Annotated in this window: 397 protein-coding genes, 9 tRNA genes, 13 rRNA genes, 1 other RNA gene, 3 pseudogenes and 2 riboswitches (2 of these 425 cut by a window edge); of the genes and pseudogenes, 228 read left to right on the forward strand and 195 right to left on the reverse strand. The window is 65.4% G+C overall.

Annotation, left to right across the window (positions count from 1 at the left end; all coding sequences use genetic code 11):
* The 4 genes from ptsP to N2K95_RS00870 form a co-directional block, all read left to right on the forward strand.
* Positions 1-314, forward strand: the 3' portion of a protein-coding gene (gene ptsP, locus N2K95_RS00855; RefSeq protein ID WP_260653683.1) for a phosphoenolpyruvate--protein phosphotransferase. 1,339 nt of this gene lie to the left of the window's left edge; only the last 314 of its 1,653 coding nucleotides appear in the window; its start codon lies beyond the left edge, outside the window; its stop codon occupies positions 312-314.
* A gap of 28 nt (positions 315-342) precedes the next feature.
* On the forward strand, positions 343-621 hold the full coding sequence (locus tag N2K95_RS00860) for an HPr family phosphocarrier protein (RefSeq protein WP_255791463.1): 279 nt from the start codon (positions 343-345) through the stop codon (positions 619-621).
* 65 nt (positions 622-686) lie between these two features.
* Positions 687-1,256, forward strand: a complete 570-nt coding sequence (pyrE, locus tag N2K95_RS00865; protein ID WP_260652505.1) for an orotate phosphoribosyltransferase — start codon at positions 687-689, stop codon at positions 1,254-1,256.
* A 67-nt stretch (positions 1,257-1,323) separates the two neighbouring features.
* On the forward strand, positions 1,324-2,292 hold the full coding sequence (locus N2K95_RS00870) for an alpha/beta fold hydrolase (protein WP_260652506.1): 969 nt from the start codon (positions 1,324-1,326) through the stop codon (positions 2,290-2,292).
* 27 nt (positions 2,293-2,319) lie between these two features.
* Here N2K95_RS00870 and N2K95_RS00875 read toward each other — a convergent pair whose 3' ends face one another.
* Positions 2,320-3,072 carry an HAD-IIA family hydrolase gene (locus N2K95_RS00875; RefSeq protein ID WP_260653684.1) on the reverse strand — a complete coding sequence of 251 codons (753 nt, stop codon included), beginning with the start codon at positions 3,070-3,072 and terminating at the stop codon, positions 2,320-2,322.
* Positions 3,073-3,231: 159 nt separating this feature from the next.
* On the opposite strand from N2K95_RS00875, the gene N2K95_RS00880 reads away from it, so the two are divergent.
* From N2K95_RS00880 to N2K95_RS00895, 4 genes are all read left to right on the forward strand, one after another.
* On the forward strand, positions 3,232-3,900 hold the full coding sequence (locus N2K95_RS00880) for a TrmH family RNA methyltransferase (RefSeq protein ID WP_260653685.1): 669 nt from the start codon (positions 3,232-3,234) through the stop codon (positions 3,898-3,900).
* A gap of 126 nt (positions 3,901-4,026) precedes the next feature.
* A complete protein-coding gene (gene fbaA, locus N2K95_RS00885; protein ID WP_260652507.1) occupies positions 4,027-5,046 on the forward strand; it encodes a class II fructose-bisphosphate aldolase in 1,020 nt (339 codons plus the stop codon).
* Entirely contained in the window at positions 5,046-5,468 is a 423-nt protein-coding gene (locus N2K95_RS00890; protein WP_146359337.1) for a DUF3151 domain-containing protein, read from the forward strand. Before fbaA ends, N2K95_RS00890 begins: the two co-directional genes overlap by 1 nt.
* Positions 5,469-5,637: 169 nt before the next feature.
* Positions 5,638-6,261: a GyrI-like domain-containing protein gene (locus N2K95_RS00895; RefSeq protein WP_260652508.1), complete on the forward strand. Its 624-nt coding sequence runs from the start codon at positions 5,638-5,640 to the stop codon at positions 6,259-6,261.
* A 36-nt stretch (positions 6,262-6,297) separates the two neighbouring features.
* Here the strand turns inward: N2K95_RS00895 and N2K95_RS00900 are convergent, their stop codons facing one another.
* The 3 genes from N2K95_RS00900 to N2K95_RS00910 form a co-directional block, all read right to left on the reverse strand.
* Positions 6,298-7,014 (reverse strand): class F sortase, encoded by a 717-nt coding sequence (locus tag N2K95_RS00900; protein WP_260652509.1) that lies wholly within the window; start codon positions 7,012-7,014, stop codon positions 6,298-6,300.
* A gap of 24 nt (positions 7,015-7,038) precedes the next feature.
* Positions 7,039-7,509 carry an excalibur calcium-binding domain-containing protein gene (locus tag N2K95_RS00905; RefSeq protein ID WP_260652510.1) on the reverse strand — a complete coding sequence of 157 codons (471 nt, stop codon included), beginning with the start codon at positions 7,507-7,509 and terminating at the stop codon, positions 7,039-7,041.
* A 159-nt stretch (positions 7,510-7,668) separates the two neighbouring features.
* Positions 7,669-8,262 (reverse strand): hypothetical protein, encoded by a 594-nt coding sequence (locus N2K95_RS00910; protein WP_260652511.1) that lies wholly within the window; start codon positions 8,260-8,262, stop codon positions 7,669-7,671.
* 217 nt (positions 8,263-8,479) lie between these two features.
* Here N2K95_RS00910 and N2K95_RS00915 point away from each other — a divergent pair, with 217 nt between their 5' ends.
* Positions 8,480-9,769 (forward strand): adenylosuccinate synthase, encoded by a 1,290-nt coding sequence (locus N2K95_RS00915; protein WP_227920787.1) that lies wholly within the window; start codon positions 8,480-8,482, stop codon positions 9,767-9,769.
* Between the two features lie 55 nt (positions 9,770-9,824).
* On the opposite strand, the gene N2K95_RS00920 is transcribed toward N2K95_RS00915, so the two are convergent.
* Positions 9,825-10,220: a VOC family protein gene (locus N2K95_RS00920; protein WP_260652512.1), complete on the reverse strand. Its 396-nt coding sequence runs from the start codon at positions 10,218-10,220 to the stop codon at positions 9,825-9,827.
* Between the two features lie 107 nt (positions 10,221-10,327).
* Positions 10,328-11,323 (reverse strand): DUF2804 domain-containing protein, encoded by a 996-nt coding sequence (locus N2K95_RS00925; protein WP_260652513.1) that lies wholly within the window; start codon positions 11,321-11,323, stop codon positions 10,328-10,330.
* A 97-nt stretch (positions 11,324-11,420) separates the two neighbouring features.
* Here N2K95_RS00925 and N2K95_RS00930 point away from each other — a divergent pair, with 97 nt between their 5' ends.
* The 5 genes from N2K95_RS00930 to N2K95_RS00950 all read left to right on the forward strand — a co-directional run bounded on the left by N2K95_RS00930 (position 11,421) and on the right by N2K95_RS00950 (position 15,292).
* Positions 11,421-12,539: an NAD(P)-dependent alcohol dehydrogenase gene (locus tag N2K95_RS00930; protein WP_260652514.1), complete on the forward strand. Its 1,119-nt coding sequence runs from the start codon at positions 11,421-11,423 to the stop codon at positions 12,537-12,539.
* A gap of 38 nt (positions 12,540-12,577) precedes the next feature.
* Entirely contained in the window at positions 12,578-13,384 is an 807-nt protein-coding gene (locus N2K95_RS00935) for a carbon-nitrogen hydrolase family protein (protein ID WP_260652515.1), read from the forward strand.
* Positions 13,385-13,579: 195 nt separating this feature from the next.
* On the forward strand, positions 13,580-14,140 hold the full coding sequence (locus N2K95_RS00940) for an RNA polymerase sigma factor (protein ID WP_260652516.1): 561 nt from the start codon (positions 13,580-13,582) through the stop codon (positions 14,138-14,140).
* Positions 14,124-14,897, forward strand: a complete 774-nt coding sequence (locus N2K95_RS00945; protein WP_260652517.1) for a hypothetical protein — start codon at positions 14,124-14,126, stop codon at positions 14,895-14,897. The genes N2K95_RS00940 and N2K95_RS00945 overlap by 17 nt, the downstream gene beginning before the upstream one ends.
* Positions 14,898-15,031: 134 nt before the next feature.
* Complete coding sequence (locus tag N2K95_RS00950) at positions 15,032-15,292, forward strand: hypothetical protein (protein WP_255791479.1); 261 nt, start codon at positions 15,032-15,034, stop codon at positions 15,290-15,292.
* Positions 15,293-15,328: 36 nt separating this feature from the next.
* On the opposite strand, the gene N2K95_RS00955 is transcribed toward N2K95_RS00950, so the two are convergent.
* The 4 genes from N2K95_RS00955 to N2K95_RS00970 form a co-directional block, all read right to left on the reverse strand.
* A complete protein-coding gene (locus tag N2K95_RS00955; protein ID WP_260652518.1) occupies positions 15,329-16,159 on the reverse strand; it encodes an ABC transporter permease in 831 nt (276 codons plus the stop codon).
* Positions 16,156-17,205, reverse strand: a complete 1,050-nt coding sequence (locus N2K95_RS00960; RefSeq protein WP_260652519.1) for an aliphatic sulfonate ABC transporter substrate-binding protein — start codon at positions 17,203-17,205, stop codon at positions 16,156-16,158. The genes N2K95_RS00955 and N2K95_RS00960 overlap by 4 nt, the downstream gene beginning before the upstream one ends.
* A 110-nt stretch (positions 17,206-17,315) precedes the next feature.
* Positions 17,316-18,140, reverse strand: coding sequence for an ABC transporter ATP-binding protein (locus N2K95_RS00965; protein WP_260652520.1), 825 nt, complete (start codon positions 18,138-18,140; stop codon positions 17,316-17,318).
* Positions 18,141-18,390: 250 nt separating this feature from the next.
* A complete protein-coding gene (locus N2K95_RS00970; RefSeq protein WP_260652521.1) occupies positions 18,391-19,215 on the reverse strand; it encodes a hypothetical protein in 825 nt (274 codons plus the stop codon).
* A gap of 198 nt (positions 19,216-19,413) precedes the next feature.
* Here N2K95_RS00970 and N2K95_RS00975 point away from each other — a divergent pair, with 198 nt between their 5' ends.
* Both N2K95_RS00975 and N2K95_RS00980 read left to right on the forward strand, forming a co-directional pair.
* Entirely contained in the window at positions 19,414-20,028 is a 615-nt protein-coding gene (locus N2K95_RS00975) for an alpha/beta fold hydrolase (protein WP_260652522.1), read from the forward strand.
* Between the two features lie 96 nt (positions 20,029-20,124).
* Entirely contained in the window at positions 20,125-20,544 is a 420-nt protein-coding gene (locus N2K95_RS00980; RefSeq protein ID WP_260652523.1) for a CoA-binding protein, read from the forward strand.
* Here N2K95_RS00980 and N2K95_RS00985 read toward each other — a convergent pair.
* Positions 20,541-21,374 (reverse strand): DUF1206 domain-containing protein, encoded by an 834-nt coding sequence (locus N2K95_RS00985; RefSeq protein WP_260652524.1) that lies wholly within the window; start codon positions 21,372-21,374, stop codon positions 20,541-20,543. The two genes, N2K95_RS00980 and N2K95_RS00985, sit on opposite strands and share 4 nt — an antisense overlap.
* A 120-nt stretch (positions 21,375-21,494) precedes the next feature.
* On the opposite strand from N2K95_RS00985, the gene N2K95_RS00990 reads away from it, so the two are divergent.
* Complete coding sequence (locus N2K95_RS00990) at positions 21,495-21,881, forward strand: MmcQ/YjbR family DNA-binding protein (protein ID WP_260652525.1); 387 nt, start codon at positions 21,495-21,497, stop codon at positions 21,879-21,881.
* Positions 21,878-22,453, forward strand: coding sequence for a DUF1990 family protein (locus tag N2K95_RS00995; RefSeq protein WP_260652526.1), 576 nt, complete (start codon positions 21,878-21,880; stop codon positions 22,451-22,453). Before N2K95_RS00990 ends, N2K95_RS00995 begins: the two co-directional genes overlap by 4 nt.
* Here N2K95_RS00995 and N2K95_RS01000 read toward each other — a convergent pair.
* From N2K95_RS01000 to N2K95_RS01020, 5 genes are all read right to left on the reverse strand, one after another.
* On the reverse strand, positions 22,429-22,965 hold the full coding sequence (locus N2K95_RS01000; protein ID WP_260652527.1) for a GNAT family N-acetyltransferase: 537 nt from the start codon (positions 22,963-22,965) through the stop codon (positions 22,429-22,431). The genes N2K95_RS00995 and N2K95_RS01000 overlap by 25 nt on opposite strands.
* A gap of 141 nt (positions 22,966-23,106) precedes the next feature.
* Positions 23,107-25,410: a phosphoribosylformylglycinamidine synthase subunit PurL gene (purL, locus tag N2K95_RS01005; protein WP_260652528.1), complete on the reverse strand. Its 2,304-nt coding sequence runs from the start codon at positions 25,408-25,410 to the stop codon at positions 23,107-23,109.
* Entirely contained in the window at positions 25,407-26,186 is a 780-nt protein-coding gene (purQ, locus tag N2K95_RS01010) for a phosphoribosylformylglycinamidine synthase subunit PurQ (protein ID WP_407080128.1), read from the reverse strand. The genes purL and purQ overlap by 4 nt, the downstream gene beginning before the upstream one ends.
* Entirely contained in the window at positions 26,186-26,440 is a 255-nt protein-coding gene (gene purS / locus N2K95_RS01015) for a phosphoribosylformylglycinamidine synthase subunit PurS (protein WP_260652529.1), read from the reverse strand. The genes purQ and purS overlap by 1 nt, the downstream gene beginning before the upstream one ends.
* 124 nt (positions 26,441-26,564) lie before the next feature.
* Entirely contained in the window at positions 26,565-26,798 is a 234-nt protein-coding gene (locus N2K95_RS01020) for a hypothetical protein (protein WP_260652530.1), read from the reverse strand.
* Positions 26,799-26,927: 129 nt separating this feature from the next.
* Between N2K95_RS01020 and N2K95_RS01025 the strand changes: the two genes are divergently transcribed.
* Positions 26,928-27,434 carry a DUF4442 domain-containing protein gene (locus N2K95_RS01025; RefSeq protein WP_260652531.1) on the forward strand — a complete coding sequence of 169 codons (507 nt, stop codon included), beginning with the start codon at positions 26,928-26,930 and terminating at the stop codon, positions 27,432-27,434.
* A 34-nt stretch (positions 27,435-27,468) separates the two neighbouring features.
* On the opposite strand, the gene N2K95_RS01030 is transcribed toward N2K95_RS01025, so the two are convergent.
* The 4 genes from N2K95_RS01030 to N2K95_RS01045 all read right to left on the reverse strand — a co-directional run bounded on the left by N2K95_RS01030 (position 27,469) and on the right by N2K95_RS01045 (position 30,157).
* Positions 27,469-28,008, reverse strand: coding sequence for a hypothetical protein (locus N2K95_RS01030; protein ID WP_260652532.1), 540 nt, complete (start codon positions 28,006-28,008; stop codon positions 27,469-27,471).
* A gap of 46 nt (positions 28,009-28,054) precedes the next feature.
* Entirely contained in the window at positions 28,055-28,579 is a 525-nt protein-coding gene (locus N2K95_RS01035) for an SRPBCC domain-containing protein (RefSeq protein ID WP_260652533.1), read from the reverse strand.
* Positions 28,522-29,499, reverse strand: a complete 978-nt coding sequence (locus N2K95_RS01040; protein ID WP_260653687.1) for a 3-methyladenine DNA glycosylase — start codon at positions 29,497-29,499, stop codon at positions 28,522-28,524. The genes N2K95_RS01035 and N2K95_RS01040 overlap by 58 nt, the downstream gene beginning before the upstream one ends.
* Before the next feature lie 103 nt (positions 29,500-29,602).
* A complete protein-coding gene (locus N2K95_RS01045; RefSeq protein WP_260652534.1) occupies positions 29,603-30,157 on the reverse strand; it encodes a TetR/AcrR family transcriptional regulator in 555 nt (184 codons plus the stop codon).
* Between the two features lie 75 nt (positions 30,158-30,232).
* Here N2K95_RS01045 and N2K95_RS01050 point away from each other — a divergent pair, with 75 nt between their 5' ends.
* Together N2K95_RS01050 and N2K95_RS01055 are read left to right on the forward strand one after the other, a co-directional pair.
* Positions 30,233-31,105: an alpha/beta fold hydrolase gene (locus N2K95_RS01050; RefSeq protein WP_260652535.1), complete on the forward strand. Its 873-nt coding sequence runs from the start codon at positions 30,233-30,235 to the stop codon at positions 31,103-31,105.
* 157 nt (positions 31,106-31,262) lie between these two features.
* Positions 31,263-31,478, forward strand: coding sequence for a hypothetical protein (locus N2K95_RS01055; RefSeq protein WP_260652536.1), 216 nt, complete (start codon positions 31,263-31,265; stop codon positions 31,476-31,478).
* 76 nt (positions 31,479-31,554) lie between these two features.
* Here N2K95_RS01055 and N2K95_RS01060 read toward each other — a convergent pair whose 3' ends face one another.
* On the reverse strand, positions 31,555-32,841 hold the full coding sequence (locus N2K95_RS01060) for an aspartate kinase (RefSeq protein ID WP_260652537.1): 1,287 nt from the start codon (positions 32,839-32,841) through the stop codon (positions 31,555-31,557).
* Positions 32,842-33,058: 217 nt separating this feature from the next.
* Between N2K95_RS01060 and N2K95_RS01065 the strand changes: the two genes are divergently transcribed.
* Both N2K95_RS01065 and N2K95_RS01070 read left to right on the forward strand, forming a co-directional pair.
* On the forward strand, positions 33,059-33,994 hold the full coding sequence (locus tag N2K95_RS01065; RefSeq protein ID WP_260652538.1) for an ABC transporter ATP-binding protein: 936 nt from the start codon (positions 33,059-33,061) through the stop codon (positions 33,992-33,994).
* Complete coding sequence (locus N2K95_RS01070) at positions 33,991-35,046, forward strand: ABC transporter permease (RefSeq protein WP_260652539.1); 1,056 nt, start codon at positions 33,991-33,993, stop codon at positions 35,044-35,046. Before N2K95_RS01065 ends, N2K95_RS01070 begins: the two co-directional genes overlap by 4 nt.
* Positions 35,047-35,092: 46 nt before the next feature.
* Here the strand turns inward: N2K95_RS01070 and recR are convergent, their stop codons facing one another.
* The 3 genes from recR to ffs form a co-directional block, all read right to left on the reverse strand.
* Positions 35,093-35,689 (reverse strand): recombination mediator RecR, encoded by a 597-nt coding sequence (recR, locus tag N2K95_RS01075; RefSeq protein WP_255791499.1) that lies wholly within the window; start codon positions 35,687-35,689, stop codon positions 35,093-35,095.
* A 94-nt stretch (positions 35,690-35,783) separates the two neighbouring features.
* Positions 35,784-38,864 (reverse strand): DNA polymerase III subunit gamma and tau, encoded by a 3,081-nt coding sequence (locus N2K95_RS01080; protein ID WP_260652540.1) that lies wholly within the window; start codon positions 38,862-38,864, stop codon positions 35,784-35,786.
* A gap of 78 nt (positions 38,865-38,942) precedes the next feature.
* An RNA gene (ffs, locus tag N2K95_RS01085) (signal recognition particle sRNA small type) lies at positions 38,943-39,038 on the reverse strand.
* 247 nt (positions 39,039-39,285) lie between these two features.
* Between ffs and N2K95_RS01090 the strand changes: the two genes are divergently transcribed.
* The 12 genes from N2K95_RS01090 (at position 39,286) to N2K95_RS01145 (ending at position 57,892) form a co-directional block, all read left to right on the forward strand.
* On the forward strand, positions 39,286-40,077 hold the full coding sequence (locus N2K95_RS01090; RefSeq protein ID WP_260652541.1) for a glucosamine-6-phosphate deaminase: 792 nt from the start codon (positions 39,286-39,288) through the stop codon (positions 40,075-40,077).
* 629 nt (positions 40,078-40,706) lie between these two features.
* Positions 40,707-42,234, forward strand: a 16S ribosomal RNA gene (locus tag N2K95_RS01095).
* A 528-nt stretch (positions 42,235-42,762) separates the two neighbouring features.
* A 23S ribosomal RNA gene (locus N2K95_RS01100) occupies positions 42,763-45,896 on the forward strand.
* A 275-nt stretch (positions 45,897-46,171) separates the two neighbouring features.
* Positions 46,172-46,288: ribosomal RNA gene (gene rrf / locus N2K95_RS01105) — 5S ribosomal RNA — on the forward strand.
* Together the 16S, 23S and 5S rRNA genes form the textbook arrangement of a ribosomal RNA operon.
* A 479-nt stretch (positions 46,289-46,767) precedes the next feature.
* Complete coding sequence (locus N2K95_RS01110) at positions 46,768-48,369, forward strand: thioester domain-containing protein (RefSeq protein WP_260652542.1); 1,602 nt, start codon at positions 46,768-46,770, stop codon at positions 48,367-48,369.
* A gap of 317 nt (positions 48,370-48,686) precedes the next feature.
* A complete protein-coding gene (locus N2K95_RS01115) occupies positions 48,687-50,381 on the forward strand; it encodes a thioester domain-containing protein (protein ID WP_260652543.1) in 1,695 nt (564 codons plus the stop codon).
* Between the two features lie 588 nt (positions 50,382-50,969).
* Positions 50,970-52,497: ribosomal RNA gene (locus N2K95_RS01120) — 16S ribosomal RNA — on the forward strand.
* A 528-nt stretch (positions 52,498-53,025) separates the two neighbouring features.
* Positions 53,026-56,159: ribosomal RNA gene (locus N2K95_RS01125) — 23S ribosomal RNA — on the forward strand.
* A 275-nt stretch (positions 56,160-56,434) separates the two neighbouring features.
* Positions 56,435-56,551, forward strand: a 5S ribosomal RNA gene (gene rrf / locus N2K95_RS01130).
* A gap of 279 nt (positions 56,552-56,830) precedes the next feature.
* Positions 56,831-56,947 (forward strand): 5S ribosomal RNA (rrf, locus tag N2K95_RS01135).
* 122 nt (positions 56,948-57,069) lie between these two features.
* A complete protein-coding gene (locus N2K95_RS01140; protein ID WP_260652544.1) occupies positions 57,070-57,717 on the forward strand; it encodes a TMEM175 family protein in 648 nt (215 codons plus the stop codon).
* Positions 57,718-57,804: 87 nt separating this feature from the next.
* Positions 57,805-57,892: transfer RNA gene (locus N2K95_RS01145), tRNA-Ser, on the forward strand.
* A 59-nt stretch (positions 57,893-57,951) separates the two neighbouring features.
* Here the strand turns inward: N2K95_RS01145 and N2K95_RS01150 are convergent.
* Positions 57,952-60,420, reverse strand: a complete 2,469-nt coding sequence (locus N2K95_RS01150) for an FtsX-like permease family protein (protein ID WP_260652545.1) — start codon at positions 60,418-60,420, stop codon at positions 57,952-57,954.
* 1 nt (position 60,421) lies between these two features.
* Entirely contained in the window at positions 60,422-61,177 is a 756-nt protein-coding gene (locus tag N2K95_RS01155) for an ABC transporter ATP-binding protein (RefSeq protein WP_260652546.1), read from the reverse strand.
* 174 nt (positions 61,178-61,351) lie between these two features.
* Here N2K95_RS01155 and N2K95_RS01160 point away from each other — a divergent pair, with 174 nt between their 5' ends.
* From N2K95_RS01160 to N2K95_RS01180, 5 genes are all read left to right on the forward strand, one after another.
* Positions 61,352-62,614: a sensor histidine kinase gene (locus tag N2K95_RS01160; RefSeq protein ID WP_260652547.1), complete on the forward strand. Its 1,263-nt coding sequence runs from the start codon at positions 61,352-61,354 to the stop codon at positions 62,612-62,614.
* The gene (locus tag N2K95_RS01165) at positions 62,602-63,246 is read left to right on the forward strand and encodes a response regulator (protein WP_260652548.1); all 645 of its coding nucleotides are present in this window, start codon (positions 62,602-62,604) and stop codon (positions 63,244-63,246) included. The genes N2K95_RS01160 and N2K95_RS01165 overlap by 13 nt, the downstream gene beginning before the upstream one ends.
* A 105-nt stretch (positions 63,247-63,351) precedes the next feature.
* Positions 63,352-64,182, forward strand: coding sequence for an SDR family oxidoreductase (locus tag N2K95_RS01170; protein ID WP_260652549.1), 831 nt, complete (start codon positions 63,352-63,354; stop codon positions 64,180-64,182).
* A gap of 30 nt (positions 64,183-64,212) precedes the next feature.
* Positions 64,213-65,892, forward strand: coding sequence for a class I adenylate-forming enzyme family protein (locus N2K95_RS01175; RefSeq protein WP_260652550.1), 1,680 nt, complete (start codon positions 64,213-64,215; stop codon positions 65,890-65,892).
* Complete coding sequence (locus N2K95_RS01180; RefSeq protein ID WP_260652551.1) at positions 65,893-67,125, forward strand: beta-ketoacyl-[acyl-carrier-protein] synthase family protein; 1,233 nt, start codon at positions 65,893-65,895, stop codon at positions 67,123-67,125.
* A 25-nt stretch (positions 67,126-67,150) separates the two neighbouring features.
* Here N2K95_RS01180 and N2K95_RS01185 read toward each other — a convergent pair whose 3' ends face one another.
* The 3 genes from N2K95_RS01185 to N2K95_RS01195 form a co-directional block, all read right to left on the reverse strand.
* Positions 67,151-68,464: a hypothetical protein gene (locus N2K95_RS01185; protein ID WP_260652552.1), complete on the reverse strand. Its 1,314-nt coding sequence runs from the start codon at positions 68,462-68,464 to the stop codon at positions 67,151-67,153.
* 40 nt (positions 68,465-68,504) lie between these two features.
* Positions 68,505-69,569, reverse strand: a complete 1,065-nt coding sequence (locus N2K95_RS01190) for a phosphatase PAP2 family protein (protein ID WP_260652553.1) — start codon at positions 69,567-69,569, stop codon at positions 68,505-68,507.
* A gap of 128 nt (positions 69,570-69,697) precedes the next feature.
* On the reverse strand, positions 69,698-70,393 hold the full coding sequence (locus tag N2K95_RS01195) for a DsbA family protein (RefSeq protein ID WP_260652554.1): 696 nt from the start codon (positions 70,391-70,393) through the stop codon (positions 69,698-69,700).
* 183 nt (positions 70,394-70,576) lie between these two features.
* Here N2K95_RS01195 and N2K95_RS01200 point away from each other — a divergent pair, with 183 nt between their 5' ends.
* Positions 70,577-71,470: a LysR family transcriptional regulator gene (locus tag N2K95_RS01200; protein WP_260652555.1), complete on the forward strand. Its 894-nt coding sequence runs from the start codon at positions 70,577-70,579 to the stop codon at positions 71,468-71,470.
* A 28-nt stretch (positions 71,471-71,498) separates the two neighbouring features.
* On the opposite strand, the gene N2K95_RS01205 is transcribed toward N2K95_RS01200, so the two are convergent.
* Entirely contained in the window at positions 71,499-72,266 is a 768-nt protein-coding gene (locus N2K95_RS01205; RefSeq protein WP_260652556.1) for a VOC family protein, read from the reverse strand.
* Positions 72,267-72,452: 186 nt separating this feature from the next.
* Positions 72,453-74,078, reverse strand: coding sequence for an HNH endonuclease signature motif containing protein (locus N2K95_RS01210; protein WP_260652557.1), 1,626 nt, complete (start codon positions 74,076-74,078; stop codon positions 72,453-72,455).
* A gap of 426 nt (positions 74,079-74,504) precedes the next feature.
* Between N2K95_RS01210 and N2K95_RS01215 the strand changes: the two genes are divergently transcribed.
* A complete protein-coding gene (locus N2K95_RS01215; RefSeq protein WP_260652558.1) occupies positions 74,505-74,984 on the forward strand; it encodes an antitoxin VbhA family protein in 480 nt (159 codons plus the stop codon).
* A 109-nt stretch (positions 74,985-75,093) separates the two neighbouring features.
* Here N2K95_RS01215 and N2K95_RS01220 read toward each other — a convergent pair whose 3' ends face one another.
* The 5 genes from N2K95_RS01220 to N2K95_RS01240 all read right to left on the reverse strand — a co-directional run bounded on the left by N2K95_RS01220 (position 75,094) and on the right by N2K95_RS01240 (position 81,884).
* Positions 75,094-76,014: an oxygenase MpaB family protein gene (locus N2K95_RS01220; protein WP_260652559.1), complete on the reverse strand. Its 921-nt coding sequence runs from the start codon at positions 76,012-76,014 to the stop codon at positions 75,094-75,096.
* A 103-nt stretch (positions 76,015-76,117) separates the two neighbouring features.
* Positions 76,118-76,312, reverse strand: a complete 195-nt coding sequence (locus tag N2K95_RS01225) for a hypothetical protein (protein WP_260652560.1) — start codon at positions 76,310-76,312, stop codon at positions 76,118-76,120.
* 21 nt (positions 76,313-76,333) lie between these two features.
* Complete coding sequence (locus N2K95_RS01230) at positions 76,334-79,645, reverse strand: ATP-binding protein (protein ID WP_260652561.1); 3,312 nt, start codon at positions 79,643-79,645, stop codon at positions 76,334-76,336.
* Complete coding sequence (locus tag N2K95_RS01235; RefSeq protein WP_260652562.1) at positions 79,642-80,430, reverse strand: DUF4194 domain-containing protein; 789 nt, start codon at positions 80,428-80,430, stop codon at positions 79,642-79,644. Before N2K95_RS01235 ends, N2K95_RS01230 begins: the two co-directional genes overlap by 4 nt.
* Positions 80,427-81,884: a DUF3375 domain-containing protein gene (locus N2K95_RS01240; RefSeq protein WP_260652563.1), complete on the reverse strand. Its 1,458-nt coding sequence runs from the start codon at positions 81,882-81,884 to the stop codon at positions 80,427-80,429. The genes N2K95_RS01235 and N2K95_RS01240 overlap by 4 nt, the downstream gene beginning before the upstream one ends.
* Positions 81,885-82,451: 567 nt before the next feature.
* On the opposite strand from N2K95_RS01240, the gene N2K95_RS01245 reads away from it, so the two are divergent.
* The 3 genes from N2K95_RS01245 (at position 82,452) to N2K95_RS01255 (ending at position 85,620) form a co-directional block, all read left to right on the forward strand.
* Positions 82,452-83,963 (forward strand): DUF5677 domain-containing protein, encoded by a 1,512-nt coding sequence (locus N2K95_RS01245; RefSeq protein WP_260652564.1) that lies wholly within the window; start codon positions 82,452-82,454, stop codon positions 83,961-83,963.
* A 98-nt stretch (positions 83,964-84,061) separates the two neighbouring features.
* Positions 84,062-84,220 carry a hypothetical protein gene (locus N2K95_RS01250; RefSeq protein WP_260652565.1) on the forward strand — a complete coding sequence of 53 codons (159 nt, stop codon included), beginning with the start codon at positions 84,062-84,064 and terminating at the stop codon, positions 84,218-84,220.
* A 167-nt stretch (positions 84,221-84,387) separates the two neighbouring features.
* Entirely contained in the window at positions 84,388-85,620 is a 1,233-nt protein-coding gene (locus N2K95_RS01255) for a hypothetical protein (RefSeq protein WP_260652566.1), read from the forward strand.
* 201 nt (positions 85,621-85,821) lie between these two features.
* Here the strand turns inward: N2K95_RS01255 and N2K95_RS01260 are convergent, their stop codons facing one another.
* Together N2K95_RS01260 and N2K95_RS16305 are read right to left on the reverse strand one after the other, a co-directional pair.
* Entirely contained in the window at positions 85,822-86,094 is a 273-nt protein-coding gene (locus N2K95_RS01260) for a hypothetical protein (protein ID WP_260652567.1), read from the reverse strand.
* An 879-nt stretch (positions 86,095-86,973) separates the two neighbouring features.
* A complete protein-coding gene (locus N2K95_RS16305) occupies positions 86,974-87,111 on the reverse strand; it encodes a hypothetical protein (protein WP_407080106.1) in 138 nt (45 codons plus the stop codon).
* A 100-nt stretch (positions 87,112-87,211) separates the two neighbouring features.
* Here N2K95_RS16305 and poxB point away from each other — a divergent pair, with 100 nt between their 5' ends.
* A complete protein-coding gene (gene poxB, locus N2K95_RS01270) occupies positions 87,212-88,930 on the forward strand; it encodes a ubiquinone-dependent pyruvate dehydrogenase (RefSeq protein ID WP_260652568.1) in 1,719 nt (572 codons plus the stop codon).
* Positions 88,931-88,964: 34 nt separating this feature from the next.
* Here poxB and N2K95_RS01275 read toward each other — a convergent pair whose 3' ends face one another.
* From N2K95_RS01275 to N2K95_RS01305, 7 genes are all read right to left on the reverse strand, one after another.
* On the reverse strand, positions 88,965-89,855 hold the full coding sequence (locus tag N2K95_RS01275; RefSeq protein WP_260652569.1) for an NAD(P)-dependent oxidoreductase: 891 nt from the start codon (positions 89,853-89,855) through the stop codon (positions 88,965-88,967).
* Complete coding sequence (locus N2K95_RS01280) at positions 89,852-90,502, reverse strand: DAK2 domain-containing protein (protein WP_260652570.1); 651 nt, start codon at positions 90,500-90,502, stop codon at positions 89,852-89,854. Before N2K95_RS01280 ends, N2K95_RS01275 begins: the two co-directional genes overlap by 4 nt.
* A 2-nt stretch (positions 90,503-90,504) precedes the next feature.
* Positions 90,505-91,506, reverse strand: a complete 1,002-nt coding sequence (locus tag N2K95_RS01285) for a dihydroxyacetone kinase subunit DhaK (RefSeq protein WP_260652571.1) — start codon at positions 91,504-91,506, stop codon at positions 90,505-90,507.
* Between the two features lie 5 nt (positions 91,507-91,511).
* Positions 91,512-92,660, reverse strand: coding sequence for an ABC transporter permease (locus N2K95_RS01290; RefSeq protein WP_260652572.1), 1,149 nt, complete (start codon positions 92,658-92,660; stop codon positions 91,512-91,514).
* The gene (locus N2K95_RS01295; RefSeq protein ID WP_260652573.1) at positions 92,657-93,694 is read right to left on the reverse strand and encodes an ABC transporter permease; all 1,038 of its coding nucleotides are present in this window, start codon (positions 93,692-93,694) and stop codon (positions 92,657-92,659) included. The genes N2K95_RS01290 and N2K95_RS01295 overlap by 4 nt, the downstream gene beginning before the upstream one ends.
* Entirely contained in the window at positions 93,694-95,208 is a 1,515-nt protein-coding gene (locus tag N2K95_RS01300) for a sugar ABC transporter ATP-binding protein (protein WP_260652574.1), read from the reverse strand. Before N2K95_RS01300 ends, N2K95_RS01295 begins: the two co-directional genes overlap by 1 nt.
* A gap of 70 nt (positions 95,209-95,278) precedes the next feature.
* The gene (locus N2K95_RS01305; protein WP_260652575.1) at positions 95,279-96,325 is read right to left on the reverse strand and encodes an autoinducer 2 ABC transporter substrate-binding protein; all 1,047 of its coding nucleotides are present in this window, start codon (positions 96,323-96,325) and stop codon (positions 95,279-95,281) included.
* A gap of 360 nt (positions 96,326-96,685) precedes the next feature.
* On the opposite strand from N2K95_RS01305, the gene N2K95_RS01310 reads away from it, so the two are divergent.
* Positions 96,686-97,423 (forward strand): DeoR/GlpR family DNA-binding transcription regulator, encoded by a 738-nt coding sequence (locus N2K95_RS01310; RefSeq protein ID WP_260652576.1) that lies wholly within the window; start codon positions 96,686-96,688, stop codon positions 97,421-97,423.
* A gap of 28 nt (positions 97,424-97,451) precedes the next feature.
* Here the strand turns inward: N2K95_RS01310 and N2K95_RS01315 are convergent.
* Both N2K95_RS01315 and N2K95_RS01320 read right to left on the reverse strand, forming a co-directional pair.
* A pseudogene (locus N2K95_RS01315) lies at positions 97,452-97,553 on the reverse strand (SCO1664 family protein); the annotation flags it as partial.
* A gap of 114 nt (positions 97,554-97,667) precedes the next feature.
* Positions 97,668-97,823 (reverse strand): annotated as a pseudogene (locus N2K95_RS01320) (IS110 family transposase); the annotation flags it as partial.
* A gap of 118 nt (positions 97,824-97,941) precedes the next feature.
* Here N2K95_RS01320 and N2K95_RS01325 point away from each other — a divergent pair.
* Positions 97,942-98,433 (forward strand): SDR family NAD(P)-dependent oxidoreductase, encoded by a 492-nt coding sequence (locus N2K95_RS01325; RefSeq protein WP_260652577.1) that lies wholly within the window; start codon positions 97,942-97,944, stop codon positions 98,431-98,433.
* Between the two features lie 110 nt (positions 98,434-98,543).
* Here the strand turns inward: N2K95_RS01325 and N2K95_RS01330 are convergent, their stop codons facing one another.
* On the reverse strand, positions 98,544-98,999 hold the full coding sequence (locus tag N2K95_RS01330; protein ID WP_313771164.1) for a universal stress protein: 456 nt from the start codon (positions 98,997-98,999) through the stop codon (positions 98,544-98,546).
* A 348-nt stretch (positions 99,000-99,347) separates the two neighbouring features.
* On the opposite strand from N2K95_RS01330, the gene N2K95_RS01335 reads away from it, so the two are divergent.
* The 3 genes from N2K95_RS01335 to N2K95_RS01345 are packed head-to-tail and all read left to right on the forward strand — an operon-like array spanning position 99,348 to position 102,242.
* Complete coding sequence (locus tag N2K95_RS01335) at positions 99,348-100,160, forward strand: tripartite tricarboxylate transporter substrate binding protein (protein ID WP_313771165.1); 813 nt, start codon at positions 99,348-99,350, stop codon at positions 100,158-100,160.
* Positions 100,160-100,735 carry a tripartite tricarboxylate transporter TctB family protein gene (locus N2K95_RS01340; RefSeq protein WP_260652579.1) on the forward strand — a complete coding sequence of 192 codons (576 nt, stop codon included), beginning with the start codon at positions 100,160-100,162 and terminating at the stop codon, positions 100,733-100,735. The genes N2K95_RS01335 and N2K95_RS01340 overlap by 1 nt, the downstream gene beginning before the upstream one ends.
* Position 100,736: 1 nt before the next feature.
* Complete coding sequence (locus tag N2K95_RS01345; RefSeq protein WP_255798698.1) at positions 100,737-102,242, forward strand: tripartite tricarboxylate transporter permease; 1,506 nt, start codon at positions 100,737-100,739, stop codon at positions 102,240-102,242.
* 77 nt (positions 102,243-102,319) lie between these two features.
* Here N2K95_RS01345 and N2K95_RS01350 read toward each other — a convergent pair whose 3' ends face one another.
* The 5 genes from N2K95_RS01350 to argE all read right to left on the reverse strand — a co-directional run bounded on the left by N2K95_RS01350 (position 102,320) and on the right by argE (position 107,062).
* Positions 102,320-103,087 (reverse strand): SCO1664 family protein, encoded by a 768-nt coding sequence (locus N2K95_RS01350; RefSeq protein WP_260652580.1) that lies wholly within the window; start codon positions 103,085-103,087, stop codon positions 102,320-102,322.
* Positions 103,087-103,647 carry a DUF3090 family protein gene (locus N2K95_RS01355; RefSeq protein WP_260652581.1) on the reverse strand — a complete coding sequence of 187 codons (561 nt, stop codon included), beginning with the start codon at positions 103,645-103,647 and terminating at the stop codon, positions 103,087-103,089. Before N2K95_RS01355 ends, N2K95_RS01350 begins: the two co-directional genes overlap by 1 nt.
* 15 nt (positions 103,648-103,662) lie before the next feature.
* Positions 103,663-104,364 carry a histidine phosphatase family protein gene (locus N2K95_RS01360; RefSeq protein WP_260652583.1) on the reverse strand — a complete coding sequence of 234 codons (702 nt, stop codon included), beginning with the start codon at positions 104,362-104,364 and terminating at the stop codon, positions 103,663-103,665.
* Between the two features lie 217 nt (positions 104,365-104,581).
* Positions 104,582-105,856, reverse strand: a complete 1,275-nt coding sequence (locus N2K95_RS01365; protein ID WP_260652584.1) for an MFS transporter — start codon at positions 105,854-105,856, stop codon at positions 104,582-104,584.
* Between the two features lie 33 nt (positions 105,857-105,889).
* Positions 105,890-107,062: an acetylornithine deacetylase gene (argE, locus tag N2K95_RS01370; protein WP_260652585.1), complete on the reverse strand. Its 1,173-nt coding sequence runs from the start codon at positions 107,060-107,062 to the stop codon at positions 105,890-105,892.
* A 448-nt stretch (positions 107,063-107,510) separates the two neighbouring features.
* Between argE and N2K95_RS01375 the strand changes: the two genes are divergently transcribed.
* Genes N2K95_RS01375 through N2K95_RS01385 form a run of 3 tightly spaced genes read left to right on the forward strand, consistent with a single transcriptional unit; the run spans position 107,511 to position 109,284 of the window.
* The gene (locus N2K95_RS01375; RefSeq protein WP_260652586.1) at positions 107,511-107,933 is read left to right on the forward strand and encodes a nucleoside 2-deoxyribosyltransferase; all 423 of its coding nucleotides are present in this window, start codon (positions 107,511-107,513) and stop codon (positions 107,931-107,933) included.
* Positions 107,934-107,969: 36 nt separating this feature from the next.
* Positions 107,970-108,665, forward strand: coding sequence for a hypothetical protein (locus tag N2K95_RS01380; protein ID WP_260652587.1), 696 nt, complete (start codon positions 107,970-107,972; stop codon positions 108,663-108,665).
* Positions 108,637-109,284, forward strand: coding sequence for a GrpB family protein (locus tag N2K95_RS01385; RefSeq protein ID WP_313771166.1), 648 nt, complete (start codon positions 108,637-108,639; stop codon positions 109,282-109,284). The genes N2K95_RS01380 and N2K95_RS01385 overlap by 29 nt, the downstream gene beginning before the upstream one ends.
* A 121-nt stretch (positions 109,285-109,405) precedes the next feature.
* Here N2K95_RS01385 and N2K95_RS01390 read toward each other — a convergent pair whose 3' ends face one another.
* Entirely contained in the window at positions 109,406-109,717 is a 312-nt protein-coding gene (locus tag N2K95_RS01390) for a hypothetical protein (RefSeq protein ID WP_260652588.1), read from the reverse strand.
* Positions 109,718-109,921: 204 nt separating this feature from the next.
* The gene (locus N2K95_RS01395; RefSeq protein ID WP_260652589.1) at positions 109,922-110,233 is read right to left on the reverse strand and encodes a hypothetical protein; all 312 of its coding nucleotides are present in this window, start codon (positions 110,231-110,233) and stop codon (positions 109,922-109,924) included.
* A 190-nt stretch (positions 110,234-110,423) separates the two neighbouring features.
* Between N2K95_RS01395 and N2K95_RS01400 the strand changes: the two genes are divergently transcribed.
* The 3 genes from N2K95_RS01400 (at position 110,424) to N2K95_RS01410 (ending at position 112,662) form a co-directional block, all read left to right on the forward strand.
* A complete protein-coding gene (locus N2K95_RS01400; RefSeq protein ID WP_260652590.1) occupies positions 110,424-111,764 on the forward strand; it encodes an APC family permease in 1,341 nt (446 codons plus the stop codon).
* A gap of 90 nt (positions 111,765-111,854) precedes the next feature.
* Positions 111,855-112,238, forward strand: a complete 384-nt coding sequence (locus tag N2K95_RS01405; protein WP_260652591.1) for a TetR/AcrR family transcriptional regulator — start codon at positions 111,855-111,857, stop codon at positions 112,236-112,238.
* 37 nt (positions 112,239-112,275) lie between these two features.
* A complete protein-coding gene (locus tag N2K95_RS01410; RefSeq protein ID WP_260652592.1) occupies positions 112,276-112,662 on the forward strand; it encodes a hypothetical protein in 387 nt (128 codons plus the stop codon).
* 2 nt (positions 112,663-112,664) lie between these two features.
* Here N2K95_RS01410 and N2K95_RS01415 read toward each other — a convergent pair whose 3' ends face one another.
* Positions 112,665-114,545, reverse strand: a complete 1,881-nt coding sequence (locus N2K95_RS01415) for an AfsR/SARP family transcriptional regulator (protein ID WP_260652593.1) — start codon at positions 114,543-114,545, stop codon at positions 112,665-112,667.
* A gap of 126 nt (positions 114,546-114,671) precedes the next feature.
* On the opposite strand from N2K95_RS01415, the gene N2K95_RS01420 reads away from it, so the two are divergent.
* Positions 114,672-115,463 (forward strand): SDR family NAD(P)-dependent oxidoreductase, encoded by a 792-nt coding sequence (locus N2K95_RS01420; RefSeq protein WP_260652594.1) that lies wholly within the window; start codon positions 114,672-114,674, stop codon positions 115,461-115,463.
* 41 nt (positions 115,464-115,504) lie between these two features.
* On the opposite strand, the gene N2K95_RS01425 is transcribed toward N2K95_RS01420, so the two are convergent.
* A complete protein-coding gene (locus tag N2K95_RS01425; protein WP_260652595.1) occupies positions 115,505-116,089 on the reverse strand; it encodes a DUF3060 domain-containing protein in 585 nt (194 codons plus the stop codon).
* A gap of 289 nt (positions 116,090-116,378) precedes the next feature.
* Here N2K95_RS01425 and N2K95_RS01430 point away from each other — a divergent pair, with 289 nt between their 5' ends.
* The gene (locus N2K95_RS01430) at positions 116,379-117,290 is read left to right on the forward strand and encodes an ABC transporter ATP-binding protein (protein ID WP_260652596.1); all 912 of its coding nucleotides are present in this window, start codon (positions 116,379-116,381) and stop codon (positions 117,288-117,290) included.
* A complete protein-coding gene (locus N2K95_RS01435) occupies positions 117,287-118,876 on the forward strand; it encodes an ABC transporter permease (protein ID WP_260652597.1) in 1,590 nt (529 codons plus the stop codon). The genes N2K95_RS01430 and N2K95_RS01435 overlap by 4 nt, the downstream gene beginning before the upstream one ends.
* A gap of 40 nt (positions 118,877-118,916) precedes the next feature.
* On the opposite strand, the gene N2K95_RS01440 is transcribed toward N2K95_RS01435, so the two are convergent.
* From N2K95_RS01440 to N2K95_RS01455, 4 genes are all read right to left on the reverse strand, one after another.
* Positions 118,917-119,846 carry an acetamidase/formamidase family protein gene (locus N2K95_RS01440; RefSeq protein WP_260652598.1) on the reverse strand — a complete coding sequence of 310 codons (930 nt, stop codon included), beginning with the start codon at positions 119,844-119,846 and terminating at the stop codon, positions 118,917-118,919.
* Positions 119,847-119,982: 136 nt separating this feature from the next.
* Positions 119,983-120,810: an SDR family oxidoreductase gene (locus N2K95_RS01445; RefSeq protein WP_260652599.1), complete on the reverse strand. Its 828-nt coding sequence runs from the start codon at positions 120,808-120,810 to the stop codon at positions 119,983-119,985.
* Position 120,811: 1 nt separating this feature from the next.
* Entirely contained in the window at positions 120,812-122,197 is a 1,386-nt protein-coding gene (locus tag N2K95_RS01450) for a flavin-containing monooxygenase (RefSeq protein ID WP_260652600.1), read from the reverse strand.
* Between the two features lie 112 nt (positions 122,198-122,309).
* Positions 122,310-123,101: a hypothetical protein gene (locus tag N2K95_RS01455; RefSeq protein WP_260652601.1), complete on the reverse strand. Its 792-nt coding sequence runs from the start codon at positions 123,099-123,101 to the stop codon at positions 122,310-122,312.
* Positions 123,102-123,311: 210 nt separating this feature from the next.
* On the opposite strand from N2K95_RS01455, the gene N2K95_RS01460 reads away from it, so the two are divergent.
* Positions 123,312-124,061 (forward strand): EAL domain-containing protein, encoded by a 750-nt coding sequence (locus N2K95_RS01460; protein ID WP_260652602.1) that lies wholly within the window; start codon positions 123,312-123,314, stop codon positions 124,059-124,061.
* Positions 124,062-124,113: 52 nt separating this feature from the next.
* Here N2K95_RS01460 and N2K95_RS01465 read toward each other — a convergent pair whose 3' ends face one another.
* Positions 124,114-125,487, reverse strand: a complete 1,374-nt coding sequence (locus N2K95_RS01465) for an acetamidase/formamidase family protein (RefSeq protein ID WP_260652603.1) — start codon at positions 125,485-125,487, stop codon at positions 124,114-124,116.
* 158 nt (positions 125,488-125,645) lie between these two features.
* Here N2K95_RS01465 and N2K95_RS01470 point away from each other — a divergent pair, with 158 nt between their 5' ends.
* The gene (locus N2K95_RS01470; RefSeq protein ID WP_260652604.1) at positions 125,646-126,482 is read left to right on the forward strand and encodes a PhzF family phenazine biosynthesis protein; all 837 of its coding nucleotides are present in this window, start codon (positions 125,646-125,648) and stop codon (positions 126,480-126,482) included.
* Here N2K95_RS01470 and N2K95_RS01475 read toward each other — a convergent pair.
* The 4 genes from N2K95_RS01475 to N2K95_RS01490 all read right to left on the reverse strand — a co-directional run bounded on the left by N2K95_RS01475 (position 126,477) and on the right by N2K95_RS01490 (position 132,719).
* Entirely contained in the window at positions 126,477-128,129 is a 1,653-nt protein-coding gene (locus N2K95_RS01475; protein ID WP_260652605.1) for an FAD-dependent oxidoreductase, read from the reverse strand. The two genes, N2K95_RS01470 and N2K95_RS01475, sit on opposite strands and share 6 nt — an antisense overlap.
* 131 nt (positions 128,130-128,260) lie before the next feature.
* On the reverse strand, positions 128,261-129,808 hold the full coding sequence (locus tag N2K95_RS01480; RefSeq protein ID WP_260652606.1) for a sulfatase-like hydrolase/transferase: 1,548 nt from the start codon (positions 129,806-129,808) through the stop codon (positions 128,261-128,263).
* 121 nt (positions 129,809-129,929) lie between these two features.
* Positions 129,930-131,426 carry an amino acid permease gene (locus N2K95_RS01485; protein WP_260652607.1) on the reverse strand — a complete coding sequence of 499 codons (1,497 nt, stop codon included), beginning with the start codon at positions 131,424-131,426 and terminating at the stop codon, positions 129,930-129,932.
* A gap of 600 nt (positions 131,427-132,026) precedes the next feature.
* Positions 132,027-132,719 carry an SDR family NAD(P)-dependent oxidoreductase gene (locus tag N2K95_RS01490; protein WP_260652608.1) on the reverse strand — a complete coding sequence of 231 codons (693 nt, stop codon included), beginning with the start codon at positions 132,717-132,719 and terminating at the stop codon, positions 132,027-132,029.
* A gap of 101 nt (positions 132,720-132,820) precedes the next feature.
* On the opposite strand from N2K95_RS01490, the gene N2K95_RS01495 reads away from it, so the two are divergent.
* Positions 132,821-133,687 (forward strand): helix-turn-helix transcriptional regulator, encoded by an 867-nt coding sequence (locus N2K95_RS01495; RefSeq protein WP_260652609.1) that lies wholly within the window; start codon positions 132,821-132,823, stop codon positions 133,685-133,687.
* Between the two features lie 29 nt (positions 133,688-133,716).
* Here N2K95_RS01495 and N2K95_RS01500 read toward each other — a convergent pair whose 3' ends face one another.
* Positions 133,717-134,790: a DNA polymerase IV gene (locus N2K95_RS01500; protein ID WP_455423615.1), complete on the reverse strand. Its 1,074-nt coding sequence runs from the start codon at positions 134,788-134,790 to the stop codon at positions 133,717-133,719.
* Between the two features lie 54 nt (positions 134,791-134,844).
* Positions 134,845-135,717, reverse strand: a complete 873-nt coding sequence (locus tag N2K95_RS01505) for an aldo/keto reductase family oxidoreductase (protein WP_260652610.1) — start codon at positions 135,715-135,717, stop codon at positions 134,845-134,847.
* Between the two features lie 128 nt (positions 135,718-135,845).
* Between N2K95_RS01505 and N2K95_RS01510 the strand changes: the two genes are divergently transcribed.
* A complete protein-coding gene (locus N2K95_RS01510) occupies positions 135,846-136,262 on the forward strand; it encodes a winged helix-turn-helix transcriptional regulator (RefSeq protein WP_313771167.1) in 417 nt (138 codons plus the stop codon).
* A gap of 23 nt (positions 136,263-136,285) precedes the next feature.
* Here N2K95_RS01510 and N2K95_RS01515 read toward each other — a convergent pair whose 3' ends face one another.
* The 14 genes from N2K95_RS01515 to N2K95_RS01580 form a co-directional block, all read right to left on the reverse strand.
* Positions 136,286-137,434 (reverse strand): N(5)-(carboxyethyl)ornithine synthase, encoded by a 1,149-nt coding sequence (locus N2K95_RS01515; RefSeq protein ID WP_407080107.1) that lies wholly within the window; start codon positions 137,432-137,434, stop codon positions 136,286-136,288.
* 8 nt (positions 137,435-137,442) lie between these two features.
* The gene (locus N2K95_RS01520) at positions 137,443-137,589 is read right to left on the reverse strand and encodes a hypothetical protein (RefSeq protein WP_260652613.1); all 147 of its coding nucleotides are present in this window, start codon (positions 137,587-137,589) and stop codon (positions 137,443-137,445) included.
* A 102-nt stretch (positions 137,590-137,691) separates the two neighbouring features.
* Positions 137,692-139,230: an LTA synthase family protein gene (locus N2K95_RS01525; RefSeq protein WP_260652614.1), complete on the reverse strand. Its 1,539-nt coding sequence runs from the start codon at positions 139,228-139,230 to the stop codon at positions 137,692-137,694.
* Positions 139,231-139,443: 213 nt separating this feature from the next.
* Entirely contained in the window at positions 139,444-140,472 is a 1,029-nt protein-coding gene (locus tag N2K95_RS01530) for an NADPH:quinone reductase (RefSeq protein ID WP_260652615.1), read from the reverse strand.
* A gap of 118 nt (positions 140,473-140,590) precedes the next feature.
* The gene (locus tag N2K95_RS01535) at positions 140,591-140,716 is read right to left on the reverse strand and encodes a hypothetical protein (protein ID WP_255793743.1); all 126 of its coding nucleotides are present in this window, start codon (positions 140,714-140,716) and stop codon (positions 140,591-140,593) included.
* A 103-nt stretch (positions 140,717-140,819) separates the two neighbouring features.
* Positions 140,820-141,062, reverse strand: coding sequence for a Sec-independent protein translocase subunit TatA (gene tatA / locus N2K95_RS01540; RefSeq protein WP_255793742.1), 243 nt, complete (start codon positions 141,060-141,062; stop codon positions 140,820-140,822).
* Positions 141,059-142,042 carry an alpha/beta hydrolase gene (locus N2K95_RS01545; protein ID WP_260652616.1) on the reverse strand — a complete coding sequence of 328 codons (984 nt, stop codon included), beginning with the start codon at positions 142,040-142,042 and terminating at the stop codon, positions 141,059-141,061. The genes tatA and N2K95_RS01545 overlap by 4 nt, the downstream gene beginning before the upstream one ends.
* Positions 142,039-142,713, reverse strand: coding sequence for an N-acetylmannosamine-6-phosphate 2-epimerase (locus tag N2K95_RS01550; RefSeq protein WP_260652617.1), 675 nt, complete (start codon positions 142,711-142,713; stop codon positions 142,039-142,041). The genes N2K95_RS01545 and N2K95_RS01550 overlap by 4 nt, the downstream gene beginning before the upstream one ends.
* The gene (locus N2K95_RS01555; protein WP_260652618.1) at positions 142,706-143,671 is read right to left on the reverse strand and encodes an ROK family protein; all 966 of its coding nucleotides are present in this window, start codon (positions 143,669-143,671) and stop codon (positions 142,706-142,708) included. Before N2K95_RS01555 ends, N2K95_RS01550 begins: the two co-directional genes overlap by 8 nt.
* 5 nt (positions 143,672-143,676) lie before the next feature.
* Positions 143,677-144,609 carry a dihydrodipicolinate synthase family protein gene (locus N2K95_RS01560; protein ID WP_260652619.1) on the reverse strand — a complete coding sequence of 311 codons (933 nt, stop codon included), beginning with the start codon at positions 144,607-144,609 and terminating at the stop codon, positions 143,677-143,679.
* A gap of 21 nt (positions 144,610-144,630) precedes the next feature.
* Positions 144,631-145,449, reverse strand: coding sequence for an ATP-binding cassette domain-containing protein (locus N2K95_RS01565; protein ID WP_260652620.1), 819 nt, complete (start codon positions 145,447-145,449; stop codon positions 144,631-144,633).
* Entirely contained in the window at positions 145,446-147,572 is a 2,127-nt protein-coding gene (locus N2K95_RS01570) for a dipeptide/oligopeptide/nickel ABC transporter permease/ATP-binding protein (RefSeq protein WP_260652621.1), read from the reverse strand. The genes N2K95_RS01565 and N2K95_RS01570 overlap by 4 nt, the downstream gene beginning before the upstream one ends.
* A 4-nt stretch (positions 147,573-147,576) precedes the next feature.
* On the reverse strand, positions 147,577-148,485 hold the full coding sequence (locus N2K95_RS01575; protein WP_260653691.1) for an ABC transporter permease: 909 nt from the start codon (positions 148,483-148,485) through the stop codon (positions 147,577-147,579).
* 117 nt (positions 148,486-148,602) lie between these two features.
* Complete coding sequence (locus tag N2K95_RS01580; protein ID WP_260652622.1) at positions 148,603-150,213, reverse strand: ABC transporter substrate-binding protein; 1,611 nt, start codon at positions 150,211-150,213, stop codon at positions 148,603-148,605.
* Positions 150,214-150,407: 194 nt separating this feature from the next.
* Here N2K95_RS01580 and N2K95_RS01585 point away from each other — a divergent pair, with 194 nt between their 5' ends.
* The 6 genes from N2K95_RS01585 (at position 150,408) to N2K95_RS01610 (ending at position 155,201) form a co-directional block, all read left to right on the forward strand.
* On the forward strand, positions 150,408-151,145 hold the full coding sequence (locus tag N2K95_RS01585) for a FadR/GntR family transcriptional regulator (RefSeq protein WP_255793733.1): 738 nt from the start codon (positions 150,408-150,410) through the stop codon (positions 151,143-151,145).
* Complete coding sequence (locus N2K95_RS01590; RefSeq protein WP_260652623.1) at positions 151,145-151,888, forward strand: glucosamine-6-phosphate deaminase; 744 nt, start codon at positions 151,145-151,147, stop codon at positions 151,886-151,888. The genes N2K95_RS01585 and N2K95_RS01590 overlap by 1 nt, the downstream gene beginning before the upstream one ends.
* A 10-nt stretch (positions 151,889-151,898) precedes the next feature.
* Positions 151,899-153,128: an N-acetylglucosamine-6-phosphate deacetylase gene (locus tag N2K95_RS01595; RefSeq protein WP_260652624.1), complete on the forward strand. Its 1,230-nt coding sequence runs from the start codon at positions 151,899-151,901 to the stop codon at positions 153,126-153,128.
* Between the two features lie 112 nt (positions 153,129-153,240).
* Positions 153,241-153,807, forward strand: a complete 567-nt coding sequence (locus tag N2K95_RS01600; protein WP_260652625.1) for a hypothetical protein — start codon at positions 153,241-153,243, stop codon at positions 153,805-153,807.
* A 75-nt stretch (positions 153,808-153,882) separates the two neighbouring features.
* Entirely contained in the window at positions 153,883-154,488 is a 606-nt protein-coding gene (locus N2K95_RS01605) for a class I SAM-dependent methyltransferase (RefSeq protein WP_260652626.1), read from the forward strand.
* Positions 154,489-154,574: 86 nt separating this feature from the next.
* Positions 154,575-155,201, forward strand: coding sequence for a maleylpyruvate isomerase N-terminal domain-containing protein (locus N2K95_RS01610; protein ID WP_260652627.1), 627 nt, complete (start codon positions 154,575-154,577; stop codon positions 155,199-155,201).
* A gap of 39 nt (positions 155,202-155,240) precedes the next feature.
* Here the strand turns inward: N2K95_RS01610 and N2K95_RS01615 are convergent, their stop codons facing one another.
* Complete coding sequence (locus tag N2K95_RS01615; protein WP_260652628.1) at positions 155,241-155,822, reverse strand: Clp protease N-terminal domain-containing protein; 582 nt, start codon at positions 155,820-155,822, stop codon at positions 155,241-155,243.
* Positions 155,823-155,826: 4 nt separating this feature from the next.
* Entirely contained in the window at positions 155,827-156,042 is a 216-nt protein-coding gene (locus N2K95_RS01620) for a helix-turn-helix domain-containing protein (protein ID WP_255793728.1), read from the reverse strand.
* Between the two features lie 235 nt (positions 156,043-156,277).
* Here N2K95_RS01620 and N2K95_RS01625 point away from each other — a divergent pair, with 235 nt between their 5' ends.
* Together N2K95_RS01625 and N2K95_RS01630 are read left to right on the forward strand one after the other, a co-directional pair.
* Positions 156,278-158,053 carry an HNH endonuclease gene (locus N2K95_RS01625; protein WP_260652629.1) on the forward strand — a complete coding sequence of 592 codons (1,776 nt, stop codon included), beginning with the start codon at positions 156,278-156,280 and terminating at the stop codon, positions 158,051-158,053.
* Between the two features lie 298 nt (positions 158,054-158,351).
* Complete coding sequence (locus N2K95_RS01630; RefSeq protein ID WP_260652630.1) at positions 158,352-159,176, forward strand: alpha/beta hydrolase; 825 nt, start codon at positions 158,352-158,354, stop codon at positions 159,174-159,176.
* Between the two features lie 141 nt (positions 159,177-159,317).
* Here the strand turns inward: N2K95_RS01630 and hxlA are convergent, their stop codons facing one another.
* The 4 genes from hxlA to N2K95_RS01650 form a co-directional block, all read right to left on the reverse strand.
* Positions 159,318-159,941, reverse strand: coding sequence for a 3-hexulose-6-phosphate synthase (gene hxlA / locus N2K95_RS01635; RefSeq protein WP_255793725.1), 624 nt, complete (start codon positions 159,939-159,941; stop codon positions 159,318-159,320).
* 43 nt (positions 159,942-159,984) lie between these two features.
* The gene (gene hxlB / locus N2K95_RS01640) at positions 159,985-160,566 is read right to left on the reverse strand and encodes a 6-phospho-3-hexuloisomerase (protein WP_407080129.1); all 582 of its coding nucleotides are present in this window, start codon (positions 160,564-160,566) and stop codon (positions 159,985-159,987) included.
* On the reverse strand, positions 160,566-161,231 hold the full coding sequence (locus tag N2K95_RS01645) for an SDR family NAD(P)-dependent oxidoreductase (RefSeq protein WP_260652631.1): 666 nt from the start codon (positions 161,229-161,231) through the stop codon (positions 160,566-160,568). Before N2K95_RS01645 ends, hxlB begins: the two co-directional genes overlap by 1 nt.
* A 155-nt stretch (positions 161,232-161,386) precedes the next feature.
* Entirely contained in the window at positions 161,387-162,874 is a 1,488-nt protein-coding gene (locus N2K95_RS01650; protein ID WP_260652632.1) for an MFS transporter, read from the reverse strand.
* Positions 162,875-162,929: 55 nt separating this feature from the next.
* On the opposite strand from N2K95_RS01650, the gene N2K95_RS01655 reads away from it, so the two are divergent.
* On the forward strand, positions 162,930-163,520 hold the full coding sequence (locus tag N2K95_RS01655; protein ID WP_260652633.1) for a TetR family transcriptional regulator: 591 nt from the start codon (positions 162,930-162,932) through the stop codon (positions 163,518-163,520).
* On the opposite strand, the gene N2K95_RS01660 is transcribed toward N2K95_RS01655, so the two are convergent.
* The 3 genes from N2K95_RS01660 to N2K95_RS01670 all read right to left on the reverse strand — a co-directional run bounded on the left by N2K95_RS01660 (position 163,517) and on the right by N2K95_RS01670 (position 167,310).
* On the reverse strand, positions 163,517-165,628 hold the full coding sequence (locus N2K95_RS01660; protein WP_260652634.1) for an NAD(P)/FAD-dependent oxidoreductase: 2,112 nt from the start codon (positions 165,626-165,628) through the stop codon (positions 163,517-163,519). The genes N2K95_RS01655 and N2K95_RS01660 overlap by 4 nt on opposite strands.
* Before the next feature lie 77 nt (positions 165,629-165,705).
* Positions 165,706-166,962, reverse strand: coding sequence for a formamidase (fmdA, locus tag N2K95_RS01665; RefSeq protein ID WP_260652635.1), 1,257 nt, complete (start codon positions 166,960-166,962; stop codon positions 165,706-165,708).
* 33 nt (positions 166,963-166,995) lie between these two features.
* Positions 166,996-167,310, reverse strand: coding sequence for an FmdB family zinc ribbon protein (locus N2K95_RS01670; protein ID WP_260652636.1), 315 nt, complete (start codon positions 167,308-167,310; stop codon positions 166,996-166,998).
* A gap of 632 nt (positions 167,311-167,942) precedes the next feature.
* On the opposite strand from N2K95_RS01670, the gene N2K95_RS01675 reads away from it, so the two are divergent.
* Positions 167,943-169,643, forward strand: coding sequence for a BCCT family transporter (locus tag N2K95_RS01675; protein WP_260652637.1), 1,701 nt, complete (start codon positions 167,943-167,945; stop codon positions 169,641-169,643).
* Between the two features lie 87 nt (positions 169,644-169,730).
* Here N2K95_RS01675 and N2K95_RS01680 read toward each other — a convergent pair whose 3' ends face one another.
* On the reverse strand, positions 169,731-170,759 hold the full coding sequence (locus N2K95_RS01680; protein WP_260652638.1) for an isopenicillin N synthase family dioxygenase: 1,029 nt from the start codon (positions 170,757-170,759) through the stop codon (positions 169,731-169,733).
* Between the two features lie 175 nt (positions 170,760-170,934).
* Between N2K95_RS01680 and N2K95_RS01685 the strand changes: the two genes are divergently transcribed.
* Positions 170,935-171,432 (forward strand): glutathione peroxidase, encoded by a 498-nt coding sequence (locus N2K95_RS01685; protein WP_407080108.1) that lies wholly within the window; start codon positions 170,935-170,937, stop codon positions 171,430-171,432.
* 55 nt (positions 171,433-171,487) lie between these two features.
* On the opposite strand, the gene N2K95_RS01690 is transcribed toward N2K95_RS01685, so the two are convergent.
* Both N2K95_RS01690 and N2K95_RS01695 read right to left on the reverse strand, forming a co-directional pair.
* Positions 171,488-172,372 carry an NAD-dependent epimerase/dehydratase family protein gene (locus N2K95_RS01690; protein WP_255793716.1) on the reverse strand — a complete coding sequence of 295 codons (885 nt, stop codon included), beginning with the start codon at positions 172,370-172,372 and terminating at the stop codon, positions 171,488-171,490.
* Between the two features lie 114 nt (positions 172,373-172,486).
* Positions 172,487-173,422: a Cof-type HAD-IIB family hydrolase gene (locus N2K95_RS01695; protein ID WP_260652639.1), complete on the reverse strand. Its 936-nt coding sequence runs from the start codon at positions 173,420-173,422 to the stop codon at positions 172,487-172,489.
* A gap of 105 nt (positions 173,423-173,527) precedes the next feature.
* On the opposite strand from N2K95_RS01695, the gene N2K95_RS01700 reads away from it, so the two are divergent.
* Together N2K95_RS01700 and N2K95_RS01705 are read left to right on the forward strand one after the other, a co-directional pair.
* The gene (locus tag N2K95_RS01700) at positions 173,528-173,827 is read left to right on the forward strand and encodes a type II toxin-antitoxin system VapB family antitoxin (RefSeq protein WP_255793714.1); all 300 of its coding nucleotides are present in this window, start codon (positions 173,528-173,530) and stop codon (positions 173,825-173,827) included.
* A complete protein-coding gene (locus N2K95_RS01705) occupies positions 173,820-174,494 on the forward strand; it encodes a LytR C-terminal domain-containing protein (protein ID WP_260652640.1) in 675 nt (224 codons plus the stop codon). The genes N2K95_RS01700 and N2K95_RS01705 overlap by 8 nt, the downstream gene beginning before the upstream one ends.
* A 60-nt stretch (positions 174,495-174,554) precedes the next feature.
* Here N2K95_RS01705 and N2K95_RS01710 read toward each other — a convergent pair whose 3' ends face one another.
* The 3 genes from N2K95_RS01710 to aceA form a co-directional block, all read right to left on the reverse strand.
* A complete protein-coding gene (locus tag N2K95_RS01710) occupies positions 174,555-175,262 on the reverse strand; it encodes a DsbA family oxidoreductase (RefSeq protein WP_260652641.1) in 708 nt (235 codons plus the stop codon).
* A 111-nt stretch (positions 175,263-175,373) separates the two neighbouring features.
* Complete coding sequence (gene aceB / locus N2K95_RS01715) at positions 175,374-177,005, reverse strand: malate synthase A (protein WP_260652642.1); 1,632 nt, start codon at positions 177,003-177,005, stop codon at positions 175,374-175,376.
* Between the two features lie 103 nt (positions 177,006-177,108).
* Positions 177,109-178,422, reverse strand: coding sequence for an isocitrate lyase (gene aceA, locus N2K95_RS01720; RefSeq protein WP_260652643.1), 1,314 nt, complete (start codon positions 178,420-178,422; stop codon positions 177,109-177,111).
* Between the two features lie 146 nt (positions 178,423-178,568).
* On the opposite strand from aceA, the gene N2K95_RS01725 reads away from it, so the two are divergent.
* The 4 genes from N2K95_RS01725 to N2K95_RS01740 all read left to right on the forward strand — a co-directional run bounded on the left by N2K95_RS01725 (position 178,569) and on the right by N2K95_RS01740 (position 181,997).
* On the forward strand, positions 178,569-180,068 hold the full coding sequence (locus tag N2K95_RS01725) for a helix-turn-helix domain-containing protein (RefSeq protein WP_313771168.1): 1,500 nt from the start codon (positions 178,569-178,571) through the stop codon (positions 180,066-180,068).
* 32 nt (positions 180,069-180,100) lie between these two features.
* Complete coding sequence (locus tag N2K95_RS01730; protein WP_260652644.1) at positions 180,101-180,988, forward strand: DNA-formamidopyrimidine glycosylase family protein; 888 nt, start codon at positions 180,101-180,103, stop codon at positions 180,986-180,988.
* Positions 180,989-181,145: 157 nt separating this feature from the next.
* A tRNA-OTHER gene (locus tag N2K95_RS01735) sits at positions 181,146-181,215 on the forward strand.
* A gap of 59 nt (positions 181,216-181,274) precedes the next feature.
* On the forward strand, positions 181,275-181,997 hold the full coding sequence (locus N2K95_RS01740; protein ID WP_260652645.1) for a hypothetical protein: 723 nt from the start codon (positions 181,275-181,277) through the stop codon (positions 181,995-181,997).
* 177 nt (positions 181,998-182,174) lie between these two features.
* On the opposite strand, the gene N2K95_RS01745 is transcribed toward N2K95_RS01740, so the two are convergent.
* The 3 genes from N2K95_RS01745 to N2K95_RS01755 all read right to left on the reverse strand — a co-directional run bounded on the left by N2K95_RS01745 (position 182,175) and on the right by N2K95_RS01755 (position 187,966).
* Positions 182,175-185,969 carry a S8 family peptidase gene (locus tag N2K95_RS01745; protein WP_260652646.1) on the reverse strand — a complete coding sequence of 1,265 codons (3,795 nt, stop codon included), beginning with the start codon at positions 185,967-185,969 and terminating at the stop codon, positions 182,175-182,177.
* Positions 185,970-186,358: 389 nt separating this feature from the next.
* Complete coding sequence (thiD, locus tag N2K95_RS01750; protein WP_260652647.1) at positions 186,359-187,204, reverse strand: bifunctional hydroxymethylpyrimidine kinase/phosphomethylpyrimidine kinase; 846 nt, start codon at positions 187,202-187,204, stop codon at positions 186,359-186,361.
* Positions 187,205-187,312: 108 nt separating this feature from the next.
* Entirely contained in the window at positions 187,313-187,966 is a 654-nt protein-coding gene (locus tag N2K95_RS01755; protein WP_260652648.1) for a TetR/AcrR family transcriptional regulator, read from the reverse strand.
* A gap of 194 nt (positions 187,967-188,160) precedes the next feature.
* Between N2K95_RS01755 and N2K95_RS01760 the strand changes: the two genes are divergently transcribed.
* Positions 188,161-188,895, forward strand: a complete 735-nt coding sequence (locus N2K95_RS01760; protein ID WP_260652649.1) for a queuosine precursor transporter — start codon at positions 188,161-188,163, stop codon at positions 188,893-188,895.
* Between the two features lie 95 nt (positions 188,896-188,990).
* The gene (locus tag N2K95_RS01765; protein ID WP_260652650.1) at positions 188,991-189,197 is read left to right on the forward strand and encodes a hypothetical protein; all 207 of its coding nucleotides are present in this window, start codon (positions 188,991-188,993) and stop codon (positions 189,195-189,197) included.
* 77 nt (positions 189,198-189,274) lie between these two features.
* On the opposite strand, the gene tgt is transcribed toward N2K95_RS01765, so the two are convergent.
* Complete coding sequence (gene tgt, locus N2K95_RS01770; RefSeq protein WP_260652651.1) at positions 189,275-190,615, reverse strand: tRNA guanosine(34) transglycosylase Tgt; 1,341 nt, start codon at positions 190,613-190,615, stop codon at positions 189,275-189,277.
* A 141-nt stretch (positions 190,616-190,756) separates the two neighbouring features.
* Between tgt and N2K95_RS01775 the strand changes: the two genes are divergently transcribed.
* Positions 190,757-191,791 (forward strand): FUSC family protein, encoded by a 1,035-nt coding sequence (locus tag N2K95_RS01775; protein ID WP_260652652.1) that lies wholly within the window; start codon positions 190,757-190,759, stop codon positions 191,789-191,791.
* Here N2K95_RS01775 and N2K95_RS01780 read toward each other — a convergent pair.
* Both N2K95_RS01780 and N2K95_RS01785 read right to left on the reverse strand, forming a co-directional pair.
* Positions 191,788-192,654: a DUF6707 family protein gene (locus N2K95_RS01780; RefSeq protein ID WP_255793694.1), complete on the reverse strand. Its 867-nt coding sequence runs from the start codon at positions 192,652-192,654 to the stop codon at positions 191,788-191,790. The genes N2K95_RS01775 and N2K95_RS01780 overlap by 4 nt on opposite strands.
* 70 nt (positions 192,655-192,724) lie before the next feature.
* A complete protein-coding gene (locus N2K95_RS01785) occupies positions 192,725-193,264 on the reverse strand; it encodes an NUDIX hydrolase family protein (RefSeq protein ID WP_255793693.1) in 540 nt (179 codons plus the stop codon).
* 136 nt (positions 193,265-193,400) lie between these two features.
* Between N2K95_RS01785 and N2K95_RS01790 the strand changes: the two genes are divergently transcribed.
* The gene (locus tag N2K95_RS01790) at positions 193,401-193,994 is read left to right on the forward strand and encodes a YdeI/OmpD-associated family protein (RefSeq protein ID WP_260652653.1); all 594 of its coding nucleotides are present in this window, start codon (positions 193,401-193,403) and stop codon (positions 193,992-193,994) included.
* Positions 193,995-194,043: 49 nt separating this feature from the next.
* Positions 194,044-194,898 (forward strand): class II glutamine amidotransferase, encoded by an 855-nt coding sequence (locus tag N2K95_RS01795; RefSeq protein WP_260652654.1) that lies wholly within the window; start codon positions 194,044-194,046, stop codon positions 194,896-194,898.
* A gap of 6 nt (positions 194,899-194,904) precedes the next feature.
* Here N2K95_RS01795 and N2K95_RS01800 read toward each other — a convergent pair whose 3' ends face one another.
* Complete coding sequence (locus N2K95_RS01800) at positions 194,905-196,029, reverse strand: glycoside hydrolase family 76 protein (protein WP_260652655.1); 1,125 nt, start codon at positions 196,027-196,029, stop codon at positions 194,905-194,907.
* A 116-nt stretch (positions 196,030-196,145) separates the two neighbouring features.
* Between N2K95_RS01800 and N2K95_RS01805 the strand changes: the two genes are divergently transcribed.
* From N2K95_RS01805 to N2K95_RS01820, 4 genes are all read left to right on the forward strand, one after another.
* Positions 196,146-196,919: an SDR family NAD(P)-dependent oxidoreductase gene (locus N2K95_RS01805; protein WP_260652656.1), complete on the forward strand. Its 774-nt coding sequence runs from the start codon at positions 196,146-196,148 to the stop codon at positions 196,917-196,919.
* Between the two features lie 2 nt (positions 196,920-196,921).
* Entirely contained in the window at positions 196,922-198,166 is a 1,245-nt protein-coding gene (locus N2K95_RS01810) for an acyl-CoA dehydrogenase family protein (protein ID WP_260652657.1), read from the forward strand.
* A 274-nt stretch (positions 198,167-198,440) separates the two neighbouring features.
* Positions 198,441-198,890: a hypothetical protein gene (locus N2K95_RS01815; RefSeq protein WP_255793687.1), complete on the forward strand. Its 450-nt coding sequence runs from the start codon at positions 198,441-198,443 to the stop codon at positions 198,888-198,890.
* A gap of 177 nt (positions 198,891-199,067) precedes the next feature.
* Positions 199,068-199,373: a hypothetical protein gene (locus N2K95_RS01820; RefSeq protein WP_260652658.1), complete on the forward strand. Its 306-nt coding sequence runs from the start codon at positions 199,068-199,070 to the stop codon at positions 199,371-199,373.
* A gap of 26 nt (positions 199,374-199,399) precedes the next feature.
* On the opposite strand, the gene N2K95_RS01825 is transcribed toward N2K95_RS01820, so the two are convergent.
* Positions 199,400-200,305: an RluA family pseudouridine synthase gene (locus tag N2K95_RS01825; RefSeq protein WP_260653696.1), complete on the reverse strand. Its 906-nt coding sequence runs from the start codon at positions 200,303-200,305 to the stop codon at positions 199,400-199,402.
* A gap of 183 nt (positions 200,306-200,488) precedes the next feature.
* On the opposite strand from N2K95_RS01825, the gene N2K95_RS01830 reads away from it, so the two are divergent.
* The 5 genes from N2K95_RS01830 (at position 200,489) to N2K95_RS01850 (ending at position 206,711) form a co-directional block, all read left to right on the forward strand.
* Entirely contained in the window at positions 200,489-201,988 is a 1,500-nt protein-coding gene (locus tag N2K95_RS01830; RefSeq protein ID WP_407080130.1) for a SulP family inorganic anion transporter, read from the forward strand.
* 191 nt (positions 201,989-202,179) lie between these two features.
* Positions 202,180-203,316 (forward strand): ABC transporter substrate-binding protein, encoded by a 1,137-nt coding sequence (locus N2K95_RS01835; RefSeq protein WP_260652659.1) that lies wholly within the window; start codon positions 202,180-202,182, stop codon positions 203,314-203,316.
* A gap of 10 nt (positions 203,317-203,326) precedes the next feature.
* A complete protein-coding gene (locus N2K95_RS01840) occupies positions 203,327-204,412 on the forward strand; it encodes a FecCD family ABC transporter permease (RefSeq protein ID WP_260652660.1) in 1,086 nt (361 codons plus the stop codon).
* Positions 204,409-205,311 carry an ABC transporter ATP-binding protein gene (locus tag N2K95_RS01845; protein ID WP_260652661.1) on the forward strand — a complete coding sequence of 301 codons (903 nt, stop codon included), beginning with the start codon at positions 204,409-204,411 and terminating at the stop codon, positions 205,309-205,311. Before N2K95_RS01840 ends, N2K95_RS01845 begins: the two co-directional genes overlap by 4 nt.
* Positions 205,308-206,711, forward strand: coding sequence for a hypothetical protein (locus N2K95_RS01850; RefSeq protein ID WP_260652662.1), 1,404 nt, complete (start codon positions 205,308-205,310; stop codon positions 206,709-206,711). Before N2K95_RS01845 ends, N2K95_RS01850 begins: the two co-directional genes overlap by 4 nt.
* A gap of 221 nt (positions 206,712-206,932) precedes the next feature.
* Here N2K95_RS01850 and N2K95_RS01855 read toward each other — a convergent pair whose 3' ends face one another.
* Complete coding sequence (locus N2K95_RS01855; protein ID WP_260652663.1) at positions 206,933-207,529, reverse strand: LysE/ArgO family amino acid transporter; 597 nt, start codon at positions 207,527-207,529, stop codon at positions 206,933-206,935.
* Positions 207,530-207,598: 69 nt separating this feature from the next.
* Between N2K95_RS01855 and N2K95_RS01860 the strand changes: the two genes are divergently transcribed.
* Entirely contained in the window at positions 207,599-208,465 is an 867-nt protein-coding gene (locus N2K95_RS01860; protein ID WP_260652664.1) for a LysR family transcriptional regulator ArgP, read from the forward strand.
* Positions 208,466-208,493: 28 nt separating this feature from the next.
* On the opposite strand, the gene N2K95_RS01865 is transcribed toward N2K95_RS01860, so the two are convergent.
* From N2K95_RS01865 to N2K95_RS01895, 7 genes are all read right to left on the reverse strand, one after another.
* Entirely contained in the window at positions 208,494-208,886 is a 393-nt protein-coding gene (locus N2K95_RS01865) for a VOC family protein (RefSeq protein ID WP_260652665.1), read from the reverse strand.
* A 207-nt stretch (positions 208,887-209,093) separates the two neighbouring features.
* Positions 209,094-209,891 (reverse strand): Fpg/Nei family DNA glycosylase, encoded by a 798-nt coding sequence (locus N2K95_RS01870; RefSeq protein WP_260652666.1) that lies wholly within the window; start codon positions 209,889-209,891, stop codon positions 209,094-209,096.
* 38 nt (positions 209,892-209,929) lie between these two features.
* Positions 209,930-214,789 carry an ATP-dependent helicase gene (locus tag N2K95_RS01875; protein WP_260652667.1) on the reverse strand — a complete coding sequence of 1,620 codons (4,860 nt, stop codon included), beginning with the start codon at positions 214,787-214,789 and terminating at the stop codon, positions 209,930-209,932.
* 69 nt (positions 214,790-214,858) lie between these two features.
* The gene (locus tag N2K95_RS01880) at positions 214,859-215,578 is read right to left on the reverse strand and encodes a DUF4232 domain-containing protein (RefSeq protein ID WP_260652668.1); all 720 of its coding nucleotides are present in this window, start codon (positions 215,576-215,578) and stop codon (positions 214,859-214,861) included.
* A gap of 113 nt (positions 215,579-215,691) precedes the next feature.
* On the reverse strand, positions 215,692-216,417 hold the full coding sequence (locus N2K95_RS01885) for a YcnI family copper-binding membrane protein (RefSeq protein ID WP_260652669.1): 726 nt from the start codon (positions 216,415-216,417) through the stop codon (positions 215,692-215,694).
* 76 nt (positions 216,418-216,493) lie between these two features.
* Complete coding sequence (locus N2K95_RS01890; RefSeq protein ID WP_260652670.1) at positions 216,494-217,123, reverse strand: hypothetical protein; 630 nt, start codon at positions 217,121-217,123, stop codon at positions 216,494-216,496.
* 130 nt (positions 217,124-217,253) lie between these two features.
* Positions 217,254-217,709 (reverse strand): 23S rRNA (pseudouridine(1915)-N(3))-methyltransferase RlmH, encoded by a 456-nt coding sequence (locus tag N2K95_RS01895; protein ID WP_260652672.1) that lies wholly within the window; start codon positions 217,707-217,709, stop codon positions 217,254-217,256.
* A 108-nt stretch (positions 217,710-217,817) separates the two neighbouring features.
* Here N2K95_RS01895 and N2K95_RS01900 point away from each other — a divergent pair, with 108 nt between their 5' ends.
* Positions 217,818-218,684 carry a patatin-like phospholipase family protein gene (locus tag N2K95_RS01900; RefSeq protein WP_260652673.1) on the forward strand — a complete coding sequence of 289 codons (867 nt, stop codon included), beginning with the start codon at positions 217,818-217,820 and terminating at the stop codon, positions 218,682-218,684.
* Positions 218,685-218,699: 15 nt separating this feature from the next.
* Here the strand turns inward: N2K95_RS01900 and N2K95_RS01905 are convergent, their stop codons facing one another.
* Both N2K95_RS01905 and N2K95_RS01910 read right to left on the reverse strand, forming a co-directional pair.
* The gene (locus N2K95_RS01905) at positions 218,700-219,008 is read right to left on the reverse strand and encodes a hypothetical protein (RefSeq protein WP_260652674.1); all 309 of its coding nucleotides are present in this window, start codon (positions 219,006-219,008) and stop codon (positions 218,700-218,702) included.
* Positions 219,009-219,071: 63 nt separating this feature from the next.
* Complete coding sequence (locus N2K95_RS01910; RefSeq protein WP_260652675.1) at positions 219,072-219,386, reverse strand: hypothetical protein; 315 nt, start codon at positions 219,384-219,386, stop codon at positions 219,072-219,074.
* Positions 219,387-220,088: 702 nt separating this feature from the next.
* Here N2K95_RS01910 and N2K95_RS01915 point away from each other — a divergent pair.
* The gene (locus tag N2K95_RS01915) at positions 220,089-220,970 is read left to right on the forward strand and encodes a manganese catalase family protein (RefSeq protein ID WP_255793669.1); all 882 of its coding nucleotides are present in this window, start codon (positions 220,089-220,091) and stop codon (positions 220,968-220,970) included.
* A gap of 66 nt (positions 220,971-221,036) precedes the next feature.
* Here the strand turns inward: N2K95_RS01915 and N2K95_RS01920 are convergent, their stop codons facing one another.
* From N2K95_RS01920 to N2K95_RS01940, 5 genes are all read right to left on the reverse strand, one after another.
* Complete coding sequence (locus N2K95_RS01920; protein ID WP_260652676.1) at positions 221,037-221,852, reverse strand: GAF and ANTAR domain-containing protein; 816 nt, start codon at positions 221,850-221,852, stop codon at positions 221,037-221,039.
* A 63-nt stretch (positions 221,853-221,915) separates the two neighbouring features.
* Positions 221,916-223,901: a serine/threonine-protein kinase gene (locus N2K95_RS01925; RefSeq protein ID WP_260652677.1), complete on the reverse strand. Its 1,986-nt coding sequence runs from the start codon at positions 223,899-223,901 to the stop codon at positions 221,916-221,918.
* A gap of 62 nt (positions 223,902-223,963) precedes the next feature.
* Entirely contained in the window at positions 223,964-228,304 is a 4,341-nt protein-coding gene (locus N2K95_RS01930; protein WP_260652678.1) for an FtsK/SpoIIIE domain-containing protein, read from the reverse strand.
* A gap of 59 nt (positions 228,305-228,363) precedes the next feature.
* On the reverse strand, positions 228,364-229,707 hold the full coding sequence (locus N2K95_RS01935; RefSeq protein WP_260652679.1) for a type 1 periplasmic-binding domain-containing protein: 1,344 nt from the start codon (positions 229,705-229,707) through the stop codon (positions 228,364-228,366).
* Complete coding sequence (locus tag N2K95_RS01940; protein WP_260652680.1) at positions 229,704-232,628, reverse strand: hypothetical protein; 2,925 nt, start codon at positions 232,626-232,628, stop codon at positions 229,704-229,706. The genes N2K95_RS01935 and N2K95_RS01940 overlap by 4 nt, the downstream gene beginning before the upstream one ends.
* 253 nt (positions 232,629-232,881) lie before the next feature.
* Here N2K95_RS01940 and N2K95_RS01945 point away from each other — a divergent pair, with 253 nt between their 5' ends.
* The 7 genes from N2K95_RS01945 (at position 232,882) to N2K95_RS01975 (ending at position 242,400) form a co-directional block, all read left to right on the forward strand.
* Positions 232,882-233,163: a pyrophosphorylase gene (locus tag N2K95_RS01945; RefSeq protein WP_260652681.1), complete on the forward strand. Its 282-nt coding sequence runs from the start codon at positions 232,882-232,884 to the stop codon at positions 233,161-233,163.
* Between the two features lie 517 nt (positions 233,164-233,680).
* Positions 233,681-238,960, forward strand: coding sequence for a DUF6531 domain-containing protein (locus N2K95_RS01950; protein WP_260652682.1), 5,280 nt, complete (start codon positions 233,681-233,683; stop codon positions 238,958-238,960).
* 38 nt (positions 238,961-238,998) lie between these two features.
* Positions 238,999-239,472 carry a hypothetical protein gene (locus N2K95_RS01955; protein WP_260652683.1) on the forward strand — a complete coding sequence of 158 codons (474 nt, stop codon included), beginning with the start codon at positions 238,999-239,001 and terminating at the stop codon, positions 239,470-239,472.
* A 108-nt stretch (positions 239,473-239,580) separates the two neighbouring features.
* The gene (locus tag N2K95_RS01960; protein WP_260652684.1) at positions 239,581-240,339 is read left to right on the forward strand and encodes a hypothetical protein; all 759 of its coding nucleotides are present in this window, start codon (positions 239,581-239,583) and stop codon (positions 240,337-240,339) included.
* Between the two features lie 203 nt (positions 240,340-240,542).
* Entirely contained in the window at positions 240,543-240,998 is a 456-nt protein-coding gene (locus N2K95_RS01965; RefSeq protein WP_260652685.1) for a hypothetical protein, read from the forward strand.
* Positions 240,999-241,069: 71 nt separating this feature from the next.
* Complete coding sequence (locus tag N2K95_RS01970; protein WP_260652686.1) at positions 241,070-241,846, forward strand: hypothetical protein; 777 nt, start codon at positions 241,070-241,072, stop codon at positions 241,844-241,846.
* 347 nt (positions 241,847-242,193) lie between these two features.
* Positions 242,194-242,400 carry a hypothetical protein gene (locus N2K95_RS01975; RefSeq protein WP_260652687.1) on the forward strand — a complete coding sequence of 69 codons (207 nt, stop codon included), beginning with the start codon at positions 242,194-242,196 and terminating at the stop codon, positions 242,398-242,400.
* A gap of 86 nt (positions 242,401-242,486) precedes the next feature.
* On the opposite strand, the gene N2K95_RS01980 is transcribed toward N2K95_RS01975, so the two are convergent.
* The 3 genes from N2K95_RS01980 to tadA all read right to left on the reverse strand — a co-directional run bounded on the left by N2K95_RS01980 (position 242,487) and on the right by tadA (position 243,668).
* A tRNA-Ser gene (locus N2K95_RS01980) sits at positions 242,487-242,576 on the reverse strand.
* Positions 242,577-242,640: 64 nt separating this feature from the next.
* Positions 242,641-243,126, reverse strand: coding sequence for a pyridoxamine 5'-phosphate oxidase family protein (locus tag N2K95_RS01985; RefSeq protein ID WP_260652688.1), 486 nt, complete (start codon positions 243,124-243,126; stop codon positions 242,641-242,643).
* Between the two features lie 71 nt (positions 243,127-243,197).
* Entirely contained in the window at positions 243,198-243,668 is a 471-nt protein-coding gene (gene tadA / locus N2K95_RS01990) for a tRNA adenosine(34) deaminase TadA (RefSeq protein WP_260652689.1), read from the reverse strand.
* An 84-nt stretch (positions 243,669-243,752) separates the two neighbouring features.
* Between tadA and upp the strand changes: the two genes are divergently transcribed.
* The 3 genes from upp to N2K95_RS02005 all read left to right on the forward strand — a co-directional run bounded on the left by upp (position 243,753) and on the right by N2K95_RS02005 (position 246,416).
* Positions 243,753-244,385 (forward strand): uracil phosphoribosyltransferase, encoded by a 633-nt coding sequence (gene upp / locus N2K95_RS01995; RefSeq protein WP_255793655.1) that lies wholly within the window; start codon positions 243,753-243,755, stop codon positions 244,383-244,385.
* Between the two features lie 558 nt (positions 244,386-244,943).
* Positions 244,944-245,813, forward strand: a complete 870-nt coding sequence (locus tag N2K95_RS02000; RefSeq protein ID WP_260652690.1) for a winged helix-turn-helix domain-containing protein — start codon at positions 244,944-244,946, stop codon at positions 245,811-245,813.
* A 78-nt stretch (positions 245,814-245,891) separates the two neighbouring features.
* Positions 245,892-246,416, forward strand: a complete 525-nt coding sequence (locus N2K95_RS02005) for a SixA phosphatase family protein (RefSeq protein WP_260652691.1) — start codon at positions 245,892-245,894, stop codon at positions 246,414-246,416.
* A 7-nt stretch (positions 246,417-246,423) separates the two neighbouring features.
* Here N2K95_RS02005 and N2K95_RS02010 read toward each other — a convergent pair whose 3' ends face one another.
* From N2K95_RS02010 to N2K95_RS02030, 5 genes are all read right to left on the reverse strand, one after another.
* A complete protein-coding gene (locus tag N2K95_RS02010) occupies positions 246,424-248,490 on the reverse strand; it encodes a YhgE/Pip domain-containing protein (protein ID WP_260652692.1) in 2,067 nt (688 codons plus the stop codon).
* Entirely contained in the window at positions 248,487-249,125 is a 639-nt protein-coding gene (locus N2K95_RS02015) for an ABC transporter ATP-binding protein (RefSeq protein WP_260652693.1), read from the reverse strand. Before N2K95_RS02015 ends, N2K95_RS02010 begins: the two co-directional genes overlap by 4 nt.
* A 150-nt stretch (positions 249,126-249,275) precedes the next feature.
* Entirely contained in the window at positions 249,276-250,703 is a 1,428-nt protein-coding gene (locus N2K95_RS02020; protein WP_260652694.1) for a dihydrolipoyl dehydrogenase family protein, read from the reverse strand.
* A 51-nt stretch (positions 250,704-250,754) separates the two neighbouring features.
* On the reverse strand, positions 250,755-251,486 hold the full coding sequence (locus N2K95_RS02025) for a GAF and ANTAR domain-containing protein (RefSeq protein ID WP_260652695.1): 732 nt from the start codon (positions 251,484-251,486) through the stop codon (positions 250,755-250,757).
* A 158-nt stretch (positions 251,487-251,644) separates the two neighbouring features.
* Positions 251,645-251,720: transfer RNA gene (locus tag N2K95_RS02030), tRNA-Arg, on the reverse strand.
* A 303-nt stretch (positions 251,721-252,023) separates the two neighbouring features.
* Here N2K95_RS02030 and N2K95_RS02035 point away from each other — a divergent pair.
* Positions 252,024-253,907, forward strand: coding sequence for a phosphoenolpyruvate carboxykinase (GTP) (locus N2K95_RS02035; protein WP_260652696.1), 1,884 nt, complete (start codon positions 252,024-252,026; stop codon positions 253,905-253,907).
* A 73-nt stretch (positions 253,908-253,980) separates the two neighbouring features.
* On the opposite strand, the gene N2K95_RS02040 is transcribed toward N2K95_RS02035, so the two are convergent.
* Both N2K95_RS02040 and N2K95_RS02045 read right to left on the reverse strand, forming a co-directional pair.
* A complete protein-coding gene (locus N2K95_RS02040; protein WP_255793648.1) occupies positions 253,981-254,433 on the reverse strand; it encodes a hypothetical protein in 453 nt (150 codons plus the stop codon).
* Positions 254,434-254,436: 3 nt separating this feature from the next.
* Positions 254,437-255,843: a phosphomannomutase/phosphoglucomutase gene (locus N2K95_RS02045; protein ID WP_260652697.1), complete on the reverse strand. Its 1,407-nt coding sequence runs from the start codon at positions 255,841-255,843 to the stop codon at positions 254,437-254,439.
* Between the two features lie 112 nt (positions 255,844-255,955).
* Between N2K95_RS02045 and N2K95_RS02050 the strand changes: the two genes are divergently transcribed.
* The gene (locus N2K95_RS02050) at positions 255,956-258,118 is read left to right on the forward strand and encodes a RecQ family ATP-dependent DNA helicase (protein ID WP_260653698.1); all 2,163 of its coding nucleotides are present in this window, start codon (positions 255,956-255,958) and stop codon (positions 258,116-258,118) included.
* A 107-nt stretch (positions 258,119-258,225) separates the two neighbouring features.
* Here the strand turns inward: N2K95_RS02050 and N2K95_RS02055 are convergent, their stop codons facing one another.
* A complete protein-coding gene (locus N2K95_RS02055; protein WP_260652698.1) occupies positions 258,226-259,068 on the reverse strand; it encodes an alpha/beta fold hydrolase in 843 nt (280 codons plus the stop codon).
* Between the two features lie 195 nt (positions 259,069-259,263).
* On the opposite strand from N2K95_RS02055, the gene N2K95_RS02060 reads away from it, so the two are divergent.
* A complete protein-coding gene (locus N2K95_RS02060; protein ID WP_260652699.1) occupies positions 259,264-259,863 on the forward strand; it encodes a hypothetical protein in 600 nt (199 codons plus the stop codon).
* Here the strand turns inward: N2K95_RS02060 and N2K95_RS02065 are convergent.
* Positions 259,848-260,684, reverse strand: coding sequence for a crotonase/enoyl-CoA hydratase family protein (locus N2K95_RS02065; protein ID WP_260652700.1), 837 nt, complete (start codon positions 260,682-260,684; stop codon positions 259,848-259,850). The two genes, N2K95_RS02060 and N2K95_RS02065, sit on opposite strands and share 16 nt — an antisense overlap.
* Before the next feature lie 88 nt (positions 260,685-260,772).
* On the opposite strand from N2K95_RS02065, the gene N2K95_RS02070 reads away from it, so the two are divergent.
* The gene (locus tag N2K95_RS02070) at positions 260,773-261,330 is read left to right on the forward strand and encodes a hypothetical protein (RefSeq protein ID WP_260652701.1); all 558 of its coding nucleotides are present in this window, start codon (positions 260,773-260,775) and stop codon (positions 261,328-261,330) included.
* A gap of 120 nt (positions 261,331-261,450) precedes the next feature.
* Here N2K95_RS02070 and N2K95_RS02075 read toward each other — a convergent pair whose 3' ends face one another.
* From N2K95_RS02075 to N2K95_RS02090, 4 genes are all read right to left on the reverse strand, one after another.
* Positions 261,451-262,491 (reverse strand): aldo/keto reductase, encoded by a 1,041-nt coding sequence (locus N2K95_RS02075; RefSeq protein ID WP_260652702.1) that lies wholly within the window; start codon positions 262,489-262,491, stop codon positions 261,451-261,453.
* Positions 262,492-262,563: 72 nt separating this feature from the next.
* Complete coding sequence (locus N2K95_RS02080; protein ID WP_260652703.1) at positions 262,564-263,127, reverse strand: GNAT family N-acetyltransferase; 564 nt, start codon at positions 263,125-263,127, stop codon at positions 262,564-262,566.
* 82 nt (positions 263,128-263,209) lie between these two features.
* A tRNA-Ser gene (locus tag N2K95_RS02085) sits at positions 263,210-263,297 on the reverse strand.
* 95 nt (positions 263,298-263,392) lie between these two features.
* A complete protein-coding gene (locus tag N2K95_RS02090) occupies positions 263,393-265,522 on the reverse strand; it encodes a prolyl oligopeptidase family serine peptidase (protein WP_260652704.1) in 2,130 nt (709 codons plus the stop codon).
* Positions 265,523-265,618: 96 nt separating this feature from the next.
* Here N2K95_RS02090 and N2K95_RS02095 point away from each other — a divergent pair, with 96 nt between their 5' ends.
* Positions 265,619-267,619 (forward strand): FAD/NAD(P)-binding protein, encoded by a 2,001-nt coding sequence (locus N2K95_RS02095; protein WP_260652705.1) that lies wholly within the window; start codon positions 265,619-265,621, stop codon positions 267,617-267,619.
* Between the two features lie 93 nt (positions 267,620-267,712).
* Positions 267,713-268,666 carry a zinc-binding dehydrogenase gene (locus tag N2K95_RS02100; RefSeq protein ID WP_260652706.1) on the forward strand — a complete coding sequence of 318 codons (954 nt, stop codon included), beginning with the start codon at positions 267,713-267,715 and terminating at the stop codon, positions 268,664-268,666.
* 84 nt (positions 268,667-268,750) lie between these two features.
* Here the strand turns inward: N2K95_RS02100 and N2K95_RS02105 are convergent, their stop codons facing one another.
* On the reverse strand, positions 268,751-270,244 hold the full coding sequence (locus tag N2K95_RS02105; RefSeq protein ID WP_260652707.1) for an aldehyde dehydrogenase family protein: 1,494 nt from the start codon (positions 270,242-270,244) through the stop codon (positions 268,751-268,753).
* Positions 270,245-270,541: 297 nt separating this feature from the next.
* Here N2K95_RS02105 and N2K95_RS02110 point away from each other — a divergent pair, with 297 nt between their 5' ends.
* Together N2K95_RS02110 and N2K95_RS02115 are read left to right on the forward strand one after the other, a co-directional pair.
* The gene (locus N2K95_RS02110; RefSeq protein WP_260652708.1) at positions 270,542-271,201 is read left to right on the forward strand and encodes a hypothetical protein; all 660 of its coding nucleotides are present in this window, start codon (positions 270,542-270,544) and stop codon (positions 271,199-271,201) included.
* Between the two features lie 90 nt (positions 271,202-271,291).
* Positions 271,292-272,221: a PRC and DUF2382 domain-containing protein gene (locus tag N2K95_RS02115; protein WP_260652709.1), complete on the forward strand. Its 930-nt coding sequence runs from the start codon at positions 271,292-271,294 to the stop codon at positions 272,219-272,221.
* Positions 272,222-272,335: 114 nt separating this feature from the next.
* Here N2K95_RS02115 and N2K95_RS02120 read toward each other — a convergent pair whose 3' ends face one another.
* From N2K95_RS02120 to N2K95_RS02135, 4 genes are all read right to left on the reverse strand, one after another.
* The gene (locus tag N2K95_RS02120) at positions 272,336-273,247 is read right to left on the reverse strand and encodes an alpha/beta fold hydrolase (RefSeq protein WP_260652710.1); all 912 of its coding nucleotides are present in this window, start codon (positions 273,245-273,247) and stop codon (positions 272,336-272,338) included.
* A gap of 176 nt (positions 273,248-273,423) precedes the next feature.
* Complete coding sequence (locus N2K95_RS02125; RefSeq protein WP_260652711.1) at positions 273,424-277,923, reverse strand: ExeM/NucH family extracellular endonuclease; 4,500 nt, start codon at positions 277,921-277,923, stop codon at positions 273,424-273,426.
* A 342-nt stretch (positions 277,924-278,265) separates the two neighbouring features.
* The gene (locus N2K95_RS02130) at positions 278,266-280,167 is read right to left on the reverse strand and encodes a glycoside hydrolase family 2 protein (protein ID WP_260652712.1); all 1,902 of its coding nucleotides are present in this window, start codon (positions 280,165-280,167) and stop codon (positions 278,266-278,268) included.
* A 122-nt stretch (positions 280,168-280,289) separates the two neighbouring features.
* A complete protein-coding gene (locus tag N2K95_RS02135; RefSeq protein WP_260652713.1) occupies positions 280,290-281,288 on the reverse strand; it encodes a LacI family DNA-binding transcriptional regulator in 999 nt (332 codons plus the stop codon).
* A 172-nt stretch (positions 281,289-281,460) separates the two neighbouring features.
* Here N2K95_RS02135 and N2K95_RS02140 point away from each other — a divergent pair, with 172 nt between their 5' ends.
* Genes N2K95_RS02140 through galK form a run of 5 tightly spaced genes read left to right on the forward strand, consistent with a single transcriptional unit; the run spans position 281,461 to position 287,053 of the window.
* Complete coding sequence (locus tag N2K95_RS02140; RefSeq protein WP_260652714.1) at positions 281,461-282,786, forward strand: extracellular solute-binding protein; 1,326 nt, start codon at positions 281,461-281,463, stop codon at positions 282,784-282,786.
* Positions 282,787-282,796: 10 nt separating this feature from the next.
* Positions 282,797-283,747 (forward strand): carbohydrate ABC transporter permease, encoded by a 951-nt coding sequence (locus N2K95_RS02145; RefSeq protein ID WP_255793630.1) that lies wholly within the window; start codon positions 282,797-282,799, stop codon positions 283,745-283,747.
* 1 nt (position 283,748) lies between these two features.
* On the forward strand, positions 283,749-284,708 hold the full coding sequence (locus N2K95_RS02150) for a carbohydrate ABC transporter permease (protein ID WP_260652715.1): 960 nt from the start codon (positions 283,749-283,751) through the stop codon (positions 284,706-284,708).
* A 45-nt stretch (positions 284,709-284,753) separates the two neighbouring features.
* The gene (galT, locus tag N2K95_RS02155) at positions 284,754-285,854 is read left to right on the forward strand and encodes a galactose-1-phosphate uridylyltransferase (protein WP_407080131.1); all 1,101 of its coding nucleotides are present in this window, start codon (positions 284,754-284,756) and stop codon (positions 285,852-285,854) included.
* Entirely contained in the window at positions 285,851-287,053 is a 1,203-nt protein-coding gene (gene galK, locus N2K95_RS02160) for a galactokinase (RefSeq protein WP_260652717.1), read from the forward strand. Before galT ends, galK begins: the two co-directional genes overlap by 4 nt.
* On the opposite strand, the gene N2K95_RS02165 is transcribed toward galK, so the two are convergent.
* Positions 287,050-287,523 carry a MarR family winged helix-turn-helix transcriptional regulator gene (locus N2K95_RS02165; RefSeq protein ID WP_260652718.1) on the reverse strand — a complete coding sequence of 158 codons (474 nt, stop codon included), beginning with the start codon at positions 287,521-287,523 and terminating at the stop codon, positions 287,050-287,052. The two genes, galK and N2K95_RS02165, sit on opposite strands and share 4 nt — an antisense overlap.
* A 215-nt stretch (positions 287,524-287,738) precedes the next feature.
* Here N2K95_RS02165 and N2K95_RS02170 point away from each other — a divergent pair, with 215 nt between their 5' ends.
* The gene (locus N2K95_RS02170) at positions 287,739-289,568 is read left to right on the forward strand and encodes a flavin-containing monooxygenase (RefSeq protein ID WP_260652719.1); all 1,830 of its coding nucleotides are present in this window, start codon (positions 287,739-287,741) and stop codon (positions 289,566-289,568) included.
* Between the two features lie 295 nt (positions 289,569-289,863).
* Here the strand turns inward: N2K95_RS02170 and N2K95_RS02175 are convergent, their stop codons facing one another.
* Together N2K95_RS02175 and N2K95_RS02180 are read right to left on the reverse strand one after the other, a co-directional pair.
* The gene (locus N2K95_RS02175; RefSeq protein ID WP_260652720.1) at positions 289,864-290,925 is read right to left on the reverse strand and encodes an SMP-30/gluconolactonase/LRE family protein; all 1,062 of its coding nucleotides are present in this window, start codon (positions 290,923-290,925) and stop codon (positions 289,864-289,866) included.
* A 306-nt stretch (positions 290,926-291,231) separates the two neighbouring features.
* Positions 291,232-291,322: transfer RNA gene (locus N2K95_RS02180), tRNA-Ser, on the reverse strand.
* A 62-nt stretch (positions 291,323-291,384) separates the two neighbouring features.
* On the opposite strand from N2K95_RS02180, the gene N2K95_RS02185 reads away from it, so the two are divergent.
* The 6 genes from N2K95_RS02185 (at position 291,385) to N2K95_RS02210 (ending at position 297,345) form a co-directional block, all read left to right on the forward strand.
* Positions 291,385-292,362, forward strand: coding sequence for an NAD(P)H-quinone oxidoreductase (locus tag N2K95_RS02185; protein WP_260652721.1), 978 nt, complete (start codon positions 291,385-291,387; stop codon positions 292,360-292,362).
* Positions 292,363-292,537: 175 nt separating this feature from the next.
* Positions 292,538-294,832, forward strand: coding sequence for a carbon starvation CstA family protein (locus N2K95_RS02190; protein WP_260652722.1), 2,295 nt, complete (start codon positions 292,538-292,540; stop codon positions 294,830-294,832).
* On the forward strand, positions 294,829-295,029 hold the full coding sequence (locus N2K95_RS02195) for a YbdD/YjiX family protein (protein ID WP_260652723.1): 201 nt from the start codon (positions 294,829-294,831) through the stop codon (positions 295,027-295,029). Before N2K95_RS02190 ends, N2K95_RS02195 begins: the two co-directional genes overlap by 4 nt.
* Before the next feature lie 199 nt (positions 295,030-295,228).
* Positions 295,229-295,894, forward strand: coding sequence for a bacterial proteasome activator family protein (locus N2K95_RS02200; protein ID WP_313771170.1), 666 nt, complete (start codon positions 295,229-295,231; stop codon positions 295,892-295,894).
* Between the two features lie 7 nt (positions 295,895-295,901).
* On the forward strand, positions 295,902-296,378 hold the full coding sequence (locus tag N2K95_RS02205; protein WP_260652724.1) for a hypothetical protein: 477 nt from the start codon (positions 295,902-295,904) through the stop codon (positions 296,376-296,378).
* Between the two features lie 130 nt (positions 296,379-296,508).
* Positions 296,509-297,345 (forward strand): aldo/keto reductase, encoded by an 837-nt coding sequence (locus N2K95_RS02210; protein WP_255793620.1) that lies wholly within the window; start codon positions 296,509-296,511, stop codon positions 297,343-297,345.
* A gap of 65 nt (positions 297,346-297,410) precedes the next feature.
* Here N2K95_RS02210 and N2K95_RS02215 read toward each other — a convergent pair whose 3' ends face one another.
* The 4 genes from N2K95_RS02215 to N2K95_RS02230 are packed head-to-tail and all read right to left on the reverse strand — an operon-like array spanning position 297,411 to position 300,604.
* Positions 297,411-297,803, reverse strand: a complete 393-nt coding sequence (locus N2K95_RS02215; protein ID WP_260652725.1) for a flagellar assembly protein FliW — start codon at positions 297,801-297,803, stop codon at positions 297,411-297,413.
* Positions 297,800-298,687 (reverse strand): flagellar hook-associated protein FlgL, encoded by an 888-nt coding sequence (flgL, locus tag N2K95_RS02220; protein WP_260652726.1) that lies wholly within the window; start codon positions 298,685-298,687, stop codon positions 297,800-297,802. Before flgL ends, N2K95_RS02215 begins: the two co-directional genes overlap by 4 nt.
* Before the next feature lie 2 nt (positions 298,688-298,689).
* Positions 298,690-300,099 (reverse strand): flagellar hook-associated protein FlgK, encoded by a 1,410-nt coding sequence (gene flgK / locus N2K95_RS02225; RefSeq protein ID WP_260652727.1) that lies wholly within the window; start codon positions 300,097-300,099, stop codon positions 298,690-298,692.
* A 19-nt stretch (positions 300,100-300,118) separates the two neighbouring features.
* Positions 300,119-300,604 (reverse strand): flagellar protein FlgN, encoded by a 486-nt coding sequence (locus N2K95_RS02230; RefSeq protein ID WP_255793616.1) that lies wholly within the window; start codon positions 300,602-300,604, stop codon positions 300,119-300,121.
* Between the two features lie 285 nt (positions 300,605-300,889).
* Between N2K95_RS02230 and N2K95_RS02235 the strand changes: the two genes are divergently transcribed.
* The 30 genes from N2K95_RS02235 to csrA all read left to right on the forward strand — a co-directional run bounded on the left by N2K95_RS02235 (position 300,890) and on the right by csrA (position 325,819).
* Positions 300,890-301,753 carry a sigma-70 family RNA polymerase sigma factor gene (locus N2K95_RS02235; RefSeq protein ID WP_260652728.1) on the forward strand — a complete coding sequence of 288 codons (864 nt, stop codon included), beginning with the start codon at positions 300,890-300,892 and terminating at the stop codon, positions 301,751-301,753.
* 136 nt (positions 301,754-301,889) lie between these two features.
* Positions 301,890-302,780, forward strand: coding sequence for a flagellin N-terminal helical domain-containing protein (locus N2K95_RS02240; RefSeq protein WP_260652729.1), 891 nt, complete (start codon positions 301,890-301,892; stop codon positions 302,778-302,780).
* A 165-nt stretch (positions 302,781-302,945) separates the two neighbouring features.
* Complete coding sequence (gene fliD, locus N2K95_RS02245) at positions 302,946-304,277, forward strand: flagellar filament capping protein FliD (RefSeq protein ID WP_260652730.1); 1,332 nt, start codon at positions 302,946-302,948, stop codon at positions 304,275-304,277.
* A gap of 2 nt (positions 304,278-304,279) precedes the next feature.
* Positions 304,280-304,735 (forward strand): flagellar export chaperone FliS, encoded by a 456-nt coding sequence (fliS, locus tag N2K95_RS02250; RefSeq protein ID WP_313771171.1) that lies wholly within the window; start codon positions 304,280-304,282, stop codon positions 304,733-304,735.
* Positions 304,725-305,069: a hypothetical protein gene (locus tag N2K95_RS02255; protein WP_260652732.1), complete on the forward strand. Its 345-nt coding sequence runs from the start codon at positions 304,725-304,727 to the stop codon at positions 305,067-305,069. Before fliS ends, N2K95_RS02255 begins: the two co-directional genes overlap by 11 nt.
* Before the next feature lie 185 nt (positions 305,070-305,254).
* The gene (locus N2K95_RS02260) at positions 305,255-305,596 is read left to right on the forward strand and encodes a flagellar basal body rod protein FlgB (protein ID WP_255793610.1); all 342 of its coding nucleotides are present in this window, start codon (positions 305,255-305,257) and stop codon (positions 305,594-305,596) included.
* A complete protein-coding gene (flgC, locus tag N2K95_RS02265; protein ID WP_260652733.1) occupies positions 305,596-305,988 on the forward strand; it encodes a flagellar basal body rod protein FlgC in 393 nt (130 codons plus the stop codon). The genes N2K95_RS02260 and flgC overlap by 1 nt, the downstream gene beginning before the upstream one ends.
* Entirely contained in the window at positions 305,988-306,296 is a 309-nt protein-coding gene (gene fliE, locus N2K95_RS02270; protein WP_260652734.1) for a flagellar hook-basal body complex protein FliE, read from the forward strand. The genes flgC and fliE overlap by 1 nt, the downstream gene beginning before the upstream one ends.
* A gap of 20 nt (positions 306,297-306,316) precedes the next feature.
* Positions 306,317-307,888 carry a flagellar basal-body MS-ring/collar protein FliF gene (gene fliF, locus N2K95_RS02275; protein ID WP_313771172.1) on the forward strand — a complete coding sequence of 524 codons (1,572 nt, stop codon included), beginning with the start codon at positions 306,317-306,319 and terminating at the stop codon, positions 307,886-307,888.
* 26 nt (positions 307,889-307,914) lie between these two features.
* Complete coding sequence (gene fliG, locus N2K95_RS02280; protein ID WP_260653700.1) at positions 307,915-308,973, forward strand: flagellar motor switch protein FliG; 1,059 nt, start codon at positions 307,915-307,917, stop codon at positions 308,971-308,973.
* The gene (locus tag N2K95_RS02285; RefSeq protein WP_260652736.1) at positions 308,963-309,574 is read left to right on the forward strand and encodes a FliH/SctL family protein; all 612 of its coding nucleotides are present in this window, start codon (positions 308,963-308,965) and stop codon (positions 309,572-309,574) included. The genes fliG and N2K95_RS02285 overlap by 11 nt, the downstream gene beginning before the upstream one ends.
* Complete coding sequence (locus tag N2K95_RS02290; protein ID WP_260652737.1) at positions 309,571-310,902, forward strand: FliI/YscN family ATPase; 1,332 nt, start codon at positions 309,571-309,573, stop codon at positions 310,900-310,902. Before N2K95_RS02285 ends, N2K95_RS02290 begins: the two co-directional genes overlap by 4 nt.
* On the forward strand, positions 310,902-311,336 hold the full coding sequence (locus N2K95_RS02295) for a flagellar export protein FliJ (RefSeq protein WP_260652738.1): 435 nt from the start codon (positions 310,902-310,904) through the stop codon (positions 311,334-311,336). The genes N2K95_RS02290 and N2K95_RS02295 overlap by 1 nt, the downstream gene beginning before the upstream one ends.
* Positions 311,333-312,010, forward strand: coding sequence for a C40 family peptidase (locus N2K95_RS02300; RefSeq protein WP_260652739.1), 678 nt, complete (start codon positions 311,333-311,335; stop codon positions 312,008-312,010). Before N2K95_RS02295 ends, N2K95_RS02300 begins: the two co-directional genes overlap by 4 nt.
* Complete coding sequence (locus N2K95_RS02305) at positions 312,007-313,473, forward strand: flagellar hook-length control protein FliK (protein ID WP_260652740.1); 1,467 nt, start codon at positions 312,007-312,009, stop codon at positions 313,471-313,473. Before N2K95_RS02300 ends, N2K95_RS02305 begins: the two co-directional genes overlap by 4 nt.
* A 13-nt stretch (positions 313,474-313,486) precedes the next feature.
* Entirely contained in the window at positions 313,487-313,945 is a 459-nt protein-coding gene (locus tag N2K95_RS02310; protein WP_260652741.1) for a flagellar hook capping FlgD N-terminal domain-containing protein, read from the forward strand.
* Positions 313,946-313,984: 39 nt separating this feature from the next.
* Positions 313,985-315,151: a flagellar hook protein FlgE gene (locus tag N2K95_RS02315; protein WP_260652742.1), complete on the forward strand. Its 1,167-nt coding sequence runs from the start codon at positions 313,985-313,987 to the stop codon at positions 315,149-315,151.
* A 178-nt stretch (positions 315,152-315,329) separates the two neighbouring features.
* Positions 315,330-315,641, forward strand: coding sequence for a flagellar FlbD family protein (locus N2K95_RS02320; RefSeq protein WP_260652743.1), 312 nt, complete (start codon positions 315,330-315,332; stop codon positions 315,639-315,641).
* The gene (locus N2K95_RS02325) at positions 315,641-316,444 is read left to right on the forward strand and encodes a motility protein A (RefSeq protein WP_260652744.1); all 804 of its coding nucleotides are present in this window, start codon (positions 315,641-315,643) and stop codon (positions 316,442-316,444) included. Before N2K95_RS02320 ends, N2K95_RS02325 begins: the two co-directional genes overlap by 1 nt.
* The gene (locus tag N2K95_RS02330) at positions 316,441-317,256 is read left to right on the forward strand and encodes an OmpA/MotB family protein (RefSeq protein WP_260652745.1); all 816 of its coding nucleotides are present in this window, start codon (positions 316,441-316,443) and stop codon (positions 317,254-317,256) included. The genes N2K95_RS02325 and N2K95_RS02330 overlap by 4 nt, the downstream gene beginning before the upstream one ends.
* 99 nt (positions 317,257-317,355) lie before the next feature.
* On the forward strand, positions 317,356-318,225 hold the full coding sequence (locus N2K95_RS02335; RefSeq protein ID WP_260652746.1) for a flagellar motor switch protein FliM: 870 nt from the start codon (positions 317,356-317,358) through the stop codon (positions 318,223-318,225).
* A gap of 3 nt (positions 318,226-318,228) precedes the next feature.
* A complete protein-coding gene (fliN, locus tag N2K95_RS02340; RefSeq protein ID WP_255793595.1) occupies positions 318,229-318,930 on the forward strand; it encodes a flagellar motor switch protein FliN in 702 nt (233 codons plus the stop codon).
* Positions 318,930-319,433 carry a FliO/MopB family protein gene (locus N2K95_RS02345; protein ID WP_260652747.1) on the forward strand — a complete coding sequence of 168 codons (504 nt, stop codon included), beginning with the start codon at positions 318,930-318,932 and terminating at the stop codon, positions 319,431-319,433. The genes fliN and N2K95_RS02345 overlap by 1 nt, the downstream gene beginning before the upstream one ends.
* On the forward strand, positions 319,430-320,281 hold the full coding sequence (fliP, locus tag N2K95_RS02350) for a flagellar type III secretion system pore protein FliP (protein WP_260652748.1): 852 nt from the start codon (positions 319,430-319,432) through the stop codon (positions 320,279-320,281). The genes N2K95_RS02345 and fliP overlap by 4 nt, the downstream gene beginning before the upstream one ends.
* A complete protein-coding gene (gene fliQ, locus N2K95_RS02355) occupies positions 320,281-320,556 on the forward strand; it encodes a flagellar biosynthesis protein FliQ (RefSeq protein WP_255793592.1) in 276 nt (91 codons plus the stop codon). The genes fliP and fliQ overlap by 1 nt, the downstream gene beginning before the upstream one ends.
* The gene (locus N2K95_RS02360) at positions 320,557-321,315 is read left to right on the forward strand and encodes a flagellar biosynthetic protein FliR (protein ID WP_260652749.1); all 759 of its coding nucleotides are present in this window, start codon (positions 320,557-320,559) and stop codon (positions 321,313-321,315) included.
* Complete coding sequence (locus N2K95_RS02365) at positions 321,316-322,443, forward strand: EscU/YscU/HrcU family type III secretion system export apparatus switch protein (protein ID WP_260652750.1); 1,128 nt, start codon at positions 321,316-321,318, stop codon at positions 322,441-322,443.
* Complete coding sequence (locus tag N2K95_RS02370) at positions 322,440-324,497, forward strand: flagellar biosynthesis protein FlhA (protein ID WP_260652751.1); 2,058 nt, start codon at positions 322,440-322,442, stop codon at positions 324,495-324,497. Before N2K95_RS02365 ends, N2K95_RS02370 begins: the two co-directional genes overlap by 4 nt.
* On the forward strand, positions 324,472-325,479 hold the full coding sequence (locus N2K95_RS02375; RefSeq protein WP_260652752.1) for a hypothetical protein: 1,008 nt from the start codon (positions 324,472-324,474) through the stop codon (positions 325,477-325,479). The genes N2K95_RS02370 and N2K95_RS02375 overlap by 26 nt, the downstream gene beginning before the upstream one ends.
* Before the next feature lie 76 nt (positions 325,480-325,555).
* On the forward strand, positions 325,556-325,819 hold the full coding sequence (gene csrA / locus N2K95_RS02380; RefSeq protein WP_260652753.1) for a carbon storage regulator CsrA: 264 nt from the start codon (positions 325,556-325,558) through the stop codon (positions 325,817-325,819).
* Positions 325,820-326,218: 399 nt separating this feature from the next.
* Here csrA and N2K95_RS02385 read toward each other — a convergent pair.
* The 4 genes from N2K95_RS02385 to tmk all read right to left on the reverse strand — a co-directional run bounded on the left by N2K95_RS02385 (position 326,219) and on the right by tmk (position 329,806).
* Positions 326,219-326,291 (reverse strand) — tRNA-Thr (locus N2K95_RS02385).
* Positions 326,292-326,431: 140 nt separating this feature from the next.
* The gene (locus N2K95_RS02390; protein WP_260652754.1) at positions 326,432-327,997 is read right to left on the reverse strand and encodes an alpha/beta hydrolase; all 1,566 of its coding nucleotides are present in this window, start codon (positions 327,995-327,997) and stop codon (positions 326,432-326,434) included.
* A gap of 67 nt (positions 327,998-328,064) precedes the next feature.
* On the reverse strand, positions 328,065-329,207 hold the full coding sequence (locus N2K95_RS02395; RefSeq protein ID WP_260652755.1) for a DNA polymerase III subunit delta': 1,143 nt from the start codon (positions 329,205-329,207) through the stop codon (positions 328,065-328,067).
* A complete protein-coding gene (tmk, locus tag N2K95_RS02400; RefSeq protein ID WP_260653701.1) occupies positions 329,204-329,806 on the reverse strand; it encodes a dTMP kinase in 603 nt (200 codons plus the stop codon). The genes N2K95_RS02395 and tmk overlap by 4 nt, the downstream gene beginning before the upstream one ends.
* 162 nt (positions 329,807-329,968) lie before the next feature.
* On the opposite strand from tmk, the gene N2K95_RS02405 reads away from it, so the two are divergent.
* On the forward strand, positions 329,969-331,114 hold the full coding sequence (locus tag N2K95_RS02405; protein WP_260652756.1) for a trans-sulfuration enzyme family protein: 1,146 nt from the start codon (positions 329,969-329,971) through the stop codon (positions 331,112-331,114).
* Positions 331,115-331,132: 18 nt separating this feature from the next.
* Positions 331,133-331,456, forward strand: a complete 324-nt coding sequence (locus tag N2K95_RS02410; protein WP_255793704.1) for a DUF2516 family protein — start codon at positions 331,133-331,135, stop codon at positions 331,454-331,456.
* A gap of 333 nt (positions 331,457-331,789) precedes the next feature.
* Here N2K95_RS02410 and N2K95_RS02415 read toward each other — a convergent pair whose 3' ends face one another.
* Positions 331,790-332,584: a methyltransferase domain-containing protein gene (locus N2K95_RS02415; protein WP_407080109.1), complete on the reverse strand. Its 795-nt coding sequence runs from the start codon at positions 332,582-332,584 to the stop codon at positions 331,790-331,792.
* 627 nt (positions 332,585-333,211) lie between these two features.
* Between N2K95_RS02415 and N2K95_RS02420 the strand changes: the two genes are divergently transcribed.
* Positions 333,212-333,964: a phosphoglyceromutase gene (locus tag N2K95_RS02420; protein WP_260652758.1), complete on the forward strand. Its 753-nt coding sequence runs from the start codon at positions 333,212-333,214 to the stop codon at positions 333,962-333,964.
* An 82-nt stretch (positions 333,965-334,046) separates the two neighbouring features.
* Here the strand turns inward: N2K95_RS02420 and phoU are convergent, their stop codons facing one another.
* The gene (phoU, locus tag N2K95_RS02425) at positions 334,047-334,709 is read right to left on the reverse strand and encodes a phosphate signaling complex protein PhoU (RefSeq protein WP_260652759.1); all 663 of its coding nucleotides are present in this window, start codon (positions 334,707-334,709) and stop codon (positions 334,047-334,049) included.
* A gap of 206 nt (positions 334,710-334,915) precedes the next feature.
* Here phoU and N2K95_RS02430 point away from each other — a divergent pair, with 206 nt between their 5' ends.
* Together N2K95_RS02430 and N2K95_RS02435 are read left to right on the forward strand one after the other, a co-directional pair.
* Positions 334,916-336,076 (forward strand): sensor histidine kinase, encoded by a 1,161-nt coding sequence (locus N2K95_RS02430; protein WP_260652760.1) that lies wholly within the window; start codon positions 334,916-334,918, stop codon positions 336,074-336,076.
* Positions 336,073-336,753 carry a response regulator transcription factor gene (locus N2K95_RS02435; protein WP_255793578.1) on the forward strand — a complete coding sequence of 227 codons (681 nt, stop codon included), beginning with the start codon at positions 336,073-336,075 and terminating at the stop codon, positions 336,751-336,753. The genes N2K95_RS02430 and N2K95_RS02435 overlap by 4 nt, the downstream gene beginning before the upstream one ends.
* A 62-nt stretch (positions 336,754-336,815) precedes the next feature.
* Here N2K95_RS02435 and N2K95_RS02440 read toward each other — a convergent pair whose 3' ends face one another.
* Positions 336,816-337,349 carry a hypothetical protein gene (locus tag N2K95_RS02440; protein ID WP_260652761.1) on the reverse strand — a complete coding sequence of 178 codons (534 nt, stop codon included), beginning with the start codon at positions 337,347-337,349 and terminating at the stop codon, positions 336,816-336,818.
* A gap of 256 nt (positions 337,350-337,605) precedes the next feature.
* Here N2K95_RS02440 and N2K95_RS02445 point away from each other — a divergent pair, with 256 nt between their 5' ends.
* The 6 genes from N2K95_RS02445 to glgX all read left to right on the forward strand — a co-directional run bounded on the left by N2K95_RS02445 (position 337,606) and on the right by glgX (position 344,167).
* Positions 337,606-338,088, forward strand: coding sequence for a CarD family transcriptional regulator (locus N2K95_RS02445; RefSeq protein ID WP_066300159.1), 483 nt, complete (start codon positions 337,606-337,608; stop codon positions 338,086-338,088).
* 87 nt (positions 338,089-338,175) lie between these two features.
* On the forward strand, positions 338,176-338,931 hold the full coding sequence (gene ispD / locus N2K95_RS02450; RefSeq protein ID WP_260652762.1) for a 2-C-methyl-D-erythritol 4-phosphate cytidylyltransferase: 756 nt from the start codon (positions 338,176-338,178) through the stop codon (positions 338,929-338,931).
* Position 338,932: 1 nt separating this feature from the next.
* On the forward strand, positions 338,933-339,442 hold the full coding sequence (gene ispF / locus N2K95_RS02455) for a 2-C-methyl-D-erythritol 2,4-cyclodiphosphate synthase (RefSeq protein ID WP_260652763.1): 510 nt from the start codon (positions 338,933-338,935) through the stop codon (positions 339,440-339,442).
* 29 nt (positions 339,443-339,471) lie between these two features.
* Entirely contained in the window at positions 339,472-340,896 is a 1,425-nt protein-coding gene (cysS, locus tag N2K95_RS02460; RefSeq protein ID WP_260652764.1) for a cysteine--tRNA ligase, read from the forward strand.
* An 81-nt stretch (positions 340,897-340,977) separates the two neighbouring features.
* Entirely contained in the window at positions 340,978-341,982 is a 1,005-nt protein-coding gene (rlmB, locus tag N2K95_RS02465) for a 23S rRNA (guanosine(2251)-2'-O)-methyltransferase RlmB (RefSeq protein ID WP_255793573.1), read from the forward strand.
* A 64-nt stretch (positions 341,983-342,046) separates the two neighbouring features.
* The gene (glgX, locus tag N2K95_RS02470) at positions 342,047-344,167 is read left to right on the forward strand and encodes a glycogen debranching protein GlgX (RefSeq protein ID WP_407080132.1); all 2,121 of its coding nucleotides are present in this window, start codon (positions 342,047-342,049) and stop codon (positions 344,165-344,167) included.
* 273 nt (positions 344,168-344,440) lie between these two features.
* On the opposite strand, the gene glgP is transcribed toward glgX, so the two are convergent.
* Positions 344,441-347,065: an alpha-glucan family phosphorylase gene (glgP, locus tag N2K95_RS02475; protein WP_260652766.1), complete on the reverse strand. Its 2,625-nt coding sequence runs from the start codon at positions 347,063-347,065 to the stop codon at positions 344,441-344,443.
* A 168-nt stretch (positions 347,066-347,233) separates the two neighbouring features.
* Here glgP and N2K95_RS02480 point away from each other — a divergent pair, with 168 nt between their 5' ends.
* The 12 genes from N2K95_RS02480 (at position 347,234) to N2K95_RS02535 (ending at position 371,021) form a co-directional block, all read left to right on the forward strand.
* A complete protein-coding gene (locus N2K95_RS02480; protein WP_255793570.1) occupies positions 347,234-349,285 on the forward strand; it encodes an alpha-1,4-glucan--maltose-1-phosphate maltosyltransferase in 2,052 nt (683 codons plus the stop codon).
* Positions 349,285-351,054 carry a maltose alpha-D-glucosyltransferase gene (gene treS / locus N2K95_RS02485; protein WP_255793569.1) on the forward strand — a complete coding sequence of 590 codons (1,770 nt, stop codon included), beginning with the start codon at positions 349,285-349,287 and terminating at the stop codon, positions 351,052-351,054. The genes N2K95_RS02480 and treS overlap by 1 nt, the downstream gene beginning before the upstream one ends.
* On the forward strand, positions 351,051-354,776 hold the full coding sequence (gene glgB, locus N2K95_RS02490; RefSeq protein WP_260652767.1) for a 1,4-alpha-glucan branching protein GlgB: 3,726 nt from the start codon (positions 351,051-351,053) through the stop codon (positions 354,774-354,776). Before treS ends, glgB begins: the two co-directional genes overlap by 4 nt.
* Positions 354,777-355,271: 495 nt before the next feature.
* Positions 355,272-356,799, forward strand: a 16S ribosomal RNA gene (locus tag N2K95_RS02495).
* Between the two features lie 529 nt (positions 356,800-357,328).
* Positions 357,329-360,462: ribosomal RNA gene (locus tag N2K95_RS02500) — 23S ribosomal RNA — on the forward strand.
* Between the two features lie 276 nt (positions 360,463-360,738).
* Positions 360,739-360,855: ribosomal RNA gene (gene rrf / locus N2K95_RS02505) — 5S ribosomal RNA — on the forward strand.
* 298 nt (positions 360,856-361,153) lie between these two features.
* Positions 361,154-362,845, forward strand: a complete 1,692-nt coding sequence (locus N2K95_RS02510; protein WP_260652768.1) for a thioester domain-containing protein — start codon at positions 361,154-361,156, stop codon at positions 362,843-362,845.
* Between the two features lie 614 nt (positions 362,846-363,459).
* Positions 363,460-364,987: ribosomal RNA gene (locus N2K95_RS02515) — 16S ribosomal RNA — on the forward strand.
* Positions 364,988-365,516: 529 nt separating this feature from the next.
* Positions 365,517-368,650: ribosomal RNA gene (locus N2K95_RS02520) — 23S ribosomal RNA — on the forward strand.
* A 276-nt stretch (positions 368,651-368,926) separates the two neighbouring features.
* Positions 368,927-369,043, forward strand: a 5S ribosomal RNA gene (gene rrf, locus N2K95_RS02525).
* A gap of 88 nt (positions 369,044-369,131) precedes the next feature.
* Positions 369,132-369,629, forward strand: coding sequence for an SRPBCC family protein (locus tag N2K95_RS02530; RefSeq protein WP_260652769.1), 498 nt, complete (start codon positions 369,132-369,134; stop codon positions 369,627-369,629).
* A 9-nt stretch (positions 369,630-369,638) separates the two neighbouring features.
* Positions 369,639-371,021 (forward strand): FAD-binding oxidoreductase, encoded by a 1,383-nt coding sequence (locus N2K95_RS02535; RefSeq protein WP_260652770.1) that lies wholly within the window; start codon positions 369,639-369,641, stop codon positions 371,019-371,021.
* Here N2K95_RS02535 and N2K95_RS02540 read toward each other — a convergent pair.
* Positions 371,018-372,730 carry a glycoside hydrolase family 13 protein gene (locus N2K95_RS02540; protein ID WP_260652771.1) on the reverse strand — a complete coding sequence of 571 codons (1,713 nt, stop codon included), beginning with the start codon at positions 372,728-372,730 and terminating at the stop codon, positions 371,018-371,020. The genes N2K95_RS02535 and N2K95_RS02540 overlap by 4 nt on opposite strands.
* Before the next feature lie 256 nt (positions 372,731-372,986).
* On the opposite strand from N2K95_RS02540, the gene N2K95_RS02545 reads away from it, so the two are divergent.
* A complete protein-coding gene (locus tag N2K95_RS02545; protein ID WP_260652772.1) occupies positions 372,987-373,544 on the forward strand; it encodes a DUF4190 domain-containing protein in 558 nt (185 codons plus the stop codon).
* A gap of 34 nt (positions 373,545-373,578) precedes the next feature.
* Here the strand turns inward: N2K95_RS02545 and N2K95_RS02550 are convergent, their stop codons facing one another.
* The 4 genes from N2K95_RS02550 to N2K95_RS02565 form a co-directional block, all read right to left on the reverse strand.
* Positions 373,579-374,940, reverse strand: coding sequence for a DUF4032 domain-containing protein (locus N2K95_RS02550; protein WP_255792865.1), 1,362 nt, complete (start codon positions 374,938-374,940; stop codon positions 373,579-373,581).
* A gap of 106 nt (positions 374,941-375,046) precedes the next feature.
* Entirely contained in the window at positions 375,047-376,135 is a 1,089-nt protein-coding gene (locus N2K95_RS02555) for an ABC transporter ATP-binding protein (RefSeq protein WP_260652773.1), read from the reverse strand.
* Between the two features lie 167 nt (positions 376,136-376,302).
* Positions 376,303-377,085, reverse strand: a complete 783-nt coding sequence (gene otsB, locus N2K95_RS02560) for a trehalose-phosphatase (RefSeq protein ID WP_260652774.1) — start codon at positions 377,083-377,085, stop codon at positions 376,303-376,305.
* Positions 377,082-378,569 carry an alpha,alpha-trehalose-phosphate synthase (UDP-forming) gene (locus N2K95_RS02565; protein ID WP_260652775.1) on the reverse strand — a complete coding sequence of 496 codons (1,488 nt, stop codon included), beginning with the start codon at positions 378,567-378,569 and terminating at the stop codon, positions 377,082-377,084. The genes otsB and N2K95_RS02565 overlap by 4 nt, the downstream gene beginning before the upstream one ends.
* 169 nt (positions 378,570-378,738) lie before the next feature.
* Here N2K95_RS02565 and N2K95_RS02570 point away from each other — a divergent pair, with 169 nt between their 5' ends.
* From N2K95_RS02570 to N2K95_RS02580, 3 genes are all read left to right on the forward strand, one after another.
* A complete protein-coding gene (locus tag N2K95_RS02570) occupies positions 378,739-379,608 on the forward strand; it encodes a DsbA family protein (protein WP_260652776.1) in 870 nt (289 codons plus the stop codon).
* 151 nt (positions 379,609-379,759) lie between these two features.
* Positions 379,760-379,836 (forward strand) — tRNA-Thr (locus N2K95_RS02575).
* Positions 379,837-380,001: 165 nt separating this feature from the next.
* A complete protein-coding gene (locus N2K95_RS02580; RefSeq protein WP_260652777.1) occupies positions 380,002-380,826 on the forward strand; it encodes a histidine phosphatase family protein in 825 nt (274 codons plus the stop codon).
* 45 nt (positions 380,827-380,871) lie between these two features.
* Here N2K95_RS02580 and N2K95_RS02585 read toward each other — a convergent pair whose 3' ends face one another.
* A complete protein-coding gene (locus N2K95_RS02585; RefSeq protein ID WP_260652778.1) occupies positions 380,872-381,603 on the reverse strand; it encodes a hypothetical protein in 732 nt (243 codons plus the stop codon).
* Between the two features lie 166 nt (positions 381,604-381,769).
* Here N2K95_RS02585 and N2K95_RS02590 point away from each other — a divergent pair, with 166 nt between their 5' ends.
* Entirely contained in the window at positions 381,770-382,144 is a 375-nt protein-coding gene (locus tag N2K95_RS02590) for a DUF4259 domain-containing protein (RefSeq protein ID WP_260652779.1), read from the forward strand.
* Here the strand turns inward: N2K95_RS02590 and N2K95_RS02595 are convergent.
* The 8 genes from N2K95_RS02595 to N2K95_RS02630 all read right to left on the reverse strand — a co-directional run bounded on the left by N2K95_RS02595 (position 382,141) and on the right by N2K95_RS02630 (position 390,685).
* Positions 382,141-382,620 (reverse strand): hypothetical protein, encoded by a 480-nt coding sequence (locus tag N2K95_RS02595; protein WP_260652780.1) that lies wholly within the window; start codon positions 382,618-382,620, stop codon positions 382,141-382,143. The genes N2K95_RS02590 and N2K95_RS02595 overlap by 4 nt on opposite strands.
* Positions 382,621-382,819: 199 nt before the next feature.
* Positions 382,820-383,734: a ribokinase gene (locus tag N2K95_RS02600; protein WP_260652781.1), complete on the reverse strand. Its 915-nt coding sequence runs from the start codon at positions 383,732-383,734 to the stop codon at positions 382,820-382,822.
* A gap of 30 nt (positions 383,735-383,764) precedes the next feature.
* Positions 383,765-385,195: a uridine transporter UriT gene (gene uriT / locus N2K95_RS02605; protein WP_255792887.1), complete on the reverse strand. Its 1,431-nt coding sequence runs from the start codon at positions 385,193-385,195 to the stop codon at positions 383,765-383,767.
* Entirely contained in the window at positions 385,192-386,640 is a 1,449-nt protein-coding gene (uriT, locus tag N2K95_RS02610; protein WP_260653702.1) for a uridine transporter UriT, read from the reverse strand. The genes uriT (N2K95_RS02605) and uriT (N2K95_RS02610) overlap by 4 nt, the downstream gene beginning before the upstream one ends.
* Positions 386,641-386,645: 5 nt before the next feature.
* Positions 386,646-387,593: a uridine-preferring nucleoside hydrolase UriH gene (gene uriH, locus N2K95_RS02615; protein ID WP_255792889.1), complete on the reverse strand. Its 948-nt coding sequence runs from the start codon at positions 387,591-387,593 to the stop codon at positions 386,646-386,648.
* Between the two features lie 438 nt (positions 387,594-388,031).
* Positions 388,032-388,259, reverse strand: a complete 228-nt coding sequence (locus N2K95_RS02620) for a hypothetical protein (protein ID WP_255792890.1) — start codon at positions 388,257-388,259, stop codon at positions 388,032-388,034.
* A 308-nt stretch (positions 388,260-388,567) separates the two neighbouring features.
* Entirely contained in the window at positions 388,568-389,497 is a 930-nt protein-coding gene (locus N2K95_RS02625; RefSeq protein ID WP_260652782.1) for an NADP-dependent oxidoreductase, read from the reverse strand.
* Between the two features lie 12 nt (positions 389,498-389,509).
* Positions 389,510-390,685: an SDR family oxidoreductase gene (locus N2K95_RS02630; RefSeq protein WP_260652783.1), complete on the reverse strand. Its 1,176-nt coding sequence runs from the start codon at positions 390,683-390,685 to the stop codon at positions 389,510-389,512.
* 147 nt (positions 390,686-390,832) lie between these two features.
* Between N2K95_RS02630 and cds1 the strand changes: the two genes are divergently transcribed.
* The 4 genes from cds1 (at position 390,833) to N2K95_RS02650 (ending at position 394,630) form a co-directional block, all read left to right on the forward strand.
* On the forward strand, positions 390,833-391,915 hold the full coding sequence (gene cds1 / locus N2K95_RS02635; RefSeq protein WP_260652784.1) for an L-cysteine desulfhydrase Cds1: 1,083 nt from the start codon (positions 390,833-390,835) through the stop codon (positions 391,913-391,915).
* Positions 391,916-392,152: 237 nt separating this feature from the next.
* On the forward strand, positions 392,153-392,992 hold the full coding sequence (locus N2K95_RS02640; RefSeq protein ID WP_260652785.1) for an ABC transporter permease: 840 nt from the start codon (positions 392,153-392,155) through the stop codon (positions 392,990-392,992).
* A complete protein-coding gene (locus N2K95_RS02645; protein WP_260652786.1) occupies positions 392,989-393,762 on the forward strand; it encodes an ABC transporter permease in 774 nt (257 codons plus the stop codon). Before N2K95_RS02640 ends, N2K95_RS02645 begins: the two co-directional genes overlap by 4 nt.
* Positions 393,752-394,630 carry an ABC transporter ATP-binding protein gene (locus tag N2K95_RS02650; RefSeq protein WP_260652787.1) on the forward strand — a complete coding sequence of 293 codons (879 nt, stop codon included), beginning with the start codon at positions 393,752-393,754 and terminating at the stop codon, positions 394,628-394,630. Before N2K95_RS02645 ends, N2K95_RS02650 begins: the two co-directional genes overlap by 11 nt.
* 97 nt (positions 394,631-394,727) lie before the next feature.
* On the opposite strand, the gene N2K95_RS02655 is transcribed toward N2K95_RS02650, so the two are convergent.
* On the reverse strand, positions 394,728-395,690 hold the full coding sequence (locus N2K95_RS02655; protein WP_260652788.1) for a catechol 2,3-dioxygenase: 963 nt from the start codon (positions 395,688-395,690) through the stop codon (positions 394,728-394,730).
* 141 nt (positions 395,691-395,831) lie between these two features.
* A complete protein-coding gene (locus tag N2K95_RS02660; protein WP_260652789.1) occupies positions 395,832-396,605 on the reverse strand; it encodes an NAD(P)-dependent oxidoreductase in 774 nt (257 codons plus the stop codon).
* 161 nt (positions 396,606-396,766) lie between these two features.
* Between N2K95_RS02660 and N2K95_RS02665 the strand changes: the two genes are divergently transcribed.
* Positions 396,767-397,426, forward strand: coding sequence for a GntR family transcriptional regulator (locus N2K95_RS02665; protein ID WP_260652790.1), 660 nt, complete (start codon positions 396,767-396,769; stop codon positions 397,424-397,426).
* Positions 397,427-397,782: 356 nt separating this feature from the next.
* Here the strand turns inward: N2K95_RS02665 and N2K95_RS02670 are convergent, their stop codons facing one another.
* Positions 397,783-398,154 (reverse strand): SdpI family protein, encoded by a 372-nt coding sequence (locus N2K95_RS02670; RefSeq protein ID WP_260652791.1) that lies wholly within the window; start codon positions 398,152-398,154, stop codon positions 397,783-397,785.
* A gap of 213 nt (positions 398,155-398,367) precedes the next feature.
* Between N2K95_RS02670 and N2K95_RS02675 the strand changes: the two genes are divergently transcribed.
* Genes N2K95_RS02675 through ligK form a run of 3 tightly spaced genes read left to right on the forward strand, consistent with a single transcriptional unit; the run spans position 398,368 to position 401,301 of the window.
* Positions 398,368-399,573 carry a 4-oxalomesaconate tautomerase gene (locus N2K95_RS02675; RefSeq protein WP_260652792.1) on the forward strand — a complete coding sequence of 402 codons (1,206 nt, stop codon included), beginning with the start codon at positions 398,368-398,370 and terminating at the stop codon, positions 399,571-399,573.
* The gene (locus tag N2K95_RS02680; protein ID WP_260652793.1) at positions 399,570-400,625 is read left to right on the forward strand and encodes an amidohydrolase family protein; all 1,056 of its coding nucleotides are present in this window, start codon (positions 399,570-399,572) and stop codon (positions 400,623-400,625) included. The genes N2K95_RS02675 and N2K95_RS02680 overlap by 4 nt, the downstream gene beginning before the upstream one ends.
* Positions 400,618-401,301 carry a 4-carboxy-4-hydroxy-2-oxoadipate aldolase/oxaloacetate decarboxylase gene (ligK, locus tag N2K95_RS02685; protein ID WP_260652794.1) on the forward strand — a complete coding sequence of 228 codons (684 nt, stop codon included), beginning with the start codon at positions 400,618-400,620 and terminating at the stop codon, positions 401,299-401,301. The genes N2K95_RS02680 and ligK overlap by 8 nt, the downstream gene beginning before the upstream one ends.
* A gap of 35 nt (positions 401,302-401,336) precedes the next feature.
* Here the strand turns inward: ligK and N2K95_RS02690 are convergent, their stop codons facing one another.
* The gene (locus tag N2K95_RS02690) at positions 401,337-401,837 is read right to left on the reverse strand and encodes a GNAT family N-acetyltransferase (RefSeq protein WP_260652795.1); all 501 of its coding nucleotides are present in this window, start codon (positions 401,835-401,837) and stop codon (positions 401,337-401,339) included.
* 173 nt (positions 401,838-402,010) lie between these two features.
* Between N2K95_RS02690 and N2K95_RS02695 the strand changes: the two genes are divergently transcribed.
* The 5 genes from N2K95_RS02695 to N2K95_RS02715 all read left to right on the forward strand — a co-directional run bounded on the left by N2K95_RS02695 (position 402,011) and on the right by N2K95_RS02715 (position 405,664).
* A complete protein-coding gene (locus N2K95_RS02695; RefSeq protein WP_260652796.1) occupies positions 402,011-402,595 on the forward strand; it encodes a hypothetical protein in 585 nt (194 codons plus the stop codon).
* Positions 402,595-403,131, forward strand: coding sequence for a hypothetical protein (locus N2K95_RS02700; RefSeq protein ID WP_260652797.1), 537 nt, complete (start codon positions 402,595-402,597; stop codon positions 403,129-403,131). Before N2K95_RS02695 ends, N2K95_RS02700 begins: the two co-directional genes overlap by 1 nt.
* Before the next feature lie 82 nt (positions 403,132-403,213).
* Positions 403,214-403,633 carry a hypothetical protein gene (locus N2K95_RS02705; RefSeq protein WP_260652798.1) on the forward strand — a complete coding sequence of 140 codons (420 nt, stop codon included), beginning with the start codon at positions 403,214-403,216 and terminating at the stop codon, positions 403,631-403,633.
* A 75-nt stretch (positions 403,634-403,708) separates the two neighbouring features.
* Positions 403,709-404,368: a peptidyl-tRNA hydrolase gene (locus tag N2K95_RS02710; protein ID WP_260652799.1), complete on the forward strand. Its 660-nt coding sequence runs from the start codon at positions 403,709-403,711 to the stop codon at positions 404,366-404,368.
* A 42-nt stretch (positions 404,369-404,410) separates the two neighbouring features.
* Positions 404,411-405,664, forward strand: coding sequence for an MFS transporter (locus N2K95_RS02715; RefSeq protein ID WP_260652800.1), 1,254 nt, complete (start codon positions 404,411-404,413; stop codon positions 405,662-405,664).
* A 65-nt stretch (positions 405,665-405,729) separates the two neighbouring features.
* On the opposite strand, the gene N2K95_RS02720 is transcribed toward N2K95_RS02715, so the two are convergent.
* Both N2K95_RS02720 and nhaA read right to left on the reverse strand, forming a co-directional pair.
* Positions 405,730-406,488 carry an SDR family NAD(P)-dependent oxidoreductase gene (locus N2K95_RS02720; RefSeq protein WP_260652801.1) on the reverse strand — a complete coding sequence of 253 codons (759 nt, stop codon included), beginning with the start codon at positions 406,486-406,488 and terminating at the stop codon, positions 405,730-405,732.
* Between the two features lie 21 nt (positions 406,489-406,509).
* Positions 406,510-408,432, reverse strand: coding sequence for a Na+/H+ antiporter NhaA (nhaA, locus tag N2K95_RS02725; protein WP_260653703.1), 1,923 nt, complete (start codon positions 408,430-408,432; stop codon positions 406,510-406,512).
* 101 nt (positions 408,433-408,533) lie between these two features.
* Here nhaA and N2K95_RS02730 point away from each other — a divergent pair, with 101 nt between their 5' ends.
* A complete protein-coding gene (locus tag N2K95_RS02730) occupies positions 408,534-410,060 on the forward strand; it encodes an acetyl-CoA hydrolase/transferase family protein (RefSeq protein WP_260652802.1) in 1,527 nt (508 codons plus the stop codon).
* Between the two features lie 26 nt (positions 410,061-410,086).
* Here the strand turns inward: N2K95_RS02730 and N2K95_RS02735 are convergent, their stop codons facing one another.
* The 3 genes from N2K95_RS02735 to N2K95_RS02745 are packed head-to-tail and all read right to left on the reverse strand — an operon-like array spanning position 410,087 to position 411,653.
* Positions 410,087-410,467, reverse strand: a complete 381-nt coding sequence (locus tag N2K95_RS02735) for an RNA-binding S4 domain-containing protein (protein ID WP_146363014.1) — start codon at positions 410,465-410,467, stop codon at positions 410,087-410,089.
* Positions 410,468-410,480: 13 nt separating this feature from the next.
* Complete coding sequence (locus N2K95_RS02740) at positions 410,481-411,359, reverse strand: HNH endonuclease (protein ID WP_260652803.1); 879 nt, start codon at positions 411,357-411,359, stop codon at positions 410,481-410,483.
* A 3-nt stretch (positions 411,360-411,362) separates the two neighbouring features.
* Positions 411,363-411,653, reverse strand: a complete 291-nt coding sequence (locus N2K95_RS02745) for a DUF1540 domain-containing protein (protein WP_255792922.1) — start codon at positions 411,651-411,653, stop codon at positions 411,363-411,365.
* Positions 411,654-411,790: 137 nt separating this feature from the next.
* On the opposite strand from N2K95_RS02745, the gene zapE reads away from it, so the two are divergent.
* Positions 411,791-412,879: a cell division protein ZapE gene (gene zapE, locus N2K95_RS02750; protein ID WP_260652804.1), complete on the forward strand. Its 1,089-nt coding sequence runs from the start codon at positions 411,791-411,793 to the stop codon at positions 412,877-412,879.
* A 28-nt stretch (positions 412,880-412,907) separates the two neighbouring features.
* Here the strand turns inward: zapE and N2K95_RS02755 are convergent, their stop codons facing one another.
* The 3 genes from N2K95_RS02755 to N2K95_RS02765 all read right to left on the reverse strand — a co-directional run bounded on the left by N2K95_RS02755 (position 412,908) and on the right by N2K95_RS02765 (position 415,362).
* The gene (locus tag N2K95_RS02755) at positions 412,908-413,888 is read right to left on the reverse strand and encodes a coiled-coil domain-containing protein (protein ID WP_260652805.1); all 981 of its coding nucleotides are present in this window, start codon (positions 413,886-413,888) and stop codon (positions 412,908-412,910) included.
* Positions 413,885-414,190 (reverse strand): DoxX family protein, encoded by a 306-nt coding sequence (locus N2K95_RS02760; RefSeq protein WP_260652806.1) that lies wholly within the window; start codon positions 414,188-414,190, stop codon positions 413,885-413,887. Before N2K95_RS02760 ends, N2K95_RS02755 begins: the two co-directional genes overlap by 4 nt.
* A 194-nt stretch (positions 414,191-414,384) precedes the next feature.
* Positions 414,385-415,362, reverse strand: coding sequence for an aldo/keto reductase (locus N2K95_RS02765; protein WP_260653704.1), 978 nt, complete (start codon positions 415,360-415,362; stop codon positions 414,385-414,387).
* A 134-nt stretch (positions 415,363-415,496) separates the two neighbouring features.
* Here N2K95_RS02765 and N2K95_RS02770 point away from each other — a divergent pair, with 134 nt between their 5' ends.
* The 4 genes from N2K95_RS02770 to N2K95_RS02785 all read left to right on the forward strand — a co-directional run bounded on the left by N2K95_RS02770 (position 415,497) and on the right by N2K95_RS02785 (position 421,802).
* Positions 415,497-416,981, forward strand: coding sequence for a CYTH and CHAD domain-containing protein (locus N2K95_RS02770; RefSeq protein WP_260652807.1), 1,485 nt, complete (start codon positions 415,497-415,499; stop codon positions 416,979-416,981).
* 13 nt (positions 416,982-416,994) lie between these two features.
* Positions 416,995-418,560 (forward strand): MFS transporter, encoded by a 1,566-nt coding sequence (locus tag N2K95_RS02775; RefSeq protein WP_260652809.1) that lies wholly within the window; start codon positions 416,995-416,997, stop codon positions 418,558-418,560.
* Positions 418,561-418,689: 129 nt separating this feature from the next.
* The gene (locus tag N2K95_RS02780; RefSeq protein WP_260652810.1) at positions 418,690-419,763 is read left to right on the forward strand and encodes a lipid II:glycine glycyltransferase FemX; all 1,074 of its coding nucleotides are present in this window, start codon (positions 418,690-418,692) and stop codon (positions 419,761-419,763) included.
* Between the two features lie 431 nt (positions 419,764-420,194).
* The gene (locus tag N2K95_RS02785) at positions 420,195-421,802 is read left to right on the forward strand and encodes a threonine/serine exporter family protein (RefSeq protein ID WP_260652811.1); all 1,608 of its coding nucleotides are present in this window, start codon (positions 420,195-420,197) and stop codon (positions 421,800-421,802) included.
* Positions 421,803-421,858: 56 nt separating this feature from the next.
* Here N2K95_RS02785 and N2K95_RS02790 read toward each other — a convergent pair whose 3' ends face one another.
* On the reverse strand, positions 421,859-422,722 hold the full coding sequence (locus N2K95_RS02790; RefSeq protein WP_260652812.1) for a siderophore-interacting protein: 864 nt from the start codon (positions 422,720-422,722) through the stop codon (positions 421,859-421,861).
* Positions 422,723-422,751: 29 nt separating this feature from the next.
* Positions 422,752-423,525, reverse strand: a complete 774-nt coding sequence (locus tag N2K95_RS02795; RefSeq protein ID WP_407080110.1) for a uracil-DNA glycosylase — start codon at positions 423,523-423,525, stop codon at positions 422,752-422,754.
* 166 nt (positions 423,526-423,691) lie between these two features.
* On the opposite strand from N2K95_RS02795, the gene N2K95_RS02800 reads away from it, so the two are divergent.
* The 4 genes from N2K95_RS02800 (at position 423,692) to groL (ending at position 427,084) form a co-directional block, all read left to right on the forward strand.
* The gene (locus tag N2K95_RS02800; protein WP_407080133.1) at positions 423,692-423,955 is read left to right on the forward strand and encodes a DUF3263 domain-containing protein; all 264 of its coding nucleotides are present in this window, start codon (positions 423,692-423,694) and stop codon (positions 423,953-423,955) included.
* A 67-nt stretch (positions 423,956-424,022) separates the two neighbouring features.
* On the forward strand, positions 424,023-424,676 hold the full coding sequence (locus N2K95_RS02805; protein ID WP_260652814.1) for a LytR C-terminal domain-containing protein: 654 nt from the start codon (positions 424,023-424,025) through the stop codon (positions 424,674-424,676).
* 212 nt (positions 424,677-424,888) lie between these two features.
* Positions 424,889-425,092: a cold-shock protein gene (locus N2K95_RS02810; RefSeq protein WP_255792935.1), complete on the forward strand. Its 204-nt coding sequence runs from the start codon at positions 424,889-424,891 to the stop codon at positions 425,090-425,092.
* 354 nt (positions 425,093-425,446) lie between these two features.
* Entirely contained in the window at positions 425,447-427,084 is a 1,638-nt protein-coding gene (groL, locus tag N2K95_RS02815) for a chaperonin GroEL (protein WP_152272585.1), read from the forward strand.
* A gap of 189 nt (positions 427,085-427,273) precedes the next feature.
* Here groL and N2K95_RS02820 read toward each other — a convergent pair whose 3' ends face one another.
* The 6 genes from N2K95_RS02820 to N2K95_RS02845 all read right to left on the reverse strand — a co-directional run bounded on the left by N2K95_RS02820 (position 427,274) and on the right by N2K95_RS02845 (position 434,540).
* A complete protein-coding gene (locus N2K95_RS02820; protein WP_255792936.1) occupies positions 427,274-427,564 on the reverse strand; it encodes a WXG100 family type VII secretion target in 291 nt (96 codons plus the stop codon).
* A gap of 249 nt (positions 427,565-427,813) precedes the next feature.
* Positions 427,814-429,280: a sensor histidine kinase gene (locus tag N2K95_RS02825; RefSeq protein WP_260652815.1), complete on the reverse strand. Its 1,467-nt coding sequence runs from the start codon at positions 429,278-429,280 to the stop codon at positions 427,814-427,816.
* A 4-nt stretch (positions 429,281-429,284) separates the two neighbouring features.
* Positions 429,285-429,998: a response regulator transcription factor gene (locus N2K95_RS02830; RefSeq protein ID WP_227913521.1), complete on the reverse strand. Its 714-nt coding sequence runs from the start codon at positions 429,996-429,998 to the stop codon at positions 429,285-429,287.
* 116 nt (positions 429,999-430,114) lie between these two features.
* A complete protein-coding gene (locus N2K95_RS02835) occupies positions 430,115-431,761 on the reverse strand; it encodes a DNA repair helicase XPB (RefSeq protein ID WP_255792939.1) in 1,647 nt (548 codons plus the stop codon).
* A complete protein-coding gene (locus N2K95_RS02840; protein ID WP_255792941.1) occupies positions 431,754-434,189 on the reverse strand; it encodes a helicase-associated domain-containing protein in 2,436 nt (811 codons plus the stop codon). The genes N2K95_RS02835 and N2K95_RS02840 overlap by 8 nt, the downstream gene beginning before the upstream one ends.
* A 39-nt stretch (positions 434,190-434,228) precedes the next feature.
* A complete protein-coding gene (locus tag N2K95_RS02845; RefSeq protein WP_260652816.1) occupies positions 434,229-434,540 on the reverse strand; it encodes a hypothetical protein in 312 nt (103 codons plus the stop codon).
* 237 nt (positions 434,541-434,777) lie between these two features.
* Between N2K95_RS02845 and N2K95_RS02850 the strand changes: the two genes are divergently transcribed.
* Genes N2K95_RS02850 through N2K95_RS02860 form a run of 3 tightly spaced genes read left to right on the forward strand, consistent with a single transcriptional unit; the run spans position 434,778 to position 437,074 of the window.
* Positions 434,778-435,161, forward strand: coding sequence for a cold-shock protein (locus N2K95_RS02850; protein WP_255792943.1), 384 nt, complete (start codon positions 434,778-434,780; stop codon positions 435,159-435,161).
* 48 nt (positions 435,162-435,209) lie between these two features.
* On the forward strand, positions 435,210-435,740 hold the full coding sequence (locus N2K95_RS02855; protein WP_260652817.1) for a DUF3027 domain-containing protein: 531 nt from the start codon (positions 435,210-435,212) through the stop codon (positions 435,738-435,740).
* 53 nt (positions 435,741-435,793) lie between these two features.
* A complete protein-coding gene (locus N2K95_RS02860; RefSeq protein ID WP_260652818.1) occupies positions 435,794-437,074 on the forward strand; it encodes an MFS transporter in 1,281 nt (426 codons plus the stop codon).
* 30 nt (positions 437,075-437,104) lie between these two features.
* Here N2K95_RS02860 and serC read toward each other — a convergent pair whose 3' ends face one another.
* A complete protein-coding gene (gene serC / locus N2K95_RS02865; protein WP_260652819.1) occupies positions 437,105-438,232 on the reverse strand; it encodes a phosphoserine transaminase in 1,128 nt (375 codons plus the stop codon).
* 214 nt (positions 438,233-438,446) lie between these two features.
* On the opposite strand from serC, the gene N2K95_RS02870 reads away from it, so the two are divergent.
* The 9 genes from N2K95_RS02870 to fdhD all read left to right on the forward strand — a co-directional run bounded on the left by N2K95_RS02870 (position 438,447) and on the right by fdhD (position 446,169).
* Entirely contained in the window at positions 438,447-439,145 is a 699-nt protein-coding gene (locus tag N2K95_RS02870; RefSeq protein ID WP_260652820.1) for a metal-dependent transcriptional regulator, read from the forward strand.
* A 90-nt stretch (positions 439,146-439,235) separates the two neighbouring features.
* A riboswitch (cyclic di-AMP (ydaO/yuaA leader) is annotated at positions 439,236-439,430 on the forward strand.
* Positions 439,431-439,487: 57 nt separating this feature from the next.
* Positions 439,488-440,201: a M23 family metallopeptidase gene (locus tag N2K95_RS02875; RefSeq protein WP_260652821.1), complete on the forward strand. Its 714-nt coding sequence runs from the start codon at positions 439,488-439,490 to the stop codon at positions 440,199-440,201.
* A gap of 149 nt (positions 440,202-440,350) precedes the next feature.
* Positions 440,351-440,510, forward strand: a riboswitch (cyclic di-AMP (ydaO/yuaA leader).
* 3 nt (positions 440,511-440,513) lie between these two features.
* The gene (locus tag N2K95_RS02880) at positions 440,514-441,338 is read left to right on the forward strand and encodes a C40 family peptidase (protein WP_260652822.1); all 825 of its coding nucleotides are present in this window, start codon (positions 440,514-440,516) and stop codon (positions 441,336-441,338) included.
* A gap of 18 nt (positions 441,339-441,356) precedes the next feature.
* Positions 441,357-442,157, forward strand: coding sequence for a C40 family peptidase (locus tag N2K95_RS02885; RefSeq protein ID WP_260652823.1), 801 nt, complete (start codon positions 441,357-441,359; stop codon positions 442,155-442,157).
* 261 nt (positions 442,158-442,418) lie between these two features.
* A complete protein-coding gene (locus N2K95_RS02890; protein ID WP_260652824.1) occupies positions 442,419-442,919 on the forward strand; it encodes an HNH endonuclease in 501 nt (166 codons plus the stop codon).
* On the forward strand, positions 442,919-443,617 hold the full coding sequence (gene mobA, locus N2K95_RS02895; RefSeq protein WP_260652825.1) for a molybdenum cofactor guanylyltransferase: 699 nt from the start codon (positions 442,919-442,921) through the stop codon (positions 443,615-443,617). Before N2K95_RS02890 ends, mobA begins: the two co-directional genes overlap by 1 nt.
* Before the next feature lie 36 nt (positions 443,618-443,653).
* Positions 443,654-443,938 (forward strand): DUF6457 domain-containing protein, encoded by a 285-nt coding sequence (locus tag N2K95_RS02900; RefSeq protein WP_255792957.1) that lies wholly within the window; start codon positions 443,654-443,656, stop codon positions 443,936-443,938.
* Positions 443,935-445,230, forward strand: coding sequence for a molybdopterin molybdotransferase MoeA (locus N2K95_RS02905; protein WP_260652826.1), 1,296 nt, complete (start codon positions 443,935-443,937; stop codon positions 445,228-445,230). The genes N2K95_RS02900 and N2K95_RS02905 overlap by 4 nt, the downstream gene beginning before the upstream one ends.
* A 93-nt stretch (positions 445,231-445,323) precedes the next feature.
* On the forward strand, positions 445,324-446,169 hold the full coding sequence (gene fdhD / locus N2K95_RS02910) for a formate dehydrogenase accessory sulfurtransferase FdhD (protein ID WP_260652827.1): 846 nt from the start codon (positions 445,324-445,326) through the stop codon (positions 446,167-446,169).
* Positions 446,170-446,247: 78 nt separating this feature from the next.
* Here fdhD and N2K95_RS02915 read toward each other — a convergent pair whose 3' ends face one another.
* Positions 446,248-447,963 (reverse strand): hybrid sensor histidine kinase/response regulator, encoded by a 1,716-nt coding sequence (locus N2K95_RS02915; protein ID WP_260652828.1) that lies wholly within the window; start codon positions 447,961-447,963, stop codon positions 446,248-446,250.
* Between the two features lie 193 nt (positions 447,964-448,156).
* On the opposite strand from N2K95_RS02915, the gene N2K95_RS02920 reads away from it, so the two are divergent.
* A complete protein-coding gene (locus N2K95_RS02920) occupies positions 448,157-450,037 on the forward strand; it encodes an ABC transporter ATP-binding protein (protein ID WP_260652829.1) in 1,881 nt (626 codons plus the stop codon).
* Positions 450,038-450,078: 41 nt separating this feature from the next.
* Here the strand turns inward: N2K95_RS02920 and N2K95_RS02925 are convergent.
* Both N2K95_RS02925 and N2K95_RS02930 read right to left on the reverse strand, forming a co-directional pair.
* Positions 450,079-450,152: transfer RNA gene (locus tag N2K95_RS02925), tRNA-Arg, on the reverse strand.
* Between the two features lie 32 nt (positions 450,153-450,184).
* The gene (locus N2K95_RS02930) at positions 450,185-450,718 is read right to left on the reverse strand and encodes a MarR family winged helix-turn-helix transcriptional regulator (protein ID WP_260652830.1); all 534 of its coding nucleotides are present in this window, start codon (positions 450,716-450,718) and stop codon (positions 450,185-450,187) included.
* 84 nt (positions 450,719-450,802) lie between these two features.
* Here N2K95_RS02930 and N2K95_RS02935 point away from each other — a divergent pair.
* Positions 450,803-452,764: pseudogene (locus tag N2K95_RS02935) on the forward strand (MMPL family transporter); the annotation flags it as partial.
* 21 nt (positions 452,765-452,785) lie between these two features.
* On the opposite strand, the gene N2K95_RS02940 reads toward N2K95_RS02935, so the two are convergent.
* Positions 452,786-453,430 (reverse strand): hypothetical protein, encoded by a 645-nt coding sequence (locus tag N2K95_RS02940; protein WP_260652831.1) that lies wholly within the window; start codon positions 453,428-453,430, stop codon positions 452,786-452,788.
* 90 nt (positions 453,431-453,520) lie between these two features.
* On the opposite strand from N2K95_RS02940, the gene N2K95_RS02945 reads away from it, so the two are divergent.
* From N2K95_RS02945 to N2K95_RS02965, 5 genes are all read left to right on the forward strand, one after another.
* Positions 453,521-454,324, forward strand: coding sequence for an inositol monophosphatase family protein (locus N2K95_RS02945; RefSeq protein WP_260652832.1), 804 nt, complete (start codon positions 453,521-453,523; stop codon positions 454,322-454,324).
* A 91-nt stretch (positions 454,325-454,415) separates the two neighbouring features.
* A complete protein-coding gene (gene pcrA, locus N2K95_RS02950; RefSeq protein ID WP_260652833.1) occupies positions 454,416-456,866 on the forward strand; it encodes a DNA helicase PcrA in 2,451 nt (816 codons plus the stop codon).
* 201 nt (positions 456,867-457,067) lie between these two features.
* The gene (sucC, locus tag N2K95_RS02955; RefSeq protein ID WP_260652834.1) at positions 457,068-458,237 is read left to right on the forward strand and encodes an ADP-forming succinate--CoA ligase subunit beta; all 1,170 of its coding nucleotides are present in this window, start codon (positions 457,068-457,070) and stop codon (positions 458,235-458,237) included.
* Between the two features lie 38 nt (positions 458,238-458,275).
* Complete coding sequence (gene sucD, locus N2K95_RS02960) at positions 458,276-459,178, forward strand: succinate--CoA ligase subunit alpha (RefSeq protein ID WP_227926711.1); 903 nt, start codon at positions 458,276-458,278, stop codon at positions 459,176-459,178.
* Between the two features lie 77 nt (positions 459,179-459,255).
* A protein-coding gene (locus tag N2K95_RS02965) for a sugar porter family MFS transporter (protein ID WP_260652836.1) crosses the window boundary here: on the forward strand, positions 459,256-459,892 show its beginning. The gene runs 773 nt beyond the window's last position; 637 of the gene's 1,410 nt are visible here — the first part of the coding sequence; its start codon is at positions 459,256-459,258; its stop codon lies off the right edge, out of view.

Below are 459,892 nucleotides of genomic sequence, written 5' to 3' on the forward strand. Positions count from 1 at the left end.
CCGTGCTGCAGCTCGTCCGCCTCACCGTCGAAGGAGCGGCAGCGGCCAGCGGTGCCGCCGGAACACCTAAAAGCGTGGGTGTCTGCGGCGAGGCCGCCGCGGACCCCGCCCTCGCCGTCGTACTGGTCGGGCTGGGAGTCACCAGCCTTTCCATGAGCCCGAGGGCACTGGGACCCGTCGGCGCCGTTCTGGGCAGCGTGTCCATGGCCCAGGCGCGGGAACTGGCGGCAGCGGCGCTGGCGGCACCCAGTGCTGCGGCTGCCCGGGAGACGGTCCGTGCCGCCCTGCCGCGCCTGGCTGAGCTAGGTTTGTAAATTCAGCTTTATCGATTCAAGGAGAACCATGTCTGAACGTATTGTCACCGTTGCCAGCCGCGCAGGCCTGCACGCCCGCCCGGCAGCCATTTTCACCGAGGCAGCGCAGAACACCGGAATTGAGGTCACGGTGGGGCGGCAGGGCGAGCCGGCGGAGGAGGCCATGGACGCGTCGAGCATCCTGTCCCTCATGGCCTTGGGCGCAGCTCACGGCGAGGTGCTCGTGCTGCGCGCCGAGGGCGTAGGCGCCGACGAAGCCCTGGACCTCCTGGCCAAGATCGTCGAAACCGATCACGACGCCGGATAGCCGCACCGGCGTCGCAAACAGTCCCAAAGACCTGCCCGCCACGGGTCCGTCGCTAGGATTGAGCCATGACATCGCCCGCGATTGCCCCGTCCCGCGCCCGGCTGCTCGAACTGATCATGGAACTGGCGGTGGTGCGCGGGAAGGTGGTGCTTTCCTCCGGCGCCGAGGCGGACTATTACATTGACCTGCGCCGCGTCACGCTCCAGCACGAAGCGTCGGTGCTGGTCGGCGACGTGATGCTGGACCTGCTGGACGGTGCGGGCATTGAGTTCACCAACGCGGGCGGACTGACCATGGGTGCGGACCCGGTGGGCACTGCCGTGATGCATGCGGCCACCCGCACCGGCCGCGCCGTGGACGCCTTTGTGGTGCGCAAGGCGCAGAAATCCTACGGCATGGGCCGGCAGGTGGAAGGTCCCGACGTCGCCGGGCGCAACGTAGTGGTTCTGGAAGACACCTCCACCACCGGCGGATCGGCGCTGGACGCCGTCGAGGGTGTGCGCCAAGCGGGAGGCAACGTGGTGGCCGTGGCAGTGATTGTGGACCGGGACACCGGCGCCAAGGAGCGGATCGAGGCCGAGGCATCCGTTCCCTACCTGTTCGCGTTTGGCAAGGATGAACTCGGCCTCGAATAGCCGTAGCTACGGCGGCACCGGCCCGGCGGGACCGGAAGCACCTGATCCGCGGGAACTCCTTCGGACCGTGTCAGACCTGCGCCGGGTATCCCGGCGCCGCTTCCTGGCCGGCTCACTCGCAGGAATCGTGCTCAGCACCGACCTGGTGGCAACCGACCGGATCCAGCGCTACCGGGAGGAGCTGGAGGTCCTCCAAGTGCCGGACGACGACGCCGACCGCCGGTTCCCGCATGCCATGTGGTTCCTGTTCCCCGGCTACAAAACCAGCTGGGAGGAAACCCGCTGGCTGCTGCGCTCCCTGCGCCCGGCACTGGCCACGCGGGGGCGGCTGGCCGGAATCGGATATTCGAACCGAGGCCTGAACGTTCCGGAAATTCTCGATGCGGTGCACGCAGCCATCCGGGAACACTCCCTGAAGCGCGTCTACTTTTACGGGCACAGCTTCGGCGGGATGCTGGCGGTACAGGTGGCCGCCGGACTGGCCAGCCGGGGCGTCGTCGTCGACCTGATCGTCCTGGACTCCAGCCCGTCCGGACGGAAGGCTGTACGCGACCAGGCCATGTTCAAGGGTGCGGTGTTCCTGTTCGACAACGGCTACCGGATCACCACCGGGCTGCGCGGCGGCTACGAACTGGGCGAACGCGTGCTGCACAAGAACGAACGGTCCTGGCGGACGGTCGCGGAACAGACCTTGGAACAGCTGTCCCCGCTGGCCCCGTCCAGCCGGCTCATCCAGTCCCAGGCGTCCTACATCTACCACTTCACGGCACCGCGCTTTTCGGGAACGCTGGGCCGGACGAAGATGGCGTTCATCGGGAACCCGGCGGACACAACGGTGGACTATGCCACCGCCCGGGCCGGCTGGGAAGCGGCGTTCGGGGACATCCTGCTCACCAGTTCCCTGGTCACCGAGGGCGCCCTTCCGGCCCACGCCAGCCCGCAGTGGAACCCGGCCGTCTATGAGGACGCGGTGCTGGAGGTGCTGCGGCTCTTCGACCCGCCCGGATCCGCAGGCGGTCTCCGGCCGGAGGAATGACCCTCCCGGCCGGAGCCCCGCACGGCATCAGATGGTGTTGATCAGGTCCGCCACCGAGTTCATGATCTGCGTGGGCCGGAAGGGATACCGGTTGATGTCCTCCCGCTGGGTGATCCCGCTGAGGACCAGCACGGTATGCAGTCCTGCCTCGATGCCGGCCACGATGTCGGTGTCCATCCGGTCACCGATCATGGCGGTGGTTTCCGAGTGGGCGTCGATCTTGCGCATGGCGGAGCGGAACATCATCGGGTTCGGCTTGCCCACGATATAGGGCTCCATCTTGGTGGCCGCGGTGATCAGTGCCGCAATGGCGCCGGTGGCCGGGAGCGGGCCCTCCTGCGAGGGACCCGTGACGTCCGGGTTGGTGGCGATGAAGCGGGCGCCGTCCAGGATCAGGCGGATGGCCTTGGTGATGGTGCCGAAGGAATAGGTGCGGGTTTCGCCCAGCACCACGTAGTCCGGCGTGGTGTCGGTGAGGATCATGCCGGCCTCGTGCAGCGCCGTCGTCAGGCCGGCCTCGCCCACGACGAAGCAGCGGCCGGGGGTGCCGGAGTTCCTTACCTGTTCCTTGAGGAACTCGGCCGTGGCCAGCGCGGAGGTCCACAGGTTTTCCTCCGGCACTTCCAGTCCCGAGGCGCGCAGCCGCGCGGCCAGGTCCCGCGGGGTGTAAATGGAGTTGTTGGTCAGCACCAGGAAGCGCTTGGACGTGGACACCCAGCGGTCAATAAGCTCCGCTGCACCGGGGATGGGATGGTTCTCGTGGACCAGCACCCCGTCCATGTCCGTCAGCCAGCATTCAATGTTTTCGTTTTCGCCCACGGTCTCTCATCTCTCGCGTACTTTGCTGCCCTGACGGTCGGTGCCCCGCCGCGGCCCGGACCCGGGCCGGAGAGGCCCGAAGCGGGCGCTGCCAGTCTTTCACCTTAGGCTGGAAGGGTGATAGACAGCCCCTCAGAACTCAGTGATGACACCGCCGATGAAACCACCGCCCCGACGCACCAGGTAGGCGTGGGCCCCTGGGAGGGGCCGCTGCCGGAAGGGGATCACTGGGACCCGGAACTGCTGGCCAACGGCGATGCCCGCAACGTAGTGGATGAGTACCGGTACTGGAAGCATGACGCGATTGTGGCGGACCTGGACACCCGCCGGCATCCGTTCCACGTGGCCATCGAGAACTGGCAGCACGATTTCAACATCGGCACCGTGGTGCGCACCGCCAATGCCTTCATGGCGAAGGAAGTGCACATTATCGGACGACGCCGGTGGAACCGCCGCGGCGCCATGGTCACCGACCGCTACCAGCACGTACGCCACCACCCCACGGTGGAGGACTTCGTTCAGTGGGCGCGCGGCGAGGGGCTGCGCATCATCGGGATCGACAACTTCCCGGACTCGGTGCCGCTGGAAACCTACGAGCTGCCGGAAAACTGCGTGCTGGTCTTCGGGCAGGAGGGCCCCGGCCTGAGCCCGGAGGTCCACGCAGCCGCGGACGCCACCCTGTCCATTGCCCAGTTCGGTTCCACCCGGTCCATCAATGCCGGTTCCGCTGCGGCCATTGCGATGCACGGCTGGATCCGCCGGCACGTGTTCGGCCAGAAGGTGACCTGAAAAGCGGCTGCCGGAAGACGCCGTCGTAATCCAGCGGAACCACCTGATGCGGCAGGGACACTTGTGGCTAGGATGTAAGGAGCCAACGAGGGCTGAAGGCCCTGCCGTAACGACCTTGGAGTCAGCATGCCTATTGCAACCCCGGAGATTTATGCCGAGATGATCGACCGAGCCAAGGCAGGGGGCTTCGCGTACCCGGCAGTCAACGTCACTTCCTCGCAGACGCTCAACGCCGCGCTGGCAGGTTTCGCCGAAGCAGGTTCGGACGGGATCGTGCAGGTATCCACCGGCGGCTCCGCCTACTGGTCCGGTGCCTCCGTAAAGAACATGGTCGCCGGCTCCCTCGCGTTCGCTGCATATGCCAAGGAAGTAGCCAAGAGCTACAACGTGAACATTGCGCTGCACACCGACCACTGCCCCAAGGACAAGCTGGACGACTTCGTCCTGCCGCTGCTGGCCGCCTCCGAAGCCGCCGTGAAGCGCGGCGAGGACCCGATCTTCAACTCGCACATGTGGGACGGCTCGGCCGAAACCCTCGAAGACAATCTGCGCATCGCCCAGGAACTGCTGGCCCGCACGGCCGCGGCGAAGATCATCCTCGAGGTGGAAATCGGCACCGTGGGCGGTGAAGAGGACGGCGTGGAAAACGCCATCAACGACAAGCTCTACACCACCGTCCAGGACGGCATGGCCACCATCGAAGCCCTCGGCGACGGCAGCAAGGGCCGTTACATCACCGCCCTGACCTTCGGCAACGTGCACGGCGTGTACAAGCCCGGCGGCGTGAAGCTGCGCCCGGAAATCCTTAAGGAAATCCAGGACGCGGTGGGCGGGTCCATCGGCAAGGACCGCCCGTTCGACCTCGTCTTCCACGGCGGCTCGGGTTCCTCCGCCCAGGAGATCGCCGACGCCGTCTCCTACGGCGTCGTCAAGATGAACATCGACACCGACACCCAGTACGCCTACACGCGTCCGGTGGCGGACCACATGCTGCGCCACTACGACGGCGTGCTGAAGGTGGACGGCGAAGTGGGCAACAAGAAGCAGTACGATCCGCGCGTCTGGGGTGCAGCCGCTGAAAAGGGCATGGCCGCCCGCGTGGTGGAAGCAGCACAGAACCTTGGATCGGCAGGTAAGGCACTCTAATGTCAGACGAATTCCGCAAGAACCTCCTCGGCCCCGACGCCACCTACCTGCCTGAGGAGACCGACGTCGTCGCCCGCCTGGAGGCAGGCGACGAACCGGTGGATCTCGCCGCGCAGTTCCCCACCTCCTCGCAGGTGTGGGCGGCGCTCGCGGACGAAGCGTTCGAGGAGGGCCGGAACGTCGAGTCCTACGCCTACGCCCGGGTGGGCTACCACCGCGGACTGGATTCCCTGCGCCGTGCCGGCTGGCGCGGCATCGGCCCCATCCCGTGGTCGCACGTGCCCAACCGCGGCTTCCTGCGCTCGCTGTACGCCCTCGGCCGGGCCGCAGCGGCCATCGGCGAGACCGAGGAAGTGGACCGGATCCGCAAGTTCCTCGACGATTCCGATCCCCAGGCCAAGGCAGCCATCGAAGCTCTGTAGGGTCGAAGGCTTACTGACCACGACGGCGGTCCCCGGTTTTCCGGGGGCCGCCGTTGTCTTTTGGCTACTGGAGTCCTTTTCGCTCCTTCGGGCCGTCCGGGGGGACCACACCTCCCCTGGCAGTCCGCCGGCGCCTACGCTGGAAAGCCGGTTGGAAGGTGGACAGTGCATGGAAAAGTTCGACCTGAAACGGTCCTATCCGGAACTGTATTCACCCCGCGGCGGCGACTTCACCCTGGTGGATGTGCCGATCATGCATTACCTCGCTGTCGACGGGCACGGTGACCCGAACACTTCTGCCGAATACGGCCAGGCTCTCGAGTGCCTGTATCCGGTCGCGTATTCCGTGAAGTTTGCCTCCAAGCGCGAACTGGATGCGGACTTCACGGTTGGCCCCCTGGAAGGCTTATGGCGGGCCGAGGACCCGGACGCGTTTATCCGCGGCGACAAAAGCAGCTGGGACTGGACCCTGCTCATTGCCCAGCCGGAATGGATCACCACGGACATGGTGGACGCGGCCGTGGCCTCGGTGGCGGCAAAGAAGGAGCTTCCCGGCGTGGAACGGGTGCGGCTGCAGACACTCACGGAGGGTCTTGCGGCGCAGATCCTCTTTGTGGGCCCCTACGACGACGAGGGTCCGGTCCTGGCCCGCCTGCACTCCACGTGGATGCCTGAGCGGCGGCTGACCTTCAACGGCGACCATCATGAGGTGTACCTCAGCGACCCGCGGCGGACGGCTCCGGAGAAACTGCGGACGGTGCTGCGGCAGCCGGTCCGCCCCGAAACGAGTTAAACGTCATCCCGTGTGCGCAGGGGAAGACCTCGTGATTTACGGCCCGCCGTCCGGAACGAGCTCGGCGTAGACCACGTAATTGTCATCAAAGTGCCCGGTCTTCGGGTCGTAGCCGTCGCAGGTAATCAGGCGCAGTTCCGGGCCGGCGGTATTTCCGTACACCTTCTGGGTGGGAAATTCGTCCTTGGGATACTGCTCGCCTCGCAGCACCGCAAAGACCGCTGTGCTGCCGTCCTTCCGGTCAACTTCGATCCGGTCGCCGGGGGAGAGGCGGCGCAGGTCGGCAAAGATCCCCGGGCCGCCGCCTTCGGCATTCACATGGCCCAGCAGCACGGCAGGACCCGTCTCGCCCGGGGTCGGCGAGTGCTCATACCAGCCGGCCGGCGACCCCGGAGCACCGGACGGAACCGTCAAGGCCCCCTGCTCGTCCAGACCCAGCCGGATCAGCTTCGATTGCGCCCCTATGGAGGGGATATGTAAGGTCTCCGGCACGGATTCCGGCATTCCCGTGGGCTGGTCGTTCGGTGCCGCGGAACCCGCGGCCGGCAGCGAGGACGACGGCGACGGGGCGGGTACCGGCGCGGCGGTTTCGGGGCTGGTTAGTGCAGCGGAATCCGGAACCGAGACGGAGGGGACAGGGGCCGGGGTCAGCGTTGTTGCTGCCGGCCCAATGCTGCCGCCGGCGAGCAGGAGAAATGCGGCCGCCGCAGCCGCACCGAGGCGTCTGCGGCGGCCGCCGGGAGTGTTCCTCATATCAATGCGTCCAGCAGGTTCCGCTTATTCCTGGCTCGCGAGGCGTCGCCGCACCACGAACGTTCCGCCGGCTGCGGCTGCCAGCACCAGACCGCCGCCGAGGGCCAGGACTCCGGCATTGGATTCCTCCGGCTCCTGGGTGATGCCCGTGTTGGCTCCGCCGGACGGCATCTGGCCCACCTGGGGTTCAACCCAGTTTCCGTTTCCGTCCCAGTGCCCACCTGCCACAGGCATCGGGGTCAGCGGCTTCGTGGGATCATCACAGCCCCATCCGTCACCGTCATTGTCCAAATGAGTACCGTACCGGGGATGGCCCCTAGGAATGTTGTAGACATTTTCTGCTGCCGCAGCGGAACAATTGGCGTACGGGTAGACCGGTGGCTCGTGGTGACCGCCGCCACCCCCGCCCGGTCCTGATGCCAGAGCCGGCGTCGCCGCGAAGAGTCCGAAACCAGTGATGGCCGTCAGAGTGAGGCCGGCTGTTGTCTTCTTCATGTGATTCCCTGCTTCCTGAGTAAAGGAGGGCATCCGGGTGTTGGATGACTCTGAAAGCGTAGGGATCCAGGTAATCGGTGCGCTCCCCCTCAGTACGAAATTGGGTCCGGGAGCACCGAAATAGTTCAGCAAGGCAAAGGTTGCCCCGGCGCAACGGCTTCAGGGCAGGATCGTGGTGGTGACGGCGACAATCTGCGGGGCGGCCGGAACGGAGCTGAACCCGAACGTCACCGGCGGTTCGACCGGACGCAGCCCGCCCAGGTCCTTGCCGTCCCACATGGCCGTTGCACCCGCCAGCGTGCGGATGGACCGGACACCGTAGAACTCGCGCCGCCCGCCACCGGCAGATCCGGCGGTCTGCACGCCCGGGACCAGCAGCCCGGCCACGGGATTAACGAGCTTCAACCACCACGGTGCAACGGCGAGAGGCGTCGGCACACGTTCCAGGACCCGGCCCAGGAAAGTCACCGGACCCAGCACGGCCTCCAGCCGCAGCGGGCCCGCGGCCACCCGGAGCGCTTCCGGGGAAAGGGCCGAGTCCACCGGCGCCACCACGGTCCGGTCGAACCGGTAGGTTTCGCCGACATACTGCGCTGCGGCGTCGGAAGGGGCCAGCAGCGTCCGCATACCGGCGTCGTCCTCCGCCATCACATCCGTGAACGCGCCCAGCGGAGACTCGAGCCAGTGCCCAACCACCAGCCTCGTGCCGGAGGAGGTGCCAAGACCTGCAATGTAGCCGCGGAACCGGTCCATGCGCCTTACGCTACCTGCGAAGCACGGCAGATAGTTCCGTTGACAGCGCATTACCGAGTGAGCAACGGCATGATCGGCTAAACTTGGCAGGTAAGAGCCCCGCAACTTGCGCCAAGGTACGCCGTCACGGCAGGACCTGCGAGTTCAGGGGCGTTCTCATGCACGGAAGCGGATCTGCAACAGCAGTTCCGGCCCGTATCTAATGGGGGAGGATCCCATGCCCGCTATTGTCATCGTCGGCGCCCAGTGGGGCGACGAAGGTAAAGGTAAGGCCACCGACCTGCTCGGCGGCCGCGTCGATTACGTCGTCAAACCCAACGGCGGAAACAATGCCGGCCACACCGTCGTCGTCGGCGGTGAAAAATACGAACTCAAGCTGCTGCCCGCCGGCATCCTCAGCCCCAACGCGATTCCGGTGATCGGCAACGGCTGCGTGGTGAATCTTGAGGCACTCTTCGCCGAGATCGACGGCCTCGAATCCCGCGGTGCGGACACCTCGAAGCTGCGGATTTCCGCCAACGCGCACCTGGTGGCCCCGTTCCACCAGGTGATGGACAAGGTCACCGAACGCTTCCTGGGCAAGCGTGCCATCGGCACCACCGGCCGCGGCATCGGCCCCGCGTACATGGACAAGGTCGCCCGGCTGGGCATCCGCGTGCAGGACATCTTTGACGAGTCCATCCTGCGCCAGAAGGTCGAAGGCTCCCTGAAGCAGAAGAACCAGCTGCTGCTGAAGGTCTACAACCGCCGCGACATCGACGCCGAAGAGGTCGTCCAGTACTTCCTCTCCTACGCGGACCGGCTGCGCCCCATGGTCATCGACTCCACCTACGAGCTGAACTCCGCCCTGGACGAGGGCAAGGTCATCCTCATGGAGGGCGGCCAGGCCACGTTCCTGGACGTGGACCACGGCACCTACCCCTTCGTGACCTCGTCCAACCCGACCGCCGGCGGCGCGTCCGTGGGCTCGGGCATCGGCCCCACCCGGATCACCCGCTCCGTGGGCATCATCAAGGCGTACACCACCCGCGTCGGTGCGGGTCCGTTCCCCACCGAACTGTTCGATGACATGGGCCTGTACCTGCAGAAGACCGGCGGCGAGTTCGGTGTGAACACCGGCCGGCCGCGCCGCTGCGGCTGGTACGACGCCGTCCTGGCCCGCCACGCTTCCCGCGTCAACGGCTTCACGGACTACTTCGTGACGAAGCTGGACGTGCTCACCGGCATCGAAAAGATTCCGGTGTGCGTGGCGTACGACGTCGACGGCGTGCGGTTCGACGAGATGCCGATGACGCAGACCGATTTCCACCACGCCAAGCCGATTTTCGAGTACTTCGACGGCTGGACCGAGGACATCACCGGCGCCAAGACCCTTGAGGATCTGCCGGACAACGCCCGGAACTACGTGCTGGCGCTGGAGAAGATGTCCGGCACCCGGTTCTCCGCCATCGGCGTCGGCCCGGACCGTGACCAGACCATCGTGGTGCGGGACCTCATCAACGAGTAAATCCACCACATACGGAAGGCCCCGCAGCCCTTGAGGCTGGGGGCCTTCCGTGCGTCTACCGGACGGCCTGCCTATCCGGGGCCGCTTCGGAGCGGCTCAGCACGCAGAACTCGTTGCCCTCCGGATCGGCCAGCACCACCCAGTCCACCTCGGTGCCCTGCCCGACGTCGGCCCGGACCGCGCCCAGCGCGAGCAGCCGCTCCACTTCCTGATGCTGAGTACTGCCGTGCGCTGCCCGCAGGTCCAAGTGCAGCCGGTTCTTGAGGGTCTTCCTCTCGTGCACGGGGATGATGTCGATGTCCGGACCTGCACTGCCGTCAGCCCGAACCAGCGAAATGACGTCGGCGTCGTTGGTTTCCGCAATCCGGTAGCCCAGCGCCTGGGTCCAGAATTCCGCCAACCGTGGCGGATCTGCCGCATCGAGGGCAATGGATGAGATGACAAGGCTCATGGAACTCTCCTGTCCGGCGGGGGAAATGATTCCCGAAGCTAACAGGGGCCGGGACACCGGTCAACGGGCAGGTTCCGCGCCCGGAACCGGTGCCGTCGGCGCCCGGCTCACCAGCGGTTCCGGGCCTCCTCGATCCAGCCGCCCAGACCGTCCAGCGAGTACTCGGTGCCGTCCGGGGTGCGCGCCGTTCCGGTCCAGGTGCCGAACGCCTGCCAGGTCCGGGCGCTGATCACGACGGCGTTCGTCGCCGCCACCCGCCGGTGGAACGGGGTGAGCACGGCATCGATCCAGGGTCCATGCACGCGCCAGGTCGACGCCGGATCGGTGAGGTCGTACTCGAACTCCAGTTCGCCGTCGTAATGGTGCAGCTGGCCGTCCACGATCAAGGCGTTTTCCGTGGCCGGTGTTCCGGCGGTCCACTTGCCGCCGATCTGCAGCCCGAGCCGGGTGCCGTCCACCGTGCCCGAGCCGACGCCCCAGTTCCAGCGCTGCGAATACGGCCAGCGGCCGCGGCCACGGTCCAGCACGGCGAAGGATTCCTGCCCGCCCACCGCATACTCGCGCCCGTCCACGGTCACCGTGCCCGAAACCCGGCGGGCCACGTCCTTGAGCGTGTACTGGTAACGGCTAGCGGACCACGGCACCACCACCCCGAGAACGTCCCCGTCCGCTTCAGCGAACAGATCCGCCGAGATCCGGGAAGACGACGCCTGCAGGCGGGTGCCGCCGTCGGCGTCGTGGAAGCGCAGGCTCGCCCCGCCGAAGGCGCCGAACGCCGTCAGCGGCGGCAGCGCATCCGGCAGGGAGACATCCGCGTAGGAGGGCAGGATCTTCAGCGGCTCCAGGCTGGTCTCCTTCCCGGTGCTGCGTTCGAACACGTACAGCTGCAGGGTGGAGGCGTAGTCCAGATGGGCAATGGTCAGGCCGACGGCAAGCTCGGGGGTGAGGATGCCCCAGTACTCCCAGCGCTTGGTCCGCCAGCCGCCCTTGGCGCCCGAGGGAACCAGGGGACGGTGCAGTGCGCTGCGGGCAAATCCGACGGCAGCCGGATTCAGCACGCCGGCGACAGAGCCAAGGTCAACGGGGGCAGTGATTTCATCCATGCGGCCCAAGTCTAGGGCGGGCGTAGGGTGAAGATGTGCCGGAGCGCCGCCGCAGATAGTTGTGTCGGGTGTCCCGATCCGGCCGGGAAAGGCAGACATGACCAGCACAGCTACGGCCGCCGTCCTGCGCGGCACCAACCAGCCCTTCGAACTTGCGCAAGTGACGCTGGATGATCCCCGTCCTGACGAGGTCCTGGTCCGGGTGGTGGCCAGCGGAGTCTGCGGCACCGACCTGGGTGTGCAGGCAGGCCACATTCCCTTTCCGCTGCCCGGCGTCCTGGGCCACGAAGGTGCAGGCGTGGTGGAAGCCGTGGGAAGTGCCGTGACTTCGGTGCAGCCCGGAGACCATGTCCTGCTGACCTTCACCAGCTGCGGAGTGTGCCGCAACTGCCGCAGTGCCCACCCCGCATACTGCGTCGAATTCCTGCCCCGCAACCTCCTCGGCGGGGAACGCGCGGACGGCAGCTCCACCCTTTCGGAAAACGGCACCGACCTGCACGGGCACTTCTTCGCCCAGTCGTCCTTCGCCAACCTGGTCCTGGCGGACGAACGCGGTGTGACCAAGGTGGATCCGGCCGTGGATCTGTCCCTGCTGGCACCGCTGGGCTGCGGCATCCAGACCGGCGCCGGAGCCGTGCTGAACGTGCTGAAGCCCGAGCCCGGATCCGTCCTCGCCGTGTTCGGCGCCGGCCCCGTAGGCCTGGCAGCCGTCATGGCCGCCGCCCTGTCCCCGGCCACGTGCATCATCGTGATGGACCTGGTGGATTCCCGGCTGGAACTGGCCCGGGAACTGGGAGCCACCGACGTCGTGAACTCCGGGAACACCGACGCCGCCCAGGCACTGATGGAACTGACCGGCGGCCAGGGCGTCACCCACGCCCTGGAAACCACCGGCAGCGTCCGCGTGGCGGAAACCGCAGCCTCGGTGCTGGCGCCGTTGGGCAAGCTCGGGCTGATCGGCGCACCCGCTGCGGGCAGCACCATGAGCCTGGACGTGAACTTCATGCTCAACGGACGCCAGATCCTGGGGATCACCGAGGGGGATTCCAATCCGCAGCTGTTCCTGCCGGCACTGGTGGACCTGGTGCAGCAGGGCCGGTTCCCGCTGGAAAAGATGATTACCCGGTACTCGTTCAGGGACATCAATGAGGCGGCCGCAGCAGCCAAGAGTGGAAGCGTCCTGAAACCCGTCCTGCACTTCGAGGACCTGGTCTAGGCTGGAAGAAATTCCGGTCCGGGCGAAGGTGGTCGAAAGTGTTAGTCAGCGTAGGTCAGTTCAGCCCGTCCGGTGAGGTCCGGCAGAATCTCGCCACCATGCGGTCCCTGGCCGGCAAGGCCAGGGCCGCGGGGTCCGAGCTGATCATCTTCCCCGAAGAGTCCATGTTCAGCATCGGCAAGGTGGAAGGATCCCTGTCCGCCGCCGTCGACGCCTCCTGGACCACCTTCGTCTCCCAGCTGTCCCTGCTGGCCGCCGAACTGGAGATCGCGGTCATTGCCGGCGGTTACGAGTCCAGCGGTGAGGACCGGCCCTTCAATACCCTGGTCCTGATTGACGCGACCGGACGGATCGTGGACACCTACCGCAAACTGCACCTGTATGACGCCTTCAGCTATGCGGAATCCACCCGGATCAAACCGGGCGACGGCGGCGTGAAGGTTCTGCAGGTGGGCGACCTCCGGGTGGGGGTCATGACCTGCTATGACCTGCGCTTCCCGGAACTGGCCCGGGCGCTCGCCGATCTCGACGCTGACCTGCTGGCGGTCCCGGCGGCCTGGTTCAAGGGTGAGCACAAGATTGACCACTGGGAAACCCTGCTCAAGGCCCGCGCCATCGAGAACACTGTGTGGGTGGCGGCTGCGGGTACGTCCAGCTCGCACACCGTGGGCCACTCCGCCATCCTGGACCCGATGGGGGTGCCGCAGGCTGCACTGGAGGATGAACGCGAGGCCGTGGTGACGGCGGACGTCACCCGCCGGCGGATCGACGACGTACGCCAGTTCCTTCCGGTGCTCAAGAACCGCCGCTTCGCGGAAAACACGCAGATCGTGGAGGCGCACTAGGGTCGGAAAATCCGGCGTCGAAAAACTTCGGCGGCGGCGTAACCTTTTCACACCCGCCGTCGATTACCTGTGTGTAACGGCCGCGCCGAGGCTCATCCCCCCAACGAGCATCGGTGCGGCCGTTGCGCGCATGACTGTGGCGGCGGACACGGTAGCATTTGGACCACTCCCGCATCCGAGGAAAGTGAATCCGCCGTGCCTGCACCGCTTACTGAGCAGACGCTCCGTGATGCGCGTGCCCGAAAGCCCGCGGCGCTGCGCGAGATCTACGACGACTTCGCGCCGGGGATCCTCGGTTACCTCCGCTCCAAGGGGTGTGACGACCCTGAAGCACTCACGCAGGAAGTCTTCCTGACGCTGTTCGCCAAAATGGACACGCTCAAGGGTGGACTCCGAGGTGCCCGCACCTTCGCCTTCTCCGTTGCACACGCCCGCATGGTGGATGACGTCCGACGGCGCGAGCGCGAGCCGGCGACCGCCGTGTTCGATCCGGAGCTGGACCGCCGTGCCACGGAATCCGCCGAGGAAAGCGTGCTGGGTGCCGGTGCCGGAGTTGCCGCCCTCCTGGCGGGTCTGGCACCCCAGCAGCAGGAAGTCCTGCTGCTGCGCGTGGTGGCCGATCTTTCCGTTGACGAATCGGCGAAGATCATGGGACGCAGCGCCGGAGCCGTGAAGCAGCTCCAGCGCCGCGCCCTCGGGGTACTGAGAAACCAACCGGAACGGAAGGAGGCACCGGACAATGAGCGAGCATCCTGATGCGCAGGACCGACTCTATGTCCGCGGCCTCCTGGCGGAAGCAGGCGTCGAGGAAACCCCGGAGCTGGTAGAGGCGCTGTTGGCTTTGCGCAGCGAGTCCCGTGTCCCCGTACCGGATCCCGAAGGGGAGCTGGCTGCCCTGTTTGAAGGCGCCCCCGTGCCCCTTCGCCCCCGGCGCAAGGGCGGCCGCGGCATCATCCTCGGTACAGCCCTGATCGGGGCGATGGCGGTCGGCGCCGGCGGCGTGGCGGCCAACCCGGATTTCCTGGTTCGGGCGGATCCGACTCCCATAGTCAGCTTTACGCCGGAGGTGCCCACAGCGGAGGTGCCTCCGCTGGAACGGGTCGAACCCGCTGAACCGGCCGAACCCGAGGTGCCCGCAGATCCGGTGGTCCCTGCCGCGGTCACCGAGCCCGAGCCGAATGCGGTGGTAGAAGACAGCCCCGCCCTCGAGCCGGAGCCCAAACCGGACATAGTCGTTGTTCCTGCTCCGGTGGTGGAGCCGGGCGGCAGTCCGCCGCCGGGAGCCGGTGACGGGGACGGTAACGGACCGATCCCGGACCCGCAGCCGGACCGGAACCGGCACGACGGCGGGCACCCCGGGTATTCCGGGGACCGTGGGCAGAATTCCGGGCGTGCCGGTGCCGGTATGCCCGATAGGCATGGATCCGCGCACGAGGGCTCCGACCGGGGTAACGGCCGGGGCAACGACGGCGCACACCCCCACGGCCGCGGTCCGTCCGGCCCCGGCCGGTAGACCCCGTCGGCGTCCCGGGCTCCTTCCTCGGGTGAAGCCGGGTGGATCGGGGAGCTTCCCGTTGTGGTTTGGTGCGGATGTGGGCTTAGGTAGCAGGTAGAGACGCGTGCGCCGCGGGCAGCCAGGAGGCCGGAGTGGACGAATACGTGATTGTTGTCGAGACGGGCTACAAGATGGCTTCGGCTGCCCACCGGGTGACGTTCACCGAGCCGATGGGCCGGCGGGAGGCCACCCAGATATTCCTCGACCTGATGGACGGCCAGCGGGAGGACCTGCTGCCGTCCCGGACGAACAGTTTGATCCTGGAGGTCTCGCCCATTGAATTCCTGCAGGTCCACCGGGCCATGGGCGGTTCCATGGTGCTGGACCGAGTGACGCTGACGCGCCGGCATTAGCCGTCGCCCGGGGGGGGGGGGGGGGGGGCGATGCCGTCAGGTCCATTTCCTCACCGCCCGTTTCTCCGCGATGCCCAGCAGGGCATCCGTGGCCTTACCGATGACGGCCAGGGTGATGATGGCCAGGAACATCCGGTCCGTCCGTCCGTTGTTCTGCGAATCCGTCAACAGGAACCCCAGTCCCATGGAGGAGGCGATCAGTTCGGCCGCGACCAGGAACAGCCAGGACTGGGCCAGGGCGAGCCGGAGCCCGGAGAAGACGGCCGGCACCACGGCCGGCAGCTGCACGGTGGTCAGCAGCTTCACCCCGCGCAGACCGAAGGCCCGGGCAGCCTCCACCAGATTGCGGTCCACATGCCGCAGGGCCAGGGCCACCGTGGTGAAGACGGGGAAGAACGCACCGATGGTGATCAGCGTGATTTTGGAGTCTTCACCGATTTTCATCCACAGGATCAGCAGCGGCACCCAGGCCAGGGACGGAACCGCCCGCAGCGCTCCGATGGCCGGGCCCAGCAGGGCATCGGCCAGCCGGGACAGGCCCAGCAGGGCGCCCAGGACCAGGCCCAGCGCGGAGCCGATGACGAAACCGGCCAGTACCCGTTGGGTGGAGATGGCGATGTGAGTGCCCAGTTGGCCGCGCTGCGCCAGGTCCGCCGCGGCGTCGTAAACCGCACCGGGGGGCGGGAGCTGGACGGCGCTGAAGATCCCGGCGGTGGCGGCGAGCTGCCAGGCCGCAAGCAGTGCCAGGGGAACCAGAAGACCCAGTCCGAGCCGGAAAAACCGGTTGTTCAGGCTGAAGCCGGCCTTCGGGGCAGGAGGCTGGAGGGCCGAAGCGTCCTGCTCGGAGGTATGGATGGGAGTGCTCATGCTCCCGCGTCCTCTGCGTTCCTGACGTAGGAGTCGTCCAGCAGGCTGTCGAGGGCCTCGTCAATCTGCTCCTGGCTGGCCACGTCTCCGGTCTCCACCAGGGTGGGACCGATCTTCGTTAGGACGCTGCGCTGCGCCTCGCCGGGTGCGGGGTCCACGTCCAGGTTGCTGCGCTCCGTGATCACTGTCTTGGCGACGGCGGGGTCCAGTCCGGCGACGTCGGCGAGGATCTGGGCGGTGTCGTCCGGATTGGCTGCAGCCCAGGCACGGGCCTTTTCGTACGCATTGACTACTGCCTGCGCCTGCTCGGGATCTTCTGACAGGAAGGATTCGTTGGCGGCCAGGAGGCCGTAGGTGTTGAAGTCCAGGTTGCGGTAGGCCAGCCGGGCACCGTGCTGTTCGGCGTCGGCCATGATCGGGTCCAGCCCGGCCCAGGCATCCACGGAACCGTTCTCGAGGGCGGTCCGGCCGTCGGCGTGCTGCAGCTGTTCCACGGTGACATCGGAGAGGCTCAGCCCGGCTTCATCCAGGGCCTGGACCAGGAAGAAGTACGGATCCGTGCCCTTGGTTGCGGCCACCGACTTGCCCGCGAGATCTGCCACCGACTCGATCCCGGAATCGGCGCCGACCACCAGGGCCGACCATTCGGGCTGGGAGAACACATCGATGGCCTTGATCGGTGAGCCGTTGGCCCGGTTGAGCAGTGCGGCGGAACCCGCAGTGGAGCCGACGTCGATGGCGCCGGACCGCAGGTTTTCATTGGCCTTGTTGGAGCCGGCGGACTGGACCCATTCCACTGTGACGCCGTCATCGGCCAGCTCTTCCTCCAGCCAGCCCTGGTCCTTGATGATGAGGCTCAACGGGTTATAGGTGGCGAAGTCGAGCGTCAGGGTTCCGCCGTCGGCCTCCTGGACCGCTGAGGTCCCGGTGGAATCCTCCCCGGCAACACAGCCGGCGAGGGCTAGGCCGGCCACAGCGACGACGGCGGCAAAGGTGCTGCGGGGCTTGCGGGGCTGGGAATAAGGCTGGAAAGAACGGCTGTTCATGAGGGGTCCTTAGGGAAACAGGGCGCGTAAGGGCGCAGGCTGATGGCGGTAAGTCGGAGGCAGCACGGCGCTGCTGAGGGGAGCGCAGTGCCGGGAGGTAAGGGGAGGAGCTAGTGGCGCTCGACGCCCAGCAGGGCAAGGAGGTCGCCGCGCATTTGGGCCAGCTCCGCCGAGGCGCGGTCCCGCGGTCGGTGGCCCGGAACGGTGACCACCTCGGTGATGGTGGCCCCGGGGGTGCCGTCCTCCCCGCCGAGGACAATGATGCGGTCCGCCAGCTGCAGGGCCTCATCCACGTCATGGGTGACCAGCAGGACGGTGGCGGGCGCCGCCCGGTGCAGGGAAAGCAATAGGTCCTGCATCTTGAGCCGTGTCAGCGCATCCAGGGCACCGAAGGGTTCGTCCAGCAGCAGGACACCCGGTTCCCGTGCGAGTGCCCGGGCAAGGGAGGTCCGCTGGGCCATGCCCCCGGACACGGCCCGCGGCCGGTGCTTCGCAAAGGCAGCCAGTCCCACCAGATCCAGGAGCTCGGCAACCTTGGCCTTTCCCCGGCTGGCGCTCGCGGACTTCGGCAACCCGAGGGCTATGTTGGCCTGCAGGGTCTGCCACGGCAGCAGCCGGGGTTCCTGGAAGGCAACGGCACAGCGGTCATCGATACCGGACACCGGCTTGCCGTCAATCAGGATGCTTCCGGCGGTGGGAAGGTCCAGTCCGGCAGCGGCCCGCAGCAAGGTGGATTTGCCGCAGCCGCTCGCACCCAGGATGGCCAGCACCTCGCCTGGACGGATGTCGAAGGTGATGTCCCGAAGGACTACGTGTTCGTCCGGGCCGGAACCGAAACTCCGGCCGAGCCCGGCGAATTGAACCGGCAGGGCAGCACTCGGGCGTGCCGTGCCGGAACCGGGTGAGGACGTGGAAGAAGGCAGGACTGCAGTCATAGAAAACTCTCCATCGATCCTGGCAGTAGCACCCTACGGAAGGTGTCCTGAGCCGGGGTAACGGCTTCCTGCGACACCAGCCTCGTTATTCCCGCACCTCAAGGAGGAAATGCGGCAACCAGGGTTGCTGCGGCTTCATCGATCCAGGTCTCTCAGCCGCTCGGGATGGTCAGGCACTACTAAACCCCGGAAGAGCAGCTCCAACAAGGCCTTCGCGTAATATTTCGACGCCGGACCGTTCGGCGTCCGGTTAGCTCCGGAGACTCCGCATTCCCGGGTGCCCGGTCAGTCCGCGTTCCCCGTAAAGGGCCCAGACAGTGTAGGCAATGGCCAGTGGAGCCTGCGCCCCGCCGATCAGAAGCGGTTCCGCGGAATGGAACTCGAGTACCAGGCTGTTGTTCTCCGGTTCCGGGTAGCACGCACTGACCTGGGAGTAGTAGAAGCTCAGCCACCGGCCGTTGGCCTGGCAGATAATCCGGCGCTCGGTCAGGAACATCTGGGTGTGCTGGACTTCCCTCCACTGCTGCCGGGAAGCAGCTTCAGCGGAACGACGCCGGGCAGTATTGGCCAGCGCGGTCACGCCTGCTCCAGCGAGCACAAAGGCAGGGGAGCCCCAGAAAAAGCCCGAGGTATGTACGTAGCTGCCGTCAACGCCGTAGAACCGCGCGTATTCCGCGGAGATATCCAGGCGGACGCTTTCACCCGGTTCCAGGACAATCCCCCATACTTCCCGGGACGGGGGTTGATGCCCTGTGGCGAGCCCGGCTGTGAGGGTCCGCGCGGCGGACCAGCACTGGGCATATCTCTGCCGTACATCCTCCTCCGCCTGCTCGGCCTTGGTGAGGTGGCCTTGCGAACGGCGGTAGGCGCGGAAAATCCGGTGCGCCCGGTTCCCCGCCCGGATGAGAAGGATGACGCTGACAATCGGCCAGCAGAGGAACATACCCAGGACGGTCAGGGCCTTAGACGCATCATCCATACCGGAGTTCATAACGGCCGAGGAAAGAACGGAGATCAGCAGATACAGGGCGATAATGCCGATCAGCGGAATGAGCCACCCCAAGTGCTTCTTCATGGCGTTACCCTAACCGTCCGGACAAATAAGTAAAGGGCACCGCACGGTGGGCTGCGGCATCGGATATCAGGTGCCGGCCGGAGTGGATCCCGGGATGTCCGTTGACCGCCGCGGCGAGGCACTCCTAACCTGCCTTAAGGGCCTTGAAGTGCCGGGCCCGGCCGGGGTTCGTCGATCACACCGTTTTGAGGGGTTGCTATGGCCGCCATGTCCGCATCGGGGAAGGCGATATCCGCCGATGGAACACCCATCGCCTGGTCCCGGCAGGGCAGCGGCCCGCCGCTGGCAATCGTGGGCCCGCTGCTGGCGCACCGCAGCAGCCCTGCGACCGTGGTGCTCGCGGACGCCCTGGCACAGAACCACACCGTCTACACCTATGACCGGCGGGGGATCGGTGAAAGCGGGATGGGCGAGGAATATACGGCGGAATCCGATGTGGATGACCTGCTGGCGGTCCTTCAGGTCGTCGGCGGATCGACGGACCTTTACGGCTTCGACGAGGGGGCGTTCCTGGCGCTGAGGGCCGCGGAGGAATCCACGGTGGTCAGCCGGGTGGTGGCCCTGGAACCCACCCTTTCCCTCGCCGACGGCGAGGATGAACTGATGGTCCTGCAGAGCGAGATCGAGGGCCTGGCCGGGGTCCGCATTCCGGTGCTGGTGATGGCGGGGAGCAGCAGCGGTGACAGCACCCGGGACCTGGCGCGGCAGACCGCCGACGCCTTGGAAACCGGTGAGTTCCTGCTGGTGGAATCGGATACTCGCGGCATTCCGGATGCGGCGCTGACGGATGCCATCGAATCTTTCCTGGCCTAGGCTGACGGGACGATGCCACCGGCAGCAGTCCTGCCGGCGTTCCGGGACGGGCGCGTAAGCTGGATTCCAATCACCGGCTCCGGCAAAGGAAAAACTGTGGCACACGTCAATGACCCTGCGGTAATCGAACGGCTGCTCCGGAACAAAGCGGCACGGTGGGCAGTGGTTGGCCTGTCGAACAACCCGCTGCGCCCCGCCGTCGGCGTCTCACGCTTTGTCCAGGACCATCTGGGCATGGAGATCATCCCGGTAAGCCTGAAGGGCGACGACGTCCACGGCAACAAGGGTTACCGGAAGCTGGGTGATATTCCGGGAAGCATCGATGTGGTGGACTGCTTTGTGAACTCCGCCCGCGTGGGTGACATTGTGGACCAGGCCATCGAGGCGGGGGCCAAGGCCGTCTGGCTGCAGCTCGGCGTGGTGGACGAAGCCGCCGCTGCCCGCGCCGCGGAGGCGGGGCTCGACGTCGTGATGGACGCCTGCCCGGTGATCGAAGCTCCGCGCTTCGGGCTCTAAAGCTTGGCGAACCGGGCGCGGATAATCCCCATGTACAGCCCGTAGAGCATCAGCCCGACTCCCACCGCGGCCAGCGCCACCACGCCGTAGGGCTGGTCGCGCAGAGTGTGCAGCGCGCCGTCGAGGCCGGTGGACTCCTCCGGGTCCGCCTGCACGGCGGCCACCGTGAGCAGCACCCCCAGGATGACAAGCGACACTCCCTTGGCAATGAAGCCGGCCACGCCGGTGATGTCCACGGCCTTTGACCAGAGCCCGCCGGGGACGCCGGTGAGGTCCCGGCGGAAGCGGCGGGAGGCTCCCTTGAAAATGAAGTAGCCGCCGATCCCCACCACAACGAGCCCGGCGAGGCCCAGAATCCATTGGCCCGCCGGTACCGCCAGCAGGCGGGCGGTCCAGCTGACCGAGGAAGAGCTTCCGCCATTGCTGCCGCGGCCCAGGGCGAACGAAGCGAAAATGGTTCCGATACCCCCGTAGACGAGCACCTGTCCGGCGTTGCTGGCCCGGTCCTTCCAGAGCTCCTTGTCCTTCAGCCGCTGTCCGGCAAGGAAGATGCGGCTGAGTTGGAACAGCGCCAGGGCGTAGCAGCCGAGGAAGCAGAACCAGAGGAGTACGTACCCGGCGGGCTGTGTGGCCACAGCGGCGACGGCTCCGCTGGTGTCCGCGTTGCCGGATCCTCCGGCGTTGATCTGCAGGGCGATCGCGCCGATGACAATGTGCACGATCCCGCTCGCCACGTAGCCCACCCGGGCGAACCGCTCAAAGGCCGCGGAATCGGCGGCGCGCTTGGCGGCCTGGCTGACGGGGCCGGTACTGCGGTTGTTCTGCTTCAAACCGTTTTGTCCTTCGCTCCGCTGCCGGCATGCCCGCAGCTTTCCTACCTGTTCCTCCCATCCTGCCACCCATGGGCTGCGGCAGTGCCACCGCACGGACGGCAGCGTTAGGCTTTCCCCATGGATGCGGGTGAGCTTAAGCGATTGTGCCTGTCCCTGCCCGGAGCGTTTGAAGATTTCCCCTTTGGGCCGGACTCTTCGGTGTTCAAGGTGCGGGCAGCAGGCGGCAAAGCGAAAATGTTCGCTCTGGCCGCCCTTGCCGGCGAGCCCCTGATGATCAGCCTGAAGTGCGAACCGGAGCTGGCGCTCCAGCTGCGCGCCGCGCATCCGGAGATCACGGGCGCCTGGCACATGAACAAAACGCACTGGAACCAGGTGGAAGTTGCCTCCGGCCTGCCGCACGGCATGATCCGGGACCTGGTGGAGGACTCCTATGACCTGGTGGTGGCGTCGTTGCCGCGAAAAGACCGGGAATCACTCGAGTGGAAGGGCCTGGCGGGCGGATGAGGGGCCGCGCTGACTTTACCTATGCGGAGCAGGGGAAGACCGAGCGGCCCTATCCGGCGCCGATGACGGACCGTTGGCCGGACGGCTACCGGCTGGTGTTGCGCAAGGACGAACTCAAGGTAGACGATGCCCGGGCCGGGTTCCTCCGCCTGACCAACGGGCTGCTGGACTGGGACCTGCACCGCCGGGCGGGGCTGTCCGTGGCCCCCGGCACTCCGCGCGCCGCCCCCGGCGTCGACATGGCGTCCGGTGTCGGGTTTTGGCGGGTGCGCTACTACGCGCCGTGCCGCGTCATCTGGGTCTCGGACGCAGTGCTGGACGACGCCGGCACTGCGGTCCGCGGGCAACGCAGCGGTTTTGGATACGGCACGCTCCCCGGACACCCGGAGCGCGGTGAAGAAGGCTTTTATGCCGAGCTGGACGAGGACGGCCGGCTCTACTTCCGGATCGCGGCCTACAGCCGGCCGGCCAACCGGGTGGTCGCTGCTGCGAACCCGGTCAACGTGCGCGTCCAGCAGTTCTACACCAACCGGTACTTCGCGGCAGCCTACCGGCTGGCCTCCGGAAGCTGATCTCGCCGCAGGCTGAAACGCAGCACCATCGTGCTTCCCTCCTCAGGCAGGAATCCTGCAGTGAGCAGCACGGACTGGGACGCCTCGTTGGCGGGTTCGGTGTACGCCGTGACCTCGTCCACCCCGGGCTGGTCCAGGATGAAGCGTGTCAGGGCAATGAGCGCCTCGGCGGCGTAGCCCTGCCCCCGGCGGGACGGCACGACGTTATAGGTGACCTCCACGGCGTTCTCCAGCGGGACCCCGTCAAAACCAATGGTCCCCACCACCAGGGAGGTGGAGCACTCATGGATCAGCCGCATGCCGAAGGCGGCCGCCGCCGGGGTCAGGAGGCCCGCCTCAAAAGCCCGCCGGGCGGCGTCGTAATCCGCCGGCTGGGGGAAATCCTCGCTCCAGTCCGGCCCCCGCGTCTGGATGATGAGGGCGTCCACCTCGGCCACGGTCATCAGGTCCAGCGACAGGCGCTCGGTGGGGATGCCTGCGTCAGCTGCCAGGCTCTCGGGGATTATGCTCACGAGCTAATTTTGCACGTACTTTCGGGATTTGTTTCATTCCGCGCTCCGGACGCGCAGGCACTACCGGTTCCCGTCGTCTTCGCCGGCGAAAAAGCCGCACGGACCCGGCAGGCGATGCCGGGCCCATGCAGGCAGGTACTGCTAGCCGAAGTGCTTCGGCAGGGTGCCTTCGTAGGCCGCCTTCAGCTCATCCAGCGGCAGCGTGAAGTTGCTCTGGAAGTCCAGGGCGCCGATCTCCGTATCCACCACGCCGATTCGGGCATGGGCGAAGCCGCGCGCCGAGCACATGTCCTTGAACCGGACCTCCTCGCTCCGGGCGACCGCGACGACGGCGCGGGCCTGGGACTCGGAGAACAGCAGGGTGAACAGGTCCACGCCGTCGCGTTCGCACACCTCGCCGAGGCCGATCCGGGCGCCGACGCCGAAGCGCAGGGCCATCTCGGACAGCGCGGCAGCGAGGCCGCCTTCGGAGAGGTCGTGCGCGGCGTCGATCATGCCGTCGCGGGAGGCATTGACCAGCAGTTCCCCGAGCAGCTTTTCCGCCTGCAGGTCCACCTTCGGCGGCTGCCCGCCCAGGTGGCCGCGCAGGTTCGCGTATTCGGAGCCGTCCAGCTCGTCCTGCGTGGTGCCCATCAGGTAAATGGCCTGGCCGTCCTGCCGCCAGCCCGACGGCGTGCGGCGGGCGACGTCGTCGAACACACCCAGGACGCCCACCACGGGGGTGGGATGGATGGCGACGCCGCCGGTCTGGTTGTACAGCGAGACGTTGCCGCCGGTGACGGGCACTCCGAGTTCGCGGCAGCCGTCGGCCAGCCCGCGGACGGACTCGGCGAACTGCCACATGACCTCCGGGTCCTCCGGGGAGCCGAAGTTCAGGCAGTCGGTGACCGCCAGCGGCTTCGCGCCGGCGGTGGACACGTTGCGGTAGGACTCGGCCAGGGCCAGCTTCGCGCCCTCGTACGGGTTGAGGTAGGAGTAGCGGCCGTTGGCATCGGTCGAGATGGCTACGCCCAGTCCGGTGGTTTCATCCACCCGGACCACACCGGCGTCGTCCGGCATGGCCAGGGCGGTGTTGCCCTGCACGTAGCGGTCGAACTGGTTGGTGACCCAGGACTTGTCGCACATGTTCGGCGAGGCCATCAGTTCCAGGATGGCGTCCTTGACCGCGGCGCTGCCGAAGGGCCGTTCCGCGTTGAAGGAGTCGGCCTCGATGCTGTCCTGCGCGGCCGGACGCGACAGAGGGCGCTGGTACACCGGGCCCTCGTGGGCCACGGTGCGCGGATCGACGTCGACAATGGTTTCGCCGGCCCAGTCGATGATCAGCCGGCCGGTGCCGGTGACCTCGCCGAGCCAGGAGTACTCCACGTTCCATTTGTCCATGATCGCCTCGAACGCTTCCACGTTCTCCGGCGTGACCACGGCCATCATGCGTTCCTGGGACTCGGACATCAGGATCTCGCCGGGGGTCAGGGTGGGATCGCGCAGCAGCACGTTGGTCAGTTCCACGTGCATGCCGCCGTCGCCGTTGGAGGCGAGTTCCGACGTCGCGCAGGAAATCCCGGCCGCGCCCAGGTCCTGGATGCCCTCCACCACGGAGGACTTGAACAGTTCCAGGCAGCACTCGATGAGCACCTTCTCCGCGAACGGATCACCCACCTGGACGGCAGGGCGCTTGGAGGGCTTGCTGTCGTCGAAGGATTCGGAGGCCAGCACGGAGGCGCCGCCAATGCCGTCGCCGCCGGTGCGGGCGCCGAACAGCACCACCTTGTTGCCGGCTCCGGAGGCGTTGGCCAGCCGGATGTCTTCGTGGCGCATTACGCCTACGGCCAGCGCGTTGACCAGCGGGTTGCCCTGGTACACGGAGTCGAAGACCAGTTCCCCGCCGATGTTCGGCAGTCCGAGGGAGTTGCCGTAGCCGCCGATGCCGGAGACGATGCCGTGCACCAGCCGGGCGGTGTCCGGGTGGTCGATGGCGCCGAAGCGCAGCGGATCCATTACGGCCACCGGACGGGCGCCCATGGAGATGATGTCGCGGACAATGCCGCCGACGCCGGTGGCGGCGCCCTGGTAGGGCTCCACGAAGGAGGGGTGGTTGTGGGATTCGACCTTGAAGGTCACGGCCCAGCCCTCGCCGATATCCACGACGCCGGCGTTCTCACCGATGCCCACCAACAGGTGTTCCTTCATTTTGTCGGTGACCTTGTCACCGAACTGCTTCAGATGCACCTTGGAGGACTTGTAGGAGCAGTGCTCGGACCACATGACCGAGTACATCGCCAGCTCGGCCGCGGTGGGGCGGCGGCCCAGGATCTCCACGACGCGGTGGAATTCGTCTTCCTTCAGGCCGAGCTCGGCCCAGGGCAGCTCGGTGTCCGGGGTGGCGGCGGCATGCTCCACGGTGTCGATGCGGAACTTTTTCTGCGCAGCACCTGTGGAAACGGTCATGACTTGCCTCCGGCAACGAGCGAGTTGAGGACTGAGCTGAAGATGCGGAGCCCGTCGGTGCCGTAGCCCAGCCCGACCTCCCCGTAGGCGGAGGAATCCGGGCCGAAGCCGGGTTCGACGGCGTGTTCGGGATGGGGCATCAACCCGACGACGTTCCCGGCGGCATTGGAAATGCCGGCGATGCCGCGGCGGGATCCGTTGGGGTTTCCGCCGTCGTACCGGAAGACCACCCGGCCTTCGCCTTCGAGCTCGTCGAGCGTTTTTTCATCCGCGACGTACTGGCCGTCCTGGTTCTTCAGCGGAACAACCATGCCGGCTTCGGCCTCGTAGGCGTTGGTCCAGGCCGTGGTGTTGTTTTCCACGCGCAGCAGCTGGTCCGCGCAGGAGAATTTCAGGTGGTTGTTCTTGATCATGGATCCGGGCAGAAGGTGCGCCTCGGTGAGGATCTGGAAGCCGTTGCAGATGCCCAGCACGGGCATGCCGCCGGCTGCGGCGTCCACTACCTTTTCCATGAGCGGGGCGAAGCGGGCAATGGCGCCGGCGCGCAGGTAATCCCCGTAGGAGAACCCGCCGGGGATGATCACGGCATCCACTGACTGCAGATTCGCTTCGGCATGCCAGAGCCCGACGGCGGTGCCGCCGGCGATGGTTACGGCACGGGCGGCGTCGCGGTCATCCAGCGTGCCGGGAAAGGTGATGACACCTACCCGGACCGCGCGGAGCGCGTCGTTTTCCGGGGCGACCGAAAAGTCGCCGATCAGGGGTGTACTCAAAATCAGGCCTCCGGGATAACTTCGACGCGGGTGACGTCTTCGATCACGGGATTGGACAGCACGGTCGCAGCAGCGGTGCGGGCCTGCTCCAGGACCTCGGGGGTAACGTCCCCGTCGACGGTGAGCTCAAAGCGTTTGCCCTGGCGGACTCCGGTGAAACCCGTCAGTCCCAGGCGGGGGAGCGCCCCGGCAATGGCTTTGCCCTGCGGATCGAGGATCTCGGGCTTGGGCATGACATCAACAACGATCCGGGGCATCCGGCAACTCCTGTGAACGAGATGGGTGGCCGCGGACCTTGCCGTCTCACGCTGATTCAGCGCTCCGCGAGCTTGCAGGACTCATTCTAGCGGCGTTACGTACGTTACGCTGACGGCTCCGAGCTCAGGCCGGGATCTCCAACTGGAAGCCGCAGGCACACCGCAGCACGGTGGTTTCGAGCTGTACATCCACTGGTTCCTGCGGCATGGATTCCACGGTGATCGGTTCGAAGATGGAGCGCTGCCGGCTGTCCCGGGGCTGCATGGGCTCGCCGCAGTGCATGTATTCGGCGTCGTCGGACTCGACGAGCCCGCGGGCCCAGAGGTATTGGTCCTCGGGGCTTGCTTCAATCGACATTTTTCGCTTTCAGGTCGGTGCCGGAACATCGTTGTCCGGAAATACTAAGCATGCTTATTCAATACTAGAACACAGCGTGCCGGGCCGTGTACAGGGCTGCATTGTGAAATGTCCCGTTACAGTGGGGCCGTGAAACTCCTGCAAGCGAAGCCGGCCACCGTCCGCCGGTTCATGAACGTGTGGCCGCCCTTTGCCTTTACCGGCATTCGCATCACCCGCCTGGACCCTGAGTATTGGGGGGTTTCCGTGCGGCTGCGGTCCTACTGGTGGAACAAGAACGTGGCAGGTGTGCATTTCGGTGGCTCCCTGTTCGCCATGACCGATCCGTTCTGGATGATGCTGCTGCTCCATCACCTCGGCGGCGACCACGTTGTGTGGGACCGTGCGGCGGAGGTCGAGTTCCTGAAGCCGGGGAAGGGCGAGGTGCGGGCCGAGTTTGTCCTGGACCCGGCCGACGTCGAGCGCCTGCGCAGGCTGGCTGCGAACGGGGACAAGGTACTCGAATGGTTCTCCGTAGATGTAACTGACAGCACCGGCGACGTGGTGGCTCGGATACGGAAGCAGGTGCATGTGCGGCGCAAACGGGACCGGCCCGGCGCGCAGGAGCCCAGCGGAACGGCGGCGGCTCATGAATGACGGCACCAACCCTCCGCGGAAAATGTGCCCGTAACTAGAGGGCGCCGTCCGCGGGGCCCAGCAGGGCAGTGAGCCGTTCCCAGCGCGAAGTCTGGCAACCGTCCCGAAGCGAGAAGTTAGCGTCCACGGAGGCGCCGTTCACGGTGCCGGTGACATGTGCGCGCTGCATTCCGCTGATTTGCTGCTTGCACATCAAGCCCGCCGCCGGCTCCGCGAGTGCGGCTGCCCCTTGTTCCGCGAGCAGGGCACAGGCGCCGGCCGGGTCCGGAACGGTCGATCCGGCCAGGGGCTCCGCGCCGTCGCACTGCAGGGTCCAGGTGCTGCTCGTCGTCGTTCCGTCCGCCTTGAATTCGACGGTCAGCGAGATGGGTGCTGCCGCGGACGGCGCAGGTGACGCGGCCGGCGGCGTGGGGGGCGTCGTGGACGGCGATTCCGCCGGGGATACCGGGGATACCGGGGACTCCGTGGACTGCGGCGACTCGGCGGAATTGCCGGCATTGCCGCCGCAGGCTGCTAACAGAACGGCGGTGCACAACAGCAGGGGAACTATAACGGTTCCTTGAATGTTGCGCACTGAGTGGCCTCCATTGGTAGCGGAGCCACCAGCCTAGCCAACACTGTCAAGCAGGGCCGGGCGAGTCTGCAGCCGCCTCTGCCTGTGCCTCGAAGTAGGGTCCCTGGCTGGGGAAATAGTCATTGAAGTCCGGGGCCGGATCGCCGCTGCGGGCGGCCAGCAGCCGGTCCAGATAGTATTCCCAGCCCGGCCCCACGCTGGAGACGGCCTGCGGGTCCTCCAGATGGTGGATGAAGTCCAGTGCGCTCCCGGCCGGATCGTTACGGAGCCGGATTTCCAGGTCCCAGCTGCCGTATTCGTCCTCCACCAGCAGGCGCAGCAGTTCCGGAGAGACGCAGTCTGCTATGCGGACCCGGCTCCAGGGCAGCCCCTCTTCGAAGAGCATCTGCAGGTCAACGGTGTCGCCCCTTCCCGGGGTTCCTTCCCAGCGGCCGAACCACTGGGCCGTCTGGTCCGGGCTGGTGAAGCTGGGCCACACTGCTGCCGGCGGTTCCGCGAACCGGCGTTGAAGAATCAGGTCGTAGGTCTCGGCACCGGTACGGATAACCCGGCCGCTTGGTTCTGGCTGCATAGCTGCTCTCCAAAGGGTTCCAGCAGGCTCAGGATGCGGGCCCGCAGCTGCTGCGATTCCTCGGCGAAGCCGCGTTGAGCGGCTGCATACTGGGCCCGGCCGGCAGGCGTCTCTACGGCAATCGGGGTGTAACCCCAGTCAGCCAGGTCATAGGGGGAGGCGCACATGTCCATTTCCCGGATGCGCCAGGAAAGCTCAAAGGCATCCATCACCACCTCGCTGGGCAGCAGCGGCACGAGTTTGTACGCCCATTTGTACAGGTCCATGTTGGCGTGCAGGCAGCCGGGCTGCTCCAGGTCCCGCTGGTTTTCGCGGGTGGGCGTGAGCTCGTTCAGCGGCACCGCTTCCGGGGTGTAGAACCGGAAGGCATCGAAGTGGGTGCAGCGGATTTTGCTGCGCTCCACCAGCTCGTCGGTGCCCTGGGCCCCGAGCCGCAGCTGCAGGTAGTCGTGCCGGATCCCGTTGTCCTCGGACTTGTAGGCCATGGCCCACTCATGCATGCCGAAGCAGCCCAGCACCGGCCGCCTGGCGGCCGTGCGGGAAAGCAGCATGGTGGTGAATCCGAGGGCATCGCCGCGCACCGCGGCAAACCCGGCCACATCCACGGTGACCGCCGGTGTTCCGGCGTCGATTCCCGCGGCTTCCCGCTCCGTCTCTGTCAGCGTCCGGTAGAACTTCCAGGCCGTGCGTTCCACTGTGGCCGGCCCGGTCAGGACGACGCCGGCACCCGGGTGCCAGCGCAGCAGCTGGCCGGGTTTCTGGGAGTAGTAGGTGAAGAGGAAATCCTCCACCGGGTGTTTCCGGCCGGCCGAGCGCCGGGCGAGGAATCCTTCGGTGAAGGGCCGGACGCGGGTTACATGCGCCGCCTGGCGGGGAAGCCACTGGTCCTCAGACAGGACGACGGGGCGGGCGGAAGCAATCACCGTTCCATTATCGCGGACAGCCGTGGACGCGTCCTACGCCCCCTGGCTGTTTTCCGATGTTTCCGGGTGCCGCGCAACGGCGATCCACGCACCGGGGTTGTCAGGAGATGGAGCCGGGAAACTTCCCGGCCAGGACGGCCGCGAATACCGTACGGGGGTCGGTGGTGTCGCCCCGGGTTATCCGATGCAGGATGAGGCCTTCACAACAGGCCACTACTGCGTCACTGAGCCGGCCGGGCTCGGCGGCGCCGAGCCGTTCAAACGCGTCCGCGATGACCGCTCGCATCGCCTGCCGCCCGCCGGAGGCCACCTCCTGCAGCTGGGGGTCGCGGCTGGCTTCGAGGAAAACCGCCAGCCGTGCCGTGGTCAGCACCCGCAGGGGGCCGGTGGTCGTTTCGATCAGGGTTCCTAAGCTGTCGATCAGTTCGGCCGGTGTTCGGGCGGCGAACGCGCCGGAGACGCCGCCCATTTCCCGCTCGGCGATGCGCCCCAGAACTCCGGCCAGCAACTGGGCACGGGTGCGGAAATAGTTCGACGTCGAGCCGCGCGGAAGTTCCGCAGCGGCATCCACACGGCCGTGGGTGAGGGCTCGCAGGCCCTGGGTGCCCACCAGATCAATGGCGGCATCGAGGGCGCGGTTTCGGGGAGACTCCATGCTCTTACTATAGACATAGTGAAAACTAACTATAAACGTAGTGACATTCCACTATGACCGTAGTAGCGTCGGAGTATGAAAACTCCTCTGGATATCCAGCCCCGGCTCGACGGGGTGACACATCGCATGGTCAATGTCGGCGGCCTGAACATCCATGTCGCCGAGGCCGGGCAGGGCGCTCCCCTGTTGCTCCTGCACGGTTTTCCCGAGCACTGGTGGCAATGGCACCGCATCATCGGCCCGCTCGCCGAGAACCACCGGGTGATCTGCCCGGACGGGCGCGGAGCCGGCTGGACGGATGCGCCCGGCAGCGGTTACGGGCGGGATCAGCTGGCCGCTGACGTCCTTGGACTACTGGATGCCCTGGGGCTTGAGAAGGTCGGTGTTCTCTCGCATGACTGGGGCTCGCTGGTCACCTATCAGGTCTGTCTCCGCCACCCGGACCGGGTTTCGGCGCACCTCTCACTGAGCATTCCCCCTCCGTACTTCGACTTCGACATCCGCATGGTGCTGACCATCCTTCGGCATGTCCGGCACAACGTGGTGGCGATGCCGGTGATCGGAGCCGGACTGCTGCGCCCGGCTCTGGTGCGGAGGGTCCTAGCGGACTTCTCGGCCGCGGGATCGTTCACGGAGCAGGACGCAGACCTATTCGCCGGCCGTTATGCGGACCCTGCCCGGTCCCGGGCCGGATCGGCACTGTACCGGCAGTTCATCAATCCCGAAGGCGTGCGGATTATGCGCGGGGCCTACCGAAACACCCGGCTGGCCACCCGGACGCGCGTCCTCATCGGCACCGACGACCCCGGCATGCAGGCCGGCTTTGTGCACGGCTACAAGCAATTCTGCGATGATCTGGACGTCGACTACCTGTCCGGAGCCAACCATTTTGTGGCTGCCGACCGGCCCGACGCCGTCATCACCGCCGCACGGGAGGTGTTCGCCTAAGCGGTGCCGCCGTCGTCGGCTTACCGCCTCGAGCAGCCGGTGCAGGCTGCGGTTGGATCCTGTCTGCGGAATCCGTTGTCCCTGCCGGAACGAGACCAATGGTTGGCGGTGAAACGTTAGTACGATAGGAGCAGGATGCCCGTTGGAAAGGTGCAGCATGGTTGAGAAGGAAAGCTTTGTAACCCGGTTCATGCGGACCACGGGCAAGGTGCGGCTGATCTTCGGACCGGCGCAGCAGGGATCCCTGGATCATCCGATGACGGAGGAGAACCAGGCCCTGCTCAAGTCCCAGCAGGCGCAGGAAAAAGCTCTGTGGGAAACCGTGACCCGCGCCGACGGCAGCAGCTACATCGTTTCGCGCAGGCCCGAGTAAGCCCTCGGGACGCACAGGAGGCCGGCACCACAGCGGGTGCCGGCCTCTTTTGCGCCTGACTTCGGTTAGGCCGGCCCTAGCGCCCGGTGCCGCCGTACACCGTGGCTTCGCTGTCGCCGTCGAGCCCGAAAGCCGCATGCACCGCGCGCACGGCCGTGTCCAGCAGCTTCGCGCTGGTGACCACGGAGATCCGGATCTCGGAGGTGGAGATCATGTCGATGTTCACCCCGGCGTGGTGCAGGGCCTCGAAGAAGCGGTGCGAGACGCCCGGGTTTGAGCGCATGCCGGCACCGATGAGGGAGAGCTTGCCGATCTGCTCGTCATAGTCGATGCTGTCGAAGCCGACCTGTTCCTTGGCGGCGGTCAATGCGTCGATGGCTTCCTTGCCGTCGATGATGGGCAGCGTGAAGGAGATGTCCGTCTGTCCCGAGCCCTGGGTGGAGACGTTCTGTACGATCATGTCGATGTTGGAGTTGGCGCCGGCGACGATGCCGAAGATCTCCGCGGCCTTGCCGGGAATGTCCGGGACACCCACCACGGTGACCTTGGCTTCTGAGCGGTCATGGGCGACGCCGGAGATGATGGGCTGTTCCAAGGGTTCTCCCTCTTGAATCTTGATTTTGTCATCGGGGCTGGGCAGCACCCAGGTTCCCTCATGGGAACTGAAGGACGAACGGACGTGCAGCGGAACACCGAACCGGCGGGCGTATTCGACGCAGCGCAGGTGCAGGATCTTGGCGCCGGAGGCAGCCAGTTCCAGCATTTCCTCGCTGGAGATTTTCTCGATCTTCTGGGCGCTTGAAACCACCCGGGGATCAGCGGTGTAGATGCCGTCGACGTCGGTGTAGATCTCGCAGACATCGGCGGACAGCGCCGCGGCCAGGGCCACGGCCGTGGTGTCCGAGCCGCCTCGGCCCAGGGTGGTGATGTCGTGGCTTTCCTGGCTGATGCCCTGGAAGCCGGCCACAATGGCGATGTCGCCCCGCTCGATGGCGGTCTTGATGCGGTGCGGGGAAACATCGATGATCCGGGCCTTGCCGTGGATCGCATCGGTGATCATGCCGGCCTGGCTGCCGGTAAAGGACTGCGCGGACCCGCCGAGCTGGTTGATGGCCATGGCCAGCAGCGCCATCGAGATGCGCTCCCCGGCGCTGAGCAGCATGTCCATTTCGCGGGCATTGTTCAGCGTGGTGATCTGGCCGGCCAGATCCAGCAGTTCATCGGTGCTGTCACCCATGGCGGAGACCACGACCACCACTTCGTTTCCGGCGGCATGGGTATCCACCACGCGTTTGGCCACGCGCTTAATGCCTTCGGCATCGGCCACGGAGGACCCGCCGAACTTCTGCACTATCAGGCTCATGCGTACGCTTTCTTCAATGTCGTTGTGGTTGCTGTGCCCGGCATCTTCGGCGCGGCAGGAACTGTGTTCCAAGGGAAAAGCGGGCGGTACTCCCCGCGAGGCCCGTTCAGAAAGTCTATCGCCGCCGTCGGGCACTCCCGAAATATACGGACGTAACCTGCTGCCACCGGCGAGTCTGCGCCGCCCAGGGGCGACGGCGGACCCTAGGGTGGGCGCCATGGAGACGAGAACCGGCACCGGTGTGGTCGCCGAGGGCATCAGGCGCAGTTTCGGACGCGTCGAAGCGATCCGCAGGATGGACTTCACGGCACCCGCAGGGGAAGTCACGGCCCTGATCGGTCCGAACGGGTCCGGCAAGACCACCCTGCTGCTGATTCTTGCGTCCCTGCTCGCCCCGGACGGCGGCTCGGTGCGGATCAACGGATTCGATCCCCTGAAGAACCCGCTCGACGTCCGGGCCGGGATGGGGTGGATGCCGGACACCCTGGGCACCTGGGGCTCCCTGACCGCCCGCGAAATCCTGGTGACGGTGGGCGGCCTCTACGGCATCGAGCGTTCCGCGGCCGGAGAGCGGGCTGCCGAGCTCTTGGAGACCGTCCATCTCACCGACTTTGCGGACAAGCCCGCCCGGGTGTTCTCCCGCGGCCAGCAGCAGCGGCTGAGCCTGGCCCGGGCGCTGATCCATAACCCGTCGGTCCTGCTGCTGGACGAACCGGCGTCCGGACTCGATCCGGGCTCACGGGTTGACCTGCGGGTGCTGCTGCGCCGGCTCGCTGCCGCCGGGAAGACGGTGGTGGTCTCCTCGCACGTGCTGTCGGAGCTGGACGAAATGGTGGACCGGGCGGTCTTCGTGGCCCGTGGCGAGACGGTGAAGACCCAGTCACTGGCCGACGCCGGTGCACAGGAACGCTGGTACACCATCCGGTCCCTGAATACCGGGTCGCTGCTGCGGCAGATCGATGAGTTCCACATCCCCTACCGCCAGCGGGGCGGAGCGGACCGGCCCGAGGTGCAGGTCCGGCTGACCGGTGAAACCGCCGCAGCACAGCTGTTGCGGTCACTGGTGCAGGCCGACGTCGCCGTCACCGTCTTCGGCCCCGCCGGCGGCGCGCTCGAGGAGACCTACATGAGTCTGGACGCTGACCGCCGATGAGTACGCAGACACTTCCTGCTCCCGCGCTTGGGTTCTGGTCCGGCGTGCGGTCGGTCTTCGCCCTGGAAATGAAGCAGCGGCTGCGCTCCCGCAGCTGGTATGTGCTGCTGATTGTCTGGTTTGGCGTGATCGGCCTGGTGGCCACGCTGACGGCTCTGGGATCCTCCGCTGAAGTCGGGCCGCAGGGCCCGGTGCTCTATGAGCTGATGGTTGGCTTCATCCTGTTCTTCGGGCTGCTGCTGGCGCCGGCTCTTTCCGCCAATGCGGTCAACGGCGACCGCGCCGCCGGCACGCTGGCCGTCCTTCAGATCACCCTTCTGCGCCCCGGCCAGATTCTTGCCGGTAAATGGCTGGCCTCCTGGGTCGCGTCCATGGGGTTCCTGGTTGCCAGCATTCCCTTCCTGCTCTGGGCGCTGGCCCTGGGCGGTGTCCAGCCACTGTCCGCAGTGGTTGCGGTGGTGATGCTGGCTGTGGAACTGGGAATCGTCTGTGCCGTGGGGGTGGGGGTGTCTGCTCTCGCCGCCCGGCCGCTGTTCTCCATAGTGGTCACCTACATGCTGGTGGCCCTGCTGGGGCTGGGCACGCTGATTGCGTTCGCGCTGAGCGGCTTCCTCACCGAAGGGACCGTCAAGGTCAACAGTTCAACCTATTCCTACACTGCTGACGGCACGGAGGAATACACCTGTTCGGGCCCGTTGACGGAGATACCCGTTGCGCACACGGAACGGATTGCCTGGATTCTTGCAGCGAACCCCTTCGTGGTGGTGGCCGATTCCACTCCCTCCACAGCGGAGCCGGACAGGAACGGGTTCCCCGCCGCTGGAGTGATGGAGGAGATCAGCGACACGGTGCGCCTGGCCCAGGCCGGACCGGAGTACAGCATGCCGTGCGTCAACGGCGAGGTCCGCGGGACCAGCCAGCCCGACGTACCGCCGATCTGGCCGCTGGGACTCATGCTCCAGGCCGCGTTGGCCGCGCTGCTGGTGTTCCTGGGCAGGCTCAGGCTGCGGACGCCGGTCCGTAACCTCTCCGCCGGAACCCGGATTGCCTAGCGGTGGGTCGATTTCCGGTCCGGCGGGCCGGTCCGACGGGGTTTGGCTAGGACATGCTCCGGCGGCCTTCAAAGGCACGGCCGAGGGTGATCTCGTCGGCATATTCGAGGTCTCCGCCCACCGGCAGCCCGGAGGCCAGACGGGTGACCTTGATACCCAGGGTCTTGAGCATCCGCACCAAGTAGGTTGCCGTGGCTTCGCCTTCGAGGTTCGGGTCGGTGGCGATGATGATTTCCGAGATCTGTTCATCCGACAACCGGCTGAGCAGTTCGCGGATGCGCAGCTGGTCCGGTCCGATGCCGGCGATGGGATTAATCGCCCCGCCGAGCACGTGGTAGCGGCCGCGGAAGGACCGCGTACGCTCCACGGCAATCACGTCCTTGGACTCTTCGACCACGCAGATCATGGTCGGATCCCGCCGCGGGTCGCGGCAGATGGTGCAGGTTTCCTGCTCCGTGACGTTGCCGCAGACGGTGCAGAACTTCACCCGGTCCTTGACCGTGACAATGGCGGTGGCCAGTTTCTTCATGTCATCGGGATCGGACTCGAGGATGTGGAACGCGATGCGCTGGGCGGACTTGGGCCCGACGCCGGGAAGACGGCCTAGTTCATCAATGAGTTCCTGAACGGCACCTTCGTACACGTAACCTTCTCTGCTGGGTTGGACTGCGTTTATAGCGGGGTCTGGTGGTTGCTTACTGGCGGCTGCCGAGGCTCCCCGGGCGGGGAGCCTGCGGCTAGCGTCCGTCCAGGCTGCGTTCCTCGATCAGGCGCCCGCCCAGTATCCGTTCGATCGCCTTACGCCCCACCAGACCGGAGTCTTCAAGCGTGATGTCATCCGCGCTGGGAACATCTTCGACGTAGGTCGAGTCTACTGGCCCGCTTCCCCGGACGGGGGCACCGCCGCCGCGCTGGGCAGCTTCGTTGAGCAGTTTCTGATAGCGGCTCAGCGGCTGGTTCGGTGCACCGCCTGCGGCGGCGGGGGCCGCCGTTGCCGGGGGAGTGGACGTCCGCACAGGCGCGGCTGCGCCTGGCCCGCTGCCCGGTGCTGTCTTGGTCCCGGGCCCGGCGGTCAATCCGCTGGGAGGGGCCGACGTCGGCCGCCCCGCTGCGGGGGCACCTGCCGGCGCTCCCGGTGCCGGTGATGACGACGCCGGTGATGAGGATGCGCCGGACCGGGGATCCGATGCGGACCCCGGCCGGGAGGTTGATCCGGTGCCGGCCCAGTCAGTGCTGGCCCACTCGGAATCCGAAAGGTGGCCGCCGGAGTAAACATCCACGGGTGCCTCGGCGGTCTCCCAGGCGTTGCTTTCCGGTGCGTCGTTGAACGGGTCGCTCGGCTCGTCCGGCCACGGCTCATCCGACGGACGATTTCCGCCGGACCGTGCTGAACGGCCGGCAGCGGGACCGCCGGTGCTGCCGTTCCTGCCGGAGTTGCCTCGGGCAGCGTTTCCGGGACCGGTTGAGGTTCCGGCAGCGGCGTTCGTCCCGCCGGCGGGGTTACCTGCGCGTCGCCGGAGGGCAGCCGTGGCCGCATTGACCGGTGCACCTACTGCGGGTCCCGGCACCTGTGCGCCGGGCGCCGCCTGGACGGGGGAGCCGGTTTCCGCCGGGGTAGCGGGGGCCGCCACCGGAGCGGAACCCGTAGCCGGAGCGGAAACTGCCTGGGCCTGCTGCTTTTCGGCTGCTGGCTGGACAGTCGCCTGGGCCTGCTGCGCGGGGGAGGCAGTCGGTGCCGGGGCAGCCGGTACTTGGGCAGCCGGTGCCGAGGCTACCGGTGACTTGGCGGCCGGTGCGGATGCCGGCGGTCGCCGGCTATCGGCTTTTGGGCCCGACTCACCCGCTGACGCCGAGCTGTCATGGATCGGATTGATCTGGCAGTCCAGCGCCAGGACCTGATGGATCGCCTTGCGCAGGTTATCCAAGTGGTCGGGGCGGTTGAAGTTGGTGGCAGCGCCTGGATTGGTGAAGGCCAGTTCAAGGACCTTGCCGTCAAAGGCGCGCGGGCTGGAGTTTTTGCTGACGTTCAGCCAGGTGGCACGGCGGATGCTGGTCAGGGCATCCATGATTTCCGGCCAGGCCCGGCGGATCATCTCGATCTGCCCGGCGCCGGCCGCGGCACCCTGTCCTCCGGCGGGTGCCGGCCGTTGCTGTGCGGGGGCCTGCTGGGCGGGGGCCTGCTGTGCGGGCGCCGATTGTGAAGGTCCTTGCTGGGCCGAGGCCTGCTGAGCAGAAGCCGGGCGGGACGGTGCGCCGCCGTTGGATGACGCCGCACTGGAGGACGCCGCATTGGATACCGGTGCCGCTTCGGCCGGTCGGTTGGCGGCAGGCCGGGAACCGTTGGAATCCTGTCCGGAATCCTGCGAAGCAGCCGGTGCAGGTGTCTGCGCAGGAGTGGACCAGGTGCCGCCCCAGTCCAGGGAACTTCCGGCAGGCTTGGTGTCCTCCCGTGCTGCTTCCGGAGCAGGGGTTTTTGTTGCTGCCGCTTCGTCGGGGACGGGGGTTGCCGCAACGTCGATTCCCCGGGGTGCCGACGGAGCTTCGTCTACTGCAGGCGCCGAACCGGCCTGCGAAGCCGTGGGTGCGGCCGCGGGAATGGTGTTCACCGGAGACGCTGCAGCCGCGGCGCGGCCCATCGCCTCGGTGGGATCGCCTGCGTAGCTGAGCCGGCGCTCCAACCGGTCCACCCGGGCAGCCGTTCCGCGTTCGGCCTGATCCGCCGCCGGAAGCAGGATGCGGGCGCAGAGCAGCTCGAGGTGCAGCCGCGGCGACGTGGCACCGGTCATTTCCGTCAGCGCGGTGTTGGTGATGTCTGCGGCGCGGGACAGCTCGCTGCTGCCCAGCTGGGTGGCCTGGGTCTGCATCCGGCTGATCTGGTCTTCGGGCATGCCGCGGAGCACGGTGGCTGCACTGTCCGGCATGGCATTGACAATGATCAGGTCACGGAAGCGTTCCAGCAGGTCTTCGACGAACCGGCGCGGGTCTTGGCCGGTCTGGATGACGCGGTCCACGGCACGGAACACGGTAGCTGCATCAGCGGCGGCAACTGCGTCGACGACGTCGTCGAGCAGGGACACGGGGGTGTAACCCAGCAGCGAGACAGCCAGTTCGTAGTCCAGGCCGTCGGGGCCGGCTCCGGCCATGAGCTGGTCAAGGACAGAGAGGGTGTCGCGCACGGATCCGCCGCCTGCGCGGATAACGAGGGAGAGGACGCCGGGGGCTACCGCAACATTTTCCTGGGTGCAGAGCTTTTCAAGGTATGCCAGCAGCGGTTCCGGCGGAACGAGGCGGAACGGATAGTGGTGGGTACGGGAACGGATGGTGCCAATGACCTTGTCCGGTTCCGTAGTGGCGAAGATGAATTTGATGTGTTCCGGCGGCTCTTCGACGATCTTCAGGAGGGCGTTGAAGCCGGCGGACGTGACCATGTGGGCCTCGTCGATGATGAAGATCTTGTAGCGGTCCCGGACCGGGGCGAAGGTGGCGCGCTCCCGGAGGTCGCGGGCGTCGTCGACGCCGCCGTGGCTGGCCGCGTCAATTTCGATGACATCGAGGCTTCCGGAACCGTTGCGGGCCAGCTCAACGCAGCTGTCGCACTTGCCGCAGGGAACGGGAGTGGGGCCTTCAGCGCAGTTCAGGCACCGGGCAAGGATGCGCGCAGAGGTGGTCTTGCCGCAGCCGCGGGGGCCGGAGAAGAGGTACGCGTGGTTCACGCGGTTCTTTTGCAGGGCCGCCATCAGCGGCTCCGTGACGTGCTCCTGGCCGATCACGTCTGCGAAACTCTCGGGACGGTAGCGGCGGTAAAGGGCTGTACTCACAGATAGAAGCCTATCGGTTGGCACTGACGGTTTTTCCTCCGGCGGCAGGCACGGCGGAAACTCCACTTCCTCAAAAAAATTAAAGACCCCCCATGCACCTGCCAGAGCCCGCTTACCCTTGCTACCTTCCGGTCCTGGGGGAGTTCACAGGATGACACCACATGAGGGGCCGGGAACCAGTCTACCCGAAAATTTGGGGCCTCGTCCCGCAGCCGTTTCGGGGCACCTTTGGGGGACGGGGAGCCATTCCCCGGGGTGCGGGGCCATACTGGAAAACCCGCTGGAACGGGAGCTAGGCCGCACCGTCTGCGCCGTTCGCATCGCGAAAGGAAGCCCCGATGAATCAGTCGGTATCTGCCCGGGAGGATCCCTCCCTATATAGGGCCCGCGACAGGGCGGTGCCCGGAGTCGGAGCACCGCGGTGACGCTTGCCCTATATACAGTGCCCGACGCCGCCGGGCTTGGCGCGCTCGGCGCCTCCTTTGTAGAGGTGCTTCTGCGGGACCGGCCGGAACCCGTGCTCGGGTTGGCGACAGGGTCTTCGCCCGTGCCTGTCTACCGGCACCTGGCGACCCGCGGACTGGACCTGTCCCGGGTCCGGGCATTCGCCCTGGATGAGTACGTAGGACTGCCGGCGGGCAGCGAACAGTCCTATGCCGCCGTCATCGACCGGGAAGTTGTCCGCCCGCTCGGGCTGGACCCGGGGCGAGTAGCGGTGCCGGACGGAGGTGCGGAGGATCCGGCCCAAGCGGCCGACGCATTCGAACGCCGGCTCGAGCAGTCCGGGGGAGTCGACCTTCAGCTGCTGGGAATCGGGCACAACGGACACCTGGCTTTCAACGAGCCCGGGTCGCCGCTGGATTCGCGCACCCGCGTCGAGCGCCTGTCGGAAACAACGCGGCGGGCCAACGCCAGGTTCTTTCCCTCGCTGACTGAGGTTCCCCGCTTCTGCATCACGCAGGGACTGGGAACTATCCGGCGCGCGCGGCACCTGCTGCTGCTTGTGCGGGGAAAAGGTAAGGCCGGGATCCTGGAACGGGCACTGACCGGCCCGGTGGATGCGGACTGCCCGGCCTCCATCCTCCAGCTGCACCCGCGGGTCACGGTGATCGCTGACGAGGCCGCTGCCTCGGGGCTCGAAGGCCGGGAAGAAATCCTGCTGCCTGCTGAATGGGACAGGACAGTCGGGGAACACGGCCCGCCCGGCGGATAGAGTCCACCCAACCAGTGTCCACACAACGACGTCGGCGGGCTGCGGTAAGTGCCGCAACGCACCCCAGGGGAGCACCGGAATACCGCCCGGAAAGACCATCAGGATCCGGCACGGCGAGGGAGTCCGGTGTCACTGGAATCCGAGTTGCAGCTACGGACTAACGTGTGTAAAGTTTTAGAAGTCGCCGCGGCCGGGACGCTGGAAAAGCGCCCGAGCATGGCGGCCAAACCCCAACAAAAAACAGAGTCCAACCAGTGTGTGCCCTTCGCAGGGCCGATGGAAAAGACTCCGGTTGTTGCTGGGTCCGGAACGGCGGAAACGCTTTTCACAGGGTCCCGACGAGGGAAACCGGGAATTGCAAATAACGCCGGAATGGAATAAGATATAAAACATTGCAGCGAAGAAGAAAAGGAAAACATCGTTTTCCCGAGTATTTTCGGATTGCGTCTGTTGTTTGAGAACTCAATAGTGTGCCAAGTTTATTGATACCAATTTATTTATATTGATTGGTTGAACAGGCCGTTTCCGCCCACCCCGTGGGTATTGGGACGGTTTTTTTAGCCGGTTTCGAATTTAGTGCAGGACGGTCGACCAATTTTCCTTGGTCCCCGGTCTGTGTCTGTAACACATTTACGGAGAGTTTGATCCTGGCTCAGGATGAACGCTGGCGGCGTGCTTAACACATGCAAGTCGAACGATGACTTCTGTGCTTGCACAGAATGATTAGTGGCGAACGGGTGAGTAACACGTGAGTAACCTGCCCCTGACTTCGGGATAAGCCTGGGAAACCGGGTCTAATACCGGATACAACGGACCACCGCATGGCGGTCCGTGGAAAGCTTTATGCGGTTTTGGATGGACTCGCGGCCTATCAGCTTGTTGGTTGGGGTAATGGCCCACCAAGGCGACGACGGGTAGCCGGCCTGAGAGGGTGACCGGCCACACTGGGACTGAGACACGGCCCAGACTCCTACGGGAGGCAGCAGTGGGGAATATTGCACAATGGGCGGAAGCCTGATGCAGCGACGCCGCGTGAGGGACGAATGCCTTCGGGTTGTAAACCTCTTTCAGCAGGGAAGAAGCGAAAGTGACGGTACCTGCAGAAGAAGCGCCGGCTAACTACGTGCCAGCAGCCGCGGTAATACGTAGGGCGCAAGCGTTATCCGGAATTATTGGGCGTAAAGAGCTCGTAGGCGGTTTGTCGCGTCTGCTGTGAAAGCCCGGGGCTCAACCCCGGGTCTGCAGTGGGTACGGGCAGACTAGAGTGATGTAGGGGAGACTGGAATTCCTGGTGTAGCGGTGAAATGCGCAGATATCAGGAGGAACACCGATGGCGAAGGCAGGTCTCTGGGCATTAACTGACGCTGAGGAGCGAAAGCATGGGGAGCGAACAGGATTAGATACCCTGGTAGTCCATGCCGTAAACGTTGGGCACTAGGTGTGGGGGACATTCCACGTTTTCCGCGCCGTAGCTAACGCATTAAGTGCCCCGCCTGGGGAGTACGGCCGCAAGGCTAAAACTCAAAGGAATTGACGGGGGCCCGCACAAGCGGCGGAGCATGCGGATTAATTCGATGCAACGCGAAGAACCTTACCAAGGCTTGACATGAACCGGAAAGGCCTGGAAACAGGTCCCCCACTTGTGGCCGGTTTACAGGTGGTGCATGGTTGTCGTCAGCTCGTGTCGTGAGATGTTGGGTTAAGTCCCGCAACGAGCGCAACCCTCGTTCTATGTTGCCAGCGCGTTATGGCGGGGACTCATAGGAGACTGCCGGGGTCAACTCGGAGGAAGGTGGGGACGACGTCAAATCATCATGCCCCTTATGTCTTGGGCTTCACGCATGCTACAATGGCCGGTACAAAGGGTTGCGATACTGTGAGGTGGAGCTAATCCCAAAAAGCCGGTCTCAGTTCGGATTGAGGTCTGCAACTCGACCTCATGAAGTTGGAGTCGCTAGTAATCGCAGATCAGCAACGCTGCGGTGAATACGTTCCCGGGCCTTGTACACACCGCCCGTCAAGTCACGAAAGTTGGTAACACCCGAAGCCGGTGGCCTAACCCCTTGTGGGAGGGAGCCGTCGAAGGTGGGACCGGCGATTGGGACTAAGTCGTAACAAGGTAGCCGTACCGGAAGGTGCGGCTGGATCACCTCCTTTCTAAGGAGCACCTCGAAGACCATGTCCTTCCACAGTGTTGGATGTGTGCTTCGCAGGAGATGCCCATATCGGAGACATATGTTCTCCGGTGGGTGCTCAAGGGTGGAATATCAATGGATAGGCGCCGGCATGCCGGCTGCACGGGTCAGTACGTTCCCTCCTCGGAGGGTTCCTGGAACACCTGCTGCAGTCCTGGTTGGGCCGGTTCGTCGTTTGGCACACTGTTGGGTCCTGAAGCAACAGGCACCCGTGATCCTCTCCTTGTCAAAGGGGGGAGGGTCTGCGGGTTGACTGGTTTGTTTCTGTTTGTTCCTGCGCAGGCCGGAACCGCACATGTGACACCCCTTGCGGGGTTGTTCGGTGCGGGGAAGGGTGTGACGGGGTTGTTGTTTGAGAACTACATAGTGGACGCGAGCATCTTAAAATATTAAGTGCAATTTCAGAAAAACCTGGTGGATCCGGGTGCCCCTCAAAGGGTGCCTGGGGAGACCGTGGTTTTCTCGATAGCGATAATAAATTGATCTTTGTGGTCAAGTTTTTAAGGGCACACGGTGGATGCCTTGGCATCAGGAGCCGAAGAAGGACGTAGGAATCTGCGATAAGCCTGGGGGAGTTGATAACCGAACTTTGATCCCAGGATGTCCGAATGGGGAAACCCCGCCCGGCGCGCGAGTGACCGGGTGACCCGCATCTGAACACATAGGGTGCGTGGAGGGAACGTGGGGAAGTGAAACATCTCAGTACCCACAGGAAGAGAAAACAACAGTGATTCCGTTAGTAGTGGCGAGCGAACGCGGAAGAGGCTAAACCAGTGGTGTGTGATAGCCGGCGGGCGTTGCATCACTGGGGTTGCGGGACTTTCCGTACCGATTCTGCCGGATCGGTGAAGTGAGTGCAGGTGCATAGGTGAACCGGTTTGAAAGCCGGGCCGTAGAGGGTGTTAGCCCCGTAACCGGAATGTATGCTGCCGCTTGGAGAGGATCCCAAGTAGCACGGGGCCCGAGAAATCCCGTGCGAATCTGCCAGGACCACCTGGTAAGCCTAAATACTCCCTGATGACCGATAGCGGACAAGTACCGTGAGGGAAAGGTGAAAAGTACCCCGGGAGGGGAGTGAAATAGTACCTGAAACCGTGTGCCTACAAACCGTTGGAGCAGCCTTGTAGCTGTGACAGCGTGCCTTTTGAAGAATGAGCCTGCGAGTTAGTGTTACGTCGCGAGGTTAACCCGTGAGGGGAAGCCGTAGCGAAAGCGAGTCTGAATAGGGCGATGCAGTGGCGTGATCTAGACCCGAAGCGGAGTGATCTACCCATGGCCAGGTTGAAGCGACGGTAAGACGTCGTGGAGGACCGAACCCACTTCAGTTGAAAATGGAGGGGATGAGCTGTGGGTAGGGGTGAAAGGCCAATCAAACTCCGTGATAGCTGGTTCTCCCCGAAATGCATTTAGGTGCAGCGTTGCGTGTTTCTTACCGGAGGTAGAGCTACTGGATGGCTAATGGGCCCTACAAGGTTACTGACGTCAGCCAAACTCCGAATGCCGGTAAGTGAGAGCGCAGCAGTGAGACTGTGGGGGATAAGCTTCATAGTCGAGAGGGAAACAGCCCAGACCACCAACTAAGGCCCCTAAGCGTGTGCTAAGTGGGAAAGGATGTGGAGTTGCCCAGACAACCAGGAGGTTGGCTTAGAAGCAGCCACCCTTGAAAGAGTGCGTAATAGCTCACTGGTCAAGTGATTCCGCGCCGACAATGTAGCGGGGCTCAAGTACACCGCCGAAGTTGTGGATTTCAGATATAGATAAGCCTTCGTGGTTCAGTCGTCTGGAGTGGTAGGGGAGCGTCGTGTGGGCAGTGAAGCTGCGGTGTAAACCAGTGGTGGAGCCTACACGAGTGAGAATGCAGGCATGAGTAGCGAAAGACGGGTGAGAAACCCGTCCGCCGAATGATCAAGGGTTCCAGGGTCAAGCTAATCTGCCCTGGGTAAGTCGGGACCTAAGGCGAGGCCGACAGGCGTAGTCGATGGACAACGGGTTGATATTCCCGTACCGGCGAAGAACCGCCCATACCAAGCAGGGGACACTAACCGTCCGGAGCCTGCCCGATCACCCTTGTGGTGTGAGGGTTTTGGCCGAGCACGGGACCTGATCCTGGGAGGTAAGCGTATTAACAGGTGTGACGCAGGAAGGTAGCCGGGCCAGGCGATGGTAGACCTGGTCTAAGGACGTAGGGTCCGTGATAGGTAAATCCGTCACGGTGTCTTGGATGACGAACCTGAGATCCGACGGGACCCCCTCACGGGGGGATCCGGTGATCCTATGCTGCCTAGAAAAGCATCGGCGCGAGGTTCCAGCCGCCCGTACCCCAAACCGACACAGGTGATCAGGTAGAGAATACTAAGGCGATCGAGAGAATTATGGTTAAGGAACTCGGCAAAATGCCCCCGTAACTTCGGGAGAAGGGGGGCCCCAACCTTGATGGACACTTGCTGTCCGGAGGGGATCGGGGCCGCAGAGACCAGGGGGAAGCGACTGTTTACTAAAAACACAGGTCCGTGCGAAGTCGCAAGACGATGTATACGGACTGACTCCTGCCCGGTGCTGGAAGGTTAAGAGGACCGGTTAGCCCTTACGGGCGAAGCTGGGAATTTAAGCCCCAGTAAACGGCGGTGGTAACTATAACCATCCTAAGGTAGCGAAATTCCTTGTCGGGTAAGTTCCGACCTGCACGAATGGAGTAACGACTTCCCCGCTGTCTCAACCATAAACTCGGCGAAATTGCAGTACGAGTAAAGATGCTCGTTACGCGCAGCAGGACGGAAAGACCCCGAGACCTTTACTATAGTTTGGTATTGGTGTTCGGTGTGGCTTGTGTAGGATAGGTGGGAGACTGTGAGACCCGGACGCCAGTTCGGGTGGAGTCATCGTTGAAATACCACTCTGGTCATACTGGATATCTAACTTCGGCCCGTAATCCGGGTCAGGGACAGTGCCTGATGGGTAGTTTAACTGGGGCGGTTGCCTCCTAAAGAGTAACGGAGGCGCCCAAAGGTTCCCTCAGCCTGGTTGGCAATCAGGTGTCGAGTGTAAGTGCACAAGGGAGCTTGACTGTGAGAGAGACATCTCGAGCAGGGACGAAAGTCGGGACTAGTGATCCGGCGGTACATTGTGGAATGGCCGTCGCTCAACGGATAAAAGGTACCTCGGGGATAACAGGCTGATCTTGCCCAAGAGTCCATATCGACGGCATGGTTTGGCACCTCGATGTCGGCTCGTCGCATCCTGGGGCTGGAGTAGGTCCCAAGGGTTGGGCTGTTCGCCCATTAAAGCGGTACGCGAGCTGGGTTTAGAACGTCGTGAGACAGTTCGGTCCCTATCCGCTGCGCGCGCAGGAAATTTGAGAAGGGCTGTCCTTAGTACGAGAGGACCGGGACGGACGAACCTCTGGTGTGTCAGTTGTACTGCCAAGTGCACCGCTGATTAGCTACGTTCGGATGGGATAACCGCTGAAAGCATCTAAGCGGGAAGCCCGCTTCGAGATGAGATTTCCATACACCTTGTGTGTGAGAGGCCCCCAGCCAGACCACTGGGTTGATAGGCCGGATGTGGAAGCGGGGACTAAAGACCCGTGAAGCTGACCGGTACTAATAGGCCGATAACTTACACCACACCAGCACCTGGACGGACACGACTTCAAACGGTCCGTCAAAGTATAAAGGGTGTTGTAGATCATGCTGCTTGCGTCCACTATGTGGTTCCCGGACAACAACCCGTTGGTTGTTCGCCCAGGAACACGAACCCTTACCCCTTGTCCGGGGGAGGGTTCACAATTTACCGCACTGCCGGCACCCCCCTTTGTTGGGGTGGTTCCGGGACGTGTTGTAACCATTGTTTTCCCCACGCATGCCCGGTTGGTTTTGGGTGTGTGGTGCGGGTGGAAGGGTTACGGCGGTCATAGCGTGGGGGAAACGCCCGGTCCCATTCCGAACCCGGAAGCTAAGACCCACAGCGCCGATGGTACTGCATCCGGGAGGATGTGGGAGAGTAGGTCACCGCCGGACAATATTTAGTAGAGAGGGTCAGGTCCCGCACCATTGGTGCGGGACCTGACCTGTTTAACGCCTAAACACGGCAGGTAGGGTGGCGTGCACCCCTCCTTGCAACGGTGTCGGTATGACATTCGTAACTACTTCACGTCGCGGATATGCGCCGGCCGTTCCCGGGTGGACACAGCCGGAACGGCCGAACACCCTTACAAGGCTGTCGCAGGAGATATAGCCTCGCGACTTCGGGGCGAACGTTTGCGGTGCTCGACTACATGCGTGCAGCAACTGCGTTCCTATTCAGTCAGGGAGAGAGTAGGCGGGACCTTATGAGACGGAGTACATCACTCGCACACAGTGGGGGACGCAGGGAGAGGCCCCGCATTCGGAGGCGCTATCTACTGACAATGCTCGGCGTAGGCGGAGCCGTACTGGCCACATCTTTGACCGCGTTGCCGGCGCAGGCTGTTTTCTCCGGGCCGCAGCCAGGTGACGCCGTGCCCACCTCCGAGGTTGAAATCACTATGACCGGAACCGGCGTGGGAACCGCCGCGACGGGGGGAATACCGCCCGTCGGGCAGGCATTTGATATCAGCAGCTACCCGCAGGACGTGCCGGACGGATACGAGGAAGACAATCCGTCCTTCGCCGGCACTATCCTCACTGCAGATGAAGAGGGGAATACCCAGGAGATGTACTGCATCGACATCCGTACCTCTACCTATTCAGGGCTCGGATATGAGAGCGGTACATGGGGCGAAGCCAACGTACCCAATGTGGGATACGTGAACCAGGTCTTGAACAGCTACTATCCCGACCAGCCCGGCCTTCCTGCGGAAGCGGCGGACGACAGCGTTCGTGCCGCAGCTGTCCAGGCAGCAATCTGGTTCTTCAGTGACGGTTTCGTCCTGCAGGACACCGATCCCCTCCGCCCGCTGACCCAGGGGATCATCGACGCTGTACTAGCTGCCGGACCCCTCACTGAACCGCCTGCTCCGGACGTTAATATCGACCCTCCCGTGGCAGCCGGGCCCGTAGATGGCGCCACCGGTCCCTTTACTGTCACCGCCGGCGGTGACGCATTGCTGACCGTGGAGGCCCCCGAGGGCTTCACCCTGTTCGCGGACCCCGAGGGAACCGTGCCTCTCGCCGAGTCGGTTCCCTCCGGTACCCAGGTCTGGGTACGCAATACTGCGCAGACCACGGATCCTGCTGTCATCACAGCCAGCGCCGTAGTGCCCGTTGAGACAGGGAACGTCTACCTCTACGTAGGCAACAACCCCGACGTGACGGAAGCGCAAAAGCTGATCCTGGCGGCAAACGCCGAGATCGAATCCAACGCCCAGGCGACGGCGGAGTTCTTCGTGCCGGGAGACCTGGTAGTGAATAAGGCGTTTGCCGGCGGAGGAATCGGTAGCCAGGGTGCCATCACCCTCACCGTGGACTGCGGCCCGGCGGGCGCCTTTGTTTTCGAGATTCCTGCGGGGACAGCTGCGCCGGTGAGCAACACCGTAACGGACCTTCCGGTTGGAACGGTGTGCGCGGTGACGGAGGAGGTAACCGGATCCACCGTGGAGGTCACGGTGACACCCGTCCTCCCGGAGCCGGTGACAATCGCTGAAGGCGAAAACGTCCTGGAGGTTACAAACAACGTGGAATTCAACCCGGGCAGCCTGGTCGTGGCGAAAACCGTGACCGGGTCCGGTGCGGGCCTGCAGGATGACATCGTGCTGCACGTCCAGTGCGGTGATGGGCTGATTGACGAGACGTTTGTGATCCCCGTAGGCACCACGGCCGGCACGTTTACCCAGCTGTACGAGGGTATTCCAGCGGGCGTGATGTGCCGGGTTACGGAGCCAACATCCGGGGCTAACGAAGATGTCACTGTGGAATCCACAGGCACAGCTGAAGTAACCATCCTGCCCGGACAGTCTCAAACCCTTGAGGTGGTCAATGAATACGCCCCGGTGCCGGTAACCGAACGGCTCCCGCGCACCGGGGCCGACGGCGCCACGGTGCTGGGCGCTGTGGCCGGCGCTGCAGTACTCGCCGGATCGTTGTTGGTCCTGGGATCAACGCGCCGGCGCCACAACAGCTAAGGGTTGATCAGCGGCGCTCTAATACCGGAGCCGGGCCCCTTAAAGGGCCCGGCTCCAGCGCTGCCGACGGAAAGACCCCGAGACCTTTTCTATAGTTTGGTCCTGCCCGGCTTTCTACGAATATGGCGGTTTCGCCTACCCCCGGCCCCTGATTCCACATACTGTGCCCAGCACAGGCCGAACTGGTTTCGGCATGGTCACTCGCGAGTCATCCCCAGGGATAGAAGCAGGAGACCCCTATGAGCCAATATTCCTTTCCATCGGGCCCGCGGCGCCGGCGGGGGCCCGAGCGCCGGCTTCGCAGGTCACTTCTTGGCATGGCGGCCGCTGCAGCGCTGCTGCTGGCGCCGTTCGCGGCACCCGCCAATGCCTCGTGGGCAGAGCCGGACCCGAATGAACCGGCTCCGGTAGCCGGCACCAATGCGGAAGTCGTGACCACCGATCTCGGGCCCGCTCAAAGGGTGCAGGCGTTCGTGGCTGACAATCCCACCCCACCGGATCCCTTGGCACCGTATCCGGAGGAGAACCCAGTGGGAGTACCGGTGACCGGTCGGTTCGCGGGCATCATTCTCACCCAGGACGCCGATGGCGGGACCGGGCAGATGTACTGCATCGACACAGCGGTGGAGACCATGGTCGGCATCGGCTACGTTCAGGGGGCCTGGGATGAAGCCAACGTCGCCAACCTTGGCTACGTGAGTTACGTCCTGAACAACTACTATCCTGCGAATCCCGCAGCGCCTGCGGGCTTAACCGCTAATCAGCAGGCTGCGGCGGTGCAGGGTGCGATCTGGTACTTCACCGACGGATATCTGGTCAATACTTCGGAGACGGTCATCAGAGGTGCGGTCGAGGCGATCGTCGCCGACGCACAGGCCAACGGGCCCCTGGTGGAACCGCCCCCGCCGAATGTCACCGTTACCCCACCGGCTGCCGCGGGTCCGGCGGGAGGCGTGGCGGGCCCGTTCACGGTCGCGTCGGAAGGAGCCGCGGAGGTTACGCTTTCCGTGCCGGCCGGATACACCATGTTTGCCGATGCTGCGGGGACCGTCCCTATCCCGGACGGGAGCACAGTCCCTTCAGGGACCCAGGTCTGGGTGGGCGGTCCGCCGGCATCCACCGACCCGGGAGTCCTTAGTGCCCGCGCTTCCGTTTCCGTCCAGACCGGCAACGTCTACGTCTACGACCAGGGTGATCCACTGCTGGAGAACGCGCAGCCCCTCATTCTCGCCGCGACCACAGTGTTGGAAGCAACTGCCGAGGCGACCGCGGAGTTCTTCGTGCCGGGCGATCTCCTGGTGAACAAAACCTTTGCAGGGGAAGCCGCAGGCAGCCAGGGCACAATTGCGCTCACTGTCGATTGTGGGACGGTGGGAACGTTTATCTTTGAGATCCCCGCAGGAACCACAGCTCCCGTCAGCGAACCGATCGTTGATCTTCCAGTGGGTACGGTGTGCTCCATCACCGAACCGGTCACGGGTTCCAATACCGAGGTGACGGTGACACCCGTCCTCCCGGATCCTGTGACAATCGTCGAAGGCGAGAACGTCGTGGAGGTCATGAACAATGTGGAATTCAACCCGGGCAGCCTGGTGGTGGCGAAAACCGTCAGCGGGTCCGGTGCGGGCCTGCAGGACGACATCGTGCTGCACGTCCAGTGCGGTGACGGGTTGATTGACGAAACCTTTGTGATCCCCGAGGGGACTTCGGCGGATACCTTTACCCAGCGGTACGAAGGTATTCCGGCAGGAACGGTGTGCCGTGTCTCGGAGCCGGCGTCCGGAGAGAATGAGGATGTCACCGTTTCCTCCTCGGGTACGGCGGAGGTAACCATTCTGCCGGGGCAGGAGCTGACAGCTGAGGTGGTCAACGAATACGCCCCGGTGCCGGTAACCGAACGGCTTCCGCGGACCGGGGCGGAAGACGCTGCGTCCATGGTCATGGCAGCAGGTGGTGCCGTCCTGGCCGGATCGCTGTTGGTTCTGGGCTCCTTCCGGAGGCGCAGCAGCTAGTCGAAGGGTGCCTTCCGGAGGCGCAGCAGCTAGTCGAAGGGTTCCTTCCGGCGGCGCAGCAGCTAGTCCACCAGGGGGCCCGGGGACTCCTGTGCTGAGTGGCTGACGGTTAGTCGGAGCCGGCGCCCGAGAGGGTGCCGGCTCCGGCTGTGCCGGTCGATTTGCGGCTACGGGCAAACGTGTGTAAAGTTTTAGAAGTCGCCGCGGCCGGGACGCTGGAAAAGCGCCCGAGCATGGCGGCCAAACCCCAACAAAAAACAGAGTCCAACCGGTGCGTGCCCTTCGCAGGGCCGGCGGGAAAGACTCCGGTTGTTGCTGGGTCCGGAACGGCGGAAACGCTTTTCGGTAAAACATTGCAGCGAAGAAGAAAAGGAAAACATTGTTTTCCCGAGTATTTTCGGATTGCGTCTGTTGTTTGAGAACTCAATAGTGTGCCAAGTTTATTGATACCAATTTATTTATATTGATTGGTTGAACAGGCCGTTTCCGCCCACCCCGTGGGTAGGGACGGTTTTTTTAGCCGGTTTCGAATTTAGTGCAGGACGGTCGACCAATTTTCCTTGGTCCCCGGTCTGTGTCTGTAACACATTTACGGAGAGTTTGATCCTGGCTCAGGATGAACGCTGGCGGCGTGCTTAACACATGCAAGTCGAACGATGACTTCTGTGCTTGCACAGAATGATTAGTGGCGAACGGGTGAGTAACACGTGAGTAACCTGCCCCTGACTTCGGGATAAGCCTGGGAAACCGGGTCTAATACCGGATACAACGGACCACCGCATGGCGGTCCGTGGAAAGCTTTATGCGGTTTTGGATGGACTCGCGGCCTATCAGCTTGTTGGTTGGGGTAATGGCCCACCAAGGCGACGACGGGTAGCCGGCCTGAGAGGGTGACCGGCCACACTGGGACTGAGACACGGCCCAGACTCCTACGGGAGGCAGCAGTGGGGAATATTGCACAATGGGCGGAAGCCTGATGCAGCGACGCCGCGTGAGGGACGAATGCCTTCGGGTTGTAAACCTCTTTCAGCAGGGAAGAAGCGAAAGTGACGGTACCTGCAGAAGAAGCGCCGGCTAACTACGTGCCAGCAGCCGCGGTAATACGTAGGGCGCAAGCGTTATCCGGAATTATTGGGCGTAAAGAGCTCGTAGGCGGTTTGTCGCGTCTGCTGTGAAAGCCCGGGGCTCAACCCCGGGTCTGCAGTGGGTACGGGCAGACTAGAGTGATGTAGGGGAGACTGGAATTCCTGGTGTAGCGGTGAAATGCGCAGATATCAGGAGGAACACCGATGGCGAAGGCAGGTCTCTGGGCATTAACTGACGCTGAGGAGCGAAAGCATGGGGAGCGAACAGGATTAGATACCCTGGTAGTCCATGCCGTAAACGTTGGGCACTAGGTGTGGGGGACATTCCACGTTTTCCGCGCCGTAGCTAACGCATTAAGTGCCCCGCCTGGGGAGTACGGCCGCAAGGCTAAAACTCAAAGGAATTGACGGGGGCCCGCACAAGCGGCGGAGCATGCGGATTAATTCGATGCAACGCGAAGAACCTTACCAAGGCTTGACATGAACCGGAAAGGCCTGGAAACAGGTCCCCCACTTGTGGCCGGTTTACAGGTGGTGCATGGTTGTCGTCAGCTCGTGTCGTGAGATGTTGGGTTAAGTCCCGCAACGAGCGCAACCCTCGTTCTATGTTGCCAGCGCGTTATGGCGGGGACTCATAGGAGACTGCCGGGGTCAACTCGGAGGAAGGTGGGGACGACGTCAAATCATCATGCCCCTTATGTCTTGGGCTTCACGCATGCTACAATGGCCGGTACAAAGGGTTGCGATACTGTGAGGTGGAGCTAATCCCAAAAAGCCGGTCTCAGTTCGGATTGAGGTCTGCAACTCGACCTCATGAAGTTGGAGTCGCTAGTAATCGCAGATCAGCAACGCTGCGGTGAATACGTTCCCGGGCCTTGTACACACCGCCCGTCAAGTCACGAAAGTTGGTAACACCCGAAGCCGGTGGCCTAACCCCTTGTGGGAGGGAGCCGTCGAAGGTGGGACCGGCGATTGGGACTAAGTCGTAACAAGGTAGCCGTACCGGAAGGTGCGGCTGGATCACCTCCTTTCTAAGGAGCACCTCGAAGACCATGTCCTTCCACAGTGTTGGATGTGTGCTTCGCAGGAGATGCCCATATCGGAGACATATGTTCTCCGGTGGGTGCTCAAGGGTGGAATATCAATGGATAGGCGCCGGCATGCCGGCTGCACGGGTCAGTACGTTCCCTCCTCGGAGGGTTCCTGGAACACCTGCTGCAGTCCTGGTTGGGCCGGTTCGTCGTTTGGCACACTGTTGGGTCCTGAAGCAACAGGCACCCGTGATCCTCTCCTTGTCAAAGGGGGGAGGGTCTGCGGGTTGACTGGTTTGTTTCTGTTTGTTCCTGCGCAGGCCGGAACCGCACATGTGACACCCCTTGCGGGGTTGTTCGGTGCGGGGAAGGGTGTGACGGGGTTGTTGTTTGAGAACTACATAGTGGACGCGAGCATCTTAAAATATTAAGTGCAATTTCAGAAAAACCTGGTGGATCCGGGTGCCCCTCAAAGGGTGCCTGGGGAGACCGTGGTTTTCTCGATAGCGATAATAAATTGATCTTTGTGGTCAAGTTTTTAAGGGCACACGGTGGATGCCTTGGCATCAGGAGCCGAAGAAGGACGTAGGAATCTGCGATAAGCCTGGGGGAGTTGATAACCGAACTTTGATCCCAGGATGTCCGAATGGGGAAACCCCGCCCGGCGCGCGAGTGACCGGGTGACCCGCATCTGAACACATAGGGTGCGTGGAGGGAACGTGGGGAAGTGAAACATCTCAGTACCCACAGGAAGAGAAAACAACAGTGATTCCGTTAGTAGTGGCGAGCGAACGCGGAAGAGGCTAAACCAGTGGTGTGTGATAGCCGGCGGGCGTTGCATCACTGGGGTTGCGGGACTTTCCGTACCGATTCTGCCGGATCGGTGAAGTGAGTGCAGGTGCATAGGTGAACCGGTTTGAAAGCCGGGCCGTAGAGGGTGTTAGCCCCGTAACCGGAATGTATGCTGCCGCTTGGAGAGGATCCCAAGTAGCACGGGGCCCGAGAAATCCCGTGCGAATCTGCCAGGACCACCTGGTAAGCCTAAATACTCCCTGATGACCGATAGCGGACAAGTACCGTGAGGGAAAGGTGAAAAGTACCCCGGGAGGGGAGTGAAATAGTACCTGAAACCGTGTGCCTACAAACCGTTGGAGCAGCCTTGTAGCTGTGACAGCGTGCCTTTTGAAGAATGAGCCTGCGAGTTAGTGTTACGTCGCGAGGTTAACCCGTGAGGGGAAGCCGTAGCGAAAGCGAGTCTGAATAGGGCGATGCAGTGGCGTGATCTAGACCCGAAGCGGAGTGATCTACCCATGGCCAGGTTGAAGCGACGGTAAGACGTCGTGGAGGACCGAACCCACTTCAGTTGAAAATGGAGGGGATGAGCTGTGGGTAGGGGTGAAAGGCCAATCAAACTCCGTGATAGCTGGTTCTCCCCGAAATGCATTTAGGTGCAGCGTTGCGTGTTTCTTACCGGAGGTAGAGCTACTGGATGGCTAATGGGCCCTACAAGGTTACTGACGTCAGCCAAACTCCGAATGCCGGTAAGTGAGAGCGCAGCAGTGAGACTGTGGGGGATAAGCTTCATAGTCGAGAGGGAAACAGCCCAGACCACCAACTAAGGCCCCTAAGCGTGTGCTAAGTGGGAAAGGATGTGGAGTTGCCCAGACAACCAGGAGGTTGGCTTAGAAGCAGCCACCCTTGAAAGAGTGCGTAATAGCTCACTGGTCAAGTGATTCCGCGCCGACAATGTAGCGGGGCTCAAGTACACCGCCGAAGTTGTGGATTTCAGATATAGATAAGCCTTCGTGGTTCAGTCGTCTGGAGTGGTAGGGGAGCGTCGTGTGGGCAGTGAAGCTGCGGTGTAAACCAGTGGTGGAGCCTACACGAGTGAGAATGCAGGCATGAGTAGCGAAAGACGGGTGAGAAACCCGTCCGCCGAATGATCAAGGGTTCCAGGGTCAAGCTAATCTGCCCTGGGTAAGTCGGGACCTAAGGCGAGGCCGACAGGCGTAGTCGATGGACAACGGGTTGATATTCCCGTACCGGCGAAGAACCGCCCATACCAAGCAGGGGACACTAACCGTCCGGAGCCTGCCCGATCACCCTTGTGGTGTGAGGGTTTTGGCCGAGCACGGGACCTGATCCTGGGAGGTAAGCGTATTAACAGGTGTGACGCAGGAAGGTAGCCGGGCCAGGCGATGGTAGACCTGGTCTAAGGACGTAGGGTCCGTGATAGGTAAATCCGTCACGGTGTCTTTGATGACGAACCTGAGATCCGACGGGACCCCCTCACGGGGGGATCCGGTGATCCTATGCTGCCTAGAAAAGCATCGGCGCGAGGTTCCAGCCGCCCGTACCCCAAACCGACACAGGTGATCAGGTAGAGAATACTAAGGCGATCGAGAGAATTATGGTTAAGGAACTCGGCAAAATGCCCCCGTAACTTCGGGAGAAGGGGGGCCCCAACCTTGATGGACACTTGCTGTCCGGAGGGGATCGGGGCCGCAGAGACCAGGGGGAAGCGACTGTTTACTAAAAACACAGGTCCGTGCGAAGTCGCAAGACGATGTATACGGACTGACTCCTGCCCGGTGCTGGAAGGTTAAGAGGACCGGTTAGCCCTTACGGGCGAAGCTGGGAATTTAAGCCCCAGTAAACGGCGGTGGTAACTATAACCATCCTAAGGTAGCGAAATTCCTTGTCGGGTAAGTTCCGACCTGCACGAATGGAGTAACGACTTCCCCGCTGTCTCAACCATAAACTCGGCGAAATTGCAGTACGAGTAAAGATGCTCGTTACGCGCAGCAGGACGGAAAGACCCCGAGACCTTTACTATAGTTTGGTATTGGTGTTCGGTGTGGCTTGTGTAGGATAGGTGGGAGACTGTGAGACCCGGACGCCAGTTCGGGTGGAGTCATCGTTGAAATACCACTCTGGTCATACTGGATATCTAACTTCGGCCCGTAATCCGGGTCAGGGACAGTGCCTGATGGGTAGTTTAACTGGGGCGGTTGCCTCCTAAAGAGTAACGGAGGCGCCCAAAGGTTCCCTCAGCCTGGTTGGCAATCAGGTGTCGAGTGTAAGTGCACAAGGGAGCTTGACTGTGAGAGAGACATCTCGAGCAGGGACGAAAGTCGGGACTAGTGATCCGGCGGTACATTGTGGAATGGCCGTCGCTCAACGGATAAAAGGTACCTCGGGGATAACAGGCTGATCTTGCCCAAGAGTCCATATCGACGGCATGGTTTGGCACCTCGATGTCGGCTCGTCGCATCCTGGGGCTGGAGTAGGTCCCAAGGGTTGGGCTGTTCGCCCATTAAAGCGGTACGCGAGCTGGGTTTAGAACGTCGTGAGACAGTTCGGTCCCTATCCGCTGCGCGCGCAGGAAATTTGAGAAGGGCTGTCCTTAGTACGAGAGGACCGGGACGGACGAACCTCTGGTGTGTCAGTTGTACTGCCAAGTGCACCGCTGATTAGCTACGTTCGGATGGGATAACCGCTGAAAGCATCTAAGCGGGAAGCCCGCTTCGAGATGAGATTTCCATACACCTTGTGTGTGAGAGGCCCCCAGCCAGACCACTGGGTTGATAGGCCGGATGTGGAAGCGGGGACTAAAGACCCGTGAAGCTGACCGGTACTAATAGGCCGATAACTTACACCACACCAGCACCTGGACGGACACGACTTCAAACGGTCCGTCAAAGTATAAAGGGTGTTGTAGATCATGCTGCTTGCGTCCACTATGTGGTTCCCGGACAACAACCCGTTGGTTGTTCGCCCAGGAACACGAACTCCTTACCCCTTGTCCGGGGGAGGGTTCACAATTTACCGCACTGCCGGCACCCCTCTTTTTGGAGTGGTTCCGGGACGTGTTGTAACCATTGTTTTCCCCACGCATACCCTGTTGGTTTTGGGTGTGTGGTGCGGGTGGAAGGGTTACGGCGGTCATAGCGTGGGGGAAACGCCCGGTCCCATTCCGAACCCGGAAGCTAAGACCCACAGCGCCGATGGTACTGCATCCGGGAGGATGTGGGAGAGTAGGTCACCGCCGGACAATATTTGAAGGTTGAGCCCGTACCAGTGTTGGTACGGGCTCTTCCTGTTTAACAGCCTTGGACTCCGGTACTCGAGGGTGGCGTGCACCCCTCCTTGCAACGGCGTCGGTGGCCCAGGCCCAGGTGAGGCACTGTGTTTCTTCCGACACCCCGGACAAGTCCAGCCGGCCTGCCGTGGTCGAAATGGTCCGGAAGACGCGGTAAGATTAAGAAGCAGAAACCCGAAAGGGCAGCCTGTAATCAAAGATTTCCCGACGCATTGCCGTCGGGGCTAGGGTTACGGCGGTCATAGCGTGGGGGAAACGCCCGGTCCCATTCCGAACCCGGAAGCTAAGACCCACAGCGCCGATGGTACTGCATCCGGGAGGATGTGGGAGAGTAGGTCACCGCCGGACATACGTTGGGATAAGGATCCGCACAAGGATGTGCGGGTCCTTATCTGTTTAACTGCACCTCCCGGCCCGCTTTCCTTCGGCCGACGCTCGACCCGCTGTGGAATGTACGCAAGCATGGTCCGGTGGCCGGCGAAAACAGCAACAGTCAGGGCTTCGCTCGAGTAAATTCCGGTCCGGACCTGGACCGCACCATGTTCTTCAGCGATGCCGTCTTCGCTATCGCCATGACGCTGCTGGCCGTGGACATCCGGGTTCCACAGGTGCCGGCCAACGAGCTTGGGGCGGCCGTGGCCGCGCAGCTTCCGGAGTTCGGGGCTTACGTCCTGTCCTTTGCGGTCACCGCCGCCTATTGGCTTAGCCATCACCGGCTCTTCCGGCTCCTGAGGGGATTCACCGGCCGGCTGCAGCAGTTGAACCTGGTGCTGCTGCTGTTCGTCGCCCTGCTGGGATACGCCACCGACATGCTGGCGTTCTACGGAGACCAGGTGCTCGGCGTCGTGATTTATGCGGCGGCACTGGGGCTTATTGGCACCGCCAATACCGGGCTGTGGATTTACTGCAGCCGTGTGGGCCTTTTCCGGGATGACGTAGATCCCCGGCTTCCGGCCTTCGCGCAGGTCCGGGCCCCGGTCACCCCCGCGGTTTTCCTGGCCTCGATCCCCATTGCCCTTCTGTGGAGTCCGCAGACGGCCGCCTGGTCCTGGCTGGGAATTGTCATTATTAATGCCGCGCTCCACGGCCTCGGGCGCCGGCGAACCAGCTCGGCCTAAGCGCTCCTCAAGTGGGGCCATGGCGCCGATTCGGTGGTTTGGCCCTGCGTCGGGTAGTCTTATATCTGCTTCTACGGGAGCAAGCCTGGAGGATTCGCCTAGCGGCCTATGGCGCACGCCTGGAACGCGTGTTGGGTTAACGCCCTCGGGGGTTCAAATCCCCCATCCTCCGCCAGGACAAAGAAACACCCCGGTCTTCGGACCGGGGTGTTTCTCGTTAACCGGCAGGCTGCGTCAGGAGTGGAGCGCGGTACGCGTGGCCACCGCAATGGATCCGAACCCAAGTGCCGCCGTCGCACCGGCGAGGCCGAGGTACACCGCCGGCACGATCGTCGGAAGCGGCAGCCCCGAGACACTGACGGCTATCCCCATCAGCGGCGGCAGGGCCAGGACGGTGCCGATAACGACGGCGGCAGCGACAATCAGCAGCGACTCCGCCCCCGTCATCCGGCGCAGCTGGGTATCCGAGGCACCCAGGGACCGCAGCAGCATCATCTCCGGCCGCCGCCGCGCCGTCGCCATGACCAGTGTGTTGACCACGGAGACGGCGAGATACCCCAGCAGGACCAGCATCGCGATAACCGAGGCCCATGAGTCGGCGTTCCGTTCGGCGGCTCCGGCTGCGCTCAGCTCCTCCTTATCCAGGAGGGTCAGCCCCAGACCGTCGACGGCCGCGGCCAGTTCCCCCGGATCTGCATCCTGCTCCGCGGTGACCAGCAGATAGTCGTTCAGTCCGGTGGTGGTGTGGCTGCGCAGCGTCTCATTGGCCACCGCCACATCCCCGAATCCCAGCCCCCGCTCATACGTGGCGACGACGGCGGCAGTCGCCTCGGAGCCGTCCCCGTAGTAGAAGGCAAAGTCCTCGCCCACGGTTGTCCCTGCTTCCCGGGCAAGATCCGCGCTCAGCGCTACCGTGCCGGGTTCCACCAAGAGGTCCAGCGAACCTTCCGTCACGTCCAGATCCAGGGTCCCGCCCAGCTCCTGCGGTGCAAGACCCTGGATGGCGTACGGCTGCACGCCGTCCTCCATTCCTGCGAAGCCTGCCTTGGCGAGAACCGCGGAGCGGGCCACCGGCGACGTCGCCTCCACACCAGGCAGGTCAGCCACCTCATCAGCGAGTTCCTGGGAGACCCCGGTCCCCGGAGCACTAACCAGATACCCGGCCACCACCCCGTCACGTGACTGCCGTTCGGCTTCCGTTGCCACCGTGGCCGGCATAAAGAACTGCACGGATCCCAGTGCAATGGCCAGGGCCAGCGGAACAATCCCCGAGGCGAGCCGGCGCGGGAAAGCGGAGGCATTGGCCTGTGCCAGGGCGAGCGAAGCGGAAGGGCTGCGGCGGACCAGCGGCTGCACCAGCTTCAATGCGCCCGTCACCAGCCAGGGCCCCAGCAGGCCGGCACCGATCATCAGCAGCAGGATGCTCGAGGCGGCGGATGCCAGCCCGGCCGTGCCGGGAAGGGCAACCGGTACCAGGGCAGCGAAGAGGCCCGCACCCAGCAGGGACAGCCCGGTGATGACGCGTCCGCGGCCCAGCCGGGACGCTTCCGTCACGGACTCCCGCAGGGCCGCCGTCGGCGCCGCACGGACCGTACCCCGGGCCGAGACGAGCGAGGCACCTACCGCAGCGGTGATACTGACCGCTACGGCAGCCAGGGCCGGCAGCGGGCTGAAGGCCAGGACGAAGGTCTCCGGAAGGACCCCGCCGGCAGCGAACTGCTGGCCGAGGAACCATGCCAGCAGGTAGCCGGGCGCCGCACCCAGTACAGCGGCCGCGCCGGACACCAGCAGGACTTCACGCATGACGAGGCCCAGGGTCTGGTTGGCGCCGGCACCCACAGCGCGCAGCATCGCGAATTCGCGCCGCCGCGCCATGATGGACAGGGACAGGGTCCCGGCGGTCACGAACACCGCGGTCATAACGGCCACCCCGGCCAGCGAGCCGCTGAGCAGCAGCAGCGTGGACCGGGCGGCGGAACCGCCCAGGTTTTCCACGTCTCCGCGGCGGTCCCCGGTGTAACCGACGACGTCGGCCACCTGTGCCTCGATGTCGGCGGACAGCTGCGCCGGTCGGACACCTGATTCGGCGATGACGCCCACGGTGGCCACCGTGTCTCCGTGCGGCCACAGGGCTTCGGCTCCGGCGGTGCTGAGGAAAGCGGCAGGACCGGTGTCCACGCCCTTTTCCGGGGCGGCGAGGCCGGACACGGTGTACTCCGTGGGTTCCCCGCCGTGGGTGAGGATGAGCCTGCTGCCCGGACCCACCCCGAAGGATTCATCCACAACTACCTCCGCTGCGCCGGAGGGAGCGTCCCCGGCGGTCAACGCGTAGGGGGTCAGGGCTGCGGAGTCCCAGGCGGCGGCGGAGACGGCCGTACCGTCGGTGGCGGCCAGCGGAAGGTCGATGGTGCCGACGGCCCGGTCAACTCCGGGGACGGCCGCGATCTCGTCAATGACGTCGGCGGGAAGCAGGACACGCTCGGCGAAGGGGGCGTCCATGTCCTCCACCACCGGATGCGCCTGCGGGGCTCCCACAACGACGTCGGCCCCTTGCAGGCGCTGCGGAGCAATGCCGCCGCGGGTCCCGGATTCAATGAGGACGCCCATCGCGGTGATGAGCGCGGCGCACAGGAACACGGCTACGAAAACCCCGGCGAACCCGCCGCGGTGGTGCCGGATGGATGCTTTGGCAAGGGTCCACATGTCAGTGCTCCCCAAGGGTGGCCATGCGTTCGCTGACGTCGAGGGCGGTGGCTCCGGTCATGCTGCCGTCGAGGCGCCCGTCCGCGAGGAAAAGCACGGTGTCCGCGGATCCGGCGGCCACGGGATCATGCGTCACCATAATGACGGTCTGGCCCAGCGCCGAGACGGTGTGCCGCAGCAGGTCCAGCACCTGGCGTGCCGTGACGGAATCCAGGGCGCCGGTGGGCTCATCGGCAAAAACGGCGTCCGGACGGGTGATCAGCGCACGGGCAATGGCGGCCCGCTGCTGCTGCCCGCCGGAGAGTTCCTGCGGCTTCCGCTCGCCCAGGCCGGCCAGCCCCACCGCTTCCAACACGTAGTCCAGCCAGACGGTGTCCGTGGCCCGCCCGGCCAGCAGCAGCGGCAGCGTGACGTTCCGGGCCACGGTCAGCTGAGGGAGCAGGTTGTAGGACTGGAAGACGAAACCGACGTGGTCCCGGCGGAAACGGGTCAGGGCCTTGCGGTGCAGGTGGGAAATTTCGGTATCCCCCAGCAGCACGGTGCCGCTGTCCGGAGCATCGAGCCCGGCAGCGCATTGGAGCAGGGTGCTCTTGCCGGACCCGGAGGGCCCCATCACCGCGGTGAAGGTGCCGGCCGGAATGGCCAGGGACACCTCGCGGAGGGCCGGCACCGTGGTGTTGCCGGAACGGTAGCTTTTGGACACGCCCTGCAGCTGCAGAGCTGCGGGTCCGGAGAATTCGGAGGCGTCGGTGAACATCGGGTCATCCTTTGATCGGGCCGGGAGGGCCGGAGAGGGGAGGGGAAGAACGGGAAAACTTGCTGACTCCGACGCTACGGAGCGGGGAAAGGAGATCCGATACAGCCAACAGCCCGGTTTGGGGTATAGCTGGCTATACCGACAGCAGGAATCCGCTCGGGCATAATTCATCGGGTGAGACTCCCCGAGCGCGCCAGGACCCGAATCCGGGCTACGGGTTTCCTTGTGGTCGAGGGCGGCTACTGGTTTGTGTCCCTGGCCGTCCTGCTGGCCGGTATTGCGCTGCTTCCGTTCGTGGCCCTGGGGGTGGGCCTGTACGCGGTTCCGAGCTTCCTGGAGATCCTGAACCGTTTGGCCGCCCGGGCGCAGACCCGCTCGGCGAAGCGGGCTTCCGCCGTCATCCCCTTTGACCGGCGCCGCCTCACCGGCCGGTATTCGTTCACCGAACTGGCCGCCCTGCTGAGTGCTCCGGAAACCAAGCGGGACCTGTCGTGGCTGCTCTTCCACTGCGGGTTTGCCGTACTGGCGGCAGCGCTGGCCCTCGCGCTTCCCTTTGGTGCGGTGCTCTACGTTGCGGCGGCACCCCTGTGGCAGCTCTTCCCGCCGGACGCACCGCTGGAACTGACCATCTTCGTCCGCAGCTGGGCCGACGCCCTCCTGATGATCCTGCTGGGACTGCTGTATGCCGCCGGGGCGTGGGTGCTGCTGCCGTGGCTGGCGCGCCGGTTCAGCGAAGCCACGCTGGCCATCCTCTCGCCCCGCCGGTACGCGGACCTGGCCCGCCGGATCTCCGACCTCTCGGCCGCCCGGGCCAGCGCCCTGGCCGCCCACGCGGCGGAACTGCGCCGGATTGAACGCGAACTGCACGACGGCGCGCAGAACCGGCTGGTCGGCGTCGTGATGATGCTGGGACTCGCCCAGCGCGCCGCCGAAACCGACCCGGCTGCTGCCGTGCCGTTCCTCGGACGGGCACAGGACGCCGCCTCCGAGGCGCTCGCCGGGCTGCGCGCGGCTGTCCACGACATTTATCCGCCGATCCTGGACGAACTCGGTCTGGGCGGTGCAGCCTCCGCCCTCACCAGCCGCTCGCCCGTCCCGTGTTCCCTGAACGTGGAGGGCCTGCTCCGCGCTCCCGCCGCGGTGGAATCCGCGGCCTACTTTGTCCTCGCCGAAGCCCTGACCAACGCAGCCAAGCATTCCAACGCGTCACGGATCGACGTGGTGCTGCGGACCGAATCCACCCCGCGGGGAGATGTCCTGGTGGTCCTGGTGAACGACGACGGCCGGGGCGGCGCGACGGTGGACCCGGCAGAAACTGCCGGCACCGGGCTGGCCGGCATCGCCCGCCGCGCGGCGGCTTTCGGCGGCAGGCTGGTGCTGAACAGTCCCGACGGCGGACCAACAAACCTAAGGGTGGAACTGCCATGCGCCTTCTGATCGCCGAAGATGATGCCCTGCTGCGGGCGGGACTCAAACTGCTGCTCGAGAGCGAAGGCTTCGACGTGGTGGGTTCCTGGGACAACGCCGATGACCTGCTCGCCGCCTTCGCGCCCGGCAGCGCCGACGGCGCCGTGTTGGACGTCCGGATGCCGCCGACCTTCACCAACGAGGGGCTGCGGGCCGCCCTGGAACTGCGCTCCCGGGTGCCGGACTTTCCGGTGCTGGTCCTCTCCGCCTATGTGGAGGACCGCTATGCCAGCCGGCTGCTCGCCTCCGGCGCCCAGGGGGTGGGCTACCTGCTGAAGGAACGCGTGGGCAACGTCGGCGAATTCGTGGACGGCCTGCGGCGCGTGGCCGCCGGCGGGACCGTGATGGACCCGGAGGTCATTGCCCAGCTGTTCAGCCGCCGCAGCAGCCAGGACCCCGTCCGCGCACTGACCCCGCGGGAATTCGAAGTGCTCGGGCTGGTGGCCGAAGGGCTGGGGAACACCGCCATTGCCTCGGCCATTTCCGTGTCCGAAACCGCTGTCAGCAAACACATTGGCAACATCTTCGCGAAACTCGGACTCGCCCAGTCGGACAGCGGCCACCGCCGGGTGCTGGCCACCCTGGCGTACCTGCGCTCCTGACCGCCCGCCGGCCTACCCGCATGCAGGTTTCGTCCCGGGTCTTGTTTCCCGGACGGCACCGGTGACAAGGTGTGATGCACTACAGCCGGGCGCAGGAGGACACACGTGGAACAGGGCGGCGGAAAGGTAGCGCTGATCACCGGTGCTTCACGGGGGATCGGCCGGCGCGTGGCGGAGCGCCTCGCGGCGCAGGGAACCGCCGTCGTCGTCAGTTACCGCCGCAACGCGGAGATGGCCAAGGACGTGGTGGCCCGGCTGCAGGAACTCGGCGGCGGCGGCATCGCGGTGCAGGCGGACGTGGAGAACCCCGAAGACATTGTCACGCTCTTTGATGCGGCAGCGGACGAATACGGCCGGCTGGACTACTTCATCAACAGCGCCGCCGCTGCCGCGTTCAAGAACGTGGTGGACCTGAAAACCCACCACCTGGACCGCGCCTACGCCGTGAATGTGCGTCCCTTTGTCCTGGGCGCGCAGGAGGCGGTGAAGTTGATGGACGACGGCGGCCGCATAGTTGCGCTGACCAGCTACGGCAGCACCCGGGCCTTTCCCACCTATGCGGCGCTCGGCTCCTACAAAGCCGCCGTGGAGTCCTTCGTCCGGTTTATGGCGGTGGAATTCGGTCCCTACGGCATCACCGTTAACGCGGTGAACGGCGGCCTGATCGAGTCCGATTCCCTGGACTACTTCTACTCCATGGACGGCATGGCCCCGATGGACAGCGTCATTTCCCGGCTCCCCGCCCGCCGTCCGGGCACCGTCGACGAGATGGCTGCCGCAGTGGAGTTCCTGCTCTCCGAAGGAGCCGGATACATCACCGGGCAGGTCCTGGCGGTCGACGGCGGCCTGTCGGTCATCGCCCCGCCGTTCCATTCCGAGGCGTCCGGTCCGCCGGTCGCATTGCCGGAGAAGCCCACCCGGGGCGGCAGCCGGTAACCAAGCCGTACGGATTGAAAGGAAGCATCAGTGAGCTACGATCCCGCCCGCTACCGGAACTACTTCGAACACTCCCTGACCTACGCCGCCGGGTTCTCCCGCAACGTGGCGCGGTACGCAGACCGGGTTGCCCTGGCCGATCCGGTGACGGGCCGGGACTTCACGTACGCCCAGCTGGGGGAGGCCGTGAACTCCGTGGCCCGTGCCCTGGCCGAACGCGGCGTCGGGCGCGGGGACCGGGTGCTCTACCAGCTCTACAACAGTGTTGAGTTCGCTCTGCTGTACCTGGCCACCCAGCGGCTGGGGGCGGTGAGCGTTCCGGTGAACTACCGGCTGGCTCCCGCGGAAACCGCGCACATCCTGAAGGACAGCGATCCGGCGGTGTTTATCGTGGACGCCGAGCACACCGATGCCGCGGCGCAGGCACTGGAGCTGGCCGGGGTGTCGCCGGTCGTCCTGGTGGCCGGCGGCGGCGATTCCACGCAGTGGGGGATGGGATCGGGGCAGCTGGGACAGGACTTCGACGCCGCCGTCGACGCCGCGACCGGGGACCTGCCCGAGCTCCCCGCGGACTTCTCCACCTTCGAGGAAAGCACCCGCTTCTACACCTCGGGCACCACGGGCATGCCCAAGGGGGTGCCGCTGCCGTCCATCGCCGAGCTGATGAGCGCCCACGACGTGATTATGCACTTTCCGCTCAGTCCGTCCGACCGCACCCTGAACATGACCCCGTGGTTCCACCGCGGCGGCCTGCACTCCGGCGGGCCCAACCCCGTGTTCTACATCGGCGGGTCCGTGGTCCCGCTGCGCAGCTTTAACCCGGCAACGGTGCTGGACTGGGTGGGGGAGCAGGGGCTGACCTATCTGATCGGTGCACCGACCACCCTGGAGATGATCGCCGTCGAGCAGGAAAAGAACCCGCGGAACCTGGAGACCCTGCGCGGCATCGTGACTATGGGTGCACCCCTGGACCGCGCCGCCGCCATCCGGTACCAGGAACTGCTCACGCCCCGGATCTTCAACGGCTACGGAACCACCGAGGGCTTCTGGAACACGTTCCTGCGGCCCGAGGACCTCCCTGCCCATGCCGGCAGCGCCGGGCGCGCATGTACGGACGACGACGTCGCCGTCGTCCGCGTGTTTGAAGGCCGGCGCGGGCAGCCGCACGAACTGGCCGCCCGGGACGGCAGCGAAATCGGCGAGGTGATTATGCGCTCGCCGAAATCCGGGTTCAGCTATGCCAACCTGCCGCATGTGGAGGAGGAGAAGTTCCACGACGGGTGGCTCTACCCCGGGGATATGGCGACCTGGGATGCGGAAGGCTACCTGACCATCATGGGCCGGACGGATGACATGATCATTTCCGGCGGGGAGAACATTCATCCGGTGCAGGTGGAAGCCGCGCTCGCGGACCATCCCGGCGTCCTCGAATCCGTCGTCGTGGGAGTGCCGGATGACCGGTGGGGCCAGCGTGTGGTGGCGTACGTGGTGCGCCGCGACGCGGAGCTCGACGCCGACGGGCTGGACGCGTTCTGCCTAGCCCATCCCGGGCTGGCCGATTTCAAGCGGCCCCGGGGCTACCGTTTTGTCGACGAGGTCCCGATGACCGCCACTGGAAAGAAAATGCACTACAAGGTGGCGGATTCCGCGGCGCAGGACTGGCTGGACGGCCGGATGCACGTCCCGGCGCCGGCCCGGAAGGCGGACTAGATGGACGAGCGCGTGGTCATCACCGGCATGGGGGCGGTGACACCGCTCGGCGGCACCTGGGGCGAAACCTGGGCGGGGCTGAAGGACGGGCGCAGCGGCATCGACAAAATCACCGCCTTCGATGCCACGGAGTTCCCCACCCGGATTGCCGGCGAAGTGAAGAACTTCGATCCGGCACAGTACCTGCCGGTCAAGCGCCTGCACCGGTCCTCCCGCGCCTCCCAGCTGGCGGTGGCGGCCTCACGCGAGGCAGTGGCCGACGCCGGACTTGGCACCTCCCTGGAAGACACCGACGCGGGGGTGATCATCAACAGTGCTGTCTCCGGATATCCGGAAATCCAGGCCGCCACGGAGATCTTCGGCCGTGACGGGCTGCGCCGCATCAGCCCCAGCTTCGTGGCATCGTCCCTGACGAACATGCCGGCCTGCGAGGTCGCCATCGATCTGGCGGTCCACGGTCCGGTGAACGCCAGCGCTCTGGCCTGCGCCAGCGGAACCTCCGCCCTGCTCGAGGCACGCCGCACCCTGCTGTCCGGCGACGCCGACGTAGTGGTGGCCGGCGGAACCGATGCGGCCATTACGTCGGTGATGTTCGCCGGGCTCAGCGCCATGCGCGGGTTGTCCCGGAACAATGATTCGCCGCAGGAGGCCAGCCGTCCCTTCGACGCGGACCGGGACGGGTTTGTTTTCGCCGAAGGAGCGGTGGTGTGTGTGCTGGAACTGCTCAGCCATGCCCGTGCCCGCGGCGCCGAGGTGTATGCGGAGCTGCTGGGCGGCGCGCTGACGTCCGATGCTTTCCACATTGTTGCTCCGGAACCCGGCGGACAGTACGCGGCTGAAGCCATCTGCCGCACGCTGGACCGGTCCCGGCTGAACCCGGAGGACGTGGACCTGATCTGTGCCCACGGAACCTCTACGCAGGCCAATGACCGGACCGAAACTCTAGCCCTGCACACCGCCTTCGGCGAGCACGCGCCGTCGCTCGCGGTTACTGCACCCAAGTCCATGACAGGGCACCTGATCGGCGCGGCGGGCACGCTCGGGTCCCTGTTGTGCGCGATGGCGATCGGCGAGGGTGTCATTCCGCCCACCCTGAACTACAGCACACCGGATCCGGAATGCGATCTGGACTATGTTCCCGGCCCGGCCCGCGAATCACCGGTCCGCTATGCGCTTACCAACGCGTTCGGTTTCGGCGGCCAAAACGCTGTGGCGGCGTTCGGGCCTGTCTGAGGTGCGTTCCGGCCGCCGGAGCCGTCTACTTGCAGTAGTAGTCGAGCCCGGCCTCGTAGGCTTCCGGGTAGAACTCCATGGCCAGGTCATACGTAGCTTCACTCCACTCGGCGTCCCGACTACTCCAGGCCGATCTTATGTAGTCCGTACTGAACTCGGGTTCCAGGCGGGAGTTCCAGATGTTCCGCTTTATCGGTGACGAATGCAGCCAACGGTCCGGTTCGCCGGTGCAGGCGGCGTCCCAGTACTCCACAAGATCTTCATAGACCATACCGACGGCCAGTCTTCTGCCGTTATCCTTCGCGGCCTCGTCGAGAACCCAGTCGGTGTACTGCTGGGCATGCTCCCGGACGCCGGGATCCACGATGTGATCGGTTTCGTGCTCTTGCGTGTAGGCCGCCGCCTCGCGGTGGTCGACGACGGCTTTTTCCCCCACCCGGTCCAGGTAGGCCTGGACTTCCGGCGACGTCATCACCGGGCTGTTCCAGAAGGCCTCGTAATCCTCCGCCGTCAGCTGCCCCGCGGCGTTGGGGTGTGTCTTCAAGGATTCCAGCAGCATATCTGCCTCATGGGTAACCGAGATCAAGAGGTCCATATCGCCCGGATTGCTGCTCTCCGGCGGTATCGGGAATGTGCAGAAGTGGGGGAGGGCGGCTTCAAAGGCAGCCGGGTAGACCTTGGCCACCAGGTTGGTTGCCTGCCTCCTATACTCGTCGGATCCCCGCAGCGACAGGACCTGGGGGTGGGTGGTAGTCCAGTTTCGAATGGGATGACCGTTGACCTGGTAAGAGACATCGTCCACGTCCCAGCGGTGGCAGGTCTCTCGGGACAGCTGTGCCAAGTCGTCATAGACCGCCCCCTTCGCACCCTCGACCGTGCCGTGTGAGAGGAGGTCGGCTATCTCGTCCACGGCGGCTTGGGCGTTGGCACGTTTGGCTGGGTCTACGATCGTGTCCACGTTGTAGCCCATGTGCTTCACGTCCTCCTGGAGACGCGCCTTCCATCCCTCGTTGATGACGTCCAGCAGCGCAAGGGCGTCCGGGGTGTTCAGGGCAGGTTCAGCCCAGAAGGCCGCGTAGTCCTCTTCGCTGATGTCTGCGGGGAGCGGGTCCGAGGCGTAATGCACAGTGCTGCGTGAGGCCACCACTACGTAGCCTTCCGCCCGGGAATCCTCGGCGGCCTGGGTATACGTCAAGTACTCGACCCACAGGTAGGCAGCGACAAGCGCGGTGACCACAAAGAGGCTCACGAGGGTTACGACGATCATCCTCAGGCGGCCGGGACCGCGCTTCTGGGGAGGAGCCAGATAGTCAGGCAGCACGATTGGATGTTCGCTCATCGTGCTGCCTCTCAGTAGGGGTGATTCCCGCTGAGGAAGCCTACCGCACGGACGGGGCTAGCTCCGGCTCGACGTCGGCCGCTGCCGGCTTCTTCCGGTTCCCGGCGTTCACGGCCTTGGCCGCCAGCCACACCGACACGGCACCGAGGGCAAGCCCGGCAACCACGTCCAGCACGTAATGCCAGCCGAAGTAGACCGTGGCCAGGGTGGTCAGCAGGACGTAGATCCACATAATCCAGCGGGCCACCTTGGGCAGGCGGGTCAGGTGGGCCACCAAAGCGGCGGTAAAGACGATGGAGGTGTGCAGAGAAGCGAACGCTGCAATGCCGTGGACGGAGTCGGTTGCGAACGGGTTCGCCAGCACCTCGATCCGGTTCTCATACAGGGAGTCCTGCAGGGATGAAACGGCAGTTTCCGGCAGGTCGCTGAACGGGGCGGCGTCGTAGTAGATCGGGCCCATGGACGGCAGGGCGTAGTAGCTGACGGTGCCCAGGATCCAGTTGAAGGACAGGGCCGTGGCGTACCAGGCGCCGCGCTGCAGGTTGTCGGACCACACCAAAGCTGCGGCGAGGGAAACGGGAACAAAGACCATAAAGAGCATGTAGACGCCGGAGAGCAGATCGGCGCTGAAACCGGTGCCGAGCAGTTCATGCAGGACGTCGCCGGGGAAGTTCCCTCCGGCCAGCCACATGTCCGTGTCCTCCAGCATCGGGTCCGTCAGGTGATCCTGCAGGAAGGGCAGGAAGCTCTTCAGGTTCCGGTAGGACATGTAGGCCAGATAGAAGGTGATCAGTCCCGCCACGGCCACCGCCAGGCGGGATCCGGACCAACGTGTGCGCAGCACATCGGTGGTCGCGGCCCTCAGCCCGCCCAGCTCACGCCGTCGGGCAATGGCCCGGGGAATGACGTCAGCGGCGATCATCAGGAGCACAATCAGCGGCAGGCGGACGTAGCTCGGCCCCAGGAACCCGTCAGGATCACGGACGGGGAGGTCCGCTACTACGGCGGCCACCAGCATGAGCACAGTAAAGGCAGCTGAAACAAAGAGGGGGACGCCGAAGAGGCGGCGCCAGGCAGGGCGGACGGAGCCGGCTTCGATAGTCATGAGACATTTTTATCCCAAGATCGGTATAAACCTGTTATCGGGAGGCCGCTACCATCAGTATGCTTTCGGTCACACCTGTTGCCGTTTCCGTCCGCCCTCTGGTTAAGATGCCTGTGCTTAGCCGGTTCCTACTTGTTAAGTGCTGCGTCGAGCTGTTCCTGGAGGGCGCCGTAATCGACGGAGTCCAGTTCGAGGACCTGGTTGTCGAGGATCAGTGAGGGTGTGCCGGGGAGCTGGAGATCCTGGGAATCCTCCAGATCCCGAGCCACCCGATCCCTCACGGCATCCGAGGCGTAATCGGCGCGGAACTTCTCGATGTCCAGTCCGAGGTCCTCGGCATAGGAGACGAAGACGTCCTCGAGGTCCTCCGTGTTGGCGGCCTTCCAGTCCTGCTGGTGCTCGAAGACGGACGCAGCCATCTGCTCCAGGGCGCCCTGTTCTGCGGCGGCTTCCACGGCGCGGGCCGCCGGTGCTGCATTCTGGTGCTTGGGCAGGGGGTAGTTCCGTACGAGGATACGGACGTCATCTCCGTAGTCCTTCTTGGCCTGCTGGATCACTGTGTCCATCTGAGCGCAGTAGGGGCACTGGTAGTCGGTGAACAGCACCAGGGTGGCTTTGGGGTCAGCGGGGTTGGTGATTGCCCTAGCGTCCGCGGGGGCCACTTTGTCCAGGCGGTCGGCCGGGATGGACGTTTCTACCGACGGGCTGGCTGATGCTTCCGCCGTTGCAGTTCCTCCTGTAGTAGGTTCCTGGTCCGCGCAGGAGACCACCGTGCCGGTGGCGATCAGCCCGGACATTACCAAGGCGAGGATACGCTTGCGCATGATTCCTTTCGGCGAGGTGTCAGGGGTTTGCGGATCGGCGCGCTGTACGGGCCTGCGGTAGCGACTGCCGCTGCGGTAGCGGTTCCCGCTACGAGGCTCTGCTGCGCCCACTATTTTCGATGCTCCCACCGGATCCGGCGGCCCGGTAGCCTGCAATCGGGCATGGGTTTATATGCTTTTGATATGGCTTCTTCCTGGCCGAACCTGCAGGTGCTGGAATTGTTCGTTGCCGTTGTGGACGAAGGCAGCGTGGCTTCCGGGGCGCGGAAACTGGGTATGGCCCAGTCCAATGCGAGCCGGTCCATTGCCGAGTTGGAAGCGGAGTTGAAGATTGCCCTGCTGGAACGCAGTCCCCGCGGATCGGTGCCCACCGCAATGGGACGGCTGCTCGCAGATTCAGCCCGGGAACTTCTGGACGCGGCTCGGCACTTCAACGACGTGATGCGTAGCGGCCGCAGCGGCGAGGCGATGGAGCTTCGGGTGGGTGCCAGCCTCACTATCGCGGACATGCTGTTGCCCGCCTGGCTTGCCGAGCTGAGGCGGCGGCTGCCGCAGGCCCGCGTCGATGTTCGGGTGGAGAACTCGGCGCAGGTTATCGAGGAAGTGAAGCAGGGCACGCTCCAGCTGGGGTTTGTCGAGACTCCGAATCTTCCGGTGCGGCTGAACGCTTTGGTGGTCCGTGAGGATGAGCTGGTGGTGGTGGTTTCGCCGACTCACGAGTGGGCCGACCGTACCCGGATCAGCCTGCAGGAATTGGCGGAGACACCTTTGGTGGTTCGGGAACCCGGGTCCGGTACCCGCGAAGCGCTGCAGGAGGTACTTGCCGGGTACGACGTCGTCGAGCCGGCCCAGGTGCTCAACAGCAATGCTGCAGTGCGGGTTGCTGTTGCTGCCGGCGCCGGTCCTGCGGTGTTGAGCGAACTGGTGGTGCGCGACCAGCTCGCCAGCGGGGAGCTGCTGCGGGTTCCTTTCGAAGGTGAGGGAATCACCCGTCCCTTGACGGCCGTGTGGTCGGGTCCCCGTCGGTTGACCGGAGTTGCGGCCGAGCTTGTGGCCGTGGCGGCTGGTCGGGCTTAGCGGTACTCGTACTGCCAAGTTCAGAGGGTCAGGAGGTAGCCTTCGCCACTGGGGTCTCGGCCACGCACAGGACGCCTGTGTTGCCGTCCTGGTCCGCGATCACGGTGAGCGACGGCGAACTGCTGTCATCCACGACGGTTCCCCCTGCGGCCACGGCAGCGTTGATTCGTTGCCCGGCCACCTCGGGCGCCACATAGACCTCGATGTGGAACCGCTGACTCTCGTGGTCGTTGGCGTCGCCGAACCACAGGTTCGGTATCCGCCCCGTGGGATCCCGGATCTCGTCGCTGGGCGACCCGTGGCCCTGGGCATCCGCGTTGCCGGTCAGCAGGGCGGCCCACACCGGGGCGATGGCCGCGGAGTGTGCCGTGTCGAGGCCGAGTTCAAGGACGCTGGCCGAGGCCGGGTCGGCGTCGATCTGGTGGTCCGCAGCGATTTCGGTAATCACTCGCGCGAGGTCAACATCCTGTTGGGTGACCCATTCGACGACGTGTTCGGTGCCCTCGTTGTCACGGTAAATGGCGTCGGCGCTGACCAGTTTGAGGTCGATGTGCCCCTTGCCCATCGACTTGCCCATCGACACGCTCGGGTGGTGTCCGAGCGCAGTGCCCGCCTCACCTACCGCGGTGACAAACCGTGCTCCGGCGCCGAAGTCATCGACCAGATAGCGGGCGTGCAGTCCTTGGGCCAGCTTGCGCCAATCGGTCAGCTTGGCCTCTGCGATCGCCGCACCCGACAACATGTCTCTGTTCCGTGACTTGAAGTGTGAATCAGCTGCAACGTTCGAGCTCGTCATCTTTGAGTGCCTCCTCTACGTGTGCGAACAGTAAATCCGGTGTCGGAGGGCTCTACAAGGGAAATCAGCCCCGGAAACCGTGTCATTTACCGCCGTGGCTGGCAGCTATAAGTGGTTCCCGTCGGTTCGCCTCAGGGTGGGGGCGCCCACGCATGAATAGTTGTACCGTCATGGACCGGGGGCTGCTTAGAACGGTGGTGCGGGTTCCGGCTCAGTTTCCTTCTGGTTTGCCCATCCTTGGTCCTTTCGCGGGTCCGATGCCGTGGCCGGTGGTCCCAGTTCCAGAAAGGGTTCTGTCCGGTAGATGCGCCCGGTCGGCGAGGTCCACTCAATGACTCCGGGGGTCGGTTGGCATGCTGTCCAGTAGCCGAGTGTCTTGAACCGGTGGTGTCGTCGGCAAAGGTGCTCCAGGTTTCCGTGGTCCGTGGGGCCGCCTTGTGCCCAGTCTGTGGTGTGGTCGATGTCCGCGTTCGCGGTGCTGACCCGGCAGCCGGGGAACCTGCAGGTTCCGTCCCTTGCGCGGAGCCAGCGTCTGAGGCCGGCCGGAACTTTCCGGCGCCGTCCTACTCCGAGGATTTCTCCGGTCTGCGGGTTTTGGGCGAGTCCGGTCCAACCGACGGCGTTCCGGGCCAGCCGGCGGGCAGCTTCGGCGCTGATGGGTCCGTAACCGTGCAGTTCGGCCGGCCGGTCGTCTGCGCCAAAGAGTGTCTCGGCGTTGATGAGGACCATGATCTCTGCCCGTGGCACGATGCTGCCGTCGTCACAACCGGTCCCGCCAGCACCGGCCTTCCCAGTCCCGCCGGCGCTTGCCTTCCCGGATGCACTGCCGCCGCCCATCACATGGCCACTGTCGATTTGTGTTGAGCGGAGGCCACCCATCAGCAGCTGGGCGAGGATGTCCGCACGCAGCTGGTCCGTGGTCCGGCTATCGCCGGCTACCTGTTCGCCACGTGCTGCGGTACTGAGGGTCGTGTAGATCTGCTGTGCTTCCGCGGCCCGCAGGTACGCGGACAGGCAGGACATGCCGTCCTCTTCCCGGTCCAGAGTGACTTTGCGCTGCTCGAACGCGGTCAGATGCCGTTTGCTGATGGTGTCCGGATACTTTTTCTCCCGCAGACGACGCGCCCGTGCGGAGAACTGGGACCGGGTCTGGCCCTCTGCTGCCTTCAGCAGGTCACTCTCTAATTCCGGTAATGCACCCGCTGGCACGTTTTGGCACTGGTCCAGCACGACCTGTGCGTGCTGGTAACTAAGCTGTCCTTCTTCCAATGCGGTCAGGGTAGCGGTATGCGAAGTGCAGAGACTGGTCGCTTCAGTGAGGAGCCGCTGACCGGTGACCTCCGGAATTTTCAGGATGGCCGCGCATTCGGAAGCTGCGAGGCTAAAGGCCATCCCCGGTTCGATTCGTTCGGAAGGGGTATATCTGTCATCCCGGAAGAGCTCACCCATGCGGTTGACCAGGCGGGCTTCCAGGGCGTGCACCCAGGACATCAAATGCGCGACCTGGGACAGGGCTTCGCCGACCGTTGCTCCGTCGAAGGCTTCAAGGTTCTGCAACGCCAATGTTCCGGTAAAACCGTCCGGATACCCCTCGGCAGGACTGCCGGATTGAGAGGCGTCGGAAGCAGCGGTCCCGGCGTCGGATGTGTCCGCGTCAGCAGTCTCAGCAGGATCAGCAGCCAGTTCAGCCCGGTATACCGACAGGGTGCAGGGCTTGCGGGACGCATCTGCTTCACCAGTCTGCCCTGTAGGCTGCTGGTCTTCGCTGCCTGGTTCTTCGGTTATCCGTCCGGTGTTCCCGAGCTGATCCATACCCTCAGGATTTCATCCGGCACTGACATTTCCGGCCCAAAAAGTGGCTCCAAATGGTGCCTTGGAGAACCTAAAATACCTGTCTTTTAAGCGCGACTACCTGCCCATAAACGACAACTCCGGGAGGGCTCCCGGCGCATCCCAGATTAGGCTCCGCGCACTTATGAACTCACCCTTCGAAGGCGGTTTTGCACCTCGGCGAAGGTAACGCGGGCAGGAAAGGCAATGACAAAGGTAACGGCAACGGGGCCGCTGGGCCGACGCCGACCCGGCCGTGATTCGGAACGCTGATCCGGAATCCTGCGATGTACGTCCGGGAGATTAGTGAACTGCTAACGTGAACGACCGGAGGCTTGCCGCTTGGCCGTGGACCAGGTGCTCGGCCACCAACCAGCCCTGGTAGGGACACGAACGAGAGGGGCCATCGTGACCGAAGAATTCGACATTGAGCAGCAGTGGCCGGAGTTGTTCGAGCAGTTCAACGCCGAGGATCGTCGCGCCGTGGTGCAGTCCCTTGCAGCGGCTTGGCACGAGGGCTGGGAGCCCAACCGCGAGGATATCGAGAACCTGACCGACAAGGTTCGGGGAGCGATCGACGGCGAGGAGTACAAGCGCCGCGTACGCCAGGCGGCCGAACGCTATCGCGCGGTGGCGGCCCCGGGAGAGGCAAGATCGAGCGGGGTGGCCGAAAAGTTCGACATTGAGCAGCAGTGGCCGGAGCTCTTCGAGCAGCTCGACGCCATTCATCGTCACGCTGTGGTGGAGTCCCTCGCGGCAGCTTGGCACGAGGGCTGGGAGCCCAACCGCGAGGACGTCGAGAACCTGTCCGACCGGGCCCGGGGCGCGATCGACGGCGAGGAGTACTTGCGCCGGGTGGATGCCGCCGCAGAGCGCCGCCGTGAGTAATGGCGGCCCTATCTCCGTAGCAGCGGCCCTCTCTGCGTAGTAGCGATCTGCGACGGCGACAAGCCCGCAGACAGCATGGCCGGCAAGGACGACGTCGGCCGGTCGTTGACTACCGCACGGTGGAAAGCCGTGCAATCCGTTGCCGGGCAGACCGTTCGCTGGGTCCCTGAGGCCCGAGTCCCAGCCGGATAACACCCAAAACAAGTTTCACGGGAAACTTCATCGGCAGCGGAACCGGACCGAGATGCGGAGCCCGCAAACCCAACAGCTCCCTATGCTTCGGCTCCAGGCTGGCCACTGCTCCGGCAAACAACACCCGGTAGCCGATCCGCTGGTTGCTCGGCAGAGGAGGGCGGCGAAGGAAGCCCAGTGCCTCCTGGACGTAGCCGCTGCTGCGCAGCTGGGCATCGTATCCGGCCATTTGCTTCCGCAGTTCGGCTTCGGAGCGCGGCGGATCGGGAATACCCATCAGCTCACCGGCCACCGCCCACTCCGCCACATAGGCATCAGCCCCGCCCGGAATCGGACCGCCGTAGCGCTGGTGCGAGGAAAGGAACGCATCAGTGAAGGCCAGATGCACCCAGCGGGCAATCTCGGGATCATTGGCCGAATACGGCTGCACCGCGCCGTCGGCGTCAACATAGGAGCCGTGCACGCGTTCGTGCAGCCGCAGCACCCAGTCGGAGCCCGCTTTGGCAGTGGCCGTGTCCCCGTAGGTGACGGTGAAGATCCACCGGATGGTTCCGGCGAGCCGGCCCAGCGGATCCGAGCGATAGTCGGAGAAATCGTGCACCCCGGCCATGGCCCCGGGATGCAGCGCCTGCAGCAGCAGCGCCCGGATGCCGGCAATGATCGGCGTCATGGACCCGTGCACCGCCCACACGGCGGACTCCGGACCGAAGTGGCCGACGTCGTCGCCCTTCGCCAGGTCGAGCTCCCACTGCGGAATCTCGGTGGCGTTGTTGCTGAACGTGCCGATCAGCTGGCGGCGCCAGGACGCGATCGACTGGGGAAGGGAAAAGACGCTCATCCTCCCCAGTGTCCATCCGTCCGGACCGCTTGCCTAGTGCCCCGAGTGCCCCTTGTGACCGCTCGGTGTTCGGTACTGCCGGCCCGCAGGATACGGGCGCAGGCTACGGACGCGGGCCGTGATCAGGCCCTCCGTCACTCTGGTGCCGCCGGAAGACCATCACCGGGGCCGCTGCGAAGAACAGCAGCGCAGCGAGCCACAGAATGCCCGCGATGTTCCACAGCGGCCCTAACGTGGCAAGAAGAATGCAGGCAACGCCGGCTAGCATCACGGCGTTTACCGCGTACTTGTCTTTCATGTCATTACCTTTCATACACGCCTAGCGCAGCAGAATGTCCACCGACCGGGAGTTGCCCATGACCCGCTCCATCACACCGGAACGGTTGGTGACGTCGTCGCGCAGGATTTCCGTGACCGAGCCCAGGAACCGGGAGAGGTCCACCTTGTCCTCCGGCGCAGCGAGCAGCAGCTGGAAGCCAAACTCGTGCAACGCGTTGATGGACGCCTCGGCAAAGGACAGGGACGACTTAACAAACGCCTCGTCCATCATCACGGTTCCGTACGTGCTGAAGCCCTGGGACACAATGCCCAGCTGGTAGGCCAGCGCGGAGGCCATGATGAACGCGGTGAACCGCTGGCCCTCGCCGCCGGACATCAGCGATGCCTGCAGGTTGGTGTAGGTGTGCCCGCTGGCAAGGCGGTGCGTGCAGGTGATGGTCACGTGCGAGCGGACATCGAGCACCTCGGCCCGCCACCGCTTCTCCTCGGGATCCTTCAGCCGGTCCACCAGGCCCTCGAGCGCGGCGTACCGGGCATCCATGTCCGCCTTATCCTGCCGCGAACCCATCATCGGCAGCGCGTTCTTCAGTTCGGTGCGGAACTTGTGTGCGGCGTCGGGAACGGTGGTGGCCACCTCGATCTCCAGGTGGCTGCCCGCGGAGTATTCCACCCGGCGCAGCACCGAGTTCAGCGGCAGCAGGCGCGAGGAGATGCTGCGGCGTTCCTCGTCGAGCAGCTGCAGCAGGTCGCTGAAACGCTCGTAGGTGCGGTTGTTGAAGTATTCGCGGAACTCGGCTTCGCGCTGCGGCAGGCCCTCGGAAATGATGTCCTCGAAGCGGTCCTCGTACGCGCCGGCAGACTCCACCGACGTCCCGAAGTCCGAGCCCCACTTGTCGCTGAACGTCTCGAACGTGCGTTCCAGCTTCGCGCGGGTTTCGAGCAGGGTCTTTTCCAGCCGCCCCTGCTCGGTGATCAGCGACCGTTCCACCTCGCCGGCGGCCTCCTTCAGCCGGGCCGGGTCGGTCAGGTCCCCGAATGGGTCGAACAGTTCGGCCAGCGCGGAGCGCAGCCCCTCGGACAGCGACTCGGGTGCCTTCGCGGAGAGCGCGGTGTGGCGCTCGACGGCGGCGGCTTTGTCGGCGTCGAGCCTCGCGGCGTCGCCCTTGAGCACGCCGACCTTCTCGGTGGCTGCGGTGAGGTCCAGCTCGGCGGTGTCGAGCTCGAAGCGGATCTGCTCCAGGTCGGCGTTGGCATCCCGGGCGGATTCCAGCCGGTCCGTGGCGACGGCGACGGCGGCCCGTGCGGCGTCGGCCGACAAGTCCTCCCAGGTGCGTTCATCCGCGGCGATGGCGCGCACGGCGGCCAGCCGGCGGACCAGCTCGTCCTGTTCGGAGGCGTGCTGCCGGGAGAGGTTGTCCGCCTCCTCGAAGACGCCGCGCAGGGCCAGCAGCTCGTTGCCGAGCGCCGCGACGGTGTCCTTGTTGTCAAAGCCCAGGACGTTGTCCGAGGCCTTGGTGTGCCGGTCATCCTTCTCGGTGGTGCTGCGGTTGCGCTTGACCGCACCGCCCAGGCTCACACCCTTGGCGACGTCGGCCAGCCCGGCCGGATCCTCGACGCAGACGAAGTCGTAGTGCGCGGTGATCTTCCGGGCCACCCAGCGGCCCATCTCCGTGTCCCGGGTGATGAGCTTGGTAATCAGGTCATCGGGGCCGGGTTCGGTGGGGCCGTCCACGGGAACGGAGACGTCGATGCAGCGGACGTAGCCGTGCATGTCATTCTCGCTGAGGTAGCGGGTGACGGCGGCCATGTGCTCGCCGCGCACCAGCAGGGCGGTGGCGAGGGAGCGCAGGGTGCGTTCGGCGGCAGGGCGCCACTGGGCTTGCTCGTTGGGCAGGTCGATCAGTTCACCGGCGAACGGCATGTCCGCTTCGTCGATGCCGGTGGCGGCGCAGATCCGGGCCCGCTGGTCCAGGGAGTCCTGCCTGATGTTGGAGGTGCGGCGGCGGAACGAGCCGATCTCGTTTTCCAGCTTCGCGATCTGCCCCTTGAGGGACCACGCCTCGCCGTGCGCGTTGCTGCTGCGCTCGCGGGCGGCATCGAGCTCGGTGCCGAGCGACTTCACCAGCTCCGCGGCGCGGCTGCGGGCAGTGACCAATCCGGCGGGGGAGAAGTCGACGTCGATCCCCGCGGCGGCGAGCTCGTCCTTCGCGGCGTTTTCCACGGTTTCGCGGGAGCGCAGCTGCGCGGCGGCGGCGGCAAGTTCCCGTTCCAGGGTGGCGATGGCTCCGCCGCCCTCTTCGGTGTACCGGGTGCTGAGCGCGTCGCGCTGGTCCTTCAGTGTGGCGCGGCGGGTTTCGGCGGCGGAGAGTTCGGACCGTGCCGCTGTTGCTGCGGCTTCCAGCTTCTCTGCCGTGCGAGAGGCGCCTTCGAGGGCGAGACGCTGGCGGTAGGCGGGCAGGCCTTCCTTCGCGAGGGCGCGGTTGTGCGCCAGGGCGTCCGCGGCTTCGCGGTAGCGGGTGTGCAGCTCGGGGACGGACTGCAGGTGGTCGCGCTGCTGCCGGGCACGTTCAAGCTGGCGGCGGATGCTGCGCAGATGGCTGAAGTCCTCCACGGCCTCTTCGGCGGCGGTCAGGGTGCGCGGGGTGTCCAGCACGTTGTTGCGGAAGAAGTCATTGACCGTGCCGCCCAGTCCCTTGCCCGTCTGCAGGATACGCAGCAGGTTGAAGGCCTTCTCGTCCTCCACCCCCAGGGCATGCCGGTAGCGTTCGGCGAACATCTTGTGCGAATCGAACACGGCCGCGCCGGGCAGCAGGGTTTCCAGGCTTCCCTTGGTGAAGCGGCCGCGCATGCCGGCCTGCAGGGCCTGAAGGTCCAGCGGGCGGTTGTGCACCAGGTAGTAGCGGCCCAGATTGTGCTCGGTGCCGGTGGCAGGGAGATCCATGACTACAGAGAGGCTGGTGATCTGGCCCAGACCGTTGTCGAACGTCAGGCAGACCGCGGACCAGGTGGCGCCCGGGCGCTGGTAGGCGGTGCCCGCGCCGTCGTCGGCCCCCTGGGTGCCCAGGCGTCCGCGCATGTAGGAGAACGCGTTGCGTTTTTCCTCGGCGTTGGTGCCGGAATTGTTCTGCGCGGCCTCGTTCATCCGGGGCCGGGCGTCCATGACCTGGAGCATGGCGTCGAAGATGGTGGATTTGCCGACGCCGGAATCGCCGGTGAGCAGCGTGCCGGCGCGGTCCACCTTGATGGTGTGCGCGCCGTCGAAGGTTCCCCAGTTGACGATCTGCACGGAGGCGAGCCGGTTCTGGCCGGGGTTGATCAGGTCTCCCATGGGGAGGGTGGTTTCGATGCTCATGCCGGCTCCTCGCCGTCGTTCTCTTCGTCAGCGGGGGTTCTGTCGTCGGGAGTGCCGTCCAGGTCCAGGGCGGGCGCGGCAGCTGTGTCGTCCCCCGCGTCGTCACCGCCGAGGGTCTGCATAAAGGTGATGATGTCGCCGATCTGGCTGTACGGCAGGGCCAGCGGCAGGGCGTTGGAAATGACCCAGACGTTGTCCAGCTCGGTGGGGAGCAGCAGGCGGCGGTCCTGCACGAGCTTGCGGATGGCGGCGTCGGCCAGGTCCTCCACGGACTTCGCGTCGCGCTGGCCCGGGTCCACGTAGCCTTCGAGCACCTCGATGATGTCCTGCCGGGCGATGGTGGCCTCGTTTCCGGTGCCGGTGTGGCGGTCCAGGAGCAGCCGCATGCGCAGCAGCAGCAGGGTTTCCTCGCGGGTCATTTCGCGCTGGCGCTGCAGCGCGGAGGTGTGCGGTTCGGCCATTTCCACCGGGCGCAGCAGGGCGACCTTGCGGTCTTCGTCAATGACCAGGGTGAGGAACAGTTCGCTCAGCCGGACGCGCAGCTGCTCCTGGTTGTCCACCACGGTCTCGTACACGTTGTCCGAGGAGTTTGCGTCCAGGTACGGGCCGCGCAGCAACCGGATGAGGGCCTGCCGCAGCTTCAGCGGCAGGATGCCGGTGTCGCCGGGGAACAGTTCCGGGCCGTCGACCAAGAGATCGCGCGGGGCGTGCTCGGCGTGCTCTTCTTCCGGCTCCGGGTCGAATTCCTCCGGCGCTTCGGACAGTTCTGTGGCGGTCTCGCTCATTTTTCGGGGGCTTTCGCGACGGCGACGGCGGGCAGCAGCGCGGTGCGCTCGCTGCCGTCGATCTGGGTAAAGGTAACGGATTCAAGGTGCTTGTTGGCTTCAGAGCCTGAGGCCGAGCCGCCGGCGAGCAGTGTGCGGATGCTGTTCAGGTGCCGGTGTTCGGGCGGCAGCTGCTCGAACACCTGGGCCACGGTGGCGCTGGCGCGGGTCGCCGTCGCCCGGGAGACGGCGTCGGCCAGTACCCGCCGATCGGCGCGCGGGGTGCGCACCGAGCGGTGGATGTCCGCTTCGGTGAACTGCGGCGGTTCGGGCAGGGTGCGCGGGGCGGCGTGGTCTTCGGGATTGTAGACCCGGACCATGCTCAGGGATTCGAAGCCCGAGCCGTGCAGCTGCGGTGCGGGGACGACGGCGGCGCGGCGGCGTCCGCGCGGAGCCTTGTGGATCGCGGTTTCGGCGGCGCGGATGAGCTGGCGCAGCTGGACGGATTCGCGGTACTCGTCGCTCTGCACATAGGTGTGCATGGATTCGGAGAGCCGGCCGTAGATGCGGTGGATTTCGGTGGCCTGGTCGCGCATGTCGCTGATCAGCCGGTACAGGCTCTGCCGGTCCTCGGGGCTCATGTCATCGGCGAAGTCCCGTTCCAGCACCTCCGCGATGGCGGCGCGGAAGCGGGCCTGCTGGTCGGCGTCGTTCAGGAAGGCGGTGAAGCCCTCATAGGTGCGGCCTTCGGCGGTGCTGCGCAGCTTTTTGTCCGCTTCGAGGATTTCACCCATGGTCAGGCCCTTGGCGGCGTTGGATTCCACCATTTCCTGGCGCAGGTCATGCAGCATCTTTTCCAGGCCGTCGCGCATCCGCTTGAAGTCGGCGGGCAGAGCCGCGGCCAGGTCGAGGATGTCGCGGGCCGCTTCGACGGCGGTGTCGTCCGGCAGCGGCGGGGGAGCCTCGCCGGATTCCAGCGCGCGGATCATTTCCTCGCGGCGGGCGACCTCTTCTTTAAGGACGGCGATGCGTGCGGCGGGGTCCGGGTTGGATTCCTGTGCGAGGTTTTCCACCCGGTCCAGCAGGGTGGCCAGGCGGGAGGAGTTCAGGGACGTCTTATCGCTGGTGTAGCCGTCCAGGTAGGAGAGGAAGCGGGCGGAGGATTCGGTGAGTTCGTAGACGAACTTCCCGTCCGCGCGGGGCCGGGCCAGGAAGCGGCGGGCCACCCAGTCATCGGCGTAGTTCCGTCCGGTCCAGTCTTCGCGCAGCTGCACGCCGTCCATGCGGAGGCGGTTCAGGAAGGAGTCCGTCATGGCATGGAAGTCGTCCAGCGGGACCCGCGGCCGGGTGCGGGTGAAGGCCTCGCGGAAGAGCGCCGGGACCCAGGCGTTGGCGTTGGTCAGTTTCCAGCCGGGGGAGGCCTGGAGCCGCTGCAGTTCGGCCCAGCGGGCAACGGCGTTCTCGATGAAGGACATTCTGCGCTTTCCGCCCGTGCGGTGGGGAAAAACGGGCCTCCTCGATTTTAGCTGGGCGGGAGGGCTGGGTGGTATCAGGCCTGGATGGATGATTGTGGTTGCTGAGGAGCCCACCCAACCAGCGGACCGCTGGCATCGTGCAGATGACACCACTGATCGTGGACAGGCAGCTGCAGTGTTTCGAATGCCCCACGAATGTAATCGCTGAGGAGAACACCTTGGGTTTCTGCGGTTTCTGCGGTTTCTGCGTTTTTGGCGATTAGGTCGCGGGTTTTGTCTTTCTGATCTGATGGTTACGGCCGCCATTGGAACCGTCCTTTCAGAAGCGGTGCTGCAGCGAATCCCGTGTTCGCTCGGTTCAGTGTGCTGCGGTTCTCGGCGGCGTAGCCGACGATGCGTCCATTCCCTCTGAACGAGCGGTCGGACCCTCACTTCTGGCGTGATATCTGCTTAGATAATGGTTCCGAGAGTCCTGGGGGAACACGTATGAGCGGGCGCAGCAGTCGTGCAGCAAGAAAGTCAAAATCGGGATCCAGCCGTATTGCTGACCATAAGAGGAACGGAAAGTTGCTCGTTCCACCCATAAAGGCGGTGGGTGACTTGACTCAAGCTCCTTGGCTGCAGGATGCATTCCCTGACATGCTGTGGGTCTGTGCCGTGATTTCCTCGCGTGGAGCAAATCTTGGGATGAAGATAGTCGCTGAAGTTGTCGATCTCGCCCAGGACCTTTCTTCCAGCGCAGATTCAAGTCTGGACGACGCCCCACCATCCGTCGTGATCACCGGCACGTTAACGTCTTTCGATAGGGTTCCTGCGGAGCGTCGTGCGCTGTTCCTCGAGACGTTAGAAGTGTCAGGGCTGTACGAACGAGCTTTTCCTACAGAGCTGCGACGAGCACTTTTGTCCTACGAGACGATTCCCTCTCGATGGCTCCTTGAATACGTCTCACTTCCAGAATCCGTCGCCGATTCAACGGTTCAAGAAGACATACTTCGACCGGTCGTCTTCGACAGCATCCATGGCCAAAGCGACGTAGCTACCAAGGCAAAGATCATGGTGGTTCGTGCCTATCTGTACGCTGGAAAACTCCGACTCCCTCCGCAAATCGCACAGGAGTGGTTCTCCATCCTGGCGAAATACCCTAACGGAATCACGGAGGAAGAGCGGGTTCGAATTGAACCGTCCATGAGAGCAACCTACTTGACTCTCTCAGGGCTAGAGGGCGAAGAACAAACGGATTCAGCAGGCGGGGTCTGGGCCCGAGATTTTTGGCGCGACAACTGGACCATGTTCAAATGCGAGCGAACTACCGCTGTCGATACTTCTCCGGATGATATGACTAATGACGGTGTGATGGACGCTCACCGACGCTGGATGGACGAGCTTGGAGAGCTTCATACGGCGGCACTATCCGTCAGCGAGAGTGCTGACCCCGATCTCTACCTGCCTGATAGGTACGAGGTGCTCACCGGCCTGGTATTTCGTCAGATCGAATCCGTGCATGCGATGATCCACTCACCGGCTCTGTGGCATATGGACAGGGCAGCGGGAACCACTCGTGGACTCATCGAGACGCGGATTGTTTTCAAGTGGATACTGACGCAGGACGACGGCATTTTCCTGCGCTTCAAAGAGTATGGACGCGGAAAACTCAAACTCTACAAGCTTCACTTGGAGGAGCTTCGCGACTCCCTAGAGGAAAAGTCAGAGGAACTTGACACTGAGATCGATCACCTGACATCTGTTGTCAATGGCGATATATGGGAGGAGTTCCAAGACATTAGTATCGCTGGCAACTTTGCGTCTGTGGATACCAGGAAGATGGCGGAGAGTGTCGGCCTGATTGACGACTATCGACTGATTTTTAGCCCCGCAAGCGCCGCAGTTCATGGGGAATGGGGGCCAATCTCGCAATACACGCTTGTCAGGTGTGCCAACCCACTGCACAGAGGGCATCGGATTCCGAGTGTCACTGGTAATAGAGATGTCAGTTCCTTCAGTGTGGATTTTGCACTTAAACTTCTAAGGAACCTAATTGGGGATTATCGGGCTGCGCTTGGAAGTGCCGGAAATAAGTGAGGGCCGTTGGTTCCGTTCAACAGCTAAGGGATGTGTTGTCCCTCCGATGATTCTCTGGGTCCTGTCCAGCCGGCCCGCACTGCAGAGGCAGAGGCCGCTTGGTCGGCTGGACGATGGACTCGGTCCAGACCAGCGCCTTGGTTAAGTGGGCACTGCCCATCGTCTACATCCTGCGCGGCGGCGGTCTACCCCTTTCCATCACCGGTCCGGGGGTGGACTCCGGTTCTCCTCAGCTGCCCACCGGCGACGATGCCTAGAGCAGCGGCCAGGGCACCGCTGGCATTTTATGGGTTTCAGGGATTTGATGAGTGCCATTCGCTGGTTTTGCCCACCAATGTACTTGTTGAAGCACAGCCCCACCGAATGATCCCAGCATCTAGGCGTGAGACCGACCGGGACAGCGGGACCGGTATAGTCCCTAAGAATGGAGACGCTCACCCAAGCCCCATTGAAACTACTGCGGCCCACGGTTTACCTGGATCAGTGGGTGTGGATCAGGCTGGCGAAGGCGGACGCTGGTAGCCCTAAGGACATGGATGATCTGCGCGTGCTGGCGGCAGTGCGCCGTGCTGTAACCGAAGGCATCTGCTTTCCGCTCTCTGCCACGCATTACGAGGAGACCGTGCGAATTCGTGATTATCGCCAACGGCAATCTCTTATGAAGGTCATGGCCCCCGTCTCGCTGATGCAAACATTCCGGGCGCATAATGTGCTTCTACGGCACCAGTTCCTCGTGGCTTTGCATGAGACCGTCGGACGCCCAACCTTTCGCCCGGCGAATCCTGAAGTAATAGGCATTGGAGTGCATTGGGCGATGGTCGGCAGCCAAGCCTTTTACAAGGTCTTGGGAGCGGACAACCAAGTGATTAGTTCGGTAAGCGGGGCTTGGCTTCGACATCTCAATCAGTATGCGGAGGCCGCTGTCCTAGCTGGCCCTAACCCTGGGGAGTTGCCCGGACTGCTGAACGCGGGTTACCTTATGCCGCGGACCCTTGAGAACCAGGAGAACAGCCGCCTTGCATACGAACAGTGGCTCAAGCGGCACCTTGCCGATCAGACCACTGACCCAAGGGAGCTCCGCGCGATCATCATGGCTCGGGAAATCTCGCACGAGTACTCGGATCTGCTCGGCGATATCTTCGGCGAATACCGCCTCTCGTTCTCCACAATCGCGGACGGCCGCACTGGGATGGCGATGCGTGCGAAAGCCATCGCATTCATTGAAAGAGTCCCGACAGCACGCATTTCAACGGACCTCAAAACCCAGTTGTTTCGCAACAAACAGCGCAACTGGGACTGGAACATGATCAGGGATATCGATGCCCTTAGCCTTGCCGTGCCCTACAGCCACATAGTCGTTGCTGACAAGGACGCCGCGAGCCTCCTTCGCCGCACTGAAGCTGATAAAACCTACCGAACTACCGTTATCGAAAAACTCGGGCAGCTCCCCGAACTTCTCGATGAACTCTCCTTGCCCAGTACTAACGAGGGAACCCTATGGGATGAGCTTGGTCCGGATGGTGACCGTTATCAGCTTGAATCCCCCCCGGCGTTGTCATACGACACCTCGCTGAAAGGTGCTTCGTTGAGATTGGTAGACGCCGCAGGCCGACTCATGAGTGGCGCCGGACCTGGCAGGAACCCTATTAGGTCGTGATGGTGTTCCATTCCGGGCGAGGCAAAGTCGGCGGCAGTTGGAACGGTCCATACACGGGGGAGGGGGAGCAACAGGCCGCCGTGGGTAAGCGCCTGGCGCAGATCAGAGCCCCACCTAGGAAGTCACCTTCTCAGCGCGCTGCTTCCGATGTTCCACGTCGAGTGCCAGATAGATGACGGCGGCAAGCCCTCTCGCTCAGGATTACGCGAAATTTCGGGGCTTCGACTTCGCCTTCTTCGTGACGATGCCCCAGCCATTGACTTGGTTTCCTTGGTCATCACTGGTAGTGGTGTTCTGGGGGTTCAGCGAAGAAAGTTCCTGTGCAATGGAAAGCAAAGCCGCTATCTCTGCAACCTTGAGACGCTGATCTACGGTGAGGTGATCCTGATCAGCGATAGAACCAGCGCTGCTTCCCTTTGCAGCACCGATAGCCTCTGTGAGTGCGTCCCATGCCGTTGAATAGTCGTTGCTCATGCTTTCCCATCCACTGATACGCCGATTGCCTGTTTTGTCGGGTCATTCGAATCTAACAGTGCCTAGCCCTTACTCGATACCATCAGTATTCAAATCGCCCAAGTGCTTGTGGAGGAATTGTCTGGTTTGCTCATCGTCAGCCACGCTCTCATTGTCGAACCGACTATCTGCCCAAGATGTCTTACCTCGCGATCGGATGTGAAGCGTACCATTCGTAACAGTGTAGTCAGTCGTCTCGCTGAAATTCTTTGCACTGTAGTTGGTCGTCGCTTGGAAGCCCTCGTTCTGATCCAAAATCTGCTGGCGTACCTTTTTGGTAAGGCGCACTTTTATCCTCCGTATTTGTCACATCGGGTCAGGGACAGAATGGCACTATCCCCCGATTCTGTAAATGCTCAGCGGAAGAACTTCTGGCGTCTTTTATAGTCAATGGGGGTACCGCGGAAGGAAGGAGCGGGTGAGGCGGCAGACCCAATACAGGGTACGGGCGGCTGTCCGTGGAGCCATCCCGGGAGCTCAAGTCGAACCCTTGTTCGTGGCGCGATAGCACGTAGCCGCAGCACCCTCAGAACAACGGCTAGGACATCGCAGGCACCCCGCCGCTAGATGGAAACTGCCGGCCGAGCGCAGCCGGGTGCAGTGCGCGGCAAGCGGAGATACCTCCCCGGTTGTGAGCAGCTCCGCCAGGTTCCGGCCCGATTCACCGTGCAATCCTTCTAGGACCCGCTCGATGCCGGTGAGCTTCCCGGCGCTCAGTTCATCGCAGATCCAGCCCCACAGCACGGTCCGCCCGTCCCGCAGATGAGACTGTCGGCGTCCGTTGGCTGACCGCAGATCACGTAGATCGCACGCCGGCGCCCACCACCCTCCCAGGTGCGCTTAGCGAAGTTCCGGGCGGTGTCGACCGGCATCCGCACGCGCCGCGCCGTCGGTCTCGTCGTCCTCATCTACCTCGTCAAGGAAATAGGCCCCGATGACGACCTGCGCCGTCATCGGATCCCAACCCAGACTCATCACGCGGCGCGGCATTCGCAAGCACCCTCATCACCTCTAGCCCCACCAGATCCCGCCGCCTAAACTGACGGGGCCGTATGTGCGCGCCGAACAAAGGAGCAGCATGCCCACGATCGCCGAGACCGTCGTCCACAACCTCGCCGCCAACGGGATCCAGCGGATCTGGGGAGTTCCCGGCGATTCCCTGAATGCGGTGACCGAGGCCATCCGCCGGGAGAAGGGCATCGAGTGGATGCTCGCCCGGCATGAGGAGGAGGCCGCGTTCGCTGCCGCCGGAGAGGCGGCGCTGACGGGCGAGCTCGCGGTGTGCGCGGGCAGCTGCGGCCCCGGCAACATGCACCTCATCAACGGGCTCTACGACGCGCACCGAAGCCGGGTTCCCGTGCTCGCAATCGCATCACACATCCCGAGCGACGAGATCGGCAGCCAGTACTTCCAGGAGACCCGGCCCACCGAACTGTTCCGCGACTGCACGGTCTTCTGCGAGATGGTCCTGAGCCCTGAGCAGATGCCGCGGCTGCTGGAGATCGCCATGCGGACGGCCATCGAGAAGAGGGGCGTTGCGGTGCTCGTGATGGCGGGGGACACCGCACTGGAAGACGCCGCGGACGAGCGCGTCTTCACGGTCCGCCGCACCGACCCGGTCACCGTGCCCTCCCCGGCGGAGCTGCAGGAGGCCGCCGCCACGCTGAACTCCTGTGGGAACGTGACCATCCTCGCGGGCGCCGGCGTGGAGGGGGCGCGCGAGGAGGTCCTTGCCCTCGCCGACGCGCTGGGAGCACCGATCGTGCATGCTCTCCGCGGCAAGGAGGTCATCGAGCACGACAACCCGTTCGACGTCGGCATGACCGGGCTCCTCGGCTTCGCGTCGGGCTACCGGGCGATGGAGGACTGCGACGCGCTGCTGATGCTGGGCACCGACTTCCCGTACCAGCAGTTCTACCCGAAGAAGGCGAAGATTCTGCAGGTCGACATCCGGGGCGAGCAGCTCGGCCGCCGCGTGCCGCTCACCCAGGGCATGGTCGGCGGGGTGCGTGCGACGGCGGCGGCGCTGCTGCCGCTGCTCGAGCGGAAGTCGAGCCGCACCCACCTCGAGAAGTCGCTTGACCACTACCGCCGCACCCGCGCGCAGCTCGACGACCTCGAGAAGCAGGGCCCGGGCACCATTCACCCGCAGCACCTCGCCCACCTGATCGACAAGCTCGCCGCCGACGACGCGGTCTTCCTGCCCGACGTCGGCACTCCGGTCATCTGGGCGTCCCGGCACCTGCACATCGGCGCGCGACGGCGGCTGATCGGCTCCTTCTGGCACGGCACCATGGCGGCGGCGACCCCGCTCGGCATGGGCGTCCAGGCGGTGGACCGGAAGCGGCAGGTAGTGGTCCTTGCCGGCGACGGCGGCCTCGCGATGATGCTCGGTGAGCTGCTGACGGTGGTGCAGCATCGGCTGCCGATCAAGATCGTGGTGTTCGACAACGCGGCGCTCAGCTTCGTCGAGGTGGAGATGAAGGCGGCGGGGATCGTCAACTTCGGCACCGGGCTCGAGAACCCGGACTTCGGTGCGGTGGCGCAGGCGGTGGGGATGCACGGCGAGAGCGTGAAGCGCCCGGAGGACCTTGAGGGCGCCCTGCGCCGTGCGTTCGCGTACGACGGCCCCGCGCTCGTCTCAGTCGCGGTGGAGCGGCAGGAGCTCTCCATGCCGCCGAAGATTGAGGCGAAGCAGGCCACGGGCTTTGCGGTCTACGCGATGCGTACGGTGCTCGCCGGGAACGGCCGAGAGCTCATCGACCTGGCAAAGGCCAACGCGCGCCAGCTGCTCTGAGGCCTGCGCTTGCCTGGGCGGATGCGCGTCTTCACTAGCTATTTTGCAGCGACACCCCACCGTCAGCAGCAACAGCCTTGATGAGTGCTGAAGCGTTCTCCTCAGACCAGCCAGCTTCAATGGCGGCGTCGATGTAGCCTGCCGCAGCGTCAACACTCGGCACTGGGGCCGCCAGAGTCTTCGCAAAGCTCTGGATCAGACGAGCGTCTTTCTGCATCAGCTTGAGGGCGAAGGACGGCGAATAGTCGCCGGCTAGAACCGTCGCGCCAACACCGTCGAAGATCGGAGAGCGGAAGTCCGTGACCTTAAGAACATCAAGCACTTTAGACAGGTCGAGCCCCGCGCTCTTGGCGAGGGTGAGCGACTCCCCGAGAGCTAGGAGCTGTGCGGCGACAACAAGGTTGCCAACCAGCTTCATGCGTACCCCACATCCACCGGGTCCTATATGGTGTACCGTCTCGCTGATCGGTTCGAGTACGGGCAGCGACTGTGAAACCGTGTCCTCCTCGCCGCCAACCACGATCCACAGGCCGCCCGCAGCTGCTTCGCCCTTAGAACCGAAAACCGGGGCGTCGAGGAAACGAACTCCGCGAGCTTCGAACGCGTCACGCTCTTCAGCGCTGACCTCCGGGCTGATGGTGGACAGATCTATGACGATTGATGTGTCACTGACTTCTGACGCAAGCCCGTCTTCGGCTAGGACAACCTGACGCACGGCAGTGTCGTCACTCAAGCAATACATAACGAAATCTGCACCACGGACTGCCTCCGCGATCGTTGGCGCAGATTTGGCACCAGCGACGACGGCTTCGTCGACGCCGTTAGCGGAGCGGTTCCAGACAGTAACGTCATGACCGACCGAGAGAAGATTTTTGACCATGCCGAGACCCATGGTGCCGAGGCCGAGATAGCTAATGCGTGTCACTCAGACACCTCTGCTTTCTGAACGACTCCCGCCGTTCTGTTTGTGGCTTTCCACGATTGTAGAAATCTGAGGTACCCCGTTGCGCCAGGGTCCTGCAACCCGATGCTCCGCTCCTGGAGCCAGGATGCCCGTCCCCTGCGCGACTGCAGTTCCTTTGACGTCATAACTCCGTGCTCGGCTGCTTCGATCGCGGCGTCGAACGCCCTCTCCCGCGGATGGGTCTCAAGCAACGCTTCGGCGGCGGGGAACATTGCGTCGAGAATGGTTTTGTCTCCTACTTGGGATTTGCCGCGCTGGCTGATCGACTCAGCAGCGACCATGGCGAAGCGCCCTACCTGTTCCGGGGCTACGGTGGGCGATTCTCCCAGCACCCGCGAGCCAGCTAAGAGTGCTCCCGCAACGAGTGCGGCCATGGTCGACGGGTTAGCATTGGCGAACGCCTTTGCGCAGGCCAACACCACCTCGCGCGGAGTGGAGCTGTCTGGAAGCGCCAGCAAGGCTTCGTCCGCGGCCGCCGTGCCTAGCGACACCGTTATTCCGAGGTCGCCGTCCCCCAGAGCTTGGTCGAGGTCGCCAAGTTCATCTGAGTAGGTGGTCAGTTGAGCAAGGCACCGACGGATTGCCGCGTTGAGCTCTTTGCCATCCATGGTTAACCCTCCTTGAAAAATGGTGATTGTGCGGGCGCGTTGAGCAGCGCTAGGCGATCGTCATTAAGCGCGAGAAGTGAGATCGAGGCACCCGCCATTTCGAGGCTTGTGGCGTACTCTCCCACATAGTTCTTCTCAACGGTTATGCCCTTCTCTGTTAGGGCCTGGTGTACCCGACGGAAGAGGACATACAACTCCTCGAGCGGGGTCGCGCCCATACCGTTTACCAGCACGGCAACGCGGCCGCCCGATGTGAGACTCAGATCGGCGACGAGCCGATCGGTGAGCGTCTTTGCGATGTTGTCTGCTGTTTCCAGTTCGCCCCGGTGGAATCCCGGCTCGCCGTGAATGCCGATACCGACCTCCATCTCGTCCTCACTGAGGTCGAAACTCGGCTTTCCGGTGGTGGGCAGGATAGTGGGGCGCAGACCGACTCCCATCGTGGCGGTGTGATCGATGATGTCTTCTGCGACGGCGGCGACCTGGTCGAGCGAGTCACCGCGTTCCGCTGCGGCACCTGCCGCCTTAAACGCGAACATTATCCCCGCGACACCTCGGCGATCGGCCGCCCTCTCTTTGGGCTGACTGGCAACGTCATCTCGTCCCAGGACCGTTCTCGTTTTGATGCCCTCAAGCTCAGCCATGTCGGTCGCGAGGTCGAAATTGAACACATCACCGCCGTAGTTCCCGTACAAATAGAGCACGCCCGCACTGCCGTCGACTGCCTTGGTCGCTTCGAGCACCTGGCTTGATGATGGGGACGAGAACACGTTGCCGATAGCGACGCCGTCGAGCAGACCGTGGCCGACGTAACCCTTGAAAAGGGGAAGATGGCCAGAACCGCCACCTGTAACGATGCCGACCTTTCCTGCCACGGGAGCGTCTGCACGCACCATTACACGCAGGTCATCCCCTGGGGTCTTCAGGAGGTCGGGGTGAGCGAGGAGGATTCCCTCCACAAACTCATCGACGAACGCGGCGGGCTCATTGATGATCTTTTTCATGACTTTCACGCTTCCTTTTTTAGAGCAGGGTCAGATAGGGGAGGATCGGTCGGCGCGGCATCCGTTCGCCGAGGCTCGCGTTTTGTTCGGAGTCTGCGTGAGGTGGCAACCGAGTCGAATACCATCACGGCGATAAGGATCACGCCCTGAGCGATCGAGTATTCGTACGAAGACAACCGGATGGCGGTGAATCCACTCGACACCACCTGGAGGGTGAGTGTGGCAAGCACCACGCCCAGCACGGAAGCAAATCCGCCGGTGGGATTGGTGCCTCCAAGGATCGCGATTACGATCACCAGCAGAACGTATGACGATCCGTAGTCGGCAGAGGCCGTCCCGCTACGAGAAATGAACAGCGCCCCGGCTATCCCTGCCAGCAGGCCCGAGACGATATAGGTCTTCTGGAGCACTTGTCTGCGTGGAATTGCCGAATACTGCGCCGCAATGGAGTTTGTGCCCTCCAACTCGAGCATCCGACCAAACGCGGTGCGGTTGACGAGTATTGCGACAAGAATGGCGACAGCAACGAAGAAGATGAAGAGCACGGGGACGTTGGCGACTGCAGCCTGCCCGAGGGAACCGAGTAGCTCGGGGGCCCCGTAAAGCGTCGAACCCCCGGTCCAGACGATGGCAAGTCCGTTGTAGATCTGCATGGTGGCCAGTGTGGCAAGAATCGGTGTGATGCCGACCATGCTCACCAGGAAACCGTTGAGAACACCTCCCAGCACCCCCACGACGATGCCGGCGAGCACAATCGGTACAGCCAAGCTGCTTGCCAGGGACGGATCGCTCTCCGCAACCGCCGTATGCAGGGTCGATATGGTGATCGCTGACAAGTTTGCGACCGCTACCACCGACAGGTCGATACCGCCGGTCAGCAAAACAACCATGACTGCAATAGCGAGAATTCCAATCTCGGGCGCGGCCACGGCGATGTTCTGCAGGTTAATCGGCTTAAGAAACACGCTCGGGTTCAGGAGGGTGAAGAGGGCGAATGCCGTAACGAGTGCAATCACCATCAGACCGGCGCCGCGCTCTGCTCCGGATCCGCGGGCGAAACGCCGCGTTAGAGTGCCAAGCTGATCATTCAGCTGGCGGAGTGAACCCGCATCAGCGCGGGTATCTAATGCGTGAAACCTCGTGTCGCGGCTCATGCGATCACCTTCTTTTGCGTGGTTTCGACGTCATCGACGACGTGAATTCGGCGGGATTTGCGACGAGCCGTTATCGCTTGAATTCCGACCCCTAGCACCAGGAGCACACCCACGGAAGTGCGCAACCATGCGCTGGGGACGCCTACGAGAAGGAGGCTGTTTTTGATTACCTGAATGAGAACAACACCGAGGACGGTGCCAATGACCGAGCCGCGACCGCCGAAGATCGATGCCCCTCCAAGTACAACCGCTGCGATAATGTCGAGCTCTCCTCCAACCAGATCGCGGGGATTGGCGCTGCGACTCAGCACGATGTGACAGACACCGGCGATAGCTGCGAGAGCACCGACCGCGACGTAGACCCAGATCTGGGTCTGCTTGACACGGAACCCTGCACGCCGCGCCGCCTCGGTGTCACCACCGATTGCGTAGAGGGAGCGTCCGAACATAGTTCGCTTCAGTGTCCACGCGACGAACACGCAGAGCAGAAGCACGGGGATCACCAGGACATGCAGATATGCGCGGCCGTCGCTCGTTGAGACATCTACCAGATTGCTCGTGGCAAGAGCGGCCATCGACCCTGGCAGATCTGCAAAATAGGTTGCCCCGACGTAGGTGTACATGGCGCCGAAGAAGATGCCTTGCGTGCCTAGCGTGACAATCAAGGTCGGCAAGCTGAACCGCGCGATAACGATGCCGTTGATGAGGCCGAGAAGTGCTCCGACGAAGACAGCTATGAAGACGATGCCAAGCAACCCGGGGTCAAACCCCGTTGCCAGGCAGAAGGTAACCGTCGAGTACCCGGCAAAGATTGCAATCGCGGCGAAGGAGACGTCGATACCACCGGTGATAATTACAATCAGCACGCCGAGGGCGAAGACTATGGGCACGATTGCGCTGCGCAGGATGGAGAAGGCGGTGTTAAGGCTGAAGAAAGTAGGGTTGGCGATCGACATGGCGACCACCAGTCCGAGCAGAACAAGGGCAAGAACACCTTCATTGTTGGTGCCTCGGAGTCGGCGAAGCTGATCCATCAGTCCGACATCCTCTCTTGGATTGTTTCCACAGTGATCTGATTTCCCTCGAGTGTGTGGGTCAACCGCCCCTGTTTGATAACGAGGACCCGGTGGCAGGAGGCCACGAGCTCCGGGGCGTCGTCGGAGATGACAATAATTGACATTCCCTTTTCGGCTTCGGTGCGGAGTAGATGGAGAATCTCCTCCTTTGAGCCGATGTCGACACCTACGGTTGGGCCATTGAGCATCAGCACAACTGGCGAGGTCGCGAGCCACTTCGCCAAAACCACGCGTTGTGCGTTTCCACCGGAGAGAGTGCGTACCGGTGCGTCGGCATTCGGGGCGCTGATCTTAAGTCCTGTGAAGTATTTGCTGATCGTCGAAGCAATTCGCGGCCGGCTGAGAATGCCCCATCGGGAGCGGTGCGCTGGAAGAGAGCCAGCGATGATGTTGTCAGCGACCGACTTCTCTAGGAAAAGTCCCTGCGTGAGACGATCCTCTGGCACGTAGCCGATGCCCGCTGCCACCGCGTCCTTGATGGAGCGGATTTGAACCCTCTTGCCCGCGACGCTTACCTCGCCCTCTTCGGCCGGGGTGACTCCGAAGAGCGATTCGGCAATTTCTGTGCGCCCGGAACCAAGGAGACCAGTCACCCCGAGGATTTCACCACGACGGAGGCTGAACGATATGTGGCGGTAGGCGCCTGGCAGGGACAGGTTCTTCACCTCAAGGGCAAGCGGCGCGGTTGGGTCGAGGTCACCTATGAGCCGTGACCCATCGACCTCGCGCCCGGTCATGTGTCGCGAAATAGATCGTTGGTCAAATTCGGATGTGAGCCCACTCACCACTCTGCGTCCTGACCGCATGATGGTCAGGCGCTGAGAGATTGCGAGAACCTCCTCCAGCTTGTGAGACACAAACATTAGGGCAACACCCCGGGCTCTCAGCCGATTGACGAGGGCGAAGAGTCGCGCGACCTCGCTATGGGTGAGTGCCGTGGTCGGCTCGTCCATGATTATCGCCCGAGCGTCGTTTACCAATGCCCGGCAAATGGCTGTGAGCTGCTTATCGGCGACCGACAGCTCGCTCACCTCCGCGTTTAGATCGAGATCGAGATCCAACTCGCGTAAAATTTCATCCGCCTTCGGGCGCACAGCGGCGGGCGAATATAGACGACGCTTCCCCGCAACCTCCGCCGTCAGCACTATGTTCTCTGCGACCGTCAGGTTGGGAAAGAGTGAGAAATCCTGATAGATGACTTGGACGCCGCCGCGGATGGCAGCAATCGCGTCGACGTGGTCGTGGGCGACACCGTCGATGACGATCTCGCCGCTGTCGGGACGCTCGGCCCCGGAAATGATCTTGATTAACGTCGACTTGCCGCACCCATTTTCACCCGCTAGGCAGTGAACCTCGCCAGGGATCAGATCAATAGACACATCTATGAGGGCAGGAACGCCCCCAAACCTCTTAGAAATCCCACGTGCTGAGACAAAGGGTGCGGTCTCTACGCTTATTGGAATAGAACTCACAGAACTACCTTTCGTGGACGAGCGCCGGGACGCGCAGCTTCTGAGCGTCCCGGCTTCGCGCCCTGGAAGTTTAGAAGTCGTACTGAGCTGCGGTTTCCGCGTCAGCGGCGACTGAGGCCTCACCGACAAAAACATTGTCGAAGTTCTCTAGAGGCTTCAGAGAGTTATAGCCCTCGATTCCGAGGTCGGTGCCCTCCTCGATGGTTCCGCCGTCGGCAAGAATCTGCGCAATAGCGAGTTGGGCCTCACCCGCTAGAGCCGGATCCCAGAAGAAAATCTTGTCAATTGAGCCGTCGGCAAGATATTGGTTTGCAACCGAGGGAATGGAGGTCCCCATCACGCAAACCTCGTCTTCAAGCCCTGCTTCCTGAACCGCACGGGCGATTCCCGGGACGTCGTTCCCCGCAGAGCCTTGGAATCCCTTGATGGACGGGTACTTAGCCAGGACCTCTTTCGCCCGTTCGTAAGCCGTGCCCTGATCGTCAGTGCTCTCGATCGGCGTCTCAACACGCTTCATGTCCGGGAACTGTTCCAGCTGGTTGTCATACGCTGCGCTGACCCATTCCATATGCGTTTTGGCTGTGAGGCCCCCTACGAACTGCACGTACTCGCCGGTGCCGCCCATGCACTCTCCGAGATTGTCCATAATCTCGGAACCGTAGGACGCGTTGTCGAACGCCTCGATATCGATGTCGGCATTGGTGATACCGCTCGCTTCATGGGCGACAACTATGATCCCTTGGTCCCGGGCCTGCTTAAGCACGGACTCAAGAGCCTCAGGCGAATTAGGCACGACAGTGATGGCGGTCGGCTGCTGGGCGATAAGGTCTCGCACAATCTGGACCTGTTTCTCAGGGCTGACGTCGTCAGCACCTTCCTGACGGGCGTCAATGCCGGTGCGCTCGGCGAAGGCATCGACACCGACCGCCATACGTTGGAACCACGGGATGGTCTGTGCCTTAACGACGGTGACCATCGACATGTCTTCGGCGGCCTGCCCGCCAGCGGAGTCACCACTGGAGTCGTCGCCTACATCGCCTACGGACGAACAACCAGTCAGTGCGATGGTGGTCCCGAGCAGGAGCGCCGCGCTCCTTACAAAGTATTTGCGATTCATTTCGTTTACTCCTTTGTGAACGATGCAGGCTGAACGATGAAGAGCGACGCGTAGCGGTGCTGATGCGCTGGTCTGCGCTGAGGCTATCCACGTGGGAATGGTGAGTCAAGCATTATGCGCAACATTTTGCGCGTAGGTACGCACCTGTTTGTGAAAACGCGCATTTCTAATCGTTTGGCAGCTCAAACCTCCTGCTTTGGGGCACTGGTGAGCAGCAGCATCACTAGTGTCGTCTATCGGCGGAATTGAGCTGCTTCGAAAAACGGTAATGCGCACCAAGTTGCGCATTTTCGCGCACGACGAATTACGATAAGGGCGGCCACCGCTAGGGTGGTGGAAGGAAACTACCAAGGGGACCGCGTGTCACGTCAGGCAGAAATTATCGATGTCCTTCAGGGCCGAGGGTTCCAGACCGTTCATAGTCTGGCAGCTCAGTTCGGGGTGTCATCGTCTACCATCCGCCGGGACCTCGAGCGGCTGGAATCAATGGAACTCCTACAGCGGACACACGGCGGCGCGATTCCGATCAAGCAGCTTGAGACTCCCCACCAGTTCAAGGAGGAGCTACACCTCGCCGAGAAAGCCGCCATCGGTCGGGCGATGGCTGATCGAGTGCTGGAGGGCCAGACGGTTCTCCTGGATGGAGGAACTACGACACTCGAGGTAGCCAAACACCTCACCCAGCGAAGGCTGACTGTGGTTACCAACGACCTTCGTATCGGTCTTGAGGTTGCCCAGCGGCGTTCTGCTCACCTGGTATTCATAGGCGGCGACCTGCTGCCCAATGTCTACAAGATGTGGGGGCCGTCGTCGGTACTGCAACTCACTAACCTGCGCGTTGACGTTGCTATCTTCGGGGCGGATACCGTGAGCGACGATGGTATCTACCATTCCAACAGCTACGAGGTTGAGCTCAAGCGAGTCATGCTTTCGATCGCCCGCGAGGCATTTTTCGTCGCCGACAGTTCTAAATTTGGTCGAGAAGCACTCTTCAAAGTATTCGACGTTGCCGATTTCACCGCAGGGATCACCGACGACCTCCTGGACCCCATTCGCGCGTCGCACTTCCCGGTGCCAATCATCCAGGCCAGCTCATAACGAAGGGGTTGGCAGCTTCGCCGAGTCCCTAGAACAGCGGCCAGGGCACCGCCGGCATGTCGCCGCTCGGAGCCGGAAACACCCCAGCCGAGCGCAGCCGGGCACAGCGGGCGGCAAGCGACGCAATCTCCGAGGTGGCGGTGATGCCCGGCGGGGTCGTCGAACCCGCAGAGCAGCGAGTTCCGCCAGGGTTTCGTCGTCCAGCTCCACCGCGCGCAGGGTATGCGGCATGGACCCTGGTTGCGAGCCTGGTGAGGATGTCACGGATTTTGGTTTCGTCCTGCGGCAGGGCCTTGTCGTAGAGCTTCTTCCCGGCCCGGTTCAGGGCCACAGCGTTGTGGCCGGTCTTGCCGACGTCCAGGCCAAGACAAACCTCGATGCTCTCTTGCTCCAGAATCATAACTGCCCCCGGTTGCTCGTGTTGAGACTGACGTGTCGGCTGCTCAGGAGCGGCAGGAAGCTGCATCCACGTTACGAAGGACCCGTCCGTCGTCTATCAGCGATCAACCCGCCGCCCGGTGGCAACAAGGCTTGCGCAGGAGATCGCCGTCGACATCAGCACACCGGTCCAGATCAGTGCGGCGTTCCTACCCGACATGGTGACGGCGGGCAAAGGTTTTCTGATCAACGTCGCCAGCATCTCCGGGTATACCCCCACTCCGCGGATGGCCGTCTACAGAGCGGCCAAAGCGTTTGTGCTGAGTTTCACCGAGTCGCTCTGGGTCGAGACCCGGACCACGGGCGTCACCGTGTTCGCCCTGTCGCCCGGCGCCACCAGCACGGAGTTCAACGCCGTCGTCGGCACCGACCACGCGACCGCCAGAGCCCGGATGCGCACGCCCGACGATCGCCACCGCCCTCGCTCACCTGGCGCGGCGCAACCCGGGCCCGAGCACGATCGACGGCTCGTTGAACCGAGTCAGCGCGACCGCCGCCCGAATGATGAGCCAGCGCAGTATCGCTACGATGATGCATCGCCTGGCCGATCCCGCCCGCTGCAAAGACACTGACGTGGTGAGGTAGGACCGCGTCTCGCCGATGGCTCCGAGGGAATCCGCCGTACTCGGACGCTGAGCACGGCGCCTGCCGCCATGTTCCTGCTGCCCGCAGCCGGCGTTCCCTAAAGGCTCCGGGACTTGACTGCGATCACCGGGGCATTGGCCTCGAGCAGGATCTGCTGCGCCGAACTGCCGAGCAGAAACTTACCCACTTTGCTGCGGTGCCTAACCCCGATCACCACGGCTGAGGCGTCGACCTCTTCGGCGGCGTCGAGGAAATCCCCCACCGCATCGTGATCACGGGCATCCGGCGACCGGTAGGTGACAGGAACACCCTGAAGTTCGGTGCCTTCAGGGTCGAGCTGGGTGCCCTCCAGATTGAAAACCACCAGGTCTTCCTGACGGCGTCGTGCTTCTTCAATCGAGGCGGTAAGTGCAGCCTCGCCCTCGGGGGTGCTGGTGCGGGCAACGATGACGGTCATGAATACTCCGAGGTAGACGGGGGTGAAGAAGGAAGACGAGTTCACCTTGAGGGCGAATTTGTCCTTCAGGTTCTCCGCGCCGAGTAGAAAAAGCAAAACCCGTGCACTTTATTAAGGGCGGCGACCAGGCCGATCCCATCAATATGACGGAGATCACCTAGGGTTTTTAGGTGGTGTCGGTGCAACACTGAGTGCCGACCAGCTTTTATGTCTCTACCCCCCCCACTAAGGACAGTTGATTTCGTGAGTTCGTCACCAGATCGAGCCGGGTCCGGCACACGTCGCAAGCATCCGGTCTTTTTGGCCGCCTATAGCATCGTTGCTGTTGCCACGATTGGCTTGGCCACCTTCGTTTCCATCCAGTCCGCATCCGGTGGTTCGGACATTCGTGCAAATCTCACCCTGATTGCCCCTGCGGGTGCCGGTGGTGGCTGGGATATGTTCATGCGTGAGCAGCAGCAGGCCATGCGTGCCAACGGCTTGGTGAATAACACGCAGGTGGTGAATATCCCGGGGGCGGCCGGCACTATCGGTCTCGGCCAGCTCTCCACCATGTCCGGGCAGGCAAACAACCTGATGGTCACCGGCGCGGGGCTGGTCGCCGGCGTAGAGCAGTTGGACTCCGCCGTTACGCACGACGACGTGCGGGCCATCGCGCGGGTGGTGGAGGAGTACGACGTCGTCGTGGTTCCGGCCAGCTCCCCGTACAAGACCCTCGACGACCTGGTGCAGGCCTGGAAAGCCGACCCGGCGGCGATCGCGTGGACCGGCGGCGGCACCTTTGACCAATTGGTCATGACCGAACTCGCCCTCGCTGCCGGCGTGGATCCCTCCGACACAACGTACATTCCGAAATCCGGTGGAGGAGAGGCGGCCCAGGCACTCATCACGGATACCGCCAAAGCTGCCACGTCCGGTTACAAGGATGTGGAAGACCAGATTGACTCCGGGCGCCTGCGCGCGCTTGGGCTGGCTGCCCCGCAGCGGCTTGAGGGCGTCGATATTCCCACTTTGACCGAGCAGGGCTACGAGGTGGATCTGGCAAATTGGCGAGCCATACTGGCTCCTCCGGGAATCACGGATGAGGAATTCATAGAGCTTAGGACCCTGGTGGAGGAAACCATCGCGACCCCTGAGTGGCAGGACGCCGTGGAGCGCAACAAATGGGTCGATGTGTACCTCTCAGGAGACGAGTTCGATGAGTTCATGATCTCCGAGCAGCAGCGTATCGGCGAACTCGTGAAGGAGATCGGCTGATGAGCAATCCAGTGGCCCCGTCCGCCGGTATGGGGGAGCCGCAGCGGCTCGAAACAGCCGGCATGTCAGACGCGAAGCCTGCCGTCCGGACCTCATGGTGGGACGGCCGCAGCGGGCTGCTTCTATCTCTGCTCATGGTGCTCTTCAGCACCTATCTGCTGATCGGCATCCTGACGATGGACGTGGGGGAGGGCACGGACTTCCCCGGCCCGAAATTCTTCCCCGGCATCCTGATGGTCGCCGGATACGTCCTGGCCGTTCTGCTGGCGCTGCACTACCTGCGCTCGCCGGAACATCCCACCGAGACTTCCGCACGGACGTATCGAACCTTCACGGACTGGTCGGCAGTCCTCTGGTCGGCCGGAGGCTTCCTGCTGTTCGCCCTGACCCTGGAAACACTGGGCTGGATTATCGGCGCCGCCGTGCTGTTCTGGTTCGTCGCCAAGGGCTTCGGCAGCCGCCGCCCGCTGTTCGACGTCTCTTTCGCCCTGCTGATCAGCAGCGCAATCTACCTGGCATTCTCGGTCGGCCTGGGACTGAACCTCCCCTCCGGCATTCTTGGAGGCGGTTTCTGACATGGATTCACTCAACCTCTTGGCGGAAGGCTTCTCTTCCGCCCTGACCCCAATGAACCTGCTGTGGGTACTTGTCGGCTGCCTGCTGGGCACCGCCGTCGGTGTCCTGCCGGGACTGGGCTCTTCGATGGCAGTGGCCTTGCTGCTGCCCATCACTTTTGCCCTCGATCCTACTGCCGCGTTCATCATGTTCGCCGGCGTGTACTTCGGCGGCATGTTCGGCGACTCCACCATGGCCATCCTCATGAACACTCCGGGGCAGGCTTCGGCCATCGCGTCCACGTTCGAGGGGCACAAAATGGCCAAGGACGGGAGGGCCCCCCAAGCGCTGGCCACCGCGGCCATCGGCGCGTTCATCGGCGGCATGGTCGCATCTGTCCTTGTCGTCTTCCTTGCCCCGGCCCTGGCGGATTTCTCAGCGAACTTCGGCCCCGCCGAGTTCTTCGCGCTGGCTTTATTCGCTTTCGTCGCCACGTCATCCGTGGTGTCGGACTCAGTGGTAAAGGGCCTCGCGGCGCTGGTGATCGGCCTGGGTATCGCCACGGTGGGCATCGACCCGTTCTCGGGTGCGGAACGCTTCAGCTTCGGTGCGCCCCAGATGTTCGACGGCATCTCCCTGATTACCGTGACCGTAGCCATCCTGGCTCTGGGCGAGGTATTCCATATCGCCTCCCGGATCCGCCGCGATCCGACCGGCCAGCAAATCAGCTCCGCCGGCCGCCCTTTCCTCTCCCGTGCCGAGCTCAAAGAGGCAGCCCCGGCCTGGGCCCGGGGCACCGCCATCGGACTGCCCTTCGGTGTTATCCCGGCCGGCGGGTCCGAGATTCCGACCTTCATCTCCTACGACGTGGAGCGGCGCATTGACCGGCGCCGCAAACAGCCGAAGTTCGGCAAGGGCGCCATCCGCGGCTTGGCCGCTCCGGAGGCCGCCGGCAACGCCACCACAGGCACCGCGATGGGAGCTTTGCTGGCGCTGGGCCTGCCGGTTTCGGCGACCGCCGCGATCATGCTCGCCGCGTTCCAGCAGTATGGGCTGCAGCCGGGACCGCTGCTCTTCGACCGATCGCCTGATTTGGTGTGGGCGCTGCTGGCAAGCTTCTTCATCGCGATGATCGTGCTGCTCATCGTCAACCTGCCCTTCGCCGGGCTGTGGGCCAAGCTGCTGCTGATCCCGGCCCCGTACCTGTACGCCGGGATTACCGTCTTCTGCGGTCTGGGCGTTTACGCCACCTCCGGGGCGGTGTTCGATCTGCTGATGCTGCTCGGGCTCGGCCTGGTCGGCTTCCTCATGCGTCGTCACGGGATGCCCCTGGCCCCCTTGATGATCGGTGTTGTGCTGGGCCCGTTGGCGGAAACGAGCATGCGCGATGCCCTGCTCTCATCCAACGGTGACTACTCCGTGTTTGTGACCGGGCCCATCCCGCTGGTCCTCTACGCCCTGCTCCTCATAGTGCTGGCGGTGACCTTGCGGTCCAAGATCGTGAACAGGACCCGGCAGGACGTGTAGTTCCCGCCTGTTTCAGAGCAACCTGTGAGGGGCCTTGCCAACCGGCGGGGCCCCTCACGGGTTTGCGCAACGGAATGTTAGAACAGCGGCCAAGGCACCGCAGGCATGTCGCCGCTCGGAGCCGGAAACAGCCCGGCCGAGCGCAGCCGGGCGCAGCGAGCAGCCAGCGCCGCAACTTCCTCAGCAGTGAGCAGCTTCGCCAGCTGCGAGCCCAGTTCACCGTCCAGCCCCGCGAGAACCCGGTCAACACCCTCAAATTCTTCGGCGCTCAGCTCATCGCCGATCCAGCCCCACAGCACTGTCCGCAGCTTGTGGTCGCTGTGGAAGGTAAGCCCGTGGTCCACGCCGTACCGGTGGCCGTCGGCCATGGCCAGGATGTGGTCGCCCTTGCGGTCGGCATTGTTCACCAGGACATCGAACACCGCCATCCGCCGCAGCGCCGGAGTGTCCTCATGGATGAGGGAGACGATCCGTCCGTTTTCGTCCTGACCCTGGAGGATCTCTTTCCACCCGGTGTCCGGCACGTCGTCCGCCGGCACCAGGTCGACCGCAGTCTGCTCAGGGTCGGTCTCCTGCCAGAGCTGGACCATGCCTTCACCGAAGCGGCCGTCGCGCAGCCAGGTGCGCGGCACGATGTTCCAGCCCAGCACCTCCGACACCAGGTAGGCGGCCACCTCCCGGTGCGCGAGGCACCCGTCGGGAAAGTCCCACAGCGGTTTCTCGCCGGCAATCGGTTTGTAGACGACGGCGGCGTCGCCGATGCTGCCCAGGAAGGTGGCGTTGGACGCCGTCGTGAGCCGGCCGGTGAGCGTCAGCTCCGCGGTCACCAGGTCGGGCGCGGGCATCAGGCCTCGGGGAAGGTGCAGGTGTGCCCGTCGGCGTCGATCGGCTGACCGCAGATCACGCAGATCGGACGCCCGGCGCCCACCACTTCCCGCGTGCGCTTCGCGAAGGCCCGGGCGGTACCGACCGGCATCCGCACCCGCAGCACCTCTTCGGCGTCGTCGGTCTCGTCGTCGTCATCCTCGAGGAAGCCGTCGTCGTCCTCATCCACCTCTTCGAGGGGGTAGGCCTCGATGACGACCTGCGCCGTCGTCGGATCCCAGCCCAGGCTCATCACGCCGGCGCGGAACTGTTCCTGAACGGCCTCGAGATCGTCATTGTCCACGAGCTCGAGGGGAGTGCTCGCGGGAACGTGGAAGGGGTTGCCGTCGACGGTCATGAGCTGGTCGAGGATCTCGTCGATCTTCTCGGCGAGCTGCGCCGACTGCAGCTTCTCCAGGGCAATACTGACAATCTGCTTCCCGGCGCGCACCTGCAGGTAGAACGTGCGCTGGCCCGGAACGCCGACAGTGCCGACGACGACGCGGTCCGGCCAGTCGAAATCGTGAACGGTTGTAGGCATAGAACTACTCTAGGCTCATCGGGCCGGCGGTGCCGCGTGACCTGCACCACCGCCGACCGGTGCGTCGTCCGCTGTCGGCCTGGCCGACAGCCAGGACAGGTCCCCGGCGTCGGTGTTGGTCGCCATGACCGTGGGACGTCCCGTGCCGTAGTGCACGATCGACACGGAGGCCGGGCCCACATTGATGCGCTGGAACATATCAAGGTGCATGCCGAGCGCGTCGGCAAGGACCGACTTGATGATGTCACCGTGGCTCACCGCCACCCACACGGCTCCCGGCCCGTGCTCGGCCTCGAAGGCTGCGTCGTGGCGCCGGATCGCCGCTACCGAGCGGGCCTGCATCGCGGCCATGGACTCGCCGCCGGGAAAGGTGACGGCGGACGGCTGCGACTGCACCGTGGCCCACAGCTTCTCCTTCGCGAGCTCCTCGAGCGTGCGGCCCTGCCAGGAGCCGTAGTCGCACTCGGTGAGGTCGACGTCGACCGGGGCATGCGGGGTGCCGGTCTGGCGGTCGAGGATGAACTGCGCGGTCTGCCGGCAGCGATCCAGGGGACTGGATACCACTCCGGCGAGGGGCACGACGGCGAGCCGGGCGCCGGTCGCGGACGCCTGGTCGCGGCCCACCTGGTCGAGTTCGACGCCGGGGGTCCGGCCGGCCAGCACTCCGGTGGCGTTCGCTGTGGTGCGGCCGTGCCGCACGAGGATTACTGTTGCCATCCCCCCAGAGTAGTCATGTGGGCGACGATGGGGTGCAGGATCAGTGGCGACCTGCATGCCCTCGCGGGGCCGAGCAGCAGGACAAAGGCCCCGCAGGCAGAACACAATGACATGAGCCATGTGCCCCCAAACGGCAAAGGCCCCACTTCACTGCTTATTGACAGAGAAATGGGGCCTTCCTGGGATTGGAAGCGAGCCAATCGTTGATGCTGAGTCCTTAGGGCTGGTTGTACCGCGTCCGCACGAAGAACAGGCCTACCAGGGAAATCACGGCGATGGCCATGTAGTACAAACCCGGTGCACTCAGCGACCCGGTGACATTCAACAGCCAGGTCAGCACCAGCGGCGCGATACCACCCAGCAGCGTCACCCCAACGTTGTAGGTGATGGCCAGCCCGGTTCCTCGAATCGCTGCCGGGAACAGCGCGGAGAGCAAAGCAGGAAGCGGTCCAAAGTAGAACGCCATAATCACGCCAAGTAAGCCGATGACGATCACAAGCGTAGGAACCGTTGGCGTGGTGACCATGAGTTGGAACAGCGGCCAAGCAAGGAGCAGGGCACCGATTGCCGCAAAGGTCATCACCTTTGCGGGCCCCACACGGTCCGCTAGGTGGCCAACAAACGGCACGCCCACGAGGGTGACAAGACCGGCGACCACGCCGCCAAGGAACGCCGCGGTTGCGGGGATTCCCAAGTTCGTCACGGCAAACGTCGGCATGTAGAGAATCATGTAAACGGAGATGGTTGCAACACCAATGGCAGCCGAACCGGCAAGGAGGCGCCCATAATGATTCACGATCAACGTCTTGACCGGAGAGGACACCTTTTCGCTTTGAATGAAATCCTCGGTTTCAGAGAGCCTGGCGCGTATGTAGAGTCCCACCGGGCCAATGAGCAGGCCGACGAAGAACGGCACACGCCAGCCCCAGCTATTCAGCGCCTCTTCGGAGAGCCCTTCGGTCAGCGCGTAGCCAAAGGCTGAGGCCATCAGCATTGCGGCGCCTTGGCTTGCCACCTGCCAGGAGGAATAAAACGCTTTCTTATGTGGTGCCGTCTCAATCAGGAATGCAGTGGCAGTGCCAAATTCGCCACCCGCGGAGAAGCCCTGGATGAGGCGTGAGAGCAGGATAATGACCCCGCCCCACATGCCAACCATTGCGTAGGTGGGTGCCAGTGCCATGATCAGCGTGCCGACCATCATCAGCATCAGGGTCAGTGTCAGGGCATTCTTGCGTCCCTTGCGGTCCGCGTAACTACCCAGCACCATGCCGCCCAGCGGGCGGACGAGGTAGGAAATCGCAAAAGTGGCAAAGGTTAGGATCAGTGCGAATACCGGGTCCGAATCCGGGTAGAAGTTCTTGGCGATGACGGTTGCGAAGGTTGCGTAGACGATGATGTCGAACCACTCAAGGGCGGCACCAATCGAACTACTAATCACCGCCTTCTTAGCGTCCTGAAATTGCTTCGGGGTTATCGTCGGTGGTGCGCTCATGAGGTGCTCCTGGTGGGCGTAAAGGTTGGCAGACTAGGCGGTGAGTGCTTCCACAAGGTTGTCGATGAATGATTCGCACGCGGCAATCTGCTCCAGAGGGATGAATTCATCAGGTGCATGCGCCTGTGCAATGTCGCCGGGGCCGCAGACAACCGTGGGAATGCCGGCGTTGAAGAACAATCCCGCCTCGGTGCCGTAGGTTGCCTTATCCGGGCTTGGCGTTCCACCAAGATCGGCCGCCAAGGAGACTATCGAAGCCTCGGCGGGAGTATCGAGCCCGGGAGTCTGGGCCAGCACTGTGAAGTCGACGCGTGCTTCGGGGCTCTGGGCCTTCATGATCGCTTCAATGCGTAGTGCTTCGGCACGGAAGATTTCAATGAGCGCTACCGGGTCATCGGCGCCGATGGAGCGGAATTCAAAGTGCAGTGTGCATAATGCCGGGATGGTGTTTACCGCGATACCGCCCTGAATTTGGTTTACCGTGGTGGTGGTGTAAGGGACGATGAAGGCTTCATCAGAGGCGCCGGCACTGGCGAATTTCCTGGCCTCGGCATCAACAAATGCCGCAAAGTCGGCAGCCGCGGAAATCGCGTTGACTCCCAAAGTGGTCAGTGAGGAATGTGCTGCAACACCGTGAAAATCTACCCTGATGACGTTGACCGATTTGTGCCCCCGCACCACGCGCATGGATGTGGGCTCGCCTACGATGGCGCCGCGCGGCTTCAGGCCTTCGGCGGTGATAGCCGCTACCAAGTCAACCGCTCCAATGCAGCCAACTTCCTCATCGTAGGAGAAGGCCAGGTGGATGGGTTCACTGAGTTTGGCCGCGACCATTGAGTCGAGTTTGGCCATCACCACGCCAATGAAGGATTTCATGTCACAGGCGCCCCGGGCATAAAGCTTGCCGTCGCGTATCTGAGGGGTGAACGGATCGGAGCTCCAGTCCTGTCCGTCGACCGGAACAACATCGGTGTGCCCGGAGAGCACAATGCCGCCGGTCCGCGTGCCATCGCCTGCGGGAATGGTTGCCAGCAGATTTGCCTTCTGCCCGGTTGCATCGTGGATGAGCTTTGATTCGATGCCTAGAGCATTGAGGCGTTCACCCACGTAGTCGATCAGAGGGAGATTGCTGTCGCGGCTGACTGTTTCAAAATTAATCAGTTTGGTGATTTCTTCAAGCGTTGCATCGCTCGGTGTAGGTGGCATGTTTTACTCCTGGTGTTCATCAAGGCAGCCGCTCAGATTTCCGCATTTTCAGCGAACGGCTAGCCGAGAGTCTGTCAGTACGGCCCATCCTTGTCACACTGTTCCGAATTCATGACGTCATACTGTCCTTGAACACCACGGACTTTTTCATATACTGCACACCAGCTCGGACGTTGAGGTTTGTGGGTCGACAGATCGAGATTCCCACGAAGGATAAGCAACGAATAGAAGTCGCCGACTGGCTCGATGAGCAATTCATCCATGTCGCAGACCCAGTGTTTTGATTGAGGCAACGCGAGCTGCTCCCACCTTGCCCCAAGGCGGGGCGGGGTCGTTCCAAGATGTCGGCACCGCGGATCGCCGCACGAGGTCAGTCGGCTGCGTAGCGTTCTTGTGCGTGGGCTCAATGAGGAACAATGACCGCAGTTCCCACCAGGAGGCAGAGGTTGTGAAAAGTTTCTATATCGCGTCGAGCTTCAGCAATATCGTCAACGTGCGGTATGTCGCGCAGACCTTGGAATACAAGGGCTACATCAACACGTACGACTGGACGCAGAACGCATTGGCGCGCGACGCGAATCCAGTCACTCTCGCTGACCTGCGTTCCATCGGGCAGCAGGAAAAAGATGCAGTACTAAGTGCCGACGTCGTCGTTATCCTGCTTCCCGGCGGGAAGAGTACGCATGTTGAGCTTGGTATAGCGATCGCTCAAGGTAAGAGGACGATCCTGTATTCGCCGAATGACGTCATCAACAACCCTGAGACCGCCAGCACGTTTTACCACCTACCGGAGTTGGAGAAGTGCTACGGACCTCCCGACGATCTCCTCGATATGATCATCGGCGCAGAAGTGACCGATGCCGCCGTCTGACTCAATTCGTACCGCACCGGACCAGCTAAGGACCCTGTGAACCAGGCACATTATTCGATACACCCGATCAGCCTTCGGGAGATATGTGACGATGATGAGGCAGCGGAAAAGAGAATTGCCCAGCTCGAATCAGTAGGTGAATCCGGCCACGCCGAGCGTAATGGCTTGTTACGGATTGCCGGCCGGTTGGCAGAGGGATCCCGAATACCGTCGTACTCTTGTGCCCTACAGTTTCGGACGGGAGAGGGCGGCGTTGTGAATACAGACGAGGTGACCTTGGCATGTTATCCGCGTGATGATGTCGCCTGGGTGAAAGACGGCAAGGTTCGGGAGGGTCGCGCGACGGTATTGGTCCGCCAGGCTGATGGGACTCTCAAGCCCGCTGGCGAAGTTTCCTTGGACGACTTGGGTGTTCTGCATCCTGATGTGGAAGTCGGGGGCGAGTTCGTCGTTGAGCTACGCGCCCGCTTCGAGTCGGAGATATTCGAGCGCCGGGTGACCTTCACTGCCAGTGGTGACGAGAGCAGCGATCTCTTCGTATCGGCAATAGGGCCCGGTGCGCAGGCTGAGCCGAAGGCCGGCCTGTTTAAGCGAACGCGGTATTCAGGCTTCGAGTTTGGTGTGCTGGTAATGGCCGCCACGACTGAGGAGGGTACCCGTATCAGCGGCACATACGGCCCACTCGTCAAGCACGGACCCGGCGATGGCGTATCTGGCGCTTTTGCCACCTAGCCGCGGCAGTAAGACGTTCGGGGAAGTTGCCCTGCTCTGCGAAGATACGAATGTGAAAAAGAGCCGGAAGCCGCGCCGTCCAGACGTCGCATCAGTCGAGCTCGTCGGTGGTCCTGAGAAGTACGAGCTGGGGCTCTGCAGCTATGACGATAAATGGGCGGACACTTACCTCGATCATCGACGGCGGATTCGTGATGCGCTGGGAGATGGATACTTCGAGATCGAGCACATCGGCTCGACGTCGGTGCCGGGATTGGCAGCCAAGCCGATTATCGACATCGTCGTCGCAGTGGACGACATCACGGCCGAGGAGGACTACCTCGACCCGCTTCTGGCAGCCGGGTACGAACTGCGGGTCAGAGAACCACGGCACCGGCTGGTACGTACGCCGGAACGCGATGTTCACGTTCATGTCTACGAACGGGATGATCCTGCAATCGGCGAGTATCTGCTTCTTCGCGATCATTTGCGTCGCAACGTAGAGGACCGTGTCCTCTACGAAAGAACCAAGAGAAACCTGCTCGAGAAGCAGTGGGACGACATGAATGACTATGCCGATGCCAAGACCGAAGTCATCCTGGAGATCAAGGCGCGGGCAAGGGCAGCCTGCAGGTATTGACGCTTTTTGAAACTCGCGGGAGAGGATCGGCTATCGGATTGCTCTCGCGCCGGTCCCTGAATAAGACGATCGCATTTGGCTCTGTAACCATCAGCAGCCGCCGATCATCGATGAGTGCCGATCAGATCTCTACTGTTGACCAGGCGATATCGGCGATACAGAAGCCGTCGTCCGTCTCGCGGTAGAACACATCACCGGGGAATACCTGCCCCGGCACGACACCCTCCGCTCTGTGTTCAAGGTTGATGTTCCAAGAGGCATCCAGCAAGGCCCTCTCCGGCCAAAACGCGGGGTTGAATCGTTCCGGTTCCCCCGCAGCAAGATCCTTCCAGTCCTGCGGTTCACCGAAGTCCGCCTTCGCGTCACCGCACGCAATGGCATCGGCCTCGCCGGCCGCAGCGGCGTGAATAAGTTGCTCGGTTGTCTCGATCATGTGAGCCCCATCGGGTCCCCAAATGACCGCGTCCATGGAACATCCCACAGCCATTGTGACGAGTAGCCCTGTGCCAATAAGCGAACTTGCCCGCTTCAAGAGGTTCATGGCCACAACCTACATCGCGGGGATCAAGGTTGGGGTTGCAGTTCAAGCGATCCCAGGAACCCATGCAGACCAACGCCTTAGCGTTTAGGGATCAGCTTAAGAGCCGTTCTTGTTCCGAGGCTGAGCTGGGGTGCGGTGCGGGAAATCTTGCTCTCCGATTCCTCCCGATTCGTAGAACGCCGTGATGAAGCCTTGAACTTCGGAGATCAGCTGCTCATTAGTCATCTGCGGCGTCGGCTCGGCAGGGGTGGATCCTGACCCCACACCGAATCGGCTGACAGTGAAGCCGTAGGATCCGTCAGCGGGGCCGTTCAGCCAGGAGAAGTGGTAGCTAATTTTGCCGTCGGGTCCTATGTCTTCGCTGATACGGAAAATCTCGCCATTGAAGACGAGTTCAATGTCGTCCATCCCGTCAGGCTACCTCTGGCGGATCATAGGACTCCCACCCGGATCCGGCAGGTAGGAAACGCTCCCTGGGCGAGTGACGATAGGCCGGCGAGCCAGTAAATTACGTTCGCCTACCTGCCCCAACGCTTTTGGTGCACTGGATTTCGCCCAAGTGCTTGCGCAGGGAGGCCAAACGGAATCCAATAGCCCAATGACGAAGGATTCCGGCACCACTGCATCCAAAGTACCAACAGGGCTGAAGCGGGCAATTGGTACGCCGCTGCTGTTCGCGTTTATCGTGGGCGACACCCTCGGCGCCGGCATCTATACCCTCGTGGGTACCATGGCCGCCGACGTCGGTGGCGCGATCTGGATACCCCTCCTGATCGCGCTGGTCGTCGCGCTGCTCACTGCGGCGACCTACGCAGAATTGATCACCAAATACCCGCACGCCGGCGGAGCCGCGCGCTACGCCGACCGGGCTTTTGGCATCCCCTACGTGTCATTCCTCGTCGGCTTCCTGATGATGGCCTCGGGAATCACCACAGCCGCTGCCCTCGCGAACGCCTTCGCAGGCGATTACCTCACCGCGCTCATCGACGTGCCAGCTGCCCCCGCGGCGATCGTCTTTATTATCTTGCTGACCTTGATCAACCTTCGCGGCGTCAAGGAGTCCCTCGGCGCGAACCTCGTAGCTTCCGTCATCGAGGTAACCGGCCTCGTCATCGTCATCATCGTCGCCGCCATCGTCCTCGCCGCCGGCAACGGGGACCCCTCCCGGCTGCTTGAGTTCGCACCAGACGTACCGCCGTTCCAAGGCGCCTTCGCCGCATCGATCGTCGCGTTTTTCTCTTTCCTCGGGTTCGAGGCCGCCGCAAATATGGCCGAAGAGGTTCGTAACCCCTCCAGGGCCTACCCCCGCGCACTGTTCGGCGCGATCTGCACCGCCGGGGTCGTCTACCTCCTCATCGCTCTCGGTGCGGTCATTGTCATGCCCCCGGCCGAACTGGCCGAGTCCACCGGACCCCTGCTCGACGTCGTCGCCGCCAGCGGCGTCGGAATCCCGCCCGGACTGTTCAGCATCATCGCCCTGATCGCCATTGCCAACGGAGCACTGCTGTTCATGGTCATGGCCAGCCGTGTCGGCTACGGATTGGCAGAAGCAGAACTGCTCCCTCGCGCCTTCGCCCGCGTGCTGCCAGCCCGTCGCACTCCCTGGGTCTCCATTGTTGTTGTTGCCGGATTGACGATCGTCCTCACCCTCCTCGGAAATGTCGCCACATTGGCCGAAACCACCGTGCTGCTCCTGCTCCTGGTGTTCCTCTCCGCCAACGTCAGCGTCCTCGTCCTCAAAAAGGACAAAGTCGACCACGACCACTTCAGCGCCCCCCGGATCCTGCCGGTCCTCGCGATCATTGCGAGCATCGCACTCCTCTCACAACAGACCGGGATTATCTGGCTCGGCGCCGCCGCCTACGTAGTGGTCGGATCCTTGCTATTCCTCGCGGCCCGGGCCGGGCGCAAACGTGAGGAACGGGTGAGCGCCGGCTAACTCGCGGCACCTACTGCCGTGAGGAATCGCCCTACGAGATTTGGAACGTGATGTTTGACTGATCGTTCAGTCATGGATTAGTCTGGCGTTATGGCTGGTGTAGCGAAGTTCGATCGGAAAGCGGTGCTGCTCGCTGCGGCGCGCGAGTTCGCCGATCGCGGATATGAAGGCACGTCGATCGCTCAACTCGTCACAGCGACCGGCCTGCTCCGCGGGAGTCTCTATGGTTCCTTCGGCAGCAAGGCGGAACTGTTCCGGCTTGCGCTGGATGAGGCGCTAGCCGACGACAGCGACCGCGATCTGGTCATCGATCTGGTCACCGTTGCACTCCGGGAACGTGCCGCGCACGATCCCGAGGTCGCCCAGCTCGTCAGCGAGCGCCTTGCCGCACTGGACGGAACAGGCATGCCAGCCAGTGAACAGATCTATCGCCGGCTGGCCGCTCGGGCAGGTATCCACCCCCGCGAACCATGACACCCGGCGACCGCCGGAGCAGAACAGAGGAGAAGCTATGGCAAAGGCAAGTATTTCCGGTGGCGATCTGGTGGTCACGATCAAGGGAATCCGCACGCTCGGCACGATGAAAAGGAAACTGTCCATCCCGCTCGCGAACGTGCGAGGCGCATCCGTGGATCCCGATCTGTCCACCGGGTGGCCCGGTCTCAGGAATGCGAAGCAGTGGCCGGGCATCAAGGTTCTCGGGATCGACGCCTATGGCCGATACCTTGGCGGCACCTTCTCCCAAGACGGAGAACGCGTGTTCTGGGATGTTGCCAAGCCCGAGAAGGCGATCGTGATCACCGTCGACAACGACGAGTTCACCAGGCTCATCATCGAGGTAGAAAACCCGGAGGACACCGTGCGGGAGATCGAGGCGGCCCTCGTCCGGCGTTCCTGACCCTAAAGAACGGGCTTGCCGAAGTGTGCGAGAACGTTGGGCAGGGCTGGTCCCAGATCGATGGCGCAGCTGCCGGCAGCGCGCTCTCCCGCGGCAGGCAGGAGGGCTTCGTGAGCACGGCGGGCGGCCCCGGGATGGCCGCTATCCACAGCAGCAAGCCCAACGAGGCACCACGAGACTTCGAACAGGAGGTCGCGCGGTGGTTCCGGAACGACGTCGAGGGCTGCCCGGGCTTCCGTTAGCCGGCCGCTCCGGGCCAGGAGCAGCGGACGCACCCACGGTTCATACGGACCGAAGTCCCCGTCGAGAAGGTCGGTGCCGTTCCGAACAGCAGCAGTGAGCTCGGCCAGGGCGGGCAGCCCCGTCCGGAACCCCGGCATCTCGTCTCCGTCCGGCGGGGGAGGTCCCTGCAGGAAGGTCCACCGGAACCAGCCGGTGAAGACCGTTGCCAGTTGCCGGTCGTAGCGGGTGGCAAGGGCATCGATGAGGTCTGCCTCATGGGATGCAGCATCAATGTCGTCCAACGCGCAGAGCGCCTGCATCCGGATCAGCCGTCCCTGAATCTCGAACGTCGGCAACTCCGCGTCAACTGCCAGTGCAATGATTTCGTCGCCAATGGCCTTGCGCACGGCCGCAAGTCCCGCCGTCGAAAACGTCTGCTGGTAGCGGGCACTGAGAGCAAAGCACAGCAGGGCCGGATCGTTCAGGTCCCGGGCAATCCGTTCCGCCTCGACAGCTTCGGCCATCCGGGCAGCTGTCCCGCGGGACTCCATGGCGATGGTGGCCAGCAGCCGCGCCCGTACCCGGGCCGACGTTCCGGCTGGAAGGACGTTCAGCGTCCGCACGGCGGCGTCCACAATCTCCGCCGACTGAGCCGGATCGTCCGAACGGGTCCAGCTTCCCGGAACCTCGAAGCCGCCGATGACCCGCGCCGCCAGTTCCGGATCACCGAACTGCTCCGCAGCGGCGATGGCCGCCATCCGCTGCTCGCCCGCCAACTGGACCGACCCGGACACCGCCAGCACCGGAAGCAGGCGGGCGACCCCTTCAAGCTGTGCACGCTCCCCGGTTCGCCCAGCGGCGACGACGGTGCGCGCAAGGAGCGAGCCGCCGTCGTCGGGCACCGGATCCAGCGAGGGATCGTGGCGCAGGATGCGCTGTTCGAGCTCGACCAGCCGGGTCCCGGGATCAAGACCCAGATCGGTGCGCAGGGTGGAGCGGGCCCGGGTGAGCAGGGCGAGGGCATCGGCCTGGCGTGCGGAACGGTAGAGGGCCAGAGCGAGCAGCCGCCAGCCTTCCTCCCGCCAGGGATGCTCGCCGATGTGGGCATCGAGCAGCGCGAGGACGTCCTGCGGACGGCCGAGGTCCAACCGGGCGGAGGCGAGCTGCTCGACCGTTGCCGCCCGGAGTTCAGCAAGCCGTGCCCGTTCAGCGGCGGCCCAGGGTAGGGCACTGAATTCCTCAAACGGACTCCCGCGCCACTTCTCCAGAGACGCGGCCAGCACCGGTTCGCGTGCTTCAAGGCCGAGTCCCGCCGCGCTCCGAAGGGAGCGTTCGACGTGCCAGAGGTCGACGTCGTCGTCCCTCAGGGAAAGCGCATAACCGTTGCCGGTGGTGAGCAGGACGGCTGGGGGAGTGCGGGGCGGGCGGGCCGGTTCGAGGAGGCGGCGCAGCTCGCCGATGAAGGTGCGGACGGCGCCCACCGCGCCGGACGGGGCGTCCTCCCACAGCTCGTCAACCAGCCGCTGCGTGGAGACCGTTCTGCCGCGGGCGGCGACCAGGAGGCCGAGCAGCTCGCGGTGCCGGGCCTTGGACAGGCGCAGCGGGGTGTCCCCGAGCTCGGCGCCGATGGGGCCAAGAACGCGGATCCGCAGCTTACTCACCTGCTGATTCTAGTGCGCGGACACGGGCTGATCGGGCGCTGATCCGGCTCTGGGATCGTGAACGTAAGCCGCGCCGGAACGTCCGACGCCGGCTGGCCGCTTTCGTGCGGCGGGGAAAGGACAACGATGGATCTGCAGCTCATCGGAAGGACCGCATTCATCAGCGGTTCCACCCAGGGGATCGGCTACGCCGCCGCGAAGATGCTGGCGCGCGAGGGCGTGGCGGTGACGCTGAACGGCCGGGATGCCGGGAAGCTTGCTGCCGCCGTCGAAAACCTGCGGCAGGAGGTGCCCGGGGCATCGGTGGACGGCATTGCCGCCGACTTCGCCGAGCCGGACCAGGTGGAGCGGCTCTGCGCGGAACTGTCCGACGTCGACATCCTCATTAACAATGTGGGCCTGTTTGAACTGAATCCGTTCGAGGACATTTCCGCCGACGAGTGGCGGCGGTATTTCGAGGTGAATACCCTCAGCGGGGCACTGCTCGCCCGGCGCCTGCTGCCGGGCATGGTGGCGCGGAACTGGGGTCGGATTGTTTTCATCAGCAGTGAATCGGGCGTCAACGTCCCGGCGGACATGATCCACTACGGTGCGTCCAAGGCAGCCATGATGGCGGTGGGCAACGGCCTGGCGAAACTCACCCGGGGCACCGGCGTGACTGTGAACTCGGTGCTGGGCGGACCTACGTACTCCGACGGCGTCGCCGCCACGGTCGAGGGCATCGCTGCGGCGACCGGGCAGTCCGTCGGCGACATGAAGCAGGCGATCATCGGGACCAACCAGACCTCACTGCTGGAACGATTCATGGAACCTGAGGAGATCGCGGCGATGGTGACCTTCCTGGCCAGTCCCGTCGCTTCCGCGACGAACGGGGCAGCGGTGCGCGTGGACGGGGGTGTCCTGACGAGCGTGGTGTAGCCGGCGGCGCCGAAGCCGCTGCCCGCTGCCCACGCCCGTGGTCATCGGACCGTGACGGAGTTCGTACCCTCGGTTTCGATCACGGGGTCCCCGGAGGTGTAGGTAACGCTGTTGTTCTCGCCTTCGACGTCGATGTCACCGGTCTGCTCGACGCCGACGGTGTTCGCCGTTCCGTCCACATCGATGTCAGGCACATTGCGGAGGGTGGCTTCATTATTGTTGCCCTCAATGTCGAGGCTTTCCGAGTCCTCCCCGGTGACTGTGTTGGCATTGCCGTTGATGTCGATGTCTTCACATTGACCAGTCGTCTGTACGCTGGCGCCGCTTGTCTCGACGTCGATGTCCCCACCGTCTGAGCAGGTAATGCTGACGCTGGTGTTCGCTTCCGTAATTTTGTGTTCTTGCCCGCGGCTGAGGGTGATCGTTGCACCGGAGCCGGCGGGTGCGGACGATGCGCCTAAGTCTGTCGGGGAGGCCGTGGCGGTGTTTTCCGGTGTTCCGACGGCAGTTGAGGATGCGGTTCCGGTTTCCTCGGGTGTCGGCGCCGGGTCAGCGGTGCATCCGGTGATGAGTGCCAGGCCCGCGATGGCGGTAAGCACGGGTGCGGAGATGCGGCTTCGGTACATGCGGGTACTCCTCAGCTAGCGGGCTGGCTGGTGGTTGGCCTGCCCGGCGAGAACCGCACTGCTGCAGCAGTTCCTCACCCGGGGGCCCTTCCGCTTTCCGTTCCATTCTCCTGCATCTCGAGCAGGACGGCCACGCTTCTCCGCGGAAATGCCGGGCGGATGCGAGCCCTATGAGGCCGTCAGCTAGTACTCGATCCGGGCGTTTGAGCCGCCGGAACTCCTCGTGGCCATCGCCGCCGTGCCGGATTGCCAGCAGACTGGCTGTAAGGGGCGAGAGAACGGGGAGGCCATGAGCGCGGAAGTGGTCATCAGTGTTCAGGGGCTGGAGAAGTCTTTCGGGAAATTCCCGGCATTGAACGGGCTGGACCTGCAGGTTCAGCGCGGGCAGGTGCACGGCTTCCTGGGACCAAACGGTGCCGGGAAGTCAACAACCATCCGCGTGCTGCTGGGATTGTTGAAAGCCGACGCCGGAACCCTGCAGGTCCTGGGACAGGATCCGTGGCGGGAAGCCGTGCCGCTGCACCGGCGGTTGGCCTATGTGCCGGGTGATGTGGCGTTGTGGCAGGGGATGACCGGCGGGCAGGCCATCGACCTGCTGGGCTCGCTCCGCGGCGGGCTGGACGAGCGGCGGCGGGCGGAACTGCTGGAGCGGTTTGAGTTGGACCCGGCGAAACGCGGCCGGCAGTACTCCAAGGGAAACCGGCAAAAAGTGGCCATCGTGGCGGCCCTGGCCTCCGACGTCGAACTCCTGGTCCTGGACGAGCCAACCAGCGGCTTGGACCCGCTGATGCAGAACGTCTTCCAGGATGTGATCGGTGAGGCCAAGCACCGCGGCGCGACAGTGCTGCTCAGCAGCCATGTCCTCGCGGAAGTGGAAACCCTCGCGGACCGGGTCAGCATCATCCGGGACGGCCGGATCGTGGAGGAAGGCACGCTGGCCCAGCTGCGCGGGCATACCACCACCTCCGTCCACGCCACACTGAAACGTGCCCCGCAGCCCGGTCAGCCGACCGTGTTCGAGGATGTGAACCTCGACGGCGACAGGCTGACTGCCGTGGTGGACTCCGCGCGGGTGGGTGAGGCAATGACAGCCCTCATCCCCTTCGGTATTACCTCACTGACCGTTGAACCGCCCTCGCTGGAGAGCCTTTTCCTGCGGCTGTACGACGACGGCGGCCCCTCCCCGGGGACGCGCCCATGAGCAGCGCCCTGACGGGGAGCGCACCCCTGCTGCGTGCAACCGTCCGGTTCGACGGGCGCCGGTTCGTGCCTTGGATTCTGATCACGACGGCGCTCTCCGCGTCTTCCGTTCTGGTCTACCCCTGGGTCTTTCCCACCCAGCAGGACCGCCTCGGGCTGGCCCTGGCCATCGGCTCCAACCCGGCTCTGGGCCTGATCTTCGGGCCGGCCTACAATCTCAGCACAGACGACGGATTCAATGCCTGGCGCAGCCTCGCCCTGGGCGGTTTCCTTGCCGCACTCGGATCGATTTTCACCGTCACCCGGTCCAGCCGCGGCCAGGAAGACTCCGGACAGGCAGAACTCCTGGCCTCCGGCGTACTGGGCCGGGGCAGTCGCCTGCTGGCGGGAGTCAGTCTGGCCCTGATCGGCTCAACGGCCCTCGGCATCGTCGCCGGCACCGTCACGCTCTGGTGCGGCGGCACCTGGACTGCCTCCCTGCTGCTGGCAGCAACGTTCACCGCCACCGGGTGGATGTTCGCTGCGGTCGCCGCCGTGGCCGCGCAGCTGGGAACTGATGCGCGGACGGCGAACTCGCTGGCCGTGGGCACCTTCGGTGCGCTGTTCCTGCTGCGGGGCTTCCTGTATTCGATCGAGGCGCCCGAGTGGACATCCTGGATCAATCCGCTGAGCTGGATGACGGAAACCCGGCCGGCCAGCGGCAACCACTGGTGGCCGCTGCTCCCCGCGGCGGCCCTCACCGGAGCCCTGCTCGGTGTTGCCTTCCTGCTGCAGTCGCGCCGCGACTTCGGACAGGGGGCGATCGCTCCCCGGCCCGGACCGGCCCGGGGGAGGATCCGAACTCCGTGGAGCCTGGCGGTCCGGCTGAACCGCGCCCCGCTCCTCACCTGGACCATTGCGTTCCTGGTTATCGGAACGGTCTTCGGGTTTTTTGCCCGCTCGTTCAAGGACATCCTCAGCGGCGACAGCGCTGCCGCCTCGGTTCTCGCATCCGGCGCCGCCACCCCCGAGGCCCTCGCGCCGGCGTTCCTCGTGACGATTCTGAGCCTGGCCGGGATCATCGCCGCCATCCCCGGGGTGCAGATCCTGCAGAAGGTGCGGACCGAGGAGCTGGAGGGCCGGCTGGAGCCGGTTCTGGCCGCCGGCGTAAGCCGTCCGCGCTACTTCACGGCGAATGTTGTGCTCGCACTGTCCGCACCAACGGTCTACCTGCTTGTCGCCGGAACCATCATCACGGTGCTGGCCTCCGGTGAGCTGGGCATCGACGCCGGCAAGGTTCTGCTACAGGCCGTGGCGGCCGTTCCGGCCGTGTGGACGGCCACCGCCGTCGCGGCAGCCGTCGTCGGTGCACGCCCCCGGCTGGTGATCGCGTCCTGGGCGGGCGTGTTCATTTCCTTCGTGCTGACGTTGCTGGGTCCGACGTTCCGGCTCTGGGACTGGGTGCTGGCGATCAGCCCGTTCTGGCACGTTCCCAGCGTTGCCGCCGACGACGCCGGGTGGGCTGGGCTGGCGGGGATCTCCGCGGTGACCGCAGTGTTGCTGCTGATCGGTTTCACGGGCTTTCGCCGCCGGGACCTCGACGGGTAGCGACGTAATTTGCGCTTTTCGATTCGGAGCTTCCGGCCGGTCAGAGGTTCATCATCGAGAGCGGGAGATACGCGCTGACGATCCAGTTGGGCGTATCCACAACCTCACTGATCTTCAGGTCCACAATGACTGAGGACAGCAGATACGCCTCCTGGGGTTCGATGCGGTAGGTGAAGCACATGTGCTCGATCATGTGCCGAAGCGCATTTCGGGCGGCCTCGTGCAGATCGGGCCCCACGCCGGTGGTGGCGTAGTATCCCTGGTCCTCAATGCCGGGGCGGAGCGGTCCCGCGGTTTGGAACTGCGGTGAGGGGATGGACCGTCCCTTGTGCAGGGTGATCTTGAGCGCTCCACTCATAGGAGCCTCGATGGCAGTGACGCAGACTTCCCCGTCCCCCTGGGCGGCGTGCGGGTCACCGAACATCAGTCGAGCTCCGGGCAGGCTGACCGGCAGGAAGATTCTGGTGCCCACCACCAGGTCGCGGATGTCCATGTTGCCGCCGAAGTTTCCAGGCGGCATCACGGGCAGCGGGTCCACAGTCGCCGGGGTGCAGGCCAGTACGCCCAGGAAGGGGCGCACGGGAACGGTTGCTACGTCCAGGAAGGCGGTGGTGGGACCCGTGGAAAGATCCCATTTATAGGCGAAGGGTTCGGAGAAGTCCTCCGGGAGGAGGCCGGCGCCGGGACGGCTCGCGGTGAACCCCCAGCCCAGCGGGGCGAACTCCAGCGGTTCGATTTCCAGCACGTCGCCGGGTTCCGCACAGTGCACCATCACCGGTCCCCGCAGCGGATAGCTCCGGGCAGGATCGCTGGCCGGGACGGGCGTCCCGTTGAGATAGTCCTCCAGCTGCCCGTCGCCGGCATCCCTGACGTCAAAACTGATGGTGTCACCGCTGCTGACCGCCAGCACCGGCTCGTGCTGCGGCGTCCACAGACGGTTATAGATATCCGGTACTTCGTGGTGCGCCATGGATGTGTCTCTTTCGTGGTGCGGGGTCCGGCGGCCGAGGCGCGCGTGCCCGGCAGCGAGCTGTTTCCAGCAGCGTACGGCCAGGGCTGTCCTGCGGAGTCATTCATGACGAGGCACGGCGCCCCGGCGCCGAGACCTAGGAGGCCGGCCGTCGGGTGAGACGCTCGGTGAGGAGCCGGTTGGCCCAGTTCGGAGTCACCTGGGAGAGCGCGGCCAGGAAGCGTGCCTGGGATCCGACGGCGTGGTGGACGTTGCGGGGCCACTTCCGATTGCGACGGGCCCTGATGCTGCGTTCCACGGCGGCGACAGCGGCTGCGGCAACATCGGTTTCGTTCAGCCGCACGCCGAACGACTGGATTGCTCCGATACTGACGCCCTTGACCATCGCGGTGTTGACGAACAGCGGCCACAGATCGAGCACGGCAATGCCATGCTCCGCCCATTCCAGCTCCAGTGCCTCGGTCAGGCCGCGGACCGCGAACTTCGTGGCGCCGTAGGTGGCAAGATCGGGCTGCCCGTAAATGGCTGAGGCGGATCCCAGGTTGAGCAGCACCGGTCTGGCAGCGTTCTTCAGGTACGGGAACGCGGTGTGTGCGCCGTTGATCGTCCCAAGAACGTTGACGTCCACCAGTGCCCGGTGCCGTTCAAGATCGGTATCAACGAACGGGCCGGCGGCCAGCAGCCCGGCGTTGTTGACCAGGAGGTCCAAGTGGTCCTCGCAGACGGAGGCCAGGGCTTCGCGCCACTGCTGGGGATCCCGGACATCGAGGGGACCCGTGACGACCGTGGTGCCGTGCGCAGCAGCGATGTCCTTGAGTTCGGCCAAGCCGTGGCTTTCGATGTCGAAGGCGCCGACTATCCACCCATTGCGCAGCAGTCGGGCTGCGGTGGCGTGCCCGATGCCGCGGGCCGCGCCGGTGACGACGGCGATACGCCGTGAGCGCTGCTCAGTGTTCCCGGACATGTCAGGCCCCCACACGATGGGCTGCGGCCTGCGCAGTGGTTCTGCGCCGCGCCCCGGCATCGCGCTCGCGGCGCAGGGCACGCATGTAATCGACGAAATCCACCTGAATGGTGTGCCGCTTGCTGGCAACGTACCGTTTGGTGATCGCCTTGCGGTGGTGGTCGATCTCGGCGTCCATCGCGGCCCGCTCGGGCAGGGCATGGAGGCCCTGGAGATGGTCGGCGGCGAGCTCGGACTGCCGCTCGGCGATCGGCATAACCGCGCCGAGCGGCTGGACCAGTCCGATGAAGTACAGCCCCGGCACCGTCGGGTGGAACATCCGCTGGTAGAGCCGGATCTCGTTATCTCCGGAGGGGTCGAGGAAGCCGGCGTCAAAGAAAGGGAACGAGATCTTGTAGCCGGTGCAGTAGATCACCAGGTCGGCCGCGACGCGGGTGCCGTCGGTGAAGACAACGCTGTCGCCGTCGAAGCGCTGGATGTTGGGCTTCGGGACCACGTCGCCGTGGGCCAGCCGGTCGAGTATCCGGCTGGAGACGGTCGGGTGGGCCTGGGCGAACTTGTGGTCGGGTTCCTGGAGGCCGTAACGCGACATCGGGCCAGTGGCGGCGCGCATGACCACGCGGGCGACTCCCCAGCGGACCCGGGACGGGATCTTCTCGTGCGCTCCGATCTCGTCGAAGGGCTTGCCGAAGACGTACTTGGGAATGATGTGCACGCCCCGACGGTGGGAGAGGTAGGTCTCGGCCGCGTGGTAGCTGGCATCGGTGCAGATATCCATGGCCGAGTTGCCCATGCCGAGCACCACGATCCGCTTGCCGGTGAGCTGTTGCTCGTCCGTGTAGTCGTGGGAGTGTATCTGCTCACCGGTGAAGCCTTCGACGCCGGGGAAGGCCGGCTCCGGCATCCGGGGGTCCCAGTGGTGGCCGTTGGCCACTATGACCGAGCCGTAGCGCCGGGTCTCGGCGTTGCTCAGCCGAACCTCGAAGCCGCCGCCGGGCAGGGGGTGCACGTGCTCCACACCGGTGTTGAAGGTGATCCTGTCCCGGAACCCGAAGTGGTCGACGTAGGCGTCGAAGTACGCCGCAACCTGGTCGTGGCGTGCGAAATTGGGCAGGTTCGCGGGCATGGGAAAGTCGCTGAATTCCATCCGGCTGCGCGAGGTGTTGATGTGCAGGGACTTGTAGGCCGCGGATACTCCGTTGCTGTTGCCCCATACCCAGTTGCCGCCGACCCGGTCCGAGAGTTCAAAACAGTCGAAGGCAAGTCCCCGTTCATGGAGAACTTTGGCCGCCGTGATTCCGGAACAGCCTGCGCCGATGACGCATACGCGCTCGCGCTCGCTGCTGCCGAGCTCGCTGGCGGAGGGTGTGCTGTGGACTGTCGGCATTGGCGCTCCAAGCAGATGGATGTGGGACCGGGGATCATGTGATCTACGTCACTGTAGACTCACCCGGCCGCGCCCAGCGTTAGCAACACCCCGGCAGCAGCATCGCGGCTGGCTACCTGATCCCGAAGTCGAAACCGCCCTGACGGTGCCCGAACCGCTCCCGAAGGAAGATGCCCGTGTTGGTCAGCTCCGCGGAGGTGCGACGGTGGCGGCTGGCATGCAGCGTCTCGGCCTGTCCGGCAAGGAGCTGCAGCTGCTCGACCAGCTCCTCGTTGGGGGTCCGTCCGCTCGCCTGTTTGGTCTCCAGCATCTTGGGCGGAATGGCCACATAGCTCCGCAGCACGCTGGGCAGGTATTCACGCACGGTGGCTGACAGTTCGTACTCGAACTGGGGATCCCCAAGGGGCTGCCGCGTTTCCGCGTCGATCACCGCGTCCAGCGTCTGGCAGGTTTCCAGGATGGAAACGTATGCCACCGCGGGAAGGCGGTTCTTGTTCTGCCTGGCGAGGGAGGCTGACCATGCCAAAGCGGAGGACAGGTCCTCCGTGGTATTCGATGCCCCTGTCGACGCCGGGTCGCCGGCCTGCCGGACGTGTGTTGGGGGCTGGGTCATCACCTGCGGTCCCCGACCCCTCGGGTGCAGCCAAAGGTCCCGCAGCATGTAGGACCGCATGGCCGAGACAGCCACGACCCCGAGCATCACAAAGAACGAGAGAACGGCCAGCGCGCTGTACCCGGCGACGGCGGCGGCAGCCAGCACGAGCGCGACGTAAACCGCACCCTCAAGGATCACCTTCCCGTTCTTTCTGCGCACTCCGATCATCAGCACCAGGAGAGGCACAAAAGGAAAGAAGAAGAGAGCGACGGAGACTTTGAAGATGTTCCCCAGAGTAAGGCGAGACATCGTGATCCTCTCGTGAAATCTTCACCGGAGCCCACCAAACGGCAGGCCCACAATTCCAGATTACAACTACATCCGGTTCGCTGCGCGGTATGGCCGCAGCGGCGTCGGCCGGTTCGAGAGGGCGCCCGAGGCGCGCCATGCAAGCGGGTCACAGCGTTCGCCGAAAGGGCCGTACACTTCGGTGGACTTATTCAATGAGGGGGACGCCGCATGGCATGCGAGGGCTGCACGACAGCATCACAACTCGACTTCGATTTCAGCATGGCCTTCCAGCCGATCTACGACGCCGACGCCTGCCGCGTGTGGGGCTACGAGGCGCTGGTTCGGGGATTGTCGGGGGAGAGTGCCTTCGAGGTCCTGTCGAAAGTCTCGCCGGAGCAGAAGTACCGCTTCGACCAGGATTGCCGCGTCAAGGCAGTCGAGCTGGCATCGCGTTTGTTCCCCGCCGGCGAGGATCTGATGCTGTCCATCAACTTCATGCCGAAGGCGGTTTACGAACCGGCTGCCTGTCTACGTGCGACGCTGCACGCGGCCAGACGATACGGCTTTCCGACGTCGTCAATCATGTTCGAGTTCACGGAAAATGAGGAGGTGCCCGACACCTCTCACCTCACGGACATCATCACCGAATACCGCAGGCATGGCTTCACCACCGCCGTCGACGATTTTGGCGCCGGGCACGCGGGGCTGGGCCTGCTGGTCGATTTCCAGCCCGACCTGATCAAAATCGACATGTTGCTCATCCGGGGAATCGACACCAGCCCGGCCCGCCGGGCCGTCGTGGCGGGAATCGTCGGCATCGCCAAGGAACTCGGCATCACGTTGCTCGCGGAAGGCATCGAGACCGAGGCTGAGTTCCTGGTCCTCAAGGCAGCCGGCATCCGCCTGTTCCAGGGATATTGGTTCGCAAAGCCCGCCTTCGAGGAGCTTCCGCAGGTGCGTTCCGGGGTCCGTGCCTGATGTCAGCGCAAACGTCCTGTCAGCGGCGGAGCGCCGCTGACAGGAACGCCCGCTAGCTGAAATCCGCCTTCCGGATCAGCCCGTGGACCCCCACGGTCCGGTCCACCACCTGGGAGAGGGCGAAATCCGCGGCGGCGGACAGGTAGGCGTAGGCGACGGCACGGTCCATGCCTTTCTCCTGCTCGAGGAAGTCCAGGGCATTAACCACCGCCCGCCGCATGGCAATGTTGAGGTCACTGTTCACGCCGCCGCCCAGGCCGTCGGGGTCGGACAGGCCGATGGGAATCCAGGCGTCGGCCGTCTCACCGAACGGATACCGGTGCGCCAGCGCCGGAGCGTCCCCGGAACCGGGTTTGCAGACGGTCAGCCGGAAGGTGCCGCGCAGGGACCCTTCCATCGCGGTCAGCGCCACCTCGCCGTCGCCCATACCCATGTGCGGATCGCCCACATAGAACAGTGCACCGTCGGCTTTGACCGGCAGATAGAACGTGGACCCCGGGCCCAGATGCCGGATGTCGATATTGCCCCCGCCGAGCGTGGGCGGCACCGAGTTGGCTTCAGGGTCGGTCAGGCCGCTGGTTTCGGCGAAGGCCACGCCCATCATGCCCATAAACGGGCGCAGCGGAAAGCGGACTTTCATGTCCCCGCTGGTCATCACACCCTTGCCGTCCTCAACCGCGGTGAAGACCGAGACGTTGTGATAATCCGTGGGGATACCGGAGGCACGGTTGTCCGTTCCCGCCGGCGGCATGACTTCCTCAAGTGTGATGCCCTCCGGCGCGGCCGGTCCCTGCTGCAGGGCAAGCGCACCCTTCCCGTGGCGGCTGGAGACGACGCCGTACGGAACCCGGGGGACGGCGTCGAGCGTTTCGATTTTCAGGACGTCGCCGGGCTCCGCACCCTCCACCATGACGGGACCGGTGACCACGTGCGGTCCGTCGGTATCGAAGTTGCGCGCTGTGCGGTTGTACCCGGCGGCAATGTCGACGGCGTCCTGCAGTACCGCGTTCTCCTCGACGCCGTGGCCGCCGAAGAAGGACAGCGGGTCCCGACCCTGGTCTTCCATGATTCCCTCATGGGAAAGGGCATCGATGGTGATGGTCTGGCCGGACTTCATCCGTGCCACGGGCGTTGCGTGCACGGTGGGCACGTACCCCCACAACACGTCCTCGGGGGTGGAGACGAGGTAATGGTCTCCGGAAATGTTGCCGGAGTGCGGCTGCAGAATCTCCCCCTGGTGTGTGCCGGCCGATCCGGTTCCTCCCGCCGCGGCTGAGGTAGCGGAAGAGGCTTGAACCGGTTTTGTCGTGCATCCCGTGGTGACGGCCAGGGCGCCGATTCCCGCTGCGGCCCCCAGGAATCCCCTGCGGCCCAGTCCTTTGGTCAGCACCTCGGCGGCGTCGCGCCCCATCATCATTTTGTTCATGCTGTCCTCCTGTAGCTGGTGCCAACAAGCTAGCCAGTCGGAGTTTCGAGCCTGTTTCGCGCGGATGAACGGGCTGTGCGGGGAGGGCCCCGCCGCGGCGGCGACGGGTAGGCTGCCGGCTCCCGGCCCCGTCTGAGTCCCCTTGTTACAGTGGCGCCATGAAAGTCCGCGGATACAGCGAAGTCGATGTCTTCTCCTCCGAGCCGTATCGCGGCAATGCGTTGGCGGTGGTTCACGATGCCGACGGGCTGAGCGCCGAGGAGATGCAGAGGTTCGCCGCCTGGACCAACCTTTCGGAGACAACGTTCCTCCTGCCGCCAAGCAGTCCGAAGGCTGACTACCGGGTGAGGATCTTCACTGCGAAGGAAGAACTGCCTTTTGCCGGGCATCCGACGCTTGGCTCGGCCAAGGCCTGGCTGGACGCCGGGGGAGTGATCCGGCCCGGCGGGACTCTCGTCCAGGAATGCGCGGCAGGGCTGATCCCGGTCCGGGTGGAGGAGGGGCAACTGGCCTTCGAGGCGCCCCCGCTCACCCGCTACGAACCCGTGGACGAGCCTCTTACAAGTCGGATAGCGGAAATCCTGGGGATCCCGAGGGAGAACATCCTCGATGCGTCGTGGCTGGTTAACGGTCCGCAGTGGATCGGCGTCCGGCTTTCCTCGGCGCGGGAAGTCCTGAGCCTGCAGCCCGACCCCGGGAAGGCGGGTGATCTGGAAATCGGTGTTGTCGGACCGCACGAGTCCACGGAGGAAACCCGGTTCGAGGTGCGTGCCTTCGTCGGAGGAGACCCCGTCTGGGAAGACCCCGTGACCGGCAGCCTGAACGCGGCACTGGCACGCTGGCTGACCGACGCCGGGCTCGCTACCCCGCCCTACACGGCATCACAGGGAACAGTTCTCGGACGCCACGGCCGTGTGCACATCAGTCTCCGCGACGGGAAAATCTGGGTGGGCGGACACGTTACGAGCTGCATCGAGGGGACGGTCCGGCTATAGCGGGCGGGCAAGGGGACTGGCGGGGTCGCTAAGGGCTCGGTGCACGGACGCGACGGCGCTGGACCCTTCCCCGACCGCAGCCGCGATGCGCTTCATGGAGCCGTGCCGGACATCGCCTGCTGCAAAGACGCGCGGGGTGGAGGTTTCAAAGGGCATGGGTTCGCGGCCCAGCGGCTGCCACTGATACAGGGACTGAATGGCGATGTCGGTTCCTGTGCGGATGAAGCCCGCAGTGTCTCTGTCCAGAGTGGGCAGCCAGGCGCTGGCAGGGTCGGCTCCGATGAAGCAGAACAGCCCGCGTGCATCCACCGCGCCGGCGGTGTCGATCCGGACTGAATCCAGGGCGGAGTCTCCGTCCAAGCCGATGATGTTCGACTCGGTATGAATGGAGATCCGGGAATCCTCCCGTAGACGTTCCACGAGGTAGGAGGACATCCGCGTCCCAACGTCCCTTCCGCGCACCACCAGATGGACCGGGCATCCATGGGATGCGAGATAGAGCGCGGCCTGGCCGGCGGAGTTTGCCCCACCAACAACAACCACAGGGTGCCCTGCGACTTGGCGCACCTCGAGGCTGGTAGCGGCGTAGTAGATTCCGCGTCCCTCGAAGGCCTCCCACCCCTGAACTCCGAGACTTCGGTACGCGGCCCCCGACGTGATCAGGGCGGTGCGGGTATGGAGGGTAGCGCCGTCCCCCAGCGTGAGCGTTAGGCCGTCATTCATCGTCTCGAGAGAGACCGCATCGCAGGGCGCCCAGATCCTTACCCCGAACTTAATCGCCTGGAGCGTCGCTTGCCGGATGAGATCTCCGCCGGCAACTCCAAAAGGAAAACCAAGGAAGTTTTCGATTCGAGAGGTCGACGCCGCCTGGCCTCCCGGCGCGACGGCGTCGAGCACCACTGTGCTCAGCCCTTCGGAGGCTGCGTAGATGGCCGCCGCGAGCCCGGCCGGTCCGCCGCCAACCACCAGCAGGTCCGTCGCGCCCTCCTGATGGGGCTGGTAACTCAACCCGAGGCGCTCAGCGATAGTTCCCGGCGTCGCACGCCTGATCAGCTTGCCCTGGATCAGCGCTGCCGGCAGGTCATCGGCTGCGATGCCGTGGCCATCGAGGGCACCCATCCCGTCCGGCGGGACGGCGAAGACGGTATGAATTAGATCCAGACGTTCAGCGAAGCGGCGAAGAGCCAGCAATTCACTCGACGCTTCCGTCCCGATGAACTTCAGCGTCATGGCGGCAGGGCCCCGGCGAAGCGCTTCGCGGCGTTCCCACAGAGTATGGAGAACAATTCCGCCAAGGTCGTCGTCCTGGTTCATAACCAACCGCAGATCCTCGCGGGCCAGCCGCCGGATGCGTCCGGACTCTTTCACCCGCGCCGACAGGAGCGCGCCCTGGCCGTTGAGCAGCCCGAGTTCCCCGCCGAACGAGCGCGGCCCCAAAGTGCTGAGAACGGTTTCTTCATCCCACCACAACGGGTCACGAACCATTTCAATGGATCCTGATTCCACGAGGATCATTGGATAGTTCAAATCCCCTGCACGAAAGACATAGTCGCCGGCGGTGACGTCGGTTGGCGCGGCCATCCCGAGGAGTCTTTCCCATTGCGGGTCGGAAAGTCGCTTGGCAGCGTGCTCACTGACATCCGTCATGTTGATCCTTCCGCAGAGATGGCGCTCATCCGGAGAAATCGGCTTGCAGCGCGAAACTGGGGCGGTGATTGAGGATGCAGCGAGATTACCTGATTGAACGGCGGAATGGACCGGCCCGCCGGGAACGGGCGCTACTGGACGGCTTCCTCACCGGCCCAGGCCCTCGTATAGAACTTCGGGGAATGCGAGTTCAACAGTTCCTTATAGCTATTTGGATCCATTGCCTGCGCCGAACTTCCCGGAACCTTCGCGGCGAAGGCGGACACGCCCAGCCCCGCCTCATGATCCTTCAGGGTGAGGCCGGCTGCTTCCAGGATCGTGGCGTACATGTTCAGCTGGTCGATGCCTGAGCGCAGAGTGGTGTTCTTGTCGTTGCCGGGGACCCAGATCCGATTGAAGATGGAGCGGGGGGTCTGGCCGTCCAGCTGCTCGTGGAAGGAGTCACCGGCACTCAGCTGTTTGAGGTGATCACCCATGATCACCACGGCAGTGTCGTCGAGGTATCCCTTTTCCTTCATGTGGTCCACGAAACCGGCCACTTGGGCCATGGAGCAGGAAAACACCGAGATGTCCGTGTTCTGCGTATCCACATTGCAGTAGTCGAAGACGTGCGCCGGCTTGTGGGTGTCCAGCGTCAGCAGGGAGAGGTTGAACGGCTGGCCCGTTTTCTCCGATTCGGCGTGCAGTTGGTCGATCCGATCCTTGGCATGGGCCATTAGCCGTTCGTCGCTCAGGCCCCAGTCGCTGCGGAAGTTCTTCTCAGGTTCGCCGGCGGAGCGCCAGTCGGCGAGGCCCTTCTGCTCGGAGTAGCCGTGGTTGCGCAGGAAGACGTCCTTCGCAGCGAAGGAAGAATTGGCGCCGCCCAGGAAGACACTGGTGTAGCCGTGCTCAGCCAGAACATCGCCGAGGCAGGTGGACCCGCCCAGATAGGTGTTGACGCCTTCACCTACCTCACCGGACCCGTCGTTCGGCTCGGGTCCGGTGCCCTTCAGCGGTACGCCGCACTGCGTGGAGACGACGCCGGCCATGGTCCAGCCTCCGCCCTGAAACTGTTGGAGCCCATCCGTGCTCTGCCAACCGTCCGAATCCGGCGTGGCTTCCTTGAGGGGGGCGAACGCGTCCTTTTCGAAAAGCTGGTCGTCCCCCAGCGTTGCCTCACCGGACTCCAGATAGATGACCACCAGGTTGCGCTTGTCCTCGCCGTCAGTGACGGTGGGCTCCACGTAGTAGTCTGCGAGGTCATAGTCGGAGTTGGCCGCCTTAATGTAATCCCCCACGCCAACCGTGGTGGAAAAGGCCGTAACGCTGCCAACGGCCAGTGCGGCCACCAAGACGGCGGAGATGGTGCGCGGGATCCACTGCGGACGGCGGGGCTGCCTGCAGTTCTTCCGCCGCTTGCGGCGTCGGAAGAACTGCCACAGGGCAATCAGGGCGGTGATGACCACAGGTGCAACACCGATGCCCAGGATGCCCGCCCATACAACGGGTCCACCTCCGCCTTCCGTTTCCACGGAAACGAGATTGAGCATCATCTGGCTCACGGAGATTTCGCCCCAGTAGAATTGGATACCCGCGGCGGCGATGAGCAGGGCAAGACTGGCCCAGATCAGGACGTATAACAGAATCCGTCCCAGGACCACCCCGGCCTTTCGGGCCGTGCGGACAGCCGGACCAGACACGGCAACACCCCGCGTTGGCCGCGTTTCGCCAAACATCTTGATATCCAAACCGTTCTTTTGACAGGGAATAGTTCTCTGCGGGAACACTAGTGCCGTCAGGCTACCGGTTCAATGTCTGGTTTCAGGCGCGGTGAACTCGGGAATGCGCACCGGCGTCGTCGTCGCGGGCCGCCGCGAGTTCCAGGACGCGGTCGCGGCAGAGCCGCCAGCCGAGCATCAGCGCGGGGATGATGACCACCAGGGACGCGATGGTCCAGGTGCCCACGGGGGAGTCGAACGCCATGAGGATCAGCACGGCGAGAAGGAACGCGAGCGTAATCCAGCCGGTCACGGGAGCGCCGGGCATCCGGAAGGACGGGCGCGAGAGTTCGCCGCGCTTAGCCCGCCGCGCCAGCTCCATCTGGCACAGGACGATCATGCCCCAGGTGCTGATGATGCCCAGCGACGCGACGTTCAGGACGATCTCGAAGGCCTGCGCGGGAACGACGGCGTTGAGGACGACGCCGAGCAGGGCAACAACGGCGGTCAGGGCGATCCCGCCGTAGGGGACACCGGCTTTGTTCATCCGCCCGGCGAACTTCGGGGCCGAGCCCGCCAACGACATGGAGCGCATGGTGCGGCCGGTGGAATACAGGCCCGCGTTCAGCGACGACAGCGCGGCCGTCAGGACCACCAGGTTCATAATCGCGTCCACGCCGCCCACCCCGATGGAGCCGAAGAACGTCACGAACGGGCTTTCGCCGGCGTGGTAGGAGCTGTAGGGCAGCAGCAGCGAGAGCAGGACGAGCGTGCCGACGTAGAACACCGCAATACGCACGATCACCGTGTTGATGGCCTTGGGCATGATCTTTTCCGGGTGCTCGGTCTCGCCCGCGGCGGTGCCGATGAGCTCGATCGAGGCGTAGGCAAACACCACGCCCTGCATAACGACGACGGCGGGCAGCAGGCCGTTGGGGAACAAGCCGCCGTTGTCCGAGATGAGGCTGAAGCCGACCTGCTGGCCGTCCACGGGGGTGCCGAAGATGACGAAGCAGATGCCCACAATCAGGAACGCAACCAGGGCCACCACCTTGATCAGCGCGAACCAGAACTCGAGTTCCCCGAACACCTTGACGCTGATGAGGTTCAGGCCCAGCACCAGGATCAGGGCGGCCAGCGCCCAGGTCCACTGCGGTACATCGGCGATCGGCGGCCAGTACTTCCGGAAGAAGTTCATGTACAGCGCGACGGCGGTGATGTCCACGATCGCGGTCATCGCCCAGTTCAGCCAGTACAGCCATCCGGTGACGAAGGCTGCCTTCTCGCCGAAGAATTCACGGGCGTAGGAGACGAAGGATCCGGAGGAGGGTCGGTGCATCACCAGTTCGCCGAGGGCCCGGAGAATCATGAAGGCAAAGAAGCCGCAGACGGCGTAGCTGATGACCAGTGACGGACCTGCCGTGGCGAGGCGGCCGCCGGCACCCATAAACAGCCCGGTGCCGATGGCGCCGCCGATGGCGATCATCTGGACCTGGCGGGGCTTGAGTCCCTTGTGGTAGCCCTCCTCCTCATGGTGGAAGGTGGTTTCGGCTGCGCGGTCGGGAGCCTTTTGCTCCGGGCTGGCCGCTTGCTGTGTCATTGGTGGTTGTCCTTTTATCTATTTGAGCCGGCGGGGTTATCGCCGGGGTTGCAAACCGCAGCGGCAGGCGTTGAAGGGCGTTGGGGTGCGCTTACTCATGCTCTCTGGTTGTTTGGGGCACTAACAAATTCACCCGTAGACTATGGCACCGGTCACATCGCAGCGTCAAAAACGGAAGCATGGTGAGTATTTGCCACAAGGGCGTTTACGGGGCGGCCCCGGCTGTCCGGGTGCCGGGTGGGTGTGACTGTTGGTCGGGCCGTGGTCAGGTCCGTGACGGAGTGGCTGCCGCCAGTTGCAGGGAGTCCGCCCGTGCCGCGGTCGACCCGGCACCGGACTTTGCGCCGGTCACGTGCCGCAGGCAGGCCCAGGGTGCTGACCGCGGCAAGAACCCAGCACAGGAGGATGAGGGCCGGCTCCAGGGCGCCGCGCCCGTCGAAGTAGCTCGTGTGACGAGAATGAGACCCCGATGCCCAGCAGTGTCAGTATCGGAATCACCGCCGCCGTAGGGGAGGGGACGGCCCGCCCGCGGGCTGCCCGGCCCGATGGGAACCGTGCCGGGCAGATTGTGCGGGACAGGGCGGGCAGGATTGCGGAGCACTAGAAGGGGGCGGCACCGGACCTGTCGATGAACGTGCCGGTGGGGCCGGAGCCGCCGCGGGTGGCCAGCTCCACGATGGCGTCCGTTCCCTCGCGTATTGTCTGGGTGCCCTGCCGCCCGTTGAAATCAGTGGCGGTGTAGCCGGGGTCCGCAGCATTGATGCGGAGCTCCGGGAACGCCTTGGCGTATTGCACGGTCAGCATGGTGACGGCGGACTTGGAGGAGGTGTAGAGCGGCATCACCACGGTGGACTCGACGCGCTCCGGGTCGTGCGCAAAGCCGAAGGAGCCCACTCCGCTGGTGACGTTCACAACCGTTCCCTCGGCGGACTCGCGCAGGAGCGGCAGGAAAGTGTGCATCACGCGGACAATGCCCACCACATTGGTGCCGTACACCGCCTCTGCGTCCGCTGCCGTCAGTTCCTCCGCCGGGGCGTAGGGTCCGGGAATGCCTGCGTTGTTGACCAGGACGTCCAAGCCGCCGGCAGCTGCCACGGTCTTGGCTGCGGCCTCCACAGAGGAATCATCGGTGACATCGAGCTGGACGAACGTGCCGCCGAGTGCTTCGGCCGCTTCCCGCCCGCGAATTTCATCGCGCGCCCCCATCCAGACGGTATGCCCCGCCTCGAGGAGACGGCGTGCTGTTTCATAACCTAGGCCTTTGTTGGCGCCGGTAATCAGTGTTGTTGTCATGGCTTTAGTCTTGGCCCGCTGCGGACTGATGTCGTGGCACGGGCCAGCATATGGACTGTCAGGGCCACCCAGAACCGGTTTCCGGCTGGCAGACTCTCTCCATGCAGGATTCTGATTTGGGTGCCATTCTCCGTTCCTGGCGTGACCGCCTGCAGCCGGCGGACGCGGGCCTGCCCGTCTACGGGTTCAGGCGGGCGCCGGGGCTGAAGCGGGAGGAGCTGGCCCAGCTGGCAGGTGTCAGCGTTGATTACCTGGTGCGCCTTGAGCAGGGCCGTGCCCGCCGGCCCTCCGCCCAGGTGGCGGCGGCACTGGCACGTGCGCTGCAGCTGAGCGACGCCGAACGCTCCCATCTCTTCGAGATTTCCGGGCTGCTTCCGCCCGGGCCCGGAGAAGTTCCGATGCATATCCCGCCCAGCGTGCAGCGGCTGGTGGCGCGGCTCGGTGAAGTACCGGTGGCCGTATTCACTGCCGCCTGGGACCTGCTCTCCTTCAGTCCGCTGTGGGCGGCGCTTCTCGGGGAGCCCGCCCCGCCCGACAAAGGCCGTCCCAATCTCCTGCGTTCGCACTTTGCCGGGAGAACGCTGGGTAGCAGCGGAATCCGGATCATCTGTCCGGAGGGCAGCCTGGAGATCTTTGAAGCCTCCCTGGTGTCGGACCTGCGCCGTGCTTACGGACGGTACCCGCATGACCACAGGGTGCGGGAGCTGATTGCTGATCTGACTGCGTCCAGTGAGCGTTTCCGTGCACTGTGGGAGAGCGGAACCGTCAGCGAGCACCAGTCCGAAATGAAAGTGGTGCAGAATGCCGTCGTCGGGGATGTGGAGCTGGACTGCGACATTTTCACCGTGGCCGGCACGGACCTGCACATTGTCGCCTACACCGCCGCCGCCGGATCTGAAGCGGCAGGGAAACTCGATTTCCTGCGCGTCTCGGCTGTCGCGGCCACAGCACTTCCGCTGGGTGCGTGACCGTTCCTTGCCCGACTGCGGTGCGGCTCTCACCACCCGCCGCGCGTGGGCGTGTGACCCTTTCGGGCGTCGTCGGGCATGGCCATTTCGGCGCGGAGGCCCAAAAGCCGGATTGGACGGCCGGGTTCGATGGCACCGGCGAGGTCCAAGGCCCGGGCGAGGACATCGTCCCGGTCGAAGGTCTCCGGAATCTTCCTCGCATGCGTCTTGGTGGTGAACGGCGCATACCGGACCTTGAGGGTCAGCCCGATCACCGGCCGCCCTTCCGCTGCCACATCGGCCAGGACCTGCGCGGCGAGCTGCCGCACGGCGTCGTCCACCTGCGCCGGCTCGGTGAGGTCGGTCTGGAAGGTGGTTTCACGGCTGTGCCCGCGGGCGACCCACGGGGTGTCGTCCACAACGCTGGAGCCGTCGCCGCGGCCCAGCTCGGCATACCAGGGGCCCATCTTGGGGCCGAATTCCGGAACCAGGGTAGAGGGATCCACCGCAGCGAGCTCGGCAACGGTAGTGATGCCCAGCTTGGCCAGCCGTCCCGAGATCTTTCTCCCGACACCCCACAGCTCCTTGGTGGGCCGTTCACCCATAACGTTGAGCCAGTTTCCGGCGGTGAGGCTGAAGACGCCGGCCGGTTTGCCGAGGTCGGTGGCGTTCTTGGCGCGGACCAGGGTATCGCCGATGCCCACGCTGCAGTGCAGCTGCGTCTGCTCCAGGACGGCGGCCTGCAGCTGCCGGGCGTAGGCATCCGGATCCTCGGTCACCGTACCGACGAAGGCCTCATCCCAGCCCAGGACCTGTACGACGGCGCCGGGCTGGGCGCGCAGGGTGGCCATCACCGTGTCCGACGCTTCGAGGTAGGCCTCGGCGTCGACCGGCAGGATGACGGCGTCGGGCACCTTCCGGGCCGCGATCCGCAGCGGCATGCCCGACCCCACGCCGAAGGCCCGGGCCTCGTAGGAGGCGGTGGAGACCACGGCGCGTTCCGTTGGGTCGCCGCGGCCGCCGACAATGACCGGCTTGCCGGCCAGCTCCGGGCGCCGGAGCACTTCGACGGCGGCGATGAACTGGTCGAGGTCGACGTGCAGCACCCAGGGGATAGCGTTCACGCGACCAGTGTGCCCTAAACGTTCCGGACAATCACCGGTTCCCGACGGAACCGGTTACCCGCCGATAGCGTCCAGCTCGGCCACATCCTCCGCGGAAAGCACCAGCCCGGCCCCGGCCACGTTTTCGCGCAGATGCGCCACCGAAGAGGTGCCGGGGATGAGCAGGATGTTCGGCGAACGCTGCAGCAGCCATGCCAGGGCCACGGACATGGGCGTTGAACCTCTCCGTGCGGCGACGGCGGAGAGCGCCCGGGACTGCAGCGGACTGAAACCGCCCAGCGGAAAGAACGGCACATAGGCAATGCCGTCCTGCGCGAGGGAATCGATTAGCTCGTCATCCCGGCGGAAGGCGAGGTTGTACATGTTCTGCACCGAGACGATGGGGGCAATGCTGCGGGCTTCGGCCACCTGCTCCGGCAGCACATTGCTCACGCCGAGGTGCCGGATCACCCCCTGCTGCTGGAGCTCGGCGAGTGTCTCCAGCGCGTCGGCCGGGGAACCCGGCACCGTTCCCTGGCCGTCGCCCATGCGGAGGTTCACCAGGTCCAGTACGTCAGAGCCGAGCGTTTCCAGGTTCTCCTCGACCGCACGGCGCAGCTGGTCGGGCTTCCGCGCCGGCGGCCACCCGCCCTGGTCGTCACGGACCGATCCCACCTTGGTCACTACATGCAGCGTCCCGGGGTAGGGGTGCAGTGCCTCGCGGATGAGCGAGTTGGTGATGTGCGGGCCGTACGCCTCGGCGGTGTCGATGTGGGTGATGCCCAGCTCGACGACGTCGCGCAGGATGGCGAGGGCGCCGTCGTAATCCGGCGGAGGCCCCATCACCCCGGGCCCGGCGAGCTGCATGGCCCCGTAGCCGAAGCGGGACACCTCAAGGCCGCCCAGGGTCCAGGTGCCGCCGGGAAGGGAGGCGGTGAATGTGCTCATGTTCTGCCTTTCAGGGGTGGTGTTCCCTACTGATGCAGTCCACTATGGTGACGCAGCTTCCCCGCAGGAAGTAGGCACCTGGAAGTGCCTAGGTAACCCACAGTGACGAGGTGCAGGAAATGCCAACCATGACGGCAGCAGAAAAACGAGCGCAGGACAAGGCGAAGTACAACGCGTTCCTGGACGTATGCCCCAGCCGGCAGTTGCTGGACCGGATCTCCGATAAATGGGTCACGCTGGTCCTTGCGGCCCTCGGCAGCGGGCCGGACTGCGACGGGGATCCCCGCCCGCTGCGTTTCTCCGAACTGTCCCGGGTGCTTGCCGGTGTAAGCCAGAAAATGCTCACCCAGACACTGCGCTCGCTGGAGCGGGACGGTCTGCTCACCCGGACGGTCACGCCCACGGTGCCCGTGACCGTCACGTATGAACTGACCGATTTGGGGCTGTCCCTGCATCAACTGACCCGCGGCATCAAGGGCTGGGCGGAACAGCACATAGATGAGGTCTTTGCCGGGCGCGCCGCCTACGACTCCCGCGGGGCCTGACCAGCCCGTTCAGGAACTTACGTTCAGGAGCTCAGCGCCGCATGCGGGTAGGCCGGCTCCCGCTGCTGGAACTGCAGTACGTCCTTGTTTCGGATGACGCCGTCGCGGATTTCGATTGCACGGGAAATGGTCTCGTTCCCCGTCCACGCGTCGGGGCCGGCAATGACCGTTTCCAGGAAGGGCAGGAGCGCCTCGCTGATTTCCCAGCTGGCGGAATTCCAGAGGTAGGAGGGGCTGTGGTCAACGGCGTAGTAGTTGATGTGCTCGCCCACCTCGAACATCGGGTCGGCGAACGTGGTGCTTTTCGCCCACTCAAAGCCCATGCCCTCGTCGCAGGAAACGTCCACGATCAGGCTGCCGGGCCGGAAAGCCTCCAGATCATCGGTGCGCAGGTAGGTCAGCGGGGCGTTGGGATCCTGCAAAGTGCAGTTGACGACGATGTCGCTCTCGGCAAGGAACGGGGCCAGCGGCACCCGTCCGTCGTCGGTGATGACCTCGCTGAGGAACGGAGTGCTGTCGTCACGGTCGAACTGAACAATCCGCGCCGAGTGGATCGGGGCCCCGACCGCCGCGACGCCGCGGTTGGTCAGGACCTGGACGTCGTGGATGCCGTGGGCGTTCAGGGCAGTGACTGCGCCGCGTGCCGTCGCGCCGAAGCCGATGACGACGGCGCTGAGCCGCCGGCCGTAGGCACCGGTGGATCCGGTCAGGCTGAGGGCATGCAGCACGGAGCAGTAGCCGGCCAGTTCGTTGTTCTTGTGGAAGACATGCAGGCCGAAACCTCCGTCAGCGGCCCAATGGTTCATTGCTTCGAAGGCGATCAGCGTGAGCTTTTTGTCGATGGCGACCTGGGTGACGGCGCGGTCCTGGACGCAGTGCGGCCAGCCCCAGAGGGTCTGCCCGTCCCGCAGTTCGGCCAGGTCCTCGGGCTGCGGCTTGGGCAGGAGGACGACGTCGGCCTCCGCCACAATCTGTGCCCGCGGGAGCACTGCGCCCACCAGCGGCTTCAGCTCGGCGTCCGAAACACCGAAGCTTTCTCCGTAGCCTTCTTCGAGGAGCATCTGCTCCCGAACCTCCGGGGCGATGCGTTCCAGATGAAGCGGGTGGATGGCAAGACGCCGCTCATCGGGCTTGCGTGTGTTGGAAAGGACTCCGAGGGTGAGACGCTCCACGGGGCCGTTCACTTCTTTTTCGGCGATGCGGGTTTGGTGCCGGCGGCCTTGTCGAGGGCGGGCGGAGCCGCGGCGGCCTTCTTATCGGCACGCTTTTCCTTGATGGACTTGCCGGACTTCTTGGATGCTGCTTGGCGCGGGGACTTGTCAGACATGTTCGCTCCTGTAGCGGAACCGAAGCGGTTCCTGACTCTGAACCATACATGCACCGTCCCCGGGCACTGGGCAGGCGAAGCGGGCAGGGCCTGCCTTCCGAACTACCGCCCGGCCCAGGCCTCCGCGTAGAACTGCGGGGAAAGCGATTCCAGCAGTTCGGCATAGGCATCGCGCTCCATGGCCTGCGCCGATTTGGCAGGAATCTCCGAGGTGAAGGCGGATACGCCCAGCCCGGCCTGACGATCCTTGAGGGTCAGGCCTGCGGCTTCCAGGATGGTCGGGTACATGTTCAGCTGGTCCGCACCGGGGCGCAGCGTGCTGCTCGCGTCCTGGCCCGGAATCCAGATCCGGTTGAAGACCGTGCGGTTGGCGTGGTGGTCGAGCTGCTCATGGAACGCGTCGCCGGCGCTCATGTGCTTGAGGTGGTCGCCCATGATCACCACGGCGGTGTCCTCGAGATAGCCCTTTTCCTTCATATGGTCCACGAAGCCGGCCACCTGGGTCATGGAGCAGGCGAACACGGAGGTCACGTTGTTCTCCGTGTCCACATCGCAGTAGTCGTAGACGTGGACGGGCTCGTGGGTGTCCAGCGTCAGCATGGACAGATTGAACGGCTGGCCGGTTTCCTTCGCCTCGGCGTGCAGCCTGTCGATCTCGTCCTTGGCATTGGCCATGAGGCGTTCGTCGCTCAGGCCCCAGTCGCTGCGGAAGCTCACCTCCGGTTCCCCGGCGGCACGCCAGTCGGAGAGGTCCTTCACCTCGGAGTAGCCGTGGGTGCCCAGGAAGGTGTCCTTCGCGGCGAAGGCGGCGTTGGCTCCGCCCAGGAAGACGTTGGTGTACCCGTGCTCGTCGAGGACATCGCCGAGGCAGGTGGCCCCGCCCAGGTACGTTTCGCCGTCGTCGTCGAGGGTGGCGGCGTCTGAACTATCCTCAGCGGAGCCGACGCCCTTCAGCGGCACGCCGCACTGCGTCGAAACGAGGCCGGCCATGGTCCACCCTCCCCCCTCGTACTGCTGGAAGTTCTCCACGCTCTGCCAGCCCTCCGAGGCGGCCGTGGCCTCCTTCAACGGGAGGAACGCATCTTTTTCAAAGAGCTGGTCGTCCGCGAGGGTGGCCTCGCCGGACTCCAGGTAAATCAGCACCAGGTTGCGCTTCTGCTCGTCGCCGGTGACAGCCGGCTCCACGTAGTAGTCGCCGATGTTGTATTTGGAGTTCGCGGCCTTGATGTAATCGGCCATGCCCACGGTGGAGGCGAAGGCAGTGGTGCCGCCGACGACCACTGCGCCCACGAGGACCGCGGCGACGGTGCGCCGGATCCAGGGGGAGCGGCGGGGTTCCTCGGCGCTGCGGCGGAGCTTGCGGCGGCGGAAGTACTGCCACAGGGCAATCCCCGCAGTGATGAGCAGCGGCAGGACGCCGACTCCGAGAATGCCGAGCCAGACAATGCCGCCGCCGCCGCCGTCGGTCTCCACCGAGACGAGGTTCAGGAGCATCTGGCCCACGGAGATTTCGCCCCAGAAGTACCGGATGCCCGCGGCGGCGATGAGCAGCGCCAGCCCAAGCCAGATCAGGACGTAGACCAGGACACGCCCCACTACGACGCCGACCCGTCGGGTCACGTCAAGAATCTGGCCAGACATGGAAATACCTCGCGTTCCAGATGCCCGCGGTTTCCGCCGAACACCCTTGACATCCAACCCGCTCTCGGGGCCAAAGAAGAAATAGTACCGTCATGCTACCTGTTCAACCTTGGTTCATCCCGGAGAAACGAGTTGTACACCGCAGCGCCGTCCGGTGCCCGGACGTCGAAGGGCCCCGCTGAGAGCAGGGCCCTTCCGCAGTGTCGGCCTCAGCTAGGCGGCGGTGCTGTCCCCGGCAACGCGGATGAGGATCTTGCCGGTGGTGCCGTTCTCGACGGCGTCATGCGCGGCTGCGGTTTCCTCGAGCGGGAACCAGGTGAGGGGAAGTCCGGCGGACTCGCCGACGGGCAGGACACCCTCCCGCAGTGCGGCAGTGATGTCTTCTGCTGCGGCGTGCTGGGCTTCGGTTCCCACCGTGTAGATCAGCACGCCCTGCCAGCGGACGTTCTTGGCGAAGCTGGCAACGATCGGCGCGGTGAACTCCTCGCCGTTGTTATTGGCGTAGTAGGCGATGCTGCCGTGGTTGGCGATCACGTCGACGTCGAGTGCGGCGTTCTGGGCGGGGGACACCTCGACAATGTGGTCGACGCCGTCCGGGGCGATCTCGCGGATGCGCTCGGCCTCGGCGTCATCCGGGTAACGGACGATGTGGTGCGCTCCGGCTGCGGTGGCGAGTTCGGCCTTCGCGTCGCTGCTGACCGTGGCGATCACGGTGGCGCCGGCCCAGACCGCGAACTGGATGGCCGCGTGGCCAACGGCTCCGGCGCCGCCCTGAACCAGGACGGTGCGTCCTGCCAGGGCTCCCGGGGCGAGGCGGGACGGGCCGTGCTCGTGGACGGTCAGGGCGCGGTGCGCCGTCATTGCAGGGACGCCGAGGCTGGCGGCGACGTCAAAACCAATGCCTTCCGGAAGCCGTACGGCCCGGTCGGCGGGGAGGACGGTGAATTCGGAGGCGGTCCCGGTCGGACGGCCGTGGGCGGCGAGGTAGATCCATACCCGGTCGCCCACCTGAAGATCGGTCACTCCCTCGCCGACGGCGTCGACCACCCCGGCGCCGTCCTGGTTCGGCACCACTTCGGGGAAGGCGAGGCTGCTGCCGGCGCGGGCCTTCCAATCGGTAGGGTTCACGCCCGAAACGGTAACCCGGACCCGCACTTCGCCGGGGCCGGGGGCGGCGGCGTCGCGGTCTACGAGGGAGAGGACGGACGAGGGGCCTGTGGCGGAGTACACGATTGCTTTCATGGGCGGTACAAGAAACCCGGGCGGAGTTCTATTCCCCGGTGCGGACAAAACGGGCCGGGAACCGGCAGAGCCGGGCCGCCCCCGCAGGGACGGCCCGGCTCTCTGCGCCTGACGGTTACTACTTGTTGTCGTCCTTGTTTCCGTCGACGGCGTCCTTCGCTTTGTCTTTGGCCTGGTCAACCTTCTCCGGGTTGTCCTTGGCTGCGTCCTTCGCCTTGTCTGCCATGCCGCCTAGATCTGCCATTGGATAATGCCTTTCCTCTGTGCGGTCCGGGGATCGTGCGTCCCGGCTGGGTACATCCATCCTGCCTCACAAGGGCAGTTTGGAACCCGGGTACAGGTGTTTTTTATTGGCGGGCGGAGGGGGAACTGTCCTTCGGTACTGTCACTGGCATCGGCACGGGTATGGTTCCCGGCACGGGCTGCGTGGTATCCGGAGTGCCGTCCTCTTCCTTCATCTGCCGCACCTCCGATTTGAAGATCCGCAGGGACTGGCCGACGCTGCGTGCCATTCCCGGCAGCTTTGGAGCACCGAACAGGACAATCGCCAGAACGACGACGATGATGATTTGCCAGCCTTCAAGCCTCATAACGGGGAACCTTCCATCGGGGTATTCGTGGGGGAGGAGCAGTATTCATGGGAAGCGGTTGTGCCGGAACCATGGAGGGCCCGGACCAGCGCCCGGTCCCGGTCGCGCAGGCTTTGGGCGCCAACCTGTGAGTCCGGACAGTTCAATTCGAACCCGTGATAGGCACCGGGATACACGTGCAACTCGGTGGGTACGCCGGCCTGCAGCAGGCGGGCGGCGAAGGAGATGTCTTCGTCCCGGAACAGGTCCAGCTCGCCTACCTGGATCAGCGTCGGGGGCAGCCCGCGGAGATCGTCCGCGAGAGCCGGAACCGCATAGGCGCTCGCAGGGAAACCGCCCAAATAGCACTCCCACGCGAACCGGCTGTGCGCAGCGTTCCAGGTGGGAATGCCGACGAACTCGACGGCTGAACCGGAGGTGTGCGAGGAATCCAGCATCGGATACATCAGGTACTGGAAGGCAACCGCCGGCCCGCCGGAGTCCCGGTTCCGCAGGGTGAGCGCGGCAGCCAGGCCGCCGCCGGCACTGGAACCGGCCACCGCCACCCGCTGCGGATCCACGGACAGGGCTTCGGCTGAGGCAAACAGCCAACGCAGTCCGGCGGTCACATCATCCAGGGGCGCCGGGAAGGGGTGCTCCGGAGCGAGCCGGTAGTCCACCGCAACCACCACCGCCCCGGTCCGGGCACACAGATCCGCGCAGTAGGAGGTATCGCCGTCGACGCTCCCGGCAATCATGCCGCCGCCGTGGATCCAGTAAATCGCCGGATGCGGGCCGGTTTCCGCGGGGGTGAAAACCCGCAGGAGCACTCCGTCAGCCGGGTAGTCCCGGAAGGATATGTCACCCAACCCGGAGACGGCCGGGGAAGTCCGGGCCCGGAAATCCGAAAGCTCCGCCACCGTAGTGGGCGGCGGGTGGGCCTGCGAATACTCCAGTCCCGGCAGGAGCTCCGGATCCACCCGGTCGAGGAAGCCGGTCATGACTCGAGTGCAGCGGCGAACCAGCTGGTGATCGTGGCAGGATGGGTGATGGCAGTGCCGACGACGACGGCGAACGCCCCCGCGCCCAGCGCGGAACGGCCCTGCGCCGGAGTGTGGATGCGGCCTTCGGCAATCACCGGAACGCCCAGCCCCAGTGCAGCCAGCTCCTGCAGGAGCTCCAGATCAGGCCCGGTCGTTTTCGGCCGCTCATCCGTATAGCCGGCCAGGGTGGTGCCGATGATGTCCGCTCCTGCCGCTGCGGCAGCTTCGGCGTCGGCGGCGGACCCGCAGTCCGCCATCACCAGCGCCGGCGTCTGGTCGTGCAGTGCAGCGACGGTCTCGGCCAGTGTCAGTCCGTCCGGCCGTTCCCGGCGCGTGCCGTCCAGGGCGACGATGTCCGCACCGGCCTCCGCGCAGGCCAAAGCGTGGCGCAGCGTGGGCGTAATGAACACGCCGTCGTGCCCGTCCTTCCACAATCCGATCACCGGAACGTCCACGGCGGCCCGGACGGCCCGGATGTCACCGATTCCCTGGACGCGTACCCCGGCAGCCCCGCCAATGACGGCGGACTGTGCCACCTGCGCGGTGGTCCGCGGATCACGCATTGGCTCGCCGGGGTAGGCCTGGCAGGAAACTATGAGGGAGGAGCGGAGGCTCTCGAGATTAAACATGCTGCCCTTCGGAGACGGGGTTCAATGCCAGCGCGCGGCGGGCGGCACCGCGGATGGCGGCAGTCTCCCCGAGCTGTGCGGGGACAATGGGCAGCCCGGCAAGCGGACGCAGGAGTTCGTTCCGGGCCGCCTGCTCCATGGCGTTCCACCAAAGCGGTCCGGAAAAAGCCAGCCCGCCGCCCACTATGACGGCGTGCGGGTCCAGGACATTCGCCAGGCCGCCGACGGCGGAACCGGCAGCGGCTGCCCCGCGCCGCAGGGCCTCGGCGGCAACGGGATGGCCCTCTGCGGCGAGGCGGTACACCCCGCGGGTGTCCTCCGCCTGCACGCCGCCCAGCCGGGTGAAGAGCGAGAAGATCCCCGGCCCGGACGCCACCGCTTCCACATGTCCGGCGCCGCCGCAGCTGCAGGGCAGCCCGCTTTCAAACGTGCCGGTCTCATACGCGAAGGGTGAGGCGATGTGGCCCACGTGCCCGGCCGTGAAGCTGGCGCCCTCCAGGCATTCGCCGTTCAGGACGTAGCTGCCGCCCACGCCGGTGCCGACGCCGATAAACAGGACACTGGGCATCCCGGCACCGGCGCCGAGCCAGCTTTCTCCGAGGGCATGGGCGTGGACGTCATTGATGGCCGTGGCGGGCAGCCCCGTGCGCCGGGTGAGCTCGGCGGTCAGCCTGGTTCCGCCCCAGCCGCGGATCGCGTCCGTCGCCGAGACGACGACGCCGCGCCCGGAATCGATCACGCCGGCGGCGCCAATGCCCAGCGCATCAACGGTCAGACCGGAGTCCCGGGCGTCCGCGCGGAGCGAAGCCGTGAGGTCCGCGGCGGCGGACAGGACGGCGTCGGGCCCGGCCTGCGCCGGCGTCGCGACGGTGGAGGAAAAGAGGATCCGCCCCTCGCCGTCGACCACCCCGCCGGAAGTCTTGGTGCCGCCCAGATCGAGCCCAATCACGTGGCGCATAGGAATCAGAGCAGCCCGTTGGACTCGAGGACGGTCCGTATGGCGGCGGTTTCGGCCTCGTTCAGCTGCACCATGGGGGCGGACATCACATTGGTGTCGATGACGCCGAGCAGCATCAGTGCCGTCTTGAAGGCGCCGAGCCCTCCGGCTCCGGGCGAGACACGGCCGGGGGTGGGGGCATACACAATATTGAAGAGGGAAGCCAGACGGTCCTGCATCCGGGCCGCTTCGGCAAAGTCGCCGCTTTGGGCCGCGTTGTACAGGGCCGCATACCCGGCCGGGTCCACGTTGCCGAGTCCCGGAACCACGCCGTGGGCGCCGCCCAGCAGTGCGCCGTCGACCACCACCTCGTGTCCGGTGAAGACCGCGAAGTCCGGCACGTCCCGGGTGGCCAGCAGCAGCTGCCGGAACCCGACGTCGTCACCGGAGGAATCCTTGACGCCGGCGAGGACGCCGTCCTGCGCAAGCCGCACCAGCAGGTGCAGCGGGAGCTTGAAGTGTGTCCGGACGGGAACGTCGTAGGCAAACAGGGGGACATCGAAGGCGGCGTGCAGCGCGCGGAAGTGGATTTCCGTCTCGGCGGCATCCGAAATGGCGTAGAACTGCGAGGTGGCCACAATGGCGTCCGCGCCGAGGCCGATCAGCCGGCGTCCCTCCTCGATCACGCGGGGAGTCGTCTGCTCGGCGGCGCCGGCCAGGATGGGCACCTCTCCGGCGTTGACGCCGGCAATGGTCCGTATCACCAGGTCGCGTTCGTCATTGGTCAGGTAGGGCACCTCCGCGGAGGAACCCAGGACGAACAATCCGGAAACACCGCCGTCGAGCAGATGTTTGGTCAGTTTTTCCAGCGAGGCCGTGTCGACGGCGCCGTCCGCGGTGCGGGGCGTGACCACCGGGGGGATGACGCCGTGGAAGCGGGACTGTGTTGCGTGTGACAAGTAGTTCTCCAGTGCTTGGTTCTAGATGTGCAAAAGGCTGGGCGCTGCTCCGAGCAGGCTCTTGGTGTAGTCATTGGCGGGCCGGTCAAAGACATCGCGGGCGGGCCCTTCCTCGACGATCCGGCCGAAATACATCACGCAGATGCGGTCGGAAACGTAGCGGACGGTCTGGATGTCATGGGAAATGAAGACCATGCCGAGGTTCAGTTCCCGTTTCAGGTCCGAGAGCAGATTCAGCACCTGGGCGCGGACTGACACGTCCAGGGCCGACGTCGGCTCATCGGCCACAATGACCGACGGATCCAGGCACAGCGCCCGGGCAATGGCGACGCGCTGGCGCTGGCCGCCGGAAACCTGGTGCGGCGTGACGTCGGCGGCGGACTGCGGCAGGCCCACGAGGGAGAGGAGGTCCTTCACCTTGGCATCCCGGCTTTGCTGGGTGCCGATCCCGTGGACCTGAAGCGGGTCGGTGAGGATGTCATGGATGGTCATTCGGGGATTCAGGGCGGTGGCCGGATCCTGGAACACCACGCCGACGTCGCGGCCGAAGGTCTTCTTGGAGGAGGAGGCCTTGGTGCTGACCGGCTTTCCATGGAAGAGGACTTCCCCGGCCGTAGGCTCCTGCAGTCCCACCAGCACGGAGGCCAAGGTGGATTTTCCGCAGCCGGATTCTCCGACAATCCCCACGGTCTCGCCGCGGCGGACGGTGAAGTTCACGCCGTCGACCGCCTTGACGATGTTCGGGCGGAACAGGGAGCCCGAGCGTGCCCGGTGGTAGACCTTGATGTCCTTCAGTTCGAGGACGGGGCCGGTGGTGTTAGGCGTTTCTGTCGCGTTCATGCCTGCTGCCTTGCTGTTGTGCCGGTTTCGACCAGGTCCGAAGGGGTTTCATGGCTGGCCCAGTAGTGGTTCGTCCCGCCGATGCGGACAAACTCCAGGACCTGCTCCGGATCCGCATCCGGCCGCAGCGACCGTTCCGCGAAACGGTCGCCGGCGGCGAAGTCACCGGGGGAGGGAACGGTGCCCTGGATCTGGTGCAGACGCTCGGCGCCGGCTTCGATGGACAACACCGCTCCCAGCAGTCCGCGGGTGTATTCGTGGCGCGGGTCCCGCAGCAGATCCGGAACATCGCCGGATTCCACTACCTGCCCGGCGTACATCACGGTGACCCGGTGGGCCAGGGACGCTACGAGGGCCAGGTCGTGGCTGACGAACACCATGGCGAACCCGAGCTGTTCCCGCAGTTCGTTCAGCAGGTCCACCACCTGCTTCTGGACGGTGACATCCAGGGCGGTGGTCGGTTCGTCCGCCACCACGATCTTCGGCGAGCGGGACAGGGCCATGGCAATCAGCACGCGCTGCCGCTGCCCGCCGGACAGCTCGTGCGGGTAGCTCTTCAGCGTGCGGTCCGGGTCCAGTTTCACCATTTCGAGCAGTTCCCGCGGGGTCTTGCGCCCGCCCCGGGAGGTGAGCTGCCGGAGCTGGTCCTTGATCAGCATGGACGGGTTCAGGGAGCTCAGCGCATCCTGGTACACCATGGCGATCTGCTCGCCGCGCAGCCCCCGATACAGCTGGCTGCGTTCCTTCGGGTCATTGGTCAGCAATTCCTTGCCGTTAAACCGTATGGATCCGGAGAGCCGTGCCGTCGGCGGGAGCAGACCCATGACCGCCAGCGAGGTAATGGACTTCCCGCAGCCGGATTCGCCCACGAGTCCCATGGTTTCGCCCTCGCGGACCGTAAAGCTCACCCGGTCCACGATGGCGGTGTCGCCGTAGCGTCCGGGGAAGCGGATGGAAAGGTCCTTCACTTCCAGGACCACCGGGGCGTCCTCGTCCACCTGCGGGAGACGGTCCGTCCTCCGGGACTCGACGGCGGCCAGCAGTTCCAGTTCCTTGGCCAGTGCTGCCAGGGAACCGGGTGCATTGACGGCCGCGCCCGTTGCGGGCAGGGCGTCTTCCTCCGGGAGGTTCCGGCCGCCGTCGGCCTGGGTCAGCGAGGTGCCGGCGGCGTCAAGGGCGGACGGCTGGGCGGCCGTGGCCACTGCCTCGACGGCGGCGGGGGCCGGGGACGCGCCCTTGCGGCCTTTTCGGACGCCGGGGTTGACCATGGCGTCGGTCAGCCCTTCGGCCAGGATGTTCAGTGCCAGGACGGTGAGCAGAATGGTGATGCCGCCGAACGTCGTCGGCCACCACGCACCGCTGAACACCACGTTGCGGCCGTCCGCCATGACGTTGCCCCAGGAGGCGGCGGGCTGCTGCACGCCGGCGCCGAGGAAGGACAGCGAGGCTTCCAGGATGATGGCGTCGGCGACCATCACGGTGGCGAACACCAGAATGGGGGCCGCGCAGTTGCGGGCAATGTGCTTCAGCAGGATGTAGGTGCGGCCGGCGCCGATGACCCGTTCGGCCCGGACATAGTCCTCGCCGTACTGGGCCAGGATATTGGCGCGGACCACCCGGGCGAGCTGCGGGGTGTAGACAATGGCGATGGCCAGGATGATCACCGGAACGGTCGAGCCGAAGAGGTTCAGTGAGTGGTCCCGAAGCGCAAACAGCAGCGCTGCTGCCAGGGCGATGCCGGGGAAGGCCATCATGATGTCGAGGATGCGCATCACGGTCTCGCTCACGGCCTTGCCGGAGGTGGCCGCAACGGCGCCGAGGACCGAGCCGAGGATCAGGGCCAGGGCAACGGCGCCGAGGCCGATCGAGATGGACACCCGTGCCCCGTAGAGCATCCGGGAGAACACGTCATAGCTGGAACCGTCGGTGCCGAAGAGGTGCTCGCCGTTCGGGGCGAGGACCGGGACGCTGGATTCGTTCTCCCCGTAGGGTGCCAGAAGCGGCCCGAAGACTGCCACGAGGACAATGAATCCGAGGAAGCCCAGCGCGAGTTTTGAACTGAGGTTCAGGGCGGTGAAGCGGGCGCCGCCGCTGCTGAGCCGTTCGGCCAGTGAATTGCGCATGGGGTTACACCGTCCGGATTCGGGGGTTGATGAGCAGGTACAGCAGGTCAACCACAATGTTGACCAGGACAAAGGCGACCGCGATGGTGAGCACCGCGCCCTGCACGAGGTTGGTGTCCGACGTCGTCAGTCCCACGACGATCAGGTCGCCCATGCCGTTGAGGCTGAAGATCTTTTCGATGACGACGGCGCCGCCGAGCAGGTAGCCCACCCGCAGTCCGAGGACGGTGACGGGGGTGACCAGCGCGTTGCGCAGGACGTTGCGGGCGACGACGGTGCGGTAGGGCACGCCGTTGCCGATGGCGGTGCGGACGTAGTCGCGGTCGAGTTCCTCCACCATCGAGGTCCGGACCACGCGGATGAGCGACGCCGAGACGGGGATGCCGAGGGCGAGGGCCGGCAGGGCCATGGAATAGAGCCAGCCGACAAAGCCGTACTGGTCCGCCCAGGCCAGGCCGCCCGTGGGGAAGATGGATCCTTCGGGCAGGGCGAACCACTGGATCAGCAGGATCGCAAGCCAGAAGGAAGGGGTGGCAATTGCCGCGATGGAGAAGATGCGGATGGCCTGGTCGGGCCAGCGGTCACGGTAGAGCGCGCCGAGGATGCCGAGCGTGAGGGCGAGGACAACGGCCAGGAGGATGCCGAGGAAGGTCAACTGCAGGGTCACCGGGAAGGCCGTGGCGATTTTGCTGGCCACGGACTCTTCCGGCGGGTTGGTGACGCCGAAATCGAGCCGGAGCACACCACCCAGATACCGGAAGAACTGGACTACCAGGGGAGCGTTGAGGCCCCGTTCCTCCCGCCAGGCTTCCTTGGCGTCCTCGCTGGCGTTTTCACCGAGGACGGCGGTGGCGCGGTCCGCCGGAACAACTGACAGCACGATGAACACCATCACGGTGACGCCCAGCAGCATGATCGGCAGGACAGCAAGCCGGCGCCCTAACAGGCGGATAAACATTGTCACTCAAAAACTCCAATGCAGGGGGTACGGCGGGGCGCCGGGGGAGGCGCCCCGCCGTCGGTTGTCTCGCTACTTGCGTCCTACGCCTACGAAGGAGACGCCGGTGGTGGGCAGCGGCTGGAAGCCGTCCAGTGCGTTGCTGTCCCAGGCGGTGGGCAGCTTGCGGTGGAACAGCGGATACAGCGGGGCTTCCTCGGAGACGATGTTGATGACCTCGGCGTGGATGCCCTTGGCCTTGTCCGGATCCACCTTCACGGCCTGGTCCAGCTTGTCCTGCACGGTGGTGAATTCCGGTGTGGTGTTCCAGCCGGCGCGGGCCTCCATCCAGGTGGCGCCGCGGTAGAACCAGCTGAGGAGGATGTCGCCGTCGTTGCCGAAGACCGAGGGGTCACCCGGCGCACAAAGCACATCGAAGTTCTTTCCGCCCACCTTTTCCGGAGCGTAGACCGCTGCGGACTGGAGGATTTCCAGGGTGGTGCTGACGCCGATGGCGTCCCAGTACTCCTTGATCAGGGGCACCACACGGGTCACCCAGCCGGTGTCCGTGGAGGTGAGGGTGATGGTGATGTTCTCCATCCCCGCCTCCTTCAATAGGGACTTGGCCTTGGCGGCGTCGTACGCATAGACGGTGGATGCCTCGCTGTAGGAGGGGTGCCCCTCCTGGAAGTAGGACGAGGCGGCAGTGGCGTTGCCGAGCAGGGCCTTGCTGATGACGGCGTCGGTGTCGATGGCGTAGTGCAGTGCCTGGCGGACGCGCTTGTCCGGGAACTTGGCGCAGTTGAACATCAGGAACAGCAGGCCGAAAGACTGCACCGACTCGACGTCGACCTTGCTGGCGAGCTGGTCCACGTCCAGGTAGGGGACGTCCTCGATGGCCTGGGTGCGGGAGGGCACTGCGGCGACGCGGGCTGCCGGATCTGCCAGCAGCAGCCAGGTCATGTCCGCCACCCGGGCCGGATACTTGCCGTTGTAGTCATCAAACTTCTTGAAGACGATGCGGTCTTCCTTGACGGCGGAGACGAGGCTGTACGGACCGGAGCCGATCGGCTTGAGGTCGAAACCGGCGGCGTCTGCCTTGACTGCTGCTTCCGGGACGACCTTGATGACCGAGATGCGGTCGCTGAAGGCGGGGAACGGGTACTTCAGCTTGAACTGGACGGTGGAATCGTCCTTGGCGGTCACTGTGTCGATAAAGGGGATGAACCCGGCGAAGAGTGACTTGTTGGCCGGATCGAGGACGCGCTGGAAGGAGAAGGCGACGTCGGCGGTGGTCACCGGTTCCCCGTTGTGGAATTTCGCGCCGCTGCGCAGCTTCACCTCGTACGTGGTGTCATCCACCATGACCGGTTCGGCGGCAGCCAGGGCGAGATACCGCTCCCGGGTGGCCGGATGAAGTTCCGTCAGCCCTTCGAAGATGTGCAGGTTGGCGGCCTGCGGAGTGGCACCCGTGGAAAGCATCGGGTCGAAGCCCGTGGAGAGCTGGTAGGAAATCCCGGCTTCGATGGAGCCGGTGCCTTCTGCGGCTGCCGTGCCGCCTCCGGTGGCCGGGCTTCCGCCCGGACTGCACGCAGAGATAGACCCTGCAAATGCTGCGGCGGCGCCCATCACGCCAGCCAGCTTGAGGAAGTTTCGCCGGCTTGAATCCTTCAGGAGCCCGCTACTTTCAAAAGTGTTGCTCATCGTTGCGCCCACCCATCCATGTCACTTATCGGACGTAGGATGTCCGACGGTTGTTCCAGAACTGTAAGGTTCATCACATCACGCCGTCAAGCGAGATCCGGGATGTCTTTTCCATAGATGGGACGTCCTATAACCTAGGATCGAGTTATCTTTCGCCCCGGCACCACCTTTCGAACAGTTCCAGGAGGATCTGAATGAGCCTGCCCGATGCCTCACTGCCGCCGGCCCGGTTCAGTGCCCAGAACCGTTCCCGCGCTCTGCAGGCCGACATCATGGAGTTGATCCTCGACCGCGACCTGAAGGCCGGCGATGCGTTGCCCACCGAGGGCGAACTCACCCTCGCGCTGGGTATCGGCAGGAACACCCTGCGGGAGGCGCTGAAGGTCCTCCAGGCCCTTGGGGTGATTGAAATCCGGCACGGGTTTGGGATGTTTGTGGCTCCGGCCAACTTCGATGCCCTGGCAGACGGGTTGACATTCCGCGGCAGGCTTTCCCTGCGCCACGAAGGCAAGGAGGCGCTGCAGCTGGTTGATGTCCGGCAGGCGCTGGAATCCGGCCTGATTGGTGAGGCGATGGACCTCTCGACGCCGGACCACTTGGCTGAGATCGAGGCCACTGTCCAGCAGATGGAGACCTTGGCAGCGGAAGGTGAAGTCTTCACCGAAGTTGACGAAGCTTTTCACTACCAGCTGTTTGAACCGCTGGGGAATGAGCTGCTCTCGAATCTGATGTCCGTTTTCTGGAAGGTGTACCGCAAGATCCATGCTGAGCTGGGCGGGGACCCGCTGATCAACCTGACGGAAACGGCGGCGGTTCACCGCGGGATTTTTGAAGCAGTCAAAGACGGTGACAAGGAGCTGGCAGCGGAACGCCTGCGCAGGCATTTCGACGGGATCCGAGGCGAACTCGCCAAGCTGCAGGACGCCTCGTGATGGCCGGGTCCCTGCAGCGCTCTTCGATCCGGATGATCCGACGCGCCGACGCGGCCACCCTGGGACAGGCCGGAGCCGACCTTGTGCTCGAAACCCTCGCCGGGAGGCCGGCCCCGGTGATCGGCGTCGCCACCGGTTCGTCGCCGTCGCCCCTCTACAAGGAGCTCGCCGGCGGCACTGATGATTTCAGCAGCGTTACCTGGTTTGCCCTGGACGAATATGTGGGACTGGCTCGGGGCCACGCGCAGAGCTACGCCGAAGTGCTCCGTCGGGAAATCGTTGAACCGCTGGGGCTGGACCCCGCAACCATGCATGTCCCCGACCCGCATTCGGAGAAGCTGGACGAGGCCGGCGCCCGCTATGAGCAGCGCATCGCCGCAGCAGGCGGCATTGACCTGCAGATCCTGGGCATCGGCCGCAACGGCCACCTGGCCTTCAACGAGCCGGGAGCTGCGCTGGACTCGCGCACCCGACTGGAGACTCTCACCGAGGACACCCGCCGGGCCAACCAGCGGTTCTTTGATTCCCTCGAGGACGTACCCACGCACTGCCTCACCCAGGGGCTCGGCACCATCTTGGAAGCCCGGCAGCTGCTCCTGATTGCCAGGGGACGGGAAAAGGCCGAAGCCCTGGCACGCGCCCTGACCGGCCCGGTGACACCGGAATGCCCGGCATCGGTGCTGCAGCTGCACGGCAACGTCACCGTCCTGGCGGACGACGCCGCGGCCTCCCTGCTGGCCTGACGGACAGCCAATGACCACATACGCCCCGGCGCCCGGAACTCCCCGTACCGTCCTGCGCGGGCGGGCTGTCCTCGGCACGGAAACCCTGGCGGATGCCACGGTTGCAGTGGAGGGCACGGTGCTCGCCTATGCGGGGCCGGGCACAGGATTCCAGCCCCGTCCCGGTGACCGCTTTATTGACCTCGCGGCGGGGGAGGTGCTGGTGCCGGGTCTGATCGACCTGCACTGCCACGGAGCCCACGGGGTGGATTTCTCCAGCACCGAGGCGGAGGACGTCCGCGCTGGAATCACGGCGCTTTATGCCGGCGGCACCACCACCCTGCTGGCCAGCCTTGTCACTGCCGCACCGGACGCGCTGCTCCGGCAGCTCGGAGTACTCGCGGGCCTGGCAGAGGAGGGACTGCTGGCGGGACTGCATCTGGAAGGGCCTTTCCTGGCCGCAGCCCGCTGCGGCGCACAGGACCCCCAGTCGCTGCAGGATCCGGACGTGGTCCTGGCGGGCAGGTTTATCTCCGCCGCCCGCGGCCACCTGCGCACCATGACTTATGCCCCCGAGCTGGCCGGCGCTGATCAGCTCGTGGACCTGCTGGCCGGCCACGGCGTGATTCCGTCACTGGGCCACACCGCCTGCTCGCCGATTCAGGCCGAACAGTCCCTCGCCCGTTCCCGGCGGATGCTCGCAGGCGCTGCAGCGTCTGCGGCCCGCCCGACGGTCACCCACATGTTCAACGCCATGGACCCGCTGCATCACCGGGCGCCGGGCGCGCTCGCCTCCTGCCTCCGGGCAGCGAAGGCGGGCGCCGCCGTCGTCGAACTTATTGCCGACAGCGTCCATCTGGATCCTGTGCTGGTGGCCACCATGTTCGAGCTCCTCGGAGCGGAGAACATAGCGCTGGTGACGGATTCCATGGCTGCGGCGGGGCTGCAGGACGGGCAGTACCGGCTTGGTCCTGCGGCAGTCACCGTGCGGCAGGGCACCGCACGGGTGACCGCCACTGGTGCGATTGCCGGCGGCACCGCGTCCATGCTGGAGCTGGTGCGGAACAGTGTGCGGGCCGGGGTGGACCTGCAGGACGCCGTCACCGCGGCCGCCCTGGTGCCGGCCCGGGTTCTCGGGATCGAACAGCAGGTCGGCCAGCTGGTGCAGGGTGCTGCCGCGGACCTGCTGGTTCTGGGTGCGGACCTTGAGCTCCACCGCGTCATGCGGCGGGGCCAATGGCTTTCGCCCGCGGAGACATAAGGTCCGCACCTTGGCGGTCCGCCGGTGCTAAAAGTCAGCCTGCTGTCCTATAGGCTACCTACCGACCCGGCAAATCCGCCGCGGAACCAGCCAGCTTTATGGGGGAAGCAGCATGACCGAGAACGTGGCGCAGGACGCCAACCAGAATCCTTACGCAGGCGCACAGCCGGCAGCACAGACTCCGGCGACGCCGGGAGCAGCTCCGGCCCGTCCGAAGACGGTGGAGATGGCCTTCTGGCTGCTGATGGCAGCAGTTGCGTTGGTGCTTATCCGGATTCCGGTGGGAATCATGGCCGTGAAGTCCGAGAAGCACAAGGAGGAAATTGCGTCGATCTTCGGTGAAGCCAACATCCCCTGGTGGTCCTCCGAGGAAATCTCCGGCTATGTGTCAGCGGGTATCTTTACCGGCATTATTCTCACGGGAATTGCACTGCTGTCCCGGATGGGCTTTAGCTGGCCCCGGATAGTCCTTATCGTCGTCGTGATTCTCTCCGCGATGAACACGCGCGTGCAGTTCTTCGCAAGCGTCATCACGGTCTACCCGGCAGCCTGGGTGACTTTGGTGTCCGTCCTGCTGTCGCTGGCCGCAACGGTGCTGCTGTTCCTGACGCCGTCGAACCACTACTTCAAGTCGATGGGGCAGTACCGCAAGGGCAAGAAGCAGCTCAGCAAGGCCTAGTCTCCACATCCGCAACCGGCGGCCGGCAGCCCTAGCGGCTGACCGGCCGCCGGTTTCGCGTCGTAGGCTGGAAACATGCGAAACGAAACCCTCTGGGAAGCGAAAAAGCGGCAGAATCCCGGACATTCCGCCTGGTACATCTCGCGGTTTGAAGCGATGCGGGAGCAGGGCCAGGACCTCGACGGCGAAGCCCGGCTGATCGACGCGATGCTGCCGCGCGGAGCCCGGATTCTCGACGCGGGCTGCGGTCCCGGCCGGGTGGGCGGGGAGCTCGCGCGCCGCAGCCACGCCGTCGTCGGCGTCGACGTCGATCCCGAACTGATCGACGCCGCCCGGCGGGACTTCCCGGATCTGCAGTGGTTCGTGGGGGATCTGGCCGAGCTGGACCTGCCCGCTGCAGGTGTTCCCGAACCGTTCGACCTGATTGTCTGCGCCGGCAACGTGATGACCTTCCTGGCGCCGGGCACCGCCGTCGACGTCCTGACCCGAATGCGCGAGCACCTGGCAGCCGACGGCCGCGTGGTTATCGGGTTCGGCGGAAACCGCGGGTACGCCTTCGAGTCCTTCATTGACGACGCCGCTGCGGCCGGGCTTGAGGTGCAGCAGCGGTTCTCCACGTGGGACCTGCGGCCGTTTACGCCCGAGTCGGACTTCCTCGTGGCGGTGCTGGGCCGAGCCTAAGACCCGTTCCGACCCCGGCGATGGACAATATGGTCCATTCGGGAGTCGGCGGGTAGTCGGCGGGGAGTCGGCGGGAAAGGCAGGGCATGGTGAATCTGGAAGAGGATCCGCAGCGGGCGTCACAATTCTGCTTTGCGGCCCAGGCGCGTTTGATGCGGCGTACGGCAGATCTAACCGACTCGGACGTCCTGGCGCCGAGCCGCTTGCCTGGCTGGACAGCGGGTCATGTCCTGACCCATCTGGCGCGGAACGCCGATGCCCACGCGCGCCGGCTGTCCGGCGCCCTCGAAGGGCACGATGTTCCGAGGTATCCCGGCGGATCCGAACAGCGCGCCCGGGAGATCGAGGAGGGGGCCGGCCGGGCTGCCGCAGAAACCATTGCTGACCTGAGCTCCAGCATCCTGCGCCTCGAAGAGATGCTGAATCTGGCCGATGCTGCAGGATGGCCCAACGGCCACCTCATCGGCGACGATCACTATGGCGTGGCTGCCTGTCCGGCGCATCGGCTCCGCGAAGTCGAGATGCACCATGTGGACCTCGGGCTTGGCTATACACCTGCGGACTGGCCTGAGGAGTATGTCGCGTGGGACCTGCCGGTCCTGCTTGCCACCGTTCCGGAACGGCTTGGGTCCCCGAACGAGCAGCGCAGCTTCATGGCATGGCTGGCGGGCAGGGGGCCGCTGGCGCCGGAGACGAGGCTGGCGGACTGGTGAGCCGGGGCCGGAGCCGGCGTTGGGACCTAGGCGGCGGCGTTAAGCGGCGGCGTCCATCGTGCGGAGGATGCGTGCCCGCAGTTCGTCCGGCCCGACATGCCGGCTGACCAGGGACAGAGCGGCAGGGTCGGCGCCGCGCAGGATCCCGAGCAGGAGATGTTCGGTCCCGATGTAGCCGTCCTTCCGGGCCGTTGATTCGCGCAGGCTGTTGGTCAGCACGGCTTTCGCACCGCTGCTGAAGGGCAGGTGCCCGCCTTTGAGGGAGTCGAACAGGCGACGGCGCCGCGGGGCGGATCCGGCCGCCGCGTCCAGGGCGCCTTCGCCGAATTGTGCGTCGATGGCGCGTCGCACTTCGTCCAGGTCGATACCGACGGATTCCAAGGCGGCGGCGTCGTCGTACCCGGAGTCCGCGCCCATGGCGTGAAGGTCCGCGCGCAGCTGCGCCGAGGTCAGTCCGGACTCGGCCAGCACGGATGCCAGCAGGGGAGTGGTGGCTTCAGCGGTGGACACGGTGCTGAGGAGTAGATGCACCGGAAGGATCTGCGTCGCCTCCAGGGTTTGGGCTTCTTCCTGTGCGGAGATGACGCTTTGACGGGCTTGCTGTGTAAACCGTTCAAACATGGCTCTACTTCGCTTTCCGGTTGTATTTCTGGTGCACTGCCTGTTTGCTGATGCCGAGCTGGTCCGCGATCGCCTGCCAGGACCAGCCCTGCGCCCGGGCATTGGCGACCTGCACTGCCTCGAGCTGGTCGCGCAGCCTTCCGAGGGCGACGACGGCGCGCAGCCCAGTGGCCGGATCGGGACTCGCCGCTGCGGCGGCCAGGGGGGATTGGTCTTCCATGTCCGTCAATCTAGGTTGACGGGCTGGGTGAGTCAAGAGGGGTTGACGGTGTGTGTTGCCAGCGGGCGCTCGTTGGTGTTGTTTCGGCTCGTGCGGACCTGGCGGGTGTGCGTAAAAACCCCTGCATTGAAGGCAAGTAGTCAGGCCGAAAAGACGGGTATCTAAGGTTTTCCCGAGGTCCGTTTTCGGCCTGTTTTGAGGGCTGGAATGTCAGTGCCGGATGAAATCCTGAGGTATGGATCAGCTCGGAAATACTGAACCGACAGCCGAAGAGCAGAGCGGTGAAAACCAGCAGCCGAAAGCGCGGGCAGGTGGTGCCGAGCCGCGCTGTTCTTCAGTCACTCTGGCTGTGTTCCGGGCGGAACTGGCCGCCCAACCTGCCGGGACGGCTGACGAAAGTGCCACCGCTGCCGCCCCCGAGAACGACGCCGAGGCCGCACCCGCAACGCCTGCCACCGCCGATGATGCCACTCCGGCCGGAAGCCGTGCCGCCGATTACCCGGACGGTTTCACCGGGACCCTTGCGTTGCAGAACCTTGAATCGTTCGACGAGGATATGGCCGGTGATGCCCTGGTCCGGGTCGCGCATCTGATTTCCTGGGGGGAAGCGCAGCGGGCCCGCCTATTGAACCGGATGGAGCAAATCTTCCGGTATAACTTCTTCGACCCGTCGGAGCGGGATAAACCCGGGATCGCCTTTAGCCTGGCAGCGTCCGAATGCGCCGCCATTCTGAACGTTCCGCAGGTGACCGGTGAGCGGCTGCTGAGTGAGGCCGGCCAGCTCTGCGGCACCCGTACCGCGACCCTGACCGGTCTGGAAGAGGGACGGTTCTCGTACCAGCATGCTCAGGTGGTGCTGGAGCAGTGCCGGAACGTTCCTGCCTCGAAACTGCCAGGGTTCGAGGCCGATCTGTTGAAGGCCGCGGAGGGGCAAACGCGGGCGCAGTTCTCAGCCAAGGCCCGGCGGCTGCGTGAAAAGAAGTTTCCGGAGACCGTCAGCAAAAGGCATTTGAGCGCTTTCGAGCAACGCAGGGTCACTCTGGACCGGGAAGAGGACGGCATGTCCTGTCTGTCCGCTTACCTGCGTGCCGCGGAAGCGCAGCAGATCTATACCGCTCTCAGCACTGCAGCCCGCGGTGAGCAGGCCGGAGGCGATTCCCGGTCCACGGACCAGTTGCGTGCGGACATCCTGGCACAGCTGCTGATGGGCAGCAGCCGGGGGCTTTTTACCGTGACCTCAGACCAGGTCGGAACCCGAGCCGAGGCCGGAAACACCAGCAGGACCGCACATACCGGCAACGGCACAGACAGAACCAGGCAGAACGGAGGAAGCTTCGGTTTCGACGGCGGCCCGGAGAACGACGACGGCCGGGAAGGCAGCCCCGATACTGAGGCCAGAGCAGACGTGGGATCCGGACCGGATGAGGGAATCGTCCCGCGGGCCGAAATCATGGTGCTGATCAGCGCCGAAACCCTCTTCGGAGCCGATGACCAGCCGGCAGAACTGCACGGTTACGGCCCCATCAGTGCCGAAGAAGCCCGGCGGCTGGCTAGGAACGCAGCCGGATGGACCGGGCTGGCTCAGGACCCAAAGACAGGGGAGATCCTGGGCGTAGGGCGGCGGCGAAAGGTCCCGGCGGGGCTAAGGCGCTGGCTCCGGGCACGGGACGGAACCTGTAGGTTCCCCGGCTGCCGGGTCAGCACCGCGAGTTCGGACATCGACCACACGACCGACTGGGCCCGCGGCGGCCCGACCGATCACGGAAACCTGGAACACCTCTGCCGTCGGCATCACCGGTTCAAGACTCTGGGTTACTGGAAAGCGTGCCAACCCGCCCCCGGAGTAATCGAGTGGACTTCACCGACCGGCCGGGTCTACAAGACCGACCCTTTCCTGGAACTCGGACCGCCGGACCCGGCAGCCGAACAGGCAACACACCCACCACACGCCCAGCAGCCGACGGACCCCGGGCAGAAAGACCCCCGGCAAGAACCGGCGCCGCCGTTCTAAACCGACCGGTGTCCAGGTGGCGTGACCACGTGAAACGAGTGCACGGAACGCTTGGAACACGGCGACCGCCTGGAACGTGTACACGTAGAAGGTCGAGCATCGCGTCCGCGAGCCGGCCCGGTGCGTCCAGAGCAACGTGCATCCGGAGCTGCAGGGTGCCCCGCTGCGTCGGGCTGCACCCAAATGACAGGTTCCGCAACGAAAACTGACTTCCAGGATTGTTCCTCCCTGCAGGGCTGGGTAATCTCCCGCTAACGTTCGTTTCCTCTTGATCCCGCGGCGCACCGAAGGGAACACCATGAACGGTTCCAACACCCCGGATACGATCGTGCTGGTCCACGGGCTCTGGGTGACGCCCCGCAGCTGGGAAGGGTGGAAAGCCCATTATGAGGCGAAGGGCTTTACCGTCCTGACGCCCGCTTATCCGGGCTTCGAAATAGAGGTTGAGGCACTGCGCGAAAACCCGGACGTGATCGCCGCGCTTACCGTGCCGGATACCCTCGATCACCTTGCGGGCGTCATCGAGGCCTTGCCCCGTCCGCCCATCATCATGGGCCACTCTTTCGGAGGGCTCCTGACCCAGATGCTGCTCGCCCGCGGTCTGGGGGTTGCCGGTGCTGCCATCAATTCGGCACCAACCGAAGGGGTGAGGGTTACCCCGCTGTCCCAGGCCCGCTCACTCTTTCCCGCGCTGAAGAACCCTGCCAACTTCCATAAAGCTGTCGGGTTCACCCCGGACGAGTGGCACTATGCCTTCACCAACACGCTGAGCCGGGAGGACTCCGACGCCGCATACGAACGGTACGCCATTGCCGCTCCCGGGAACTGGGTGTGGGCGTACGGACTGCTCGCGAATTTCCAGCCGGGGCATCAGGAGACCTGGGTGGATTACTCCACCGACAGGGCACCGCTACTGTTTATCGGAGGCAGCGAAGACCACATCATGCCCCCGTCGGTGAATAAATCCAACGCCAGGCACTGGGCCAAATCACCCGCACTCACGGAGTATCACGAGTTTGACGGCCGGGCACATTGGACCTGCGCCGAACCGGGGTGGGAAGAGGTGGCCGATTATGCTCTGGACTGGAGCCTCGGCCACGCGCAACCGCAGCCGTCTCTCTGACCCGACGCCTTCGCAGGCCTACGCCTTACGCACGCCTCGGGCGGCCCGACGAGGCCTATGAACCACGAAAGGAGGCCCGGTTGCCCGGGCCTCCTTCCAAGGTGCTGCTGGAGTTAGCCGACGGGGTCGGCTAAAGGGTTGCTAGCTGATCGCGGCGCGCAGTTCCTTGGCAGCCAGAGCGGGGTCATCGGCGCTGTAGATGCCGCCGCCGACGACGGCAACGTCCGCACCGGACGCCTGCACGTCAGCGAGGGTGGCCAGCTTTACGCCGCCGGCGACGGAGAAGGCGACGCCTGCTTCCTTGCCCGCAGTCAGCAGGGTGTTGAGGTCATAGCCGTCCTGGGCCTGCTCGTCGAGTCCGGCATGGAACTCGACAAACTCGGCACCGAGGTCGGTGACTTCCTTGGCGCGGGTCGCCTTGTCATCCACGCCGATGAGGTCCACTACAACGCCCTTGCCGTGGGCCTTACCGGCCTTGATGGCTCCGGAGATGGTGGAATCGTCGGCGACGCCGAGGACCGTCACGAGGTCAGCGCCGGCCTTGAAGGCAATATCGGCTTCGAGCTCGCCGGCATCCATGGTCTTGAGGTCAGCGAAGACGATCTTGTCCGGGTGGGCTTCCTTGATGGCAGTGACGGCGGAGAGCCCGGCGTTCTTGACCAGCGGGGTGCCGAGTTCAATGATGTCGACGTATTCGGCGGCCTTGCCGGCCAGCTCGAGGGCGTCTTCGACGGTCAGTACGTCCATGGCGAGTTGCAGTTTCATGGTGTTTCCTTTGCTAGCTGGGAATGAAGTTTCAGGGCACGCACTATTCGAGGTTCGCGTGCCGGGGCCAGAGGTCCTCGGCCGGGGTGCCGTCGGCCTTCCAGAGGGTGTGGAAGACGGCGTCGAGCACCAGAAGCAGTGCCTGCTCGAAGAGGCTGCCGGAATACTGGCGCGATGCGGTGCCGCGGTGGTCGGTCTTTTGCGCCGCGGGGATAAGCACCACAGAGTGGGCCATCCCGGCCAGCGTCGACTCGCCGTCGGTGGTCAAAACGGCCACACGGGCGTCCGCGGAGACGGCAGCCTCCGCAGCAGCGACGGCACCGGCTGTGGTCCCGGAACCCGATGCAACCATCAGCAGGTCACCGGAGCCAATGGCCGGCGTCGTTGTTTCGCCCACGACGTGCACGGTGAGCCCGAGGTGCATAAGGCGCATGGCGTGCATGCGCAGCGCGAGCCCGCTGCGCCCGCCGCCGGTGACGAAGACGCGCCGGGCCTGCTGGATCTCCTTCACCAGACCGGCGAGCTGCTCTTCCTGCAGGCCGTCCGCCGCCGCGGCGAGCTCGTCCTGGATCAGGCGCAGGCTGGCCGGAACGGAGGGCTGTTGCGATGGTTCACTCACGCGGATCAGTCCGTGCTGATCTGGTGGCGGAAGGTGTCCCGGCGGGTGTGGAGGTCCCAGAGGACGCCGGCAAGAACGTCGGGATCCTTTTCCGGATCACCCTCGATGATGCGGCCGCCGATGATCAGCTGCGACACGTGGATGCCTTCCTCGGCGAGGACCTCGTTGAGGAGCTGCGCGTAGGCGGCCTGGCCGGCGAACGCCACCGAGGTTCCGGTGACGCCGCGTCCGGGCTTCACGGCCGATCCGCCGTTGACGAAGAGGATGGTGCCTCGGTTCCCGTCAAGGAACCGCATGCCGGGCAGCACCTGGTGGACTGCGGCGACCGGCCCGTAGATGGAGAACTCAACAGGACCCCTGAGGTCAGCCGCCGTCGTCTCGAGGACGGGCCGCATGAAGTCCTTCTGCGGAAGGGGGCTGTACTGCAGCACCTCGACGGGGCCCAGGGTTTCGGCCGCAGCCTCGAGGGCCGCGGCGATCGATTCCGGGTTGCGGACGTCGGCAGCGAAGCCCCGGGCCGGGATGCCGGCCTTGCCGAGGTCTTCGGCGAGGGCGTCCACCTTGGCCTGGCTTCGGGAGATCAGCGCAACGGAGAATCCCTCCGCGCCGAATCGTCGAGCGACGGCGGCACCGAGGCCGCGTCCTGCACCAATGATCGCGATTGTAGTCATGGGGGAGGTAACTGCTTAGGCCGCCGAATAATTCCGGAGTTTCGTTCCCCGGCGATGTCGGCCGCGCACAGGCGCAGCGCCGGGGCAGAAAAAAGGAACCGGCCCCGTTTCGCGGGAGCCGGTTCCTTTGGTTCGGCACTGTGCCGGAAACCGCTTTAGCCGACGGGGGCTACCTCGGGGACCTTCAGCAGGTCCTCCTTGGAGGGGCGGATCATGAAGTAGCCGATCGGAGCGGCGAGGAACAGCGCGACGCCGGCCCAGATGAACGCGGTGGAGTAGCCGCTGACGAGCCCTTCGAGCTGCGCGGCAGGCTGGCCGCCGTTGCTGCTCATGTAGGACGTGATGCCCGCCGTGTAGACGGCCGTGAACAGGGCGGTGCCGATGGACCCGCCGATCTGTTGGGTGGCCGAGACCGCGGCACTGGCCACGCCGGCGTCGTGCTCGTCGATGCCGGCCAGCGCCACGTTCTGCAGCGGGACAAAGATCATGGCGAGGCCGAGGCCCAGCAGGATCAGGCCGGGCAGGACCTCCAGCGCGTAGTTGCCCTCCACCGTGATGAAGGAAAGCCAGATCAGGCCGGCTGCGCCGACGACGGGACCCACCGTCATGGGGAGGCGGACGCCGGTGCGCGGCAGCAGATTGGACAGCGTGGCAGCGCCGATCATGATGGCCAGGGTCATGGGCAGCGACGCCAGACCGGACTTCAACGGCGAGTAGCCCAGGACAATCTGGAAGTAGAAGATCAGGAACAGGATGCCGCCCAGCAGGGCGGCGCCGGTCAGCGTGGACGTCAGGAACGCGCCGCCGCGGACCTTGTTGGTCAGCACGCGCAGGGGCAGCAGCGGGTTGGAGACACGGCTTTCCACGAACACGAACAGCGCGAGGATCAGTACGCCGGCGGCGAGGAAGGCAATGGTTTCGAAGCGTGCCCAGCCGTTTTCGGCCTCGGAGAAGCCGTACACGAGCGACGCGAGGCCGGCAACCACCAGGATGGCTCCGGGCAGGTCGTAGCGGGTGTTGCCGTGGGCCTTGCTCTCGCGGATCAGCGGCAGGCCGGCGGCCATGGCGACGATCGCGATGGGAACGTTGACCAGCAGACACCAGTTCCAGCTGGCGTACTGCGTGAGGACGCCGCCAAGCAGCAGGCCGATGGCAGCGCCGCCGCCGCCGATGGCACCGTACACGGCGAAGGCCTTGATGCGGTCCTTGCCGGAGGGGAAGGTGATGGTCAGGATGGCGAGCGACGCCGGTGCGAGCAGTGCGGCAAAGGCACCCTGCAGGCCGCGGGCCGCCAGGAGCATTTCCGTGCTTTCCGCAAAACCGCCGATGGCGGAGGCTACGGCAAACCCGACCATGCCCACCATGAAGGTGCGCTTGCGGCCCCAGTAGTCGGCAATACGGCCGCCGAGCAGCAGGAGCGAGCCGAAGGCCAGTGCGTAGATGGTGACCACCCAGGTGCGGTCGCCGTCGGACATGCCCAGTTCGCGCTGCGCGTCCGGCAGGGCGATGTTGACTATGGTGCCGTCCAGGACCACCATCAGCTGGGCCAGCGCCAGGACGGCCAGCAGCAGCCAGCGGTGCGGATGTGCCGAGTGGTCGACGGCGGCAGGCCGGGGCAGGCCGGAGGGGGTGGTGCGGTCCATAAAGGGGAAATCCTCATCAAACGAACTGGTTGGTTGGCTTAGCTAGACTACAGGTATGAGAACCGACGGTGAAGCCACGCGGGCCAGGATCCTGGCCGCAGCACGAGAAGAATTTGCCCGGTACGGCCTGGCCGGAGCCCGGGTGGACCGCATTGCCGAAGAGGCGCGGGCCAGTAAGGAACGGCTTTATGCGTACTTCGGCGGCAAGAGTGCGCTGTTCGCCGCGGTGCTGGCCGCCAATCTCCAGGAGACCACGGACCAGCTTCCCCGGGACGCGCTGGATCTTCCCGGGTTCGTGGGTGCCCTGTATGACCACGCGGTGGAGCACCCCGAGCATCTGCGGATGCTGGACTGGGCCCGGCTCGAGGGGGCACCGGAAGCGCTCGCCCCCTCCAGCCGCCCGGGGCCGGCGTCGGCCGATATTGCCGCCGCCCAGGCGCAGGGGATCATCGATGCTGACTGGGACCCGGATGACCTAATGACTCTGCTTTTTTCGCTGGCCACCGCCTGGGCGCAGTCCCCGGAACTGCTCTACACCGGCAAGACCGAGGATTCCGACGCCGCCCGCGAACGACGCCGGCAGGCCGCCATCACTGCGGCCTGCCGGCTTCTCGCACCCGCGAAGGGCGAAGCACTGCCTGCCTAGAGGTCGGTGCTCACCTTCCAGGATGAGTGGATGGCGCCGTGGATGTAGTTGACCTCGCCGGCGTCGCCGACGACGTCGCAGGTGATGTCCGCGGCCCGCAGCTCGTCCGCCAGCGGTGAGGCCGACGTCGTGCCGTCCGCGTAGACCACCATGTCCGCGGGGGCGGAGAAGCTTTCCCCGCCCACGGTCCACTCGACGCTCTTCTCGGTGATGCGGGTGATCGAGGCGTTGCGGTGGATCTTCACGCCGTGCTTTTCGGATTCCTTCACGGCTGTCCAGCGGCGCGGCATGGCCAGCGGCAGGCCGAGCTGCTGCTTTTCATGCAGCAGCGTGACCCGGCGTCCGCGCTCGGCGAGGAACTCGGACAGCTCCAGGCCCACGAGCGAACCGCCGATCACCACCACGTCCTTACCCATCGGCAGCCAGACCTTGGTGAACTGGCGGACGAACTCCGGGCTCTTGGTCACGCCGGAGAGGCGGCCGAGCTTGCCCAGGGTGCTCAGCACCGCGCCGGCCTCCTCAGCGGTGGCGGTGCCGAGCATCATGGCCCGCAGCGTGTCGCCGGTCTGCACAATCGGCAGGTCGCCGCCGGGGAAGTCCGGCTTGGGCCGGACGGCGCCGGTGGCCACGATCACGTGGTCCGGGTGCAGGGCGCGGATGGACTCCACGGTGGCCTTCGTGTTCAGCTTCACCGCGATGTTCAGGCGCTTAATCTCGGCCTTGAACCACTTCAGCAGGCGTTCGTTGTCCGGGGTGGTCATGGTGGAGAACCACATGGTGCCGCCCAGGCGGTCCGACTTGTCCACCACGGTGACCCGGTGGCCGCGTTCGGTCAGGACCCGGGCGCTTTCCAGACCTGCCGGGCCGGCGCCGACAACCACTACGTGCTTGGTGGCGGAGGCGGGCTTCAGCGGCAGCAGCGCCTCGTTGCCCAGCGCCGGGTTGACGGCGCAGAAGGGAGTGTCGTCGAAGAAGTTTTCCGCGACGCAGAGGTAGCAGTTGATGCAGGGGCGGACCTGGTCGAACTTGCCGTCGCGGAGCTTGTTGGGCAGTTCCGGGTCGGCCAGCAGCTGGCGTCCCATGGCGGCGAAGTCGATCTGGCCCGCGGCCAGGGCCTTCTCGGAAACCTCCGGCAGCATCCGGCCGACGGCGATCACCGGGACGGTGACGTGTTTCTTGATCTCGGCGGCGTTCTCCAGGTAGGCGCCGACCTTGTTGGGCAGCGGCCCGTCGGTGAAGTTGTCGAACGGGTTGCGGCCCCAGCCGGTGACATGGATGGCGTCGGCACCGGCGGCCTCGAACAGTTTCGATGCCTCGACCGCCTCGTCGAGGGTCAGGCCACCCTCCTGTCCGTATTCCTCGCCGGCAACGCGGACCAGGACGGCCAGGCGGTCACCAACCCGCTCCTTGACGGCGCTGATGACCTCGCAGGCGAGCCGGGCCCGGTTTTCCAGGGAGCCGCCGTATTCATCCGTGCGCAGGTTGTCCCGCTGGTTGAGGAAAACCCCGAGGATGTAGCCGTGCGCCACGTGGATTTCGATGGCGTCGGCGTCAGCCTTGGCCACGCGTTCGGCCGCATCGGCCCAGGTGGAGACCAGCCAGGAAATGTCCTCGGCCGTCATCTCGTGATAGGCGGTCTGCTTGCCGGCGGTCGCGGCGCCCATCTTGCCGAGTTCCTCGCGGGTGCTGTCGGCCAGGGCGGACATGTCGTAGCTGTAGTCCGGCTGGTTCGGGGCGAGCACCGGACGGTCATTGGCTACGTCCACGCGGGCTACCTTGCCGTGGTGCGTGGACTGGATGCAGAGCTTGCTGCCGGCGGCGTGGATGGCGTCGGCCAGCGCCTTGAGGCCGGGAATGTACTTGTCATCGGACAGCCCCGGCTCCTTCATGGACGCCGCACCGTGCGGGAAAGCGATGGCGCAGGCACCGGTGATGATCAGGCCGGCGCCTCCCGCGGCGCGGGCCACGTAGTGGTCGATTTCGGGCTGTTCAATCTCGCCGTGCTCGGAGACGTTCATGTCCATGGCCGGCAGGACGATTCGGTTGTGCGTTTCCATGGGGCCCATGCGCCCCGGGGCCATGAGGTGCGGGAAGGTTTTGGTATTCACAGGGGTATTTTAGCGTCGTTGTGTACACCGTAAACGCGCGGTCGCCGCCGGCCCGCATCCCGCTTGGCCGCTGCGGCTCAGGTGCGGCTCGCCCGCGGCGCTCCGATACCCGGGTCAATCTGGAACGGTCCGGCCGCCGACGGACGGACATCGAAATCGAAAATGGACGTCGGAATGTACACCGTCGAGCACGAGTTCGGGATGTCCACCACTCCGGACAGACGCCCCTCGATCGGTGCGGCGCCCAGCAGCAGGTAGGCCTGTTCGGGGCTGTAGCCGAACTTCGTCAGGTAGTCGATCGCGTGCAGGCAGGCCCGCTGGTAGGACAGGTGCGAGTCGAGGTAGCGCTGCTCGCCGTCGAGCGTCACCGAGGTGCCCGAAAAGGCGATCCACTCGCTGAACTGCGGTTCAACGTTCCCCGGCATAAAGACTGCGTTTTCGGAGACGCCGTAGGTCTCCATGCCGCCCTTGATGAGGTCCACCCTCAGGTCGATGAACCCGCCCATTTCAATGGCGCCGCAGAAGGTGATTTCGCCGTCGCCCTGGGAAAAGTGCAGGTCACCCACCGAGAGGTTCGCGCCGTCCACAAACACGGGGTAGAAAATCCGGCTGCCCTTGGACAGGTTCTTGATGTCCTGGTTTCCACCGTTTTCCCGCGGCGGCGCAGTACGGGCGGCCTCCGCGCCCACCCGCTCCCACTGGTCCCGGGGCAGGCCCCCAAGTACAGCGTGTTCGGCCTCCGGCGGCAGCGCCAGCGGCGGCACCCGGTGCGGGTCGGTGGCGATCAGGTCGCCTTCCCGCCGGTTCCACTTCGCCAGCAGGGCCGACGACGGAGCGGTTCCCATCAGCCCGGGATGGATCAGCCCGGTAAAGGAGACGCCGGGGATGTGCCGGGACGTGGCCGTCTGGCCCGTGAAGTCCCAGACGGCCTTGTAGGCGTCGGGGAACTGTTCGGTGAGGAAGCCGCCGCCGTTCTCCCGGGCGAAGATTCCGGTATAGCCCCAGCCCTGTCCCGCCAGCGGGCCGGTATCTTCCTGCGGAATGGGTCCGACGTCGAGAATGTCCACCACCAGCAGGTCGCCGGGACGCGCCCCTTCCACGGCAAACGGACCGCTGAGTTTGTGCACGGTCAGCAGCGGAGCGTTGAGGATGTCCTCGGCGGAATCGTCGTTGAGGATTGCGCCGTCGAACCATTCGCGGCAGTCCACGCGGAAGGACTCACCTGGGCGCAGCACTGCAACGGGCGGTATTTCGGGATGCCACCGGTTGTGCCCCAGCTTTTCCTGGTCCTCGAACTTCCGGGACGAATCAAGGGGAAAGACGGTCTTGGGCATGGCTTCTCCTTTGGAGTAGGAACAACCGGGGAATTAGTCGGGGCGGGGCAGCTTTCGGTGGAGCGGATTGGTGGTGATGTTGCCGGCCGGACGGGTGCCGGACAGCGGGTCGGGGGAGCGGACGACGGCGGGTTCCGCCGCCGAGCGCTGGGTGGACTCGATCAGCCGGTACGCACTGGAGGAAGCGCGCGAGAGGTTGGGTGCGGTGAAGCGACGGCGGGCCGGCGCCCCGCAGACGGGGCAGGGGAGGGAAGCGGGGGCGGAGCCCATGGCGAGCTGCACCTCGAAATCGGCGCAGGTGAACCCGGCTGAACCGCGGGCAGCGCAGCGATAGGCGTAGAGCGGCATGTCGAAAGCCTTTCGATCACCGCGGGAGCGCCATGGACTGGAAACAGCGGTGCCGCTCCGGCTTGCCCGACAGCCTAGGGACGGGGCCGGAGCGAGTCAACGGTAGATGCGCGATGGTGATATCGGGCGGCCGGAATTGTTTCTGCGAATTACCAGAATGAATTATAAAGGGATATAAGTATCGAGACTTTTGCTATTTCTGTCGATTGTTCAGGTGAGCCAAAGCACAATACTTTCGCGGCGCAGGGCTATCCGCGGAGCGTGGTTCGAGCGCTTTCGCTCGATTGGTCCTGCCGCGGTATCACTGCTATGCGGCCGCTTCTGCGATTGATCGAGAGGGCACCGCTGCAATCCATGATTTACAGTAATTGGCGCTTTATGCACTAAAGTTTAGCGTTATGAATTCCGAGTCTTCACCTCCAGAGCACGTCTCAGGCAGTACCGACGGGTCCAGCGTGTCCGGGTCTCCGGTGCACAGGGCTGCCGGCCGCCCTGTCGAGCGTGTCAAAAAAGCGCTGCGTACTGCTGCTTCCGCCCCAGCGCTCAGCCTCCATCCCGGGCTGGTCCCGGGCATCAGCGTTGAGGACACCGGGGTCAACTATCCGACCCGGCGCGGTGTGTTCATTTTTGCCATGGCCATCTCTCTCGCCGTTCTGGCGTGGGCGATTTTTGCGCCCGGCAACCTCAGTTCCGTGGGCACCGGCATACAGGGCTGGGTGGTTGTGCATTTCGGCTGGTTGTTTAACGCCACCATGGTTGCCGCCGCGATCTTCATGCTGGTGGTTGGCTTCGGGCCGACCGGCAAGATCCGGCTGGGGGCCGACGACAGCACGCCGGAGTACTCCACCACGTCCTGGGTCTCCATGCTGTTCGCAGCTGGTCTGGGCATCGCGCTGATCTTCTACGGGCCGATGGAACCGCTCAGCCATTTCCTTTCCCCGCCGCCCTCGACCGATGCCGAGGCCGGCAGCTCCGCCGCCATCCTGCCGGCCATGTCGACCACCTTCCTGCACCAGGCCAGTCTCGCCTGGATCATTTACGCCCTGGTGGGCGGCGCCCTGGCCTACGCCTCGTTCCGGCGCGGCCGACTGCCGCTGATTTCGTCGCTGTTCGAACCGGTCTTCCCCGACGGCAACAACCGGGTGCTGGGAAAGATCATTGACGTTTCCGCCGTGCTGGTGACACTGTTCGGCACCGCGACCTCGCTGGGCATCGGCGCGCTCCAGATCCGCACCGGAGTCTCGATCATCACGGGCCAGGAGCTGGGCAACGGCTTCGTCGTCGTCGCCATCAGCCTCCTGACGGTTGTCTTCACCATCTCCGCCGTCGCCGGCATCAAGAAGGGCATCCGGCTGCTCTCCAACCTCAATATGACCCTGGTCATTCTGCTGACGCTCTTTGTCCTTCTGACCGGGCCGACGTTCTTCCTGCTCGATCTGCTGCCGGCCTCGCTCATCGCGTTTGTCGGCAACATGCCGGACATGCTGACCGTCTTCGCCGGCCAGGGTGCCGAGCAGGAGGACTTCCTGACCGGCTGGACCACCCTGTACTGGGCCTGGTGGATCTCCTGGTCGCCGTTTGTGGGAATGTTCATCGCCAAGATCTCCAAGGGCCGAACCCTGCGCCAGTTCGTCACCGTCGTCGTCTTCGTTCCCTCGGCAATCTCCATCGCCTGGTACACGGTCTTCGGCGGCACCGCCATCTGGATGAACCAGAACGGGGTGGACCTGACCGTGAAGGACAACGGCGAGAACGTCATGTTCGATCTGCTGGCCAACCTGCCGCTCAGCTCGCTGACGCCCATCGTATGCATGCTCGCGATTATGGTCTTCTTCGTCACCGCCGCGGACTCGGCCGCCAACGTCATGGGCTCGATGTCCCAGTCGGGCCGGCCCGTGCCCTCGAAATCGGTGACCATCATCTGGTCGGCGGCACTCGGGCTGATCGCCTTGTTCCTGCTGCTGGCGGGGGGCCACAACGCCCTCTCGGGACTCCAGGCCATCATGGTGACCTGTGCCCTGCCGTTCACCATCATCCTCGTCGGCGTGATGGTGTCCTGGGCCAAGGACCTGCGCAACGACCCGCTGATGATCCGGCGCCGGTACGCGCTGGAGGCCATCAACGGCGGCGTGCGCCGCGGCATCGACGAGCACGGCGACGACTTCGTCTTCGGCACCGCGCACGTGCCGGAGGCTGAAGGCGCCGGTGCCGACTTTGAGAGCGACGACCCCGCCCTCACCGAGTGGTACACGGATAACGTGCAGAACCCGGACGTAGTGGAGGGCCCGGAGGAGGAGCATTCGGGCAAGGTGAAAGCCGGCGCCGTCGAATAACGCTCTTGCCGAACTGAAAGCGGAAGCGGGAACCACAGGGTTCCCGCTTCCGCTTTCGTCTACCCTGCCGTCGGGCTACGCGGGCCTTTACTTCGCCACAAGCTCCGGGTGGTGTAGTTGAGCCACCTGCGGGTGTGCCCGCAGCCAGCCCTTCAGGACATTGGCGCCGTAGGAGGCCAGCATGGGGTTGTCCGGATCATCGGAGATGCCGCGGGACTGTGCAGCCAGCTCGGCGGGAAGCTGCACGGGGTCGATCACCGAGTCCAGCCGCGGGGACCAGAAGAACGGGATGGCGTATCGGTCCACGCCCGGCGCCGGAGCCAGCACACGGTGGATGGTGGCGGAAAGGTAGCCCTGGGTGGCCACCTCAAGCATTTCGCCCAGGTTGACCACCAGCGCGCCGGGAATCGGTTCCACCGGGAGCCAGACATCCGACTCGTGCGGTTTCACTTCCAGTCCGCCCACCGAATCCTGCAGGAGCAGGGTGATGAAACCATAGTCGGCATGCGCGCCGACACCTTGGGTGCCGGCTTCCTTCACCACGCCGCCCACGTAGTGGATGAGCTTGGCCATCCAGGCCGGGGTGTCCTCGAAGGGCTCGGCGAAGTGGTCCTCGGGCAGTTCCAGGGACACCGCGATGGCACTGAGCAGTTCCGCCCCCACCCAGCTCATGGACTCGGCCCAGTCCATGGCGGTGGCCCGAAGTTCGGGGAGTACCTGGTCCGGGAACTGGTTGGGCCCCTGGACCAGCCAGTACGGCTGGTCCGCCGGGTAGTCCGCCACGGGGGCGCGCTCGGGACCGAAGTCCACCTGCTCCCGGGCATCCGGGCGGCCCTTGGTGATTTCGGTGCCGAGCCGGGTGTAGCCGCGGAAGTGCGGGGAATTGCGGTTATCCAGGGCCAATCGGTCCTCGAGCGGCAGGTCGAAGAACCGCTTGGTGATGTCGAACAGCTCCTCCACCCGGGCCTGCGCGGCGCCATAGCCGACCAGCTGGAAGAAGCCGATCCGGTGTGTGGCATCACGCAGTTGGTCGATGAACTCGGGATTGAAGGAGCCGTCGGCACTGCGTGCCGTGCTCAGGTCGAGGACGGGGATTGACTCTGGAATAGCGTTCATAGCGGCAAGCTATCACCGGGCCTGTCAAGTCGAAACCAAATGTTACGAAGTGCTATGAATCACGTCCCGGCGTTTCATCCCAGCCGGCCGGGCTGCCGGAAATTGGGTGTTCCGCCCGGGATGGGATGCAATAGAAACAGGTCTATCGAAAGGGACACCCGTGGAGAACGACGCCGTGAACGACAACTTGTACGACATTCCCCTCACCATGCTGGACGGCACCGAGACCACCTTCGGAGAGCTGTTCCGCGGCAAGGCCGTGCTGGTGGTCAACGTGGCCTCGCGCTGCGGATTCACTTCCCAGTACGAGGGGCTGCAGGCGCTCTACGAAACGTACGAGGAACGGAACTTCAGCATCCTCGGCGTGCCCAGCAACTCCTTCGCCGGACAGGAGCCGGGCACGAACGAGGACATTGCCGAGTTCTGCTCGCGGAACTTCGGCGTCACCTTCCCGCTGACCGCCAAGACCGACGTCAACGGACCACACCGGCACCCGCTCTACGCCCTCCTGACCCGGTTCCATGACGGGGAACTGGGCGATGACATCGGCTGGAACTTCGAGAAATTCCTGATCACCGACAGCGGTGAGGTTGTCGGCCGCTTCGCGTCCAAGGTTGCCCCCGGGGCGCCGGAAATGCAGGAATCAATCGAAGCGGTCCTGCGCCTGGAGTAGGCGGGGCCGGGCGGAACGGCCTGGACAACGACGGCGTCGTCCAGGCCGGGCCGGCTTAGTTCCGGAGCGCGTTGCCTTCGGCGTCCAGATAATCCCGCCAGGACCGCTTCGGCTGCCAGCCGAGTAGCTTGCGGGCTTTTGCGCTGGAAATCCCGGAGGCATCCGGGCGGTCGAGGCCGCGCAGCTGAATCTGGTCGCCGTAGTTCTCCGACAGGATCTGCGCAAAGTCGTGGCCGCCGACGTTGTCGGGCGAGGCGATGTAGAAAAGCTCGTGGCCGGGCAGGTCCGATTCGGTGGCAAGCACAATGGCGTCGGCCAGATCGTACACATCCACATAGCTCCACAAACCGGGGCTCAGTACCGAACTGTCCCGGACCTGGGGCCCAAGGTTCAGTTCGTAATTACCCTCGAACTGCACCCAGCTGGGCCGGATGGAGATGCACTGGATGTCGGAGCGGGCAACCGCGGCGTCCATCAGCTGTTCGCCGAAGTGCTTCGAGAGCGCATACGGGTCCTGGGGGTGCACCGGATGCTCTTCGTCCACCGGCGCGTAGTCCGGGAGGAAATCACGTTCGGGGAAGAAGAACCCGGGCACGGTTTCACTGGAAATGTAGACGAAGCGCTTCACTCCGAAGCGGACAGCGGCTTCCAGGATGTTGAACGTGCCCATGAGGTTGTTCTGGAAAACGACATGGGCGGGGTGGCCGGTGGGTTCCGGAATCGCGGCCACGTGCACCACGGCCTCCGCACCGCGGACGACGGCGAAGGCCTGGCCCGCGTCGGTGAGATCGGCCTTCATGTACTGAGGGGCTCCCGGCAGCTTGCGTTCGAAACCGGGCTGCGAGAGGTCGGTGGTCATGACCTCGTGCCCGGCGTCCAGCATGGCTTGAGTGACGGCGCGGCCTACTTTTCCGTGGGCGCCGGTAATGAGGACTTTCATGGATTCTCCTGGGGTTGCTGAGGATGCCGACAATACCGCCAACTACGGCCGGGCATTGCCTTTATTTCCCCACAAGCTCCGGGTGGCACATCTGGGCCACCTGCCGGGAGCGGCCTAGACGACGACGGCGTCGTCCGCCGCTTCCCCGGCCGCCATGGCCACCCAGCGTTCAAAGAAGGCCGCGCCGGCGTCGTCGTGGATCAGCGATCCGGCGGTCAGCACCGGATAGGGCCGTACCGGGACGCCGTCGGCCGGCCGTACATCAACGTGCGCGACGTCGTACCCCAGCGCGTGCAGTTCATCGGCCATGGCGTAATCGGTGCGGGAATCGCCGACCGTCCGCCACATCTGCGGAACCGGTGTTCCGTCGGCTTCCAGCAGGGACAGTGCGCGGCGGGCACCCAGGTCCTTGCCCACGCCCATGGCTTCAATGTCCGTGGAGATGATGGTCGGATCAATCCGGAAGGCCACCGCTCCGGAGGCGTCCGGGATCGAGTGCTCCAGCCGCCGGCCGCCCATCCCGGCCAGGGACATCTGCTCCAGGGCGTCGGCGTCGAAGCGGCGCTGGTCGGTGAGGTAGTCGGCGTTGTCCACTTCCACGTGCTGCTCCACGGACACCATGGCCAGCTTCGTTTCGTCGAAGAACATGGTTCCGGAGTACTTGGCGGCCACCAGGTCGCGGATGGCTTCGGCGTAGTCACCGGGGACCTTCAGCTCAGGATCCACCTGGGACTGCTGCGGACCGGCTCCGTCGAAGGAGAACCAGACGGCGCCCTTTTCGCAGACCGCGTGCAGCAGCACCCCCTCCGGCAGCCCGGCGGCCATCATCGGCTGCATGACCTGCTCGCGGATAAAGGCATCGGACCGGCCCGTGTTGAAGATGACCGGCCAGCCAGCGTTCGCCAGGGTCACCAGGTTCCGGATGATGGAGGGACGGACGCTCCGGGAGACGGGGCTGGCCACGGGGCCGTCGACGTCGAGCAGGAGACCGATTCGGGCAGCAGAGGTGTTCACCTCCCCAGTATCCCGTGTCCGGAGGCCGGACCGCATTTTGAGGTCACGGACACGGAAATAAGGGGATATTCGGAGGTTTTGAGCGCGGCGCGCCCGAGCACCTCTGTTTCTTTGGTTGCGGATGTTCTCTACTCTGTATTAGTGATCTTCAAAGCTGTTGGCGACATACGCCCCTACCCTGACCATGGATACGTGACCCCGAAGGACTGGGCAGCGGTACCTCCCCGGCAGGTGCGCCTGGATGACCTGGTGACCACGAAGGCCACGCTGGACCTCGGTGCACTGCTGGCCGAGGACTCCACCTTTTTCGGAGACCTGTTTCCGCACGTTGTCCAATGGAAGGGAACTATGTACCTCGAAGACGGACTGCACCGGGCCGTAAGGACGGCATTGCACCAGCGGACCATACTGCACGCACGCGTGCTGGTCCTCGATGACTAAGGAACCCCCCGAGGGGCGTCACCGCGGCAACTCCGCGAAGAACGATCCGCGGGAATGGCACGGGCACCGGATCATCACCGGCGGTGAGCTTGGAGAGGTGTTCGCACCCACCGACGAGCCGGAGCTGGTACGGCGTGCGAAGCGGCGCAGGCGGCTGCACAACTCGGTGGTCGGGTTCCTCGCGGTCCTCGTGCTGCTGGCGGCGGTCCTGGCACAGGGATTGATTTCGGGGTGGGTACGGCTGCCGAGCGCAGCACCCGATACCCCGGTGGGTCCGGTGGACGAATGTCCGGCCGGGCCTTTTCCGTATCTGGACCCCGGTACCGTGACGCTCAATGTCTACAACGCGACCGCGTCGCCGGGCCTGGGCGGAATCGCGGGAAGCGCCCTGAGTGAGCGCGGTTTCCGGGTGGAGAACGTGGGCAACAGCAGTGTGAACCGAGCCGGCATGACGGCGCTGGTGGTGTCGGGTAGTTCCGGCCTCGCCGCCGCCTACACGGTGCAGCAGCATCTTCCCGGCACCGACTATGTGCTGGATGAGCGGACGGATGCCTCCGTGGACGTGGTCATCGGTTCCGCTTACGAGGGCCTCACCCCGCCGGAGCAGGCGGTTGACGCTGGCCCGGGTGCGCTGAGCTGCCCGGGGTCCGCGACGCCGGACGAGTAAGGGTGCCGTCGTCCTGCTGTGTCCGGCCGGCGTCGAGCGGGAAGGGGCTGCCCTGGCTCCCTAGCATCCGTCCGGGCCGCAGGCCGGTCCGTCTACTGACGCCGGCGTCAGGTTCACCAGCGGATGGGATTCCTGCCAGGCCTGTTCCAGGGCCGAGGAGAACAAGTCGGCCGGCTGCGCGCCGGAAATGCCGTACTTGTCATCGAGCACAAAGAACGGAACGCCGCTGATCCCGAGGGACCGGGCCTGCGCGATGTCAGCGCGAACGGCGTCGGCGTATTCATCCGTGGCCAGCATTGCCTTCACCCGGTCAGCAGACAGGCCGATACCGGTGCCGATCTGCACCAGGTCTTCAGCTGCGCCGATGTCCATGCCCTTTTCGAAGTGGGCCGAAAGCAGCGCTTCCTTGGCGGCGTCGGCACCCTCCAGTCCGGCTTCAGCGCCGGCGAGGTGGATCAGCCGGTGGGCGGAAAAGCTGTTGGCCACGACGAGGGAGTCGTAGTCGTAGGACAGTCCCTCGCCGGCGGCCTGGACGGTGACCTGATCCAGCATGCCGGCGAGCTGCCCGGGGTCGATGCCCTTGCGCTCGCTGAGGTATTCGACCTCGGTACCGTCAAAGTGTTCGGGCAGGGACGGGTCCAGCTGGAAGCTGTGCCAGCGGACCTCCACTTCGTCCCGGTGCGGAAAGCGGGCCAGCGCGGTCTCGAAGCGGCGCTTGCCGATGTAGCACCACGGGCAGGCAATGTCGGACCAGATATCAATCTTCATATCCGGTGCAACGCAGAAAGGACCGGGAGCCATTCCCGCGGGGGATGCGGTAATGACTCCCGGTCCTTGCCGAGGCGGATACTGAAGCGGTATCCGCCTCACCCCTCAGGGCTAGGCCGCGGCCAGTTCCTGCGATTCATGCAGGAACCGGGCGTAGGCAGGCACGGTGAGGAAGGTGGGGAAATGTTCCCCGCAGGCGACTTCCTCAAAGAGCTCGCGGGCGTCGTCGAAGCGGTCTCCGTCGAAGCGCTGCAGGTTCGTGAACTCCTCGTCGAGCAGCTCCTGGACCCACTGGTGCGTGACAATCTCGCCTTCGTCGGTCACGGCCGAGCAGTGGATCCACTGCCAGATCTGCGAGCGGGAGATTTCCGCCGTGGCAGCGTCTTCCATCAGGTTGTTGATGGCGGCCGCACCGTTGCCGCGCAGCCAGGACTCGATGTAGCGGATGCCCACCTCGATGTTGCTGCGGATGCCGGCCTCGGTGATGACGCCGGGGGTGGCAGCGATGTTGAGCAGTGCCTTGTCGTTGGGCACTACGTCTTCGCGGGTTTTTTCCAGCTGGTTGGGGCGGTCGCCGAGCACGCCGTCGAACACCTCCATGGCCACCGGCACCAGGTCCGGGTGCGCCACCCACGATCCGTCGAAACCGTCGCCGGCCTCGCGGGTCTTGTCGGCGCGCACCTTCTCCATGGCGACGTCGTTGGCTGCGGCGTCTTTGCGGTTAGGGATGAAGGCCGCCATGCCGCCGATGGCGTGGGCGCCGCGGCGGTGGCAGGCGCGGACCAGCTGCTCGGTGTAGGAACGCATGAACGGTGCGGTCATGGTGACCATGTTGCGGTCCGGCAGCACGAACCGGGGGCCGCGGGTGCGGAAGTTCTTGATGACCGAGAAGATGTAGTCCCAGCGGCCGGCGTTCAGCCCGGCGGCGTGGTCCCGCAGTTCGTAGAGGATTTCCTCCATCTCGAAGGCTGCGGTGATGGTTTCGATCAGGACCGTGGCACGGATGGTTCCCTGCGGCATGCCGAGCAGGTCCTGGGCGAGGACAAAGATGTCATTCCAGAGCCGTGCCTCGAGGTGGTTTTCAATCTTGGGCAGGTAGAAGTACGGTCCGCGGCCCTGCGAAATGAGGCGCTGGGCGTTGTGGAAGAAGTACAGGCCGAAGTCCACGAGGCCACCGGCGATCGGGGTGTTGTCCACCAGCATGTGCTTTTCCGGCAGGTGCCAGCCGCGGGGGCGGACCACGATGGTGGGCAGATCGGTGAGGGACGTGCCCCGCACCCGGTACTCCTTGCCCTCCGGGGACGTGAAGTCGATGCGGCGGTCCAGGGCGTCGCGCAGGTTCAGCTGGCCGTTGACCACGTTGGACCACGACGGCGTGGAGGAGTCCTCCATGTCCGCCAACCAGACCTTGGCGCCGGAATTCAGTGCATTGATGGTCATTTTCCGGTCCACCGGGCCGGTGATTTCCACTCGGCGGTCCTCCAGCCCCGGCGCCGTGGGGGCCACCCGCCAGGAGTCGTCCTCGCGGATGCTGCGGGTTTCGGCCAGGAACGCGGGGTCGGCGCCGTTGGAAATCTGCTGGCGGCGGGCCTGCCGCTGCTGAAGGAGTTCCTGCCGGCGGGAGGCCGTGGCCCGGTGCAGCGCCTTGACGAAATCCAACGCCTGCGGGGTGAGGATTTCCTCCTGCCGCCGCACTGCGGGTGCGGTGAGGGAAATGCCGTTCAGGGTGATCGGGTCATTCATGGCGCTCTCCTTGGGATCTTTCAAGACTGAAGGGTGATGCTGCGGGGGCGCGGCTGCGGCTGCAGCCGCGCCCCCGCGGGACCGCGGTAAGCGGGACAGCGGTTTAGTGGAACTGGCTGGACTCCGTGGAACCGGCCAGGGCCAGGGTGCTGCCTTCGGGGTTCAGCGCGGTGGCGATGGCGTCGAAGTAGCCGGTGCCGACTTCGCGCTGGTGCTTGGTGGCGGTGTAGCCGCGGGACTCGGAGCCGAACTCCTTTTCCTGCAGTTCCACGTAGGCGCTCATGCCGGAGCGGGCGTAGCCGTGGGCCAGATCGAACATGGAGTAGTTCAGGGCGTGGAAGCCGGCCAGGGTGATGAACTGGAACTTGAAGCCCATGGCACCGAGTTCGCGCTGGAACTTGGCGATGGTCTCGTCGTCGAGGTGCTTCTTCCAGTTGAAGGACGGGGAGCAGTTGTACGCCAGCATCTGGTCGGGGAATTCGGAGCGGACGGACTCGGCGAACTTGCGGGCCAGCTCCAGGTCCGGGGTGCCGGTTTCCATCCAGATCAGGTCCGAGTAGGGGGCATAGGCCTTGGCCCGGGCGATGCAGGGTTCAATGCCGTTGCGGACCTTGTAGAAGCCCTCGGCGGTGCGAACTGGCTCTCCGTTTTCACGGATGATGAACTCCGAGTCCCGCTCGTCGACGTCGGACGTGATCAGGGTGGCTGCCTCGGCGTCGGTGCGGGCGATGACCACGGTGGGGGTACCGGCGACGTCGGCCGCGAGGCGGGCGGCGTTCAGGGTGCGGATGTGCTGGCCGGTGGGGATGAGGACCTTGCCGCCGAGGTGGCCGCACTTCTTCTCCGAGGCAAGCTGGTCTTCCCAGTGCACGCCGGAGGCACCGGAGGTGATCATGGCCTTCATCAGTTCGTAGGCGTTCAGCGGGCCGCCGAAGCCGGCCTCGGCGTCGGCCACGATCGGCACCAGGTAATCCTCGACCGTGGAGATGCCTTCGGCGAATTCGATCTGGTCTGCACGCAGCAGGGCGTTGTTGATGCGGCGGACCACGGTGGGAACCGAGTTGGCCGGATAGAGCGACTGGTCCGGGTAGGTGTGGCCGGAGTTGTTCGCATCGGCGGCTACCTGCCAGCCGGAGAGGTAAATGGCCTTCAGACCGGCCTTGACCTGCTGGACGGCCTGGTTGCCGGTGAGGGCACCCAGGGCATTGGTGTAGCCGTCATCGCCGGCGTTGCGGAGCTGGTCCCAGAGCTTTTCGGATCCGCGGCGGGCCAGCGTGTGCTCCTCCTGGACGCGGCCCCGCAGCTTCACGACGTCGTCGGCGGTGTAGTCGCGCTCGATGCCGTCCCAGCGGGGATTGGTCTCCCAGTCGGACGTGAGCTGTTCGGCGGTGGGGGCGGTGTTCTGGTCCTGGCTCATTGCTTGTATCTCCTTGAAGTTCATCCCTGCGAACCGGTCCGCTTCAACCGGAATTTCGTGCTGTGAACTAAGCCTGTGCCAACAACAACCCCTCTTCTAGGGTTTATCTCTGGAAAGAAACGCAGTTCTTCGCGTAATCTGAAAATGTGACGCCTACTACATGGAATAGACCCGCTCCGGACTCCCCGAAGGGCGGATTGGGGCCCGACGCCGAGCGGACGCTGGATGTCATCAGCCTCGGCCGCCGCGTCCGGCACCTGCGCAAGGCCAAGGGCATGACGCTCGATGACCTGGGTGCCGCCGTCGGAACGGTGGCGTCCCAGCTGTCCCTGATTGAGAACGGCAAGCGCGAGCCCAAGCTCGGCATGATGCAGGCGCTGGCGGCGGCCCTCGAGGTCAGCATCGACTCGCTGCTGGGAGCCGAGCCGCCGAGCCAGCGCGCTGCCTTGGAAATCGAACTCGAGCGGGCGCAGCGCGGGCCGCTTTATGCCTCCCTCGGCCTGCCCAAGGTGCGGATCGGGTCGCGGCTGCCGACCGACGTCCTGGAATCCCTGGTGGGCCTGCAGGCCGAGCTTGAGCGACGGCTTAACGACCAGATGGCCACCCCCGAGGAGGCGCGCCGGGCCAACGGAGAGCTGCGGGCAATGATGCGGGAGCGGAACAACTACTTCCCGGAATATGAGGCCGAAGCGCAGAAGGTGCTGGATTCGGTGGGGCACACGTCCGGCCCGCTGTCGCAGCACGTGATCGCCGATATCGCCGCGCACCTGGGGTTCAGCCTCCACCACGTGAACGACCTGCCGCACTCCACCCGCTCCGTCACCGACCTGAAGAACCGGCGTATCTACCTGACCCAGTCACAGCGCTCGGACCACGATCCGCGGTCGGTGCTGCTGCAGGCCCTGGGCCATTACGTACTTCAGCACCAGACGCCGAGCAGCTACGGCGAGTTCCTGGGCCAGCGGGTGGCCACGAACTACTTCGCCGCCGCCCTATTGCTGCCGGAGAAGGCCACGGTGGAGTTCCTGCAGCGGGCCAAGGCTGCCAAGGAAATAGCCGTGGAGGACATCCGGGATGCCTTCGCGGTGTCCTATGAAACGGCCGCCCACCGGTTTACCAACCTCGCCACGGAGCATCTGGGCATCCCCACCCACTTCCAGAAGGTGCACGAGAGCGGCATCGTCTACAAGGCCTATGAGAACGACGGCGTGACCTTCCCCGCCGACCACACCGGCGCCATCGAGGGCCAGCCGATCTGCCGGTACTGGACGTCGCGGGAAGTGTTTTCGGTGCCCGACCAGTTCAGTGCGTTCAACCAGTACACCGACACCCCGGCCGGCACGTACTGGTGCACCGCCCGGATTGAACGGGGATCGGCCGGCAAGTTCTCGCTCAGCATCGGGGTGCCGTACCAGCACGTGAAGTGGTTCCGCGGGCGGGACACCACCGCGCGGTCTCGCTCCCGCTGTCCTGATCCGGACTGCTGCCGTACCCCGCCGGGGGAGCTGGCCTCGCAGTGGTCCGGGTTCGCGTGGCCCAGCGCCCGGGCGCATTCGCACCTGCTCGCCGCCCTGCCGCCCGGTGCCTTCCCCGGCGTGGATGAGACCGAGGTGTATTCCTTCCTGCAGGCGCATTCGGAGCAATGACGCGAAGCCGGTTCCGCGGCTAGGGTGTAGCCATGCCCGAGATGCCCGAAGTGCAGGGACTGGCCGATTTCCTGCGGTCCAAGCTGCTCCCGCCCGACGCGCCGGCCGCGGTGATTGCCGACGTCGAGGTGCTGTCCTTCCCGGTGCTGAAGACTGCGGCGGTGCCGTTGGAGGAGCTGTACGCGGGGCCGGTGTCCGACGTCGAGCGGCGGGGGAAGTTCCTGATCCTCACTGTCGGCGGCGTGCATCTGGTGATGCATCTGGCCAAGGCCGGCTGGCTCCGCTGGTCCGATGCCCTGAAGCCGGGGCATCTGCGCCCGGGCAGGGGACCGATGGCCCTGCGGGTGCGCTTTGCTGCCTCCGGTGACGGTGCAGCCGGGCCTGGCTTCGACCTCACCGAAGCCGGCACTCGGAAGTCGCTGGCGGTCTACGTTGTCCGGGACCTCGCGGACGTACCAGGGATTGCCCGGCTGGGTCCCGAAGCGCTCGACGTCGGTGCGGCGGCCTTTACGGAACTGGTGACTTCGCACCGCGGCCAGATCAAGGGACTGCTGCGGGACCAGTCGGTCATCGCGGGGATCGGCAATGCCTACAGCGACGAGATCCTGCATGCAGCGCACCTGTCACCCTTTGCCATCGGCGCCAAGCTGGGGACGGACGAAGTGCAGAGGTTGTTTGAAGCGATGGGAGCCGTTCTGGACTCCGCGATCGAGAATGCCGCCGGCCGTCCCGCGGCGGAGCTGAAGGACTCCAAGCGCCAGGCCATGCGGGTGCATGCCCGGACCGGCGAGCCCTGCCCGGTGTGTGGTGACACCGTCCGCGAGGTGGCCTTCGCGGATTCCTCGCTGCAGTACTGCCCCACCTGCCAGACCGGGGGCAAGCTGCTGGCGGACCGGCGGATGTCCCGGCTGCTGAAGTAGCTGCGCGGCCAATCAAAGGGGGGAGTGCATTCAATGGACTATGTCGACGGGAGTCGGTTCGGGCCACTTGCGCGGAGCTATAGGGATGCAGCAACCTGAGGTTATACGTGGACATTGTGTGGTCATGCGACAACAAATTCTGTGTTATCGTAAATCCGGCCGATTGGTGTAACGGGTAACACGTCATCATGAGATGAAGTTTCCAGGTTCGATTCCTGGGTCGGCGGAGTGCAGGAGAAATCACCCTGCATTGCGCCGACCTAGGAATCATAGGTAAGGGCGGCTGATGCAGGACCTCTTCTCGGCCCATATGGGTAACCACAAGGCGTTGGACCGTGCTTTCGATGTAGTGTCGCGTGCGTGTAAGGATGCGATTCGTCGTGAAGATACCGATGAGATTGATGCTCTTACTAAAACTTGTGCCTTTCTTCTTGGGGCCAAGATGGAGAATCGATTGTTCCGTCTGGTCTACGAGGATGGCGCGTTTGGCGACAGTGCAATCGCAGGTATTATCGGGGCAAGGTCTATAGAGCAGGCTTGGAAAACCGCGATTACCGAAGCTTTTGCGAAGCGCTACCAAGTCCGGCCAGAACGGGTCCCTTCGGGATTAGGGTTTACGGACCGGGAGCGATATAAAGAGCTAATCCGAATTGTTGATAAGCAGCTTGTCCCCGTCATAACTTTGCGGAACATTCTCGCGCACGGGCAATGGCATCGGGCGTTGAACTCTGAGCGAAGTCGAGTCGATACGTCTCGCATGAACATTATGATGACCACTCGGCTATGGCACCTAATGGTGCGTGCCAATTTGCTGGAGCATCTAGTCAGACTCGTTCACGATTTGGCGGTAACTAGGGATGCCTTCGAGCGTGACTTTGATAAACACTGGGCCGATCTGAACGCCGCAAGTCAGAGGCTCGAGCAAAATAACTATGCAGTTTGGGAAGAGAACTTGGTGAGACGCTACTCAAAACGACCGAAGACTGCTCGCCGAGTTGCTCGAGGTTGAACATCCCTGCACTTGTAAAGGTTAAAGGGAACGGATAACCCGATTGGGCTATCCGAGAATATACAGAACGTCAGCGCGACGTGCTAAGTAGCCGACTGCTATGGCTTTGTTCGATACACGACAGCGGGCCCCGGATTTCTCCGGGACCCGCTCTTCGTTCCAGTACAGCGCTACGTGTTAGCCGCGGCCACCGCCGTGGCCGCCGCCGTGACCGTTGCCGCCCTTGCACTTCTGGGCTTCAAAGCGGTCCTTGTAGGTGGCCTTTTCGACCTTGCCCTTACCGGTGGAGGTGAGGTTGACTGTGACGTCGCCTACCTTGATGGAGGACTGGCGGGTCTTGATGACCACCGACTTGCTCTTGCCCGGATCCAGCTTGTTCACCGTCGCGGTGCCGTAGCTGGACTTCACCGTCGCATTGACCTGCTTGGTCCCGGTGTTCTTGACCGTGACCGCAATCTCGGCACCCGAACCCGAGCACTTGCTGACCGCGCTGACCGGGTTGGCCGGCGTGGGCTTGGTCGGTGTGGGCTTAGGCGTAGCCGTCTTGGTGGGAGTCGGCTTCGGCGTCGCCGTCGGTTTGGGTGTTGCCGTAGAGGTGGGAGTCGGCGTCGGGACCGGAACCACCTTGGCCGGTACCTTGACCGGGACCACTTCCGCCTTGCCGCCGTCGCCGTTGGCGCCGCTCAGGTCACCGGTGGCGTTGTGCAGGTGCAGGAACAGCGCCTTCGCGTCGGTGGTGCCGGCGCTGCGGGTGACATCGATCTTGCCGCCGTTGACGTCTGCGAACAGGCTGTCCGGTGTGGCGCCGGCGAAGGTCAATGCCGGGTTGGCGGCATCGAACGGGACGTACTCGGTGGTGTCGACAGGAACGCTCTCGCCCTGCTCATCCACGCTGTACGGGTTCCAGGTGGTGACCCGGTACCGCAACGGTGCCGATGCCGCGTTTACATCCAGGCCCAGTGCCGTTGCCGAAACCGGCAGGGCAACCGCATTGGTATCGAAGGTGTTGGTATCAGTGCCGCCCTGAACACCGTTGGCACCGGTCTGGTCCACGGCTACTGCGGTGCCGTCGGCGTTCAAACGGTAAGTCGTCGCCAGGACCAGGTCCACGTCGGCCGCACGGGACGTGACGGTGACGAAGTCCGGGACCGAGTCACCATTGGTGTCGATCTCCACGTCAATCTCGAACGCACCGCCCAGCATGGGCCAGTTGGCCCAAGTGCTGACACCGAAGTTCACGACGGACGTCTGAAGATCGCCGCCGGCAGCCTTCAGCGTCGGAATCGTGGAAGATGCACCCACCGCTTGTACGTCCATGGCGTACATGGAATCCATCTTCACGGAGTCCAGCCGCGGACTCTCCGCGCCGAGGACCAGGGGCGAAACCAGGGACAGGTAGCGCGAGGCACCCGTACCCTGGATGAGTTCACGGCCCTGCAGTGTCACGGTGCTCTTCAACGCCTCGGAGTCCGCGAAGGCGATTTCCTTGCCCGCACTCATCTCCGACGTCGGCTTCGGGGCCGAATAGACGGGAACCCGCAATGTGGGCGTGCCGTTGCCGGCAAACTGCACCCGGCCGGACACATCAGCCAGGAACTGCCTGGAAATACCCGCCTGCTCGGTATCGGCGGCGGGGTCAATAGTCTTGGCCAGCGCAGCCGGGTCGGAAATGCTCAACGTCACGTCCACGGTGGCCTTGCCGTTGCCCGGCACGTTCACCGAGGGAGTGGTGCTGATGACGACGCCGGGCATGGTGGACGCCTGCAGGTAGCTGACGTTGTAGGAGACAGGACGATCGGACTTGTTCTCCACCGTGACCTGGCGGGTCAGCACCAGGGCTTCCTTGCCCAGCTCCATCACACCGAAGTTGACGCTGGTCAGAGCCGGATCCTCGGTGGCGTACGCCAGGACCTTGTTATTCAGCGCATCAAGGGCATCTACCCGGCCGGCACCGACCCGGTTGGGCCCTTGAACGGCACCGCTTGCCGTGAGCAGGTCATGCGTTGCGGTGTTCATGATGGCGGTCTTGATCTCGTAGGGGTTCAAATCCGTAGCCGCGTAGAGCAGGGCCGCAATACCGGCCACATGCGGGGTGGCCATGGACGTGCCGCTGCTGACTGCTGCACCGGTGCCGGAGCCGACGGCGGCTGATCCGATGGCCGAACCCGGCGCCGCGACGTCGGGCTTCACGATTCCGTTGGAACCGTGCACTCCGCGGGAGGTGAACGGGCTGACGGTGTCACCGACACCCGACGGGGCGCTGGTGGTGGCCATGTAGGCCGGTGACAGGTGCAGGGTCAGTGCCCCTGCTTCGGCGGCCGGACGCAGCCGGTCCGAGGAGTCGACATTGAGCTGGATGCCGGGAATGGCGGTGTTTCCGCCGATACCCGATTCAAAGACCGAACGCGGGGAATCGAGCACCACACCGGTGGCTCCGGCGGCCTGGGCATTGTTGAACCGGACCCCCGAACCGCAGGGGAAAGCACCGTTTTCTTCCCACTGGATCCAGACCCATTTCCCGGTCAGGGAGCCGGCCGGGAAGGCGTTGCAGCCAAAACGGTTGTCTGCCGGAGCCATCACTACATCGCCGGTGAGCTGTGCTTCCGTAACTGCCGAGTAGTTGAAGTTGGAGGAGTACTGGCCGGCAACGGCTGCGGCCGGTTCGGTCGATCCGGCCGGGGCGATGACGTCGGCGCGGTCGAGAGTGACCCGGGTACCGATGGTGCTTGCGACGGTCAGAGCCGACTTTGCGTTGCCGGGGGACCCGCCGATGTCATAGACATCGCCGGCGTTGCCTGAAGCGACGACGGAAAGGATGCCCTGTTCGGTGAGCTTGTTGACGATGTCATTCTCGGGATCGTCCACCGGGCTGTAGTCGGAGCCGAGGGACATATTCACTACCTGGGCGCGGTCCGAGAAGTCGCCATCGCCGTTGGGGTCCAGCACGTAGTCCAGCGCTTGGCCAACCACCTCGGAGGAGCCGGCGCAGCCGAAGACACGGATGCTCACGAGCTGGGCATCCGGGGCTGAGCCGGGGCCGATCCGCATGGAATCGACCTGTTCCGCCGTGAGGGTGGAGTAGTCGCCGCGGAAAGCGGAGCCGTCGTTGTTGGTGCCGTACCCGGCTGCGGTACCGGCCACATGGCTGCCGTGTCCGCCGCAGTCGAGCGGATTGAGGTCCGGCCGGGGAACGGGCTGGTAGGTGGGGGAGGTGGGATTGGCGTCATAGTCATCGCCCACGAGGTCGTAGCCGCCGATGAACTTAGCGGGATCAATAAGACCGCTTTCAGCGGCGGGAATGGTGGCTGATGCCTGCGCTGCTGCGTAGGCCTCGAGGGTACCGGGGCCGCCGAAGTCACTGTGGGTGTAGTCGATGCCGGTATCCAGGACAGCGATGGTGATGCCCTCGCCGGTCTGCTGACGCTCCACCCAGGTGTTCAGGGCACGGGTGTCGATGTCTGCACCCTTGTTGTCGATGTGCTTCGGCACGATCTTGGTGATGCGGGCAACGTCCGTACGGCCTGCCAGATCGCGGATGGCCTCTGCATCGCCCACAATGGCGGTGCCGGGGAGGGTATTGGTGGTGGTGTAGAGAGTGCTTGCGGCGGCTTCCTGCGCCACGGATTCGGCCTGTGAGGTGATGTCGCTGCGGATCTCTTCGACCAGCGGCTTGTTCACCACCGGCTCCGCTTTGCCTTCCTTGACTGCATCGGGCTGTGTCTGTTCAAAGGCGCCTTCGCCGGTGAACTGCACGTAGACCGACACCTTGCCGGATGCGTCCCGCAGGCTGGGGGATACCTTCTGCTCAGCGAACCGCTGGACCGGGATACCCTCTGCCAGTTCGGACGCGCCGTTAGCGGGTGCCTCGGTGGCCTGGGCTGGAAGGCCCACTCCCAAGCCTACTGTGAGTGCGATCCCGGCGAATGCGGCAGTGACAACCGCGCCGGGTTTGTGATGGATGGACAATCTCATTGCGCTCCTTGAACAGTCCACCGAGCGCTACCGGGCATGTCCAGGAGACAATTGCACGGCTGCTGACACACTGCGGCAGGTTTTCCGTTGTGCCTCCAACCCCCGTAAGGAGTGTCAGCGTGCACGTAACGGCCCCCAAATCCATGCAGCCGTAGGGTCACCATAGAGGACCATTCGTGCGGTGCAAAGGTTGGTGTTCACATTGTCGAATTACTAGTTCGACCCTTGTTATTTGCTAAGTAAGGATGTAGGTTCCCGCAGCTGCAACTAAGAATTTCGTTCCCGGTTACCGCGCTTTTGCGTTCGGATGTATTCCCCCCATAACAAAAAGAGCCCTCCCGTTTCCCGGGAAGGCTCTTTCCGTTCTTCTTTTCCGCGGAGGGCGGCAGTTACAGGGCCGGACCCTGCCCGGCGTTGCCCTGCCACAGCGCATCGAACGGAGCGTTGGAGGACACGCGGTTGCGGATTCCTTCGGTGACGAACGCCTTGGCGGTTTTGGCCGCTTCCAGCGGCGTTGCGCCCTTGCCCAGTTCGGCGGTGATAGCCGCGGCCAGGGTGCAGCCGGCGCCGCTGACGGCTACCTCGCCCACCTTGGGAGCCCGCAGCACCTCCATGGTTTCGCCGTCGTAAAAGACGTCGACGGCGTCGTCGCCTTCCAGACGGACGCCGCCCTTGGCCAGGACCACGGCTCTGCTGGCGTCATGGATGCGGCGGGCCGCTTCCTTCAGGTCTTCCACGGTCTCAATGGAATCCATGCCGGACAGGGACATGGACTCGAAGTGGTTGGGGGTGACGAAGGTGGCCAGGGGAAGGATCTGGGCCTTGAGCGCCTTGTCGGTGTCCAGCGCGGCGCCCGGTTCCTGGCCCTTGCAGATAAGCACCGGGTCCAGCACGAGGTTCTTCCAGTCCTGGGCCTGCAGCGCCTTGGCGACGACGTCGATGGTCGCCGGGGTGCCGAGCATGCCGATTTTGACCGTGTCCAGGTCATAAGCGGTCGTGATGGCTTCGAGCTGATCGCTAATGACCTGCGGATCGACCGGCACGAAGCGGTGGTTCCAGGAGTCGTTGGGGTCGAAGGACACAATGCACGTCAGTGCGGTAATGCCGTAGACGCCCAGTTCCTGGAAGGTCTTCAGATCGGCCTGGGCACCGGCCCCGCCGGTGGCTTCCGAGCCGGCGATAGTGAGCGTGACGGCCGGAGCGGAGGGCGCAGAAGTGTGTGTGTTAGCAGACATGGGTCTATCTTCCACCCAAACCGCCGAAACCGGCCACCCATGTGAGACGCCCCGTGACGGCGGGCCGCCGTCGTCGTGCCGCCGTCGTCGTGCCGCACCCGGTGCCGGCTATCCTTCCCGCCGGACGCCGCGGAGCAGGTGGACCACGTCTTCCAGAATGCTGCGGACCACCGGCAGCCGGGACAGGATGACGAGTTTGGCGATCAATGGCGCCAGATTCGCGGCCAGCCGGTGGGACCTGCGCTGCCCGGGGGAGCGGTCGTACACCCAGAAGAAGGTGATGCCCATATGCATCAGCCAGAGCAGTTCGGGCAGGTCGCTGCGGAGCGCCACGGGCGGCTGCGGCCGGGCACTCGCCACCGCCTGCCGGAACATCGCGATGGACTTGCCGCGGCCGACCGCGTCGTCGTCGCGGCGGTGCGGTGCCATGGCGTCGCGCAGGAAATGTACGCCGAAGGCGTGGTAGGGCTCCATCGTGGTCAGGCCCGAGGAGAAGATGGCCAACAGGTTCTCGCCCAGGTTGTGCCCCTCGCGGATCTGCGGCAGCGCAAGCGAGCGGTGCTCATCCTGGAGGGAGCGGTACAGCTCGTGGATGAGGTCGTCCTTGGAACGGAAATAGTAGTAGGCGTTGCCTACGGAGACATCTGCCTCCAGCGCGATGGCGCGCATGGTGGTCTTTTCGTAGCCCTGTGAGGCAAAGAGGCGCAGTGCCGTATCGATGAGGAGCCGGCGCGTCTGTTCGCTCTTGGCGGTGGCGGCCAATGATGCTCCCTTATGCAGTATTTCCAGCGTTCAGTAGACCACATCTTTTGAACGTGTTCAAAAAGGAGTATGCGCCGCGTTCCGGCCGGTCGTGGCAGAATGGATGCGGCCCTGCGGGGCTGCCCGGGGCAGCGGGCACAGTGCTAATACAGCCGGCGAAAGCCAGGCGAACCACTAACCGAACGGAAAATGCCATGAATGCACAGCCACGGGCAGCTGTGAAAACCGCCGCAGCCTACGCCTCCCGCGGGAGCTCCCAGTACGACCTGATCCTCACCCTGATGTGCGTGGTCATTGTCATTTCGAATATCGGCGCAACCAAGGGCGTGCAGTTTTCCCTTCCCGGCGGCTGGGACATTGTCACCGACGGAGGGTTTTTCCTCTTCCCGCTCGCGTACATCCTGGGTGATGTGGTCAGCGAGGTGTACGGCTTCAAAGCCGCCCGCCGGGCCATCTTCGCCGGCTTTGCGATGGCGCTTCTCGCCGTCGTCAGTTTTGCCGTAATCATTGCGCTGCCGGGATTCAACGACGCCTACGGCCTGGAAAAGCAGGCCGCGCTGGAGGCGGCGCTGGGACCGGTCTGGCAGATTGTGGCCGCGAGCCTGCTCGGGTTCCTTGCCGGCCAGCTACTCAACTCCCTGGTGCTCACGCGGATGAAGGATCGGTTCCGGGAGAAGGCGCTGGCCGGACGGCTGATGGCCTCCACCGGAGTGGGGGAGTTCGCCGACACCCTGATTTTCTGTGCCATTGCGGCTCCGGTGATCGGGATTACCGACGCCGGCGGGTTCCTCAATTACGTCCTCTTCGGCTTCCTTTACAAGACACTAATTGAGTACCTCTTTGTGCCGGTCACGGCCATGGTGATCCGGGCGATCAAGAAGCGCGAGCCTACCTATGCCGAGGCTGCGCTGGAGCCGGTGGCGGTGTAGCGGGTTCGTGCCGGGAGTGGAAGAAATCCTTTTCCCGATGTGCAAAGGTTGGGGAACGCACGCGTAACACGTCCCCCAGTACGGCAGGAGCAAACATGAGCAACCAAGAACCAGTCCCGAACCCCGGTGCCAAGGCAGTAGACGAAAACCTGGCCGGAACACGGGAGGAATTCAACGACGAAGTCACCCGGGTGATGATCGAGGACGCGCAGGAGGATTCGAAGTCCGGAGACGAGGAACGGGATTCCCAGCCCGCCCTGGAAGAGGACGAAGAAACCATGGCTAAGCCGGACAATTCCTAGCAGCCGTTTCAGCTCCAGGCCAGGACTGCAGCGGTAGGTAGAGCAGGAAGTTCCCGGGTGGATACCCGGTGGCTCAGCTACTTACCGCTGTAGTACTTGCCCAGCACCTCGGCTTTGAAGTCGAAGAACGTACCGTCGTCGATAGACAGGCGGGCATCGTCCACGAGCTTCACGGTGAAGCGTTCATTGTGGATGGAAATCAGTGTGTGGCTGACCATCTCGTCGGACTTGAACAGGTGGTGGATGTACGCGCGGGTGTAGTTGGTGCAGGTGTAGCAGTCGCAGCCGTCCATCAGCGGCCCGAAGTCCCGCTTGAACCTGGCATTGGACAGGTTCTTGCGGCCGTACGGCGTGTAGAACGCCGAGTTGCGGGCCACGCGGGTCGGTGAAACACAGTCGAACGTGTCGGCACCGTTTTCGATGGCCGTGAAGATGTCATCGGGCTCTGAAATGCCCAGGAGGTGGCGGGGCTTGTTTTCCGGAAGCTCTTCCGTGCACCACCGGACAATGGTGCCGAGGTTTTCCTTCTCGAAGGCACCGCCCAGGCCGAAGCCGTCAAAATCCATGGCACCGAGGTCCCGGGCTGCCTTTCGGCGCAGGTCCTCGTACTGGGCGCCCTGCAGTACTCCAAAGAGCGCCTGGTAGGGCTTGTCGGCGCGCTCCTCGGTCAGCCGCTGGTGCTCGGCAAGGCAGCGCAGCGCCCAAAGCCGGGTCCGTTCCAGGGACATTTCCTGATAGCCGCGCGAATTCATGAGCGTGGTGAGCTCGTCGAAGGCAAACATGATGTCTGCTCCGATTTTGTGCTGCACCTGCATCGAGATTTCCGGGCTGAAGCGGTGCCGATCCCCGTTCAGGTGGGACTTGAACCAGACGCCGTCGTCGTCAATGTGGGCCAGGCGTTCCTTGCCGGGCGCGACGTCGTCGTCCGCCCCCGTGGCATGGGTGGTCCCGTCGGCATTCATGTTGATGACCTTCTTGAACCCGGCGCCCAGGCTCATGACCTGGAACCCGCCGGAATCGGTGAAGGTAGGGCCGGACCAGTTCATGAACTTCCCCAGGCCGCCGGCCTCGTCCAGGATGTCTGGACCGGGCTGCAGGTACAGGTGGTAGGCGTTGGCCAGAACCGCCTGGGCGCCCAGCTCCGCGACGGACTCGGGGAGCACCGCCTTGACCGTGGCCTTGGTGCCTACGGCGATGAACGCCGGAGTGGCTATCTCGCCGTGCGGTGTGGAGATGGTGCCGGTACGGCCCTGGAAGCCGCCTCCGTTCGCCTCGACTCGCTGTTCGGCCGCTGCAGGGGCGGTTTCGCGCAGGCGCTTACCGAGGGTGAAGGAAAAGGCTGAGGAAGACACCCCTCCATTTTGCCCTACCCGGAGCAGACTTCCCGCCGGGTGCCGCACCTGGGAGATGCAGCACATTTATTCAGCCCTGCGCTTCCCCGGGGATAGGTTGGATGGGCGGAAATTGAACCCGGTGACGAACCGGACGGAATACGCCCGCACCCCTCCTATTCCAACGGAACGAAAGTGCCGGCGGTACGAAAGGCAGAGGCCTTCCCCTTGACGCACCTGCAAGAGATGTTCAGGATCGCTCCGGCGAACAATGACCACCACGCGGCTATCCGGTGTGCCATCGGCCTGGGAGTGCCGCTTTTCCTCGTGCTTTTCCTGGGCCGGCTCGATCTCGCCATCTTCGCGACGTTCGGCGCCTTCACCGGGATTTACGGCCGGAACGAACCGCACCGCCAGCGCCTGGGCCATCAGGGCCGCGCCGGAGCGCTGATGCTTGCAGTGATTCTGGCGGCGGCATTGAGTGCACGCCTGGACCTCGACGCCTGGGGAACCGTGGTGGGCACGACGGCGGTCGCCGGGCTGGGGACGGTGGTCACGGGCTTCTGGCGGCTGCGTCCCGTCGGCTCGCTGTTCCACATCTTTGCCTTCGCAGCGATCTCTTCGGTTCCGAACCAGCCCCCGCTCTGGCAGGGCATGCTCGCTGCCGTCCTGACAGTGGTCTTTTCCCTCCTGGTGGGCCTTTCCGGAATGCTGGTGCGCCGGTACCGCACCGCATGGAACAAGCCCGAGCGCCCGCGGTTCTCCGCAGCCCAGCGGCGCCTCATCTACAGCGACGGGCTGCAGTACGCGGGGGCAGCCGTCATTGCCGGGTCCATCGCCACGCTGTTGGGAATCGGCCACAACTACTGGGCGATGGTGGCCGCCACCGTTCCACTGATCGGCGCGACCGTCCGCCACCGGGTCCACCGCGGCCTGCAGCGTATCCTCGGGACGTTCGGGGGCCTCCTGCTGACGGCACTGATCCTGCTTCCGGGGCTAGAGCCCTGGCAGATGGTCCTGGTGATTGCCGCCTGCCAGTTCGGCGCGGAAATGTTCATTGCCCGGCAGTACGCCCTCGCGCAGGTGGTGGTCACCCCGCTGGCACTGGTCAGCACGGAGCTGGCCCACCCGAGCAACCCCATGGAGCTGCTGCGGGACCGAGGCATCGAAACCCTGATCGGCGCCGTCGTCGGCATGGCCGTTGTGGTGGCCGCGCACCTACGGCAGCAACGCCTGCTCCGGAAGCAGGCGCAGCAGGACTAGCCGCGTACGGCGATCAGCTCGGTGCGGATGCGCCGGTCCAGTTCGGCGTCGGAGAGCGTCTGCGACCCGCCGTGGGAGCGCAGGTACAGCAGCGCGTTCAGCCGCAGGACCCGCCATTCCCGTTCGTTCTTGTCGTTTCCGGCCTCAGCGGCGCGGTGGATTTCACGGTCGTAGAGGTTCGGTTCGTTCAGCTGGCGCTGCAGCAGTTCCGCCGCCAGCTTGGCCTTCATCGGGTCCGTCTCGGACTTGTCCGCAGCACGCACGGCATGGCTGTACGCGGCGGCGCTCTCGGCGTCGCCGGCCTCATGGGTGATGTGCGCCGCCAGGGCCAGAACGCCCTGAATCCAGTTCCACCGGCCGAAGTTCCCGTCAAACGGCAGCCCGGTGATGACGTTGCAGACCTTCAGGGAATTCTCCGCATCACCAAGATCGATGAAGAGAATGTGGGCAAGGTCGCGCACATCCTGCAGGTGGCTGCCGGATTTCACGTTCAGCCCGCGCTCGAGCCGCGCCGCAATTTCCTGCACGGCACGGTTATCCGGATGCGCCGCCGCAGCATCGGCGATGATGTCGGCGGCGTTGTCTTCCTCCGAAGGCACCTTCCGGACAGCGTCCGACGGCGCGCCCTCAGGTGCCGGGGCCTGCACGCGGACGGCGGAGCCGTAGGCCAGCCGAAGCGAGGTTCCGTCATCGAGTTTGGCGATAACGAGTGCGGGGACGCCGAAATCATCGGCCTCCACACTGGTTCCGGCTACCGGAGCCAGTGGTTCTGCGGCACCCTCACCCGGGACAAGGATCTGTCCGGGGGCAAGCAGTTCCGCGTTGACCCGGAACGCGTACGTTTCCGGCAGGCTCTCAGACATTGGATTCCTTCGTGATTGGACCTCGGCTCCCCAGAACCTTCAGTATATAAAGCTTGCAGCCGCGCCTTTTTCAGCGTCCCCAGCCGGCCGAGGCCAGCGCCTGCCGCAGCAGGTCTCCCCGGCCGCCGGAGAACTCGGCGTAAATAGCCGGGCTGAGAGCTTCGTCGGGGGTAAGCCAGGACAGTTCCAGTGCGTCCTGGCGGGGATTGCATTCACCGGTCACCGGAATCAGATATGCGAGCGCGACGGCGTGCTGGCGCTCGTCCGTGAGCCCGCTCTGGGAGGGGGAGGGGAAATATTCCGCAACGGCGAACGGCACCAGCGTGGGCGGCAACTGCGGCAGTGCCATGGGTCCCAGATCCTTCTCCAGGTTGCGCAGCAGGGCACCGCGGATAGTCTCGCGGTACATCACCCGGCCCGAAACGAAGGAACGTATCATCTGGCCTTCCGGGGTCGCCTGCAGCAGCAGCCCCACTTCCGTGACGTAGCCCAGCGGGTCGCACCGCACCGGCACGGCCTCGACGTAGACCATGGGCAGACGCTGCCGGGCTTCGTAGAGATCTTCCTCGGAAAGCCAGCCTGGATACGGGTCAGGAGTACGAACGTTCATAGGAGTGTTCTACCTCAAAGGACCCGTGCGCGTCACACGGCACGCTGCGCTTCGGCCCTTGGCTGAACCCGGCGGGAACCGGTTCCGGCCGGTCCGGACCCTTTCAGCCCGGCAGCCGCCTCCCTAGACTGGGGCCATGACACGAGAGCTCCCGGAGCTTCTCCTGCCGGATGCCGGGGCATGGCGGGAGTGGCTGGAGCACAATTACGGCTTGTCCTCCGGTGTCCGCCTGGTGCTGGGCAAGAAGGGCGGAAGCGTCACGGAGCTGACGTACCGCCAGGCCCTCGATGAAGCGCTCTGCTTCGGGTGGATCGACGCGCAGGCAGACAAACGCGACGAAGAAAGCTACCTCCAGAGGTTCCAGCCGCGCGGTCCGCGCAGCAGCTGGTCACTGCGCAACGTCGGATACATCAACCGGCTGGAAGCGGAAGGCCGGATGCATCCGGCAGGCCGGGATGCCGTGCTCAGCGCGAAGGTGGACGGCCGCTGGGATGCCGCCTATGCCGGGTCGGCAACCGCGGAAATCCCGGAGGACCTGCAGGCCGCCATTGCCGCCGTGCCCGCCGCGCAGGAAATGTTCGATGTCCTGACGTCCCAGAACCGCTTTGCCATGTACTTCAGGCTCAAGGGTCTCAAGACGCAGGCCGGCCGCGAGCGCCGGATCGCCGACTACGTGCAGATGCTCAGTGAACACCGGTCTCCCTATCCGCAGAAGCGGAAGCCGGCCTGACACCTATCCCGAAACCGTCCAGGAGGTCCATATGTGCCGGCTCTTTGGTATGCATGCCGGGAAAACTCCGGTCCGGGCAACGTTCTGGCTGCTCACCGCCCCGGACAGTCTGGCCCAGCAGAGCCATAAGGAAGCGGACGGCTTCGGGATAGGCACCTTCACCCCGAACGGCAGCCCGGTGGTCGATAAAGCGCCCATCGCCGCCTATGCGGATGTCCGGTACGCCAGGGAGGCCCGGGACCTGGAGAGCACCACCTTCCTGGCGCATGTGCGTTACGCCAGCACCGGCGCGGACACGGCCGTGAATACGCACCCCTTCGAGCAGGACAACCGCCTCCTGGCCCACAACGGGGTGGTGGAGGACCTGGACAAGCTCGACGACCGGCTGCGCCAGCTGGAGATGTATCACCTGGTCAAGGGACAGACGGACAGCGAGCGGGTCTTTGCCCTCATCACCGCGGCAGCCCGGGTGAACGGGGGAGACGTTTCCGCCGCCATCGCGTCCACGCTGACCTGGATAGCGCAGAACCTGCGGCTCTACGCGGTGAACCTGGTTCTCACCACCGCCACGGAGCTGTGGGCTGTCCGCTACCCCGACACGCATCCGCTGTACGTCCTCCAGCAGGGGCCGAAGGGTCCGGTGGGGGAGAAGCGCAGCAACCGGATCAGCGTCCACAGTGACCAGATCCGCCGGGAGAACCGGCCGGAGGTCCTTGTGGCCACCGAGAAAATGGACGCCAACCCCAACTGGCGGCTGCTGGATTCCGGGGAAGTCCTGCATGTGGACAGCTACCTCAACATGCAGCGCAGTTTCCCGCTCCCGCAGCACCCGCAGCACCTGATCACCCTCGCGGACCTGGACCCGGCGGCTGCCGCCTCACAGCACCCGCTGAAGGCCGGCTAGGCGTTCCTAGGGAAGGTCCAGCCCGGCCCGCTGTACCCGCGCCGAGGCTTCCAGGAGCATCCAGGCCTGCAGCTGGGTGGAAAGCTCGACGGCGGTGCCGCCGGGGTAGGACACCGCCGCGGGCTGCAGCGGCCGGGCGGAAAACAGGATCCAGTCCGCGCGTTTGCTCCGCCCCTCCCACAGGGCCCGGGCCGTGGATTCCACCAGGGCGGCAGCCGTGCGGCGGGAAGGTTCCGGCAACGCGGGGGACACGGCGGCCTGGGCCAGATACCGCGCCAGAATGCCGGTGAAAAGCCCGCCGTCGCCGGTGCCGTGGGTGCGCAGCACGCGTGAGGCGCCGTCGTCGTCGGTCAGATGGGTGTCGACGGCGGTGATCAGTTCCGCAGCGCGGGCAAGGTTCGTGCTTCCGCCGAGCTCGAGCAGGGCACCCAGGGCGGGCCCCTGGTTGTAGGTGAACACGGTGCTTTCCAGCTGCGGACGGCCCCGGACCACCTTGACCCCGTCCAGATACAGGCCGGTTTGCGGATCCAGCACCGTGGCGTTCAGCCAATCCACCAGCTCCTGGGCACGGTCCCGCGATCCGGTGCGGACAAAATGCAGGGCAGCCGGAGCGGTGGCCGGGGTGTTCTTGAAGTTCCGGTCCTTGTTCCAGTAGATGCCGCCGCCCAGTTCGGGGGTGTGGGCGGATTCCAGTGCTGCGTTCAGGGTGGAGAGAATCTTCCGGTAGGGCCGCTGCCGGTCCCGTGAACCCGACAACCCGTTCAGGCGGCCGACGGCAAGGGCCAGCCACGCCATGTCGTCGTAGAAACGGTTGGTGTAACGCATCCGGTTGCGCAGCCCGATGGTCCGGACCAGGGCCGGTGCCAGGTCCGCAGCCGACGGATGTTCCGGCCCGCGGAACGGTGTGCCGGTGCGGCGTTCACGCAGGGCGGCGTCGATCAGGGCATCGAGATAATGTGCCTGCCACCAGTAATGCCACGGCTGGCGCAGCTGCTGGAGCCGGGAAGCCGGACGACGAGTGGCCGCCAGATGGGTTCCGGGCAGTCCGGCCAACTGGCGCCCGAACGCGGTGCTCACTGTGCGGGCGGCTGCCTCGGCGCGGTCATCGGCGTCGGAATCCTCGAAGAGCATGCGCCAACCTTATGCCAGCCGCCGAAGATGCGGCACCAGCCGGGGCACAGTAGGCTCGGATACTGCCGGTGTGACATAGACGACACTGCCGGCGAGCAATCAGCCAGGAGGAACGCATGGACATCGCAGGCGCATCGGCCATAGTTACAGGGGGAGCGTCCGGTCTCGGACGGGCAACGGCACGGCGGTTGTACGACGCCGGTGCCTCCGTAATCCTGGTCGACCTGCCGCAGTCCGAGGGCCTTGCCTACGCGGCGGAACTCGGCGACAACGCCCGGTTCGTGCCCGGCGACGTCACTAACCCGGACCAGATGCAGGCCGCCGTCGAAGCAGCCATGGCAGCAGGACCGCTCCGCGTGGCCGTGAACTGTGCCGGCATTGCGACGCCGGGCAAGGTGCTGGGCCGCGACGGTGTCCTGCCGCTGGAGGACTTCGCCCGTGTAGTCAGCGTGAACCTGATCGGCACGTTCAACGTCACCCGTCTGGCCGCCGCCGCCATGGCCGAAACCGACCCGGTCACCGCCAACGGAACCGAGGAACGCGGCGTCATCATCAACACCGCCTCCGTTGCCGCCTTCGACGGGCAGATCGGCCAGCCCGCCTACTCCGCGTCCAAGGGCGGTGTCGCAGCCATGACCCTGCCGCTGGCCCGCGAATTGGCCCGCCACCTGATCCGGGTGGTCACCATCGCGCCCGGAATCTTCGAAACACCGATGATGGCCGGCCTGCCGCAGGCCGCCCAGGATTCCCTGGCGGCACAGGTGCCGCACCCCTCACGCCTGGGCCGCGCCACCGAATATGCCTCCCTGGCCGCCCACATCATTGAAAACCAGATGCTCAACGGCGAAACGATCCGCCTGGACGGCGCCATCCGAATGGGACCGCGCTGACCTTGACGAACCGCCCCGCACTACTGGACCAGCTGCCCGACGCCGATTTCTACGGTTTCGAAGACCTGCTCACCGACACCGAAAAAGACAAACTTGCCGAGCTCCGGCGCTTCCTCGCCGAGGAAGTGCAGCCGCACGCCGTGGACTGGTGGAACGAGGCGCGGTTCCCCTCCGACCTCCTGCCGAAGCTGGCGCAGCTGGAACTCTCCACGCCCGTGGCGCAGGGGTACTCGCCGCTGTTTGCCGGCATGGTGATCTCGGAAATGACGCGCGCAGACACCTCGCTCGCCACGTTCTTCATGGTCCACCACGACCTGTTTGTCGAAGCGCTGCATGCCTTCGGATCCGACGAGCAGAAGGCCCGGCTGCTCGACGACGCCCGCGCGCTGCGGATCACCGGTGCCTTCGCGCTGACCGAACCGGAGCACGGTTCGGACGTGGCCGGCGGAATGGCCACCACGGCTGTGCGCGACGGGGACGAGTGGGTGCTTAACGGGGCCAAACGCTGGATCGGCAACGGGACCTTCTGTGACTACATGGTCCTGTGGGCACGGGAGCCGGAGACCGGACACACCCGCGGTTTCCTGCTCGACGCGAACCTGCCCGGGGTGACCCGGACCCGGATCGAAAACAAAACCGCGCTGCGCACCGTGCAGAATGCCGACATTGTGCTGACCGACGTGCGGGTGCCCGCGGCGGACCTGCTCGCCGGAGTGGAAAGCTTCGACGACACCAAGCAGCTGCTGCGCGGCTCCCGGATCATGGTCGGCTGGCAGGCAGTGGGAGCGCAGCTGGCCACCTTCGATGTCGCCCGCGCCTACGCCGTCGAACGCCTCCAGTTCGGCCGCCCCCTGGCCGCGTTCCAGCTGATCCAGCAGCAGCTGGTGTCCATCCTCGGCAACGCCGTGGCCAGCACGGGAATGCTGGCACGGGTTACCGAGCTCGAACACGGCGGGTACCCGGCGGCCGAAGGCACGGACAGCGCGCCCGGGGGAAACCCGGCCGACGGCGGCGCGGCAAGCGGCGGCATGGCCCGGGCCGCGCTGGCGAAGTCCTACGCCAGCGCGAGGATGCGCGAATCCGTGGCCCTGGGCCGCAGCATCCTTGGCGGCAACGGCATTGTCACCGACTACCGGATGGCCAAGATCTTCGCCGACGCCGAGGCCATCTACACGTACGAGGGCACCTACGAAATCAACACGCTGATTGTCGGGCGGGACATTACCGGGGTGTCGGCGCTGCGTTAGGTGTGGCTGGGTGGCCCGTGGGGCCCCTGCGGGGCCTGGAACGGCGGCAACGAAATTTCCGCGCTCGCAGAGCTCGCGGGAAATATTAAAGCCGCCTTCCTCCAGGCCCCTCCGGTGCCGCGGGTGGGCCAGGCACCACGTGCGTTTCCCCCGGTTCGTCCAGGGTTTTCGCCAAAACGGACGCCGGGTGGCATGGAGACTTCAGGATCAGTAGGCTTACTAAATGGGCCGCATCGACGGCGGCCCGGTTTACCGGACGTGAAAGGCATGGTTTATGACCGAGCAGAGCATTCCTGATCCCGAACTGGGCGACGATCCGGTTCTCGCCGACGACGTCGCCGCAGTTGCCACGCCGGACGAACTGACGGTGGTGTCCGAAGACGAGCTGCTGGAGCAGGACGAACTGGTGGACGCTGAAGACCTCACGTACCCCGGCGCAGCAGAAGACAACCCGGATAACTGGCAGGAAGACCCGCTGATCCGCGAGGAAGCACCGCTGAACGAACCCGGCGAACTCTCGGACCAGACCCTCCGCGACGACACGGCCGAAGAGCGCTTCCTGACTGGCGACACGCAGATTCCGCCGGATGCGCCGACCATCGGCGAGGCAGCCAATGACGTCGACTTCGGCGATCCGATGGCAGGCGAAGAAGAAGACGCCAGCGACGACCCCGCGCACCGCGGCGGCGACCCCCTGGCCGGCTTCAACCCGGACGACGTCTAGGCCGGCGAGCCCTCAAGCAACAACGCAAACCCTCATGGGGTCCGGCGATAGTGGTCTACGGACTGCCGCCGGGCCCCATGTCTGTGTCCGGCTCCTGCCTGTCCGGCCCTTCGGGTAACGGGTCCGGGTGCTGAACGGCGTCGCAGGCACCCCCGGCATCCGCACTAGGCTGGATCCATGCCTTCCTTCCGCGTCCAGTTGAATATCCTCGGATTGAAGCCGGGCAGCCCGCCGGAGGCTGTGATGGAAACAGCCGTCGCCGCACTGGCCGCGGCACACCATGTGGAGGCAAACCAGCTGGATATCGTTTCCGGGGTTCCGCGGATCACCCTGCGCTTTACGGTCCCGGACGACGAATGGTCCGTGGAGAACTCCAGGGCGCGCCGCGCCGCCATCAACATGCGGGCGGCCGTGGAAGAAGTCGCCAACGGACAGGACCTGCGCGTGCTCCGGCGGATGCGCGGACGCTGGACGGTGCTGTAGAAGGCCGGCTGCCGTAAAGGGACGGCCTAGATGCCTGGGAAAGCGTCCAGGGAAAGCCGGCTGCGGTACTCGACCGGCTGGCGGGTCAGCGGATCGGTGAACTGCACGGACCGCGCCAGCAGCTGCAGCGGCTTGGCATAGTCGTCCGGCGCCTGGGGCAGCAGTTCCGGGTAGAACGAATCGTTCAGGATCCCGATGCCCTGCGAGGCCATATGCACCCGCAGCTGATGGGTCTTGCCGGTGTGCGGCAGCAGCCGGTAGCGGCCGAGCCCGCCGCGGCTCTCCAGCAGCTCGATCCGGGTTTCCGCGTTCGGCTCCCCCTCAATTTCCTGGGCCAGCAGATAGGTGCGGGACTTGATCATCCGGCTGCGCACAATCCTCGGCAGCTCGAGGTCCTCCCGGACCGGAGCCACCGCCTCGTATTCCTTGCTGATCCGGCGCTTCTCGAACAGGGTCTGGTATTTCCCCCGGGTCTCCGGGTTCGTGGAGAACAGCAGCACCCCCGCGGTCATGCGGTCCAGCCGGTGCATGGGAATCAGGTCCGGAATCTCCAGCTGGACCCGCAGCCGCACCAGGGCGGACTCGGCCACATACATGCCGCCCGGCGTCGTCGGCAGGAAGTGCGGCTTGTCGACCACCAGCAGGTCGTCGTCCTGGTGCAGGATGCCGATCTCCACCGGGATCCGCTCTTCGGGCGGCAGCTCACGGTAATACCAGATGAAGGTGTGCTCGGTCAGGGGAGTGGCGGCTGTCAGCGGAATGCCGCCCAGACCCACCACTTCACCGCGCTTGAACCGGTCCACAATGCCGTCCGGGTTTACATGGCCGAAGCGCTCGAGGACGTAGTCCATGGCGGTGTCCCACGGTCCTTCGCCGGGAAGGCGCAGGCGGGTGGCATTGACTCCGTTGCGCACGGGAAGAGGGGACTGCATCACGGTTTCAGGATATCCCGCCGGCGGGCTTAAATTGGGCTGGGCTGTCCTGAGCGCAGATAGGCCCGCTCGTCTCGACATCCAGGCAGTTCCTGCCGCAGAAAACCACATCCGAAACGGAGCCCGGTGGCCACCAAACCAGTTCTTTCTCCTTCTGAGCCGACGAAGCCGACGTCGCCCGCGGTGCAAACGACGCCGGCGCTGACGCCGGAGGAGCGCCAGTCAGTCCTGCGCACCCTGCGTTCGCCGAAGCTGCTCAAGACGGAGGTTCTGGCCGGGCTGGTGGTGGCACTGGCGCTCATCCCCGAGGCCCTGGCCTTCTCCGTCATCGCCGGGGTGGATCCGAGGATCGGCCTGTTTTCGGCCTTCACCATGGCCGTCACCATTTCCTTCCTGGGCGGCCGCCCGGCCATGATTTCCGCCGCCACCGGCGCCGTCGCCCTGGTGATCGCCCCGCTGGTGGCCTCCCACGGCGTGCAGTACATGATTGCCGCAGTGCTGCTCGCCGGCGTGTTCCAGGTGCTGCTTGCCCTGCTCGGCGTGGCGAAGCTGCTGCGGTTCATCCCGCGGCAGGTCATGGTGGGCTTCGTCAACGCGCTGGCCATCCTCATCTTCATCGCCCAGGTGCCCGAGCTGCTGGGCGTACCCTGGCTGGTCTATCCGCTCACGGCCCTTGGGCTGCTCATCGTCTTCGGACTGCCGCGGCTGACGACGGCGGTGCCCGCGTCGCTGGTGGCCATCGTCGTCATCACGGCAATCACGGTGGCCGCCTCCGTCACCGTCCCGACCGTGGGGGACAAGGGCGAACTGCCGGACAGCCTGCCGTCCCTGCTGCTGCCCGATGTTCCCTTCAGCCTGGCCACCCTGGAGGTGATCTTCCCGTACGCGCTGGCCGTCGCCTTTGTGGGCCTGCTGGAATCGCTGATGACGGCCAAACTGGTGGACGACGTCACCGACACCCGCTCCAACAAGACCCGCGAGGCCTGGGGCCAGGGCGCGGCCAACCTTGTCACGGGCTTCTTCGGCGGCATGGGCGGCTGCGCGATGATCGGCCAGACCATGATCAACGTGAAGGGATCCGGTGCCCGAACCCGGATTTCCACCTTCCTCGCCGGTGTCTTCCTGCTCCTCCTCGTGGTGGTCCTCGGAGACGTTGTGGCGCTCATCCCCATGGCCGCCCTGGTGGCCGTCATGATCTTCGTGGCCGTGACCAGCTTCGACTGGCACAGCATCCGCCCCTCCACGCTGAAGATGATGCCCAAGAGCGAAACCGCCGTCATGCTGGCCACCGTGGCCGTGACGGTCTGGACCAACAACCTGGCCAGCGGCGTCGGCGTCGGCGTGCTTGTGGCCATGGTGCTGTTCGCCCGCCGGGTGGCGCACTTCGTCACCGTGGACCGCACGCTCACCGGGAGCGACGCCGAGGCCACCGCCGTCTACACAGTCAACGGCGAGCTGTTCTTCGCCTCCTCAAATGACCTCTACTCCCAGTTCGAGTACGTCCTCGACCCGCCGAATGTGGTCATCGACCTGAGCGCCTCCCACGTCTGGGATGCCTCCACCGTGGCCGCCCTGGACGCCGTAACGGAGAAATACCGGCGGCGCGGAACCGAAGTACGCATCACCGGGCTGAACGAGGCCAGCGTGCAGATCCGGCAGCGGATGGCAGGGAAACTGCCGTAGCCGGCGGCGGTGTTTTTACCGCGCGGGCGTGATCATAACTCCGGGACGGAACAGGGCGGCGCCCCTGGAATGCGTGAGATATCCCACTCGATAATTAGGGCATATAAATATGCTGTAATACGTTCCCGTGTGCTCTGATGTTTAGGTCATCCCTCGCTAAGGCGAGGCTTACCTGAGCGATAGGAACACCGTTGTCCCGGTCCACCATTCCCGCATTTCCGTCACGTCGCGCCTTGCTGGGCGGGGGCCTCGGCCTGGCCGCGCTTGCCCTCGGAGCCTGCTCCTCCCGTGACACTGTCGGTACTGCGGGCGCGGCCGGTACGGCAGGGTCCGGTGGTTTTACGGTGACGGATATGCGCGGCGTAAAGGTGTCCTTCGACGCCCCGGTGCAGAAGATCGCCACCACGGTCATTCCCTCCCCGTCCATGCTGGCGGCGGTGGACGGCGGCTACGCAAAGATCGTGGGCATCAACGAATCCACGCTGCAGGCCAACCGGCAGGGCCTGTTCGGAGAGATGTTCCCGGAATCGAAAAGCACCACCACCATCTCGCCGTCGAGCTTCACCCCCAACATCGAAACCATCACCGCGCTGGAACCCGACGTTGTGTTCCAGTGGGCGGACCAGGGCGCCGGACTCGTGGAGCCGCTGGAAAATGCCGGTTTCAAGACCGTCTGCCTGCTCTACGGCACGCAGGAATACCTGGAAACCTGGATGTCGCTGTTCTCCACCATCCTCGGCAAGCCCGAGCGCGGCACCGAGATTGTGGACTGGATGCACACCGAGATCGCCCGGCTGCAGGATGAACTCTCCGCAGTTTCCCAACCCGTGCGCGTGGTCCATTTGGGCCAGTCCGGCGACGGCTACTCGGCCTCCAACAAGTCCTCCTACATGCACTACTGGATGGAGCTGGCCGGCGGGCGGAACATGGCGGCGGAGAACCTCTCGGCGGAAAACGTGGTCAGTGCGGAACAGCTGATCGAGTGGGACCCCGAAGTCATCACCCTGGGCGGCTTCGACGCCCGCACCCCGGCCGAGGTTTACGCGGATCCCGCCCTGGCATCCGTGTCGGCAGTGAAGAACCGCCGGGTCTACAAGGCGCCTCTGGGCGGGTACCGCTGGGAGGTTCCCTGCGCCGAATCACCGCTGATGTGGCAGTGGGCCGCAGAGGTCTTCCATCCCGGCCGGGCCACAAACACCCTGCGTGCGGCCATGAAGGAAAAGATCGCGTACCTCTACGGGTACGAGGTATCCGATGCCCAGATTGACGCCGCCCTGCGGCTGGACCTGAACGGGGCCAGCGTTGGCTACGACGTCTTCCGCCGCTGAGGTGCCCGCCGTGTCCGCCGCTCCTCCCGCCGCTGATGCGCCGGCGCCGGCGTCGTCGTCCCGGCACCGCCGGTACATCCTGCCGCTCTGTGCCCTGATTCTGTGCGCGGTGGCCCTGGTCTCCATGGCCGCCGGACGGTTCTGGGTGCCGCCGAACGAAATCCTGCGCATCCTGTTCAACGAAGTCACCGCCCTCTTTGGTGGCGAAGGGATGCTCCGCCGGACCTGGACCGAACAGGAAGCCACCGTGGTCCTGGACGTCCGGCTGCCGCGCGTCCTGCTGGCCTTCCTGGTGGGCGGCGCGCTTTCGCTCGGCGGCGCGTGCCTGCAGGCACTGTTCCGCAATCCGCTGGTCAGCCCGGACATCATCGGGGTCACCGCCGGGGCGTCCTTCGGCGGCGTGCTGGTCCTGACCCTCGGGCTGTCCGGCGGCTGGATGGTCGGCGGCGCCTTCGGCTTCGGGCTTGCCGCCCTTGCCGGGGTCCTGCTGCTGGGCCGGCTGGGCGGCCGGGACAACGCGATGCTGATGATCGTCCTGGGCGGGATTGTGGTGGCAGCGTTCTTCAACGCGCTGGTTTCCTTCATGACCTACCTGGCCGACCCCTACTCCGAACTGCCCTCGATTGTGCACTGGCTGCTCGGCTCCATTGCCGCCGCCAGCTATGACAAAGTGCTGACCGCCCTCGTCCCGGTGGCCGTGGGTGCGGTGGTGGTCCTCGCCCTGCGCTGGCGGCTCAATGTCCTGTCGCTGGGCGACGACGACGCCGCCGCCCTGGGTGTGAATCCGCACCGCTCACGGGTGGTGCTGCTGTGTGCGGTCGCCCTGATGACCGCCGGCACCGTGGCGGTGGCCGGAGCCGTCGGCTGGGTGGGTCTGGTGGTTCCGCACCTGGCCCGGCTCTGGGTGGGGCCGGACCACCGGATCCTGCTGCCGGCGTCGCTGCTGCTGGGCGGGACCTATCTGATGCTCATCGATACGCTCAGCCGCTCCATCAGCAGCAGTGAACTGCCGCTGGGCATCCTGACCGCCATCATCGGCGCGCCGGTGTTTGTGCTGCTGCTTGCCCGTTCGCAGAAGAAAGCCGAACTCTCATGACCGCCCTTTCCACGCCCGGTGCGGTTTCCGGGAACCTCGTTTCCGGAAACCCGGCCGACTCTGCGCCGCTTCTGCAGGCCACCGATCTGGGCTTCCGCTACTCCCGGGTGCGCCCGTGGCTCTTCCGCAACCTCGGCTTTTCCCTGGAGCGCGGGGAAATCCTCTCCATCCTCGGTCCCAACGCGCGGGGCAAGACCACGCTGCTCAAATGCCTGTCCGGGCTGGTGGCCCCTCGGGAGGGCCAGGTTCACGGAGTCACCGGCATCGGCTACGTGCCGCAGGACCACGGAGCCGGCCCGTCCTTTTCCGTCGCCGAGATGGTGCTGATGGGCCGCACCCGGCACCTGCGTGCCTACCAGACTCCGCGCCGCGAGGACCACGACGCCGCCGACGCCGCCATGGAGCGGGTGGGCGTGCGCGGCTGGGCCGGACGCGATTATTCCACCCTCTCCGGCGGGCAGCGGCAGCTGGTGCTGATTGCCCGGGCTGTGGCCTCCGGCTGTGAACTGCTGATCCTGGACGAACCGGCTTCAGCACTGGACCTGAACAACCAGTCCCGCGTGCTGAGCGTGCTCACCGGACTGGCTGCGGAGGGCATGGGCATCATCATGACCACCCACCATCCCGACCACGCGCTGCACGTGTCCCGCAACGCGCTGCTGTTTGTCGGCAGCCATGACGTCCGCTGGGGTCCCACCGAGGAGCTGCTCACCGGCGCGGCCCTGTCCGAGGTCTACGGCCTGCCCATCTGCACCCCGAAGGTCGACACGGTATCCGGGCAACGCGTGATCGCGGTGCCGGACTTTGGCCCGTCCTGCCGGGCCTGCCCGGTGCCCGGTGCAGTCGGGGTGCCGACACCGGTGGAACTACGAATCCCCTTTGGAAAGGACACCCCGTGATTCTTCGTCTAATCGGCGGTACCCCCATGCGCGGTGCCGCCGACACCACCTGGCGCGGGGCGATCGAGGACGTTGACGCCTACGACCTGGACGACGACGCCGCCCGCGCCCGGATCCTCGCAGCGGACGGGCTGGTGATCAGCGGCGGAGTGGACCACGTCCTGCTCGGCAGGCACCGTGACGCACTGACCGGATTCGTCCGGTCCGGCGGCCGGGTGCTGGTCAACGGGCAGGTGGTGAAGCCTTTCATCGACGGGCTGGCGGTCTGGCGCAAGCTGGAATTCCGCGGTCCGCAGGACGTCCGGCCGCATCAGGTCTCTCCGCACCCGGTCTGGAAGGGCATCGACTACCGGGACCTGCACTACCGCACCGGCGTGCCCGGAACCCACAGCTATGAGCGGCTGGAGGAGATCGGCGTCGCCGGGTTCTACGGCCGCGGCTATCACCTGGACCTGCCCGCGGAAGCTTCCGTGGTGACCGGGATCGGGCAGTACGCGCTTCCGCTGGACTACAGCTATCCGCTGGGGGACGGGGAGGTGCTGGTCCACGGCGGCAATGACCTGGAGAGCTTCAGCGATGACGGATATTCCACCCGGGTGCTCGGCCCGAACCTGGTGGAGTGGCTCGAGGGCGGAGTGAGGGACGCGGTTGAGCTGAAGCCGGCGGGACCGGTAGCTGCCGTCGCCGGCACCCGCCCGGACACCGCTGCTACCCGCCCGGCCGCCGCTGCTACCCGCCCGGCCGCCGCCGCTCGCGAGGCGGGGCAGGCGGCACCGCGGATTGGGCTGCTGCACGGCGGCACCTTCCCGGCACTGCGCACCCTGGCGGATCCGGCCCTGGCACCCTACCGGCTGGAATCCGTCTATCTGCCGGACGCCGATCCCGCCGCGCTCGCAGGCCTGGACGTAGTGATAGTCAGCGACCGGCTGCATCAGGGCCAGCTCGCCCGCTTTGTGCCCGCGATCCTCGCGGCACTGCAGGACCCGGAAAAAACCGTCATCGTGCTGGGTGAGAACAAGGTGGAGCAGTGGCTGCCCGGCATCGGGTACAGCTTCCGCCCCACGGTGTTCTGGATGTGGCGCACCGGTGAGGACAACGGCACCCGGCTGCGGCTGCCCGAGGATTCCCTGTGGGAGTTCTTCACCCCGTGGTCCGCGTCCTGGCACCACCATGGACTGCTGCATCCGCGCCCCGGTGCTCGCTCGCTGGTGGTGATGGAAGAGGACGGCGCCGAGTCCGGCTCGCTGCTGTACGTGGACGAGGTGAACCAGCCGGCCCGCCTGCTGGTGACCACGATGGACCCGGTCTATCACCACGGATCGGGCTTTATGCCCGGTGCGTCGCAGCTGCTGTACTCGCTGCTGCGCTGGGTCACCGCCACGCACGCACCGCGGACCTAGCAGGAGGCGCAGGCGGAGGTTCTGCTGCCCTTTGCCCGCACGCCATCCCAGACATTGTTGCTGGTGGTGCTGCTGTGACAACAGAAGTAACAGGAGCACCACCCGGTGGGATGCTGTGTCCGGACGGTCGCTGGGGCTTCGCGTTTTACAGCGTCAGGGCCATACCCGGTGAATTCGGGCCTTATTTCGGTGGGGCCGGGGCTGGCTCAGGCGTACCCCGGTCAGCCCAACAGCAGCCGGACGGCGAGGACCAGCATGACCACGCCGATCAGCAGATCCACAATCTGCCAGGTCCGCGGCCGGTTCAGCACCCCCGACAGCGCGCGGGCCCCGTAGCCCAGCGCCGTGAACCAGATCAGGCTGCCGACGGCGGCGCCGGCCGCGAATATCCAGCGGGTGTCCGGCCCGTACTGGTTCGCGATGCTGCCCAAGAGCACCACGGTATCCAGATAGACATGCGGGTTCAGGAAGGTCAGAGCGAGCGTGGTCAGGACGACCGTGCCCTTAGCCCGCGGTGCCTGCGCCTCCAGTACTGAAGGCCTGGCGGCGGAGATCAGTGACCGGATACCCCACCAGGTGAGATAGGCGGCGCCGCCCCAACGGAGGATTTCCAGTACCGCCGGGAAGCGGGAGACCAATGCTCCGATCCCGGCTGTGCCGCCGAAGATCAGCAGGGCATCACTGATGATGCAGAGGGCAACCACGACGCCGATGTGTTCCCGCCGCAGGCCCTGCCTCAGCACAAACGCATTCTGCGCCCCGATGGCGACAATCAATCCCAGTCCGGTGACCATGCCGGTTACCCAAATACTCCACATGCCTCGACGGTAACCACCACCGGCGGTTCAGACAAACGAAAGATTTGAAGGATGCATTAGGTTTGCTTCATGAACTTCGAGCATCTCCGTGCACTGTCCGCCGTCGTCGACGAGGGAACATTCGAAGCGGCGGCGGACCGGCTGCACATCAGCCCGTCGGCCGTAAGCCAGCGCATCAAGGCGCTGGAAAGTTCCGTGGGCCAGGTCGTCGTCCGCCGCGCGGTGCCCTGCACACCGACGGAGGCGGGCGCGGTCCTGCTGCGCATGGCCCGGCAGGTGGAGCTGCTGGAGGGGGAGGCCCGTTCCGCTCTCTCCGGTGACACTTCACTGCGGACGACGACGCCGGTGGCCGTCAATGCGGACTCCCTCGCCACATGGTTCGTGCCGGTCCTTTCCGACGCAGCCGGGTGGGCGGACAGCACCTTAAACCTGCACGTGGAAGACCAGGACCACAGTGCCCGGCTGCTGCGCCAGGGGGACGTAATCGGCGCGGTCACCGCCGATCCGGCACCGGTCAACGGCTGCAGGGTCGAGGCGTTGGGCGCCATGCGCTACCTCCCGGTGGCGGCGCCGGGTCTGCACCGGCGCTTCGCACGGGACGACGGTGTTGACTGGGCCGCCATGCCGGTGGTGCAGTTCAACGCCAAGGACGATCTGCAGCGCCGGTTCCTGCAGGCGCGCGGCGCTGACGGCCGTCCGCCCCGGCACACCGTTCCGTCCTCGGAGGCGTTCCTTGCCGCGGTCCGTGCGGGCCTCGGCTGGGGCATGCTCCCGGAACTGCAGCTGGGCACGGACCTCGACGACGGGACCTTGGTGCTGCTCGACGCCGAGTCCCACCGCGACGTCGTGCTGTACTGGCAGGCCTGGAAGCTGGACTCGCAGCGGCTGCAGCGCATCAGCGACGCCGTCCGGCGGGCCAGCCGGCAATTGAGATAAGGCGCCCGAGTCCGGAGTTGCCACGTCCTCAATCCACGAAAAGGCAGAAGGGATGCCCGTCCGGGTCCAGGAACACCCGTACATCCTTCTGGGGCTGATACTCGGCGGCCAAGGCACCACATTCGGCGGCGTGGGCGGAGCTCCGGTCCAAATCGTCTACCCGGATGTCCAGGTGCATCATCATCTGCTGGCTGCCCTCGGCGGAGGGCCATACCGGGCGGACGTAGTGTTCGTCGATGTGAAAGGACAGTCCGGGGCCGCCGGCCGGATTCTGCAGCACCACCCAATCCGGCTCGGACGCTACCGTCTCCCACTCCAGCAGCCGTGCGTAAAACGCGGCTAGTGCCCGCGGATCCGGGGAGCTGATGGTCGTCGCGGACAGCTGCAGACCGCCGTTGCGCGAGTTCCGTTGTTGGGCCATGCGCAGCATTCTGTCACCGAAGCTCCCGCACCTATCGGGGAATCCGGAAATCGAATCTGCAGCAATTACCATTTTCCGGCCGTAAATCGGTAACTTTTGCAGACTCGATGCGGTAAACGGTAACTTTTGCAGACTCGATCCCCCGCCCACCTGTTCATCCAGCCCGCATGGAGCGATCCCTCCGCCGACTAACCCGGAACTGCCGGGCTAGCCGGGAAACGGCTGGCAGTGCGGGCAGTAGTACAGGTCCCGCAGCTCCATCTCGTTGTCGCCGAGCAGCTCATGCGCCACCTTGGTGCCGCAGCGCAGGCAGCCGCGCCGTTCCCGGTTATAGACCCAGAGCTGGTCCCGTCCCATGGCGCCGGTGGTGATCCGGCGGGAGCGAGCCTTGTTGACCTCCAGGAGCCGTTTGGACAAGTCCACCAGCCGCGGCAGATCCGGCACGTCGGAGACCGGGGTCAACGGATGGATGCCGGCCAGGAAACACAGCTCGCACCGGTAAATGTTGCCGATCCCGGCGAGATTCCGCTGGTCCAGCAGTGCCAGGCCGATGGGCCGCTCGGGCTGCGCCGAGATGCGGCGCAGCGCTTCCTCGGCGTCCCAGTCCGGTCCCAGCAGATCGGGACCCAGGTAGCCCACGGCGTCGTCCTCGTCCTTGCGGCCCAGCACGCGCAGGAACCCCAGATCGAACCCGACCACCTGGTGGGTGTCCGTCTCGAGGATGCAGCGCGCCTTGAACGCCGGACGCCGCCACTTCTCCCCGCGGGCGTAGACATGCCAGAGCCCCTCCATCTTCAGATGGGAGTGAAGGATCCAGCCGTCCACGGGATCGCCGCCGCGGATCAGCAGATGCTTGCCGCGGGACACCACGTCCTGCACGGTGGAGCCGGTGTAATCCGTGGTGGCGAACTTCGGGACACGGATGTCGCACCGGGTCAGCTCTTTGCCGGCCAGGACGGCATTGAGGTCCCGGGCGGCGCGCCAGATCGTATCGCCCTCAGGCACGGTTCCTCCCCGGCTCGACACTGCATGGGGTTAGCAGCTCAGACACGGTAACGCAGCCCCTTTGGCGTGGTGTAGAAACCGGCGGCGGTCAGCGCCCGTGCCGCTTCGGTGTCGAGGATGTCGGTCCCGTTGACCTTCTCAATGGCCATCTTTTCCGCCGCACCGCGCCGGATGATCCGCACCAGCGCGGCGGCCGAGAGCTCCAGTGCCGCCGGCTCCTCGGTGAATGTCAGCAGCGTCTTGCCGCCGCGCTCGGCATACAGCGCCAGCTCGCCGTCGACCAGGACCACCAGTGCACCGGCCTTACGTCCGGGCCGGTGCCCGCCCTCCAGCGTGGGCCAGGGCAGTGCGGCACCGTAGGGGTTGGCCGGATCGGTGGCGGCCAGGGCGACGGCGGACGGTTCGGACTGCTTCAGCTGCGCGTCTTCGGAGAAGGAGCGGAGCCGGTCCACGGTGGCGGGCACCGCGAACTGGGCCGCGCCAAGCTGTTCAATGAAGTAGCCGCGCCGGCACCTGCCCATCTCTTCCAGCCGGGCCAGCACCCGGTACAGCAGGGCGAAGCCGCCCGGCGTGCCTTCGCTGGCCACGGAGCCGCGGGTGACTACGCCGTAGCGGTCCAGCATCAGCTCGGCCGTGGCGTGGGCATGCAGGGTCGCGTCGGTTTCCACTTCGGGGAGCAGGCTCCACCGTCCGGCGACCAGCGGCGGTGCGTTGCGGAGTGCCGGGGCCGATGCGCCGCCTGCCGCGAGCCGCATGGAGCTGCCCGTCAGCGACGCCCCGGGCGCCCGGCCCAGCCGTCCCATCCGCGCGGTGCGGGCGCGGGGTGTGGCGGCCCGCTGCTTATGGGCGGTTTTACCGCCGGACAGCAGGGACCGCACCGGGGTGAAGGTGTCATTGCTGATCCGCCCGGCCCAGACGAGTTCCCAGAGGGCGGAGATGATGTTCGCGTCCGTTTCGGCAATGCCGTCCGCGGCGAGGCCGTCGCCGAGCTGGCGGAAGAAGTACGCACCGCCGTTGCCCAGCAGCTCCAGCAGCCGCTGGTGCAGGCCGCCGGGCTCGAAGTCCGGGGAGGGATTGAGTGTGAGCGGCGCGTTTTCCGCCAGGTGCAGGGCAATCCACCCGTCGTTGCCGGGCAGGGAGCCGCTGCCGGACCACACCACTTCGCCCGTGGCGGTCAGCTCATCCAGCATGGCCGGGGCATAGTCGCGCACCCGGGAGCCCAGGATCAGCGGTTCCCAGGCCGATGCCGGAATCGGCACGCCGGAAAGCTGGTCGATCACGGTGGCCACGCCGTCGAGCCCGCGCAATGACGAACCTACGTTCTGCCAGGCCGGCAGGAACCGCCCGTAGGTGGCGGGGTCCACCGGTTCCACCTCGGAGCGCAGGGCCGCGAGCGAACTGCGCCGCAGCCGCCGCAGCACCTCGACGTCGCACCACTCGGTTCCGCCGGGGGTGCCGGGAACGGTGGCCGGGGGAGGAGACTCAACGCCGTCCGCCGCGTCCAGCAGCAGCGTTTCGGCGGGCCGGAATTCACCTTCCGCGACGCGTCCCTCACCGGCCAGCCGCTGCAGGGTGCCTGTGACGACGGCGACGCCGAGGCCCAGCCGGGTGGCGGCCTCCGCGGCGGTAAAGGGACCGTGGGTGCGGGCATACCGGCCGACCAGATCGCCCAGGGGGTCGGCCACCGGTTCGATGAAGGCCAGCGGCACCCCCATCGGCAGCGGAACGCCGAGGGCATCCCGCAGCCGGGCGGCGTCTTCGATGGCGGCATACCGGGTGCTGCCGGCCATGCCGATCTTCAGGGCCCGGTTGGCCCGGACCAGTTGCTCGAGCAGCTCTTCGGCATCCTCCGGGGCGGCAGTAGACGGAGCCGCCTCCCCGCCGTCGTCGTCGGCAGGTTCCACCGCCTGCAGGCGGGCGGCGACCTCCGGTACGGACAGCGGCCCGAGCAGCCGCAGCAGGTCTGCGACGCCCTCCAGTCCGCGTGCATGGCGGTCCGGAGCCAGCCGCTGGAGCTCGCTCTCGATCCGGGCAATGATCCGCGCGTCCAGCAGTTCGCGCAGTTCGGCCCGGCCCAGCAGCTCATTGAGCAGTGTGGGGTCCAGCGAAAGCGCGGCGGCTTTCCGTTCCGCCAGCGGAGAATCGCCCTCGTACAGGAAGGCGCCCATGTAGCCGAACAGCAGGGAGCGGGCGAACGGCGACGGCGACGGCGTGGTGGTTTCCACCAGCCGGATTTCGCGCCGCTCAATGCCGGACGCAATGTCCTTCAGGGCCGGCAGATCGTAGACATCCTGCAGGCATTCCCGCACCGTTTCGAGCAGGATCGGGAACGTGGGGTACTTCTTGGCGACATCCAGCAGCTGCGCGGAGCGCTGCCGCTGCTGCCACAGAGGCGTGCGCTTGGACGGGTTCTGCCGCGGCAGAAGCAGCGCCCGCGCAGCACATTCCCGGAACCGGGAGGCAAACAGTGCCGAGCCGCCCACTTCGGCGGTGACAATGGAGTCGAGTTCCTCGGGGTCAAAGAGGAACAGTTCGGCGCCGGGCGGCTCGTCCTCCATCAGCGGCACCCGCAGCACAATGCCGTCGTCGGAGGCCATGGCTGAACCGTCCAGCCCGTACCGGGCGTGCAGCCGTGCCCCGACGGCGAGGGCCCAGGGTGCGTGCACCGGCATGCCGTAGGGACTGTGCAGGACCACCCGCCAATCGCCGAGTTCGTCGTGGAAGCGTTCCACCACCAGCGACCGATCGTTGGGCACCACATCGGTGGCCTGCTGCTGGTCCCGCAGGTAGGTGATCAGGTTCCCGGCGGCCCACTCATCGAGGCCGACGGCGGTCAGCCGCTCCCGTGCCGCGGCGTCATCCGCGGCGGCCATTTCGCGGACGAAGGCCCCCAGGGCACGGCCGAGTTCCACCGGCCGGCCCAGGGAGTCCCCGCGCCAGAACGGCAGTTTGCCGGGCTGGCCGAAGGCGGGGGAAACCAGCACGCGGTCGTGGGTGATGTCTTCGATCCGCCAGCTCGTGGCGCCCAGCGCGAAGATGTCCCCGACCCGGGATTCGTAGACCATCTCCTCGTCGAGTTCCCCGACGCGGCGGCTGTTCTTGCCTTCGGAATCACCCACCAGATAGACCCCGAAGAGGCCGCGGTCCGGGATGGTGCCGCCCGAGGTGACGGCGAGGCGCTGCGCACCGGGCCGGCCGGTAATAGTGCCTTCGGTGCGGTCCCAGACAATCCGCGGCCGCAGCTCGGCGAACTCGTCCGAGGGATAACGCCCGGACAGCAGGTCCAGGGTGGCGTCGAACGCGGAGCGCGGCAGGCCGGCAAAGGGTGCCGATTGGCGGACGACGTCGAACCATTCCTCCACATCGATGGACCCCAGTGCGGCGGCGGCTACCGTCTGCTGGGCGAGGATGTCCAGCGGGTTGGCCGGAATGGCCAGGGGCTCGATCTGCCCGGCGAGCATCCGTTCGGCGGTGACGGCCGAGTTCAGCAGGTCCCCGCGGTGCTTGGGGAACATCACGCCCTGGGAAATCTCGCCCACCTGGTGCCCGGCCCGGCCCACCCGCTGCAGGCCGCTGGCGACCGAGGGCGGGGATTCGACCTGCACCACCAGGTCCACGGCGCCCATGTCGATGCCCAGTTCCAGGGAGCTGGTGGCCACCACGCAGCGCAGCCGGCCGGATTTCAGGTCGTCTTCGATCAGGGCCCGCTGGTCCCGGGACACGGAGCCGTGGTGGGCGCGTGCCAGGACGGGGATCTCGTCCTCCACTGCCAGGTCTGCACGGCGCAGCACGGACACCCCGGCCTGCGCCATGACCTGGGCCGGCGGATGCGCCGGGACCACCGGCGGTGAGATCCCGTCGGTTCCCGTGGCCGCCTGCGCAGCCTCCAGCCGGAAGGCGTGGATCTCGTTCAGCCGGGCGGTGATGCGTTCGGCGAGGCGCCGGGAGTTGGCGAACACGATGGTGGAGCGGTTGGCCTCGATGAGGTCGACAATCTTCTCCTCCACATGCGGCCAGATGCTCGCCTGCGGGGCATAGCCGCCCTCCACGGTGTCCTCGGTGGTGGGAGCGTTGCCCAGATCCGTCATGTCCTCCACCGGAACGGTGACGGTAAGGTTCCAGTTCTTCCGTGACTGGGGCGCCACGATCCGCACCGGCGCGTTTCCGCCAAGGAACCGGGCCACGGTTTCGTGCGGTTCCACGGTGGCGGAGAGGCCGATCCGCTGCACGGGTTTATCCAGCATGGCGTCCAGCCGGGCCAGCGTCACGGCCAGATGCGCGCCGCGTTTGGTGCCGGCCACCGCGTGGACCTCGTCCACAATCACGGTTTCCACTTCGGCCAGGGTTTCCCGCGCCTGCGAGGTGAGCATCAGGAACAGGGATTCGGGGGTGGTGATGAGGATGTCCGGCGGCCGGGTGAGCAGGGCGCGGCGTTCATTCTGCGGGGTGTCGCCGGACCGGACCCCCACGGTGATGGACGGTGCCGGAAGTCCGAGGCGTTTGGCGGTCTGGGTGATGCCGATCAGCGGGGAACGGAGGTTGCGTTCCACGTCGACGCCGAGGGCTTTCAGCGGCGAAATGTAGAGGACCTTGGTTTTTCGCTTGGGTTCGGTGTTCCGCTTCCGGCCTTTAGGTTTTGGGGCCGGCAGTTCCGCCAGGGGCAGCTGGGCGGGAACGGCGGGGTCCGCGGCGGCAGAGGCAATAAAGCTGTCCAGTGCCCAGAGGAAGGCCGCCAAGGTTTTGCCCGACCCGGTGGGGGCGACCACCAGGGCGTTGGCCCGCTCGGAGATGGCTTCCCAGGCTCCTACCTGTGCCGGGGTGGGCGCAGTGAAGGCACCCTCGAACCATTCCCGGGTGGCGGGGGTGAACTTGGCTAGCACCGAAGACGCCGATGTCATGGCACTATTCTTCCCCACCCCGGTGACAGTTTGGCCGCTGCCGCCGGGGGTTCGGCTGCAGGCCGAAAATCAGCGGGCCTGCAGGGTCCCTACCTGCAGCAGTTCGATGTCCGCGTTGCTGCATCCCGTGGAGGGGTAGGGGACGGTCAGGGAAGCAGTGTCCTCCGGCGGATAAACCAGCAGGGACGCAGTCTCCTGCACCTGGCAGCCGCCGTACTTCTGCGCCACGGTTTCCCGCAGCTCGGCAGCCGCGGACTGGCCGGGCGCCAGGGTCACGGGGAGGGCCCCGGCACCCTCAATGCGTGCGGCCGGCGCACCTACCTGCTGCCCGGCAGCGTCAAGGTAGGAGACTCCGGGATAGCCGGACACGGTGCAGGTGCCGTCGGCGGAGACGTTGGTCAGCATCAGGACACGGGAAATGCCGTCTGCTCCGGCGCCGCCGGGAACATTCTCCACAGCGCCGGAGAGCATGTCAGCCGTGCAGGGGCCGGCGGCTGTTGTTCCGCCGTCCGTGGCCGCCGGTGACGTAGTCGGGGCAGCTTCGGGCGAGGCGGAAGGTGCGGCGCTCTCGGTGGTGGGTGGAGCGGCGCTGTCACCGGCGGACACCGACGGTGAAGCCGGCGAGGAAGCCGCGGGTGAGGCGGATGTGGATACCGAGGCGTCTTCCTCATCCCGGGAACCGCATCCGGCAAGGGCCGAACCGGAGAGGGCCAGCAAAGCCGTAAGGGCGAGTGCCTTGCGGGACAGGGAAGTTTTCGGGGACGTGGAGCCGGGTACCAAGGTGATCATGCTCTCACCATTGCCGTCCCGCGGGGGTGCGTCAATCCGCCCCGCTGGGCGGGGCGGATTGACGCGAAACCGTTACGGGTGCGCTCCGGGGTCCGCGGCCCCGGCCGGCAGGGTTAGACCCTGCTGCGGCCCCGGGTGCGGATCAGCGCGGTGACACCGGTGGCAAGACCAAGTAGCCCCGCCCCGAGTCCCACGTAGCCGGCAATCTCCGCGGCGTCGTCATCGTCGTTCCGGTCCTCCGCGGAGGCGCGTTCCGGCGCGGTGGCGTGGCTGTCATCGCCGTCGTGGTCACCGTGATCGTCGTCGTCCGCTTCCGTGATGGTCACGGCCGGCGCGGGGGAATCCAGGTCGTGGTCGGTCTGGCCTGCCGCCGGAATCTGGGACCAGTCCGACTCGCCCTTTTCACAGCTCTGCAGCACGGGGAAGGCAAGGGTGGTGTCCTCGGCGTCGGGCAGATCCACCCCGAGCGTAATGGTGTCCCGCACGCCGTCGGCGAGTGGTTCCTTGGCCGTGTAGACAATCTGATGAGTCCGGGAGCTGACCTGCGAGCCGTTGGGCAGGGTCCGCGGTTCGGCCAGTTCCTCGGTGACCTTCTTGATGTCCCAGCCGGCGTGGGCCGTGGGGGTGGCGTCCACCAGCTCGTCCGGGAGGGTGAACGTCAATGACGTCGTGGGGGAGCCCTCGCAGCCGTGCGAGAGGTCGAAGGTCAGCAGCGCGGATTCGCCGGCCGCAGTGGTGTCAGGGGTGACATGCACGTGGGCGGCGGCGGGGCCCAGACCGAGCGCCATCAGGGCGGCGGTGCCGCCGGCGGCAAGGAGGACGGAGGAGGAGGTACGCATGGAAAAGCCTTTCGGTGGCGCAGTGAGCTGCGCCCGGGAACCGCAGAGCAGCGGCGGGGGAAGTGAGGGAAAGAGGTTAGGCCAACGCGTACGACGGCGGTCCGCGCAGCGGGCGTGCCGAGCAGTACCGCATGCCCGGGGTTCCGGCGGCAGGGCCCGTGATCGCTCCGGCCGTACGGAAGACCGGCAGGGAAACCGGAGCCGGGGGCGCGAACAGCGGCCGCAGCCACGCCGCCGTCGCGTGCAGGGCGTCTTCACCACGGGCCAGCGCCAGTGCGGAAAGCACCACGGCAGCCAGATGCGCGAGGAACAGTGCCGGGCCGGCGTCGGTATGCAGTGGAGAGAGGCCGGTCAGCTGGTGCGCTGCGCCTGCGTCGGCAAGTGCGCCCGGCTCCGGGCAGAGAACTGCGACGCCGTGATGCACGGGCGCGCCGGGCTGGCACTGGACTCCGGAGGTCAGGACGCGGAACGCTCCGTGGAGTCCCAGCTGCGCGGCGCCGAGGACCAGGACCAGGCTGCCGGGCCGGAACCGGCGTCCGGCGGTGATGCTGACACCGGCCAGGGTGAACGCCGCCAGGGCGACGAGGAGGATCGGATCGGGAAGCATCCCGCCGCCGGCCAGGTGCGCACCCGCGGCCAGCGCGACAATGACGGCAGTGGCGACGGCGGCGCGGAGCAGGCGGAAGGGGTCGGTGCGCTGGGGCATGCTTCCCTTTCCGGTCCCGCCGGCCGCGGCACGGAGCCCGCCGGACTGCTGAAAAACTGCTCCTACTTTACCGTGCAGCCGCAGCGCCGGCGGCACGCACGACGCCGCGGGAGGGCGCCGTCGTACCCCTCTATTCGTGGTGGTACGGGCGTCCGCCGGCAATCTCCTGCGCCCGGTACACCTGTTCGGCAAGGATCAGGCGGACCAGCTGGTGCGGGAAGACCAGGGGAGAGAGGGACCAGACAAAATCGGCGCGGTCATGAACGCTCGAGTCCACGCCGTACGCCCCGCCGATGATCAGGGTGACGTTGCGTGAGGAGTCCAGCGGCCTCTGCAGGGTCTGTGCCAGCGCCGGTGACGTGATGGCCTTGCCGCGCTCGTCCAGCAGGATCACGTAATCGGACCCGACCTTCGCCAGCAGCCGTTCGGATTCCTCCCGGCGGGCGGCGTCGCCCTCGCGGGCCGAATGCGGAATGGGCACCCAGGTCAGGTCGAAGGGTTTCTTGAGCCGCTTTTCGTACCGGCGGATGCCGTCAACCACCCAGTCCTCGTGCTTGCGGCCCACCATCAGAACTTTTAATGCCATGGAACCATTCAAGCCCGGAATGACGCCGGTCCGGTAACCGGGTGGAGGACGGGCTTACACTGCGGGAACAGGAACAGCACTTCGACGGCGTCAGCCAGGGGGTTACAAGTGGTCAAAACGCGTGCGGTGGTGCTGGGAGGCGGCGGAGTTGCGGGTATCGCCTGGGAGATCGGTCTGCTGGGAGAGCTGCTGGATCAGGGTATTGACCTGAACGAGGCGGACCTGGTGGTGGGGACCTCCGCGGGGTCGGTGGTCGGTACGGCGCTGCGCTTCGGCCAGGTGCCCGCGGCCATGGCCGCCCAGGAGATGGCTCCGGAAGGCACCAGCGCCTCGGATTACCAGGAACCGGACACGTTCGACGGGGAGCGGTTCATGAACGTGATGGGTGCGGCTGGTTTCGGCGGCGGCGGGGAGAAAGCCGCCCGCGCCCGGCTGGGGCAGTTGGCACTTAAAGCGGACACCACGCTGACCGAGGAGGCATGGGTGAACAGCATCCGTTCGCTGGTGCCTTACCCGGCATGGCCGGAAAAGGCACTGGGCGTCACCGTGGTGGACGCTGAAGACGGCAGTTTCCGGGTGTTCGACGGCGACTCCGGCGTGGACCTTGGCCTGGCGGTCACCGCCAGCTGCACGGTTCCGACGGTGTGGCCGCCCGTGCACATCAACGGGCGGGTTTATATGGACGGCGGGATGCGGTCAGGGACCAATGCCGATGTCGCTGCCGGCTATTCAAAGGTGCTGGTGGTTTCCTGCGGACTCGAGGCGCCGCAGAGCCCCTTCGGGCCCACCCTGCCGCAGGCGCTGAAAACCATCCGGAAGGACGGAAGGCCGTTGTTGATCGAAGCTGACGCACAGGCCTTGCAGGCCTTCGGCATCAACATGCTGCTCGATTCCACCCGCCGGCCCTCCGTGGCGGCGGGCCGGCGGCAGGCCAAGGAGGTTGCCGACGTCGTTCGCCGTTTCTGGGAGGACTGAGCGCTCGGTGCCGGACTAGCGGTTGTCGCGGTCGACGTCGGCCTCGAGGTCGGAACCCGGCTCAATCACCACGCCGTCTTCGCGCTGTTCGACGCCGTCGGCCTGCGGGGCGGTATCCGCGGCAGGGGAGGGGGCGGCAGCCGTTTCTGATGCGGCAGCGGCTTCAGCTTTTTCACGCTCGTTGATGTACTTGACGAGGAACTCGAGTTCGTCACTGTACTGCTGCAGGCGGTCGGAGCGGGACTCGGTAGCCAAAGCCATCACGAGGTCGGTCTGGCGTGCACGCAGCTGGGCAATGGTGGGCTGTGATTCGTTGGTGTCCATGCTTCATCCTACAAAGGCTGTCCGGACACAAGTACCATGACGAGTACCCAGGTCGAGGTGGCGCTAGTCCCCGCCGGTGTTTCTCCGGTGCCGGTGCGGGGGATCGTTTCCGGCGTCCCGGCCATTCGCCTCGCGTCCGTCAGCTGCCCGGCTTTGGGTCACTTCGGCACAGTACGGTGCGCGCGGACGTGCGGGCAGTTGGTCGATCAGCTCGTTCGCGGCATGGGCGAGGATGTCCCGCTGGAGGGGAGGGAGCGACAGGGAGCCGTTGATATAGGCGTCGATCTCGTATTCGCCGGCGGCGCCGCCGAAGCTGAAGTACTTCATCCACACTTCGGGCACAGTTAACCGGGCGTCCTCAAGCGCTTTCTTGAGCAACTGCCGTTGCTCCGGCTCAAGAGCCTCGAAACCCATCGTCTGCCCCTAGTAGCGCTGTCGGTTGCTAACGCTCATTATGGCGTGTTCAGAGGCGCTGCGCAGGGAAGGCCCGGCATATGGGCTCACGGTTCCTCGTGATCCGTCGTTCGGCCATGGCTAACCGGAGTCTCCGGGCGGCCACCGGAACTCATCCGCCTCGCCCATTCCTGGGCCAATGCGCTGTACCACTCCAGCGCGTAGGCCGAAGGGTACTCGGAATCCAGTTGCCGGTAGACACGGTCAGTCAGGCCCTCCAAAGTCCGCTGGGGCAGAGCGGCGAGTGCCTGGACATCCAAGGAATCTGCCGGCAGGTCCAACAGTGACAGGACAGAAGCGTTCCGGGAGAGGAAAAGAGTCATGGCTTCGCCACTCCGGCGGCCGAGAGGCCGTCCGTTACTGCGGGGACAGCGGAGGGAAGGTCGATATCGAGGCGAACGAGTACGCGCAGTTTGGGGTCCACAGGATTCCAAAAAATAGGAGTTCCTCCGGCGCACTGCTGGGCCTCGCGTTTAGGGTAAACGGCGGATCCGGGTGAGGGCAAGTCGGGCTATTACTAAGTTTGCTTATTAGTTGCCTGCTGGGCTAGGTTTTCCCTTACTGGCCCCCGGGGCCGCCATAAGAGGCGACCCAACTAATGCCGGGCCTGATATGCGGAGGTGCATAGTGTTTTTTCATAAGCAGGAACTCCAGTTCTCAGCCACACCCGATAAGCCGGACGCGGTTTTCGCCCGCAAGCTGCAGGAAGTCCTCGGCGGACAGTACGGCGAAATCACCGTAGCAATGCAGTACGGATTCCAGTCGTGGAATTCCCACCTGCCCGGCAAGTACCGGGACCTGCTCTACGGCATCGCCGCCGAAGAGATGGGCCACGTGGAAATGCTGGCCATCATGATTGCCCAGCTGCTGGAAAAGGCACCCCTGGGTATTACCGACGACGCCGTCCAATCCGACCCGACGATCGCAGCAGTAGTCGGTGGCATGGACGTACAGCACGCCATTGTTGCCGGTGCCGGTGCCCGTCCGGTGGACAGCAACGGCAACCCGTGGACCGGTGGCTACGTGACCGCCAGCGGCAACCTGCTTGCCGACTTCACGTCCAACGCCAACATCGAAATGCAGGGACGCCTCGCCGTCGCGCGCCTGTACCACATGACCGATGACAAGGGCGTTCGCGATATGCTCGCGTTCCTCCTGGCCCGGGACACGATGCACCAGAACATGTGGACGGCCGCTGCGAAGGAACTGCAGGAAGAGGGCCACGAGCTGCTTCCGGTTCCGAGCAACTTCCCGATCAAGAAGGAACACCGCGAGCTGTCCTACCAGTACCTGAACTTCTCCGACGGCAAGCATGCGTCCGAGGGCTCCTGGGCCTCCGGTCCCACGCCGGACGGCAAGGGCGAGTTCAGCTACCACGAGGGGCCGACGACGACAGCTCCCATGCCGGACGTCACCCGTCCGGATGCGCGTTACTACGGCACCACCGACATCCCCAATGTCGTGGAAAAGGTTGCCGGCACGGTTCAGGACAAGCTGAACCGCGAATAATCCGCCAAAAAATGATCAATGCCCGGACGGTTTCCGTCCGGGCATTTTTCTTGGAGTCCTCAGGTCCTATTGCCGGAAATGCGTCTGCGCTTCAGTCTCCGAGACTGAACCCACCACCCGCTCGGCGATTTGCCGAAGTTTGATATTTCGGCTGCCGGAAGCGGAAACCAGCATGGTGAAGGCTTCATCCTGGCTGCACCGGTTCTGTGCCATGACAATCCCTACGGCCAGATCAATAACCGTCCTGGAGTCCATGGCGGCACGCAGGTCCGCGGAGTGCTCACCCCCGGCTGCCAGGCGGGCAGCCAACCGAACGGGCTTGGTGATGCGTCGGGCGAAGTCCTGGATCTGCTCGACCGTCGCGGTGTCGAAGTGACCTGCGCGGGCGCTGTACAGACTGAGGGTAGCCACGCCGTCCGTTTCAAGGTCCAGCGGAAGAACGAGGACCGAACGCATTCCGGCCTGCTCCAGCACACCTGCATACTGCTCCCACCGCTTTTCCCGGTGCAGATCCGGGATATGCACCAGGGTCCGTTCATGGATTGCGGTGAGGCAGGGGCCCTCGGTGAAGTCATACTGCAGGTCGTCCAGGGAGCCGGAGGGCGCGCCGCTGAAAGCCGCGCGGACGGGTTTGTGGTCCCGGGTGATGGTCATGGCGCATTCGACGGGACTCGCAGGGATGGAGAACGCCTTGGCGGTCAGCGCCGCAAGTTCGTGGAGGAACTCCTGCACCGTGACGCTGGAAAGAGTCAGGTCCTGCAGCCGCTCCACGAGGAAGAGGTCCAGGTCATCTGCCGTACTCTTCCGGTCTTCCGCCGACCGGCCCGGGCGGGTTTCCCATGGAGCTGTTGCGTCTTGTGCACTTGCTCCGGTTTCAGCCATCCCTACTTTCTACACCATTTGGCAATGGTCAGTAGGCTTGCCGTTTCTGTATTCCCACGGGCGTTAGTTGCCCGCATTTTCGCGGGACGTGATGGCGAAGCTCTGGGACTGCAGCTCGGTGAAATTCCCGACGCTGGCGCGGACCGTGCACTGCGGTGAGATCTGCAGTGCAGTGACCGTGAGCCCCGTACCGTCCACCGCGAGTGCTCCGCCGCACCCGTCGGAGAACCGCAGGCCCTCCTCGCCGCCTGTCACAGCTGTCAGCATCTGTGACGGCTGGCCGGTGGCGGGACTGACATAGAGCGGGTTTAGATCGTCGGCGCCGCTGGCCCACACCGGAACCAGGGTGATGGTCAACGGGCTGGGTGTCACAACGCGGGCCGCGGTCCGCACCTCCACGTCCACCAGACGCTGGACCGGGTACGCCGTGCTCTTGACTTCCGCATCCTGCGTCGCCGCCGTGGTCGCCTCGGACCCGGTCCGCAGCCACGCGTCGATCGCCTCCTGGTCCTCCGGGGCCACCGAGACCGTCGCGGTAACCTGCACCGAGCCGCCGGCCGGGATTTCAAGTCCGGAGAGCTTCCAGCCGCAGTCAACGTCCAGGCCGGTCACCGACCCCTGGTTCCGGTTCACCTCGGCTCCGTCCCACGTGACGGCCGGGCAGTCATCCCCTTCGGCCAGGCCCGGGACGACTTCAAGGAAATCTCCGGACAGCGGAGCCTTCTGGGCCGCGTACCCGACCGTCAAGCGGGTCTCACCGGAGGACGGTTCGAAGGAGGCATCCCGGGAAATTGTCAGGCCGGTGGGCAGAGTGACATCCTGCAGCCGCGATGAGAGCCGTTCCCCGGCAGCCGCGCCCTCGTCCTTTGGACCATCTTCAGGGGTAAGGACAACGAACCCTACGATCATCGCCACAATCAACAGCACCCCGCCTCCGCCCAGAAGAAGGGCTTTGCGGGTCCGCCAGAACGGGGTGGCGGCGGCCTCCTCGGCGCCGGTCTCGGTCAGGGGGCGTATCTCGCGGCGCGGCATGGCGCGCACCATGGTCGCGCTGCCCGCCTCCCCGAGCTCCGGTACTGCCAGGTCCTCGTCCGACGGCGGCGCGGCTGCCAGATCGGTGAGCTCGGCGTCGGTAAAGGCGCCGCGGACCATGGTGGCGGGCCGTTCGACGTCGTCGAATTCCGCCGGGGCCTCACCGCGGTCCATCGGAGCGTTCCCGGCAAGCCGGGGTGCAAGACGCCGGAGCGTTGCCCCGGCTTCGGCCGCCGTCGGACGCCGGGCGGGATCCTTGGCCAGCAGGGTATCCAGAACCTGCCACACGTCGTCGTCCACCGGAATCCGCGGCGGGCGGGAGGACACATGGCGGTACGCGATGGTGAAGTCCGTGCCCGGTCCGGCGAAAGGCGTCCGTCCGGCAAGGAGTTCGTAGAGCAGGACACCGGTGGAGTACACATCGCCGGCCGGGCCCGATCTGCCGGAGGTGATGAGTTCAGGCGGCATGTACTGGGGCGTGCCGATGAGGCCGGTGGTTTGGCGGATGCGTTCACCGACGACGTCGGCGATGCCGAAGTCGGAGACCCGGACGTCGCCGGGAGCCCACTGCGTCCACGGGCGGGTGAGGAGTACATTGTCGGGCTTGATGTCGCGGTGCGTCACACCCCGGGAATGGGCGAAGGACAGGGCGTCGAACACTTCGGCAGCGACGTTCAGTGCATCTGCGGGGGGCAGCGGACCAATGTTCGCAACGGCGTCGCGCAGTGAGCCGCCGGCAACGTAGTCCATAACGATGGCCAGCCGCGCACCCTCAACGACCATGTCCCGCACTGTAACGATGGCAGAGTTCTGCAGCTCGAGCAGCACGGACCGCTCACGGACAAACCGCTCCACGAGCGAGGGATCGTCGGCGTGTTCCGGCCGCAGGACCTTGGCGGCATACGTCTGGCCATCGACGGAGGTGACGGTCCAGACTTCGCCGACGGCGCCGGAGCCCACCCGCTCGCCGAAGCGGTACGACGCTCCAAGCGCCTGCCCCGTCTGTGCGAATTGCATACCGTACTCCCCAACGCCGTTGATCTGATTTTCCCGAGACTCTCTGCAGGTCTCACTGCATCCTAGGCGGTCACCGCCCCGGAACCGCTCTCCGGGCTGATCGACTGGATCAGCGCTACTTGCCCGCCCACCCCGATGTAGCCGCGGCCGGTGGTCAGGGCTACCGGCGCCTTGCGGGGGAGCGTGGTCCCCAGCAGTTCACCGTCATAATCCACATCCGGCTGCAACAGCACGCCAAGGCGGGATTTCCGAAGCGTTTTGGTCCAGTGGCTGTACAGGCTTCTGAGGTCGGCCGACCTGCCCGCCGCGATGACGCACACGCCGGGCTGTCCGGAAGCGACCAGTCCCGTAATGGACTGATCGGCGTCGTCAATACGCTCGGCGTCGTCAATCAGCAGGAATACCGGGGCGCGCTCAAGCCGCAGGGAAGCCAGCAGGGCCGGCACCTCGTCGGCGCCCACCGCTACCCGGTCGAGATCCGCGGTGGCCAGCGGCGAGCGACGGTCGCAGATACCCCAGACCTGCGCCGGTCCCTGGGAGGTGGCCGCTCCCTGCAGGGCAGCGGCCAGGGCGAGCAGCAATGTTGACTTACCGGACCGGGCAGAGCCGGCGATCAGTACGTGCTCGCCCTCGTAGACTTCCAGATACGCGGGGGCGAAGTCCGTTTCCCGGATACCGACCGGGAGGAGCCAGGGCTCGGAATCCAGCCGCGGCGCCACCCCCAGCTCCGAGAGGGTGACGTTGCCGGGCAGGCGGCGGATCGCCGGGGTCTTGGCCGGGGCTTCGGCCCAGCTCTGCCGCACCATGTCGACGGAGGCTTCGACGCCGATCCCGGGGGTGGCCACATGCATCTGCAGTGCCGTGCGGGGATCCACGCAGCGGCCCGGAAGCTCGGCGGGGATCTGCTTGCCCCGGACACCGAGCGAGGAATAGTCGTAAGTGTCCGCCAGCCGGAAAAGCCACCGCTGCAGGGTCACTTCGTTCATGGCTGTGGGGATGGCCTTGGCCCGGGTGGTGGAGACCGCGAAGGACAGTCCGAGGGCGGGACCGTCCGCGTAGGCGCGGTACAGCAGGTCCAGCAGCTGCTGGCCTTCATAGTCCTGGAATTCGTCGCGGAGCGAGGCCAGGCCGTCGAGCAGCACCACCGTGCGGCGATGCCCGTCCGGGTCCGCGCGGCGGCGTTCCAGTTCCGTGCTCAGGTGCCGCAGGAAGCGGGCCTGCTGCTCCTTGGCGCCGCCTCCGGTCCCCACATACGCCACGGTGTGGGGCAGGCGTGCCAGTGGTTCGAGTCCGCGGGAACCCATGTCCAGGATCATCAGGTCCACGTCTGCCGGATCGGTGTCCTTGGCCAGGGCAAGGGCAATCGACGCCAGCGTGGTGGTGGTGCCGGAGCCGGCCACGCCCATCAGCATCAGGTTTCCGATGGACATGTCCCATCCGGCCGCGGACTGGCGCTGCAGTTCCGGTTCGTCCATCAGCGTCACCATGACGGTGGAACCGCGGACGCCGCCCACCCGCGGCAGGATCCGGGCGGCGGGGTCGGCGTGTGCTTCGGGTTCTTCGGCGTTTTCGGCGTCCTCCGGTTCGGCCCGGAAGCCCTCCAGTTCCACCCGCTGACCCAGCGCCTCCGGCCAGACCTGCCGCGGCGGGGCGTACCCTGCTTCACTGTTGGCTTCGACAACGGCCTCGATCAGGAGGTCCAGGTCATTCTCATCGGAAACCTCGGACCGGGGCGGTGCCGCTGCAGGAGCGGGGACGCCGAACTGGCGGATTTCACGCACATCCACCGAGGCTCCGCCGCCGAGCTGGGCCCGGCCGGTCACGAGCGCCGTCTGTACGGGCGAGATGTCGTCCTGGCCCAGCTTCACGAAGGCGCGGCCCATCTGCGCGCGTCCGATCGCGGATGCGGCGGGCACACCGATGACGTTGTTGGAGTCCTCGCGGCTCTGCACGCGCAGGGCCACCCGGAGGTTCGTGTTGGCGAGGATGTCGTCATTGACGACGCCGGCCGGGCGCTGGGTTGCCAGGATCATGTGCACGCCCAGGGTTCGGCCCACGGCGCCCACACTGACGAGGGCCTTGAGGACGTCGGGGAAGTCCTTGGCCAGCATCGCGAACTCGTCGATCACGAGGAGCAGCCGGGGCATGGGTTCGGCCGGGTTCGTGGCCAGATAGGCGTTCAGGTTGTCGATGCCCTCGCCTGCCGCGGCAAACACCCGCTGGCGGCGCTCCATTTCCGCTTCCAGGGCCAGCAGCGCGCGGTCGGCGAGCTGCTCGTCCAGGTTGGAGATGGTGCCGATCGTGTGCGGAAGGCGTTCGCAGGCCTTGAAGGCGGCCCCGCCCTTGAAGTCGATGAGGATGAAGTTCAGGCGCGTCGGGTCGTTGCGTGCCGCGAGGCCGGCCACCAGGGAACGCAGGAACTCGGACTTGCCGGAGCCGGTGGTTCCACCGACCAGCCCGTGCGGGCCGTCCTTGACCAGATCCAGGCTGAGATCGCCGTTCTCGCCGGTACCGATGGGGGTGGAGATTCCCGTGGAGGCCTGCCACAGCTGACGGATGGTGGCCGGGTCCGGACGGTCGTAGCCCAGCAGTGCCGGAAGCCGCACGAGCGAGGGCAGCGACGCCCCCGGGACGCTCAGTTCCGGATCCTCAAAGTGGGCCACGCGCATGGCGCAGCGCAGCGCTTCCTCGCGGTCCAGGCCGCCCAGGATGATGTCCTCCACCCGCGTCAGGTCCTCCGGCTGCTCCAGCGTGGCCGCGGAGTCCTCACCCACCCGGATGATCGTGGTGCAGGAAGCCGGCAGCTGCTCTTCCGACGTGGCGATCACGATGCCGGCCACCCGGGAGGACTGCTGCTGCGAGCTGAAGCGCGACCCCTGCTCCGAGCGGCCCATGCCGAGCAGTGCGCGTGCCGGCGCGTCCCGGCCCTCGGTCAGGACTTCGGAGTCCAGGACCACCAGCAGCGCCGGCGTCGGCAGCTCCTCGACTGTGTCCTTGAGCGCGCGCAGCATGGCGACGCTTGACTCGCGGTGCGCGGACATCCAGCGCTGGCCGGTGCTGCTGCCTGCCTGGCGTGTGTGGGGCAGCCATGATGCCCATTCCCACTCATCGGCGCGGCCGGCGTCGCAGAAGACGCCGATGGTCAGGTCAGCCGGGCCCACGTGGACGGCGGCCTGGGCCAGCAGGGACCGGGCGAGGGCCAGTGCCCCCTCCCGGGGGCCGACCATGCCCACCACACCCGCGTTGGTCAGGTCCACGAGCACGGGTGCGGCAAGCAGCCGCGCGGCAGCGAGGGAGTCCTTGACCTTCGGATCGAGCCGGGGCGCTGCGTTCCGGTCCACCTCGGGTTTCCACGGGACGTCGCCGGTGCCGGCGTGCAGGGCCAGGAAATCATCCGACTCGGCACGGCGCTGCCACAGGGAGGTGGCCGGAAGGGCGGGGCGCCGCAGCACCGTGGCCGGATCGGGAATCATCCGGTGGCGCCGGGCGGTCTCCGCCTCGGCGGCCGTGCGGATCTGCTGTTCGAACTCCTCGACTGCCCCGTTGAAACGCTCTTCCTCTTCCTTGACGCCGCGGTCATGGCGGCGCTTCTGTTCGAACCACATTCCGATAGCCATGACCGGGCTCAGCAGGGCGAACATGGCGAAGCGCATGCTTCCCAGGACCATGACCATCGCGCCCGCCATCACCAGCGGTGCCAGCACGGTGATGTAGCTGAACTTGTTGGCCGGGGGTACGTCCCTGCGAGTCGGCGGAATCAGGGAGTCACCCTCCGGTGCCTTCCCGGGACGGGGCGGTCGGTTGAAAGGGGCCGTTCCCGCCGGGGTGAGGTTGTGCAGGGTGCCGGGTGCCGGTGCGGGACTCTCCTCCAGGGACTTCCGCAGCAGAAGTACCGTGCCGCCGGCCGTGATCGTGGCGGTGTCCTCGACCAGGATCCCGTCTTCGCCGGTCTTTTCACCGTTGACCAGCGTGCCGTTGGTAGAGCCGCAGTCCAAGACCCGCAGTCCCTCGTCCTCCCGGCGCAGGCGGCAGTGGTCCCAGGACGCACTGTCTGCGGGAAGAGTGAGGTCTGCGTGGGGCGAGCGTCCAATGAGCATCTCGCGCCCCTGCGGCACTTCGATCACGCTGCCGGCCCGCTGGCCTCCGGCGAGCGTCACGCTCCAGCCCCGCAGGCGTGTAGGCACAGGCCAGGGTGCCCGTGAGATGCGGCTGCCCTCCAGGAGGACCAGTTCAGAGACGGGTGTGGAGGCGCGCACCTCCGACTCGTCAATGAACACTGCCTCGCCGGACTCAAGGCGGGGTCCGCCGGCCTTCTCCACCAGATCCGCCAGTGTGGTGGCCGGCGCAGCGTGCGCGACCTCGCACTCGAAGCGGCTCTCGTCCAAATCGATCAGCAGACGCACCGGGGCGGTCCTTCCATGTGGAACAGTGACCCGTCCGTTGAGGAGACGGGACAGGATGGTTACGGAGTTGCCGGAGCAGGTACCCAGACGAGGCGGGGAGCCTCTTCATCGGCCGGCCGCAGCCCCAGGTCCTGGGGAGAGGCGTAGGCCGGGACGGCCTCAACGGCCAGTGCGTTGGACTGAGAGAAGTTCAGTGCGGGACCTCCCATGCCTTCGCCCGGGCCGAAGGACATGGTGCGCAGCATGGCACTCACTTCTGCCGGATCCCCGCTTTCGGCGGTGGCGGCTGCACGCACGAGGGCGACGACGGCGTCGTGGCTGGCGGTGTCCGCTGCCCAGGCATCCCCCGAGAACGGGGCATCAACGGTCAGGTTGTGGACCGTGGACTCGCCGGCGGCCAGACGCACTGCGGACAGGAAGGCGGACATTCCGCGCCCCTGCGCGTCCTGCTGCAGGGCGGTGCCGTCGCCGCCGGCCGGGGCAACCGTGACCAGCTGTCCGGAGGCGGTTCCATCCAGCTCGGCAAGCGCGGTGGCAAAAGCCGGGGCGCTCGCTCCGTCCGGAAGGACCAGGGGGACGGAAACGTTGCGGGACTGCAGTGCCTGGACCAGCCGTGCCAGCCGCTGGGGCGTGGCAGCCGAAACGACCACCGCATCCGCAGGTTCGGCAACATTCATGGCCTCGGTGCCTTCGGGAGCATCCTCGGCCAGAGGGAGCGGCTGGTCGCCGGTCTGGACGGCAGCCGCCTGGGCCAGGGCCATGAGGTCCTCGAAATCCCCGGCGTTGAACGTCTGCGTTGGCTGCACCGATGCGGGGACGGGGCCGCCGTCGTTCACAAGCAGCACCCGGGTCTTCCCGGCCAGTGCGGCACCCAGCGCACCCTCGACGGAAGCGGCGGAAGGCTTCGTGGTCCAGGTGGAAGGTGCCGGGTCCACCGGTTCGGCGTACGGCAGGATCACGGGGAGGTTGAGTTCCTCGGCAGCCTTCGCCGCAGCCACGGCCTGCGGCCCGGTGCTGGCCACCACAATGCCGGACACTCCCTGGTCGGCAAGCGCACGGACCGCGGCGCGTGCGCCGTCTTCGGTTCCGCTGTCATTCTGGGTCGGGAGGGCGACGTCGGCGCCGTCCTGGGCGAAGCGATGGGCGGCGACGACGGCGCCCTGCGCCGCGCGGTTGTACTCGGAGCCGGGCTCGCCGGAGGATCCGAACGTCATCACGACGCCGATGGAGAAGTTCTCCGGCAGGCCCTCGGCATCCAGCGCCACGGGAACCGTGGCGGCCACCGGGTCCGGCTTGGCCACCTCCTTGGGACGGTGCAGCGTGGTGGCCAGCACGATCGCCGCTGCGGCAATCACCACCACCCCGGCAATGATCAGGGTCAGGAGCTTGGTCCGGGAGTTCATTCGCCGCCGCCGATCGTCAGCGTGTACAGGGTCTGCGAAGTTGCCCCGTTGGGCACTTCGAGGTGGAAGGCCGGCAGTTCGTCGACGGCCGAAAGCGAGGCCTTGAACTGTGCCTGGCGCAGCAGCAGCCCCGCCACGTCCTGGGACCGGATGTTGGCGTACCCCTCGGCGTTCTGCGCGGCCAGGGCCAGCTGGTAGTCGGCGGTGTCGGCTTTGGCGGCGTTGGTGGCCATGGAGCCGAGCAGGCCGGAGCCGTTCACGGTGCGGTCGCCCAGGTCCAGCATCACCTTGTTCAGGCTGGCGGACAGCAGGGCGTTGGCGCCTTCAACGTCGCGGGTGGAGCCTGTTGTGCGGGACGCGATGCTTGCCAGCGCGGATTCGGTGCTCTCGGACAGGGCCGCGGCCAGGGCCTCGCCTTCCTCGTTCAGCTCGCCGCGCTGCTTGTCCACGGTTCCCTTGGCGTCCTTGACGACGTCGTCGGAGGTGGACTTCAGGCCGGAAATGGAGCGGTTGAAGGCGGTGGTGACGGACTCGGTGCTTTCGTCGCCAACATCGGAAATTTGACGAACCTGCAGGCCGACAGCCGTCTTAACCGCTTCGACGGTTTTGCCCTCAACATCACCGAGAGAATCCTCGATACTGGATGCCAGCTCGCTTTGCTTAGCTACCAACTTCGAGAGTGCTCCGCCAACTTCTGCTGAGGATTCCGTTGCGGCGCTGAGTGCGTCTCGCAGGACCACCAGTTCATTCCTCGTGCCCGCAATGTCGTTAGTAGCGGACGTGTCAAGATTTCTCACGGCATTAACGACTAACTGCAGCTTGGTATCGATGCTGTCCTCACTGTCACCGTCAATTGCCTCCTCCAGGGCCTCGAAGGCCCGGGTGATCTCTTGATCTGCGACCGTAATGTCTCCGGTTTCGACAACTTCGTTCCAGTCGGCAGCCTGGTCATTCAAGCGTGCGTCCATGGGCGCCTCAAACCCCCCGGGAGGAGGGAGCAGTGTGTCCACCGGGTTCGCCGGCTCTGTCGGGTTCGCCGGCTCTGTCGGGTCCGCCGTCTCCTCAGACGGACAGGGAACTGACGTGAGGTAAGAGCGCAGCTGGTTCGTCTGCCGACGCGACAGCTCGCCTCTACCCGGCGTCTCACCGTCTTTAACCATCACCTCGCACAGCTGATCGGCAAGTGCTTGGTTCTGATCCGTCATCGAACGCCTCCGCCCCTCGCCGTCATCCACCTGCTGACCCGAGGCCTCAGCAATTTCCCGTGTGGTGGCCAGCTTTTCTCTTAGGCCGTCAATGCTGCTGCGTGCAGTATTAGATGCTTCGCGTGTTTTAGCGACGGATGCCTGAGCGGAGTCGATGGCGTCGGTCACACGTTTCAGCTCTTCTTTATAACTGCCCGTCGGTTCAGCGCCTGCAATTATGGCGTCGAGCTCGACGAGTGCTTCCTGTAGTTTTTTAGTTCCGCCATTCTGGTCTTCAGCTGCTTGCTTGAGTTCCAGACCCCGGACTTCTGCTAGGAGATGTTCGCCCTCCTCGACAAAGCCAGCCAGCGCTCCGGTAACCACGGCGACGGAACTGAAGAGAGAGCATGTCATCGAAATTGATTTCTGATCGTCCGCTTCCGCCTCTTTCGTTTCCGCAGCACATACGTCCGGCGCGGGGTTTTCCGGGCCGATGGCGGTTATAAGTTCACCGGCCACGAAGTTGCGGCAGTCCGCGCTCACGGTCGCGTAGGCGTCGAGCTGCGAGGCCATGGTCAGAATGCTGCCGTAAACGCTCGCGGACTGCTGCGGCTTGGCTACCTCAGCCACACAACCGTCGCCGGTGATCGTGACCGTGGGAGGCACGGCGGTGGTGTCGCCCAGCATGGAGTCCACGGCGGCGACGGTCTGCTGCAGCTGGGACATTGTGACGGACTGCGTGCCCTTGGTGGCGGTTTCCAGGTCGCTGCCCAGGACCGTCAGCTGGTCTTTCAGGCCTGTCATGGTTGATGCCAGGGACTCGGAGTTGTTGCTGAGTTCCTCGGCGGTCCTGACACCCAGGGTCTGCGACGTTTCCTGCAGGTTCCTGCGGACTTCGGTGATGGTGGAGCCGGCCTTGATCAGGACGATGTTGACGTCGGCCACGAGATCGATGGTGCGGCGCTGCAGCTCCATTTCGGAGCCGGCTCCGGAGGAGAAGGCACCGGCAACCACGCCGTCGGCGGTCATGTCCGTGTTGAGGCCGGGCTGGACCGCCACTTCAATGGCGGGAACCTGGAAGTTTTTGACGTCGGCAACGAGACGCAGTGTGGCGCTCGCACCGGAACGGGGCGGCGCCAGCACGGTGGCCCACTGCACCACGGTTGCGCCGTCCTCGGTGCTGCTCAGGACGCCGTTGGTGCCGGTTGTACCGTCAGCGGAACCGGGAGTGACGTCGTCGGCCCGTACCCCAGGCAGCGTGGTGGACGCAGCTACGGTCAGCGGTGCGCCCACGAGGGCGGTTTCGGAGTGTTTCCGGCCCGCGGCGTCGTAGTCGATGACCTGCGGCTTGACCGTGAGGTTCTCCAGCGTGAGGTCGATTTCGACCGGCCCGGAGTGGCCCTCGAGCTCGGCAAGGTCGGAGCCGGACTTATCGCCGGCGCGGTACTGCAGGCTTACCCGAACCGGCAATTCACCCACCGTCTCGTCGGTGTTGTACTGCGCATCCTCGGCGGAGGAGGTGCCGTCCGCCGCGACGGAGATGGTGGTGCCTTCGATGGTCTCCACACCGGCAGCGTTGGACAGGTCCACCCGCACGTTCTGCAGGAGTTTGACGGGGTTGGATACCGGCTCCGGCTCAGGTTCCTGGGTGCAGGACGTGGTGGCGAACAATCCAATGGCAACAAGAACGGCGCCTAGCCGCCTGCGGGATGCAACGCTGCGCCCCGGGTTATGCATGAGTGTATTAGGTCGTCTAGGCATGGTGAATCGTCCCCCTGTTGCGTTCGCTGTGCCTTGAGCATCATAAGGGGTAAAACGGTGAAAATTCGCTACCCATTTTTAATGGGCTCCTGAAGGGTCTAGATCCCCCGAAAAACAGCGCCGATTATCTTGTTGGTTTTGACGGAAATTGTTGGTATGGTCACGACCGTCCGGTCGCCGGCGCTTTCCTGCCCGGCGGAAAACATGTTGTCTCTAGAGGGGGATTCTTATGTCACGTGTGTTGTCTACCGAGCAGGCTAAGACTGCTATCGGCCAGGTTCAGTCCATCATCAACGGCGGTTTCACGGAACAGATTGCAGCGCTTGATGCGCAGGGCAAGATTCTTTCCGATCCGAACGTCTGGGATGGCCCCCTGGCCTCGCAGTTCCGCGGTTCCGTGTGGCCGGAAACCAAGGCGGCCCTGGATAAGGCTCGGGAGGAACTCGAGCAGCTGCGTACGCAGCTCCAGCAGATCTCGGAGAATATCTTCTCCGCAGGCGGCGGCGCCTAACTCGTAGTTCTTCGTGCACTGGCCGGGTGACCGCGCCGCTCCGGCGGTAGGCGGCTGCCCGGCTTTGCGCGCTTACTCAAGCCACGCCCGGCGGGCGGTTCGGGTTTAGGTTCCCATTTGGGCTGATGTCGCACCGTATTTGTCTTGGTGTGTCTTTCCTGTGGTGCGGTCTTCACCGTTTATTCTTCTTTTCCGGTTCTTGTTCAGTGGGGGGTCGCTGATTATGTCTATTGAGTCCATGATGGTTGAAATGCCGGAGTTGCCTTCGGAAACCGAGGCCCGGGGGTGTTTTAGCTACGCCACGGCGGAGATTACGCGGGACGCGTTCAAAAAAGTCGCAGATGATCTGGCTAGGACAAAAAATGCCAGGGTAGGCCATGTGGGCAATGCCCGGACGGAGTTCAAGGGGCGGTTCGCAGACATATTTCAGAGGAACACCACCACGTCATATACCGACGCTCACGAGTTGGAGCGGGCCCTGCGGAAAGTCGTGGAGTATGTGAACAGGTTTATCCACTTGGCACATGAAGAGGATGACCGGCGCAGGAAAGCCAACGACTGGCTGCGGGACTATAAGTCCCGCACCCCGATCGAGAAGTGGTGGGATGATTTGTGGGATTTGGACATCCCGGATATGAATCCCGGGCCGAGGCCAACGTTCACCGAATACGCGCCTGTCGTGACCCCCAGAGAGATACCCCAGGAAGGCGACGGCGGGGTGACCGGTGGGGGAACTTCATCGGCACGGCCGGATGCGCTCCGCTCCTTTGCGGACAGTTCCCGGGCCCTTGATGCTGACTTAGTATTTTCGGCAGAGATTCTCCGGGGAAACCTGAGCCAGTTCGAGTCGAATTGTTCGTGGGCCACGCTTCACGCAGATGGACTCGTCACGGCGTTCAAGGACTATCTGTCCGCCAACGAAAACGACGTTCAGTGGGCGATTCGGCTTGCGGATGCGTTCGCGGCCGCAGGCGGCGAGAGCGCCGTATCGACAGTCTCGGACGCAGCCCTCTCGGCGGCACTGGCCTCGGCGGGCGTAGCCGAAAACAGGCAGGATCTGTCCTTTGTACCGCCGAGGGCGTCGGGAGCAGCACCCACCACCGGGTTCGCCAATGACCCGGTCAACACGGCCACTGGTAACTTCATTGAACCGGAAACGGATCTGGCGTTGGCTGGGGCAGCGTCGGGGCTGGTGCTCTCGCGGATGTACAACTCGCTGCCCTCGGGGCTGGAAACCCCCGGTGTGTTCGGGCCGGGGTGGGCCTCCATACTGGATCAGCATCTGATCATCTCGGATGAGGGCTGCCGCTGGGTCATGGCAGACGGCCGGGCCGTGGACTTCCCCCGCGAGGGCGCAGCCTGGGCACGGGCCATCGGGGAGAGCTACTGGCTGACTAGTGAAGTGGGAACCGCAGCCGGGTTTAGCGATTTGGAGGTCCTGCCTGAGGGTGCAGGCGAGATCCTGGTGGTCCGTGATAATCAGGGTGCATGGTGGGCCTATAGTCAGGCGGGTGTCTGGCTCGGAGCCGGTTCAGGGCCCGGGCAAACGGTTTCCGTGGCACGTGAGGACACTGCCAACGGTGCAGGTACAGGTCCGGTGGCACGGATTTCCCACGCCCGGGGACGCTTCCTGGAAGTTGATTATGTGGACGGACTCGTAGCGCTGGTCCGGTCTTCCGATGGGCGCCGGGTGGAATACGGGTACGACGACGGCCGGCTGGCCAGCGTCAGCACTGGAACCGGAACCCGCAGGTACCGGTGGAACGATCAGGGGCTGATCGACGCCGTCTACGACGAGGCCGGGGTGCTGGAAGCGGAAAATACCTACGACGAACAGGGCAGGGTAATCCGGCAGGTCACCCAGCACGGGCGGCGAATCCGATTCGCGTATCTGCCGGGCCGTGTCACCGTGGTCTCGGATGAGGACGGTACGAAGTCCAACTCCTGGATCGCTGATAGGAAAGGCAGGCTCGTGGGTGTCCTGGACTCCCATGATCAGCGCCAGTCCCTGGCCTATGACGGGCACGGAAACCTCGTGTCCAGCACCGAGAGGGATGGGTCCGTAACGGTCCACGCGTACGATGAGCGGGGCCGAAGAATCCGAACCGTGACGCCGGAAGGGGCGGACCTGACCTACGGGTGGGACGGGCAGGACCGGATCACCACTGTGGTTACCGAATCCGGTTCTGTTGTCACCTATGAATACGCTGACGGGATTTCCCGGAACCCGTCCGCAATAGTGGATCCACTGGGCGGACGCACTGAAATGGAGTGGCAGGACGGGTTGCTGATCTGTGTCACGGATCCAACCGGAGTAACGGTCACGTTCGACTATGACAGTTTCGGGGATCTGGCCGCGGCCGGGAACGCGGTAGGGGATACCGCGAAAATCCTCCGGGACCAGGCGGGCCGCCCCATTGCCGCCATCAGCCCCTCCGGAGCCGTGACCCGCTTCGTGTACAACGCCGCCGGATTGTTGGTTCGGCGGGAAGACCCTGACGGAGCCGTCTGGTCCTTCGAGCACGACTCCGCAGGGCGGACCACAGCGTCCGTGGCGCCGGACGGCGGCCGGACGGAGCTGGAATACGCAACTAACGGTGAACTGGTCCTCACCGTGGATCCCCTCGGCCGCAGCGTTGAGCGGGTTTTCGATGAATTGGGAAACATTACCGCCGCCATCCTGCCCGACGGCGCCCGCTGGGGTTTCACTCACGACAGTCTGTCCCGGCTGGTCGGGATCACCGATCCTGCCGGCCATGACTGGGTTCGCGAATACGACAAGATCGGCAACCTGACCGCGGTCGTCGACCCTACCGGGGTCCGCACTGAGGCGATTACCGATCGAAAGGCCGGCACGGCAACCCTGGCAGACGCTTTCGCTTCCACGACCTACAGTTTCGACGAGTACGGCCGTCCTATCCGGTTCGAAGATGCGGACGGTTCCGCGGAGCTCGTCACGTACGATGCGGCCGGCCGGCCAGCGGAATTAGTCGACGGAGAAGGCGGACTGACCGTTCTGGGCCGGGATTTGGCCGGGAAGATCACCTCCGTGACGTCCCCCTCCGGGGCAGTGACCCGGTACGAGTACGACATCTGCGGACGGCCCTGGAAAACGATCGACCCCATGGGTGCGGTCACGGAACTGGTCTACGACGTCGACCAACGGGTGGTTGCCCGGACATCGCCCACCGGCGAGGTTGAAACCTTCGAGTACGATGCCTGCGGCCGGCTGCTCCTGGCGCGTACCCCGGGGAACGGTGCCGCCCGCTATGGTTACGACAAGGCGGGAAGGCTTAGTTTTTCCCAGGATTCCTGGTACGGAACCCGTCGGTTCAAATACAACCTTGCCGGGGAGATGGTCGAGAGCATCAACGGCGTCGGCGGGCGGACGCAGTTCGAGTACGACATCCGCGGGCGGCTGGTCCGGATCACGGATCCGGTGGGCAAGGTCATCACCCGCACGTACAGCGAAACAGATCAAATCGAGGCTGTCACAGACCCGCTCGGCCGGGTTTCGACCGCGACATATGATCCAGCCGGGAGGCAGCTGTCTGCCTCCGATTCCGATGGAAACACCACCACCTGGACGTATGACCGCGCCGGACGAAAAGCCACCACCTCGCGGAACGGAAAGCTCATTGCTTCCGTGGACCGGGACGTAAGGTCCCGCCGGGTGGTAGTCACGGACTACACCGGCAGCGATGGGCTGGCCGTGGAGCATGATCTTGGTTTCAACCGGCGCGGGCAACTGACCTCACGAACCCGCGGCGGCCGGGGTCTGTCCTGGGAATACGATTCGGACGGGAACCGGACGGGATTCACCGACGCGAACGGAACCACCACCACCTATACGCGCGACGCCGCCGGCCGGGTGAGGGCCGTGAATAGCCCCCGGCTGGGCGAGGCTGTATTCACCCACGACGCGGCGGGACGACTGACGGCAGTCACAGCAGGTGATTTGGTACAGGAATGGGTCTACCGCGACGGATACCTGTCCGAACACACCAGGACGGACCGCTCCGCGCAAGGCGCCGCGGATACCACCTTGGTCGGCCGGGACGAGGACGGTCGGATCATCGGTTTGACCCGCGCCGGCGCCGTGACCAGATACACCTATGACGGAGCCGGACAGCTGTCCACGGCTGCCACCACCCGCCAGGGAGAGCGCGCTGCAGCGGTGTCGGAGTGGGAGTATGACGTAGGCGGCAGGCTGGTCCGGGAAACCACGCAGGCTGGGGCAAGAACTTACACATACGACGACGCAGGACAGCTGCTGGCTATTACCGAGCCGGACGGAACCCGTACCCAATATGTCCACGACTGCATAGGCCGGCGGATCCGGATGACCCGGCCGGACGGGTCCTGGAACGAATACGCGTGGGGCCCCACCGGCGCACTGCAGGCGACAGTTGAGCGCACCTCGGATGGAACGGTTGCCTCCGCACACCATTTCTGGGTGGATGCCCTGGGCGAACTCGCGGCCGTGGATGACGCCGTGGTCTGGTGGGACACCGCACAACCTGTCCCCGCTCTGGCTTGCATCGGCGCGGAACAGGTCTTGTCCCTGCCCGGGGGAGTCGCGGGGATCGGAGATGCGTGGACGGCATCGGGCTGGCGCGCCGCCCGTCCTACCGACGAAACGGACCCCTGGGCGGTTCTGGGGGCTTCCACCATCCCGAACCCAGCGCCCGGCGGCATTGCCGGTACGGTTTCCGGAGTCGGCGCAGCCGGGCTGGCCGGTGTCCTACCCGCCGGTGTCGGACTGATCCCCGGAGGCCTAAATATCGCGGGCCTGGAATGGCTCGGGGAGCGGGCATACGATCCGGCGGCGAGGGGGTTCCTTTCCGTCGATCCGCTTGCCCCGGTCCTGGGCGCTGGCTGGGACGGCAACCCGTACGCCTATGCAGGGAACAATCCGCTCAACGCCGTCGACCCCACCGGTCTAACGCCGCTCACGGATGCCGACCTGAAAGCCATCGAGGCCGCGAATCAGGGTGGCCTTGCCAGCGCATGGGAATGGGTGGCGGATAACTGGGAGTATCTCCTCGGCGGCTACTTGTTCCTTATCGGTCTTGTGCTCTCGTTCACCGGTGTGGGTACCGGGGCAGGCGTGGCCATTATGGCCCTGTCCGGGGCGCTTATGGCTGGCGGTGGGTCCCTTTGGCTTGCGAAGAGGGAGGACGGGACAGTTAGCGCCGACGATTGGATAGGGGTTGGCGTGGATGCCTTGATCGGTATGGCGACCGGCGGGCTCGGTGGCTTAGCGTCGCTTGCATTGGGCAGACTTGCCCCGGCAGCAGGTGCGGTCGGAATTACCACGGCACAGAAGATCCTCCGCAGCAGCACGGTGCGCGGAGCGCTGTCGGCGGGAACGGAAGGAGCGACAGAAAACACTCTGAACTACCACTTCGACCATGGGGACGGGAAAACAGTCACTGGTTATTTGCAGGCCGCGGGGGTGGGCTTCGCGACAAGTGCCGGCTCCAGTGTGCTTAGCAACAAGGGATCAGATTATGTTAATTCAAAGATAACCATTACTCCGGTGCATCCCCAGGGTGCGGACACTTCTCGGTTGGCCCCGAATGTCGCACGCAAGAACGTAATCGTGGAAGAGACCGTCGATCGCACCGTCGGGGCTGGAGGAAGTGCCGTGAACGAATGGCTTCAACCGAAGGGATCCGAAGACCAGTTCGACTCTACAGATGTATGGGAATCCGGAATTGATGGAATACTGGGCGGCGCAAGTGGGAATACCGTAGGTCCTCGCCGCGCCCACGGCCCCGTCCCCGCCCCTTGATCCGAGCTGGATTTAAGCTTCTGAATGTTAGTAGATAAATGGACCTGCAGGGGATGAGGATGCGAGATTCAGTGCCCGAAAATGCCATGAGAGACCAATCGGGGAAGTCGCGGCAGCAACGACGGAAAGACCTCTTTCAAGTGTTGGTTGTCGGTGTACCATTTCTGGGAGTGATTGGCTCCATGTTGATTGGTCCTGTCGTGGTCATGAACGTGGACAAAGGTCACAGGGGGTGGATCGAGTGTACGGTGACCGACGCCAAAGGGGGAAAGGCTGCCGGGAATCGGCGCGGCCATAACCGGTATTGGCAGGTCCTTGTCGAAACCTCCGACTGCGGGACGCTGAAATTAAGGGAGGGCATCACAGAGGCGAACAATCAGGACGTTGCGGCAGAGCTAGCACCGGGCGGGAGGTTTCGGTTCGAAATCGGAGAGGCTACCCGAAAGATTCGGTGGCTCACGGATCCCATCAGTGTTATCCCTAAAGTCTGGACATTCCAGCGGATGGACTAAGCGCAAAAGTACTTTTAGGACCGCTATGTCCCCGTGTTCTCCGGTTGCTGCCGGAGGCGCCGGTGTGAGCAGACGGTGACGCCCGGTTGGGGTGGATTGGTTGAATGAGTGAGCATGGCAGGTAAAGGCTTAAAGAGGTCGGGGGCGGGCCGGATATTTATCGGCCTCGGCTTCTTGATCGCCATGGCTGTGCTCATGGCCAATGTGTCTGTGGAGCCTGCGTGGCAAATAGTCGCTACTCTGCTCGCCGCGCTTCTCTTGGGTTTTTGTTTCCTCAGATTTCCTTCCCGACCCTGGGTTATGCCGCTGGTATTCGTCCTGCTTTTCGGGGTTTTGTACGCATTGGACAGCGAATTTGTGATCGCCTGGGTCGGGGGCTATGGTGCCGGAGCAAACTTCGGGGCCGGTTGGAAAGCAATGAAGGAGCACAGCCCAAAGGCCGCCATGAAGTCCGATTGGACAGTGAATGGGCACGAATTCGGTGCCGTGACGGCGGCACGCGACGCCGCGGGCACAGCAATGAGGAACCTGGACGGGAAAGCACATGGCCGGCTCGACGTAGAGCACGGATTCGCATGTTTCCAAGTGCTCGGGAGTGTCACGTCCGGCTTCCTGTGTCACTGGAATCACGACGTTTCCGACGAAGATTCCTGGGCGGTGTTAACGCGGGTCGGGTATGAGCTGGACGACTGGGCCGATGTTCCGGCGGGCCGCTACACGAGTTCCGTCCCGGTGCGGCTGATCAATGATCTGGGCTCGGCGCAACAGGCGCTGGATGATTTCTTCCGTAATCCGGACGCTACGCCCGAAGGGCCGAACTGGCCGATAGACGAGGAGAGCCAGGGCACGCGGTTGTCCAAGGGATAGGTGCCGGAATACCAAGACGCAAACGTCCACACGTGAATCCTGGACGTCTCTCTCCTTGCTTAGGAGCTTCAATCCGCGGCGAGCAACAGGCCCGTGAAGGGTGGCGGGTATATCCTCGGGCGAATCTTCCCGCTGTTAGAAATAGACTGACTGCTTCGCTGCCGTTCCGAGTGTTCGGATAACCGTTGATGAGGACAAAAGAAATGAATGACTCGGCTGAGCAAACCATCGGTGGCCCTGCCCAAAAGGATGGGCAACAACCGCAGACAAAGCTGCGTCCCGCCCGATTGATATTTCCCGTCCTTCTGCTTTTGTCTTTGGCCGCAGTCATCGTGGTCCCACCCCTGGCCTCCCTATACGACCAGAGCCATCGTACGCGGATTGAATGCACTGTGGTGGAAGCCGAGGGGGTGAAGGTATCCGGCCCGCGCAATGGCGGGGGCCCGTATCACCGGGTGTACATCACCACGGCGGAGTGCGGAGAACTTTTGTACGAGACCGGGATTACCGCTTCGAACCGCGACTCTGTGGCGGCAGAATTGGAGCCGGGTGAAAAGTACTCGTTCGAAATCGGAGAGGTAGATAACACGTTCCGTTGGCTGATGAACCGGTTTGACGTGTCACCCGAAGTCTGGTCCTTTGAGGAGATCAACGGATAGCCGGGGCCTTCCCAGTTGGCGGTGATGCTCGGAAGGGCTCCCGCTCAGACCGGAAATTAGGACATAGGAATATGACGAGCTCACCAGGATTTAAATCGGCGGTACACGAGGCGCTTGCCCTGTTGGGGCTCGCGCTTATCTGCGGGCTTCTTGTTTCGTGGGCTGTCTACTCCGGACTGGACCACTCATACGGGTTCGAGATCATCTCCGTATTGACTATCGGTATTCTGGGGGGCGCCCTACTAAGGGGGTTCGCCCAGGGAAACAGGCTGACGATTGTTTTCTACAGCTTGGTCGCGGCTGAGGCGGTTTTACTTTACCAATGCCCTCAGCCTTGGTTCGGGTTGTGGCCGGTACTTATACCGGGTAACGCCATGGGCTTTATGGTAGGCAGGGCGGCCCGCCTCGTGGTCCTCGCAAGCAAGCCGAAGCCACGTGATGTGTGGGCGGTCAACGGTATCGAGGATCCGCGTTCCGACAGTGCCAAGGCAAAGGCCATGGACGCTTTGTCGTCCTGGGATGCGGGGGAATCGGGTACGTTCCGGGTGCAGCGCGACGATGCGGAGTTCACAGCGGTCGGAAATCCGGAGACAGGTTTCATTGTGCACTGCACGCCGGACAGGCAGGATGAAGGAAAGTGGCGGATGCTCGGAGCGGACGATGCCGACGTCGTCGAGATCCGGCTTTTGTCCGGCCCTGCTTATGCGCCCAGGGGAGTCCTCACCGATTTAGCCGCCACATCCAAAGCACTGCTGGGCTTCTTCCACCACCGCGGACCGGATCCGGAACTGTCCTGGTCGGAGGGTGAGGATGTGCGCACTTACAGGTTCGGACAAATGAGCCGCTAGCGGCCCGGTCCGGGCCGAAGCCGCCGACATCACGGCCACCAGTATTGAAGCTGTGACTTCCCTCATTCCTTCGCTGGGGTTCGATATGGAAAGACACATACAGGGCCAGGAGGCTTTCGAGAACAATGAACAATAATCCGAGTTTCACCGATGGGGTTGAATCCCCGGAGGATGCCGCCGAGGGGGGCGCGCGTCTGGCGCGCAGACTCCCTCGCGTTCTTGATATCGCTTACGCAGGCGCTCTTCTGATTTGTCTGGTCATAGCCGTCTATGTTTTCCAAAGCGTCCCGTGGGACACGCGGTTATCAGACTCGGGGCGTACCTCTTCACGGACCAGTAGCTCCGGTATGACAATGCCGGCGCTCATATCCCTTGCTCCGATTGCCCTGTGCGTCATCTGGCAGGCCCGTAAGAAGATGAAGCCCACAGCGTCGGATCATCAAGGGAAGGTACGGGCCTACGTCTTCGGGCTTTTGTATCCGCTGGCCGTGGTGGTTGGCCAAGGTTATGTAGCCTACGAGCTTCTGGTCCGGGGCGGTGCCCTGCCCGGCTGATTAGTGACGCCGCAGATGCCGGCTGATCAGCAAAGCGAAAGGCCCCGGTTCCCTGTGTTTACCAGGGAACCGGGGCCTTTCTCAGTTGGCGGTGACGGTGGGATTTGAACCCACGTTGGCTTTTACACCAAACAACATTTCGAGTGTTGCACCTTCGGCCGCTCGGACACGTCACCAACGCGTCAACCTTACCGGGTCGAAGGCCCAACTCCCAAAAGCAGTTCCGCCAGCACCCTGGAACTAGAGGTCGACGACGTCGTTCTTGCCGATGTCGGGGGTGCCGCCGGTTACTGCGGCCTTGCCGATCTTGAACATGCTGGCGATCTTGGGTTCATCGGTTGCCCAGTATTCGGCGGTATCCGAGTCCACCTTGAGCAGAGCCACCGACGGGTCTTCACGGCCCTTCTCGAACCAGCCCTCCACCGAGGTCTTCCACAGCGAGGAAATCTTCCCCTGGTCCTTAGTCAGCGTGGCCGTACCGCTGATGGACAGGAAGCCTTCTTTGTCATTGATCGCGACGTTGACGTGCGGGTTGGCACGGACCTCGTCGGCCTTGGGGGAGGGGTCCGGGGTGAAGAACCACAGGTTGCCGTCCGAATCCGCCTCCTGCAGCTGCAGCGGCCGGCTGACCAGGTTCCCCTGCAGGTCCACTGTGGTCAGCGTTGCGATCTTGGCCTTTTCGAGAATCTTGACGACGGTGTCCCGTCCATCCTGCTCTGATCCCATTACGGAAACTCCTTTTAGCTGTCGCGTTCTGGAATTAGCAAGCCTACGTATAAACGGAACCGGGCGGAACGCTAGGAGTTGCGCTTTGAGCCGAAGAAGTCCCGCAGCAGGCGCGCAGATTCTTCCTCGCGCACACCGGGATACACCTCAACCCAGTGATTCAGGCGACGCTCACGCAGGATGTCGAACACAGAACCTGAGGCCCCGGCCTTCTCGTCCCACGCACCGAAGACCACCTTCGGCACGCGGGCCAGGACAATCGCCCCGGCGCACATGGCGCATGGCTCGAGCGTCACCACCAGGGTGCAGCCTTCCAGCCGCCATTCGCCGACGGCGGCCGCCGCCGCCCGGATGGCCAGTACCTCCGCGTGGCCTGTCGGGTCCCCGGTCGCCTCACGCTCGTTGCGCCCGGTACCCAGCACCTCGCCGTCGGGACCCAGGATGACGGCGCCGATCGGCACGTCGCCTGTCTCCAGCGCCCTGCGGGCCTCGGCCAGGGCAAGGTCCATCCAGGCCTCGTGTGTTCGGGAAAGGGAGTCCATGCCTGCCATCGTCCCCCATCCGCACTCACGCAGGCGAACGCAGGCGAACGCAGAGAGAGGCAGGGGCAATGGTAGTTTTGAAGCATGCGCGTACTTGTAGTGGATCATCCCCTCGTTGCCCACAAACTCACCGTTCTCCGCGACAAGGACACCCCGTCACCGATCTTCCGTCAGCTGACGGAAGAACTGGTCACCCTGCTGGCCTATGAAGCCACCCGGACCGTCCGCGTGGAGCCGGTTCCGATCGAGACCCCCGTCACGGCCGCCGTCGGCACGGGCCTGGTTAAGCCGACCCCGCTGGTGGTTCCCATCCTGCGCGCCGGCCTGGGCATGCTCGAAGGCATGACCCGCCTGGTTCCCACGGCAGAGGTTGGCTTCCTGGGCATGGCCCGGAACGAAGAAACCCTCGAAGCCATCACCTACGCCGAGCGCCTGCCGGATGACCTCACCGGCCGCCAGGTCTTCGTCCTGGATCCGATGCTGGCCACCGGCGGAACCCTGCGCGAAGCCATCAAGTTCATGTTCCAGCGCGGCGCCGCGGAAGTCATCTGCATCTGCCTGCTCGCTGCCCCGGAAGGCCTCTCGGTGCTTCAGGAAGAACTGCAGGACGCCAACGTCACCGTGGTGCTCGCCTCCATCGACGAGCGCCTGGATGAGCACGCCTACATTGTTCCCGGCCTGGGCGACGCCGGCGACCGGCTTTACGGCGTCGTCTAACCACTGCGCCGGACCACACCGCTGCCCCGAGAGGCAGCAGCCTGCGGCTAGCCGCGGGGTCCTAGCGCCCTGTCCACTATGTGGACAAACGGATAATGCTTGACGGCATCCGCTCCGTAAGGTCACTTACGGAGCGGATGCCTTTTTCGTTCCACGACATCGATATCATCCGCATCGCCCCTTATGGATGAGCGAAATTAATTTAGTTCTTATACATATTCCCGCATAGGTATTCACTGGAACTAATTGTGAACTACGTCACAAAACGACACTTAATGTCCACTATGTGAGACAACGGACCCATTGTTACTTGCGCGGATCCCTTTGTTACATGCAATAATCCGGAGTGTGAACACCAACACGGCAGCATCAGTCGCAGTCTTTGCCGGCGGCCTTCCGGCCTCGGAAGAGACTAGCTGTTGTCGAATGCATACCTCTGGAACCACCCCTATCCTCAGGTAAGACTCAGGCCCACCACGGGCATAATAGGCGCCGTCTCGACCGGGCACACCCCCAGCAATCGAGCCGTGATGACGTCGATTCACGATGAGGTCCCACATGTCAGTAGCATCCGGTTACGTCCACATCTCCCTGCGCAATGCGCAGAACCGCGCCGGAGCAGGTTCCCAGCGCCAGTCCGCCGGCGGTTTCTCCAATACCTACGGCGGCCAGCAGTTCGGGAACCAGTCCTACAGCGTTCCGCCCACCACCGGCACCGGAGCCCGTCCGCTCCGCGCCGTGTCCGGCCAGGACGCGTACCCCATGACCGCCCCCATGCAGGTGGTCGCTCCGAGCGGCATTCCCGGACCGCAGCCGGTCAGCAATGACACCGCTGCCCGCGGATTCGTTATCTATGTCGGCCTCGATGAGGAAACCGCCGCGGCCAACGGCACCTCCCTGAGCAAACTGGCGCAGGAAATCCGGGCACACGTCCAGACCCTGGTTCCAGGTGCCCAGAGCCACGCAGCCGTGGCGCTTGCCCCTGCCGGAGCCACCGGCTCGGATATCGACGTCGTCCGCCAGGCTCTTGGTGATCCCACGGTCGCTCGGCGGCAGTCGGCCCCTCAGCAGGCTCCCGCACCTCAGCCTCCGGCGGCGGTCCGCCCCTCCGGTGTCCTGATTGACCTGTCCCGCCGCGAGGTGCACCTCGACGGGGACACGCTGAACCTGACGTTCAAGGAATTCGAACTGCTGAACTACCTCGTCGAAAACGCGAGCCGAACGGTAGGACGTGAAGAGCTGCTCGCCGGGTTGTGGCGCAACGCTGAAGAGGTGCCGAACGAACGCACCATCGATGTCCACATCCGGCGCCTGCGGTCCAAACTGGGGCGCCTGGCCAACACCGTACGCACGGTCCGCGGCCAGGGGTACCGTTTCTACGAGCACCCCGAGGTGGTTGTCTGGGCCGCACCGGAGTACAGCATCTAGCGTCTGCAGCCTCGATGCTACGGATGGTGGCCGGTCAGCGGGCGGAGCGGGGGCTCCGTCCGCGGCTAAACTGAGCAGATGACCGGCCACCACCTGAAGAAACTCCAGCTCCTGCGCCACGCCAAGGCGGACTGGCCCCGAGACGTCGCAGATCATGAGCGGCCACTCTCCGGCCGGGGGCACCGGGACGCGCCGCTGGCCGGCCAATGGATGCGCGAACACGGCAGCATCCCCGACTTCATTCTCTGCTCCTCCGCCCTGCGTGCCCGGCAGACCTGCACCTGGGTCTGCAAGGAACTCGGCGACAAGGCGCCCACCGCGAAGCTCGAGGACGGTCTCTATGCAGCGACGCCGGAGCGGATCCTCAGCCTGATCAACCATGTACCGGACACGGTCACCAGCCTGCTCGTCATCGCGCACCTTCCCGGCGTCCAGGACCTGGCCATGCGCCTTGCTTCGGCGGACTCGGACGAAGACGCCGTCATGGAGATGGCCACGCGGTATCCGACGTCGGGCCTCACCGTCATGGAACACGCGCTGTCCTGGGCCGAGCTGGACGGCCGCGACGCCCGGATCACCGACTTCGTGGTGCGCCGGGCCTGAAACCGGCCTAGATGTCGATTTCCGGCTGCAGTGTCTTCAGCGTCCACAGCCGGTGCCGGCGGGCCGCCAGCAGGGACAGCAGGAGTCCGGCCGCGGTGTAGCCGAGCAGCCCGACGGCGACGGCGGTGACCTGCGAAAGGTCCCCGCCGTACAGCAGCTGCCGCAGCCCGGTCACCATGTACCCCATCGGCAGCGCATCGTGCGCCAGATGCAGGGGTGCAGGGATGGTCTGCCAGGGGAAGGTGCCTCCGGAGGAGACCAGCTGCAGCACCAGCAGGACCAGTACCGCGAACTTGCCCACGGAACCCAGCAGAGCCACGAGGCCCTGGACCAGCGCGGAGAACGCCATGGACGCCATCAGGAGCAGTCCCCACGCCAGGACCGGATGGACGGGATCCAGCCCCAGCCCGACGCAGACCACTGCATAGAGCACGGTTGCCTGAACCAGGGAGACGGCGAGGAACGGAAGCCAGCCGCCGAGTGCGATCTTCCAGGCCGGGGCGTTGGAGGCCAGCGCCCGCCGGCTGATGGGGCGCAGGGCCTGCGCGAGCATGAAGATGCCCACCCACATGGCCAGGACCAGGAAATAGGGTGCCAGGCCGGCGCCGTAGCTGCCGGCCTCCGCCTGGTTCACTGTGCTGACGGTCAGCGGGTCGGCGATGACCGTGGAGGCCGTGGCTCGTTCCTCTTCATTGGGGTTGGGGACATTGCCCGCACCGTTTTTCAACTGCTGGGACAGCTCGGCAGACCCGTCACGGAGCTGGCCCAGCCCCTCGCGGAGGGTGCCCGCGCCGGCAGCGGCGGAGTCCGCTCCGGCTGCCAGCTCCCGGGAACCGTCCAGGGCCTGCTGTTCCCCGCCCGCCAGACCGGCGGCGCCGGAGGAAAGCTCCGCCGCGCCGGCGGAGAGTTCGGCGGCGCCGCCGGAGACTTGGGCAGCCCCGTCATTCGCGGCGGCGATGCCCGAGGTCAGCTGCGGGGCACTGGCGGCGAGCTGGTCCGCGCCGGCAGAAACCGCTGCGGCGCCGTCCGCGAGTGTCTGCAGCTGCTCCAGTCCGGTGGCGCCGGACGGGGCTGCGGCGAGCTCCTGCTGGAGGGCGCCGGCCTGCTCGGGAGTCAGCACACCCTGCTGGATCAGCCGTGTCACTGCATCGGTGACACCCTGCCGGGAGGCGTCGGCTGAGGCAGTCAGGGCGGATTCCAGGCCTGCCGTTCCTGCCGCCACCTGCCGGGCGCCGTCGGCCAGCTGCTGCGTCTGCTGGGGAAGCAGTGCGGTGGAGGAGGAAAGCTGGGCCAGGCCGGAAGAGAGGCCGGCAGCTCCGGAAGACAGCTGGTTGGCTCCCGTGGACAGCCCGCCGGCTCCGGCCGACAGCTGGTTTGCTCCTGCCACCAGCTGTTCCTGCCCGGAAACCAGTTCCTTGGCTCCGGCGGACAGGGTGCCCAGGCCGGTGGTGAGTTCTGCGGCTCCGGAATCGGCAGACGCCGCACCGTCGGCCAGCTGGCCGGCGCCGTTGGCGGCCCGTTCCAGCTGGCCGTGCACGGTGCTGAAGCCGGTCAGCAGCCGGTTCGCCGTTTCCTCGCCGACCTCGGTGGCCACGCTGTCATGGATGGAGGCGGTGAGTTTGTCCACGATGCTGCTGAGCAGGTAGTTGTTCGCGTCATTGGTGGTCACGTGCAGGCTTGCCTGGCGCGCAGAGCCCAGGTCCGACGTCGAGGCCAGGCCGGCGGAAAAGTCCTCCGGGATGGTGAGGGCGAAGTCGTAGGTGCCGTCCTTTACCCCGCGGTCCGCGGCATCGGCGCTGTCCACCAGTTTCCAGTCGAAGGTGCCGTCCTCCAGCAGGCTTTCGCGGACCGTGGCGCCGACGTCGAGCCGGCCGTCCGCGGTGTCCGCACCGTCGTCCTCGACCACCAGGGCGGCCTTGACGCCGTCAAGGTTTCCGTAGGGATCCCAGTTGGCATACAGGTAGACGGCACCGTAGAGCAGGGGGACCAGGGACAGGGCCAGGATGGCGAGCTTCGGCAGGGTGCCGGCCGTCATGCGCCGCAGCTCGCCAAGGGCCAAGCGGAGGGCGGTCATGCGGAGACCTCTTCGAGGACACCGGCGGCGGTGGTGCCGGCGGCGGTGCCGGCGTACGCGGCGGGACCCGTCCACCCGGGCGGGATCTGCGCTACCACTGCCACGGCGGTCACCGGGCGGGAGGACGAGGACACGCTGTCCTCCAGCACGGGCAGCCAGGTGTCGGCGTCGGCATCATGGCGGTCGGGGGAGTCGAAGACCAGCAGTTCGACCGCGGAATCCGCCAGTGCGAGACGGGCCAGCAGGTCCAGCCGTACCGTCGGTGCGAGTTCCTCGATCCACTGGGGTACCAGCGCCGAGAGGCCGGCGTCGGACAGCCAGCCGGCAGCATTTGTACGCGGGCGGTTCCGGCGCGGGATCAAGGACAGGTCCTCCGCAACGAGGTCCCGGACGCGGAAATGCCGCTCGGGTTCGCTGACCTCCGGTGAATCAACCAGAGCGGAATGCCGGCGCAGCTGCTTCGGCCGCGCGTTGCTCCGCCACTCGACAGCGCCGGAGGTGGGGCGCATCCGGCCCGAAAGCACCAGCGCCAGGGCGGTGCGGGTGGACTGGTCCCCGCCGGAGACCAGGAGCAGTCCGCCGGTTTCAACCTCGACAGAGGTTGGGGGAAGGAGCGCACTGTGGCGCCCCTTCACAAAAAGGGTTTCCGCACTAAGCATGGTCTTCGCTTCTGGTCCTTAGGATCGCTGTGCGCCTGCACGCTTCAGGGGCGCATCTGCCAACCTACGGGAAACTGACCAGTCAGTACAAATAGCTAGGCGGAGAGCTTAGCCACACGGTGACACCTACAGCCCGTACTTCTCCAGGAGCCGGAGCCATACCTCGCTGATGGTGGGGTACGCGGGCACGGCGTGCCAGAGGCGGTCCAGCGGGACCTCCCCGGCTATCGCGATGGTTGCCGAATGGAGGAGCTCCGAGACGCCGGGCCCGGCGAAGGTGACGCCGACCAGCACCCGCCGGTCCTCATCCACCACCATCTGCGCCCAGCCGCGGTAGTCGTCCGCGTACAGGGCGGAACCCGCGACGGCGATGTCGAGCGAGGTTTCGGAGGCGTTGATGCCGTCCGCGCGGGCCTGTTCGAGGGTCCGGCCGACCATCGCAGCTTCCGGGTCGGTAAACACGACCTGCGGTACGGCGAAACGGTCCGCCGTTGCCGTGAAACGGCTCCAGGCGTCCGGTGCCGCGCTGCCGGGTTCCTGCTTTGCGCGCGCGGCAATGGCATCCCCGGTTGCCCGTGCCTCGTATTTGCCCTGGTGGGTCAGCAGGGCCTTGCCGGCGGCGTCGCCCACGGCGTACAGCCATCCGCCGTCAATACCGGCAACCCGGCCGGAATCATCGGTGTCCAGCGTCTTTGGTTCCAGGCCAAGCGTTTCGAGGCCCAGGCCGGCCAGGGCGGGGCGGCGCCCGGTGGACACCAGCAGCCGGTCTCCGGTCACGGTTCCGCCGCCTTCGAGCGTGACCTCCACGCCGCCGTCGTCGGCCTTCCCGACAGAGGCTGGGGAGGCGGAGGTGCGTACCTCAACGCCGTCGGCCTCGAGTCCTTCCTTCACCAGTGCGCGGGCCGGTTCCGGGAAGGAGCCCAGGATGCCGTGGCGTGCCAGCACCACCACCTTTGAACCCAGCCGGGCGTAGGCCTGCGCCAGTTCGACGCCGGAGACCCCGCCGCCGATAACCACCAGGCGGGAGGGAATTTCGGCGGCCGAGGTGGCGTCCCGGGTGCCCCAGAAGTCCACCGTGTCCAGACCCTCGATCGGAGGAACGGCAGGGGAGGAGCCCGTGGCGAGGACGACGGCGTGGCGTGCGGAGATGTGCAGTGTCCGGCCTTCCTTGGTGGCTACTTCCACCTGGCGTTCTCCGGTGAGCCGGGCCCGGCCGCGGACCAGGTCAATGCCCGCGCCGGCGACCCACTCCGCCTGGCCCGCATCATCCCAGTTGGAGGTGAACGAGTTCCGGCGTTCCAGGACGGCGGCAGTGTCCAGCGTTCCGGTGACGGCTTCGCGGGACCCGGCCAGCGACCGGGCCTCCTTGAGGGCCGTGCCGGGCCGCAGCAGCGCCTTGGACGGCATGCACGCCCAGTAGGAACATTCGCCGCCTACCAGGTCCGCTTCCACGAGGACGGCGGACAGGCCGCCGCGCACAATACGGTCGGCGGCGTTTTCCCCCACGGCGCCTGCCCCAATCACCACAACGTCGGTCTGCTGAGTCTCAGTCATGGACCCGAGCCTTGCACCATCCCCGGCTGCGGGGCAACAGGTCCGCCCGGCTCACCCGTCGAAATGCGTTTTGGCGGGTTCACCGTTCACCGAGGCCACTATGGATTCGGCCACCTCGCGCAGTTTCATGTTCCGGTGGCTGGACGCCGCCAGCAGCACGTTGAAAGCCTGCTGCTGGGAGCACCGGCTCTGGCCCATGATGATGCCGATGGCAATGTCTATGGTGGTGCGGGAGCGCATGGCCGCAACCAGGTCCTCTGCCCTTGAGGCTGTGTCTGTAATGCGGATCGCCAGCCGCACAGCTGCCGCGGAATGCCGGGCAAAACTCTCAGCCGCCTGCACCGTGGCGTCGGGGAAGGCATCTTCGCGATCTGCGTACAGGTTCAGGGCACTGAGGTAGTCGCCGGACAGGGCAATGGGTACGGCAAGGAGGGAGCGCAGGCCGTGACGGGAAACCTCGCTGGTGTAGTCGGGCCAGCGCTGCTCCGCGGCCAGATCCTCCACAAGGACCGTCTCACCGCTGTGTGCTGCGGTAAGGCAGGGGCCGTCGCCGTAGGAGTACTGGATTTCATCCATGAGCGTGGCCTCATCGCTGCTGCTGGCCACGACCCGGGGTCGGGATTTATACAGGAGCGTCACGGCGCAGGAGACGGGACTGTCTGGCCCGGAGAATTCCCGGGCGGCCAGGACCGCTGACCTGTTGAGGAAATCCTGGACGTCCGGGCTCTCCAACACGAGATCTATGAGTACCGACGGTAACTGCGTGGAATTCGGACTGGGCATGCCGGCGTCCTTATGGGTCCGGCCGCTGCGGGAAAGGACTTCCGGCGCAGACTGCCGGCCCGGTTGCTTACCGACCACACTACGCAGAGCAGGACCGGGCATCCAGAGACAACAAAAACCCGGCCCGATCAGTTGTCCTGATCGGGCCGGGTCTTCAGTGGTGCGCGCGAAGGGATTCGAACCCCCAACCTTCTGATCCGTAGTCAGATGCTCTATCCGTTGAGCTACGCACGCATAAGAACTATTGTATCAAAACCGATTCTCATCAGTTTCTTTCAAGTCCATCCGTGGCTGTTTGGCCGTAAATAACTATAGCGGGCTTTTCCGGGCAACACCAATTGAGATGCATGTCGACTGCGTCACTAGACCGGTCTACGTGACCTTCGTCACATTGGAGTAGCCTGGATGCGCTGATTCTCTTGGATTTGTGGGACCGATCACGATTTGGCCATGAAAGGTGTGATCTTTTTCGGCAAGGCGGCACGAAGGGCACAACTAGCATCAAAACACACCACTGACCCAACGAAGGGAAGAGTCATGGGCGATGACGCGCGTCAGCTAGTTCTTGATGAGAACGGCGAGAATGCTGCAAGCCAGCCGCTGGACACTACCGGAGGCGCTGCTGCCCCCACCACCCACCAGGCCCTCCTCTCCTGGGTGAACGAAGTTGCCGAGCTGACACAGCCTGACCGCGTGTATTGGGTGAACGGTTCCGTAGAGGAGAACCGGCTCCTCACGGATGAACTGGTCGACGCCGGCACCCTGGTGCGGCTGAATCCCGAGACTTTCCCGAATTCCTTTGCTGCCTTCTCGGACCCCAAGGACGTGGCCCGGGTCGAAGAGCAGACCTTTATTTGCTCCGAAAAGCGCGAAGACGCCGGGTTCACCAACAACTGGATGGATCCGGGCGAGATGCGCGCCAAGCTCGACGGGCTTTTCGCCGGCTCCATGCGCGGACGCACCATGTACGTAGTCCCCTTCGTCATGGGCCACCTGGCCGCGGAAGACCCGAAGTTCGGCGTCGAAATCACCGACAGTGCCTACGTGGTCGCCTCCATGCGGATCATGGCCAACATTGGCACCGACGTGCTGCGCAAGATGGAGGAACTGGACGCCTTCTTTGTTCCGGCACTCCACTCCGTGGGCTTCCCTCTGGCCGAGGGTGAAGACGACGTACCCTGGCCCTGCAGCGACGAAAAGTGGATTGTGCACTTCCCCGAGGACCGCTCCATCTGGTCCTACGGTTCTGGCTACGGCGGCAACGCCCTGCTGGGCAAGAAATGCTACGCCCTGCGCATCGCCTCGATCATGGCCCGGGACGAGGGCTGGCTGGCCGAGCACATGCTCATCCTCAAGCTCACCAGCCCGGAGCAGAAGGACTACTACGTCTCCGCGGCCTTCCCCTCGGCCTGCGGCAAGACCAACCTGGCACTCCTGGATCCGACCATCGACGGCTGGAAAGTGGAAACCCTGGGTGACGACATCACCTGGATGCGGTTCGGCAAGGAGGGTGAGCTGCGGGCCGTGAACCCGGAGGCCGGCCTCTTCGGCGTCGCCCCGGGCACCGGTTGGAGCACCAACCCCAATGCCATGCGCGCCATCGCCAAGGGCAACTCCATCTTCACCAACGTCGCACTGACCGACGACGGCGGCGTCTGGTGGGAGGGCATGACGGACGAGGCTCCCGCGCACCTGACGGACTGGCTCGGCCAGGAGTGGACGCCCGACGCCGGGCACCCCGCTGCGCATCCGAACTCGCGGTTCTGCACGCCGATCGACCAGATCGACATGCTGGCGGACGAATACCACTCCCCGAACGGCGTCCCGGTTTCGGCGATCCTGTTCGGCGGCCGCCGCAAGACCACCGTTCCCCTGGTGACCGAGGCCCGGGACTGGGCCAGCGGCATCTTCATGGGCTCCACGCTGTCCTCCGAAACCACCGCCGCCGCTGCGGGTCAGGTGGGCCTGGTCCGGCGCGACCCGATGGCCATGCTGCCGTTTATCGGATACGACGCCGGCGACTACCTGCGGCACTGGATCGAGCTCAGCGGCAAGGCCAACCAGGAGAAGCTGCCCAAGATCTTCCTGGTGAACTGGTTCCGTCGCACCGCCGACGGCGGCTTCGCCTGGCCGGGCTTCGGCGACAACGCCCGGGTGCTCAAGTGGGTCATCGAACGTCTGGAGGGAACGGCCGACGCCGTAGAAACCCCCATCGGATTCGTTCCGACCGGCGACTCCATCGACCTCACCGGACTGGACATGACGCCGGCGGACGTGGAGCAGGCGGTCCGCGTGGACCCGCAGGAATGGGCCACGGAACTGGACGCCATCGACGAGTGGTACGAACGCTTCGGCGCCACCTTGCCGCAGGAGCTGAAGGACCGGTTGGCCGAACTGAAGGACCGGTTCGCCGCCGCCTAATCAATAGCCGGTAATAGCAAAGGGAGCCCCGCCGAATTACCGGCGGGGCTCCCTTTTGCAGTGCTAGGGCTGGTTACTCAGACTCGGCCCAGACGATGGGCTCGCCGCCCTCCCAGATGGGCTCGTTGAACGTCCACTCGCCGTCCTGCTCGGAGTAGGTCTGGATGGCGGAGATGCAGACGCCCTCCGAGTGCTCCGTGACGATGTGGATGGCGTCGGTGTTTTCCTCCGGCAGGTGGATATCGGAGAACACGGCAACCGCGCGGTTCTCGCCCTTCTGCTCGGTCAGCACCGTGTAAAGGTCCTCGATCATGGAATCCGCGTCGAGGTCCTCGTCGCTGTCCTCAGGGGAGACGGCGATCATCCGCAGCTCGCCGTCGTTCTGCACTACCAGCGCGGCGGGCAGGAACGCGCCCTGCGCTTCGAGCTGCTCCTGGGTGACACCGAGGGCGGTGCCGAGCAGGGAGTTCAGGTCCTCCTGGACCTCGGCGGAAGGCTCGGATCCGTTCAGTTCTACATCAGCCATTTGTTATTTCCTCACTAGTTTCAATACGTGGTCGCGGACGCGCTCCATGGTGGGCAGGTCCTCTGCTTCAGCGTTCAGCCGCAGGAATGGTTCGGTGTTGGAGGCGCGGAGGTTGAACCACCACGCGCCGTCGTCGGACGTGAAGGTCACGCCGTCGAGGGTGTCCACCGTGACGCCGTCGCGCTCGAATTCGGCGCGGACGCGGGTGACGGCGGCCGGGACGTCTTCGACCCGGGAGTTGATCTCGCCGGAGGAGAAGTACGGCTCGTACTCGCGGGCCAGGTCCGAAAGGACGCGGGTCTGCTCGCCCAGGGCGGCGAGCACGTGCATGGCGGCAAGCATGCCGGTGTCGGCATTGTAGAAGTCGCGGAAGTAGTAGTGCGCGGAGTGCTCGCCGCCGAAGACGGCACCTTCGCTGGCCATCACTGCCTTGATGAAGGAGTGTCCCACCCGCGTGCGGACGGCGCGGCCGCCGTCGTGCGCCACCAGTTCGGGCACGGCGCGGGAGGTGATCAGGTTGTGGATGATCACGGGCGTCTCTTCGCCGGCAGCCCGGGCGCGGGCGATCTCCCGGCGGGCCACCAGGGCGGTGACGGCGGAGGGACTGACCGGATTGCCCTTTTCGTCGATCACGAAGCAGCGGTCGGCGTCGCCGTCGAACGCCAGGCCGATGTCCGCGCCGTGCTCGACGACGGCGGCCTGCAGGTCCCGCAGGTTTTCCGGTTCCAGCGGGTTGGCCGGGTGGTTCGGGAAGGACCCGTCCAGTTCAAAGTAGAGCGGAACAATGTCCAGCGGCAGGCCGGGCAGGATGGTGTCGCCCAGCACGGCGGGAGTGGTCATGCCGGCCATGCCGTTGCCTGCGTCCACCACTACCTTCAGGGGGCGGATCCCGGACAGGTCCACCAGGCTGCGCAGGTACCCGGCGTAGTCGGCCAGGACATCCTTGATGGAGATGGAACCCGTGGCGGCGGCCGGGGGGATGACGCCGTCGTTCAGGTACTGCTCGGCGAGTGCCTGGATTTCCTTCAGGCCGGTCTCCGAGGAGATGGGGACTGCGCCGGCTTTGGCCATCTTGATTCCGTTGTACTGCGCCGGGTTGTGGCTGGCGGTGAAGGTCACCCCGGCGGCGTTCAGGACACCGCAGGCGTAGTACAGCTCGTCGGTGGAGATAAGGTCCAGCAGGAGCACGTCTGCCCCGCGGGCAGTGGCGCCGCGGGCGAAGTCCCGGATGAACTCGGGGGAGGACGGGCGCATGTCACCGCCCACCAGGACCGTCTGTCCGGCCAGGCCCTGAACGTCGACAAACGCGGCCCCTACGGCCTCGACGATCTGAGGGGTGATGGTCTCGCCCACGACGCCGCGGACGTCATAGGCCTTAAAGGACGCGGAGAGGTCGAATGCATTGTTCACGTTGGCCAGTCTATAGGGGGCACCTGCCGGGGCGTTCTTGTCCACAGCCGGAATCCGGTGCAGGGAACAGTTCCTCAGGTGCTGGGATAGTGGAGGTATGGAAAGCACCGATATGCAAGGCACTGCTTCTGACACTGCGTCTAACACTGCCTCTGAGAGTTCCGACACAACCCGCGCGTTGCACGCGGAGGCGGTTCAGCTGCTGCGGGCGCTGGTGGGCAATGACTCCGCCGAGTTCCACCAGGACCAGTTCGAAGCCATTGAGGCGCTGGTCTCCGGAGGCCGGCGTGCCCTGGTGGTGCAGCGCACCGGCTGGGGAAAATCCGCCGTGTACTTCGTGGCCAGCCTGCTGCTGCGGGCCCGCGGCGCCGGCCCCACGCTGATTGTCTCCCCGCTGCTGGCCCTGATGCGGGACCAGGTGGCAGCCGCCGGGCGGGCCGGGGTCCGTGCCGAAGCCATCAACTCCGCCAACCAGCTGGAATGGCAGGACATTTCCGCGAAGCTGGAGGCGGATCAGGTGGACGTGCTGCTGGTGTCCCCGGAGCGGCTGAACAACCCCGGGTTCCGGGAACAGCACCTGCCGGAACTGATCCGGCGCTCCGGACTGTTGGTGATTGACGAAGCGCACTGCATTTCCGACTGGGGCCATGACTTCCGTCCGGACTACCGCCGCATCCGAAGCCTGATCGAGCAGCTGCCCTCCACAGTGCCGGTGCTGGCCACCACCGCCACGGCCAACAGCCGTGTGGTGAAGGACATCGAGGAACAGCTCGCCGCCGGCGGTGAGGACGTGTTCACCATCCGCGGCCCGCTGGCCCGCAAGTCCCTGCGCCTCGGCGTCCTGCGGCTGCCCAACCCCAAGGCGCGCCTGGCCTGGCTGCTGACGCACCTGGACGAGCTGCCGGGCAGCGGGATCATCTACGCCCTGACCGTGTCCGGCGCCGAAGACACGGCCCGGCTGCTGCAGAAGGCCGGGCATCCGGTCCTCGCCTACACGGGCCGCACCGATCCCGCGGACCGGGAAGAGGCCGAGGCCGCGCTAAAGGAGAACCGGGTCAAGGCCCTGGTGGCCACCAGCGCACTGGGCATGGGCTTCGACAAACCTGATCTGGGCTTCGTGATCCACCTGGGCGCACCGTCCTCGCCGGTGGCGTACTACCAGCAGGTGGGCCGTGCCGGCCGCGGCACCCCGAACGCTGACGTGCTGCTGCTGCCCGGAGCCGAGGACCGCGACATCTGGCAGTACTTCGCCACGTCCTCCATGCCGGAGGAAGGACCCGCCACCGCGGTGCTCTCCGAACTCGCGTCCGGCGAAGTGCTGTCCGTCGGGGTGCTGGAGACCCGGGTCAACCTCAAGCGCTCGCCGCTGGAACTGCTGCTGAAGGTCCTGTCCGTGGACGGCGCCGTCGAAAAGGTGTCCGGCGGCTGGCGCGGCACCGGACAGCCGTGGCATTACGACCGGGAACGCTATGAACGGATCGCTGCTGCCCGGGTGAAGGAACAGCAGGCGATGCTCGATTACGAGAGCACCGACGGCTGCCGCATGCAGTTCCTGTCCCAGCAGCTCGACGATCCGGCGGCCGCACCCTGCGGACGCTGCGACAACTGCGCGGGCCGCTGGTTCGGCGCCGACGTCGCGGCGGAGGCTTCCGACAACGCGGCCCGGGCCCTGGACAAGGTCGGGGTGGAGGTGGATCCGCGCGGAATGTATCCCTCGGGCATGGACCGGCTGGGCGTGCCGGTGAAGGGCAAAATCAAGCCGGACCGGATCGTCTCCGGCGGCCGTGCCCTGGCCCGGCTGACGGACCTGGGCTGGGGCGGCCGGCTGCGTGAAATCTTCGCGCCCGGTGCCGAAGACATGCCGGTGGACTCGGCACTGCTGAACGGCTGCGTGCAGGTGCTGGCGCAGTGGGGCTGGGCGCAACGTCCGGTGGCCATTGTGTCCATCCCCTCCCGGTCCCGGCCGCAGCTGGTGGACTCGCTGGCCAGCGGACTCTCGGAGCTGGGCCGGATTCCGTATCTGGGGACCCTGCAGCTGCCGCACGGCGGGCCCGCCGGCGGACCCGGCGGCAACAGCGCTTTCCGGCTGGCCTCCGTCTGGGACCAGTTTGCGGTTCCCCCGGAAGGGGCTGCTTGGTTCGCCGCGAACCCCGGCCCGGTGCTGCTGGTGGACGACTTCGCGGATAGCCGCTGGACCCTCACCGAAGCCGGCCGGGTGCTGCGCGAAGCCGGGGCCGAAGCGGTACTGCCGTTCGTGCTTGCGCTGAAGGCCTAGTGCCGCCGGTTGGCGCGCGGCTTGGTGCACGGACAGCGGCGGGACGGGTTGCGGCCCGCCCCGCTGCTGTCGGCCTGGCCGGCCTGGCGGTTGTTTAGCGGGAACCGCTACTTGGCGACGAATTCCAGCAGCGCCTTATTGACCTCGGCTGCATGCGTCCACAGCAGGCCGTGGGGCGCGCCGTCGATCTCCACGTAAGCCGCGTCCGGAACCAGCTTCCGAAACCGGCGGCCCGTGGCATCGATCGGCAGGATTTTGTCCGCCGTGCCGTGCAGGATCAGCACCGGTTTGCCGCTTTCGCGGACCGCATCGACGTCGGCCCGGAAGTCTTCGATCCAGGTGGGCACCACGGCGTAGGCGGCGACCGGCGCGCTGGAGGTGGCGGTGTTCCAGCTGGCGGTGACGGCCTCCTGGCTGATCCGGCTGCCGAGGTTTTCGGACAGATTGTAGAAATCGGAATAGAAGTTGGTGAACCAGGCGTACCGGTCCTCCCGGGCGGTGGCTTCGATGCCGTCAAACACCTCCTGCGGCACGCCCTCGGGGTTGTCCTCCCGTGCCACCAGGAACGGCTCAAGCGAGGCGAGGAACGCGAGCTTGGCGATCCGTTCGTGGCCGTGCCGGCTGACGTACCGGGCAAGCTCCCCGGTGCCCATGGAGAAGCCGACCAGGATGACGTCCCGCAGGTCGAGCGTCTCGAGCACTGTGAACAGGTCAGCGGCAAAGGTGTCGTAGTCGTAGCCGGAGCCGACTTTGCTTGACTGTCCGAAGCCCCGCCGGTCATACGTGATCACCCGGTAGCCGGCAGCGAGCAGTTCGCGTGTCTGGCGCTCCCAGCTGTGGCCGTCCAGGGGATAACCGTGAATCAGCACTACGGGCTGACCGGTTCCCTGGTCTTCGTAGTAGAGGTGAATGGTGGTGCTGTTTTCGGTGCCTACGGCAATGAATCCCATGACCGGTTCCTTTCCGAGCGGGGCGGAAACGGCTGTTCCCGCTGCGAGGAAGATGCTAGAAGAAGGAACACTCTGCGGTAAGGGTGCGGGCCGTGGAAATCTGGCCGAGCGCCGCCGGGGCATCGATTCAGCAGAAATTACCGTTGTCGGGCAGCAAAACGGTAAGTGCTGCAGACCCGATGCAAAATCCGGTAAATGTTGCAGACTCGATCCAGAAGCAGTGACTACTGCGGGAAATGGGGAAGCGCCATGGGGTGGGACGGACGAGAAGCATCGGAACGTGCAGCGGATCGCAACGCTGCCGGCTGGCTGTCTGCTGCAACTGCTGCCGGCGCACTGGTGGGGATGTGCTGGCTGCTGGCGGGTCGGGGGAGCCCGGGCCTGGGGTCTTGGCTGCCGTCCCTGCTGGTGCTTTTCGGTGCCGGCCTGCTGGCCGCGGTGTTGCTCGTAGTTGTCTGGGCACTCACCGCACGGCATGAGGCGCGGCTCGGGATCCGGCAGCAGCGCGGAGCCTTGGCAGCGCTCGCAGGACTTGCACTGTTCGGCGTTCCCTTCACTCCGGACCTGGTCTTCAGCCCGGTTTTCGGGGCCGCCCTGCTGCTGCTGGCGGTACGGACCCGGGATGCCCGGACCGCCGCGATGGGATTCACGGCGCTGGCCGCCGCGTTGGCGCTCGCCGTATCCCCCGAGCTGCCCGGAGCAGCGGTGATTCTCGGCCTGGTTACCGTTGCCGCCGCCTCTGTTCCGGTGCAGCTGCGGCGTGCGGACGCCCGGGCCGCCTACTCGCCGCGGTAAACCGGCGGACGCCGTTCAGCGAAGGCAGCGGTAGCCTCACCGAAGTCACGGCTGGCCAGGAACGCCGTGTTCCAAACCTGCACATACTCCAGCCCGTCCTGGACCTGCGCCTGCGTCCGCCGGTTCAGAACCTGCTTGACACCCTGCACCACCAGCGGGGGATTCGCGGCTATCTGAACCGCCAGCTCGCGTCCGCGCGCGACGACGTCGTCGGCCAGTTCCGTGACCAGCCCCAGGGCCGCGGCGCGGTCGGCGTCGAAATCCTCACCGGTCAGGGCCAGCTGCCGGGTGGCGCCTTCGCCGATGATGGCGGGCAGGCGCTGCAGCGAGCCGAGGTCCGCCACAATGGCCACGCGAACCTCCCGGAGGCTGAAGCGCGCAGTGCGGGACGCGATCCGGATATCAGCGGCGGCAATAACGTCAATGGCTCCGCCGATGCACCAGCCGTCCACCGCCGCGATCACCGGCTTCGCGCAGCGGGCCAGCGACGTAACGGCGTCCTGAAGGTCCTTGATCTGCCGGCGGAACCCCTCCCGCAGCTTGGCATCCATGCCTCCGGCGGCGAGCAGCGGCGCGAACACCGGAGCCATGGCCGGCAGGTCCAGGCCGTAGCTGAAATTCCCGCCGGAGCCGTAGAGCAGGACGGAACGGACGGCGTCGTCGGTGCTGAGCGCGTCGAACACCGCGGGCAGCTCGGTCCAGAAATCCGGACCCATCGCATTGCCCTTGGATGGTCCCAGGAGCTGCACCTCCGCCACGCCGGCATGAATTTCGACACTCAGGGACCGCAGGGAAGGCAGGGCAGTGGCGCTGGACGTCATGGCATCTCCGTTGATTGGGCGTCGTTGTGCTGCACGTCAATATACCGGCCGTTTTAAGGCCCGAGGAAAGCAAAGCTAGGATCAAGGTATGGAGCTTGCGGTTATCATCCTCTTCGTCTTATCCATTGCTGTTGTCAGCGTGCTCTGGGGCAGGATCGAGAAGCGCCGCGCCGCCAATCCGCGGCCGGAGGCAGACACGTCGAACGGCGCCACGGGATCAACCCCGGAGCGGCCCGCACGCCAGCAGCGTCCGACACGGCCCCGTCCCGCCCCGGCTGGAACCGGCACGTCGCCGCAGGCCGCCAAGGAAGCTGCGTCCCTGCTTAGTGCTGACCAGCACCGGCAGATTTACGCCGCCCTCGGCCAGGGCCAGCCGGTGAAGGCACTGAAGCTCTACGCGATGTTCACCGGCTCCGGCATCCGTGCCTCGGGTGCGGCGATCACGAACCTGGCCGCCCACCCGCAGCCCTATGTGCGGCCTGTTCCGGATCCGGAGACATCGACCCAGCCGGACGCCGCGAAGCCCGGCCCGGCAACACCGGATGCCGCCAAGCCCGCAGCCGGCGCAGAAACAGAAGCAGTCCGCGAAGAAGAGATCAGCAAGTGGGCGCAGCAGCTGCGGCCCGAAGACTTCCTCAAGCCCTAACCGACCGTAAAGGCCGGGCCGCGAGCGGCCCGGCCTTTACTGTGCCCGGGTAATTCACCCGGGCGGGTTACCGCCCGGGACCCGCCCCGGTTCCGGGTTGCCCAGGGCACCCGCCAGGGCTTACCGCCCGGCCCGGCCGCCCTCGAGCGGGCGCTCCCGCTGGCTCCGGCCGTCCGGCCCGTACGGGTAGTTGCCTACCTGCGGAACGCTCAGCTCGGTCAGGCGCTGCTTTTCCTCGTCGGTCAGGACCAGGAACGCCGCACCCAGGTTGTCGGCGAGCTGGTCCGTGGTCCGCGCCCCGAGGATTACCGAGGTCACCCCGGGACGGTCCGCCAGCCAGGCCAGGGCCACCTGCGCCGGCGTGGCCGAGTGGGCGGAGGCCACTGTCCGCAGCTCGTCGAGGATCCGCCAGGTCCGTTCATTGTGGCTGCGCAGGTCCCAGCCCTGGAACTGCCGGGTGGGGTTGTCACCCACACGGGTGTTCCCGGCCGGCACCGTCTCGCGGTCGTACTTGCCGGTAAGCCAGCCGCCGGCCAGCGGTGACCAGGGCAGCAGTCCGAGTCCGGCGTCGAGCGCTGCGGGAACAATCTCGGATTCAATTTCCCGCTCGAGCAGGTTGTACTGCGGCTGCAGCGTGACCGGCAGGGCCCAGCTGTGCTCCCGCGCCAGGTAGACGGCCTTGGTCAGCTGCCAGCCGGTGAAGTTCGAAAGCCCGTAGTAGCTGATCTTCCCCGCCGTGATCGCGTCATTGAGGAAGCCCAGGCTCTCCTCCAGCGGGGTGCAGGGATCCCACGCATGCAGCTGGTACAGGTCCACGTGGTCTACGCCCAGCCGGGTCAGGGAAGCGTCCAGTGCACGGCGCAGGTGACGCCTGGAGGTGCCCACATCGTTCGCTCCGGCACCCATCGGGAAGCGTCCCTTGGTGGCGAGGACGACGTCGGCAGCCGCCGAGGGATTCGCGTGCAGCCAGCGGCCGATAATTTCCTCGGACGCACCGGAGGTGTACACATCCGCGGTGTCCACGAAGTTACCGCCGGCGCGCACGTAGTCATCGAGGAGGGCGTGCGAGGTCCGCTCGTCGGATTCGTTGCCGAAGGTCATGGTGCCCAGGGCATAGTTGCTGACCGAGGTTCCACTGTTGCCGAGCAGTCGCATTTCCATGGATTTTTTCCTTCACGGTAGGGAAGCTGGTGAGTCGGGTGCCAGCTTATCCGGCGCCCGGTCCGAAAGCGCCTAGTCCGGCGGCGGCTGGTTTAGCGCCCGGTCCGAAAGCAGCGCGGCGAACAGCAGGGAATCCCGCCGCTGCCCGTGCTCCAGCCGGTGCTCCCGCAGCCGTCCCTCGAACACGAAGCCGTTCTTTTCCAGCACCCGGACCGACCCGGCGTTGTCCGGATGGCAGGTCGCCTCGACCCGGACGAGCCCCATCGGGCCGAATGCCAGCTCCCGCAGGAGCGCCGCGGTTTCGGTGGCAAGGCCCAGTCCCCAGACCTCCCGGGCCAGGGTGTAGCCCAGTTCCCCGTTGCGGTCGGACGCGCTGGTGGTCCACACGGCTGCCGTCCCCACCACCCGTTCCTGGACCGTCACGGCCAGCGTGAACCGGGTCCGGCCGGGCCTCCCGGGCTCGGCCGCGGCGTCGGCGATGAAGGCCCGGGTATCGGCAAGGGTGTTAGGTCCCCACGTGGACCACTGCGTAACCAGCGGATCGGAGGCAAACGCATGCACCGCGTCGACGTCGTCGGGCGTGAAGTCCCGCAGGGCGACGCGCGGTCCCCGGAGGAGGACGGTGTCTTGTGCCATGGCTGCGGACCCTTCGGAAGCGATTCAGTGGTGAATCTAGGGTAGACGCAAAAAAACCCCCGGTTTCCCGGGGGTTTCAGCGCGGAGACGGGGAGATTTGAACTCCCGGTGGGCTTTAGGCCCACACTTCATTAGCAGTGAAGCCCATTCGGCCGCTCTGGCACGTCTCCAACATACTTTTCAGCTCGCACTGTCAGCATGGCTTGCAGCTTCCGCTGCCAGCCTGACAAGACTACCGGCAACCTGCCGGTTTCGGCAAAACGCCTCAGCCGAGCCCTCCGGTGAGCGCTTCCCACAGGAATTCGTAGGACATGGCGTGCATCCGGGCCGATTGCCGGTTGTCCGCCGCCCCGGCGTGGCCGCCCTCCAGGGCCTCATGGAACCAGACCTTCTCCGCACCCATGGCCTTCATCCGTGCAGCCATCTTGCGGGCCTGCACCGGGCCCACCCGGTCATCACTGGTGGCGGTCCAGATCAGCGTGGGCGGATAGGAAACATCTTCCTTAATCAGGTGATACGGCGAGAACGTCTGCACGAACTCCCACTGCTGCGGATCATCCGGATCGCCGTATTCGGCAATCCAGGAATACCCGGCGGACAGCTTGGTGTAGCGGCGCATGTCCAGCAGCGGCACGCCGCAGGAAATAGCACCGAACAGGTGCGGATACGTGGTCAGCATGTTGCCCACGAGCAGGCCGCCGTTGCTGCGGCCCGTGCAGCCCAGATGCTCCCGGGACGTAACACCGCGGGCCACCAGATCCTCGGCCACGGCGGCAAAGTCTTCATACGCCCGGTGCCGGTTCTCCTGCAGGGCGGCGCGGTGCCATTCGGGCCCGTACTCACCGCCGCCGCGGATGTTGGCCAGGACGTAGACGCCGTGCCGTTCGGTGCCGTCGGCGTCCGTGGTGCGCCGCTCCAGCCAGCCGCGGCCCACCACCCCGCTGTACGCGGGGGTCAGGGAGGCTTCGAAGCCGCCGTACCCGTTGAGCAGGGTGGGGTTGCCGCCGTCGAGCACCAGGTCCTGCGGGCCCACCTGGAAGTAGGGGACCTTGGTGCCGTCCGCAGACACGGCAAAGTGCTGTTCAACGGTGAGTTCGTCGGTGTTGAACAGCGCCGGCGTGGTCTTCACGGTTTCGGCCGGGCTGCCGTCCCGGGAACCCGTGCCGGCCAGGGTGCCGCGGGACAGTGTGGACGGTGTCAGGAATCCGGTGCTGATGAGCCAGTAGTCGTTGCCGGCGTCCTCGTCTTCGTCGTCCACGGCATAGGCGTCCACCGTGTGCAGCGGCGGGCAGGCGTCCAGGATGTCCGCCCGCCAGCCGTCCTCGGGCGTGAGGACGAGGATTTCGGAGCTGACATCGCGCAGCAGGTTCAGCAGCAGCCGGTCCCGGGTCCAGCTCCAGGACTGCAGCGACGTGGATGCATCCGGAGTGAAGAGGCGGTGGACGCTCCGGTTGCCGGCGGTGAAGTCCGCCAAGGACGCGGCCAGCAGCGACCCGGCGGGGTGGGTAACGCCGTCAACCTCCCAGTCCGTGCGCGGGCGCAGCAGCAGCCACTGGCGGTGCACGTCCACGTTCACATCCAGCGGGACGTCCAGCTGTACCCATTCGCTGCCCTCGCGCAGGAAGGTACGCGTGTTGTAGAAGTCGATGATGTCCACGGCCAGGTCCCGTTCAAAGCCCGGGGTATGGTCCCGCTGCACCACGGCCATCATGTGGTCTTCGGGCACCTCGAAGAAGGGTTCGGCGTCCTTCACTTCCTGCCCGCGGCGCAGAATGCGGCTGCTGCGCGGGTAGGAGGAGGTGGTCATCGAGCCCGGCCCGAAGTCCGTCCCCACGTACAGGCTGTCCTCGGCGGCCCAGCTGATCCGGCTCTTGGCCGCAGGAATGTCGAAGCCTCCGGGCACGAAGATGCGGTCGACGACGTCGAACTCGCGGTAGCGGGCCGCGTCCCCGCCGTCGGGGGAGAGGGCGACCAATGCCCGGCGGTAGGAGACGCCGTCCGCGGGGCGCAGGAACAGGGACCCGCCCCAGACCCACTCGGTGCCTTCGGCGGCGCTGAGCTCGTCCAGGTCCAGCAGCACCTCCCACTCGGTGTCCGCCGCCGTGTAGCTCTGCCACGTGGTGCGCCGCCACAGACCCTTGGGGTGCTCGGCGTCGCGCCAGAAGTTGTAATAGTGCTCTCCGCGCTTGGCGACCATGGGGATGCGGTCCGTGGAATCCAGGACTTCGAGGAGGCGTTCCCCGGTCCGTTCGAACCCGGTGCGCGAGAGCAGGTTTTCGGTGACGGCGTTTTCGGAGCGGACCCAGTCCAGCTGCTTATCTCCGTAGATATCCTCCAACCAGAGGAACTCATCTTCGGGGGCTGACGTGGCGGAGGCGAGGTGCGGGGAGGTCATGGCCCCATCCTAGCGACCGCGTTCTTTCCGGCCGGGTTCCGCGGTGCCTGCGCCTGCCCGAACCCGCAGTGCTCCCGCGCCGGATACCCTAGATGGATGGATCACGCGCAGAGTTTTCGGGTAGCTGTCATTGGCGCAGGACCCCGCGGCCTCTCGGTAGTGGACCGGCTCCTGACCAACCGGCGTGCTTCAGCGCAGCGCCTGCCCCTGCGGATTGAACTTATTGACCCGTTTAATCCGGGTCCGGGCCATGTCTGGCGGACCAATCAGTCGCGGCTGTTCCTGATGAACACCCCGGCACTGTTTCCCACGGTGGTCCCGGCCGGGGATACGGTCCGCGACCTGCTGCCCTCGCCTGCCGGGCTCTCCTTTAACCAGTGGCGCGAGCTGATGGGTGCCGGCACCCGCGCGGCGGACGGTCTTTCCGCCGGCGACCGCGAGGAATTGGCAGCACTGGGCCCGGCGGATTTCCCCAGCCGGCCGCTGTACGGGCGCTATCTGGAATGGACCTATGACCAGCTGCGGAAAACCGCAGCTGAGGACGGCGTGGAGCTGGTGCACCGCCGGACCGAAGCCCTGGGCATCTCCCGGGAAGGGGACGGCCGGCTGGTCATCGAGCTGGAGGGCCGGCAGGTCCTGGCCGCGGACGCCGTCGTCCTGGCCCTGGGACACCTGCCGGCGCTGCTTTCCCCGGAGCAGGCACGGCTGCAGGACGCTGCCGCACGCCATGGCCTGACCTATCTGCCGCCCGCAGTACCGGCCGACGTCGACTTCTCCCGCCTGCCCGCCGGTGAGCCCGTACTGGTGCGGGGGCTGGGCCTCAACTTCTTCGACGTGATGGCTGCGGCCACCGTCGGCCGCGGCGGAAGATACGTTGCCACCGGGCAGCCCGCCGGCCGTGCGCTGCGCTACGAACCCTCGGGCCGGGAACCGCAGCTGATCGCTGCCTCGCGCCGCGGCACCCCCTACCGGGCCAAGGCAAAACTCGACTCCTATGTTCCCCGCGGGGTTCATCTGCGCTGGCTCACCCGCGAGGCAGCGCTCGCCTTCCGCGCCGACGGGCTGCAGCCGGGCTTTGACCACGACCTGTGGCCGCTGCTGCACCGGGACGCGGTCTGGGCGTACTACAGCACGCTGGTCCGGGTGGCACCGGAGGAGCTGAACGGCCCCGCCGACGAATTCTCTGACCGGCTGGAAGCCGCCCTGAACCTTCCGGGACCGGACTGGGATGCCGCGAAGGAAGCGGTCCTGGACACCTACGTCCCGTCCAACCGCCGCGCCAACCTGGAAGGCCTGGCCCAGCCCCTGGGCCGCCGTCCCTTCAGCGGAGCCGCCGATGCCGACAACGCCGTCCTGGCCTACCTGGAAGAGGACGCCGCGGGATCCGCCGCCGGCGAGGACGATCCCCTGAAGATGGCAATCGGAGCGCTCAACGCCGGGCGCAGCCTGCTCAAAGCGGTGGTGGCCGACGGCGGCCTGGTCGAGGCTTCCTGGCTCACCGAGCTGCGGGGCTGGTTCGAACCGTTGGTCGAAGGCCTGGCCAGCGGTCCGCCGCCGGAACGCATCGAGCAGCTCGCCGCGCTGGTCCGCGCCGGGCTGGTGCACTTTGTCGGTCCCGATCCACGCTTCGACGTGGATGAGGCCCGCGGTGTGTTCACCGCGTCCTCCCCGTGGGTGGGCACCGAGTATGCCGCGTCCACCCTGATGGAGGCCATGATGCCGCCCAACCGCGTGGACCGGACGGTCTCTCCGCTGCTCGCCGGCCTCATCCGGGACGGGCTGGCACGCCCGAAGGTCATGATGTCCGCGGACGGCACCCCCGTGCTGACTCCCGGCCTGGACGTCACGCTGCCGCCCTACCGGACGGTCGGAGTCAGCGGCGAGCCGGTGGACAACCTGTTTGTGCTGGGACTGCAGTTGTCCTCGGTCCAGTGGGGGACAGCCATTGCCGCCGAGGCTGGGGCGCCCGCGGCGGAAGGATCGCGGACGCTGCAGGACGCCGATGCGATAGCCGCCGCGGTGCTCGCAGCCGCCGCGTCCGGAGCGGGTTCGGGCGCCCGGCCTGACTCTTCGGAGCCGGTGGCAGCGCACACCTAGACTGGCCAAAGGGATGTTCGAACGAACCGAGCCGACAGACCGGCACGCGCAGGGGCGGTTGCCCTTCGATCCGACCAGAGAGAAAGGCCTTCCATGAAAGCCTGGCAGTATGTTGGCGGTCACCAGATTCGGCTGAACGAAATCCCGGAGCCGGATCCGGCACCCACGCAGGTCATCATTGACGTCAAGGCGGCTGGCCTGTGCCACTCCGACGTGATGTACATCGAGGTCGGGGAATCCGCGATGCCCTTCCTGCCGATGACGCAGGGCCACGAAAACGCCGGTGTTATCACCGCGCTTGGCTCCGAGGTCACCGGTTTCTCGGTGGGCGACGTGGTGGGTGTGTGTTCCTCCGGCGTACAGCCGCCGCTGGGCATGTTCACGCCGGGTGGCTTCGCGGACAAGCTCGCGGCGGACTACCGTGACCTGGCCCGGGTTCCGGACGGACTGGATCTCGCCCTCGCCGCTCTGGCGACGGATGCGGGCATGACCTCGTACCACGCCATGATCAAGGTGGGCGGGGCAACCAAGGGCATGAAGGTCGGCGTCATCGGCTTCGGCGGTCTGGGGCAGATCGGTGCCCGCGCCGCCGTCCTGGCCGGTGCCGAAGTGCACGTTGCGGAGATGAAGGAAGAAGCCTGGGCGAATGCCAGGGAAGTGGGCGCTGTTTCATGCGTCAAGGACGCTTCGGAGTGGGTGGATGCTTCCAACCCGCGGGCGGGCGGCGACTTCGACCTGATCGTCGACTACGCAGGGTTCGACACCACCCAGAAAGCAGTGAATGCGATTCGGCGCGGCGGCAAGGTGGTGCAGGTCGGCCTCGGCAAGCCCACTTTCACCATTGCGACCAACACCATTCTGGGCAAGTCCATTGAGGGCTCGCTCGGCGGCACCGTCGCCGACATCGAGGAAGTCTTCGACCTGATGCTCCGCGGCGAAATCACACCGGGCTACGAGGAGATTTCCTTCGACCAGATCGGTGAAGGCCTGGAACGGCTGAAGAACAACCAGGTTCTCGGCCGTTTGGTGGCCGTGTTCGGCGAATAGCTTCTCCGGCCTGAACGACGACGGCGGCTGCGCACCTTCGAAGGTGCGCAGCCGCCGTCGTTTACCGGTTAGTGGGTTACCGGATTAGAACGGGTATTCGCGCGGAGCGTGCTGGACGCTGATGGTGTGGTCCGTGGTGAACTCGTCGATGGCCCACTCGCCGTTGAACCGGCCGAGGCCGGAGTTCTTCTCGCCGCCGAAGGCAATGTGTGCCTCGTCCTGGACCGGGAAGTCGTTGACGTGGGTCATGCCGGCCTTGATGCGGCGGGCGAACTTCACGCCCTCCTCCAGGTTGGCGGTGAAGACGGCGCTGGAGAGACCGAGGTCGGTGTCGTTGGCCAGGGCCAGTGCGTCCTCGGCGTCCTTGGCGCGCATGATTCCGGCGATGGGGCCGAAGATCTCTTCGCGGGCCAGTTCCATGTCCTTGGTGACGTCGGCAAAGACGGTCGGGGAGAGTACCTGGCCGTTGATTTCGCCTTCGATCATCAGGCGTGCGCCCTCGGACTTGGCGGTCTCGATCTTGGTCTTTAGGCCCTCGAGCTGCTTGGCGTTGATGATCGGGCCCACAACGTTCTTCGGGTCGGTCGGATCGCCGGCGTTCAGCGTCTTGACGTGTGCGGTGAACTTCTCGACGAACTCGTCGTAGACGGCGTCTTCCACGATGATCCGGTTCACGGCCATGCAGATCTGTCCCTGGTGCAGGAACTTGCCCATGGCAGCTGCGCGGACGGCCTGATCGACATCGGCGTCGGCGAGCACCACGAACGGGCTGTTGCCGCCGAGCTCCAGCGCCGTGTACTTCAGCGTGGCGCCGGTGGCAGCCAGGGCGCCGATGTTCTTGCCCACCGGAGTGGAGCCGGTGAAGGAGATCATCCGCGGAGTCGGGTGCTCTACAAAGGCGTCGCCGATTTCCGAGCCGGCGCCGACGACGGCGTTCAGCACGCCTGCGGGCAGGCCTGCCTCTTCGAAGATCTTGGCAATGATCAGGGCGCCGGTGACGGGGGTGTCACTGGCCGGCTTCAGGACGACGGCGTTGCCGAGGGCCAGAGCCGGAGCCACGGAGCGCTGGGAGAGGTGGAGCGGGAAGTTCCACGGGCTGATGACGCCGACGACGCCCAGCGGGGCGCGGTAGACGCGCAGTTCCTTGTTCGGGGTGTCCGAATCCATGATCTTGCCGGCCACGCGGTGCGGGAACGTGGCTGCCTCGCGGGTGATGGAGGCGGCGGAGGCAACTTCAATGTTGGCCTTCAGCATGGTGCTGCCGGATTCGGCGTTGAGCCAGGCGATGATCTCGTCGCGGCGTTCTTCGAAAATCTCCGCGGCGCGGGCAATGACAGTGCGGCGCTCATTCGGGGTCCTGGCTGCCCAATTCTTCTGGGCTTCCTCGGCGGCGGCGTACGCATCGTTCAAGTCTTCGCGGGAGGCCTGCTGCATGGTCATCAGCTGCGAACCATCAAAGGGGTTGGTGTCCGTGAGGGTCTTTTCCGAACGGCCGTCGCGCCACTGGCCTGCGATGAACTGCTTGGCGGGGATCCAGTCGGTGAGGGCCGGCGATGTTGATTCGAGCTGAGTTGTCATGATTTCTCCTAGATGAATCTTGACGGTGTATTGATGGCTACAACCGACGCGGGGGCGGATCAATTCCCGCCCTGTGGGTTCTTTCCTGCCGGAAGCGGACGGTGGTGCGCGTCATCTTCTCCCGGCAGGAGGCCGCGGGGAAGATGAGCGCGGACCGAACCCGGCAACCAGGCCGGCCTGTCAAGGGGCCTGCATAGTAAGTACCCTTTTTATTTACTCCGGTTCCGCCTAGCGTAGGGCGTACCAGTGGCCACACGGGGAAACTTCCCGGCTGCTCTTACGGCAAAGGACACGTTCATGAGTACGAGCGCGAGCGCGGCAGGAGACCACGGACGAAAGGGCTCAGACCAGGGCCAGCGTCAAGGAGGAACGGATCCGGTGCCGGATAACCGGCGCGGCGGCACCGGCATGGGAGATGACACCAGCCGCCGGCAGGTGGTGGAGCGGGAGAAGGCCTCGTTTGGCGGGGTGAAGATCGGTTCCGCGTTTTTCGGCTGGCTGACCGCCATCGGCACCACTGTGCTGCTGAGCGCCCTGGCAACCGCCCTCGGCGCAGCGGTGCTGCTGAATGACGACAGCCCCGACGCCACAGCCATTACCATCACCGGGACAATCATCCTGCTGGTGATTCTATTCATCGCGTATTACTGCGGCGGATACGTGGCGGGACGGATGGCCCGCTTCAACGGGATGAAGCAGGGAATCGCGGTCTGGGTCTGGGCGGTGGTGATTGCCATTGTGGCAGCCATCCTCGCCGCCATAGCAGGCGACCAGTTCAACATCCTGGTTGAACTCAACGGCTTCCCGCAGATCCCGATGTTCGGTGACAACGCGACGGCGTCAACGATTATCGCCGCCCTCGTGGCCGCGGCCGTTGCCCTGATCGGCGCCATCCTCGGCGGACTGGGCGGCATGCGCTTCCACCGCCGGGTGGATAAGGCCGGGCTGGGGGACTGACCCGTCCGGCAAAAGTCTTGGGGGTAAGTGGGGGGACGCAGTATCCAACGCACCACCATGCGCCCGAAGGCGCGGAAACAGGAGAACGACGTGATCACCAGTGAACAGATCGACAGCATCATGAACCACGGAACGGTGGAGGGACCCAACGGAGAGAAGATCGGCTCGGCAGGCGACATCTACCTCGATGACGAGTCCGGCCGGCCGGCATGGGTGACCACCAAGACGGGGCTGTTCGGTTCCAAGGAGAGCTTTGTCCCGCTGGCGGATGCCACGGTGGAGGGATCTGTTGTACGGGTGCCGTATTCCAAGGAGATGGTGAAAGACGCTCCGAGGGTGGAGAAGGACGGACATCTCAGCGACCAGGAGCAGGATGAGCTTTACAGCTACTACTCCATCGGCACCTCGAGCGGCTCGGGAACTTCCGGGACCTCCGGTACAACCACCAGCGGCTCGGGAACCTCCGGCAGCGGCGGATCGAGTGGCTCCGGTACCTCCGGCAGCGGAAGGTCGAGCGGTTCCGGCAGCGGCGGGTCGAGCGGTTCCTCCGGCAGCGGCAGGTCGAGCGGTTCGGGCACCTCGCGGTCATCCAGCGGCCAGGTGGGGCATGACACGTCCGGCCCCACTACGGACGATGCGATGACCCGGTCCGAGGAGCAGCTCCACGTAGGTACCCAGAGCCGTGAGTCGGGCCGTGCCCGCCTGCGCAAGTACGTCACCACGGAGAACGTCACGAAGACGGTTCCGGTCAGCCATGAGGAAGCCCGGATCGAGCGGGAGCCCATCACGGACGCCAACCGGGGTTCGGCAATGGACGGACCGTCCATCAGCGAGGAGGAGCACGAAGTGACCCTCCACGCGGAAGAGGCCGTCGTGGAAAAGGAAGCCGTCCCCGTGGAGCGCGTCCGGCTGGATACGGAAACCGTGACCGAAGAGGAAACAGTGACCGAAGAAGTCCGGAAGGAACAGATCGATATGGAAGGCGAGGGCGGCAGCAGCGGCGGCAAGCGCAGCCGCTGACATGTTGTGAGCCGTTCGCGTCAAGCAGCACAGGCCGCCGGAATTCTCCGGCGGCCTGTGCTGCTTTTTCGCGCCGTGCCGTCGACAGCGGTTCCATGGTCCGGGCGGGGACAGCTACCCGTCGGGGTGCGCAGCCAACCACCGGAGCAGCAGTGCGGCGAAATCTTCGCTCCGGCGCTCCGGCCACCAGTGTCCGGCGTGCACCTTGGTGACTTCCACCCGGGGAAAGTGCGTTTCGAGGCCCTCGGTCAGCTTCGGTGAAAGGAACGGATCCTTTAACGGAACGATGACATGCACCGGCCCGGCGTAGCCGCCGTCGGGCAGTGCGCCGCCGGAGCGGAACATGTTGGCGCGGTACAGCTGCAGCCCCCGCACACCGCTGTCTCCGATTCTCCGGCCGGCGTACTTTTCGTAGCGGGCCGTCAGCAGGTGCTTCCACGCGGCGTCGGGCAGGGCCGGAATCTGGAAGGCCGCCACGTACCAGCTGCGCAGAGCCTGCATCAGTGCCTGCGGCCAGAGCCGGGGCGAGCGAAGCCGCGTGCGGAACCACCGCCGGAAATGTCCCAGGTCCGGCCCGGAGATGCTCGTGTAGCTGAGGATCCTCCCTCCGGCGCGGGGATCCTGGATGGCGGCCCAGCCCTGGATGGATCCCCAGTCGTGGCCCACCAGGTGGACGGCTGGGGTTCCGGTGGCGTCGAGGACGGCATACAGGTCCTCCACGAGCAGGTCCAGCCGGTACGACGTCAGCTGCTCCGCACCGTCCCCCGTTACCCGCGAAGCTCCGGCGTTGCGGGTGTCGTAGGTGATGACGTGCCGGTCCGCTGCCAGGCGATTCACTACGCCGTCGAATACTGAATGGTCATCGGGGTAGCCGTGCACCAGGAGGACACTCTCCGCCCCCGGGGTGCCGTACTCATACACCGCCAGTTCCGCCCCGCGGCTCCGGACGGTGCGCCGCCGCCCCGGGGCGGTTCGTCCGCCCCGCGGCTCCTGCGGCTGCTGTCCCGGGTGATGGTTCCGGTCCATGCCGAGGCTCCTCCTTCGCTGCCGGATCCGGCAGCGGAACTGCGCCGGTTCCCATCAGAGTACTGTCTGCGGACGATGCAGACCCCGTCGAAAAGGACGGACCCCGCCTACGACAAAAGCGCCGCCCCGGGAAACCCGGAGCGGCGCTTTTGGTCAGTCATTCCCTGGCTAGGCGGTTACTTCCGTCCGGTCAGGCACAGCACGTACTGCGTCAGTTCGTAGGCGTAGCGGACCCAGCCGCGCACGTCCCACCACTGCTTGGGTGCCACCGGCGCCTTGCAGACCGGAGCCGGCGCCGGCGCTGCAGCCTTCTCGACCGTGACCGGCAGGGTCACCGTCGTACCGGATTCGGCGGCCGTGAGCACCAGGGCTCCGGCACCGGACGCCGACGCCGGAAGGGTCACCGTCACTGTGGCGGAACCGGCGCTGACCGCTGCCGTACCGAGCGCCGTCGAGGTGCCGGCGGCATTCACGAAGCTGACGGCCAGCGAGGTGTTGGCCGGGCTGCCGAGCGAGGTCAGGTTCAGCTGGGCGACGGTGAAGGTTGCAGCCGTGCCTGCCTTGACGGCCGTGGGCGCGCCCTTGACGGCTACGCCCTGGCGGGCGAAGTCGGGGGAGAGCGGGCTGTTGGCCGACAGGTAGCTGATCCAGGCGTCACGGTCTACGAGCCCCGTGTCCCGGGTGTCGGTGCCTTCCCGGAAGACGGTGAAGTTGTCTCCGCCCTGCGCCAGGAAGCTGAACGTACCAACCCGGTAATCGCGTGCCGGGTCCATCGCGGCACCGTTGATGGTGACGCTCTGGATCCGTGATCCCCGGGGCTGGTCGGCATCGAAGGTGTAGGTGATGTTGTCGGAGAGGCCGAGGGCCAGGAAGGCGCGTGAGCTGCCGTCCGGCTGCCACTGCTGCTCCAGCATCGTTTTCAGCTGGGCACCGGTCAGCGTGGTGGTCCAGAGGTTGTTGACGAAGGGCAGGACCGCGTTGGCTTCGGCGTAGGTGATCACGCCGTCCTCGCCGTAGTAGAGCTCGGCGCGCAGGCCGCCCGGATTGGTGACGCCGATTTCGGCGCCTCCGCGTTCGGGGGCGGAAAGGGTGGACAGCAGCGAGTCGGCCACCAGAGCGCCGAGGGTGGATTCGGAGCTGCGGTCATCGCGGGCGGTGCCGACGAAGGCAGAGGTGATATCCGCGGTGACGGAGCCGATGGGCTCGTTGCCCACCTCGGCCGAGTAGGCCAGGGCGGCGTCCACGATCCGCTGTACCTCGGCGACTGCCGGGTAGGCAGCGACGAGTTCCGGCGCGGCCGTCTTGGTGCGCGCCACGTTGGCCGCGGTGTAGGAGAGCACCTCGTCGGTTTCTTCGTTGTATTCGAGGCGGATCTGGCCGACGAATTCACCGTAGGAACCGGTCTGTACCACGGGGCGGGTCTTACCGTCCCCGCCGGGAATGGCTGCATCCCAGGCGTACTGCTTGTGGGTGTGACCGGTGTAGATGGCATCCACCAGTTCAGTGGTGCCATTGACGATTTCGGCGAAGGCACCGCCGGCGGCGAGCTCCTGATCCAGCGAGGCGCCGTCGGGGGTGCCGCTTCCGGCACCCTCGTGGTACTCGGCAATGATCACGTCGGCGAGGTCCTGCTCGACCAGCTGCTCGGCAACGCGGTTGACCGCTTCCACGGGATCACCGAAGTCCAGGTTGCTGATGCCTCCCGGGCTGACCAGGCTTGCGGTCTCCTGGGTGATGGCACCGATGACGGCCACATCCACTCCGTTGACGTCCAGGATCTCGTACTCCTGCAGCGCAGGGGTGGTGGTTCCCTTGGTGTAGACGTTCGCCCCCAGGTACGGGAACTGCGCGGCCGGTGCCACGCGGTCCGTGAGGTCGGCGAAGCCGCCGTCGAACTCATGGTTGCCGACCGCCGAGGCCTGCAGCCCAAGGGCATTCAGGACATCGATGGTGGGCTGGTCCTGCTGCACCGAGGAGGCGAACAGGGACGCGCCGATGTTGTCACCGGCGGAGAGGAACAGCGAGCTGCCCTCGGGAGCGCCGGCCTTGAGTTCCTCAACGGTTCCGGCGAACGGCACCGTGTTGGCGTCGATCCGTCCGTGGAAGTCATTGATGTTCAGCAGGTTCAGCGTGGCGGTGTCCGTACCTTCGGCGGTCAGGTCCATGCCCACGAGGATGGGGTCATGGTCCGAGGCCCGGTAGGGATCCGGTGCGTAGAAGTTGGTGGCGTTGTAGTTGTAGCGGCTGTATTCGAAGGCCACCGACTCCACGGAGTTGATGTTCCAGATATCCGTACCGGTGACTGCTTCATTGGCTGCCGGGGAAGCCAGGATGTGGTCGAGGCTGCCGACGGTCCCGCCGAACGCGTAGGAGTGCTTGCCGGTGGCTGCGCCGAGGTCAACGTAGCCGGCATCGACCAGCACCTTGATGGGATCCTCTGCGTGGTAGGCGTTGAAATCGCCGAGCAGGAACACCTTGTCCGTGCCGGCTGCTTCCGATGCGGTTCCGGCGAAGTCCACCAGTGCCTGGGCCTGGCGGACGCGGTCCGCGTTCCAGCCGCCCTGGCCGGTGTCTGCGTTCTCGCCGGAGGACGGCGCTGATCCCTTGGACTTGAAGTGGTTGGTGACAGCGAGGATTTCCGTGCCGTCTTCGCCGCCGGCTGGGCGGAAGCCCTGGGCCAGCGGTTCGCGGGCGTTGGAGAAGACCGCTTCATTGTCCAGGATGGTGGATTCGCCGACGGGTTCAGCGGTTGCGGTGCGGTAGATGAAGGCCGAACGGATGACGTCTTCATCGGCGGGCAGATCCGCGGGGGAGCGGACGTAGTCCCACGTTCCCGGTGCCTGCGCGTTCAGTGCGGTTACCAGGCGGGACAGGGCGTCGTCGCGGTTCTTGCCGAACGTGGCGGAGTTCTCCACCTCCATCAGTGAGACCACGTCAGCGCCGAGGGCGTTGATCGCGGCTACGATCTTGGCCTGCTGGCGTTCCAGGTTCGCGGCGTTGGCGGCACCGCGGGCGTCGCAGCCGCCGTCCACGGTTACGGGAGCGCCGCTGCGGTCCTTGTAGAAGGAGCAGCCGGCAAGCGTGTCACCGGTGGTGGTGAAGTAATTCAGCACATTGAAGGACGCCAGCTTCAGGTTGCCGCCGACACTCTCGGGGGCTGCGGTGCGGGTGTTGGTGAACGACGCCGGGGTGGCGGTGGCCGCGTTGGCCGCGGTGAGTTCGGTCAGCGGCTGGAATTTCCAGGCACTGTTGCGGAAATCCAGAATGACGCCGGTGCTGAAGGAAGCGGCAGCACCTACGCGGACCGGGTTTTCCGGAGTCAGGTAGGGAAGCGGCGTTCCCTGGTTGGCTGCGTTGAGGAAATTGGTGCTCGCGCCGTCGTCGAGCTTCACGGCGCGGGCAGCGTTGTCCGCGACGACGGCGGCGTGCTCGGGGGTGCCGACGGCAGCCACCGCGGTGGGCTGGACCAGGGCGGAGGTGCCGGCAGCGAGGCCGATTTCCGCGTACTGGTTCAGGGAGAAGTTGTCAGTGACGGTGAAGTCGCCCTGGGGTGCCAGGAGCATACCCTCGAGGGTTTCACGCTGCGCGTCGGTGGCGGGCCACGCCACGGCAGCCGGCTTCACCTCGGGAGCGGCTTCGCTGAGCTTGGTCATGGCGCCGTCGGCGACCGTGAGCTGGGTGAGGTTGTAGTACTCACCCACTGTGCCGGTGACCTCGACGTAGTCGCCGGCGGTCACGGAGCCTGCAGTTGCCGCGGAGAAGATGAAGATGCCCTCCGAAGCCGTGTGTCCGGCCATGTCCATTGTCCCGCCGGTGCCCGGAGTCTGGAGGTAATAGCCGTTGAAGCCGCCGGTGGCATAAACACCGGTGACCTTGCCGCGGGTAGTGACCGTCTGGCCGACCAGCGGGCTGGCGGCGCCGGTGCCCTGGATCGTGGCAATCGGAACCACGTCGCCCGGCACCGGTACCGGTGCCGGCGTCGTCGGCGTGGGTGTGGGAGTCGGAGCGGGCTCGGTGGGAGCCGTGCCGCCCGTGGAGGTGGGGGTGACTGAGGTGCTGAGGCTGAAATCGGCACTGTTGTTGTTCGAATCGGCGAAACCGGTGCGGTTCAGCGACTTCGGATCCGAGTTGCCTGCCGGAGCAGCAGCGCCGGCAGTCTCAAAGGTGTTGGAGGTACCGTAACCGACCAGATCGACAACTCCGGGAGCACCGACGACCGAGCCTGTGGGCAGGGGATCCACCCGGGTGCCCTGGTTCGAGAGGATCAGCGTGCCGCCGCCTCCGGCGAAACTGGCCCCGATGGTGGCGTCGGCGGTGGGGAGGGCAGCACCGGTGGTGCCGTTGCTGGCACCTGTTACCAGGTAATACCCGCCCGGAGCGATGCTGCCGGAGAGGCTGCCGATCCCGGTGGGAGCCGCAGTGGCGCTCGCGGCCCGGTACTGCAGGGACCAGCCGTCCAGGCTCACCGGTTCGCTGGTGGGGTTGTACAGTTCAACGAATTTGGTGTTGAACGGGGCGTTGGCGCTTCCGCCGGACAGGTACGCCTCGTTGATGATGATGCCGGGAACGGCGGCGGCGCCGTCCTGGGCGTAGGCCGGGAACGCGGTCAGCGGCGCGGCAAGCAGGCCGACTGACAGGGTGGTTCCGAGCGCAGCCTTCCGGATTGAAGGTCTCATGCCTCATACTCCTTGGTCGGCCGCTGGGGCCGACGGGTAATGGCCGCGCATAATGGCGGCAGGGGATGCAGCGAGTGGTGACAGTGGTGATGCTAGGTGGGGCAGGTTACGAGCAGGTGTCCGTCCGGTGTCGTCCGTCAATGCACGAGCAGGGAAGGTTCCGCCGCGTCCCCCCGAGGCGGCGGAAAAGTGATCGCCAGCACAGTGTACGGCCTTGTACCCCCACTCCCGTTTTCGATGACTCCGGGTGGCGCGCTGACGGGCCGGACCGGTGCGTGGGCAGAAAAAAGTGCGCTGCCGGCAAGGGGGTGCCGGCAGCGCACTGGTCTGGGAGGTCCGGGGTTAGTCGGTCCGCTCTTCGTATGCGGCGGGACGCTGCTGCACGCGGCGCAGCCGCTCGACGTCGAACTTCTCGCCGCGCTTGAAGTCGTAGACGCCGTTCTTTTCCTGGAAGACGTCCGTCAGCTGGGTGTAGCAGTACCCGAACATGTCCGGGTCATCCAGCAGGACGTTGGTCAGCCCTTCGAAGCGGGCGTAGAACTCCTCTTCGGAGCGCACCCGGTCCCCGTAGCCCCAGGAGTCGGCCTGGTCGTTGCCGACGGCGGCCCGCTCGGCCCGGCCTTCGGCGGCCGCGGCTGCTTCCTGCTCGTTCCACCAGATGCCGCCGTATTCCGAAATGAAGAACGGCTGCCCGGCGTACGGCAGGGAGTATTCCGTTTTGCCGTGCGGCAGGCCGATCTCACCGAGCGTTTCGGGCCGGTTCAGGTAGGGGCTCCCCTCGGCCAGCCCCGCCTGCTGAGTGCGGAAGGCTTCGGGATCCTGCTCATAGGAGTGGGAATCGTAGACATCGGTCTCGAGCACCCGGTGCGAATACCCGGACGCGTCGATCACCGGACGGGACGGGTCCGCCAGCTTGGTGGCCAGGAACATGGCGCGGGTGACGTCGTCGAGCACCGTAATCCGGTCATGCAGCACCTGATGGGTCTCGTTCAGCGGGCACCAGCCCACAATCGAGGGGTGGTTGATGTCGCGGCGGACCGCTTCGAGCCACTGCGAGACGAAGGAGGCGTCAGGCTTCTGGTTGGCCCCCATCGGGCCCTGTCCGGACACACCCCAGTCGCCGAACTCAGCCCAGACCAGGTAGCCGCGGATGTCTGCGTGGTACAGGAAGCGCTCCTCGAAGACTTTCTGATGCAGCCGGGCACCGTTGAAGCCGGCAGCCAGGGACAACTCGATGTCCTCGATCAGGGCCTGGTCGGAGGGGGCAGTCATGAGGGACTCAGGCCAGTAGCCCTGGTCCAGGACCAGACGCTGGAAGACCCGGCGGCCGTTGAGACGGAACGAATTACCGTCAATGCTCACCGAACGCAGTGCGGTGTAGCTGCGGATCCGGTCCACCTCGGTGTCTCCGGAGGACAGTGAAACCTCCACGCCGTAGAGCTGCGGGTCGCCCACATCCCAGATCCGGACGTCGGCCTCGGCCACGGTGAGGACCAAGGTGGGAGCCAGATCGAAAGCGGTGCTGACGGAGGATTCCGCCACGGTGGTGCCGTTGTTGTCGGTCAGCCGTACGGTCAGGGTGCCGTCCGGCAGGTTGCTGGTCAGCGGGGCGGTGACGCTGAAGCTGCGGGCCGCCAGATTGGGAGTGATCTGGACCCGGGTAACCGCTGTGGGCGGTACGCCTTCAAGCCACACGGTCTGCCAGATGCCGGTGGTGCGGGTGTACTGGCAATGGGTGTTGGCGAACCAGGTGGACTGCTTGCCCCGTGCCTGCACCTCGTGATGCAGATCCCGGGCGCGGACGGTGATGACGACGTCGTCACCCGGACCGGCGACAGCGGAGAGGTCCGCCTCGAAGGGGGTGAATCCGCCGCGGTGGCGGGCGACCTCGACGCCGTTGGCCCAGACCGTGGCGTCGTAATCAACGGCGCCGAAGTGCAGGATCGGCCGCAGGCCGGACCAGTCCGCGGGAACCGTTACGGTCCGCCGGTACCAGACGGCATCCAGGAAATCGGTCTCCCCGATGCCGGAGAGCTCCGATTCCGGGGCGAAGGGAACGGTGATGGTGCCCGAGAGTCCGCGCTCCAGCAGGCCGCGGTCCAGGCCGGAGTCGCTGCGGTCGATCTCGAAGTCCCAGGTCCCGTTCAGGTTGAGCCAGTGTTCGCGGACAAACTGGGGGCGGGGATGCTCCGGGCGGGGGATGTCCGTAATGGTCACAGGGGGATCAAACGCGGGGAGGGTCATGAACGGTCCTTCAGGCGGAGACAGAAAATTGTGATCCCAGTCAACATCACGCGCCTCTGAATTGCAACGTTAGAATTCCAGCCGCAAAAATGGCCCGCCGCCGTCGATGATCCCCGGCTTTGCTACTGCCGACGCACCGGCGCGGAGGATTCCCGCTCCACAATGCGGTGGGGAATCACTACTTCGCCCTCCAGCTCCCCCAGAACCGAGGAGACGGCTGCCTCGGCCAGGGCTTCCAGATCCGGAGCCACGGAGGTGATTCCGGGAGAGGTGTAACGAACCTCGTCAATGTTGTCCCAGCCCACCAGCGCCAGCTCCCCGGGGACGTCGCGGCCCAGCTCCCGGGCCGCAGCCAGGGCGCCGACAGCGAGGAGGTCATTGGCGCAGACAATCGCATCCACGTCCGGCGCGGCGAGGATCTGCTGCGCGAGGGTGTAGCCCTCCTGGCGGAACCAGGTGCCGGTGGTGCCCACCAGGGCTGCGTCATAGGGAAGTCCGGCAAAGCGCAGGGCCGCGCGGTAGCCTTCAAACCGCTGGCTGCCCGTGGAAATCCCGCCGGTTCCGTCCGCTCCGAGGAAGGCAATCCGGCGTCGTCCGCCCTCTACGAGGTGGCGCACAAGATCAACGCTCGAGGCCGAATTGTCGATGGCCACGTGGGGTACGTCTGCGTTGATGATGCGTTCGCCCAGCAGCACCATGGGCGTGGGGTCGGTCCGCTTGGCTATGGCCTCTCCGGTCACGGCGGAGGGGGAGAAGATCAGGCCGTCAAAGAGCCGGCCGTGCCAGCCGTGCAGGTAATGCTGTTCCAGGTCCACCGTGCCGCCGGAGATTTCGATGGACACCGTGTAGCCGCGGCGTTTTGCCGCAGCCTCGAGGGTCTGGGCCAGGACCCCGAAATAGGGATTGCGCAGATCCGGCACCACCAGGGCGATGGCACGGGTGGAGCCCTGGCGCAGCTGGCGGCCGATCAGGTTGGGCGTGTAGCCCAGTTCCTCCACCGCCTGCAGCACCCGGGCCCGCGTTTCCGGGTGGACCACCGGGCGGTTGTTCATGACGTTGGAAACGGTTTTCCACGACACCCCGGCGCGCTCGGCGACCTCCTTGATCCCCACTCGCTTCACGTGCCGGCCCCTTCCGATACCTGCCCGGCGGCGGAGGGCCGGGACTTCTTCCTTTGTCCAAGAGTAGACGGTGGACGATTGCTAACGTTAGAATCCTGCCCATGTGGTTCAGCTCACCAGTCACATTGGCCTCAAGGATGAGCCAGCGTTTGCAGCCAGGAAATGGAGCAGGATGAACACCAACTACAGATCTCCGAACCGCAGGCAGTTCCTGCGGGGAGCCCTGGCGGCCGCCGTCACTGCCGGCAGCGTCGGCGCCGTGGCCGGATGCGGGAGTTCCGCGGCGGGCAGCGGCAGCGCGCCTGTCACCGTATGGGACCCTTTCCAGGGTGCGGACGGGGCGAATATGCGCGGCATCATCAGTGACGTCTCCGCCCGGACCGGACTGGATATCAAACCCACCACGCTGTCCTGGGGCCCGCCGTACTACACCAAACTCGCCATGAGCTCCGCGTCGCAGCAGCCGCCGGATGCCGCAATCATGCATATTTCCCGGATGCCCGGCTATGCGCCGGGCGGTCTCCTGGAACCGTGGGACAAGGGCCTGCTGGCCGAGGTGGGCATCACCGAAGCGGACTTCGCGCCGGCTGTCTGGGATTCCTGCCACCACGACGGCGAGCTCTACTCCCTGCCGTTGGACACCCACCCGTTCATTACCTTCTTCAACCAGGATCTGGCGGACAAGGCCGGTGTGCTCGCCCCCGACGGCACAATGCCGATTTCCTCCGCCGAACAGCTGCATGAGGTGGGCAGCAAGCTCGCGGAAGTGACCGGTGGCTACGGCATCAGCTTCGGTTACCTAATGGACACCGCCCAGGCCTGGCGGCTCTTCTGGGGCCTCTACCGGCAGACCGGCGGCGACTACCGGCTCGAGCCCGGGGAGTCCGCCGCCCTCGACGAGGACCGCGCAGCGGAGGTCATCGGTGCGGTGGCCTCCTGGATGGACGGCAAGTGCCTGACGGAGAGCATGGACTACGAGAGCGGCCTTGCAGCCTACAACGGCGGACGGGTGGGAATGATCCTCTCCGGCGTGTGGGAGGTCGCCGGGCTGCAGGCGTCCGTGCCCCGGACCGGAGGCATGCCGATGCCCACGATGTTCGGCACCCCCGCCGTGTATGCCGATTCGCACAGCTACGTTCTGCCGCAGCAGCGTTCCATGACTGATGAACGCCGCCGTGCAGTCTACGAATTTGTGGGCTCGGTCATCCGCGACGGCGGACCCCAGTGGGGGACCGCCGGCCACATTCCGGCCTACCTCCCGGCCCAGCAGACCGCTGAATACTCCGCCCTGCGTCCGCAGTCGGACTACGCAGCCGCCGGCGAGCACGTGGTCTTTGACCCTGCGGTCTGGTTCGCGGGAGCGGGCACGGACTTCCAGAACCAGATGTCCCAGGCCCTTTCAAATGCCTTCCGCGGCCAGACGAAGCCGATGGACGCCGTCGGCGGGATGCTCACCGCCATGGACCGCTTCCTTGCCGCCCCGAATCCCACTGCGTGAGGAGCCACCGATGACCACCACCGCCACCAATATCCCCGCCGATTCTCCGGGCGTACCCCCTGTGGCCGCGACCCGGCTGAAGGCCGCCGGCGGACGGCAGCGGCCGGCGTCGAAAACCGGCTACTGGTTCCTTGCCCCCTACCTGTTCTTCTTCGGGCTCTTCCTGGTCTGGCCGATCATCTACGGGCTGTGGATGAGCCTGACCAACCGCTCCCTGGTTACCGAGAGGTCGGAATTCACCGGATTCTCGAACTACGCGGAGGCCCTCAGCGACCCGCAGATGTGGTCCTCGCTGGGCAACACGCTGTTCTTCACCGTCATCTCCTCCGTTCCGCTGGTGGTGGTCTCCTTTGTGATGGCCTACCTCGTTTACACGGGCCTGAAAGGGCAGTGGATCTGGCGCCTGACCTTCTTCGCGCCGTTCCTGCTCCCGGTGTCCGTGGTGACGGCCATCTGGGGCTTCCTCTTCACCAATGACTTCGGCCTGATCAACGGGCTGCTGGACCGCGCAGGCCTGAGCCAGGTGGGCTGGCTCAGCGACGACCAGGTGGCCATGTGGTCCATCGCCCTGGTCACCCTGTGGTGGACCGTGGGATTCAACTTCCTGCTCTACCTTTCAGCCCTGCAGAACATTCCAGACCATCTGTACGAGGCAGCCCAGCTGGACGGTGCCGGATCCTGGCGGCGCCTGTTTTCGATCACGCTGCCGATGATGAAAAGCACCACGGGCCTGATCATCCTCCTGCAGGCGCTGGCATCGCTGAAGGTCTTCGACCAGATCTTCCTGCTGACCCAAGGCGGGCCGAACGGGGCGACCCGTTCGATCCTGCAGTACATCTACGACTCCGGATTCATCGGGTACCGGCTGGGCTACGCCTCCGCCACCTCTTACATCTTCTTCGCGCTCATCGTCCTGGTCTCCCTGGCCCAGATGTGGTTCGCGAAGCGGAAGGATTCCTGACATGGCTACCGCAACCGCTCCCGCAGCCACCCCTGCCGCACCCACCGCACCGGGCGGAAGCCCGGCCGATGGGCGTGCCCGCGCCCGGGCCCAGAAAAAACGCGAAGCCGAACACCTGCGCAGCCTGACCCTCGGGCCCGGCCGCAAGGGCCGGGTGGCGGCGTACCTCGTTGTGGCGGTCCTCGCAGCACTGTGGGCCCTGCCCCTGGCCTGGGCGGTGCTGTCCTCGTTCAAGGCGGAGGCGGACGTTTCCGCCGCTCCGCTGAAGTTCTGGCCGGACAGCGGCTGGACGGCGGAGGCCTACCGCAGCGTCCTGGCAGCGGGGGACATTCCGCTCTGGATCTGGAATTCGGTGCTGGTTTCCACCATTGTCACGGTCATCACGGTGACCATCTCTGCGCTGGCGGCCTACGCGTTCTCCCGCCAGAAGTTCCGCGGCCGCAAGTGGCTGTTCGGCCTCACTGTAGCGGCCATCATGGTGCCGCCGCAGATCCTGATTGTGCCGCTCTTTGACCAGATGATTGCGCTGCGCCTGTCCGATACCCTTCTGGGCGTGGCGCTGCCGCAGGTGGTGATGCCGCTGATGGTTATCGTGATGAAGAACTTCTTCGACCAGATCCCGGTGGAGCTGGAAGAAGCGGCGAGGCTGGACGGCGCAGGGGACTTCCGGGTGTTTTTCGCCGTCGTGCTGCCGCTGTCCCGGTCCATCATCACCGCCGTGTCGATCTTTGTGTTCATCAGTGCATGGAACAACTTCCTGTGGCCGTTCATCGTCACCAATTCACCGGAAATCATGACGATCCCGGTGGGGCTGGGTACCGTGAAGAATGCCTACGGGGTGCAGTACGCCTCCGAAATGGCCAGCGCAATGATCGGCGCGCTGCCGCTGCTGATTGTTTTTATGCTCTTCCAGCGCCATATCATCAGGGGATTCGCCACATCCGGTATGGGAGGCCAGTAAGTGTCACGCAAGTCCCCAGCGGTGCAGGGAACTGCGGAGCTGCCCATCGTCCACCGCCGGCACACGCTGGCAGACGGCCGCGAATCGCTGTTCTTCACCGACCGCGGCGGCAGTCCGGTGGAGTCCGTCCGTGACGCGCGTCCGCTGGAGGGCCGGTCCGGCAACGGCGAGGTGCGTTTTGACCGGCTGACCGGGGAATGGGTGGCCGTCGCGGCGCACCGGCAGGCCCGGACCTACCTGCCGCCCGCCGACCAGTGCCCGCTGTGCCCCACCGTCCCGGGCCGGATGTCGGAAATCCCCGCCGGGGACTTCGACGTCGTGGTGTTTGAAAACCGCTTCCCCTCCCTGGGGCCGGAACTGGGCACGCTGCCGGAGGCCGGGGACCCGGACCAGCGCGCACTGTGGGGGCATCCCTCACCGGCCTTCGGCCGCTGCGAGGTGGTGGTGTTCACCCCGGAGCACAACAGCTCTTTCGCATCGCTGCCCTACACCCGTGCCCGCACCGTGGTTGAGGCCTGGGCCCAGCGCACCGAGGAGCTCTCCGCGCTGCCGGGCATCCGGCACGTCTTTCCCTTCGAAAACCGCGGCCAGGACATTGGCGTGACGCTGCACCACCCGCACGGGCAGATCTACGCCTACCCCTACGCGGCGCCGCACGCAGCCCGGCTGGCCGAACGCTCCCGCCGGCACCTGGCCGAGAACGGCCGGCCCCTGATGGGCGAAGTGCTTCGGGACGAGTCCGACGCCGGGGACCGCATGGTTCTTGCGGGTGAACATTTCTCCGCCTACGTGCCCTACGCGGCCCGCTGGCCGCTGGAGGTGCATCTGGTGCCGCACCGCCAGGTCCCCGACCTTGCCGCCCTGAACGGGGCGGAACGCGACGAGCTGGCATCCGTCTACCTGGATCTGCTGCAGCGGGTGGACGGGCTGTATGAGACCCCCACCCCGTACATCTCCGCCTGGCACCAGACGCCTGTGACCGAAGCAGACCGCGACGCCGGCTGGCTGCACCTGCAGCTCACCAGCCCCCGCCGGGCCAAGGACAAACTGAAGTTCCTGGCCGGATCCGAGGCAGCCATGGGCGCCTTCATCAATGACACCACTGCGGAACTGACCGCCGCCCGGCTGCGCGAGGCTAAGCCATGAGCACCTCAACATCTACCCTGCAGGAGCGGGCGGACACCCTGGCGCGCCGGTTCTCCGAGGTCTTCGGTGCGGCGCCCGACGGCGTCTGGCGCGCCCCCGGACGGGTGAACCTGATCGGCGAACACACGGATTACAACAACGGCTTCGTCCTGCCGTTCGCCATTGACCGCAGCGCCCTCGTGGCCGTGCGGCTGCGGACGGGGGACTCCGAACCCGGGACGGAGGCCGACGCCGTCCGTCTCGCCTCGACCTTCGCCCCCGACGGCGCCGACCTCTCCCGCGCGCAGTTCCGGACCGGCGGTCTGGAACCGGGATCCGCGGACGGCTGGGCCGGGTATCCGGCGGGCGTGGTGTACGCACTGGCGCAGCAGGCCGGGGTTTCGGTGCCCGGATTCGACCTGCTGCTGGATTCCACCGTTCCGGTGGGCGCCGGCCTGTCTTCCTCCCACGCGGTGGAAGTGGCGGTGATTGTGGCGCTCAATGACCTGCTGGGCCTGGGACTCGATGCACCGGAGATGGCACGCCTGACCCAGTACGCCGAGAACGAGTTCGTGGGTGCCCCCACGGGCATCATGGACCAGTCGGCGTCGCTGATGGGACGCGAAGGCGGCGCCCTGTTCCTGGACTGCCGGAGCCTGGAATCCGAAACGGTGCCGCTGCCCCTGGCCGGCCACGGACTGGAAGTGCTGGTCATCGATACGCGGGTGGTCCACAGCCACGCCGACGGCGGCTACAGCGCCCGGCGGAACGCCTGCGAACGCGGCGCGGCGGCCCTTGGGGTGCAGTCGCTGCGGGACGTCCCGGAGGGCACCTCCCTGGACGGGCTGGACGAGGAAACCCGGAAGCGGGTGCGCCATGTGACCGCAGAGAACCAGCGCGTGCTGCAGGTGGTGGAGGAGCTGCGGGCGGACAACGTCCGAGGCATCGGTGAGCTGCTGACCGCCTCCCATGTGTCGCTGCGCGATGACTTCGAGGTGTCCTGCCCGGAGCTGGACCTGGCGGTAGATACGGCGCTTGCCGCCGGTGCGCTGGGTTCCCGGATGACCGGCGGCGGGTTCGGCGGCTCCGCCATTGCCCTGATCCGGCAGGAGGACGAAGCTGAGGTCCGCGCTGCGGTGCTGGCGGCGTTCGCGGCCCAGGGCTTTGCCGAACCGGCGCTGTTCACGGTGCTGCCGGCGGACGGTGCCGGCCGGGTCTAGACGGCGCCCTCTGCCCGGTTGACCTCGGTATGGACGGCGCGCATGCCCTGCTCGAGGGCGCGCAGGTCGTCCATGGACAACCGCGAGAGAATCTCGAAATTCAGCTCCGGGCGTCCGGCCACGAGCCGGCGCACCACTGTCCGGCCCAGCGGCGTCGCCTTCACCCGCCGCACGCGCGCGTCCCGGGTGTCCTCCGAGCGGACGGCGACGCCCTGGGCAACGAGCCGGTCGACCAGGCCGGACATGGAGGCCATCGAGACGCCGAAGGACTCCGAGAGGCCCCGGCCGGTGGCGCCCTCCTCCGTGGCCACCAGGACGGTCAGGACCTTCAACTGGCGCACCGTCAGGTCCGTGGCCAGCAGCGGGTCGAGGAAAGCGGGCAGGGCCGTTGACTGCAGTGAGTCGGTGAGTTCTTCGAGACTTTGCAGCACCCGTTCGCGCTCGTGCTGCACATTACTTCCGTCGGTCATGAGTTCACCGTAGTGGCCCCGGACGTGTCGGCAAACACGGCGTCAGCAAACACCCCGCGAAATTAGTTAGTGTGGGACTAACCGTTTTTGGCGGTCTGAGATATACCGGCGTCCCCGGCGGCCGGCGTTCGGAGCGAGACGGACTCCGCGCACCGGCGTCGTTGTCCTTCCCCCGGATCCTGCCCCGGGCATGCGCAAGCTAAGTAAGGACATACATGAGCAGCACGCAAACCCCCATAGCGTACGAGCACACCGAAGAAGGACTGGATGTAGAGGGCCTTCGGGCAAAGTACAAGGCGGAACGGGACCGGCGGATCCGTCCGGACGGCGCCACCCAGTACCAGCCCGCCAAGGGAAAGTTCGGCTACTACGCCACCGATCCCTACACCCCGCGCACCGAGCGCGACCCGCTGACCGATGCCGTGGAGGTGCTGGTGATCGGCGGCGGTTTCGGCGGCCTGACCACCGGCGCCCGGCTCCGGGAGGCCGGCGTCGAAAGCATCCGCATGATGGATGAGGCCGGGGACTTCGGCGGCACCTGGTACTGGAACCGCTACCCCGGAATCCGCTGTGACATCCAGTCCTACGTCTACCTGCCGCTGCTCGAAGAAGTGGGGTACATGCCCACCGAGCGTTACGCGCGGGGCGAGGAGATCCGCCGGCACGCCGTGGCCATCGCCGAACGCTTCGACCTGTACCGTGACACCGTTTTCCATACCCGCGTCACCGGCCTGACCTGGGACGACGAAGCGCTGGAATGGATCGTGACCACCGACCGCGGGGACTCGATGCGTGCCCGCTACGTGATCACCTCCTCCGGAACGCTCACCCAGCCGAAGCTGCCGGGCATCCCGGGCATCGACTCCTTCAAGGGGCACACCTTCCACACCAGCCGGTGGGACTACGGCTACACCGGGGGAGACCAGACCGGCAACCTCAGCGGACTCGCGGACAAGAAGGTGGCCGTGGTCGGCACCGGCGCCACGGGCATCCAGGTGATTCCCATGGTGGCGCGCGACGCCGAGCAGCTCCTGGTCTTCCAGCGCACGCCGTCGTCCGTGGACATCCGGAACAACCGCCCCACCGACCCGGCCTGGGCCGCCTCCCTGAAGCCGGGCTGGCAGAAGGAACGCATGGAGAACTTCCTTGCCGTGGTCTCGGGGGAACCGGTGGAACAGGACCTCACCCGGGACGGCTGGACCTCCGTTCCGCAGCTGCACCGCAAGATGATCAGCGGCGCCGTCGACAAATCCGTATCTGCAGAAGAACGCGAACGCCTCGACGAACTCGTCGACTTCCGGAAAATGAACTCCATCCGCGCCCGGGTGGACGAGGAAGTCTACGATCCGAAGACGGCCGAACTGCTCAAGCCCTGGTACCGCTACATGTGCAAGCGCCCGACCTTCAGCGACTACTACCTGGAGACCTTCAACCTTCCCAACGTGACGCTGGTGGACACAGCGGACTTCGGCGGCATCACCCGCATCACCGAGAACACCATCGTGGTGGGCGACGAGGAATACGAGGTGGACTGCATCGTCTTCGCCACGGGCTTCGAGGTAGGCATCTCAGGTGTCACCTCCGGCGCCCTGCCGGTGACCGGACGCGGCGGATCCACTCTGCTGGAAACGTGGAGCCGCGGACCGCGCACCCTGCACGGCTTCTACACGCACGGCTTCCCGAACCTGTTCCACCTCGGCTCAATGCAGAACGCCAACTCGGTGAACTTCGCCCACATCCTGCTGGAACAGGCGAACCACATTGCCGCCGTCATCGGCGCCGGACGCGAGGCAGGAGCCCGCTACATCGAGCCGACGGCGGAAGCCGAGGCTGCCTGGTGCGAAACCATCCAGCGGACCTCCGCGGACAACCGCAGGTTCGCCGCCGAATGCACGCCCGGCTACTACAACCGCGAGGGCAACCCGCCGCCCGTCAGCTTCTCCTTCAGCCCCGGGCCGGTGGTGTTCCATCGGCTGCTGGAGCGTTGGCGCGAGGAGAGCATCGATGAAGTGCTGGTGGCGGAGGCTGCCGGGGTGCCGGCGTAAGGTTCGCCTGCTGCCCGTTTGCTGCCCGCTTGCTGGTCCGCCTGATGCCCCCCCTGCGGGGCCTGGCTCCGGCGGCAACGAAATTCCAGAGCTCGCAGAGCTCGCTTGGAATATTAAAGCCGCCTCCGCCAGGCCCCTACGGGGGTACCTCACCCCTCCCGGCCCGTCCCGCCCTCGGCCAGGTCACTATGGCTGCATGTCACCTAGCGTCCGATGCGCCCCTTGAGGGAAACGGTCAGCCGTCCGCGGGCACCCTTATCCGTGCTGTTCTTGGTGGGGAGTTGGGGCGTATGGGTTAGCCGCCGTTTGATTGGCGGATGCCGGTGGACAAGGCGTCGAATTCGTAGATGAAACCGCCGGAAGGGCCGCTGACCGTCAGGTAGGCCTCGTTGGTGCCGGGCTTGATGGCGATGTTGGTGGCCGAGGTGAGGCCGTCCTCGTCGTCGGCCGGGACGGTCACGGTGGACAGCAGTTCACCCGTGGGGCTGTAGACGAAAATGCGCGGCTGCCCGTGGACGGCCTGGTACACGTTGCCGTCCGCGTCCACGGCGTTGGAATCGGTCTGGCTGGTGCCGCCGTCGAAGTGCATGCCCGGGTGGGAGGTGGTGACTTCGGTCTTGTCCTCGTTCAGCACCAGATAGTCGATCCGGTTGTCCATGTACTGGCTGACCCACAGGGCCTTGAAATCCTCGCTGAAGGAGATGCCGTTCGGGGCGGCCAGGTTCTCGGCCAGGACGGTGGCCTCCGCGGTGTCCTTGTCGATTCGCACCACCCGGCCCTGCGCCTCCCAGGCCGGATCGGCGTAGCCGGTGGAATCGCTGACGAAGAGGTTGCCCTCCTCGTCGAAGGCCAGATCGTCCGGGCGCATGGGGGCGCCGTCGACGTCGCCGGTGAAGAAGGTCTGGTGGTCCTTCCCGTCGGCGGTGATGCTGTCGATTTTTCCGCCGGCAAAGTCCGTCAGGTAGATCCGGCCGTCCTTCGGGCTGAACTGCGCGGAGGTGTAGGCGCCGTTGCCCTCGGTGTAGACAGGGGAAACCGATTCATCCTCCACATCCACCCGAATCACCTTCGCGTCGCCGGCCGGAGCCGTGACATCGACAACGAACAGGCCGCCGTCGGGCCCGAAGGTCGGGCCTTCGATGAGGGTCATGCCGGTTTCGGGATGGACCGAGCTGACCTGGACCACGCGCTCGGCGGTCTGTTCGGACACCCCGCGCATGCCGGTGTTCGACGCCGGCTCGTCGTGGTCGTCGTCGTCACCGGCGGCGCATCCGCTGAGCGCAGCGGCGAGTCCGAGCGTGAGCGCTGCCAGGCGGACCGGCTTCGGGAAAGAGGTGGGCTGGATGCGGGGGGACATGCTGCGGCTCCGATGCGGTGGGGGACTGCGGACGCAATTACTTAGGACAAGCCTAAGTTATTCCGGGGCAGCGTCCTGCTGCGGCCGCTGCCCCGGTGCCGCCCACCGGTTCTGTCCTGGCCGCGCATACATAGTGCAGTAGATGCTGTCGGGCCGCTCGGAGGCAGCATCTACTGCACTATGAACCGCCGGCAGATCCCTAATCCGGCAGCTATTCCGCAGGAGGATCGAGAATCCGCGCCCGGGACCGGTCCTCGCCGTTAAACAGAAGAAGCGGCCCCACGAATGGGGCCGCTTCTTGTTGTCTGGCGGAAGGTAAGGGATTCGAACCCTTGGTACGGGGTTACCGCACACTGGTTTTCAAGACCAGCTCCATCGGCCGCTCGGACAACCTTCCTCACTATGTAGTCTGGCAGAAGGGATGAAATCACCAAAATTCCCTAAATCTGGAAGGACAGCATGAAAGCCATCGTTATTGGAACACCCGGCGGACCGGAAGCACTGGAACTGCAGGATGTTCCCGCCCCCGAGGCCGGACCGGGTGAGGTGCTGATCGACGTCATTGCCGCCGGCATCAACCGCGCAGACGTGATGCAGCGCCAGGGCCACTACCCGGTGCCCGCCGGAGCATCCGAATATCCGGGCCTGGAAGTCTCCGGCCGGATTGCCGCGCTGGGTGAGGGCGTTGAAGGCTTCGCCGTGGGAACCGAAGTGGTGGCACTGCTGACCGGCGGCGGATACGCCGAGCAGGTTGCCGTCCCCGCCGGGCAGGTCCTGCCCCTGCCGGACGGCTTCGATGCCGTCACCGCAGCGTCCCTGCCGGAAACCGCAGCCACCGTCTTCTCCAACCTCTTTATGGCCGCCGGCGTCAAGGAGGGGGACTACGTCCTCATCCACGGCGCCACGGGCGGCATCGGGACCATGGCCATCCAGATGGTGGCCGCGTTCGGCGCCGTTCCGATGGTGACCGCAGGCTCGGCGGAAAAGCTCGAGCTGGCTGAATCCCTCGGTGCGAAGGTCCTCATCAACTACAAGGAGCAGGACTTCGTCGACGCGGTCCGCGAAGCAACCGACGGCCACGGCGCGGACGTCATCCTCGACGTCGTCGGCGCCAAATACCTCCAGCGGAACCTGGACGCGCTCGCCGTCGCCGGCCGCCTGGTGATCATCGGACTGCAGGGCGGGGCCAAGGCGGAACTGAACCTTAACCAGCTCATGACCAAGCGCGCCGCCGTCATCGGCACCACTCTGCGCGGCCGGCCCGTGGAGGAAAAGGCCGCCATTATGTCCGCCGTCGGTGAATACGTCTGGCCGCTGCTGGAGTCCGGCCGGATCCGCCCCCTCGTGGACCGCACCTTCCCGCTGGCCGAGGCTGCCGCCGCGCACGAGTATTTCGACTCCGGGCAGCACGCCGGCAAGATCCTGCTGACGCTCTAACCCGCACAACGCATCCTGAACAACGACGGCGGCCGCACACCTCTGCGGCCGCCGTCACGTATGTCTGTGACCGCCGCCTCACGCGCTGGTAATCTGCAAAGAGCAGGGCCACTCCCTGCCCCCGTTCGGTACGTATGTCAATGCAGACAAGCCACCGCAGACAAAAGGGATCATCATGAGCGAGAACCAACGGCGCCGGGCCGACAACCGGCAACCACTGGACGGCGACGTCCTGGAACAGGACCCGGCACTGCCGCCGGTGGCCGTGGACCCGGAAGTCCTCGAGGCGGAGGACCGTCGCTGGACGCCCGCGAAGATCGCCATTTGGGCGGGCATTGCACTGCTGGGCGGCTTCAGCTGGACCATGCTCGCCGTAGTGCGCGGCGAAACCGTGAACGCCATCTGGTTCGTGTTCGCGGCCGTGTGCACCTACCTCATCGGCTACCGCTTCTATTCAAAGCTCATCGAAGCGAAGCTGCTGAAGCCCAATGACCGCCGCGCCACGCCCGCCGAGTATCGGGCGGACGGCAAGGATTACGCCGCCACGGACCGCAGGGTCCTGTACGGCCACCACTTCGCCGCCATTGCCGGCGCCGGCCCCCTGGTCGGACCGGTGCTGGCCGCGCAGATGGGCTACCTCCCCGGCACCATCTGGATCATTGTGGGCGTGGTGCTGGCCGGCGCAGTCCAGGACTACCTCGTCATGTTCTTCTCCATGCGCCGCGGCGGACGGTCACTGGGCCAGATGGCGCGCGACGAACTCGGCCTCATCGGCGGCACCGCCGCCCTGATCGCCACCCTGGTCATCATGATCATCATCGTGGCCATCCTGGCCCTGGTGGTGGTGAACGCCCTGGCTGAAAGCCCGTGGGGCGTCTTCTCCGTCAGCATGACCATCCCGATCGCCCTGTTTATGGGGATCTACCTGCGCTACCTGCGTCCGGGCAAGGTCACCGAGGTCTCCATCATCGGCTTCGTCCTCCTGCTCGCCGCCATCATTGCCGGCGGCTGGGTTGCCGATACCCCGCTGGGCGACGCCCTGACCCTGGAGCCGACCACCATTGCGTGGGGCATCATCATCTACGGCTTCATCGCCGCCGTCCTGCCCGTCTGGCTGCTGCTGGCCCCGCGCGACTACCTCTCCACCTTCATGAAGGTGGGCACCATCGTGATGCTGGCCGTGGCCATCATCATTGTCCGCCCGGAGATCAACGTCCCCGCGGTCAGCGAGTTCGCCAGCCGCGACGACGGTCCCGTGGTCGCCGGACCGCTCTTCCCGTTCCTCTTCGTCACCATCGCCTGCGGCGCCCTGTCCGGCTTCCATGCGCTGATTTCCTCCGGCACCACCCCGAAGATGCTGGAGAAGGAACGCCAGACCCGGTTCATCGGCTACGGCGGCATGCTGATGGAGTCCTTCGTGGCCATCATGGCGCTGGTGGCTGCCATCTCCATTGACCGCGGCATCTACTTCGCCATGAACTCCTCCGCCGGTGCCACCGGCGGGACGGTGGAGGGCGCGGTCGCCTTCGTGAACGGGCTGGGCCTGGCCGGAGTGAACCTCACCCCGGATATGCTCTCGTCGCTGGCATCCAGCGTGGGCGAGGAATCCATTGTGTCGCGCACCGGCGGTGCGCCCACCCTCGCCGTCGGCCTGGCCACGATCATGCAGAGCCTGATCGGCGGACCCGGAATGATGGCGTTCTGGTACCACTTCGCCATCATGTTCGAGGCCCTGTTCATCCTCACCGCGGTCGACGCCGGCACCCGCGTCGCCCGGTTCATGCTGCAGGACACCATCGGCAACGTGGCCCCGAAGTTCAAGGACATGTCCTGGCGTCCCGGAGCCTGGATATGTACGGCCATCATGGTTGCCGGCTGGGGGTCGATCCTGATCATGGGAGTCACGGACCCGCTTGGCGGCATCAATACCCTGTTCCCGCTCTTCGGCATCGCCAACCAGCTCCTGGCCGCCATTGCACTGGCTATCTGCATGGCGATCATTGCCAAGAAGAACGCGTTCAAGTGGCTCTGGATCGTGGCCCTGCCCCTGGCGTTCGCCGCGGTGGTGACCATCACGGCGTCGTTCTACAAGATCTTCTCGCCGGTGCCGAGCGTCGGGTACTGGGCCAACCACGAGGCGTTCCAGGCGGCGCTCTCCCGCGGCGAGACCAGCTTCGGCACGGCCAAGACGGTGGAGGCGATGGAAGCGGTGGTCCGCAACACCCTCATCCAGACCACGCTCTCGGTGGTGTTCGTGACGCTGGCGATCATCGTCATCATCACGGCCATCATTGCCAGCATCCGGTCCTTCCGTTCGGGCGGCGCCCCGAGCGCCGAGGATCCCGCCGTCGCATCCCGGACCTTCGCCCCGGCGGGCTTCCTCGCGACGCCGGCGGAAAAGGAGATTGCCGCCCAGTGGCAGTCGCTGCCCGAGGAGAACCGGCCGGCAAAGAAGGCGGCACACTCATGAGTGCCGGCGTTGCGGTCCGCCAAAGCGTGGCCGGTTTCGTGCGGTTCTTCCGGGACGTGATGGGGGAGGACGCGTACCGCAAGTACACGGACTTCCACGCCGCGTCCGGCTGCACCTCGCCCTTGATGAGCGAGCGCGAATTCTGGCGGGACAAGATGGACCGGCAGGACGCCAACCCGGAGGGCCGCTGCTGCTAGCTTCGGCCATCCGGTTCAATCGAAAGCACGACGGCGGCACCGCAGTTGAGTCAATCAGCTGCGGTGCCGCCGTCGTTGTTTCCTTTTGTTGCCGGTCCGCTGGCCCGGCGCCTCTGGAAAAGCGCCAAAACGGCGGGGAAAACCCGGAAATCCGGCTATCCGCGGGGCAACCGCCGGCAACCGTGAGAGCATTAATGCCATGACTGAACAGAGCGGATCCTCCGACCGCCCCGTGGCGGCTCCGGGCGCGCCCGTGGGACAGAAGTCAGAGCAGACGCCGGCCGACGACGGCACGGCTCCCTCCGCGGCAGCACCCCACTCGGCGGCTGAGCACCCCGCGGACGATGCTTCAGGGCACGGCAAGGGCAAGGGCGGTCCGGCCAAACTCAACGAGCTGGTGGACGAGCCGGCTAAGGTCATGCGGATCGGCACCATGGTCAAGCAGCTGCTTGAAGAGGTGCGCAACGCCCCCCTGGACGATGCCGCCCGCAACCGGCTGGCAGAAATCCATGACCGGTCCCTAAAGGAGCTGGAGGACGGGCTTGCCCCGGAACTGGTGAGCGAGCTGCACCGGATCAATCTTCCGTTCACGGATGATTCCACCCCCACCGACGCGGAGCTGCGGATTGCGCAGGCCCAGCTGGTGGGCTGGCTCGAAGGGTTGTTCCGCGGCATCCAGACGGCCATCGCCGCCCAGCAGACCGCCACGCACGCAGCCGGACGCCTGCAGCTGCGCCAGCTGCCGCCCGGAACCATACTGGCGCCGGGAGTGGTTATTGGAGACGACGGGGAACCGCACCGGGCTTCCCAAGGGGTCGGCAGTCCGCGGCAGGAACCGCAATCAGGCCCCGGCCAGTACCTGTAGGACATAGATGGCACTTTTTGCAGCCGCCCGGCAGGGGCGGAAAGATGACGTGGAGCTCGGCAAGGGCGTCTGGCGGCGTGCACACGACCGTTTCACGCGCGGCCTGGACCGGTATTACCAGATGCTGGAAGGCGTCGAGGATGATGCCATCTACAACGAGCTGGTGACCGTGGCGAATGACCTCGCGGGTCTGCTGCCGCGCGTCCGGGAGGTCTGTACCTCCGCGCAGCGGCAACTGCCCAGCACCGGCCAGAACATTCCCGGGGCGTTGACCGCGGTGCACCGCGCGTTGTCCCGCAGCGGGAATTCGCTGGCAGCCGCCGCGGAGGCCGCGGCCATGTCCCGGCTCGAAGGGGAGCGCTGGGGGATCGCGTCGGCAGGCCTGGACAATGTCCGGCGCCGCGCGGAACTGGTGCAGGAGGACGTGGTGGAGGCAGAACGCGCCCTGCTCAGCGCCCAGGAAACAGGGATTACGAGAAAGTAGTAATAAGCCTTTCGCGAAAAAACCTGCTTAATGGGGAAAAAAGATTTCCAAACCGGGAATACGTTACGCAGTGTTTTCGCGCTGAGCTTATCCGCTTTGTCCTGCCCGGCAACCGGGCAAGGATGAGGACATGACTACATCACCGGTACTGACTTTCAATGACGGCAACACCATCCCCCAGCTCGGCTACGGCGTGTGGCAGGTTGAGGACGAGGTTGCCGAAAAGGTAGTGGGACAGGCGTTCGAGGTCGGCTACCGCCACATCGACACGGCCAAGATCTACGGCAACGAAGCCGGCGTCGGCCGCGCCATTGCCGCCACCTCCGTTCCCCGCGAGGACATGTTCATCACCACGAAGGTGTGGAACGCAGACCAGGGCTACGAAGAGACACTGAAGGCCTTCGACGCCTCCATGGAGCGCCTCGGCCTGGAAACCCTGGACCTGTACCTGATTCACTGGCTGCAGCCGAAGCAGAACAAGTACGTGGACACCTGGAAGGCGCTGGTTGAGCTACAGAAGCAGGGCCGCGTCAAGTCCATCGGCGTCTGCAACTTCACCAAGGAAGCCCTGCAGGAAATCATCGACGCCACCGGCGTTGTCCCGGTCCTGAACCAGGTCGAAACCCACCCGTACCTGAATCAGGCCGATCTGCGTGCCTTCGAGGCCGAGCACAACATCCTGCACGAGTCCTGGTCCCCGCTGGGCTCCGGCAAGGGCCTGCTCGAGGATCCCAAGCTCGTTGAGATCGCCGCGAAGTACGACGGCGCCACCCCGGCACAGGTTGTCATTGCCTGGCACCTGGCCCTGGGCAGCATCGTTATCCCCAAGTCCGTCACGGAATCCCGCATCCGCGAAAACTGGGAAGCACTGAACCTCACGCTGAGCAATGAGGACATCGAGGCCATCAACGCACTCGACAACGGCACCCGTTACGGCGCGGATCCGGCCACGGCCGACTTCGCCTAACCTTTAGGGCTAAGCACACAAAAGGCGCACGTTCTTCGGAACGTGCGCCTTTTGTGCGTCAGGATCTATGCAGCAACCGGCTCCAGAGGAGCGCGGACCGGCCAGTCCTGGTCTTCCAGGATCACCTGGGCGCAGCTGCCGGTGGATACATTGACCACAATCGGTGCCAGCAGATTCACTGTGGTTCCGTCGAGGGTGGGATTGGCCACCACGAGTACGACGGCGTCCTCCGGGGTTTCCAGTTTCAGCTGGCGGCGCTGGTCGTCGGTGATTTCCGGATGGTACTGCGGTAGATACACGGCTGCGTCCAGGACAAACAGCCGGTGGGGTGTGCCCGCCACGGTTCCCGCGGAGCTCATGGCGTACAGGCCGCTGGCACCGTCAATGTCATCGAGACGGAAGTCCACGTCCGGAGCGAACCCCGGAGGCGGTGTGAGGAAGGTCAGGGCCGTGCTCATCGCAGGAAGTCCATCAGGGTGGGCTGCAGGGCCCGTGCCGTCACGGAGAGCGCCGCCTGGTACGCGACTTCCTGCAGCTTCATGTCCAGGATCACCTTCGCGGTGTCCAGGTCCTCGATGCCGGAACGGCGGCTTTCAAGGCTGACGGACTGGTCCAAAAGAGCATCCTTCGCTTTCAGGGTGGCGGAGTGGCGTACTCCGAGACCGGTGTGTTCCACCAGGACGGTGTTTGCCGCGGCGTCGATTTTCCCAAGGAAGCTGCTGACGTCCTTGCCGGACTCCAGCCCGGCCACGAGGTCATCGACCAGTCGGAACACGGAGGCATCTCCGGTGCCGAAGACGGCCGCGCCATTGGTGTCCACCTGCATCGGCGTCCCGCCGTCCAACCGCCGAGCGGTCGGCACCCCGTCCCCGGTGTACGTGTAGGAACCGTTTACTGAGGTGAAGGCGGCGCCTGCATCGGAGGTTCCGGCAAACACCGTCCGGCCCAGGTAGGTGGTGTTGGCCTCGCGCAGCAGGTCTGATTTCAGGCCGGTCAGTTCGGCGGCGATGGCCTTGCGGCTCTCCGGGGACGTGGAGCCGTTGGCGGCGCTGATCGTGAGGTCTTTGACCCGGTTCAAAATATCCGTGGTGTTGCTCAAGGCAGTGTCGGAGACGCTCAGCCACCCCTCGGCATCGTTAATGTTGGAGGTGTACTGGGTGTTGGCGCGGATTTCGGCCCGGACCTTGAGGGCATTGGCGGTAGCTGCCGGGTCGTCGGAGGGCCGGGAGATAGCCGAGGAGGAGCTGACCTGCTCCTGCAGCTTGCTCATCCGGGACATGCTGGCCTGCAGGTTCTGCTGGGCTGCGCGGGCCATGGTCTGATTCGTGGTGCGGGTGATCACGATTACCTTCCAACAATTCCGGTGCGGTTGATGAGGGTGTCCAGCATTTCGTCAATGGCTGTCATAACGCGGGCGGCACCCTGGTAGGCCTGCTGGTACATCAGCAGGTTCACGTTTTCCTCGTCCAGGTCCACGGAGGCATTGGAAAGCTGCAGGTCCACGGCGGAAGAGGCAGCAACGTCGGCCAGGGTGGCCTGCTGCAGTTCGGCGCGGCTGAGGGAAGCGGTGGCCGTGACAAAGGTGCTCCACACGGCGTCGGCCGAACCGGCCTTGGACCCCAGCTGGGAGATCTGGTCCGCCAGGCGCCCGTCCAGGCTGCCCTTGCCGTCCGCACCCGGGAAGCCGGCGGCGATGCCGGAGGCGTCGGTCGGGAGAGCCTTCAACGTGGTGGCGGCGGGGCTGCCCACGGCGAAGAAATCCCGGTTGGTGGCACCGGTGGTGGTGGCTCCCTGCCGGTGCAGGTCGTTGACGGTCCCGGCCAGCGCGGCGGCGACGTCGTTGTAGGAGGCCGCGGCCTTGGCCAGTGTTCCGCCTTTGGCTGCCGGGGCCAGAAGGGACACAGCGCCGGCAATTTCGCCCTTGTTAATCCCCGCGGAGCCGGGACGGTCGGTCCAGGCCACGACCGTTTCCGCCGCGTCCGTCATGGAACGGCCGCCGGTGACGGTGAGGGAACGTGCAGACGTGCCCGAGACCAGCGCGTTGCCGTCAATCAGGACATCCACCATGCCGCCGGAGGATTCCCGGACGGTTGCTCCGGTCAGGGCCGAGAGGGTGGTGGCCAGGGCATTGCGCTGGTCCACCAGTTCGTTCGCTGATGCGCCGGCCGCGAGCGTGGAACGGATGGCGCCGTTCAGGGTGGCGAGCTGGGCTGCGCCGGCATTGACTTCGCTGACCATGTCATTGAGGCCGCTGCGGGTGCTGGTCCACTGCTCCGCCACCCCGTTGTAACCGGCGCCGATCTGGGTGGCGACGGCGGTGGCTGCGTTAAGCAGCACGGCGGCGGCGGCGTTGTCCCCTGGCTTGTTCGCCACGCCCTGCCAGGCCGCGGACAGCGACTGCATCGAGGCGGAGAGCCCTTCAGCCCCGGGCTCGTTGAAGCCGTCTTCCAGCTCAATGAGGGCATTGGCGCGGACGGCGGAGTAGCCCGCCACTGCTGCGGTGCTGCGCACCCGGGTATCCAGCTGCAGGCTGCCCAGCCGGGCAATGGAATCCACCGAAACGCCCTGACCCACCCCGGTGCCGGCGCCAAACGGGCCGGTGGGGGCGAGCGTGGGCGCAGCGGAAGTGTTCAGCCGCTGGCGGGTATAGCCGGTGACGTTGGCATTCGCCACGTTCTGGCCGACGACGTCCAGGCCCTTTCGTGCGGCGGAAAGGCCGGTATAGGCCGTGTTCAGGCCGCTGAAGGTGCTCATTGTCTAGGAGTCCCTAACGTCAAATGCTTTGGTCAACCAGCCGGGCGGCTGACATGCGGGTGGCCGAGGTGCCGGCCGCCGTGTAGGTGTTTGCCTCGGGGTTCAGGCCCGCCAGTGTTTCCTGGGCGGACCGTGCTGCGGCGCGCAGGAACTGTTCGTTAATGTCGCGCAGTTCGCGGATCTTCACGGTCAGCTCCGTCATGGCCTGCAGATGGGCGTTGAAGATTTCCGTCCAGGGGCCAGCGGGTGCGGCGGCCACCAATTCGCGCAGGGTGGCGTCTTCGGAGGTGCCCCATTCGACGGCGAGGCCGGCAACGGCGACGGCCCGGCCGAGATCGGCGGCGCGGAGGCGCTCGAGGACCTGTTCAACCTCACGGGTGGCGTGCGTCAGCCATTTGGTTTTTCCCGAGGTAAGCAGCAATTGTTCTTCTTCGAGCTTGAACACAAGAAGTTCCAACAATTCACGCTCTTCCCATAGAAGGGCCGAGAGTCTCTGGGTACCCATGCCTGGCTCACCTCCTTGGTGGTGCACTGAATGTCTCTGATACGGAATAAGACGTCTGATTCCAGGCCCCAACCTGCGGCAAAAGTCTTCGGATTGGCGGGCATATTCCAATATGTCCGCCACAAAACACTATCGGCCGGTTCATCTTCAATGTTAGTGGTATGTTTCAGCTAAAGCGCTCGAGAGTGGATTCACCAGCGGACTCAGCCACTGACCACTAAGCCGGCGCGTTTAACGGTCGCAGTTGGGGGACTGTTGGGGAACAAGGACTTGGGGGTCCAAAAAATGAATCATTCTGCACGTAATGCCATGGTGGTGGAAAATCTGCCACTGGTCGGTTATCTCGTATCTGAAGTCTGCGCCAAGGCCACGCACCTCTCGCGTGACGACCTGGCCTCGGTCGGGTCCATTGCCCTGATAACGTCGGCCGCTTCGTTCGATCCGGACCTGGGTGTGCCTTTCGGAGCTTATGCCCGGCGCCGCATCATCGGAGCGTTTGCCGACGAGATGCGCTCCAGTGACTGGGCTACCCGTTCGGCCCGTCGCCGGATCAAGGAAACCCTTGCGGTGAAGGAAACCCTGACTGCCGCCCTGGGCCGCACCCCGAACGTGGATGAAATTGCTTCCGCTTTGGGTGTGGACCGTACGGTGGCCGAGGATGCCCTCTCCGATGCCTCCCGCACCGTGTCCAGCCTGGACGAATCCGTGACCGACTTCCTGGTTGCGGACATGCCGTCGCCGGAGGGCACCCTCCTGGCCTCGGAACGCCTGAAGTACCTGCAGGCGGCCGTCGCCGCCCTGCCCGAGAAGATGCGGTACGTCATAGAGGAGATCTACTTCCGAGACCGCACGGTCAAGGAAATAGCCGAAGAGCTGGGCAGCACCCACTCCGCCGTGTCCCAGCAGCGCGCGGAGGCCGTCCGCCTGCTCCGTGACGGCCTGGGCACGCACTACTCGGACACCGCTGCCGCACCGGAACTCCAGTCCCGGATTGCTCCGGCCCGCCGCAATGCCTATCTCACCTCGGTGGGGGACCGCACCGCCGGCGGCATTACCCGGCACCATCTGGCGCCGGTCTTCCCCGGAACGCAGGGGCTGGTTCCCGGCCTGCCCGGCCGGCCCGTGACGTTCAAGCCGGCCGCTTCCTAGGCTTTCCGCCGGGGTAAATCTTTATTTTCAAATTCTTTTCCCAAACTGCTAACACCCCTTGGTGCTCCGCCGATAACTAGTGGTGTAGGCCCATGGATGGGCCTGCGAACACAGCCCACTCACGGAGGAATACATCATGGGTTTCACAATCAACACCAACACCGCGGCAACCAACGCCTACCGCAACCTGAACATCAACCAGAATGCACAGGCCAAGTCCCTGGAGAAGCTTTCCAGCGGCCTGCGCATCAACCGCGCTGCCGATGACGCAGCCGGCCTGGCCATCTCGGAGGGCCTGAAGAACCAGGTCAGCGGCATGACCGTTGCCGCACGCAACGCCCAGGACGGCATCAGCGTCATCCAGACCGCTGAAGGCGCCCTGACCGAGGTCCACTCGATCCTGAACCGCGTGCGTGACCTGGCTGTCCAGTCCGGTAACGATTCCAACAACGCGGACTCCCGTGCAGCGATCTCCACTGAGGTCAAGGCACTGGGTGAAGAGCTGACCCGCATCGGCAACTCCACGAACTTCAACGGTATCGACCTGCTGAAGTCCACGTCCGAGGACGAGGACGTATCCACTCCGAAGACGCTGACCTTCCAGATCGGCGCCGGCGGATCAGCGGACAACGACCAGATCGATGTGAACCTGGTTGACGTCGCTGCCATCGGCAAGGCTGTCACAGCGCTTGCCGGCACCGTTGCCGATGGTGACACTGCAGCAACCGGTGGCTTCGTCAGCGCCGCCGAGGCGCTGAAGACCATCGAGGCTCTCGACAAGGACATCAAGACCATCTCGACCGCCCGCTCGGACCTGGGTGCTTCCCAGAACCGGCTGGAATCGGTCACGAAGTCCCTGAATGTTTCCATCGAGAACCTCTCCGCTGCCAAGTCCCGCATCACCGATACGGACATGGCTGTGGAAATGGCAAGCTTCACCCGCTCGCAGATCCTGTCCCAGGCCGGAACCGCAATGCTGTCCCAGGCCAACCAGATGAACAGCGGCGTGATGCAGCTCCTGCAGTAGTAAATCAGCACCACCAGCACCACCAGCAGTACCGGCAGGTAAATGGCCGCTGGCGGCGGAGGCAGATGACTTGGACCTCACAGCCTCCGCCGTCAGCCCAGTACCTGCCGTTCCCATGTCCGGGCCCGGCCCGGTCAGCGCAGCACAGAAGCAGAAGGAGCAGGCATGGCAGGCATAGACGGCATCACCACCGGTACCGACACCACGGCCATGATCGCCCAGCTGATGGCGGTGGAAGCCCGCCCGCAGGCAATGCTGAAGCAAAAAGTCAGCTCCAGCCAGACCTTCGTTACCGCACTGCAGAACCTGAACGCCAAGATCGCCTCCCTGGCGGAGAGCGCCGGCAAGGTGGCAAAACCGGCCGGAACAGATCTCTACTCTGCCACCGCGTCCTCGGACAAGGTCACCGTCGTCACCAAGCCGGGGGCAGCTGCAGGGGCGCTGGACATCCGCGTGGACCGGCTCGCCACCGCCCAGGTGTCCCTCTCAGGAGCCATGGCGGCCTGGCCCAACGGCGACGCCCTGTCCATCTCGGCGGACGGCACCATTACGGAACTCGACACCGCGGGCAAGAGCCTGGACGAGGTCATCAACACCGTCAACAAGGCCAATCTCGGCGTCACTGCCATGAAAGTCGCCGCCGGCAGCGTCGACGGCGTAGCGCAGTACCGTATGCAGTTCACCGCCACGGACACAGGCAGCGAGGGTGCTTTCAGCATTTCGCACAACGGCACGGACCTTGGCAATATCCGGCCCGCCCAGGACGCGCAGGTCACCCTGTGGGCCGGGGTCGCCGGTGCGGAAACTCTCATCACGTCCGCCACCAACAGCTTCACGGATCTGCTCCCCGGCGTGGATGTCTCGGTCAAGGAAGTCTCCGCCGCCCCGGTTACCGTAAGTGTAAACCGCGACGAAAAGGCAGTGACCGATGTAGCCGCGAAGCTCGTGGCCGGCCTGGTGGACGTCTTCAGCTACATCAATAAGAACTCCGCGGTGAGCGTGTCCACCTCCGACGGCACCACCAAGGCCTCCGGCGGCCAGTTCACCGGTGATTCGGGGGTGCGGGCGCTCAAGGAAACAATCATGCGGGCCGCCACGTCCCCGGTGGACGGCCGGTCGCCGTCGGAAATCGGCATCATCATCACCAAGGACGGCACGGTGGAATTCAATGCCGAAAAGTTCGCCGCCGCCCTGAAGGCCGACCCGGAAAAAACCCAGGCAGCCCTGCAGACCATCGCCTCCCGGGTTGAGACCGCCGGCAATCAAGTTTCGGACAAGTACGAGGGCAGCATCACCCTGCGGATCAAGGGCCAGGAAAGCGAAGTTCGGTCCCTGAACACGCAGATTGCGGACTGGGACCGCCGGCTGTCATCCCGGCAGGCCACACTGTCCCGGACGTGGTCCACCCTTGAAGTCACGCTCGGCAAGCTCAACAGCCAAATGGACTGGCTCACCTCCCAGCTGGATTCCTTCTCCGCCTCCTCGAGTAAGAAGTGAACGTGAACTACTCAATGGCCGCCAAACGGGCCGAATACGCCCGCAACGCGGTAATGTCGGCCTCCCCGGCCCGCCTGCTGACCATGCTTTATGACCGTCTCCTGCTGGACCTGACCCGCGCAGAATCCGCGCAGCAGCAGGCCGACTGGGCCGTGGCATCCGAGAACCTGATCCACGCGCAGGCCATCATTACCGAGCTGCTGGGTACCCTGAAAACAGATGTGTGGGACGGCGCGGAGAACCTGCAGGCCATCTACGCCTATTCGCTTTCCACCTTGGTGAGCGCCAACGTGGGCCGGAACGCGAAGCTCACCCGTGAATGCATCGACCTGCTGGAGCCGCTCCGCGTGGCCTGGCACGACGCCGCCGCGCAGCTTCCCGCCGCCCAGCCGGCACCCGGAGCCGGTGCAGTCCCCGCCGCCGCCGGCGCTAGGGGAGCGATCCTCGGTGTCGGCTGAACCGGAAGAGCTGTACCGCACCCCCGAGGAGCTGGCCAACCTGGCGCTCTGGGGAACCGTCCTCACCCAGCTCGAAGACAACCTGGAAACCTTCCTTGAAGGCAGGTCAGTCACGGAACAGGCCCGTGAAGCCGCCGCCGATTGGGACCCGCCGGCCGACCTCGGACCACTCCCGGAAACGCTGATGGTCCGTGCCCGGCTGCTGTCCAAGGCACAGTCCCGTGCCTACGCACAACTGCGCAATGAATCACGGACTAACCGCAAGCAGTCTCTGCTGATCAGCAGTGTGTCCGGCCCGGCGTCGTCGGCTGTTTACCTGGAAGTGGACGGCTAAAAGCAGCCGAATGCAAAGGCTGCTTACTTTTCCCTTAACTCATACCCGGCAAAAACGGAAAAATTACTCGGTTATGACTTACGCATCGGCAAAATGTGCCGATAACAATTAGTGAGCACGGATAGCTCATGTAAAAGGCCACGGATCGGCCGCACTGTCCCTTTAGCGAAACCTGGGTTCACACTGTGTTCGATTCCGTATCCTCCATTGCGCTTCAAAGCGCACTGGACGGCCTTGCCCTCCGCCAGCGGACCATTGCGAGCAATATCGCGAATGTGAACACGCCCGGATATCAGGCCCAGCGCGTCACCTTTGAGGACGCCCTCGCTAAATCAGTAAAAGCCGGCAGCGGCGCAGTTGCGCCCACCACTGAGCGTTCCCTTGAACCCACCCGCCTGGACGGCAGCAACGTCAACCTGGACACCGAAACGTTGTCCAATATCGACACTGTGCTGCGCTACCAATTCGCCACCCAGGCCGTCGGCGGAGAAGCCAACTCTCTCCGCACCGCACTGAGGACCAACTAATGACTTTCGATGCCATCGGCATTGCCGCCACCGGACTTACCACCCACCGCAAGTGGCTTGACGCAGTTTCCGACAACCTGGCCAACGCCAACAATGTCTCCAGCACCGACGGTGCTGCCTTCCAGGCCCGCTACATCGTGGCGCAGGAAGGTCCGCAAGGCACCGGAGTGCAGGTTGCCGGTGTGCAGTACGGCGACGCTGAAGGCCGCGTGGTGTACCAGCCCGACCACGCCCTGGCCGACGCCGAAGGCTATGTCCGTTACCCGGACATCGACCTCTCGGAGCAAATGGGCAACCTGATCCTCGCCCAGCGCGGCTATGAAGCCAATGCCGCCGTGGTTGACCGTGCCAAGAGCACCTACGAAGCAGCACTCCAGATTGGACGCTCCTAATGCCCGTTCCCGCCATCGCCGCCGTCAGCGGCACCACCCCGACGGGTTACGTGGACGCCGCCAAGCCTGCCGCCGCCGCCACTGACGGTTCCTCCTTCGCCACCCAGCTCACCGGAGCCGTGGACGGCGTCACCGAGCTGCAGTCCACCTCCAAGACGCTTGCCGTGCAGGCAGTCACCGGGGACCTGGACGATATCCATGCCGCCACCATCGCCTCCACCCGGGCGTCCGTCACCTTGGAACTTGTTGCCGCCGTGCGGAACAAGGGCGTTGACGCGTTCAACGAGATCATGCGGATGCAGGCCTGATGCCCGGTCCCCTGAGCGCGATGACCGGTCGCGTAGGCAAGACCGTTGGCCAGTTCACCCTGGCGCAGAAGACCATTGCCATCATCGGCATTGCCGTAGTGGCCCTCGGCATCGCCCTGCTCACGTCGTGGCTGACCAAGCCGGCGTATACCCCGCTGTTCTCCGGTCTGGAAGCCACGGATGCCAACAGTATTGTGGAACAGCTCAAGACCGACGGCGTGCCCTACGAGGTAGCCGACGGCGGCGGAACCATCATGGTTCCCGAGGAACACGTGTACGACCAGCGGCTCAAAGCCGCCGGCGCCGGCCTGCCGTCCGAATCCACCGGCGGCTATTCACTGCTGGACGAAATGGGTGTGACCTCCTCCGAATTCCAGCAGTCCGTGACCTACAAGCGGGCCCTGGAAGGCGAAATCGCCAAGACCGTCGGTGCCATCGACGGCGTGAAGAACGCCTCAGTGCAGCTGGCCATCCCGGAAGACACTGTCTTTGTCTCCGAGAAGGTTGATCCCACCGCCTCGGTGTTCGTGGAAACGCAGAGCGGGAGCACCCTCAGCTCCGACCAGGTGCAGGCCATTGTGCACCTGACCTCGGCCTCGGTGGACGGCATGCAGTCCACCGATGTTGCCGTGATCGATGCCACCGGCACCGTGCTCTCCGCCGTCGGCACCGGTGCCATCGGTTCAGCCGACAAGCAGGCCACCGACTATGAACAGCGCATCATCGCCTCCGTGCAGACCATGCTGGACCGCGTCGTCGGCCCCGGCAACGCCACGGTAGCCGTGGCAGCGGACATGAACTACGAATCCGCCAACCGCGTGGAGGAGTCCTTTACCGCCCCGCAGGACACCCCCGCACTGAACGAATCCACCAGCACCGAGGAATACACCGGCGGTGCCGAAGGCGGAGCCGCAGGCATCCTGGGGCCGGACAACATTGCCGTGCCCAACGGAACCAGCGACGACGGCGCTTTCCGCTCGGAGAACAGCACCAGGAACAACGCCGTGAACAAGGTAACCGAAACCCGGGAGATCCCGGCCGGTTCCCTGAACCGCCAGACGGTCTCCGTAGCGCTGAACACCAATGCGGCCGCCGGATTGAATGTCGCGGACCTGGAAGCACTCGTTGCCACCGCCGCCGGCATCAACGCCGAACGCGGCGATGAAATCACCGTGGAAATGGTCTCCTTCAACGCGGACGGTGCCACCAGCGCCCAGGACGCCCTGGCCGACGCACAGGCGACGGAAGAAGCCGAACGCCGCGCACAGATGCTCCAGATGGGCATCATCGTGGCGGGTATTGTCCTGGTGCTTATCCTGGCGCTCGTCGCCTACGCCATGCGCTCCCGCCGGCAGAACCGCGAAGCCATCGACATCGGCGAGTTGCCGGAGCTGGACCCGCTGGCGCCGCCTACGGCATTGGCGATGCTTCCGGAGCCGGCTGTGGTTCCCCTGGACACCGCATCGATGCAGATTGTCGCCGCTGCCACCGACCATGAGCGCAAACGCGCGGAACTCGATGCCCTTGCCGCCCAGGACCCGCTTCGGACTGCGGATTACCTGCGCAACATGATGGATGAGAGCCGGGTATGACCGAACTCGCCACCGCCACGGTCGGAATGCCGACCGCCCTGGCCGCCAGCGCCAAGGCGCGCCAGGAGCAGGCCGGAACTGCGGAGCTTACCGGTGTCCAGAAGGCGGCAGTCGTCCTGATGCAGCTGGAAACCTCGCGGGCGGCCGTGGTGATGCAGCAGTTCACCGAAGCTGAGGCACAGACCATTGCCGCAGAGATTGTCCGGCTTAAGCGAATTGACCCGGCCATCGCCGAGGACACCCTGAACGAGTTTTACGATATGACCGCGCAGGGCGGGAGCCGGGCGCTCGGCGGACGGGACCGCGCCATGGGCCTGCTCCAGGCGTCCTTCGGCATTGAGCGTGCCTCCGGCGTTATGGAACGGCTGAGCTCCTCGGCGGCAGGACGGTCCTTCGAATTCCTCGAAAGTGCGGAACCGGGCCAGGTGATATCGCTCCTCGACGGGGAACTCCCGCAGACAATTGCCCTGGTCCTCGCCCATATGCGGCCCCAGCGCGCATCAGCTGTGCTCACCGGTCTGAACGCCGATCTGCGGACCGATGTTGCGCAGGCAATTGCCACCATGTCCCGCGCCACCCCGGAAGCGGTGCGTGTGGTCGCCGAAACACTGAAATCACGGGCGTCTGCGCTCGGAGCTTCCCGCGAAGCCGCGGACACCATCGGCGGCGTCCAGCCGCTGGTGGAGATCATTAACCGGGCCGACGCCGGCACGGAACGTGCCCTCCTCGAGGCACTGGAGGAACGCGATCCAGACCTCGCTGAAGAGGTCCGTTCACGCATGCTGACCTTCGCCGACCTCGTCAAGCTCGAACGCCGCGACGTTCAGCTGGTGCTGCGCGGCATCGGCGTCGGCACGCTGGCCCTGGCGCTGAAGGGCGCCACCGAGGCGCTCCTCGAGGTCATCCGGTCCAACGTTTCCGAACGCAACCGCGAACTCCTCGACGACGAAATCAAGGCAGCCGGTCCGGCACGGCTGTCACAGGTCGAAGAGGCCCGGGCCAACATTGTCCGGGCCATCCGGGAAATGGAAGCCCAGGGTGTCATCGAGGTGCACCGCGCGGACGAGGAGGAATATGTCTACTGATCAGCAGACGTTCTCCCGCCTGGTCTACACCTCCCTGGGTGCCAAGGACGAGGCGCACCTCAACGCGCAGGTGGAGGCCCGCGGGCATGCCGCCGGCTACACGGCCGGCCTCCGCGCCGCCGCCGCGGACACCGACCTGCTGCGCCGCACCCTGCAGGAGCAGTACGAGGACGAAATGCGCCGCGGACAGGAGCGTCTCACCCGGAGCCTTTCCGCACTCAACTCCGCCGTTTTCAGCCTTGAGGGCCGCACCGTTTCCCTGATCACCGATGTCCAGGACGCCCTGGCCGCCGCCGCTGTTGATCTGGCCGAAGCACTGCTGGGCCGGGAACTCGCCTCCGGCGACACCTCCGCCCGTTCAGCGCTGGCCCGTGCCCTCGAAGGCGTAGACACGGACCTGGTCCAGCGCGTCCGCATGCATCCGGTGGACCTCGCGTCCCTGGACGAAGACACGCTGCGCCGTGCCCGGGTCGAGTTTGTGGGCGACGCCGGCCTGCAGCGGGGCGACGCCGTCACCGAGTTCCCGGACGGCTACCTGGACGCCTCGCTGGCCTCCGCCGTCGAACGGGCCCGCACCGCACTGCTGGGGGAGGCATCATGACCGCCACCACGTGGCGCCCCCGCGCCGACCGGTTTACGGCAGCCCTGCGCTCCGCCGCACCGCAACGCATTGGACGGGTGTCCTCCGTCTTGGGACTGAGCATCGAGATTGCCGGCCTGGACTGCGGCGTGGGCGAGCTGGTGTCCATCGGGCACCCCGGCTCCGAGGTGGACGCCGAAGTCGTTGCCGCCACGCGTGAAGGAATCCGCTGCATGCCTTTCGGCCGGCTCACCGGACTGACAACAGGAACACCGGCCCGTTCCAAGGGCACACCGCTGCTGGTGCCCACCGGCACCGGGTTGTTCGGCCGGGTGCTGGACGGCCTGGGCCGGCCCATCGATGGAAAAGGCCCGCTGCAGGTGGAGGCCATGGTTCCGCTGGACCATGAAACCCCGTCCGCGATGCTGCGTGCCCGGATCGACACTCCGCTGCAGCTGGGCGTGCGGGTCATGGACACCCTCACCACCGTGGGGCGCGGCCAGCGTATGGGCCTGTTCGCCGGCTCCGGCGTCGGCAAGTCCTCGCTGCTGTCCATGATCGCCCGCGGCACGGATGCGGAAGTGTCCGTGATCGCCCTGGTGGGGGAGCGCGGCCGTGAAGTCCGCGAGTTCCTCGAAGACGACCTGGGCGCCGAGGGCCTGGCACGGTCCATCGTGGTGGTCTCGACGTCGGACGAACCTGCGCTCATGCGCCTGCGCGCCGCGTTTGTGGCCACCCGCATTGCCGAATCCTTCCGCGACCGCGGCGCCGACGTCATGCTGATGATGGATTCCCTGACCCGCGTGGCCATGGCCCAGCGCGAAATCGGCCTGTCCGTAGGCGAACCGCCGGCCACCCGGGGCTACCCGCCCTCCACCTTCTCCCTGCTCGCGCAGCTGCTCGAGCGCGCCGGCACCGGTGAACGCGGATCAGTCACCGGCATGTACACCGTGCTGGTGGACGGCGATGACCACAACGAGCCCATTGCCGACAGCGCCCGGTCCATCCTCGACGGACACGTGGTCCTGGACCGCAAGCTCGCCGTCGCCGGCCACTTCCCGTCCATCGACGCCCTGGCCTCGATCTCCCGCGTTGCCTCCCGCGTGAACCCGCGGGAACGCAGCGACGCGGCGTCGATGCTGCGGCGGGTGATGGCCGCCCGGAAGGCTGCCCAGGACCTGCTCGACGTCGGGGCCTACCAGCGCGGATCCAATCCGCTGGTGGACGCGGCAGTGGACAACCAGGACGCGATCAACGCGTTCCTGCAGCAGCGTATGGATGAACAGACTCCGGCGGAGACCGCCTGGGCACAGCTGCACCAGCTCACCCGGATGCTGGGAGTGTCCTGATGGCCCGGACTTTCCCCCTCGCCGGCCTGCTTCGCCTGCGCCAGCTGCAGCAGGACCGGGCCGCCGGTGAACTCGCTGCGGCCAACGTCCGCATGCAGGAAACGCGGGAGGCCCGTGCCGGGGTGTACAACGCCCTCGAAGCGTCCTTTAGCCAGCCGGTGGATGCCACGACGATGAACGCCATCGCCGCTGCCCGCTCCTCCTCCCGCGGTATGCTCGCGGACCTGAACGCGCTGGGTACGCGCCATGCGGCGGAAGTGGAAGCAGCCCGCGTCGAATTTTCCTCCGCGCGGGCCCGTTCCGTGGGACTGGAAAAGCTGGAAGGCAAGTTTGCCGAGGGTGAAGCCGCCGAGGACCTGCGCACGGAACAAACCATTTTGGATGAACTCGCCGGCTCCGCCTGGCACCGCCGGCAGAAGGAAGCCAAATTATGAGCATGACCGACGCCCTGGGGCGGATCGAGGAAATCCGGAGCACGCTGAGCCAGCTCTCCGGCGCAGCCGCCGTGAAGCCGGCGGCCGCTGCCTCTGTTGCCGTGGCAGCAGGAACAGACGCGGAGTTCGCCTCCACCCTGTCCTCGCTGACCTCCGCGGCATCCGCCGGTGCCGGGAGCGTTGACGGCGGCACGCCGGCCGGCGCCGCAGCGGACGGCGAGGTGCTCGGTGCGGTCCAGAAATACCTGGGACTGCCCTATATCTGGGGCGGCAATGATCCCGCACAGGGCCTGGACTGCTCGTCCTTCGTGCAGAACGTCTACAAGGATCTCGGGTACACGCTGCCGCGCGTCACCTGGGACCAGATGAACTCCGGGACCGAGGTTGGGTCCCTGGCCGAGGCCCAGCCCGGTGACCTGCTGTTCAGCCACGACGGCGGACACGTGGCGATCTACCTCGGCAACGGAAAAGCAGTGGACGCCCCGCAGCCGGGGCAGACCATCGCTATCCGCGACGCGTGGGAAACCGACGCCAACCTAACCACCATCCGGCGCATCCTGCCGACGGAATCCGCCGGGGCCTCCGGCGCCGGTGCGGCCGACGCCGCCGGTCTCTCCGACCTGGTCGCCTCCGCCCGCGCTGCACAGGCAGCGATGATGGGATCGGCAGCATGAGCCTCTTCGCCGGCCTGCCGCTCCCCGCAGCCACCGTGGCAGTTCCCCGGACCGGTGCCTCGGGGTCCGCCTCCGCCTCGAGCGGTGCGGACCAGTTCGGATCTTCGCTGCAGGAGGCCCTTGCAGCTTCGGCTCCGGGCGCTCCGGCAGCTCCGGGCGTTCCGGCAGCTCCGGCCGGGAAACCGGAGCCCGAACAAAGCGCCGCCGATCAGGACGGCGCGGAGACGGACAAAGAGTCCGCCAGCCCTCTTTCCGTTAGCGCTCCGGGCGCCCCTGAACGCAAACCCGACACTGTCTCGCCGCTGCAGTCCGGGACCGGACAGCCCGTGCCCGGATCAACCGCGCAGTTCCCTGCTTTGGCGCCGACCGGTACGGCTGGCAATCCGGGTGCTGTCCTTGCCGTTCCGGCTGCAGGCCCGATGGTGCGGGATGCCGCCGGCACCCCTTCCGCCGTGGCTGCCGCACCGAGTCCTGCGGGCCGGTTCGGCATGCCCGTGGCTCAGGTTCCTGCGGCCGCCGCGCTTGCGGCCACCTCCGTTGCAGGCGCCCCAAGCACAAGTAAGGGAACCGACGGCGCCACCAAGTCCAGCTCCGCAGCCAGCTCCGGCTCGGCCGGCGCGGTCAGTCCGGCCCTCGTGCCGACCGCCGTTGCCGTCGGTGCAGTGGGAGTGGCTGAAGCAGGCCCCGCGGCAAATATAACCGCGGCGGATCCCGCGGCCCCCGGAACTGTGCAGCCCGCGGCTGCTGGCGCCGCAGCGGCATCGGTCCCTGCAGCCCAGTCCCATCCTGCGGCTTCCGGCCCGTCCGCCGGTGCCTCAACCGGCACCGCGGGAAATCCTGGGTCTGCACCGTCGGTTTCCGCTGCGCAGTTCGCCGCCGGAGCCGTTCTTCAGACCTCCGACACCCCGGCCGTTGCCGGCGCAGTGGCCGACGCCGCCGCCGTCGGACCGGTACCGGCTCTTCCCCCGATGCAGCCCTCACCGGCGGTCTCCGGTGCCGCCGTCGTCCCGGCAGCCGTGCCGGCATCCCCGGTACAGGCAGCTCCAGCGTTGCTGCCCCAGGTGTCCCAGCCGCTGTTTTCCCTTGCGGCAGCTCCGCAGGGAGAGCACGTGATGACCTTGAGCATCACGCCGGACACCATCGGCCCGGTGACCGTGCGCGCCCACGTGGGTGCTGACGGGGTGCGGATCGAGCTCTTCGCACCGTCCGACGCCGGCCGTGAGGCGCTGCGGGGCCTGATGACGGACCTGCGCCGGGATCTTGCGGGTTCGGGAATGACGGCGAACCTTTCACTTTCCGCCCAGGACTCTCCGGGCGGCGGCACGGAACGCCGGAACGGCGGAACGGACCGGGATGCGGCTCAGGCCACCCCTCAGGACCCCGGGCTACCGGCCGAGTCCGCCCCACGAACTTACCGGCCCGGATTCCCGGCGTCGGCATCGACCATCGATTTCCTGGCCTAGAAAAGGAGACCCCGTGCCCGTAGAAGCAGTAGCGGCATCAGGCGGTATCGCCACCGAGGCGACCACCCGTGCGCCCAAACAAACCATGGACAGCGAGGTCTTTATGCACCTGCTGGTCACCCAGCTGCGCAACCAGGACCCCAGTTCACCCATGGACACCAACGAGATGATCTCGCAGACCACCGAGCTGGCATCCATGGAACAGCTCACCTCCATGGCGAAGATGGACGAAGAGAATTTCTCCCTGCAGATGCGTATTGCCGCTGCTGCGCTCATCGGCCAGACCGTCACCTATACCGACGGCGACGGTGTGGCCGTCACCGGAACCGCCAAATCGGTTTCCTACGCCTCCGGCGTCCCGACCGTCAACATCAACGGCGAGGATGTCCTGCTGGACCAAATCTCCGGCGTCGTCGACGGGGCAGCGGATCAGAGCACCGACGCACCCAAAGCACCCGCAGCAACCGCATAACCCTCCCTCCCGGCACCACCAAAGCTGAAAGGCGCCACCATGCTTCGCTCCCTTTACTCCGGCATCTCCGGACTCCGCTCGCACCAGACCATGCTTGATGTCACCGGCAACAACATCGCCAACGTCAACACCGCGGGCTACAAAGCCACTGCGGTGCAGTTCCAGGACACCCTGTCCCAGCTGACGCAGGGCGCCACCGCCCCGGGTGCCAACAACGGCGGATCCAACCCGGCACAGGTGGGCCTCGGCGTGCTGGTCTCGGGGATCACCACCAACTTCACGCAGGGGTCGGCGCAGGCCACCGGCCGGGCCGAGGACCTGATGCTCAACGGCGAGGGCTACTTCATCACCCGCCAGGGCAACACCTCCACCTACACGCGGGCCGGTGCGTTCAACCTCGACGCCGGCGGCCGCCTCGTTTCCACGGACGGCAGCATTGTCCAGGGCTGGACAGCCAACGGCGACGGCGCCATCAATACCGGCGGCGTTGTGGGTAACGTTGTCCTCCCGGACGGCGCCATTGCCCCGGCACAAGCCACGGACGAGGCAAGCATGGCCGGAAACCTGCCCTCGGAGACCCCGGAAGGCGGCACGGTGGTGCGTGACATGAATGTCTACGATGCCAACGGCAATGCCTCCGTGGTTCCCCTGACCTTCACGCGTACCGCGGGTGGCTGGAGCGTCAGCTCGAAGGACACGGCACCTGTGAACCTTGCCTTTGCCGACGGCGCCCAGCCCGACGCCAACGCCGACACCATCACTGTCGGCGGTGTGGCCGTGAACCTCACGGGACTGACCAGCTACGCCGGAGTCAGCACCGCCGCGGTCAGCGGCAACGGCCGCAGCGCCGGCACGCTGGAGTCCTTCTCCATCGGCAAGGACGGCACCCTGATCGGTTCCTTCACCAACGGCGCCAAGCAGGCCCTCGCCCGCATCGCCGTCGCCACCTTCACCAACTCTGCCGGCCTGGAGAAGGCCGGCAACTCCGGTTACACCGCCACGGCCAACTCCGGGGACCCGGTCATCAGCGGTGCCGGAGAGGCCGGCGCCGGCGGCATCGGCAGCGGCATGCTGGAAATGTCCAACGTGGACCTGTCGCAGGAATTCACCAACCTGATCGTGGCCCAGCGCGGCTTCCAGGCCAACGCCCGCATCATCACCACCTCGGACGAAGTGCTGCAGGAACTTACCAACCTGAAGCGCTAACCGGCATCCCGCCCGGGCAACGGCTCCTCCTGCAGACCGGCAGAAGGGGCCGTTGCGTCGTTAAAGGAGCCGCCCCACCAGTGTGTCCGCCGCCGCTATTCCTAACGACGGGGCCGCAGCGGCCGAAAGTAAGGGTGAGGGCCTAATCGAGTCCTGTCGAACCAGCCTGGACGGGTCAATGATTGTTCTTACGCGTCTCAATGACGCTCAGTTTGCGATCAACCCTGACCTGATCGAACGGATCCACTCGAATCCGGACACCACCCTGGTGATGGTCGACGGCGCCAAGTACATCGTGACTGAAAGCCTCCAGGACGTCATCAACCGGATCGCCGGCTACCGGGCCATGGTGATCTCCATGGCGCGGGACATCCCCCCGCAGTCCGCCGGGCGTCCCCTGGGACTGGTTCCCGACGCTCTTTCGGAAAACCCGTCCGGGGACAAAGCATCCGCCGGCAAGACCGTGCCCCAACGCCTTAGGAACGACTAATGGATCCAGCAACAATTATCGGCTTAGTCCTCGCCTTCGGGTCGCTTTACGCCATGATCACCCTCGAAGGTGCCCATGTCTCCGCGCTGCTGCTGCCGGCACCAATGATCCTCGTCTTCGGCGCCACCATCGCCGTGGGCCTGGCCGGCGGCACGTTCAAGGACTTCGTGCTGTCCTTCAAGTCCCTGCCCCGCGCCTTCATGGGCAAGACGCCCCGCCCGCAGGAAACCATTGACCGCGTAGTGCTGCTCGCAGAAAAGGCCCGCAGCGAGGGCCTCCTTTCCCTTGAACAGGACGCGGCCGAGGCGGAGGATCCCTTCCTGCGCACGGCCCTGCAGAACATCGCCGACGGTACCGACGGCGAAGAACTGCGGATGCTGCTCGAAGACGAAATCGCCAGCAAGGCGGCCACGGACAAGATTCCGGTGAAGTTCTTCAACAGCCTCGGCGGCTACGGACCCACCATCGGGATTATCGGCACCGTCGTTTCACTCACCCACGTCCTGGAGAACCTCTCCACCCCGGACCATCTGGGGCCCATGATCGCCACTGCCTTCGTGGCCACCCTTTGGGGCCTGCTGTCTGCGAACTTCATCTGGCTGCCCATCAGCACCCGCCTCAAGCGGCTGGCGGAACTTGAAGCGGATGAAATGAACCTGCTGATGGAAGGCGTCCTGGCACTCCAGGCCGGGAGCCAGCCGCGCCTGCTCGGCGAGCGGCTGCGGGCCCTGGTCCCTTCACACGCCCTGTCGGGGAAAACCGAAAAGGCTGAGCAGACAGACCTGGTCCGGGACGCAGCGTGAGCACCAGTCGCCGGCGTCCCAAACAGCATGAAGAGGACGAGCATCCGGACGAACGCTGGATGGCCTCCTACATGGATATGGTCACCGTGCTGATGTGCATGTTCATCGTGCTTTTTGCCATGTCCACCGTGGATGCAAAGAAGTTCTCCCAGCTGAAGGAGTCACTGGCCACGGGCTTCGGTGCCGAAGAGACCAACACAGTGGATACCGCCGTGGGCATCATTGTTCCGCCGGAGCAGGTCGATGATGAAGAGGTCATTGAGCCGGAGGCGTCACTGGCTGCCCTGGCAGCGCAGGAGGTCCAGGACCTGACGGAACTGCAGGACGCCATTTACGCCGGGTTGCAGGAAAAGGGCCTGGAAGAGGCGGTCCGGTTCGAGATTGACGAGCGCGGACTGACCATCCGTCTGGTCAGCTCCGACATGTTCTTCGATCCGGACATGGCTGACCTTACGGCGCAGGCAGTGCAGGTGCTGGATACCGTGGGGCCGGCATTGGCTCCCACCACCTATGAAGTCTCCGTGGAGGGCCACACTGCGCAGGTGCGGCAGTTTGCGGACAACGCCCTGGACTGGGAACTGTCCTCCTCGCGTTCGGTGAACGTCCTCCGGTACCTGGTGTCCAACGGGGGAGTGACCCAGGAACGCATCAAGGCAGTGGGCTACGGTGAATCGCGTCCGCTGACGCCGGGAAAAACGGCGGAGGAGCTGGCCCGCAACCGGCGGGTGGATATTGTGGTGCTCTCCGGACAGCGGGAGGACGTCCGCGCGCTGATGCCCGCCATCGCCGCCGAAGGAACGCCGGGCTCCTGAGCGGCGCCGGCCGCGGCTGCCGGCACGGATCTCCTAACCAGCCGGCGGTGGGTGCCGATAGTTCCCCTTGTGACGGTCCAAGAATCACCTTCCTTAGCTGTGCCCCAAGATGCCAAGCCCGTGATGGCGTATGACTTCAGCCGCCCCACCACGCTTGCCCGTGAACATACCCGGGTGCTGGAAATGGCCTTCGAAACCTTTGCCCGCCAGTGGGGAACGCAGCTCACCGCCAAGGTTCGGGTCCTCTCCCAGGTAACGAGGGAAGAGGTCCAGGTGCTCAGCTACGACGAATACGCCGGGTCGCTGCCGGACAGCACCTGCATGGTGTTGTTCGACGTGGCCGGAATTTCAGCCAAAGCCGTCATCCAGTTCCCCATTCCCGCCGCCCTGACCTGGGTGGGGCACATGCTTGGCGGTACCGGTGCCCAGTCTGCGCCGGAGCGGAAATTCACCCATATCGAGCAGGCCCTGCTGGACAAAATCATGGACGACGCCGTGGAGGACCTGCATTACTCCCTCGGGCACCTGATGACCGCACCGCTGAGCCCGGCCTCCATCCAGTACAACTCGCAGTTCGCGCAGGCCGCAGCCTCCCGGGACGCCATGATTGTCGCCGGCCTGGAGATGGTGGTGGGCGACAGTGCTGCCCCCGCCACCATCGCCATCCCGGCCGCCGCCATCCTTCCCCGGCTGGACCCGCTGGGCGCCCAGTCCAGCACTGCACCAGCAGCCGAACTGGTTCGGATGCAGCTGGCACAGGTGCCCGTGAAGGTCTGCCTGCAGCTGGAACCCATCACCGTGTTACCCGCCATGGTGCTCAATCTTGCCGTTGGGGATGTCCTGAATCTCGGCCACCCCCGCCACCGCCCGCTGAACGTCACTGTTGACGGACAGACGCTGGCGCAGGCAGCCGTAGGAGCCAGCGGGTCGCGCCTGGCCGGCAGCATCGTTCATATCGAGGAGAAGTAACCCATGTCCAGCCCCCACAGCCTGCACGCCGACGCCGTTTCCGCACTGGTGCGCGGCCTGCCCACGCCCCTTGTCCTGGAACCGATCCCGCACACCGGAGCAGGAGTGCCGGCGTCGCACACGGCCACGGCAGTCACCGCATCCTTCGTAGGCACCGAATCGGCGGACCTGGCCCTGGTCCTGGACAGCTCCTCACCGCTGGCCGACGTCGCCGGCACCGACTCGGCGCTCGTCTCGGCGGCTGATGTGCTGCGTCCCTCGCTCGAAGCTGCCAGCGCCACGCTGGGTGTCGGCGTGCTTGGCGAGGCCCGCACCGAGGACGCCTCCGCCCTCTTTGCGGACCCGGACAGCGTTGTCTTCGAACTGCGCTCCCCGGAAGGCACCGCGGGGTGGTTTGCCATTCGGCTGCGGGACACCCCGGGCACCCCGGGCGGGACCGGCGATCCTTCGATCATCGGCAAGATGGGCCGCATCAACAACATTGAAATGGCCCTGACGGTCGAGATCGGGCACACCCGCATGTCCGTGCGCGACGTCCTGAATCTCGAACCCGGCCGCGTGGTGGAGCTGGACCGCTCCGCCGGTGCGCCCGCCGACATCCTGTTGAACGGACGGCTGATCGCCAACGGCGAAGTTGTGGTCATTGACCAGGACTATGCCGTGCGGATCACGAAAATCCTGGACGTGGTCGAGGGGCTCAATTAGTGGACACCCTGTTTCTGGGACTCCGTGTCCTGGTTTCGCTCGGCGCCGTGCTCGGACTCCTGTGGTTCCTGCAGCGCCGGTTTAGCCGCACCATCGGGTCCGCCGGTACGAACCAGCCCGTGCGCGTGGTCAGCCGCCAGCCGTTGACCCCCAAGACCTCCCTGGTCATGGTGGAAACCGACGGGAAGCGGCTCCTGCTCGGGGTGGCCGAAGGATCGGTGAACCTGCTGCACGCCACGGAGATTCCGGTGGAATCCTCCCCGGATGCCGCCTCCGATGCCGCTTTTGCCGCCTCGCTGAAAGCCGCCGAGGCAGGGCGCCCTTACCCGTCCGGCGCCGTCGACTCATCCTCCGGATTGCCGTCACGCCGCTCCGGACGTGGGGCCCACGCCCTTCCGCCCATGACGCCGGTGCCCGCAAAATCGGCCCTGGCAGGCTCCATCCTCGCCCCCGAGACCTGGCGCCAGGCCGGCACCGCCCTGCGCCGGGGACGCAAAGGGTGAGCGCCGCCGTCAACGCGGGCAGGGCCAGGCACGCCCTCACGCTGGCCGCTGCCCTGCTCTTCGCCGTCGCTGCGCTGCTCCTGTTGGGGGCCGCCGCCGGGCACGCCACCACCTTCGATCCGCCGGCTCCGTCGGCGCCCGCTGACCCGACCGCACCCACCGAGCCCGACGACGGCGGCGGGGTGAGCATCGACATCAACGGCCAGGACGGCGCACCCTCCACGGCCGTGACCACCCTGATCGGCATCACCCTGCTTTCCGTGGCGCCGTCGCTGCTGCTGATGCTCACCTCCTTCACCAAGATCTTCGTGGTGCTGGCCATGACCCGCAACGCACTGTCGCTGCCGTCAATCCCGCCCAACCAGGTCCTGGCCGGGCTGGCCCTGTTCCTCTCACTGTTCATCATGGCGCCGGTGATCAGCGAGATTAACAGCCTCGCCGTGCAGCCCTACCTCGACGGCGACATCAACTTCGACGCGGCCATCGATACCGGGACCGGGCCGCTGCAGCAGTTCATGCTCGCCCATACCCGCGAAGAGGACATTGCGCTGATGACCCGCGCGGCCGGGCAGGAGAACCCTGAAAGCCCCGAGGCCGTTCCGCTGACCACGCTGATCCCGGCGTTTATGATCTCCGAACTGCGGGCAGCGTTCATTATCGGTTTCGTCATTTTCATCCCGTTCCTGGTCATTGACCTGGTGGTGTCTGCCGCGCTGATGTCCATGGGCATGATGATGCTCCCGCCGGTGATGATCTCGCTGCCGTTCAAGATCCTGCTGTTCATCCTCGTGGACGGCTGGGGATTGATCATTACCTCGCTGGTCAACAGCTATCAGGGCGGCACTTAGTGGATACAAACGCCGTCCTGGACATCGCCACACAGGGACTGTGGGTCGCCGCCAAGCTTTCGGCACCCGTGCTGATCACGGCGCTGGTGGTGGGGTTTGCCATCTCGCTGCTGCAGTCCATCACCCAGATCCAGGAAGTCACGCTTTCCTTCGTGCCCAAGGCCATCGCCGTGGGCCTCGCCCTGCTGGTCTGCGGACACTGGATGATTGCGGAAATGGTGTCCTTCACCCACGAGATGTTCCAGAGGATCCCGTCGCTGCTCGGCGGAGGCTAGATGAACATCACCCTTGACCAGGACTGGATCGAGGCGTTCCTGCTGGCCTCGGTCCGGATGGTGGCCTTCCTGATCATCGCACCGCCGTTCTCCTACAATGCCTTCCCGGCCCGGATCAAAGTCATGCTGGGGCTCGGTCTGGGGCTGGCCATAGCCCCGCAGGTGAGCGAGGGATACAGCGCCCTGGGCACCGGGGCGTTCTTTATGGCCGTCGTGATGGAACTCCTGGTCGGCGTGGTGCTGGGGTTCCTGGTGCTGGTGGTGTTCTCGGCCGTGCAGTCTGCCGGCAACCTGATTGACACCTTTGGCGGCTTCCAGTTGGCCCAGGCCTTCGACCCGCAGTCCATGGTCAACGGCGCCCAGTTCACGCGCGTCTTCCAGATCACCGCACTGGCACTGCTTTTCGCCTCGGACGGGTACCAGCTGATCATCGGCGGGCTGCTGCGCAGTTTCACGGCGCTGCCGCTGACCGGCGGCCTGGATCTGGGTGAACCCGTGGCGGCATTGACCGCCGCCGTGTCGCAGATGTTCCTGGCCTCGGTGCAGATTGCCGGTCCGCTGTTGGTGGTCCTGTTCCTGGCCGACGCCGGGCTGGGCCTGCTCACCCGGGTGGCCCCGGCCCTGAACGCCTTTGCCCTCGGCTTCCCGCTGAAGATCCTGCTGACGCTGTCCCTGGCCTCCATGGTCTTCCTGGCCCTGCCCCGCATTGTGTCCGGGCTGGTCTCCACCATCGAGCGCGCCCTGACGGGGGTGGGATAGATGCCGGAACAGGACTCGGGGGAAAAGACCGAGCAGGCCACCGACAAACGGATGAAGGAAGTCCGGTCCAAAGGCCAGCTCTCCCGCTCGGAGGACCTCACCGCCTGGGTGGGAGTGGGTGTAGCCGCCCTCATGATGCCGGTGACCATCTCCCGCGGTTCCGAGGCAGGCGGGGAGATCCTGGCCGGCGTCGCCACCACCATTGCGAACCCCGATCCCGAGTTCGCGCTGACCCAGATGTACGAGGGGCTGGGCACCCTGGCCTTCGTCCTGGGTCCGCTGCTGGGGGTGGTTGCGGCCGCCGTGCTGCTCACCGCCGCCGTCCAGGGCGGGATCCACATGAAGAAATTCAAGGGCAAGTTCGAACAGTTCAACCTGGTTGCCGGCGTCAAACGCGTCTTCGGTACGCAGGCGCTGTGGAACGGTGCGAAGTCCCTGCTCAAGACGGCAGTCGTGGGCCTGGTCCTGTACGCCGTGATCCAGCAGCTGATGCCCGTGCTGATGGCTGCCGGCGGGCTGCCGGTCTCGGCCGTCCTCGAAGCGGCAACAGGCGGCACCGTATCCCTGCTGCAGGCCGCCGTCGCCGCAGGCCTGATCCTCGCCGCGGCGGACATCATGGTGGTGATGAAGCGCAACCGGAAACGGACGCGCATGAGCAAAAAGGAAGTCAAGGACGAAAACAAGAACAGCGACGGCGACCCGATGATCAAGTCCCAGCGCCGGTCCCGGCAGCTGGCCATGAGCCGGAACCGGATGATCGCCGCCGTGGCGGATGCCGACGTCGTCCTCGTGAACCCCACGCACGTGGCCGTCGCCCTGAAATACGAGCCGGGCAAGTCCGCGCCGCGGGTCGTGGCCAAGGGTGCGGACAACATTGCCACCCGGATCCGCCAGGAGGCCGAAAAGCAGGGCGTTCCCATGGTCTCCGACATCCCGCTGGCCCGTGCCCTGCATAGCGCCTGTGAACTGAACTCCGAAATTCCCGTCGAACTCTACAACGCCGTCGCCCGCGTCCTGGCCTTCGTTATGGCCCTGAAGCGGCGCGGCGCCGCCCGGGGCATGCACACCATGGCGCCCGCACCGCCCGAACCCGGAACCACCCCACAACACCGTAAGGCCGCGTCATGAAGAACAATCGGAACCTCCTGAAACTTGCCGTCCCCGTCGGCGTCATCGGCATCATCCTGCTGCTGGTGGTGCCCATCCCCGCCGGCCTGCTGGACATCCTGATCATCATCAACATCCTGCTGGCCCTGGTGATCCTGCTGACCACCATGTTCGTGCGTAAGCCGCTGGACTTCTCCGTGTTCCCGTCCCTGCTGCTGGTGGCCACCCTGTTCCGGCTGGGCCTGAACGTGGCCTCCACCCGGCTGGTACTGGGGGAGGGGTACGCAGGCCAGGTGATTGAAGCCTTCGGGCACGTGGCCGTGGGCGGTTCGCTGATCATCGGCGCGGTGATCTTCCTGATCCTGGTGGTCATCCAGTTCGTGGTGGTGACCAAGGGTGCCGAGCGCGTGGCCGAAGTGGGTGCGCGGTTCACCCTGGACGCCATGCCGGGCAAGCAGATGGCTATTGACGCAGACCTCAACGCAGGCCTGATCACCGATACCCAGGCCCGGGAACGCCGGGCCGAAGTGTCCGCGGAAGCTGACTTCTACGGCGCCATGGACGGTGCCTCGAAGTTCGTCAAGGGTGACGCTATTGCCGGCCTGATCATTATCATCATCAACCTCATCGGCGGCATCGCCATCGGCATGATCCAGCGCGGCATGAGCGCCGGCGAAGCGGTGAGTACCTACAGCCTGCTGACCATCGGCGACGGCCTGGTCACGCAGATCCCCGCCCTGCTGATGGCCGTCTCCACCGGCATGATCGTCACCCGGTCCAACGCCGAGGCGGACATGGGCTCCACGGCCGGCGCGCAGCTGGGCCAGTCCCGGAACGCCCTGATGATCGCAGGCGGCGCGGCCATCGTGATGGCGCTGATTCCAGGCATGCCAGCACTTTATTTCATCATCATCGGTGCCCTGCTGCTCTTCATTTCCCAGCGGATCAAGACGAAGGAAGCGTCCGACCAGGCAGAGAAGGACTCGGCACAGGCAGCACTGGATGCACCCGCCAGCTCCGAGACCACGGAAGACCTGATTGAACAGATGCGCGTCCACGCACTGGAAATCCTGCTGGCACCGGACCTGGTGGACATCGTCACCGGTGGATCCGACGACCTCCTCGCGCGGGTCCGCGCACTGCGGCGCAAGATCGCCATGGATCTGGGCATCGTGGTGCCTCCGGTCCGCACCCGCGACAGTGTGGACCTGCCGCCGTCCACCTATGTCATCCGGATAGCCGGCGTGGAGGCCGGACGGGGGGATGCCCCGGCGGGCAAGATCCTGGCCCTGGGCGACTATCTGGAAGGGCTGCCCGGAACCGCGACTGTGGAGCCGGTATTCGGGCTGGCCGGCAAATGGGTCCCGGCGGAAATGCAGCACGCGGCGGAAATGTCCGGAGCCACCGTGATTGACCGGGTCTCCGTCCTGGTGACGCATCTTTCCGCGGTGATCAGCGCCAACGCTGCCCGTCTGCTCACCCGTGAGGATGTCCGGGTCCTGACCGAGGGAGTCAAGCTGGTCAACCCGTCCGCCGTGGAAGAACTTGTTCCCAATGTGCTCTCGCTCGCCGAAGTGCAGCGTGTGCTCCAAGGACTGCTGGCGGAACAGATCCCCATCAATGACCTGCCCCGGATCTATGAGTCGCTGCTGCTGCGGGCCAAGGTCTCCCCGGATCCGGAGGGACTGATAGAAACCGCGAGGACCGCCCTCGGCCCCGCGCTGGCAGCCCAGTATATTGCCGACGGGGTGCTGCGCGTCATCATGATCGACCCGGCGCTGGAGCAGTCCATGCTCGAAGCGCTGCGGCCCTCGGACCAGGGCAGCCAGATCCTGCTTGATCCGGCACGGGTGGAAACCGTGCTGGCATCGCTGAAGAACGCCGTGGCTGCTGCCGAAAACGCCGGATACAACGCGGTGCTGGTCTGTGCTCCGGCCCTGCGCCCGGCGATTCGGCGGCTGGTCTCCGCACAGACCGGCGGCCTGCCGGTGCTGTCCTATCAGGAGGCCACAGCGGGTAATGTCGGTATCGAGACTGTAGGGGTGGTACGTGGAACCGAGACGATTTCAGCTTGAGGGGCCGTCGCTTGACGTCCTGAAAGCCCAGGTATTGGCCGAACACGGCCCCCGGGCACGGATTGTTGCCGCGGAAAAGGTGACCGTGGGCGGGATCGGCGGTTTCCTGTCCCGCCAGCACTATGAGGTGACCGTGGAGCTGCCGCCCAGCGGCCGGCGTCGTGCACCTGTGGAACCGGACCTGCCGAGCAGGACCGTGCCCGGCAGTGCCGGAATTTCCGCCCTGCTCGAGGAGGCGGAGCGGGCCGAATCCACTTTGCACCCCGTCGCCCCCTTCGTCCCGGACGTTCCGGCACTGGCGGTGACGCCTGCTGTCTCCACCGGATCCCATGCGTTCGCCGAACTGATGGATACGCTCGCCGCGAGCACCGGCACTCCGGCGCAGAGCCCGGTTCCTTTCGTCCCCGACCAGCTGCCGCCGAGCCAGGCAGCGTCGGGCTGGATCCACCAGAGCATGGAACCTGCCCGGCGCAGCGCGGTCCCCATGGCTCCCGCGCCCCTCGACGGCGCCGGAGACCTGGTGATGGTGGTCGGTCTGGGTGATGACGCGCTGGAGGTCTGCCGGTCCATGGCTGAGCAGTCCGGCGCGGGGGCGGCAGCCGTCCGCGTGGCCGGCGTCCTGGAGACCGACGGCGTAGGCCGCGCCGCGGACCGGCGCGCAGTGGCAACCGCGCGCGCTGCCGGTGTGATGGCCGGCCACAGCATCTTCCTGGCCTACGGGCTGGGACGATCCGGCACCGAAATGGGCAGGCATTCGACGCTGATTTCCGCCCTGGCCGCGGACCAGGTCTGGGTGGCGGTCGACGCCGGCCGGAAACCGGAAGACACAGCCGCCTGGGTGGGGGCGGTGCGTGCCGTCGCAGCAGTGGATGCCGCTGCCGTCGAAGGCATTGACACCACCGGAACGCCACAGTCCGTCAACGCGCTGGGCCTGCCGATCGGCTGGCTCGACGGCGGCCCCTCGCCCACGCCGGTGCTCTGACCTCCGGGCTCCCCGTCGCCGTCAGGGGCCCTTCCCGGCCAGCGTCAACGGCCCCGGCGTGGGGTAGAGTGGGCGAATGCTGGTGCTAACACGCAGGTCCGGGGAACAGATCCTGATCGGGGATGACATTGTCATTACCGTCCTGGATTCACGCGGCGACGGCATCCGTATCGGCATCGATGCTCCCCGCGGCGTCAAAATCCAGCGCAACGAGGTACTGCGGGCAGTGGAAGAAGCCAATATGGCCGCCAGTGCCGCCGCTGTACCGGACGCCGAAGAGCGCATCAAGGCGCTGCTGGCCGGGAGGACCCTTCCGCCGGAAACCGACCCCGCTTCCTAACCTGTTCCGGCCTTTCCCTTTCGGCCGCTGAGCCTCTTTTCGCACGCCCGAAAGCAGAAACCCCCGCCGTTTCTTGGGGAAAACGGCGGGGGTTCCTGGTCAGATGCCCGGGGACGGCCGGGCGTATCAAGGGGCCGGCAGCTAGGTTCCACCGCGCTTGAGCGGTTGGTGCCCAGCCCCCGGGGGGTTGCACCCGGCACAGACCGGGACGGCGAATTGTCCCTACGTCCTGAGGTCTGTCCCGTTTGCTGTCCCGAGACTATGACCGCGGACAGCGGGAAAGCCCAAAGCATGGCGCAAGGAAGCCGGAAGTTCTGCGCAGTTTTTCCGCAAGACGCCCCTGGCGGACCTGCCCCGGACAACAGAAAACCCCCGGCATAAATGCCGGGGGTTTATCGGAGCCTCCTGCCAGAATCGAACTGGCGACCTTCTCATTACGAGTGAGACGCTCTACCAACTGAGCTAAGGAGGCGGGCTTCAGCTGTCCGTTACCGGCCAGAATCCACAAGGAATTACTTTATACGTACCGGCGGCGCGGGGTCAAAACGGCTGCCGCCCCGGCCACCCGTCACCTGCAGCGAAAGCCCCGGAACGGGCACCGCCCTGCGGAGATCAGCAGACCGTATTGTCCTCCGGCACGGTCCCGTCCACGAAGTAGTCATCCACCGTGTCTTCGATGCACTGGCTGCCGCGCCCGTACGCCGTATGGCCCTCGCCTTCCCACGTCACCAGCACCGCGGACTCCAGCTGTGCGGCCAGGGCCTCGGACCATTCGTAGGGGGTGGCGGGGTCGCCGGTGGTGCCGACCACCAGCAGGTCCGCCGCGCCGGAGGCCTTGATGGGATGCGGTTCATTCACCGGTGCGTGGGGCCAGGCCTCGCAGGTGACGCCGCCGTAGGCCAGGTACTTGCCGATGGTGGGGGACGCCGCCTGAAGGTCCCGGGCGTCCGCTGCCATCTGTGCGTCGTCGCTGACCATGGGGTAGTCGAGGCAGTTGACCGCGTTGAACGCGACGGTGCTGTTGGACTGGTACGTGCCGTCTTCCGCACGGTCCGCACTGATGTCCGCGAGGCGGAGCATATACGTCGGGTCGCCCTGCAGCGCGGTCTCCAGTGCCTGCGAGAGCACCGGCCAGTTGGCATCGTCGTACAGCGGAAGAATGAAGCCGCTGACAAAGGTGGAGACCGTGACGAGCCGCCCGTCGGCCGCCGTCATGGGACTGGCCTCGACGGAGGCCAGCAGCTGGCGGATGGTGGCGATGCCGTCGTCGGCGCTGCCTTCGAGCGGACAGTTGCTGCCGGTCACGCAGTCCTCGACGTACGCGCGGATGGCCTTTTCAAATGCAGCGGCCTGGCCGAGGGTGACTTCCTCGTTGGTGGACGCAGGGTTCAGGGCGCCGTCGAGCACCAGCCGCCCCGTCTTCTCCGGGAAGAGCTCGGCATAGGTGGCGCCGAGGTAGGTGCCGTAGGAGAACCCGAGGTAGTTGAGTTTTTCATCGCCTGCAACGGCCCGCAGGATGTCCATGTCGCGGGCAGCACTGGCCGTGTCGACGAAGCCGAGCAGTTCGCCGGTCTCCGCCGCGCAGGCATCCGCGAACTCCTTCGCGCTGATCCGCGAGGCGGCCAGACCTTCGGGGGTGCTCGGATCGATGTATTCGGCCCGGGCCTCGTCCATTTCCTCATCGCTCAGGCACTGAACCGGGGTGGACCGCCCAACGCCGCGCGGATCGAACCCGAGGATGTTGAAGTTCTCCCGCAGCCGGTCGCTGGTGATGTTTTCCAGGGACTGGTTGACGACGTCGTAGCCGGATCCGCCGGGACCGCCGGGGTTGATCAGGATTGTGCCCCGGGCTTCCTCATCCGCCTCCGCCATGATCACTGACAATTCCACCGTGGCCGCATCGGGGTCTGCATAGTTCATGGGGACGGTGACGGAGGCACAGCGGAAGTCTCCTTCGCACTCCGACCAGGTGACGTCCTGGCTGTAGAACTCCCGGAGCTCGTCCGGCACGTCGCCAATGACATCCGCGGCCGCGGTGGTGGCGGTGTCCCCGCCGCCGGTTTCTTCGGCACCCGGCCCGGAGTCCGCGGTACAGGCGGTCGACGACGCCAGCAGCACCACCGAAGCGGCGGCGGCGGCCAGTCGCGGGAAGCGGCGGCGTGCAGTGGCGGTGGTCATTCTTACTCCTGGAGCGGCTTGGTACGCGGGCCGGCCGGACTGGCGGGATGCGGCGGATAACTGGACATTACAGCAGGCTCAGCGCCATCGCTTCGATCGCCAGCAGCGGGGCGACGTTGGTGGTCACCAGGCGGCGCCGCACGGTGTTGATCTCCTCCATGCGCATCAGCGTCTGCTCCGGAGAGCCGTACGCCGCGAACTCGTCCAGCTCGCGGCGGAGTCCCTCATTGACCAGGGGGCCGGAACCGCCCAGCTGGATCATCAGCACGTCGCGGTAGAAGGAGAGCAGGTCCGTCAGGGCGCGGTCAAAGTAATCGTTCTTGGACCGTTTGGCCCGGCGGACCTGGTCCTCCTCGAGCCGCTTCACCTGGCTCCGCAGCGCCGGGGGCAGCGTGCCGGTGGCGGGTGCGCCGAGCGAAGCCAGCAGCGCTTCCTTCTCCGCGGCGTCGCGCTGTTCAAAGGAGCTCGCGGCCTCCGCTTCGGCCAGTGCCACCAGGTCCGCCGCGGCCTTCATGGCGCCGGAGACATTCCACAGCGACAGGGGCAGCCGCACAATGCTCTCGCGGCGCTGCCGCGCACCCTCGTCGGTGGCCAGGCGCTTGGCGACGCCGATGTGGCTCTGCGCGGCCCGGGCAGCGTTCAGTGCGACCTCCGGATCGATGGCGTCGCGCCGGATCAGGAGTTCCGCCACGTCCTCCACCGGCGGCAGCCGCAGCCCCACGGGACGGCACCTGGACCGGATGGTGACCAGCACGTCGCCCGGGCTGGGTGCACAGAGCAGCCAGATGGTCCGAGGCGGCGGCTCCTCAATGGCTTTCAGCAGCACGTTGGTGCTGCGCTCCTGCATCCGGTCGGCGTCCTCCACGATGATGACGCGCCAGCGGCCGGTGGACGGCTTGTCCTGGGCCTTCCGGACCAGTTCGCGGGCCTCATCGATGCTGATGGTGACCTTTTCCGTGGTGACGGAGGCGACGTCGGCGTGCGAGCCGGCCAGTACGGTGCGGCAGGACTTGCACTCACCGCAGCCGCGCAGTTCCGGGTCCTGCTGCTCGCAGACCAGCGCCGCGGCAAAGGCCCGGGCAGCATTGGAGCGGCCGGAGCCGGGCGGGCCGGTGAACAGCCAGGCATGGTTGGGCCGGGCATCGGCTGCGCCGCGGCGCAGCTGGGCCACCACCGGGTCCTGCCCCTGCAGGTCGTCCCACACGCTCACGGCAGCAGCTTTTCCACGCGGTGCAGGATGGTGCCGGCAAGTTCGTCCACGGGCCGGCCGGCGTCGAGCACCAGGTACCGGTCGGGAGCCGCCTGCGCGGCCTCAAGGAACGCCAGGCGGATCTGCTGGTGGAAGGTGTCCGGTTCGGACTCGAGCCGGTCCTCGGTAGCCTGGCCGGCGGTCCGGCGGTCCCGCCCGCGTTCGGGATCAACGTCCAGCAGGACGGTGAGGTCCGGCTGCAGGCCGCCGGTGGCCCACTCGTTCAGGGTACGGACGGATTCGGTGCCCAGGTGCCGGCCGGCGCCCTGGTAAGCAATGGAGCTGTCAACGTAGCGGTCGCAGACCACCACCGTTCCGTTGGCGAGGGCCGGCTCGATGACCTGCTGGACATGCGCGGCGCGGGATGCAGCGAAGATCAACGCCTCGGTGCGCGCATCGATGTCACCGTTGCCGTGGTCAAGGACCAGGGCACGCAGCTGTTCGCCCACGGGGGTGCCGCCCGGTTCACGGGTGCGCAGGACCGTACGGCCGGTCTCCTGCAGTGCGGCTGCCAGCCGCTGCGCCTGGGTGGATTTCCCGGCGCCGTCTCCGCCCTCCATGGCAATAAACAGGCCGCGGGTTTCAGGGAGATTAGAATTGCTCACCCGCCTAGCCTACCTAGTCCGGCTGGGGAGGCCGGGCGCCGAAGCCGGGCCACCCGGAGCACCGGCGGCACAGTGTCACGGGCACTCCGTGCGGACCGGCGGTCTACGCTGTTCCTTATGAGCCAAACCTCTCCGCACGGGCACGCCGTTTCCCCCGATACCCTCGTCGTTTCCGCGGGACGCCCGCCCCGGGAACACGACGCGCCGGTGAATCCGCCGATCGTGCTGTCCTCCACTTACTTCGGCACGGGAACTCCCGTCCCGGGGGAGCGCGGCTACGGCCGGTATTCGAACCCCACCTGGGATCCCTTCGAACAGGCGCTCGCCGAGCTTGAGGGTGCGGAGCTGCCGGCACTGGTCTTCGGCTCGGGACTGGCGTCCGTGATGGCTGCCCTGTCGCTGGTTCCCGCCGGCGGCGTCGTGGTGATGCCGCGGCACAGCTACCAGGGCTCGCTCCTGCTGGCCGCCGAAGAGGCTGCGAACGGCCGGTTTTCCGTGCGGACGGTGGATATTGACCAGACCGGGGACGTGATTGCGCAGCTCGACGGCGCCTCGATGCTCTGGGTGGAGAGCCCCACCAATCCCATGCTGGAGGTGGCGGACATCGCAGCACTGGCGGAAGCCGCACACGCGGCCGGCGCCCTGGTGGTTGCGGACAACACGTTCTCCACCCCGCTGGTGACCCGGCCGCTGAATCTCGGCGCCGACGTCGTCGTCCACTCCGTGACCAAGTACCTGGCCGGGCACTCCGACGTCGTCCTGGGTGCGGCGGTCACGTCCGATCCGGAACTCCGGAACCGCCTGCTCCGGTACCGCTCGCTGCACGGTGCGGTGGCCGGGCCCTTTGAAGTGTGGCTGGCACTGCGCGGGCTGCGCACGCTGGCCCTGCGGATGGAGCGCTCGCAGGCCACCGCCATGAATCTCGCCCGCCGGCTGCAGACCCTCCCGCAGGTGGAGCATGTGCGTTATCCGGGGCTGCCGGAGGACCCGGGGCATGCCCGGGCCGCCGCGCAGATGTCCGGATTCGGCTCTATTTTGTGCATCGAGGTCGCCGGGGGAGCGGCTGCCGCGGAAAAGGTTGCCGAGGCCGTGGAACTGTGGCTGCCGGCCACCTCGCTCGGCGGGGTGGAATCGCTCATTGAACGGCGGCGCCGCCAGCCCGGAGAGCCGCACACCGTTCCGGAGGGACTGCTGCGCCTTTCGGTCGGCATTGAGAATGTCGAAGACCTGTGGGGGGACCTAGAGCAGGCACTTACACGGTAGGCTAGCGCTGTGGCCCTCATGATGATGATTCAGTATTACCTCTACCTGGCGCTCGGCCTTGTGGCGCTTGGCATTGAACTCTGGGCACTTCTGGACTGCGCCCGGCGCAAGCCCGCTGATTTTGAGCGTGCCTACAAGCGGACCAAGGGATTCTGGCTGGGCCTCACGGGCGGAGCCGCTGCCGTTGGCGTGCTGTCCGTGCTGCTGCCGTCCCTGAGCCTGATCCTGTTCCAGCTTGCCGCAGTTGTTGCCGCCTGCGTGTACCTGGCCGATGTGAAGCCCGCCATAGGCAGTTCCCGCGGCCGCGGGAACAGCAACCAGGGCCCGTACGGCCCCTGGTAAGCGCGAGCCGCTAACCTTCCGTCCGGCCCCGGACCAGCCGTTTCCACGGCAGGTCCGGGGCCGGTTGCTTTAAGCCCTTTCGTCCCCGGCGAACCTGTCGCAGGCGCGTCGGCGTCGCCTGCCCGCCGCCTGCCCGCCGCCGAACCCGTTCGTCGCAGGCGCGTCCGGCCTGTCCGGTGGCGAACCGGCCCGCCGGCGAACCCGTTCGTCGCAGGTGCGTCCGGCCTGTGCGGTGGCGAACCTGCCCGCCGGCGAACCCGTTCGGTGTCGACGCCCTGGGCGCCGACCCGTTCGCCACCGGCAAGCCCCCGCCGGCTCGCACGGCAGGCGTGGCTAGGAAGGGCGGACGGCGTCCCAGGCCACGGTGATTTCGCCCAGCCGCCAGCGCGACGGCCCCGTCAGCAGCGGCACGCCGCCGGCCTTCAACGCGCTGCACATCGCGAGCCAGCGGTGCCGGATGCCGTACGAGGCCATCGGTGCAGCTTCCTCCCACGCCCGGTCCATTGCCTGCAGGAAGGCGTGGACCCGCTCGCCGGGGACGTTGCGGTGGATCAGGGCTTTGGGCAGCCGTTCGGCAACATCGGAGGGGCGCTCGAACGCACCGAACCGCAGGGAAATGCTCAGCGACACCGGACCCGAGGCATCCAGCTCCACCCAGGTGGCACGCCGGCCGATCTCGTCGCAGGTGCCGTCCACGAAAATTCCTCCCGGTGCCAGCCGGGAGCAGACCATGTCCCAATGCTGCGCATAGTCCTCCTCCGCGTACTGGCGCAGCACGTTGAAGGCACGGACCATCACTGGACGGCGCCCGTCCACCGGCAGCTCGAAGCCGCCCTGCCGGAAGCTCAGCCCCGCACGTTCCAGGGGCTTGGCCGCCGCGACGCGGGCCGGATCAATCTCGATTCCCATGACTTCCACGTCTGCCCGCACCAGGCCGAGGCGGCCATGGAGTTCGACGGCGGTGGTGGGGGCGGCGCCGTAGCCCAGATCCACGATCAAAGGGTCGGCGGCCTGCCGCAGACGCCACCGTGCCGGTCCTGCCAGCCAGCGGTCCACCCTTCGGAGCCGGTTGGGGTTTGTAGTGCCCCTGGTCGCAGTTCCTACGGGTTTCAGCTGTTTTTGCACCACCCAATGTTACCGGCCACATGTGGATGCCCCTGACGGCGGCGGGACCGGAGGGCGGGGTGCAGGGAGCCTGGAGGGGAACGGAGTGCCGAGGGGGGCACTATGGACACCGGTGCAGGCGCAGGTTCACCGGGGCCGGGACCGGGGCCGAGAGCCGGGAACCGGGGGTCGGGGGTCGGTCCCGCATCGACGGGGGCCGGTTCACGGGAGGCGGGGGCCGGTTCACGGGAGGCGGGGGCCGAGTCGCCGCCTGCGGACACGGAATCCCATGCAATGGTGCGCCTGTGGCCAGAGGGGTCCCAGGAGAAACAGCAGCACCACCGGATGGGATCCCGTGCAGGCCACTCGGACGATTCTCCGGACGGGACTGATCTACTGAGCAGGTAATGGGCTTATGGCCAACGCATACCGCCGTTATCTGCTCACCAGATGGAAAACTCCCGCGGATACCGCCGTTATCTGCTCACTAGTTCGAGGACCCCCGCGGATACCGCCGTTATCTGCCCACTAGTTCGAGGACTCCCGCGGATACCGCCGTTATCTGCTCACCAGCTTCCGGGCCCCGCCCATCTGCCCGGCCAAAGCGCCGCTGCCCTCCCTGCCGGGTACGCTCTCCGATACCATGCTTATATGACCTACAAACTGATCCTTCTGCGCCACGGGCAGAGTGAATGGAATGAAAAGAACCTCTTCACGGGCTGGGTGGACGTGGATCTGACGGACCTGGGACGTGAGGAAGCCCTCCGCGGCGGAGAGCTCCTGGTTGAGAACAACGTTCTCCCGGACATCCTCTACACCTCCCGGCTGAAGCGGGCCATCAACACCGCCAACCTGGCCCTGGGCGCCGCCGACCGCATCTGGATCGACGTCAAGCGCAGCTGGCGCCTGAACGAGCGCCACTACGGTGCACTGCAGGGCAAGGACAAGGCCCAGACCCTGGCCGAATACGGCGAGGAGCAGTTCATGCTCTGGCGTCGGTCCTACGACACCCCGCCGCCGCCCCTGGCAGATGACAGCGAATTTTCCCAGGCCCACGACCCCCGCTACGCGGACCTGGATTCGAACGAACTGCCGCGCACCGAATGCCTCAAGGACGTGCTGGAGCGTTTCCTGCCCTACTGGGAATCGGACATCTCCAAGGACATCCGCACCGGCAAGACCGTGATGATCGCCGCGCACGGCAACTCCCTGCGCGCGCTGGTCAAGCACCTGGACGGCATCAGCGACGCCGATATCGCGGCCGTGAACATCCCCACCGGCATCCCGCTGGTGTACGAACTCGATGAAGACCTCAAGCCGGTCAAGGCCGGCGGCACCTACCTCGATCCCGAGGCCGCCGCCGAATCCATCAAGGCCGTAGCCAGCCAGGGCAAGAAGAAGTAATAGCTGCCACTGATGCACAAAAGGGCGGTCCCGATTGGGACCGCCCTTTTTGGTGCATCAGGTTTTGCCGCTGGGGGAACGGCTACACGCCCGACTCGGACAGCGGGTGCCACTCGCCGGTCACGAGGTAATTGACCTTGCGGGTGACGGAGACGCCGTGGTCCGCAAAGCGCTCGAAATAGCGGCTGGCCAGGGTCAGGTCCACCGTGCTGACGGCGGGGACGTTCCAGTCCGGGGAGGCAATGGACTTGAAGACCCCTGCATGCAGCTCGTTGATCCGGCTGTTGGCGGCGTAAATTTCCTTGCTCATCTCCAGGTTCCGGGTCTCGAGCAGCTCGGACAGCTGTTCGGAGATGCGGATGTCCAGCTGGGCCATTTCGCGGAAGGTCTCCACCATGTTGTCCGGCACCACATTGGCGGGATAGCGCAGGCGGGCCAGCTGGGCAATGTGCCGGGCCAGGTCGCCCATGCGTTCGAGGGAGGCGCTCATCCGCAGTGATCCCACGATCATCCGCAGGTCGCTGGCCACGGGACCCTGAAGGGCCAGGACGTCGATGGCGCGCTCATCGAGGTCGTTCTGCAGGAAGTCGATCCGCGCGTCGGCGGCGATCACGTCCTGCGCGAGTTCGATATCGGCGCCTTCGAAGGCCAGCGTCGCTTTGCGCATTGCCTCCGTTACCAGCTGGGATATCTGAGTCAGTTCTTCACCGATTTGGTGAAGCTCGGCCTGGAAAACCTTGCGCACTGAAGGGTCCTCTCAAAAACGGGTGGATCGTAGGCGGGCTGCGGGGCGGTGCGGCGGCCTTCGGTACGTCCTGCACCGAAAGCCGCTCCTGCAGGATGTCAGCCGGGAGTGAACCACACGGTGCCCTTAGATGAACGTTAGTTTAACGAATGATCCAAAGCCACCGGTTTCGCTCCGGGGAGCGGAGACCGGCCTAAGCTATGAGAGTGAATCCTGTACTGCTGGCCTTGCTGGCCGGCGTTCTCGGCCTGGTGGTGGGTGTCTTCGGCGTCCTTGCGTACGCGGCCAGCCAGCGGCAGCGGCGGGAGCTGGCGGAGATCTCCGAGCCGACGGTCCCCGAGGGCGCGGCGGAGGTGCTCGGCGTCATCGGACGGGCCTACATCGTTGCCGATGCCATCGACGGCGTCGTCCGGGCCAGTCCCGGAGCCTACGCGTTCGGCCTGGTGCGCGGGCACACGATCGTGAATGACCGGCTGCTGGAGATCTGCGCGCGGGTCCGCCGCGACGGTGTCATCGAGGAGGCCCGGCTGGAGCTTCCGCGGGGCCCTCTTGGTGAAGGGTCCCTCATCCTGCAGGTCCGGGTGGCCACGGTGGGGGAGGAGTACGTGCTGGTCCTGGCCGATGACCGGACGGAGATCACCCGCACTGAGGAAGTCCGCAATGACTTCGTCGCCAACGTCTCCCACGAGCTGAAGACGCCGGTGGGTGCCATTTCGCTGCTCTCTGAAGCGCTGCACGACGCCGCGGGGGACGAGGACGCCGTCCGCCGGTTCGCCGGCCGGATGCACCGGGAATCCACCCGCCTCACCGCCCTGGTGCAGGACATCATCGAGCTGTCCCGCCTGCAGAGCACCGACATCGTGGACCGTGCCAAGCCCGTGGACGTGAACCGGATCCTCGAGGACGCCGTTGAAGCCAACCGGCTGAATGCCGAGAACAAGGACATCGAAGTGATTCTGGGCGGCAGGTCGGATGCCGCGGTCTACGGCGACGCTCCCATGCTGACCACAGCCTTCCGGAACCTGATCGACAACGCCATCCGCTATTCACCCGCAGGCAGCAGGGTGGGAATCGGGCTGCAGTCCCGCAACGGCATGGCCCAGGTGGCCGTAACCGACCAGGGTCCGGGCATCGCCCCCGAGGAACAGGAACGGGTGTTCGAACGGTTCTACCGGATCGACTCCGCCCGCTCCCGGCACACGGGCGGAACCGGGCTGGGGCTGAGCATCGTCAAACACGTCGTCGCCAACCACGGCGGGGAAGTGGACCTGTGGTCCCGCCCGGGGCACGGATCCACCTTCACCGTGCGGCTGCCGGAAATGGACCCCGCAGACATCCGCGAATCGAAACAGGGAGTTCCCGCTTGACCAGAATCCTGATTGTCGAAGACGAGGAGTCCTTCAGCGACGCCCTCTCCTACCTGCTGGCACGGGAGGGATTCGACGTCGACGTAGTGGACAACGGCACCGATGCCGTCACAACCTTCGAGCAGACGGGCGCAGACCTGATCCTGCTGGACCTGATGCTGCCCGGGCTTTCCGGCACGGAGGTCTGCCGGCGGATCCGCCAGCGGTCCGACGTCCCGGTCATCATGCTGACCGCACGCGATGCCGAAATCGACAAAGTGGTGGGGCTCGAAATCGGGGCAGACGACTACGTCACCAAACCGTATTCCTCCCGCGAGCTGCTGGCGCGGGTCCGGGCGGTGCTGCGGCGCAGGGGGGAGGGTGCCGACTTTGCCGGCGCGGCGCTGGAGGCCGGGCCGGTCCGCATGGACGTGGACCGGCATGTGGTGCAGGTCCACGGCGCCAGTGTGCCCTTCCCGCTGAAGGAATTCGAACTGCTGGAACTGCTCCTGCGGAACTCCGGCCGGGTCCTGACCCGCGGCCAGCTGATCGAGCGTGTCTGGGGAGCGGACTACGTGGGGGACACCAAAACGCTCGATGTCCACGTCAAACGGCTGCGGGCGAAAATTGAAGCCGATTCCTCCGCGCCGCGTCACCTGGTGACCGTCCGCGGGCTGGGCTACAAATTCGAGGCATAACCCGAAATGCAGAAGGGGCCGGCGCAGTGCGCCGGCCCCTTCTCTATCTGTTCGGAAGGGTGTTAGTGACCCTCGGTCTCGCCGGACGGTTCCTCCGTCGGACGCGGCGTGTACTCCGACTCGGCGGGCAGGTACGGGCGGTAGTCCGGCTGATCGCCGTTGACCACCGGGATGTTCAATGTGGTGGTGTCGTCGTTGACCGTCAGCTCCGTATTGATGCCGGTGCCTGCGTCGACCTCTACCTCGGGGACGTAGACCTGGGCCTCGGCCTCGTCTTCGAAGACAACCTTGTCTCCGGCCTCGAGCTCGAAGGGCAGGGAAGCGCCGCCAACGGCAAGGGTGAACTTCTGCGTCTCAGCGCCGTCATTGATGACGGTGCCGATCAGCCGGCCGGGTTCGCCGGAGCCGTTGCTGACCACCAGGATGTTGCGCAGCTGCAGGTCGCCGACGTTCTCCAGGATTCCGTCGGACGGGGAGTACTCGATAGTGGTTGCCTGCTCGTTCACAGCGCTGCAGCCTGCCGTGCCCAGCATGGCCAGCGCGATGACACCGGCCGCAGCGGTGCGCCGGACCCGGTTCTTGGGTGTGAATCTCACAGCACAAACTCCTGAAGTATTGCGGTCTACCGACCTAAGGCTATCTTTGCTGCCTAGCCTATCCGCAAAACACTGAAAAACAGGATTTGACGGCTGCTGCGGACGGCTCTGCCGGGGCGGCACGGAACGGCTTCGACTACCCGCGAAAGGCGGAATACTACCTACAACGGTGCCCATGCAGTACCTGACCTGCGCAAACTCTACTCGGCGTGTCGCATCTCTGATAAACTGAGCCCCGGGAAAGGGGAAAGACCACATGGTTTTTGAGGTTGGCGAAACAGTTGTTTATCCTCACCACGGTGCCGCGAAGATCGAAGAGATCAAGATGCGAACCATCAAGGGCGAAGAGAAAATGTATCTCAAGCTTAAGGTGGCCCAGGGTGATCTGACCATAGAAGTACCGGCTGAGAACGTCGACCTCGTTGGGGTGCGCGATGTAGTGGGCAAGGAAGGCCTGGAGCACGTCTTTGACGTCCTGCGCGCCGAGCTCACTGAAGAGCCCACTAACTGGTCGCGCCGTTACAAGGCGAACCTGGAAAAGCTCGCGTCCGGTGATGTCGTGAAGGTAGCGGAGGTCGTCCGCGATCTCTGGCGCCGCGACCATGACCGCGGGCTGTCCGCCGGCGAGAAGCGAATGCTCGCCAAGGCACGCCAGATCCTCATTTCGGAACTGGCGCTTGCTGAGAAAACGGATGAAGACCAGGCCGCAGCCGTGCTCGACGAAGTCCTCGCGAGCTAGGCAGCTACGTCACTTCCTGCGATTGCCGGTCCTTCGGGGCCGGCAATCGCTGTTTAAGCACCGGTGCGCTGGCATTAGGGTGGAACGGTGTCCCCTTCCTCTTCCCGCCCGCCCCGGATCGGCGTCGTCGTAGTAGCCGGAGGATCCGGTCAACGGCTCGGCTACGGCATGCCCAAGGCCCAGGTGCCGGTTGCCGGTGAACCAATGCTCCTCCATGCCCTGCGCGCCGTCCGGGCCGCGGACATCGCCGCCGCCGTCGCGGTTGCCGTGCCGGCCGGCGACACCGTAATGCGCAGCATCTGCGCCGGGTTCCCGGGGAATGTCCGGGCGGTCGACGGCGGCGCCACCCGGTCCGACTCCGTCCGGGCCGCGCTTCAGGTGCTGCCCGCGGACCTGGACGCTGTGCTGGTCCACGATGCCGCCCGTGCGCTCACCCCGCCGGAGGTCTTCCACCGCGTGGCCGCCGCGCTGGCCGCCGGTGCTGCCGCCGTCATCCCCGCCGTGCCCGTGGTGGACACGGTGAAGGACACGGCTCCCGTGCCCGCCCCGAAAGCAGCCGCCGCACGGGTTGTCACCGGGACCCCCGACCGTTCCCGGCTGCGCGCCGTTCAGACCCCGCAGGGTTTCGACGCCGCCCTGCTGCGCCGGGCCCATGAGGCGGCCCTTTCCTTCGATGCCGACACTGCGGCCGCGGTCACCGACGACGCCATGCTGGTGGAGTCCCTGGGCACCGAGGTCTACGTGGTTGAAGGCTCACAGCTGTCCCTGAAAATCACCACCCCGCTGGACCTGGTGCTCGCAGAAGCGATCCTGGCCGGCGGGCACCACCGCCAGGAGAACTGACATGGCCCTGCCCCGTACCGGAATCGGCGTGGACGTCCACGCCTTCGCGCCCGACGACGCCCCGCGCCAGCTCTGGGTGGCCGGGCTGCACTGGGAGGGCGAACGCGGCCTGGCCGGCCACTCCGACGGCGACCCCGTGGCCCACGCCGCCGCCGACGCGCTCTTTTCCGCGGCCGGCCTGGGGGATCTCGGCACCCATTTCGGCACCGACCGGCCGGAATACGCCGGCGCTGCCGGGACGGTGCTGCTGCGGGAAGCGGCACGGATTGTGCGGGCGGCCGGCTTCGAGATCGGCAACGTCGCCGTCCAGCTGATCGGCAACCGGCCCAAGTTCAGTCCCCGCCGGGCGGAGGCCGAAGCGGTCCTGAGCGCGGCCGCCGGTGCACCGGTCAGCGTTTCGGCCACCACCACCGATTCCCTGGGCTTCACCGGCCGCGGGGAGGGAATCGCGGCGGTGGCCACCGCCGTCGTCGCGGCCACTGAAGCCCCCGCCGGGGCCGCCGCTGACTGAGGGCCCGCCGTTTCGGCTAGCCTAGAGCAGTGAGCTTGAGATTCTATGACACGGCAACAGCGCAGGTCCGGGACTTCGTTCCCCTGGTGGAAGGCAAGGCCAGCCTCTACTACTGCGGCGCCACCGTGCAGGGGCTGCCGCACGTAGGGCACGTCCGCTCGGCCATTGCTTTCGACCAGCTCACCCGCTGGCTGCGTTACCGCGGGCTGCAGGTCACTGTGGTGCGCAATGTGACGGATATTGACGACAAGATCCTGGCCAAGGCAGCCGATTCCGTGGGCGCCGAACCCGCTCCCGGCGTCGTGCCGGATGAGCCGTGGTGGGCGCTGGCCTACCGCTTTGAGCAGGAATTCGCCAAGGCGTATGACACCCTCGGTGTCCAGCGGCCTACCTACGAACCGCGCGCCACTGGGCACATCCCGGAAATGCACGCGCTGATCGCCGCCCTGATCGAGCGCGGGCACGCCTATCCCGCCCTGGATGATTCCGGCGACGTGTACTTCGACGTGCGCTCCTGGCAGAAGTACGGTTCGCTGACCCGCCAGAACATCGACGACATGCAGGCAGCGCCCGACGCCGGCCCGCGCGGCAAGCGCGATCCGCGGGACTTCGCGCTGTGGAAGGGACACAAGGAAGGCGAGCCGGACACCGCGTCCTGGGACAGCCCCTGGGGCAGGGGACGTCCCGGCTGGCACCTGGAATGCTCCGCCATGGTCACCAAATACCTCGGCACCGAGTTCGACATCCACGGCGGCGGGCTGGACCTGCGGTTCCCGCACCATGAGAACGAGATGGCGCAGTCCCAGGCAGCCGGCCACGGGTTCGCGAACTTCTGGATGCACAACGGCATGGTCACCTTCGAGGGCGAGAAGATGTCCAAGTCCATCGGTAACACCATCAGCCCGACCGAAATGCTGGAGCAGGCCAGCCCCCGGGTGGTCCGGTACTACCTGGGCCAGGCCCACTACCGGTCCGTGCTGGACTACCGGCCCACCTCCCTGCAGGAGGCCGCTTCCGCCGTCGAGCGCATTGACGGGTTTATCACCAAGGCCGCTGCCAAGGCCGACGCCGCGCCCGCCGCGGTTCCGGATGCCTTCGCCGCAGCGATGGACGATGACCTGAACGTTCCGCAGGCGCTGGCCGTGCTGCATGACACCGTGCGTGCCGGCAATACTGCCCTGGCCGCCGGCGACGGCGCGGCGGTGGAACGCGCCCTGGGCGAGGTGCGGGCCATGACCTCCGTTTTGGGACTGGATGACACCGCCGACGCCGCTGCCGCGGCGGGTCCCGCCGACGCCGCGCTGGAGTCGCTGGTCCAGGACCGCCTTGCCGAGCGGAAGGCCGCGCGGGCCGCAAAGGACTGGGCCCGGGCTGACGCCATCCGCGACGCGCTGGCTGCCGCCGGCATCACCGTGGAGGACGGCGCCGACGGCGTGACGTGGAGCGTCGCCTGACTCCAGCGGCACTGTCCACCAACCGGTCCGCGGACTGCGTAAACTGGAAGAGAATGCTTTCTTCTAGTAAAGGTGTAACCGATGGCCAACAATGGACGTCCCGGCGCAATGCGCAAAGCCAAGAAGGGCCCCAGCGGCGGTACCGGCGGGCTCGGCCGCAAGGCCCTCGAGGGTAAGGGCCCCACACCCAAGGCTGAAGAGCGCCCCTATCACAAGGCGTTCAAGAGCAAGCAGCTCGCTGAGCGCTCCGCCGCCAAACGCGGCGACCCCAAGCGCGGCGATGCCCGCGCCGGCGGCCGCAGCGGCACCAACGTCCGCGGCAAGGTTGCCGAAGAGGTTGTCACCGGCCGCAACTCCGTGGTCGAGGCGCTGCGCGCCGGCATCCCTGCCAAGGCACTGCACATTGCCGTCCGCATCGACATGGATGACCGTGTCCGTGAATCCCTGAAGATCGCGGCCGAGCGCGGTCTGCCGGTGATGGAAACGCACAAGCCCGAACTGGACCGCATGACCAACGAGGCCGTGCACCAGGGCCTGGTCCTGCAGATCCCGCCGTACGAGTACGCCGATCCCACGGATCTGGCCTCGGAGACGCTGGAAGCCTGGAAGAAGGGCCACGTCCGCAACGCGCCGCTCTTCGTCGCGCTGGACGGCATCACCGACCCGCGTAACCTCGGCGCGATCATCCGGTCCGCCTCGGCCTTCAGCGCCCACGGCGTCATCGTCCCGGAACGCCGCGCAGTGGGCGTCACCGCCTCCGCCTGGAAGACCAGCGCCGGCGCAGCTGTGCGCGTTCCCGTGGCCCGTGCGGGCAACCTGAACAACACGCTGAAGACGTTCAAGAAGATGGGCATCTTTGTCCTCGGCCTGGACGGCGACGGCGATGTCTCGCTTCCGGCCATCGTGCTGGCCAAGGAACCGATCTGCATCGTGGTGGGATCCGAGGGCAAGGGCCTGTCCCGCCTGGTCCGCGAGAACTGCGACCAGATCGTCTCCATTCCCATCGACTCCGCCATGGAGTCGCTTAACGCTTCCATGGCCGTCGGCATTACCCTGTACGAGATCTCCCGGCAGCGCTCCGCCTAGTTCCGGGCCGGAGCCAACGGCCGCAAAAGGGCAGTACCGGCAGCAAAGGGCATGGATGGCACACATGATCACCGGAACCACCGCGGGCAGCGCCTCAAAGCGGGACTCGCGGCCCTTACCCCTGGGCGTCCGGCACACCGTTCCCGGTGTTCCGGACGTCCCGGATGCCGTCAACGTGTCCGTGTACGCCCCGGGGGTGGCCGCCCTCGACGTTTACTACGAAACGGCGCCCGGTATTTGGGCCTTGGCCTCGTTGACGGACACCGTGCTGGGCATCCACCACGGCCGGATCTTTGGCCTGCCGCACGGGGGCCGTTACGGCTTCTGGCCGCGGGGCCGGGAGCTTCCCGCCGATCCGGGCGGCTTCCAGCTGCTGCTGGACCCCTACGGGCGGGGCGTTGAAGAAGTCGAGGGGCCGGACAACAGTCCGCTCTATTTCTCGGTGTACACGGGCGCGGATTTTGACTGGGGCACCACCCGCCGGCCGCATACCCCGTGGCGGGACACCGTCATCTACGAAGCCCACGTCCGGGGCCAGACCATGCTGCATCCCGGGATCCCCGAAGAGCTCCGCGGAACCTATGCCGGCATGGGCCATCCGGTGATGGTCCAGTATCTGCGGGACCTCGGCATCACCGCCGTGGAGCTGCTGCCAGTGCATTTCCACACCGATGAACTGCATCTGCAGAACCTGGGGCTGGCCAATTACTGGGGTTACAACACCCTCGCGTTCTTCGCGCCGCACAACGGCTACGCCACCCGGGCCGCGCGGGAAGCCGGCGCGCAGGCGGTGCAGGACGAAGTCAAAGCCATGGTGAAGTCCCTCCACGAGGCCGGCATTGAAGTCCTGCTGGACGTGGTCTACAACCACACCGCAGAGGGGAAGGCCGACCAGCCCGCACTGAGCTGGCGCGGGCTGGGGGACGAGACCTACTACCGTCATGGTCCGGACGGCGCCTACCTGGACACAACGGGATGCGGCAACACCCTGGATTTCAGTGAACCCCGGGTCATCCAGATGGCCCTGGATTCCCTGCGCTACTGGGTGCAGGAATTCCAGGTGGACGGCTTCCGCTTTGACCTGGCACCCACGCTCTGCCGCGACGCCGACGGCAGGTTCGACCCGCGGCACCCCTTCCTCGTGGCCGTTGCGGCGGATGCCGTCCTGCAGGACGTAAAACTCATCTCCGAACCGTGGGATGTAGGCCACGATGGCTGGCAGACCGGCCGGTTCCCGCAGGGCTGGGCGGACTGGAACGACCATTTCCGCGACATTGCCCGGGATTTCTGGCTCCGCGGGCAGGCGGACAACACCGCCGGACGGGAAGGCGGCTCCATCGCCCGGCTCGCCGGTGCCCTGGCCGGTTCGGCCGAGCTGTTCGCCGACTCCGGCCGGACGCCGCTGGCATCGATCAACTTCATCACCGCCCATGACGGGTTTACGCTCTCCGACCTGACGGCGTTTGAGCGCAAGCACAACGAGGCCAACGGTGAAGAAAACCGGGACGGTTCAGGGGAAAACCGCAGCTATAACCACGGCATCGAGGGACCCACGGATGATGAACGGATCAACGCTGCCCGGGCACTGACCGCCCGGAACCTGATGGCCACGCTCGCGATGTCCCTCGGCGTGCCGATGCTGACGGCCGGAGACGAAATCGGGCGGAGTCAGCGCGGCAACAACAACGCATACTGCCAGGACACCGAGCTTTCCTGGCTGCATTGGAACCTCGACGACGCCGCCCGCCAAATGCTGTCCACCACCCGCGAGCTGCTGCGGCTGCGCCGGGAATACCTGGCCAGCCAGCCGTACCGTTTCCCGGCCGACCGGCGGCAGTCCTTCCTGCTGTGGTTCGATCCGGAGGGCAAGCCCATGACTCCGGAACAGTGGGGCGATCCCGCAAACCGCGTGGTGCAGGTCCTGACCGGCTCCGGCACCGGTTCCGTCAACGGACTGCTCGTCCTGAACGGCAGCCGGTCCGACGTCGAGATCCGCCTTCCGGACGCACCGGCTGTCCTCGGTGCGGCTTCCGATACCGGCCACGCTTTAGGGGACACTGCCGTTCCCGGCGAATCCTACGAACTCGTCTTCTCGACGGCTTCTCCGGAGAACGGGGTCCGTCTCCTGTCCCCTGGGGACACGGACACCGTCCCTGCCAACTCCATCAGCCTCTACCGCGCCTAGCAACGACATTCAGGCGCTCCCAAGGCAACGGGCACTCCTACCCGTCCCGATCCCTCCCGCGAGGCGACGACGGCATACATGCCCAACATGCCGCCCGGGACGCCGATTAGGTGACGAGGTCCCGAGCCTGCTCCGGACGTTCCGGGTTAGGCGGCTTTAATAATCTCCGCGAGCTCTGCGAGCGGGGATTTTCGTTGCCGCCGTTCCGGAACGCCCGGCGCGCGGCCTGGAGCACGAGGCGCAGCTACGCCACATGCAGCAGGCACCGCATGATCAGGCGTTGACGACGAGCCCCAGTTCAGCCTTCGACGCCAGCCCCGAATGCGTCGGCAGCACCCGGACGGTGTAGCCAAACGGTCCGGCCTGCTCAATCCGGATGGTCCCGCGGAACAGATGGCGTCCGGAGCCCAGATCCTCCGCCGGGGCCAGCTCCTGGATGCGGTGCTCGCTGATCTTGTCGTTCTCGGTCACCATGCCGTAGGCAGCTTCCACGCTGACGTCCTCCGGCCGCAGGGAGCCGAGGGAGACGTAGGCCTGGACCGTGAGGCTGTCGCCGATCTGCGGGTTCTCGCTAACGCCCACGGAATCAACGTTCTCCACCTGCACCGTGGACCAGCCGTCCCGGACCTTCGCGATCCACAGGGCGAGGTCCTTTGCCGCTGTGTAGCCGTCTGCCGCCATGTACCGGCCGGAGGAGCTGGCTGGCCGATACAGCCGGTTGACGTAGTCCTTGAGCATCCGCGAGGCGGACACATTCGGGCCCAGGTCCGCCAGCGTGTGCTTGACCATTTCCAGCCACTCGTGCGGCAGCGAATCAGTGGGCGGATCCGAGGGTCCGGCGGCTCCGGCATCGGCCGGCGGCTCCGTTCCGTAGAACATCGGTCCCACGGAATTTTCCAGCAGGTCGTACAGTGCGGCTGCCTCAATGTCGTCCCGCTGGTCCGCGTTGTAGACCTCGCGGGTCCGGGTGCCCTTGGTGGGGTTGGCGGAGGGGATGGCCCATCCGTTGTTGCCGTCGTACATCTCGTCCCACCATCCGTCGAGGATGGAGAGGTTCAGCCCGCCGTTGATGGCCGACTTCATGCCGGAGGTGCCCGAGGCTTCCAGCGGACGCAGCGGATTGTTCAGCCATACATCGCACCCGGGGAAGAGGGTCTGAGCCATCGCAATGTCGTAGTTGGGCAGGAACACGATCCGGTGCCGGACCTCAGGGTCGTCGGTGAAGCGCACCAGGTCCTGAATCATTTTCTTGCCCTGCTCGTCGGCAGGATGGGACTTGCCGGCCACTACCACCTGGATGGGGTGGGTGGGGTGCAGCAGCAGTGCCTTGAGCCGGTCCGGATCCCGCAGCATCAGGGTCAGCCGCTTGTAGGTGGGCACCCGCCGGGCAAAGCCGATGGTCAGCACGTCCGGATCCAGCACGTTCTCCGTCCACGCGAGCTCGGCATCCGATGCACCGCGCCGGCGCCAGGCGCGCTTCACGCGGCGCCGGACGTCCTGGACCAGGTTGCTGCGCAGCTTCCTCCGCAGGTCCCAGAGGTCCTTGTCGTCAATCTCGTAGGCCCTGCCCCAGTCGCGGTCGTGCACGGTGGCGACGCCGAACTTTTCGCTGGCGAGGGCAGTGACCTCCGGGTCGATCCAGGTGGGGACATGGACGCCGTTGGTGACGGAGGTGATCGGAACTTCGGAGTTGTCGAAGCCCGGCCACAGGCCGGAGAACATCTCCCGGGACACTTCCCCGTGCAGCTTGGCCACGCCGTTGGCCCGCTGCGCCAGGCGCAGGCCCATCACGGCCATGTTGAATTTGGTCGAGTCTCCGCCCTCGTAGTTCTCCACCCCGAGGGACAGGATCTTGTCGGTGGGGACCGACTGTGCGAGGCCGGCCGTGAAGAAGTGGCGGATCTGGGTCTGTTCGAACCGGTCAATGCCGGCCGGAACCGGGGTGTGCGTGGTGAAGACGGTCGAGGCGCGGGAGACGGTCAGCGCTTCCTCCCAGGTCATGCCCTGGTCCATCAGTTCGCGGATCCGCTCCACACCCAGGAAACCGGCGTGGCCCTCGTTGCTGTGGAAGACCTCGGCTGCAGGGGCACCGGTGAGCCGCTGGTGCACACGGAGGGCCTTGACGCCGCCCATGCCCAGGAGCAGTTCCTGCTGCAGCCTGTGGTCCCCGCCGCCTCCGTACAGGCGGTCGGTGATGCCGCGGGCGGCGTCGTCGTTTCCGATGACGTCCGAGTCCAGCAGCAGCAGGGGCACGCGTCCGACGTCGGCGCGCCAGATCTGCGCCGAAAGGTGACGGTTGTCCGGCAACGGCAGGGTGATTCTTGCGGGGGTGCCGTCTTCTTCGCGCAGCAGGGTCAGCGGCAGGCCGTTGGGGTCCAGCACGGGGTAGGTCTCCAGCTGCCACCCGTCGCGGGAAAGGGCCTGCTTGAAGTAGCCGGCCTTGTACAGCAGTCCCACGGCCACGAGGGGTACGCCGAGGTCGGAAGCTGCTTTCAAATGGTCACCGGCGAGGATGCCCAAACCGCCGGAGTACTGCGGCAGCACGGCGCTGATGCCGTACTCGGGGGAGAAGTAGGCAATCGACGTAGGGGCGTCTTCACCCAGTCCCTGGTACCAGCGTGGTTCGTTGAGGTATCTGTCCAGATCGGCGCCCAGATCGGAGATCACCGAGACCAGGTGCTCATCCTGTGCAATGCTCTCGAGCTTCTCCCGGCTTACGGTGCCCAGGAGCTTCACCGGGTCACCGCCGCTGGCCCGCCAGGCCGCGGGATCCAGGCTCTCAAACAACCGAAGTGTGGGCTGATGCCACGACCACCGGAGGTTCGATGCCAGCCGGCCCAAAGGGGCAATGCTGGAGGGGAGGACAGTACGGACGGTAAATCTACGAATTGCCTTCACCCCGGTCACGCTAGCGCACTTGGCGGCTCAGAAACGGAAATGACGGACAATTACCCGAGTAAATATCGGGCATCTTGAAAACCCGGCCAAACAGTGGCCGGCCGGAGGTGATTCCGTAAAAGTACGTTGCCTTAGCATTCTGCCCAAATTCTCGATAACGTCTAGTCTGTGACCACATCCAGCGCGTTGACACCAGAAGACCTGCCCTCGAAGGATCTCCGGTTTGGCCGGATCCCCATCACCAACGTTTCCCCCGTAGTGGAGTACGGGAGATTCCCCGCGAAAGCCGTACCCGGAGAGGACCTCGTCATCGGGGCCACAGTGTTCCGCGAGGGACATGACCTGGTAGGGGCCAGTGCCGTTCTCTACGACCCGGAGGGCGCCGTCGTCGCCCGCAGCCGGATGCACCCGGTGGGTCTGGGACTCGACCGGTGGGAAGGCATGCTGCGTCCTGTTGGGACGGGCCACTGGAGCTTCGCCGTGGAGGGGTGGGCCGACGTCTACGCCACCTGGCACCACAACGCAGAAGTGAAGATTGCCGCCGGCGTCGACGTCGAACTGATGCTCACCGAAGGCCACCAGCTCTTCAGCTTCGCAGCCGCCGAACGCAGCGGAGCCGACGCCGAGGTCTTCCGCGCCGCCGCAGCAGCGCTCGCAGACACCGGCCTCCCGGTGGAGGAACGCCTCGCTGCCGCCGGCACCGAAGCCGTGACGGCCATCCTGGACCGCGATCCGATCCGCGACCTGGTCACCAGCTCGGACCGCTTCCCCCTCCTGGTGGAGCGGGAGCTGGCCGGCCGCGGCGCCTGGTACGAATTCTTCCCGCGCTCCGAGGGTGCCGAATTGAACCCCTCCACCCGCGAGTGGACCTCCGGAACGTTCCGGACCGCAGCCCGGAGCCTGCAGCGCGTGGCGGACATGCAGTTCGACGTCATCTACCTGCCGCCCATCCATCCGATCGGCACCACGCACCGCAAGGGTCCGAACAACACCCTGGTCGCCGGTCCGCAGGATCCCGGCTCCCCCTGGGCCATCGGGGCGGCCGAAGGCGGACACGACGCCATCCACCCCGATCTGGGGACGTTCGAGGACTTTGACGCGTTCGTCGACAGTGCCCGGGGCCTGGGCCTGGAGGTCGCCATCGACCTGGCCCTGCAGGCCTCCCCGGACCATCCCTGGGTGACCAGCCACCCGGAATGGTTCACCACGCGTGTTGACGGCACCATCGCCTACGCCGAGAACCCGCCGAAGAAGTACCAGGACATCTACCCCCTGAACTTCGACAATGACTATGAAGGCCTGTCGCAGGAGATCCTGCGCATTGTGCGCCTGTGGATCAGCCACGGCGTCCGCATCTTCCGGGTGGACAACCCGCACACCAAACCGCTGCGGTTCTGGGAATGGTTGATCGGCACGGTCAACGAAGAGCACCCGGACGTCATCTTCCTGGCCGAGGCGTTCACGCGCCCGCCCATGATGCATGCCCTCGCCAAGGCAGGGTTCCAGCAGTCCTACAGCTACTTCACCTGGCGGAACACCCGCGAGGAGATCGAGGAGTACTTCACCGAGGTCTCCCATGAGTCCTCGGCGTTCTTCCGCCCGAACTTCTTCGTCAACACCCCGGACATCCTCACCGAATTCCTGCAGTTCGGCGGTCCCGGTGCCTTCAAGATCCGCGCCGTACTGGCTGCCACCGGCAGCCCGCTCTGGGGTGTCTACGCCGGCTACGAGCTGTTCGAGCACGTGGCCCGGCCCGGCGCCGAAGAGTACATCGACAACGAAAAGTTCGAGTACAAGCAGCGGGACTTCGCCGCAGCGGAAGCAGAAGGCCGCAGCCTCGCCCCCTATATCACCCGGCTGAATGAAATCCGCCGCAACCATCCCGCTTTGGGGGACCTCGAAAACCTCACGGTGCACTCCAGTACCGACGAGTCCACAGTGGTCTACTCCAAGCACAAACAGACCCGCCCCGGCGATCCGTCCAGCAAGGACACACTCATTATTGTGGTTAACGTGGACCCCCACAGCGCCCGCGAATCCACTGTCACGCTCGACCTCGATGCGCTTCACCTCGCCCCGCAGGATCTGAACGAAGACGGCACCTTCTGGGTGGATGACCTCATCAGCGGCCAGAGCTGGCGCTGGGGAGCCCACAACTACGTCCGTCTGGACGCCCACTTTGAACCCGCGCACATCCTGTCAGTTCGGAGGAACTCCTAGTGCCCAACCCGTTTCAACTGCATGCTCCCGGCTTGACCAATGACCCGCATTGGTACCGCAAAGCCGTTTTCTACGAGGTCCTGGTCCGCGGCTTCGCCGACGCCAACGGGGACGGATCAGGTGACTTCAGCGGCCTGATCGAAAAGCTGGACTATTTGCAGTGGCTGGGCATCGACTGCCTGTGGCTGCCGCCGTTCTTCAAGTCGCCCCTGCGCGACGGCGGTTATGACATCTCCGACTACTACGATGTCCTCGACGAATTCGGCACCATCAGCGACTTCAAGCGCCTGGTTGCCGAAGCACACGCCCGCGGCCTGCGCGTCATCATCGACCTTCCGCTGAACCACACCTCGGACAAGCACCCGTGGTTCGAAGAGTCCCGCAGCGACCCGGACGGCCCCTACGGAGACTTCTACGTCTGGTCCGACACGGATGAGAAGTATGAAGACGCCCGGATCATCTTCGTGGACACCGAGGAATCGAACTGGACCTTCGACCCGGTCCGCCGGCAGTTCTTCTGGCACCGGTTCTTCAGCCACCAGCCGGACCTGAACTTCGAGAACCCCAAGGTCATCGAGGCGATCTTCGACGTCGTCCGCTTCTGGCTGGACCAGGGCATCGACGGCTTCCGGGCCGACGCCATCCCGTACCTCTTCGAAGAGGACGGCACGAACTGCGAAAACCTGCCGGCCACCCACCGGTTCCTCAAGGACCTGCGCACCATGGTCGACGAGAACTACCCGGGCCGCGTGATCATCGCCGAGGCAAACCAGATGCCGCACGAAGTCGTGGAGTACTTCGGCGACGAAACCGGCGACGAATGCCACATGTGCTTCCACTTCCCGATCATGCCGCGCCTGTTCTACGCGCTGCGGGACCAGAAGGCCGCGCCGATCATCCAGACCATGGAAGAGACGCCCGCGATCCCGGCCGGCGCCCAGTGGGGCACGTTCCTGCGCAACCATGACGAGCTGACGCTGGAAATGGTCACCAATGAAGAGCGCCAGGCCATGCTCGGCTGGTACGCCCCGGATTCCCGCATGCGGGCCAACATCGGCATCCGCCGCCGGCTGGCTCCGCTGCTGGACAATTCGCGGTCGGAAATCGAGCTGATCCACGCGATGCTGCTGGCCCTGCCGGGCAGCCCGTTCCTGTACTACGGCGATGAGCTGGGCATGGGGGACAACATCTGGCTGGAAGACCGTGATTCCTCCCGCACACCCATGCAGTGGAATCCGGACCGCAACGCCGGTTTCTCCACCGCCGATCCCGGCAAGCTGTACCTGCCGGTGGTGCAGTCGCTGGTGTACCACTACAACCACGTCAACGTGGAAGCCCAGCTCGCCAGCTCGAGTTCGCTGCTGCACTGGATCCGGCAGATGATCATGGTCCGCCGCGCCCACCCCGCCTTCGGCCTGGGTTCCTACCGCAACGTGCCGACCGACGCCGAAGCCGCCCTGGCCTTTGTGCGCGAGCTGCCGGACAACAACCCGGAGGGCGAGGTGGGCGAGACAGTGCTGTGTATCTTCAACCTCTCCCAGCACCCCATCTCCGCGTCCATGAAGCTGCCGGAGTTCGCCAACCGCGGACTGCGGGACGCTTTCGGCGGCACCCTCTTCCCGACCATCGGAGAAGACGGCGCCCTGACGCTGACCCTGGGCAGCCACGACTTCTACTGGCTGCGCCTGCGGTCGGCGAAGTCTGACACTTCCTCGCCGCAGACCGAAGCCATTCCCGTGATTCCGATCTCGGAGGCGGCACGGAGATGAGCCTGTTGACGCCGTCCCTGCCCGAAATCCTGACCGCATGGCTGCCCGAACAACGCTGGTTCCCTGCGAAGGGCCGCGAAGTCCTGCTGGACAGGGTCGGCGGAATCCGGCTTGAGGATCCCGCCGGCGAGGTCGGGCTGGAAGTCCACCTCATCGCCGTCGTCTCCGGAGACCGCCGGGACGTCATCAGCGTTCCGGTCAGCTACCGGACGGTCCCGGCGCCCGAGCTGGAGGCCTCGCTGCTGGGCCGTGCCCAGCATGAGGACCTGGGGGAGCGGTGGCTTTACGACGCCACGGCCGACCCGGTCTTCGTCACCGCGTGGCTGGAGCTGATGCGGTCCCAGGCTTCGTCCCTGGACGGGCACACGCACGGTTTTGCCCAGGACGGCTTCGCCGACTGGGAGCCGTTCCGGGCGCCGCTGCCCACCAAGGCCCTGAAGGGCGAACAGTCCAACACCTCCGTGGTTGTGCAGGCCCCGGAGGCACCGCTGATCGTGAAGTTCTACCGCGTGGTGGCTGCCGGCGAGAGCCCGGACGTGGAGGTCAGCGCACGGCTGACCGAAGTAGGGTCGGTGGACGTACCGGCGACCTACGGCTGGGTAACCGGCTCCTGGACGGACCCTGCGGACGAGTCCGGGGAGAACCTGCTGACGGGGCACCTGTCCGTGCTGCGGGAATTCTTCCCGGGCAGTGAAGATGCCTGGCGGACCGCGTCCTCGGCCGCGCTTGCCGGCCGGGATTTCACCGCGGAGGCCGAGGAGCTCGGTGCCGCCACCGGCCGCATCCACCAGCAGCTGGCGGCTGCCTTCGGCACCCGGCCGCCCAGCGCTGCGGAACGTGCGGAGTTCCTTGAGTCCCTCAGTTCCCGGATCCGTTGGGCGTGGGCGGAAGCAGGGGACGTCGTCGGGCCTTTCGATGATGCTGTGGAGTACCTGCTGGAGCAGGTCCGCAGCCTCCAGGCACTGCCCAACCTGCAGCGCATTCACGCGGACTACCACCTCGGCCAGGTCCTGCGCGTTCCGGACCGGGGCTGGATTGTCCTTGACTTCGAGGGTGAACCGCTGCGGCCTGCCTCCGAACGCAGCGTCCCCGACGCGCCGCTGCGCGACGTCGTCGGCATGCTGCGGTCCATCGACTACGCCGCAGGTGTCGCGATGATCGACGGCGCGGCCGGCGAGGGTGAGTCCGAAGAGGCCGTCCGGCAGCGCAGCGAATCCGCTCGCCGGTGGGCGGCTGCCGCAGCCGATGCGTTCCTCCGGGGGTACGAGAAGGAAACCGGTACCACCATCAACCGCAGCGACCCCCTGTTCCTGGCCCTGTGGCTGGACAAGGCGCTGTACGAAGTTGTCTACGAGATGAGAAACCGTCCGCGCTGGATCAGCGTGCCCGCTGCCGCCGTCCGGTTCATTCTGACGAAGGCCGACGAAGCAGCGCGCCAGGACGGCAGCAAGGAAGAGAGCACAGTGAATAAGCCACGCAAGTCGCGGTCTACATCCGCAACCGCAGAGCCCCAGGTGCCCGACGTTCCCGTCTCCACCGATCCGATCCCCGTTCCCGAGGACGTACTGCAGGCCGTTTCCGAGGGCAGTTACTACCAGCCCCATGCGGTCCTCGGCGCACATCTGGACGAGTCCGGAACCGTCGTTACCATTCGGACCCTGCGCCCGCTGGCGCGGGAAGTCGTGGCGGTGACCTCCGGGAGCCGTGTACCGCTGCAGCACGAGTACAACGGCATCTGGGTGGGCACCCTGCCCGCTCAGACTGCGGGCGCCGTTCCGGACTACCGCGTGGAGGTGACGTACGACGACGGGGAGCCCCAGCTCTTCGATGATCCGTACCGCTTCCTTCCGTCCCTCGGCGACGTGGACCTGCACCTGATCGGTGAGGGCCGGCACGAAAACCTGTGGACGGTCCTTGGCGCCAACCTCCACCATTACGACTCGGTGCTGGGCGACATTTCCGGCGTCAGTTTCGCCGTCTGGGCTCCCAATGCCCGCGCGGTGCGCGTCAAGGGTGATTTCAACGGCTGGAACGGCATCATCAACGCGATGCGCTCCCTCGGCAGCTCCGGCGTCTGGGAAATCTTCGTTCCCGGCGTCGAACCCGGTGCCCGCTATAAGTACGAAATCCTGGGCAGCGACAGTGTCTGGCGGGAGAAGGCCGACCCGATGGCCAAGGGCACCGAGGTGCCTCCACTGACCGGTTCACGCGTGGTCGAGTCCACCTACGAATTCGGCGATGCCGAATGGATGGAAACCCGGGCCGCGCGGGATCCGCACAATTCACCGATGAGCGTGTACGAGGTCCACCTGGGCTCCTGGCGGCTTGGCCTGAACTACCGCGAAATGGCGGATCAGCTGGCCGAGTACGTGCAGTGGCAGGGCTTCACCCACGTGGAACTGATGCCCGTAGCCGAGCATCCGTTCGGCGGGTCCTGGGGTTACCAGGTCACCTCCTACTTTGCCCCCACCGCGCGGTTCGGGCACCCGGACGAATTCCGCTACCTCGTGGACCGGCTGCACCAGGCCGGCATCGGCGTCATTCTGGACTGGGTACCGGCTCACTTCCCGAAGGACCCGTGGGCGTTGGCGAACTTCGACGGCCAGACCCTCTATGAGCACGGCGACCCGTTCCGCGGGGAGCAGCTTGACTGGGGAACGCTGGTCTTCGACTTCGGCCGCCGTGAAGTACGGAACTTCCTCGTGGCCAACGCGATTTACTGGCTGGAAGAATTCCACGTCGACGGGCTCCGCGTGGATGCCGTCGCGTCCATGCTGTACCTGGACTACTCGCGTCCGGAAGGCCAGTGGACCCCCAACATCTACGGCGGTCGGGAGAACCTCGAGGCGATCTCCTTCCTGCAGGAAGTCAACGCGACTGCCTACAAGCGGGTGCCCGGCATCGTGATGATCGCCGAGGAATCCACCGCATTCCCCGGCGTCACCCGTCCCACCAGCTCCGGCGGTCTCGGCTTCGGGCTCAAGTGGAACATGGGCTGGATGCACGACACCCTCCAATACATGTCCGAAGACCCGATCAACCGCGTGTACCACCACGCCCAGCTGACCTTCTCCCTGGTCTACGCGTACACGGAGAACTTCCTGCTGCCGATCAGCCATGACGAAGTAGTGCATGGCAAGGGCTCCCTGCTGCGCAAGATGCCCGGTGACCGGTGGCAGCAGTTGGCCAACCTGCGTGCCTACCTGGCCTTCCAGTGGGCTCATCCGGGCAAGCAGCTCATCTTCATGGGCACCGAGTTCGGCCAGGAAGCGGAGTGGTCCGAGCAGTACGGACTGGATTGGTACCTGACCGACACCCCGCAGCATAAGGGTGTCCAGCTCATGGTGAAGCAGCTCAACGAGATCTACCGCAACACGCCGGCGCTGTCCGCCCGGGACAACGAGCCCGCAGGCTTCCAGTGGATCAATGAGAACGACGGCGCACTCAACGTCCTCTCCTTCATCCGCTGGGACCACCAGGGCAATCCGGTGGTGTGCATTGCGAACTTCGCCGGCGCCCCGCGCCAGGACTTCCGGCTGGGTATGCCGTGGGCCGGGGAATGGGTGGAGGCGCTGAACACCGACGCCGCCGAGTTCGGCGGATCCGGCGTCGGGAACATGGGAGTTGTCCAGGCCGTGGAGGGCGCCTGCAACGGCCAGCCCGCCTCGGCCACGCTCACGGTTCCGCCGCTGGGTGTGCTGTACCTAGTCCCCAAGCCGTAGGTGCAGTTGGCGGCCCGGACTCCCGCGGGGGAGTCCGGGCCGCACCTGTGTGCGCAGTCCCCGAAAGTCGTGCTAGAGTTAATACCCGCGCTGATCGAGGGAATCGCGATCTTGGACTTTGATCCAGGAGGCCGGATCCCTCGGGTTTCAACCAACAGTCGTGAGTCCGGGAACTTTGGTTCCCACCGGTTCGCCGGAAGGGCAAACGGCCGGTTTGACACCCACCGGACAGCGTGGCTAAGATAGAAAAGTTGCTCCGGAGCGACGCAGAGCTTGATCCCCTTGAGGATCGCCTGCCGGTGCCGGAAGCAGTCTGTTGTTTGAGAACTCAATAGTGTGCCAAGTTTATTGATACCAATTTATTTATATTGATTGGTTGAACAGGCCGTTTCCGCCCACCCCGTGGGTATTGGGACGGTTTTTTTAGCCGGTTTCGAATTTAGTGCAGGACGGTCGACCAATTTTCCTTGGTCCCCGGTCTGTGTCTGTAACACATTTACGGAGAGTTTGATCCTGGCTCAGGATGAACGCTGGCGGCGTGCTTAACACATGCAAGTCGAACGATGACTTCTGTGCTTGCACAGAATGATTAGTGGCGAACGGGTGAGTAACACGTGAGTAACCTGCCCCTGACTTCGGGATAAGCCTGGGAAACCGGGTCTAATACCGGATACAACGGACCACCGCATGGCGGTCCGTGGAAAGCTTTATGCGGTTTTGGATGGACTCGCGGCCTATCAGCTTGTTGGTTGGGGTAATGGCCCACCAAGGCGACGACGGGTAGCCGGCCTGAGAGGGTGACCGGCCACACTGGGACTGAGACACGGCCCAGACTCCTACGGGAGGCAGCAGTGGGGAATATTGCACAATGGGCGGAAGCCTGATGCAGCGACGCCGCGTGAGGGACGAATGCCTTCGGGTTGTAAACCTCTTTCAGCAGGGAAGAAGCGAAAGTGACGGTACCTGCAGAAGAAGCGCCGGCTAACTACGTGCCAGCAGCCGCGGTAATACGTAGGGCGCAAGCGTTATCCGGAATTATTGGGCGTAAAGAGCTCGTAGGCGGTTTGTCGCGTCTGCTGTGAAAGCCCGGGGCTCAACCCCGGGTCTGCAGTGGGTACGGGCAGACTAGAGTGATGTAGGGGAGACTGGAATTCCTGGTGTAGCGGTGAAATGCGCAGATATCAGGAGGAACACCGATGGCGAAGGCAGGTCTCTGGGCATTAACTGACGCTGAGGAGCGAAAGCATGGGGAGCGAACAGGATTAGATACCCTGGTAGTCCATGCCGTAAACGTTGGGCACTAGGTGTGGGGGACATTCCACGTTTTCCGCGCCGTAGCTAACGCATTAAGTGCCCCGCCTGGGGAGTACGGCCGCAAGGCTAAAACTCAAAGGAATTGACGGGGGCCCGCACAAGCGGCGGAGCATGCGGATTAATTCGATGCAACGCGAAGAACCTTACCAAGGCTTGACATGAACCGGAAAGGCCTGGAAACAGGTCCCCCACTTGTGGCCGGTTTACAGGTGGTGCATGGTTGTCGTCAGCTCGTGTCGTGAGATGTTGGGTTAAGTCCCGCAACGAGCGCAACCCTCGTTCTATGTTGCCAGCGCGTTATGGCGGGGACTCATAGGAGACTGCCGGGGTCAACTCGGAGGAAGGTGGGGACGACGTCAAATCATCATGCCCCTTATGTCTTGGGCTTCACGCATGCTACAATGGCCGGTACAAAGGGTTGCGATACTGTGAGGTGGAGCTAATCCCAAAAAGCCGGTCTCAGTTCGGATTGAGGTCTGCAACTCGACCTCATGAAGTTGGAGTCGCTAGTAATCGCAGATCAGCAACGCTGCGGTGAATACGTTCCCGGGCCTTGTACACACCGCCCGTCAAGTCACGAAAGTTGGTAACACCCGAAGCCGGTGGCCTAACCCCTTGTGGGAGGGAGCCGTCGAAGGTGGGACCGGCGATTGGGACTAAGTCGTAACAAGGTAGCCGTACCGGAAGGTGCGGCTGGATCACCTCCTTTCTAAGGAGCACCTCGAAGACCATGTCCTTCCACAGTGTCGGATGTGTGCTTCGCAGGAGATGCCCATATCGGAGACATATGTTCTCCGGTGGGTGCTCAAGGGTGGAATATCAATGGATAGGCGCCGGCATGCCGGCTGCACGGGTCAGTACGTTCCCTCCTTCGGGAGGGTTCCTGGAACACCTGCTGCAGTCCTGGTTAGGCCGGTTCGTCGTTTGGCACACTGTTGGGTCCTGAAGCAACAGGCACCCGTGATGCTCTCCTTGTCAAAGGGGGGAGGGTCTGCGGGTTGACTGGTTGTTTCTGTTTGTTCCTGCGCAGGCCGGAACCGCACATGTGACACCCCTTGCGGGGTGGTTCGGTGCGGGGAAGGGTGTGACGGGGTTGTTGTTTGAGAACTACATAGTGGACGCGAGCATCTTAAAATATTAAGTGCAATTTCAGAAAAACCTGGTGGATCCGGGTGCCCCTCAAAGGGTGCCTGGGGAGACCGTGGTTTTCTCGATAGCGATAATAAATTGATCTTTGTGGTCAAGTTTTTAAGGGCACACGGTGGATGCCTTGGCATCAGGAGCCGAAGAAGGACGTAGGAATCTGCGATAAGCCTGGGGGAGTTGATAACCGAACTTTGATCCCAGGATGTCCGAATGGGGAAACCCCGCCCGGCGCGCGAGTGACCGGGTGACCCGCATCTGAACACATAGGGTGCGTGGAGGGAACGTGGGGAAGTGAAACATCTCAGTACCCACAGGAAGAGAAAACAACAGTGATTCCGTTAGTAGTGGCGAGCGAACGCGGAAGAGGCTAAACCAGTGGTGTGTGATAGCCGGCGGGCGTTGCATCACTGGGGTTGCGGGACTTTCCGTACCGATTCTGCCGGATCGGTGAAGTGAGTGCAGGTGCATAGGTGAACCGGTTTGAAAGCCGGGCCGTAGAGGGTGTTAGCCCCGTAACCGGAATGTATGCTGCCGCTTGGAGAGGATCCCAAGTAGCACGGGGCCCGAGAAATCCCGTGCGAATCTGCCAGGACCACCTGGTAAGCCTAAATACTCCCTGATGACCGATAGCGGACAAGTACCGTGAGGGAAAGGTGAAAAGTACCCCGGGAGGGGAGTGAAATAGTACCTGAAACCGTGTGCCTACAAACCGTTGGAGCAGCCTTGTAGCTGTGACAGCGTGCCTTTTGAAGAATGAGCCTGCGAGTTAGTGTTACGTCGCGAGGTTAACCCGTGAGGGGAAGCCGTAGCGAAAGCGAGTCTGAATAGGGCGATGCAGTGGCGTGATCTAGACCCGAAGCGGAGTGATCTACCCATGGCCAGGTTGAAGCGACGGTAAGACGTCGTGGAGGACCGAACCCACTTCAGTTGAAAATGGAGGGGATGAGCTGTGGGTAGGGGTGAAAGGCCAATCAAACTCCGTGATAGCTGGTTCTCCCCGAAATGCATTTAGGTGCAGCGTTGCGTGTTTCTTACCGGAGGTAGAGCTACTGGATGGCTAATGGGCCCTACAAGGTTACTGACGTCAGCCAAACTCCGAATGCCGGTAAGTGAGAGCGCAGCAGTGAGACTGTGGGGGATAAGCTTCATAGTCGAGAGGGAAACAGCCCAGACCACCAACTAAGGCCCCTAAGCGTGTGCTAAGTGGGAAAGGATGTGGAGTTGCCCAGACAACCAGGAGGTTGGCTTAGAAGCAGCCACCCTTGAAAGAGTGCGTAATAGCTCACTGGTCAAGTGATTCCGCGCCGACAATGTAGCGGGGCTCAAGTACACCGCCGAAGTTGTGGATTTCAGATATAGATAAGCCTTCGTGGTTCAGTCGTCTGGAGTGGTAGGGGAGCGTCGTGTGGGCAGTGAAGCTGCGGTGTAAACCAGTGGTGGAGCCTACACGAGTGAGAATGCAGGCATGAGTAGCGAAAGACGGGTGAGAAACCCGTCCGCCGAATGATCAAGGGTTCCAGGGTCAAGCTAATCTGCCCTGGGTAAGTCGGGACCTAAGGCGAGGCCGACAGGCGTAGTCGATGGACAACGGGTTGATATTCCCGTACCGGCGAAGAACCGCCCATACCAAGCAGGGGACACTAACCGTCCGGAGCCTGCCCGATCACCCTTGTGGTGTGAGGGTTTTGGCCGAGCACGGGACCTGATCCTGGGAGGTAAGCGTATTAACAGGTGTGACGCAGGAAGGTAGCCGGGCCAGGCGATGGTAGACCTGGTCTAAGGACGTAGGGTCCGTGATAGGTAAATCCGTCACGGTGTCTTGGATGACGAACCTGAGATCCGACGGGACCCCCTCACGGGGGGATCCGGTGATCCTATGCTGCCTAGAAAAGCATCGGCGCGAGGTTCCAGCCGCCCGTACCCCAAACCGACACAGGTGATCAGGTAGAGAATACTAAGGCGATCGAGAGAATTATGGTTAAGGAACTCGGCAAAATGCCCCCGTAACTTCGGGAGAAGGGGGGCCCCAACCTTGATGGACACTTGCTGTCCGGAGGGGATCGGGGCCGCAGAGACCAGGGGGAAGCGACTGTTTACTAAAAACACAGGTCCGTGCGAAGTCGCAAGACGATGTATACGGACTGACTCCTGCCCGGTGCTGGAAGGTTAAGAGGACCGGTTAGCCCTTACGGGCGAAGCTGGGAATTTAAGCCCCAGTAAACGGCGGTGGTAACTATAACCATCCTAAGGTAGCGAAATTCCTTGTCGGGTAAGTTCCGACCTGCACGAATGGAGTAACGACTTCCCCGCTGTCTCAACCATAAACTCGGCGAAATTGCAGTACGAGTAAAGATGCTCGTTACGCGCAGCAGGACGGAAAGACCCCGAGACCTTTACTATAGTTTGGTATTGGTGTTCGGTGTGGCTTGTGTAGGATAGGTGGGAGACTGTGAGACCCGGACGCCAGTTCGGGTGGAGTCATCGTTGAAATACCACTCTGGTCATACTGGATATCTAACTTCGGCCCGTAATCCGGGTCAGGGACAGTGCCTGATGGGTAGTTTAACTGGGGCGGTTGCCTCCTAAAGAGTAACGGAGGCGCCCAAAGGTTCCCTCAGCCTGGTTGGCAATCAGGTGTCGAGTGTAAGTGCACAAGGGAGCTTGACTGTGAGAGAGACATCTCGAGCAGGGACGAAAGTCGGGACTAGTGATCCGGCGGTACATTGTGGAATGGCCGTCGCTCAACGGATAAAAGGTACCTCGGGGATAACAGGCTGATCTTGCCCAAGAGTCCATATCGACGGCATGGTTTGGCACCTCGATGTCGGCTCGTCGCATCCTGGGGCTGGAGTAGGTCCCAAGGGTTGGGCTGTTCGCCCATTAAAGCGGTACGCGAGCTGGGTTTAGAACGTCGTGAGACAGTTCGGTCCCTATCCGCTGCGCGCGCAGGAAATTTGAGAAGGGCTGTCCTTAGTACGAGAGGACCGGGACGGACGAACCTCTGGTGTGTCAGTTGTACTGCCAAGTGCACCGCTGATTAGCTACGTTCGGATGGGATAACCGCTGAAAGCATCTAAGCGGGAAGCCCGCTTCGAGATGAGATTTCCATACACCTTGTGTGTGAGAGGCCCCCAGCCAGACCACTGGGTTGATAGGCCGGATGTGGAAGCGGGGACTAAAGACCCGTGAAGCTGACCGGTACTAATAGGCCGATAACTTACACCACACCAGCACCTGGACGGACACGACTTCAAACGGTCCGTCAAAGTATAAAGGGTGTTGTAGATCATGCTGCTTGCGTCCACTATGTGGTTCCCGGACAACAACCCGTTGGTTGCTGTGCCTGGAACACGAACTCCTTACCCCTTGTCCGGGGGAGGGTTCACAATTTACCGCACTGCCGGCACCCCACTTTATTGTGGTGGTTCCGGGACGTGTTGTAACCATTGTTTTCCCCACGCATGCCCTGTTGGTTTTGGGTGTGTGGTGCGGGTGGAAGGGTTACGGCGGTCATAGCGTGGGGGAAACGCCCGGTCCCATTCCGAACCCGGAAGCTAAGACCCACAGCGCCGATGGTACTGCATCCGGGAGGATGTGGGAGAGTAGGTCACCGCCGGACAATATTTGAAGGTTGAGCCCGTACCAGTGTTGGTACGGGCTCTTCCTGTTTAACCAGGGCATGTCAAGAAGAAATATTGGTCCCTGCCCGGCTTTCTATGAATATGGCGGTTTCGCCTATCCCCGGCCCCGGATTCCACATACTGTGCCCTGCACAGGCCGAACTGGTTTCGGCATGGTCACTCGCGAGTCATCCCCAGGGATAGAAGCAGGAGACCCCTATGAGCCACTATTCCTTTCCATCGGGCCCGCGGCGCCGGCGGGGGCACGAGCGCCGGCTTCGCAGGTCACTTCTTGGCATGGCGGCCGCTGCAGCGCTGCTGCTGGCGCCGTTCGCGGCACCCGCCAATGCCCGGGTCACGGATCCGGACCCGAATGAACCGGCTCCGGTGGCCAGCGCAAACGCGGATGTCGTTTTTACCAGTCGAGGCGAAGGCCAAAGTATTCAGGGTTTCCTGTCCAACAATCCCACCCCGCCGGATCTCACGCTGCCTTATCCCGAAGGCAACCCGACGGGAGTTCCTGCCGCCGGCGGGTACACCGGCGTCCTTAACACTCAGGACGCCGATGGCCGGCTCGGGCGGATGTATTGCATCAACGTCGCGATAGGCACCACCCTCGGGGTCGGCTACGTTAACGCGCCCTGGGAGGAAGCCGACGTAGCCAACCTTGGCTACGTAAATTACATCCTGAACAACTACTATCCTGCGAATCCCGCAGCCCCTGCGGGCTTAACCGCTAATCAGCAGGCTGCGGCGGTGCAGGCCGCGATCTGGTACATAACCGACGGATACCTGGTCAATACTTCGGAGACGGTCATCAGGCCCGCGGTCGCAGCGATCGTCGAAGACGCCCGGACGAACGGGCCTCTGCCGGAACCGCCCCCACCGAACGTCACCGTGACACCCCCGGCTGCCGCGGCTCCGTTGGGAAGCATCGCCGGCCCGTTCACGGTGGCAGCGGAGGGAAGTGTGGAGGTTACGGTTTCCGTGCCGACCGGATACACCATGTTTGCCGACGCTGCGGGAACCGTCCCCATCCCGAACGGGAGCACAGTCCCTTCAGGGACCCAGGTCTGGGTGGGCGGTCCGCCGGCATCCACCGATCCGGGAGTCCTCAGAGCACGTGCTGCCGTCAACGTCCAGACCGGCAACGTCTACCTCTACGACCAGGCTGATCCACTGGTGGAAAAGCAGCCCATCATCCTCGCCGAGACCACAGTGTTGAATGCCGCAGCCGAGGCGACCGCGGAGTTCTTTGTACTGGGAGACCTGGTAGTGAATAAGGTGTTTGCCGGCGGAGGAATCGGTAGCCAAGGTGCCATCACCCTCACCGTGGACTGCGGTCCGGCGGGCGCCTATGTCTTTGACATTCCTGCGGGGACGGCTGCGCCGGTGAGCAACACCGTGGCAGACCTTCCGGTGGGAACGGTGTGCGCGGTGACGGAAGAGGTGACCGGATCCACTGTGGAGGTCACGGTGACACCCGTCCTCCCGGAGCCCGTGACACTCGTCGAAGGCGAGAACGTCCTGGATGTCACAAACAACGTGGAATTCAACCCGGGCAGCCTGATCGTGGCGAAAACCGTCACCGGCTCCGGTGCGGGCCTGCAGGACGACATTGTGCTGCACGTCCAGTGCGGTGACGGGCTGATTGACGAGACGTTTGTGATCCCCGAGGGGACTTCGGCGGATACCTTTACCCAGAGGTACGAAGGTATTCCGGCGGGAACGGTGTGCCGGGTCTCGGAGCCGGCGTCCGGCGCCAACGAGGACGTCACGGTGGAATCCTCGGGTACGGCGGAGGTAACGATCCTGCCGGGGCAGGAGCTGACAGCTGAGGTGGTCAACGAATACGCCCCGGTGCCGGTCACCGAACGGCTTCCGCGGACCGGGCCGGAAGACACCGCCGCTATGGTGGGAGCAGCCGGAACCGCCATGCTCGCCGGATTCCTATTGGTCCTGGGCTCCTTCCGGAGGCGCAGCAGCTAGTCCAGGGGTTCTTTCCGGAGGCGCAGCAGCTGGTCCAGGGGTTCGTTCCTGAGAGCGCAGCAGCTGGTCCAGGGGTTCGTTCCTGAGAGCGCAGCAGCTGGACAGGGGACTCCTGTGCTGAGTGGCGGACAGTTAGTCGGAGCCGGCGCCCGAGAGGGTGCCGGCTCCGGCGGTGCCGGTCGATTTGCGGCTACGGGCAAACGTGTGTAAAGTTTTAGAAGTCGCCGCGGCCGGGACGCTGGAAAAGCGCCCGAGCATGGCGGCCAAACCCCAACAAAAAACAGAGTCCAACCAGTGCGTGCCCTTCGCAGGGCCGATGGAAAAGACTCCGGTTGGTGCTGGGTCCGGAACGGCGGAAACGCTTTTGCGGTAAAAAATTGCAGCGAAGAAGAAAAGGAAAACATTGTTTTCCCGAGTATTTTCGGATTGCGTCTGTTGTTTGAGAACTCAATAGTGTGCCAAGTTTATTGATACCAATTTATTTATATTGATTGGTTGAACAGGCCGTTTCCGCCCACCCCGTGGGTATTGGGACGGTTTTTTTAGCCGGTTTCGAATTTAGTGCAGGACGGTCGACCAATTTTCCTTGGTCCCCGGTCTGTGTCTGTAACACATTTACGGAGAGTTTGATCCTGGCTCAGGATGAACGCTGGCGGCGTGCTTAACACATGCAAGTCGAACGATGACTTCTGTGCTTGCACAGAATGATTAGTGGCGAACGGGTGAGTAACACGTGAGTAACCTGCCCCTGACTTCGGGATAAGCCTGGGAAACCGGGTCTAATACCGGATACAACGGACCACCGCATGGCGGTCCGTGGAAAGCTTTATGCGGTTTTGGATGGACTCGCGGCCTATCAGCTTGTTGGTTGGGGTAATGGCCCACCAAGGCGACGACGGGTAGCCGGCCTGAGAGGGTGACCGGCCACACTGGGACTGAGACACGGCCCAGACTCCTACGGGAGGCAGCAGTGGGGAATATTGCACAATGGGCGGAAGCCTGATGCAGCGACGCCGCGTGAGGGACGAATGCCTTCGGGTTGTAAACCTCTTTCAGCAGGGAAGAAGCGAAAGTGACGGTACCTGCAGAAGAAGCGCCGGCTAACTACGTGCCAGCAGCCGCGGTAATACGTAGGGCGCAAGCGTTATCCGGAATTATTGGGCGTAAAGAGCTCGTAGGCGGTTTGTCGCGTCTGCTGTGAAAGCCCGGGGCTCAACCCCGGGTCTGCAGTGGGTACGGGCAGACTAGAGTGATGTAGGGGAGACTGGAATTCCTGGTGTAGCGGTGAAATGCGCAGATATCAGGAGGAACACCGATGGCGAAGGCAGGTCTCTGGGCATTAACTGACGCTGAGGAGCGAAAGCATGGGGAGCGAACAGGATTAGATACCCTGGTAGTCCATGCCGTAAACGTTGGGCACTAGGTGTGGGGGACATTCCACGTTTTCCGCGCCGTAGCTAACGCATTAAGTGCCCCGCCTGGGGAGTACGGCCGCAAGGCTAAAACTCAAAGGAATTGACGGGGGCCCGCACAAGCGGCGGAGCATGCGGATTAATTCGATGCAACGCGAAGAACCTTACCAAGGCTTGACATGAACCGGAAAGGCCTGGAAACAGGTCCCCCACTTGTGGCCGGTTTACAGGTGGTGCATGGTTGTCGTCAGCTCGTGTCGTGAGATGTTGGGTTAAGTCCCGCAACGAGCGCAACCCTCGTTCTATGTTGCCAGCGCGTTATGGCGGGGACTCATAGGAGACTGCCGGGGTCAACTCGGAGGAAGGTGGGGACGACGTCAAATCATCATGCCCCTTATGTCTTGGGCTTCACGCATGCTACAATGGCCGGTACAAAGGGTTGCGATACTGTGAGGTGGAGCTAATCCCAAAAAGCCGGTCTCAGTTCGGATTGAGGTCTGCAACTCGACCTCATGAAGTTGGAGTCGCTAGTAATCGCAGATCAGCAACGCTGCGGTGAATACGTTCCCGGGCCTTGTACACACCGCCCGTCAAGTCACGAAAGTTGGTAACACCCGAAGCCGGTGGCCTAACCCCTTGTGGGAGGGAGCCGTCGAAGGTGGGACCGGCGATTGGGACTAAGTCGTAACAAGGTAGCCGTACCGGAAGGTGCGGCTGGATCACCTCCTTTCTAAGGAGCACCTCGAAGACCATGTCCTTCCACAGTGTCGGATGTGTGCTTCGCAGGAGATGCCCATATCGGAGACATATGTTCTCCGGTGGGTGCTCAAGGGTGGAATATCAATGGATAGGCGCCGGCATGCCGGCTGCACGGGTCAGTACGTTCCCTCCTTCGGGAGGGTTCCTGGAACACCTGCTGCAGTCCTGGTCAGGCCGGTTCGTCGTTTGGCACACTGTTGGGTCCTGAAGCAACAGGCACCCGTGATCCTCTCCTTGTCAAAGGGGGGAGGGTCTGCGGGTTGACTGGTTGTTTCTGTTTGTTCCTGCGCAGGCCGGAACCGCACATGTGACACCCCTTGCGGGGTGGTTCGGTGCGGGGAAGGGTGTGACGGGGTTGTTGTTTGAGAACTACATAGTGGACGCGAGCATCTTAAAATATTAAGTGCAATTTCAGAAAAACCTGGTGGATCCGGGTGCCCCTCAAAGGGTGCCTGGGGAGACCGTGGTTTTCTCGATAGCGATAATAAATTGATCTTTGTGGTCAAGTTTTTAAGGGCACACGGTGGATGCCTTGGCATCAGGAGCCGAAGAAGGACGTAGGAATCTGCGATAAGCCTGGGGGAGTTGATAACCGAACTTTGATCCCAGGATGTCCGAATGGGGAAACCCCGCCCGGCGCGCGAGTGACCGGGTGACCCGCATCTGAACACATAGGGTGCGTGGAGGGAACGTGGGGAAGTGAAACATCTCAGTACCCACAGGAAGAGAAAACAACAGTGATTCCGTTAGTAGTGGCGAGCGAACGCGGAAGAGGCTAAACCAGTGGTGTGTGATAGCCGGCGGGCGTTGCATCACTGGGGTTGCGGGACTTTCCGTACCGATTCTGCCGGATCGGTGAAGTGAGTGCAGGTGCATAGGTGAACCGGTTTGAAAGCCGGGCCGTAGAGGGTGTTAGCCCCGTAACCGGAATGTATGCTGCCGCTTGGAGAGGATCCCAAGTAGCACGGGGCCCGAGAAATCCCGTGCGAATCTGCCAGGACCACCTGGTAAGCCTAAATACTCCCTGATGACCGATAGCGGACAAGTACCGTGAGGGAAAGGTGAAAAGTACCCCGGGAGGGGAGTGAAATAGTACCTGAAACCGTGTGCCTACAAACCGTTGGAGCAGCCTTGTAGCTGTGACAGCGTGCCTTTTGAAGAATGAGCCTGCGAGTTAGTGTTACGTCGCGAGGTTAACCCGTGAGGGGAAGCCGTAGCGAAAGCGAGTCTGAATAGGGCGATGCAGTGGCGTGATCTAGACCCGAAGCGGAGTGATCTACCCATGGCCAGGTTGAAGCGACGGTAAGACGTCGTGGAGGACCGAACCCACTTCAGTTGAAAATGGAGGGGATGAGCTGTGGGTAGGGGTGAAAGGCCAATCAAACTCCGTGATAGCTGGTTCTCCCCGAAATGCATTTAGGTGCAGCGTTGCGTGTTTCTTACCGGAGGTAGAGCTACTGGATGGCTAATGGGCCCTACAAGGTTACTGACGTCAGCCAAACTCCGAATGCCGGTAAGTGAGAGCGCAGCAGTGAGACTGTGGGGGATAAGCTTCATAGTCGAGAGGGAAACAGCCCAGACCACCAACTAAGGCCCCTAAGCGTGTGCTAAGTGGGAAAGGATGTGGAGTTGCCCAGACAACCAGGAGGTTGGCTTAGAAGCAGCCACCCTTGAAAGAGTGCGTAATAGCTCACTGGTCAAGTGATTCCGCGCCGACAATGTAGCGGGGCTCAAGTACACCGCCGAAGTTGTGGATTTCAGATATAGATAAGCCTTCGTGGTTCAGTCGTCTGGAGTGGTAGGGGAGCGTCGTGTGGGCAGTGAAGCTGCGGTGTAAACCAGTGGTGGAGCCTACACGAGTGAGAATGCAGGCATGAGTAGCGAAAGACGGGTGAGAAACCCGTCCGCCGAATGATCAAGGGTTCCAGGGTCAAGCTAATCTGCCCTGGGTAAGTCGGGACCTAAGGCGAGGCCGACAGGCGTAGTCGATGGACAACGGGTTGATATTCCCGTACCGGCGAAGAACCGCCCATACCAAGCAGGGGACACTAACCGTCCGGAGCCTGCCCGATCACCCTTGTGGTGTGAGGGTTTTGGCCGAGCACGGGACCTGATCCTGGGAGGTAAGCGTATTAACAGGTGTGACGCAGGAAGGTAGCCGGGCCAGGCGATGGTAGACCTGGTCTAAGGACGTAGGGTCCGTGATAGGTAAATCCGTCACGGTGTCTTGGATGACGAACCTGAGATCCGACGGGACCCCCTCACGGGGGGATCCGGTGATCCTATGCTGCCTAGAAAAGCATCGGCGCGAGGTTCCAGCCGCCCGTACCCCAAACCGACACAGGTGATCAGGTAGAGAATACTAAGGCGATCGAGAGAATTATGGTTAAGGAACTCGGCAAAATGCCCCCGTAACTTCGGGAGAAGGGGGGCCCCAACCTTGATGGACACTTGCTGTCCGGAGGGGATCGGGGCCGCAGAGACCAGGGGGAAGCGACTGTTTACTAAAAACACAGGTCCGTGCGAAGTCGCAAGACGATGTATACGGACTGACTCCTGCCCGGTGCTGGAAGGTTAAGAGGACCGGTTAGCCCTTACGGGCGAAGCTGGGAATTTAAGCCCCAGTAAACGGCGGTGGTAACTATAACCATCCTAAGGTAGCGAAATTCCTTGTCGGGTAAGTTCCGACCTGCACGAATGGAGTAACGACTTCCCCGCTGTCTCAACCATAAACTCGGCGAAATTGCAGTACGAGTAAAGATGCTCGTTACGCGCAGCAGGACGGAAAGACCCCGAGACCTTTACTATAGTTTGGTATTGGTGTTCGGTGTGGCTTGTGTAGGATAGGTGGGAGACTGTGAGACCCGGACGCCAGTTCGGGTGGAGTCATCGTTGAAATACCACTCTGGTCATACTGGATATCTAACTTCGGCCCGTAATCCGGGTCAGGGACAGTGCCTGATGGGTAGTTTAACTGGGGCGGTTGCCTCCTAAAGAGTAACGGAGGCGCCCAAAGGTTCCCTCAGCCTGGTTGGCAATCAGGTGTCGAGTGTAAGTGCACAAGGGAGCTTGACTGTGAGAGAGACATCTCGAGCAGGGACGAAAGTCGGGACTAGTGATCCGGCGGTACATTGTGGAATGGCCGTCGCTCAACGGATAAAAGGTACCTCGGGGATAACAGGCTGATCTTGCCCAAGAGTCCATATCGACGGCATGGTTTGGCACCTCGATGTCGGCTCGTCGCATCCTGGGGCTGGAGTAGGTCCCAAGGGTTGGGCTGTTCGCCCATTAAAGCGGTACGCGAGCTGGGTTTAGAACGTCGTGAGACAGTTCGGTCCCTATCCGCTGCGCGCGCAGGAAATTTGAGAAGGGCTGTCCTTAGTACGAGAGGACCGGGACGGACGAACCTCTGGTGTGTCAGTTGTACTGCCAAGTGCACCGCTGATTAGCTACGTTCGGATGGGATAACCGCTGAAAGCATCTAAGCGGGAAGCCCGCTTCGAGATGAGATTTCCATACACCTTGTGTGTGAGAGGCCCCCAGCCAGACCACTGGGTTGATAGGCCGGATGTGGAAGCGGGGACTAAAGACCCGTGAAGCTGACCGGTACTAATAGGCCGATAACTTACACCACACCAGCACCTGGACGGACACGACTTCAAACGGTCCGTCAAAGTATAAAGGGTGTTGTAGATCATGCTGCTTGCGTCCACTATGTGGTTCCCGGACAACAACCCGTTGGTTGCTGTGCCTGGAACACGAACTCCTTACCCCTTGTCCGGGGGAGGGTTCACAATTTACCGCACTGCCGGCACCCCCCTTTGTTGGGGTGGTTCCGGGACGTGTTGTAACCATTGTTTTCCCCACGCATGCCCAGTTGGTTTTGGGTGTGTGGTGCGGGTGGAAGGGTTACGGCGGTCATAGCGTGGGGGAAACGCCCGGTCCCATTCCGAACCCGGAAGCTAAGACCCACAGCGCCGATGGTACTGCATCCGGGAGGATGTGGGAGAGTAGGTCACCGCCGGACAATATTTAGTAGAGAGGGTCAGGTCCCGCACCATTGGTGCGGGACCTGACCTGTTTAACGGCTAAACACGGCAGGTAGGGTGGAATGCATGAGTGCTTCCCTGTTTTCCCATGCCGCCGATCCGGATCCGGACGAAGGGACGCCAGGCCACGGCACGTCCGTGCCGGATGTGGTTGCGGTCCGGACGGTTCCCCGCGATGCTGAGGAAGCCTTCAACGGATTCACCGATTATCTCCATCTCTGGTGGCCGGAGGAGCTGACGGACTTCGGGGAAGGTACACACGCCGAGTTCGAAGGCGGGGTGCTGACCGAGACCGGTCCCGACGGCGAAACCGCGGTGTGGGCCACGGTACGCACCCGGGAACCGGACACACTGCTGGAACTGGAGTGGGTGGCCGGCCAGGACCCGCGGACCCCCACTGACGTACGCGTGGAGTTCTCCGCCGTCACCGACGGTTCCACCTCGGTCACGCTGCGCCACTCGGGCCTGGGACGGCTCCCGGATGCAGCCCGCGAATACGATCGGCTCGAGAATGAATGGGGGCAGATCCTGGACCGCTACGCCCGCTTTATGGGGGCACGGTAGTCTGCTGGCATGAACGCCCTGCACGGTCTTACCCTCAACGGCCCCGGCCGGCTCGTCGAAACCCCGCCTGATGTTCTTGCCGCCTTTGCCACCGACCAAGGTCCCGTCCTGGCCTATGCGGAGCCGCGAGCGGTTGTCTGGCCTACCAGCGTCCAGGGCGTCCAGGACGTGATGCGCTGGGCGGCGGCAACGGGTACCGCCGTGGTCCCCCGTGGAGCGGGCACCGGGGTCTCGGGCGGCGCCCATGCGACCGGCGGGTGCATCGTCCTCTGCCTGGACCGCATGAACCGCATCCTGGAGCTTAATGCGCAGGACGAGGTCGCCGTCGTCGAACCCGGCGTGATCAATGCCGACCTGAATGCGGCGGCAGCGGCCCACGGGCTGATGTATGCCCCCGATCCGGCCAGCTACCGGACTTCCACGATCGGCGGGAATGTGGCCACCAACGCCGGCGGCCTTCGCTGCGCCAAGTACGGCGTGACCCGGGACTCCGTGCTGGCACTGGACGTGGTCCTGGCCGACGGTTCGCTGATCAGCACCGGACAGCGCACCTTCAAGGGAGTCGCCGGTTATGACCTCACGGGCCTTTTCACCGGCTCGGAGGGTACCTTGGGGATCATCGTCGGTATTACCGTGCGGCTGCGGTACCTGCCGGTTGCGATCCAGACCGTTGCAGCCTTCTTTACCGATTTTTCGACGGCGGCCGCAGGAGTCCTGGCTGTGGGGGCCGCCCGCGTTCAGCCGGCCATCATGGAGCTGCTGGACGGTGCCACCCTCAGTGCGCTGGACGACGCCCATGGAAGCAGCCTCCGATCCCGGGGAAACGCGTTGCTGCTCATCCAGACTGATGGCTTCGGAGCCGACGCGGAGGCGGACGTTGTGCGACGGGTGCTGGCGGCGCTGGGCGGAACAGTGAGTACGGAAGGATCGGTGGAAGCCGAACGGCTCCTGGAGCTGCGACGGCACAGCCGCGGCGACGCAATTGCCCACCAGTTCCGGGTGGGGGAGGACGTCGCCGTCCCGCGCTCCGCGCTGGTACGGTACGTCGCCGAGCTCGAGCGGATGGCGGCACAGCACCGGGTAAACCTCAAGGTGGTGGCCCACGCCGGGGACGGCAACCTGCACCCGACGTTCTGGGTGCAGGCGGCCGACGACGGCGGACGGGAACGCCTGGAGGCAGCACTGGATGAGTCCATCACCGTTGCGCTGTCCATGGGCGGAACCATCACCGGCGAACACGGCATAGGCCAGTTCAAACTGCCCTGGCTGCCGCAGGAGCAGCAGGCAGAGGTGCTCGAGCTGCAGCGCAGGGTGAAGGCAGTGTTCGACCCCGTCGGCATCCTCAACCCCGGGAAAGCCATTCCCGGGGGTGAACCCGGCGAACCCCGCTAGTCCAGACGCAGCCAGACCGCGCGGTTGGGACGCAGCCGGTCGCCCTCGAGAGCATCGGGCGCGCTGCCCAGCAGCAGCGGAAGATCCGGCAGCTGTACCGGGGCGTCGCCCATGTTGATGGCCACGAGGACGCCGTCATTGACGAACGCCACCAGCCCCTCGCCGTCGTGCTCCGGCCACCACGCCAGGGAACCGTCACCCAGCCGCAGCTCCCGGCGCAGGGCGAGGGCGTTGCGGTAGAGGTTCAGGGTCGAGTCGGGGTTGCGCTCTTCGATGTCGCGGGAGTGCCTGCCCCAGATCGGCGGCTGCGGGAGCCAGCTTTCGCCCGTCGCGCTGAAGCCGTAGCTGGGGAGGTTGGCCTTCCACGGCAGGGGGACCCGGTTCCCGTCACGTCCCACGCGGACACCTGCGGTGCGGTGGAACGTGGGGTCCTGGCGGAACTCATCCGGAAGCAGCGTGTGGTCCGGCAGGCCGAGCTCCTCGCCCTGGTAGAGATAGACGCCGCCGGGCAGCGCGAGCATCAGCAGGGTCGCGGCACGGGCCCGGGCAAGTCCAAGTTCGAGGTCCGGCTGTTCATCCTGCGGTCCGAGTCCGTCCCCGCTCCGGGGCCCGGCACCGGTGAGGCCGAAACGGCTGGTGTGCCGGACGACGTCGTGGTTGGACAGCACCCAGGTGGTCGGAGCCCCCACTTGGTCGAACGCGCGCAGGGAGGACTCGATGACCTCCCGCAGGGCCGGGGCGTGCCACGGGTGGTGCAGGTAGGCGAAGTTGAAGGTCTGGTGCATCTCGTCCGGCCGGACCCAGTCGCTGAGCCGGTCGACGGGATCAATGGTCGCTTCGGCGCAGAGCACCCGCTCCCCGTCGTAGGAGTCCAGGATTTTCCGCCAGGACCGGAAGATGTCGTGGATGCCCGGCTGGCCGAACATCGGAGCGGCATCGCCGGGGAACCCTTCGGAAGAGGACCCGTCGGCGCGTCCGCCCCAGTCCGGAAGCCCGGACTTCTTGATCAGCGCGTGGGCAACGTCCACCCGGAACCCGCCGACGCCGCGGTCCAGCCAGAACCGCAGGATCTTTTCGAACTCGGCGTGTACGGCGGGGCTGTCCCAGTTGAAGTCCGGCTGGGAGGTATCGAACAGGTGCAGATACCACTGTCCGGGGGTGCCGTCCGGTTCGGTGACGCGGGTCCAGGCGGGCCCGCCGAAGTGGGACTGCCAGTTGTTCGGCGGGTTCTGGCCGTGCTCGCCGGTGCCCTCGCGGAAGATGAACAGATCCCGGGCGGGGGAGCCGGCGGGGGCGGCCAGGGCTGCCTGGAAGAGGGGGTGCTGGTCCGAACAGTGGTTGGGGACCAGATCCACGATGACGCGGATATTGTGGCGGGATGCTTCGGCGACCAGGGCGTCGAAGTCCTCCAAGGTGCCGAAGAGCGGGTCCACGGAGCAGTAATCGGCGACGTCGTAGCCGGCGTCCTTCTGCGGGGAACGGTAGAACGGGGAGAGCCAGACGGCGTCGATATCCAGATTCGCGAGGGCGGGGATCTCGGCGGTAATACCCTGCAGGTCTCCGATGCCGTCACCGCGCAGATCGCGGAACGAGCGGGGGTAGATCTGGTAGATCACCGAAGACCGCCACCATTCGCGGCCGGTCGCCGGTTCATGGACAGGGACCACGCGCAGCCGTGTCCGGCTGGGGGTAGCCAGTTGTTCAACCATTCGGGGCGTCTTCCTTCCACAGATTCATCGAGTCTACAGTTCCATTTAACGACCCCCGGATCCCGGCCGGGTGCCGAGTGCCGCGGAGATCACAGGAGATCCTGAACACGTCGGAGGGGCTTGCGGAGGATCTTTCCCTGCGCGATGGAACCGGTAGCCGCGCGTGTATAGGATTGGCGTACGTCACAATGACTTTGCGTAGTCGATCGATCAACCGTCCCGGCCACGCTAATCACTTCTTCAGGGGGAATACCGCGTGTCAGACAATCGACCAGAATGGCAGCCCGGGGCAGACCCCGCCGGCACCGATAATACTTCGGACAGCGGCCAGTACGCGTCCGGGTCCTCTGCCGCCTACCCCGGCGCCCAGGAGGGGCAGGACAACACTGCCTATCCGTCCTACGGCCAGCAGGAAGGCCAGCAGGACTCCAATCCCTACGGACAGCAGAACACTAATCCCTACGGACAGCAGGACGCCGCCCCTGCACAGCAGGCAAGCTATCCGGGCTACGGCCAGGAAGGCTCGGCGTACAGCCAGCCGGCCGGTTACCCCGCCTACGGCCAGGGCGGCTACCCGCAGCCGCAGGTAAACCCCGGACAGGCGATGGGTATCGCCGGACTCATCACGTCCTTCTTCTTCTCCGTGGTGGGCCTGGTCCTGAGCATTGTGGGCCTGAACCAGTCCCGCAAGGCAGGGATGGGCAACACTCCCGCGGTCATCGGCATTATCGTCGGCGGGTTGGGAACCCTCTTCGGGGCGCTGATGCTCATCTTCATCATCGTGGCCGCCATGTCAGCCCCCAGCGGCTACTGACCGCTACCGCAGCACCATCCAGGGAGCCCCGGCCTTAGGCCGGGGCTCCTCCTGCATCCAGGATCTCCATGGTCCGGGTATCGGTGCTGAGCAGGATCGCGGCCTCGTCGCGCCGGTGGCGAAGGATGGTGTCCATGTAGGACTGCACCGCCTCTGCCATGGGCACATTGCGGTTGGCCTTTTCGGACATGTACCAGCGGTGCTCCAGGACTTCGTGCACCACTTCGGCGGCTTCCAGCTTGCTGCCCAGATCCCGGGGGACGGCTTTGACAATCGGTTCGAAGACCTGCGTGACCCACAGGTGCGCGCTGAGCTCTTCGTCGAGTTCCGGATGGTTGGTCACCCGGTAGGAGTCCAGGTCATTGAGCAGCCGCCGGGCCTGGTTCTCCTGGGCATCAATTCCGGTCAGGCGCAGCAGCCGGCGCTGATGGTGCCCGGCGTCGACCACCTTGGGCTGGAGCTGGACCTGCGTTCCGTCGGGGGTGGTGCTGATGCTGAGCTCGTCGACGTCGAACCCCAGGTCATTCAGGCGGCGGATGCGGGCGTCCACCCGCCAGCGGTCCGCCATTCCGAAGGACTCCCGTTCGGTCAGCTCCGCCCACAGCCGGCGGTAGCTGTCCATGATCCGTTCGCTGGTGGCCAGCGGATCCACGGATTCCTCGACCAGACCGCCCTCGGCCAGGTCCATCAGTTCTCCGGCGATGTTGACCCGGGCAATCTCCAGATCGTATTCACGCTGGCCGTTGGACAGTTCGGGGTAGAGCTCTCCGGTCTCCGCATCCACCAGGTAGGCGGCAAACGCACCGGCGTCGCGGCGGAAGAGAGTGTTGGACAGGGACACATCCCCCCAGTAGAAGCCCGCCAGATGCAGGCGCACCAGCAGCAGGGCCTGTGCATCAATCAACCGGGTCAACGTGACCTCGCGCAGGGTCTGGGAGAAGACTGCACGGTAGGGAAGGGAGAATCGCAGGTGCCGGGTGACGAGGACCGGCTGCAGCTCCTCACCCGCGGGATCCATGCGCCCCGTGATGACCGCCACCGGCGACACCGCGGGAACATTCAGGCGGCGAAGCTTGCGCAGCATGTGGTATTCCTGCCGCGCCACATGTTCGCTGGTTTCCTTGATGGCAATCAGCGAATCGCCCAGCGGGGCGAAGCGGACAACGTGGCGGGAGATGCCGCGGGGCAGGGCTGCCAGGTTTTCCTTGGGCCATTCCTCCAGCGGAATGTGCCAGGGCAGGTCCAACAGGGCCGGGTCCATGGACGCGGCCGTGATGTTGAGCGACCCCAGGGTATTGATCCGGTTGGTCGAGGAGCGTGTGGTGCGGGGCAGCTTGCCGGTCTGCTCCCAGTCCGTGGGTTCGTTCTGCCAGCGGGCAGGTACGGCGTCGGTCATAGGCGAAAGCCCTTACGTCTCGAGCATGCGCTAACGAAAAAGCGGCGGCTCCCCGTCTCACAGTTTAGTTGAGCAGGGGAGCCACCGCATGTAGCGTCGGTCCGGGTTACGCCTGTTCTGCGAGCCGTTCCCCGTTGGCGGTGTCGAACAGGTGCACGTGGCCCTGCTGCGGGCGGACGTGGAGCGTGTCGCCCTTCAGCGGCGGACGCCGCCCGTCAACGCGGACCACCATGTCATGGTCCTTGCCGTCGATGGTGCTGTGGCCGTAAACGTAGGCATCGGCTCCCAGCTCCTCGACGACGTCGACCTCCACACGCAGGCCTTCACCTTCGGGCACCGTTTCCAGGTCTTCGGGCCGGACGCCCAGCGTTACGGTGTTGCCTGCGGCAGCACCCAGCACGGAGCTTTCCACCGGGTAGACGGACCCGCCGAACGCAACTCCGCCGTCCACCACCGGCAGTTCGAGCAGGTTCATGGCGGGGGAACCGATGAAGCCGGCCACGAACACGTTCCGGGGGTGGTCGTAGAGGTTCCGCGGGGTGTCGACCTGCTGCAGGACACCGTCCTTCAGCACTGCCACGCGGTCACCCATGGTCATGGCTTCCACCTGATCGTGGGTGACGTACACAGTGGTGACGCCGAGCCGACGGGTCAGCGACGCAATCTGGGTGCGGGTCTGCACGCGCAGCTTGGCATCCAGGTTGGAGAGCGGCTCATCCATCAGGAAGACCTGAGGGTTACGCACAATCGCGCGGCCCATGGCAACGCGCTGGCGCTGGCCGCCGGAGAGGGCCTTCGGTTTCCGGTCCAGGTAGTCTTCGAGGTCCAGCAGCTTCGCGGCCTCGCGGACGCGCTCCATGCGCTCTTCCTTGCCGATGCCGGCGATCTTCAGGGCGAAGCCCATGTTGTCCGCCACGGACATGTGCGGGTACAGCGCATAGTTCTGGAAAACCATGGCGATGTCGCGGTCCTTGGGCGGAACATCGGTGACGTCGCGGTCGCCGATGAGGATGCGTCCGGAGTTGACGTCTTCGAGCCCTGCGAGCATTCGCAGCGACGTGGATTTTCCGCAGCCGGAGGGGCCGACGAGAACCAGGAATTCGCCGTCGGCGATTTCGAGGCTGAGGTTGTCTACTGCGGGGCGTTCCGTCCCCGGGTAGAGGCGTGTTGCCTGGTCAAACGTTACCGTTGCCATGGTATTTCCCTTCACGGGCAGGTACGTGCCCGACGATCCGTTGTGAATGGAGAGCTATTGAGTTGGGTTGAGGGCCGCGGCGGCAGATCATCTGCGACCTGTGACGCGGCTCACGGGGACAGTATTGCACACGTTTCCCGGTGCGGACGCCGGCCCGGCGCCCCGGGTTAACCGGCGACGGCGGCAGCGCGCAGCCGGGCAAGTTCAGCGAGCACCGCGGTGAACGCCTCGGGGGAGGCGACCCGGTACGCGGCGGCGGTGGTGCCGTCACCGACCTTGATCCCGACGTCGCCCGGTTCCAGGGCCTCGAAGCCGCGTTCGTCGGTGACATCGTCTCCGGCGAAGAGCACCGCCGTCGCGCCGGTCAGCCCGCGCAGGGCACGGATGCCCTCACCCTTGTTGGTGGAAACCACCGAGGCCTCCAGTACGGACTTGCCGTCGGTGACGTGCACGCCGTCGAGCCGGCCGAGTTCCCGCCGCGCGTCCTCGGTTGCAGCGGCTGCCGCCGGATCCGACACACTGCGGGTGTGCAGTACGACGCCGGCCGGCTTGTCTTCCAGCCGGCAGCCCGGGTGCCGGGCGACCACGGATTCCACCGCCGTGCGGGCACGGGCCAGCAGCTGGGCCTGCTCGGCGGTGAGCTGCAGGGGTTCCTGGTTGGGCCCCGTCCAGGTCTCGGCGCCGTGGCTGCCGATCAGCAGGGTTTCGGGTTCCGGAGTGGCAACGGTGCGCAGGCTGTCCAGCGCGCGTCCGGAAATGAACGCGGTGACCGTGTCCGGCAGGGCGGCAAGGGCGCGGACCGCGGCTGCCGATCCGTCCAGCGGGCGGGCATCCTCGGCATGTTCCACCAGCGGGGAGAGGACGCCGTCAAAGTCCAGCGCCACCAGGAGTTTTCCGGTGCGGGCCAGCGAATCCAGCGCCGCCTGCAGATCCGGATTCAATGCACTCATGATTGTTCCCGTTCCTGATCCTGGCCTTGCTCCGGGTCCTGGTCCTGGTCGAGTGCCTCCAGGAAGTTCCGGGACCAGCGCTCGACGTCGTTCTGCAGCACCTGCCGGCGCATCAGGCGCATCCGGCGGCTGGCTTCCCGGGTTGGCATGTTCACAGCGGTGAGGATAGCGGCCTTCAGCCCGTCGATGTCGTGCGGGTTGACGAGCACCGCCTGGCGCAGCTGATCCGCGGCGCCGGTGAACTCGGAGAGCACCAGGGTGCCGGTGTTGCCGGTGCGGGCGGCCACGTATTCCTTCGCGACGAGGTTCATGCCGTCGCGCAGTGCGGTGACGAGCATTACGTCTGCCGCGAGGTAGAGCGCCACCATTTCCTCCACCGGATAGCTGTGGTGCAGGTAGCGCAGGGCGGTGTTGGAGATGGTGTCGTAGGTGCCGCTGATGCGGCCCACGGTGCCTTCCACCTCTTCGCGGAGCAGCCGGTACTGTTCAACGCGCTCGCGGGAGGGGCTGGCGACCTGGATCATGGCGGCGTTCTCCACCGTGATCCTGCCGTCTTCCAGGAGTTCCCCGTAGGCCTTGAGCCGGTGACTGATGCCCTTGGTGTAGTCCAACCGGTCCACGCCCAGCAGCACGGTGTCCGGGTTGCCCAGTTCTCGGCGGATCTGCTTGGAACGTTCAATGACGTCTTCGCGCTGCGCCAGCTCCGCGATCTGGGCGGCGTCGATGGAGATGGGGAAGGCCTCGGCCCGGGAGACATAGGACAGGCCGTCTTCGGTGGTGACATTCACCTGCTGCTGCCGGATGGTGTAGCCGGCGAAACGGCGCACGCAGCGCAGGAAGTTGCTCGCGTCCGAGGGACGCTGGAACCCGATGAGGTCCGCACCCAGGAGGCCTTCGATGATGTTCCGGCGCCACGGCAGCTGGGCGAAGATTTCCAGCGGAGGGAACGGAATGTGGTTGAAGAAGCCGATCTTCAGGTCGGGGCGGGCCTGGCGCAGCAGCTGGGGGACCAGCTGCAGCTGGTAATCCTGCACCCAGACAGTGGCGCCCTTTGCGGCCACTGACGCGGCGGCGTCGGCGAACCGGCGGTTGACCGTGCGGTACGCATCCCACCACGTGCGGTGGAACTCCGGGGTGGCGATCACGTCGTGGTAGAGCGGCCACAGCGTCGTGTTGGAGAAGCCCTCGTAATACAGCTCGACCTCGTCGGTGCTCAGCGGCACCGGCTTGAGGTGCATGTTGTCGTGGTCGAAGGGCTCCAGTTCTTCATTGGGAGAGCCTGGCCAGCCCACCCACGCGCCGTCGGCTTTTGCCATCACGGGAGCCAGCGCCGTGACCAGCCCGCCCGGTGAGCGGCGCCACGTTTCGCCGTCGGGCCCGCTGATCCTGTCAACGGGAAGCCGGTTGGATACGACGATGAAATCAAAATCGCCGTAGTTGCCAGGAGCGTCGTCCTTGGAACTCGGCTCCGCGTCAGCGTTCACGAATGGCACCCCTTTGTTGATTGGCCGTATATTGCCACTCTAGCGAAGCAGTGAAACTTTGTACCGCCCGCAGGCGTTGGTCCAACGGCGGCGGACGTCGTTCCGCCTACACTGGTGATGAGCTGAGAGGCCCCGGAAACGGAGCCTGCGTTGAGAGACATGAGGAATAATGACTGACCGGAACCCCAAGCTGACCAAGGCAGAGCGCACTGTCGCCGCCCGCGAACAGGCACGCGCACTGCGCGAGGCCCAGCAGAAGAAGGAGCGGCGCAACCGTCTCCTGGTGATCTGGGGCGTGGTGGTTGCCGTTGTTGCGCTGATCACGATCGTGGCCGTGATTGTGTTCAGCAGCATGAACGACAAGGTGCCTAATACCGGGCAGTCGCCGGCGAACGCCAACCAGTACGGCGGCTTCACCCTCACCTCCACCAGTGAGCTGGAGCCCACGGAGAAGTTCGACTTTGATGTCGAGACGCTGCCTGCCGCCCCGGAAGAGGCTGCGGAAGAGACGCCGGTTCCGCCGGGCGTTGCTGCCGCTGAGCCGGGCCAGCCGATCCAGATCGTGGAATACGTGGACATTAACTGCGTGCACTGCGCCGACTTCGCCGCGATGTTTGATGACCAGATTTCCCAGTGGCTGGATGCCGGGGAAGTCACCTACGAGTACCGTACGGTGGCGTTCCTGGACCGCAACTCGCCCACCAACTACTCCTCCCGCGGCGCCAACGCCGCGGCGTGCGTCGCAGCTGAAAGCCCCGAGTCCTACTGGGACTTCATGAAGGCCATCTTCGCCCAGCACGCCTCCGGTGAAGTGAACAACGACGGACTGGTGGACATGGCTGAGTCCGTGGGCGCCGACACCGACGGCATGGAAGACTGCATCGAAGACGGCACCTACCGTCCGTTCGTGAAGTATGCGGACCAGCTGGCCCGCGTGGACGGCATCAACGGCACCCCGACCGCCTACGTCAACGGTGCCGAAGCGGACCTGAACACGTTCGCGGAGACCGTTCAGTCGGCGATCGACGCCAACAAGTAAACCCTGATTCGTCCGGGGCCTGTTCCCCGTGAAACCTTCCGGTTTCACGGGGACGGGCGCTCTGGGCTAATCTTGTCTAGCGCTGTTTGTTCGGGCCTGTTTAGTCAGACGGACGACGGCGGCGTCGCTTGCCTGCTTCTTGAGGCAGCACGCCCCCTTAGCTCAGTTGGCCAGAGCACCTGTCTTGTAAACAGGGGGTCGCCGGTTCGAATCCGGCAGGGGGCTCCAATAAACCCCTCCTGATCAGGCGTAACGCCCGAACAGGAGGGGTTTTTCTATGAGCTGCCAAGCTGCGGGGTAACCTTGGCGGCGGCAGGAAGCGGTGAGAAACCGACCAGCTCCGCACCCTAAGATGTAGAAGCAGAATCAGTGCGCGTGTAGAAGGAGTCTCCCATGGTTATGCCCCGGAACCTGTTCCTCGTCCGTCACGGACAGAGCGAAGCGAACGTGATGCAGAAGGCATCCAAAGCCGGGGACTCCAGCCTCTACACCGAAGAAACGATGACCGTTCCGGACCGCTCGTGGCGGCTCACCGAGCTGGGAGTCCAGCAGGCAAAGGTTGCCGGAGCATGGATTGCCCAGCAGAACATCGAGTTCGACCGCGCCATGGTCTCCGTTTACACACGGACCCGCGAGACCGCTGCGCACCTCGGGCTGGACGTGCGCTGGGAGGAAAACCGCGTCATCCGGGAGCGTTCGTGGGGAGAAATCGGCTCCATGTCGAAGCAGGATTTCGCGCAGAAGTATTCGCAGAACGCCGCATACCGTGAGAGCGATCCGCTGTACTGGGCCCCGCCCGCTGGGGAATCCATTGCGAACGTCGCTGAAAACCGGGTGAGGAACATCCTGAGCACCCTGCACCGCGAAAACCCCCGGGACAACGTCCTCCTGGTCACCCACGGCGAGTTCATGTGGGCAACGCGTCTGGTCCTGGAGCGCTGGAGCGATGAAGAGTTCCTGGAGCGGGATGCCGACAGGGAACAGATGATCCATAACTGCACCGTCCTGCAGTACACCAGCACCGATCCGGAGAACCGGAACAACGTCCGCGAAAAGCTCAACTGGGTGCGGCGCTGCTGGCCGGTCCAGGTGGACGGGGAGTGGACCATGTTCGTCGGCGAATGGGAAGAATTCGACCGCAAGTACTTCACCCGCGAAGAGCTCCTGGAACGGGCTGAAGCGAACCGGCATTTCCTGCAGGGCTCGTTCGGAAGCTGAGCCGGGCCCACCGCCCCGGGACGAGGGTTGGCGCTCGCGGCCGGTTCAGGGAATAGGTAGATGGACAAAAACCTGACCATTGGCGCCGTCATACTCGACGTCGAATCCGTTGGCGCGAAAAGCCCGGTAAAGCACCTGCCCCGTAACCGCCCCATGAAGGTGGTCCCACGCGGCAATTCCCACGGCGGTGTTGACTCTGCCGTCCCGGAGGCGGAGTACGTCATGCTCCCAGGCCAATGTTCCGTCAAACCCCGCCACGGTGTAGGCGGACATGATTCCGAGATCTGCTGGGTAGGAATGCGGGCGTTCTGATCTGGAAATGCCTTCACGCACTTCGATTCCGGCCCTGGACACTTCCTCCAAGGCCCACTCCCAGCGGGTCCGGGCAGGAGGCGTAACCAGTCGGCGAGAGTACTGGTAAATCTTGACCGTCACGGGGACGTCATCTATTCCGGCGTCGGTGGCGACCTCAAAACCCTGGGAACGAAGGGCCTCCACGATGTCCATTCGTCCTCGAAAATCCGTGGCGTAAAAATTGATGTGTTCCAGAATTCGACGTTCGAATGTTCCACCGCCGTCGAACTCCAACCGTCCATTCCGCCAATAGGCGTCCAAAGGGCTGAAAGTACCTGTTGTTGCGGGGTGCGTTGCATTGCCGATGATTACCGGCGCGAAGCTTTGCAGCCCGGGAAGGATGCGCACGTTGCGGCGCTCGAGATTCTCCAGAGCACGGTGCCACCGATCCTGAGTTGTATTAGCCAGCCTGTGGTCAAGCATTCCGCTCCTGCTCGGTGTGGGGGCCGGGGCGTCCCGACGGGTTCCGGCGTGTATTTAAGACGCCTAAACACGTCTTCCATGGCCCATCATGAAGCATGCACAACACTTTTCCAGAGAGAACACCGGCTTCCGCCCCGTAAGTTTATTTATCTGCAATACTCGGGGCATGGGTGCATGGGGGACAGGCATTTTTGCCAACGACACAGCCGCGGATGTCCGTGATGAATACTTCGAATACCTCGAGGACGAGGTACCGGATGAGGAAGCGACACGTCGCCTTATCGACTCATTCGCTTACCTTCTGCGGGAGGACAACGCGGCCGAGTTATGGGTGCCGCTTGCGGCGGCGCAGTTCCAGGTGGGCCGGCTCGACGGCCAGGTAAAGGCCGCCGCGCTCGCCGCCATTGATGAGGGCACCGGCCTTGACCTATGGGAAGAAGCGGGCCCGGACGAGCTGGCCGAACGGGTGGCAGCTCTCCAGGAGCTGCGCGGCCAGCTCACCGGGCCGCAGCCGGCACGGAAAACCTTCCCTAAGTCTTAACTAGTCGTGTTTCGCCGGTGCTGGTCCATCGCCTTGAAATAGGCCCGTGAGGGTGCCCAGTACAAAAGCACCGTCGCTGCGACCAGGGTCAGGATGGCGCCCCAGCTCAGAAGGTTCGTCCCGGTAAGGAAAGTCAGCACCGAGACCGCGGTGTAGGCGGTAAGCAGGATTCGGGCCCAGTGATGGCCCTTGCGGATAAATCCGGCTGCCACAGACGTGACAGCGAAGCAGATGCCCAGCGTCACCAACCAGACGGCACCCTCGCCGGTGACACCGTCGCCGGCATTTAGAAGGATGATTCTCGTGAGAATACCCAGTGCGGTCAGGCTCAAAGAGCCCAGCAGGAGGCCAAAGGACGAATCGACCTGCTTCGGCCGTATCGGCGTTCCTCCCGCTGCTGCCGGGACCTGGCCCGCTCCGGAACGGCCGTTGTAAGGATTGATATAGCTGGTGCCGGGCGGCACGTGCTCGGACATGTTTCCCCCATGAGAGCCTGCTGACGATTCGGCGGTTTGCCGTGATGCCCGACAGCATAGTCCGATGCTGGAAAAACACCGCCGGACCGGCCACCGGCTTAGACCACCGGCGCTGGCTTTGGCGGCGGCAGGTGGGGGAGGGACAGCACGAAAAGCGGCGCCTCCCCAAGGGGAGACGCCGCCGTTGGTCCGCCGGGATTCAGCGGACCATTTCGGCCAGCGCCGAGTAGGAGGACTGCGCACCCTCGCGGGTGGCCGCCAGCGCACCGGCACGGGCAGCGAACTCGGCAGCCTGGGCCAGCGAGTCACCGGCGGCAAGCCGCGCGGCCGTGGCAGCGGTGAACGCGTCGCCGCAGCCGGTGGTGTCCACCGCGGTCACCCGGGTGGGCGCAATGACGGCAACCCGGTCAGCACCGGCCGCGGTGCCGTCCAGTACGACGGCGCCCTCACCGCCCAGCGTGACGATCGTGCGGCGTACGCCCAGACGGGCCAGGGCAGCAAATACCCTTTCCCAGTCCGACGCCGGATCCGCCAGCCCCGTGACCAGCGCCGCCTCGTGGGCGTTGAGCAGCAGGACATCGGTCAGGGCCAGCAGCTCGGCGGGAACCTCACGGTACGGGGAGAGGTTCAGCAGCACCTGGGCACCGGCGTCGTGCCCGGCCTGCGCAGCGGCGGTGACCGCTTCGAGCGGCACCTCCAGGCTCAGGCAGAGCACCGCGGCGTCCTCGAACAGGTCCGCGGGCAGTTCTGCGCCGGTGACCGTGCCGTTGGCGCCGGGGGAGACGATGATGGTGTTCTCCCCGGCAGCGTCCACCACGATCATGGCCGTGCCCGTCGCGGTGCCGGTGCGGCGCAGGACGCGGGAAGCATCCACGCCGGCACCGGCGGCCGCCTTCAGCAGCAGGTCCCCGTGCCCGTCGGCGCCAACGGCACCGAAGAGCCGCACATCGGCGCCAAGCAGGGCGGCGGCAGCGGCCTGGTTGGCACTCTTGCCGCCCGGGACAATGACCAGTTCCGATCCGTTCAGGGTTTCCCCCGGGGAGGGGAAACGGTCGGTGCGGACGGTCAGATCGGCATTAAGCGAACCGACAACTACAACTTTTCCGGCGGACATGCAGGGATTCTCCTTGGGTGGCGGACAGGGTTAGCGGTGGTCGGTCTCGGCCGCGGCGTCAACCTCGGCGTCGGCGGGCCTCGGGATGAGGAAGGACGAGGCCAGGGCCAGCGCCAGGATGATCAGACCCGCAATGATACCGGCGTAGTATCCTGTGGACCCGGCGCCGTCGGCCGGGGTGGCCGCCGTCTTCACCGCGTAGATCACGGCGAAGCTCAAACCCGCACCCAGATTGAATGCCCCTGCGTTGAGGCCGGGCAGGAAGCCGGGGTTCTCCTTCGGGGAGAGCACAATGCCCAGGCCGTTGAGCATGATGTTGCTGATGCCGGCGTAGGTGATGCCGATCAGCACGGATACGCCCAGCAGGCCCAGCCGGGAGTCGCTGCCGACCATGAGGAGCATCAGCGCCAGGGTGATGACGGAGCCGATCAAGCCGATCCGCAGCACCTTGCCGTAGCCCCAGGTGGCGGCCAGCCGGCCGGCAATGGGCCCCAGGAGCAGCCCGGCGAGGGCGTAGGGGGTGAGGGTCCACCAGGCGGATTCCTCGGCGCCCATGCCGAAACCGACAACGCCGTCCTGTGCCAGGGCCGGGATGATGCCGTTGATGACGGCGAAAACACCGGTCATGGTCAGCAGCGTGGTCAGCAGCAGGGCCCAGGTGGAGCGCTGCTTCAGCAGGTAGGTAGCTACCAGCGGCTGGTCGGTGCGGTTCTCCACCTTCCAGAACGCGACGAACGCGATGACGCCGATGACGATCAGGGCAGCCACCAGTGTCCAGTTGGCGTCCGCCAGTTTGCCAGCCTCGTTGAACGCGGTCAGCAGGGTGCCCACGGAGATGACCAGGGGAACAACGCCCACCCAGTCCATCTTTTCCTTCTTCTCGGCCCGGGATTCGGGGGCGAGGAAGAAGAGCAGGGCAGTGGCGACGGCGCCGACAATGGCCATGGCCCAGAAGACCGAGGCGAAGCCGTGGTTTTCCGCAAGGTAGCCGCCGGCGACGGCGTCGACTCCGGCGATGCCGCCGTTGACGGCCGTGATGACACCCATCAGGGTGCCGTACAGCTTGGGGTCGCGGATTTCCACGCGCAGCATGATCAGTGTCAGCGGCACCACGGGTCCGGAGACACCCTGGATCAGGCGGGCGATAAAGAGGACTTCAATGCTCGGTGCCAGTGCAGCCACCACGGAGCCGATGGTCAGGACCACCAGCATGCCGGTCAGGACCTTCTTGCGGCCGATGATGTCGCCGAGCCGGGGCAGGAACAGAGAGAACAGTGCGGCGGCGGTGAAGAACGCCGTCTGCGTCAGGCCCACCGCTGCCGAGGTGGTGTTCAGTTCCTCCTCGATGCTGACCAGTGCCGGGGAGAGCATGGATGCGTTGAGCTGGAACGCCACGCAGGCCGCCAGCAGGGCGGCCATGAGGGCGCCGACGTTTACCCGTCGGCGGGCGGTTTCAGTCACCGGTTTACCTCGACTTTGGCTCGGGCGGCATCCGGTACGGCGGCCTCCGGATCACCGCTGATGTCTGCAGGCTTGGGGATGAGGAAGGACGTGGCCAGGGCCAGGGCCAGAATGACTGCGCCGGCAATAATGCCGCCGTAGTAGCCTTCGGTGCCGGACCCGTCCGTCACAGTGGTTGCCGTCTTCGCGGCGTAGATCACGGCGAAGCTCAGACCGGCGCCCAGATTGAACGCACCGGCGTTGAGGCCGGGAAGGAAGCCGGGGTTCTCCTTCGGGGAAAGCATGACGCCCAGGCCGCTGAGCATCACGTTGCCGACGCCGGCATAGGTGATGCCGACCAGGATGGAAATGGCCAGCAGTCCCAGCCGGGAGTCGCTGCCGACAACCGGGAGCATCAGGGCCAGGGCGATGACGGAGCCGATGGTGCCGATCCGCAGCACCTTGGCGTAGCCCCAGCTGCCTGCCAGCCGGCCCGCGAACGGGCCGATGATGAGGCCGGCGAGGGCATAGGGGGTGATGGTCCACCAGGCGGACTCTTCCGCGCCCATGCCGAAGCCCACGGCGCCGTCCTGGGCCAGGGCCGGGATGATGCCGTTCATTACGGCAAAGACGCCGGTCATGGTCAGGACGGTGGTCAGCAGCAGCGCCCAGGTGGAACGCTGCTTCAGCAGATAGGTGGCGATCAGCGGCTGCTCGGTCCGGTTTTCGACCTTCCAGAAAACCGTGAACGCGATGACGGAAATGACGATCAGTCCGATGACCAACGGCCAGTTCGCGTCCCCCAGCTTGCCGGCCTCGTTGAACGCGGTGAGCAGGGTGCCGACCGAGATGACCAGGGGGACCACGCCCACCCAGTCCATTTTTTCCTTCTTCTCGGCCCGGGACTCAGGCACGACGGCGAAGACGAGGGCGGCGGCAAGGACGCCGACGACGGCCATGGACCAGAAGATGGACGCAAAACCGTGGTTCTGCGCCAGGTAGCCGCCGGCAATGGCGTCAACGCCGGCAATGCCGCCGTTGACAGCGGCAATGACACCCATCAGGGTGCCGTACAGCTTGGGGTCGCGGATTTCCACACGCAGCATGATCATGGACAGCGCAACTGTGGGTCCGGAAACGCCCTGGATCAGCCGGGCAAGGAACAGTACCTCGATGCTCGGTGCCAGGGCGGCGATCACGGAGCCGATGGTCAGGACCACCAGCATGCCGGTGAGGACCTTCTTGCGGCCGATGATGTCGCCGAGGCGGGGCAGGAACAGGGAGAACAGGGCAGCAGCGGTAAAGAATGCCGTCTGCGTGAGGGCTACGGCAGCTGAGGTGGTGTTCAGCTCCTGTTCGATAGTGAACAGGGCGGGGGAGAGCATGGAGGCGTTCAGCTGGAACGCCACGCAGGCGGCCAGCAGAGCGGCCATCAATGCACCGACGTTTACCCGTCGGCGGGTCATTTCACTCACAGGTCAACCTCGCCAATGCGCTGAAGTGCGTCGACAACCAGGTCCCAGAACTTCTGGTGATCCAGGTCGACGGCTACGGATGTGTTGCAGTCGTCGGGAGCCGGTGCGCGGAAGTCCGCCACCGTCATCCCCAGGGTCAGGGTGCCGGTCAGCTCCACGTCCAGCGGCACGCGCCGGGTGGTCATGACGGAGGGGTCAATGACGTAGGCAACGGCGCACGGATCGTGCACCGGCGGGAAGTCAAAGCCCTGGGCGTCCTTATACGCCTCTCCAAAGAAGTCGAGCAGCTCGCCGACGAACCTGGCCGGCTTGGTGCCGACGGCGGCGATGCGCTTGGCCACTTCGTCGGTGGCCAGCGCCTGATGCGTGAGGTCGAGACCGACCATGGTCAGCGGCCACTTCTCGTTGAACACGATGTGTGCGGCTTCGGGGTCGATCTTGATGTTGAACTCGGCCACGGCGGACCAGTTGCCCACGTGGTAGCCGCCGCCCATGAGGACAACTTCCTTGACCCGTTCGGCGATGCGCGGTTCCTTGCGCACGGCCATGGCGATGTTGGTCAGGCCGGCGGTGGGGACGATGGTGACGGTGTTCGGCTCGTGTGCCATCACAGTGTCGATGATGAGGTCTACCGCGTGGCGGGAATCCAGCTCAAGCGTCGGCTCGGGCAGTTCGGGGCCGTCCATGCCGGAGTCGCCGTGGATGTCCGGGGCGTTCTCGATGGTGCGGACGAGGGGTCGGTCACAGCCGGCGGCGAAGGGAATGCCTGTGATATTTGCGACACGGGCAATTGCCAGTGCGTTGCGTGTCACCTTCTCCAGGGTCTGGTTTCCGACGACGGTTGTCACCGCCAGGAGGTCGATCTCCGGGCTGCCGTGTGCCAGCAGCAGGGCGACCGCATCATCATGCCCGGGATCGCAATCCAGGATGATTTTGTGGGGCATTACGTCTCCGCTTCGTTGAGGTTCTAGCTCCGGGACCGCAGTTCCGGCATTGCGGCACCCGGTTCCGGTACTCCTGCAGCGGTCCGCGGCGGTGCAGACATGGGGGAGTGCCTGCCTGGCACCAGAATTAACGATATCGACGTATTGCAGACCACTCCGCCGGAGCTCCTGTCAGGCACCGGATGGAACTTCGCCCCGATTTGCCATCTGCCGGCCCGGAAATTATGCTGTCTGCCGCTCTTTTGCGGGCGGGCGCGGATGCGGGCCGCTGCCTCCCTTCCAGCATGACGGAACAGCCCCGGACCCCACCAGACGGCACCTTGATTCGGACTGCCGGTGCGGTCTTTTCGGTGAACGTTTCCCTGCTCCCGGGCGGGGAGTAAAGGCGGCAGCCCCGCCCGGGAGGGAGCGGGGCTGCCGACGATGCCTTTCAGGTTTTTACCAGCGGACCTTCCGCTCCCGCGGGCCTTGCTTCGTGTTCGGGTGGGTGGGTTTGTGGTCCTTGCCCAGGCTTTGCCAGCCGGGCAGGGCACTCTCGGGAGCGGAGCCGGGCAGGTGGGTGCCCGCCTGGCTCAGCCGTGCTTCGGCCGCCGGAGCGAGATGGATCTCCACGGGCGGAAGGACGGGTTGCGCGGATTCGGGCTTTTTCTTTTTCGGTGCACGCATGGTGTCTCCAAGGGGTTACGGCCGTTGAAGCGAAGATCAGGGGCGCCGTCCGGGCACAATGGCGTGCAGGTTCCACCAGCGGGATCTGCGGGCAGACGGACGGGCTCGGAGGCCGGGCCTCAACAAGCTCTGAACTGGTTGTCTGCGGTCGGTAACGGCAGCGCTACTCGAATATGAGGAGTCCCATGCCGATGACCATAACAGCGGGTCCGTCCGCCGGGTAGCCCCTTTCGAAAACCTGCTGCAACAACGACGACGGCGGCACCTGGGGCAGGTGCCGCCGTCGTCGGTCGTCGTTGTCGGGCTGGTTAGAAAGTCAGCACAATCCGGCCGCGCAGGCCGCCGGCCTCCAGTCGGCGGTGTGCTTCGGCCGCCCGCTCGGCAGGCAGGACATCGGCGATCCGCGGGCTGAGCAGGTCCGCTTCGGCCAGGGCCCGCAGCCGGTCCAGCTTCGCACCGGAGGAGTATTCCTCGCCGACCCGGATCGGATGCACCGTAATGCCGCGGCCGGGATCGCCGTCCCACCCGCGCACGGTGGCGAAGCCGCCGCCGTCGCGAACGGCACCCGCCGCCAGCTCGTTCATCACGGCTGCGTCCGCCACGGCGTCCACCCCGTCGGGGAAAAGCTCCCGGATCCGCTCGGCCACGTCGTCGCCGCGTTCCACCACATGGTCTGCGCCCAGTGCCGCCACAAGATCGGCGTCCTGTTCGGCGGCATCGGCGACGACGGTCAGCCCGGCCTCCTTGGCCAACTGGATCAGGTAGTTGCCGAGCGTTCCGGCGGCACCGGTAATGGCCAGCACGGAGCCTTCGGCAAGGTCCAGCTTCTCCAGGGTCTGCACTGCGGTGAGGCCGTTCATCGGCAGGGTGGCGGAGGCCTCCAATCCGATGCCGGCCGGGATGCGGGCAATGGAGTCCGACGGCGCCACCAGGTACTCGGCGTAGGCGCCCCGGCGTGCGGCCCGGGGCAGGGCCAGCGCCATGACTTCGTCACCGATCCGCCAGCCGGCGTCGTCGCCCACCTCGTCCACTACTCCGGCAGCGTCCATGCCCGGAATATAGGGCGGTTCCTGTCCTCCCATGTCCTGGGCACCGGACCGCAGCACGGTGTCGGTGGGGCTGACGGCTGCAGCCCGTACCCGGATGCGCACCTCGCCGGGGCCGGCGTGGGGTTCGGGTACGTCGAGGACCTCCAGGGCCTCGGGGCCGCCGAAGGCACGGATGCCAACAATCTTCACTTGGAACTCCTCTTACTGATGCAGCGGGGCCGTGGGCCCCGGAATGATGCGCTGTTGTGCCAGCCGGTCAAAGAGCTCCAGGAACCGGTCTTCCGAGTCCAGGCAGTCGGTAAAGCCGGCCTGCCGTGCCTTGATGGTGGAGGAGACGTTGTCGAACTCCGAGCGGAAAATGAAGTCGGCGAATTCCCAGCGGACCAGGTCCTCATAGGGAATCTGTTCGAGGCCGTACCGTTCGGTCATCTGCTCCCAGAGGGCACGGTACTGCGGCATCGCGTCCGTGAGGGGCACCGGCTGCGGTTCCGCGTACTCCATGCCGAAGTACTTGGCGAAGGCCGGCCAGAGCTGCCGCCAGCGGAACTGGTCCCCGTTGGTGATGTTGAAGATTTCCCCTGCGGCGGCGGGCTCCGAACCCGCCCATACGGCTGCGCGGGCCAGCAGCTCGGCGTCGGTGACCTGGTACAGGGCATCGTAGGCAGCCACGGTGCCGGGGAAGCGCAGCGGCTGGCCCAGTTCCTTGCTGATGCTGGCGTAGACCGCAATGGCCATGAGCAGGTTCATCGGGTTGCCGGTGGCGTAGCCGATCACGCCCTCGGGACGCAGCACGCTCAGGGTGAAGCCGCGCTCTGCGGCCACCTCGCGCAGCAGGTCCTCCTGGTCGTAGTAGAAGTTCGGCTGGATCAGCCGCGGATCCCGTTCCTTGGCCGGGGCGTTGAAGTAGCCCAGATGTGCGCCGTAGGCCTTTCCGCCCTGATAGAGCGTGACGTGGCGCAGCGGTGCACCGGCGGCGTGCAGGCCGTCCAAGGTGTTGCGCAGGAGAGCGGTGTTGACCTCGGACAGTTCGGCCGACGTCGGGCGCTCAATGTAGGCACCGAAGACCAGATGGGTGGTGTCCGACGCCGCGGGCAGGCCTTCGCGGGCCTTTCCGGCATCCAGCAGGTCCACCGACAGGTGTTCCCAGCCGGCGCCGGGCACGGGACGGCGGCTGGCGCCGCGGACCTTCCAGCCGCGGCGGGCATACTCGTCCGCGGCGTGCCGGCCGATGACACCGCCGGCACCGGCCACAAGCACGGTGCCGGTGTCCTGCGCCTGGGCCTGTGCTGCGGTGCGGGCCTGGTCCTGTTCGATGATGCCGGGCGTCGGGTCGGCGCCGGCATGTGATTCAGCGGCTGATTCCGGGATGTTGTCCATGGTTCTCCTGGTGATTCCGTAATACCTGGTCAACGGCCAGTACCACGACGATATCGATCATCAGGGTGCTTATGAAAATCCGGAAGGGTGGCTGCAGTACCAACACGACGGCAATGCTCCGCCCGCTGCCGAACGTAGGCTTGAAAGGTGAACATTCTTACGCTTCCGGACCGCACCTGGGCCGAGACCGCCATCCGCCGCATCGAAGCCGAGGGGGCACGTTCGGCGGACACGCACCTGTTCCAGGTTCCGGTCCCCGCCAGCTGGTCGGTACAGATCTACCTCAAGGACGAGTCCACCCACCGCACCGGCAGTCTCAAGCACCGCCTGGCCCGTTCCCTGTTCCTCTTCGGCCTGGTGAACGGCTGGATCACGGAGGGCACCACGATCGTGGAGGCGTCCAGCGGTTCGACCGCTGTCTCCGAAGCCTATTTCGCCCAGCTGCTGGGGCTGCCGTTCGTGGCAGTGATGCCGCAGACCACCAGCGCGGAGAAGATCCGGCTGATTGAGCACTACGGCGGGCGCTGCCACTTTGTCCAGGATCCGTCAGAGGTCTATGCCGCTGCGGAGGCCGTCGCGGCGAGCACCGGCGGCCACTACATGGACCAGTTCACCTACGCCGAACGCGCCACCGACTGGCGGGGCAACAACAACATTGCCGAGTCGATCTTTTCGCAGATGGCGAGGGAAGACCATCCGCTGCCGGACTGGATTGTCGTGGGCGCCGGCACCGGCGGCACCAGCGCCACGATCGGCCGCTACATCCGGTACCACCGGTACCCCACGCGACTGGCGGTGGTGGATCCGGAGAATTCCGCGTTCTTCCCCGCCTGGCAGAAGCCGGGGGAGCCCGCCGTGGGGCGGCCCTCCCGGATCGAAGGCATCGGCAGGCCTCGACGGGAACCCAGCTTCGTTCCGGCTGTCATTGACCACATGATCCAGGTCCCCGATGCTGCGTCGGTGGCAGCCTCACGGCATCTGCGCCGGCTGACCGGCCTGCATGCAGGACCCTCCACCGGGACCAACCTCTGGGGCGTGTGGCAGCTGGCGGCGGCCATGGAAGCGGAAGGCCGTGCCGGGAGCATCGTGTCGCTGGTGTGCGATTCGGGGGACCGGTACACCGCCTCCTACGGCGACGACGCGTGGCTGGCATCGCGCGGCCTGGATCCAGCGCCGGCCACGGCCGTGCTGGAGGAACTGTTCCGGACCGGACGGTGGCCGGCGGGCTGATCCTTCCCGCAGGACCGGCCCGGGGCAGCACCCGCAGGCAGAGGGTGCAGGAACCCCATTGATCGTTACCCAAAATTGTTGACAATCATGTTTACCAAAAATACCGTGTGTGTGACTTAGCTAAGTTTCATCACGGAACCGGGGAATGACAATGAAGCCACTTCTTAGGGTGCTGGCCGCCTCCGCTGCTGACGGTTTGATCGGTGAAGAGCCGAAACCGGATGAGCTGCTGCCGTAATGAGTACTGAAGTGCTGAAACCCGGCCGGGCTGCGCAGCCACGTGCAGCCCGCACGGGCGCGCGCCGCCCGGTGCCGAAGTGGGTGCTGGGCCTGGCCGGGGTCATCGGCTTCCTGTTGATCTGGGAACTGGTTCCGGCAGTGGGCCTGGTCGAGCCCCGCTTCCTGCCCCCCGCCTCGGAGGTGATCATGGCCCTCATCCGGGACTTCGGACTGACTGCCTTCTGGGTGGCGGTGGGCCACACCCTCATGGCTTGGGGCATCGGCCTCGCGGCCGCCGTCGTCGCCGCCGGCATCCTGGGTCTGGTGATTGGCATGAGCCCGTTCCTTCGCCGCTTTACCAACTCCACCATCGAGTTCCTGCGCCCGGTTCCCTCCGTGGCGCTGATCCCGGTGGCGGTGCTGCTGTTCGGCACCAAAATCGAATCGTCCTTGATGCTGATCATTTATGCGTGCTTCTGGCAGGTGCTGATCCAGGTGCTCTACGGGGTGGCCGACGTCGACAACGTGGCTACGCAGACCGCTCAGTCCTACGGGTTCTCCAAACTGCAGCGCATCCGGCACGTGGTCTTTCCCACCGTGCTGCCGTACCTGATGACGGGCATCCGCCTGGCGGCCTCCGTGGCGCTGATCCTGGCCATCACCGCTGAACTGATTATCGGCTCGCCCGGGCTGGGGGACGAGATTGCCATGGCCCAGTCCGGCGGTGCCGTCTCCGGCATGTATGCACTGGTGCTGGCCACCGGACTGCTGGGGGTGGCGATCAATATCGTGATGCGCCAGGCCGAGCAGCGCCTGTTGTCCTGGCATCCGTCCGTCCGCGGAGAGGTAGTGCTGTGAAGACACTCAAGAGTGTTGGCTACGTAGTTGCGCTGCCCCTGCTGCTGGTGCTCCTGTGGTGGGCATCCACCCGCGGTGAACCGAACTTCTTCGTGCCCACCCCGTCCGCCCTGATGGAGGTCTTCGGTCCCACCTGGTTCGAGGGACGGATCACCGCCGACGTCCTGCCGTCGGTGGGCCGGCTGCTCGCCGGGCTGGCCATCGCGATTAGCCTCGGCATCGTCGTCGGACTGCTGGTGGGCCTGAACCGGACGCTGCGGGCGCTGACCGAACCCGTCTTCGAGTTCTTCCGTGCCCTGCCGCCCCCGGTGCTGGTGCCGGTGCTGCTCCTGCTGGTGGGGATTAATGACGGCATGAAGGTTGCCGTGATTGTGGTCGGCTGCATCTGGCCGGTGCTGCTGAACACCATCGAAGGAGTGCGCTCCATCGATCCGGTGCAGAACGAAACAACCCGGTCCTACGGCATCTCCGGGCTGAATCGGATCCGTTACCAGGTGCTGCCGTCTGCCGCACCGGTGATCATGGCCGGCATCCGCCAGTCGCTGTCCATCGGCCTGATCCTCATGGTCATTTCGGAGATGTTCGGTTCCTCCTCGGGGCTGGGCTTCACTATCGTGCAGTTCCAGCGGTCCTTCGCCATTCCGGAAATGTGGTCCGGCATCCTGGTGCTCGGCCTGATCGGCCTGGCCCTGTCCATGATCTTCCAATGGTGCGAACGGCGCGTGCTGCGCTGGTACCACGGCCTTAAAGAGGTAGAAAATGCAGCCTGACGCCATCTCCGCCAAAACAACTCCCGCACCGCAGGGCCCTGTACCCTCCGGGCGTACCCTGCCCGAGGGGGAAGCGCTTCTCTCGGTCCGCGGGCTGAAAAAGGTCTACTCCACCGACGGCGGTCCCATCGAAGCGGTCCGCAACCTCACCTTCGATCTGGGCCACGGCGAACTGGCCTGCCTGGTCGGTCCCTCCGGCTCCGGCAAGACCACCCTGCTCAAGTGCATTGCGGGGCTGCTCGGAGCCACCGAGGGGGAGGTGCTGCTCGACGGGAAAAAGGTGACCGCACCACCCAAGAAGATGGCGGTGGTGTTCCAGGAATACGGCCGCTCCCTGTTCCCCTGGCTGCGGGTCGAGGACAACGTGGAGCTGCCCCTGAAGAATGCCGGCGTGCCCAAGGCGGAACGCCGGCAGCGGGTTGCCGACGCCCTGGAAGCGGTGGGACTGGCGGACGTGCCCAAGTCCTACCCCTGGCAGCTGTCCGGAGGCATGCAGCAGCGGGTCGCCATTGCCCGCGCGGTGGCGTACCAGCCGGAGGTGCTGCTGATGGATGAGCCGTTTGCCGCCGTGGACGCCCAGACCCGCGCGGACCTGGAGGACCTCACCCGCCGGCTATGGAAGGACCTGGGGATGACCATCCTGTTCGTCACGCACGACATCGACGAATCCGTCTACCTCGGCGAACGCGTCATCATCCTGTCGTCCTCGCCCACCGTTGTGCAGGAGGACATCCGCATCGATCTCCCGGCGGACCGCGACCAGCTGGAGACCCGGGGAATGCCGCGCTTCACCGAGCTGCGCCACCATGTCTACGAGCAGATCCAGCTGGCGAAGAAGGGCCACCGGCCGGACGCGGCGCTCGCCTAGTTCCTGCCCGCTCGACTCCTGCCTAATCGACGACGGCGGCCCCTCCTGCATAAGGAGGGGCCGCCGTCGAACGTACCCGGTAGGTTGTCCTGCCCGGCTAGCCGGCGGGAAGCTCCACCGGGGGAGTGCCGTGGGTATGGAAGGTGCTGATGGTCTTCATGCCCCAGGCCTGGCCCTTGGCACGCTCGGCTTCGGACCATTCGATGGTTTTCCAGTCCGGAGCCAGGATCAGGCGGGCACCGGCGTTGCAGAATTCGATCCGGTTGCCGCCGGGCTCGTACACGTACAGGAAGAAGGTCTGCTGGATGGCGTGCTTGTGCGGCCCGGTTTCGATGTGGATGCCGTTTTCCAGGAAGATGTCCGCTGCTTTGAGGATGTCTTCGCGGGTGTCGGTGGCGAACGCGACATGGTGCAGCCGGCCGCTGCTGCCGGTCCAGTCACCGCTGTACACCAGGTCATAGGACTTGTTGGAGAAGGTAAACCACTGGCCGGACAGTGTGCCGTTGTCCAGCCGGATCTGCTCAGTGGGTTTGCCGCCCAGCACTTCCTCGACGAATCGGCCGTTCTCGGCGACGTCGGCGCCCAGGAAGTTCACGTGGTCCAGCCGGCGGGCATTCACCCCGCGGCCCGGGAAGCGGTCCGCTTGGTTCTTCAGGGCCGGCCGCGATTCCTCGGTGGGGACGTGCCATTCGCTGTCAAAGTAGATGTCCATCGGATGCCCGTCCGGGTCCGTGAAGGCGTAGGTCTTGCCCATGCCCGGGCCGCCGTCGTGCCAGCCGACGCCGCGCCCTGCTGCCTCGAGGGCTGCGACGCGGCGCTGCAGCGCTTCCTCGCTGGCGGCGCGCAGGCCCAGGCGTCCGACGCCGGAGGTCTCGTGGGCGGTCAGCTTGATGGTGTGGTGTTCGTAGTCGTCCCAGGCGTGCAGGTAGGCGGAATCGCCGTCCCGCGCGACTTCGCGCATTGCCAGCAGCTCGGTGAAGAACCAGAGGCTCTTGTCGAAATCCGGGGTATAGAGTTCCACGAAGCCCAAGTGGGCCACGTCGCGAAAAGCACTAGCCATAGCGGTGTCCTTTGCAGTCTGCTCGGTCGGCACGGGCTTCGTTGCCTGCCTGCCTGCCGGTCCTGAAGCGGTGCTGAGAGTCAACCAGCGGCTTCCGGAAGTGTCAACAATTTCGCAGACAATGCCGTGTTCACCCGGTGCTCATGCGTGCTCGGCGGCCAGAGTGGATAGCCAGCGCAGGGTGCCTTCCGTCATCCAAGCCGGGGTGCCGAGTGAGCCGAGGTAGGCAAGGGAGTCCTCCACCTCGTGGGCACGCCGCACCGCGTGTGTGTGCGAGCCCTGAAGAAGGCGTGCCACCAGGTCCGGACCGCCCGGGCCCAGTTCCCCGGCGATTTCCGCCAGGAGCCACTCCTCGGAGCCCGCCGCCTGTCCGGCCGCCTGGCATTCCAGTACCAGCCCTGCCAGCCCCTTCATAAACACACTGCGCAGCAGCTTCCGCCCGGCTGCTGCTCCGGCGGCACCGGGGACCGTCTCCACCGGTGCGCCGAGACCTGTCATCAGTGCCGCGAATTCGTCCGCCGCAGTCCCGCTGGCGAGCAGCGGGGTCCGACTGCCGGCACGGGGTACGGGTGCCATAACCGCCACGTCCACCAGCGGTATGCCGAAGCCTGCGGCGAGGTCGGCCAGTTCGGCTTTGCTCTCCGGGCCGGAGGTGTTGAAATCCGCGAACACCGCACCGGGCGGAAGCAGCGGGAGCACCTGCTCCGCGACGCTGCGGGCGGCAGCGGCCCCGACCAGGCTGATCGCCAGATCGGTTCCGGCCAGGGCCTGCGCCAGCGAGTCGAACTGGCGGATGCCCGCGCCGCGTGCGTCGGTGAAGGGGTCGAAGCCGCGCACGTCCGCGCCGGCCGCCGTCAGTCCGAGGGCATACAGGCGTCCGGCTTCGCCCAGTCCCAGTACGGTCACCGCAGTCATGGTTCGTTCCTTTCGTAGCCGTCCGCCGATTATTGCCATGATTGTCAACAATTCCAAGCGCGGCAGCGGTGACGGGAACTGAGAGCCTGCGCTGCAGTGATAACTTGACGTGACAGTAAAAATGACGGGGAAACGGACGCCGTTTCGCCAAGGAGCAACCGATGACACCAGCAGTGCCCGCGAGTAACGCTGCGCAGGTGGCCGACGCAATCCGTACGGCCATTCTTGACGGCGAGCTTGTTCCGTCCCAGCGGCTCGTGGAAGCGGACCTCTGCACCCAATTCGGTGCGAGCCGCAGTGCCGTTCGCTCCGCCCTGGCCGAACTGGCCGTCGAGGGCGTGGTGGAGCGGGTGCAGAACCGCGGAGCCCGCGTACGGTCAGTGCCCGTGGAAGAAGCCGTGGAAATCATTGAAGTCCGCGGCGTGCTGGAGGCACTCTGTGCCCGCAAGGCTGCGGAACGGATCGACGCCGGCCAGGTCGCCGAACTACGGCAGATGGCCGAGGAGATGACCTCCGCGGTGAAGGCCGGGGAACTGATGCGCTATTCGGAGATCAACTCCAGGCTGCACCGGCGGATTGTGGAAATCAGCGGGCAGGGCACCGCCGGGGCCACCATCGAAAGGCTGCGGGCGCAGAATGTGCGCCACCAGTTCCGGCTCGCCGTTCAGCCGGGGCGTGCCAGTGTCTCCCTGCCGGAACATGTGGAGATCATCGAGGCTATCTGCACCGGGCAGGGTGATCAGGCCGCCAAGATCATGGAAGCCCATATGGCGAGCATCGCGGACGCCATCCGCCGGGCAGGAGCCGCTGCCTCGCACTAGCGGGGCGGAATCCGTGCGGCCTGGAATGGCCTCGACAGCACAGCGTCCCACTGGGTGGTGCGGTTGTTGCTGGTGGGGTCACATGCGCCCCTCCGGCCCCACCGGGTGGGAAGCCCTGCGGCCTGGCCCGGTCTCGACAGCACAGTGTCCCACTGGGTGGTGCGGTTGTTGCTGGTGGGGTCACGTGGGTCACTTCAGCCCCACCGGCTGGGAGGCCCTGCAGCCTGGCCCGGTCTCGACAGCACAGCGTCCCACTGGGTGGTGCGGATGTTGCTGGTGGGGTCACATGCGCCCCTCCGGCCCCACCGGCTGGGAAGCCCTGCGGCTGCGTGAGGCAGGTAAGCCCTCTCAGCGCACTAGTCGCCGTCGACCGCGCGCGCGGCGCGGTTGGCGGCTGCGGCAGCCCGGAAGAGGACCACCATCAGGAAGACCAGGGTCAGGAAGGTAATACCGATACCGGCCGGGCCGCCGGCCAGCACCTGTGCAGCCACCGCCGCCAGGAGTCCGGAACCAGCAACGGGCCACATTTTCTTCACCACAGGCAAGGCTGCCCTGTGTCCGGCAACCCATGCCGCATCGGACGCCTTTGTGTGGCGGGTGCGGATCCCCACGGAAGCATTCGCTCCGATCAGGCCTTCAGCTGCCTGGCGTGTAACTGCAACGCAGACGCCCGGCAGGAGGATGAGGACAAGCAATAGGGGAATCAGGCCGCCGAGCTCCTCAGACATGGTCTGCCGCTCCCGAGTGAGGCAGGTCGAAACCGGCCGGCAGCGGACTGCCCAAAACATATATCCCCGTAGTCATGCATCGAATCTAACGCATAGGGCAAGCGCTGCCGGGAGAGGCTGACCTCCCGCGGTGGGCAGGGGGCACGGGATTCGCCGCTCAGGCCTTTGTCGCCGTTATTGTCAACAATATAGTTGACGAGGTACATTCTGGTGGTGCAGACCACAGCAGCGTCCTCCTCGGCCCCCTCCGGTTCCCTGCGCGGCAGCCAGCTCGGCATTCCCTGCTGGTTTATGCGCGGAGGAACCTCCCGCGGACCGTTCTTCCGCCGGGCAGACCTGCCGGCCGGCATGGACACTGAACGCCGTGACGCGGTCCTGCTTGCCGCCCTCGGCTCCCCGCACCCGCTGCAGATCGACGGGCTCGGCGGCGGCAATCCGCTCACCAGCAAGGTGGGCATAGTGGACGTCAGCAGCCGGGACGGCGTGGACCTCGAGTTCCAGTTTGCGCAGCTGCAGCCCACCGGTGACACCGTGGACACCACCGCCAACTGCGGAAACATGCTTGCCGCCGTCGTACCGTTCGCGGTGGAGGCCGGGTTGCTCGTTCCCGACAGCGACACCACCAATGCCCGGGTCCTGACGCTGAATACGGGCATGGTCGCTGACATCAGCATTCCGACGCCGGCCGGGGACGAGGGCAGGTTTGTCGAGTACGCCGGGGATGCGGGGATCGACGGCGTTCCCGGAACCGCGGCGGCCGTCACCATCAACTTCCTGGACACGGCCGGTTCCGTGTGTGAGTCGCTGCTGCCCACCGGCAGCCCCAGCGACACGGTGGAGCTCGACGGCGGAGGGTTGGTCCGCGTGACGTGCATCGACAACGGCCAGCCGCTGGTGATGATCCGGGCCGGGGACCTGGGCCGCACCGGCTACGAATCCGCCGCTGACCTGAACCGTGACGCCGAGCTGAAACAGAGCCTGGAGGCACTGCGGCTCCAGTGCGGGCACCTGATGGGCCTGGGTGACGTCACCGCCAAAAACTACCCCAAGATGACACTCATAGCCCCGCCAGCACACGGAGGCACCATCACCACCCGCAGCTTCATCCCGCACGTCTGCCACGAGTCCATCGGAGTGCTGGCCGCTGTCACCGCTGCCACCGCGTGCGTCATCGACGGCACCGTGGCACGGGACGTCAGCACGGTGACGGATGCCGGCCGCGGCGGGGACGTGACGGTGTCGGTGGAGCATCCCTCCGGGGAATTCACCGTGGAACTCGGGCTGGACCCGCAGGACCCGCAGCACGTCACCAAATCCGCGCTGCTGCGCACGGCCCGGCTGATCATGGCCGGCGAAGTTTTTGTCCCGCGCAGTCTCCGGAGCACCGGGGCGGCAGCAGCAGAGGAGAATGCCCGATGATCATTGACTGCCACGGCCACTACACCACCGCTCCGCCGGCCCTGGGCGCGTGGCGCGACCGGCAAACCGCGGCGCTCGCGGAGCCCGGCTCAGCTGCCCCGGACCCGGCGGACCTGAAGATCAGCGATGACGAACTGCGGGAAAGCATCTCCGCAAACCAGCTGCGCCTGATGGATGAGCGCGGCATTGACCTGACTGTTTTCTCGCCCCGGGCCTCCTTCATGGCGCACCATGTGGGGGACTTCTCCACCTCCGCCGCCTGGGCGGCCATCTGCAATGAGCTGTGCTTCCGGGTCAGTGAGCTCTTCCCGGAGCGCTTTGTTCCCGCGGCCATGCTGCCGCAGTCACCCGGCGTGGACCCGGCAACCTGCATCCCGGAACTGGAACGCTGCATCAACGAATACGGTGCCGTGGCGCTGAACCTCAACCCGGACCCCTCGGGCGGCTACTGGACCTCCCCGCCGCTGACGGACCGCTCCTGGTATCCGATCTACGAAAAGATGGTCGAGTACGGGCTGCCGGCGATGATCCATGTGAGCACCAGCGTGAACCCCGCCTTCCACACCACGGGCGCCCACTACCTCAACGCGGACACCACGGCGGTGATGCAGCTGATCCAGGGCGACCTGTTTAAGGACTTCCCGGAGCTGAAATTCGTCATTCCGCACGGCGGAGGAGCCGCGCCCTACCACTGGGGACGGTTCCGCGGGCTGGCCATGGCCCTGAAGAAGCCGCCGTTGGAGGAACACCTGCTCAACAACGTCTTCTTCGACACCTGCGTCTACCACCAGCCCGGCATTGACCTGCTGCTGGAGGTGATGCCCACCCGCAATATCCTGTTCGCCTCCGAGATGATCGGCGCGGTGCGCGACGCCGACCCCGCCACGGGCTTCAACTTCGACGACACCGGACGCTACCTGGCCAACGCCGGGCTCACCGGAGAAGAACTCGAGGACATCCGTGAAAACAATGCCCGTGCCGTCTATCCGCGCCTCGATGCGCTGCTGACGAGGCAGGGCCGCGAACCCCAAAGGAGCAGCACCCATGCATGAACTCGGAGTGGTCCACCGCAGCATCACCCGCGCCCCGCAGGCCGACGTCGATGCGCTGGCTCCGTACGGAACCAGCACCGTGCACGAGGCACTGGGCAGGCTGGGGCTGATGCGGCCCTACATGCGCCCCGTCTACCCGGGTGCCAGGCTCTGCGGCCCGGCCGTGACCGTGCTGCTGCAGCCGGGGGACAACTGGATGCTGCACGTGGCCGTTGAACAGCTCCAGCCCGGAGACGTGCTGGTGGCAGCCTGCACCACGGAAAGCGAAGACGGCTTCTTCGGCGAGCTGCTGGCCACCTCGGTGCGTGCCCGCGGCGGTGTGGGTCTGGTGATCGACGGCGGCTGCCGGGACGCAGCGGCCCTGCAGGAAATGGACTTCCCGGTGTTCTCGCGGGCCATCAACTCCAAGGGGACGGTCAAGGCGACCCTGGGATCGGTGAATGTTCCCATCGTGTGCGCCAACGCCCTGGTGAACCCCGGGGACGTGGTGGTGGCGGACGTGGACGGCGTCGTCGTCGTTCCTGCCGCCCGTGCCGCCGACGTTGCCGCAGCCTCGAAGAAACGGGAGGACAATGAGGCGGCCAAACGGAAACGCCTCGCCGAGGGAGAACTCGGACTGGACATGTACTCGATGCGGGCGCCGCTGGAAGCGGCGGGACTCCGCTATATCGACTAGCCGACCCTGCGTGGCGCCGGCGGAGGTACTGCCCGCTACGGCAGCGGCGGGTAATAGCGCTTGAACCCGATGTGGGAGGCCTCAAAGCCCAGTCGCTGATAGAAGCGGTGGGCAGAGTCCCGCTTCGCGTTGGAGGTGAGCTGGACCAGCTCCGCACCGTTCCGTCGCCCCTCAGCCGCCGCCCAGTCCATCATGGCGGTGCCGAGCCCGTTGGACCTGAGATCGGCACGCACATGGACGGCCTCTATCTGCAGCCGGGTTGCTCCGCCTACGGCCAGGCAGGGAATCAGCGTCAGCTGCAGTGTCCCGGCAAGCTGTCCGGTCGCATCCTCAACCGCAGCCAGGAAGTTGGCCGGATCCGCGGCAATGGCGTCAAAGGCGCGCTGATACGGTTCCAGGCCCTGGCCGTCTGGCGGAGTCTCCCGGGAACCCGGGGCATCGGCCTGGAGCAGAGCCACAATCGGGGCGACGTCGTCGGGCTCCGCCCGTCGCACGTGGAAGGAACCGTTGAGCAAGGCGGCGGGCAGGATTTCCATGCCCGCAGTCTCGCACAGGGCCTGCAATCCGGCGTCCTCCATTGACCGGGCGGGCAGGGCACGGGCAGGGTTAATGGAACCGGATCACCGTTGCCGCCGTCAGGAGCCGTTGAGGCGCCGCATCCGACGGGGCGCTCTTTCCTGGTCCAGCGACCGACCGTAGAGAGGCAGCTGTGGGCGAAAATCTCAGGCGGGTCCGCAGAATAGCGCAGGCGCAGTTCGGAGCTTCCGAGCCGGTGGACAGCTACAGCCAGACCTGTGCCCGGCTCGACACCGCGATTGCAGCCACGGCCGGGCGCCAGGAGGTGCTGCGGAACCAGGTCCGCGCCGCCTGGGAAGTGATGCGGCACTACAGCATGGTGATGCGCTCCTACGAAGCCCGGCTGAAAGCGCTGGAGGCCGTTATTACCGAGGAGCGCCTGGCCGGAGGGCAGGCCGTCACCCTCGCCGAAACCGCGCGCCGCATGTATGAGCTGGCGGTACGCATCGAAGCCACGGCGCACCACCATTTTGAGGTTGTCCGTGCGAAGGAATCCCGTGTGGAGGAATTGATGCAAAAACTGACAAGTTCCAAGGCGCAGTTGAAACTGGCGCAGACGGCGGAGAACCACCGAATCCGGCTGCGCTCCCTCGAAGCAGCCGCCGAAGAGGACCCGTTGGTCCGGAGCCGAAGCCGCTACGACAGCGAGCTGCGCGATGCGGCGCGGCTGGCACGCGAAGCAGAGGCACTGGCAGGCCTGAAGGGAGGCTGGTCCTGATGGCGGCGCAGGTTCAACCGGTTCTGGTTACCGTTCCGCTTCACCCCCGGCATCCCTACTCCGTCCGCACCATTGTGGGCCTGGGCATTGCGGCGATGCTGTTCCTTGTTCTGGGCGGAGGCGATCTGCTGACCCTGCTTATCGGGATCGGTTTCCTTGTTCATCCTGTCCAGGCAGCCGCGGACAAGCTGGTCCGCTGGCCCCGGCAGGACCGTGCGGACGCGGAATCACTCACCCGTGTGGTCCGCGAGTATTTCTACAACGCCCCTGCAGTGGACGCGAAAGGCATCCGGGAACTGGCCGCGAAACGGCAGCTGCAGGTCAACGACGACGGCGGCGGGCAGCTTCGCATCGCGCTCACCGGACGGCGGAAGCCCACCGCGGCCGGCAGCAGGCCGGAAGCCAGGCTGTCCTTCAAATGCGGGGACGTGGGGCTGATGGACTTTGACCGCCTGCTGCAGAACGCTGAACGCGATCCGTCGGTCCGGCGTGCAACCGACCGGATGCGCCGGCCAGGCACTGAGGCAGCCGCCTGATTCGAGGCTGTGCGGAAGGCCACGTACCGGGTCCGGCGGAACGGCGGCAGGCTTTGTGCCCGACGGCTGAGAACATAGAAGTATGCAGACACTCAGCCTCAAGGAAGCCACCGACCTCGCAGAACAGGCAGCAGCCGTGGCGGAGACCCATATTCCCTACGGGTCAGGGCTGGGAGCTCCGACATCCTTCACCCTCGCCTGGCTGATGGCAGCCGCCGGGCTGGAGGATGTGCGGGTGGCCAGCGGCAGTTCGGGCATGGGGGACCACTTCTGGGTGGAGACGGATCAGTGGCGGATCGACCCGACCCTGCGGCAGTTCGCCCGGATGAAAGGCCGTCCGCTGGTGGACCCCGTCACCGAACCGGGCAATTTTGCCGCCGTCAAGTACCACGCCGTGCCCCGCTCCCGGCAGGACGCAGTGCGGGAAGTGTCCTACGGCTTCCGGAATGCCGCCGAGACCGAGGATTTCGTCAACGAGATGGCCGCGGCCATCCAGCTGTAGGTTTCGAGCCGTACAGGTCGCCGCGGCCCCGCCGGACCGGAAAACCCACGGCTGTGAACGTGGAAAACTGGAAGCATGCAGCCGTTCGACAAAGTCCAGCCCATCGTCCTGCTCGTGGATAAAACCGATCCAGCCGCGCACCGGGACGCCGTGGCCGCCGCCGCCGTCGCCAGCGTCCGTGCCTACACGGCCACTGAGGACAGCGAGGCGTGGGAAAACTGGCTGTACGGCCGGTTCACGAAAACCGTCCGCCGGGCAAATCCCAGCACCTTCGAGCGGCTGGCCGGCGAAGCGCCGTCGGGACCGGTCACGGTAGGCCGTGCACAGGCCATCGCCTTCGAACCGGTCACCTACGAGCAGATGCCCAAGAACCTCTCCAAGCTGCAGGTCTCGGGCACCCAGCTGCCGGACGAGGAGCCTGCCGCCTGGCCGGAGAACGCCCCGGAGATTGTCCTGAACGCAGACCTGGACATGTCCACCGGCAAAGCCTCCGCGCAGGCCGCCCATGCGCTGCTGTCCTGGTACCTGCAGCTGGAGCCGGCCGCCCGGCACGCCTGGCAGGACGCCGGAGAACCTGCGGGCGTGCGCTTCACCGCGGGCGGGCAGTTCGCTGAGCTCGCAGCGAGCCCCGGCGCCGGGCCGTTGATTGTCGACGCCGGGATGACCGAGATTGCACCGGACACCGCGACGGCGTTCGTTGCCGGCTTCAGCCCGGCCGCCGCTTCCTCCGCCTGACACATAGGTTTCAAGAGGCAAGCCCGTGATAAAAAGGCTCGGGTGAGCGAGACCAGGAAACCACGGGAAAAGACCTCCGGGCGCGGGCACCCCCTGCCATTCTGGCTGGTGGGCACCGCCGTCGTTCTGGTCGCGCTGAACCTGCGCCCCGGGACCTCGTCAGTGGGACCGGTCCTGGCGGAGCTGCAGGCCGGCCTTGGCCTGGATGCCACGGCTGCCGGGGTGCTGACCGCCCTGCCGGGCCTGGCCTTCGCGGCCGTGGGGGCGCTCGCCGTCGCACTGTCCCGCAAAACCGGAATCAACGGCTCTATTGTCCTGGCCCTCGCTGCGGCGGCCGCCGGACTGCTGGTCCGTTCGTTCGTGGATTCCGCCGCGCTGTTCCTGGTGCTGACCGTATTGGCCTTCGCCGGCATGGCTGTGGGCAACATCCTCGTCCCGGCGTTCATCAAGCGCCACGGCGGCCGGCACCTGCCCGTCCTGAACTCGGTCTATGGCACCACCCTCGCCCTGGGCGCCACGTTGCCGCTGTTGTTCGGCGGACTCCTGGCAGGAACGGGCCCGGAGGGCTGGCGGCTCAGTCTGGGACTGTGGGGTGCCGTGGCACTGGCGGCCTTCATCTTCTGGGCGGTCCTGGCTCTGCGCGCCGGGCGGGACCCGGTAGCTGCTGCCGGCGGAACACGCACCAGGACACGTATGCGTTCCTCCCGCACCGCCGTCGCCCTGAGTATCTTCTTCGGCGTGCAGTCCATGCACGCCTACGTCCAGTTCGGCTGGGCCGCGCAGATCTACCGCGACGCCGGGCTGGAGCAGGCGCATGCCGGGCTGATGGCGGCGATCATTGCCGGTCTCGGCATCCCGGGCGGGTTGATCATGCCGGTTCTGGTGGCACGTTCGCCGCGGCTGCGGACCTATATTGTTGGCCTGGGCGTGTGCATGGCTGCCGGGTACAGCGGGCTGCTGCTGGCAGCGGACACACTGCCGTGGCTCTGGGCGCTGTTCCTTGGGGTGGGCGGGTTCGCCTTCACCACCGCGCTGGCCCTGATTACCGCCCGTTCCCGGGAACCGCTGGTCACCGCGCAACTCTCGGGTTTCATCCAGCCGGTCGGCTATTTGCTGGCCGCCGCGGGACCGTTCGCGATCGGCACCCTGCACGATGTCTCCGGCAGCTGGACCCTGCCGCTGGCGCTCCTGATTGCCTCCACTGTCGTGATGGTCGGGGCCGGTATCCGGGCTGCCGCGCCGCGGTTCGTGGATGACGAACTCGAGGCGGCAAAACGCCCGGCGATAGCTTCGTAGGGACTGGAGACCGGCTGGCAACGGACAGCCGCAGCAGGCCTCGCACCGGCGCTGTCCCGGGTGGGTCAGCGCAGGTGCGAGGCGCCGTTGACGTCGATCACCGTACCGCTGACCCACTCCGGAGCGGCCGTGGCGAGCCATGCCACGGTTGCCGCGACTTCCTCGGGTTCCGCCACCCGGTTGAACGGACTCTGCGCCCGGATGGCGACGCCGCTGGCGCCCTCCAGCGCGGGGCGTCCCATTCTTGTGTCCACGAACCCGGGCGCGACGGCGGCCGAGAAGATCCCGTGCGGCGCCAGCGCGACGGCGAGGGACTGGGTAAGTGAGTGCAGCCCGGCCTTGCTCGCACCGTAGGCGGGGTTGTCCGGTTCGCCGCGGTAAGCACCGCGTGATCCCACGTTCACCATCCGGCCGCCTGCGGGCCCCTCGGGACGCTGGAGGAGATGTTCGGCCATGAGCCGGCAGAGGTTCGCCGGCGCCATGAGGTTGAGGTCCAGGGTCTGCCGCCACGCGTCCTGCCAATCAGCGAAGGACCCCGACGTCGCCGACTGGGCCCGGAAGATCCCCGCGTTGTTCACCAGGACATCCAGCCCGCCGAGCTGATCCACGGCCTCGGCGAAGACCCGCTCGCACTCGGCCGGGATGGCCAGATCCCCGACGACGACGGCGTGCCCGGTCCCGGGCAGCGCCTCCGCCACCCGCCGGGCGGCCTCGGCGTCATGCCCGGCGTGTACCGCCACCGTGTGGCCGGCTTCCGCAAGGGCCGCTGCGATTGCTGCTCCGATGCCCCGGCCTGCGCCGGTGACCAATGTGTTTGTACTCATCGCCCGAGCGTACCGGCGCCCCTACCGTCCCGCGTTCCGTGACGCCTCCAGCGCACGGATCAGGGTCGCGGTGTCATAGGGTCCGTGGTGCCTGCGGTGCCCGATAAAGAAGGTGGGTGTTCCGTGCAGGTCCATGGACTCGGCGTCCAGCGCATCGTCCAGCACGCGGTTGCTGACCTCTGCCGAGCGCAGGTCCGCCTCGAACCTCTCCATGTCCAGGCCCAGGCTTTCGGCCGCGGCCAGCAGGTCTTCGGGGGACAGGTTGTCCTGGTTCTCGAAAAGGTGCGCGCTGTAGTCCCGGAAGCGCCCCTGCCGATCCGCGGCCTCTGCCGCCTCGGCAGCCGCCACGGCATTGGGATGGACCCGGGACAGCGGCAGATGGCGCCAGACATAGCGCAGCTCGGAGCCGAAATGCTCGCGGACTTCCAGGATGGTTCCCGTGGCCCGGCTGCAGAACGGGCACTCATAATCCCCGTATTCCACGAGGGTCAACGGGGCGTCGGCGGGTCCCACAACGTGGTCGCGGGCCGGGTCCACGGGCCGGGCCAGGACTTCCCCCGCGGGAACGGCAGGGCGGCGCCGCTCCACGATCCGGAAGATGATGGATCCTGCAGCGAACGCCAGCAGCGACGCGGCCAGGACCGCCACCCGTGCTTCGTTCTGCACCGCGGGGTCTTCGATGGCGAGGCCGATGATGAACAGGGAGATGGTGAAGCCGATGCCGGACAGGGCAGCTCCGCCGGCAATGCGGCCCAAGGTCAGTCCGGGACCGAACTCGCCGATCCGCAGCCGGTGCAGCACCGCTGCGGCACCGAAAATCCCGGTGAACTTTCCCAGCACCAGACCGCAGACAATGCCCCAGGCAAGCGAGGAGTGGAGGGCGCGGTCCAGCGTGGTTCCGTCCAGCTTCACCCCGGCATTGGCCAACGCGAATACCGGCAGAATCAGGTAATCCACGTACGGGGTATAGGCGCTGTGCAGCCGGTCATTGATGGAAATGGACTCGCGCACGCTATGCACCGCCGCCCGGGCATACCGGGAATTGGGGGACTGGCGGAAGACACGGGTCTGCTCCAGCGCATCCTCCACGTCCCTCCGGGCGGGCGGAAACACGGGCACCAGCAGGGCAATGCCGACGCCGGCCAGGGTCGGGTGCACGCCCGAGGCGTAGAAGGCCAGCCAGACCAGCACCGCCAGCACCGCGTACACGCCGCCGCGTCCGTACGGCAGATACCGGGTCAGTGCCACGGCAGCCAGCCCGGCGAAGGCCAGCAGCAACGGCACGGGTTCCAGCTGGTCGGTATAGACCAGGGCAATGATGCTGAGCGCGGCAACGTCGTCGACCACCGCGAGGGTCAGCAGGAAGATCCGCAGCCTGCCGGGAACCCGAGGTCCCGCGACGGCCAGCGCACCCAGCAGGAACGCGGTGTCGGTGGAGATGACCACGCCCCACGCACCCGCCTCCTCCGTGCCGGCAGTGAACAGCAGAAAGACCACGGCGGGCACGGCAATTCCCGCAGCCGCGGCGACCACCGGAATCACCGCCCGGGACCGGTTAGTCAACTCCCCGAGGGCAAACTCCCGCCGCACCTCAAGTCCCACAACGAAGAAGAACACGGCCATGAGTGCGTCGTTGACCAGCTCCCGGGCGGTCAGCTCCAGATCCATGCTGCCTGCACGCACCTCAACGGTGGATTCCCAGAACTCCTCGTAGGAGGCGGCAAACGGTGCATTGGCCCAGAGCACCGCCAGAATGGTTGCCAGCAGCAGCAGGGCGGCAGGACGCTTTTCCGCGCCGCCCCTGCCGGTGGCAGCGGTGGTGGCAATACGTTGCGGGCGGTCCGGCATGGCTACATCTGGGCGGGTGTGACGGGTTTCGACATGGCAGGCTTCCTCCCGAGGGGTATCCCGCCGGGCACGGCCGGCGGCGCACTTGGGCACCATCTTAGGCACGATCAAAATCCGTGTGCCCCGACACCCAACTATGAGGCACGGCTCACAGGGCGATAGGGTGAATTTGATCTCGTTCTTCGAAAGGCTCCACCATGCACCGTCGCATTTCCCATCCCGGACTCCAGAAACTCGTTATGACCGCCGAGCAGGCAGCGGCCCTGATTCGACCGGGAATGACGGTGGCCATGAGCGGCTTTACCGGAGCCGGCTACCCCAAGGCCGTTCCACAGGCGCTCGCCGCCCAGATGGAAGCGGCACACGCCAAGGGCGAAGAATTCCAGATCAAGGTCCTCACCGGAGCCTCCACGGCTCCCGAGCTCGACGGCGTGCTGGCCAAAGCCGGCGGCATGGAACTGCGCCTGCCCTACCAGTCCGATCCCACGCTGCGGAAGCGGATCAATGACGGCGAACTCGAGTACATCGACATCCACCTGGGGCACGTGGCCCAGTACACCTGGTTCGGGTTCTACGGGCACGTTGACCTGGCCGTGATCGAGGTGGTTGGCATCAACGAGGACGGCAGCCTCATTCCGTCCTCATCGGTGGGCAACAACAAGACCTGGCTGGAGCAGGCGGATAAGGTCATCATCGAGGTGAACCGCCAGCAGCCCGAAGCCATGGACGGCATGCACGACGTCTACTACGGCACCGCGCTGCCCCCGCACCGCAAACCCATCATGCTGGTGAATCCGGATGACCGGATCGGCGAGCCCTACCTGCGCCTGGACCCGGAAAAGGTCATAGCCGTGGTTGAAACCGACGCCCCGGACCGGATGACGCCCTTCGCCGCCCCGGATGAAACCTCCCAGCAGATCGCCGGGCACCTGCTGGACTTCTTCGACGCCGAAATCAAGGCCGGACGGCTGACCGACAAGCTCCTTCCCCTGCAGTCCGGGGTCGGCAACATCGCCAACGCCGTCCTCGCAGGGCTCTCCACCGCCGGGTACACCGGACTGACCGCGTACACCGAGGTGATCCAGGACGGGATGCTGCACCTGATCCGCGACGGCGTGATCCGGGTGGCTTCCGCGACGTCGTTCTCGCTCAGCCCGGCAGGCATCGAGGAATTCAACTCCAACATCGACTTCTACCGCAAACGCATCATCCTGCGGACCCAGGAAATCTCCAACCACCCGGAACTGATCCGCCGGCTGGGCTGCATCGCCATGAACGGCATGATCGAAGCGGACATCTACGGCAACGTAAACTCCACCCATGTCGCCGGCACGGCCATGATGAACGGCATCGGCGGCTCGGGCGACTTCGCCCGCAACGGCTTCCTCTCCGCTTTTATGTCCCCGAGCACCGCCAAGGGCGGCAAAATCTCCGGTATCGTCCCCATGGCTGCCCACGTGGACCACACCGAACATGACACCATGCTCATCATCACCGAGCGGGGCCTGGCCGATCTGCGCGGACTCTCACCCAAGCAGCGTGCCCGCGCCATCATCGAGAAGTGCGCCCACCCGGACTTCCAGCCGCTGCTGCAGGATTACTTCGACCGCGCCAGCCGGGACAGCCTCGGCAAGCACACCCCGCATCTCCTGAACGAGTCCCTGTCCTTCCACCAGCGGTTCGTGGAGACGGGAACCAGCCTGCCGGAGCCGGCAAACCTCTGAGCCGGGGAAATCGGCTGCGCGGAGGCCTAGCTTCCGCGCAGGCGGTCCAGTTCGCGGCGGTCCTTCTTCGTGGGGCGGCCGGCGCCCCGGTCCCGGACCGGAATGCCCAGTGCCGGAGCCGCCGGGCGTGCGGGCGTGGAGTCAATAAAGCAGTGCGACGCCGCCTCGGCACCTACCCGCTTATTGATAAGTTGCCGGACCTCGAGGATCCGTTCGAAGCCGGGCTGCCGGATCCGGACGGTGTCCCCGGGCTGGACCGGCTGTGCCGCCTTGGCCGGATTGCCGTTCAAGCGGACATGGCCGGCGCGGCAGGCAGCGGTAGCAGCGGACCGGGTTTTATAGGCGCGGACAGCCCACAGCCAGGCGTCCACCCGGACGGATTTGGAAGTGCTCGCTGGAATGCTCATGGGAGTTCCGAGTCTAGCGAAGTCCGCGCAGCCGGGCGGCGTCGTCGAGTGCCTGCTGCTGCTCCGGGCTCACCATGGACCCGACGACGACGGCGGCCCCCGACCCGGCCGGCCCCTTGCGCCCCGCTGCATCCGGGGCCGACGCGAGCAGGCCGCGCACCTCCGCGGGGGAGTAGGGGACCGGAACCCGGGTGTGCGCCACCGCATGGCAGGTGGGACACAGCGGCACCAGATCGGACACCGGATCCAGCACGTAGTCGACGGCCAGGTCCGTGCCGGGCACCAGATGATGCACCTGCATCAGCGAGTCGGTCCCCGGGCCGTACCGCTGGGCGGGGACCAGCCCGCAGGCCGCGCAGCAGGTGCCGTGGAAAGCCAGGCAGAGCCGCCGGGCATCGGCGTCGTGCTCAAAGGTATTGACCTGCTGCTGGCCCAGCGCCGCGGCAGCAAGCGTGCCCGGAACCGGACTTACCGGATCCGGTCCGGCGCCGAGGAACCCGGACCACAGCCGCCGCAGGGCGGGAACAGAGGCGGCAGGAACGGAAACCGCGTCCCCGCTCCGGGGCAGGCGCGGCAGATGTTCCTCGAGGAGGGATTCCGGCACCTGTTCGCCCAGCGGCAGCAGCCGGTCGAAATCGACGGCGACGGTGTCGGCGTCGTGCCAGCTTCCGGAAGGAACGACGACGCCGTGTCCCGCCAGCCCCCGCGGCCCCCGCCCGCTGCTGCCGCGCAGCACCAGCCAGACTTCGGTTCCGGCAGCCGGGCGCGGACCGGACAGCGGGACACTCCGACGGACGGTTCCGCCGTCGGCGACGGCGCTCAGGGCAGGGCCGTAGCCGCCCGGCCAGGGATCCGGCAGGTCAACATTCCAGGTCAGAAGGACTGAGGCCACCGGTCAGCGGGGCTGGTACGTGAGGCAGTCAGCCAGTTCCGCACCGGGCCCCACCCGCACGTCATGCGCGTCGCACATGAGGTGGTTGTTGAACCGGCACTCGTTGCGCTGGCAGGCCCCCACCTGGGCGAGGACTTTCGGCAGGCCGCCGGTGGCAGATGTGTCGATGAACGTGGCGCAGCTGGCATGCTCGGGCGTGCCGCCGACGGTGATGGCATAGGCGGTGCAGCCCTCATGGTTGAAGTCGCAGCTGGACACCGTGCAGTCCTGCACATGGGCAACATGATCGGTCATGGTTCCTCCCAAAAGGTGGTCCTTCGTTCCGTGCCTGGGTTCGAACGTACCACCGCCTCACGGGAATAATTAGCGCGAATTTCCTTACCCTATTTGACGGGTTTGGTCTGCGCTGTCCGGTTGGGTAGAACGGAAGGATGACCGCAGCCCAGGCACCAGACGCCGCCGACGAATTCCTCCTCGCAGCCGGCGGACAGGGCCTGGACCTGGATGCATCCCAGCTCGCCGTCCTGCCGGCGCTGGCCCGGGCTGCCGAGGCGGCCCGTTCGCCGAAGCCGGCGCCGGACCGCTCCTCCGTCTACCTGTGGGGGCCGCCGGGGCGCGGCAAGACCTGGCTGCTGGATACGCTGTTTGATTCCGTGGACATCCCGGACAAGCGCCGGCTCCATTTCCACGACTTCTTCCGGGAACTGCACGCGCTGGTCTTCGCCGGCTACGGCAACCCCGGCTACCGGCAGGATTCCGCCTTCGCCGCAGCCCTGGACCGGATGCTGGGCTCGGTCAGGCTGCTGTGCTTCGACGAATTCCACGTCAACGACCCGGCCGACGCAGCGTTCATCACCCGCCTGCTGCGCACCGTGCTGGACCGCGGAATTGTTCTGGTGGCCACGTCCAACTACGCGCCTCAGGAGCTGCTCCCGGATGAAATGTTCCACCATCTGTTTGAACCCGGGATTGCCCTGATCACCGGACACCTGCAGGTGAGGGAACTGGACGGGGACGTGGACTACCGCACCGTGGCCCGGCCCCGCCACGCCGCAGGTTTCGCCGCCGGGCACCACCTGCGCAGCAACGACGCCGGACTGCTGGCCTCCGCCGGGCTCCTCCCGCCCCGTCCGGAAGAAGCGGTTCCGCTGACCCCGGGGACCCGAACGCTGCGGGCGCTGCGGGCGGACGGTACACAGCTGTGGTTCGACTTCGAGGATCTGTGCCACGCGGAGTCGGCCACCTCGGACTACCTGCACCTGGCGCAGACGCACCGGCACTGGGTGATCAGCGGCGTGCCCCCGACCGCCGGGTCCAATCCCTACGGCTGGCAGCGCTTCGGCAACGTCGTGGATGTGCTGTACGACGCCGGGTGCCGCCTGGACATCATCGGGCTGCCGGATTACGACGGCGTGTTCCCAGGGATCGCGCACCCCACGGATCTGGCGCGCATCCGCAGCCGGTTCTCCATGCTCCAGCAGCTGTCCGCAGCCGGCACCGAAGCGGCTGCACGGCCCTAGGTCGCGCCGGCCCTAAGACCTGCCTGCCCTAGGTCCCCTCGTCTGCCGCATCCTGGGCGTCCGCGAGCTTCTGCCGGGCCTTCTCCGCCGTCCGGCGGGCGGAACGGGCGATGCGCCGGGCGTTGTCCCGCTCGCGTTCCAGCTTCCCGGAGCGCCGGTCCACGGCGGCGACCTCCCGCTCCAGCTGCCGGATCCGCTCCCGCAGCTCGTCGATCTCATCCGTGAGCTCGTCCCGGCGGCCGGCGGATTCGTCCACGTCCCGCTGGGCGGCGTCGAGCGCTTCCTGTGCCTGCTGCTCGCCGTCGGCCGCTTCCTCCAGCTCGGCCTGCGCCTTCCGGACCGCCCGGCGGGCCTCGGCCTGCCGCCGTCGTACCGCGGCAGTGTCCGCTGTCCCGCTTTTGTCCTTCGGCGCCCGGGCCCCGCCGGACGCATGGCGGGAACCCGCCCCGCTTCCGGCGCCGTGCGGCACCGACTCCGGGTCGGCCACCGCGCCGTCCAGGTCCACTTCTTCCCACCCGCTTGCCGCGAGGGAACGGAGCAGCTGGCCGCTGGCAACGGCATCAGCTGCCGAGGGATCGGTCATCGCGGCCCAGAGGGTCTGTTCGGCCTCGGCCGCCAGCGATTCGCTCACCGGATGGTCCAGCTCGGCAGCCAGGTCCCGGGCTTCCCGGACAATCGCGCGCAGCAGCCGCTGGCGTTCGGTGCTCAGCCGGCGCAGCTGTTTCTGATCGAGGTCCTCCTGGGCCTCGCGCAGCGCCGCCCCCAGCTCCAGCACCTGGTCCAGGTCTTCCCGCCGCCGGTCCGCCAGCAGATTAACGAGCCACGCCGCCGTCGAAGGCTTCGGGAGTGCCTTGATCCGCTTGGCCAGCTCCTTGTCGCCGGCCTTCCCGGCCTCCGCGGCCAGGGTGTTGCGGGCCGCCGTGAACTCCGAAGGCAGTAGCGCGTAGAGACCTGCGACGGCGGCACCGAGCGACGGCGGGCCGGAGCCTTGTCTGGGTGCGGCGTTCACCCGAAGACGCCAAACCGTCCCAGCGCCACCACCAGGGAAAGCACCAGCAGGATGACATTCAGGGCAATCCGGTTGCGTTCGCCGCGCCGTACATGGACCAGCACGGCGAGGGCCATCAGCACGGTCAGCGCCGACGCAGCCAGCGGAGTCAGTACGGGCAGGATGCCGGTGGCCTGCGGAACGATCAGTCCCACGGCGCCCAGGACTTCGAGGACACCGATCAGCTTCACGGTGCCCGCCGGGAAATCCTCGGGCCAGCGCAGATTTTCTGTGAGGCGCGCATGGTTCTGGACAATTTTCATAAAACCGACTCCGGCAAAAAGCAACGCCAGTATGAGTTGAACAAGCCACAAGACCAGGGACAGCATGGGTATCTAAGCGACTTTCTGTATACGGGCAGGAGTCAGCGCACGGAACCGCTGTGGAACCATAACAACCCAAGCATGGTCTGCCGGCCGGGAACTGCGCAACAGCGGGCGTGGCGCGGTACAGCCGTTCAGAACCCGGCCACGGGCCGGGGGCGGTAGAACTCCTCGAGCGTATTGAATTCCTCTTCGGTGAGCTGGATGTCCAGGGCCGCGACGTTGTCATCCAGATGGGAGGCGGCGGTGGCGCCGATCAGCGGGGCGGCGACCACCGGGTTGGCCAGCACCCAGGCGAGGGCGATCTGGGCGCGGGTGGCGCCGAGCCCCTCGGCCACGTTTCCCACCGCATCGATGATGCTGCGGTCCACGTCTTCGTTGCCCCGGTAGAGTTCATGGCCCTGCGCGTCGTAGTCCTGCCGGGCCGTCCTTGCGCCCCAGGGACGGGCCAGGCGTCCGCGGGCGAGCGGTGAATAGGGCAGCGCCCCGATGCCCCGGTCCGCGCAGAACGGGTACATCTCCCTTTCCTCTTCCCGATAGAGGAGGTTGTAGTGGTCCTGCATCGTGACGAACTGCGCCCAGCCGTGCTGTTCCTGCAGGAACAGGGCCTTGGCGAACTGCCACGTGTGCATGCTTGACGCGCCGAGGTACCTGACCTTGCCGTCCCGGACCAGCTGGTCCAGGGTCTCCAGCGTCTCTTCCAGCGGCGTGGTGCCGTCCCAGCGGTGCACCTGGTACAGGTCGATGTAGTCCGTCCCCAGCCGCCGCAGGCTCTGCTCCACCTGCCACAGGATGTGCTTGCGGGACAGTCCCCAGCCATTGGGCCCCGGACCCATTTCGCCGTGGACCTTGCTGGCGATCACCACCTCGTCCCGCCGGCAGTATTCCGCCACGGCCGCGCCCAGGATTTCCTCGCTGTGGCCGGCGGAATACACATTGGCGGTGTCGAAGAAATTGATGCCCAGCTCCACGGCGTGCCGCAGCAGTGATTTGGCCTCATCCGCACGGATGGTCCATCCGTGCGCACCCCGGTCCGGGTCGCCGAACCCGAGGCAGCCCAGCCCAATGACCGAAACGGTTGCCCCTGACCTGCCGAGCTTGGCGTATGTCATCGAGTTCATTCGCTGGCCTCCGCTGCCGCAGTGCCGATCCTTTACGGCGATGCTACCGGGACGCGCACCGGCTTCGGTAGGCACGGGGCCCAGGGACTCCCGGCAGCAGCCGTTGCGGTCCTATACTGGCGCATATGGCCGCCGGAACAGGTACCGCAAGCCGTTTTTCCGTTGACGAAGCACAGGTGCTGCCGCCGCTCCATGAGCTGGCGGGGATCGCGAAGGTGGCACAGCCCCGGGAAGGCCACCGCACCGAGGTGCGGTATGACACCCCGGACCGGTCGCTGAGCCGGCGCGGGTTCAGCCTCACCCGGATCACGGACGACGACGGTCCCCGCTGGGAGCGCAGCGCACCGGCACTGGAACCCGGTACAGCTGTTCTCAGCGAGCATGCCGGCGGGATTCCTCCGGAACTGCTGGAGGACGTGCGGGCGGTGGTCCGGGACCGTGAACTGGTGCCGGTGCAGACCCTGGCCACCCGCTATCTGGAGTACGAGCTGCTGGACGGTGCGGCTACAGTCCTCGCCCGCGTCCGGGACGAAAGCACACACGCAGACGACACCGGCGAGGGCAGGCCCGGCACAAACCGCCGGGCCTGGATCATCGAAGCCGCCGATGCCGTCCTGGCCCGGGACGCCGAAGCGATGTTCCGTACCTCCGGTGCCGTACCGGGGGACGCGCAAGCGGGCGGGGAACGCGGGGAGTATCCGGCGGGTACGACAACGGACAACTCTGCCGCCGATCCCCTGGACGCGGGAAGCCCGTTGGCACTGCTGCTGCTGCACTACCTGCGCGGCCAGTTCGAAGAACTGCTGCGCCACGATCCGCGGGTGCGCCGGGGGGATGCCGACGGGATCCACAAAATGAGGGTGGCCACCCGGCGGCTGCGTTCGGCCCTCTCCAGCTACCGCAGCACCATGGAGCCGGAGCCGGGGCGTTCCCTGCGGGCGGAGCTGCGCTGGCTTGCCCGGGTCCTCGGGGAAGCCCGCGATGCGCAGGTGATGCGGCACCGGCTGAGGGAGCTGATTGCCGCCGAACCCGAAGACCTGGTGATGGGGCCGGTGGCCGCGCGCGTGGATGAAGAGCTGCTCCACGATTACCGGCAGGCCTTCGACCGCATCCTCAAAGCGCTGTCTTCCCCGCGGTACTTTCGGGCGTTGGACGGGCTGGAAGCACTGGTGGAAAGCCCGGCCTGGACGGAAGCGGCCAAGGAACCGGCGGGACCCGCCGCCGCCCGCATCATCCGGCGGGACCGGAAACGGCTGCACCGCCGCGTCCGCGCCGCACGGAAACTCGCAGGCGAGGAACACACGGAAGCGCTGCATGAGGCCCGCAAGAATGCGAAGCAGCTTCGCTACGCGGCCGAAGTCTGGGCGCCCGTGCAGCCGAAGGAAGCGAAGGAAATGGTGGACGCCGCGGAGCACGTGCAGAAAATCCTCGGTGAGCACCAGGACAGCGTGGTGACGCAGGCGTACCTGCGGCGCATGGGGGCAGCGGCGTCGGCCGCCGGCGAGAACGGCTTTACCTACGGACGGCTGCACGCCCTGGAACAGGCCTCTGCCCAGTCGGCCCGGGAGCGTTTTGCCGGCGCCTGGAAAGGTTTCCCGGCCAGCCCCTGACGGAGGGAATCAGATGGAATCACCCTGGGCGCCGCTGCGCCGGCGGATGTTCCTGGTCCTGTGGCTTGCCCAGCTGGGCTCCAACATCGGCTCCTGGATGCAGACCGTGGGGGCCCAGTGGTTCCTCGTGGAGAGCAGCGAAAACCCGGCCCTGGTCTCCCTCGTGCAGACGGCGAACCTGGCGCCGTCGCTCCTGCTCGGTCTCATCGCCGGGGTGCTGGCGGACGCGTTCAACCGCCGTCGGCTGATTCTCGGTGCCAATATCTTCGCTGCGGGTGCGGCCACTGTGCTGACGGTAGTGGCCACCCTGGGGCTGCTGGACCCCGATTCGCTGCTGCTGTACACGTTCCTCATCGGCTGCGGCATGGCACTCAGCTCACCGGCCTGGCAGGCCATCACGCCCGAGCTGGTCTCCCGCGACGAAATCCGGGCGGCCGCGGCCCTCGGGAGCGTGGCGATGAATACGGCCCGCGCCGTGGGTCCCGCCGTGGCGGGCCTGCTTGTGGCCGTTGCCGGTCCCGCCTTTGTGTTCGGCCTCAACGCGCTGTCCTTTGTGGGTACCTCCATCGCCATCTACAGCTGGCGGGCGCCCCGGCAGGATCCGGCGGAACGGGAACATGTGGGCGAGGCGCTCGCCGCCGGCATCCGCTACATCCGCGCCGCCCCACGCATCCGGCGTATCCTGCTGCGGTCCGGGTTGTTCATCTTCCCGGCCAGCGCCGTCTATGCCCTGCTGCCCGTTGCCGTCAACGGACATCTGCGCCTCGGATCGGCAGGCTACGGGCTGCTGCTCGGAGCCCTGGGCCTCGGTGCCGTGCTGGGAGTCCTGCTCCTGCCGCGGCTGAGGACGGTCCTGCCGGACAACGCCCTGCTGGGCGGCAGCGCCGTCGTCTTTGCCGCCGGGGCCTTCGCCTCCGGCTACCTGCCTCCGGGAGCAGTTGCCGCGCTGCTGGTGCCCGCCGGATTCGCCTGGATCTGCACCTTCTCCACCCTGAACGCCGCGATGCAGCTGACGCTCCCGGCATGGGTGCGTGCCCGCGGCCTGTCCGTCTACCTGATGGTCGCCGCCGGTTCGCAGGCCGTGGGGGCGGTGTTCTGGGGATCCGGTGCCACCGGTGCCGGATACGCCCCGACGCTGGCCTTCGCCGCCGGGGTCCTGGTGCTTTCGGGTGCCAGCGTCCTGGTGCTTCCGCTGCTGCCCGGCACCGGCCACCTCGACCGAAGCGTAGCCGGCACGGAACTGCATCTTCCGTCCGGCGGGGAACCCCAACCCGGCGCCGGTCCGGTGACCGTCCTGATTGCCTATGAGGTGCCTCCGGACCGGAACGACGAATTCGTGAACGCCATGCACAGGGTCCGGCTGACCCGCATGCGCACCGGCGCCACCGACTGGGAGCTGGTGCACTCGGTCACCGACCAGGACCAGTTCCGGGAGATCTATGACGTACCGACCTGGCGCGAATACCTGCGGCAGGAACAGACCCGCACCACGGGGGAGGACCGCCAGATCATCCAGCATGCCTGGGACCTGGCCGAGGAGGAACCGCGGGTGCGCTGGTTCCTTCCCGCTTCCGCCTGAGGGTTCGGTCCCGCGGTGGTGCAACGGATAGACTGGGACCCGGTTCGACGGCCGTATCCACGGCGGGCCGGTGCGTTGCAAGCGACGCGCTGAGAACGATGCAGTGAACAAACCATTAGTTGAGGTATTTTGCGAGATTTTAGTGCACGCCTGGCCACTGCCGAGGAGATCGCCAACTGGGACAAGCACGTGCTGGCCAATCCCGGCGGCGGCAACGTCCTCCAGTCTGCATCCTTCGCGGAAGTGAAGTCCCACCACGGCTGGAATCCCGTGTACCTGGCCTTCACCGGACCCGACTACACGACGTACACGCTGGCGATCGAGAAGAAGGTTCCGGCACTCGGCAGCCTTTGGTACCTGATCAAGGGGCCCGACGTCGCCGCCCCCGAAGACGTGCCGCTGGTGGTGAACGCGCTCACCCGGTTCATCAAGCAGACCCGCCGCAAGGTCTTCGCCATCAAGGTCGAGCCGGACATCGTTGACAGCGAAGAGGTCCAGGCCCTGTTCACCGGCGCCGGCTTCATCAAGACGTTCAACCTGCAGCCTAATGACTCAACGGCCCTGCTGGACACCACGCCGGACGAGGAACAGCTGCTCAAGAACCTCTCCTCCCGCGGCCGCAATGCCGTCCGCCGGGCCATCCGCGAGGGTGCGGATGTCCGCCGCGTCGAGCCGACCGAAGAAAACATGCGGACCATGTACCGCCTGATGGCCCACATTGAGGACCGTTCCGCGGCGCGGCTGCGTTCCTACGAGTACTACCACCGGTTCTGGTCCAACTTCGTAGCTGCCGGGCAGGGCCGTTTCTACTTCGCATTCGAGGACGGCGAACCCACCGTGGGCGCCTTCGTGATTGCCTACGGAAACAAGGGCACCTACAAGGACGGCGGCTCCAAGCCCCGGCGGTCCCAGTACGGGGATTCGCATCTGGTCCAGTGGACCGCGATCACCGAGCTCAAGAAGGAGTGCGGCATTGTCGAGTACGACTTCTGCGGCACACCGCCGAGCAGCCAGCTCAAGGACAAGAGCCACCCGCACCACGGGCTGGGCCTGTTCAAGACCAGTTTCTCCAAGACGGTCACTGATTTCGTTGGCTGCTATGACTTCGTGGTGGATCCGATCCGCTACCGGATCTGGAACACCATCGGCGAACGCGTGGCACGCCAGATTTACTGGCGCCGCCACCAGCAGCCGTTCTACTAAGCAGCAGTTACACCAGGCAATAACCCGGGCAGGGCCCGGAACAGGCGAAAGGCTAGTCCTTGGAGAACACCTCCGATCCGGGTGGGCACAAGCCCGGATCGAATCGGGATTCGGCACCGAATCCGGACCCGGTCGCCGGGCCCATTCCTCTGATCAGCGTGCCGTCCGGCCGGCGGGCCCAGACCGGCAAAGCGCAGCCCGCGAGCCCGCAGCCCGCGAGCCCGCAGCCCGGGAACCCGCAGCCCGGGAAAGAGAAGTCAGGGAACCCGCAGACCGCGAGCCCGCAGGCGGGCGGTTCCTCTGCGCAGAAGGGAAAACCCGGCAAAGCGACCCGGCAGGGGCAGGGTGCGGCCGCGCGGTCCCTGCGCCCCGGCGCCAAGGCCCCGGTTCCGCCGTCGAAAGGGCCGGGGCAGCCGCCCGCGGGTATGGGCATGCCTACTGCCGCGCTCCGCAGCACCCGGCCCAAACCCCCGCCCCCCACCACTTCGGTGGTTCAGCCGGCGGGGTCCAAGCAGCTTCGGCCCCAGACAAGCCGTATCCGCACCACCGCAGACCCGCGTGAGAAGCGCCCCGCACGCACGCGCAAGAGCGTGCCGCCGGGGACCGCGCCGCTGGGCTCCTCTTCCATCCGCCCCGACCGTTCCTCCGCGGCAGCGCGGCGGATGCTGCGCAAACTGGTCCAGGGCGAGAGCCCGCCCACCCAGGCCATGTCCATTGTGGAGCGGCTGGCAGGCAGCCCCTACGCCAACCCGCTGGTGCGCAGCGGCGGGCCGGATGCCAGTGCCCGGAAAACGCTGGACCTCGCCCTCGGCATGGCCGAGACGATGTTCCGCTACGGTGCCGGTGCCCTGGAAGTGGAAACCGCCATCATCGCGGTGACCGCGGCGTTCGGGCTGGAAAGCATCGAAGTGGACATCACGAACCAGTCGGTCCTGCTGAACTATTCTCCGAAGGACCAGACGCCCATCACGGTGATGCGCGTGGTGCGTTCCTGGACGAACAACTACGCCGGGCTCGGCCTGGTCCACCAGCTGGTTACCGACATCATCGACGGCGGGCTCTCCCGCGCCGAGGCCGCCAACCGGCTCAATGAAATCACCCAGCAGCCCAAGCCGTTTCCGCGCTGGGCCGTCACGGTGTCCGCGGGCGTCTTTGCCGCAGCCATTGTCGGGTTCATCGGCGGGGGTCCGCTGGCCTCACTGGTGGGCTTTGCCGGCACGGTGATGGTCAGCCTCCTCCAGCGCGTGCTGGGCAAGTGGCGGGTTCCGGACTTCTTCACCACGGCGGCCAGCGGCTTTGTGGTCACCGCCATGGCCATGCTTTTCTGGTCCATGGAAGTGCCGATTTCGCCCGGCATTGTCGTGGCCGGCGGCATCCTGGTCATGCTGCCCACCGGCCGTCTGGTTTCGGCCGTGCAGGATGCGATCAACGGGTTCCCGGTCACGGCGTCGGGCCGGTTCCTGTCCGCGTTCCTGACCTTCGGCGCCCTGGTGGCAGGCATCGCCGTCGCGCTCGTGATGGGCGCGTTGATGGGCATGGGCCAGCTGAACGTCACCGACGTGGCGTCGTCCCAGTATTCCTTCGCGGTGACGCTGCTGCTGCTGGCCATTGCGCTGGGTGCCATCTGCGTTGTCGAACAGTCCCCGCGGCAGCTGGTGCTGCCCACGGTCTTGATCGGCGTGGCAGGGTTCCTGGTCTACCAGGGGGCGGAAGCAGGCGGCATGGGACCGCGGCTGACTCCGGCGGTGTCCGCCATCTTCATCGGCATGGTGGCCCGCATCGTGGCCCTGCGGATGGGCGCCCCGCAGCTGATCGTCGCCGTGCCGGCCATTCTGTTCCTGTTCCCCGGGCTGGCGATCTTCCGGTCCATGTACGGCCTGAGCATCGGCACCGACGAGATGTACCAGGGCGTGGTGGGACTCTTCGATGCCCTGACCGTCATCCTGGCCATTTCCGGCGGCGTGGTGCTGGGCGACAACCTGGGCCGTCCCTTCACCCGCAACCTCAACGGCAACGACCGCCGCAACCGCCGGCGCTAGCTGGAACCGAAAAAGGCCCGGACCGCTGCAGCGGTCCGGGCCTTTTTCGTGTTCGGCTAGAGAATCTTCCCTACCGGGGTGCGTTTCTCGGCCTGGAAGACTTCCTCTGTGCGTCCGGCAGCCCAGTAGCCGGAGAGGGACACCTGCCGGCGGTCCAGCCCGCGGTGGCTGAACAGGACGTCCCGCAGGGACTTCATCACTTCCCGCTCACCATGGGCAAAGACCTGCACTGCCCCGTCCCGCCAGGACGCGGTAGCGACCGCCTCGGTCAGCAGCCGGCTCCGGCCGGCGGGAGTGTCACCGCGGAACAGCCAGGTCAGCTCCACCCCGTCCGGTTTGGGAACCGGCTGCCGGTCCTCGGGACCGGCCACTTCGATAAACGCCTGCCCGACGGCGTCCTGCGGCAGGGCGCGAAGCACGGTGGCCACCGCGGGCAGGGCGGATTCATCGGCAGCCAGCAGGTACCAGTCGGCATCGGGGTCGGGATTGAATGCTCCGCCGGGGCCGGAAAAGGTCAACGGTTCACCCGGCTGTGCGGAGGCGGCCCACGGCCCGGCCAGTCCTTCGTCGCCGTGGACTACGAAGTCGATGCTGATCTCCCGGGCCTGCAGATCCACGTCGCGGATGGTGTAGGTGCGGGACACCGGCCAGTGCTCGCGTTCGCTGCGGGACCGGATGGTGTCCAGGTCCTCCGTGCCGTCGATCGGCCGTCCCTGTGGGCCGAACCAGATTTTGCAGTAGGCATCGGCGCAGCTGTTGGGCTGGAACCGGTCAAACCCGGGGCCGCCGGCAACCACGCGGACCATATGTGCGCTGACCTGCTCCCGGCGGAGAACCTCGAGGGTCAGCAGCGGGCGCTGCCGCCGCGGAGCAGGAGCGTCGGGCTCCGGCGGGCGCGGTGGAGTCATTGATTCTGGCATGGGGTGTCTCCTAGGGAAGGACCTGTTTACTACCGTACAGCGCCAAGATGCCAGTCCACCGGCTCCGCGCCCTGCTGTACCAGCAGCTCATTGGCACGGCTGAACGGGCGGGAACCGAAGAACCCGCGCGAAGCTGAGAGGGGGCTCGGATGCGCGGATTCGACCGTGGGCGCACCGCCGAGAAACGGGACAATGCCCTGGGCATCGCGGCCCCACAGGATGGCTACCAGGGGAACTTGTGTGCCGTCGGGACGACGGCGGGACGCCAACGCGCGGACGGCAAGTTCGGTGACTTCCTCCCACCCGCGTTTCCGGTGTGAGCCGGCCTCGCCGGCACGCACCGTCAGCACACGGTTCAGCAGGACCACCCCCTGGTCTGCCCAGGCACTGAGGTCCCCGGAGGGGGATGGACCAATTCCCAGGTCAGCCTTCAGTTCGGTGAAGATGTTGTTCAGGCTGCGGGGAAGCGGGCGGACGCCCTTGCCTACGGAGAACGACAGCCCCACAGCATGCCCGGGGGTGGGATAAGGATCCTGGCCGACGATCAGCACCCGGGCACTGGCCAGCGGACGCTGGAAGGCCCGCAGGATGTTTTCGGGTGCGGGCAGGATATGCTGCCCGGCGCGTCGCTCCGCCTCCAGCTCGGCGGCAATTTCCTCAAGGCGCGTCCTGGCCGGCGCCATGACCTGCGCCCAGTCGGGGGCCATGAGGTCCTCGAGTCGGGTGGGGGCGGCGAAAGGGAAGGGGGTCTTTGGTGCAGGCTCGCCGGTGTAGGAAAAGAGCAGGGGTTCATCAGTGGTCACTGGACCATTTTGTCACCGCTCCGATTGCGGTGTCTTCCACGGTCCCTGGCCCAAATGACAACCCTGTTATTCCCAATTAGCATGGGCGGTACATATATACGGGAATCTTTTGGGAGTGAATGTGGCGGAATCGACCGAAGCCGAGCGGTTCTCCCTCGATGACGCAGTGGATCCGGAAAGCCCGCTGGGCGTCCAGGAACAGCAGATGCTCGCGTTGGAGCGGGCGTGGTGGAAGTATGCGGGTGCCAAGGAGCAGGCCATCAAGGACCTGTTCGGGATGTCGGCCACGAGGTACTACCAGGTCCTGAACGCCCTGATCGATACCGAGGAAGCCCTCGCGCATGATCCGATGCTGGTCAAGCGGTTGCGTAGACTACGTACGACCCGCCAGCGTGCCCGTACCGCCCGCCGGCTGGGCACCGGACTATAGCGCCGGTTCCCACCAACGTTGGCAGCCTAGGATGCGGTGCCACCAGAACAAGGATTGAAACGCCACTATGAGCCAATATCCCCGGGACGAGTTCGACAAGGTCCCCGAATCCTCGGTGCGGCAGGGCGTACACCGCGAACGCCTCATCCCCTCGCGTTCGACCGGGCTGGGGCTGCTGATCACCGTGGGTGTTCTCGCGCTGCTGATTGGCCTGGCAGCCTATTTTGTCCTGCCGCGCCTGGGTATCGGCGCCGGCTCCGGCGATCAGTCCCCCGCGGCCGGTGCGCCCGCTTCCGCTTCCGCATCCGCCACCGCCACCGCTGCAGCGTCTGCCACCGCTACGCCAACTTCGAACACTGACGAGGACGAGGCGGAGGCATCGCCGAGCCCGACCGCTGCCTCCGCCCCGACGCAGACGCCGAGCCCGACGCCTACGCCGACGGTACCGGCGATCGATCCCACGCAGCCGGTGGCGGTCTTCAACGCCAGCGGCGTCACCGGCCTCGGCGCCGGAGTTTCCGGCCGGATGTCAGCTGCAGGATGGTCCGTGGGCGCGGTGGCCAACTGGACCGGCGCACCCCAGCAGGGATCCGGCGTCTACTACAGCGCACCGGAGCTGGCAGCGAATGCACAGGCAGTCGGCGCTCAGCTGGGGATCCCGGTTCTGGAAACGCCCGGCTTCACCAGCGTCACCGTGGTCCTGGGTCCCGGATACCAGTAAGTCGAGTAAGTCGGGCCGGGCGGTAAAAAGACCATAACGTTATTGACCCCTGCATAGGTGATCCGGATCACCGTGGTTAGAGTGATGCCAGCCGGTTTGCGCCGCTGACCTCGGCCTCCCTTGGGAACCGACAGAGGCGCCGGATCCGGCGCCTCCGGCGTCCAAGCATGCCGCCGGAGGGCGGCATCTGGAATCTAGGTTGGAGAAGCATCATGGCGCAGGGGATCGTCAAGTGGTTTAACGGTGAAAAAGGGTACGGCTTTATTACCCTCGACGAGGCGGAAACGGATGTGTTCGTCCACTGGTCGGCCATCCAGGCATCGGGTTACCGGACTCTGGAAGAAGGCCAGCGGGTGGAGTTCGAAATCGGCGAGGGTCAGAAGGGGCCGCAGGCCGAGGAAGTCCGGGCACTGTAAACCACTCTGAAGTACATCTTCCCGGCTTGGGGACGGGATCGGCAGCGGCGGAGCCTCGGCTCCGCCGCTGCTTTTGCATCCCGTGCCGGCGGTCCGCCGGTTCCCTGTGAACCCGGCATCATGTCGGCGTGATCGCTTGCACTCAGTGTGTGGGAGTGCTAATTATTGACTTAGCACTCTTGCCGGATGACTGCTAAATGTCCGACGGTGTTGAGTGGACAAGCAACCCACTGGGGTGAGGAACGGGGAGCGCGTAAAGAGATCGCGCGAGCCGGACCGTCCGTCGCGGGCACTCCAGCCAGGAATGCAACATTTTGCTCCAAGCATGACTGTTCCGGAAGGACGATAGCCGTTATGGCCAAGATCATTGCATTTGAAGAAGAGGCACGCCGCGGCCTCGAGCGCGGGTTGAACATCCTCGCCGACGCCGTCAAGGTGACCCTCGGCCCGCGTGGCCGCAACGTGGTCCTCGAAAAGAAGTGGGGCGCCCCCACGATCACCAATGACGGCGTTTCCATCGCCAAGGAGATCGAGCTGGACGATCCCTACGAGAAGATCGGCGCCGAGCTGGTCAAGGAAGTTGCCAAGAAGACTGACGATGTTGCCGGTGACGGCACCACCACGGCAACCGTTCTCGCCCAGGCACTGGTCAGGGAAGGCCTGCGCAACGTTGCCGCCGGCGCCGACCCGCTGAGCCTGAAGCGCGGCATCGAGAAGGCTGTTGCCGCTGTCACCGCCGAGCTGATTGCTTCCGCCAAGGAGATCGAAACCAAGGAGCAGATCGCCGCTACGGCTTCCATCTCCGCCGGTGACCAGCAGATCGGCGACCTGATCGCCGAAGCGCTGGACAAGGTCGGCAAGGAAGGCGTCATCACGGTCGAGGAGTCCAACACCTTCGGCCTGGAGCTGGAACTCACCGAAGGCATGCGCTTCGATAAGGGCTACATCTCCGGTTACTTCGTCACCGACGCCGAGCGCCAGGAAACGGTCCTCGAGGATCCGTACATCCTGATCGTCAACTCCAAGATCTCGAACGTCAAGGACCTCGTTGCCGTCCTCGAGAAGGTCATGCAGTCCGGTAAGCCGCTGCTGATCATCGCCGAAGACGTTGAAGGCGAAGCCCTGGCAACCCTGGTTGTCAACAAGATCCGCGGCACCTTCAAGTCCGTCGCCGTCAAGGCACCGGGCTTCGGTGACCGCCGCAAGGCACAGCTGGCCGACATCGCCATCCTCACCGGCGGCCAGGTCATTGCTGAAGAAGTTGGCCTGAAGCTCGAGAACGCCACGCTGGACCTGTTGGGCAAGGCCCGCAAGGTTGTTGTCACCAAGGATGAAACCACCATCGTGGAAGGCGCAGGCGACGCCGAAGAGATCGCCGGCCGCGTCAACCAGATCCGTGCCGAGATCGAGAACTCCGATTCCGACTACGACCGCGAGAAGCTGCAGGAGCGCCTGGCCAAGCTGGCCGGCGGCGTTGCAGTCATCAAGGCCGGCGCGGCAACCGAAGTTGAGCTGAAGGAACGCAAGCACCGCATTGAGGACGCTGTCCGCAACGCAAAGGCTGCAGTGGAAGAAGGCATCGTCGCCGGCGGCGGCGTGGCCCTCATCCAGGCCGGCCTCAAGGCCTTCGCCAACCTGTCCCTCGAGGGCGACGAAGCAACGGGCGCGAACATCGTCCGCGTTGCCATCGACGCTCCGCTGAAGCAGATTGCCTTCAACGCCGGCATGGAGCCGGGCGTAGTTGTCGACAAGGTCCGCGGCCTGCCCGAGGGCTTCGGCCTGAACGCAGCAACCGGCGAGTACGAAGACCTGCTGGCTGCCGGCATCAACGACCCGGTAAAGGTCACGCGCTCTGCCCTGCAGAACGCAGCCTCCATCGCCGGCCTGTTCCTGACCACCGAAGCTGTGGTTGCGGACAAGCCCGAGAAGTCGGCCCCCGCTATGGGCGGCGCTGACGAAATGGGCGGCATGGGCGGTATGGGCGGCTTCTAAGCCCTCAGCAGCTGTTGCTTAAAGCGTAGGCAGACGCGGCACCCTTATTCGGGTGCCGCGTCTGCTTTCGTTTAACCGCGCATCACCGCCCGGGCGCAGCCCGGGTGCCCTCCGGCAGGTGCGCACCCGTGCCGGAGGTGGCCCCCGCCCGGGATCAGTGCTTCAGGACGATCAGTGCATAAACGACGATCAGTGCATAAACAATGACGTGTTCGCCGCCTCCGTTTCGGCGTACTGCGCTGAGGCAAAGGCCAGCGCCTGGTTGATGCTGTCCAGGGATTCCTCCACCCGGGCCTGGGTGGACCGCCAGTCGGTGATGAGGCTCTGGAAGTTGGCCGATGCCGATCCCCGCCAGATCTCACTCAGCGAGGCCAGCCCGGCCTGCATTCCGTTGACGTCGGCGCGCAGGCGCTCGATGGTTCCCTGCACTTCGGCACTTTTGGCAGCCAGCGCTTCACTGTCCACGGCAAATAACGGCATGATGTCCTCCTGGTAGCGGTTTGGTTCCGATACCCGGAAGGCTAGGCTGCCGGTTCCGCCGCCGGTGCGGGACGGCACGGGGATGTGGACAGCCGCAGCGGCCCGCGGCGGCTGAGCGCCCTGTGGAGGACGGGCCGGCCACCGCCCCGGCCCGTTTTGGTCTGCCGGCTCACCGCCCGCCACACAGCCGGCCCTCACAGCCCGCCCCGCGCAGCCCTTCAGCGGGCGCAGCCGGAGACGGCGGAGCGGTCAGCGGTCGTCGGCGTCGTCGGGGTGCTCGGGGAACTGCTCCGGTGCCCGGTAGGGCAGCCGGATGGCCAGGGTGGCGCCGCCGCCCTCCGTCTCGGCCAGCCGGACGGTTCCGTCGTGCTGGGCCACCAGGGCGGCGACGATGGCCAGTCCCAGGCCCGTGCCGCCGGTTTCCCGGTAGCGGGAGGAATCGGCGCGGTAGAAGCGTTCGAAGACCCGTGCGGCGTCGTCGTCGGAAATACCGGGACCGTGGTCGCGTACCTCGAGCACCGCATCCATCCGGTCATGGATGACGGGGGCAACTCCCACCGCCACTTCGATGGGTGACCCTGCCGGGGTGTAGCGCAGTGCGTTGGTCATCAGGTTGGCCACGACCTGCCGCAGCCGGGCCTCGTCGCCCATGGTGGGGGCGCTCTGCGGGGCGTGGCCGTCCAGCCCCACCACCTTGATGTCCCGGTCCGGGGCGCTGGCACGGGCGTCCAGGGCGGCGTCGTTGCCCAGGATCATCAGGTCCACCGGTTCGTATTCCAGCGGCCGCTGCTCATCCACCCGGGCCAGGGTCAGCAGGTCCTCGACCAGCTGCCCCATGCGCTTGGCTTCGCTCTCGATCCGGCCCATGGCCGCGGAGATCTCTTCGGGTTTCTGGAGTGCGCCGTGCCGGTACAGTTCGGAGAACCCGCGGATGGTCACCAGCGGGGTCCGCAGTTCGTGGGAGGCGTCCTGCACAAAGCGGCGCATCTTGCGTTCGGACTGGGTGCGCGCCGCGAACGCGGTTTCAATATGCGCCAGCATGGCGTTGAGGGACCGGGACAGCCGGCCGATCTCCGTGGCGGGGTTCCCCACCTCCACGCGGCGGGACAGGTCACCGGCCGCAATGGCAGCAGCCGTCTTCTCCACCTGGCTCAGCGGACGGAACTGCCGGGTGACCGCCCAGTAGGCGATTCCGGTGGCGCCGAGGGTCCCGAGCAGGCCGACGGAAAACACCAGGGACGCCGCCTCGTCCACGGCCGCAGCCACGGAGTCCAGGGGGATGGCCACGGCAACCGATCCGGGCAGGTTCTGGTAGTCGTAGATCCGCACCCGCCAGCCCTTGGACGTCGGGGACGTGCCGCGGACGTCGAAGCCCTCGGTATCCATGGCAGCTACGTCGTCGGCGGTGTAGTTCCCCAGCTCCGGGATGTCGTTGGCGGATTCCGAATGGGTGGCCGGGCCGTGGCTGCCGTCATCGTTCAGGTAGAGGCCGTAGTAACGGAACAGGGAGGCATCGGTGCTCGGCTCGTTGACGAGCAGGTAGCGCGAAACCTTGGAAGCGTTTGCATCAATGTCCGCGTCCAGGCGGTCCACCAGGATCTGCCGCAGCAGGGTGATGGTGGCAATGCCCGTGATGGTCACCGTGACCACCATCAGCACCGCCATGATGGCGACCAGCTGCGACCGCAGCGAAGCGGATTTCCAGCGCCGTACCAAGGTCCTAGCGCTTCTCCGAGGAACGGAGCAGATAGCCTACGCCGCGCTTGGTCTGGATCAGTGCCGGCGCGTCCGGGCTGCGGTCGATCTTGCGGCGCAGGTAGGAGATGTAGGACTCCACAATGGAGGCGTCGCCGTTGAAGTCGTATTCCCAGACGTGGTCCAGGATCTGGGCCTTGGACAGGACACGGTTGGGGTTCAGCATCAGGTAGCGCAGCAGCTTGAACTCGGTGGGGGACAGGTCGATGGTGACGCCGCCGCGGCGCACCTCGTGGGCGTCGTCGTCGAGCTCCAAGTCATCCACGCGGATCACGGCGTCGTCGTCCTCCAGCGGCTGGGTGCGGCGCAGCACCGCGCGGATGCGGGCCACCACCTCGTCGAGGCTGAAGGGTTTGGTGACGTAGTCGTCGCCGCCCACGGTGAGGCCGGTGACCTTGTCCTCGGTATCGTCGCGGGCGGTCAGGAAGACCACGGGGAAGTGCTGCCCGGCAGCGCGCAGGCGCCGGGTGAGCGTGAAGCCGTCCATGTCCGGGAGCATCACGTCCAGGACAGCGAGGTCCGGGTTGTGGGAGTCGACGGCGGCGAGGGCCTCACGGCCGTTGGCCGCGGCCACGACGTCGAAGCCGGCGAACCGCAGCGAGGTGGAGAGCAGCTCGCGGATGTTGGGCTCATCATCGACAACAAGGAGGCGTGCTTCGGGTGCAGACGATTTGTTCACCCGCCTAGTTTCTTACATTTAGCTGGACGTTGTCTGTAGGTGCGCAGGATGAATTCTGAATGTGTCCAGTAAACACCTGGGGCAAATCCACGGAAGCTGCCGGAACGGCGGCGGGTTTAGACCGGCTTTTCGATATCCGCCGCGTCCAGGATGGAATAGGCGTACCCCTGCTCCGCGAGGAACCGCTGCCGCTTGGCTGCGAAGTCCTGGTCCAGCGTGTCCCGGGCGACCACGGTGTAAAAGTGCGCGGCCTTGCCGTCCGCCTTGGGCCGCAGCAGCCGGCCCAGCCGCTGGGCCTCCTCCTGCCGGGAGCCGAACGAGCCGGACACCTGGATGGCCACGGAGGCCTCGGGCAGGTCGATGGAGAAGTTGGCCACCTTGGACACCACGAGGGTGCTCAGGGCGCCTTCACGGAATTCCTGAAACAGCCGCTGGCGTTCCTTGACCGGGGTGTCGCCCTTGATCACAGGTGCGTCCAGGCGTTCGGCGAGTTCGTCCAGCTGGTCCAGGTACTGTCCGATCACCAGGGTCTGCTCGCCCTCGTGCCGTTTCACCAGCTGCTCGACGACGCCGGTCTTGGTTTCCGACGTCGAGCACAGGCGGTACTTGTCCCCGTCTTCGGCCATGGCATAAGCCACCCGTTCATCCCGCGGCAGGTCCACCCGGACCTCGATGCACTCGGCCGGAGCAATGTAGCCCTGCGCCTCGATGTCCTTCCAGGGGGCGTCATAGCGCTTGGGTCCGATCAGCGAGAACACCTCGCCCTCGCGGCCGTCCTCGCGGACCAGTGTGGCCGTCAGTCCGAGGCGGCGCCGCGCCTGCAGATCCGCGGTCATCCGGAAAATCGGTGCCGGCAGCAGATGCACCTCGTCATAAATAATCAGGCCCCAGTCGTTCGCGTCCAGCAGTTCCAGGTGCGGATACAGTCCGCCCCGCTTGAGCGTCAGGACCTGGTAGGTGGCGATGGTGACCGGGCGGACTTCCTTCACCGCGCCGGAGTATTCGCCGATTTCGTCTTCGGTCAGGGACGTCCGCTTCAGCAGTTCGTCCTTCCACTGCCGGGCGGAAACGGTATTGGTCACCAGGATCAGGGTGGTGGTGGAGCTGGTGGCCATGGCCGCCGCCCCTACCAGGGTTTTGCCGGCACCGCAGGGCAGCACCACTACACCGGAACCGCCGGCCCAGAAGTTCTCCGTGGCCAGCTTCTGGTACGGGCGAAGGGCCCAGCCGTCTTCGTTGAGCAGAATGGGATGCGGCGTGCCGTCCACGTAGCCGGCCAGGTCCTCGGCAGGCCAGCCGAGCTTGAGCAGCAGCTGCTTGAGCTGGCCGCGCATGGCGGACTGCACCACGACGGTTTCGCCGTCGATCCGCGGGCCGAGCAGCGGCTGGATCTTCTTGGCGTGCATTACTTCTTCGAGCACCGGATAGTCGGTGGTGCGCAGCACCAGCCCGTGCTGGGGGTCCTTCTCCAGCCGCAGCCGGCCGTACCGGGACATGGTTTCTTCAATGTCGATCAGCAGCGAGTGCGGTACCGGGAACCGGGAATAGGTCAGCAGCGTGTTCAGCACCTGCTCGGCGTCGAGCCCTGCAGCCCGCGCGTTCCACAGGCCCAGCGGCGTGAGCCGGTAACTGTGGATGTGTTCGGGTGCACGCTCGAGTTCGGCAAACGCTGCTATCGCGTGCCGGGCTTCGGTTGCCTGTTCATGATCGACCTCCAGAAGAATCGTCTTATCGCTCTGGACAATCAACGGTCCGTCAACCATGTGCCGGGCTACCCTCCACTATTTCCACGTCCATAATCCGGTGTACTGACACTGTGCGTTCGACGTCGTGGCGCGGGTCGTAGACGCGGACCCTGCCGTCGCTCACTGACAAGGGAACGAAAATTTCCTGCCGCTGATTCCCCTGGGCATCGACTACCCCCATCCGCACCGAACTCCTGGTCCGGATTGCCTTGCGCAGGGTCTCCAGACTGACCAGGGACTGGCTTTCGCCGCCGGTGTGCGGGACGGGTCCGCCGCCGCGCAGCGCCGCGAGCTGCCGGTCCAGGTCCTCGTCCGTCAGCTCCCACGGGTTCAGCCGGGTGGTGGAAGAGGACGGCGCCGGGACCGGAACCATCCGGTGGGAGCCGACGGGTTTGCGGGCCGGGCCTTCCAGCGCCGGGGGATACCCCAGCTCGCGGAGGGAAAAGGTGAGTTCCTTGGCGGGCACGCCGGCGGCGACGACCGTCGGGGCCAGCCGCACCAGCCCCAGGGAAGCGGTCCGCGGATCCGCCAGCAGGGCGTTCAGGCCGGCCTCGTCATCGCTGCGCAGATATGAGCCGGCAGCCCCCACCCGGAGCCGGCCGTACCGGGCCGCGGTGTCCTCCACCAGGTAGCGCAGCGGCTGGGGAACCTCCGTGGCCGAATGCTGGTGCAGGAATGCCAGGATGCCGTCGGCGTCGAGCCCTTCGTCCAGTGCGCGCCGCACGGACTCGGCCGAGAACCGATAGATCGTGGCCGGCCCCTGACCTTCGGGTGTGGCCACCAGGGCAAGTTCACGGGCGACGTCGGGCTCCAGGTAGCCGGGCGCCACCGCGGTGAGGTCGGCCTGGAGCAGGAACGAATTCAAGGGTGCGGGCAGGGCATCCCGCAGGACCGAGGTGGCGCGGGAATAGTCGCTGCCTGCAACGGCCGAGCCCAGCACGGTCAGCGCGCCGGACCCCAGCAGCCCCAGCTGCGCCGCTTCCTTCAGGATGCCCGGAACCAGGCGGGCAAAACGCCGCTGCAGCCGCGGCTGGTGCCAGGTCAGTGCACTGATGAGGTCCGCGGTTTCGAAGGCACCCACTGTTTCTTCTTCGCCCGGTCCGTCGAGGTCGGACAGCAGGGCGAGCATTTCCAGCGCCCGGCGGCGGACAACGGGTGCGTCGGGCCGGGAAACTTCAGCGGCCAGCGCGTTCACAGCTCCGCCCGCCGGCAGGGGTGCCCCCACCAGGGACGGCGCCCGGTCCGCCGCCAGCCAGGCTTCCACCAGCCGGCGCCACTGCTCTTCACGATTCTGGGTCAGCCAGGTTCCCTCGGTGGCGCCCCAGCGCGAGGTCGCGGCGTCCAGCGTGATCAGCCCGGCCAAGGCAGCCAGCTCCAGCAGCCAGGACGTAGTGGCTCCGTCCAGGCGCAGCGATTCCGAGAGCCGGCGCACTTCGCGTACGCCCACGCCCCCGGAGCGGAGCGTCCCCACCGGATTCTCAGCAGCGAGGGCCACCAGTTCCGTCACCAGGCGCAGGGTTTCCGCCACTGCACCGAACGCGGCGTTGTCCCGCAGGCTGCGGGTAACCCTGCGCGGGACGGGCCGCGGGGCTTCCAGCTGGAAGTCCGCGACAATGACGTGCCCGCGCGAGGCCTGGCCGACGGGCCGCGGAAGTTCAACGTGGAGCGCGTCCAAGGGGACTAGGAGCCCGCGGGCCACCAGCCATTCGACGGGGGTGGGGGAGGGGTTGTCCAGGACGGCCCGCCCCAGGGCCGCCTTCTTCGGGATGGTGCCCACCGGAGAATACTTGAACCGGCGAAGCAAGTCGGCGGTCTGCGGCGGAGCGCCCTCCATGAGCGCGGCCCAGCCCGCCGGGTCGGAGACCAGATGATGGAGGGAATGTGCGGCCGTGGCCGGAGTGTCGGCCTTCTCTATGGGCAGCCCGCTGCCGCGCAGCCCCTCGACAATGCCGACCAGGCGCTGTCCGAACTCGGGATGCTGGGCCGCCAGGGTGGAATACGGGCGGCCGAGCCCGGCCGGATAGGCACCCAGTGCCTCGCCGAGGACCGAGACCGGGAGGTAGAACCGGCGGGAGGCATCGGCCTTCGGTGCCCCGGGGTGAGGTTTGGCCCGCCGGAGCAGGGCCAGGGAATGCAGATGGCCCAGGATCACGTCCAGGGATTTGATGGTTGAGCCGGCGATGGCCGTTTTCAACCACGAGGCGGTGGTGCTGAGCTGGGAATCCTCGTTGGTGGTCAGATCCACCGCTTCGAGGACCTGCAGCTCCGGGGCCGTCAGTTTTTCGAGAATCCGCTGGACGCTGACGCGCGTGGAAGCCCGGGCAGCCAGGGCCTGGAAATCCGGAACGGCAGGCAGCGCGAGGTCCGGCCTGGCAGTAAGCAATTCACGCAGCTGTTCGTCACTGCGTGCAGCTAAATCTTCGGCCAAAGCTCGAATCGCGGACATCAGCACCACGTTACCTGAGTGGGGAGAAAAACGGACCGATCAGCCCCGGCGCCGGCGCCTGATTCCGTCGATCACCAGGCCCGCCATCAGCAGGAACGCGAGGGGCAATGCGTAAAGGGACGCGGCCACGAGCCACGGCGCCACTGCCTGGCCCTGGAGGGAAAGGAGCAGCACCGCCGCGAGTGTCCCCAGACCGAACAGGGCCAGCACCGCTGCCAGCACGCCGGCGACCCGGCGGAGCGGAGACCTGCGCGGCGGAAGCCGGCGTTCCGGCGAAGCGGGGGAGGCCGGCAGCTGCTGCTCTGCGGATGCCGCAGGGACCCGGACGTTATCCGGTGAGGTGTTGCTCATGGTGTTTAACGCTAACAGCGGAAAACCACGGGACAAAGGGAAGGCCTTGGTGTCCCAATCGCTTGTGGGGATATTCTAAAGGGAACAGACTTCCCCGTAGTATCTCTGCAGATGCTCCATCTCTTACGTCTCTGCAGGTATCCGGGCGCCGCTTCGGGCCTGGCGGGCCAATGCGGGTCACGATTATTCCTGCGGCAGGTGTCCTGCTGCAATTAAACTAAGAACGAGGTAACCGAAGTGCCCATCGGCAAGGTCAAATGGTTCGACACTGGTAAGGGTTTTGGGTTTCTGGCCACGGACGAGGGGCAGGAAGTCTTCCTGCACGCTTCTGCCCTGCCCGCGGGAGTCAGCGAGGTAAAGCCCGGTACCCGCATGGAATTCGGTGTCGCTGACGGCCGCCGCGGCCCGCAGGCCCTTTCGGCACGCATCCTCGAAGCTCCGCCGTCGGTGGCCAAGGCGACCCGCAAGGATGCTGAGGACATGGCCGTGATCACCGAAGATCTGATCAAGCTGCTGGACGCTATCTCCAACGGTCTGCGGCGGGGCCGCTACCCGGACAAGAAACACGCGACCAAGGTGGCCGCTGTCCTACGGGCCGTTGCCGATGATCTGGATGTTTAAGGTTAGTGCGCTGAAGTGACTATGACACCGGTAACTCCCTCTCCCGATATGCCCTCTGAACCCGAATCCGAGCCCGCCGCTGCGGCCCCGGCTGCGCGGAAGCGCGCCCCGCGGCGGCCGGGGAAGCCCGACGCCGTCCTGGCGGATGCCGTGACGGAAGCCCGCACCGGTCTGCTCGAAGTGGTGTCCGAGGATGAAATAGGCAACTACGTCGGTGCAGTTGCCGACGCCGAACGGCTGGTGACGCACCGGTTTGCCTCCCGCCGTCCCGGCTATGGCGGCTGGTTCTGGTATGTAACGGTGGCCCGTATGCCTCGAAGCAAGAAGGTGACGGTCAGCGAGGTGGGGCTGCTCCCTTCCAATGAGGCACTGCTGGCGCCCGAGTGGGTGCCATGGTCTGACCGGCTGCGTCCGGAGGACATCGCTGCCGAAGAGGAACTGCAGGCCCAGGAGCGTGCCGCCCAGGAGCAGGCCGAGCTGGAGCAAAACGGTGACGGCCGCCCCGGCCACGACCAGACGGAGCCGGATCAGTCCAGCGAACAGCACGTCGACGCGACGGGTGCCGAGGAGGACGAATAATTCCGTGACGGTGCGCGGCAACAGGTTCACTGTCCCAAGGGAGCGCTGAACTGATGTTCCGTTCCCTTCGCATCTTCAACTACCGCATCTGGTTTATCGGTGCCCTGGTTTCGAACATCGGTACCTGGATGCAGCGTACGGCCCAGGACTGGCTGGTCTATGACATCCTGACCGACCAGGACGCGGCAGCCATGGGAATTGTCATGGCGCTGCAGTTGGGGCCGCAGCTGCTCCTGGCCCCGTGGTCGGGCCTGATTACCGATACCTATAACCGGCGCAAGGTCCTCCTGCTGACCCAGGTCAGCATGGGCGCGCTTGGCCTCGCACTGGGTTTGCTGGTGCTCTCCGGGCACGCTGAGCTGTGGCACGTCTACGCCTTCGCGCTGGCACTCGGGGTTGTGTCCGCCGTGGACGGCCCGGCACGCCAGGCCTTCGTCTCGGAAGTAGTCTCCGAACGGGACCTGCCCAACGCCGTCGCCCTTAACAGCGCCTCCTTCAACGGCGCACGCATGGTCGGCCCCGCCGTCGCCGGCCTCCTCACCGTAGCCGTCGGACCGGGCCTGGTGTTTGTGCTCAACGCCGTGACGTTCGGCGCCATGGTGATCGCCCTGCTGAAAATGCGTGCCGGGGAATTGCGCGTGCTGCCCAAGGCACCTCCGGGGAAGGGGCGCATCCGGGCCGGGCTTGCCTATGTGCGCCACCGGCCGGACCTGATGATGGTGATGCTCGCGATCTTCATTGTGGGCACATTCGGCATGAACTTTGCCATTTATATAGCGGCCATGGCGCGTACCGAGTTTGGCCGGGATGCCGGAATCTTCGGCGTCCTCAACTCGGTGATGGCGATCGGATCCGTGGCCGGCGCGCTGCTCTCCGCCCGCCGGGACCGGCCGCGCCTGCGGTTTGTCTTCGGAGCCGCCGGAGCCTTCGGCCTGTCCTGCATCCTGTCCGCCGCGGCACCCACCCTGATTCTGTTCGCCCTGTCGCTGATCCCGGTCGGCCTGTTTGCCCTGACCCTGATGACCAGCGCCAATGCGTATGTGCAGACCACCACCGCGCAGATCATGCGCGGGCGGGTGATGGCACTGTATTTCGCCATCTTCATGGGTGGAACACCCCTGGGTGCGCCGGTGGTGGGCTGGGTCTCGAACTCCTTCGGCCCCCGCTGGAGCCTCGGGGTTGCGGCTGCGTCGGGTCTGCTGGCGGCCGCCATCGGTTTCGTCTGGGCCTGGCGGACGTACGGCATGCGTTTCCACTACGACCGCAGCCTGCCGCGCCGGCTCAGCATGACCACGGACATCCCGGAAAAGCAGCAGGACCCGGACAGCGCCTAGCGTTCGGGTCCTGCTGCGGGGAGGTGCGGATCAGGAATTGGCAATCACGTAATCGATGCACTCCAACAGTGCGCTGACGTCGTCGGGGTCGATGGCTACGAAGGTGGCAATCCGCAGCTGGTTGCGGCCGAGCTTGCGGTAGGGCTCCACATCCACCACACCGTTGGCACGCAGGGTCCTGGCAACGGCGGCCGCGTCGATGCCCTCCGCAAAGTCGATCGTGGCAATAACGTTTGAGCGGTCCTCGGCCCGCGCCACGAACGGGGTAGCCACGGATGATTTCTCCGCCCAGGAATAGATGCGCCCAGCCGAGTCTGCGGTGCGGCCGGTGGCGAACGGCAGTCCGCCGTTGGCGTTCAGCCAGTCGATCTGCGCGTTCAGGGTCACCAGTGTGGACAACGACGGCGTGTTGTAGGTCTGGTTCAGCCGCGAATTGTCGATGGCGGTCTGCAGGTTGAGGAAGTCCGGGATCCATCGCCCGCCGGCATTGATTCGGGCAGCCCGTTCCAATGCAGCGGGGGAGAACATGCCGAGCCACAGGCCGCCGTCGGAGGCGAAGTTTTTCTGCGGAGCGAAGTAGTAGACATCGGACTGGGCCAGGTCCACGTCCAGGCCGCCGGCCGCGGAGGTGGCATCGATCAGGACCAGGGAACCGGCGTCGGCGCCTTCCACACGCCGCACCGGGGCAGCGACGCCGGTGGAGGTTTCGTTCTGCGGCCAGGCGTAGACGTCGACGCCGGACTCCGCCGCAGGCTCCGGACGCGTGCCCGGCTCGGATTTGATGATGCTCGACGCCGAGAGGAACGGGGCCTTATTGGTGGCCGCAGCAAACTTCGAGCCGAATTCACCGAACGACAGGTGCTGGGCCTTTTCCTCCACAAGCCCGAAGGAGGCAATGTCCCAGAAAGCGGTGGACCCGCCCACGCCCAGCACTACCTCGTAGCCCTCCGGAGCGGAGAAGAGCCCGGCGAGGCCCTCCCGCACACTGCCCACGAGGTTCCGCACCGGGGCTTGGCGGTGTGAGGTGCCGAGCAGGCCGGTGCCCGCTGCTGCGAGTGCGGCCATCTGCTCAGGCCGCACCTTGGAAGGACCGGCACCGAAACGGCCGTCCTTCGGGAGGATCCCGGCGGGAATTTTCAGTGTGGCTGTATCGCCCATGAGGTAACACTCCAAGCGTGTTTCGAAGGTGGCGGATATGCACTTCCATTCTGCCGCACAGCCCTGGACCCCGGCGATATATGACCCGCACCACCAGTTCCTGTGAAGGGCGCCGCGCAATTATCGGGCGGTCCGGCCAATAGGCTAACGTGTTGGCGTATCCCCGGTCAGCGGTGCGCTGTCCTTCTTTCTCCCTAACTAGGAGCGGCCCGTCATGACGGATCTCATTGACACCACTGAGATGTATCTCAGGACCATCCTGGAACTGGAAGAAGAGAACATTGTTGCCCTCCGTGCGCGGATTGCCGAACGGCTGCGCCACTCCGGTCCCACTGTGTCCCAGACCATCGGGCGGATGGAACGCGACGGACTTGTGGTGGTCGCCGGCACCCGCCGGCTGGAACTGACGGAACTGGGCCGGCGCCGGGCCACCGAGGTGATGCGCAAGCACCGACTCGCCGAACGGCTCCTCTCGGATGTGATCGGACTCGACTGGGCCTATGTGCACGACGAAGCGTGCCGCTGGGAACACGTCATGAGCGAGCGGGTGGAACGGCGGCTGTATGAGCTGCTCGGCCACCCCACGGAATCTCCGTACGGCAATCCCATTCCCGGACTCGAAGGAATCGGCGGTGTGGCCGCGGAGGTCTCTCCCGACGGCGTCGTCGATCTGGTGTCCACTGTCGCGGCCACCGGACCGGGGACGAAGCTAAGGCTGGTCCGGCTGGCCGAGCCCATCCAGGTTGAGCCCGAACTGCTGTCCCAGCTGGACGAAGCCGGGCTGCGGCCAGGCGCGCAGATCACCGCCGAAGTAGTGGGCGGCTACATCTCCGTGCGCGTTCCGGGGATCGAAGGAGCCCTGGAATTGCCCGCTGAAGTGGCTTCTCATGTTTTTGTTTCCACAATCGGGTAACGGAATGGTTACTTTTGTGACATTTACCCTATAGTGAGTTCCGACGCTGAAACACCATCGTTATCCGGTCCGTCCGCCGAGCCCTGCCAGCGGACCGGAGCACTACACTCGTCCAGGCAGGGGCGGAGGACCCATTTCCGGCAGTACGACTGCCTTGGGGTGAAGCCTTCCGGAGGTCCGCGGCAATTGTCTGCATAGCTGCAGTTGATGCCCCGCATTTCCGGAGGCCGAGTTTCTCTACTCGAATCCGACAGCTAACTTCGCAGGCGATCCATGAGAGGGAAACACTTGTCGAAGCATGCTGCTTCGGGCCGGCGCCGCGCGCCCGCTCACACTGCGCCAATGCGCCCGCGAAACGCCTCAACATCAGGCCGCCGGCGTGCCGAAACCAAAACCGTATCTGTTGGCGGTGCCGCCCAGAAGGTGGCCATTACCGCTGCAACATCGGGACTGATCCTTACAGCTGCCATGCCGACGCATGCGGCAGCAGACAATCCTCCGGTCACGCTCGAGCCGGTAGCCGTTGACGCACCCGTCTCCGCTGACCCCAACGCCGCCATCGGATTCGAGCGGACCAGCGTGAGCAGCAAATATGACCCGGATGCCAAACTGGCGTCCATTTCGGTCGCTGCAGGGTCTCATGCGGTTCCCGCTGCTGCCAAAGGCACGCTCTCCACACCCCTGGACTCCGCGCTGGTGCAGACCTCCGGGTTCGGCCACCGGACCAGCCCCATCACCGGGGAGGCCGGCGAGATGCATAACGGCCAGGACTTCGCCGCCACCTGCGGGACCGCCGTCAATGCTGCGGCATCCGGCACCGTGGTCTTTGCCGGCTGGCACCCGTACGGGGGTGGAAACCGCGTAGTGGTAGATCACGGCAACGGGGTCCAGACAACGTACAACCACCTTTCCAACATTGCCGTCACTGTGGGCACCGAAATCGACCGGGGATTCCTGGTGGGAGCAAGCGGCACCACCGGATCTTCAACCGGCTGCCATCTGCATTTCGAGGTCATGGTTAACGGTGAAGTTGTCGACCCGTTGAATTGGTTGTAACCGCACCAAATGAATGCACCGTAACCGGTTGAATATCATTTCGTGACCGGAACGTGACATACCTCAAATGTTGCTGTACGCTCACACTCGTGCCTGATTCGCCAACGATGGGGCACCTTCGAACAGATCGCCTAGCTCTGCCACTGTTTGAAGTCCGTTCGCAGAATCGCATGGCAGAGGCGGGGGAACCAATTTCGGGTTTCGAAAGAAACCCTTGGGGTTAAGTTGCAAAAGGCCATTAGGCCGGGCAACCGGGTGACTCCCATCCGAATCCGACAGCTCACCTCGTAGGCAATTGGGAGAGGCAAACCTGTGTCATCAATTACTCATGGCCGCCGTCGTGCTGCCACCGTACAGACCAACCCGATCGCTGCACTTTCCAAGGCAGTCAGCAGCAACGCCGGAACAGTAGGCCGACAGGCCGCCGTCGTAGTTGCAGCATCCGGCCTCGTGCTGGCTGCAGGACTTCCTGCACAGGCATCCGTCAGCACGGACCGCCAGGCACTCGCAGCAACCCCGCTGAACATCGTGACGGGCAGCGTTACCGCTCCCGCCAACGCACCGTTCGAGCTTCCCCTGGTTGCCCCGAGCTCCACGTCCGGCGCTGAATACCGTGCACAGCTCGCCGCCGAAGCAGCCGCAGCCAAGGCAGCCGAAGAAGCGGCAGCCGCCCAGGCAGCTGCAGCGCAGGCCGCCGCAGCCCAGACCGCTGCAGCCCAGACCGCCGCCAGCAACGCTCCGGCAGCTTACGCACCGACAGCACCGACAGCACTGGCAGCCACCTCCGGCTACGAAGCTAAGGCTGAAACGCCGGCAGTACAGGCCTCCAGCAACGTCGGAGCTGCCCTCGTCGCTTCCGCCTACGGCCAGATCGGCGTTGCGCAGGACTGCACCGCCATGGTCGAGAAGGCCCTGCGCTCCGTCGGCAAGTCCGTTGGTGACCTGGCCCCCGGCCAGTTCTTCCAGTACGGCTCCGTGGTTTCTTCCCCGGCACCCGGCGACCTCGTCATCACCGGCGGCCACGTTGCCATTTACGTCGGCAACGGCCAGGTCATCAGTGGTGGCTTGAACGGTATGAACACCGGCCTGCATTCCCTCTCCGATCTGCCGGGCGCCAGCTTCGTCCGCGTCAGCTAAGCCCGGTCCCGAGACATCATGACCTCAACGACTGAGCGCGCCCGCCACCGGGCGCCGGTGGCCCGCGCCACCACGCTGAACGCCCTTGCCGGCGCTGTCAGTGCCAACGCCGGAACGGTCGGCCGCCAGGCCGCCGTCATTGCGGCAGCCTCCGGGCTGGTACTGACCACCGGTGTTGCAGCCAATGCCTCCGGAGCTGACGCACCCCGCGACGTCCGGACCAGCGCACTGGATCTTTCCTCCGTATCGACACTCCATGTCCCCGCAGACGTGGCCGTGTCGTTCGAGCGTGCCGGAATCGCCGGTTCCACGCCCGCACCGGTGGTAGAGCCCGCAGCCCCGGTTGAAGCTCCGGTTGCCGACGCACCGGTGGCCGTTGCCCAGGAAGCGGCGGCCGCTGCTCCTGCCCAGGCCCGCGGCAACGCCGGCGCACCGGTTTCCACCTTCAACACTGAGGCTGTCGCCAAGCCCGCAGCGGCTGCCCCGTCCGGAGCAGCGTCCACCATTGCCGCTGCTGCGTATGCACAGCTTGGCGTCGGCCAGGACTGCACCATGCTGGTGACTAATGCCCTGGCCGCGGCCGGCATCAACCACCACGGCTGGCCTGCCAGCTACCTCTCCCTTGGACGGACGGTGAGCGCAGCTGAGGCTATGCCCGGCGACCTGATCTACTACGCCGACGGCGGCATGGGTATGGCCCACATCGCTGTTTACGTGGGCGGCGGACAGGCAGTGCACGGCGGCTTCAACGGTGGCTCCACCGTTGTGGCTCCGGCTGAACTCGGTTCCGGCGGCGTCTACATCCGTGTAGGCGGCTAAGCAGCCCCGGCAAGTCAGCATCGCAAGGCCCCTCCTTCGGGAGGGGCCTTGCTGCGTTAAGCCCGGGTCGCCGCGTTAGGCCCGGGTCGCCGCGGAGAGGCCCAGGCGGGTACGGCGGTTCCGGTTCCGGTCCCGCAGCACCGGCATAAATGGCCAAGATCGCGATCCCGTTCTACTCTTGCATAGACAATCGAAGTGCCGTTTGCGGCAAAGGTGTCTTGTACTCACCGGTTCGTGGGCGGCAGACGAAGAGGTATGTGCATGCGCACTCTCGTTCTGAACGCTGGATATGAACCGCTGGCCGTGATCACCTTCCGCCGCGCTTTGGTGCTGGTTCTGAACGGAAAGGCGAGCGTGGTGGCGGAGAGCGGCGAGCCGGTGGTCGGGCCCAATGAAATCCTTCCCCGACCGTCGGTCATCCTCCTTCACCGGTATGTCAAGATTCCCTATCGCGAGGGCACCGTTGCCACTCGCCGCGGCGTGCTGCGCCGGGATAACCATGAATGCGCCTACTGCGGCAAGGCCGCCGCTACCGTGGACCATGTGGTCCCGCGGTCCCGCGGCGGTGACGACAACTGGGAAAACCTGGTCGCCTGCTGCCTGCGCTGCAACAACACCAAGGGGGACCGGACGCTGGCCCAGCTCGGCTGGGAGCTGCGGATTTCCCCGAGAGCGCCCCGCGGAGCGCGTTGGCAGATCCGCGAACTCGAACGCCCGTCCCCGCAATGGGATCCATTTCTGCAGAATGACACCGCTGCCTGATGTCCGCTACGCCCCGCTATGACGCCATCATCCTCGCCGGAGGCCGGTCCACGCGCCTTGGCGGCACACCCAAGGCACTGCTCTTGGCTGACGGCCGAACCCTGCTGGAAACCACCCTTGCCGCCATCCCGGACGCCCGGCACATCGCCGTAGCAGGGCCCCCGGAACTGGCAGCCCGGCTGGAGGCTGCGCCGACCGAAGGAACCCGGCGGACGCCGGTACTGGTCCGTGAAGAGCCGGCCTACGCCGGTCCGGCCGCCGCGGTCGGGGCGGCCGTCACCGCCCTGGCCGCCCTGGAGAGGGACACGGGCACTCCACGCGGCAGCAGCGCGGGCGACGGCGGCGCCGGGAGTCCGGCCGATAGCTGCCCCTGGACATTGGTCCTGGCCTGCGACATGCCGCAGATCGCCGCTGCCGTTCAGGTGCTGCTGGCAGCGTCCGCCTCGGCTCCGGATGAGAGCCTGCTGGCAGTGGACTCCACCGGAAACCGCCAGCCGCTGGCGGCGCTCTACCGCACACCAGACCTTCGTGCCGCCGTCGCTTCCGTGGCCTCGGAAGGATTGGCGAACAAGCCCATGAAGGCGTTGCTTGCTAGGGTGCAATGGAGGGGTGTTGATGTTCCCCCGGGAAGTACAGCCGATGTTGACACCTGGACCGATGCACAATCGCTGGGTGTGAGCGCCGGGGACGTGCCGTAGGACCGGGCAGTCCCCAAGCGATACGAAGGAGCACGAATGGCAAGCCAGAAGGAACAACTCGAGGCATGGAGCAGCAGGCTGCTGCAGGCATTGGAGCTCGAGGGCACGCCGGTGGATGTCTCCGCTGTCCTCGACCTGGCTGCGGTTGCAGCACACAGCGTGGTGCGGCCGGCGGCACCGCTGACCACTTTCATTGTCGGGTACGCCGCAGGACTTGCAGCCGGCACCGGACAGGCCGACGACGCCGTGGCGATGCGCGCGGCCATGGCAGTAGCGGCCGATCAGTGCCGTGACGCCGCGGCGGAAGGAGACGCCCAGTGAGCGACCCCGCCGCACCCGTCATCCTTCCAGCCCAGCCCAACGCATCCTGGGTCCAGGCCCGGCACGCTGCCTATGCGGCTGCCCGCCCGCTGCCCTACGAAACCGTGCCGCTTGACGAGGCCCTCGGCCGGATCCTGGCCCTCGACACCGCGGCCCTGCAGCCCGTTCCGCATTACGCCTCTGCAGCTATGGACGGGTGGGCAATCGCCGGACCGCCGCCATGGACGGTAATTACCCACGAGGAACCCCAGGTGGAACGCTGGCAGGTCCACCGTGAATCCGGGCGCCGTGCCCTGCAGCCGGGCGAGGCCGTGGAAATCCTCACCGGCGGACTGATCCCCGAAGGTGCGGACGCCGTCCTGCGCTCGGAAAGCGGTACGGTCTCTGCCACCACGCCGCCGCAGCTAACCCTCGGCGACCGTGCACGGGAGTCGGAACCGCGGCCCGGCGAGCATATCCGGCCGGCCGGAGAAGAGGCCTCGGCAGGGGAGACCGCCATTCCCGCGGGAAAGCTGCTCAACCCCGCCCACATTGCCCTGGCTGCCGTGTGCGGGCATGACACCCTTCCGGTGCTGCGCTCCCCGCGCGTCTCGCTGCTGCTGACCGGTGACGAGGTCATCGAAGCAGGCCTGCCCGAGCCCGGCCAGGTCCGCGACACCTTCGGTCCCCAGCTGCCCCAGCTGATCACGATGCTGGGCGGGCGGATCGACGTCGTGCGTCGCCTGCCGGACCGGCTGGAGGAAGTGGTGGCAGCGCTGAGCAGCGAAGCGACCGACGAACACTCCATTGCCATGTCTTCCGGTGACGTCCTCGTTACGACCGGCGGTACCGGGCGGTCCGACGCCGACCACCTGCGCCGTGCCCTGGAGGACGTCGGCGCGGAACTTCTCATCGACGGCATTGCCATGCGTCCGGGCCATCCCACGATGCTCGCCCGCTTGCAGGACGGCCGCCTGCTGGTGGCGCTGCCCGGCAATCCGCTTGCTGCCATGATGGCGGTCTTCACCATCGTCCAGCCGCTGCTGGACGGACTCCGGGGTGCCCCGATCTCCCGTGAACGCCACGTCCTGGCCGGTGTGGACCTGGAACCGCTGCCCGGAAGGACCCGCCTGGTTCCCTGCAGCATCCAGGAGGACCGTGCCATGCCTTCGCCGTATTTCCGGTCCGGGATGCTCCGCGGACTGGCCGAAGCAGACGCCGTGATGGTGGTGCCGCCGGAGGGCTGCATCAGGGACCAGGCCGTGATGGCGCTGCCCCTGCCGTGGCAGGTTAACCGCGCGCCCGCCGGGTAAACCCGGAACCCCGGTAACCCCGAATAACGCACTACCCGGGGCGGCGTCAGCCGCCCCGGAATCGAACCAAAGCACCAAAGACAGGGAGACACCATGGGACGGGTTACCCAACGAGGACGGGTTACACGGTTCCGACTGGACGGCAACGTCAGCCGGCGGGACGACGTATTGGCGGGGGAGGAACCGCTTGAAATCCGGATCGGCGGCAAGTCCTTCACGGTCACCATGCGCACGCCGGGTGACGACTTTGACCTGGTCGCAGGGTTCCTGGTCTCGGAAGGGGTGATCTGGGATCCGGCGCAGCTGGTCAGCCTGCGCTACTGCTCCGGAGTGGATGAGGAAGGCAACCAGACCTTCAACGTGGTGGACGTCCAGCTCCGGCCGGGCACCCCGCTTCCGGACACCGGGATGGAACGGCACGTCTACACCTCCAGCTCCTGCGGCATCTGCGGCACGGCCTCCATCGAGGCAGTCCGGAAGTCATCGCACTTCGACCCTTCCGAGGACGCGGTCCGGCTGCCATTGGACATGCTGGCCGCCCTGCCGGACCGGCTGCGCGAAGGGCAGAAAGTGTTTGACAAGACCGGAGGCGTCCACGCGGCCGGACTGTTCAACGCCGACGGCGAGCTGTTGTGCCTGCGCGAAGACGTGGGCCGGCACAACGCCGTGGACAAGGTGGTGGGATGGGCTCTTCGCGCCGGGATGCTTCCGCTGCGCGGCATGGTGCTGCAGGTCTCCGGACGTGCGTCCTTCGAGCTGGTCCAGAAGGCCCAGCTGGCGGGAATCCCGGTGCTCGCGGCCGTCAGTGCACCGTCGGCCCTTTCCGTGGATCTTGCCAAGGACGGCGGACTGACGCTGATCGGTTTCAGCCGCGGTACGTCCCTGAACTGCTATTCCGCGCCGGAACGGATTCTGGCCGCAGCCCCCGCGCCGGTGTAGGCAGCGGAGGCAGGCCCGCCGCTCCGGACCGGCACGGACCGGGCGGGGTCCGGGGCCGGCCCCGCCCCTCCGGATCCCCTAGCGGGCGGCCGGAAGCTGGACCGTGGCTGTGGTGCCCTGGCCCACTTTCGACACGATGCCCAGTTCGCCGCCGTGCTGGAGCACAATGTCCTGGACGATGGCCAGGCCCAGCCCGGTTCCCGGGATGGCGGCGGAGGTGGCGTTGGAGGCACGGAAGAAGCGCCGGAAAAGATTGGGAAGGTCCGCTTCCGGGATGCCGATGCCGGTGTCGCGGATCTGTACGCGCACCCCGGGCCCGGCGCCGTCCGGCTGTACCAGTGCGGCACTGATTTCCACTGATCCGCCGGCAGGGGTGAACTTCACCGCGTTGGAGCAGAGATTGGTGAACACCTGCTCCAACTGGGCACGGTCTCCGTCCACCAGCAGCGCATCGGAGCCGAGCTCCAGCCGGAGGTCCAGGTTGTTGGTGACGGCGGCGGGTGCCAGCGAAGCGGCAACGGCCCGGAGGAGTTCCTCCAGATCCACTTCTTCCACCTCGAGGCTGCTCTCGTCCGCGTCCTGCCGGGAAATGGTCAGCAGGTCGCTGATCAGCTGGTTGAGCCGGACAGCGTTGCGCCCCACAATCTTCAGCATCTGGGCGACGTCCTCCGGGATGTCCCCGCCGGAACCGTCCAGGATGAGGTCAAGGTACCCGGTAATCGAGGTCAGCGGCGTCCGCAGCTCATGGTTGACCGTGGCCACGAAGTCGGTCTTGGCCTGGTCCAGTTCGCGCTGGCGTTTGAGCACCATCCGCTGGGCCGTGATGAGGTTGCCCTGCACGAGGCCGTGCGCCAGGTTTCCGCTGACATGCTGGATCAGCGACATCTCCGTGCTGGTCCAGTCCCGCGGAGAACCCTCTCCGGCAAGCCAGAGCAGGCCGAAGGCCTGGTCCCCGTGGCCCAGCGGCACAATCACCGAGGTCCGCAGCCCCGCAGCGCATGCCGCTGCGCTGATCGGCAGCGGCTCGTCGCCGGGTTGGCCGTGGTCTTCCACCGCCAGCGCCCGGCCCCGCTCCCACAGAGTCTCAGCCAGCTCCCCGGCGGTATGGGCGCCCAGCTCAGGCATGCCTCCCGAGGTGGTTCCCTCCCGGCTCCAGGCCAGCGTCAGCACCGGGACGCGCTCGTCCGGGAACGTTACCAGTTGTACATGGTCCGCTTCGAAGGTGGCTCCCAGCCCGTGAACCACCACCTCGGCCATCTGCTGGGGATCGTTCGTGGCCCGGACCGCATCCGAAATGCGGCGCGTCTCCTCCCGCAGCCGGGCCGCGGCCATCCGCCGTCCGCGGCGGGCGGAGGCAGTGGCCAGGATGAGGTTGACCCGGCGGGCCAGGTCCTCAGGATCCACCGGGCTCGCCACGAAGTCGGCAATGCCCAGTTCCACCATGAAGTCCATGTCCACGCCGGCCTCGCCTGCCACCAGGATGACCGGCAGCTTGGTGATGGCGGGTTCGTGCCGCAGCCGCTTGAGCATGTCCATGCCGGCAACCTGCCGGATGGTGGAATCCACCACCGCCAACACCGGCGAAGCGGTCCGCGCAGCCTCCATGGCTTCGTCTACGTCCTGCACCGGAACCGCGTCCAGTCCCGCGTCGGAGAGGATGCCGGCTACAACGGAGAAGACAGCGGGCTCCTCCACGGCAACCAGGGCCTTGGGGCGGGGGCCTGTGCCGGGTTTGTCGCCCTCCGTAGAGGTGTCTGCCGTCGGAAAGGCAGAAGTTTTTAGTGCCGGGGACATAACGACCTTTCGTCAGTGCCCGGTTCAGCTCTAGGGGCAGCGTTAGGAAGTGTAACAGCACTCCGGAGGCCCCGAGGTGATACGACTCACCCTCGCCGGATGCCGCGGACCCTGATTTCAGCCCCTGGCGATCGGCCGGGAACAGCCCCCGGACGGGCTTAAGCTGGAACGTGCAGATATCGGAGGAACAGACATGAGCATGGAAGGCGCAGCGTGGGGTTCGCTGATGCAGATCTCCCGCGCCAAGGGCGGCGACGGCAAGATCTCGCGGGACACGCTGAAACGGATTGTCCGCTTCGCGGCTCCCTATCGGACCCGGCTCCTTGGCTTCGTGCTGTTGTCGGTGGTGGGCGCGTTCCTGGCCGTGGCCACACCGGTCCTGGCCGGCGAGGTGGTCAACTCGATCGTGGCCGGAACAGCCCCCGCAGTGGTGATCCGGCTCGCCCTGCTGATTGCCGCCGTCGCCGTCGCTGATGCGGCCGTTTCCCTCGCCACGCGCTGGTTTTCCTCGCGCATCGGCGAAAGCGTCATCCTGGACCTGCGCACGGCCGTGTTCGACCACGTCCAGAAGATGCCCATCGCCTTCTTCACGCGTACCCGGACGGGCGCGCTGGTCAGCCGGCTCAACAATGACGTAATCGGTGCCCAGCAGGCTTTCAGCGGGACCCTTTCCGGTGTGGTGAGCAACGTCGTCGCCCTGATTCTGACCCTGATCGTGATGCTCGGAACCTCGTGGCAGGTGACCGTGCTGGCCATGCTGCTGCTGCCGGTGTTCCTGCTGCCGGCAAGGCGGATGGGCGGCCGGCTTGCCGCACTCCGGCGGGAGGCCGCCAACCACAACGCGTCCATGGGCACGCAGATGACCGAGCGGTTCTCCGCACCCGGCGCCACCCTGGTCAAGCTGTTCGGCCGGCCCGACGCCGAATCGCGGGAGTTCGCGCTGCGTGCCTCCCGGGTGCGGGACATCGGCGTGAAGATGGCCATGATGCAGGCCGTCTTCGTGACGGCCCTGACCCTGGTGTCCGCGCTGGCGCTGGCCCTGGTCTACGGACTCGGCGGCTACCTGGCGCTCCAGGGCAGCCTGAACACGGGCGACGTCGTGACCCTGGCGCTGCTGCTCACCCGCCTGTATGCACCGCTGACCTCCCTGGCCAATGCCCGCGTGGAGATCATGAGTGCCGTGGTCAGTTTCGAGCGCGTCTTCGAGATCCTGGACCTGCGCCCGCTGATCCGTGAAAAGGAATCGCCGGCACTGGTGCCGGAGGGACCGCTGAGCGTGGAGTTCGACGACGTCCGGTTCGCCTACCCCACCGCGGACAAGGTGTCCCTCGCATCCCTGGAGGAGGTGGCCGTCCTGGACAACCGCGGCGGCGAGGACGTCCTCCACGGAGTGTCCTTCCGGGTTGAACCCGGGCAGACCGTCGCCCTGGTCGGAACCTCGGGGGCAGGGAAGTCCACCATCGCGCAGCTGCTGGCACGCCTGTACGACGTCGATTCGGGGGCCGTGCGCTTCTCCGGCACCGATGTGCGGGACCTGAGTTTTGCCGGCATCCGGCAGGCCCTGGGCATGGTGACCCAGGATGGGCACCTGTTCCACGAGACCATCCGTGCCAACCTACTGCTCGCCCGCCCGGAGGCCGGCGAGGACGAGGTCTGGGATGCCCTCCGCCGGGCCCGGCTGGAGGACATGGTCCGTTCGCTGCCGGACGGTCTGGAAACGCTGGTGGGGGAGCGGGGCTACCGGCTGTCCGGAGGCGAACGCCAGCGCATGACCATTGCCCGGCTGCTGCTGGCCCAGCCGCGGATCGTGATCCTGGACGAAGCCACCGCCGCGCTGGATTCCACCTCCGAGGCAGCAGTCCAGGCGGCACTGGGCGAGGCCTTGGAAGGACGGACCGCCGTCGTGATTGCCCACCGGCTCTCCACCATCCGCAACGCGGACCGCATCCTGGTGATCGAGGGCGGGCGGATTGCCGAACAGGGAACGCATACGCAGCTGCTTGCACGGGGCGGGCGCTACGCAGAGCTGTACAACACCCAGTTCGCGCCCGAGCCGGCGGACGCAGTGGAATAACAGCTTCTTCGCTGAACCGGGGGTCCGGTTAAAGAAAAAAGTGCCCCCGGCCGGAATCGAACCGACGACCTGCCCTTTAGGAGAGGGCCGCTCTATCCTACTGAGCTACGAGGGCGGACCGCCGGGTTACCGGCGGGCGGTACCAGCTTACCCGTTTCTCCCGGTGCGCGGGTGCAGCCCCTCCGGTGCGCCGCCGTCTGCGGGCACCGCGGTGCCGCCGGCCTGCTGGGCCGAAATGTGCCGGTCATAGCTCTCACGGATGGACTGCATAAAGCCCAGGATGGTGCGCAGCTCCGTTTCCGTATACCGGGACATGACCTCGTCGGTGAGGGCGCCCAGGGGGCCGAAGTAGGCACCGGCCAGCTGCATGGCCAGCGGTTCGAAGTGCAGGGTGACCTTCCGCCGGTCCGCATGGCTGCGGTTGCGGTGGATGTGGCCGATGCGTTCCAGCCGGTCAATGACGGCGGTGGTGGCCCCGGAGGAGGTGCCCAGCCGGGCGCTGAGCTGACCGGCGGTGAGGGCCTCATGGCGCATCTCGGCCTCCATGATGAGCACCAGGGCGCGCATGTCCGTGGCATTGAGGCCGTTTGAATGCGCAAAAGCGTCCGCGACACGCTGCCCGTCCAGGCTCATGCCGCGGAGTGCGTCGACGATATCCCGCCGTAGCTCTTTGTCTTCCACAGCCCAATAGTAACTGGGAATTGAAGTATCTCTATATCTGAGATACTTTCGAGCAGAGATACTTTAGACGGCTGGGAGAAGCACATGTACGCAGGGATAGTGAAGAACGCCAAGACGGCGTGGATCACGCTGCTGATCGGGGTGGCCGTCATCATCGGCCTGTTCGCCCTGCCCGCACAGGAAAACGACACCTCGGGCGTGGGCGGGCTGAATGACAAGTACCAGTCAGCCCAGGTTGCCGAACTGCTCGAGGAGTTCCCGGACGCGCAGGAATCCTCCGCGATTGTGGTGGTCTCCCGCGAAGACGGCGAGCCGCTGACGGACGCGGACACCGCCGGCATCGCCGGGATCAACGCGGCGGCTGCGGAAGCCGGCGCCTCGGGCCCGCCGCCGCAGGTTCCGCCGGTGGTTTCGGAAAACAAGCTCGTGGCGATTGTTCCGCTGACGCTGCAGGCCGCCGCCGACGACGGCGACGCCGTGTCCGCGGAGGTCGAGAACCTGCGGGACGCCGTGTCCGAGGCTGCACCGGAGGGCGTCCGGGCGGAACTGACGGGCGGGGCCGCCTTCAGTGCCGACCTGGCCGGGGTGTTCTCCGGAGCCAACTTCGTGCTGCTGACCGTTACGGCCGGCGTCGTTGCCGTGCTGCTGCTGATCACCTACCGTTCGCCGTGGCTCTGGATCGTGCCCCTGGCCATTGTCGGCGCTATTGAACAGCTGGCCGCCAAGGTGGTGGACCTGCTGGCTCCGGTCACCGGAATCACCGTGGATCCGTCCGCCGTTGGCATTACCAGCGTCCTGGTCTTCGGCGCGGCCACCAACTATGCACTGCTGTTGATTGCCCGCTACCGGGAGGAACTGCGCGTCCACGACTCGGTGTACGAGGCGATGCGCAAGGCCCTGACCCGGACCAGGGAGGCCATCATTGCCAGCGGCGGCACCGTGATCCTGGCCCTGCTCACCCTGTTGTTCACCGACACCCAGAGCTACCGCGGCCTCGGTTTCTCCGCCGCCATCGGCATTGTGCTGGCCATCTTCAGCGCCCTGTTCCTGCTGCCGGTTGCCCTGGTGCTGCTGGGCCGCAGGCTCTTCTGGCCGTTCGTGCCCAAGGTGGGGGATCCGGCCAAGGAAGGCAAGTTCTGGGGCCGCCTGGGTGAAGCCACCGCACGCCGCCCCAAGACCATCGCCGGCACCGCCGTCGTCGTCCTGCTGGCCCTGGGCAGCGCGCTGTTCACCCTGCAGATCGGGCTGAGCGAAAACGAACAGTTCCGCGAGAAGCCGCAGGCAGTCACCGCGGCCGAAACCCTGTCCGAAGGCTTCCCCGCCGGCTCCTCCTCGCCCGTCACCGTCCTGGTGGATACGGACGCCGCGGATGACGCCGTCGCCCAGCTGTCCGGCATCGAAGGCGTCACTGCCGCCACGCCCGGAACCGAGCATGACGGCCGCACCCGGGTGGAACTGATCACCGGCTACGAGGCCGGCACCGACGAAGCCAACACCTTCATCACCGATCTGCGCGAGGGTCTCGCGGATGAGGACTATGAGGCACTGGTAGGCGGGGAAGCCGCAGAGCGGGTGGACCAGCTGTCCGCGAACCAGCACGACACGGTCCTGGTGGTGACCTCCGTGATTATCCTGGTGTTCCTGGTCCTAATGATCCTGCTGCGCTCCCTCGTGGCGCCGGTGCTGCTGGTCGCCTCGGTGCTGCTGACCTTCCTGGCCGCCACCGGGCTGAGCTGGCTGGTGTTCGAGAATGTGTTGGATTTCCCGGCCATGGATGTGCAGACGCTGCTCTACTCCTTCCTGTTCCTGGTGGCTCTGGGTGTTGACTACAACATCTTCCTGACCACCCGGGCACGGGAAAACGCGGTCTCCATGGGCACGAAGCAGGGCATGCTGGCAGCACTGCGCTCCACCGGCGGCGTGATCACCAGCGCCGGCATCCTGCTGGCGGCTGTGTTCGCGGTGCTCGGCGTGCTGCCGCTGGTGACCCTGACCCAGGTGGGCATCATCGTGGCGATCGGCGTCCTGTTCGACACCCTGCTGGTACGGACCGTGGTGGTCCCGGCCCTAACCTTTGTCCTGGGCGACAAGTTCTGGTGGCCGTCCAACCCGGCGGGTAAAGACGGCCACCACGGACGCCACGAGGCTAAGCCCGAGCAGGATCCAGCGGGCGACGGTCAGCGCACCGGCCAGGGCGGCATCACCGCCCGTTAGCTCGGCGGCACCGAGGGCGTTGTCAATGGCAATGTTTTCCCACAGGTCGGCCACCACGAAGAGGATCGGCGCACTGAAGAGCACCCAGCGCAGCGTCCGGCGCTGGGTGTTCAGCCCGATGATCAGCAGCCAGGTCATGCCGAAGACCAAGGGAAACAGGGTGCCTGCGGTCTTGTGCACATAGCTGAGCCGGCCGAGGGCGTCTGCGTCCATCGCAGCGCGCAGGGCGGCCAGATGGTCCTGGCCGTAGCCGAAGACCAGGGAATCGGGCATCGCCAGGCCGTCCGCAAGCTGGCTCAGCTGGCCGAGCACCATCAGGTGCAGGTACCAGAACAGGAACAACGTTGTCACCACCCCGGCAATGACAATCAGCCCGGGGCTGCTCTTCCCCTGCGGGCCCGTTCCCGGGCCAGCGTCCGTTGCCCCCGGACTGCCCGTGCGGGGAGAGCCTGCGGATGGTCCGTGTTTGGCGGCGCGCTGCGCGGCGGTTTTTCCCATAGGTACAGTATGGCCGCACCCCTCCCGCGTCCTGCGCCGCCGCCAGTGCCCGCCTGTCCCGCGCGAAGGCGGACGGCTAGGCTGGGGATTATGACTGCCGATGCGCGCCCCGAAGACCTGGCCCTGGCCGCCGAGCTGGTCCGGGAGGCCGGGCAGCTTGCCCTCCGGATGCGGGCAGAAGGGCTGACCGCGAGCGAAAAAACCTCGGTGTCCGACGTCGTTACCGCCGCGGACCGCGAGGCCGAGGCACTGGTGGTGGCCAGGCTGCGCGAACTGCGCCCCGACGACGGAATCGTGGGGGAGGAGGGGGCCAGCCACCGGGGCACCTCCGGCAGGTCCTGGGTCATCGACCCGGTGGACGGCACGTACAACTTCTTCGCCGGATCCACCTACTGGTGTTCGGCGATCGCACTGCGGACCGAGCCCGGTCCGCACGAAACGCCCGGAGATCCCGATGTGCTGCTTGGCGCCATCTACCAGCCGCAGGAAGACCGGCTGTGGATCGGCGGCAAAGGCTCCCCGGCCACGCTCAACGGCTCGGTGATTGCGCCGCCGGCGGACGAACCCCTGGACCGCCTGTCGGCCGGAACCTACATCCATCCCACCTGGCTGCTGCGCCCCGAGGTGTCCGGACCCTGGACGGCGGCGGCCTCCCGGGCCGCGACCATCCGGATGATGGGATCAGGCTCCTGTGATCTTGCCCGTGTGGCCACCGGCCAGTCCGGTGCCTGGTTCCAGCACAGCTGCCCGGAATGGGACTGGCTGCCGGGCAAGGCCATAGTTCGAGCCGCTGGCGGCAGCACCGCCGTCGTCGAAGTAAACGGCTTCCGCTGGCACATTGCCGGGACCGCCTCGGCTGTGCGGGAAATCCACGGCGCGCTGACCTCCAACTGAACCGGCAGGGGGCTGCCGGAGGAGCCACCGGGGGCTGCCGGTTTGGATGCTCGCAGGAATGTCGGCCGCAGCGCCTAGACTTAAAGCCATCATGGACTATCTCTTTGATCCACTCTTTCCCGCACCCCGCAAGAACGAACCGGCGCCCGCAGCCACGGCACCGCATGCCGACACTGCCCGGCGGGGCTCCTCCTACGCGGATGAAAGCCGTGCCGCGGACCTGCTGCAGGGGCTGAACCCGCAGCAGGAGGAAGCGGTGAAGCACGCCGGCTCGCCGCTGCTGATTGTTGCAGGCGCCGGATCCGGCAAGACCCGGGTGCTCAGCCACCGGATCGCCTACCTGCTCGCCACCGGACGCTCCAACCCGGGACAGATCCTGGCCATCACGTTCACCAACAAGGCCGCCGCCGAAATGCGTGAGCGCATTGAAAACCTGGTGGGTGGCGTCGCCAAGACCATGTGGATCTCCACCTTCCACTCCTCCTGCGTGCGGATCCTGCGCCGGGAAGCCAAGACCGTGGGGATGAACTCGAACTTCTCCATCTACGACTCCGCGGATTCGCTTCGCTTGATCACCCTGGTGGCCAAGGGCCTGGATCTGGACCCGAAGCGCTTCACGCCGAAGTCCATCATGCACAAGATCTCCGCCCTGAAGAACGAACTCATCGACGAAGAGTCCTACGCGGAATCAGCCAACTACTCCGATCCCTTCGAGCAGGCCGTAGCGGACGTCTACAAGGGCTACGCGCAGCGGATGCGCCAGGCCAATGCCATGGACTTCGACGACCTGATCGCCCAGACCGTGTTTATGTTCCGTGCCTTCCCCGGCGTGGCCGAGTACTACCGGCGGCGCTTCCGGCACATCCTCGTGGACGAATACCAGGACACCAACCACGCGCAGTACGCCCTGGTCCGCGAACTGGTGGGCAGCGACGACGACGCGCTGGACCTCCCCCCGGCCGAACTCACCGTCGTGGGCGACTCCGACCAGTCCATTTACGCCTTCCGCGGTGCGGACGTCCGGAACATCAATGACTTCGAGAAGGACTACCCGAACGCGCGGACCATCCTGCTGGAACAGAACTACCGCTCCACGCAGACCATCCTCAACGCCGCCAACGCGGTGATCTCCCGCAACCCCAACCGCCCGGAAAAGCGGCTCTGGACCGCTGAGGGCGACGGCGAAAAGATCATCGGCTACGTGGGCGAGAACGAACACGAGGAAGCCCGCTTCATCGCCGAGGAGATCGACCGGCTGCAGGACGAGGAAAACCTGCGCCCCGGCGACGTTGCCGTGTTCTACCGGACCAACGCCCAGTCCCGTTCGCTCGAAGACGTGCTGGTGCGCGTGGGGCTGCCCTACAAGGTGGTCGGCGGGACCCGGTTCTACGAACGCAAGGAAATCAAGGACGCGCTGGCGTACCTGCGCGTGCTGGTGAACTCGGACGACGTCGTGAACCTGCGCCGGATCCTCAACGAACCCAAGCGCGGCATCGGCGACCGCGCCGAATACTCCGTGGCTGCCCTGGCCGAACGCGAACGGATCTCCTTCATGGCCGCCCTGCGCCGTGCCGAAGAGGCTCCCGGACTGGCGACCCGTTCGCTGAACGCGGTCAACGGCTTCGTGAAACTCATCGATGACCTCGCCGAGGTCGCCAGCGGGTCCGGCGCGTCTGCGGCACTGGAAGCCGTGCTGGAACAGACCGGCTACCTGGCCCAGCTGCGCTCCAGCAATGACCCGCAGGACGAATCCCGGGTGGAGAACCTCGCGGAACTGGTGGCCGTGGTCCGCGAATACGAACGGGACAATCCCGAGGGCTCCCTCGGTGAGTTCCTGGAACAGGTCTCCCTGGTGGCGGACGCCGATTCCATTCCCGATGCCCCCGGCGGCTCGGCCGAGGAAGTCGCCGCCGCCGTCGAGGAATCCCGCCGGCAGGGGGTGGTCACCTTGATGACCCTGCACACCGCCAAGGGACTGGAATTCCCGGTGGTTTTCCTGACCGGCATGGAACAGGGCCTGTTCCCGCACCAGCGCTCGGCCACGGACCCGGCCGAACTGGCCGAAGAGCGGCGCCTGGCCTACGTGGGCCTGACCCGCGCCCGGCAGCGCCTGTACCTCACCCGGTCCGAAGTCCGCAGCATGTGGGGCCAGAGCCAGTACAACCCGGCCAGCCAGTTTGTGGGCGAAGTGCCGCCGGAGCTGATCGAGTGGAAGCGCGAAGGCATGGACCGTCCCACGTGGGGCGGGGGAGGCAGCATCACGTCCAGCCGTTACGGCGGATCCTCCTGGGGTGCCGGATCAGCCATGGGGACCGGCGGCAGCACCGCCAACTCCCCGGTTGCCAAGGCCATCGGCCGCGTGCAGCCGCAGAAGGAAGTAGTGTCCGTGGCGGCCGGGGACAGGGTCAACCACACATCGTTCGGCTCCGGCACCGTGCTCGCGGTTGAAGGAAGCGGAGATAAGACCGTGGCCAAGGTGAAGTTCGACGTCGGTGAAAAGCGCCTGCTGCTGCGGTACGCGCCGCTGGTCAAGGAGGGGTGAGAAGGAACTTTTTCATAACCCAAAGCGGGCATTTTCTACAAACGATAGAACTGTGTCCTTTATCACTAAAGGGGTAGTCTGGGATCGGCGTTCAGCCCTAAGGGACTAAAGTTCCTCGTGGGGCAGACCGGCCGGATGCATCTGCCCTGCGATCGTCCAGATCGTATGTAAACCTACTTCGACGTAGAAGGACACTAGCCCGTGGACCTGTTTGAATATCAGGCGCGCGATATGTTTGAGGCGCACGGTGTACCCGTGCTTGCCGGAATCGTGGCGCACACTCCTGAAGAAGCCAAAGCTGCTGCTGAGAAGATCGGCGGCGTTGTAGTCGTCAAGGCGCAGGTCAAGGTTGGTGGCCGAGGCAAGGCCGGCGGCGTGAAGGTTGCCAAGACCGCCGATGAAGCTTTCGAGCACGCATCCAACATCCTCGGTATGGACATCAAGGGCCACACGGTCAACACCGTGATGATTGCCCAGGGTGCCGACATCGCTGAGGAATACTACTTCTCGGTCCTGCTGGACCGGGCAAACCGCAACTACCTGGCCATGTGCTCGGTCGAGGGCGGCATGGAGATCGAGCAGCTGGCCGTGGAGCGTCCCGACGCCCTGGCCCGCGTTGCCGTGGATCCCGCCGTCGGCATCGACTCCGCCAAGGCCGCAGAGATCGTCGACGCCGCCGGGTTCGCCCCCGAGCTGCGCGAAGGCGTTATGAACGCCATCATCAAGCTGTGGGATGTCTTCACCAAGGAAGACGCCACCCTCGTTGAGGTCAACCCGCTGGTGAAGACCGGCAACGGTGAGATCCTCGCCCTTGACGGCAAGGTCTCCCTGGACGAAAACGCCGACTTCCGCCAGCCCGGCCACGCCGCGCTGGAAGACAAGGACGCCGCGGATCCGCTCGAGGCCAAGGCCAAGGAAAACGACCTCAACTACGTCAAGCTGGACGGCCAGGTGGGCATCATCGGCAACGGCGCCGGCCTGGTCATGTCCACGCTCGACGTCGTCGCCTACGCCGGCGAAAAGCACGGCAACGTTCGGCCCGCGAACTTCCTGGACATCGGCGGCGGCGCCTCCGCCTCCGTCATGGCTGCCGGTCTGGACGTCATTCTGAATGACTCCCAGGTGAAGTCCGTGTTCGTGAACGTCTTCGGCGGCATCACCGCCTGTGACGCCGTGGCCAACGGCATCGTCAAGGCACTGGAAATCCTGGGCGACGAAGCCAACAAGCCGCTGGTTGTCCGTCTCGACGGCAACAACGTCGAAGAAGGCCGCCGCATCCTTGCCGAGGCCAACCACCCGCTGGTCACGCTGGCCACCACCATGGACGAAGGCGCCGATAAGGCTGCCGAGCTCGCTTACGCCGCTCGCTGACCCAGAGCCTGTCGAACCTTTAGAAAGAGAATCCCCTTATGTCTATCTTTTTGAACAAGGACTCCAAGGTCATCGTTCAGGGCATCACCGGCGGCGAAGGCACCAAGCACACCGCCCTGATGCTCAAGGCCGGTACCCAGGTTGTCGGCGGCGTTAACGCCCGCAAGGCCGGTACCACGGTCACCCACGGCGACGTGGAACTGCCCGTCTTCGGCACCGTCACCGAGGCCATGGACAAGACCAACGCAGACGTCTCCATCGTCTTCGTGCCGCCGGCCTTCACGAAGGACGCCGTCATGGAAGCGATCGACGCCGGCATCGGCCTCGTCGTGGTCATCACTGAAGGTGTGCCCGTGCAGGATTCCGCCGAGTTCTGGGCCCACGCCCAGTCCAAGGTGGACGCCGACGGCAACCAGGTCACGCGCATCATCGGCCCGAACTGCCCCGGCATCATCACCCCCGGCGAAGCACTGGTAGGTATCACCCCCAACAACATCACCGGCAAGGGGCCGATCGGCCTGGTCTCCAAGTCCGGCACCCTGACCTACCAGATGATGTACGAGCTGCGCGACCTCGGCTTCTCCACCGCCATCGGCATCGGCGGCGACCCGGTCATCGGCACCACCCACATCGATGCACTGGCTGCCTTCGAAGCGGATCCCGAGACCAAGGCCATCGTGATGATCGGTGAAATCGGCGGCGACGCCGAAGAGCGTGCCGCAGAGTTCATCAAGGCCAACGTCACGAAGCCGGTTGTCGGCTACGTGGCCGGCTTCACGGCTCCCGAAGGCAAGACCATGGGCCACGCCGGCGCCATTGTCTCCGGTTCCGCCGGAACCGCACAGGCCAAGAAGGAAGCCCTCGAGGCTGCCGGCGTCAAGGTCGGCAAGACGCCGTCCGAGACCGCCACGCTGCTGCGCGAAGTTTACGCAGCCCTCTAGGTCCGTACCTGCACGCCCCCGTCCACCGGAACCATGTGGTGGACGGGGGTTTTGTGCGTCCCAGAAGAAAGACGGAAATGTCCACCTCAGTTTCACAGGGTGCGGCCCGGGCCCCGAAAGCCGGCCAGCACCGACGGGCGCTGCGCCGCGCTTCCTGGATCGTCACCCTCGGCGGTTTCCTGTTCGGTTATGACACCGGCGTCATTAACGGCGCCCTGCCCTACATGCAGGACGATCTGGGGCTCACCCCGTTTACCGAGGGCCTGATCACCTCCAGCCTGCTCTTCGGCGCGGCCTTCGGCGGGGCCATCTCCGGGAAATTGACGGACAGGTTCGGCCGGCGCCGGATCCTCATGGCCCTCGCCGTCGTCTTCCTGCTGGGTACCCTCGGCACCTCCCTGGCCCCGACGATCGCCGTGATGGTCCTGTCCCGGATTGTGCTCGGCCTGGCTGTGGGCGGCGCCTCGGCGCTCGTCCCTGTGTTCCTCGCCGAGCTTGCCCCCGCGGAACGCCGCGGACAAATGGTGACGCGGGACCAGTTGATGATTGTGACGGGCCAATTGGTCGCCTTTGTCGCCAACGCGGTCATCGGCAACATCTGGGGTGAGGATCAGGGCGTGTGGCGCTGGATGCTGGTCGTGGCCACCCTGCCGGCCATTGCCCTGTGGATCGGCATCGCGTTTGTTCCGGAAAGCCCCCGCTGGCTCGCCTCGA

The sequence above is a fragment of the Arthrobacter zhaoxinii genome (assembly GCF_025244925.1).
Lineage (GTDB): Bacteria > Actinomycetota > Actinomycetes > Actinomycetales > Micrococcaceae > Arthrobacter_B > Arthrobacter_B zhaoxinii.

What these genes read in the sequence shown, in the direction of transcription:
- uriT (WP_260653702.1), bottom strand. Translation starts at nt 386,640, where the DNA reads ATGACCCGCCGACGGGTAAACGTCGGTGCATTGATGGCCGCTCTGCTG.
- N2K95_RS01970 (WP_260652686.1), top strand. Translation starts at nt 241,070, where the DNA reads ATGACGAGCTCACCAGGATTTAAATCGGCGGTACACGAGGCGCTTGCC.
- N2K95_RS01585 (WP_255793733.1), top strand. Translation starts at nt 150,408, where the DNA reads ATGAGCCTGCCCGATGCCTCACTGCCGCCGGCCCGGTTCAGTGCCCAG.
- N2K95_RS00995 (WP_260652526.1), top strand. Translation starts at nt 21,878, where the DNA reads ATGAGGGGCCGCGCTGACTTTACCTATGCGGAGCAGGGGAAGACCGAG.
- N2K95_RS00895 (WP_260652508.1), top strand. Translation starts at nt 5,638, where the DNA reads ATGGAAAAGTTCGACCTGAAACGGTCCTATCCGGAACTGTATTCACCC.
- N2K95_RS02190 (WP_260652722.1), top strand. Translation starts at nt 292,538, where the DNA reads ATGAGCGAGAACCAACGGCGCCGGGCCGACAACCGGCAACCACTGGAC.
- N2K95_RS02510 (WP_260652768.1), top strand. Translation starts at nt 361,154, where the DNA reads ATGGCGGCCGCTGCAGCGCTGCTGCTGGCGCCGTTCGCGGCACCCGCC.
- hxlA (WP_255793725.1), bottom strand. Translation starts at nt 159,941, where the DNA reads ATGAAACTGCAACTCGCCATGGACGTACTGACCGTCGAAGACGCCCTC.
- N2K95_RS01935 (WP_260652679.1), bottom strand. Translation starts at nt 229,707, where the DNA reads ATGAACTCCCGGACCAAGCTCCTGACCCTGATCATTGCCGGGGTGGTG.
- N2K95_RS01570 (WP_260652621.1), bottom strand. Translation starts at nt 147,572, where the DNA reads ATGCGCAATTCACTGGCCGAACGGCTCAGCAGCGGCGGCGCCCGCTTC.
- N2K95_RS01800 (WP_260652655.1), bottom strand. Translation starts at nt 196,029, where the DNA reads ATGCTCTTCGAGGATTCCGACGCCGATGACCGCGCCGAGGCAGCCGCC.
- N2K95_RS02080 (WP_260652703.1), bottom strand. Translation starts at nt 263,127, where the DNA reads ATGGCACAAGACACCGTCCTCCTCCGGGGACCGCGCGTCGCCCTGCGG.
- N2K95_RS01035 (WP_260652533.1), bottom strand. Translation starts at nt 28,579, where the DNA reads ATGCAGCCAGAACCAAGCGGCCGGGTTATCCGTACCGGTGCCGAGACC.
- N2K95_RS02580 (WP_260652777.1), top strand. Translation starts at nt 380,002, where the DNA reads ATGGTTATGCCCCGGAACCTGTTCCTCGTCCGTCACGGACAGAGCGAA.
- otsB (WP_260652774.1), bottom strand. Translation starts at nt 377,085, where the DNA reads ATGAGTGCATTGAATCCGGATCTGCAGGCGGCGCTGGATTCGCTGGCC.
- N2K95_RS01410 (WP_260652592.1), top strand. Translation starts at nt 112,276, where the DNA reads ATGGCAAAGGCAAGTATTTCCGGTGGCGATCTGGTGGTCACGATCAAG.
- fbaA (WP_260652507.1), top strand. Translation starts at nt 4,027, where the DNA reads ATGCCTATTGCAACCCCGGAGATTTATGCCGAGATGATCGACCGAGCC.
- N2K95_RS02405 (WP_260652756.1), top strand. Translation starts at nt 329,969, where the DNA reads ATGAGCCAAACCTCTCCGCACGGGCACGCCGTTTCCCCCGATACCCTC.
- zapE (WP_260652804.1), top strand. Translation starts at nt 411,791, where the DNA reads ATGACCGCAGCCCAGGCACCAGACGCCGCCGACGAATTCCTCCTCGCA.
- aceB (WP_260652642.1), bottom strand. Translation starts at nt 177,005, where the DNA reads ATGAATGACCCGATCACCCTGAACGGCATTTCCCTCACCGCACCCGCA.
- N2K95_RS01655 (WP_260652633.1), top strand. Translation starts at nt 162,930, where the DNA reads ATGAGAACCGACGGTGAAGCCACGCGGGCCAGGATCCTGGCCGCAGCA.
- N2K95_RS01615 (WP_260652628.1), bottom strand. Translation starts at nt 155,822, where the DNA reads ATGTTTGAACGGTTTACACAGCAAGCCCGTCAAAGCGTCATCTCCGCA.
- N2K95_RS02000 (WP_260652690.1), top strand. Translation starts at nt 244,944, where the DNA reads ATGTCAGTAGCATCCGGTTACGTCCACATCTCCCTGCGCAATGCGCAG.
- N2K95_RS01895 (WP_260652672.1), bottom strand. Translation starts at nt 217,709, where the DNA reads ATGGCATTAAAAGTTCTGATGGTGGGCCGCAAGCACGAGGACTGGGTG.
- N2K95_RS01845 (WP_260652661.1), top strand. Translation starts at nt 204,409, where the DNA reads ATGACCGCCCTTTCCACGCCCGGTGCGGTTTCCGGGAACCTCGTTTCC.
- fdhD (WP_260652827.1), top strand. Translation starts at nt 445,324, where the DNA reads ATGGGACGGGTTACCCAACGAGGACGGGTTACACGGTTCCGACTGGAC.
- N2K95_RS01385 (WP_313771166.1), top strand. Translation starts at nt 108,637, where the DNA reads ATGGCGTATCTGGCGCTTTTGCCACCTAGCCGCGGCAGTAAGACGTTC.
- N2K95_RS02735 (WP_146363014.1), bottom strand. Translation starts at nt 410,467, where the DNA reads ATGAGCATTCCAGCGAGCACTTCCAAATCCGTCCGGGTGGACGCCTGG.
- N2K95_RS01230 (WP_260652561.1), bottom strand. Translation starts at nt 79,645, where the DNA reads ATGAGCATCGAAACCACCCTCCCCATGGGAGACCTGATCAACCCCGGC.
- N2K95_RS02110 (WP_260652708.1), top strand. Translation starts at nt 270,542, where the DNA reads ATGAGTACGAGCGCGAGCGCGGCAGGAGACCACGGACGAAAGGGCTCA.
- N2K95_RS01670 (WP_260652636.1), bottom strand. Translation starts at nt 167,310, where the DNA reads ATGCCGCTCTACGCCTATCGCTGCGCTGCCCGCGGTTCAGCCGGGTTC.
- N2K95_RS02050 (WP_260653698.1), top strand. Translation starts at nt 255,956, where the DNA reads ATGCAAGGCACTGCTTCTGACACTGCGTCTAACACTGCCTCTGAGAGT.
- N2K95_RS02170 (WP_260652719.1), top strand. Translation starts at nt 287,739, where the DNA reads ATGAGCAGCACGCAAACCCCCATAGCGTACGAGCACACCGAAGAAGGA.
- N2K95_RS02785 (WP_260652811.1), top strand. Translation starts at nt 420,195, where the DNA reads ATGCCTACTGCCGCGCTCCGCAGCACCCGGCCCAAACCCCCGCCCCCC.
- N2K95_RS02600 (WP_260652781.1), bottom strand. Translation starts at nt 383,734, where the DNA reads ATGTCCGCCGGAAAAGTTGTAGTTGTCGGTTCGCTTAATGCCGATCTG.
- N2K95_RS01050 (WP_260652535.1), top strand. Translation starts at nt 30,233, where the DNA reads ATGAAAACTCCTCTGGATATCCAGCCCCGGCTCGACGGGGTGACACAT.
- N2K95_RS02535 (WP_260652770.1), top strand. Translation starts at nt 369,639, where the DNA reads ATGAACGCCCTGCACGGTCTTACCCTCAACGGCCCCGGCCGGCTCGTC.
- N2K95_RS02900 (WP_255792957.1), top strand. Translation starts at nt 443,654, where the DNA reads ATGGCAAGCCAGAAGGAACAACTCGAGGCATGGAGCAGCAGGCTGCTG.
- N2K95_RS01115 (WP_260652543.1), top strand. Translation starts at nt 48,687, where the DNA reads ATGGCGGCCGCTGCAGCGCTGCTGCTGGCGCCGTTCGCGGCACCCGCC.
- N2K95_RS01675 (WP_260652637.1), top strand. Translation starts at nt 167,943, where the DNA reads ATGGCCATCTCTCTCGCCGTTCTGGCGTGGGCGATTTTTGCGCCCGGC.
- rlmB (WP_255793573.1), top strand. Translation starts at nt 340,978, where the DNA reads ATGGCCAACAATGGACGTCCCGGCGCAATGCGCAAAGCCAAGAAGGGC.
- N2K95_RS01710 (WP_260652641.1), bottom strand. Translation starts at nt 175,262, where the DNA reads ATGAAGATTGATATCTGGTCCGACATTGCCTGCCCGTGGTGCTACATC.
- N2K95_RS01925 (WP_260652677.1), bottom strand. Translation starts at nt 223,901, where the DNA reads ATGCAATTCGCACAGACGGGGCAGGCGCTTGGAGCGTCGTACCGCTTC.
- N2K95_RS01940 (WP_260652680.1), bottom strand. Translation starts at nt 232,628, where the DNA reads ATGCATAACCCGGGGCGCAGCGTTGCATCCCGCAGGCGGCTAGGCGCC.
- csrA (WP_260652753.1), top strand. Translation starts at nt 325,556, where the DNA reads ATGCTGGTGCTAACACGCAGGTCCGGGGAACAGATCCTGATCGGGGAT.
- N2K95_RS02790 (WP_260652812.1), bottom strand. Translation starts at nt 422,722, where the DNA reads ATGCCAGAATCAATGACTCCACCGCGCCCGCCGGAGCCCGACGCTCCT.
- N2K95_RS01875 (WP_260652667.1), bottom strand. Translation starts at nt 214,789, where the DNA reads ATGACATCGGCGTCTTCGGTGCTAGCCAAGTTCACCCCCGCCACCCGG.
- N2K95_RS01820 (WP_260652658.1), top strand. Translation starts at nt 199,068, where the DNA reads ATGCCTTCCTTCCGCGTCCAGTTGAATATCCTCGGATTGAAGCCGGGC.
- N2K95_RS02060 (WP_260652699.1), top strand. Translation starts at nt 259,264, where the DNA reads ATGTTGCAGACTCGATCCAGAAGCAGTGACTACTGCGGGAAATGGGGA.
- N2K95_RS02300 (WP_260652739.1), top strand. Translation starts at nt 311,333, where the DNA reads ATGAGCATGACCGACGCCCTGGGGCGGATCGAGGAAATCCGGAGCACG.
- N2K95_RS02890 (WP_260652824.1), top strand. Translation starts at nt 442,419, where the DNA reads ATGCGCACTCTCGTTCTGAACGCTGGATATGAACCGCTGGCCGTGATC.
- N2K95_RS02670 (WP_260652791.1), bottom strand. Translation starts at nt 398,154, where the DNA reads ATGTCTGAGGAGCTCGGCGGCCTGATTCCCCTATTGCTTGTCCTCATC.
- N2K95_RS02765 (WP_260653704.1), bottom strand. Translation starts at nt 415,362, where the DNA reads ATGACATACGCCAAGCTCGGCAGGTCAGGGGCAACCGTTTCGGTCATT.
- N2K95_RS02305 (WP_260652740.1), top strand. Translation starts at nt 312,007, where the DNA reads ATGAGCCTCTTCGCCGGCCTGCCGCTCCCCGCAGCCACCGTGGCAGTT.
- N2K95_RS01680 (WP_260652638.1), bottom strand. Translation starts at nt 170,759, where the DNA reads ATGAACGCTATTCCAGAGTCAATCCCCGTCCTCGACCTGAGCACGGCA.
- N2K95_RS01420 (WP_260652594.1), top strand. Translation starts at nt 114,672, where the DNA reads ATGGATCTGCAGCTCATCGGAAGGACCGCATTCATCAGCGGTTCCACC.
- N2K95_RS01965 (WP_260652685.1), top strand. Translation starts at nt 240,543, where the DNA reads ATGAATGACTCGGCTGAGCAAACCATCGGTGGCCCTGCCCAAAAGGAT.
- tmk (WP_260653701.1), bottom strand. Translation starts at nt 329,806, where the DNA reads ATGGAGGGCGGAGACGGCGCCGGGAAATCCACCCAGGCGCAGCGGCTG.
- N2K95_RS01475 (WP_260652605.1), bottom strand. Translation starts at nt 128,129, where the DNA reads ATGACGGATGTCAGTGAGCACGCTGCCAAGCGACTTTCCGACCCGCAA.
- N2K95_RS01485 (WP_260652607.1), bottom strand. Translation starts at nt 131,426, where the DNA reads ATGACACAGCAAGCGGCCAGCCCGGAGCAAAAGGCTCCCGACCGCGCA.
- glgB (WP_260652767.1), top strand. Translation starts at nt 351,051, where the DNA reads ATGAGCCTGTTGACGCCGTCCCTGCCCGAAATCCTGACCGCATGGCTG.
- tatA (WP_255793742.1), bottom strand. Translation starts at nt 141,062, where the DNA reads ATGAGGCTTGAAGGCTGGCAAATCATCATCGTCGTCGTTCTGGCGATT.
- N2K95_RS01745 (WP_260652646.1), bottom strand. Translation starts at nt 185,969, where the DNA reads ATGAGATTGTCCATCCATCACAAACCCGGCGCGGTTGTCACTGCCGCA.
- N2K95_RS01200 (WP_260652555.1), top strand. Translation starts at nt 70,577, where the DNA reads ATGGCTTCTTCCTGGCCGAACCTGCAGGTGCTGGAATTGTTCGTTGCC.
- N2K95_RS02315 (WP_260652742.1), top strand. Translation starts at nt 313,985, where the DNA reads ATGCTTCGCTCCCTTTACTCCGGCATCTCCGGACTCCGCTCGCACCAG.
- N2K95_RS01605 (WP_260652626.1), top strand. Translation starts at nt 153,883, where the DNA reads ATGCGAAACGAAACCCTCTGGGAAGCGAAAAAGCGGCAGAATCCCGGA.
- N2K95_RS01195 (WP_260652554.1), bottom strand. Translation starts at nt 70,393, where the DNA reads ATGCGCAAGCGTATCCTCGCCTTGGTAATGTCCGGGCTGATCGCCACC.
- N2K95_RS01045 (WP_260652534.1), bottom strand. Translation starts at nt 30,157, where the DNA reads ATGGAGTCTCCCCGAAACCGCGCCCTCGATGCCGCCATTGATCTGGTG.
- N2K95_RS00910 (WP_260652511.1), bottom strand. Translation starts at nt 8,262, where the DNA reads ATGGACCGGTTCCGCGGCTACATTGCAGGTCTTGGCACCTCCTCCGGC.
- N2K95_RS02035 (WP_260652696.1), top strand. Translation starts at nt 252,024, where the DNA reads ATGGGCGATGACGCGCGTCAGCTAGTTCTTGATGAGAACGGCGAGAAT.
- N2K95_RS02095 (WP_260652705.1), top strand. Translation starts at nt 265,619, where the DNA reads ATGGATCACGCGCAGAGTTTTCGGGTAGCTGTCATTGGCGCAGGACCC.
- N2K95_RS01240 (WP_260652563.1), bottom strand. Translation starts at nt 81,884, where the DNA reads ATGTCCTTCATCGAGAACGCCGTTGCCCGCTGGGCCGAACTGCAGCGG.
- sucD (WP_227926711.1), top strand. Translation starts at nt 458,276, where the DNA reads ATGTCTATCTTTTTGAACAAGGACTCCAAGGTCATCGTTCAGGGCATC.
- N2K95_RS01765 (WP_260652650.1), top strand. Translation starts at nt 188,991, where the DNA reads ATGAGCAACCAAGAACCAGTCCCGAACCCCGGTGCCAAGGCAGTAGAC.
- N2K95_RS02195 (WP_260652723.1), top strand. Translation starts at nt 294,829, where the DNA reads ATGAGTGCCGGCGTTGCGGTCCGCCAAAGCGTGGCCGGTTTCGTGCGG.
- N2K95_RS01460 (WP_260652602.1), top strand. Translation starts at nt 123,312, where the DNA reads ATGGCATGCGAGGGCTGCACGACAGCATCACAACTCGACTTCGATTTC.
- N2K95_RS00945 (WP_260652517.1), top strand. Translation starts at nt 14,124, where the DNA reads ATGAGCGAGCATCCTGATGCGCAGGACCGACTCTATGTCCGCGGCCTC.
- N2K95_RS02915 (WP_260652828.1), bottom strand. Translation starts at nt 447,963, where the DNA reads ATGTCCCCGGCACTAAAAACTTCTGCCTTTCCGACGGCAGACACCTCT.
- N2K95_RS00990 (WP_260652525.1), top strand. Translation starts at nt 21,495, where the DNA reads ATGGATGCGGGTGAGCTTAAGCGATTGTGCCTGTCCCTGCCCGGAGCG.
- N2K95_RS02940 (WP_260652831.1), bottom strand. Translation starts at nt 453,430, where the DNA reads ATGGGAAAAACCGCCGCGCAGCGCGCCGCCAAACACGGACCATCCGCA.
- N2K95_RS01060 (WP_260652537.1), bottom strand. Translation starts at nt 32,841, where the DNA reads ATGAGCCTGATAGTGCAGAAGTTCGGCGGGTCCTCCGTGGCCGATGCC.
- N2K95_RS02020 (WP_260652694.1), bottom strand. Translation starts at nt 250,703, where the DNA reads ATGACTGAGACTCAGCAGACCGACGTTGTGGTGATTGGGGCAGGCGCC.
- N2K95_RS02240 (WP_260652729.1), top strand. Translation starts at nt 301,890, where the DNA reads ATGGGTTTCACAATCAACACCAACACCGCGGCAACCAACGCCTACCGC.
- N2K95_RS02420 (WP_260652758.1), top strand. Translation starts at nt 333,212, where the DNA reads ATGACCTACAAACTGATCCTTCTGCGCCACGGGCAGAGTGAATGGAAT.
- N2K95_RS01860 (WP_260652664.1), top strand. Translation starts at nt 207,599, where the DNA reads ATGAACTTCGAGCATCTCCGTGCACTGTCCGCCGTCGTCGACGAGGGA.
- N2K95_RS02835 (WP_255792939.1), bottom strand. Translation starts at nt 431,761, where the DNA reads ATGGTTGACGGACCGTTGATTGTCCAGAGCGATAAGACGATTCTTCTG.
- N2K95_RS02185 (WP_260652721.1), top strand. Translation starts at nt 291,385, where the DNA reads ATGAAAGCCATCGTTATTGGAACACCCGGCGGACCGGAAGCACTGGAA.
- N2K95_RS02840 (WP_255792941.1), bottom strand. Translation starts at nt 434,189, where the DNA reads ATGTCCGCGATTCGAGCTTTGGCCGAAGATTTAGCTGCACGCAGTGAC.
- N2K95_RS00905 (WP_260652510.1), bottom strand. Translation starts at nt 7,509, where the DNA reads ATGAAGAAGACAACAGCCGGCCTCACTCTGACGGCCATCACTGGTTTC.
- N2K95_RS02640 (WP_260652785.1), top strand. Translation starts at nt 392,153, where the DNA reads ATGAGTACTGAAGTGCTGAAACCCGGCCGGGCTGCGCAGCCACGTGCA.
- N2K95_RS01220 (WP_260652559.1), bottom strand. Translation starts at nt 76,014, where the DNA reads ATGAGCGTCTTTTCCCTTCCCCAGTCGATCGCGTCCTGGCGCCGCCAG.
- N2K95_RS02290 (WP_260652737.1), top strand. Translation starts at nt 309,571, where the DNA reads ATGACCGCCACCACGTGGCGCCCCCGCGCCGACCGGTTTACGGCAGCC.
- purS (WP_260652529.1), bottom strand. Translation starts at nt 26,440, where the DNA reads ATGCCCCGGATCGTTGTTGATGTCATGCCCAAGCCCGAGATCCTCGAT.
- N2K95_RS01210 (WP_260652557.1), bottom strand. Translation starts at nt 74,078, where the DNA reads ATGGATCAGCTCGGGAACACCGGACGGATAACCGAAGAACCAGGCAGC.
- N2K95_RS01395 (WP_260652589.1), bottom strand. Translation starts at nt 110,233, where the DNA reads ATGGACGACATTGAACTCGTCTTCAATGGCGAGATTTTCCGTATCAGC.
- flgK (WP_260652727.1), bottom strand. Translation starts at nt 300,099, where the DNA reads ATGAGCACCTTCAGCGGCCTGAACACGGCCTATACCGGCCTTTCCGCC.
- N2K95_RS00915 (WP_227920787.1), top strand. Translation starts at nt 8,480, where the DNA reads ATGCCCGCTATTGTCATCGTCGGCGCCCAGTGGGGCGACGAAGGTAAA.
- N2K95_RS02730 (WP_260652802.1), top strand. Translation starts at nt 408,534, where the DNA reads ATGCACCGTCGCATTTCCCATCCCGGACTCCAGAAACTCGTTATGACC.
- N2K95_RS01495 (WP_260652609.1), top strand. Translation starts at nt 132,821, where the DNA reads ATGCAGGATTCTGATTTGGGTGCCATTCTCCGTTCCTGGCGTGACCGC.
- N2K95_RS02555 (WP_260652773.1), bottom strand. Translation starts at nt 376,135, where the DNA reads ATGGCAACGGTAACGTTTGACCAGGCAACACGCCTCTACCCGGGGACG.
- N2K95_RS02410 (WP_255793704.1), top strand. Translation starts at nt 331,133, where the DNA reads ATGATGATGATTCAGTATTACCTCTACCTGGCGCTCGGCCTTGTGGCG.
- N2K95_RS02140 (WP_260652714.1), top strand. Translation starts at nt 281,461, where the DNA reads ATGAACACCAACTACAGATCTCCGAACCGCAGGCAGTTCCTGCGGGGA.
- uriH (WP_255792889.1), bottom strand. Translation starts at nt 387,593, where the DNA reads ATGCCCCACAAAATCATCCTGGATTGCGATCCCGGGCATGATGATGCG.
- N2K95_RS02150 (WP_260652715.1), top strand. Translation starts at nt 283,749, where the DNA reads ATGGCTACCGCAACCGCTCCCGCAGCCACCCCTGCCGCACCCACCGCA.
- fliF (WP_313771172.1), top strand. Translation starts at nt 306,317, where the DNA reads ATGACCGGTCGCGTAGGCAAGACCGTTGGCCAGTTCACCCTGGCGCAG.
- N2K95_RS02820 (WP_255792936.1), bottom strand. Translation starts at nt 427,564, where the DNA reads ATGCCGTTATTTGCCGTGGACAGTGAAGCGCTGGCTGCCAAAAGTGCC.
- N2K95_RS01445 (WP_260652599.1), bottom strand. Translation starts at nt 120,810, where the DNA reads ATGTCCGGGAACACTGAGCAGCGCTCACGGCGTATCGCCGTCGTCACC.
- N2K95_RS01545 (WP_260652616.1), bottom strand. Translation starts at nt 142,042, where the DNA reads ATGACCGGCTTCCTCGACCGGGTGGATCCGGAGCTCCTGCCGGGACTG.
- N2K95_RS01590 (WP_260652623.1), top strand. Translation starts at nt 151,145, where the DNA reads ATGGCCGGGTCCCTGCAGCGCTCTTCGATCCGGATGATCCGACGCGCC.
- N2K95_RS00890 (WP_146359337.1), top strand. Translation starts at nt 5,046, where the DNA reads ATGTCAGACGAATTCCGCAAGAACCTCCTCGGCCCCGACGCCACCTAC.
- fliE (WP_260652734.1), top strand. Translation starts at nt 305,988, where the DNA reads ATGCCCGTTCCCGCCATCGCCGCCGTCAGCGGCACCACCCCGACGGGT.
- N2K95_RS02870 (WP_260652820.1), top strand. Translation starts at nt 438,447, where the DNA reads ATGACGGATCTCATTGACACCACTGAGATGTATCTCAGGACCATCCTG.
- N2K95_RS01630 (WP_260652630.1), top strand. Translation starts at nt 158,352, where the DNA reads ATGAACGGTTCCAACACCCCGGATACGATCGTGCTGGTCCACGGGCTC.
- N2K95_RS01975 (WP_260652687.1), top strand. Translation starts at nt 242,194, where the DNA reads ATGACAATGCCGGCGCTCATATCCCTTGCTCCGATTGCCCTGTGCGTC.
- N2K95_RS00900 (WP_260652509.1), bottom strand. Translation starts at nt 7,014, where the DNA reads ATGAGGAACACTCCCGGCGGCCGCCGCAGACGCCTCGGTGCGGCTGCG.
- N2K95_RS02860 (WP_260652818.1), top strand. Translation starts at nt 435,794, where the DNA reads ATGTTCCGTTCCCTTCGCATCTTCAACTACCGCATCTGGTTTATCGGT.
- N2K95_RS01490 (WP_260652608.1), bottom strand. Translation starts at nt 132,719, where the DNA reads ATGACAACAACACTGATTACCGGCGCCAACAAAGGCCTAGGTTATGAA.
- N2K95_RS01225 (WP_260652560.1), bottom strand. Translation starts at nt 76,312, where the DNA reads ATGAAAGACAAGTACGCGGTAAACGCCGTGATGCTAGCCGGCGTTGCC.
- N2K95_RS01150 (WP_260652545.1), bottom strand. Translation starts at nt 60,420, where the DNA reads ATGTGGACCCTTGCCAAAGCATCCATCCGGCACCACCGCGGCGGGTTC.
- N2K95_RS01790 (WP_260652653.1), top strand. Translation starts at nt 193,401, where the DNA reads ATGACACGAGAGCTCCCGGAGCTTCTCCTGCCGGATGCCGGGGCATGG.
- N2K95_RS02055 (WP_260652698.1), bottom strand. Translation starts at nt 259,068, where the DNA reads ATGGGATTCATTGCCGTAGGCACCGAAAACAGCACCACCATTCACCTC.
- N2K95_RS02595 (WP_260652780.1), bottom strand. Translation starts at nt 382,620, where the DNA reads ATGTCCGAGCACGTGCCGCCCGGCACCAGCTATATCAATCCTTACAAC.
- nhaA (WP_260653703.1), bottom strand. Translation starts at nt 408,432, where the DNA reads ATGGTGCCCAAGTGCGCCGCCGGCCGTGCCCGGCGGGATACCCCTCGG.
- N2K95_RS01185 (WP_260652552.1), bottom strand. Translation starts at nt 68,464, where the DNA reads ATGAGCGAACATCCAATCGTGCTGCCTGACTATCTGGCTCCTCCCCAG.
- N2K95_RS01985 (WP_260652688.1), bottom strand. Translation starts at nt 243,126, where the DNA reads ATGGGATCAGAGCAGGATGGACGGGACACCGTCGTCAAGATTCTCGAA.
- poxB (WP_260652568.1), top strand. Translation starts at nt 87,212, where the DNA reads ATGCCCACGATCGCCGAGACCGTCGTCCACAACCTCGCCGCCAACGGG.
- N2K95_RS01625 (WP_260652629.1), top strand. Translation starts at nt 156,278, where the DNA reads ATGGATCAGCTCGGAAATACTGAACCGACAGCCGAAGAGCAGAGCGGT.
- N2K95_RS01705 (WP_260652640.1), top strand. Translation starts at nt 173,820, where the DNA reads ATGACTAAGGAACCCCCCGAGGGGCGTCACCGCGGCAACTCCGCGAAG.
- groL (WP_152272585.1), top strand. Translation starts at nt 425,447, where the DNA reads ATGGCCAAGATCATTGCATTTGAAGAAGAGGCACGCCGCGGCCTCGAG.
- N2K95_RS02760 (WP_260652806.1), bottom strand. Translation starts at nt 414,190, where the DNA reads ATGAAAATTGTCCAGAACCATGCGCGCCTCACAGAAAATCTGCGCTGG.
- N2K95_RS01795 (WP_260652654.1), top strand. Translation starts at nt 194,044, where the DNA reads ATGCATGCCGGGAAAACTCCGGTCCGGGCAACGTTCTGGCTGCTCACC.
- N2K95_RS02215 (WP_260652725.1), bottom strand. Translation starts at nt 297,803, where the DNA reads ATGAGCACGGCCCTGACCTTCCTCACACCGCCTCCGGGGTTCGCTCCG.
- N2K95_RS02320 (WP_260652743.1), top strand. Translation starts at nt 315,330, where the DNA reads ATGATTGTTCTTACGCGTCTCAATGACGCTCAGTTTGCGATCAACCCT.
- ligK (WP_260652794.1), top strand. Translation starts at nt 400,618, where the DNA reads ATGCATGAACTCGGAGTGGTCCACCGCAGCATCACCCGCGCCCCGCAG.
- N2K95_RS01760 (WP_260652649.1), top strand. Translation starts at nt 188,161, where the DNA reads ATGAATGCACAGCCACGGGCAGCTGTGAAAACCGCCGCAGCCTACGCC.
- N2K95_RS02365 (WP_260652750.1), top strand. Translation starts at nt 321,316, where the DNA reads ATGCCGGAACAGGACTCGGGGGAAAAGACCGAGCAGGCCACCGACAAA.
- N2K95_RS01880 (WP_260652668.1), bottom strand. Translation starts at nt 215,578, where the DNA reads ATGATCACCTTGGTACCCGGCTCCACGTCCCCGAAAACTTCCCTGTCC.
- N2K95_RS02680 (WP_260652793.1), top strand. Translation starts at nt 399,570, where the DNA reads ATGATCATTGACTGCCACGGCCACTACACCACCGCTCCGCCGGCCCTG.
- N2K95_RS01285 (WP_260652571.1), bottom strand. Translation starts at nt 91,506, where the DNA reads ATGAAAAAGATCATCAATGAGCCCGCCGCGTTCGTCGATGAGTTTGTG.
- N2K95_RS00970 (WP_260652521.1), bottom strand. Translation starts at nt 19,215, where the DNA reads ATGAAGAAGCACTTGGGGTGGCTCATTCCGCTGATCGGCATTATCGCC.
- N2K95_RS01345 (WP_255798698.1), top strand. Translation starts at nt 100,737, where the DNA reads ATGGATTCACTCAACCTCTTGGCGGAAGGCTTCTCTTCCGCCCTGACC.
- aceA (WP_260652643.1), bottom strand. Translation starts at nt 178,422, where the DNA reads ATGAGCCAGGACCAGAACACCGCCCCCACCGCCGAACAGCTCACGTCC.
- N2K95_RS01465 (WP_260652603.1), bottom strand. Translation starts at nt 125,487, where the DNA reads ATGAACAAAATGATGATGGGGCGCGACGCCGCCGAGGTGCTGACCAAA.
- N2K95_RS01565 (WP_260652620.1), bottom strand. Translation starts at nt 145,449, where the DNA reads ATGAACGCGACAGAAACGCCTAACACCACCGGCCCCGTCCTCGAACTG.
- N2K95_RS02370 (WP_260652751.1), top strand. Translation starts at nt 322,440, where the DNA reads ATGAAGAACAATCGGAACCTCCTGAAACTTGCCGTCCCCGTCGGCGTC.
- N2K95_RS02325 (WP_260652744.1), top strand. Translation starts at nt 315,641, where the DNA reads ATGGATCCAGCAACAATTATCGGCTTAGTCCTCGCCTTCGGGTCGCTT.
- N2K95_RS02090 (WP_260652704.1), bottom strand. Translation starts at nt 265,522, where the DNA reads ATGACCTCCCCGCACCTCGCCTCCGCCACGTCAGCCCCCGAAGATGAG.
- N2K95_RS00920 (WP_260652512.1), bottom strand. Translation starts at nt 10,220, where the DNA reads ATGAGCCTTGTCATCTCATCCATTGCCCTCGATGCGGCAGATCCGCCA.
- N2K95_RS01785 (WP_255793693.1), bottom strand. Translation starts at nt 193,264, where the DNA reads ATGAACGTTCGTACTCCTGACCCGTATCCAGGCTGGCTTTCCGAGGAA.
- N2K95_RS01255 (WP_260652566.1), top strand. Translation starts at nt 84,388, where the DNA reads ATGGAGACGCTCACCCAAGCCCCATTGAAACTACTGCGGCCCACGGTT.
- N2K95_RS02540 (WP_260652771.1), bottom strand. Translation starts at nt 372,730, where the DNA reads ATGGTTGAACAACTGGCTACCCCCAGCCGGACACGGCTGCGCGTGGTC.
- N2K95_RS01405 (WP_260652591.1), top strand. Translation starts at nt 111,855, where the DNA reads ATGGCTGGTGTAGCGAAGTTCGATCGGAAAGCGGTGCTGCTCGCTGCG.
- N2K95_RS01400 (WP_260652590.1), top strand. Translation starts at nt 110,424, where the DNA reads ATGACGAAGGATTCCGGCACCACTGCATCCAAAGTACCAACAGGGCTG.
- tadA (WP_260652689.1), bottom strand. Translation starts at nt 243,668, where the DNA reads ATGGACTCCCTTTCCCGAACACACGAGGCCTGGATGGACCTTGCCCTG.
- glgX (WP_407080132.1), top strand. Translation starts at nt 342,047, where the DNA reads ATGATCACCGGAACCACCGCGGGCAGCGCCTCAAAGCGGGACTCGCGG.
- N2K95_RS02710 (WP_260652799.1), top strand. Translation starts at nt 403,709, where the DNA reads ATGCAGCCGTTCGACAAAGTCCAGCCCATCGTCCTGCTCGTGGATAAA.
- N2K95_RS02590 (WP_260652779.1), top strand. Translation starts at nt 381,770, where the DNA reads ATGGGTGCATGGGGGACAGGCATTTTTGCCAACGACACAGCCGCGGAT.
- flgC (WP_260652733.1), top strand. Translation starts at nt 305,596, where the DNA reads ATGACTTTCGATGCCATCGGCATTGCCGCCACCGGACTTACCACCCAC.
- N2K95_RS01730 (WP_260652644.1), top strand. Translation starts at nt 180,101, where the DNA reads ATGCCCGAGATGCCCGAAGTGCAGGGACTGGCCGATTTCCTGCGGTCC.
- N2K95_RS02775 (WP_260652809.1), top strand. Translation starts at nt 416,995, where the DNA reads ATGGAATCACCCTGGGCGCCGCTGCGCCGGCGGATGTTCCTGGTCCTG.
- N2K95_RS01295 (WP_260652573.1), bottom strand. Translation starts at nt 93,694, where the DNA reads ATGGATCAGCTTCGCCGACTCCGAGGCACCAACAATGAAGGTGTTCTT.
- N2K95_RS01065 (WP_260652538.1), top strand. Translation starts at nt 33,059, where the DNA reads ATGGAGACGAGAACCGGCACCGGTGTGGTCGCCGAGGGCATCAGGCGC.
- N2K95_RS01430 (WP_260652596.1), top strand. Translation starts at nt 116,379, where the DNA reads ATGAGCGCGGAAGTGGTCATCAGTGTTCAGGGGCTGGAGAAGTCTTTC.
- N2K95_RS01340 (WP_260652579.1), top strand. Translation starts at nt 100,160, where the DNA reads ATGAGCAATCCAGTGGCCCCGTCCGCCGGTATGGGGGAGCCGCAGCGG.
- N2K95_RS01855 (WP_260652663.1), bottom strand. Translation starts at nt 207,529, where the DNA reads ATGTGGAGTATTTGGGTAACCGGCATGGTCACCGGACTGGGATTGATT.
- N2K95_RS01740 (WP_260652645.1), top strand. Translation starts at nt 181,275, where the DNA reads ATGCAGGACCTCTTCTCGGCCCATATGGGTAACCACAAGGCGTTGGAC.
- N2K95_RS01595 (WP_260652624.1), top strand. Translation starts at nt 151,899, where the DNA reads ATGACCACATACGCCCCGGCGCCCGGAACTCCCCGTACCGTCCTGCGC.
- N2K95_RS01365 (WP_260652584.1), bottom strand. Translation starts at nt 105,856, where the DNA reads ATGAGCGCACCACCGACGATAACCCCGAAGCAATTTCAGGACGCTAAG.
- N2K95_RS01600 (WP_260652625.1), top strand. Translation starts at nt 153,241, where the DNA reads ATGACCGAGAACGTGGCGCAGGACGCCAACCAGAATCCTTACGCAGGC.
- N2K95_RS01510 (WP_313771167.1), top strand. Translation starts at nt 135,846, where the DNA reads ATGACGGCAGCAGAAAAACGAGCGCAGGACAAGGCGAAGTACAACGCG.
- N2K95_RS02230 (WP_255793616.1), bottom strand. Translation starts at nt 300,604, where the DNA reads ATGGGTACCCAGAGACTCTCGGCCCTTCTATGGGAAGAGCGTGAATTG.
- N2K95_RS01165 (WP_260652548.1), top strand. Translation starts at nt 62,602, where the DNA reads ATGCGCCTTCTGATCGCCGAAGATGATGCCCTGCTGCGGGCGGGACTC.
- N2K95_RS02920 (WP_260652829.1), top strand. Translation starts at nt 448,157, where the DNA reads ATGAGCATGGAAGGCGCAGCGTGGGGTTCGCTGATGCAGATCTCCCGC.
- N2K95_RS01180 (WP_260652551.1), top strand. Translation starts at nt 65,893, where the DNA reads ATGGACGAGCGCGTGGTCATCACCGGCATGGGGGCGGTGACACCGCTC.
- N2K95_RS02550 (WP_255792865.1), bottom strand. Translation starts at nt 374,940, where the DNA reads ATGACCGACGCCGTACCTGCCCGCTGGCAGAACGAACCCACGGACTGG.
- N2K95_RS02295 (WP_260652738.1), top strand. Translation starts at nt 310,902, where the DNA reads ATGGCCCGGACTTTCCCCCTCGCCGGCCTGCTTCGCCTGCGCCAGCTG.
- N2K95_RS02885 (WP_260652823.1), top strand. Translation starts at nt 441,357, where the DNA reads ATGACCTCAACGACTGAGCGCGCCCGCCACCGGGCGCCGGTGGCCCGC.
- N2K95_RS01550 (WP_260652617.1), bottom strand. Translation starts at nt 142,713, where the DNA reads ATGTTTAATCTCGAGAGCCTCCGCTCCTCCCTCATAGTTTCCTGCCAG.
- tgt (WP_260652651.1), bottom strand. Translation starts at nt 190,615, where the DNA reads ATGTGCTGCATCTCCCAGGTGCGGCACCCGGCGGGAAGTCTGCTCCGG.
- N2K95_RS01825 (WP_260653696.1), bottom strand. Translation starts at nt 200,305, where the DNA reads ATGCAGTCCCCTCTTCCCGTGCGCAACGGAGTCAATGCCACCCGCCTG.
- ispF (WP_260652763.1), top strand. Translation starts at nt 338,933, where the DNA reads ATGGCCCTGCCCCGTACCGGAATCGGCGTGGACGTCCACGCCTTCGCG.
- N2K95_RS01575 (WP_260653691.1), bottom strand. Translation starts at nt 148,485, where the DNA reads ATGCTGCTGGGCGTCACCGTGATGGTGTTCATCGTGCTGTCAGTTGTT.
- N2K95_RS01235 (WP_260652562.1), bottom strand. Translation starts at nt 80,430, where the DNA reads ATGAGCGAGACCGCCACAGAACTGTCCGAAGCGCCGGAGGAATTCGAC.
- N2K95_RS02120 (WP_260652710.1), bottom strand. Translation starts at nt 273,247, where the DNA reads ATGGACCGGAACCATCACCCGGGACAGCAGCCGCAGGAGCCGCGGGGC.
- N2K95_RS00960 (WP_260652519.1), bottom strand. Translation starts at nt 17,205, where the DNA reads ATGAACAGCCGTTCTTTCCAGCCTTATTCCCAGCCCCGCAAGCCCCGC.
- fliN (WP_255793595.1), top strand. Translation starts at nt 318,229, where the DNA reads ATGTCCAGCCCCCACAGCCTGCACGCCGACGCCGTTTCCGCACTGGTG.
- N2K95_RS02065 (WP_260652700.1), bottom strand. Translation starts at nt 260,684, where the DNA reads ATGACGTCCAGCGCCACTGCCCTGCCTTCCCTGCGGTCCCTGAGTGTC.
- fmdA (WP_260652635.1), bottom strand. Translation starts at nt 166,962, where the DNA reads ATGCCCAAGACCGTCTTTCCCCTTGATTCGTCCCGGAAGTTCGAGGAC.
- N2K95_RS01350 (WP_260652580.1), bottom strand. Translation starts at nt 103,087, where the DNA reads ATGCCCGCGCCCGACCTGGTGACCGCGGAGCTGACGCTCACCGGCCGG.
- upp (WP_255793655.1), top strand. Translation starts at nt 243,753, where the DNA reads ATGCGCGTACTTGTAGTGGATCATCCCCTCGTTGCCCACAAACTCACC.
- N2K95_RS01945 (WP_260652681.1), top strand. Translation starts at nt 232,882, where the DNA reads ATGTCACGTGTGTTGTCTACCGAGCAGGCTAAGACTGCTATCGGCCAG.
- N2K95_RS01890 (WP_260652670.1), bottom strand. Translation starts at nt 217,123, where the DNA reads ATGCCCCAGCGCACCGACCCCTTCCGCCTGCTCCGCGCCGCCGTCGCC.
- N2K95_RS02665 (WP_260652790.1), top strand. Translation starts at nt 396,767, where the DNA reads ATGACACCAGCAGTGCCCGCGAGTAACGCTGCGCAGGTGGCCGACGCA.
- N2K95_RS02200 (WP_313771170.1), top strand. Translation starts at nt 295,229, where the DNA reads ATGACTGAACAGAGCGGATCCTCCGACCGCCCCGTGGCGGCTCCGGGC.
- N2K95_RS01335 (WP_313771165.1), top strand. Translation starts at nt 99,348, where the DNA reads ATGCGTGAGCAGCAGCAGGCCATGCGTGCCAACGGCTTGGTGAATAAC.
- N2K95_RS01690 (WP_255793716.1), bottom strand. Translation starts at nt 172,372, where the DNA reads ATGAAAGTCCTCATTACCGGCGCCCACGGAAAAGTAGGCCGCGCCGTC.
- N2K95_RS02165 (WP_260652718.1), bottom strand. Translation starts at nt 287,523, where the DNA reads ATGACCGACGGAAGTAATGTGCAGCACGAGCGCGAACGGGTGCTGCAA.
- N2K95_RS01455 (WP_260652601.1), bottom strand. Translation starts at nt 123,101, where the DNA reads ATGTCTCGCCTTACTCTGGGGAACATCTTCAAAGTCTCCGTCGCTCTC.
- N2K95_RS01520 (WP_260652613.1), bottom strand. Translation starts at nt 137,589, where the DNA reads ATGTCTGACAAGTCCCCGCGCCAAGCAGCATCCAAGAAGTCCGGCAAG.
- N2K95_RS01580 (WP_260652622.1), bottom strand. Translation starts at nt 150,213, where the DNA reads ATGAGCAACACTTTTGAAAGTAGCGGGCTCCTGAAGGATTCAAGCCGG.
- N2K95_RS01805 (WP_260652656.1), top strand. Translation starts at nt 196,146, where the DNA reads ATGGACATCGCAGGCGCATCGGCCATAGTTACAGGGGGAGCGTCCGGT.
- N2K95_RS01205 (WP_260652556.1), bottom strand. Translation starts at nt 72,266, where the DNA reads ATGACGAGCTCGAACGTTGCAGCTGATTCACACTTCAAGTCACGGAAC.
- N2K95_RS02445 (WP_066300159.1), top strand. Translation starts at nt 337,606, where the DNA reads ATGGTTTTTGAGGTTGGCGAAACAGTTGTTTATCCTCACCACGGTGCC.
- N2K95_RS00965 (WP_260652520.1), bottom strand. Translation starts at nt 18,140, where the DNA reads ATGACTGCAGTCCTGCCTTCTTCCACGTCCTCACCCGGTTCCGGCACG.
- N2K95_RS02805 (WP_260652814.1), top strand. Translation starts at nt 424,023, where the DNA reads ATGAGCCAATATCCCCGGGACGAGTTCGACAAGGTCCCCGAATCCTCG.
- N2K95_RS02655 (WP_260652788.1), bottom strand. Translation starts at nt 395,690, where the DNA reads ATGGCTAGTGCTTTTCGCGACGTGGCCCACTTGGGCTTCGTGGAACTC.
- mobA (WP_260652825.1), top strand. Translation starts at nt 442,919, where the DNA reads ATGTCCGCTACGCCCCGCTATGACGCCATCATCCTCGCCGGAGGCCGG.
- N2K95_RS02175 (WP_260652720.1), bottom strand. Translation starts at nt 290,925, where the DNA reads ATGTCCCCCCGCATCCAGCCCACCTCTTTCCCGAAGCCGGTCCGCCTG.
- N2K95_RS02285 (WP_260652736.1), top strand. Translation starts at nt 308,963, where the DNA reads ATGTCTACTGATCAGCAGACGTTCTCCCGCCTGGTCTACACCTCCCTG.
- pyrE (WP_260652505.1), top strand. Translation starts at nt 687, where the DNA reads ATGACATCGCCCGCGATTGCCCCGTCCCGCGCCCGGCTGCTCGAACTG.
- N2K95_RS02105 (WP_260652707.1), bottom strand. Translation starts at nt 270,244, where the DNA reads ATGACAACTCAGCTCGAATCAACATCGCCGGCCCTCACCGACTGGATC.
- N2K95_RS02070 (WP_260652701.1), top strand. Translation starts at nt 260,773, where the DNA reads ATGGAGCTTGCGGTTATCATCCTCTTCGTCTTATCCATTGCTGTTGTC.
- N2K95_RS01450 (WP_260652600.1), bottom strand. Translation starts at nt 122,197, where the DNA reads ATGCCGACAGTCCACAGCACACCCTCCGCCAGCGAGCTCGGCAGCAGC.
- N2K95_RS00975 (WP_260652522.1), top strand. Translation starts at nt 19,414, where the DNA reads ATGGCCGCCATGTCCGCATCGGGGAAGGCGATATCCGCCGATGGAACA.
- N2K95_RS01815 (WP_255793687.1), top strand. Translation starts at nt 198,441, where the DNA reads ATGACCGAGCAGAGCATTCCTGATCCCGAACTGGGCGACGATCCGGTT.
- N2K95_RS01360 (WP_260652583.1), bottom strand. Translation starts at nt 104,364, where the DNA reads ATGGCAACAGTAATCCTCGTGCGGCACGGCCGCACCACAGCGAACGCC.
- N2K95_RS01955 (WP_260652683.1), top strand. Translation starts at nt 238,999, where the DNA reads ATGGACCTGCAGGGGATGAGGATGCGAGATTCAGTGCCCGAAAATGCC.
- N2K95_RS01280 (WP_260652570.1), bottom strand. Translation starts at nt 90,502, where the DNA reads ATGGATGGCAAAGAGCTCAACGCGGCAATCCGTCGGTGCCTTGCTCAA.
- N2K95_RS01440 (WP_260652598.1), bottom strand. Translation starts at nt 119,846, where the DNA reads ATGGCGCACCACGAAGTACCGGATATCTATAACCGTCTGTGGACGCCG.
- N2K95_RS02945 (WP_260652832.1), top strand. Translation starts at nt 453,521, where the DNA reads ATGACTGCCGATGCGCGCCCCGAAGACCTGGCCCTGGCCGCCGAGCTG.
- N2K95_RS02620 (WP_255792890.1), bottom strand. Translation starts at nt 388,259, where the DNA reads ATGCGTGCACCGAAAAAGAAAAAGCCCGAATCCGCGCAACCCGTCCTT.
- N2K95_RS02690 (WP_260652795.1), bottom strand. Translation starts at nt 401,837, where the DNA reads ATGGAAATCCTGCCCGCCGCCTTGCTCAACGGTTCCTTCCACGTGCGA.
- N2K95_RS02100 (WP_260652706.1), top strand. Translation starts at nt 267,713, where the DNA reads ATGAAAGCCTGGCAGTATGTTGGCGGTCACCAGATTCGGCTGAACGAA.
- N2K95_RS01055 (WP_260652536.1), top strand. Translation starts at nt 31,263, where the DNA reads ATGGTTGAGAAGGAAAGCTTTGTAACCCGGTTCATGCGGACCACGGGC.
- N2K95_RS02130 (WP_260652712.1), bottom strand. Translation starts at nt 280,167, where the DNA reads ATGACCCTCCCCGCGTTTGATCCCCCTGTGACCATTACGGACATCCCC.
- N2K95_RS02845 (WP_260652816.1), bottom strand. Translation starts at nt 434,540, where the DNA reads ATGAGCAACACCTCACCGGATAACGTCCGGGTCCCTGCGGCATCCGCA.
- N2K95_RS01020 (WP_260652530.1), bottom strand. Translation starts at nt 26,798, where the DNA reads ATGTCGATTGAAGCAAGCCCCGAGGACCAATACCTCTGGGCCCGCGGG.
- N2K95_RS01695 (WP_260652639.1), bottom strand. Translation starts at nt 173,422, where the DNA reads ATGCGGTCCGGCCTCCGGACACGGGATACTGGGGAGGTGAACACCTCT.
- N2K95_RS00875 (WP_260653684.1), bottom strand. Translation starts at nt 3,072, where the DNA reads ATGGACGGGGTGCTGGTCCACGAGAACCATCCCATCCCCGGTGCAGCG.
- N2K95_RS01070 (WP_260652539.1), top strand. Translation starts at nt 33,991, where the DNA reads ATGAGTACGCAGACACTTCCTGCTCCCGCGCTTGGGTTCTGGTCCGGC.
- pcrA (WP_260652833.1), top strand. Translation starts at nt 454,416, where the DNA reads ATGGACTATCTCTTTGATCCACTCTTTCCCGCACCCCGCAAGAACGAA.
- N2K95_RS01905 (WP_260652674.1), bottom strand. Translation starts at nt 219,008, where the DNA reads ATGGACACCAACGAATCACAGCCCACCATTGCCCAGCTGCGTGCACGC.
- N2K95_RS00860 (WP_255791463.1), top strand. Translation starts at nt 343, where the DNA reads ATGTCTGAACGTATTGTCACCGTTGCCAGCCGCGCAGGCCTGCACGCC.
- N2K95_RS02025 (WP_260652695.1), bottom strand. Translation starts at nt 251,486, where the DNA reads ATGCCCAGTCCGAATTCCACGCAGTTACCGTCGGTACTCATAGATCTC.
- N2K95_RS01470 (WP_260652604.1), top strand. Translation starts at nt 125,646, where the DNA reads ATGAAAGTCCGCGGATACAGCGAAGTCGATGTCTTCTCCTCCGAGCCG.
- N2K95_RS01885 (WP_260652669.1), bottom strand. Translation starts at nt 216,417, where the DNA reads ATGCGTACCTCCTCCTCCGTCCTCCTTGCCGCCGGCGGCACCGCCGCC.
- N2K95_RS02770 (WP_260652807.1), top strand. Translation starts at nt 415,497, where the DNA reads ATGGCCGCCGGAACAGGTACCGCAAGCCGTTTTTCCGTTGACGAAGCA.
- N2K95_RS02145 (WP_255793630.1), top strand. Translation starts at nt 282,797, where the DNA reads ATGACCACCACCGCCACCAATATCCCCGCCGATTCTCCGGGCGTACCC.
- N2K95_RS02745 (WP_255792922.1), bottom strand. Translation starts at nt 411,653, where the DNA reads ATGACCGATCATGTTGCCCATGTGCAGGACTGCACGGTGTCCAGCTGC.
- N2K95_RS01535 (WP_255793743.1), bottom strand. Translation starts at nt 140,716, where the DNA reads ATGGCAGATCTAGGCGGCATGGCAGACAAGGCGAAGGACGCAGCCAAG.
- N2K95_RS01260 (WP_260652567.1), bottom strand. Translation starts at nt 86,094, where the DNA reads ATGAGCAACGACTATTCAACGGCATGGGACGCACTCACAGAGGCTATC.
- N2K95_RS01780 (WP_255793694.1), bottom strand. Translation starts at nt 192,654, where the DNA reads ATGTCTGAGAGCCTGCCGGAAACGTACGCGTTCCGGGTCAACGCGGAA.
- N2K95_RS01435 (WP_260652597.1), top strand. Translation starts at nt 117,287, where the DNA reads ATGAGCAGCGCCCTGACGGGGAGCGCACCCCTGCTGCGTGCAACCGTC.
- N2K95_RS01530 (WP_260652615.1), bottom strand. Translation starts at nt 140,472, where the DNA reads ATGAAAGCAATCGTGTACTCCGCCACAGGCCCCTCGTCCGTCCTCTCC.
- N2K95_RS02705 (WP_260652798.1), top strand. Translation starts at nt 403,214, where the DNA reads ATGCAGACACTCAGCCTCAAGGAAGCCACCGACCTCGCAGAACAGGCA.
- N2K95_RS01390 (WP_260652588.1), bottom strand. Translation starts at nt 109,717, where the DNA reads ATGATCGAGACAACCGAGCAACTTATTCACGCCGCTGCGGCCGGCGAG.
- serC (WP_260652819.1), bottom strand. Translation starts at nt 438,232, where the DNA reads ATGGGCGATACAGCCACACTGAAAATTCCCGCCGGGATCCTCCCGAAG.
- N2K95_RS02005 (WP_260652691.1), top strand. Translation starts at nt 245,892, where the DNA reads ATGACCGGCCACCACCTGAAGAAACTCCAGCTCCTGCGCCACGCCAAG.
- N2K95_RS02570 (WP_260652776.1), top strand. Translation starts at nt 378,739, where the DNA reads ATGACTGACCGGAACCCCAAGCTGACCAAGGCAGAGCGCACTGTCGCC.
- N2K95_RS02235 (WP_260652728.1), top strand. Translation starts at nt 300,890, where the DNA reads ATGAATCATTCTGCACGTAATGCCATGGTGGTGGAAAATCTGCCACTG.
- N2K95_RS02040 (WP_255793648.1), bottom strand. Translation starts at nt 254,433, where the DNA reads ATGGCTGATGTAGAACTGAACGGATCCGAGCCTTCCGCCGAGGTCCAG.
- purL (WP_260652528.1), bottom strand. Translation starts at nt 25,410, where the DNA reads ATGACCGTTTCCACAGGTGCTGCGCAGAAAAAGTTCCGCATCGACACC.
- N2K95_RS01355 (WP_260652581.1), bottom strand. Translation starts at nt 103,647, where the DNA reads ATGCCTACAACCGTTCACGATTTCGACTGGCCGGACCGCGTCGTCGTC.
- thiD (WP_260652647.1), bottom strand. Translation starts at nt 187,204, where the DNA reads ATGTCTGCTAACACACACACTTCTGCGCCCTCCGCTCCGGCCGTCACG.
- N2K95_RS02530 (WP_260652769.1), top strand. Translation starts at nt 369,132, where the DNA reads ATGAGTGCTTCCCTGTTTTCCCATGCCGCCGATCCGGATCCGGACGAA.
- N2K95_RS02075 (WP_260652702.1), bottom strand. Translation starts at nt 262,491, where the DNA reads ATGGAAATGCGACTGCTCGGCAACAGTGGAACCTCGGTCAGCAACTAT.
- N2K95_RS02700 (WP_260652797.1), top strand. Translation starts at nt 402,595, where the DNA reads ATGGCGGCGCAGGTTCAACCGGTTCTGGTTACCGTTCCGCTTCACCCC.
- N2K95_RS01190 (WP_260652553.1), bottom strand. Translation starts at nt 69,569, where the DNA reads ATGACTATCGAAGCCGGCTCCGTCCGCCCTGCCTGGCGCCGCCTCTTC.
- galK (WP_260652717.1), top strand. Translation starts at nt 285,851, where the DNA reads ATGAGCACCTCAACATCTACCCTGCAGGAGCGGGCGGACACCCTGGCG.
- N2K95_RS01525 (WP_260652614.1), bottom strand. Translation starts at nt 139,230, where the DNA reads ATGTCTGGCCAGATTCTTGACGTGACCCGACGGGTCGGCGTCGTAGTG.
- N2K95_RS01290 (WP_260652572.1), bottom strand. Translation starts at nt 92,660, where the DNA reads ATGAGCCGCGACACGAGGTTTCACGCATTAGATACCCGCGCTGATGCG.
- N2K95_RS01305 (WP_260652575.1), bottom strand. Translation starts at nt 96,325, where the DNA reads ATGAATCGCAAATACTTTGTAAGGAGCGCGGCGCTCCTGCTCGGGACC.
- N2K95_RS02650 (WP_260652787.1), top strand. Translation starts at nt 393,752, where the DNA reads ATGCAGCCTGACGCCATCTCCGCCAAAACAACTCCCGCACCGCAGGGC.
- N2K95_RS02855 (WP_260652817.1), top strand. Translation starts at nt 435,210, where the DNA reads ATGCCCTCTGAACCCGAATCCGAGCCCGCCGCTGCGGCCCCGGCTGCG.
- N2K95_RS01425 (WP_260652595.1), bottom strand. Translation starts at nt 116,089, where the DNA reads ATGTACCGAAGCCGCATCTCCGCACCCGTGCTTACCGCCATCGCGGGC.
- N2K95_RS02010 (WP_260652692.1), bottom strand. Translation starts at nt 248,490, where the DNA reads ATGACCGCCCTCCGCTTGGCCCTTGGCGAGCTGCGGCGCATGACGGCC.
- N2K95_RS01555 (WP_260652618.1), bottom strand. Translation starts at nt 143,671, where the DNA reads ATGCGCCACGTGATTGGGCTCGATCTGGGCGGCACCAAGACTTCCGGC.
- N2K95_RS01920 (WP_260652676.1), bottom strand. Translation starts at nt 221,852, where the DNA reads ATGGCTGAAACCGGAGCAAGTGCACAAGACGCAACAGCTCCATGGGAA.
- N2K95_RS02720 (WP_260652801.1), bottom strand. Translation starts at nt 406,488, where the DNA reads ATGAGTACAAACACATTGGTCACCGGCGCAGGCCGGGGCATCGGAGCA.
- argE (WP_260652585.1), bottom strand. Translation starts at nt 107,062, where the DNA reads ATGCCACCTACACCGAGCGATGCAACGCTTGAAGAAATCACCAAACTG.
- N2K95_RS02210 (WP_255793620.1), top strand. Translation starts at nt 296,509, where the DNA reads ATGACTACATCACCGGTACTGACTTTCAATGACGGCAACACCATCCCC.
- N2K95_RS01650 (WP_260652632.1), bottom strand. Translation starts at nt 162,874, where the DNA reads ATGGACCGCACCACCCCCTCCGGCCTGCCCCGGCCTGCCGCCGTCGAC.
- N2K95_RS02125 (WP_260652711.1), bottom strand. Translation starts at nt 277,923, where the DNA reads ATGAGACCTTCAATCCGGAAGGCTGCGCTCGGAACCACCCTGTCAGTC.
- N2K95_RS02390 (WP_260652754.1), bottom strand. Translation starts at nt 327,997, where the DNA reads ATGACCACCGCCACTGCACGCCGCCGCTTCCCGCGACTGGCCGCCGCC.
- N2K95_RS02875 (WP_260652821.1), top strand. Translation starts at nt 439,488, where the DNA reads ATGCGCCCGCGAAACGCCTCAACATCAGGCCGCCGGCGTGCCGAAACC.
- N2K95_RS01610 (WP_260652627.1), top strand. Translation starts at nt 154,575, where the DNA reads ATGGTGAATCTGGAAGAGGATCCGCAGCGGGCGTCACAATTCTGCTTT.
- N2K95_RS01865 (WP_260652665.1), bottom strand. Translation starts at nt 208,886, where the DNA reads ATGGCCCAACAACGGAACTCGCGCAACGGCGGTCTGCAGCTGTCCGCG.
- N2K95_RS02660 (WP_260652789.1), bottom strand. Translation starts at nt 396,605, where the DNA reads ATGACTGCGGTGACCGTACTGGGACTGGGCGAAGCCGGACGCCTGTAT.
- N2K95_RS02360 (WP_260652749.1), top strand. Translation starts at nt 320,557, where the DNA reads ATGAACATCACCCTTGACCAGGACTGGATCGAGGCGTTCCTGCTGGCC.
- N2K95_RS02205 (WP_260652724.1), top strand. Translation starts at nt 295,902, where the DNA reads ATGGCACTTTTTGCAGCCGCCCGGCAGGGGCGGAAAGATGACGTGGAG.
- N2K95_RS00925 (WP_260652513.1), bottom strand. Translation starts at nt 11,323, where the DNA reads ATGGATGAAATCACTGCCCCCGTTGACCTTGGCTCTGTCGCCGGCGTG.
- N2K95_RS01505 (WP_260652610.1), bottom strand. Translation starts at nt 135,717, where the DNA reads ATGAGCACATTCACCGCCTCCCTTCCCGGCGGCACCTGGACCCTGGGC.
- N2K95_RS02585 (WP_260652778.1), bottom strand. Translation starts at nt 381,603, where the DNA reads ATGCTTGACCACAGGCTGGCTAATACAACTCAGGATCGGTGGCACCGT.
- N2K95_RS01155 (WP_260652546.1), bottom strand. Translation starts at nt 61,177, where the DNA reads ATGTTCACCGACGCCTCCGAATTCTCCGGACCCGCAGCTCTGCAGCTG.
- fliG (WP_260653700.1), top strand. Translation starts at nt 307,915, where the DNA reads ATGCCGACCGCCCTGGCCGCCAGCGCCAAGGCGCGCCAGGAGCAGGCC.
- N2K95_RS00955 (WP_260652518.1), bottom strand. Translation starts at nt 16,159, where the DNA reads ATGAGCACTCCCATCCATACCTCCGAGCAGGACGCTTCGGCCCTCCAG.
- N2K95_RS01620 (WP_255793728.1), bottom strand. Translation starts at nt 156,042, where the DNA reads ATGGAAGACCAATCCCCCCTGGCCGCCGCAGCGGCGAGTCCCGATCCG.
- fliD (WP_260652730.1), top strand. Translation starts at nt 302,946, where the DNA reads ATGGCAGGCATAGACGGCATCACCACCGGTACCGACACCACGGCCATG.
- N2K95_RS02630 (WP_260652783.1), bottom strand. Translation starts at nt 390,685, where the DNA reads ATGGACAACATCCCGGAATCAGCCGCTGAATCACATGCCGGCGCCGAC.
- N2K95_RS02810 (WP_255792935.1), top strand. Translation starts at nt 424,889, where the DNA reads ATGGCGCAGGGGATCGTCAAGTGGTTTAACGGTGAAAAAGGGTACGGC.
- N2K95_RS00930 (WP_260652514.1), top strand. Translation starts at nt 11,421, where the DNA reads ATGACCAGCACAGCTACGGCCGCCGTCCTGCGCGGCACCAACCAGCCC.
- N2K95_RS01645 (WP_260652631.1), bottom strand. Translation starts at nt 161,231, where the DNA reads ATGACTACAATCGCGATCATTGGTGCAGGACGCGGCCTCGGTGCCGCC.